At 37.8% G+C, this 461,373-nt stretch carries 392 protein-coding genes, 2 tRNA genes, 3 rRNA genes and 1 other RNA gene (2 of these 398 cut by a window edge); 241 read left to right on the forward strand and 157 right to left on the reverse strand.

The genetic code is table 11. The annotated features are described in order from the left end of the window. Positions 1–534, forward strand: partial view of a formate--tetrahydrofolate ligase gene (locus tag RGQ13_RS03655; RefSeq protein WP_348392204.1) — the 3' portion only. Its footprint begins 1,134 nt before the window's first position; only the last 534 of its 1,668 coding nucleotides appear in the window; its start codon lies beyond the left edge, outside the window; the stop codon is at positions 532–534. 322 nt (positions 535–856) lie between these two features. Here the strand turns inward: RGQ13_RS03655 and RGQ13_RS03660 are convergent, their stop codons facing one another. Then, the gene (locus tag RGQ13_RS03660) at positions 857–1,405 is read right to left on the reverse strand and encodes a YkvA family protein (protein ID WP_348392205.1); all 549 of its coding nucleotides are present in this window, start codon (positions 1,403–1,405) and stop codon (positions 857–859) included. Between the two features lie 250 nt (positions 1,406–1,655). On the opposite strand from RGQ13_RS03660, the gene RGQ13_RS03665 reads away from it, so the two are divergent. The 3 genes from RGQ13_RS03665 (at position 1,656) to RGQ13_RS03675 (ending at position 4,849) form a co-directional block, all read left to right on the forward strand. Continuing rightward, entirely contained in the window at positions 1,656–2,915 is a 1,260-nt protein-coding gene (locus RGQ13_RS03665; protein WP_348392206.1) for a DUF3667 domain-containing protein, read from the forward strand. Between the two features lie 244 nt (positions 2,916–3,159). Next, positions 3,160–3,678, forward strand: a complete 519-nt coding sequence (locus RGQ13_RS03670; RefSeq protein WP_348392207.1) for a DUF3016 domain-containing protein — start codon at positions 3,160–3,162, stop codon at positions 3,676–3,678. A 340-nt stretch (positions 3,679–4,018) separates the two neighbouring features. Further along, a complete protein-coding gene (locus tag RGQ13_RS03675) occupies positions 4,019–4,849 on the forward strand; it encodes a DUF2306 domain-containing protein (RefSeq protein WP_348392208.1) in 831 nt (276 codons plus the stop codon). Positions 4,850–5,059: 210 nt separating this feature from the next. Here the strand turns inward: RGQ13_RS03675 and RGQ13_RS03680 are convergent, their stop codons facing one another. The 10 genes from RGQ13_RS03680 to RGQ13_RS03725 all read right to left on the reverse strand — a co-directional run bounded on the left by RGQ13_RS03680 (position 5,060) and on the right by RGQ13_RS03725 (position 22,167). After that, a complete protein-coding gene (locus RGQ13_RS03680) occupies positions 5,060–6,400 on the reverse strand; it encodes an NTP/NDP exchange transporter (protein ID WP_348392209.1) in 1,341 nt (446 codons plus the stop codon). Positions 6,401–6,428: 28 nt separating this feature from the next. Next, on the reverse strand, positions 6,429–8,309 hold the full coding sequence (locus RGQ13_RS03685) for a metallophosphoesterase (protein ID WP_348392210.1): 1,881 nt from the start codon (positions 8,307–8,309) through the stop codon (positions 6,429–6,431). A 363-nt stretch (positions 8,310–8,672) separates the two neighbouring features. Continuing rightward, positions 8,673–11,750 carry a S8 family peptidase gene (locus RGQ13_RS03690; protein ID WP_348392211.1) on the reverse strand — a complete coding sequence of 1,026 codons (3,078 nt, stop codon included), beginning with the start codon at positions 11,748–11,750 and terminating at the stop codon, positions 8,673–8,675. A gap of 949 nt (positions 11,751–12,699) precedes the next feature. Next, positions 12,700–14,274, reverse strand: a complete 1,575-nt coding sequence (locus RGQ13_RS03695; RefSeq protein WP_348392212.1) for a phytoene desaturase family protein — start codon at positions 14,272–14,274, stop codon at positions 12,700–12,702. Positions 14,275–15,230: 956 nt separating this feature from the next. Further along, entirely contained in the window at positions 15,231–15,971 is a 741-nt protein-coding gene (locus RGQ13_RS03700) for a hypothetical protein (protein WP_348392213.1), read from the reverse strand. Positions 15,972–15,985: 14 nt separating this feature from the next. Continuing rightward, a complete protein-coding gene (locus RGQ13_RS03705; RefSeq protein WP_348392214.1) occupies positions 15,986–16,384 on the reverse strand; it encodes a peptidase associated/transthyretin-like domain-containing protein in 399 nt (132 codons plus the stop codon). A 559-nt stretch (positions 16,385–16,943) separates the two neighbouring features. Then, entirely contained in the window at positions 16,944–18,737 is a 1,794-nt protein-coding gene (locus tag RGQ13_RS03710; protein ID WP_348392215.1) for a PKD domain-containing protein, read from the reverse strand. Between the two features lie 138 nt (positions 18,738–18,875). Then, a tRNA-Ile gene (locus tag RGQ13_RS03715) sits at positions 18,876–18,952 on the reverse strand. Between the two features lie 127 nt (positions 18,953–19,079). Further along, positions 19,080–21,473, reverse strand: coding sequence for a choice-of-anchor B family protein (locus RGQ13_RS03720; RefSeq protein ID WP_348392216.1), 2,394 nt, complete (start codon positions 21,471–21,473; stop codon positions 19,080–19,082). Positions 21,474–21,534: 61 nt separating this feature from the next. Next, a complete protein-coding gene (locus RGQ13_RS03725) occupies positions 21,535–22,167 on the reverse strand; it encodes an outer membrane protein (protein WP_348392217.1) in 633 nt (210 codons plus the stop codon). A 319-nt stretch (positions 22,168–22,486) separates the two neighbouring features. Between RGQ13_RS03725 and RGQ13_RS03730 the strand changes: the two genes are divergently transcribed. Further along, entirely contained in the window at positions 22,487–23,962 is a 1,476-nt protein-coding gene (locus RGQ13_RS03730; RefSeq protein ID WP_348392218.1) for a M28 family peptidase, read from the forward strand. Between the two features lie 241 nt (positions 23,963–24,203). On the opposite strand, the gene rpoD is transcribed toward RGQ13_RS03730, so the two are convergent. From rpoD to rpsU, 4 genes are all read right to left on the reverse strand, one after another. Then, positions 24,204–26,030 (reverse strand): RNA polymerase sigma factor RpoD, encoded by a 1,827-nt coding sequence (rpoD, locus tag RGQ13_RS03735; RefSeq protein ID WP_348392219.1) that lies wholly within the window; start codon positions 26,028–26,030, stop codon positions 24,204–24,206. A gap of 126 nt (positions 26,031–26,156) precedes the next feature. Beyond that, complete coding sequence (gene dnaG / locus RGQ13_RS03740) at positions 26,157–27,917, reverse strand: DNA primase (RefSeq protein ID WP_348392220.1); 1,761 nt, start codon at positions 27,915–27,917, stop codon at positions 26,157–26,159. 132 nt (positions 27,918–28,049) lie between these two features. Further along, complete coding sequence (locus tag RGQ13_RS03745; RefSeq protein ID WP_348392221.1) at positions 28,050–28,496, reverse strand: GatB/YqeY domain-containing protein; 447 nt, start codon at positions 28,494–28,496, stop codon at positions 28,050–28,052. Positions 28,497–28,519: 23 nt separating this feature from the next. Beyond that, complete coding sequence (rpsU, locus tag RGQ13_RS03750; protein ID WP_068544693.1) at positions 28,520–28,735, reverse strand: 30S ribosomal protein S21; 216 nt, start codon at positions 28,733–28,735, stop codon at positions 28,520–28,522. Between the two features lie 203 nt (positions 28,736–28,938). On the opposite strand from rpsU, the gene tsaD reads away from it, so the two are divergent. Continuing rightward, positions 28,939–29,952: a tRNA (adenosine(37)-N6)-threonylcarbamoyltransferase complex transferase subunit TsaD gene (gene tsaD / locus RGQ13_RS03755; RefSeq protein ID WP_348392222.1), complete on the forward strand. Its 1,014-nt coding sequence runs from the start codon at positions 28,939–28,941 to the stop codon at positions 29,950–29,952. Between the two features lie 196 nt (positions 29,953–30,148). Here tsaD and plsY read toward each other — a convergent pair whose 3' ends face one another. Further along, on the reverse strand, positions 30,149–30,733 hold the full coding sequence (gene plsY / locus RGQ13_RS03760; protein WP_348393374.1) for a glycerol-3-phosphate 1-O-acyltransferase PlsY: 585 nt from the start codon (positions 30,731–30,733) through the stop codon (positions 30,149–30,151). Positions 30,734–30,888: 155 nt separating this feature from the next. Between plsY and folB the strand changes: the two genes are divergently transcribed. From folB to RGQ13_RS03775, 3 genes are read left to right on the forward strand one after another with little or no spacing between them, the layout of a single operon-like run. After that, entirely contained in the window at positions 30,889–31,263 is a 375-nt protein-coding gene (gene folB, locus RGQ13_RS03765) for a dihydroneopterin aldolase (protein WP_348392223.1), read from the forward strand. Next, on the forward strand, positions 31,263–31,754 hold the full coding sequence (gene folK / locus RGQ13_RS03770) for a 2-amino-4-hydroxy-6-hydroxymethyldihydropteridine diphosphokinase (protein ID WP_348392224.1): 492 nt from the start codon (positions 31,263–31,265) through the stop codon (positions 31,752–31,754). Before folB ends, folK begins: the two co-directional genes overlap by 1 nt. Before the next feature lie 30 nt (positions 31,755–31,784). Next, the gene (locus tag RGQ13_RS03775; protein ID WP_348392225.1) at positions 31,785–32,582 is read left to right on the forward strand and encodes an undecaprenyl-diphosphate phosphatase; all 798 of its coding nucleotides are present in this window, start codon (positions 31,785–31,787) and stop codon (positions 32,580–32,582) included. A 178-nt stretch (positions 32,583–32,760) separates the two neighbouring features. Here the strand turns inward: RGQ13_RS03775 and RGQ13_RS03780 are convergent, their stop codons facing one another. Continuing rightward, complete coding sequence (locus RGQ13_RS03780) at positions 32,761–33,987, reverse strand: multifunctional CCA addition/repair protein (RefSeq protein ID WP_405054192.1); 1,227 nt, start codon at positions 33,985–33,987, stop codon at positions 32,761–32,763. Between the two features lie 160 nt (positions 33,988–34,147). On the opposite strand from RGQ13_RS03780, the gene RGQ13_RS03785 reads away from it, so the two are divergent. Both RGQ13_RS03785 and RGQ13_RS03790 read left to right on the forward strand, forming a co-directional pair. After that, positions 34,148–35,761, forward strand: a complete 1,614-nt coding sequence (locus RGQ13_RS03785) for an ExeA family protein (RefSeq protein WP_348392227.1) — start codon at positions 34,148–34,150, stop codon at positions 35,759–35,761. After that, positions 35,761–36,747 (forward strand): general secretion pathway protein GspB, encoded by a 987-nt coding sequence (locus tag RGQ13_RS03790; RefSeq protein ID WP_348392228.1) that lies wholly within the window; start codon positions 35,761–35,763, stop codon positions 36,745–36,747. The genes RGQ13_RS03785 and RGQ13_RS03790 overlap by 1 nt, the downstream gene beginning before the upstream one ends. Before the next feature lie 105 nt (positions 36,748–36,852). On the opposite strand, the gene RGQ13_RS03795 is transcribed toward RGQ13_RS03790, so the two are convergent. From RGQ13_RS03795 to RGQ13_RS03825, 7 genes are all read right to left on the reverse strand, one after another. Beyond that, positions 36,853–37,638, reverse strand: a complete 786-nt coding sequence (locus tag RGQ13_RS03795; RefSeq protein WP_348392229.1) for a glycosyltransferase family 2 protein — start codon at positions 37,636–37,638, stop codon at positions 36,853–36,855. An 85-nt stretch (positions 37,639–37,723) separates the two neighbouring features. Continuing rightward, positions 37,724–38,320 (reverse strand): 3-isopropylmalate dehydratase small subunit, encoded by a 597-nt coding sequence (leuD, locus tag RGQ13_RS03800; protein ID WP_348392230.1) that lies wholly within the window; start codon positions 38,318–38,320, stop codon positions 37,724–37,726. A gap of 10 nt (positions 38,321–38,330) precedes the next feature. Beyond that, positions 38,331–39,725, reverse strand: a complete 1,395-nt coding sequence (gene leuC / locus RGQ13_RS03805; RefSeq protein ID WP_348392231.1) for a 3-isopropylmalate dehydratase large subunit — start codon at positions 39,723–39,725, stop codon at positions 38,331–38,333. 1 nt (position 39,726) lies between these two features. Continuing rightward, positions 39,727–40,815, reverse strand: coding sequence for a 3-isopropylmalate dehydrogenase (gene leuB / locus RGQ13_RS03810; protein ID WP_348392232.1), 1,089 nt, complete (start codon positions 40,813–40,815; stop codon positions 39,727–39,729). 4 nt (positions 40,816–40,819) lie between these two features. Further along, a complete protein-coding gene (leuA, locus tag RGQ13_RS03815) occupies positions 40,820–42,394 on the reverse strand; it encodes a 2-isopropylmalate synthase (protein ID WP_348392233.1) in 1,575 nt (524 codons plus the stop codon). A gap of 340 nt (positions 42,395–42,734) precedes the next feature. Then, a complete protein-coding gene (locus RGQ13_RS03820) occupies positions 42,735–43,472 on the reverse strand; it encodes a sulfotransferase family 2 domain-containing protein (protein ID WP_348392234.1) in 738 nt (245 codons plus the stop codon). 159 nt (positions 43,473–43,631) lie between these two features. Continuing rightward, entirely contained in the window at positions 43,632–44,396 is a 765-nt protein-coding gene (locus RGQ13_RS03825; protein ID WP_348392235.1) for a LicD family protein, read from the reverse strand. 131 nt (positions 44,397–44,527) lie between these two features. Here RGQ13_RS03825 and RGQ13_RS03830 point away from each other — a divergent pair, with 131 nt between their 5' ends. From RGQ13_RS03830 to RGQ13_RS03845, 4 genes are read left to right on the forward strand one after another with little or no spacing between them, the layout of a single operon-like run. Next, on the forward strand, positions 44,528–45,124 hold the full coding sequence (locus RGQ13_RS03830; protein ID WP_348392236.1) for a YrbL family protein: 597 nt from the start codon (positions 44,528–44,530) through the stop codon (positions 45,122–45,124). Between the two features lie 15 nt (positions 45,125–45,139). Continuing rightward, positions 45,140–45,538 carry an adenylyltransferase/cytidyltransferase family protein gene (locus tag RGQ13_RS03835; protein WP_348392237.1) on the forward strand — a complete coding sequence of 133 codons (399 nt, stop codon included), beginning with the start codon at positions 45,140–45,142 and terminating at the stop codon, positions 45,536–45,538. Beyond that, positions 45,538–46,569 carry a CDP-glycerol glycerophosphotransferase family protein gene (locus RGQ13_RS03840; protein ID WP_348392238.1) on the forward strand — a complete coding sequence of 344 codons (1,032 nt, stop codon included), beginning with the start codon at positions 45,538–45,540 and terminating at the stop codon, positions 46,567–46,569. The genes RGQ13_RS03835 and RGQ13_RS03840 overlap by 1 nt, the downstream gene beginning before the upstream one ends. Positions 46,570–46,581: 12 nt before the next feature. After that, positions 46,582–47,343, forward strand: a complete 762-nt coding sequence (locus RGQ13_RS03845) for a glycosyltransferase family 2 protein (protein WP_348392239.1) — start codon at positions 46,582–46,584, stop codon at positions 47,341–47,343. Between the two features lie 56 nt (positions 47,344–47,399). On the opposite strand, the gene RGQ13_RS03850 is transcribed toward RGQ13_RS03845, so the two are convergent. Then, positions 47,400–48,854, reverse strand: coding sequence for a capsule assembly Wzi family protein (locus RGQ13_RS03850; RefSeq protein ID WP_348392240.1), 1,455 nt, complete (start codon positions 48,852–48,854; stop codon positions 47,400–47,402). A gap of 185 nt (positions 48,855–49,039) precedes the next feature. Between RGQ13_RS03850 and RGQ13_RS03855 the strand changes: the two genes are divergently transcribed. Beyond that, entirely contained in the window at positions 49,040–49,669 is a 630-nt protein-coding gene (locus RGQ13_RS03855; RefSeq protein WP_348392241.1) for a YrbL family protein, read from the forward strand. On the opposite strand, the gene RGQ13_RS03860 is transcribed toward RGQ13_RS03855, so the two are convergent. Then, entirely contained in the window at positions 49,661–50,740 is a 1,080-nt protein-coding gene (locus RGQ13_RS03860; RefSeq protein ID WP_348392242.1) for a CDP-glycerol glycerophosphotransferase family protein, read from the reverse strand. The genes RGQ13_RS03855 and RGQ13_RS03860 overlap by 9 nt on opposite strands. 14 nt (positions 50,741–50,754) lie before the next feature. Further along, complete coding sequence (locus RGQ13_RS03865; RefSeq protein ID WP_348392243.1) at positions 50,755–51,348, reverse strand: TIGR04211 family SH3 domain-containing protein; 594 nt, start codon at positions 51,346–51,348, stop codon at positions 50,755–50,757. A gap of 231 nt (positions 51,349–51,579) precedes the next feature. Here RGQ13_RS03865 and RGQ13_RS03870 point away from each other — a divergent pair, with 231 nt between their 5' ends. Continuing rightward, positions 51,580–53,082: a CYTH domain-containing protein gene (locus RGQ13_RS03870; RefSeq protein WP_348392244.1), complete on the forward strand. Its 1,503-nt coding sequence runs from the start codon at positions 51,580–51,582 to the stop codon at positions 53,080–53,082. Positions 53,083–53,141: 59 nt separating this feature from the next. Here RGQ13_RS03870 and RGQ13_RS03875 read toward each other — a convergent pair whose 3' ends face one another. From RGQ13_RS03875 to RGQ13_RS03905, 7 genes are all read right to left on the reverse strand, one after another. Beyond that, positions 53,142–53,606 (reverse strand): potassium channel family protein, encoded by a 465-nt coding sequence (locus tag RGQ13_RS03875; RefSeq protein ID WP_348392245.1) that lies wholly within the window; start codon positions 53,604–53,606, stop codon positions 53,142–53,144. 95 nt (positions 53,607–53,701) lie between these two features. Further along, on the reverse strand, positions 53,702–54,025 hold the full coding sequence (locus tag RGQ13_RS03880) for a hypothetical protein (RefSeq protein WP_348392246.1): 324 nt from the start codon (positions 54,023–54,025) through the stop codon (positions 53,702–53,704). Position 54,026: 1 nt separating this feature from the next. Then, positions 54,027–54,668: a hypothetical protein gene (locus tag RGQ13_RS03885; protein WP_348392247.1), complete on the reverse strand. Its 642-nt coding sequence runs from the start codon at positions 54,666–54,668 to the stop codon at positions 54,027–54,029. A gap of 67 nt (positions 54,669–54,735) precedes the next feature. Beyond that, the gene (locus tag RGQ13_RS03890) at positions 54,736–55,425 is read right to left on the reverse strand and encodes a PspA/IM30 family protein (protein WP_348392248.1); all 690 of its coding nucleotides are present in this window, start codon (positions 55,423–55,425) and stop codon (positions 54,736–54,738) included. A 59-nt stretch (positions 55,426–55,484) separates the two neighbouring features. Continuing rightward, positions 55,485–55,898, reverse strand: a complete 414-nt coding sequence (locus RGQ13_RS03895) for a YjfI family protein (protein WP_348392249.1) — start codon at positions 55,896–55,898, stop codon at positions 55,485–55,487. Positions 55,899–56,119: 221 nt separating this feature from the next. Further along, positions 56,120–57,022 (reverse strand): DUF350 domain-containing protein, encoded by a 903-nt coding sequence (locus RGQ13_RS03900; RefSeq protein WP_348392250.1) that lies wholly within the window; start codon positions 57,020–57,022, stop codon positions 56,120–56,122. 11 nt (positions 57,023–57,033) lie between these two features. Beyond that, positions 57,034–58,014 (reverse strand): hypothetical protein, encoded by a 981-nt coding sequence (locus tag RGQ13_RS03905; RefSeq protein WP_348392251.1) that lies wholly within the window; start codon positions 58,012–58,014, stop codon positions 57,034–57,036. 129 nt (positions 58,015–58,143) lie between these two features. Here RGQ13_RS03905 and glnE point away from each other — a divergent pair, with 129 nt between their 5' ends. Beyond that, positions 58,144–61,014 (forward strand): bifunctional [glutamate--ammonia ligase]-adenylyl-L-tyrosine phosphorylase/[glutamate--ammonia-ligase] adenylyltransferase, encoded by a 2,871-nt coding sequence (gene glnE / locus RGQ13_RS03910; RefSeq protein ID WP_348392252.1) that lies wholly within the window; start codon positions 58,144–58,146, stop codon positions 61,012–61,014. Positions 61,015–61,187: 173 nt separating this feature from the next. Here glnE and RGQ13_RS03915 read toward each other — a convergent pair whose 3' ends face one another. Together RGQ13_RS03915 and rapA are read right to left on the reverse strand one after the other, a co-directional pair. After that, the gene (locus tag RGQ13_RS03915) at positions 61,188–61,856 is read right to left on the reverse strand and encodes a pseudouridine synthase (RefSeq protein ID WP_348392253.1); all 669 of its coding nucleotides are present in this window, start codon (positions 61,854–61,856) and stop codon (positions 61,188–61,190) included. 12 nt (positions 61,857–61,868) lie between these two features. Then, the gene (rapA, locus tag RGQ13_RS03920; RefSeq protein WP_348392254.1) at positions 61,869–64,778 is read right to left on the reverse strand and encodes an RNA polymerase-associated protein RapA; all 2,910 of its coding nucleotides are present in this window, start codon (positions 64,776–64,778) and stop codon (positions 61,869–61,871) included. 381 nt (positions 64,779–65,159) lie between these two features. Here rapA and RGQ13_RS03925 point away from each other — a divergent pair, with 381 nt between their 5' ends. The 3 genes from RGQ13_RS03925 (at position 65,160) to RGQ13_RS03935 (ending at position 69,921) form a co-directional block, all read left to right on the forward strand. After that, positions 65,160–66,542: a PhoH family protein gene (locus RGQ13_RS03925; protein WP_348392255.1), complete on the forward strand. Its 1,383-nt coding sequence runs from the start codon at positions 65,160–65,162 to the stop codon at positions 66,540–66,542. 305 nt (positions 66,543–66,847) lie between these two features. Continuing rightward, positions 66,848–68,626, forward strand: coding sequence for an acyl-CoA dehydrogenase C-terminal domain-containing protein (locus RGQ13_RS03930; protein WP_348392256.1), 1,779 nt, complete (start codon positions 66,848–66,850; stop codon positions 68,624–68,626). A 575-nt stretch (positions 68,627–69,201) separates the two neighbouring features. Next, positions 69,202–69,921, forward strand: coding sequence for a response regulator transcription factor (locus tag RGQ13_RS03935; protein ID WP_348392257.1), 720 nt, complete (start codon positions 69,202–69,204; stop codon positions 69,919–69,921). A 332-nt stretch (positions 69,922–70,253) separates the two neighbouring features. Here RGQ13_RS03935 and RGQ13_RS03940 read toward each other — a convergent pair whose 3' ends face one another. From RGQ13_RS03940 to ccmA, 6 genes are all read right to left on the reverse strand, one after another. Then, positions 70,254–72,734, reverse strand: coding sequence for a TonB-dependent receptor plug domain-containing protein (locus RGQ13_RS03940; protein ID WP_348392258.1), 2,481 nt, complete (start codon positions 72,732–72,734; stop codon positions 70,254–70,256). Between the two features lie 490 nt (positions 72,735–73,224). Beyond that, on the reverse strand, positions 73,225–73,692 hold the full coding sequence (ccmE, locus tag RGQ13_RS03945) for a cytochrome c maturation protein CcmE (RefSeq protein ID WP_348392259.1): 468 nt from the start codon (positions 73,690–73,692) through the stop codon (positions 73,225–73,227). A gap of 1 nt (position 73,693) precedes the next feature. Continuing rightward, positions 73,694–73,903 carry a heme exporter protein CcmD gene (gene ccmD / locus RGQ13_RS03950; RefSeq protein ID WP_348392260.1) on the reverse strand — a complete coding sequence of 70 codons (210 nt, stop codon included), beginning with the start codon at positions 73,901–73,903 and terminating at the stop codon, positions 73,694–73,696. Next, complete coding sequence (locus RGQ13_RS03955) at positions 73,903–74,646, reverse strand: heme ABC transporter permease (protein ID WP_348392261.1); 744 nt, start codon at positions 74,644–74,646, stop codon at positions 73,903–73,905. Before RGQ13_RS03955 ends, ccmD begins: the two co-directional genes overlap by 1 nt. Beyond that, entirely contained in the window at positions 74,647–75,327 is a 681-nt protein-coding gene (gene ccmB, locus RGQ13_RS03960) for a heme exporter protein CcmB (protein ID WP_348392262.1), read from the reverse strand. A gap of 15 nt (positions 75,328–75,342) precedes the next feature. Beyond that, entirely contained in the window at positions 75,343–75,984 is a 642-nt protein-coding gene (gene ccmA, locus RGQ13_RS03965; RefSeq protein WP_348392263.1) for a cytochrome c biogenesis heme-transporting ATPase CcmA, read from the reverse strand. A gap of 225 nt (positions 75,985–76,209) precedes the next feature. Here ccmA and RGQ13_RS03970 point away from each other — a divergent pair, with 225 nt between their 5' ends. From RGQ13_RS03970 to RGQ13_RS04015, 10 genes are all read left to right on the forward strand, one after another. After that, the gene (locus RGQ13_RS03970) at positions 76,210–78,210 is read left to right on the forward strand and encodes a heme lyase CcmF/NrfE family subunit (RefSeq protein WP_348392264.1); all 2,001 of its coding nucleotides are present in this window, start codon (positions 76,210–76,212) and stop codon (positions 78,208–78,210) included. Positions 78,211–78,213: 3 nt separating this feature from the next. Next, positions 78,214–78,762, forward strand: a complete 549-nt coding sequence (locus tag RGQ13_RS03975; RefSeq protein WP_348392265.1) for a DsbE family thiol:disulfide interchange protein — start codon at positions 78,214–78,216, stop codon at positions 78,760–78,762. Between the two features lies 1 nt (position 78,763). Beyond that, positions 78,764–79,225: a cytochrome c-type biogenesis protein gene (locus RGQ13_RS03980; RefSeq protein WP_348392266.1), complete on the forward strand. Its 462-nt coding sequence runs from the start codon at positions 78,764–78,766 to the stop codon at positions 79,223–79,225. 24 nt (positions 79,226–79,249) lie between these two features. Further along, a complete protein-coding gene (gene ccmI / locus RGQ13_RS03985) occupies positions 79,250–80,542 on the forward strand; it encodes a c-type cytochrome biogenesis protein CcmI (protein ID WP_348392267.1) in 1,293 nt (430 codons plus the stop codon). Positions 80,543–80,575: 33 nt separating this feature from the next. Next, positions 80,576–81,187, forward strand: a complete 612-nt coding sequence (locus RGQ13_RS03990) for a glutathione peroxidase (RefSeq protein WP_348392268.1) — start codon at positions 80,576–80,578, stop codon at positions 81,185–81,187. An 11-nt stretch (positions 81,188–81,198) separates the two neighbouring features. Continuing rightward, positions 81,199–82,242, forward strand: coding sequence for a ferrochelatase (gene hemH / locus RGQ13_RS03995; RefSeq protein WP_348392269.1), 1,044 nt, complete (start codon positions 81,199–81,201; stop codon positions 82,240–82,242). Positions 82,243–82,492: 250 nt separating this feature from the next. Next, positions 82,493–84,049: a SulP family inorganic anion transporter gene (locus tag RGQ13_RS04000; protein WP_348392270.1), complete on the forward strand. Its 1,557-nt coding sequence runs from the start codon at positions 82,493–82,495 to the stop codon at positions 84,047–84,049. A gap of 70 nt (positions 84,050–84,119) precedes the next feature. Further along, positions 84,120–84,257: a hypothetical protein gene (locus RGQ13_RS04005; protein ID WP_348392271.1), complete on the forward strand. Its 138-nt coding sequence runs from the start codon at positions 84,120–84,122 to the stop codon at positions 84,255–84,257. Between the two features lie 179 nt (positions 84,258–84,436). Continuing rightward, complete coding sequence (locus RGQ13_RS04010) at positions 84,437–84,754, forward strand: DUF1289 domain-containing protein (protein ID WP_348392272.1); 318 nt, start codon at positions 84,437–84,439, stop codon at positions 84,752–84,754. 141 nt (positions 84,755–84,895) lie between these two features. Next, positions 84,896–84,971: transfer RNA gene (locus RGQ13_RS04015), tRNA-Phe, on the forward strand. Positions 84,972–85,471: 500 nt separating this feature from the next. On the opposite strand, the gene RGQ13_RS04020 is transcribed toward RGQ13_RS04015, so the two are convergent. Both RGQ13_RS04020 and RGQ13_RS04025 read right to left on the reverse strand, forming a co-directional pair. Continuing rightward, positions 85,472–85,690 carry an EF-hand domain-containing protein gene (locus RGQ13_RS04020; RefSeq protein WP_348392273.1) on the reverse strand — a complete coding sequence of 73 codons (219 nt, stop codon included), beginning with the start codon at positions 85,688–85,690 and terminating at the stop codon, positions 85,472–85,474. Between the two features lie 99 nt (positions 85,691–85,789). Beyond that, entirely contained in the window at positions 85,790–87,889 is a 2,100-nt protein-coding gene (locus RGQ13_RS04025) for a cation:dicarboxylate symporter family transporter (protein ID WP_348392274.1), read from the reverse strand. A 231-nt stretch (positions 87,890–88,120) separates the two neighbouring features. Here RGQ13_RS04025 and RGQ13_RS04030 point away from each other — a divergent pair, with 231 nt between their 5' ends. Together RGQ13_RS04030 and folD are read left to right on the forward strand one after the other, a co-directional pair. Continuing rightward, positions 88,121–90,307, forward strand: a complete 2,187-nt coding sequence (locus tag RGQ13_RS04030) for a diguanylate cyclase (RefSeq protein WP_348392275.1) — start codon at positions 88,121–88,123, stop codon at positions 90,305–90,307. Positions 90,308–90,502: 195 nt separating this feature from the next. After that, positions 90,503–91,360 (forward strand): bifunctional methylenetetrahydrofolate dehydrogenase/methenyltetrahydrofolate cyclohydrolase FolD, encoded by an 858-nt coding sequence (gene folD / locus RGQ13_RS04035; protein WP_348392276.1) that lies wholly within the window; start codon positions 90,503–90,505, stop codon positions 91,358–91,360. Between the two features lie 274 nt (positions 91,361–91,634). On the opposite strand, the gene RGQ13_RS04040 is transcribed toward folD, so the two are convergent. After that, positions 91,635–93,134 carry a CoA-acylating methylmalonate-semialdehyde dehydrogenase gene (locus tag RGQ13_RS04040; protein WP_348392277.1) on the reverse strand — a complete coding sequence of 500 codons (1,500 nt, stop codon included), beginning with the start codon at positions 93,132–93,134 and terminating at the stop codon, positions 91,635–91,637. Between the two features lie 192 nt (positions 93,135–93,326). Between RGQ13_RS04040 and RGQ13_RS04045 the strand changes: the two genes are divergently transcribed. Further along, complete coding sequence (locus RGQ13_RS04045) at positions 93,327–94,223, forward strand: LysR family transcriptional regulator (protein ID WP_348392278.1); 897 nt, start codon at positions 93,327–93,329, stop codon at positions 94,221–94,223. 137 nt (positions 94,224–94,360) lie between these two features. Here RGQ13_RS04045 and RGQ13_RS04050 read toward each other — a convergent pair whose 3' ends face one another. Beyond that, entirely contained in the window at positions 94,361–95,986 is a 1,626-nt protein-coding gene (locus tag RGQ13_RS04050) for a S8 family serine peptidase (RefSeq protein WP_348392279.1), read from the reverse strand. Positions 95,987–96,718: 732 nt separating this feature from the next. On the opposite strand from RGQ13_RS04050, the gene RGQ13_RS04055 reads away from it, so the two are divergent. Continuing rightward, positions 96,719–99,856 (forward strand): TonB-dependent receptor domain-containing protein, encoded by a 3,138-nt coding sequence (locus RGQ13_RS04055; protein ID WP_348392280.1) that lies wholly within the window; start codon positions 96,719–96,721, stop codon positions 99,854–99,856. Positions 99,857–99,970: 114 nt separating this feature from the next. Here RGQ13_RS04055 and RGQ13_RS04060 read toward each other — a convergent pair whose 3' ends face one another. Then, positions 99,971–100,813, reverse strand: a complete 843-nt coding sequence (locus RGQ13_RS04060; protein WP_348392281.1) for a mechanosensitive ion channel family protein — start codon at positions 100,811–100,813, stop codon at positions 99,971–99,973. A 301-nt stretch (positions 100,814–101,114) separates the two neighbouring features. On the opposite strand from RGQ13_RS04060, the gene RGQ13_RS04065 reads away from it, so the two are divergent. Together RGQ13_RS04065 and RGQ13_RS04070 are read left to right on the forward strand one after the other, a co-directional pair. Further along, entirely contained in the window at positions 101,115–103,712 is a 2,598-nt protein-coding gene (locus RGQ13_RS04065) for a TonB-dependent receptor plug domain-containing protein (RefSeq protein WP_405054155.1), read from the forward strand. A gap of 171 nt (positions 103,713–103,883) precedes the next feature. After that, on the forward strand, positions 103,884–105,344 hold the full coding sequence (locus tag RGQ13_RS04070) for a tetratricopeptide repeat-containing sulfotransferase family protein (RefSeq protein WP_348392282.1): 1,461 nt from the start codon (positions 103,884–103,886) through the stop codon (positions 105,342–105,344). A gap of 41 nt (positions 105,345–105,385) precedes the next feature. Here RGQ13_RS04070 and RGQ13_RS04075 read toward each other — a convergent pair whose 3' ends face one another. Continuing rightward, complete coding sequence (locus RGQ13_RS04075; protein ID WP_348392283.1) at positions 105,386–106,669, reverse strand: amidohydrolase; 1,284 nt, start codon at positions 106,667–106,669, stop codon at positions 105,386–105,388. Between the two features lie 107 nt (positions 106,670–106,776). Beyond that, a complete protein-coding gene (locus tag RGQ13_RS04080) occupies positions 106,777–106,968 on the reverse strand; it encodes a PA3496 family putative envelope integrity protein (protein ID WP_348392284.1) in 192 nt (63 codons plus the stop codon). A gap of 253 nt (positions 106,969–107,221) precedes the next feature. On the opposite strand from RGQ13_RS04080, the gene RGQ13_RS04085 reads away from it, so the two are divergent. After that, positions 107,222–107,971: an SDR family oxidoreductase gene (locus RGQ13_RS04085; RefSeq protein ID WP_348392285.1), complete on the forward strand. Its 750-nt coding sequence runs from the start codon at positions 107,222–107,224 to the stop codon at positions 107,969–107,971. Between the two features lie 99 nt (positions 107,972–108,070). Here RGQ13_RS04085 and RGQ13_RS04090 read toward each other — a convergent pair whose 3' ends face one another. Next, the gene (locus tag RGQ13_RS04090; protein ID WP_348392286.1) at positions 108,071–108,409 is read right to left on the reverse strand and encodes a DUF3718 domain-containing protein; all 339 of its coding nucleotides are present in this window, start codon (positions 108,407–108,409) and stop codon (positions 108,071–108,073) included. Between the two features lie 453 nt (positions 108,410–108,862). On the opposite strand from RGQ13_RS04090, the gene RGQ13_RS04095 reads away from it, so the two are divergent. From RGQ13_RS04095 to RGQ13_RS04125, 7 genes are all read left to right on the forward strand, one after another. Continuing rightward, a complete protein-coding gene (locus tag RGQ13_RS04095; RefSeq protein ID WP_348392287.1) occupies positions 108,863–109,216 on the forward strand; it encodes a YebG family protein in 354 nt (117 codons plus the stop codon). 8 nt (positions 109,217–109,224) lie between these two features. Next, positions 109,225–109,929: a M48 family metallopeptidase gene (locus RGQ13_RS04100; protein WP_348392288.1), complete on the forward strand. Its 705-nt coding sequence runs from the start codon at positions 109,225–109,227 to the stop codon at positions 109,927–109,929. A gap of 312 nt (positions 109,930–110,241) precedes the next feature. Further along, positions 110,242–112,698 carry a bifunctional aspartate kinase/homoserine dehydrogenase I gene (gene thrA, locus RGQ13_RS04105; RefSeq protein ID WP_348392289.1) on the forward strand — a complete coding sequence of 819 codons (2,457 nt, stop codon included), beginning with the start codon at positions 110,242–110,244 and terminating at the stop codon, positions 112,696–112,698. After that, a complete protein-coding gene (thrB, locus tag RGQ13_RS04110) occupies positions 112,698–113,648 on the forward strand; it encodes a homoserine kinase (RefSeq protein WP_348392290.1) in 951 nt (316 codons plus the stop codon). The genes thrA and thrB overlap by 1 nt, the downstream gene beginning before the upstream one ends. Before the next feature lie 20 nt (positions 113,649–113,668). Continuing rightward, positions 113,669–114,964: a threonine synthase gene (gene thrC / locus RGQ13_RS04115; protein ID WP_348392291.1), complete on the forward strand. Its 1,296-nt coding sequence runs from the start codon at positions 113,669–113,671 to the stop codon at positions 114,962–114,964. A 189-nt stretch (positions 114,965–115,153) separates the two neighbouring features. Next, a complete protein-coding gene (ung, locus tag RGQ13_RS04120; protein WP_348392292.1) occupies positions 115,154–115,846 on the forward strand; it encodes a uracil-DNA glycosylase in 693 nt (230 codons plus the stop codon). A gap of 77 nt (positions 115,847–115,923) precedes the next feature. Next, the gene (locus RGQ13_RS04125) at positions 115,924–116,655 is read left to right on the forward strand and encodes a class I SAM-dependent methyltransferase (RefSeq protein WP_348392293.1); all 732 of its coding nucleotides are present in this window, start codon (positions 115,924–115,926) and stop codon (positions 116,653–116,655) included. 61 nt (positions 116,656–116,716) lie between these two features. Here RGQ13_RS04125 and RGQ13_RS04130 read toward each other — a convergent pair whose 3' ends face one another. Next, on the reverse strand, positions 116,717–117,289 hold the full coding sequence (locus RGQ13_RS04130; protein WP_348392294.1) for a GNAT family N-acetyltransferase: 573 nt from the start codon (positions 117,287–117,289) through the stop codon (positions 116,717–116,719). Positions 117,290–117,552: 263 nt separating this feature from the next. Between RGQ13_RS04130 and RGQ13_RS04135 the strand changes: the two genes are divergently transcribed. The 3 genes from RGQ13_RS04135 (at position 117,553) to RGQ13_RS04145 (ending at position 119,522) form a co-directional block, all read left to right on the forward strand. Next, positions 117,553–118,893, forward strand: coding sequence for an NAD(P)/FAD-dependent oxidoreductase (locus RGQ13_RS04135; protein WP_348392295.1), 1,341 nt, complete (start codon positions 117,553–117,555; stop codon positions 118,891–118,893). A 190-nt stretch (positions 118,894–119,083) separates the two neighbouring features. Next, the gene (locus RGQ13_RS04140) at positions 119,084–119,281 is read left to right on the forward strand and encodes a TIGR02922 family protein (protein WP_348392296.1); all 198 of its coding nucleotides are present in this window, start codon (positions 119,084–119,086) and stop codon (positions 119,279–119,281) included. 19 nt (positions 119,282–119,300) lie between these two features. Next, positions 119,301–119,522, forward strand: coding sequence for a TIGR02922 family protein (locus RGQ13_RS04145; RefSeq protein ID WP_348392297.1), 222 nt, complete (start codon positions 119,301–119,303; stop codon positions 119,520–119,522). Positions 119,523–119,542: 20 nt separating this feature from the next. Here RGQ13_RS04145 and RGQ13_RS04150 read toward each other — a convergent pair whose 3' ends face one another. Then, positions 119,543–120,496 carry a D-2-hydroxyacid dehydrogenase gene (locus RGQ13_RS04150; protein ID WP_348392298.1) on the reverse strand — a complete coding sequence of 318 codons (954 nt, stop codon included), beginning with the start codon at positions 120,494–120,496 and terminating at the stop codon, positions 119,543–119,545. 42 nt (positions 120,497–120,538) lie between these two features. Then, a complete protein-coding gene (locus RGQ13_RS04155; protein ID WP_348392299.1) occupies positions 120,539–121,741 on the reverse strand; it encodes an NnrS family protein in 1,203 nt (400 codons plus the stop codon). A gap of 299 nt (positions 121,742–122,040) precedes the next feature. Between RGQ13_RS04155 and RGQ13_RS04160 the strand changes: the two genes are divergently transcribed. Next, positions 122,041–123,165, forward strand: coding sequence for a porin (locus RGQ13_RS04160; RefSeq protein WP_348392300.1), 1,125 nt, complete (start codon positions 122,041–122,043; stop codon positions 123,163–123,165). Between the two features lie 86 nt (positions 123,166–123,251). Here RGQ13_RS04160 and RGQ13_RS04165 read toward each other — a convergent pair whose 3' ends face one another. Beyond that, positions 123,252–124,439, reverse strand: coding sequence for a porin (locus RGQ13_RS04165; protein ID WP_348392301.1), 1,188 nt, complete (start codon positions 124,437–124,439; stop codon positions 123,252–123,254). 265 nt (positions 124,440–124,704) lie between these two features. On the opposite strand from RGQ13_RS04165, the gene RGQ13_RS04170 reads away from it, so the two are divergent. The 3 genes from RGQ13_RS04170 (at position 124,705) to RGQ13_RS04180 (ending at position 129,221) form a co-directional block, all read left to right on the forward strand. Further along, the gene (locus RGQ13_RS04170; protein WP_348392302.1) at positions 124,705–127,017 is read left to right on the forward strand and encodes an aminotransferase class V-fold PLP-dependent enzyme; all 2,313 of its coding nucleotides are present in this window, start codon (positions 124,705–124,707) and stop codon (positions 127,015–127,017) included. A gap of 125 nt (positions 127,018–127,142) precedes the next feature. Continuing rightward, a complete protein-coding gene (gene iscX, locus RGQ13_RS04175) occupies positions 127,143–127,343 on the forward strand; it encodes a Fe-S cluster assembly protein IscX (protein ID WP_348392303.1) in 201 nt (66 codons plus the stop codon). Positions 127,344–127,523: 180 nt separating this feature from the next. After that, a complete protein-coding gene (locus RGQ13_RS04180) occupies positions 127,524–129,221 on the forward strand; it encodes an NAD-dependent malic enzyme (protein WP_348392304.1) in 1,698 nt (565 codons plus the stop codon). A gap of 58 nt (positions 129,222–129,279) precedes the next feature. On the opposite strand, the gene RGQ13_RS04185 is transcribed toward RGQ13_RS04180, so the two are convergent. After that, on the reverse strand, positions 129,280–130,125 hold the full coding sequence (locus tag RGQ13_RS04185) for a DUF2884 family protein (protein ID WP_348392305.1): 846 nt from the start codon (positions 130,123–130,125) through the stop codon (positions 129,280–129,282). 182 nt (positions 130,126–130,307) lie between these two features. Continuing rightward, positions 130,308–131,594, reverse strand: a complete 1,287-nt coding sequence (locus RGQ13_RS04190) for a CinA family nicotinamide mononucleotide deamidase-related protein (RefSeq protein ID WP_348392306.1) — start codon at positions 131,592–131,594, stop codon at positions 130,308–130,310. Positions 131,595–131,750: 156 nt separating this feature from the next. Between RGQ13_RS04190 and RGQ13_RS04195 the strand changes: the two genes are divergently transcribed. From RGQ13_RS04195 to RGQ13_RS04205, 3 genes are all read left to right on the forward strand, one after another. Beyond that, positions 131,751–132,521, forward strand: coding sequence for a DUF4097 family beta strand repeat-containing protein (locus RGQ13_RS04195; protein WP_348392307.1), 771 nt, complete (start codon positions 131,751–131,753; stop codon positions 132,519–132,521). 179 nt (positions 132,522–132,700) lie between these two features. Next, complete coding sequence (locus RGQ13_RS04200) at positions 132,701–133,360, forward strand: alpha/beta hydrolase (RefSeq protein WP_348392308.1); 660 nt, start codon at positions 132,701–132,703, stop codon at positions 133,358–133,360. 16 nt (positions 133,361–133,376) lie between these two features. Continuing rightward, a complete protein-coding gene (locus tag RGQ13_RS04205; RefSeq protein WP_348392309.1) occupies positions 133,377–133,625 on the forward strand; it encodes a DUF2960 domain-containing protein in 249 nt (82 codons plus the stop codon). Positions 133,626–133,703: 78 nt separating this feature from the next. Here the strand turns inward: RGQ13_RS04205 and RGQ13_RS04210 are convergent, their stop codons facing one another. Both RGQ13_RS04210 and RGQ13_RS04215 read right to left on the reverse strand, forming a co-directional pair. Then, complete coding sequence (locus RGQ13_RS04210; RefSeq protein WP_348392310.1) at positions 133,704–134,243, reverse strand: GNAT family N-acetyltransferase; 540 nt, start codon at positions 134,241–134,243, stop codon at positions 133,704–133,706. Beyond that, positions 134,243–137,071: a S9 family peptidase gene (locus RGQ13_RS04215; RefSeq protein WP_348392311.1), complete on the reverse strand. Its 2,829-nt coding sequence runs from the start codon at positions 137,069–137,071 to the stop codon at positions 134,243–134,245. Before RGQ13_RS04215 ends, RGQ13_RS04210 begins: the two co-directional genes overlap by 1 nt. 201 nt (positions 137,072–137,272) lie before the next feature. Here RGQ13_RS04215 and RGQ13_RS04220 point away from each other — a divergent pair, with 201 nt between their 5' ends. The 7 genes from RGQ13_RS04220 (at position 137,273) to RGQ13_RS04250 (ending at position 140,965) form a co-directional block, all read left to right on the forward strand. Further along, entirely contained in the window at positions 137,273–137,641 is a 369-nt protein-coding gene (locus RGQ13_RS04220) for a hypothetical protein (protein ID WP_348392312.1), read from the forward strand. Between the two features lie 78 nt (positions 137,642–137,719). Next, entirely contained in the window at positions 137,720–138,106 is a 387-nt protein-coding gene (locus RGQ13_RS04225; protein ID WP_348392313.1) for a ribonuclease E inhibitor RraB, read from the forward strand. 35 nt (positions 138,107–138,141) lie between these two features. Further along, positions 138,142–138,372, forward strand: coding sequence for a hypothetical protein (locus tag RGQ13_RS04230; protein ID WP_348392314.1), 231 nt, complete (start codon positions 138,142–138,144; stop codon positions 138,370–138,372). Between the two features lie 29 nt (positions 138,373–138,401). Next, positions 138,402–138,995, forward strand: coding sequence for a GNAT family N-acetyltransferase (locus RGQ13_RS04235; RefSeq protein WP_348392315.1), 594 nt, complete (start codon positions 138,402–138,404; stop codon positions 138,993–138,995). 2 nt (positions 138,996–138,997) lie between these two features. Then, positions 138,998–139,579, forward strand: a complete 582-nt coding sequence (locus RGQ13_RS04240) for an acyl carrier protein phosphodiesterase (protein WP_348392316.1) — start codon at positions 138,998–139,000, stop codon at positions 139,577–139,579. A 97-nt stretch (positions 139,580–139,676) separates the two neighbouring features. Next, on the forward strand, positions 139,677–140,207 hold the full coding sequence (locus tag RGQ13_RS04245) for a hypothetical protein (RefSeq protein ID WP_348392317.1): 531 nt from the start codon (positions 139,677–139,679) through the stop codon (positions 140,205–140,207). A gap of 98 nt (positions 140,208–140,305) precedes the next feature. Next, complete coding sequence (locus RGQ13_RS04250; protein ID WP_348392318.1) at positions 140,306–140,965, forward strand: peptidylprolyl isomerase; 660 nt, start codon at positions 140,306–140,308, stop codon at positions 140,963–140,965. A 132-nt stretch (positions 140,966–141,097) separates the two neighbouring features. Here RGQ13_RS04250 and RGQ13_RS04255 read toward each other — a convergent pair whose 3' ends face one another. After that, on the reverse strand, positions 141,098–141,772 hold the full coding sequence (locus tag RGQ13_RS04255; RefSeq protein WP_348392319.1) for a nitroreductase family protein: 675 nt from the start codon (positions 141,770–141,772) through the stop codon (positions 141,098–141,100). Positions 141,773–141,892: 120 nt separating this feature from the next. On the opposite strand from RGQ13_RS04255, the gene RGQ13_RS04260 reads away from it, so the two are divergent. Further along, the gene (locus tag RGQ13_RS04260) at positions 141,893–143,074 is read left to right on the forward strand and encodes an MFS transporter (RefSeq protein ID WP_348392320.1); all 1,182 of its coding nucleotides are present in this window, start codon (positions 141,893–141,895) and stop codon (positions 143,072–143,074) included. A gap of 105 nt (positions 143,075–143,179) precedes the next feature. Continuing rightward, positions 143,180–143,761 carry an acyloxyacyl hydrolase gene (locus RGQ13_RS04265; RefSeq protein WP_348392321.1) on the forward strand — a complete coding sequence of 194 codons (582 nt, stop codon included), beginning with the start codon at positions 143,180–143,182 and terminating at the stop codon, positions 143,759–143,761. A 585-nt stretch (positions 143,762–144,346) separates the two neighbouring features. Here the strand turns inward: RGQ13_RS04265 and purL are convergent. Continuing rightward, positions 144,347–148,252, reverse strand: coding sequence for a phosphoribosylformylglycinamidine synthase (purL, locus tag RGQ13_RS04270; protein ID WP_348392322.1), 3,906 nt, complete (start codon positions 148,250–148,252; stop codon positions 144,347–144,349). A gap of 240 nt (positions 148,253–148,492) precedes the next feature. On the opposite strand from purL, the gene mltF reads away from it, so the two are divergent. Beyond that, positions 148,493–149,923 carry a membrane-bound lytic murein transglycosylase MltF gene (gene mltF / locus RGQ13_RS04275; RefSeq protein WP_348392323.1) on the forward strand — a complete coding sequence of 477 codons (1,431 nt, stop codon included), beginning with the start codon at positions 148,493–148,495 and terminating at the stop codon, positions 149,921–149,923. Between the two features lie 251 nt (positions 149,924–150,174). Here mltF and tadA read toward each other — a convergent pair whose 3' ends face one another. From tadA to RGQ13_RS04310, 7 genes are all read right to left on the reverse strand, one after another. Continuing rightward, positions 150,175–150,711: a tRNA adenosine(34) deaminase TadA gene (gene tadA, locus RGQ13_RS04280; RefSeq protein WP_348392324.1), complete on the reverse strand. Its 537-nt coding sequence runs from the start codon at positions 150,709–150,711 to the stop codon at positions 150,175–150,177. A gap of 8 nt (positions 150,712–150,719) precedes the next feature. Next, positions 150,720–151,877 (reverse strand): radical SAM family heme chaperone HemW, encoded by a 1,158-nt coding sequence (hemW, locus tag RGQ13_RS04285; RefSeq protein WP_405054157.1) that lies wholly within the window; start codon positions 151,875–151,877, stop codon positions 150,720–150,722. Positions 151,878–151,904: 27 nt separating this feature from the next. Then, the gene (locus RGQ13_RS04290) at positions 151,905–152,495 is read right to left on the reverse strand and encodes an XTP/dITP diphosphatase (protein WP_348392325.1); all 591 of its coding nucleotides are present in this window, start codon (positions 152,493–152,495) and stop codon (positions 151,905–151,907) included. Between the two features lie 111 nt (positions 152,496–152,606). After that, positions 152,607–153,050, reverse strand: coding sequence for a DUF4426 domain-containing protein (locus RGQ13_RS04295; RefSeq protein WP_348392326.1), 444 nt, complete (start codon positions 153,048–153,050; stop codon positions 152,607–152,609). 110 nt (positions 153,051–153,160) lie between these two features. Then, on the reverse strand, positions 153,161–153,709 hold the full coding sequence (locus RGQ13_RS04300; RefSeq protein ID WP_348392327.1) for a YggT family protein: 549 nt from the start codon (positions 153,707–153,709) through the stop codon (positions 153,161–153,163). An 84-nt stretch (positions 153,710–153,793) separates the two neighbouring features. Next, positions 153,794–154,609, reverse strand: coding sequence for a pyrroline-5-carboxylate reductase (gene proC, locus RGQ13_RS04305; RefSeq protein WP_348392328.1), 816 nt, complete (start codon positions 154,607–154,609; stop codon positions 153,794–153,796). 67 nt (positions 154,610–154,676) lie between these two features. Then, a complete protein-coding gene (locus RGQ13_RS04310) occupies positions 154,677–155,360 on the reverse strand; it encodes a YggS family pyridoxal phosphate-dependent enzyme (protein ID WP_348392329.1) in 684 nt (227 codons plus the stop codon). 37 nt (positions 155,361–155,397) lie between these two features. Between RGQ13_RS04310 and RGQ13_RS04315 the strand changes: the two genes are divergently transcribed. Continuing rightward, entirely contained in the window at positions 155,398–156,441 is a 1,044-nt protein-coding gene (locus tag RGQ13_RS04315; protein WP_348392330.1) for a type IV pilus twitching motility protein PilT, read from the forward strand. A 10-nt stretch (positions 156,442–156,451) separates the two neighbouring features. Continuing rightward, complete coding sequence (locus RGQ13_RS04320; protein ID WP_348392331.1) at positions 156,452–157,564, forward strand: PilT/PilU family type 4a pilus ATPase; 1,113 nt, start codon at positions 156,452–156,454, stop codon at positions 157,562–157,564. Positions 157,565–157,591: 27 nt separating this feature from the next. Here RGQ13_RS04320 and RGQ13_RS04325 read toward each other — a convergent pair whose 3' ends face one another. From RGQ13_RS04325 to RGQ13_RS04350, 6 genes are all read right to left on the reverse strand, one after another. Continuing rightward, positions 157,592–158,323, reverse strand: a complete 732-nt coding sequence (locus RGQ13_RS04325) for a SapC family protein (protein WP_348392332.1) — start codon at positions 158,321–158,323, stop codon at positions 157,592–157,594. An 18-nt stretch (positions 158,324–158,341) separates the two neighbouring features. Next, positions 158,342–159,898, reverse strand: a complete 1,557-nt coding sequence (locus RGQ13_RS04330) for a tryptophan halogenase family protein (protein WP_348392333.1) — start codon at positions 159,896–159,898, stop codon at positions 158,342–158,344. Then, the gene (gene nhaC / locus RGQ13_RS04335; RefSeq protein WP_348392334.1) at positions 159,895–161,400 is read right to left on the reverse strand and encodes a Na+/H+ antiporter NhaC; all 1,506 of its coding nucleotides are present in this window, start codon (positions 161,398–161,400) and stop codon (positions 159,895–159,897) included. The genes RGQ13_RS04330 and nhaC overlap by 4 nt, the downstream gene beginning before the upstream one ends. A gap of 139 nt (positions 161,401–161,539) precedes the next feature. Further along, the gene (locus tag RGQ13_RS04340) at positions 161,540–162,697 is read right to left on the reverse strand and encodes a saccharopine dehydrogenase family protein (RefSeq protein WP_348392335.1); all 1,158 of its coding nucleotides are present in this window, start codon (positions 162,695–162,697) and stop codon (positions 161,540–161,542) included. 8 nt (positions 162,698–162,705) lie between these two features. After that, a complete protein-coding gene (locus RGQ13_RS04345) occupies positions 162,706–163,776 on the reverse strand; it encodes a saccharopine dehydrogenase (RefSeq protein ID WP_348392336.1) in 1,071 nt (356 codons plus the stop codon). 194 nt (positions 163,777–163,970) lie between these two features. Next, positions 163,971–166,691, reverse strand: a complete 2,721-nt coding sequence (locus RGQ13_RS04350; protein WP_348392337.1) for a TonB-dependent receptor — start codon at positions 166,689–166,691, stop codon at positions 163,971–163,973. A 314-nt stretch (positions 166,692–167,005) separates the two neighbouring features. Between RGQ13_RS04350 and ygjK the strand changes: the two genes are divergently transcribed. Next, a complete protein-coding gene (gene ygjK / locus RGQ13_RS04355) occupies positions 167,006–169,555 on the forward strand; it encodes an alpha-glucosidase (RefSeq protein WP_348392338.1) in 2,550 nt (849 codons plus the stop codon). On the opposite strand, the gene RGQ13_RS04360 is transcribed toward ygjK, so the two are convergent. Next, positions 169,548–170,384 carry a LysR family transcriptional regulator gene (locus tag RGQ13_RS04360; RefSeq protein WP_348392339.1) on the reverse strand — a complete coding sequence of 279 codons (837 nt, stop codon included), beginning with the start codon at positions 170,382–170,384 and terminating at the stop codon, positions 169,548–169,550. The genes ygjK and RGQ13_RS04360 overlap by 8 nt on opposite strands. A 151-nt stretch (positions 170,385–170,535) precedes the next feature. Here RGQ13_RS04360 and RGQ13_RS04365 point away from each other — a divergent pair, with 151 nt between their 5' ends. Genes RGQ13_RS04365 through RGQ13_RS04380 form a run of 4 tightly spaced genes read left to right on the forward strand, consistent with a single transcriptional unit; the run spans position 170,536 to position 175,565 of the window. Then, positions 170,536–171,723: an acyl-CoA dehydrogenase gene (locus RGQ13_RS04365; protein WP_348392340.1), complete on the forward strand. Its 1,188-nt coding sequence runs from the start codon at positions 170,536–170,538 to the stop codon at positions 171,721–171,723. Between the two features lie 45 nt (positions 171,724–171,768). Continuing rightward, positions 171,769–174,006: a dehydrogenase E1 component subunit alpha/beta gene (locus tag RGQ13_RS04370; protein WP_348392341.1), complete on the forward strand. Its 2,238-nt coding sequence runs from the start codon at positions 171,769–171,771 to the stop codon at positions 174,004–174,006. Next, positions 174,003–175,064 (forward strand): ACP S-malonyltransferase, encoded by a 1,062-nt coding sequence (locus tag RGQ13_RS04375; RefSeq protein WP_348392342.1) that lies wholly within the window; start codon positions 174,003–174,005, stop codon positions 175,062–175,064. The genes RGQ13_RS04370 and RGQ13_RS04375 overlap by 4 nt, the downstream gene beginning before the upstream one ends. Positions 175,065–175,088: 24 nt before the next feature. Then, on the forward strand, positions 175,089–175,565 hold the full coding sequence (locus RGQ13_RS04380) for an arginine repressor (protein WP_348392343.1): 477 nt from the start codon (positions 175,089–175,091) through the stop codon (positions 175,563–175,565). A gap of 36 nt (positions 175,566–175,601) precedes the next feature. On the opposite strand, the gene RGQ13_RS04385 is transcribed toward RGQ13_RS04380, so the two are convergent. Continuing rightward, a complete protein-coding gene (locus tag RGQ13_RS04385; RefSeq protein WP_348392344.1) occupies positions 175,602–176,315 on the reverse strand; it encodes a FadR/GntR family transcriptional regulator in 714 nt (237 codons plus the stop codon). A gap of 209 nt (positions 176,316–176,524) precedes the next feature. Here RGQ13_RS04385 and RGQ13_RS04390 point away from each other — a divergent pair, with 209 nt between their 5' ends. From RGQ13_RS04390 to ruvX, 8 genes are all read left to right on the forward strand, one after another. Next, a complete protein-coding gene (locus RGQ13_RS04390) occupies positions 176,525–179,725 on the forward strand; it encodes a glycoside hydrolase family 2 TIM barrel-domain containing protein (RefSeq protein ID WP_348392345.1) in 3,201 nt (1,066 codons plus the stop codon). A 2-nt stretch (positions 179,726–179,727) separates the two neighbouring features. Further along, on the forward strand, positions 179,728–182,058 hold the full coding sequence (locus RGQ13_RS04395) for an aminotransferase class III-fold pyridoxal phosphate-dependent enzyme (RefSeq protein WP_348392346.1): 2,331 nt from the start codon (positions 179,728–179,730) through the stop codon (positions 182,056–182,058). Between the two features lie 21 nt (positions 182,059–182,079). Then, positions 182,080–183,612: an L-piperidine-6-carboxylate dehydrogenase gene (gene amaB / locus RGQ13_RS04400; RefSeq protein ID WP_348392347.1), complete on the forward strand. Its 1,533-nt coding sequence runs from the start codon at positions 182,080–182,082 to the stop codon at positions 183,610–183,612. A 266-nt stretch (positions 183,613–183,878) separates the two neighbouring features. Then, the gene (gene metK / locus RGQ13_RS04405) at positions 183,879–185,066 is read left to right on the forward strand and encodes a methionine adenosyltransferase (RefSeq protein ID WP_348392348.1); all 1,188 of its coding nucleotides are present in this window, start codon (positions 183,879–183,881) and stop codon (positions 185,064–185,066) included. Between the two features lie 281 nt (positions 185,067–185,347). Then, positions 185,348–186,079, forward strand: a complete 732-nt coding sequence (gene rsmE, locus RGQ13_RS04410; protein WP_348392349.1) for a 16S rRNA (uracil(1498)-N(3))-methyltransferase — start codon at positions 185,348–185,350, stop codon at positions 186,077–186,079. A gap of 49 nt (positions 186,080–186,128) precedes the next feature. Then, positions 186,129–187,088: a glutathione synthase gene (gene gshB / locus RGQ13_RS04415; protein ID WP_348392350.1), complete on the forward strand. Its 960-nt coding sequence runs from the start codon at positions 186,129–186,131 to the stop codon at positions 187,086–187,088. A 100-nt stretch (positions 187,089–187,188) separates the two neighbouring features. Next, positions 187,189–187,743 carry a YqgE/AlgH family protein gene (locus RGQ13_RS04420; protein WP_348392351.1) on the forward strand — a complete coding sequence of 185 codons (555 nt, stop codon included), beginning with the start codon at positions 187,189–187,191 and terminating at the stop codon, positions 187,741–187,743. Between the two features lie 231 nt (positions 187,744–187,974). Next, a complete protein-coding gene (gene ruvX / locus RGQ13_RS04425) occupies positions 187,975–188,409 on the forward strand; it encodes a Holliday junction resolvase RuvX (RefSeq protein WP_348392352.1) in 435 nt (144 codons plus the stop codon). Positions 188,410–188,614: 205 nt separating this feature from the next. Here ruvX and RGQ13_RS04430 read toward each other — a convergent pair whose 3' ends face one another. The 10 genes from RGQ13_RS04430 to ssrS all read right to left on the reverse strand — a co-directional run bounded on the left by RGQ13_RS04430 (position 188,615) and on the right by ssrS (position 199,917). Further along, positions 188,615–190,486: a GGDEF domain-containing protein gene (locus RGQ13_RS04430; protein WP_348392353.1), complete on the reverse strand. Its 1,872-nt coding sequence runs from the start codon at positions 190,484–190,486 to the stop codon at positions 188,615–188,617. A 51-nt stretch (positions 190,487–190,537) separates the two neighbouring features. Further along, a complete protein-coding gene (locus RGQ13_RS04435) occupies positions 190,538–192,454 on the reverse strand; it encodes a tetratricopeptide repeat-containing diguanylate cyclase (protein WP_348392354.1) in 1,917 nt (638 codons plus the stop codon). Between the two features lie 32 nt (positions 192,455–192,486). Then, on the reverse strand, positions 192,487–192,750 hold the full coding sequence (locus tag RGQ13_RS04440; RefSeq protein ID WP_348392355.1) for a hypothetical protein: 264 nt from the start codon (positions 192,748–192,750) through the stop codon (positions 192,487–192,489). A 232-nt stretch (positions 192,751–192,982) separates the two neighbouring features. After that, positions 192,983–193,807: an SAM-dependent methyltransferase gene (locus tag RGQ13_RS04445; protein WP_348392356.1), complete on the reverse strand. Its 825-nt coding sequence runs from the start codon at positions 193,805–193,807 to the stop codon at positions 192,983–192,985. Between the two features lie 72 nt (positions 193,808–193,879). Beyond that, a complete protein-coding gene (locus tag RGQ13_RS04450) occupies positions 193,880–194,443 on the reverse strand; it encodes a GNAT family N-acetyltransferase (protein WP_348392357.1) in 564 nt (187 codons plus the stop codon). A gap of 13 nt (positions 194,444–194,456) precedes the next feature. Then, the gene (locus RGQ13_RS04455; protein ID WP_348392358.1) at positions 194,457–196,376 is read right to left on the reverse strand and encodes a GGDEF domain-containing protein; all 1,920 of its coding nucleotides are present in this window, start codon (positions 196,374–196,376) and stop codon (positions 194,457–194,459) included. A gap of 168 nt (positions 196,377–196,544) precedes the next feature. Further along, a complete protein-coding gene (serA, locus tag RGQ13_RS04460; RefSeq protein WP_348392359.1) occupies positions 196,545–197,774 on the reverse strand; it encodes a phosphoglycerate dehydrogenase in 1,230 nt (409 codons plus the stop codon). Positions 197,775–198,174: 400 nt separating this feature from the next. After that, entirely contained in the window at positions 198,175–198,831 is a 657-nt protein-coding gene (gene rpiA, locus RGQ13_RS04465) for a ribose-5-phosphate isomerase RpiA (RefSeq protein ID WP_348392360.1), read from the reverse strand. Positions 198,832–198,952: 121 nt separating this feature from the next. Continuing rightward, positions 198,953–199,603 (reverse strand): 5-formyltetrahydrofolate cyclo-ligase, encoded by a 651-nt coding sequence (locus RGQ13_RS04470; RefSeq protein WP_348392361.1) that lies wholly within the window; start codon positions 199,601–199,603, stop codon positions 198,953–198,955. 131 nt (positions 199,604–199,734) lie between these two features. Further along, positions 199,735–199,917, reverse strand: a non-coding RNA gene (gene ssrS, locus RGQ13_RS04475) — 6S RNA. A gap of 199 nt (positions 199,918–200,116) precedes the next feature. Here ssrS and RGQ13_RS04480 point away from each other — a divergent pair. The 10 genes from RGQ13_RS04480 (at position 200,117) to RGQ13_RS04525 (ending at position 212,473) form a co-directional block, all read left to right on the forward strand. Next, a complete protein-coding gene (locus RGQ13_RS04480; RefSeq protein ID WP_348392362.1) occupies positions 200,117–200,686 on the forward strand; it encodes a UPF0149 family protein in 570 nt (189 codons plus the stop codon). A 15-nt stretch (positions 200,687–200,701) separates the two neighbouring features. Then, positions 200,702–202,027: a Xaa-Pro aminopeptidase gene (gene pepP, locus RGQ13_RS04485; protein ID WP_348392363.1), complete on the forward strand. Its 1,326-nt coding sequence runs from the start codon at positions 200,702–200,704 to the stop codon at positions 202,025–202,027. Positions 202,028–202,036: 9 nt separating this feature from the next. Continuing rightward, entirely contained in the window at positions 202,037–203,239 is a 1,203-nt protein-coding gene (ubiH, locus tag RGQ13_RS04490; protein WP_348392364.1) for a 2-octaprenyl-6-methoxyphenyl hydroxylase, read from the forward strand. A gap of 104 nt (positions 203,240–203,343) precedes the next feature. Continuing rightward, on the forward strand, positions 203,344–204,573 hold the full coding sequence (locus RGQ13_RS04495) for an FAD-dependent monooxygenase (protein WP_348392365.1): 1,230 nt from the start codon (positions 203,344–203,346) through the stop codon (positions 204,571–204,573). 349 nt (positions 204,574–204,922) lie between these two features. Further along, positions 204,923–206,011: a glycine cleavage system aminomethyltransferase GcvT gene (gene gcvT, locus RGQ13_RS04500; protein ID WP_348392366.1), complete on the forward strand. Its 1,089-nt coding sequence runs from the start codon at positions 204,923–204,925 to the stop codon at positions 206,009–206,011. A gap of 166 nt (positions 206,012–206,177) precedes the next feature. Beyond that, positions 206,178–206,567, forward strand: a complete 390-nt coding sequence (gene gcvH / locus RGQ13_RS04505; RefSeq protein ID WP_348392367.1) for a glycine cleavage system protein GcvH — start codon at positions 206,178–206,180, stop codon at positions 206,565–206,567. Positions 206,568–206,667: 100 nt separating this feature from the next. Beyond that, on the forward strand, positions 206,668–209,556 hold the full coding sequence (gene gcvP / locus RGQ13_RS04510; protein WP_348392368.1) for an aminomethyl-transferring glycine dehydrogenase: 2,889 nt from the start codon (positions 206,668–206,670) through the stop codon (positions 209,554–209,556). 225 nt (positions 209,557–209,781) lie between these two features. Next, on the forward strand, positions 209,782–210,195 hold the full coding sequence (locus tag RGQ13_RS04515) for a DUF6326 family protein (RefSeq protein ID WP_348392369.1): 414 nt from the start codon (positions 209,782–209,784) through the stop codon (positions 210,193–210,195). 183 nt (positions 210,196–210,378) lie between these two features. Further along, positions 210,379–211,473, forward strand: coding sequence for a helix-turn-helix domain-containing protein (locus RGQ13_RS04520; RefSeq protein ID WP_348392370.1), 1,095 nt, complete (start codon positions 210,379–210,381; stop codon positions 211,471–211,473). A 277-nt stretch (positions 211,474–211,750) separates the two neighbouring features. After that, complete coding sequence (locus RGQ13_RS04525; RefSeq protein ID WP_348392371.1) at positions 211,751–212,473, forward strand: hypothetical protein; 723 nt, start codon at positions 211,751–211,753, stop codon at positions 212,471–212,473. A gap of 79 nt (positions 212,474–212,552) precedes the next feature. Here RGQ13_RS04525 and RGQ13_RS04530 read toward each other — a convergent pair whose 3' ends face one another. The 5 genes from RGQ13_RS04530 to RGQ13_RS04550 all read right to left on the reverse strand — a co-directional run bounded on the left by RGQ13_RS04530 (position 212,553) and on the right by RGQ13_RS04550 (position 219,079). Further along, complete coding sequence (locus RGQ13_RS04530) at positions 212,553–213,842, reverse strand: sensor histidine kinase (protein ID WP_348392372.1); 1,290 nt, start codon at positions 213,840–213,842, stop codon at positions 212,553–212,555. 14 nt (positions 213,843–213,856) lie between these two features. Continuing rightward, complete coding sequence (locus RGQ13_RS04535; RefSeq protein WP_348392373.1) at positions 213,857–214,579, reverse strand: response regulator transcription factor; 723 nt, start codon at positions 214,577–214,579, stop codon at positions 213,857–213,859. 76 nt (positions 214,580–214,655) lie between these two features. Continuing rightward, positions 214,656–215,762, reverse strand: a complete 1,107-nt coding sequence (locus RGQ13_RS04540) for a type 1 glutamine amidotransferase domain-containing protein (protein ID WP_348392374.1) — start codon at positions 215,760–215,762, stop codon at positions 214,656–214,658. Between the two features lie 87 nt (positions 215,763–215,849). Then, entirely contained in the window at positions 215,850–218,333 is a 2,484-nt protein-coding gene (locus RGQ13_RS04545) for an ABC transporter permease (protein ID WP_348392375.1), read from the reverse strand. Beyond that, positions 218,327–219,079 (reverse strand): ABC transporter ATP-binding protein, encoded by a 753-nt coding sequence (locus tag RGQ13_RS04550; RefSeq protein WP_348392376.1) that lies wholly within the window; start codon positions 219,077–219,079, stop codon positions 218,327–218,329. The genes RGQ13_RS04545 and RGQ13_RS04550 overlap by 7 nt, the downstream gene beginning before the upstream one ends. 215 nt (positions 219,080–219,294) lie before the next feature. Between RGQ13_RS04550 and RGQ13_RS04555 the strand changes: the two genes are divergently transcribed. The 4 genes from RGQ13_RS04555 (at position 219,295) to def (ending at position 221,246) form a co-directional block, all read left to right on the forward strand. Further along, positions 219,295–220,104 (forward strand): phytanoyl-CoA dioxygenase family protein, encoded by an 810-nt coding sequence (locus RGQ13_RS04555; protein ID WP_348392377.1) that lies wholly within the window; start codon positions 219,295–219,297, stop codon positions 220,102–220,104. Between the two features lie 30 nt (positions 220,105–220,134). Next, a complete protein-coding gene (locus tag RGQ13_RS04560) occupies positions 220,135–220,440 on the forward strand; it encodes a hypothetical protein (protein ID WP_348392378.1) in 306 nt (101 codons plus the stop codon). 67 nt (positions 220,441–220,507) lie between these two features. Beyond that, a complete protein-coding gene (locus RGQ13_RS04565; RefSeq protein WP_348392379.1) occupies positions 220,508–220,678 on the forward strand; it encodes a hypothetical protein in 171 nt (56 codons plus the stop codon). A gap of 19 nt (positions 220,679–220,697) precedes the next feature. Beyond that, on the forward strand, positions 220,698–221,246 hold the full coding sequence (gene def / locus RGQ13_RS04570) for a peptide deformylase (protein ID WP_348392380.1): 549 nt from the start codon (positions 220,698–220,700) through the stop codon (positions 221,244–221,246). Positions 221,247–221,277: 31 nt separating this feature from the next. Here the strand turns inward: def and mmuM are convergent, their stop codons facing one another. Further along, the gene (gene mmuM, locus RGQ13_RS04575) at positions 221,278–222,201 is read right to left on the reverse strand and encodes a homocysteine S-methyltransferase (protein ID WP_348392381.1); all 924 of its coding nucleotides are present in this window, start codon (positions 222,199–222,201) and stop codon (positions 221,278–221,280) included. Between the two features lie 317 nt (positions 222,202–222,518). On the opposite strand from mmuM, the gene RGQ13_RS04580 reads away from it, so the two are divergent. The 7 genes from RGQ13_RS04580 (at position 222,519) to RGQ13_RS04610 (ending at position 233,883) form a co-directional block, all read left to right on the forward strand. Continuing rightward, a complete protein-coding gene (locus RGQ13_RS04580; RefSeq protein ID WP_348392382.1) occupies positions 222,519–224,123 on the forward strand; it encodes an ABC-F family ATPase in 1,605 nt (534 codons plus the stop codon). Between the two features lie 150 nt (positions 224,124–224,273). After that, positions 224,274–224,732 carry a YehS family protein gene (locus RGQ13_RS04585; protein WP_348392383.1) on the forward strand — a complete coding sequence of 153 codons (459 nt, stop codon included), beginning with the start codon at positions 224,274–224,276 and terminating at the stop codon, positions 224,730–224,732. 116 nt (positions 224,733–224,848) lie between these two features. Then, positions 224,849–225,310, forward strand: coding sequence for a hypothetical protein (locus RGQ13_RS04590; protein WP_348392384.1), 462 nt, complete (start codon positions 224,849–224,851; stop codon positions 225,308–225,310). Between the two features lie 244 nt (positions 225,311–225,554). Further along, on the forward strand, positions 225,555–226,865 hold the full coding sequence (locus RGQ13_RS04595; protein ID WP_348392385.1) for a TolC family protein: 1,311 nt from the start codon (positions 225,555–225,557) through the stop codon (positions 226,863–226,865). Between the two features lie 22 nt (positions 226,866–226,887). Beyond that, positions 226,888–228,144: an efflux RND transporter periplasmic adaptor subunit gene (locus tag RGQ13_RS04600; RefSeq protein ID WP_348392386.1), complete on the forward strand. Its 1,257-nt coding sequence runs from the start codon at positions 226,888–226,890 to the stop codon at positions 228,142–228,144. A 51-nt stretch (positions 228,145–228,195) separates the two neighbouring features. Next, entirely contained in the window at positions 228,196–231,330 is a 3,135-nt protein-coding gene (locus RGQ13_RS04605; protein WP_348392387.1) for an efflux RND transporter permease subunit, read from the forward strand. Between the two features lie 156 nt (positions 231,331–231,486). Continuing rightward, positions 231,487–233,883 carry an Ig-like domain-containing protein gene (locus tag RGQ13_RS04610; RefSeq protein WP_348392388.1) on the forward strand — a complete coding sequence of 799 codons (2,397 nt, stop codon included), beginning with the start codon at positions 231,487–231,489 and terminating at the stop codon, positions 233,881–233,883. A gap of 228 nt (positions 233,884–234,111) precedes the next feature. Here RGQ13_RS04610 and RGQ13_RS04615 read toward each other — a convergent pair whose 3' ends face one another. Next, positions 234,112–234,615, reverse strand: a complete 504-nt coding sequence (locus RGQ13_RS04615) for a hypothetical protein (RefSeq protein ID WP_348392389.1) — start codon at positions 234,613–234,615, stop codon at positions 234,112–234,114. A gap of 124 nt (positions 234,616–234,739) precedes the next feature. On the opposite strand from RGQ13_RS04615, the gene RGQ13_RS04620 reads away from it, so the two are divergent. The 4 genes from RGQ13_RS04620 to RGQ13_RS04635 all read left to right on the forward strand — a co-directional run bounded on the left by RGQ13_RS04620 (position 234,740) and on the right by RGQ13_RS04635 (position 240,349). Beyond that, the gene (locus RGQ13_RS04620) at positions 234,740–235,924 is read left to right on the forward strand and encodes a DEAD/DEAH box helicase (RefSeq protein WP_348392390.1); all 1,185 of its coding nucleotides are present in this window, start codon (positions 234,740–234,742) and stop codon (positions 235,922–235,924) included. Positions 235,925–236,065: 141 nt separating this feature from the next. Then, positions 236,066–237,457, forward strand: coding sequence for a hypothetical protein (locus RGQ13_RS04625; RefSeq protein WP_348392391.1), 1,392 nt, complete (start codon positions 236,066–236,068; stop codon positions 237,455–237,457). A gap of 69 nt (positions 237,458–237,526) precedes the next feature. Then, positions 237,527–239,356: an ABC transporter ATP-binding protein gene (locus tag RGQ13_RS04630; protein WP_348392392.1), complete on the forward strand. Its 1,830-nt coding sequence runs from the start codon at positions 237,527–237,529 to the stop codon at positions 239,354–239,356. A 66-nt stretch (positions 239,357–239,422) separates the two neighbouring features. Further along, positions 239,423–240,349, forward strand: coding sequence for a M14 family metallopeptidase (locus tag RGQ13_RS04635; protein WP_348392393.1), 927 nt, complete (start codon positions 239,423–239,425; stop codon positions 240,347–240,349). A gap of 41 nt (positions 240,350–240,390) precedes the next feature. Here RGQ13_RS04635 and RGQ13_RS04640 read toward each other — a convergent pair whose 3' ends face one another. From RGQ13_RS04640 to RGQ13_RS04650, 3 genes are read right to left on the reverse strand one after another with little or no spacing between them, the layout of a single operon-like run. Further along, positions 240,391–240,729 carry a hypothetical protein gene (locus RGQ13_RS04640; RefSeq protein ID WP_348392394.1) on the reverse strand — a complete coding sequence of 113 codons (339 nt, stop codon included), beginning with the start codon at positions 240,727–240,729 and terminating at the stop codon, positions 240,391–240,393. After that, entirely contained in the window at positions 240,716–241,432 is a 717-nt protein-coding gene (locus RGQ13_RS04645) for a tRNA (adenine(22)-N(1))-methyltransferase (RefSeq protein ID WP_348392395.1), read from the reverse strand. Before RGQ13_RS04645 ends, RGQ13_RS04640 begins: the two co-directional genes overlap by 14 nt. A gap of 19 nt (positions 241,433–241,451) precedes the next feature. After that, positions 241,452–242,357, reverse strand: coding sequence for a LysR family transcriptional regulator ArgP (locus RGQ13_RS04650; protein WP_348392396.1), 906 nt, complete (start codon positions 242,355–242,357; stop codon positions 241,452–241,454). A gap of 140 nt (positions 242,358–242,497) precedes the next feature. Here RGQ13_RS04650 and RGQ13_RS04655 point away from each other — a divergent pair, with 140 nt between their 5' ends. The 3 genes from RGQ13_RS04655 (at position 242,498) to RGQ13_RS04665 (ending at position 244,565) form a co-directional block, all read left to right on the forward strand. Further along, the gene (locus RGQ13_RS04655; RefSeq protein WP_348392397.1) at positions 242,498–243,118 is read left to right on the forward strand and encodes a LysE/ArgO family amino acid transporter; all 621 of its coding nucleotides are present in this window, start codon (positions 242,498–242,500) and stop codon (positions 243,116–243,118) included. Positions 243,119–243,174: 56 nt separating this feature from the next. Beyond that, entirely contained in the window at positions 243,175–243,609 is a 435-nt protein-coding gene (locus RGQ13_RS04660; protein ID WP_348392398.1) for an acyl-CoA thioesterase, read from the forward strand. Between the two features lie 65 nt (positions 243,610–243,674). Next, positions 243,675–244,565 (forward strand): mechanosensitive ion channel family protein, encoded by an 891-nt coding sequence (locus RGQ13_RS04665; protein WP_348392399.1) that lies wholly within the window; start codon positions 243,675–243,677, stop codon positions 244,563–244,565. A 14-nt stretch (positions 244,566–244,579) separates the two neighbouring features. Here the strand turns inward: RGQ13_RS04665 and RGQ13_RS04670 are convergent, their stop codons facing one another. Next, complete coding sequence (locus RGQ13_RS04670; protein ID WP_348392400.1) at positions 244,580–245,101, reverse strand: NADPH-dependent FMN reductase; 522 nt, start codon at positions 245,099–245,101, stop codon at positions 244,580–244,582. 419 nt (positions 245,102–245,520) lie between these two features. Here RGQ13_RS04670 and RGQ13_RS04675 point away from each other — a divergent pair, with 419 nt between their 5' ends. From RGQ13_RS04675 to RGQ13_RS04685, 3 genes are all read left to right on the forward strand, one after another. Beyond that, positions 245,521–245,883 (forward strand): HopJ type III effector protein, encoded by a 363-nt coding sequence (locus RGQ13_RS04675; protein ID WP_348392401.1) that lies wholly within the window; start codon positions 245,521–245,523, stop codon positions 245,881–245,883. Between the two features lie 70 nt (positions 245,884–245,953). Continuing rightward, positions 245,954–246,814, forward strand: coding sequence for a MipA/OmpV family protein (locus RGQ13_RS04680; RefSeq protein WP_348392402.1), 861 nt, complete (start codon positions 245,954–245,956; stop codon positions 246,812–246,814). 69 nt (positions 246,815–246,883) lie between these two features. After that, positions 246,884–247,768, forward strand: coding sequence for an alpha/beta hydrolase (locus RGQ13_RS04685; protein WP_348392403.1), 885 nt, complete (start codon positions 246,884–246,886; stop codon positions 247,766–247,768). Positions 247,769–247,826: 58 nt separating this feature from the next. Here RGQ13_RS04685 and rlmF read toward each other — a convergent pair whose 3' ends face one another. Both rlmF and RGQ13_RS04695 read right to left on the reverse strand, forming a co-directional pair. After that, the gene (gene rlmF / locus RGQ13_RS04690; protein ID WP_348392404.1) at positions 247,827–248,750 is read right to left on the reverse strand and encodes a 23S rRNA (adenine(1618)-N(6))-methyltransferase RlmF; all 924 of its coding nucleotides are present in this window, start codon (positions 248,748–248,750) and stop codon (positions 247,827–247,829) included. 10 nt (positions 248,751–248,760) lie between these two features. Beyond that, on the reverse strand, positions 248,761–249,231 hold the full coding sequence (locus tag RGQ13_RS04695) for a DUF2947 domain-containing protein (RefSeq protein WP_348392405.1): 471 nt from the start codon (positions 249,229–249,231) through the stop codon (positions 248,761–248,763). Positions 249,232–249,318: 87 nt separating this feature from the next. Between RGQ13_RS04695 and RGQ13_RS04700 the strand changes: the two genes are divergently transcribed. Then, positions 249,319–249,663, forward strand: a complete 345-nt coding sequence (locus RGQ13_RS04700; RefSeq protein ID WP_348392406.1) for a YajD family HNH nuclease — start codon at positions 249,319–249,321, stop codon at positions 249,661–249,663. Here the strand turns inward: RGQ13_RS04700 and RGQ13_RS04705 are convergent. Further along, on the reverse strand, positions 249,652–250,170 hold the full coding sequence (locus tag RGQ13_RS04705) for an NUDIX hydrolase (RefSeq protein ID WP_348392407.1): 519 nt from the start codon (positions 250,168–250,170) through the stop codon (positions 249,652–249,654). The two genes, RGQ13_RS04700 and RGQ13_RS04705, sit on opposite strands and share 12 nt — an antisense overlap. 217 nt (positions 250,171–250,387) lie before the next feature. On the opposite strand from RGQ13_RS04705, the gene RGQ13_RS04710 reads away from it, so the two are divergent. Next, complete coding sequence (locus tag RGQ13_RS04710) at positions 250,388–250,747, forward strand: DUF3622 domain-containing protein (protein ID WP_348392408.1); 360 nt, start codon at positions 250,388–250,390, stop codon at positions 250,745–250,747. A gap of 8 nt (positions 250,748–250,755) precedes the next feature. Then, positions 250,756–251,376, forward strand: a complete 621-nt coding sequence (locus RGQ13_RS04715; RefSeq protein ID WP_348392409.1) for a DUF3622 domain-containing protein — start codon at positions 250,756–250,758, stop codon at positions 251,374–251,376. Positions 251,377–251,447: 71 nt separating this feature from the next. Here RGQ13_RS04715 and RGQ13_RS04720 read toward each other — a convergent pair whose 3' ends face one another. Further along, complete coding sequence (locus tag RGQ13_RS04720) at positions 251,448–253,067, reverse strand: NAD(P)/FAD-dependent oxidoreductase (protein WP_348392410.1); 1,620 nt, start codon at positions 253,065–253,067, stop codon at positions 251,448–251,450. 159 nt (positions 253,068–253,226) lie between these two features. Between RGQ13_RS04720 and fdxA the strand changes: the two genes are divergently transcribed. Next, positions 253,227–253,556, forward strand: coding sequence for a ferredoxin FdxA (gene fdxA / locus RGQ13_RS04725; protein WP_348392411.1), 330 nt, complete (start codon positions 253,227–253,229; stop codon positions 253,554–253,556). 72 nt (positions 253,557–253,628) lie between these two features. Here fdxA and RGQ13_RS04730 read toward each other — a convergent pair whose 3' ends face one another. Continuing rightward, on the reverse strand, positions 253,629–254,138 hold the full coding sequence (locus RGQ13_RS04730) for a YgjP-like metallopeptidase domain-containing protein (RefSeq protein ID WP_348392412.1): 510 nt from the start codon (positions 254,136–254,138) through the stop codon (positions 253,629–253,631). 86 nt (positions 254,139–254,224) lie between these two features. On the opposite strand from RGQ13_RS04730, the gene RGQ13_RS04735 reads away from it, so the two are divergent. Continuing rightward, a complete protein-coding gene (locus RGQ13_RS04735; RefSeq protein WP_348392413.1) occupies positions 254,225–254,932 on the forward strand; it encodes a pseudouridine synthase in 708 nt (235 codons plus the stop codon). Between the two features lie 9 nt (positions 254,933–254,941). On the opposite strand, the gene RGQ13_RS04740 is transcribed toward RGQ13_RS04735, so the two are convergent. The 3 genes from RGQ13_RS04740 to RGQ13_RS04750 form a co-directional block, all read right to left on the reverse strand. Beyond that, positions 254,942–256,111, reverse strand: coding sequence for a hypothetical protein (locus tag RGQ13_RS04740; protein WP_348392414.1), 1,170 nt, complete (start codon positions 256,109–256,111; stop codon positions 254,942–254,944). Positions 256,112–256,337: 226 nt separating this feature from the next. Beyond that, the gene (locus RGQ13_RS04745; RefSeq protein WP_348392415.1) at positions 256,338–256,874 is read right to left on the reverse strand and encodes a DUF6702 family protein; all 537 of its coding nucleotides are present in this window, start codon (positions 256,872–256,874) and stop codon (positions 256,338–256,340) included. Positions 256,875–256,909: 35 nt separating this feature from the next. Next, positions 256,910–259,366, reverse strand: a complete 2,457-nt coding sequence (locus tag RGQ13_RS04750; protein ID WP_348392416.1) for a M1 family metallopeptidase — start codon at positions 259,364–259,366, stop codon at positions 256,910–256,912. A 272-nt stretch (positions 259,367–259,638) separates the two neighbouring features. Between RGQ13_RS04750 and zapE the strand changes: the two genes are divergently transcribed. From zapE to RGQ13_RS04780, 6 genes are all read left to right on the forward strand, one after another. Next, entirely contained in the window at positions 259,639–260,796 is a 1,158-nt protein-coding gene (zapE, locus tag RGQ13_RS04755) for a cell division protein ZapE (RefSeq protein ID WP_348392417.1), read from the forward strand. A gap of 149 nt (positions 260,797–260,945) precedes the next feature. Further along, positions 260,946–261,680, forward strand: coding sequence for an ABC transporter ATP-binding protein (locus tag RGQ13_RS04760; RefSeq protein WP_348392418.1), 735 nt, complete (start codon positions 260,946–260,948; stop codon positions 261,678–261,680). After that, on the forward strand, positions 261,680–263,116 hold the full coding sequence (locus RGQ13_RS04765) for an ABC transporter permease (RefSeq protein ID WP_348392419.1): 1,437 nt from the start codon (positions 261,680–261,682) through the stop codon (positions 263,114–263,116). The genes RGQ13_RS04760 and RGQ13_RS04765 overlap by 1 nt, the downstream gene beginning before the upstream one ends. A gap of 29 nt (positions 263,117–263,145) precedes the next feature. Continuing rightward, complete coding sequence (locus RGQ13_RS04770) at positions 263,146–263,838, forward strand: DUF3299 domain-containing protein (RefSeq protein ID WP_348392420.1); 693 nt, start codon at positions 263,146–263,148, stop codon at positions 263,836–263,838. 230 nt (positions 263,839–264,068) lie between these two features. After that, positions 264,069–264,578, forward strand: a complete 510-nt coding sequence (locus RGQ13_RS04775; protein ID WP_348392421.1) for a GNAT family N-acetyltransferase — start codon at positions 264,069–264,071, stop codon at positions 264,576–264,578. Positions 264,579–264,599: 21 nt separating this feature from the next. Continuing rightward, the gene (locus RGQ13_RS04780) at positions 264,600–264,992 is read left to right on the forward strand and encodes a hypothetical protein (RefSeq protein ID WP_348392422.1); all 393 of its coding nucleotides are present in this window, start codon (positions 264,600–264,602) and stop codon (positions 264,990–264,992) included. Here RGQ13_RS04780 and RGQ13_RS04785 read toward each other — a convergent pair. After that, a complete protein-coding gene (locus RGQ13_RS04785; RefSeq protein ID WP_348392423.1) occupies positions 264,976–265,707 on the reverse strand; it encodes a lipoprotein intramolecular transacylase Lit in 732 nt (243 codons plus the stop codon). The two genes, RGQ13_RS04780 and RGQ13_RS04785, sit on opposite strands and share 17 nt — an antisense overlap. A gap of 219 nt (positions 265,708–265,926) precedes the next feature. Here RGQ13_RS04785 and RGQ13_RS04790 point away from each other — a divergent pair, with 219 nt between their 5' ends. From RGQ13_RS04790 to RGQ13_RS04875, 18 genes are all read left to right on the forward strand, one after another. Beyond that, positions 265,927–266,805 carry a helix-turn-helix domain-containing protein gene (locus tag RGQ13_RS04790; RefSeq protein WP_348392424.1) on the forward strand — a complete coding sequence of 293 codons (879 nt, stop codon included), beginning with the start codon at positions 265,927–265,929 and terminating at the stop codon, positions 266,803–266,805. Then, the gene (locus RGQ13_RS04795) at positions 266,795–268,396 is read left to right on the forward strand and encodes a L,D-transpeptidase family protein (RefSeq protein WP_348392425.1); all 1,602 of its coding nucleotides are present in this window, start codon (positions 266,795–266,797) and stop codon (positions 268,394–268,396) included. Before RGQ13_RS04790 ends, RGQ13_RS04795 begins: the two co-directional genes overlap by 11 nt. Positions 268,397–268,513: 117 nt before the next feature. Then, complete coding sequence (locus RGQ13_RS04800; RefSeq protein WP_348392426.1) at positions 268,514–268,711, forward strand: Flp family type IVb pilin; 198 nt, start codon at positions 268,514–268,516, stop codon at positions 268,709–268,711. A gap of 49 nt (positions 268,712–268,760) precedes the next feature. Next, a complete protein-coding gene (locus tag RGQ13_RS04805; protein WP_348392427.1) occupies positions 268,761–268,940 on the forward strand; it encodes a Flp family type IVb pilin in 180 nt (59 codons plus the stop codon). Positions 268,941–268,956: 16 nt separating this feature from the next. After that, positions 268,957–269,526 carry an A24 family peptidase gene (locus RGQ13_RS04810; protein WP_405054160.1) on the forward strand — a complete coding sequence of 190 codons (570 nt, stop codon included), beginning with the start codon at positions 268,957–268,959 and terminating at the stop codon, positions 269,524–269,526. A 20-nt stretch (positions 269,527–269,546) separates the two neighbouring features. Continuing rightward, positions 269,547–271,034 carry a P-loop NTPase family protein gene (locus tag RGQ13_RS04815; RefSeq protein WP_348392429.1) on the forward strand — a complete coding sequence of 496 codons (1,488 nt, stop codon included), beginning with the start codon at positions 269,547–269,549 and terminating at the stop codon, positions 271,032–271,034. Between the two features lie 40 nt (positions 271,035–271,074). Beyond that, positions 271,075–271,890, forward strand: coding sequence for a Flp pilus assembly protein CpaB (gene cpaB / locus RGQ13_RS04820; RefSeq protein WP_348392430.1), 816 nt, complete (start codon positions 271,075–271,077; stop codon positions 271,888–271,890). 15 nt (positions 271,891–271,905) lie between these two features. Beyond that, positions 271,906–273,384 (forward strand): type II and III secretion system protein family protein, encoded by a 1,479-nt coding sequence (locus RGQ13_RS04825; RefSeq protein WP_348392431.1) that lies wholly within the window; start codon positions 271,906–271,908, stop codon positions 273,382–273,384. A gap of 4 nt (positions 273,385–273,388) precedes the next feature. Then, complete coding sequence (locus RGQ13_RS04830; RefSeq protein ID WP_348392432.1) at positions 273,389–273,673, forward strand: hypothetical protein; 285 nt, start codon at positions 273,389–273,391, stop codon at positions 273,671–273,673. 19 nt (positions 273,674–273,692) lie between these two features. Further along, positions 273,693–275,048, forward strand: coding sequence for a Tad domain-containing protein (locus RGQ13_RS04835; protein WP_348392433.1), 1,356 nt, complete (start codon positions 273,693–273,695; stop codon positions 275,046–275,048). Then, entirely contained in the window at positions 275,048–275,575 is a 528-nt protein-coding gene (locus RGQ13_RS04840) for a TadE/TadG family type IV pilus assembly protein (protein WP_348392434.1), read from the forward strand. The genes RGQ13_RS04835 and RGQ13_RS04840 overlap by 1 nt, the downstream gene beginning before the upstream one ends. Next, a complete protein-coding gene (locus RGQ13_RS04845; protein WP_348392435.1) occupies positions 275,572–276,096 on the forward strand; it encodes a TadE/TadG family type IV pilus assembly protein in 525 nt (174 codons plus the stop codon). Before RGQ13_RS04840 ends, RGQ13_RS04845 begins: the two co-directional genes overlap by 4 nt. 33 nt (positions 276,097–276,129) lie before the next feature. After that, positions 276,130–277,380, forward strand: coding sequence for an AAA family ATPase (locus tag RGQ13_RS04850; protein ID WP_348392436.1), 1,251 nt, complete (start codon positions 276,130–276,132; stop codon positions 277,378–277,380). Further along, entirely contained in the window at positions 277,380–278,705 is a 1,326-nt protein-coding gene (locus RGQ13_RS04855; RefSeq protein ID WP_348392437.1) for a CpaF family protein, read from the forward strand. The genes RGQ13_RS04850 and RGQ13_RS04855 overlap by 1 nt, the downstream gene beginning before the upstream one ends. A gap of 9 nt (positions 278,706–278,714) precedes the next feature. Then, complete coding sequence (locus RGQ13_RS04860; protein ID WP_348392438.1) at positions 278,715–279,680, forward strand: type II secretion system F family protein; 966 nt, start codon at positions 278,715–278,717, stop codon at positions 279,678–279,680. 2 nt (positions 279,681–279,682) lie between these two features. Next, positions 279,683–280,651 (forward strand): type II secretion system F family protein, encoded by a 969-nt coding sequence (locus RGQ13_RS04865; RefSeq protein WP_348392439.1) that lies wholly within the window; start codon positions 279,683–279,685, stop codon positions 280,649–280,651. An 8-nt stretch (positions 280,652–280,659) separates the two neighbouring features. Further along, positions 280,660–283,197, forward strand: a complete 2,538-nt coding sequence (locus RGQ13_RS20185) for a tetratricopeptide repeat protein (RefSeq protein WP_348392440.1) — start codon at positions 280,660–280,662, stop codon at positions 283,195–283,197. 37 nt (positions 283,198–283,234) lie between these two features. Then, positions 283,235–284,131, forward strand: coding sequence for a D-hexose-6-phosphate mutarotase (locus RGQ13_RS04875; RefSeq protein WP_348392441.1), 897 nt, complete (start codon positions 283,235–283,237; stop codon positions 284,129–284,131). 153 nt (positions 284,132–284,284) lie between these two features. Here RGQ13_RS04875 and mutH read toward each other — a convergent pair whose 3' ends face one another. Then, positions 284,285–284,959 carry a DNA mismatch repair endonuclease MutH gene (gene mutH / locus RGQ13_RS04880; RefSeq protein ID WP_348392442.1) on the reverse strand — a complete coding sequence of 225 codons (675 nt, stop codon included), beginning with the start codon at positions 284,957–284,959 and terminating at the stop codon, positions 284,285–284,287. Positions 284,960–285,098: 139 nt separating this feature from the next. Between mutH and rppH the strand changes: the two genes are divergently transcribed. The 5 genes from rppH to RGQ13_RS04905 all read left to right on the forward strand — a co-directional run bounded on the left by rppH (position 285,099) and on the right by RGQ13_RS04905 (position 290,709). Then, on the forward strand, positions 285,099–285,659 hold the full coding sequence (rppH, locus tag RGQ13_RS04885; RefSeq protein WP_348392443.1) for an RNA pyrophosphohydrolase: 561 nt from the start codon (positions 285,099–285,101) through the stop codon (positions 285,657–285,659). Positions 285,660–285,876: 217 nt separating this feature from the next. Next, positions 285,877–288,138: a phosphoenolpyruvate--protein phosphotransferase gene (gene ptsP / locus RGQ13_RS04890; RefSeq protein ID WP_348392444.1), complete on the forward strand. Its 2,262-nt coding sequence runs from the start codon at positions 285,877–285,879 to the stop codon at positions 288,136–288,138. Between the two features lie 81 nt (positions 288,139–288,219). After that, a complete protein-coding gene (locus RGQ13_RS04895) occupies positions 288,220–289,011 on the forward strand; it encodes a sulfite exporter TauE/SafE family protein (RefSeq protein ID WP_348392445.1) in 792 nt (263 codons plus the stop codon). A gap of 13 nt (positions 289,012–289,024) precedes the next feature. Further along, positions 289,025–289,861, forward strand: a complete 837-nt coding sequence (lgt, locus tag RGQ13_RS04900) for a prolipoprotein diacylglyceryl transferase (protein ID WP_348392446.1) — start codon at positions 289,025–289,027, stop codon at positions 289,859–289,861. Then, entirely contained in the window at positions 289,858–290,709 is an 852-nt protein-coding gene (locus RGQ13_RS04905; RefSeq protein WP_348392447.1) for a thymidylate synthase, read from the forward strand. The genes lgt and RGQ13_RS04905 overlap by 4 nt, the downstream gene beginning before the upstream one ends. Before the next feature lie 311 nt (positions 290,710–291,020). On the opposite strand, the gene rpsT is transcribed toward RGQ13_RS04905, so the two are convergent. Next, positions 291,021–291,281, reverse strand: coding sequence for a 30S ribosomal protein S20 (gene rpsT, locus RGQ13_RS04910; RefSeq protein ID WP_348392448.1), 261 nt, complete (start codon positions 291,279–291,281; stop codon positions 291,021–291,023). Positions 291,282–291,520: 239 nt separating this feature from the next. Between rpsT and murJ the strand changes: the two genes are divergently transcribed. The 7 genes from murJ to RGQ13_RS04945 all read left to right on the forward strand — a co-directional run bounded on the left by murJ (position 291,521) and on the right by RGQ13_RS04945 (position 299,897). After that, the gene (murJ, locus tag RGQ13_RS04915) at positions 291,521–293,092 is read left to right on the forward strand and encodes a murein biosynthesis integral membrane protein MurJ (protein WP_348392449.1); all 1,572 of its coding nucleotides are present in this window, start codon (positions 291,521–291,523) and stop codon (positions 293,090–293,092) included. Positions 293,093–293,300: 208 nt separating this feature from the next. Next, positions 293,301–294,233, forward strand: coding sequence for a bifunctional riboflavin kinase/FAD synthetase (ribF, locus tag RGQ13_RS04920; protein WP_348392450.1), 933 nt, complete (start codon positions 293,301–293,303; stop codon positions 294,231–294,233). Between the two features lie 21 nt (positions 294,234–294,254). Next, entirely contained in the window at positions 294,255–297,077 is a 2,823-nt protein-coding gene (gene ileS / locus RGQ13_RS04925; RefSeq protein WP_348392451.1) for an isoleucine--tRNA ligase, read from the forward strand. 83 nt (positions 297,078–297,160) lie between these two features. Then, on the forward strand, positions 297,161–297,709 hold the full coding sequence (gene lspA, locus RGQ13_RS04930) for a signal peptidase II (protein ID WP_348392452.1): 549 nt from the start codon (positions 297,161–297,163) through the stop codon (positions 297,707–297,709). 22 nt (positions 297,710–297,731) lie between these two features. Further along, a complete protein-coding gene (fkpB, locus tag RGQ13_RS04935; RefSeq protein WP_348392453.1) occupies positions 297,732–298,160 on the forward strand; it encodes an FKBP-type peptidyl-prolyl cis-trans isomerase in 429 nt (142 codons plus the stop codon). Positions 298,161–298,178: 18 nt separating this feature from the next. Next, a complete protein-coding gene (ispH, locus tag RGQ13_RS04940) occupies positions 298,179–299,108 on the forward strand; it encodes a 4-hydroxy-3-methylbut-2-enyl diphosphate reductase (RefSeq protein WP_348392454.1) in 930 nt (309 codons plus the stop codon). 198 nt (positions 299,109–299,306) lie between these two features. After that, positions 299,307–299,897: a GspH/FimT family pseudopilin gene (locus tag RGQ13_RS04945; RefSeq protein WP_348392455.1), complete on the forward strand. Its 591-nt coding sequence runs from the start codon at positions 299,307–299,309 to the stop codon at positions 299,895–299,897. A gap of 43 nt (positions 299,898–299,940) precedes the next feature. Here RGQ13_RS04945 and RGQ13_RS04950 read toward each other — a convergent pair whose 3' ends face one another. Genes RGQ13_RS04950 through pilV form a run of 4 tightly spaced genes read right to left on the reverse strand, consistent with a single transcriptional unit; the run spans position 299,941 to position 302,401 of the window. After that, positions 299,941–300,384, reverse strand: a complete 444-nt coding sequence (locus tag RGQ13_RS04950; RefSeq protein WP_348392456.1) for a type IV pilin protein — start codon at positions 300,382–300,384, stop codon at positions 299,941–299,943. A 9-nt stretch (positions 300,385–300,393) separates the two neighbouring features. Next, complete coding sequence (locus tag RGQ13_RS04955) at positions 300,394–300,900, reverse strand: hypothetical protein (RefSeq protein WP_348392457.1); 507 nt, start codon at positions 300,898–300,900, stop codon at positions 300,394–300,396. 31 nt (positions 300,901–300,931) lie between these two features. Beyond that, positions 300,932–301,855, reverse strand: a complete 924-nt coding sequence (locus RGQ13_RS04960) for a PilW family protein (RefSeq protein WP_348392458.1) — start codon at positions 301,853–301,855, stop codon at positions 300,932–300,934. Positions 301,856–301,858: 3 nt separating this feature from the next. Further along, on the reverse strand, positions 301,859–302,401 hold the full coding sequence (pilV, locus tag RGQ13_RS04965; protein WP_348392459.1) for a type IV pilus modification protein PilV: 543 nt from the start codon (positions 302,399–302,401) through the stop codon (positions 301,859–301,861). Between the two features lie 356 nt (positions 302,402–302,757). On the opposite strand from pilV, the gene RGQ13_RS04970 reads away from it, so the two are divergent. The 5 genes from RGQ13_RS04970 to RGQ13_RS04990 are packed head-to-tail and all read left to right on the forward strand — an operon-like array spanning position 302,758 to position 307,818. Beyond that, a complete protein-coding gene (locus RGQ13_RS04970; protein ID WP_348392460.1) occupies positions 302,758–303,342 on the forward strand; it encodes a GspH/FimT family pseudopilin in 585 nt (194 codons plus the stop codon). After that, the gene (locus RGQ13_RS04975) at positions 303,342–304,145 is read left to right on the forward strand and encodes a PilW family protein (RefSeq protein ID WP_348392461.1); all 804 of its coding nucleotides are present in this window, start codon (positions 303,342–303,344) and stop codon (positions 304,143–304,145) included. Before RGQ13_RS04970 ends, RGQ13_RS04975 begins: the two co-directional genes overlap by 1 nt. Continuing rightward, on the forward strand, positions 304,142–305,320 hold the full coding sequence (locus RGQ13_RS04980; protein ID WP_348392462.1) for a PilX N-terminal domain-containing pilus assembly protein: 1,179 nt from the start codon (positions 304,142–304,144) through the stop codon (positions 305,318–305,320). The genes RGQ13_RS04975 and RGQ13_RS04980 overlap by 4 nt, the downstream gene beginning before the upstream one ends. A 1-nt stretch (position 305,321) precedes the next feature. Continuing rightward, a complete protein-coding gene (locus RGQ13_RS04985) occupies positions 305,322–307,403 on the forward strand; it encodes a prepilin-type N-terminal cleavage/methylation domain-containing protein (RefSeq protein ID WP_348392463.1) in 2,082 nt (693 codons plus the stop codon). Further along, the gene (locus RGQ13_RS04990) at positions 307,390–307,818 is read left to right on the forward strand and encodes a type IV pilin protein (RefSeq protein ID WP_348392464.1); all 429 of its coding nucleotides are present in this window, start codon (positions 307,390–307,392) and stop codon (positions 307,816–307,818) included. Before RGQ13_RS04985 ends, RGQ13_RS04990 begins: the two co-directional genes overlap by 14 nt. Before the next feature lie 86 nt (positions 307,819–307,904). On the opposite strand, the gene nadE is transcribed toward RGQ13_RS04990, so the two are convergent. Then, a complete protein-coding gene (nadE, locus tag RGQ13_RS04995; protein WP_348392465.1) occupies positions 307,905–308,735 on the reverse strand; it encodes an ammonia-dependent NAD(+) synthetase in 831 nt (276 codons plus the stop codon). A gap of 406 nt (positions 308,736–309,141) precedes the next feature. Here nadE and glnB point away from each other — a divergent pair, with 406 nt between their 5' ends. Continuing rightward, positions 309,142–309,480 carry a nitrogen regulatory protein P-II gene (glnB, locus tag RGQ13_RS05000; protein ID WP_348392466.1) on the forward strand — a complete coding sequence of 113 codons (339 nt, stop codon included), beginning with the start codon at positions 309,142–309,144 and terminating at the stop codon, positions 309,478–309,480. Between the two features lie 110 nt (positions 309,481–309,590). Here glnB and RGQ13_RS05005 read toward each other — a convergent pair whose 3' ends face one another. Next, complete coding sequence (locus RGQ13_RS05005; RefSeq protein ID WP_348392467.1) at positions 309,591–310,355, reverse strand: outer membrane protein assembly factor BamD; 765 nt, start codon at positions 310,353–310,355, stop codon at positions 309,591–309,593. Between the two features lie 166 nt (positions 310,356–310,521). Here RGQ13_RS05005 and rluD point away from each other — a divergent pair, with 166 nt between their 5' ends. From rluD to clpB, 3 genes are all read left to right on the forward strand, one after another. After that, the gene (gene rluD, locus RGQ13_RS05010; RefSeq protein WP_348392468.1) at positions 310,522–311,496 is read left to right on the forward strand and encodes a 23S rRNA pseudouridine(1911/1915/1917) synthase RluD; all 975 of its coding nucleotides are present in this window, start codon (positions 310,522–310,524) and stop codon (positions 311,494–311,496) included. A gap of 12 nt (positions 311,497–311,508) precedes the next feature. Beyond that, a complete protein-coding gene (gene pgeF, locus RGQ13_RS05015) occupies positions 311,509–312,264 on the forward strand; it encodes a peptidoglycan editing factor PgeF (protein ID WP_348392469.1) in 756 nt (251 codons plus the stop codon). A gap of 127 nt (positions 312,265–312,391) precedes the next feature. After that, positions 312,392–314,965 (forward strand): ATP-dependent chaperone ClpB, encoded by a 2,574-nt coding sequence (clpB, locus tag RGQ13_RS05020; protein ID WP_348392470.1) that lies wholly within the window; start codon positions 312,392–312,394, stop codon positions 314,963–314,965. Positions 314,966–315,006: 41 nt separating this feature from the next. Here clpB and RGQ13_RS05025 read toward each other — a convergent pair whose 3' ends face one another. After that, positions 315,007–315,432, reverse strand: a complete 426-nt coding sequence (locus tag RGQ13_RS05025; protein WP_348392471.1) for a DUF4124 domain-containing protein — start codon at positions 315,430–315,432, stop codon at positions 315,007–315,009. Positions 315,433–316,222: 790 nt separating this feature from the next. Between RGQ13_RS05025 and RGQ13_RS05030 the strand changes: the two genes are divergently transcribed. The 8 genes from RGQ13_RS05030 (at position 316,223) to RGQ13_RS05065 (ending at position 327,026) form a co-directional block, all read left to right on the forward strand. Continuing rightward, positions 316,223–317,767 (forward strand): 16S ribosomal RNA (locus RGQ13_RS05030). 532 nt (positions 317,768–318,299) lie between these two features. Next, a 23S ribosomal RNA gene (locus RGQ13_RS05035) occupies positions 318,300–321,190 on the forward strand. Positions 321,191–321,353: 163 nt separating this feature from the next. Beyond that, positions 321,354–321,468, forward strand: a 5S ribosomal RNA gene (gene rrf / locus RGQ13_RS05040). The 16S, 23S and 5S rRNA genes sit together here, the layout of an rRNA operon. A gap of 933 nt (positions 321,469–322,401) precedes the next feature. Further along, a complete protein-coding gene (locus tag RGQ13_RS05045) occupies positions 322,402–322,659 on the forward strand; it encodes an OadG family protein (protein WP_348392472.1) in 258 nt (85 codons plus the stop codon). A gap of 9 nt (positions 322,660–322,668) precedes the next feature. After that, positions 322,669–324,441, forward strand: a complete 1,773-nt coding sequence (gene oadA, locus RGQ13_RS05050; RefSeq protein WP_348392473.1) for a sodium-extruding oxaloacetate decarboxylase subunit alpha — start codon at positions 322,669–322,671, stop codon at positions 324,439–324,441. Positions 324,442–324,452: 11 nt separating this feature from the next. Continuing rightward, on the forward strand, positions 324,453–325,583 hold the full coding sequence (locus RGQ13_RS05055; RefSeq protein WP_348392474.1) for a sodium ion-translocating decarboxylase subunit beta: 1,131 nt from the start codon (positions 324,453–324,455) through the stop codon (positions 325,581–325,583). A gap of 119 nt (positions 325,584–325,702) precedes the next feature. Continuing rightward, the gene (locus tag RGQ13_RS05060) at positions 325,703–326,620 is read left to right on the forward strand and encodes a peptidylprolyl isomerase (RefSeq protein ID WP_348392475.1); all 918 of its coding nucleotides are present in this window, start codon (positions 325,703–325,705) and stop codon (positions 326,618–326,620) included. 52 nt (positions 326,621–326,672) lie between these two features. Next, complete coding sequence (locus RGQ13_RS05065) at positions 326,673–327,026, forward strand: VOC family protein (RefSeq protein ID WP_348392476.1); 354 nt, start codon at positions 326,673–326,675, stop codon at positions 327,024–327,026. 67 nt (positions 327,027–327,093) lie between these two features. Here RGQ13_RS05065 and RGQ13_RS05070 read toward each other — a convergent pair whose 3' ends face one another. From RGQ13_RS05070 to RGQ13_RS05095, 6 genes are all read right to left on the reverse strand, one after another. Beyond that, entirely contained in the window at positions 327,094–328,494 is a 1,401-nt protein-coding gene (locus RGQ13_RS05070; protein WP_348392477.1) for a DEAD/DEAH box helicase, read from the reverse strand. Between the two features lie 347 nt (positions 328,495–328,841). Beyond that, positions 328,842–330,119, reverse strand: a complete 1,278-nt coding sequence (locus RGQ13_RS05075) for an AmpG family muropeptide MFS transporter (RefSeq protein ID WP_348392478.1) — start codon at positions 330,117–330,119, stop codon at positions 328,842–328,844. Positions 330,120–330,231: 112 nt separating this feature from the next. Continuing rightward, entirely contained in the window at positions 330,232–330,561 is a 330-nt protein-coding gene (locus tag RGQ13_RS05080) for a hypothetical protein (RefSeq protein ID WP_348392479.1), read from the reverse strand. A 179-nt stretch (positions 330,562–330,740) separates the two neighbouring features. Continuing rightward, positions 330,741–331,355 carry a peptidylprolyl isomerase gene (locus tag RGQ13_RS05085; protein WP_348393377.1) on the reverse strand — a complete coding sequence of 205 codons (615 nt, stop codon included), beginning with the start codon at positions 331,353–331,355 and terminating at the stop codon, positions 330,741–330,743. A 2-nt stretch (positions 331,356–331,357) separates the two neighbouring features. Then, on the reverse strand, positions 331,358–331,918 hold the full coding sequence (locus tag RGQ13_RS05090) for a YajG family lipoprotein (RefSeq protein WP_348392480.1): 561 nt from the start codon (positions 331,916–331,918) through the stop codon (positions 331,358–331,360). Positions 331,919–331,923: 5 nt separating this feature from the next. Further along, the gene (locus tag RGQ13_RS05095) at positions 331,924–333,060 is read right to left on the reverse strand and encodes a methyltransferase (protein WP_348392481.1); all 1,137 of its coding nucleotides are present in this window, start codon (positions 333,058–333,060) and stop codon (positions 331,924–331,926) included. A gap of 76 nt (positions 333,061–333,136) precedes the next feature. On the opposite strand from RGQ13_RS05095, the gene RGQ13_RS05100 reads away from it, so the two are divergent. From RGQ13_RS05100 to nqrM, 14 genes are all read left to right on the forward strand, one after another. After that, on the forward strand, positions 333,137–333,751 hold the full coding sequence (locus RGQ13_RS05100; protein ID WP_348392482.1) for an alpha-ketoglutarate-dependent dioxygenase AlkB family protein: 615 nt from the start codon (positions 333,137–333,139) through the stop codon (positions 333,749–333,751). After that, positions 333,748–334,062, forward strand: coding sequence for a BolA/IbaG family iron-sulfur metabolism protein (locus RGQ13_RS05105; RefSeq protein ID WP_348392483.1), 315 nt, complete (start codon positions 333,748–333,750; stop codon positions 334,060–334,062). The genes RGQ13_RS05100 and RGQ13_RS05105 overlap by 4 nt, the downstream gene beginning before the upstream one ends. A 107-nt stretch (positions 334,063–334,169) precedes the next feature. Further along, positions 334,170–334,706 (forward strand): TRAP transporter small permease subunit, encoded by a 537-nt coding sequence (locus RGQ13_RS05110; protein WP_348392484.1) that lies wholly within the window; start codon positions 334,170–334,172, stop codon positions 334,704–334,706. Further along, positions 334,706–336,076, forward strand: a complete 1,371-nt coding sequence (locus tag RGQ13_RS05115; protein WP_348392485.1) for a TRAP transporter large permease — start codon at positions 334,706–334,708, stop codon at positions 336,074–336,076. The genes RGQ13_RS05110 and RGQ13_RS05115 overlap by 1 nt, the downstream gene beginning before the upstream one ends. 62 nt (positions 336,077–336,138) lie before the next feature. Continuing rightward, positions 336,139–337,233, forward strand: a complete 1,095-nt coding sequence (locus RGQ13_RS05120) for a TRAP transporter substrate-binding protein (protein WP_348392486.1) — start codon at positions 336,139–336,141, stop codon at positions 337,231–337,233. A 171-nt stretch (positions 337,234–337,404) separates the two neighbouring features. After that, entirely contained in the window at positions 337,405–338,595 is a 1,191-nt protein-coding gene (gene fabV / locus RGQ13_RS05125) for an enoyl-ACP reductase FabV (protein WP_348392487.1), read from the forward strand. A gap of 372 nt (positions 338,596–338,967) precedes the next feature. Continuing rightward, entirely contained in the window at positions 338,968–340,302 is a 1,335-nt protein-coding gene (locus RGQ13_RS05130; protein WP_348392488.1) for a Na(+)-translocating NADH-quinone reductase subunit A, read from the forward strand. Between the two features lie 2 nt (positions 340,303–340,304). Then, a complete protein-coding gene (locus RGQ13_RS05135; RefSeq protein ID WP_348392489.1) occupies positions 340,305–341,507 on the forward strand; it encodes an NADH:ubiquinone reductase (Na(+)-transporting) subunit B in 1,203 nt (400 codons plus the stop codon). Then, on the forward strand, positions 341,500–342,273 hold the full coding sequence (locus RGQ13_RS05140; protein ID WP_348392490.1) for a Na(+)-translocating NADH-quinone reductase subunit C: 774 nt from the start codon (positions 341,500–341,502) through the stop codon (positions 342,271–342,273). The genes RGQ13_RS05135 and RGQ13_RS05140 overlap by 8 nt, the downstream gene beginning before the upstream one ends. After that, entirely contained in the window at positions 342,273–342,899 is a 627-nt protein-coding gene (locus RGQ13_RS05145; RefSeq protein ID WP_348392491.1) for an NADH:ubiquinone reductase (Na(+)-transporting) subunit D, read from the forward strand. Before RGQ13_RS05140 ends, RGQ13_RS05145 begins: the two co-directional genes overlap by 1 nt. Before the next feature lie 6 nt (positions 342,900–342,905). Then, complete coding sequence (gene nqrE / locus RGQ13_RS05150; RefSeq protein ID WP_348392492.1) at positions 342,906–343,529, forward strand: NADH:ubiquinone reductase (Na(+)-transporting) subunit E; 624 nt, start codon at positions 342,906–342,908, stop codon at positions 343,527–343,529. A 61-nt stretch (positions 343,530–343,590) separates the two neighbouring features. Continuing rightward, complete coding sequence (nqrF, locus tag RGQ13_RS05155; protein WP_348392493.1) at positions 343,591–344,817, forward strand: NADH:ubiquinone reductase (Na(+)-transporting) subunit F; 1,227 nt, start codon at positions 343,591–343,593, stop codon at positions 344,815–344,817. Between the two features lie 375 nt (positions 344,818–345,192). Next, a complete protein-coding gene (locus tag RGQ13_RS05160) occupies positions 345,193–346,233 on the forward strand; it encodes an FAD:protein FMN transferase (RefSeq protein WP_348392494.1) in 1,041 nt (346 codons plus the stop codon). 143 nt (positions 346,234–346,376) lie between these two features. Then, positions 346,377–346,598: a (Na+)-NQR maturation NqrM gene (nqrM, locus tag RGQ13_RS05165; RefSeq protein WP_348392495.1), complete on the forward strand. Its 222-nt coding sequence runs from the start codon at positions 346,377–346,379 to the stop codon at positions 346,596–346,598. Positions 346,599–346,724: 126 nt separating this feature from the next. Here the strand turns inward: nqrM and RGQ13_RS05170 are convergent, their stop codons facing one another. From RGQ13_RS05170 to RGQ13_RS05180, 3 genes are all read right to left on the reverse strand, one after another. Further along, the gene (locus RGQ13_RS05170) at positions 346,725–346,988 is read right to left on the reverse strand and encodes a hypothetical protein (protein ID WP_348392496.1); all 264 of its coding nucleotides are present in this window, start codon (positions 346,986–346,988) and stop codon (positions 346,725–346,727) included. A 132-nt stretch (positions 346,989–347,120) separates the two neighbouring features. Continuing rightward, positions 347,121–347,684 (reverse strand): DUF4136 domain-containing protein, encoded by a 564-nt coding sequence (locus RGQ13_RS05175; RefSeq protein WP_348392497.1) that lies wholly within the window; start codon positions 347,682–347,684, stop codon positions 347,121–347,123. A gap of 133 nt (positions 347,685–347,817) precedes the next feature. Further along, positions 347,818–349,272 (reverse strand): metal-dependent hydrolase family protein, encoded by a 1,455-nt coding sequence (locus RGQ13_RS05180; protein WP_348392498.1) that lies wholly within the window; start codon positions 349,270–349,272, stop codon positions 347,818–347,820. 189 nt (positions 349,273–349,461) lie between these two features. Between RGQ13_RS05180 and RGQ13_RS05185 the strand changes: the two genes are divergently transcribed. Further along, on the forward strand, positions 349,462–350,190 hold the full coding sequence (locus RGQ13_RS05185; protein ID WP_348392499.1) for a Crp/Fnr family transcriptional regulator: 729 nt from the start codon (positions 349,462–349,464) through the stop codon (positions 350,188–350,190). Positions 350,191–350,203: 13 nt separating this feature from the next. Here RGQ13_RS05185 and RGQ13_RS05190 read toward each other — a convergent pair whose 3' ends face one another. After that, positions 350,204–350,980 (reverse strand): MaoC/PaaZ C-terminal domain-containing protein, encoded by a 777-nt coding sequence (locus tag RGQ13_RS05190; protein ID WP_348392500.1) that lies wholly within the window; start codon positions 350,978–350,980, stop codon positions 350,204–350,206. A 107-nt stretch (positions 350,981–351,087) separates the two neighbouring features. Between RGQ13_RS05190 and dinB the strand changes: the two genes are divergently transcribed. Together dinB and RGQ13_RS05200 are read left to right on the forward strand one after the other, a co-directional pair. Next, positions 351,088–352,146: a DNA polymerase IV gene (dinB, locus tag RGQ13_RS05195; protein ID WP_348392501.1), complete on the forward strand. Its 1,059-nt coding sequence runs from the start codon at positions 351,088–351,090 to the stop codon at positions 352,144–352,146. Between the two features lie 92 nt (positions 352,147–352,238). Continuing rightward, on the forward strand, positions 352,239–353,102 hold the full coding sequence (locus tag RGQ13_RS05200; protein WP_348392502.1) for an MBL fold metallo-hydrolase: 864 nt from the start codon (positions 352,239–352,241) through the stop codon (positions 353,100–353,102). A 241-nt stretch (positions 353,103–353,343) separates the two neighbouring features. On the opposite strand, the gene RGQ13_RS05205 is transcribed toward RGQ13_RS05200, so the two are convergent. Together RGQ13_RS05205 and RGQ13_RS05210 are read right to left on the reverse strand one after the other, a co-directional pair. After that, positions 353,344–355,632 (reverse strand): S9 family peptidase, encoded by a 2,289-nt coding sequence (locus tag RGQ13_RS05205; RefSeq protein ID WP_348392503.1) that lies wholly within the window; start codon positions 355,630–355,632, stop codon positions 353,344–353,346. Positions 355,633–355,774: 142 nt separating this feature from the next. Next, a complete protein-coding gene (locus RGQ13_RS05210; RefSeq protein WP_348392504.1) occupies positions 355,775–356,641 on the reverse strand; it encodes a LysR family transcriptional regulator in 867 nt (288 codons plus the stop codon). A 134-nt stretch (positions 356,642–356,775) separates the two neighbouring features. On the opposite strand from RGQ13_RS05210, the gene RGQ13_RS05215 reads away from it, so the two are divergent. The 3 genes from RGQ13_RS05215 (at position 356,776) to fghA (ending at position 359,305) form a co-directional block, all read left to right on the forward strand. Next, positions 356,776–357,102 carry a DMT family transporter gene (locus tag RGQ13_RS05215; RefSeq protein ID WP_348392505.1) on the forward strand — a complete coding sequence of 109 codons (327 nt, stop codon included), beginning with the start codon at positions 356,776–356,778 and terminating at the stop codon, positions 357,100–357,102. A gap of 164 nt (positions 357,103–357,266) precedes the next feature. After that, positions 357,267–358,397 carry an S-(hydroxymethyl)glutathione dehydrogenase/class III alcohol dehydrogenase gene (locus RGQ13_RS05220; protein ID WP_348392506.1) on the forward strand — a complete coding sequence of 377 codons (1,131 nt, stop codon included), beginning with the start codon at positions 357,267–357,269 and terminating at the stop codon, positions 358,395–358,397. A 68-nt stretch (positions 358,398–358,465) separates the two neighbouring features. Beyond that, entirely contained in the window at positions 358,466–359,305 is an 840-nt protein-coding gene (gene fghA, locus RGQ13_RS05225) for an S-formylglutathione hydrolase (protein WP_348392507.1), read from the forward strand. A 50-nt stretch (positions 359,306–359,355) separates the two neighbouring features. Here fghA and radA read toward each other — a convergent pair whose 3' ends face one another. Continuing rightward, the gene (gene radA / locus RGQ13_RS05230; RefSeq protein ID WP_348392508.1) at positions 359,356–360,750 is read right to left on the reverse strand and encodes a DNA repair protein RadA; all 1,395 of its coding nucleotides are present in this window, start codon (positions 360,748–360,750) and stop codon (positions 359,356–359,358) included. A gap of 103 nt (positions 360,751–360,853) precedes the next feature. Next, a complete protein-coding gene (gene serB / locus RGQ13_RS05235; RefSeq protein WP_348392509.1) occupies positions 360,854–361,864 on the reverse strand; it encodes a phosphoserine phosphatase SerB in 1,011 nt (336 codons plus the stop codon). Positions 361,865–361,970: 106 nt separating this feature from the next. Here serB and RGQ13_RS05240 point away from each other — a divergent pair, with 106 nt between their 5' ends. The 4 genes from RGQ13_RS05240 (at position 361,971) to yqfB (ending at position 364,363) form a co-directional block, all read left to right on the forward strand. Further along, a complete protein-coding gene (locus RGQ13_RS05240; protein ID WP_348392510.1) occupies positions 361,971–362,606 on the forward strand; it encodes an AhpA/YtjB family protein in 636 nt (211 codons plus the stop codon). A 129-nt stretch (positions 362,607–362,735) separates the two neighbouring features. Beyond that, positions 362,736–363,116: a nuclear transport factor 2 family protein gene (locus RGQ13_RS05245; protein WP_348392511.1), complete on the forward strand. Its 381-nt coding sequence runs from the start codon at positions 362,736–362,738 to the stop codon at positions 363,114–363,116. 99 nt (positions 363,117–363,215) lie between these two features. Next, on the forward strand, positions 363,216–363,905 hold the full coding sequence (locus RGQ13_RS05250; RefSeq protein ID WP_348392512.1) for an aspartate/glutamate racemase family protein: 690 nt from the start codon (positions 363,216–363,218) through the stop codon (positions 363,903–363,905). A gap of 140 nt (positions 363,906–364,045) precedes the next feature. Then, positions 364,046–364,363: a N(4)-acetylcytidine aminohydrolase gene (gene yqfB, locus RGQ13_RS05255; protein WP_348392513.1), complete on the forward strand. Its 318-nt coding sequence runs from the start codon at positions 364,046–364,048 to the stop codon at positions 364,361–364,363. 88 nt (positions 364,364–364,451) lie between these two features. Here the strand turns inward: yqfB and RGQ13_RS05260 are convergent, their stop codons facing one another. After that, positions 364,452–365,744, reverse strand: coding sequence for a BamA/TamA family outer membrane protein (locus tag RGQ13_RS05260; protein ID WP_348392514.1), 1,293 nt, complete (start codon positions 365,742–365,744; stop codon positions 364,452–364,454). A gap of 234 nt (positions 365,745–365,978) precedes the next feature. Further along, entirely contained in the window at positions 365,979–366,737 is a 759-nt protein-coding gene (locus tag RGQ13_RS05265; RefSeq protein ID WP_348392515.1) for a TatD family hydrolase, read from the reverse strand. A 182-nt stretch (positions 366,738–366,919) separates the two neighbouring features. Here RGQ13_RS05265 and mrcB point away from each other — a divergent pair, with 182 nt between their 5' ends. The 3 genes from mrcB (at position 366,920) to RGQ13_RS05280 (ending at position 370,115) form a co-directional block, all read left to right on the forward strand. Continuing rightward, positions 366,920–369,190, forward strand: a complete 2,271-nt coding sequence (gene mrcB / locus RGQ13_RS05270) for a penicillin-binding protein 1B (RefSeq protein WP_348392516.1) — start codon at positions 366,920–366,922, stop codon at positions 369,188–369,190. Between the two features lie 4 nt (positions 369,191–369,194). After that, positions 369,195–369,605: a tetratricopeptide repeat protein gene (locus RGQ13_RS05275; protein WP_348392517.1), complete on the forward strand. Its 411-nt coding sequence runs from the start codon at positions 369,195–369,197 to the stop codon at positions 369,603–369,605. Positions 369,606–369,752: 147 nt separating this feature from the next. Further along, entirely contained in the window at positions 369,753–370,115 is a 363-nt protein-coding gene (locus tag RGQ13_RS05280; protein WP_348392518.1) for a hypothetical protein, read from the forward strand. 109 nt (positions 370,116–370,224) lie between these two features. Here the strand turns inward: RGQ13_RS05280 and argS are convergent, their stop codons facing one another. The 4 genes from argS to RGQ13_RS05300 form a co-directional block, all read right to left on the reverse strand. Continuing rightward, positions 370,225–371,964, reverse strand: coding sequence for an arginine--tRNA ligase (gene argS, locus RGQ13_RS05285; protein WP_348392519.1), 1,740 nt, complete (start codon positions 371,962–371,964; stop codon positions 370,225–370,227). Between the two features lie 24 nt (positions 371,965–371,988). Further along, entirely contained in the window at positions 371,989–373,569 is a 1,581-nt protein-coding gene (prfC, locus tag RGQ13_RS05290) for a peptide chain release factor 3 (protein WP_348392520.1), read from the reverse strand. A 202-nt stretch (positions 373,570–373,771) separates the two neighbouring features. After that, entirely contained in the window at positions 373,772–374,218 is a 447-nt protein-coding gene (rimI, locus tag RGQ13_RS05295; protein WP_348392521.1) for a ribosomal protein S18-alanine N-acetyltransferase, read from the reverse strand. A 26-nt stretch (positions 374,219–374,244) separates the two neighbouring features. Next, positions 374,245–374,706 (reverse strand): hypothetical protein, encoded by a 462-nt coding sequence (locus RGQ13_RS05300; protein WP_348392522.1) that lies wholly within the window; start codon positions 374,704–374,706, stop codon positions 374,245–374,247. Between the two features lie 214 nt (positions 374,707–374,920). Between RGQ13_RS05300 and RGQ13_RS05305 the strand changes: the two genes are divergently transcribed. Further along, the gene (locus RGQ13_RS05305; RefSeq protein ID WP_348392523.1) at positions 374,921–375,463 is read left to right on the forward strand and encodes an outer membrane beta-barrel protein; all 543 of its coding nucleotides are present in this window, start codon (positions 374,921–374,923) and stop codon (positions 375,461–375,463) included. Positions 375,464–375,482: 19 nt separating this feature from the next. Here RGQ13_RS05305 and RGQ13_RS05310 read toward each other — a convergent pair whose 3' ends face one another. Then, complete coding sequence (locus RGQ13_RS05310) at positions 375,483–376,172, reverse strand: TIGR01621 family pseudouridine synthase (RefSeq protein WP_348392524.1); 690 nt, start codon at positions 376,170–376,172, stop codon at positions 375,483–375,485. A gap of 2 nt (positions 376,173–376,174) precedes the next feature. Further along, the gene (locus RGQ13_RS05315) at positions 376,175–377,533 is read right to left on the reverse strand and encodes a Na+/H+ antiporter NhaC family protein (protein WP_348392525.1); all 1,359 of its coding nucleotides are present in this window, start codon (positions 377,531–377,533) and stop codon (positions 376,175–376,177) included. A gap of 326 nt (positions 377,534–377,859) precedes the next feature. Here RGQ13_RS05315 and gshA point away from each other — a divergent pair, with 326 nt between their 5' ends. Continuing rightward, the gene (gene gshA / locus RGQ13_RS05320) at positions 377,860–379,428 is read left to right on the forward strand and encodes a glutamate--cysteine ligase (protein ID WP_348392526.1); all 1,569 of its coding nucleotides are present in this window, start codon (positions 377,860–377,862) and stop codon (positions 379,426–379,428) included. Between the two features lie 472 nt (positions 379,429–379,900). Here the strand turns inward: gshA and dxs are convergent, their stop codons facing one another. From dxs to RGQ13_RS05335, 3 genes are read right to left on the reverse strand one after another with little or no spacing between them, the layout of a single operon-like run. Beyond that, on the reverse strand, positions 379,901–381,766 hold the full coding sequence (gene dxs / locus RGQ13_RS05325) for a 1-deoxy-D-xylulose-5-phosphate synthase (protein ID WP_348392527.1): 1,866 nt from the start codon (positions 381,764–381,766) through the stop codon (positions 379,901–379,903). Between the two features lie 16 nt (positions 381,767–381,782). Next, positions 381,783–382,673, reverse strand: coding sequence for a (2E,6E)-farnesyl diphosphate synthase (ispA, locus tag RGQ13_RS05330; RefSeq protein WP_348392528.1), 891 nt, complete (start codon positions 382,671–382,673; stop codon positions 381,783–381,785). Then, positions 382,673–382,915, reverse strand: a complete 243-nt coding sequence (locus tag RGQ13_RS05335; RefSeq protein WP_348392529.1) for an exodeoxyribonuclease VII small subunit — start codon at positions 382,913–382,915, stop codon at positions 382,673–382,675. The genes ispA and RGQ13_RS05335 overlap by 1 nt, the downstream gene beginning before the upstream one ends. 187 nt (positions 382,916–383,102) lie before the next feature. Between RGQ13_RS05335 and thiI the strand changes: the two genes are divergently transcribed. Next, positions 383,103–384,566 (forward strand): tRNA uracil 4-sulfurtransferase ThiI, encoded by a 1,464-nt coding sequence (gene thiI, locus RGQ13_RS05340; RefSeq protein ID WP_348392530.1) that lies wholly within the window; start codon positions 383,103–383,105, stop codon positions 384,564–384,566. A 139-nt stretch (positions 384,567–384,705) separates the two neighbouring features. Further along, positions 384,706–385,794 (forward strand): DUF4382 domain-containing protein, encoded by a 1,089-nt coding sequence (locus tag RGQ13_RS05345; protein ID WP_348392531.1) that lies wholly within the window; start codon positions 384,706–384,708, stop codon positions 385,792–385,794. 76 nt (positions 385,795–385,870) lie between these two features. Here the strand turns inward: RGQ13_RS05345 and RGQ13_RS05350 are convergent, their stop codons facing one another. Continuing rightward, the gene (locus RGQ13_RS05350) at positions 385,871–387,535 is read right to left on the reverse strand and encodes a dipeptidyl-peptidase 3 family protein (RefSeq protein ID WP_348392532.1); all 1,665 of its coding nucleotides are present in this window, start codon (positions 387,533–387,535) and stop codon (positions 385,871–385,873) included. Positions 387,536–387,752: 217 nt separating this feature from the next. Here RGQ13_RS05350 and RGQ13_RS05355 point away from each other — a divergent pair, with 217 nt between their 5' ends. After that, a complete protein-coding gene (locus RGQ13_RS05355) occupies positions 387,753–388,250 on the forward strand; it encodes a glycine cleavage system protein R (RefSeq protein ID WP_348392533.1) in 498 nt (165 codons plus the stop codon). A gap of 138 nt (positions 388,251–388,388) precedes the next feature. Here RGQ13_RS05355 and RGQ13_RS05360 read toward each other — a convergent pair whose 3' ends face one another. After that, positions 388,389–389,360 carry a PstS family phosphate ABC transporter substrate-binding protein gene (locus RGQ13_RS05360; protein ID WP_348392534.1) on the reverse strand — a complete coding sequence of 324 codons (972 nt, stop codon included), beginning with the start codon at positions 389,358–389,360 and terminating at the stop codon, positions 388,389–388,391. 202 nt (positions 389,361–389,562) lie between these two features. On the opposite strand from RGQ13_RS05360, the gene RGQ13_RS05365 reads away from it, so the two are divergent. The 3 genes from RGQ13_RS05365 to phoR all read left to right on the forward strand — a co-directional run bounded on the left by RGQ13_RS05365 (position 389,563) and on the right by phoR (position 392,834). Beyond that, a complete protein-coding gene (locus tag RGQ13_RS05365) occupies positions 389,563–390,519 on the forward strand; it encodes a porin (protein WP_348392535.1) in 957 nt (318 codons plus the stop codon). Between the two features lie 300 nt (positions 390,520–390,819). Continuing rightward, entirely contained in the window at positions 390,820–391,512 is a 693-nt protein-coding gene (gene phoB / locus RGQ13_RS05370) for a phosphate regulon transcriptional regulator PhoB (protein ID WP_348392536.1), read from the forward strand. A gap of 17 nt (positions 391,513–391,529) precedes the next feature. After that, on the forward strand, positions 391,530–392,834 hold the full coding sequence (gene phoR, locus RGQ13_RS05375; RefSeq protein ID WP_348392537.1) for a phosphate regulon sensor histidine kinase PhoR: 1,305 nt from the start codon (positions 391,530–391,532) through the stop codon (positions 392,832–392,834). Positions 392,835–392,887: 53 nt separating this feature from the next. On the opposite strand, the gene RGQ13_RS05380 is transcribed toward phoR, so the two are convergent. Then, the gene (locus RGQ13_RS05380) at positions 392,888–393,214 is read right to left on the reverse strand and encodes a phage holin family protein (protein WP_348392538.1); all 327 of its coding nucleotides are present in this window, start codon (positions 393,212–393,214) and stop codon (positions 392,888–392,890) included. Positions 393,215–393,283: 69 nt separating this feature from the next. On the opposite strand from RGQ13_RS05380, the gene rdgC reads away from it, so the two are divergent. The 5 genes from rdgC (at position 393,284) to RGQ13_RS05405 (ending at position 397,461) form a co-directional block, all read left to right on the forward strand. Continuing rightward, complete coding sequence (gene rdgC / locus RGQ13_RS05385; RefSeq protein ID WP_348392539.1) at positions 393,284–394,210, forward strand: recombination-associated protein RdgC; 927 nt, start codon at positions 393,284–393,286, stop codon at positions 394,208–394,210. 161 nt (positions 394,211–394,371) lie between these two features. Then, on the forward strand, positions 394,372–395,796 hold the full coding sequence (gene trhP, locus RGQ13_RS05390; RefSeq protein WP_348392540.1) for a prephenate-dependent tRNA uridine(34) hydroxylase TrhP: 1,425 nt from the start codon (positions 394,372–394,374) through the stop codon (positions 395,794–395,796). A gap of 16 nt (positions 395,797–395,812) precedes the next feature. Beyond that, the gene (locus tag RGQ13_RS05395; protein WP_348392541.1) at positions 395,813–396,067 is read left to right on the forward strand and encodes a YfhL family 4Fe-4S dicluster ferredoxin; all 255 of its coding nucleotides are present in this window, start codon (positions 395,813–395,815) and stop codon (positions 396,065–396,067) included. Positions 396,068–396,207: 140 nt separating this feature from the next. Further along, positions 396,208–396,579, forward strand: coding sequence for a ribosome recycling factor family protein (locus RGQ13_RS05400; RefSeq protein ID WP_348392542.1), 372 nt, complete (start codon positions 396,208–396,210; stop codon positions 396,577–396,579). Positions 396,580–396,663: 84 nt separating this feature from the next. After that, positions 396,664–397,461, forward strand: coding sequence for an enoyl-CoA hydratase-related protein (locus RGQ13_RS05405; protein ID WP_348392543.1), 798 nt, complete (start codon positions 396,664–396,666; stop codon positions 397,459–397,461). A 57-nt stretch (positions 397,462–397,518) separates the two neighbouring features. Here RGQ13_RS05405 and ettA read toward each other — a convergent pair whose 3' ends face one another. Next, positions 397,519–399,201, reverse strand: a complete 1,683-nt coding sequence (gene ettA, locus RGQ13_RS05410; RefSeq protein ID WP_348392544.1) for an energy-dependent translational throttle protein EttA — start codon at positions 399,199–399,201, stop codon at positions 397,519–397,521. A gap of 270 nt (positions 399,202–399,471) precedes the next feature. On the opposite strand from ettA, the gene RGQ13_RS05415 reads away from it, so the two are divergent. Beyond that, the gene (locus tag RGQ13_RS05415; protein WP_348392545.1) at positions 399,472–400,503 is read left to right on the forward strand and encodes a hypothetical protein; all 1,032 of its coding nucleotides are present in this window, start codon (positions 399,472–399,474) and stop codon (positions 400,501–400,503) included. 136 nt (positions 400,504–400,639) lie between these two features. On the opposite strand, the gene RGQ13_RS05420 is transcribed toward RGQ13_RS05415, so the two are convergent. Then, complete coding sequence (locus RGQ13_RS05420; RefSeq protein WP_348392546.1) at positions 400,640–401,506, reverse strand: prohibitin family protein; 867 nt, start codon at positions 401,504–401,506, stop codon at positions 400,640–400,642. A 235-nt stretch (positions 401,507–401,741) separates the two neighbouring features. Here RGQ13_RS05420 and RGQ13_RS05425 point away from each other — a divergent pair, with 235 nt between their 5' ends. The 4 genes from RGQ13_RS05425 to RGQ13_RS05440 all read left to right on the forward strand — a co-directional run bounded on the left by RGQ13_RS05425 (position 401,742) and on the right by RGQ13_RS05440 (position 410,167). After that, on the forward strand, positions 401,742–404,546 hold the full coding sequence (locus RGQ13_RS05425) for an ATP-binding protein (protein ID WP_348392547.1): 2,805 nt from the start codon (positions 401,742–401,744) through the stop codon (positions 404,544–404,546). Between the two features lie 210 nt (positions 404,547–404,756). Then, positions 404,757–407,102, forward strand: a complete 2,346-nt coding sequence (locus RGQ13_RS05430) for a hypothetical protein (protein ID WP_348392548.1) — start codon at positions 404,757–404,759, stop codon at positions 407,100–407,102. A gap of 433 nt (positions 407,103–407,535) precedes the next feature. Next, positions 407,536–408,141 (forward strand): phosphatase PAP2 family protein, encoded by a 606-nt coding sequence (locus RGQ13_RS05435; protein ID WP_348392549.1) that lies wholly within the window; start codon positions 407,536–407,538, stop codon positions 408,139–408,141. A gap of 232 nt (positions 408,142–408,373) precedes the next feature. Beyond that, positions 408,374–410,167 carry a thiamine pyrophosphate-dependent enzyme gene (locus RGQ13_RS05440; RefSeq protein ID WP_348392550.1) on the forward strand — a complete coding sequence of 598 codons (1,794 nt, stop codon included), beginning with the start codon at positions 408,374–408,376 and terminating at the stop codon, positions 410,165–410,167. A 93-nt stretch (positions 410,168–410,260) separates the two neighbouring features. On the opposite strand, the gene RGQ13_RS05445 is transcribed toward RGQ13_RS05440, so the two are convergent. Then, entirely contained in the window at positions 410,261–411,733 is a 1,473-nt protein-coding gene (locus tag RGQ13_RS05445) for a sigma-54-dependent transcriptional regulator (RefSeq protein ID WP_348392551.1), read from the reverse strand. A 200-nt stretch (positions 411,734–411,933) separates the two neighbouring features. Here RGQ13_RS05445 and RGQ13_RS05450 point away from each other — a divergent pair, with 200 nt between their 5' ends. Then, positions 411,934–412,683, forward strand: coding sequence for a hypothetical protein (locus tag RGQ13_RS05450; RefSeq protein ID WP_348392552.1), 750 nt, complete (start codon positions 411,934–411,936; stop codon positions 412,681–412,683). A 58-nt stretch (positions 412,684–412,741) separates the two neighbouring features. Here the strand turns inward: RGQ13_RS05450 and RGQ13_RS05455 are convergent, their stop codons facing one another. The 3 genes from RGQ13_RS05455 to RGQ13_RS05465 all read right to left on the reverse strand — a co-directional run bounded on the left by RGQ13_RS05455 (position 412,742) and on the right by RGQ13_RS05465 (position 417,286). Then, on the reverse strand, positions 412,742–414,904 hold the full coding sequence (locus tag RGQ13_RS05455; protein WP_348392553.1) for a M3 family metallopeptidase: 2,163 nt from the start codon (positions 414,902–414,904) through the stop codon (positions 412,742–412,744). A gap of 215 nt (positions 414,905–415,119) precedes the next feature. Continuing rightward, positions 415,120–415,860, reverse strand: a complete 741-nt coding sequence (locus RGQ13_RS05460) for a DsbA family protein (protein ID WP_348392554.1) — start codon at positions 415,858–415,860, stop codon at positions 415,120–415,122. 73 nt (positions 415,861–415,933) lie between these two features. Then, a complete protein-coding gene (locus RGQ13_RS05465) occupies positions 415,934–417,286 on the reverse strand; it encodes a sigma-54 interaction domain-containing protein (RefSeq protein ID WP_348392555.1) in 1,353 nt (450 codons plus the stop codon). A gap of 473 nt (positions 417,287–417,759) precedes the next feature. On the opposite strand from RGQ13_RS05465, the gene RGQ13_RS05470 reads away from it, so the two are divergent. After that, positions 417,760–420,798, forward strand: a complete 3,039-nt coding sequence (locus RGQ13_RS05470) for an Ig-like domain-containing protein (RefSeq protein ID WP_348392556.1) — start codon at positions 417,760–417,762, stop codon at positions 420,796–420,798. 90 nt (positions 420,799–420,888) lie between these two features. Here the strand turns inward: RGQ13_RS05470 and RGQ13_RS05475 are convergent, their stop codons facing one another. Further along, complete coding sequence (locus RGQ13_RS05475; protein ID WP_348392557.1) at positions 420,889–423,291, reverse strand: DUF7507 domain-containing protein; 2,403 nt, start codon at positions 423,289–423,291, stop codon at positions 420,889–420,891. 433 nt (positions 423,292–423,724) lie between these two features. Between RGQ13_RS05475 and RGQ13_RS05480 the strand changes: the two genes are divergently transcribed. The 5 genes from RGQ13_RS05480 (at position 423,725) to RGQ13_RS05500 (ending at position 429,153) form a co-directional block, all read left to right on the forward strand. Next, complete coding sequence (locus RGQ13_RS05480; protein ID WP_348392558.1) at positions 423,725–424,378, forward strand: cupin domain-containing protein; 654 nt, start codon at positions 423,725–423,727, stop codon at positions 424,376–424,378. Between the two features lie 116 nt (positions 424,379–424,494). Then, on the forward strand, positions 424,495–426,678 hold the full coding sequence (locus RGQ13_RS05485; protein ID WP_348392559.1) for a hypothetical protein: 2,184 nt from the start codon (positions 424,495–424,497) through the stop codon (positions 426,676–426,678). 238 nt (positions 426,679–426,916) lie between these two features. Continuing rightward, a complete protein-coding gene (locus tag RGQ13_RS05490; protein WP_348392560.1) occupies positions 426,917–427,810 on the forward strand; it encodes a response regulator transcription factor in 894 nt (297 codons plus the stop codon). Continuing rightward, complete coding sequence (locus RGQ13_RS05495) at positions 427,797–428,813, forward strand: helix-turn-helix transcriptional regulator (protein WP_348392561.1); 1,017 nt, start codon at positions 427,797–427,799, stop codon at positions 428,811–428,813. Before RGQ13_RS05490 ends, RGQ13_RS05495 begins: the two co-directional genes overlap by 14 nt. Before the next feature lie 175 nt (positions 428,814–428,988). Continuing rightward, on the forward strand, positions 428,989–429,153 hold the full coding sequence (locus RGQ13_RS05500; protein WP_348392562.1) for a hypothetical protein: 165 nt from the start codon (positions 428,989–428,991) through the stop codon (positions 429,151–429,153). Positions 429,154–429,231: 78 nt separating this feature from the next. Here the strand turns inward: RGQ13_RS05500 and RGQ13_RS05505 are convergent, their stop codons facing one another. Then, positions 429,232–430,545, reverse strand: a complete 1,314-nt coding sequence (locus tag RGQ13_RS05505) for a hypothetical protein (protein WP_348392563.1) — start codon at positions 430,543–430,545, stop codon at positions 429,232–429,234. A 531-nt stretch (positions 430,546–431,076) separates the two neighbouring features. Here RGQ13_RS05505 and RGQ13_RS05510 point away from each other — a divergent pair. From RGQ13_RS05510 to RGQ13_RS05560, 11 genes are all read left to right on the forward strand, one after another. Then, positions 431,077–432,894, forward strand: coding sequence for an AMP-dependent synthetase/ligase (locus RGQ13_RS05510; RefSeq protein WP_348392564.1), 1,818 nt, complete (start codon positions 431,077–431,079; stop codon positions 432,892–432,894). A 2-nt stretch (positions 432,895–432,896) separates the two neighbouring features. Continuing rightward, positions 432,897–433,463: a methyltransferase family protein gene (locus RGQ13_RS05515; RefSeq protein WP_348392565.1), complete on the forward strand. Its 567-nt coding sequence runs from the start codon at positions 432,897–432,899 to the stop codon at positions 433,461–433,463. A gap of 9 nt (positions 433,464–433,472) precedes the next feature. Then, complete coding sequence (locus RGQ13_RS05520) at positions 433,473–434,423, forward strand: 3-oxoacyl-[acyl-carrier-protein] synthase III C-terminal domain-containing protein (RefSeq protein ID WP_348392566.1); 951 nt, start codon at positions 433,473–433,475, stop codon at positions 434,421–434,423. After that, on the forward strand, positions 434,420–435,277 hold the full coding sequence (locus tag RGQ13_RS05525; protein ID WP_348392567.1) for a diiron oxygenase: 858 nt from the start codon (positions 434,420–434,422) through the stop codon (positions 435,275–435,277). The genes RGQ13_RS05520 and RGQ13_RS05525 overlap by 4 nt, the downstream gene beginning before the upstream one ends. Continuing rightward, entirely contained in the window at positions 435,274–435,537 is a 264-nt protein-coding gene (locus RGQ13_RS05530) for a hypothetical protein (RefSeq protein ID WP_348392568.1), read from the forward strand. The genes RGQ13_RS05525 and RGQ13_RS05530 overlap by 4 nt, the downstream gene beginning before the upstream one ends. Beyond that, on the forward strand, positions 435,524–436,468 hold the full coding sequence (locus RGQ13_RS05535; RefSeq protein WP_348392569.1) for a class-II aminoacyl-tRNA synthetase family protein: 945 nt from the start codon (positions 435,524–435,526) through the stop codon (positions 436,466–436,468). The genes RGQ13_RS05530 and RGQ13_RS05535 overlap by 14 nt, the downstream gene beginning before the upstream one ends. Further along, the gene (locus RGQ13_RS05540) at positions 436,461–437,606 is read left to right on the forward strand and encodes an SDR family oxidoreductase (protein WP_348392570.1); all 1,146 of its coding nucleotides are present in this window, start codon (positions 436,461–436,463) and stop codon (positions 437,604–437,606) included. Before RGQ13_RS05535 ends, RGQ13_RS05540 begins: the two co-directional genes overlap by 8 nt. Beyond that, positions 437,599–438,216, forward strand: coding sequence for a 4'-phosphopantetheinyl transferase family protein (locus RGQ13_RS05545; RefSeq protein ID WP_348392571.1), 618 nt, complete (start codon positions 437,599–437,601; stop codon positions 438,214–438,216). The genes RGQ13_RS05540 and RGQ13_RS05545 overlap by 8 nt, the downstream gene beginning before the upstream one ends. Further along, on the forward strand, positions 438,213–438,770 hold the full coding sequence (locus RGQ13_RS05550; RefSeq protein ID WP_348392572.1) for a ferritin-like domain-containing protein: 558 nt from the start codon (positions 438,213–438,215) through the stop codon (positions 438,768–438,770). The genes RGQ13_RS05545 and RGQ13_RS05550 overlap by 4 nt, the downstream gene beginning before the upstream one ends. A 199-nt stretch (positions 438,771–438,969) precedes the next feature. Further along, entirely contained in the window at positions 438,970–439,194 is a 225-nt protein-coding gene (locus RGQ13_RS05555; protein ID WP_348392573.1) for a hypothetical protein, read from the forward strand. Between the two features lie 7 nt (positions 439,195–439,201). After that, complete coding sequence (locus RGQ13_RS05560; protein ID WP_348392574.1) at positions 439,202–441,514, forward strand: efflux RND transporter permease subunit; 2,313 nt, start codon at positions 439,202–439,204, stop codon at positions 441,512–441,514. A gap of 36 nt (positions 441,515–441,550) precedes the next feature. Here RGQ13_RS05560 and RGQ13_RS05565 read toward each other — a convergent pair whose 3' ends face one another. The 4 genes from RGQ13_RS05565 to RGQ13_RS05580 form a co-directional block, all read right to left on the reverse strand. Further along, positions 441,551–443,980 carry an ABC transporter permease gene (locus RGQ13_RS05565; protein WP_348392575.1) on the reverse strand — a complete coding sequence of 810 codons (2,430 nt, stop codon included), beginning with the start codon at positions 443,978–443,980 and terminating at the stop codon, positions 441,551–441,553. Between the two features lie 69 nt (positions 443,981–444,049). Continuing rightward, complete coding sequence (locus RGQ13_RS05570; protein WP_348392576.1) at positions 444,050–446,569, reverse strand: ABC transporter permease; 2,520 nt, start codon at positions 446,567–446,569, stop codon at positions 444,050–444,052. Between the two features lie 48 nt (positions 446,570–446,617). Then, positions 446,618–447,298 (reverse strand): ABC transporter ATP-binding protein, encoded by a 681-nt coding sequence (locus RGQ13_RS05575; protein WP_348392577.1) that lies wholly within the window; start codon positions 447,296–447,298, stop codon positions 446,618–446,620. 67 nt (positions 447,299–447,365) lie between these two features. Next, positions 447,366–448,712 (reverse strand): efflux RND transporter periplasmic adaptor subunit, encoded by a 1,347-nt coding sequence (locus RGQ13_RS05580; RefSeq protein WP_348392578.1) that lies wholly within the window; start codon positions 448,710–448,712, stop codon positions 447,366–447,368. 187 nt (positions 448,713–448,899) lie between these two features. Between RGQ13_RS05580 and RGQ13_RS05585 the strand changes: the two genes are divergently transcribed. Genes RGQ13_RS05585 through RGQ13_RS05595 form a run of 3 tightly spaced genes read left to right on the forward strand, consistent with a single transcriptional unit; the run spans position 448,900 to position 452,332 of the window. Further along, a complete protein-coding gene (locus RGQ13_RS05585; RefSeq protein WP_348392579.1) occupies positions 448,900–450,357 on the forward strand; it encodes a sigma-54-dependent transcriptional regulator in 1,458 nt (485 codons plus the stop codon). Beyond that, entirely contained in the window at positions 450,347–451,699 is a 1,353-nt protein-coding gene (locus RGQ13_RS05590) for a sensor histidine kinase (RefSeq protein WP_348392580.1), read from the forward strand. Before RGQ13_RS05585 ends, RGQ13_RS05590 begins: the two co-directional genes overlap by 11 nt. 18 nt (positions 451,700–451,717) lie before the next feature. Then, positions 451,718–452,332: a DsbA family protein gene (locus tag RGQ13_RS05595; protein ID WP_348392581.1), complete on the forward strand. Its 615-nt coding sequence runs from the start codon at positions 451,718–451,720 to the stop codon at positions 452,330–452,332. Between the two features lie 59 nt (positions 452,333–452,391). Here the strand turns inward: RGQ13_RS05595 and RGQ13_RS05600 are convergent, their stop codons facing one another. From RGQ13_RS05600 to RGQ13_RS05610, 3 genes are all read right to left on the reverse strand, one after another. Beyond that, on the reverse strand, positions 452,392–452,841 hold the full coding sequence (locus RGQ13_RS05600; RefSeq protein WP_348392582.1) for a hypothetical protein: 450 nt from the start codon (positions 452,839–452,841) through the stop codon (positions 452,392–452,394). Between the two features lie 80 nt (positions 452,842–452,921). After that, positions 452,922–453,617 carry a DUF6090 family protein gene (locus RGQ13_RS05605; RefSeq protein ID WP_348392583.1) on the reverse strand — a complete coding sequence of 232 codons (696 nt, stop codon included), beginning with the start codon at positions 453,615–453,617 and terminating at the stop codon, positions 452,922–452,924. 514 nt (positions 453,618–454,131) lie between these two features. Further along, positions 454,132–454,551 (reverse strand): VOC family protein, encoded by a 420-nt coding sequence (locus tag RGQ13_RS05610; RefSeq protein WP_348392584.1) that lies wholly within the window; start codon positions 454,549–454,551, stop codon positions 454,132–454,134. Between the two features lie 318 nt (positions 454,552–454,869). On the opposite strand from RGQ13_RS05610, the gene RGQ13_RS05615 reads away from it, so the two are divergent. The 6 genes from RGQ13_RS05615 to RGQ13_RS05640 form a co-directional block, all read left to right on the forward strand. Beyond that, a complete protein-coding gene (locus RGQ13_RS05615; RefSeq protein WP_405054167.1) occupies positions 454,870–457,113 on the forward strand; it encodes an ABC transporter permease subunit in 2,244 nt (747 codons plus the stop codon). A 20-nt stretch (positions 457,114–457,133) separates the two neighbouring features. After that, the gene (pstA, locus tag RGQ13_RS05620) at positions 457,134–458,768 is read left to right on the forward strand and encodes a phosphate ABC transporter permease PstA (protein WP_348392585.1); all 1,635 of its coding nucleotides are present in this window, start codon (positions 457,134–457,136) and stop codon (positions 458,766–458,768) included. 94 nt (positions 458,769–458,862) lie between these two features. Beyond that, complete coding sequence (gene pstB, locus RGQ13_RS05625; protein WP_348392586.1) at positions 458,863–459,687, forward strand: phosphate ABC transporter ATP-binding protein PstB; 825 nt, start codon at positions 458,863–458,865, stop codon at positions 459,685–459,687. A gap of 16 nt (positions 459,688–459,703) precedes the next feature. Next, positions 459,704–460,408, forward strand: a complete 705-nt coding sequence (gene phoU / locus RGQ13_RS05630) for a phosphate signaling complex protein PhoU (protein WP_348392587.1) — start codon at positions 459,704–459,706, stop codon at positions 460,406–460,408. A 243-nt stretch (positions 460,409–460,651) separates the two neighbouring features. Continuing rightward, positions 460,652–461,329 (forward strand): TIGR00153 family protein, encoded by a 678-nt coding sequence (locus RGQ13_RS05635; protein WP_348392588.1) that lies wholly within the window; start codon positions 460,652–460,654, stop codon positions 461,327–461,329. An 11-nt stretch (positions 461,330–461,340) separates the two neighbouring features. Beyond that, on the forward strand, positions 461,341–461,373 hold the 5' portion of the coding sequence (locus RGQ13_RS05640) for an inorganic phosphate transporter (RefSeq protein WP_348392589.1). The gene runs 1,233 nt beyond the window's last position; the window shows 33 of its 1,266 coding nt (coding positions 1–33); the start codon lies at positions 461,341–461,343; its stop codon lies beyond the right edge, outside the window.

Consider the following 461,373-nt stretch of genomic DNA (forward strand, 5'->3'; position numbering starts at 1 on the left):
AATCGATTTGCCGATGACAGCGATGAAGAAATCGCCATTATTAGAAAGCACGTTGAAGCAAAAGGTATTTTGTTTGCTGAAAGCAATCACTTTACCGAAGGGGGTAAAGGCTCTATCGAATTGGCTGAAAAAGTTAAACTTGCCGCGGCTAAGTCGAAACCTTTTACACCTATGTATGAACTGGATGATTCAGTGTTTGATAAAATTAGTAAGGTTTGTAAGGCTATGTATGGAGCGAAAGATATTGCCTTGACTAAAGCAGCTGAAAAAGACTTACATCATGTGCAGCATTTACAACTTGAACATTTACCTATTTGTATTGCCAAAGCGCCAAGCTCACTTTCCGATGATCCGCTTTTACACGGTCGACCCAGAGATTTTCAGGTTACGGTGAGAAATATTCAAGTTAATGCCGGAGCAGGGTTTTTAGTCGTGCTAACGGGTAATATCATGCGCATGCCAGGATTACCAAAAGAGCCCGCGGCTACCAAAGTAAAACTGTTGGAAAATGGTGAAATCATTGGGGTTAGTTAACATGAAACTTAATTCTATGAGTAAAAGGCAGTTCGTCGGACCATTTATCTTAAATTTTTAGAATCTTTATAAGTGTTGTTTAAGGCCTTCCCTGAGCAGGGAAAGGGACCTGCAGTATCATAATCGTGATGGCTGCTAAAACGTTGGGAACTTTTTAGGTATATAAATTTAAGTGCTTAACTTGAGCAAGTGACAGCCAAAATGATGTTTTATAAAAATTATGATTTAATAATGTCTAAGTAAAGCAACAAAATAATGTTATTTGAAGAAAGCCTTTATTAATAAAATAAAGGCTTTTAAATTTTGTGTAGGTTTTATAAGGTTAAAATATAGAACGAAATGATGATCCACCACCACGACGAGAAGAACGACGGTTTCTCATTCGTGAGTGCAATTCACGACGTTTAGCATCTAGCCATTCATCTCTGGTAATCGTTTCATCACCAGATCTGTCTTGTTCACGAATACGGTACGCACAAAATTCATCAAACGCCTCAATATCGTCTTTTAAATCTTCGGCCACCAATTCAATCATAATAGCGTCATCTAAAAAGCCAAGTACAGGAATATGATCAGGTACTAAATCTTCAGGATCACTGAAATAAGCTAGAGCACTTAATACATCGCCGCGTTCTTCTTCTGGAATTTTCCATTCACTGTCTTCGATCATCGCGATAAGGGTTTCTAATTTTTCAATTCGTTCGCTGACAAAAGCTGGAACATTCCCTTCTACATCTTTGATTAGCTTTTTCGCATTGGCTAAAATCACCTGCTCGGTTAATTGTTTTGCGCCTGCTTGGGCTTTGCGCATAACACCGCGAAAATGTTCTAAGTCTGATTCTTTTAACTCGAAAGTCACTTCAAACGCCATTGTATTTCTCCTTATTATGGATGTCGTTTTATAATATTTTGATAAAATGTAACTATTTAAATTTAACAGAGAATTTACAATTAACCAGATAGTGATGCATATATTTCAGTTTAATTGTGTAAAAGTATGAATATAGTCGTTTTTATTCAATAATAAAGTCAATAAAATTAATTAAATTATTGTAATTACTCATTTATGTTCTCAATGTTGTTCGTTTAGAGGACATATCTAAATAGAGCATTTAGTTATTATGACCAACACAGATATTCAACATACGCAGTTAAGTTCAACCGATATAGGGGGTGATAACAAACCTAGTTGTAGTAATTGTCACTCGCCCCTCACCGGCCCTTTTTGTGCTCAATGTGGGCAAGGAACAGATTCGACAATTAAATATTTTTGGTTAGTAATATTACACCTACTCGACGATATATTTAGTTTTGATTCTCGGGCAAGTCGTACAGTGTGGCCATTAATAACCCGTCCAGGTTTTCTTACTAATGAATATATACTTGGCCGAAGAGTCCATTATGTACCACCACTTAGACTGTATCTATTTATCAGTATCGTCTTTTTTATCACCTTGAAGTTTTTTGCCGCCAGCGAAAACAATGGCGTGATTAACATTAAAAGTGATGAAACTGCATTGGTGAAAGTGACGAATCACATCGGTGAATTAGAGCAGCAACGTGCTGTATTGTTAACTTCTCAGCCCGAAGAGTCGCAAGCCCAAATAGAAGAGTTGCAACGACTGAACCTAGCATTGGATAAGTTCAATAACTATCAAACCGATCTGGCTAACCAGGACGATAAAATTCTAAAAGCCATTGCTGGCGAACTGGTTGCTTTGGAATTTCGACAATTAAAGTCAGGTAAACCATTAATACCCAAAGATCAAAAACAATATACTAATTTGATCAAGCAGATTACCAAAGTAAGAAATGGCGAGAAAGTTAATTTGCTGAGTATTGGTAACAGTGGTGATGGCACCATTACATTGCCATTCTTATCCGTTCAAGAGAATGAAAAACTTAACGGTTTTGCCAGCCAGTTAGAAAAGAAAGCTTCAAAGGCATTGCAATCAGATACGGGACCTTTACTGCAGCAAATTATAAGTAAATTACCGCAATTAATGTTTGTGTTATTACCTTTATTTGCTGCGTTACTGAAAATTATGTATTTGTTCTCCAAGCGCTTCTATATGGAACATTTAACGGTAGCCCTACATAGCCACAGCTTTGTGTTTTTCATTATATTTTTGCTTGAAGTTATTGATATGTTGCAAGACCAACTGCCTGCTTCTTTGTTTTGGCTTGATGCAACATTTAATATGTTAGCAACAGGACTATTGATTTGGATACCTATTTACTTATTCATTATGCAAAAACGAGTTTATAAACAAGGCTATATCATCACCACAATTAAGTATTGTATGGTCGGTATGGCTTATACTGGTTTAATTAGTATTACCGGTATGATCGCTTTTATTTGGGGATTAACGAACCTTTGATTAAAGCGTCCTAATAATGGAGTTTATTAGGATTAACTGCCCAATTCATCAGATACTTTAATGGAGAACTTGCCGATTTTGAGGCTTGAATGGGATAGCCTGCTGATAATGAAAACTTGTGATGTTTGGTCTTCGCGGAGGCTTGTACGTGAAGGAAAGCGAGTTAGGTGCAAATCCGCCTAACTATTTACACCTGAAATATTGGGTACTAAAATTATTCCTATATAGGAGTAGGAGAAATACTATGAAAAAACCATTAGCACTAATACTAATTATGCTATTAGCATCGTGCTCAAACACAACTGTAGAACCAAAAACAGTATCAGCAACTGATGGATTAGCTACAGTAAGACTGGTTAATCCTCATGATTTTACTGACATAGAAACCGGTAATTTTGGTATACAGTCTGATTTCGAGCAGAGTGTAGCTAACAAGTTGGCTGAGGCATTAGCAGACCACTTTAAAGAAACTGATGGAACTATTGATATTACATTCACTAATATTGATTTAGCAGGCGAAACTAGGTTCAATACGCAGGAAATACGTGTATTAAAAGATTTATATATCCCACGCATGTCGTTCGAGTATGTATTCAAAGATGTAGCAGGTAACGTTATGCTAGCTGATACCGTTGATATTAAAGATATGGGCTATCTATCCAAAAGACTAACGGGTAGAGAAGCTAATGACTCGATAGGATACGACACGCGTATGCTAATAGAATACTTTGAGGAAGTCTTAAAAAAGGTTAACAAAACATAGGCTATGTATTTAATAGTATTTTAACCCAGAATTACAGCATACTTGTTAGGTCAGGTTATGTGCTTGCTTCGCACGAATAACATGATCATAACCACATCCATGATATCGCATTAGCATTTTGATTTATGATAATGAAACTTACTTATGTAAAATAATTTATTCGTCAAACAAACAATTCATTAGTATAAATGACTAATAATCAATAAATTATGCGCGCTTAACATTGTCTTTGCATTTATCTAATTGTTTTTTAACGTTTTTATTTTTGGCGCGTTACTTGCTATATATCTTTCAATAAATATACGAAATTTAAGTTAGATAATTGTATCAAGGATATAAAATGACCCAAGCAGCAACAACAACCGGTAACGATTTATTTGCCCACTCATCTAGTAATAATTGGTTAAGTCACAGCGCTAAAATGTGGTTTTTAGTGACGGTGCTCGGCCAATGGATGTTTGCATTTTATGTCGCGATGTTTTACGGCGGAGTTTCCTTAGATGGTGACTTTGCCCAATGGAATAAAGTAATGCCTCATGGCTATATAGCTGGCGATACCATCGGTAATATTGCCGTCGGAGTGCATCTGCTTCTTGCCTTAGTCGTTTTAATTGGTGGGCCATTACAGCTTATCCCTCAAATTAGAAAATTAGCGCCAAGGTTTCACCGCGTAAATGGCCGAATTTATATATTAACAGCACTGATTTTAAGTGTTGGCGGGCTATTTATGGTATGGACTCGCGGGGTAGCAGGTGGTGATATTGGCAAATATAGCATTAGCTTAAACGCGATTTTAATCATTGTATTTGCAAGCTTAGCTGTTTATTTCGCAATAAAGCGGGATATAAAAACACACCGCCGTTGGGCAATTAGACTTTTTATTGTTATGGGAGGAGTGTGGTTTTTTCGCATTGGTTTAATGTTGTGGTTAATGATTCATCAAGCACCAGTAGGGTTTGATCCTAAAACATTTGAAGGCCCATTTTTAACATTCTTAGGCTTTGCACAATACCTTATCCCGTTAGCAGTTACGCAGTTATACTTTAAAGCTGCTGAAAGCAATAACAGCCAGAATAAGATAATAATGTCTGTTGCTCTTATCGTATTAACTTTAGCAATGGCTGGTGGTATTTTTTCTGCGACAATGGGAATGTGGTTACCACGAATTTAGTTTATTTATCACTGATATAATTACGTGAATATATTTGTGGCGTTTGTTGGTTTGGACTTAGTCTTAATATTTGGTGAACCTGCTTGAAAGTTAACTTTGAAGAGGCTGGCGGTAAGCTACCGCCCAGTCTATTGATTAGTATGTGCTAATAGATTTTCTCGTATTCTTAGATCTAGATTCTATATTTAACTATTAACTATTAACTATTCACTATTCACTATTGTATTTTCTTTGATAATGTTTACCAATAAAAAATGCCAATATGAGCATAAGTAAAGTCAAGAACAGGTTCAGAAATAGAAATTTTTTCGGCAAAATATTTAACAGATTCAAACCTATAAACACAGTGGCAGCTTGCAATAAATCGCCAATTCGCCAACAGACAGTATCAATAACGGCCCTAGCTTCATACTGTTGCCTACGTGTCGTTGGTAAGAAAAGTATCTGCAAAGTCGTTTTCTGCAATGAATAATTTAGGCCATTTTCGGATATTTTTATGACTTTAAATAGCGTAACTAAAGGAAAGAATGCTAGTAGACCATAGCCCATAAATATCAATAAAGGTGTAACTATAAAAGCGATATTAAACCCTGCCCATTTGATCAACCGTGAAACGATAAAAAACTGTATAAATAAACCAATTAAATTTACCCAAAAATAAAATTCGCTGTAAAACTTACCAATATAACTTTCTTTTGAGTCGACCATGTTACCCATCTCTATCCCTTGCTGATAGAACGTTTCAACCAATACCGCCATTAAGTATTCTCCAATGCTACTGCACCAGTTCATTAAAATTACAAAAATAGCAATCAGCAGTAAGTAGCGGCTTTTGATTACCAGTGAAAAACCGCTTAACAGAGAAGGCTGTTGCCTAGTTGGAGTTGGTGCAACATTAAAACCTGTTGTGTTGTATATCTTTACATTTGCGGCCAAAAATGCAGAAACTAGTAATGGAATAATACTTATCAAAAGCATATGGAAACTGTCAAAGTAATCCATTAACATCCTCGATATTGCTGAGCCTACCCAAGCACCTAAACTGGCACCTACGGCAACAAGAGCAAACAATCTTTCTCCAGACTTTTTGTTATAAACTTGAGAAGTAAAAGCCCAGAATTGTGACACCATGAGCACCCCAAAAGCACCAAGCCAAAGAAAGAAAGGAATCGAAAGTTTGTATCCTGCTTGTCCTAAGATATAAAATAATAAAAGGTTGCATGAAAAGAACACTGCAATGCAAATCATGAAAGTACGACTGCTGAATTGACGTGAAAATACTCCGTAAATGGGAAGTAAAATAACAAGGACTATTACTTGTAGAGCAACAGCATAACTACGCGCTTCTGCGCCGCCTTCCACTAAAATCAGAGTATCCCGTACAGGCTTTAATAGATAAGCTGTGAGTAGTAAAAAAAACAACGACCCCATCAACAATATAATATTCCAACCTTCACCTGGCTTAATATCAGCACCATTTGCTAACAATCGTTCAATCCAAGTTAATGGTTTATAGTTATTATGTGATTGTGAGTTATTGGGTTTATCCATTAACTACATACCCTATAATTATCACCATTTAAGGACTGGTAGCGGTTGATAATATTAAGTCTCTGCGCTTTAAAATCGCTTTGATTTGTGAGCTGCTTAGTAAGTCATCAAGCACTTTGTTTAATTTTTCATAGGTTAGGCTTGTTAATTTTTTTCTAAACAATGACGACAGTTTCAGGGTTGTTTTCTTATACATATCTGGTGGGTGTTGGGATATACCAAAGGCGATAGAATGATCGATAAGGTATAGCATAAAGTCTTTTCTAGAGAAGTTTAAATTAGTTTGATTTCTATCATCGTTATATATCAAAACATCGAAGATATAACGAGTGATATATTGTTCTAGCCGTGGGCAATAACTATCGAAGACAATGCCTTGTTCTTCTCTTTCTTTTTCGCTGATCAAGTCATTAACCCAATATTGCAACAATCCATATTTCCCGTCGATTTTTCTACGCACTGCTACAGGAACCAGATTTAAGTCGAGCATACGGTCAATACGAAATGCGGCTATTTCATAATGGTATCTGTCTGCTACATACCTTTGATTTGGATATCGACCGTTGTCCAATCTAGGGTCTGAGTCGTGGGTTTTAAACAGTGCCCTGATCTGTTTACCATCTTTTGTTAAAGATAATATGTTGGATTTGGTTATGCCCACACCTATTGGCTCTGAATTGATGACTTTAGCGGTTAACAAAAAGTCTTTAATTTGTTCATCTGTCATCGAACTAGAGCCGACGCTGAAGCGATTAGTTTCGCTTATTATTGGCTGTAAGCTATTTGACTCTAACGTTTGAACTTTTATCATATCGCCATCGATAACAACCGCTCTGGCGTTGCCTTTATAAACATTTTTTAACATGCCGGTGTCGGCGAGAATGACTTGTCCAGATAAACGACTATTCACCTCTTTGTATAACGGAGTGTGTCCCACTACTATGCGTTTAGCTCCGAGTTTTTTGAGTATGCGTTCAGTGTTGAAGGATTCACTATAAGGATGGCAATAGGCATTACCTCTATACCACATTGGACTCTTATCGGAAAACGCAAAGCTACTTTGCAATTCGTGTAAACGAATTAAATCCTTGTACCATTTAGGTATTTTATTTCTAGAGTTTTTTTTATTTTTATCAATATAGGGCTGTATTGCTTTGTTAAGGTAATCAATTCGATTCCAAAAATCAGCAGTTTCAGCAAGTATACCTTTTGCTTGTAAAGCGGCGACAATCTCCTGATATTCCCAAACAGGCTCAATTATTTTGTTTATCTCTGTCAAATCCATGTCATGCAGATCTGATGATAAGCCGCCATGAACAAAAACAGAATCATTGATCTTGATAACTGGTCTAGCTGAACGAAGCCAGCGTCCATACTTTCCGTTCGGTAAAAAAGCCGCAACAAAAGCACTGAACCCTGGTGGATGTTGCGAGGTAAAATTTGCTGCCAAAACATCTTCACTTAAGTTAGGATGGTTGGCATTAAACTGAGTCTGTAAATTTACTCTTTGCTGCTTAGTTTCTTCTGGTATAAACGCGGAAAACTCTTCCTTTGATACATATCTAAGATCACCAGTTGTCACCATTAGTTCGTGATTACCTAGCACCTGCAATACCATTCCGCCACTTTTCGGGGCTTGTTGTTGCAGTTTGATCAATAGATCCATAACTTTGCGCGAATCTGCCCCTCGATCAAGCAAATCGCCTAAGCTAATTAAATATGTATTACCGCCAATCCAATCAGCATTATCATTAATCAGTTTAAGTTTTGTTAAAAGAGCATGAAATTCTGGATAAGCACCATGAATATCGCCGATAGCAATAACTTTATTCGCGGTTTTATAAGTAGCTGAAAAATTAGTTTTCGCTGATACGGTGCTTATAAAAAAGCCGAGTATAACCAATTGCACGCATATGACTTTCTTTAGCGGTAATTTATTCAACAAAATATTCAAAGCCCTATACATTATTCTTTACTTCAAAGCTTAGACAAAGATATAAGGCGTTGCAAACAGGTAATGTTTTTTGGGCCGTTTGGGCTTTTGTGGGGCTTATTTAATATTAAATTGGTGATATAAAAATAGACGGTTTAGGGCGTCATTATTGTTTCTAAATGTTGCCCCCTTGACTTGGATAGGGGAGCTGCCGATTATGAGGGATACAGCTAACAAAAAATTGAAATGTATATTGATTTCAGTATGAGAATAAAACCACTTTTCAGGCATAAAAAAGCACCACGCAGTAACTACGTAGTGCTTTGAACTCTTAGTGGGTTAATCGTTTTGTATATTAACTAAGGTACGTTTAAATACACTACCGTCACTATGGGTAATAACCCCTAGATATTTTTTAGCATCTAATCCTTCCCATTCTACTGTTATAGTTTCTGTTGTACCTAACACAGCTGATGTAGGTGCTGTAACAGTCATATTATCCTCATCTGCTGCGGGGGCCCAGCTAAATAAACTGTAGTTAGCCTCAACACCATCGGTTTGCCATCCGTGCACGGCAACCAGATAAAAGGGACTACCAGCTCCTGCAATATCAACTTGTTCGGCACTGGTACCATTACCTGAACTACCAACAAATTTCTCCTCAGCATCCCAAACGTATAAATCAAGATCATCTACGCCATCAGTGTATTCATCAAATAATGAAATACGAACCATATCAGCGTCGACTGAAGCTAATACTACATGCCAAGTAATACCTGTACAGACAAATGGGAAGCCTCCATCAAAATCGCATGTTTGTATTGCTACATTGAAGTCGTTTGAAGGATCATCTTCAACATTGCCATCGATAGTTGCCGCAGGTACTAAGCCAAGGGGCATAGCAGAATAGTTACCACTATAACCAAAAGTAATATCGAAACTTAGAGAACCTTCGGCACCATCGCTAAACACTTCAGCAGGGGCCGCTAATTTTACTGGTTTAATAGCAACCGGACTGCGCACAATTTGTGTACCATCTACCCATGAAATACCACCTGTTGCATAGGTATCAATAGCAGCATCAACATTACTAAAGGTAACTTCATAGGTGACACTTTCTCCAGGAAGAATTTTAATAACTTTAGGATCAAAACTTACCATTATGCCCTCAAGACCATCAACGACAGGAGTGTAAACTGCATAAGCATCAGACACACTTGTAACTGTTCGAGTTACGGTTTGATTACCAGCCAATGAGCCAATCGCTATCGACGGGTAGTTCATGTTACTTGGATCTGGCGAGCCTGGGGGACAAATGGTTGGGATTGCCCCTGTACCACACAAAAACCAGAACCAATCATTCCAACCAGCATCATAAACTAAGCCTGGGTTTACCGCCTTATTAGGTTGTACTGCACCTGCACCATAGGCAAATGGAGTACCTGGAATAAGGTTACCTTCATTAGTCGTTTGGGTTGCAGTCGTCATAAAGGCTGATTTAATCGCCGCAGGTGACCAAGTAGGGTGTGCTTGTTTCATTAAAGCCGCTAAACCGGCCATATGCGGACTAGACATAGAAGTACCACTATAAGCAGAGAAACTTTCACCACCATTTCCTGGTGGAGAAACTGCTGCAATAACATCAACGCCTGGTGCCATAATATCAGGCTTTAATAAATCACCAGAGCCTGCAAGTGCAGGGCCTCTTGATGAAAATTCAGCAACCATTGGTGCTTCATTAGTGACTGCTGAGCCAGCGCTTAAGCTACCACCATCTGTACCATTATTGATGGCATACGCTCTTAGTATATTGCCAGTATCAACATCTACATGAATACTAGGAACTGAATGAAAATCTGCATTAAGTGAACTCGGTGAAACGTTAGCCAATACCATGCCAATACCGCCGGCCATAGCTACCGCCTTACTTTTATCAACTCGAGCAATTGAACCACGATCACAAACAACAATTTTTCCTGCAACAATTTCCGCATCTAATGTACCAGGGAAACATTCTCGCACCTGCTCTAGATCTTTTCCGTCAGCAGCAGCTTTAAGAGAATAAACCATTTCAGCAGGACCTACACCATCGCCTAATGATACACCTTCATGCTCTACGCCATCGCCATTGGTAGTAATAATAGCTCCCCAACCACGGTCGTGTGTACTGGCTGCCACAGTTGTTAACCATGGGCTATTGTGTGCAACGGTACTCGCATCAGGTCCGCTGTTACCTGCTGAAGCGGCAACAAATATACCTGCGTCAGCAGCAAATAAAAATGCAATTTCTACCTGATCCATAAAGCTAGTACTTGAACCACTAATTGAAAAGTTAAGCACATCCACACCATCGGCAACCGCCTGATCTATTGCAGCTACGCTGTCGCTACCAAAACAACCACCTTCGCCTGAGTAGCCCCAGCAGACCTTGTATGCAGCGACTCTTGCGCGAGGTGCCATACCTGTTGCAACACCGATATTAGTGCCATTTATTGATACTTCTACTTCACTATTACCTGCGGCGGTACTCATTGTGTGTGAACCGTGTCCTGCAGCATCGCGCGCTGAAGCATATTCATATGGCAATTGAGATTTTACTAATTTGTCGCCGCCAAAGCCTGAATTAAACCACTGCGCACCAATGAGTTTTTGATTACAACTAGATGCAGGAAATGACTCTCCAGGAGTACATTTTCCGTGCCAACCAGGTATTTGCTGATAACTTAATTTATTTGATTTATTGTTTTTATTAGTTCCTGTGCGGTCTGAAAAACTCTCTGACTCAGGCCATACACCGGAATCAATAATACCGACAATAATATCTTCACCTGCGAAGTCTTTACCTCCGAGGTGCTCCCACAAACCATCACTATTGATACCATCAAGTTGCAAAAATGAGGCTGTAGATACTGTATCTGGTTTAAGTTTCTCATCTGCGACTACGCTTAAAACATCTGAATTAGAGTTCAATTTAGCGACTTGGCTTGAAGTTAACACTGCAGAAAAACCGTTATAAGCATACTTATAACTGTAAATTTTCTTGGGTGAACCAAGTTCTTTTAATAACGTATCATGTTGATTCGTTAGGTAATCACCATAAGCGATAACATGTTTACTGTTTGGATTGAACTTTTTATTTGGTTTAGGTTTTGTCGCTTTTAATCCCTTTATACCGCCGTTATAAGCCGCAATAGGATTACCTTTTAAGCGAATTAGATATACACCATTTTCGGGGCTTTTTTTAACTGATGAGATGCTTTTTATGAGCGAGTCGGCATCAATTGCTGGTATGTTTTCAGCTAATGCTGAACTACTTATTAAGCACGATATGGTGAGTACAAAAGCAAAACTTATTTGATATATTTGAGGTACAAATTTAATACTGGTTTTATTTAAATGCTTGAAGAAAATATTCATATATTTATCCTAAACTTTATAATTTGTATTTTTTACATGCAAAGACATAAAAAACATACACTATAAAACCGTTGATTTTTCAAACCGGATTGCGTGACGTTGCAACTAAAATAGTTTTAAAATCAATACATCAGTGAAATATGTAAAGCACTATTTTGCGGAATTGTTAAATGAGAGTTTATGCTGAAGCCATTTAATCCCTAAATTTGTTAATTAGCTTAGACGGTAATATGACTTTTGCAATAAACATGCAAATAAACATATTCTCTAATGATTAAGTCGATTAGTTTTCAATGGTAAATTAAGTGGGCAACATGAGAAAACTAAATGAATAGCTGAAATTTTCTCGAACAAAATGAATAGAAAAATTTGGTTCTTAGGCTATATATACCTAATTTATATGGAGAGAGATATGGTAATAGATACGAGTCTGACCAAAACCGAATAGCACGGATGGTCTGAGATAAATCGAAGAAATGTAAGATGAAAATGGTGGTCCTCCCTGACTTGAACTGGGGACTTGCCGATTATGAGGCCAACGGAATTGCCTTTTTACGTGTCGTAAGTGTAGGAAAAATAACGTTTTTCACCATCCGGAAATGCAAGGCCAGTCGGCACCGAAACCCTACCGAGCCTCGGTCACTTGGTCCGACGAAAGCGATATGCTAACACGAAGAATTTTATGCGTTTTTATCGACCGAACACCTAACTTTTACCGAACGCTGGAGCTTGTGTGAGGACGAGTGAAGCGTTGAAGAGTGCTCGACACTCAGCCAATTTTAGGCAAACGGTCAGTCGTCGTGGCTGATATTGTAGGTTAGGCTTTGTTTTTTAGGATTAGGTACTTTGCCACATTGGGCTTTCTTGATGATGTTGAAGCTCATAGGTTCCTCTCTGGGTATCTTCATATAAGATACCCAGAGAGGAGTACTTTTTTATCATTGTTTATTCAACCAATATCTCGAATAATTTCTTTCGCCGCATTATGCCCTGGCGCACCAGTAACTCCTCCTCCGGGATGAGTTCCAGCACCACACATATATAATCCTTTAATCGGTGCACGATAATCTCCATGACCTAACATCGGACGAGCACTGAACATTTGATCGAGACTCAAAGCACCGTGCATAATATCGCCTTTGACCAAACCGAATTTTCTTTCTAAATCGAGCGGACTTAAAACCTGCTTGCCAAGCACACTTGATTTAAAGCCCGGCGCATAGACTTCTATCGTGTCGATAATTAGTTCAGCAGCTTCATCTCTGTGTTGATCCCAATCAATATCAGGATCAAACTGTTGACAAAACAAACTGGCTACATGCTGTCCCGGTGGCGCTAAGCTGTCATCCAACGTAGAGGGGATTAACATTTCAATCAATGGTACTTTAGACCAACCGTATTCTCTCGAGTCGCGATAGGACTGGTCTAAAAACTTAACTGTGGGGCCAAGAACAATGCCACCAGTTAGATGATCGTTACTTGCTCTCGGTTGATTTTTAAGACAGGTAAATTGTGGTAATTCTGATAGCGCCACGTTCATTCGAAAAGTGCCGGAACCATTTTTATAATGTTTAATGCGTCGTGCGAAATCTTCTGGTAAATGTTGTTCGTCTACCATCTTATTAAATAACAAACTTGGGTTTACATTGGCTGCTACAACTTTAGCATGAATCGTTTTTCCGTCTGTTAACTCCACCCCAATAGCTTTTCCATTTTCGACAATTACACGTTTTACCGATTGATTCACTTCTATGGTTACGCCTTTTTCTAAAGCAGAAGCAGCCATAGCCTGTGTAATTGCACCCATACCACCTACGGCATGACCCCAAAGACCTTTTTTGCCATTGACCTCACCAAACGCATGGTGCATTAAAACGTAAGCCGAACCTGGTGTATACGGGCTAGCGTAGTTGCCAACTAAGCCATCGAAGGCAAAAGCGCCTTTAACATATTCATTCTCGAAATATAAATTCAGAAAATCATCGACACTCTTGGTGAAAATATCCATGACAACACGATTTTCTTCAACTCTAAGTTTTCTAGCACGATTGCCTAGCGTGAGAGCTTTTAAAAGATCCCGGATCCCACCGCCGACATTCGGAGGCGTTTGCAAAAGGAAATCACGGATTAAATCGGCAACTAATTCTATATCACGCAAATATAAATCGAGTGACTTAGCGTCATTTTCTGAATAACGAGCGATCTCCTTTTTAAGGTTTTCACTTCCTACAGTAAACGCTAAAAAGTCGCCTTCAGGATTCGGCCAGAAATTATTAACTTTTCGTTCTAATATTTTTAAGCCATGACGGTGCAATTCAAGATCATTAATAACTTTGGGATTAAGAAGACTAACCGTATAAGAAGCAACAGAGTTTTTAAAACCAGGATGAAATTCTTCTGTAATCGCAGCGCCACCTACGATTGGATTACGCTCCAAAATAGTAACTTGCAAACCCGACTTGGCCAAATAGTTTGCACAAACCAAACCGTTGTGTCCGCCGCCAATTATTAGTACATCAGTCATATTTTAATTCTCATTGTTGTTGTGCTAAAAACGCAATATTTCATTGCTTTTAATCTTTTATTTAACCAATAGAAGTATTATTTATCCATAACAATACCATTTAAATATCAACACTTTACACTGTAATAATCAATTAAAATTGAAAAGATATCAAGCCACTTTTTTCAGATCATTATATTTCTGGCGTGGTGTACTTGTAGGGTAAAAATGGCTTTTCAGCTTCCTGGGCCGCCGCGAGGAAGCCTGAGTTGTTGGCACTCTTGGACTCAAACAGTTCGGTGAATATATTGGCATTAAACGTACTACGGTTTTTGACTGTCTGGACTATCGACGACAGTGCTATCCATTCATGTGAAAAGAAGCCGCCGTTGTTGTAGGTCAGGGTAGGTTTATCGGGGCTTGATATTTTGCCGCATTGGGATTTATTGAAGATAGCTTAGATGTCTTCACATTTGATGCGCGCGAAAGCGTAGATACCGATGATGACGGTGATGGCTATAAAGATGCCGATGAAAAAAAACAGGTACCGATCCACTCGATAGTACTAGTAATCCAAGTCAAAACACTGATAATGGCGAACTTGATGAGAATAGCATCAATGAAAGGTCAGGTGGTTCGTTTCATTATCTATATCTACTACTTCTGGCTGTTTTATTGGTAAAGAGAAAAGAGTGGATTTGCATACATTCTGCAGACTAAAAATCTATTATTAGCCAACTTAGACTAACATTAGGTGTAAAGCTCAGAACCGAACTGACAGTTACCAACTTTTCATTGGGTAACTGTCAGTTTTAATTCGAGGTAGATCCTTTTCTGCCCACATCGTTTTCCTTCAATGACTGCTTCAAATAGCGTTATGTCAAACCAAATTTCTTCCTTGATGAGTTATAACAACTTTCCTGACTTGAATAAAACCCACGAAGTAGTTAAGTGGGCATTATATTTTTCAAAAGACTTTATTTAATCATGATATTTGTAAATGAGAAGTAACCATTGTCAGCTTGATAGATTAGTCCTTTCTGAGGAACATCATAATCAATTTGAACATAAGTCGCTAGGCCATTAAATTTACCATCGTAACGATTTCCACAAGAGCTTATCGTAAAATTAATTACATACACATTAAGTGTGTTATCAGGGTGTGTTATTTCACCATTATACTGGCAGCCATTTGCATCAGAACCACTGATAAAACCTTCAGAGTCAATTGCTATTGATGAGTTGTAATCTAGTGTAGTGAAATTTCCAGACAAATCGCTTAAGGTTGTCACATCATTGCTTGATTCAGATTTAAAAAATTCGAACGAACTTGTGTTCACATTATCAAAATAAGCTTTACCTTGGATTTCGCTATCAGAATGACCTCCTTGAATATAACCTTCACCATAAAAATTACCAAAAACATCAAACGCAGTTCCATCAGCGGTATAATTCTCGTCATTTAATGATATTTGATATTTATCTTGCTCACCTGTTTCTAAGATAAATCTCGCCTCGCCAGTCGATGAAATTATACCTAAAGCAGCTATTGGTCGTTCACCAGTATATGTAACCTCTCCCTCCCATAACCCTGATGGCATTTTAGCTGCTGGAGGAGTTGGGGTTGGAGTTGGGTTAGATTCTTTATTAGAGCCACCGCCTCCACCGCCACAAGCAACAGTTAATAAACTCAATAATACAATTATGAATTTTTTCATTTAATTTCCTAATCTTACTCAGCGATTTTTACTTGGCTTTCTTCAGCTTCGCAAATTGGTGAAACGGTATATATAGTTGGGTATGCTTTCCATGCTGCTCCACTTATAAGATCTACAGGGATTGATATAACTCCCCAGTCAAGCAAGATCCCTAACAATGATGTAGCATCAAATTTATCGCCAGTTTCAATAATCACTGGTTCACAACCTTTTTTTACAACTTTTATAGTATGAGTTTCCCCTCGATCTATTTGAACTAAAGCATCATCAATGCCGCGCTTAACACCATCGACGTAGATTCTTGTTCCTGGCTCCACTGATGTAATTGTAATATTGTCACTCGTACCATTAATAATTCCCGCACAACCAGACAAGAACAAAGACGCAGTTAATGCGCAAACTAATTTTTTCATTTCAAACTCTCATATACTTAAATGGACAATCCATTACATTCGCTAAACATTTGATTACATATTTACACAATATTACAGTTTGAAATATGAACTGTTACAATTCAAAAAAGGCTGTGAAAAGTAAGTTAACAGGATGAATGTAATGACATTTTTTTATATCTAAATGACTAGTTTATGAAGTGTTTGGTAACAATTATTTAATGTGTGACTTTGTAATAGCTTATTAAAAATAAGCTATTTAAATAATAATTCTTGAAAATAAAAATGATTCGGAATGCTATGAGCTGGCAAATAAAGTTAAATAAATTATAGAGAGAGTCAAACAGCACTACAAACGATACTATAAAGTCTATTTTACATATGATGTTAGTGTGTATTTACTGTGAAGTCTTTTAGAAAGTGATGCCCTCCCTGACTTGAACAGGGGACCTGCCGATTATGAGCGCCTATATTATCCTAGTTAGTGATAAAACGTGAAATAAATAAGGAATTAAGAAGCTATTAAAAGCCGACTAATAGGGTAATACCCAATTAGCCGGGTTTATATTTTTCTGCCATTCTACTCTTGCCAAGTAAAGCTAATAGATGAAGTGTTTTGCCATGTTGAATTAAATAAATTGGCTTTAAATCGGTCGGGCTCAGCTTCAAGGAACTCTTGGTATCCATTTAAGTCATTGAAACTGGTTAAATTTAACTGGTACTGGAAATTATCAAGTAATTCGAATTCTTTTACTGAGATAAAATCGAATACATCAAAATTATCTTGATTTGGTACTTTGCCTGTTACCGGTGCGTAGATGTTCCAATCGATCAATTTATCTTGGACTGTACTCATTTTTATATTGAACCAAAATACATCTATTGAAGCGTATGATCTAAAGTCATAATCTAAATTATCACTCTGCACAAAATCCAACAGGTCTTGCGCTGACTCTAAAGGCAGTTTTATATCAATTGTATTTTGAGGCTGATCAGTAAACTGACGACTGTATCTTTGTATCATCGGGTTAGTCATCCCTATTATCGCTTGATGCTCTATGCTTAGTGTTTCAATTTTATAAAATGATGTAGTTAGATCTGGAAAATAAAAAACATCACTAGTCATATCTATGCTTGGCCATGGAACAATTAGTTGGCGCAGCTGTTGATTACCTTCGATATCACCTGTAGCAACTTTTAATACATTTAAATTTTCATCATTAATTGTTATTGAAAATGCAGTACCGGGCTTATCTAAAATTAAATCCTGATTTGGAACATAGTCTGCGATATAGGTAGCATAGGCTTGATCGTTTACACTAAAACTAGCGGTCGCTGAAACTGCAGGCCAGTTTTCATTTTCATCACGGCAAATTTCATAATCTGTCATTAATGTTTCACCACCAAGTATACCTAGGAATGACGGTCCATCGCCTTGGATGAAACCTGTTAGCATTATAAATCCTGTATTAATCATATCACTGGCCATATCAGGTACTTTTACAGAAAAATTTGTAAGCTCGCATACGCAGCCTTGCGTGGTGTCACTTTGATGATAAAGTATTTTCATATCAGTCATTGGTTGATTCATGAATGTTTTGGCAATAAGCTTGGATGCATTTGGGTCATCCCCCTCGGAGAATAGTATCGAAATGTCGGCGTGCGTTTGAGCCGTATAATATTCGATTAATCCCTGCTCATTAATCTGAACTTTAGTTTTGGTAGAAAAATTGGCATTGTGCACAATAAGTTGGGCATCATCTGCAAATATTTCAGCGCCGCATTTAGTTACAATGATAGGGGTTATAGATAATAGGTAATTAACCATAATATCAAGGCAATGTTTTATAGAGCTTTGTTCGCTATCGGTAACGGTTAAACATACATTATAGCTACCGCCATTGATGTATTGATGCATTGGGTTTTGCTGGTCAGACGTTGTTTCATCGCCGAAGTCCCAAGACCAACTTGCGATACTACCATCATCGGTACTGGTATCGGTAAAGATGACCAGTTGTTTGTTTTGTTCATTTGTAAAATTTGCTACAGGAGGTGTATTTATTGATGAACGGGTATTGTCTAAAGGGAAGTCATCTTCAGTGTCAGGTACACCATCGTTATCATCATCCGTATCAGCATTATTGCCAATACCGTCGTTATCGGTATCTACAGTCTCAGTACTATCAAGCGGAAATGCATCTTCAGCATCCTCTACACCATCATTGTCATCATCAGTGTCAATATTGTCAGGCGTACCGTCAGAGTCGGTATCAATTGTTTGAGTTTGATTTGTAGTTGACGATTTACTTCCGCTACTTCCACCGCATCCAAATAAGAAAAGAACTACTAGAACTAAGATTAGGTTTTTAAACATGCTCTATTCCCACATAAAAGTTGTGGAAATAAGTATAGGTTAATATTTATTATTTGAAAGTTTGTACAATTTACTCTGGAAAAAGCCAGATAAATATTTAGGAAAAATGATTGTTCAGGAGAGTTTTGTAGTAAAAAATGGTGGCCCCTCCCTGACTTGAACAGGGGACCTGCCGATTATGAGTCGGATGCTCTAACCAACTGAGCTAAGGGGCCATCTAGATGTGCTGCTTGATTTGTTATTAGTGATAATAACCAAAAGCGGCGGCAAGTATAAGCATTTTTTATTTTATTGTCACCACTTGTTGTTTAAAAAGTTTTAGTTTTTGTTTGTTTGTTGCTTTTATGAGCAAGTTGTTGCTTTTCTTTTACAAATTGCTGCGGCGATAAGCAATAATCCATAATAGTAACTGCCACCACCGGAGCTTGGTAACTCGGGCGTTATGATAATTGTTTCTATTTCTACAGTTACACTCACAGAATCACTTGCACTTAAACCTGTGGCGTCTGTTGCGGTGAAAGCAAAAGTTAAAATGTCGTTTGTTTGCGGAGCAGTAAAGTTTGCCTGTAATTGATCGCTATTGTTAATACTAACTGATGCACCTGACAATTGTTGCCATTGATAGGTTAATGCATCGTTGTCTAGGTCGCTGGCACTGGCAATTAAGTTTACGTTGTTGCCGGCTTGTGCATTTTTGTTTGTGCCTGCATTAACTTGTGGTGTATTTTCCCCGTCGGTTGCCGATATTGTTATTGCTGCCAAGTTCGGTTGGCTTAGTGTCGCACCATTTTTAGGATCGAAAAGTCGGATGAAAAATATTTCGTTTGGCTCTGCCAGGTTATCGGTGGTAATTTCTATATTAATGCTTTTGTCTGTACTATCTTGATCTTCCCAAGCTAGAGTGCCATTAGCCAAAGTAAAATCATCAATGTTTGCCGAGCCTGTCACTAACTCCCAGTTAACCTCTATATTGTCTTGTGCTTGATCATTTCTGCGAATATTTACTTGTATGGTTTGGCCTTCGCTGGTTGAGTAATTTTGATTGGTAAAACTTAAACTTCCTTGGTCAACATCTAAAGTATTGTCTTTTAAAATGTATAAACCACTGTTGATATCACTGGCTAATATGTTGCCACTAGGCAGAAATGGATACACTCCCCAGGCACCATGAAATGAGGGATTGTTTGAAATAGGGTAGGTATCAAAAAAGCCGGCTTCAACAGGCTGGGTAGGATCGGTTATATCAATGACCGTAATGCCACGCTCATAATTAGACATATAGTATCGATTGCCACGTACATAGCCATTATGGTCAATTGCCTGAGTGTCTCCTGTCCAGGTAGATAATAAACTTGGTGCGGTTAAGTCAGTGATATCAAATAATCTTAACGTGGTATTTAAGTTAAAGTCTTGTTCATCAAGTTCATCATGAACGAGCATTAATAGTTTATCTTCAGTGTACCAGCCGGAGTGTACATATGAGGCATTGCTATAACTGGTGGTGCTTAGTTTTGTAGGGGCACTATTTAGGGTTTTATCCCATAATTGGAAATCGTTCTCATTAAAGTCGAACATTATTTCGCAATGCTCGGTGCCATTAACGCATTGGCTGTCTTTCCGCTCATCATTAATCACCATAGAGGAAGCGTCGTGGCTATATTGACTGCGATTGTTTGCTGGTTTGTAAACGCTGACCAAACTGGTTGGGTCTTCAAGGCTATAGGTATTAAAACCGCCACCATTTTGATTCGAACCTGCTATGTGCAGGTAGGGTTTCATCCCTGTAATTGTAACTCCTGTAGAGTAATCGACATTACTTAAATACACATTATGAGCACTTAAATCTGTTTTATCGCTAGCTTTGATAGTAACGGTATTAGGTAATTGACTTAAATCTAAAATTAACAAACCTACATCAGCATTATCGGCTGTTACATAAGCATAGCTTTGCCATTTATTAATAGTAATATCGAAATATTGATAAACTTTGATATCACGCCAAATTGTTTGTTCGCTTGCTATCGTGGTTATAACAACGGGGGCTGAAGGTGCTGTAACATCAACAATACCAATACCATTACTTAAGCCTATTAACGCGTATTCTTTATTATCATTAAGATCGTAATGGCCCCAAATATCATTGCCTTCAGCGGGGTTTGTTGAAAACTGGTTAAGCGGAATATGAGCTAATAAATCTAATTTATTACAAGCGTGATCTCCAGCATAGCCATTACTACAAATAGTATTAACTTGCTTTTCTTGTAAACGATTAAAAGTCGCAAGTTTGGCTTTGATTATATTTTTTGTTGTGCTGCTCTCTGCTGATTTTTTATCAGCTATTACAGTGAAACCTTTGTCAGTTAGAGTTTGGACATAATCATAAGGTACACCAGTAAGGTAGGTGATATTACTAGTTTGTTTGTGGCTGAAATTGTCTTCGGTTCGATAATTACCGCGAATGGGCACTAAATCGCTTAATAAATAAAACAGCGTATCAACGTTTTCTATATGATAACTGCCTTTGCTTAGTAATATTTGATCGCCTTTGTTGGCGTGTTGGGCAGCATAATTTATTGTTTTGCACGGTGTTGTTACTATGTCACAACGGCCAGAATCAATACCATTAGAGGCTACATACCTCGCTTTATCGTGCTCGGCATGACTTAGGGCCTTATCATTATGAGTTGCTGTGATAAGTACCAATAAAAATACGCTTAGTTTAAATATATTATGCATATTTATAGTTTAGGTTAGTTGCTTCTATACTCCTAGCTTATGGCAAATAAGTACTGTGCAGTTAAAATCGGTAAGTTACCCCTGCTGTAAATTCACCTTGCAACCACATGTTACTGTTGGTTCTCATCACACAGCCTTTATTACCTGAACAGAATAGGTAACCATCACTATCGAAGAATGTGGCATAGCCTCTAGCGTCTACTCTAAGGGAAATACTTTCATTGAAAATAAACTTTGCCCCTATACCAAGGTTTGCTGATGGTCGAGTTTCAGAGTCTAAAGTTTTATCTCCGGGTTCAAGATGGACAGCACCTAGGCCACCACCGATATAAATGGGAACTTTGCCTTCGCCAGTTGTTACAGTTCCACCAATATGTAGGTAAGTAATACTTATTTCCATGTCATCTAGCTGAACATCACCGTCGAACTCAGTGCTTGAATGGCTTAAAAGTAACTCTCCGGTGCGATTATAGTCAAATTCCCATCCAAGGATGATGCCAGCACTAGCATCGTTGAGAAAATCAACTTCGAATGCTTCTTCACCTTCTTCTAAGTCTTCATCATCTTCAAGGTTATCTGAAGTTCTTTGACCAGCAAAAATGGTGATATCCCAATAGTCATCAGAATTGCTTTGTGCAAATGAATATGGAGAAAAAAGCACACAGGTAAGTAAGGCAAGTAAGTATCTTTTCATTAGCTTTATTTTTGTTGTTGAAGTTATTGATATGGTATGACTTTATGATATGCAGGGATTAGCATTGTCGCAAGTATATTGTTGATAAAGTTCCAAGTATCCAGTTAAAGATGCTGCCTCTACCTTTTATTTTAGTGATGTTTTATGCGATTTTTTTGAGGCAATAATTATCAGAGCAATACAAAGCTAAGAGCAATGACAAACTGGTATTTAAGAACTACAAGCGAATGGTTAAGTGTTGTTGCTTAATTTATAATCACCCCTTGACAGTTAAATATTGCTAAGTAAATATAAAATAAAACGAACATATGAGGTTTACATGGATATTTTTCATAGAGTGATCGTAACAATACTGGTCTGTAGCGTATTTCCCGCCTTGGCTGAAAGTAATGATATTGACAAATTGATTCATGCAATGAAAAATCAAACACCTATTATTGAAGACTTACAACAGTTAACTGATGAGATAGGCCCAAGACTTACGGGTACAAAAGCAAATGAACAATCACTCGATTGGGCAATCAAAAAATTTAAACAAGCGGGAATTCAAGCACAAAAAGAGTCTTTTGAAATGCCAAAATCATGGAGTGAGCAGAGCGCTTCAGCAATAATTTCTGGTAAAAACATTCATTTCTCCGCTCGTGTGGCAGCTATGCCTTTTACAAAAGGCACTTCAAGTAGTGGATTAACGGCCGCTATTGTAGATATTGGCAAAGGTGATCTTGCTGCATTTAAACAGTCACACAGCTTAAAAGATAAATGGTTACTTGTTGAAACCGCAATACTTGACGATAAAGCAGGTATCCATGGATTATTTCAAGAGTATGTAGATTCAGTCGGCATTGAGCAGCGCGCTATAGATGCACAAGCCGCAGGGTTAATCTATATGTCGTCTCGCCCGAAAAACCTACTGTACCGACATCTTCCAAGCAAAGGAGCAGATAGCAAACTAACCATAGTGGTTATGGAGCGGGAGCAAGCTTTAAAGGTTAAGCGCTTATTAAGTAAACACCAGCCTTTAGTCTTGAATGCAAAACTTGATATTACCAGTGAAAATACTTATCAAACACATAATGTTATCGCAGAAATAAAAGGCTCCACTCATGCAGATGAAATTGTCTTAATTGGTGCGCATATTGATTCTTTTGATTTGGGCACAGGCGCTCTAGATAATGGTTCAAATGTCGCATTAGTTATTGATATAGCAAGGCAAATTAAAAAATTAAATATTGCTCCAAAGCGTACGATTCGATTCGCCCTTTACAACGGAGAGGAACAAGGAATATACGGTTCATGGGGGTATACTAAAACTCATATTGAAGAATTAAATAAACACGTTATGACCGCAACCATTGATATTGGTACAGGAAAAATCAGCGGCTTCTTCACCAACGGTAGGGCAGATATTATTCCCGCACTGAATAAGGTACTGCAACCTGTTGTAGAGCTTGGCCCGTTTGAGCAAATCAATGTACATGTAGTAGGAACAGATAATTATGACTTTATGATGAATGGTGTAGCAAATATTGTTGCCAACCAACAAGATGCCAATTATGCTTCAAATTATCATGCCCAATCAGATACATTTGATAAAGTTGATCAAAAACAGTTAAAGCTTAATGCGGCTATTATGGCTGCGATGACATTAGGTTTTGCCAACTTAGAAAGTATAACTTGGAAACAACAAACAACTGAACAAGTCGAAGCAATGGTTCAATTGCTTGATATTGAGGCATCGATGAAAACGTTTGGTTTATATAAAAGTTGGAAAAATAAAACTCGCCCGGTTAGATAACCCTAATCATTAAGGCATTTGATTCGTTCCATGAATTACAAATCTAAAGCCATGATTTATACGATGTAATGAATGCCGTGAACACAGGGATGTGAAGGAACGGTCCATGGCGATTTGCATTCCATCATCCCTGAAGCAAACAGAATTTAAACCATCCATGGCAATTCAAAGTTAATTCGTTCCATGAATTAAAAAAGCCTGCAGAAGCAGGCTTTAATTAAATTTTGAATTACTTCTCGACTTACTCGCCGTCTAAGAAACTCTTAAGTTGCTCAGAACGAGAAGGGTGGCGAAGCTTACGTAATGCTTTAGCTTCGATTTGACGAATACGTTCACGTGTAACGTCAAATTGCTTACCAACTTCTTCTAATGTGTGGTCGGTATTCATATCGATACCAAAACGCATTCTAAGAACTTTAGCTTCGCGGGCTGTTAGGCCAGCTAACACTTCGTGAGTAGCATTTTTAAGGTTTTCAGTGGTTGCAGCATCAACTGGCAATTCACCGCTACCATCTTCAATAAAGTCACCTAAGTGCGAATCTTCGTCATCACCAATTGGTGTTTCCATTGAGATTGGCTCTTTAGCAATTTTTAAGACCTTACGAATTTTATCTTCAGGCATAACCATACGTTCTGCTAATTCTTCAGGAGTAGGCTCGCGACCCATTTCTTGAAGCATTTGACGTGAAATACGGTTTAGCTTGTTGATCGTTTCAATCATATGTACCGGGATACGAATAGTACGTGCCTGATCGGCAATTGAACGAGTAATTGCTTGCCTGATCCACCATGTAGCATAAGTTGAGAACTTATAACCACGACGGTATTCAAACTTATCAACGGCTTTCATCAAACCAATGTTACCTTCTTGGATTAAATCTAAGAATTGTAAACCACGGTTGGTGTATTTTTTAGCAATTGAAATAACAAGACGTAAGTTAGCTTCAACCATTTCTTTTTTCGCTCGGCGAGCTTTCGCTTCACCAATTGACATACGACGGTTGATGTCTTTAATGCTTTGTACGCTTAAAAACGTTTCTTCTTCAAGGTGCGTAAGTTTGTAAACACAACGCTCAATGTCGAAAGAAACCATTTTTAATTTTTCTGAATATGAGTGACCGGCTGCTATTTCAGCTTCTAACCATTCGGTTTCGGTTTCATGACCAGGGAATATTTTAATGAAATGAGTTTTTGGCATACCAGCGCCAACAACACAGTGCTTCATTATTAAACGTTCTTGAACACGTACTCGGTCCATTACATCACGCATGCTTTTAACTAAGCGATCAAATAATTTTGGAATTAAACGAAATTCTTTAAAACATTCTGATATTTCATTAATTGCTGCAACCGAATCTTGATGATTGCGACCTTTAGCTTCAATTTCTTTATTGGCAGCTTCGTAGCGTTTACGTAATTCGGTGAAGTGTTCACGAGCTAGTTCAGGATCTGGCCCTGTATCTTCCTCTTCTTCATCTTCATCATCATCTTCATCATTAAGCTCTTCTTTTGAAAGCTCAGAGCCAACGTGAGTTGCTGTTGGTGCAACCTCATCTGGTGCATCTGGGTCTAAGAAACCAATGATGATGTCAGTTAAACGTAACTCTTCAGCTTCAAAATTATCCCATTGCTCTAACAAATAGTTAATTGCAGGTGGATATTCAGAAACACTACGTTGTACTTCTCTGATCCCTTCTTCGATACGTTTGGCGATAACAATTTCGCCCTTACGAGTAAGAAGTTCTACAGTACCCATTTCTCGCATATACATACGGACAGGGTCAGTTGTGCGACCAATTTCACTTTCTACAGTGGCTAATGCTTGTGCTGCAGCTTCGGCTGCATCTTCATCAGTATTGGCTTCGGCCATCATTAATTCATCGGCATCAGGTGCGTTTTCAAACACTTGAATACCCATGTCGTTAATCATGCGAATAATATCTTCAACTTGATCAGAATCTATTATGTCTTGAGGGAGGTGATCATTCACCTCAGCAAAAGTTAAGTACCCTTGCTCCTTACCTTTAGTGATAAGTTCTTTTAGTCTAGATTGTGGGGCTTGAACCATTGACGAAAGTCCACCTATTTGGCTATCAAAATACGAACAGTAAAGGACGAAATTATAGCAAGTCGAATAAAGAAACGCCAGTTTAGATAACTAAAACAATTTATAAAATTGTTTAAAATCGTATATTTAGCTCTGTGCGTTAAGCAAAGACTGAAGTTCTTGTTTTTCCAACGAGTTTAATTGTCCCAAACGGGCTTTTTGTAACAGTAATTCTGTACGATTTTCTACAAATGTGTTAATTATTTTTTCTAAAATATCACTAAACACATCTTCAGCAGCGTTACTATCGATATGATGTTCCCATACGAGTAGCTTCGCTAATATCTTTCCTTGCTCAGTACCGCGCCAACTTTCGATTATTTGGCTGCTAGTGATGCCTTTCCTGGCTTTGCATTGCTGCATAAGCTCTTTAAATAAATTTATACCAGGTAACTCTATCGGCTCTAAAATCGATAAGTCTGGTAGAACTTCTACTAAATGGGGATGCTCAAGCAATAATGCAATAGCTAATCGAATAGGAGTTACTTTTGTTTTTGATTTACTTGCTTGTTTCTGTGCAGGTGATTGATTTTTATTTAGTTTTGCAAGCTGCTGTTCAGAGCCTGTACCGAATTTATTTGCTAATTCATTTAAAATAGAATCTTTTAAGGTACTGTCTGGCAATTTTTGTAAGTATGGTTGAAAAGACTCAAGCAACGCAGCTTTACCTTCGAGTGAACCTACATTAACTTGGCTAAGAAGATGTTCAAATAAAAACTGCGATAGTGGTTTGGCTTCATCTAGAATTTTCTCAAACTCTTGCTGACCTTTTTTGCGCACTAACGTGTCAGGGTCTTCGCCGTCGGGAACAAATACAAATTTTAAAGAAATGCCATCTCGTATTAGTGGCAGGGCATTATCCATAGCGCGCCATGCGGCCTCTCTGCCTGCTCTGTCACCATCGTAGCAACAGATAACTTCTTTTACCGTGCGGAACATGGTTTGAAGCTGTTCTTCAGTTGTTGATGTGCCAAGTGAAGCAACCGCATAATTGATACCATGCTGGGCTAAAGCGACTACATCCATATAACCTTCAACAACTACTAGCCGATTAAGGTTTTTACAATGCTGCCTTGCTTCATAGAGGCCATATAATTCCTGACCTTTATGATATATTCGAGTTTCGGGAGAGTTTAAATATTTTGGCGTACCATCGCTTAATACTCGGCCGCCAAAACCAATAACACGCCCGCGCTTATCTTTAATAGGGAACATAACCCGACCGCGAAAGCGATCGTATGGACGATTTTTATCACCCTGTATTGCCATACCTAAATCGACGAGTTGCTTTGAGTTTTGGCTAGAGTTACCAAACACATTCATCATGTCGTCCCAGCTATCGGCACAGTAACCAATGCCAAATTGTTTTACTATTTCGCCGGTAAGTCCACGGCCTTTTAAGTAATCGATTACCGTTTTAGAATCAGCATGAGTCTTGAGGTTTTTTTGATAAAACTGGCTTATTTTTCCCAGTAATTCATAGTCGTCTTGTTTTTGTTTATGAGCTATTTGCTGGCGTTTTTGTTCTGCCGGTGATTGGGTGTTTTGTTCTCGTTCAACTTCTATACCGTTATGACTGGCAAGCTCTTCAATGGCATCGACAAATTCTAATCGGTCGTATTCCATGATAAAACTAATTGCATTGCCATGAGCACCACAACCAAAGCAATGGTAAAACTGCTTATCTCTGCTTACCGTAAATGATGGGCTTTTTTCACCATGAAAAGGGCAACATGCCTGATAATTTTTACCTGCTTTTTTTAATGGTACTTTGCCATCAACAAGATCAACAATATCAGTACGAGCTAATAAATCGTCGATAAAAGTACGTGGGATCATACCGGCCATATAAAAGGATATTGTCCAAGAAGGTTAATAAAATGAGTTCTGAATTAACTATATCAAATAGCAGTTTAAATGATATAAAAAAACCGCAATAACTAAGTTACTACGGTTTTAAATTTGCTATGTCGAAACTGATTATGCGTTTAAGGTAGCTCTTACTTGACCACTAACTTGGCCTAAGTCTGCTTTTCCTTGCATTTGCGGTTTTAATATTGCCATTACCTTACCCATGTCAGCCATAGAAGCTGCACCGGTTTGAGTAATAGCAGTTGAAATTAGCTGAGCTATTTCATCCGCACTTAGTGCTTGTGGAAGAAATTCTTCCAACACTACAATTTCGGCTTCTTCACTAGCTGCTAATTCGTCACGCCCACCTTGGGTGAACATGGTTACAGATTCTTTGCGTTGCTTGATCATTTTAGTGATTAGCGCAAGGATCTCTGTTTCAGACATATCTTTTTGATTGTCAATTTTAGCGAGCTTAATAGAAGACAATGCCATACGTATAACGCCAAGACGAGGTTTGTCTTTGGCACGCATGGCAGTTTTCATCTCTTCGTTGAGTTGGCTTTGCAAACCCATAACTAAATCTTATTACCTAAGATTTAGTATAAACGAACGCGACGAGCGTTTTCGCGAGAAACTTTTTTAGCGTGACGCTTAACAGCTGCTGCTTTCTTACGCTTACGTTCCCAAGTTGGTTTTTCGAAAGATTCGCGACGACGAACTTCAGAAAGGATACCTGCTTTTTCACATGAACGTTTAAAACGACGTAGTGCTACGTCAAACGGTTCGTTTTCTCTTACTTTAATTACTGGCATTTGTGCCCTCACCTCTAGTGAATACTGCGACGCTTGGAAATATTTAACCAAGCCGATTAAAATTGGTGCAGCATTTTAATCCGAACCTTGAGTAGATGTAAAGTTTTAAATGGCTTTTTTATTTAAAACGGTGGTTAAATTTTGATTTGAACGCTATGATCCGCATAATTTCCTTATTAATGTAATTTTTTGGTTAACACTTTATGCGAATTTTAGGTATAGAAACCTCATGTGATGAAACTGGCATTGCAATTTTTGATGATGAAAAGGGCATTTTAGCACATCGTCTTTATTCTCAAATTGCCGTGCATGCAGATTATGGTGGAGTAGTGCCTGAATTAGCCTCACGCGATCATGTAAGAAAAACTATTCCTTTAATAGAAGAAGCATTAAGTGAAGCCGGTTTAACACCACAAGATCTAGATGGCGTTGCTTATACTGCCGGTCCTGGTTTAGTTGGCGCATTATTAGTTGGCTGCTCTATCGGGCGATCTTTAGCTTATGGCTGGGATTTACCTGCTGTGCCTGTGCATCACATGGAAGGGCACTTGTTAGCACCCATGCTAGAAGATGATGTTCCTGAGTTTCCATTTGTTGCCCTTTTAGTTTCCGGCGGTCATACCATGTTAGTACGTGTTGATGGCATCGGTGAGTATGAGCTACTAGGCGAATCAGTGGATGATGCGGCCGGTGAAGCATTTGATAAAACGGCAAAACTTTTAGGCTTAGATTACCCCGGTGGTCCAGTGTTAGCTAAAATGGCAGAGCAGGGTACACCTGGCCGGTTTAATTTTCCACGACCAATGACTAATAAGCCGGGTTTAAATTTTAGTTTTTCAGGACTTAAAACGGCTGCTAGCCTAACCATTCGTGCAGAGGATGATAGCGATCAAACTAAAGCTGACATAGCTTATGCTTTTCAAGAAGCTGTAATTGATACCTTAGCGATTAAATGTAAACGAGCATTGAAACAATGTGGTTTAAAACGCTTAGTTATTGCAGGTGGTGTAAGTGCTAATACTTCATTGCGTGAGCAGTTAGCTGTATTAACTAATAAGCTTGGTGGCCAAGTTTACTATCCTCGCCCTGAGTATTGTACTGATAACGGAGCAATGATTGCTTATGCGGGAATGCAACGTTTAAAGTCTGGAGTTACTTCTGATTTAACTTTTAAAGCAAATCCGCGCTGGCCGTTAGATACCTTGCCGCCTGTATGAGCATAATACCAAGTTAGTAAAAATACACCGTCATTCCGTGATGTTGTTGCACGGAACCTCCATGCTTGACAGTGAGCAGCCGCAACGGGATGACGTAGTTAATTGTTTCAGATATTGGTTGGTCTGAACTTGGTTGGTCTGAATTTATTCGGACGTTATTCTCGAAGAGCGGACGTAATCCCCGAAGGGGAATCATTCAGCTGGATAGTTTATCTTCGGTGCCTTTTATTAATCGTACTATATTGCTGTGATGTTTAATTAATATTAAAATTGAAAGCATCGTTACTGAGTTGGTATACAAAGGTTTTAATACCCAAGTATAAAGAGGAGCTAATGAAACGGTTACTATTGCTGCTAGTGATGAATACCTAGTGGTTTTAGCGACAAATACCCACGTAACTATTAATGCTAAAGCAAATCCCCAACTTATTGGTGCTAACGCCCCAAAAGCAGTAGCTACTGCTTTACCGCCTTTAAAATTAAAAAATATTGGATGCATATGTCCTAAGCAAGCTGAAATAGCAATAAAACCTAGATATATAGGTTCTACTCCTAGTTTGAATGCACCATAAACAGGAATTGCTCCTTTTAACACATCAAAAATTAATACTGCTAAAGCGGTTGGCTTGTCACTCATTCTTAAAACATTAGTTGCACCAGGGTTTTTAGAGCCTTGAGTTCGAGGGTCGGGTAACCCTCTTAATTTGCAAATTAAAATAGCGCTGGAAATTGAACCGAAAAAATAAGCCGCAATGAATATACAAAGTGCTAAAAATAACATCATAATTGCTCCTTATTTATAAAATTATATGGTTAAAAAATCGTCATCTGCTTTATTCTGCCATTCTAACAATCTATTTAGTAGTTTTTCTACCGTACAATGAGGTAAAATTTAGACTTATTTGTTTTAATATAAAAATTTCGGTGATTTTTAGTATGGATATAGTGTTTATTGAAGGTTTGCAAGTACAAACTACCATTGGTTATTACGAATGGGAAAAGAAGATCAAGCAACTTTTAGTGTTTGATTTGCAAATGGGCACTGATATAAGAAAAGCCGCTGAAGGTGATGAGTTAGCAAAAACCTTAGATTATGCTGAGATCTCGACATTAATTGATAAATTCGCTAATGCCAATGCAGTTGATCTAATTGAAACATTAGCGGAACGTTTAGCTACTCATTTAATGACAGAGTACGGCATTAAGTGGTTAAGGTTAAAGATATCTAAACCAACAGCGGTTAAAGAGGCTAGTGCCGTGGGTGTTATTATTGAGCGTGGCAGTAGATCAAGTAATGGTTGTTGTGCGTAATGGCTGTTGTTTATATTTCAATTGGCAGTAATATTGACCGCGATGCACAAATTGTTATTGCTGTTAATTCCTTGAAAGCTGAATTTGATCAAGTAGAATTATCGTCAGTATATGAATGTGCACCTGTTGGTTTTATCGGCGATAATTTTTACAATTTGGTTGCTAAAGTTGAAACCGATAATTCACCAGCTGATATTGGCGAGTTGTTAAAGCAACTAGAAAAACAACAAGGCAGAGTCGACTTTTCTAAAAAATTTAGTGCGCGAAAAATGGATTTGGATATTTTACTTTATGATGATTTGATCATGGACAGTCCTGTGCAAATCCCGCGAGACGAAATACCTAAAAATGCTTATGTATTAGAGCCTCTTGCTGAATTAGCTCCTAATATAACCCATCCGGTATTAAAAATTACTTATCAAGAAATGTGGAAAAGCTTTAATAAGAGTCTACAGTTTTTAAAAAAAGTACCATTTAAATGGCCGGCTTAAATGAAGGTCATCAAGAAATAGAGCAATAAAATGTCAACGATAGAAATTATTATCTTAGCGTTAATTCAAGGCTTAACTGAATTTTTACCAATCTCGAGCTCGGCTCACTTAATTTTACCTTCACAATTACTGGGTTGGGCTGACCAAGGATTAGCGTTTGATGTTGCTGTACATGTAGGTACATTACTTGCCGTTATTCTTTATTTTCGCAAAGATGTTAGCGCAATGTTTTTTGCTTGGACCAACTCTATCGTTAAAAAAGAACATAATGGTGAAAGTGCATTAGCCTGGTGGATTCTATTTGCGACTATCCCTGCAGGCTTGTTTGGGCTATTTGGTAAAGATTTTATTGAAGATCATTTGCGCTCAGCAGCCGTGATTGCAATTACTACAATAGTTTTTGGTTTATTACTTGGTTATGTAGATATTAAAGGTAAGCAAACCAAAGAAATTAAAAGCTTAGGAATAAAAGGGGCAATGTACATAGGCTTAGCTCAAGCGGTAGCCTTAATTCCAGGAACATCTCGCTCAGGTATCACAATGACTATGGGGTTGATGTTAGGTTTAACTCGAGATGCTGCTGCTCGATTTTCATTTTTATTATCAATTCCAGCTATTGCAATGGCAGGTAGCTATTTAACCTTGAAATTAGTACTAGAAGCTAACGGTGTTGATTGGCAAGCAATTGCTTTTGGATCGGTAGTTGCGTTTTTTAGTGCTTACGCCTGTATTCATTATTTCTTAATTTTATTGGATAAGCTTGGCATGATGCCATTTGTGATTTATCGATTGCTACTAGGTGCGTTTTTGATTTGGTTTGTTATTTAAAAACGAGAAACGAGAAACTAGTCGATAAATAAACACAGTCTAGTCATCCCAGGCTACGTCATGCCCGACTTGTTCGGGTATCCATTATGGATTCCCGTCTCGGCTCTGGCATCCTGCTTCGCACTACCTTCTCCATCCGTGGAGTCGTTCACGGGAATGGCAGCGTCATCGTTTCAGTTTACATCTTCTGCTTCTTCACTAATGTAATTGCCTCTACTTTGGCTTTATCAATGGCATCTTTAATGTCTTTACCCTTTAATCCTTGTTCAACAAACTGTTTAGGGCTTATTTGTTTGCAGGCTTTAAATGTTTCTCGTAAGTAGTTTGCTTGCGGATAATCTGAATTTTCTTGTCCTAACCGGCCAGAGCTGTCTGCTTCACAACTCAATAAAAAGAGTTCAAAATCATCAGGCTTTCGCCAAACATCAAGCTTATTGAACATAGCTAAAATTGTATCTGGTCTAAGCTCAAACGCTCTATGACAATGCAAATGGTATTCACATACTATTAAACTTATTCGTTTAACCTGATTGGGTACTTTTAGTTTTCTACATATATTTTCAACTAAGGGTAAACCAGATTTTTCATGCCCATGATGAGTTGGCCATTTTGATTGTGGCGTCAATCCTTTGCCTAAATCATGAGTAAGCGCCGCAAACCGCACGCCTATATCTTGGCTCAATTTAACGGCTTGTTGTAAAACCATTAACGTATGAATGCCAGTATCTATTTCACCATGATGGGCCTCTGGGTTTGGTATACCCCAAAGTTTATCCAAGTCAGGCCAAAGTGCTTTTAAAGCCCCTGTTTTACGAAGGACTTCAATGAATACTTCTGGATTATCTTCGCCCAAACTGCGAGAAAATTCCTTCCAGACTCTGTCAGCTGTTAAGTTTTCAAGTTCACCTTCAACAACCATTTCTTGCATTAACGTAATGGTTTCGTCGGCAACGGTAAAGCCAAGGTAGTGATACCTTGCGGCGAAACGAGCTACTCGCAAGACTCTAAGTGGATCTTCTGAAAATGCGGTTGAAACATGGCGAAGGAGCTTTGATTTTAGATCTTGTTGGCCATTAAAAGGGTCAATGATTTTGCCGCTATTATCTAGCGCCATTGCGTTTACGGTGAGGTCTCTTCGTCGTAAATCTTCTTCAATGGTAACATCTGGCTGGGCATAACAGACAAAGCCCGTATAGCCTTTTCCTTGTTTGCGTTCAGTACGGGCAAGGGCATATTCTTCTTTCGTTTCAGGGTGTAAAAAAACAGGAAAATCTTTACCAACCTGCATAAATCCAAGGGATAACATTTTGTCTACACTTGCGCCAACGACTAAGTAATCGCGTTCAACAATCTTTCTGCCGAGTAGTTGATCTCGTACCGCACCACCGACTAGGTAGGTATCCAATGTAGATGTGTTTTCTTGATTCATTTTTAAATAAAAACAGCCATTTGTTTATAGTTTGTAAGTTTATCGTATAAACTGGTGTTTAAACAGCGTCTAATTTTGACTTATGCATATACACAAGGTAATTTCTTTAGTGTGTTCATTAAAATAGTTTTTCTTTATGTATAACGGCTACACAGGTTATTTTGGCCTGAACGATATCCCATTCTCAATTGCTCCTAATCCACATTATTTATTTATGAGTGGCCGTCACCAAGAAGCACTTACTCATTTAACCTATGGGTTAGGTGACGCTGGTGGTTTTGTTTTGCTAACTGGCGAAGTAGGTACTGGCAAAACAACCGTATCAAAATGCTTATTAGAACAGCTTCCTGAAAATACCCAAGCAGCATTTATTTTAAACCCTACATTGTCAGCTAAAGAATTATTGGCAACTGTCTGTGATGAGTTATCGATAGACTACGATAGTGGTAATGCTACATTGAAAACATTTACTGATATTATTTTACAGCAGCTACTTAATAATCATCAGCAAGGTAAAAATACGTTATTAATAATCGATGAAGCTCAGCACTTACAACCTGAAGTATTAGAACAATTAAGATTACTAACAAACCTAGAAACTCATACTAAAAAATTATTACAAGTTATTCTAATTGGGCAACCTGAATTACAAGAACTTTTAAAACGTCGAGATTTACGACAACTTGCGCAACGTATTACCGCTAGATATCATTTATTACCGTTGAACCAAAAAGAAGTTTCTCTATATATTAAGCACAGATTAAGTATTGCAGGATGTACTAATCCACTTTTTAAACCGTCAGCCATAGCGCTAATTCATAAAATAACAGGCGGAGTCCCTCGGTTAGTTAACTTGATATGTGATCGGGCATTATTAGGTGCGTATTCACAAGAAAAACAACAAGTTGATAAGTCTATAGTCAAGCAATCGGCAAAAGAAACCTTAGGTTTAGATACAAAAACATTAAGTTTTTGGCATAAACCGATGGTGAAGAATCTATTGGTAACAGCTTCTATGGTGATTTTTGCGTTTACAGGGTTTAGTGTCGCTAAGCAGCAAAGTGATAATATTGCACAAGTGCAATTGGCTCATCAACAAAGTATTGAATTAAATAATCAAAAAACCATAGAAAAACAGTTAAATTCTATTGAGAATACTCTAATTAATACTAGCCGAAACCTTGATGACGCATTTGCGCATTTATTTTATAACTGGCAAATTCAAACGTTTAACCAAGAGAGTAGCTCGGCCCCTAATGGGACTACTGCTTGTGAACGTGCATTAACCTATGAGTTGCAATGTTATTGGTATCAAGGCGAATTAAAGCGTTTATTAACTCTTGGTTATCCGGCAACATTACAGTTGTTTGATGAAAACGGTGATGCTTATTATGCCACTGTCACCCAACAGCAAAATGACAAAGTTTTGCTTAAATTTAATAAAAACTCTAAATGGTTGAGCACAGCTTTTATTGAACGGCATTATCAAGGAAGCGCTGTTCTACTTTGGCGCAGTCCACAAGGTTTTATTGACCGTATAGATGAAAGTAGTGAAATACACTTAGTGCAATGGTTAGAAGGTAAACTGAGTATTCAGCAGCAGCGCCCTACAAGACATATTAAACAGTTTGATGCTTTACTTACTAACCAATTAGGGCAGTTTCAACAAACCCGTGGTTTAGCGGTTAACAACTTAGCTGATACCGAAACGGTTATGGCCTTGCTTACAAATGCAAAGGAGAGTAATTAATGTCTTATTTACTCGATGCACTTAAAAAGGCAACCTCTGTCAATTCAACCGAACCTAAATTGAATAACGATGATTTACATAAACAGCTAACCTCAAGCGATTCAGAACAACCTAGTGGCAAAAATTTACCTAAAGCTTTAGCGAGTTATGCATTACTAGCTTTCGCTTTTGCTATTGGAGGCTTTGTGCTTGGTGATGGGGCAGAAATTATTGTGAATTATCAAAATGACTCAAACGTCAATAAAATTGAAACGGCAAAACCGATACCTGATGAAACTTTGATCCCTTTTTATGGCGCTACACATGATAGTGCAAAATATTTCGCTACGCCTAATGAATATAATCAGCAATTAATATCGTTGAAAACAGCACAAGCAGAGCAGCTAAAAAAAGAAATTCTTGCTCAACAAAAAGCTGATGAAAAAGCCAAGAAGCAATTAATGGAACAACAAATTCAAAGTTTGCTTAGTCAACAAAACATCCAACAAGCAATCGTTGCTAATAAAGCGACTAAAACACCAACTGAAAAAGTGTCATCTACTAATGCAAATGGCCCAGTGAAGCTTAGCCTTAATAGAGATGAACTTGGCGATGTATCTCCTGAGCTGTTAAAAGCATTTGAAAACGCAATAGATGATACTAATAACTCTTCAGTTAATGACGTTGTAGAAGAGCCCGAGATCGATTTAAGCAAGCACTTTGCTGAACCAGAGATTGAAGTTGATTTGCGCAATCGCCAATTGATACCAGCGAAACCATTAGCACAGATGCCACAATGGTTACAAAATGAAGTACCAAGTTTGCACTTCTCATTGCATATGTATACATCAGAAGTTGCGAGTAGCTGGGTAAGGCTAAATGGCCAAGATTATTATACGGGTGGAATGACTAAAGATGGTGTAATCATTGAAGAAATACAGCCGCAAACGGTTATTTTGCAATTCCAAGGGCAGCGTTTTAGTTTAAAAGCTTTGTCGAGTTGGTGATGTTTAAGTCTTTTTTACTCATTATTCCATAACTTTATTAAGGCTCTAGTACTTTTCTAGAACTTAATAAAAAAGGGTGCCTTTTGCACCCTTACTCAGAAAGGCTTACTTATTAACAGTATTCTTGATTTTTTCAGATTGTTCTAAATACCATAAACCGGCATATTTATTAAAAGACGATTGAGAAAACACTATCGCCATCATTAATCCTCTACTTCCATCTAAAAATCCTAATCTGAATATATAAATTAACAAGAATGTATACAGGGCTCTAAACACCGCAAGAGGTATACCATAGCTTGGTTTTTTATTATTAAAGTATTTTACTGACGTTTCCCAAGAGTATAGGCGCATTTTAGTCATTAAATGATCGAAGCCTCTTAATGAGTTATGCATTAAAAAACCTTTTTTTAAAACACCAACCTTCCCTTTAGTAGGGACTGAGCCGTGAACTTTTACTTTTGTATAAGCAGCGCCTTCTCTTAAGAATAAGCGTTTAATCGCACGAGATGAACGTCCATATTTAAGTTGTTTGTTGAGAATTACGTTACCCCACGCTAACTTAAAAGCTTGTTCTTTAATTGTTTCTTGAGATAAAACAGCTCTTATCTCATCTTTCATATTTTCATCAAGCCATTCATCGGCATCGATATTTAATACCCATTCGCATTGTGCTTTCTCAAGAGCTCTTTGCTTTTGAAAACCATCGCCTGGCCAGTCTTCGGTTATCCAAACCTTATCCGTGTATTTCCTTACAATTTCAACTGTTTTATCTGTACTACTCGAATCAAAAACAATAATTTCATCAGCAAAATCTTTAACTGATTCTAAACAGGGGGTGATTCGATCTTCTTCATCTTTTGATATTATAATTACAGATAAAGTTCGCATTATTTTTTACCACAAATAAAATTAAAAACTCATAAATAGTCTAATAGTTTATGAGTCGATAATCAAAGCATAATTAATGCTTAGTCTATTGCCAAGCGGGAAGTTTATCTTCAAAGCTATTAATTTTATCGGCAATTTCTAATGTCCAACCAACAGCATCGACACCATTTTCTAAACAGTATTTTTGAAATTCAGTAAGCGTAAATGGATATTGTTTGTCACCATTAGTTACAACCATTTTTACAATATCTACTGTCAGTTCTAATTGACCTTGAGCTGCTTGATTAAATAAATCATCAATAACTGATTCTTCTAATACAACCGGTAACATGCCTATATTTATGCAATTACCATAAAATATGTCAGCAAAGCTTGATGCCATAACCACTTGAAAACCAAATTCCTGAATAGCCCAAGGTGCATGCTCACGACTTGAGCCACAACCAAAGTTTTCACGCGCGAGTAAAATACTTACGCCTTGATATTCAGGTTTATTTAAAATAAAACTTGGATCAGGCTGTAAACCATCATCATCTAAAAAGCGCCAGTCGTGGAATAAATGCTGGGCAAAACCAGTGCGAGTTGTTTTTTGTAAAAACTGCTTTGGTATTATTTGGTCGGTATCTATGTTGGCGCGATCAAAAGGGACAACAGTACCTGTATGTTGGTTAAATTTTTCCATGAGTTTCTCCTTATGCGTTCACGTCAGTAAAATGACCAGCTATTGCTGCGGCTGCTGCCATTGCTGGGCTTACTAAATGAGTCCTGCTTCCACGGCCTTGTCTACCTTCAAAATTACGATTACTGGTTGAGGCACAGCGATCACCTTCTTTTAATTTGTCATCGTTCATACCTAAACACATTGAACAACCGGGTAAGCGCCATTCAAAACCAGCCTCGGTAAAGATTGCAGCTAAACCTTCAGCTTCAGCTTGCTCTCTTACTCGGTAAGAGCCAGGAACAACAATAGCAGTAACTGAGTTAGAAACTTTTTTACCTTTAACAACTGATGCAGCCACACGTAAGTCTTCAATACGAGAGTTAGTACATGAACCGATAAATACGTTGTTTATTTCAATATCAGAGATTTTAGTGCCAGGGGCTAAATCCATGTATTTAAGGGCGTTGACACAAGATTCACGTTCTACCGGATCGCTGAAATCTTCAGGTGCTGGTACTACTGAATCGATACTTATTACTTGTCCAGGGTTTGTACCCCAAGTAACTTGAGGTTTAATTTCTGTTGCATCAATAACTACGGTTGTATCAAACTGAGCAGTGCTATCTGTTTGCAATGTTTTCCAATCAGCTATGGCTTGCTCAAAAATTTCACCTTGCGGAGCATTTTCTTTATCTTTTAAGTAATCAAATGTTGTTTGATCTGGGGCAATAATGCCTGCCTTAGCACCAAATTCGATACTCATATTACACACAGTCATACGCTCTTCCATGGTTAAATTACGGATAGCTTGACCGGTATATTCAATTACATAGCCAGTAGCACCAGAGTGACCAACTTTGCCAATAATCGCTAAAATAATATCTTTCGCGCTGATGCCAATATTAGCTTTCCCTTCAACTGATATATTCATGGTTTTAGCTTTATTTTGGCGCAATGTTTGTGTTGCTAATACATGTTCAACTTCAGACGTACCAATACCAAATGCTAGTGCGCCAAATGCGCCATGAGTGGCAGTATGAGAATCGCCACATACAATTGTTTGACCCGGCAAGGTAAAACCAAGCTCAGGTCCCATAACATGAACAATACCCTGATTTTTATGGCCCATACCGTATAATTTAACGCCAAAATCGTCACAATTTTGTTCAAGAGTTTTTAATTGATTTGCGCCATTTGCTCCTGCAGCATCGATATCACACTTTTTAGTTGAGATATTATGATCCATCGTCGCGATAGTACGATTAGGGCTATGAACGGGGCGATCATGAAACTTCAAATTCGCAAATGCTTGTGGTGAAGTAACTTCATGCACAAGGTGGCGATCAATAAAAATCAATGGCGTTTCACCTGATTTATCTTCTACTAAGTGTCGTTGCCATAATTTTTCATATAAAGTGGAAGACATGTTACATTTCCTTAATTTTTTGACAAATATAATCACCAACTTCGCTGGTGGTTTTTGCGTTACTTCTTTGCTCTGCGGCCAATAAGTCGCCAGTTAGCATGCCGTCATCTAAAGCACTGGCGACAGCGTCTTCAATTGCTTTTGCTGCATTATCTTTATTCAAGCTATAACGAAGCATTAATGCCGCTGATAAAATTTGAGCTATTGGGTTGGCAATACCAAGGCCTGCGATATCTGGCGCTGAACCACCTGCCGGCTCGTACATACCAAAACCTGATTCATTTAAGCTAGCTGAAGGTAACATGCCCATAGAGCCAGTGATCATTGCACAAATATCAGAAAGGATATCACCGAATAGATTAGGACATAAAAGTACATCAAATTGGTTTGGATCGCGTACCAATTGCATTGCTGCGTTATCAACATACATATGCTCGAAGCTAACGTCAGGATATTCAACGGCAACTTCCTCAACAACTTGGCGCCACAATTGACTGGTTGCAAGAACATTGGCTTTATCTACAGAGGTAACCTTGTTATCACGCTTTTGCGCAGCTTGAAAAGCAAGATGAGCAATACGTTTAATTTCACGGCGGGAATAAAACATTGAGTCAAAACCTGTTTCTTCTTCGCCTTCACCTTTACGGCCTTTTGGCTCGCCAAAGTAAATGTCACCAGTTAGTTCGCGAATCACCAATACGTCAAAGCCTTGCTCAGAAATATCGCTACGTAATGTCGATAGTGAAGACATTGCCGGTTGTAATTGCGCTGGGCGCATATTACAGAACAAACCAAACTTTCCACGTAAGCCTAATAATGCACAACGTTCAGGCTGCTCAGTAGGTGGTAAGTTAGACCATTTAGGGCCGCCAACAGAGCCAAACAATATAGCATCAGCCTGTTCACAACCTTGCATTGTTTCATCAGGTAAAGCGTTACCATGTAGGTCAATGGCAGCGCCACCGACATCATATTCTTTCGTGCTAATTTCAAAATCAAACTTTTCAGCAACAGCGTTTAATACTTTTACTGCTTCAACCATTACTTCTGGGCCAATACCGTCGCCGGCTAATACTGCTATGTTCGCCATTACTTTAAATTCCTTGAATTTTTTTGTCTAAATTTGTGTTCGCTGCTTGTTGCTTTAGTTGAGCAACTTTTTGCGCTCTCTGAATACTGTTTAGCGCATTAATTAATGCTTTACCTGATGCTTCAATTACATCTGTTTCGATGCCATAACCATGAAAGTTTCTGCCCTGCCAACTTACCACTAAATCGGTTTGGCCAAGGCCATCTTCACCTTCACCTTTGTTTGATATCTTGTAATCAGTAACTTCAAAATCTATATCTACTGCTTGTTTAATTGCTCGATAAAGCGCATCAACTGGGCCATTACCTGTAGCAGACTGAATTTGTACATCATCACCACAAGCAAGTTTAATACTCGCAGTAGAAAATTCACCACTACCAGAATGTACACTTAAATACTCAATACGAAAGCTATCGGCATCGGCTTGTTGTTGATTCTTAAATAACAACGCTTCTAAATCGTCATCAAATACTTGGCCTTTCTTATCGGCTAAAGTTAAAAAGTCTTGGTATAACTCTTCTAGATTGAAATCACTTTCTTGGTAACCCAACTCGCCCATACGATGCTTAATTACATGACGACCACTGCGAGAAGTTAGGTTTAATTTTGTTTTACTAATACCGACACTTTCAGGTGTCATAATTTCATAGGTATTTGCGCTTTTTAACATACCATCTTGATGGATTCCGGATGAATGACTAAAGGCATTTGCACCAACAATTGCTTTATTGGCTTGTACTGGCATATTACATATTTGGCTAACCATTTTTGACGTACGGGCAATCTCTTTATGATTAATGTTAGTGGTTAGCCCTAAAATGTCAGCACGGGTTTTCATTATCATTGCCACTTCTTCTAATGAACAGTTACCTGCACGCTCACCAATACCGTTTACGGTACATTCAATTTGACGGGCGCCAGCATTAACCGCCGCAATTGAATTAGCAACACTTAAACCAAGATCGTTATGACAATGCACAGAGATAACCGCTTGGTCGATGTTTGGCACACGATTAAATAAATCGGTAATAATACCGCCAAACTCATGGGGAAGGGTATAGCCTACAGTGTCGGGTATATTGATTGTGGTAGCACCTGCTTTTATTGCAGACTCTACCATGCGACATAAATTATCTTTAGGAGTACGGCCAGCATCTTCACAAGAAAACTCAACATCGTCAGTAAATTTTCGAGCAAATTTAACCGCATCTACCGCCATATTTAATACATCATCAAAGCCACGTTTTAACTTTTGTTCAACGTGTACATCTGAAGTTGAAATAAAGGTGTGGATACGAAATGCTTCGGCAACGTTCATTGCATCGGCACAAGACTGAATATCACCCTTTACCGCTCGAGATAAACCACAAACGCGGCTTGTTTTTAATGTACGAGCAATAGTTTGTACTGACTCAAAGTCGCCTGGTGACGAAACTGGAAAACCAACTTCCATAATATCAACACCGAGGCGTTCAATGGCTAGGGCAATTTGTAATTTTTCATGCACAGATAAACTGGCAATTAATGCCTGTTCACCATCTCGTAATGTGGTATCGAAAATAGTTACATTGTTATTCATCGTTTTGGCCTTTATTTAAGCTAATTCATGCTTTGTGTTGATATTGTTTTTTCTAACTATTGATCACATTCAAGTAACAAATCTATTTCCATCCATGGTGATTTGCATTCCTTCTTCCTTGAAGTAAAAAAAAACCCGCAATGTGATTTGCGGGTTTTTGTTATTCGATTAATTTATTTTAAACAATAGAAAAACGCCCGCTATTTGAATCTAGCAGGAGGTTAAGTAAAATGCGTTGTTTAAAATATTTATTCATTTTATTGAATTTTTATTCGTTAGAGTAATTATCCTAACAATAAGATTTTTGAATTCCACTGTCAATAGCTAGTTTATAAAAAACTTAATAATTAAACTTGTCATAATCTTCTTTATATCTTTTTAATACTTTTTCTTTTAATTTACTGTCTATTTCACGAGTCGGTTTACTTTTGGACTCATTTTCTTGTTTCATTTCAATATTGAACCCTTTGCTATTTAAATCTTCAAACAGTTGATTTATTTTTTCTAGCTTATAAATTTTTGGATTGCAATTATGATGCTTATAAATCCAAAAGTTCTGAGGGACAATATGAACATTTAGCATTCTATTTGGTATGTTTTTGATTGTATCGATCAGCTCTAATGCAGACATATCAAGCTTAAATATCCCGTTTAAATGCTTTTTGAATTCGAAACCTTGTTTAGAGATTTTAGAATGATCTTTAAATTTGTTATAATGTGCAGATATAAATCTGTCGGTTGGCTCTCGAACAACTGAAAATAAGAAGTATTCATTCCATTTATTATCCCATTTTTTACGAGAGTAATGCTTAAGGGATTTCTTTCCATGAACTAAATAAGGATTGCTAGGATCATTGAATTCAGATTCAGGGATACCTTCAGCCCTAAGAATCATTTGTTTTATTGACGTATTTCCTGCTTTAGCTACTGGCACATAAACTAATTTCAATTTGTCAGATACGAAATACTGCTTGCCGTGAATGCTTGAACGAAGATGTAGAAATGTAGCAACTTCTCTGAAACGGTAATTGAATGGAGACCATCGATTGAAAAAGTTTATAGCGTGTCTGATGAACATATACTGACTCTTGTAATAATTAAATATATTTTAGGCTGCATCTTTGTAATAGAGGCGGCGTACAATTATAAAGCCGTTTTAAATTAAGCGTAATATATATTATTTAAAATTTGGTGGCTAATTTTAAGTACTACCAAAATTAAACGTTTTAATTGTCATCTAAGTGGGCTTGTCTACATTAAATTTAAGTTCAATTACATCATGAAGTCTTCTTTCATGTTCTTCGGGTATCCTCATATAGTCACCATATTTATTTTCTAAATAATGTTCAATATTATTGGGGACACATATTTGAATGTCCTCAAAAGGCAATGTTTGAATTGGATAAAGGTTCTCAAAATCAAAACTGTCATTAGCTTGAATTGAAACAAATTTGTTTGTATTAGCGGATGTGTTGCGCTTAATTAATGATTCTAATTGAGCGAATGCTTGGGTCGGATTGATAAATCCATACGCCATCCAATACAACCATTTTTTAGGTGAGTTTTTTACCAGTCTCCTAAATTTGTTTTCTTGTTTGTTGACCTTTTCACTTATTTTATCATTTAAGTTAATTTGATCAAGCGGGAAAATGTCTATAAAAATACCCTGATGCATATCTTGATTTTTAAATCTTCTTTCAACAAACTTAGTGTTATCCAGGCGCACTTTACTGAAATATAACGGATAGTGTTTATCGGTATTATAGTTTTGGATAAACAAATTATCCGGTAATTCATTTTGTAGAGTTAAAAAGGTGTCGTAATCTTTTCGTGGCATGGCAATATCTATATCATCATCCCATGGTATAAACGCATTGTGACGAAAAGCGCCCAGTGCAGTACCTCCTACTGCGATGTAGTTAAGACCATACTTTTCAATAACGCTAATTACTTCTTTTAAAATTGAAAGTTGAAATTGTTGGATTTTTTTTATATCAGACAAAATTTAGGTTCTTCTAAAGTTTATGCATTAGTAGTGAGTTTACCCTTAATTATATTTGTAAAAAAGTTATAATTAAATTTGATAGGATATAATCATATCTTAATACATTAAAACAAGTTAAAGGATGCGTGTTGATTGAACTTGATAATACATTATTGGTTGGGAAGGGCGCTTTTCGAGAATGTTACCGCCACCCAGACAATAACGGCTTGTGTGTAAAAGTATTATTCCGACAGGATATTTACCAAAAAGCAATAAGAAGAGAAATTGAATATTACGAGCGTTTAATAAAACGAAACGTCGATTTTTCTATGCTGTCCCGTTATTACTCGGCAACTGAAACAAATATTGGTCGAGCACATGTATACGAACTCATCTGTGATTCAGATGGACAAGTTTCACAGTCTTTAGAATATTATTTACAGTCTGAAGAGTTATCAAAAAAGTATTTTGAAATAATTTTAATGTGTTTGAAAAACCTAAAAGAATATTTAATCAAACAGAAAATTTTGACTCTAACCTTATACCCAAGAAACTTAGTTTTGCAATTAGTTGATGAACCAAAATTGGTTATAATTGATGATATTGGCAATACTGAATTTATTAGGTTTTCTGAATTTATTTCATACTTAGCTATTAAAAAAGTAAATCGTAAATGGGGACGTTTTGTTGAATTTCTACAAATAAACTATCCTAACAACCCATTAATTGACAAAATTGAAGACTAATTTAAAAGGGCACTTATGCGAATTATAACTTTTGGTACTTTTGATGTGTTTCATGTTGGTCATGTCAATATTCTTGAGCGTGCGAAATTGCATGGAAGCCATCTTATTGTTGGTGTTTCATCTGATGCATTAAACATGTCTAAAAAACAGCGTTACCCTGTTTATACTGAAAACGACAGAACACATATCATCCGCTCTTTACGTTGTGTTGATGAGGTGTTTTTGGAAGAGTCACTTGAATTAAAAGCAGAATATATTAAACATTATAATGCTGACATTTTGATTATGGGCGATGATTGGGAAGGTAAGTTTGATCATCTAAAAGACATATGTGAAGTAGTTTATTTACCAAGAACACCATCAGTGTCGACTACTGAGATCATTGAAATTGTTAAAACTCATAGAGTTAGCTAATGTTGGATTATAAGTTTCTATTTTATATAGAACAGAACTACTCTTTTGAAATATTACGCCCGTTACAAAGTGTTATGAAAGCTCATGGCTATTCTGTTGCATGGTTGGCTATTGGTAATGAAGTAAATATAAACTTATTTCATGCTGACGAAGAGGTGCTTAATGATATTCAATCTGCAATTGAATTTCAGCCCGATGCCTGTTTTGTTCCAGGGAATATAATTCCTAATTTCATCTCGGGTTTAAAGGTGCAAGTTTTTCATGGTCTGGAATGGAAGAAGAAAGGTCACTTTGTGATTCGTGGCTGTTTTGATTTGTATTGTACTCATGGACCTGCGACTACTGAAAGATTTAACCAGTTAGCGAATGAACACGGTTATTTTGATGTGGTTGAAACAGGTTGGCCAAAACTTGATCCTTTATTTACTACTGAGCCGTTTAAGCTTGATGTAAAAAATAAGCCGGTAATTTTATTCGCTCCGACATTTTCACCAAAACTTACTTGTGCTGGTGTTTTATTTGAACAAATAAAAAACTTAGTGAATAAACAAGACTGGCTTTGGCTTGCAAAATTTCATCCTAAAATGAACCCTGAACTAGTGCAATTATATCAAAGCATCGAATCTGATAATTTTAAAGTCATTGATACGTCTGATATAGCCTCTTTATTGCAAGTAGCAGAAGTTATGGTTTCGGATACTTCATCAGTAATTGGTGAATTTGCATTATTGAACAAACCTATTGTTAGCTTTAAAAACTCTGAACCAGGTAACTACCTGATTGATATTGATGATCCTGTGTTATTAGAGGGTTCTATTGTAAATGCATTAACGCCTGCAGACGATCTTAAAGGTTATATTGCTGATTACGCAAGAGAACTTCATCCTTTAATCGATGGGTTAGCATCTGAGCGGATATTAGCTGATGTTGTAGATAAATTGAATCATGGTATTCAAGCCAAACGGGACAAGCCACTGAACTTGTTTAGAAATTTAAAACTTCGAAAGCAATTACATTATTGGAAATGTTAATTAGGAATTATTATGAGTCAAAAATTATCAGTATGTATTATTTGTAAAAATGAAGAAGATAAAATAGAGCGATGTTTATCATCTTTAACATTTGCAGATGAAATTGTACTGCTAGACTCGGGCAGTAGCGATAAAACTTTAACCATAGCAAAAAAGTATACCGATAAAATATATGTTCGTGAAGATTGGTTGGGCTTTGGAGAGCAGCGCAGACGAGCAGAAGAATTGGCGACTAATGATTGGATTTTAGCCATTGATGCTGATGAAGTTGTTCCTGAAGCTTTGCAAATAGAAATTAAAACTTATATGCAATCAATTAATGCTAATGAAGTGTTGGTACTCAATCGATTAACAAGTTTCTGCGGAAAGTTTGTCCATCATAGTGGCTGGTACCCTGATCCTATCGTGCGCATCTATAATCGGACAAAATATCGATATAACGGAAACCTAGTCCATGAATCGGTAAGTTGTAAAGGCTCGAAAAAGATCCAATTAAAAGCAAACCTTATGCACTACACCTTTGATAATTTAAAAGACTATCTGGTCAAACGTTGTGGGTATGCCGAAGCATGGGCTGAAGAAAGATACAATAAGGGAAAAAAATCATCATCGATTAAAGCTGTGGCAGCTGGCCTATTTGCATTCATTCGACATTATGTTTTTTATCGCGGATTTTTAGACGGTAGAACAGGCTTTTTAATTTCAGTAATTCAAATGCAATATACGTTTAATAAATACATGTTACTTGTATTGAAAAATGACCAAAATAGATAACCCATTAATTGAGGTACCTGTACATAGGGTTGCTTAATTAATTGAATGCGGAGATATTAATATCTAAATGCAAGACTTGCTCGCAAGAACTGATCCCCTAAAATATCTTTACCTATATGCAGTTTACTCGTGTAAAAATAGCTTTTATACGCATTATTCAATGTGAATTCTAGCTCATGTGAACGTTTGTAACTATTCTTAGGTGGTAGAAAATTATTCTCAGCTGTTTCTATATCGGCTGTTCGATACATAATTTGTAATTGCGATTTCTGATCAATATTATAATCGATTCGTAAACTCCAAGATGTACCACCGTTTTCTTCATCTGCTGGCTTTATATCACCCCACCAATGGCCCATTCTAGTGCCATCGTTTGTATAGCCATCATTATAAATAAAGTGGGTATACCATTTATGCATAAAGTTTGCGTGTTCAACATTTAAAGATATAGTTTCAGTTAAATAAGGAAAAAATAAACCGTAATTTAAAGCTATGTTGCCTAAGGCTGTATTTTTATGTTGTTTTGTATCTTCCCCTGCATATTCATGATAAAAACTCATTGGCATTTCAAATAACCTAAAATCAAATTTATTGGTAATAGAAGCCATTTGATTGCCAACTTCGGAGTCTCGATCACAATTACTCTGTCCTTCGCCACAGTTATCGCTACTAGCTGGATCTTTGATAGCATTCCATACATCATCAAATGAAATGCTTCTATCACCACCGCCGAACATTAATGTTCGATTAAAGCCAATAGTCCAAAAATCAAGTGGCTGTAAACTACCATGCATGGTAATAAAACCTACCTCGCCACTGGTAAAACCATCGTCAAATAAGATATTTTCTGTATCATCAAGTAAGCCTACTGACATTTCATAGCGAATATTCATCCAATCGAAAGGGGTTGGGTTACTAATGGTAACATTAATAGGTGGCTTAGCTTGAGTAGACAGTAATAACGCACCGTCTTGATGCGGTGACAACCAGTGCTCTTTATAGCCAACATCAACTTGCAACCAATCAAAGCCGAAGCTTAAATAGCTATGGTTTGGAATAAAGTCACCATCTTCATAAAAAGTACCGCCAACGTTAGCAATTATATACTTATTTACTTGCCAAAATGCAGCAGCAGAAACTTGATAATGACTGTCTATTTGCTGTCCACGAGCATTTGCTAATGTCTGATTTTCTTCAAAAGAGTTCGCGCCAGAAAAATTAAAGTGTGTGATTGATGCCTGCTTTTTATATCTTTTTAAATAACTATTGATCCTATAGTGTAAAACTGGATGAGATTCTTCTATCTTAGATAGGTATTCTAATACTGTTGCCGCATGATATGGCTTATTCAATACCGGCATTTTGGCCAAACTTGCCAACCGCTCTATTTCTAGCTCTATTAGGGGATCTGTTTTTAGTGGTAAATAGGGAGAAACGCCGCCTGCAAAAACAGATGCGCTAAAAAACGAGCATGTGAAAATAATTTTTTTTAGTAATTTGAAAAGTATCAAGTACGGAACTCCAGAATCGCTTATATAATTTTTTGCTTGATAAGTTAACAATTATAGTGAGTTATTTTTATAAAGTACTGTTTTTTTGGTTATTTATTCTATTATTTTATGTTCGCATTAGGAGTTTGTTTGCATTTATATTATATTGGGAGACTGTTGCTAGGTATTCAGTAAAAATATTTATTATGTTAATTATCGATAAAGAACTATTTGTTGGGAAAGGGTTTCATCGAGAGTGTTATCAGCACCCACAGGACCATACAAAATGTCTCAAAATAACTTTCAAGCAACCAAAGAAAGGAGGGAAAAAAGGAGTTGCGAAAGCACTAAAGAGAGAAGTGGACCAGTATAAAATTTTAAATAAAAGAATTACTGATTGGAGTATGCTTTCTAATTATTATGGCGAACAAGAAACTAACTTAGGCAAGTGTAGTGTGTTTGAATTAATTAGAGATGATAACGGTCAAGTATCTAGAAGTTTAGAGCAGTATTTACTAGAGCCAAACCTAACTGAAACCGAACTAATTCAAATTAAACAATGTATCCCATTACTTAAAGCTTACCTTATTAAAAATAACATTATTACGCAAAAAATTCTTGCTAGAAATATTGTTTTTCAACGTTCCAATACACCTTTTCTGGTAATAATTGACGATATTGGTAACTCAGATTTTCTTCCTTTAGCTAACTATGTAAAAACCGTTGGGGAGAAAAAAATAAACAGAATATTCTCCCGTTTTATTAAGCATTTAAAAAATACCTATATTACAGAGCGATCTCCCAAGAAAGTTAATGAAATGCTACGCTCATTGTAGTTTTTTTCCATTAAAGTCATTTAGATAATCAACAACTCTTTTGCTTGCTTTACCATCAGTACTGCCAACGAATTTTTCACAAAAATCATTTTTTATATTTATGTCAGAGCCTGCTAGGGATAATTTTTTATCAATGGCAGTTTTTAGGTGTTTAAAATGTAATACTGGCTCTGAAATCTGTTCGTAGAATAAGAAATCATCGCTCATTCTTTTAAAGTATCTGTACTTCAATGGGCCTCTATAATTCCATTTTAGTTTTAAAAATTTACATAAAATTATTGGTTTATTTAGAGATAAAAACTCTAAAATTGTCGAAGAGGTGTCACTTACTAATATATCACTACTCTTCATGAATGGAATAATATTAAACTCTATTTCTTGTGACAGATAAACATTGTCAAATTGAGACCAAGTTAATAATTTATCCTTGTGTTTTTTATATTTTTCTTGGCTTAAAGAAAACTGATGAGGCTTGATTAATATATTATAGTCACTAAATACACTCGGCCAGTTATCAGGAAACTTTTCCAGGCTACTAGGATTAAATGTGGGAGCATAAAGTATTGTTTTTTTATTTGGATCTAAACCTAATTTTATTAAATCTAGTCCTTGCTCGGTATGATTAAAAAGAGGATCTAATTTACTGTAACCCACATCAACAAAATGATCCTTAGGGAACAAGCTTTCTAGTTTTTTTAATCTAAACTGTCCTTCAACAAACCTAACTGTCATTGAAGTGTTTGATATACCGTAATAGGCTCTTTTAGGACCAATACCATGACCAAGTTGCGCTGATTTTGTGAATTTGTGCAATACTTTTAAGAATTTATATCGATTTCCAAAAATAACCCAATCAATAGTCTTATCCTTATAAATATCTAAAGCCTTTTCACTCGACTCAACCCAAGTGGTCGTCAGGTTATATTGATCAATAATCTTATTTTGTAAATCATCATTATTACTAAAATAGAATACAAAAGTCACTTCGTGACCTTTTTGTATCAACTCTTGATAAACAGGTAAATAACCAGGCAGATAATATAAGTGTCTTACATCAAAAATGACTTTCATAATATTTTAAGCACTTATCCCCAAGAAGAGTAGTTGCTCTTCCGGCTAGCAAATCTAGGTAATATTAACCCAAGGATTAACCCCAGAACTAAAACTCCTGCACCATAAGTAAACCAAGTAAGCTTTATATCTAAATCTTTTTCATCTAACTCGCTGCTTACTTGCTCAAACTTTTGGGTGGTTTCTTTATTTTCTTTTGTTATTTGTAAGTTCTGCTGCTTTAAAGTATTGAGTTGTTTGTTGGTTTCACTCATTTTGCTTTGTAGGTTACCAAGTTGTGCTGTTTTGTCGGCTAATTCTTCATTGAGCTCGGCTAATACAACTCGTAATCCTGGTGTGGCAGATATATATTTAGCATCTACCCAGCCTTTGCGATTCTGCACATCTTGTACTTGTTGGTACTCATTTTCGACAGCACCTAACAATTGTACTTCTTCACCAGCGTTAATGCTGCCTAGAATACGGTACTGAGTGCCAGGCCCTGAATGAAAGTAGATAAATAAATCATCACTAATAAATGCTGTTTTATTTTCAAGACTTTCTTGTGCTATTGCTGAGCAAGAAATTGTAAGGATCAATAGGCTAATTATTTTTTGAATAGTGTTCATTACTGACTTCTAAATGATGGTAAAAAATACGGTAATTATTAACTTTAAATATTAGGTGTTTGTGCAAGGGATAGCAAGATTAACTCACTGCATCGGTGCTTATTTTTTGATTTAATTAGTAATTATATTGGTGTAATTGAAAAATTGTTCAATTTTTGATTGAAAGGCTTATCAAGCTTTTGTATGGTTAACAATTGACTAACTATATTATGAGAATGTAAACACACTTTAATGGACACTGAAATAGAACTGAAATATTTAGTTTTAGGTGACAATATACCTGCTGTTATTACTAACCTTTTAACCCAATTAAAACATCCGTTTTCTTGCGAAACTAAAACTCTTGCTAACTGTTATTTTGACACCCCAGACTTAGCGCTCAGAAAGGCTGACATTGGCTTGCGTATTCGCCAAAATAATAAAGGTGAAATTGAGCAAACAATTAAAACTGCAGGAGTTACTGTTGGTGGATTGCATCAGCGACCCGAATATAATATTACTTTAGAGTCTGCCGATGTTAATTTAACTTTATTTAACCAAGAAATATGGCCAACTGGTTTTGATGTTAAATCAGTGCAAGAACAACTCTCGCCATTGTTTGAAACTAACTTTAAGCGTATGACTTGGTTAATCACTATGCCTGATAACAGTCAAATCGAGCTAGCATTTGATCAAGGTGAAGTTCGCTCAAGTCAGAGTAGCGAGGCTATTAATGAAATAGAGTTAGAGTTAGTTAGTGGCAATGAAAATTCAATTTTTACTCTTGCTCATTCGCTAATATCTGTAATTGAAATACGACCTGGTACTTTAAGTAAAGCGGCAAGGGGATACGGTTTAGTGTTTGGCCGAACGGAATCTCATATTAGTAGTGGTAGTACAGTGTTAGTCATTGAAAATGGCATGACTATATCTGAGTCATTTAAAGCCGGATTTAGTGAATGTTTAACACAACTACAGCAGTTGGTGAGTCAATTTGTTACTAAACAAAACTTACAAGTATTGAAAGAAATATCAGATACTTTGGCTCTAGCTAGACATGGACTCTGGTTATATAAAGATTATTTACCAAGCGATAAATCTGATTCGATCCGTAAGCAAATTAAAGCCGTTTTAGCTGAATTAGTTTGGGTTGAACCAGCATTACAAATCCGAGAATTAACCACTAAGAAAGGCAATTACAGGAAAAAAATTGAGTACAGTAAAAGTCTTTTAGCCGAGCTTAAAAATGAAAAGCATCAATTGATAGACTTTCAACAAATGCTTAAATTACTTCATGCCGAAGCGTTCAATAAATTACAATTAAGTATGTTGGAGTTTATTTTGAATGACCTAGACGAAGTGCATTCAACTGAGCTTTTAGATTTAGCGCCCAGTTGGCTTTCGTTAAATTTAGATACATTAGATAAAGCTATTCATCGAGATAAACCATTAACGTCTGCTGAATATATTGAAAATCACCATTTAATTATTAGAAGTTTATTAACCGGTAGTTGGTTTGGTGGTTTATACAGTGTTGATAAACGAATGGACTTTAGAGGGCCTTGGTTAGACATTCATTTAGGTATAGATGAGCTTGAAACATTGACTTTATTAAAGGGGCATCTGCAACAAAGTAGTGAAGATATTCCACAAAAACTTGTATGCTGGTTAGATGATAAAGTTGAAAATTTGCTATGTGCCTTAGAGCACTGTAAGGCGGCAGCGTTAAACTTACAGCCTTACTGGTTAAAATAGTTTAAAGCGTCATTTACATAGAAAATCTGGATCAACCTGCTATTAAATCAGCTAAAAATTTAGCTGATTTTTTCTAAAACTTTTACTAAAGAATCTACTTTTCTTTCAAGCATTTTATTGCGCTCGATTATCTCCGCGTTTTGTTTACGCAGCTCACGATTTCGAACATCTGTATTTGAAAATCCAATGAATGAACCTAGCACTTTAGTAACAATAAAACCCACTAAACCAAAGCCGATATAAAACATTAAAGTAGCAATGATTTTTCCGCCTGTAGATACAGGATGGAAATCACCGTAGCCAATAGTGCTAGCGGTCATTTGTAAGGTCCAAAAAGCTTCATAAAACGTGGTTATGTTGGCATCGACATGAGCACTTTCAAAATGTAACAAGGCGCCAGAGAACAGGAACATTATTACGTATAAAATGGCAAAGGCCATGCCGATAAGGTAACTGTTATGATAATTTTTAACGCCGAATTCATCGACTTTATAAAAACGTGCTTTGCGGATAATAACTAGCATAAAAATTGACACTCTTTAAACTGACTAATACCTGCTTATTCTACCTTTATAAGTTGAAAAATGTAGTAACGAGTTGTAATCAATTAACGATAGGTTTAATTTTCATTAACATATTCGATTAACTCATCCATTAATTTGCGCTTAATCTCTAGCTGCTTTGTAGGTGGTATGCCGTACTTTTCCCCTAGTACTTGATAGTCTTCACTACTCAAGGATACGGTTAAGCGTGGACGCTTTGGTTTTTTATGTACAGCTAAACCTAATATCATTCTGATTTGATCTGAGGGGCTAAGGCTAGCTTCTACCGCTGCTTTTCGAATTTCTTTTTGTACTTTCTCATCCATATCAAAAGCAACTTGTACAGCTTTTACAGCCTTAATATTAGACTGCCACTTTTCAGGTACCTTTCTAATCGTCATCTTAGCTCCCTGGATAATATTCTTTAATATCAGATGTTGGGCGATATAAATTCAAAAATACGTCGGTGTCACCATCTTGCCAAATTTGAATGTCAATTGAATATTGATCATCAACACCACGCAAACTATATAACTCAAATGCTTCGCCAGAATCTTCACCTTCAAACTCCGATGGTTTATTAGAACGATGATCTTGACGATGAAAATAACCCATTTGAGCAAAGGTAGTTTGCTGATATTGCTCACTTGTCCAACCCGCTGTTTGTGAGGAATCAACAAGTTTTGTTAATAATGCATTGCCTGGCTCATCGAATATTTCGGAGAATTCATCAAGATTAAACAGTTCTTCAATACAGCTATCAGCAACTTTTATTGTTAGCTTTAAGTATTGTTGTTGCCCTTGTTCAAGGCTTAAGTAAATTCGTTGATTTGCTGAGCCATCGAGTTGCCATTCGGTAATTTGATTATGTTCAAATTCATGGGTATTTATATTGGCTACTTGGAACTGTGTGTTGCGCAGGTTTTCGGGTAAAGCGAAGCTGTCAGAAAAAATAATGATATCTTTAATCATTAAATCTTTAGGTTGGGTTAATTGACGTTGTTTGTTGCTGTCTTTATTAAACAGCTTTTTGAAAAAGCTCATCTGTTACCATTAAATTCAGAATGATTAATCAGGCATTAGTAAACTAATGCCTTTTCAGTATATTTTATTACTTTTGCTTCGCTTTAATGCGTTCAAGTACTGAGTTTGCGCTATTATCTTGGCTACCGATACCAGCAGCTTTAAGTTGTGCTTCTAAAGAGCTATCAGAGTCTTCTGCATCTAGTACTTCAGCTGCTTTTAATTGATCATCAAATTTTTGCTGTTTAGCTTTAATGCGCTCAAGTGAATCTTTTGCGTTTAGCAATTTAGAGCTACTAGATGAAAAGTTATCGGTAATTGCCGATGTAGCTTTTTGCACGCTATCGGTGGTTTTAACCATAGAAAGCTGGCGTTTATATTCAGCTACTTGGCGTTCACCTTTTTTGACTAGATCTTTCAATCTATCAGCATTGGTACTAAAACTATCTAACGCTTGTTGACCTGTGCTTAACTCATTTTCTAAACTGGCAATTTTTTCTGCAACTTGTAGAGCTAGTGCTTCATTATTTTTTTCTAACGCTTGCGTGACAAAGCCTTCATGCTCGGCAATGTCGCGTTTCACTTTATCAACATCGCGGCTTGATGCCATTTGCTGCGCCATTACTGAAGTTAAATCACGCTTTGCTTTGGTTAGATGATTTTCAGCATCTCGAATTTCTTGTTCAAAAATACGGGTAGCATTAGCGTCTACTATGCCTTCGCCCATTTCAGTTGCGCCACCGCGAATGGCGGTCATAATCTTTTTAAAAATACTCATAAGTACTCCATTAATTCTTTACTAGATAGTGATAGTTTGTTGTTTATCGCATTTTGCTTTTAAACTAAAAACTCATCCATATCGTCTATTACTTCAATAGCATTATTACTAAGCACGGCTAATTCATGTTCAATATCATCAAATGAAGAACCAATTGAAAGTGCACCGAAAATGACATATTTATCGCCTATTTTCGAGAATGATGACAGTGGCATTGGAATATTCATTTCAAGCATTGCTTCTAACATTTCTACACGTTTTTCGCTTTCTACTTCTTCTTCACCCCATAGGTAGGTGATGCAAAGAATTTGATCATCGGTAACCGAGACAAATATTGGTAACTCTTCACGATCGGTGATAGTTATTTGTAAAACATCAACGTCACCTGATATTGGTTGGCAATCAAACGTTAGTCCTGTTGCCGACTGGTCAGCTAATACATTTAGATGATCAGCTATTTTATGAATGTTCATGGTTATCCTTTTCTAAATAAATCTGCTTCGCATTTTTATAAGTACCACGTCGTGGCGTTAAAAGTTAAAAGAGTGAAGCACTGGCATGACATAATATGTCGCGCTAAGTTGAATTTAGCACAATGACATAATATGTCAAACTTTAATTGTTAGGGCTGTAACGCTTTAAGGCCGCAAAGCTGCAGCGCCTTGACTCCTTACTGCCTTATAGCCTTGAAACCTTAAAGCATTAACGCTGTTAAGATTAATGCGATAGAAATGCTTACTGCCATTTCAACACAGGCAACACCAACATTATGTTGTTGGTCTACTTCTTCTGCCATGTTAATCCCCCATAAAACTATGCGCTTAGCAATAGACGTTAACACTGATACAACAACAGTCATTATCAGGCCAAATACTAGCCAGCCCATTAAGTTTTCTACAATAGTTTCTGGAGTATAAATTAGAAAATAACTCGCTGCGGTAACAGCAAGTGATGTTGAAATGATCTGACCACTATAACGAATCGCCAAAGCCACTTGCCCGCGGGTTAACGCTTCTTGCATACAGTCTTTTTGATTGTTTTTAGCGAAATGTACCTCGCGAATACGAGTGACTAGCACCAGTATTATTTGCGAAACCACAAAGCCACTACCTATGGCTACAAAGGTATAAACGTCTAATCCATCAACCCAGATTAAAACCGCACGAATCACTATAGCAGTAGCTATTACGCTCGCAGCATCAACAATGCCTACAGAAATATTTCGCTTTTTAATTTCGGCCATTTTGTCTAGCTGGTGTAGTGCAAATTTATCGTGAATTAAGCGTCCTAGCTTGATCAATATCAAGCCAAATAAGCCATATGAAAACATGCCTATAGCTTCAACTTCATAACTTGCCGAATGTTCACCAGTAATTGCACCAGTCATTACAATACCTAAGGCGGCGACAGAGCCTGCCACACTTACACCAAAGGCAAAATTGTCCTCTTTGGCTAGTTCGTCAGTAGTATTTACTTTAGCTGATAGGCCGGCAATAAAACGCATTGCAGACAATAGCAAAATTGCGATGCCTATATCGATGGCTAGTATGATAAGAATGTGCTGATCAATGGCAGCAAAATTTAATAAGTTATCCATAATTTTTCCTATTATCTTCTGCGTCTAAAGCCGCGAGATATGAATGATTTTCTTTTTTGACGAAAGCGCGGTTTAGTGGCTTGTTTTGAGTATCTTGATTTATTACTAAATTTAGATTTATTTGAGCCATTACTTCGAAATCTACTTGCCGTTTTTTGTGCATTTTGGCTTTGTTTTGATAAGCCAGATGAACCTTTACGGTTTTTGCTGTAAGTGCTAGTAAATTTTTGACCTTTGCTCTCAAATGACTTGCGGGTTCTAGTTTCTACTTGTGATTGCTTGCGCATATCCCTAGGGGAGGTATATCGGCTTCGACCATAATCATTATAATAACTGTAGCCTCTATTTTGTCCCCAGCTACCGTAATGTATGCGGTTGCCCCCAAACATGTTGCCCATCATTGAGTACATGCCATACCAAGCCCAAAAAGATGTACCTGAACTGCCAGTTTGCCAGCTACCATAGGAGGGATTGCCAACTAACTGGGAGCCAACACCAAAATCTTGAGCGTTATTATCAAGTAAACCTTGTTCTTTACTTACAGAGTTTATTCTAGGTAAGGCGCCATCAGACATATCAGCTAATACGTTTAATGGATCGCTTAATGCATCAGAGTATAAAACCGGATCGGCAGCCTGATAAATATTAAGCAATTCTTGATAAATCGCTTTATTACTCTCAAACATTTGCGGTTGATTTTGTACTGTATTAATTCGGTCTAATAATGCCAGGTACATCGGGCCCTTAACTGTTGCATCTTTTTTAAATTCAGCAACAAGGGGCTCCATGTCGGGTTTTATCGATAGAATTTTTTCTGCGTATTGACTAATCAAGTTTGCATTGCGAACTTGACCACTTTCTAAGGCATTACCAAGTTGAGCAATACGTTGCTCGGTAATTGGCGTTTGGCCTTTTATTTGCTGTATATATGGATCGCTACAACCCGTTAAGGTTACGGCTATCATTAGCAATATAATTTTTATTGATTGCATTCCTGCTCTCTTTCCTTCAAAAATGCTAAGGTTATGGTGTAAGCGTATTAATACCACTAACGACATAATATGTCTATTTTCAATTGTTTCAATTTGTTTGCTAAAATTTATCATTAATGGAATTCGACAGTGCAAGATATAAGTTCAACTAGTATGCAAGACATACTGCTGCAGCAACAAAACTCTCACTTTTCACGTTTTGCTGAAAATGCCCCTGAAGTACTACAAACACTTACTGCGAAGCAGATATCATTATTAAAACATGCCTTTGCAATGAGTGATTTTGTCGCCGAAGGGCTAATCAGTAAACCACATTGGGTGGTTGATATTATTGGTCAGAGCTCATTCAATTTTTCTGAAATTATTAATGTTAAAACTTATATTTTTGAACAAATTGATCATTGCAAAAGCGAAGATGAACTACACCAAACCTTAAGGAAAATACGCAATAAGTTTTTAATTGCTATGGCAATAGCCGACCTTTGCCAAAATTGTGCATTGAAAGTGTCATTGGCTAACTTATCTCACCTTGCCGATACCCTTATTGAAGGAGCATTAAGTTGGCTCTCAAAGTATTGCCAATCACTTTGGGGCCAGCCACAAAATGCAGATGGCGTTGAGCAGCCTTTATTAGTTTATGGTATGGGAAAACTTGGTGGTAAAGAATTAAATTTTTCCTCTGACATAGATCTGATTTTTGTATATCCACAAAGCGGTGAAACGAAGGGCGCAAGACGTAGCATCGATAACCAGCAATATTTTACTAGGCTTGGGCAAAAACTTATTGCCGCTCTTGATCAAGTAACCAAAGATGGTTTTGTGTATCGAGTAGATATGCGCTTGAGACCTTTTGGTGACAGTGGTCCTTTAGTATTAAGTTTTGCTGCTATAGAAAATTATTACCAAGATCAAGGCCGAGATTGGGAACGATATGCCATGTTAAAAGCTAGAATAATTGGTGAATCCCCTTATAAACAACAGCTTAGCAATTTACTTAAACCTTTTATATATCGTCGATATATCGATTTTAGTGTGATTGAAAGTTTCCGAAAAATGAAATTTATGATTGCCCAAGAAGCCCGTAGGCGGCAATTACAGCACAACATTAAATTGGGCGAAGGTGGTATTAGAGAAATTGAGTTTATTGCGCAAGTATTTCAGCTTATCCGCGGTGGCAGAGTCCCTGAATTACAACAACGAAGTTTATTAATAGCATTAAATTTATTGGTAGAATATGACTGTATTGAAAAGTCATCTAAGCAAGTATTACTCAAAGCCTATTATTTTTTACGACGCAGTGAAAATGCTATTCAAGCGTTTAATGATCAACAAACTCAGCAATTACCCGAGGATGAAAAAAACCAAGCTCGCCTTTGTCATTTATTAGGGTTTGAGCAATGGGGTGAATACTTAACTCAATGTCAGCAACATATGCAGGCAGTGAATCACGAATTTAGTATGCTGATCGGCGAAGATAATGAAAAAACTAATAGTGTAAATCAACATTGGGTAACTCTGTGGTTAGCAAACTGGGAGGCCGAAGAGTCAATAAGTTGGATTTTAAAATTACAACCTGATTGGCCCGCAGAGCAGATTAATAAACAATTATTTCATTTTAAAGCAGAGGTACAAAAACGCAGTATTGGTAATCGCGGACGATTAGTTATTGATAAATTAATGCCGGTAATTATTGAGCAATTAACCGAAGAGCCAAAGCCGGCAATTACATTAGAGAGAACCTTACAAGTTTTAGCTAAGGTGGTTACAAGAACCGCTTATTTAGAATTACTTTATGAAAATCCACCTGCGTTTAAGCAGCTATTAAAGTTATGTCGTGCCAGTGCATGGATTAGCGAGTATTTATCAAAATTCCCAATTTTGTTAGATGAATTGATTGATCCAAAAATATTATATTCAATACCTTCACTCAGTGATTATAAAATTAAATTAACTGAGCATATGATGCGTATTCCTGAAGATGATCTTGAAGCGCAAATGGAAGGATTAAGACAGTTTAAGCAATCTAAACAATTAAAAATTGCTGCCGCTGACATTACTGGCATTTTACCCGTGATGGAAGTCAGTGATCACTTAACAGCGCTAGCCGAAGCGATCATCAACGAAGTAGTAAATATGGCATGGCAACAAATGGTTCATAGATATGGTCAGCCAAATTCTACATTGGGCACTAATGATAAAGGCTTTGCTGTTATAGGTTACGGCAAGTTAGGCGGTTTTGAATTAGGTTATGGCTCTGATCTTGATTTAGTGTTTGTTCATAACCGAGATAAAAGTGATGAAACCAGTGGGGTGAAATCTATTAGCGCTAGTCATTTTTATTTAAAAATGGCGCAAAGAATTTTGCATTTATTTAATACGCGTACCGCTAACGGAACTCTGTACGAAGCTGATATGCGTTTACGGCCTTCTGGTAATTCTGGGTTGATGGCCGTTCATATTGATACGTTTGAACATTATCAAAAAACAGACGCTTGGACATGGGAACATCAAGCACTAGTGCGAGCAAGAGTTGTTTATGGTGAGGAGAACCTTACCGGTAGTTTTGCTGAAATTAGGCATGCTATATTGACCAATAAACGTAATTCCGACTCACTTCGAGAAGATATAATAAAAATGCGAACACGCATGCGAGATCATTTAGACAGCAGTTCTAGTGACGTTATTGATATCAAGCAAAGTATAGGTGGCTTGGCTGATATTGAGTTTTTAGCGCAGTTTTTTGTATTAAATAACAGTCATAAATATCCACAGTTAACTACTTTTTCAGATAATGTAAGAATATTTGAATTACTGCAACAACATCAATTGCTAAGCGTTGAAGAAGAAACACAGTTAGTGGCCAGTTATTGTGAATTAAGAGATACAGGTCATGCGTTAGTATTGCAAAATTTGCCCACACAAATGGATGATGAACAATTGCTTAAAGAGCGAGAGCAGGTAAGCGAAATTTGGAATAAATACCTTGGGAATAGGGAATAGGGAATAGGGAATAGGGAATAGGGAATAGGGAACAGGTTTAAGGGCTAAGGTATTAGGTTATTTCGTAACTCCGAATACGCTGCGCTTCGGATACGTTGCACTTCGAATACGCTGTGCTTCGATAACTGTTTCGTGATTCGTGACCAAGTAAATCTAGTTAACTAAAAGGGCGCTTATTCAAAAGGGCAGTCTGCATCAAATTCAATTCGTTCACCGGTTCTAGGGTGAAAAATAGCGTAAAACTGCGAGTGTAAACTCATCCGCTTTCTGCCTTTCGTTGCCTCTTTGGGGGCGTATAACCGGTCACCCATTATTGGATGACCAAGTTCACGCATATGTACCCTTAGTTGGTGAGTTCTACCGGTTACTGGCTTTAACTTTACTAAGGTCGTATGTTTATCTTGGCTTAGCACTTGATAATGAGTTTGTGCCTGTTTACCACGTTCATAACACACCATTTGTATTGGTCTATTGGGCCAATCACAAATTAACGGTAGGGTAATTTCACCTATTGGCTCTTTAATATGACCAAGTACTCTGGCGATATAATACTTTTCAGTTTGACGCTGTTCAAACTGTCTACTTATCGAAACATGACTTGGTTTATTAAGTGCCATAATAATAATACCCGAAGTGGCCATATCTAGGCGGTGTACTATGGTTGCTGTTGGAAATACTCGGCAAACTCTGGTTTGTAAGCAATCTTGGTGTTCGGGCAAGCGGCCAGTCACAGACAATAAACCACTTTGTTTATTCAGCACCACAATGTCCTCATCCTGATAAATAATTTCAAGATAAGGATCCATAGGTGGCTCATAAACAAATGCTGGGTTAGCACTCATGTTTTGATACTTCTAATGACTTACTACAATTAAGCGAATCGCTTCAAATTTTAACTGCGCATTACTAATAAAGTGAGTTAACTCTGTTTGCTGATGACGAATAAAATCGAGCTCTGATTGACGAATATTAGGATTTATTTTTGCTAATGCAGTCAGTCTTTGGTGTTCATCATCTAAGGCAACATTCATTGATGCTAATGCTTTTTGCTGAATATCATTAATTTTAAGTTGGCTAAAGCCTTCAGCTTTTTCAACAAGGCTTGGTATTTGCCCTTTGAGAGCTTTGACTAATTGTAAACCAGTTTGCTTTTTCACCGGTGACAATTGATTGTCAAAAACACTTTCACCAACTTTATCAGACAAGTTGTTGCCGTTTTTATCTAATAGAATACGAACCGGCGTTGTTGGTAAATAACGACCCAACTGCAATTGACTTGGTGCCATAGCCTCTAGGGTGAAAATGTTTTCAATGAAGAATGTACCAATCGGAATAGCCGGGTTTTTCAAAATACCAATACTGGCATTACCTATTTCATCACTTAAAATCAAATCCATAGCGCCACGCACCATAGGGTGATCCCAAGTTAGCATTTGATAATCTTCATTGCTAAGTGCAGATTGACGATCAAACGTAATAGTTGCACCATCCTCAGGTAAGCAAGGGAAGTTTGCGCTAAGCATGTGTTCACTTGGTTGTAAGGCTATAGCATTATCGGCCTTATCATCTTGCTCTAAACCAAATACGTCAAACACTGAGAACATGTATTGTGCTAATTCGTGTTGGTTATCTAGAGTGTCTATATCATTAACGAGTTGCTCGGCTTTACCTTGGCCTGAAGAGTTAAGCTCTAACAATTTGTCGCGACCTGATTCTAAATCGGCTTTGATTTTTAAATGCAATTCATGCGAAGCGCTCACGATGTTACTAATGGCATCGTCTTGCCACAAACCTTGCAAAGCTGTTTGCATCATCGCAGTACCAAATTCATCATATACTGCTCTTGCGGTTACACAGGTGTGTTCAAACGCGTTTAGGCCTTTATGATACCAATTAAGTAACAAGGCTTGTGGAGAGTTAGCAAAGTAGGGTACGTGCAAACAAATCGTTTCTGTTTGACCAATTCGGTCTAAGCGACCAATACGTTGTTCTAATAAATCTGGGTTACGCGGTAAATCAAATAACACTAAGTGATGAGCAAATTGGAAGTTTCGTCCTTCCGAGCCAATTTCAGAACATAACAGTACTTGCGCGCTATCTTCTTCTTGGGCGAAGTAAGCGGCAGCTTTATCGCGTTCAAAAATACTCATCCCTTCATGGAATACAGCGGCGCGAATGCCTTCCTTAACACGTAGGGCTTGTTCTAAATCTTTTGCTGTTTGCGCATGGGCACAAATAACTAGTACTTTTTGTTGACGATTTTCATTGAGCAAATTAATTAAAAAATCTACTCTAGGATCAAAATCTACCCACTCTTGCTCTTGGTGATTTAAGTGAAATAAGGCTTCAGGGGTGAAGATATTTTTACTTACCGCACTTTCTACTAAGTTCTCATCATCGTCACTACAAATATATTCTTGTAAACTTTGATGGTACTGCTCTGGCAGAGCTAGCTCTGTGGCAAACAACTTTCTTTCCGGGAAGCCTTTAATGGTGTTACGTGAGTTTCTAAATAAAATACGGCCAGTACCGTGGCGATCAAGTAATTGAGAAAGTAACTGTTTGCGTGCTGGTTTTTTAATCTCATCATCTAAATCATTACTTAGCGTATTAATGGCGCTACTAACATCAGATTCACTTAATAGAGTAGTCAGCGTTTGTTGCTGAGCTTTATTTAAATTCGTACCAGATAAAATAGAGTTGGCTGCATCGGCAACTGCACCATATTGTTCTTCTTCTTTAATAAACTCACTGTAGTTATAAAAGCGATTAGGATCGAGTAAACGCAAGCGAGCAAAGTGACTTTCATGACCAAGTTGATCTGGAGTAGCAGTTAACAATAAAACTCCAGGAATACTCTCAGCTAAAATTTCAATACACTGATATTCAATTGATGGGTTGTCTTGTGACCAAGTTAAATGATGTGCTTCATCAACAATCATTAAATCCCAATCTTCATTGGCGATATTTTCAAATTGATCTGGGTTGTTTGCTAAAAAGTCTAAATTAACTAATACCAGTTGTTCGCTGCTGAAAGGGTTTTCGCCTTCTTCATACTGTTGGCAGCGCTCGGCATCAAAAATACTAAATTTCAAATTAAAGCGGCGTAACATTTCAACCAACCATTGATGCATTAATGATTCGGGCACAACAATTAATGCTCGCTTAGAACGACCTGATACAAGTTGTTGATGCAGTATTAAGCCAGCTTCAATGGTTTTACCTAATCCCACTTCATCAGCAAGCAATACTCTAGGGGCGAAACGTTTGCCGACTTCTTCTGCAATATATAACTGATGTGGGATTAAACTAACACGGCCGCCAACTAAGCCTGTTAATTCAGATTGCTGTTGTTGGTATTGAATATTTAGCGATGTTTTTCTTAGCTGATACCAATCTAAACGATCGAATTGCCCATTCAGTAAACGGTCATGAGGTTTATTAAATTTAATGAAATGATCAAGCATCATTTCTTTTAAATCGATTAATTCATTATTATCAACACGGTGACCAATATAAGTATATAAATTATTATTCTCTACCACTTCGGTAATGGTAATTGAAAACCCTTCATGTGAAGGCACAACATCACCTTCGTTAAATACTACGCGAGTTAATGGTGCATCTTTTATGGCATATTGGCGAGACTCACCGGTAGCGGTGAACAAAATAGTGACAAATCTCCCAGCTAAATCAACAACGGTACCCAATCCTTGATCTGATTCTGTATCGCTGATCCAACGTTGACCTAGAAAAAATGACATAAATATACTCCAAATGAAAATACTAACCCAAAAGTAAAAAGCTGGATTGGAAAAGGGCGCTATGGTAACGATTTCTCATTGCTATTTCATCAATTAATTGTTCCATTTATCTGTATTTATTGAATAAGTTAAACAGAGCTAAGTAGTGTCAAAAAAGAACCCTGCATATAAGGATAGGATAAATGAAAAAAAATTCATAAATCAGTGTTGAAACAATGTAAATAATCTGCGAAAGTGGTTTTAAGGATATGTTGTTAAAGGAGTAAAGTTACAGACGCGCAACAATAAATTTAGCGAACAATGCTATGTGTAAGTTATTGAATAATATCAAACTAACGCAACAATGTTCAGTTGAAACAATAGCCAGCTGTAGGACAAATTATGAATGACGAAAGCACTATCTATGTTTTAGACACCAATATTCTTCTCCACGAACCCTTTGCATTTTTATCGTTCCAAGAACACGAAGTGGTTATCCCAATGACCGTCTTGGAAGAGCTCGATAGCATTAAAGACAGAAATAAAGATGTAAGCCGCGATGCTCGAGTTGCCATTAGGGCACTTGAGGATACTTTAAGGGATGCTAGTCCTGAAGATGTATTAGCCGGTGTTCCACTACCCAATCAAATTGAAACCCAATCCGAACCCGGCACTTTAGCCATTTTTAATGATTTTAATTTAGAACAAAAAGCCGGTTCTTTATCTGATAACGAAAATGATAATCGCATTATTAATACTGCGTTGTATTTACAAGAAAATCGAACAGATATGCGTGTTGTCTTAGTAACTAAAGACATTAATATGCGTTTAAAAGCAAAAGGTGCAGGCCTTGCTTTTGTTGAAGATTACCGCACAGATCAACTCGTTGATGATATTAAATTTTTAACCAAGGGCTACCATAAATTTTCCGGTGACTTTTGGAAGCAAGTGACTAATTGTGATAGTGAAACTGATGGTCGCTATACTCAGCATATGATGGATAAGTCGTTAATTCCTGCCGCCTACATCAATGAATATCTTATTGATGAAGACAAAACTTTCGCCGGTAAAATTATTGGTGTTGAAGAAGACAAAATGGCGGTGATGGACTTAGGCTATGAGCGCTTAATGGGTCGCAATGCCTGGGGGATTCATCCGAAAAACATTTATCAGGGTATGGCGATGGATGCTCTATTAGATCCTGATATAGATTTGGTTATTTTAACCGGTCCAGCAGGTTGTGGTAAAACATTATTGGCTCTTGCTTCAGCTCTTGAGATGGTGGTTGAACGTGGTGTTTATGATAAAATCATTGTGACTCGCTCTACGCCTGAAATTGCTGAGTCAATCGGCTTTTTACCCGGTACCGAAGAAGAAAAAATGGCACCATGGTTAGCGGCTATTACTGATTCACTTGAAGTATTGCATAAGCAAGACGAGAGTATGAGTGGCAGTATGAATTACATCATTGAAAAAGCCAATATTCAGTTTAAATCAGTAAACTTTATGCGCGGTCGTAGTATTCAAAATGCCATTGTTTTACTCGACGAATGTCAAAACTTAACTGCAGCTCAACTTAAAACTATTATTACTCGTTGTGGTGAAGGTACTAAACTAGTGTGCTCGGGTAACTTAGCTCAAATTGATAGCAACTATCTAACCGCACTTACCTCTGGTTTAACCTATATAGTTGAGCGCTTTAAAGATTTTCCTGGCAGTACAACGGTTAATCTAAATGGCGTAGTTCGCAGTAAGTTAGCAAGATTTGCCGAAGAAAATTTGTAATTTTTAACCGTTCTTTCACAATCATTAAGCGAGTCTATCGGCTCGTTTAATGATTGATAATCACCCCTTATTAAGCTTTTCAATTAATTCTGACTTTTCACCTTCGTTTACATACTAAATTCAAGTTAACTGAACGAAAAGATAACTATAATTCTCTTATTGCCTATTTTTAAACTTTACAATTTTGTATTTATATTGCATTATTCAAACAAGTGTTTTAATTGTTAGTTTGAATTGGCTGTATAAAAACCTGATTCTTCCCAATGATGCTAGCAATAACCAACTAAATTATACCGGAGACCAACGTGGCTGAATATAAAGTACCGTTAAGAGATATGAACTTTGTTTTGTTTGATGTGTTCAAAGCCGAACAATTGTGGCAAGACATTCCTGCATTAGCAGAATCTGTAGATAAAGAAACTGCAGATGCAATTTTACAAGAATGTGCAAAAATTGCAGAGCAAGTTATTGCACCTTTATCTCGTGAAGGTGATGAAGTTGGCGTTAGTTTTGACAATGGTGTGGTAACAACTGCCCCTGGTTATAAAGAAGCCTTTAAAACATATGCTGAAGGCGGATGGACTGCGTTGGGTGGTGATCCTGAATATGGCGGAATGGGCATGCCAAAAATGCTGACAGCATTACATGAAGAAATGTTATGTGCTGGAGATATTTCATTTTCGTTATACCCTGGTTTAACTGCCGGTGCTGGTTTGTCGTTAGTTAAACACGGCAGCGAAGAATTAAAGCAGCGTTACCTAACTCGTATGTATTCAGGCGAGTGGGCAGGCTCTATGTGTTTAACAGAAGCACATGCAGGTACAGATCTTGGTATTATTCGCACCAAAGCAATCCCTAATGACAATGGTTCTTATAATATTACTGGTAGTAAAATATTTATTACCGGCGGAGAACATGATCTCACCGAAAATATTGTGCATTTAGTTTTAGCTAAATTACCTGATGCACCTGCTGGTGCGCGTGGTATTTCATTATTCGTAGTGCCTAAAATTAAAGTAAATGATGACGAATCGCTAGGTGAAGCGAATAATGTAACTTGTGGCTCAATCGAACATAAAATGGGCATACATGCTTCATCAACTTGTGTAATCAATTTTGATGGCGCAGAAGGTTACTTAGTTGGTGAAATCAATAAAGGCCTAGCGTGCATGTTCACTATGATGAACTATGAGCGTATTGGTGTAGGCATCCAAGGCTTAGGTGCTGGCGAACGCTCTTATCAAAATGCTCTTGAGTATGCTAAAGATCGTATTCAAGGTCGTGCTGCAACTGGTGTTAAAAATCCAGAAAAAGCCGCCGATTCTATCATGGTACATGCTGATGTTCGTCGTATGTTACTTAACATGAAGGCATTAAATGAAGGCAATAGAGCACTTGCTACTTATATTTCTATGCAGTTAGATTTAAGTAAGTTTGCAACAGGTGAAAGCCAACAAAAAGGTGAAATATTAACAGCATTAATGACGCCGTTAGCTAAGGCTTTCTTTACCGATATAGGTTTAGAAAATACTATTGCTGGTCAGCAAGTGTTTGGTGGGCATGGCTTTATTCGTGAATGGGGACAAGAGCAGTTAGTTCGAGATACTCGTATTGCTCAAATTTATGAAGGGACTAATGGCATCCAAGCGATGGATTTGATAGGTCGCAAAGTTGCGGCTAATAATGGCCAATTCATGAATGTTTTCGTTGAAGAAGTACGTGAGTATATTACTGCCACATCATCAGTATCTATGGCAGAGTTTATTACCCCATTAACGGCTGCAATTGACGATTTAGAAAAATTAACCGCAGGTGTATTAGCGGCAGCGGCTAATGATAAAAATGAATTAGGCTCTGCAGCAACTGACTATTTACATGTATTTGGTTACACGGCTCTTGCATATATGTGGGCCAAAATGGCTGAAGCTTCATTGGAAAAATCTGCTAGTGATGATTTCTATAAGAGTAAAGTATTAACTGCGCGTCATTATTTCGCCCGTTTATTACCTCGTCGCATTTCATTAGCCGCAACGGCCTTAAGTGGTGCAGAGCATCTTTACAATATCGAAGATGATTTATTTTAAATAATAATAGTTTAAAACTTCTTTCAAAAAGCACCTTCGGGTGCTTTTTTTGCTCATGGAAGAGCTATATGCAGAAAAGCCATGGATGGCACATTTTCTGTTTTGCACATGGAAGTGCTTATCCTCCCGGGGCAGGGATGGCGAATAGGGAGGGTTACTTCAGAGCAATATTCAGAAACAATTAGCCACGTCATTCCATCACGAGCACTAGCGAGATGTGGGACCTCCTCAATTCATAACGAGCCTATAACGAAACGATTTATTTACTATATTAAGCCACCGTGCGCTCAATGAGGTTCCTGATGTCGCTAGTGCTCGACAATTGCTCCATGCATTGTTCTAACTACGTGCATCCATGCACTAGTCCTCAGGAATGACGGTATATTTTTAATCGTTAGTTATTGGAGTAATATGAGGTCTATAGTTCGCTCAATATAGTATTATTTCACTATTAACATTCAGGTTACAATTAAGAACAGTATTTTTTAATAAATTCTATTACCATCTGGTCTACCATTGTAATAGGTTAATTATTAACCTGCGCATCTTTTGTTTATCAGGCCGAACATTTATTTATGAATAATGCAGCAAACACCGTTAGTGAATTTTCAACAATTATGATTGTTGAAGATGATAAAGTTTTATCATCTTTACTAAAGTCATACTTAGAAAAATCTGCATATGTTGTTCATCAAGTTTTTAGAGGCGATCATGCTGCTAGAAGCCAAATAAAAATTCAACCAGACTTAATTATTCTTGATGTTGCCTTACCTGGCAAGGATGGCTACAAAGTTTGTCATGAACTGCGTGCCACGTATAGCGGACCAATTCTATTTTTAACCTCTAATAGTAGTGAGGCTGAGCATTTAGCCGCATTTAATGTTGGTGGTGATGCTTTTATTGTAAAACCGGCTAGCCCACAACTTATTTCTGCAAACATTGATGCTCTGCTTAGAAGAACGAAAGATCGTAAGCAAAGTAGCAGTCGTCAAAAACTTACTGTCGGTGAAATTACCGTGACACCAAGCGAGCAAAAGTGTGAAGTAAACGGTGATGAAATTTCATTGAGTGTATTTGAGTTTGAACTATTGTCACTGTTGATGTTTAACGCTGGCAAAGTGTTGACTCGCGATGATATTTATAAATTATTATTGGGTCGTGAATATGATGGCTCAGAGCGTTCGGTCGATGTTAGATTATCACGACTACGGGACAAATTAATTAGTCAGGGTGTAGAACGAACAGAAGTTAAAACTATTTGGGGAAAAGGTTATTTATTGTCATCTAATGACTGATCTAGCCATATATTTAATTAAATATTCTTACTCGCTTCATTATCTAAAGTAATGAGGATCAGCAAACTAATAATCAAAGAAATAATACTTGCCATACTATAGCTTAGTAATGTTTGTGTTATGAATAGCACTTCACAAATAGTCCAAGTACATACGGTTAAACCAAACAGCATCAAAAATAAAGATATAGCATAAGAATAGGGGGAGCTATTAAAGCGCTTACTTTCTTCCTGTTTAATCTTTTTAAAAAATATCATTGTTATAGTCTTGGTTTAAGTGAAAAATAAAGCGATGGCCGAAACCATCGCTTAAGTCTTATTGCTTATTTACAATTAGAACTTGTAAGCAGTACTTACGAAGAACGTACGGCCAACAACATCATATACACTTGGTACTGTGCCCATATCATTACCACCTAGAACCTCTTCTGGTTCAGTATCAAGGATGTTTTTTACGCCACCATTTACTGACCAGCTGTCGTTTAAGTAGTAAGACGCAGAAGCATTATGGTAAATTACGTCGTCAGTAGTAAAGGCTTCACCGTAGTATTCACCTTCCATACCTTGAATAAATTGAGCAGTATATTGCATGCTAAAATCTTCAGTAAAGTCTACGCCAACTGTTAGCGTTGATTTAATTTCAGAGTAGCCACCAATGTTTCCATCAATTTTACCTGTGTAGTCTATATCATCTTGCGTAAAGTCTAGTAAGAAGGTTGTATCTAACATAACTCTGAAGATGTCTTGATTGAAGCTGATGTTCCAATCTATACCAGAGGTTTCCTGGCTACCGATGTTTGTTAGTGGCGAAGACAAGGTATCTAAGTCGTTTAAGCTACCGTCACCAGAGATGTTAATTGCATCACACGCTGCCATATCGCCAGCAGCACATTCATCTAATTTAGCTTGAACATCAACTCGGCTAATCGCATCAGTAATATCAAACTGCCAGTAATCAACTGTTGTTGAAACACCATCTGAAATTTCCCAAACCGCACCAAATGTGAATGATTCGCTTTCTTCAGGAGATAAGTTTTCATCACCTGTGTAGTTAACAAGAATTTGAGAGTCTTGTGCATTTTCCCACGGATCTGCTAAATAATCGAATGAGCCAGAGTTACCTGCATATAATTCACTTACACTTGGAGCACGGAAGCCTGTTGCTGCAACTGAGCGGATCATAAAAGTATCAGTGAAGCTGTATGTAGCACCTAATTTCCAAGTTGTAGCGCCGCCAAAGGTAGAATAACGGTCATAACGAGTGGCAGCTTCTACTGCTAGTTTTTCTGTTACTGGTACAGAAATTTCAGCGTAAACAGAATTTACAGTGTAATCACCTTCAGTTGGATCTTGCTGTGCAGCAGTACTTTCACCTGCTTGAGTTACTTCATCAGGAGTGTAGTAACCACTTTCAAAACGACTTTCAACCCCCATTGCATAACCAATGTCATTTTCAGTCATTCCTGAATAGCCAGCTGCTAAAGTAAATTGCTCGTTACCACCTTCGTTATTTTCAGTGTAAATAACACCTTCATCAACTAAGAAGTCTCTATTCATCTCATCACCGCTGAACCATAAATCTTGGTTAGCGTATATGCTCGTTTCCATATTACCGGCGTGAATTGAGTTATCTACAGAGTCTTTAGACTCATTACGACCAAATGTAGCAGAAACATCCCACATATCGTCATTATCTAAGTAGCCCTTTAAGCCTGCTGATAATCTATATGTGTCAGTTTCTTGATTATAGATACGAGGACCAGCATCAACCATACGACGTCTGTAGTTTAGTGTCTCAATCGGGTTGCCATCTTTATCAATTTTGTCAAATTGATCATTGTATTTATCATCAAGTTGACCTCTATCTAAATCAATGTTGGCAGGCTGTGGAGCCATTTGTTGATGCGATTCACGACGTGTGTACATAGCATCTAGAGAAAGCTCGGTATCTGACGCTATTTCTTTGTTGAAACTAGTGAATAAGCTATATAACTCATTTGGTGTTTGCGCATAGCTTGACGTTGTGTAGTCGTATCCGTGGTCACGAGGCTCGAAACCACCATTGCCATCAGGAGTCTTGCCGCCTAACGAACCTTCAGGAACGAAAGAAGAGTTTCCAGGTTCGACAAAATCACGATCTGATTGAATTACTTCACCACGCTCTGAGTATTGGAAACCAACAACTAAGTTACCACCGGCAATTTCACGACCATGTAAAATGCTAAAGCCACCTGATTCGCCATCACCTTTATCGGTAGAGCTTAAATCCGCGCTTATTTCAGTGCCTTCATAATCTTTTTTAGTAATGATATTCACAACACCAGCAATTGCGTCAGAGCCATAAACTGCTGATGCGCCATCTTTTAAAATTTCAATTGATTTGATCATTGAAACAGGGATTGTGTTTAAATCTACTGACGCATCTGCACCAGTACCTGAAGCAACCATACGACGACCGTTTAGTAAAACAAGTGTTCTTTGAACGCCCATACCACGAAGGTTAACTGTTGCTTTACCACCAGAACCATTGTTTGATGAAGCACCTAGGCTCATGCCTGCTGCAGTTGGTTGTGCATTTAGAACTTCTTGAACTGATGTGTAACCATTTTTTGCGATATTGTCAGCTGAGATAACAGTTACTGGTGATGCTGTTTCCATATCAGTACGGTTAATGCGTGAACCGGTAACTTCAATTCTTTCAACATTATCGTCTGCTACAACTTCTTCTGCAGCATTTGCATTTACTGTTACAAAAGCAGTTGCTGCTGTTGCGCTAAACATGATCGCGGTTGCGATTGAATTCTTCTTAAACATAATAACTCCTGGGAAAGTTTTCTTTAATTTAGTTTTTATCTGTGCTCGTTACGAGTTGGATACATCTTATGGTGAAAGTGTTATCGAAGAGAATGGGGCGTAACAGTTGCGCAAGATCTGTTAACCTTTTGTTAAAGGTGTTTGTTTTTATTTCTAAGTATCTGTTTTAATGTGTTTTTTATTTTTTATAAAAGAGGTTGCCGTTACAGTTTATCTAGATTATTTATTAAGCTTAAACAATCTGTTACAAATCGCCATTTAAGCATACTTCTTAAAAAATCAATAAATACAATAGATTATGTTTGTTTGAGAATGGTGCGGAGGATGTTTCTGTTTGTAATGTAATAGTAGAGCTGTTGCAAACTTGCAACACTTTATCAGGAATGTTTAACACTTATTCTCAGGCCAAACCCTCCCTTTGTACCATCCGTGGCCAAAAAAAAGCCCGTAAACCTAAGTTTTACGGGCTTTTATATGCGAACTCTCAAATTTAGTTTTTATCGTAAGTTGGTTTACTATGGTTTTTACCAACAGCTTCGGCAATTTCTTTTGGCATGTATTCTTCATCATGCTTTGCTAAAACTTCGCTGGCTTCTAATGTAGTAGGTGTGGTTAAAATACCTTGAGCAACTATGCCTTGGCCTTCACGGAATAAGTCTGGCAAGATTCCGTCATAAGTTACAGTGATCATTGGCCCTGTATCAACAAGCTTAAATTCAACGTGTAAACTTTCAGTATCACGTTCTACAGTGCCAGCTACTACCAAGCCGCCAACACGAATGCGTTGGCCAACAACAGGTTTAATACCGCTGTCTTCTTTACCATTTACAATTTCAGATGGTGTGAAAAATAAATCAATATTTTGACTGAGAGCATAAAGTGTAAATCCTGCAACAATTGCTACACCGGCAACTATGCTCGAAACTATGGTGAGTCTTTTCTTACGACGAGGGTTCATACTACATTTCTTCCTTACGGCGTTGGGCTGCTTGCTTTAATTTTGCTTCCCGTTTTATTCGCTGTTTAATTTGTTTAATAATTTGGGTTTCCATTTTCACGCTATTAATAGTTAATATTATCAATAACACTGCGGTAAACCCGTAAGATAGCCATACATAGAATGCATAGCCTCCCATATTTAAGAATTCGGCAAAAGAATTAAAAGCCATTATTTACTGTCTCCATTAACCAAAGCTTTTACCCATGGACGCATAGAATTGCGAGTAATTATTTCGGCTCTAAACCTAATACATACTAATGTTGCCACTAAAAATGCAAATCCAAAGAAGCTGATCGCAAATGGAATTAGCATATCGGTAGACATAGAAGGCTTTTCAAATTTAGATACTGTTGCACCTTGGTGTAACGTATTCCACCATTCTACTGAATAGTGAATAATAGGTAAGTTTATTACACCCACTATCGCTAATACACTGGCCGCTTTGCCAGCTAAAGATTTATCTTCAAAGGCATTTTGTAAAGCAATAACACCAAGATATAAAAATAGTAAAATTAACTCAGATGTTAATCTAGCATCCCAAATCCACCATGTGCCCCACATAGGTTTTCCCCATGCCGCTCCTGTAAATAATGCGATTGCTGTAAACGTAGCGCCAATTGGTGCTAAAGCCGCAATTGAAGTTTCAGCAAGCTTTAACTGCCAAACTAATGCACAAAGAGCAGCTATGGCCATGCCTAAATAAATTCCCATAGATAACATTGCTGCTGGAACATGCAAATAAAAGATACGAACACTTTCACCTTGCTGGTAATCTGCTGGTGAGAATGCCAAGCCTATGGTCATACCGATAACCAGCAGTAAACCACTAATAACCGCAAACCACGGGATTAGTTTACCGCTGAAGTGATAAGATATTTCAGGATTTGCATATGGGTGAAGCCATTTCCACATTTAATTCGTACTCACTTTTAAGGCTGATCCTACAGCGAAAGGGGCCAAGGTTAATGACCCAAAAAACAACGCAGCTATTATAGCAAGTTGTCCGTTATAAGGTAAATTCATACTCGCAGCATCAATTGCGCTGGTCGCAAAAATTAAAACAGGAATATATAAAGGTAGCACTAATAAACTCAGTAAAACGCCACCTTTTTTTAAGCCAACGGTTAAAGCAACACCAATAGCACCTAATAAACTTAACACCGGAGTACCTAGTAACAACGTTAACATCAGCGCTACATAGCTTTCTTGATGTAGGTTAAGTAATACCCCTAAAAATGGCGCGATGATGATCAGTGGCAAACCGGTTATCAACCAATGTGCGGTGATTTTAGCCAACACTAAAATAAATGTTGGGCATGGACTTAATAACATTTGCTCTAAAGAACCATCACTGTGATCATTTTTAAACAGGCGCTCGAGCGATAATAAAGTCGATAATAAGGCAGCGACCCAAATTACACCTGGTGCTATTTTCATTAAAGTGTTGCTTGCTGGTCCAATTCCCAATGGAAAAAGAGAAACAACAATGACAAAAAACAATAATGGGTTAACTATGTCATCGCGGTGGCGAAATGCAATGAGCAAATCACGCTTTAAAATGGTTAAAAATGTTTGTCTGTATGAAATTGGCATTTAAATTTAAGCACTCTAAAAAAACTGATGTTCAAGAATGATTTTTTTATAATCACTGCTGTTGATAGATAAATCTTGGTGGGTTGTTAATATAACCACGCCACCGTTTTGCGCATGCTTTATAAATAGCTGTTCAAGTTTTAGTACTCCGGCTTTATCTATTGCGGTAAATGGTTCATCTAAAATCCATATTTTAGCATTAGTTTGCCACAACCTTGCTAGCGCGATACGACGATGCTGACCTGCACTTAAATGTGAAGCTAGGGCATCTTCAAAACCAAGCAGATTCACTTCATGCAGAGTTTGTTCGGCTAAATCAGGCTCTAAACCGTGCAGCTTAAAGTAAAACTCAAGGTTTTCTTCGCTAGTCATTTCACCCTTTACACCAGGTAGATGACCTAAAAACAATAAATCTCCATTAAAATCTTCTTGGCATTGGCCAATTTTTTGGGATTTATACAGTACATCACCACTATAGGGCTGTGATAAACCGGCGAGTATACGTAACAAGCTTGTTTTACCGGTACCATTAGCACCTTCTACTTGGAGAATATCACCCGGTATAACATCGAATGATAATTCATCAAATAATAAGCGGTCTTCTCTAATACAGGTTAACTGCTGAGCTGTTAAAAGGGGGAGCTGCTCGCTTGTCAAAGTTGCGCCTAACTTAATTTTTATAATAAATTTATTCTACTTGTTTGTTGGTCGAAGTAGAAGATGCTTATAAAAATAAATTACGTTTTGAAATATTAGGTTACAGATTATTAATCTGGGTCAAGTTTTGTCATAAAATGTCGCTTTTTTATTTTGACATTAAAGGTATAATCACTGTGAATTAAATTAAATAGCTTTCCTATTAAAGTAGGAGCGGAGTTTTAAATGATCCCTGAAATTGGACACTTTGCACTAATTGTATCAATGGCTTTTGCCATTTGTCTGTCTATAGTGCCATTAATTGGTGTGTACCAAAAAAACCAACGCTTAATAACTTTTGCTAAACCGCTTACATTTGGCATGTTTGCTTTTACCACCTTAAGTATCGTGCTGTTAGGTTACAGCTTTGTTGTTGATGACTTTTCTGTAGCTTATGTTGCTGGACATTCAAATTCGCACTTACCGTATTACTTTAAAATTAGCGCGGTATGGGGCGGTCATGAAGGCTCTCTTCTGTTGTGGGTATTTTCATTAACAGCTTGGACTATGGCTGTTGCCTCGTTTAGTAAGCATGTAGATCAAGCATTTGTGTCACGTGTTCTTGCAATTATGGGGATGATTGCAGTTGGTTTTATGGCATTTACATTATTAACCTCTAATCCATTTGATCGCTTATTGCCTAATATTCCTATGGAAGGTCGAGATTTAAATCCGTTACTTCAAGACATAGGCTTAATTATTCATCCGCCAATGCTCTATATGGGCTATGTCGGTTTTTCTGTTGCCTTTGCTTTTGCTATTGCTGCATTAATGTGTGGCAAAATGGATGCCGCTTGGGCTCGTTGGTCACGTCCATGGACGATAGGCGCATGGGTGTTTTTAACATTAGGTATTTCACTAGGTAGCTGGTGGGCTTACTATGAACTTGGTTGGGGTGGTTGGTGGTTTTGGGATCCTGTAGAAAACGCATCATTTATGCCTTGGCTAGTTGGTACTGCTTTAATTCATTCTTTAGCGGTCACTGAAAAACGTGGCGCCTTTAGAAACTGGACTGTGCTATTGGCTATTTTCACCTTTAGTTTAAGTCTATTGGGCACATTCTTAGTACGCTCTGGTGTTTTAACATCTGTACATTCATTTGCCGCTGACCCAACTCGTGGTGCATTTATATTAGTACTATTAGCAATTGCTGTAGGTTGTTCATTATTACTTTATGCTATACGGGGTTCTAATGTGGGTAGCTTTTCACGCTTTAATTTGGTGTCGAGAGAAACTGCGATATTAATTTCAAATGTTATTTTAGTTGCCGCTGCCGTTACTGTGTTATTAGGTACCTTGTACCCGCTGTTAGTAGATGCCTTAGGTATGGGTAAAATTTCAGTAGGGCCTCCGTATTTTAATGCGGTCTTTGTTCCTATTATGAGTATTTTGTTTGTATTTATGGGAATAGGGCCACTTATTCGTTGGAAAAAAGCGAAAAAAGGTGAGTTAAGCAAACAGCTTAATATGATCACTGTCTCAGCAATAACCTTTGGTTTAGCATTTCCTTTGCTATACGCTGGAGAGTTTGATGGATTAGTCGCTTTTGGTATGGCTCTCGCAGCCTGGGTTGCATTAGTCGCAGCAAAAGACGTTAAAAATCAAATTCATTTACCCAAAGGCGGCTGGCAGTTGTCGCGCTTAAGTTTAAGTCATTTAGGTATGGCTGTTGCTCATACAGGTATAGCAATTACAATCGTTGGTGTAACGTTAGTTTCGACTTATGAGTCAGAAACTAATGTAAAAATGTCGCCAGGAACCATTGTTGAAATTGCCGGTTATAACATTGAATTTAATGGTGTTAAACATGTAAAAGGGCCTAACTACTCTGCCGAGCAAGGCCAGTTAAATCTATTTAAAAATGACAGCTTAATTGCATTATTACAACCTGAACGTCGTACTTATCGAGTGCAAACTATGGGGATGACCGAAGCTGCTATTGATCCTGGCTTGTTCCGCGATATGTATGTTGCTTTAGGCGATCCATTAGGTAATGGTGCCTGGGCTGTTCGTGTGCATTACAAACCGTTTGTTCGTTGGATTTGGTTAGGTTCTATTTTTATGGGCTTAGGTGGGTTATTTGCCATGTTAGATAAACGCTATCGTCGACGTAAAAAAGCTGTAGAGCCAAATAAAGCAAATGACTTAGCATCAATTCCTGCTGTACCAAATGCTGTTGAGGCATAATTGATGAAAATATTAATTCGCTTAATACCACTTGTGTTGTTTATTTTGTTAGGGATATTGTTATATCGCGGTTTATTTTTAAACCCTCAGGCTATGCCATCGGCGCTCGTTGGTAAACCATTTCCTGAATTTAACCTAACCCGCCTAGGCGGTCAGCAGCAAACATTAACTAAGACTGATTTTAAACCTGGTATAAAGCTTGTAAATGTTTGGGCAACTTGGTGTCCCTCTTGTAAGGTTGAACACCCATTTTTAGTGAAACTAAGCAAAGATAATCGGTTTAGCTTGTATGGCATCAATTACAAAGATAATCGTAAAGATGCTAAAAAATGGCTTAAGTATTATAAAGACCCGTACCAATTTTCAATTTATGATGACATTGGACGGTTAGGGTTAAACCTTGGCGTTTATGGAGCTCCTGAAACATTTGTTGTTGATCATAAAGGCGTAATTCGAAAACGTTTTGCAGGCGTACTTGAACCTAGAGTGTGGCAACGCGAATTTTTACCATTAATTAATACCATTGAAACAGAAATGGCAGAGGGTAAATAGTATGTCAAAATTTATACATTTTTTTGCAACTATAGCGGTATCATTTTCGTTGGCTTTTTCTGTATTAGCTGGTCCGATTGATACCTATACATTTCCAGATGAAGTAACCAAAAAGCGTTTTGCCGAGCTAACTTATGAACTTAGATGTCCAAAGTGTCAAAATCAAAATTTAGCTGATTCAAACTCTCCAATAGCGCAAGACCTTCGTAAAGAAGTCTATGACATGCTAATTGATGGTCGCTCAGATGGTGAAATTATGACGTTTATGGTTGAGCGTTATGGTGAGTTTGTATTGTATCGTCCAAGAGTAAGCTCATTAACTTATGCTTTATGGTTTGGACCAATTGTGTTCATTTTAATCGGTGGTTTTGTAGTATTCATGTTTGTTCGCAGAAAAGACGACAAGCCTGAACATTTATCAGAAGATCAAAAACAACAACTAAAATCAATTTTAAAAGATTAATATCTCAGGAAAGTAAAAGCTATTATGACGACACTCTGGATTATTACAGTATTGATACTTATTGCTGCAGCAGCAATTATTTGGCAGCACTTTTTAAAAAGTTCATTGTATAGTGCTAATCAAAGCAATATGCGCGGTCAAACTAATAAAGACCTTTACCATGAACATTTAGCAGAGCTTGAAAAAGATTTGGCTGAAGGTGGTATAGATCAGGAGAATTTTGATTATTTAAAAGAAGAACTTGATCACAGTTTGTTGTTAGATATGAATGCAACAGCAAAAGAAGAGCAAGCAAAAGATAAAGCAACATCATTCATTTGGCCTGCAGTTATAACTGTATTCATAGTTGCTTTCTCTGCGATATATTATCAACAGCATGGCGCTTATGCTGCTGTTGAAATAGGTGCAAGTCAACCAGCCGCTCACTCTCAAGATGAAGAGTCGCAGGCTGAAGCTGTTATCGCACAACTTAAAAAATTGCATAAAGAAGTACAAGATAACCCTAAAAATTCAGATGCCTGGTTTCAAATGGGGCAAATACTAACTCAAGTGGGCGAGTTTGATAGTGCTTTTGTTGCTTTTGGTAAAGTAAATGAAATTGAAGGTGAGCAGGCAGATGTTTTAGCGTTACAAGCTCAGTCGATGTATTACAAAAACAAACAACAACGTAATGAACAAATAGACGAACTGCTTGAAAGAGCACTAATGATTGACCCTTTTGATGCAACGACATTAATGCTAATTGGTATGGATCACTATTTAAATGAGCGCTTCGAACAAGCAGCAGTTTCATGGCAAAAAATCATTGATAATGGTGGTGCTGGAGCAAATACCCAACCATTGCTCGATGCCATTAATGAAGCAAATAACAAAGCTGGAACAAATTCACATGATGGTCATGATCATCCTGAAATAGTTCAGTCGACAGAAAGTCCTGAGCAACAAACAAGTACATCTGTTGAGGGGCCAAGCTTTAGACTAAATGTAAGTTTTTCTTCAAATATTTTCGATGAAGTAAGCAAAGGTGCCGATAAAACGGTATTCATTTATGCGACAGCAGCAAACGGCTCAAGAATGCCTCTGGCGGCAGTAAAATTAAAAGCTAGTGATTTACCTATATCTGTTACTTTAGACAACAGTAAAGCGATGAGTCCACAAGCGAATTTATCATCAACAGATGTTGTTAATGTTTATGCTGTAGTGTCACATTCAGGTACGCCTGGAATGAAGCCTGGCGACTTTAAAGGTGAAATTAGTAATGTGTTGTTAAAGTCTGCAGTAGAGATGAATATAGTAATCGATACAATAGTACAGTAACGTATCGATTATAATTTTCAACTGAGATGATAAATGAATAAATTTATTACATTAATAATAGTAACTACCTTAAGTTTTAATGTACTTGCGCAGCAAGTTATTGCTAGTTCTGAAAGTACAGAAAACACTGGGAAGCAGCAGTTGATTGCTACTCAGTGTCCTGGTTTTTTAAATCATACAATTCGTAAACTTAATTCAAAGCAAACTATCGATATTTGCCAGAAGTTTCAGGGTAAAACTTTTTTGATTGTTAATACTGCAAGTAATTGTGGTTTTACCCCGCAATTTAAAGCGCTTGAAGCTTTATACCAAGAGTATAAAGACCAAGGTTTAGTTATTTTAGGCTTCCCGTCTGATAATTTTTTTCAAGAAGAAGATCTTGAAAAGGACACCGCTAAAGTTTGCTTTGTTAATTATGGTGTAACTTTCCCTATGTTTAATACCATTGAGGTACGTGGTAGTGATGCCCACCCTATATTTGCCCATTTAGGTGAACAAACGGCTTCACCATATTGGAACTTTTATAAATACTTAGTTAGTGCTGACGGCAAAAATATCCAACGTTTTAACTCTAAGACAGAGCCGAAATCAGAACATTTAATAAAAGCAATTGAAGCTCAATTAGCTGTTAATAGTTCATCATAAAGAGAAATTTAATGTCGCGTTTTTCTGCCAACAATAAAAAAATACATCAGAGCAATATCAAAAAAGGGCCTGCAAATACAGGTTCGGTTAAAACTGGAGTTTTACTCTGTAACCTTGGAACGCCGGATGCGCCAACTGCAAGTGCATTGCGCATTTATTTGCGTGAGTTTTTATCAGATCCACGCGTAGTTGAAATACCAAAATTTATTTGGATGATAATTTTGCACGGAATTATTTTAAGAATTCGCCCGGCAAAATCTGCAAAACTATATGAGAGCATATGGACCGAAGAGGGTTCACCTCTATTAAATATAAGCAAAGCACAACAAGTTAAAGTAGCCGAGAAAATTGCACAACAATACGGTGATGAAGTCGAAGTCGTTATTGCTATGCGTTATGGCAATCCTGGCATTACTCAGGCATTACAGGCGATGCAGGCGAAAGGCATAAGCAAAATTATAGCTTTACCTTTATATCCGCAATATGCTGGACCAACTACAGGCTCTACGTTTGATGCTATTACGAAAGAAATTCAGCACTGGCGCTGGGTACCATCATTACACTTTATTTCTAGTTACCATGATCATCCGGGTTATATTGATGCACTTACCAACAGCATTAGTGAACACATTGAGCAACATGGCAAGCCAGAGAAACTAGTCTTTTCATATCACGGCATGCCAAAATTATTTCATACTAATGGTGATCCTTATTTTTGTTATTGTCATAAAACCACACGTTTAGTTGTTGATAAATTAGGTTTAGCAGAATCAGATTACCTGCTAACGTTTCAGTCTAGGTTTGGTAAGGCAGAATGGTTAAAGCCATATACTGATAATTGTTTGAGTGATTTTGCCACACAAGGAATTAAAAAAGTCGCTGTCATCAGTCCTGCATTTAGCGTTGATTGTTTAGAAACATTAGAAGAGTTAGAAGTAGAAAGCCGAAAAGTATTTATTGATGCTGGCGGAGAACAATTTAACTACATAAATGCTTTAAACGACCGAGATGATCATATTTCAGCGATAGTTGATTTGATCAAGGCTCACCTATAAACACAACCTAGTAAGTTTTCCTCTCAGCGAGAATTGGTATAAATCGATTTTAAAGGATTTATTGCTCATTTCTTGCTGTTTTATTGACAAAATCGTCATTAATCTTTAACATCTCGCCACTATTTTTTGAGTAAAAACTTTAATATTGATATTTTTAACTTTCTTTTAAAGAACAATGTTTTACTCAAGTTTTCTGTTTTAGGGCTATATTTATGGTCTTAATACCTACTTTCACAACCGTGAGTTTATAATGTTTGAATTACATGCAAGTAAAGTAACTAGCCTGAAAAATGATGTTTTGTCAGGTTTAACCGTTGCTTTAGCACTCGTACCAGAAGCCGTGGCATTTGCCTTTGTCGCTGGTGTTGACCCTTTAGTGGGACTATACGCCGCCTTTATGGTTGGTTTAATTACCTCTGCCTTTGGTGGGCGTCCGGGTATGATTTCTGGTGCAACAGGTGCAATGGCCGTAGTAATGGTGTCATTGGTAGCATTGCATGGGGTGCAATATTTATTTGCCGCCGTGGTGCTCACCGGTATTTTCCAAATATTTTTTGGGGTATTTAAACTAGGTAAATTTATTCGCCTTGTGCCACATCCGGTGATGCTTGGTTTTGTAAACGGCTTGGCGATTGTAATTTTTCTTGCCCAACTTGGTCAGTTTAAAGTAACAAATGCCGCAGGTGAGCTAGAGTGGATGACAGGTTCTGCTATGTACACTATGGTGGGTTTAATCGCTTTAACTATGGCAATCATTCATTTTTTACCTAAGATAACTAAAGCGGTTCCATCGTCTTTAGTGGCAATTATCGTTGTTACTGCAATTGTATTATTTACGGATATAGATTCTCGTACGGTTATTGATTATGTACGTGATATGACGGGTGATTCAGCTAGTACCTTAGCAGGCGGTTTACCTAGTTTTGCTATTCCATCAGTACCTTTTAATTTTGAAACGTTAATGATTATTTTACCATTTGCTTTAGTGTTGGCGGCGATTGGCTTAATTGAATCATTATTAACTCTTACTTTAATTGATGAACTTACAGAAACACATGGTCAAGCGAACCGTGAATGTGTTGCACAGGGTGCAGCAAATACGGTTAATGGCTTCTTTGGTGGTATGGGCGGTTGTGCAATGATTGGCCAGTCAATGATCAACGTAAACTCTGGTGGGCGAGGTCGTGCTTCTGGTATTACTGCTGCATTAGCATTATTAGGCTTTATATTATTTGCCTCTGGTCTAATTGAAATAATCCCACTTGCCGCATTGGTAGGAGTTATGTTTATTGTTGTTATTGGTACTTTTGAATGGTCTAGTTTACGTATTATGGGCAAAATCCCAAAAGCTGATGCGTTCGTTATTATTTTAGTATCGGGTGTTACAGTAATATCCGATTTAGCTATAGCGGTTATTGTTGGTGTTATAGTTTCTGCTTTAGTGTTTGCATGGCAACATGCAAAACACGTTATTGTAAATCGCTCTATCGACGAGAATGGCTCAACCATTTATGAAGTTAATGGTCCTATCTTCTTTGGTGCGATAACTAGCTTTTTAGAGCAATTTGAACCTCAAAATGATAGCCAAGATGTCATCGTTGAATTTAAGAATTCTCGTGTTGCTGATCATTCTGCTCTTGAAGCTATAGATACTTTAGCTGAACGTTATAAGAGCCGCGGCAAAACGCTACATCTTCGCCATTTAAGCCCTGAATGTCGCACTTTATTGACTAAAGCAGGTGACTTGGTAGAAGTTAACTATATTGAAGATCCAAGCTACCATGTAGCCTCAGACAAGCTTGATTAAAGCTTGTTGTTGACTGAGTTTGAACAATCTTAAAGGGGCTATTATTGCCCCTTTTTTTACATCAGGGAAGATGGAATGTCGACTTGCCATGGATGGCAATAAAGTCGACTCATATCAGGGAAGATGGAATGTCGACTTGCCATGGATGGCAATAAAGTCGACTCATATCAGGGAAGATGGAATGTCGACTTGCTATGGATGGCAATAAAGTCGACTCATATCAGGGAAGATGGAATGTCGACTTGCCATGGACCCCTCCATCACATCCTTGTGAATTATGGCTTAAAATTGATTCGTTTCGGGGAATGCTATAATATTTAACGTACACTTATTAAGAGTGCTGTAAATAGTAAGCTTGTTTAAATGAATTAGCAGTAAAGGTTATTAATGCAAGATCTGCAACTCGATTTTTTTGACGTACCAAGCCCATGTCGTGGCGTTTGCAAATCTGATGATAAAGGATATTGTCAGGGGTGCTTTCGTTCAAGAGAAGAGCGCTTTGGTTGGAAAGAATTGAATAATTCAGAAAAACAACGAGTGATAAAATTATGCATACAAAGGGAAAAACGTCGCACAGCACCGGCAAAAGTTAAAGTTGAAGAGCCAGTTCCACTTATTGTACAACCCTCCTTATTAGATCCTCAGCCAGATAACAGAATTTGCAGTGCAATTGATGAAGATGATTTTGGCGATTTCGAATTATAGTCTTAAAGTAGATCAATATAACAACGCTTCGTTTGAATAATAAGCAAGCGCAAATTATTATCTAAAAATTAGTTGATAAGCTGCTAAATGCGCTATATCATACGCGCTCTTTCAGGAAAAACATTTAATTTTTCATTGAAAGCCCCGATAGCTCAGTTGGTAGAGCAGCGGATTGAAAATCCGCGTGTCCCTGGTTCAAATCCGGGTCGGGGCACCATATTTCGAAAGCCCAATCTTATGATTGGGCTTTTTTCGTTTAAACAGTTTACAACACAACAAAACTTTCCTAACTTTAAATGTAATTGGTATTATTACTAAAAGGTATTTGTTTGCTGTTTACTAAAATACGCTATGGTTTATTGGTCTTCTTATTATTCATGTTGGGCTTATATTTATCTATATACAATGCCATTTTTGTTCTTTTAAGCATTCCTTTTATTTATCAACTCTACTATGTGCCATTAAATTATCTTCATTATAAGTGCTTCAAACGTGAATTAATTATACCAATACCATCTAGACAGGTTAAATATTATGCTTGGTATCAATATTTTGGTTTTATTGGTTTTGTGGTGTATTGGTTTTATATGTGGCAAGGTTTAGGTGAGGTAGCGAATTGTTTATCGGGATTTCCACATTGGTATAGTCGTTATTCATTCTGTGGTAATGAGTAAAGCCAATAGAGACCTATTGGCTATGTATTTTTCTGATGAGTTCTTATAACGCTAAATCTATGAGCATTTCGATTAATTCATCTTTAGAAATTGAATTATCGTGATTCTTATCAAACTTGTGGAATATAGTTTCGCACATGCGAATACCTTTTTCTTTTAACAGACAGTCAATTAATTCAACAAACTCAGAGCGATTAATTACACCGTCTTTATCTTCATCGAATACTTCAAATAATTCATCTGCCCAGTCTTTAATTTGCATGTTTTATCCTTGCAATGGTGCTTTTTTGTTAATGTATAATGATTCATTATAAATTGAAATAGCCATTATGTAACAAATTTCGTTATTTCGACTAAATCCTCATTTTATATATATACTTGGCTCTTCGTTTTCAATCCAATATTTAAATAATGCATCTATGGTTTTGCTACGTTTTTTCATCGCTATCCAATGACTAATAAATCGTTCAAAAGCCAAATCACCAGTGGCAACAGGAAAAGCGATGTCAATGGCAGGAGCAATAGGCTTAGGCATAACAACAGCATAATCTGGATATAACAAGGTCCAGGCTGAAGCCCCTGCAGCACCATACATCATTGCATCAATGCTTTCTCCTTGTTCTTTGAACATCAGCCTTGGAGTCGACAACTCCCAAACTTTGTTATTAGGCATATTTTTTTGAATTGATTGTTCATAGAAGTAAGCTTCAGGAATACCTATTGTTAACGTCTTATTATCAATAATATCTCGCCAAAAGGTAAATTTTCGTCTATCTGTATCTCTAACTAAGAATGAAAAGGGCTCAGCTGTATACGGAGAGGTTAAGCTATATTCTAATAAACTTTCGGGCGTGACCGGAATTCCAGAGACAATATCTAAATAGCCATTAGATAATAATTGCTTAGTTTGATTACGATAAATAAGAACAAACTCTATGCTAACTCCAAGTTCTTGTGCCAATAAATGGCCTAGCTCTATGTCCAAACCGACTAACTTACCGTCTTTATTTTGAAAAGCGTAAGGGAGTGAATCACGGTAATAGCCCATGCGAATAATGCCAAGTTGCTTAATTTTATCAAGCGTTTGAGAGCGTTTTCCGAAAGGGCCTGAAATAACTGCAGGCTCTTTTAAATATCTAGATTCAGCCGCAGGTAATAAAAGATCTCGATTGATGAATTTTTCGTAGCCTTGATACGGGTGACTAATTGAATTAAAGGTTACGCTTAGTAATAAAAAAATTAACGCTGTAGCAATGGGCGTAGCTGCGGCTAAAATAGCGAATGGTTTAATATAAAATTTGACCTTATTCATCACTAGTAAGGTAACCAATAAACTCATAACAGTAATAAACATCACAGATAACAGCGCCCCTAAACGGGAAATAACTAACTGCTCTGCAACTATAAACAAGTCAAACATACTTGCCGATATATTAACGCTGTCGAGTAGATTAGGCACCGCTATCATACTTGAACCAAATAGTTGCATAACCGCGAAAATCATCAAACCAGGGTAGTCTGTTACATGTACCGACTCGCCAGAAAACCATCCCGCAAATAAGACAAATAAAATAGCCAGTAATTTACCGCCAATGGGTAGACTAAAAGAAATGGGGACGATAACTGAAGGTATACGCTTTGCATCATTATGCATTTTAGCGTAATCAAATAGTTGTCTTTTCACGCTTTGTGCAATTAATGGCAATACGATAAAAATGCTGCCCGTAGCGAAGGCGGTTATAAGAGCATCTTTTGCGGTCAAAACCACTTGTTTGTATGTTAATGGCGTAATGATGGCAACTAATAATGGCAATACGACAAAGCTAAGGAGTAAAACAACACATGCAGAGGTAGCTATATAAATCATCAACCCGTCTAATTCATCGGGTTTTATTGTAGCAGACGCTTGTAGAGCAATAGCAAAAACGCCTATTGGAGCAAACTTCATTACGAAGTTAGTGACCAATGTTAGAGCTTCTCGTAAGTCTTTAAATATATATAATGTACGTCTTTTGTTTTCTAATCCGATAAACCCAAGACCAATGAATATACTAAATATCACTACCGCAGGAATTATTGCTTGCGCATAAGCATTAAAAGGGTTTGCCGGCAGAAATAGTTCTAGGATGTTTTGTTCACTTATTGAAACTTGATTAGAAGCACTATAAAAAGCAGCTGCACTCCAATCTGGAAAAGCTAAGGGTGATAAACCAATAAAGAGCAGCACGATACTTGATAAAATAAGTAATGTTGAACCGCCAAATTTAACTAACTGTTTTCCTTGTTTGCGACTCATACTGCCAATGCCATATATTAAAGATACAGAAATATAGGGTAATGCAGTCATCTGCATTAACATCACAAATCCTTGCCCGGTTAAGTCAACTATGGGTAAAGTGAATTGTGTGGTAAAGCCTATAAGAAGGCCAAGAAACATTGCTATTATTATTTTATTAGCCAATTATTTTCCTTTTATTTTCAGTATAAATGCATATTAACGTGATTCGAACGTAACTTTCTTATTATAAACAATTAATTATAGTTTATGAGTAGTTGAAAAATATAAATTTTAATAACAACTAAAATCCCGCACTTTCAGTGGTTACGGGTGTTTAACAACCATTATTTTTCTGCTATGTTATTAATTAATGTGTAAATCATTGAAAATAAATAGAATAATAAAACAAAAAAAATGCTGAATACCTCATTTAAATACTTTAAAGAGCAATTTAAACCATTACTATGCGTTTTGGTTATTTCTGCTGTTGGTTTTTTGCTAAATTTATATCCCATCCCATTATTCTCAAATATCCATTTAATTTTAGGTAATGTAGCCTTTGTTATCATTGCTATGCGATTTGGGGTTCTATATAGCTTATTGTCGGCAATGATAGTTGCGACCGCATTTGTTATTTCTTTTGCGCATCCGTTTGGTTACATAATTTATGGTTTCGAAGCAGTATTTATAGCTCTATTGAGAAAGCGCGGCTGGTATGTACTTTATGCAGATCTATTATATTGGATAGTAATAGGTATGCCATTAACTGCTTTAGTGTTAAATCAGCTTAGCGACATGCCTGAACAATTATTTTTGTTAACCATCACAAAGCAAGCATTCAACGGCTTGGTTTATACGTGTTTGGCTGGGTTAATTGTATATTTTTTTCCTAAGACGTTTGCTTTTAAATACAGACAACAGCCTAGAGTTTTACGCTCTTTTAAAGCGCAATTAGTATATGCAACAACTCTTATTATTACATTCTCTATTATGGCGACTTCAATTTTTGTTACTCATAGTGTGATCAATAGCCAACACGAGATACTCGAAAAAAGTATTGGAGAACATAAGCAATATTTAAAATTATCTGCTAATAGATTTATTGAAAAATATGAACAAGTGATTGAAAATGCCGCAAACAACTTATCCTTGCAACACAAGGATAATGCTGTGCAACAACACTTTTTATCGGAATATCATGATTTATATCCAGAGTTTCGAACTATGTTTATTAGCAATAACGAAGGTAATGTTACTGCTATGTCACCATTAACTATGCTAGCGCAGTTAAAAGATCAAAATAAAATACCTAACGTGAACTTTCGCAAATATTTTCAAGTAAGTATTGGAACTGATGATGTTTATGTTTCAGAAGCAATAGAAGGAAAGGGGTTTGGCCAAGATACAATTGTTTCTATCAGCAAATCGTTTTACTTTCAAAATGAAGAATCTAAAAGTGGCATTGTTCAAGGATCACTTAACTTAACAAAGTTTGAACGCATCATTCCCGATAATTTAGTTAATGAAATATCTTATGTGATAACCGGGCAAAATAATCATATTATTTATGCATCTTCTAAGCTAAACCTTGATGTTAAAAAGCCATTTAACTATCAAGATAAAAGGGATTTAACCTTTAAAAATACCGGCTTAGTCGAATTGTTCAATCAAAACACAGAAGAACATTTAGATTACTTTTTAACGCAAGATTTGCTTAAAAATGGTTGGAACATTTATGTGTTACTTGATTCAAACAAAGTCATCAATACTGTTGAACGTGAGTATTTATTGATATTTAATTTACTCTTTCTCGCATTTTTAATTTCAATTAGTTTAGCGCAGAGAATAGGTGAGCAAATTACCAAACCATTAAACTTTATTATTAAACAATTGCAGAGTTTTGAAGTAGACAATGGTTTTATATTCCGACCTTTATATTCAAATTCAGCGAAGGAAATTGTCATTCTGTATGATGAACTGCAGCGTAATAAAAATGAAATTAATAACTACCAGAACAAATTGGAAAAAGAAGTCGAACAACGTACTAATGAATTACAAGTTGCTAATGAAAAACTTACTCAACTTGCTCAAAAAGATGGTTTGACGCAGATATATAATCGCCGCTATTTTGATGAACATTTTGGTTTATTTCAAAAAATGGCATTGCGAAGTAATAATAACTTAGCAGTCGTGATACTGGATATAGATAAGTTTAAGAAGGTGAATGATATTCATGGCCATTTAATTGGTGATGAATGTTTGAAAATACTTGCTTCAATTTTAATGAAAGAATTTTCTAGAAGTACTGATCTAATTGCTCGCTATGGCGGCGAAGAATTCATACTTGTAATTAATCAAATTTCTGAGAAAAATCTCGACTATAAACTCGAGAAACTACGAAAAACAATTGCCAGCACCATTATGTATAACCAAAAACATGAAGGTTTTAAATTAACAGCAAGTTTTGGAGCAATTATAGCACCAGCTACTTTTAGCGAAGAGGTCAAAGATTGGATAAAGGTCGCAGACTTATGTCTATATAAAGCGAAAAATTCCGGTCGAAACAACGTCAAAATAGAAAGTTTCTTGGGGTTATTCTAAACATTCGATCATAACTGACTTGGGTTTTGTTGTTTTAGACTTAAGTTTCAACTGGTCTAATGCTGCGCAAATTGTTAATTTATCACTTGCACCAATTCGATTAAATTTATTCCCTCTGAGTAGCAGTTAACTTAATCGATTTGCTATTTAACAATCAAAACGTGTATTAATTACGCAATTATTTAGGAGTTGAAAATGAACATTGATGGTAAACAAGCCGCGGCTGATCTTAGAGTCAAGTTAACAAAAGAAGTCGAAAGTCTTAAAGCTGAAAGAGGCATTACTCCAGGCTTAACGGTTGTTTTAGTTGGTGATGATCCTGCTAGCCAAGTTTATGTTCGTAACAAAGTAAAACAAACCCGTGAAGTAGGCATGATTTCAGATGAGATCCGCCTTGATGAGGACACTACTGAAGAAGCTCTGTTAGCAACTCTTGCCAAGCTTAACAACGATGAGAATGTACATGGCATTTTAGTGCAGTTGCCTCTGCCAAAGCATATTAATGAAGAAAAGATTATTGCAACAATCAAGCCTGAAAAAGATGTTGATGGCTTTCATGCGATGAATTCTGGCCGTTTATTAAATGGTGAAAAAGGTGCGTTAGTACCATGCACTCCTCAGGGGTGTGTTATTTTAGCCAAACGCCATTTAGGTGATGATTTATCAGGTAAGCATGCGGTAATTATTGGCCGTTCAAATATAGTTGGTAAACCGGTAAGTATTTTATTTTTACAAGAAAACTGTACGGTAACTATTGCTCACTCTCGTACGCAAAATCTACCTAGCATGTGCCGTCAGGCAGACATATTAGTTGCTGCTGTTGGTCGCCCTGAAATGGTGAAAGCTGATTGGGTCAAACCTGGTGCCACTGTGATTGATGTGGGCATTAACCGTATTGAACGTGATGGTAAAAATAAATTGGTTGGTGATGTTGATTTTGATGACGTTTCAGCAGTTGCTGGCGGCATCACACCCGTACCTGGTGGAGTAGGCCCAATGACTATTGCTTGTTTATTAAAAAATACAATAGAAGCAGCAAAGATTTACGGATGAAACAATAGCTTCAAGGTTAAAAGAATTCAAGAATTCAAGAATTCAAGGATTCAAGGATTCAAGGATGTAAGGCATAAGGTTTGAATTGTGCAGCTTTACAGCCATACAGCTTTAATGCTTAGATCAAAAACGCCGCAAATAATGCGGCGTTTTTTACTTCAAGGATGAAGGAATGCAAATCGCCATGGACAGTTCTTTCACATCCATGTGAACACTGCATTCATTACATCGTGTAAATCATGGCAGTAGATTTGTAATTCAATCTTTAAAGTTATTAAAGGCTGATAGTTGTATGAACTTTTTCACCTTCAACGTGATCCGGTTCAAACCAGCGAGCAGTTACTGATTTAGTTTGTGTCCAAAATTGAATTACCTGCTTTCCGTTAGGACCTAAATCACCTAACTTTGATGCACGAGAACCAGTGAAAGAGAAAAATGCTACTGGTACAGGAATTGGTACATTGATACCAATTTGGCCAACATCAATATCATTTTCATATTTACGTGCAACATAACCTGAAGACGTAAATATTGAAGTTCCGTTACCATTAGGATTGGCATTAATAATTGCGATAGCTTCGTCTAATGTTTCAACCTCTAAAACACATAAAGCCGGACCAAATATTTCTTGTGTATAAATGTCCATATCAGTAGTTACGCCAGAAAACATAGTTGGACCAACAAAGTTACCATTTTCATAACCCGGTACAACAACATTACGACCATCAACTAATAGATTAGCGCCTTGTTCAACACCAGAATCAAGTAGCTTGATAATGCGTTGTTTTGCTTGTGGTGAAACAACAGGACCTAAATCAGCTTCACGGTTTGTACCCGCATCAATTACCATAGTTTTAGCACGTTCAGCAATTTCAGGTAACCAGTTGCGAGCTTCACCAACTAAAATCGTTACCGGGTTAGCCATACAACGTTGACCGGCTGCACCAAAGGCTGAACCTAGTAAATCGTTAATTGCACGGTCTTTATTTGCATCTGGCATGATAACCATATGGTTTTTAGCGCCCATCATACATTGTGCACGTTTACCATGCTTACTCGCGTGGTTATAAACATGAGTACCAACACCGGTAGAACCAATAAATGAAACCGCTTTAACAGCATCATGTTCGATAATGCGGTTAACAACATCAGGTCCACCGTGAACAACGTTAAGAACGCCCGCTGGGACACCCGCTTCTAGTGCAAGCTCAACCATTAACATAGTTGAAGAAGGATCTTGCTCTGAAGGCTTTAATACAAATGTGTTACCACAAGCAATTGCTGCAGGAAACATAAAGGCAGGTAACATTACCGGGAAATTAAATGCGGTTATGCCAGCACCAACACCCAGCGGTTTGTTTATTGTATAAACATCAACACCAGTTGCAGCATTGTTAGCCATTTCACCAAGTTGCAAACGAGTAATTGAACAGGCATTTTCGACAGCTTCTAAAGCACGACCAACTTCACCTTCGGCATCAGGTAATGTTTTACCATGCTCAAGAGTGATTAATTTTGCAATTTCAACGGTATTAGCTTCAAGCAACTGTTGGTACTTAAGCATAATGCGCATACGTTTTGTTATTGAAACCTTGCTCCAAGTTTTAAATGCTTGTTCAGCACTTTCAATAGCAGCATCCACTTCTTCAAGTGTTGCCATTGGCACTTGTGCTACAACTTCTTGTGTTGCTGGGTTTAATACATCTAGCCACTGTTCAGATTGTGAAGTAACTTTTTCACCACCAATAATTAGTGGAATTTGACGAATTGACATTGCTCGCTTCCTTTTACCGTATGTGTTAACTGCCATTGCTCTTATGCCTTGGCTTTATAATTGTGCTTAGGATAGACGCTTACCTAAACGTTAACAAGGCTATAGATGCAAGGTCTTGTTGCAAATATGCAAGACGATAGGTTTTTGCTTTGTTACACTGTTATAGTAAAAACTTAACCGGATTGATATTTAATGAATTGGGACGATATAAAAGTATTCTTACAAGTTGCCCGAACTGGCAAGCTTGCATTGGCTGCTAGAAACCTAAAAGTAGACTCATCAACAGTCTCCAGACGCTTGCATTATCTAGAAAAATCACTAGAAGTAAGCTTATTTGAGCGAGGGGCAGAAGGCCATTTATTAACTGTTGAAGGTCAACAATTAATGCAAACTGCCAAGCGTATGGAGCAAAACCTGCAATCTTCGGTTGCATCATTGCAAGGTATCAATAAAGGCGATTCGGGTAATGTTCGCCTTGGTACTACGGAAGCTTTTGGGAGTTTTTTTCTGGCGACTAAAATGCGAGAATTTGCCAATTTAGCACCAAAAATCAATGTCGATATTCTTACCTTTTCCAGGCAGGTGAACCTTACTCGTTATGAAGCTGACATTGCAATTAATGTTGGTAAACCAGATAAAACCTCTATGGTAGTAACTAAACTCTGTGATTATCGTTTAAAGCTATATGCCAGCAATATTTATTTAAGAAATAACCCGATCACTAAAAAATCAGATTTGAATCAGCAAAGCTGGATAGCTTACGTTGAGCATCTTGATTTTAGTGATCAAGTATCGCATGTTAAAGATTTAGCCCCTGATGTTGTGCCAATACTAAAAAGCTCTAGTGTTATCAGTCAGTACTTAGCGGTAAAAAGTGGTTTAGGTATTGCGGTATTACCGTGTTTTATGGCGGATTTGGATCCTGAATTAAAACCACTGCTGGACGATGAAATTGATATTGTACGGCAGTTTTATTTGATGGCGCAAGCGGACAGAAAACGGATTGCGCGAGTAGAAATGTTATGGGATTTTATTAAAAAAACAGCAAAGGCTAACCAACTGCTTTTGATGGGAAGTAAGCGGGTATAATTTTAATGCTTCTTCCTAAAATACGTTATAAAAAGCCGGCGATGAGCCGGCTTGTTTACTTCAAGGAAGAAGGAAAGAAAATCGCCACGGACGGCGATAGATTTGTAACTTGTCCCTTTAAACCTTGTTAACCAAGATTAACGACATCTAGGTCCATTACCTTTACACGGCTCTGGTTCTGGCTCTGGCTCTGGATCTGGAGTAGTACCACAACCATTCGTTGTTAAATACGCGTCAGCAGCAGCGGCTTTAACGATACCATGACCAAAGTAAACGTCCTTTCCTGTAGCGCCAGCATCTTCAGCCGTTGCTTTAAGAGCATTACGAATATCAGTACCAGAACACTCGCTATGGTTTGACCAAACTAACGCAGCAAGGCCAGATACTGCAGGAGTGGCCATCGAAGTACCGCTCATATAACCATAATTACTTGTGCCAATAGATATGTCAGCAGAGTTGGCTGCTAATAAAGCTGTTCTGTCTTCATATGCGGCCCCAATTGCTGGAATTGTTGTTGCATTGGTATCACCTAATGTGCCGTATAACATACCAGCTTCATTATTAATGATTATTGCACCAATACCACCAGAGTTTTCGCAGTTTAGCACTTTGTCATGGAATGAAATCGCACCGCGATCAATCATACAAATATTACCGTTAGCGCCACCATCAGTAGCTTCACCAGTTCCCATATAATATGTATTACCAGCGGCTGAACCAGAGTTCTCCATTGCTGAAGATGCAAAAGAAGCGTCATCGGCTGTAAGGTTTGCACTAGTTGCCATGCCAGCAGGGTAAGTAGATAAAGTATCTACACCGCCAGCAGTAACTTCGACACAAATGTTTTCATTGCTTGTCGCTTTTTTACCGCGTCCAGAAGTACAGCTAGGAAATTGTGAGAAATCTGCAATTTGGTTATCGGCATCATTCGCACCAATCATCATTACTGATTCATAGCCAGCAGGATATGAACGCACGTTATTACCATCATTACCTGCTGCGGCAACGACTAAACCACCGTTAGTAACAAAATTGGCAAAAGCGTTTGATTCGGTATTATTTGAACCGCCACCACCTAAACTCATTGAGATGATGTTAGCACCTGCACCTGCACATAAGTTTGCCGCTTGCGCTAAATCTGATGAATAACCCCAACCATCTGCATTAAACACTTTGATGATGTGCAAATCGACACCTGGAGCCATACCAACAACACCCACATTATTATCGGCAGCGGCAACAGTTCCCGCAACATGTGTACCATGTGGACCACCATTTTCATCCCAATTACCTGTACCGCTATCGTTATCACCAGTGATGTTACCCCAAACAAAATCCTGGTTTGAGCGATCCAATCCTGAATCAATAATACAAACTTTCATACCTGCTTGGCTATTAAAGGTCACTTGATTTGCTTGTGATTGGTACACAGCATATGGTGTAAGTTGCTCTGTCATCGCGTTACCACCATCGTCAGCATAAGCTGATAAAGGCATACGACGTTGATCTTCTTCAACCAATTTAACGTGCGGATTATTTAATAATCCCTTTACACTGGCCAAATCTTTACCTTTAAATGATGCGGCAATAAAGCCATTTGCATCTACATGTAATTCACCACCAAGTTTTTTAGCAAGTGCTTTCACCACACCTTTTTTGTTGTTGTCTACTTGAATGATGTATCGGTCGTCAGCTGCATGTGCAGTAAAAGCTGTTGCTACAGAAATAGCGATAGCTGAGGTTAAGAAATTAGATAATTTCAATGTGTTACTCCCAATTAATTATAATTTTTATAAGTGATATATCTGAAAATATATCTATCCCGTTTATTGTTAAAGTTTTGTTAACGGAATTTTTGAACCATTTCAGTGTAGGGCCAAAAAAAATAAATATTAGGGGCTAAGGTAGAACAAAAAGTTTCTGCTTATAACTAATTGTAATATGCTGATTTTACGTAGTTTTATTAGGTATTCATAAGGCGAAAGTTGCACTTTTTAGCAATTAAGTTTGCACTGTTTTGTTTTATATAGATTTTGTTTTTATAGTTGTTTTTTTGTACAAAGACGCGTAGCCATCTATACGGAAATAGTTACGCAAAATAACTAAATTTATATTCAACTAAAAAGTTGGGCGAAAATGATTTTTTAATATAAAAAGTTAAAAATAATTTTAAATTTTTATTTTTGACTAATGATTTTATGTTGAGTTATTTCAAATTTAGCTTCTAAAATTGAAAAAGCTGAGTCAATAATTCGAGAGTTACTGTAAAAACTTGTTTACACGTAAATTAGGCTGAACTCTACAGGTTAGGGAGTTTTTTTCAAGTAAAAGCTGTTTCTATTGATAAACAGAAATGTAACAAGAGATGTTAATAAGTTGTAAATATCAAATTGTAGAGTATACCTATATATGTAGCTTTAATTAATATAATTAAAGCAAGTAGTTACAAAATATAAATAAAATATAAAAATAACTATACAACAGGGAAAAATATTATGTCTTATAAGTTTAATTTAGGAAGCTTAGGGATAGCTGTATCTATCGCACTAAGTAGCCAAGCTGCAATAGCAGCCGAAGAAGTAACCGCAGAAGAAGAAGACGTTGAACGAATTACCGTAACCGGTTCCCGCCTTAAAAAAGCCGAATTTTCAGATGCCGCTCCCATTCATGTTATTAAAGGTGAAGATGCCTTAAAATCTGGCGTGCGTACGGTAGCTGAATTATTGCAAAATACTTCTATGGTGAATGGTAAACAATTCGATAGTTCCTTTAACTCTAACTCAGGTAACTCAAATGCTTCTGAGCCACCGCCAAGTGGTGGTGTCGGTTCTTCGAACATTGGTTTGCGCGGTTTAGGACCAGAGCGAACGTTAATATTAATTAATGGCCGTCGTCTTGGTTCTTCTGGTGTGCGTGGTGCACCTTCGCAACCTGATTTAAGTTTAATCCCTGTTAATATGGTCGACCGGGTAGAGGTCATCACCGAAGGTGCTTCTTCTATTTATGGTGCAGATGCAGTTGCTGGTGTTATTAACGTTATATTAAAAGAAAGCTTTGATGGCTTTGAAGTCTCAGGTAGTGTTTCAGATACCGCTGATGGTGGTGGTGAAGAGAAAGATTTCTCTTTTATCACTGGTTTTGAAGGTAAAAAGGCCAAGTTTGCCTTTTCTGCATCTTATTATGAGCGTGAACGTGTCGCAGTAAAAGATCGGACTAACTGTATTAAAAAAATATTTAGACATGACGATGGTCAAAAAACCTCAGTCTGTTCCAGTCGTTTCTGGGATAATACCATGTTAGATCTTACTGGTAATATTACTGCAGGTTTAACTGATGATATTGCTATTTTCTATACACCAGGAATGACAGATATTGGTGTGCCTGGCTTTAGTTCCGCACTAAACTTACCTATTCCTTCTGATCCAAATGTGGCAATTACCAGTGCCAATCAACGTAACCGCCGCATATTTTCTGATCAACACCATGATGGTGTCGATCGCATGGAAGCCGACTTAATATCACCAATGACCCGATTTTCGGTTGCCGTTAATGGTTCATATTCGCCAGATTTATGGGGCGGAGAAGAAGAAATTTTCTATGAAAGTTATTTTTTCCATCGTCATTTAACCAGTCTCGCTTCAACCGAGCAAATATTTCCGGGCGTCGCTCCAACGATCCCGCAGGAAGACGCCAATGGCAATATCATTGTCGATGGTACTGGTGCGCCGATACTCGTAGATAACCCGTTAAGCCCATTCTCAGAAGAAGTGTCTAACATTTTAACGTTAGAAGATTTGCCTCAAGAGCGTGATGTTGAGTTGAACCATTTCCGTTTTGTTACCGGTTTGCGCGGTGAATTTACCAGTGACTGGCTAGAAAAAAATGGTTGGTCTTATGAAATGTTTGTTTCTTACGACCGTGGTGTTGGTAAACAAGATCAACCAGTCATGAATGAATCTAACTTGGCGTTAACGTTAGGTACTTTGCGTTTAGATGTTGATGGTAACCCAATTTGTGGTGTTAGCGCACCCGCTGGTCTTGGCTTTATTACTGCGAATGAATGTGTGCCGGTTAACTTTTTTGCCGACTCGATTTTTACCGGGGGTGAATATGGTGGTGGTACCTTTGCTACTCAAGCAGAGAAAGATTTCCTTATTGGCACGCGAATGAACTCTACCACAGTTGAACAATCAATGGCTTCGGCATTTGCTACAGGTGAATTGTTTGATTTTGATTCAGGTGGAGCAACAACAATCGCTTTAGGTTTTGAAGTTAGGAAAGATAGAATTCAATCTGAAGGTGATATGCTTGGTTCTACCGGCTTAGTTGCTGCAGAGAACCCGTTAACTGAAGGACCAACAGTAGGTTCTCGTACGGTTACCGATGTATTCGCTGAAGTTTCAATGCCAATTATTACCAATGCAAATTGGGCAGAATTGTTAGAAGTAGAAGCGGCTGTACGATATACCGACGAGTCTAACTTTGGCAATGAAACTACCTATCGTGGTCGTGTTACCTATATGCCAACAGAAGCGTGGTTGGTATCGGGTTCATATGGTACATCATTTAGAGCACCTAATTTACGAGAACAATTTTTAGCGGATCAATTTGGCGGTGTATCCGGTAGTGCCGATCCATGTGCTGTGACTGAAGACATGCAAACCAATAGTGCCTACGATCCAAGCAAAGAAAATCGCTCTGCGACCATCTTAGCCAATTGTGATGCGCAAGGTGCCGACTGGACGCAAATCGGTTTAAGTGGTGTACCAACCATTCCAACCTCAGCCAGTGGTAATGCACAAGATCTAAAACCAGAAACGTCTGAGAATATTACCGCGTCATTAAAATGGACGCCAGATTTTGATGGTTTTGATCTAAACATAGGTGTGACTTACTGGAGTTTAGAAGTTGAAGATACTATTCGTACAATAGATGCTGCAACAATCCTGAAACGTTGTTTTGATGCAGAAAATATGGACAGTCCTTTCTGTCCGCGAATTGAACGTGAGCAAGGCAGCAAACCTGCTGCATTAAATTTCCCAACACTTGTCGATAATTCGTTCTTAAATATTGGTGAAGAAACGTCAAAAGGTGTTGATGTTAATACGCAATTTGGCACGACATTAGGTGATGTATTTGGCTCTGCAGTTGAGTTTTCCTGGAGTAACCAATATACGCTACAAACAGAACGTGAGTTAACCATCTTTAAAGGCGAAGAGGCTATAGATCTACTTGAAACTTTTGGTACCCCTGAACATCGTTTAGTGTCTACCTTTAATTTTACAAGTGGTGCTTGGAACTGGTTGATAATTGCTAACTACATGTCGAGCACAGGAGCTGAAGAATCTGTACGTGAAACAGCCAACTGTGATTTGTTTATAACCAACGAAGAACTCGTAGGCAAACCGCAAACAGTCCCTGTATGTGATGCCGATAGTGCGGTGTATTTTGATACTTCATTAACCTATAGTGGCGAAGATTTTGCCGTTACCTTAGGTATGAATAATGTTATGGATACAGAGCCTGAATTGGTCGATATTTCTGCCGGTTCTAACCGCGGTAACATGGTGACTTCATCAGGATATGACTTACTAGGTCGCTCTTACTTCTTAAATGCAACATACCGCTTTTAAAGGTTAAAAATATAGTCGCTTAAAAAGCAAAGTTGAAAGCCAGTTGTAAATTGCAACTGGCTTTTTTTTTCTAATTCAGGGAATAATTAACTTAGAATTGCCATGGGTAATGGCTTAAGTTTTGTTATTAATTTGTTGAAAACGAAATTCCATATAGTCTTGAGTGATCCTTTGTTCTAATGATACTGCTTGTTCTGTTGGGCAAAATAAAATGATCGTAAAATTAAAGTTGCCCTGTTCTGTAGTGGTAATTCGAATATATGGTTCTTCACCGGGTAAATCTACACCAAGGCGTTTTTCAATTACATTATTGTAACGTCTGCCAATCTCTAAAAAATCTTGGCTATATTCATTCATTTTGGTAAATATATGTTCACGTGCAGCGAATGCATTAATTGTTGGGTCTGTGGTTATAGAAAAGGTGTGATAGACATAGCGTTTCATAAAATTCATGTTTTTAACTGTTTCAGTTAAAAATTGACTGTTAGGTATCGTGACAGTTTTGCCTGTGTAATTATAATTGTTATTGGCAAAGTCTATTTCTTGTATCACGGTAGATAAAATGTTGTGTTCGATTACTTCCCCATAATTATCACCCGCTCTGATCCAATCACCAATAACGAAAGCATTTGATGTAGCTCTTAATATAGAACCACTAAGACACAATATTAATTCTTTTGAGGCAATTACAATTGCTACTGCAACTGCGGCGATAGATAAAGCGAATTTTTCCAATTCTACCCACCATAAACTAAGCAACATCACCGCAATGATCATCACCGTCATATTTTTTGTACGTGAAATCCAAGTTCTATGGCGCTCATTTAAAAAGTCATTACCACGGCGGATAAAGTTCACAATTTGATGGGATACAAATTGCATACCTATAACGACACATACCGATAAGAATATTTTATTGGTTATTAAAACGGAAAATTGCTGCAAAACTTCTGGCATGAGAGTTTCTTTGTTTAGGTAAGATAACTAGATGATAGCTTACAAAATATCTCTAAGTGTAATAAATAGTTACAAAGATAGAGCTAATTTATTGATAAGTGTGAAATGGTTAAATAGATATTAATATGTACTGAATAACTATTATCGACATTGCTAGTTTATTTGTCACAAAAGTCAAAAATATACGTTAATGGCTTGTAAACAGTTGCTAGGTCATATATAAAAGGTCGTCGGTCAAATAAAATAAAATAAAATTGACCAAATAAAAATAATATTAAAAGATCACTTAGGGAGTGAACAAATGTCTAGGAATTTTCCTGTAAAAACCTTAGCTTTAGCTATAGGTATGGCTTTAGTAGGTACGTCTGCATATGCAGCCGAAGAAGGCGAAGCAATAGCCGAAGAAAACATTGAGCAAATCGTTGTAGTAGGTAGCCGTGCGGCACCTCGTTCTGTAGCTGATTCAGCTGTACCAATTGATGTTGTTGGTGGCGATGAATTAGGTAAATCTGGCGCTACTGACATGTTAGATATGTTAGCAAGTGCGGTACCTTCATTTGCTGCACGTGCTCAACCTATCTCTGATGCAGCATCACTTATCCGCCCAGTTAACCTGCGTGGTTTGCCATCAGATTCAACTCTTGTACTTGTTAACGGCAAACGTCGTCACCGTGCATCTGTAATTGCCTTCCAAGGTGGTGGTGTTAACGATGGTGCACAAGGTCCAGATATCTCTGTAATTCCTTCTGTTGCATTGAAGCAAGTAGAAGTACTTCGTGACGGTGCTGCTGCACAATATGGTTCAGATGCTATTGCTGGTGTAATGAACTTTGTTTTAAAAGATGATGCAGACGGTGGTTCTATCTCTGTTAAAACAGGTGAATTTTCTGAAGGCGATGGCGCGGCAACTATTATAGACGGTAACGTTGGTTTACCATTTACCGATGATGGTTTTGTTAACATTAGTTTCCAATTGAAAAATGCTGATGCGACAAGCCGAAGTATACAGCGTCCAGACGCTCAAGGTTTAATTGATGCTGGTAACACAGATGTAATTAGCCCTGCACAAATTTGGGGTAATCCTGAAATTGAAGACGATATTACTATTTTTGCGAATGTTGGCTTAGATTTAGGCGATGACAAAGAATTTTACATGTTTGGTAATTACTCTGAGCGTGATGTAACCGGTGGTTTCTACTATCGTAACCCACACTCTCGCGGTAACGTATACTCAATCGATGAAGGTGAAACGTTATTAGTCGGTGATGTTGGTTTAGCTGAAACAGGTGTTCCAAGTTGTTCATTTTCAAATGCAACAGCCGCTGTACCACTTGCACCTTCGAATGTTCCAGCTAACGTAGGAAATGTACTTAATACGCAGCCATATATGGATATGATTGCCGATCCGAACTGTTTCTCGATGAACCAAGTTAGACCAGGTGGTTACACCCCTGCGTTTGGTGGTAATATTACTGATACCTCATTAACTATCGGTACTAAAGGTGATATTAAATCTGGTTTCCTAACCGATTGGATGTACGATTTAAGCGGCTCGGTTGGTCGTAACGAATCATCATTTAATTTATCAAACACATTAAACCCATCTTTAGGTTTAAGTACTCCAACAACGTTTGAAACAGGTAAGTACATTCAATTAGAAAAAACCTTTAATGCCGATTTAGTTCGTGGTATCGATATTGGTTTATATGAAGATTTAAACTTTGCTGCTGGTATTGAATGGCGTGAAGAATCTTTTGAAATCGTAGCCGGTGAAGAATCATCATGGAAAGCAGGTCCTTATGCTGACCAAGGTTTTAACATTGGTTCACATGGTTTCAAAGGCTTTGGTCCAGAAACTGCAGGCACAAACGTACGACGTAATATTGCAGCTTATGTTGATGTTGAAGCATACATTACTGAAAGCTTAATGTTAGGTGCAGCTGTGCGTCATGAAGATTTCAACACCTTTGGTACGACTACTGATTACAAATTAACTGCACAATTTGCACTAACTGATGATTTATCATTACGTGCTTCACACAGTACTGGTTTCCGTGCTCCTACAGTTGGTCAAGCAAACGTTGTAAATACGCAAACATCAATTGTAGAGGGTAACTTAATTCAAACATTTTTAGCGCCAGCTACTGATCCGCTTGCTGCGTTTTACGGTGCTAGTGAATTAACACCTGAAGAATCGACCAGTTTTGCTGGTGGTATGGTTTATCAAAATGGCGATTTCTTCTTAACGGTTGATGCTTACTCAATTGAAGTAACTGATCGTTTAGCACAATCAAGCCAAGTTGATGTGTTAGCAGAAGATTATGATGACTTAAGATTACTTGGTGTACAAAATCCTGAATTAATTTCTGGTGTTACTTTTTTCACTAATGATTTTGATACAACAACTTCTGGTTTAGATATCGTGTCAAACTATTCAATGTCATTATTTGGCGGCGAAACTGGTTTAGCAATGGCGTACAACTTCAACCAAACTGAAGTTGACTCATTCAATCCTGATACAACGTCTGATGGTAAAGTTCGTCGTTTAGAAGAAGGTATGCCAGAGCACCGTGGTACGTTCACAGTATCTCAATCTTGGGATTCAATGAGCATGTTCTTACGTGCTAACTACTTTGGTGAGTACTGGGCTGTTCATGCTGATGATACATCAGACTGGGGTGCTGAAACTGCAGACTCTGCTGTAACGTTTGATGCAGAAGCAAGTTACTTCCTTAACGACAGCATTACCTTAACTGCTGGTGCTAACAACATTCTTGATCAAGAAGCTCAAGAGCTGAAGCCTGGTACTAAAGGTGCTGTTGGTGGTGTTTATTACGAAAGTGGTCCATTTGATTACAATGGTGCTTACTACTACGTAAAAGCAACATACAGCTTCTAATTACTTAGTTAGAACTTGAAAACTAAAGCCACATCACTTGATGTGGCTTTTTAATTCAGGGATGAATTAACTTAGAATTACTAGGGATGGTTCAAATTCTGTTACTTGCATCAAAATACAAATTCATTCATTATTTATTTCATAATACCTCTAATAAATTTTTTCCCGTTTATGTCATCGATTATTTTAGCCAATCAATATTTTTCGCAAGGTCAGTTTAAAAAAGCAGAGCAGGTGTATAAACAATTACTTGGCGAAAATAAAACCGATATAAATGCATTGTTTGGTCTTGGAAAAGTTGCACTGCAATTAAATAGTTTTCAACAAGCCTATAATTTATTTGTACGTTGTTTATCAGTCAGCACCAATCAGCCGGCTATTTATTTGGCACTAGCAACAGCTTGTAAAAAGTTAATGCAAATTGAAAAAGCAGAACAAGCGCTACTAGCTGCTTATCGATTGAACGAAACTCTAGTGAATACTCTTGCTGAATTAGCTGTACTTTATTGTGAAATCGGAAGTTTTGATAAAAGTGAGAGATACATAACTGAGTTGCAAAAGGTTGAACCTGAAAATATTCAGGCGTTCTCTTTGTTAGTACGAATGCAGAAAATTTCTTTTAACGACAGTTCATATAAACAATTAATAACAAAGATGATAGATATTCTTTCATCAAACTCTCAACAGTTATCAAATAAAGACAAAGCAAATTTAAGTTATAGTTTTGCTGAGCTTTATCATAGAAATAAACAATTTGATCAAGCGTTTAAATATTTTAATAAAGCGAATGAAATCCAACTGGCTGAAATCAATTTTCGAGTTGAAGACATGAAGCCTTTTTTTAATAGTATAGTTAATGTGTTTGATCGTACGCTGTTAAACACTCCATCGACTGATATTAAGATTGAAGAATTTAAAGATAAAGTTACGCCAATATTTATTGTTGGCCAACCGCGGTCAGGCTCAACTTTATTAGAGCAGTTATTAACAAACCATACTGAAATCTGTACCGGCGGTGAATTATCGTTCATGGCTGAAGATATTGCTAATGGTATGTACCAAATAACAGGTAAAGAGTTTCCACACGCCTGCCAACAAATTAATGATAAACACAAATCATTACTTGGCGAACATTATCTCAAACAAATACGGAGTATTGCTCCACAAGCAAAGAATATCATTGATAAAATGCCGAGTAATTATCAATCGATTGGTTTGATCAAACAACTTATGCCACATGCCAAAGTCATCCATATTACTCGTAATAAAACAGATGTCGGTTGGTCAATATTCCGCAACAATTTTGAAGCACTTGAGCCTTACTTTTGTTCACTCAGTGAAATTGCTGAATATCAAAAGCAATACCAAATAATTATGGAACATTGGCAAACAATTATGCCTGAATTTATCCATAATATTGCCTATGAAGATTTAGTAGAAAACCCGGAAACTGCAATAAAGAATATTCTTGAATTTTGTCAGCTTGATTTGCAAAAACAATGCTATGAGTTAAAAAATGAATCTGCTTTTATCTCAACACTAAGTGATGTGCAATTAAGACAGGGCATTAAAAAGAAAGGGAACAGCAGTTGGCAGAGTTATAAGAAGTATTTAAAGCCGATTTTGTCATAAGAACGAAGCCGGCTTTAAATATTAAATAAGCAGCAGAAAATCTAATGCTTAGCCATATAATCCATGGTTAATCCAACCATAGCTTTAATGCCCGTTTGCATTCCACTTTCATCAACAAAAAATTCAGGAGTGTGATGAGCTGGAGCATCACTTTTTTTCACATCTAGTGGTTTACCACCAACGCCTAAAAATAACCCTGGAACTTGTTCTTGGTAAAATGAAAAGTCTTCAGCACCCGTTTGTGCTTTTGCTTGTACAACATTTTCAGACCCTAGTGCTGCTTGTAGACCCGGTAGCATTTCACGCATCAACTCAGGTTTGTTATACGTTACAGGGTAATTAGCGCCAAAAGGCACGGTTACTTCAACTGTTGCGTTCATACTGGCGGCAATTGATGTAGCTTTTCGTGTAACTGCCTCGCGAATTTGATCGCGCATTTGTGGGTTTAAAGAGCGTAATGTACCAATGATCTCGACTTCGTTAGGAATAATATTGCTGCGTACGCCACCATGAATACTACCAACGGTAACAACTCCAGCATCTTCAATAAGTTCGAGTTCGCGCGATACTATGGTTTGTAAACCCATGATAATTTGCGCAGAGGTAACAATAGGGTCGACACTCTTCCAAGGATAGGCGCCGTGAGCTTGTTTACCTTTCACTAATATTTTAAAGGTATCTACCGCGGCTAATGTGCCGCCTTCGCGGTAATCAATTTTTCCAACATCTAAGTCTGACCATATATGCAGACCAAAAATAACATCAACATCTGGTGATTTCATTACCCCTTCTTTAACCATTAACTCTGCTCCGCCTTCCTCTCCAACTGGAGCACCTTCTTCAGCTGGTTGGAAAATGAATTTAACTTTACCGGTTAATTTATCTTTGTTTTCTGCAAGAATTTTAGCTGTACCTAATAGCATAGCAATGTGCGTATCGTGTCCACAGGCGTGCATTACACCTGTTTGAGCACCGTTATAGTCTGTAGTTGCTTTAGAGGCAAAAGGTAGACTTGATGTTTCGGTAACAGGTAAGCCATCAATATCAGCACGCAAGGCAACCACAGGGCCAGGTTTGCCTGAATCTAAGATAGCAACAACGCCAGTATGAGCAATGCCGGTTTGAACATCCAAGCCTAATTTGTTTAGCTCTGTTGCTATAGTTTTAGCTGTTTCAAACTCTCTGTTTGACAGTTCAGGGTGTTGATGAAAGTGCCTACGCCACTTTATTACATCTTGCTCTACATCTTCTACCCAAGAATCTAAAGGAGCAGCATACGTAACGTTTGAAATGACCAATAAAGGTAATAATAGTTTTTTAATCATGATATTCACTTTTATTATTGTTAGTAAATAACAGACTAAGACAAATTGTAAAAATTGGAAAGGTTTTTAGAGGTATTGAAGAGTGTACTTCAGAGTTAGAGGGAGCTTTATAGCTCCCACTCATCTTCATCAAGCAATTCTTTTAATCGTTTTTTCTCAAGTAACTCATCTATACGTTTACGGGTAACGGCGTTATTTGCTTTACCTAAATCTTTATCTGCATTGGCAGAAATATTTTCTTGATAGCCATCATCGCCAATATTAGCTTCGGCATTTTCAATAATTTTACTTCCGGTCATTATTGCTTCCTAATTCGCACTAAACTTTAGTGCTGTAATCTCATCACCTATTTTGAAAAATAGGCAAATTTTTATCATTCGTCAAACAAAAAATTAATAAAAAAGTTCAACTGCTTAGAATTTGTTCGAGCCAGTGTTTATATGTATTTTGTAAGTTATTGTAGTGTTTTACTTTTGTGAACTATTTGACTAAAGACCGATAAAATTCGAATATGATATAAATAATTGTGAATATTTAAAAATAAGAAGAAACATGCAAAGACAAAATATTATTATCACCGGCGCAAGTTCAGGTTTGGGCTATACAATGGCGCAACAATTCGCCAAATTAGGGCGAAACTTAATATTGTGTGCCAGACGAATAGAAAGTCTAAAACAATTAAAAGTTGAGCTAGAAGAAATAAACTCTTCAATTGAAATATTGATTGTTGAACTTGACGTAAATGACCATGAACAAGTCTTTAAGGTTTTCAAAGAAGCTAAAGATAAGTTTGGAAGTATAGATCGAGTGATCGTTAATGCCGGCATTGGCAAAGGAGCGTCACTAGGGACAGGTTATTTTAAAGCGAATAAAGAAACCGCTATGACAAACTTTGTTGCTGCACTAGCTCAATGTGAAGCCGCATTAGAGATATTTAGAGAGCAAAACTTTGGCCACTTGGTAACTATTTCATCGGTGAGCTCACAAAAAGGTTTTAGAGGAGCATTTAACGTTTACGCTGCTACTAAGGCTGCTATTGCTTCTCTTACAGAAGGTATACGCATTGATTTGCTAAATACTCCAATTAAAGTCACAACCATTCATCCTGGTTATATTCGAACTGAAATTTCTCATGCGACAAAGAAACAGCCATTTACAGTTGATGTTGAAACTGGTTGTAAAACAATTGTAAAAGCTATTGAGAAAGAAGTTAATGTAGCATTTGTACCAACTTGGCCTTGGGCAATGATGCGTTATGTTTTACCTATGCTACCACTGTCTGTCATGCGCAAATTTAGCTGATGCTACTATTATAAAGTAAAGCTTAAAAATGAAACAGCCAGCACCTTAAGGGGGAAGGTACTGACTGTTTGAAACGAAGGTAATACTTTAAATGTAGAATTAGAAGTTAACCGCATATACTTGTGCTATATCTACAATTGAGCTATCACCAAGACGTTTCTCTAAATGATTAGCTGTTTTATCTGCACCGCTGTTTTCGGCAAAACTGATAATATCCTCGCCATTACATACAACTTTTAACGCGACTGTTTTTTCTGATAAACGATGGCTTTTAATGGTTTTACGCATATCTAATAAATTATTGCTTTGCGCTGATTTACATACGCTAATTAATGCTGATTCCATATAAGGGCTCATTGGTGCTGCACTGGTAGTGAATGCAGTTAATAAAGTTACTGAAGTTAAACCTGCTAATGCTAATGTAGTTAAAGTTTTCATTATGTTGCTCCGGCTGATGGCTATTATTTATTGGCTAAAATTATTAATGTTGTTAATTGCTGCTGCCCTTTAATAGTTGCCTATTTTTCAGTAAAAGTTGTTAATGAAAAATTGCTAGGTGTAACTGATTTATTCAGAGCTGTTTCTTACAAAAAGCAAAAATTGCTGTTAATTCAGTACCATTAACTAAACTTCTTAGTTTTTAAAATGTGTAGCTTGAAATATTCATTTACATTCATGCATAAATATTCAGTTAAATTAAATTTTGTTGCACGTTAAGTGGTAGGTTTGATGCGACGAAATTTTAACTATTTTTAAGTTTCTCTTGCCAGTAGTTGAATTTAACTGATAAAGTACTGGATAAATATCCATTAGTTGCTATTTTGAAGCTGGGTATACATAAAAAATAAATGCTAATATCACTAACATTAGTCACAAATAAAAGGGATCACAATGGCAGTAGAAAGTCGTTTTGTAGTCATTCGCAACGGGGTGGAGGTAGAAACATTTATGGATAAGAAAGCTGCAGATGAGTATGACAAAATGCTCGATATGGCAGATAGCCTGTCCGATTTGTTTGACCAATCGTCATTACAACTTGCTGAAAAAGAAGTTGAAGAAATTAGCGTGTTTATCGCCAAACATCGCGAAGATGTACTTGTAGCGTTACAAGCTAAAAAGCCAAAACCAAAGCCAATAGTACCTGCAGCAAAGGTTGATGAGGTTATTGAAGAAGCTACTGTTAAACCAGTAAAAGCAAAAGCTAAGGCAAAAAGTGTTAAAACTAAAAGTGCAGAAAAAGAGTAGATTTATTTTTGTCTGTACTTGAATATCAACTCGTTCGTAGTAGTAAGCGTAAAACTGTGAGCTTACAAGTTAAAGCCGGTAAGGTTAGGGTACTTGCACCTATGAAGCTTGCCGAGCAGTACATTAATGATATAGTTCGTGAAAAATCTCCGTGGTTACAGTTAAAAATAACAGAGCAACTTAACCATTTTGAAAATCAGTATGTAAGAGAATACCAGGCTGGTGAGATTTATTATTATCAAGGTAAGCGCTATACATTATTGATTGAACGAGCTGAAACAACCGGTGTTTTAATTGTTGATAACACTATAGTTATCAGTTTGAAAAATTTAGATATTCATAAAGTAGAGCTTGGCCATCAGGTTAAGAAAGTCCTTCACGCTTGGTATGTTAATGAGGCAAAACAATTACTTAGTAACCGGTTTGAGGTTCAATGCAACCATACTAAACTTAATGCTTCATCTTTAAAAATTCGTTATTATAAAAGCCGATGGGGCAGTTGTGATGCAAAACAGCGAATAAATCTTAATTGGCTGTTAGTAATGGCACCCATTGAAGTTATTGATTATGTGATTATTCATGAGCTGTGCCATACCATTCACCTCAATCATTCAAGTAAGTACTGGCAGCTGGTCTCTGAGTTATATCCAAATTTCAAACAAGCAAAAGCCTGGCTTAAGCAACATCAACAGCACCTTTACTGGCAAAATTAGCAAAACAACCACAGTTGAAATTCACCAGTTGCTATATGTTATTCTAAAATATTGTCTATAACGTAATGTTTTATGCACATTTACATCCAATTACCTGTTGACAGTTTTTCTAGCCTAAGGCAGAGTAGGGGCATGAACATAATTATGCACAAAATCATTATTCTAACCACCACCATTCGAATTCGAATTGGGGTCATTGGCTAGCGTGTAAAATAAAATATTTTCGAAGCCCGTGACCTGAAAAGTTCACGGGCTTATTTGTTTTAAGAGTTGCAAAAAAATCAGTTTTAAATTTTCTAAGGAAGTAAGTAAATGAGAGTACTTAAATTTGGTGGTTCATCATTAGCGAATGCCGATCGTTTTATCAAAGTATGTGACATTATCAAAGATAAAAGCCAGCAATCACCAGTATCTGTGGTGGTATCGGCACCAAAAGGGATCACCAACCACTTGGTTGCACTTACCGAAAACCTTAATGAAGGCGAAGAGTTAGAACAAAGTCTTGCGCACTTACATCAAGCAGTAGAAAATATTTTTGATGGCTTAGCTCAGTCAGATGTTAATTTTAATCGCCAACATGCGGAACAAGCCCTACTCAGATGGAGCAATCAATTGAAGCGCTGGTTAGAGGGGGCAGCAATGCTAAGCTTTTGCCCTGATCATATTCGTGCTTGTGTAATAAGCCTTGGTGAAAGACTCAGTGTTGCCATTCTTGAAGCGTTGCTTACCAGTGAAGAACAAGCTCTTACAATATTGGAGCCAGAGCAATTTTTGAAAACCAATGAATCGTCATTAAACGCGGTTGCTGATTTAGTACTAGCCAGACAATTGTTTGTTGAACAGTATCCTAATCAGCAACGTATATCGTTAATGCCAGGCTTTATTGGTGTGGCACCTTCTGGACAAGTAACAACACTTGGGCGCAATGGTTCAGATTATTCTGCTGCAGTACTTTCTGTTTGTGCTAATGCTGAATGCTGTGAAATTTGGACCGATGTTGATGGTGTCTATAATGCCGATCCTCGTTTAATCAAAGATGCTAAATTACTTGATCATCTTTCTTATCAAGAAGCAATGGAGTTGTCATACTTTGGAGCAAAAGTACTGCATCCAAAAACAATCGGTCCTATCGCTCAGTATCACATCCCTTGTTTGATCAAGAACACCACTAACCCGGAAGCTAAGGGCACACTTATTTCTGCTGAAGATAAAGGCGAAAAACAAGTTAAAGCAATCTCAAACCTTGATGAACTCACTATGGTGAATGTTTCTGGTCCAGGAATGAAAGGCATGGTCGGTATGGCAAGTAGAGTGTTCGCTTGTATGAGTCAAGCAAATATTTCTCTGGTAATGATCAGTCAATCATCGTCAGAATACTGCATCAGTTTTTGTATTTATTCACAAGATGCCTATCGTGCACAACAATGCTTACAACAAGAGTTTGAATTAGAGCTATTGAATCAATTATTAGAACCAATAGAGTTACAATCACACTTATCAATTGTTTCTTTGGTTGGTGATGGTATGCATCAACAACGTGGTGTTGCCGGTAAATTATTTAGCTCACTTGCGCAAGCTCGAGTAAATGTAATTGCTATTGCTCAAGATTCTTCAGAACGCAGTATTTCAGTGGTAATTGAACAGCGAAAATGTACTGATGCATTAAAAGTTTGTCATCAAAACTTTTTCTCTCATCGTCAATCTATTGATGCTTTTATCGTTGGTTGTGGTGTTGTAGGCAGTGAATTGTTACAACAAATTGGCAGGCAGCAAGCTCATTTAAAGGCGAATGGCGTAGATTTAAAAGTTTACGGTATCGCAAATAGTAAAGGTATGGGTTTTAAGGTTAATGGTTTAGACATGGCTAACTGGCATGAAGAAATGCAAAGCGATGTTAAGCCTTTATCAGTAGATTCAGTTAAAAACTTTGCTCGTAACAATCACCTTATTAACCCTGTCTTAGTCGATTGTACATCGAATGAAGATTTAGCCCTCACTTATGCTGATTACCTAGCTGAAGGTTTTCATGTTGTTACACCAAACAAAAAAGCTAATACAGATAGTTGGGCATATTATTTAAAACTTAGAGAATGTGCCAAAAAGACTAATCGCTTATTCTTATATGAAACTAATGTAGGCGCTGGCTTGCCGGTAATTGATACACTACAAAACTTGTTTAAAGCCGGTGATGAGTTAGTTCAATTTGAAGGGGTTTTATCAGGTTCATTGTCGTATATCTTTGGTAAGTTGGATGAAGGTATGTCACTTTCAGAAGCTACTGAAATAGCGAAAAGTAACGGCTTTACCGAACCGGACCCTCGTGAAGATTTAAGCGGTATGGATGTTGCGCGCAAGTTACTGATCATGGCACGTGAAGCTGGTATGCCACTGGAATTACACAATATTAAAGTTGAACCTGTACTACCAGAAAGCTTTGATGACTCGGGTAGCATTGATGAATTTATGGCGCGTTTACCTGAACTTAATTCTGAGTTTGCGGATAAAGTTTCACAAGCAGCAAGTGATGGTAAAGTCTTACGTTATGTAGGCTCTATAAATAATGGCGAATGCCAAGTATCAATTGAAGCGGTAGATGCAAGCCATCCAATGTATGCAATTAAAGATGGTGAGAATGCATTATCTATTCTAAGTAAATACTATCAGCCAATTCCTTTAGTACTACGTGGATACGGTGCTGGTGCTGCAGTAACTGCTGCGGGAATATTCTCTGATGTACTTAGAACTCAGGCTTGGAAGCAGGAATTATAATGACTATAAAAGTTTTTGCTCCAGCATCTATCGGTAATGTAAGCGTTGGCTTTGATGTTCTTGGTATGGCGGTAACTCCTGTAGGCGATGAGCTGTTAGGGGACATCGTTGAAATTTCTGCGGCGCTAGCTAATGAAAATACACTAAGTTTATCTGGTGAGTTTGCCAGCAAACTCCCTGGTGACCCTAAAGACAATATTGTTTGGCATTGCTTAGAGTTGTTTAATAAAGAATTAATTAACAGCACTAAACCAGTACAATATGTAGATTTAGTTTTAGAGAAAAAAATGCCGGTTGGTAGTGGTCTAGGCTCTAGTGCTTGCTCAGTAGTTGCCGCATTAGTTGCTTTAAATGAATATTATCAAAAGCCGTTTAATGACTCTGAATTATTATTTATGATGGGTAAAATGGAGGCACAAATAAGTGGTAGCCTTCATTACGATAATGTTGCTCCTTGTTTTCTTGGCGGCTTGCAACTTATGGTAACAGACCCACAAGTTATAACACGATCTTTGCCTACGTTTGATGATTATTATTGGATTATGGCTTATCCAGGTATTGAAATGTCTACTAAAGAAGCTAGAGACGCACTACCAAAGCAATACTCAAGACAGGATGTGATTTCCTATGGACAAACATTAGCAACATTTATTGATGCTTGTCACCGCAATGACGCCAAGCAAGCTTTTGCTAATGTTGTTGATGTTGTGGCTGAACCATACCGTCAATTTTTATTACCTAAATTTATTGAAACAAAGCAGTACTTATTAGCCAATGGTGCGAGTGCTGCTGGAATTTCAGGCTCTGGGCCAACAGTATTCGTTGCCTGTGAAAACCAAGAGATAGCAGAGAAGTTAAGCAATTACTTAACAGAAAATTATTTACAATCACCGACCGGGTTTGTGCATATTTGCAAAGCAGATACGCAAGGCGCTAGGCTAGTAAGCTAAGTTGGTATAGAGGATTATTGATGAAATTTTACAATTTAAAACACCCTGAACAAGAAGTTAGTTTTTCGCAAGCTGTACGTCAAGGGTTGGGGAAAAATCAAGGCTTATTCTTCCCTAAAGAATTGCCCAAATATGATGATATTGAAAGCTTGCTGTCTATGCCATTAGTTGAGCGTAGCGTTAAAATTCTTTACCCGTTTGTTGCTGACGATTTAACCGAAGAGCAGTTCACCGGAATTATCACTCGCGCTTTCAATTTCCCCGCTCAAGTGCAACCAATTGATGAAAACAATTCGGTACTTGAGTTATTTCACGGGCCAACACTTGCGTTTAAAGATTTTGGTGGCCGTTTTATGGCGCAGTGCCTGCAATCATTTACTCAAGGTAATAGTGATAAAATAACTATTTTGACCGCAACATCAGGTGATACTGGCGCGGCTGTTGCCCATGCTTTTTACGGACTTGAAAACATCAAGGTTGTGATCTTATATCCAAAAGGCAAAATTAGTTTATTACAAGAGAAAATGTTTACTACTTTAGGTGGTAACATTTCTACTATCGCGGTTGATGGCAGCTTTGATGATTGTCAGGAATTGGTAAAACGTTCTTTCGATGATTTAGACCTTGCCAAAGCAATCGGTTTAAACTCAGCTAATTCGATTAATATTAGTCGTTTATTGGCGCAAATCAGTTATTACTTTGAAGCTGCGGCGCAACTTTATCGTCAGCGTGGAAAAATTGATGATTTGGTATTTTCTATCCCTAGTGGTAATTTTGGTAATCTTACTGCCGGTATGCTTGCTAAAGCCATGGGGTTACCTATTAAGCGTTTTATCGCGGCAACAAATGCCAACGATACTGTACCAAGGTATTTAAAAACTGGTGAATGGTTACCAAATGAAACCGTTGCCACTATGTCGAACGCTATGGACGTATCTAAGCCGAACAACTGGCCAAGAGTTGAACATATGCTTAAGTCAGGTATATTGCCTGAAAACTGTTTAAGTTCAGTGGCGATTGATGAAGAGCAAACGCAAATTGCCATGCACTTATTAAATGGTTTAGGTTACATTAGTGAGCCTCATGCAAGTGTTGCCTATCAAGCACTTAAATATAATCTCAATGACGATGAATTTGGTGTGTTTTTAGGTACAGCTCATCCAGCTAAATTTAAAGAGACAGTAGAAAGCACGCTAGGCCGACCTTTAGGTTTGCCAAAAGAATTAGCCGATTGCTCTGGTGAAAGTATACTTTCTTCAGAAATGAACGCTGATTTTTCTGATTTGCATTCATACTTAATGGCTCATGCATCTTAATTAAACAGTCAGACTTGTTATAATAAAAACATCCTAGCCTCGCTTGGATGTTTTTTTAATTCAGGGACAAATTAACTTAGGATCACCATGGACAATTTCATTCACATCCATGTGAAAATTTCATATATCATATCGTGTGAACAATGGTTTAAATTCTGTAAATTCAGTGTAGAGAGATAGTGGCAAGATATGAACTGGAATAATCTGTTAAAAGCAGAACAGCAGCAAGATTACTTTCAAACGATGTTAAAAAGCATTGCCGATGAAAGAGCGCAGGGTATAAATATTTTCCCCTGTGATGATGAAATATTTACCGCATTTTCTCTCACCCCTTTTGAGCAAGTTAAAGTAGTCATTTTAGGGCAAGATCCATATCACGGAGATGGCCAAGCACATGGTTTATCATTCTCAGTTAAACCTGGAATTAAAGTTCCTCCATCATTAGCTAATATGTATAAAGAGTTAGCAACAGATATTGATGACTTCAAGCTGCCAAACCATGGTTGTTTAACGCCATGGGCTAAGCAAGGTGTATTGTTATTAAATACAGTACTGACGGTGCGAAAAGCGAATGCTCACTCACATTCTAAGTTAGGGTGGGAACGTTATACAGATAAAGTCATTGAATTACTCAATGAACATTCTAGTGGATTAGTTTTTATGCTTTGGGGCAGTCATGCTCAGAAGAAAGGTAAGTTTATCGATACAGATAAACATTGTGTACTAACTAGTGTGCATCCATCCCCTTTATCAGCCTATCGAGGATTTTTGGGGTGTAAGCACTTTTCTAAAGCTAATGACTATTTAATTAAGCATAAGAAAAATGCAATACATTGGCCATTGGATAATATCGAGAATACTGATCAAATATCACTTCTTTAACCTTTGTTACAAAACACCAAGAGTTATAATCTTTAATTGTGCTAAGTTTATAGAGCCAATTCTTACTAAGAATAATTATGATCAACCAATTTAAATTACTTTTCATTGTACTGTTAAGCTTTAGCGCGTTTAGTTACGCCAATTCCAGCACTTTACTTACTGAACCACATCGTAGTGAACAGGATAAAATTCGTGATAAAACCAGTAAGCCAATAGACATTATTGAATTTTCAGGGATAAAACCTGAAATGCATGTTTTAGATTTATTTGCAGGAGCTGGTTATTACTCAGAAATTCTTTCGCATGCAGTTGGGCCGCAGGGCAAAGTGTTTTTACATAATAATAAAGCGTATTTGTCATATGTAGGTCAAGAATTACAAAAACGTATGAGTGATGGCAATCTCACTAACGTTGTTCAATATGTTCATGAAGCAGACGACTTGCTGTTACAGGATGACGTACTAGACAGTATCTATTTTGTTATGGGCTATCATGATTTACACCATATCACTGAAGGTTGGGATATTGATCAAGACAATCTGTTAAAACAGCTCTATAAAGCATTGAAGCCTGGAGGTACGTTATTGATCATCGATCATAGTGCGCCAATTGGAACAGGAACAGAATACAGCCAAGAGAAGCATCGTATAGCACCAGAGTATGTGGTTAAAGAATTAAAAAATTATGGCTTTCACTTTGTAAAACAAACTGACGTTTTGGCTAATCCTAAAGATAATTATGAATTAAGTCCTTTTGATCCTGAAGTGTATCGTAAAACTGATCGATTCGTTTTATTGTTCAGGAAATAAATACTTAGAGACGAGAAACGAAGAGCGATAAAAGCTCTTCGATATGAGCTGGATAATAAGTTTAATCGAAGTAAATGATCATTTCAGCTGCTACGCAGTGGCAGTCATGTTTACATATGGCACATTTATAGCCTTCAATACTATCTTGATACCATTTGTCGGGATGGTCTTTAACCAATACTCCACCACACTTAGTGAAATATTTCACTGCACTGTTACCTGGGCTCTGGCGCCAAAGGTGACTTACTCCTGCTTTAGCCCCTTGTTGCTTTAGCACCTGTACAGATAGATTCAGTAACTTTGAGCCAATACCAAAACCTCTGTAGTTTTCATCTACGGTGTTACATTTAAAATAAGCGGTGTCGGCTATGTCAGTTTGCCAAAGGTGTGGTGAATACCATTGATCAGTTAAATAATTACCTGGGCTGTAACTAACTCGAAAGCCAACAATCTTGTTACCATCGTAAGCCACAAAATTAGAGTTTAACTGATCTTTTAAGCCCTTCTTGAACCAAGTGATAATATTTTCATCACTCATGTAGCCGTCACCATGAACAAAATTTCCTAATGCAATAACATTGTCAAAATCAATTTCATTCATTGGTCTATAAATAATTTGTTTTTCGTCACTCATAGTTAAATTAAATCTTATTTATCACTTTAAAATATGACATTATATTAACTCAAATTAATGCACCTGACATGATTAAATTGTTATGCCAGTTTCATTAAGTTTGTGATCTTGTTGTGCACAGGAAAAATAAATTATGGCAAGGCGATCGATTGACTAATAGCTGGCTATTAGGAGTGAGAGCAACGCAGTCATGTAGTATTTTAACTAGCACAAGTGAGCAATAATTTAATAAAATTGGTATTAGTACCAAGATGAGAACTAATATGTACGATCCTCTTCATGATTCAACCCCTGGCACCAATCTTGATTACCCTGAAAGCTATTGGGCTAGTGTCAGTGGCGAAGCTCCACCAGATAATGGTCAATTGACTGAAGATATTGACGCAGATGTGGTTATTATTGGTAGTGGTTATACTGGTTTGTCTTGTGCTTTGCATTTAGCTCGTGAGCATAATATTAAAGCCGTGGTATTAGAGGCTAATAAGACAGCTTGGGGTTGTAGTGGTCGTAATGCTGGCTTTATCTTAAAGTCTACGGGTCGTAAACCCTGGACGGCAATGACTAAAAGCTGGGGCGAGGAAGTTATGCGTGGCATATATTCTGAAGTATGCGAAGGCGTTGATACAGTCAATTCGTTAATAAAAGAAGGAATTGATTGTGAACAACAAACTAATGGTTATATAAAAGTTGCTCATAAACCATCAATGTTTTCAGGTTTAGTCAGCCAAGCAAAATTATTGCAAAATATGTTTTCCTATGACGTTGATATTATCAGTCGAGATGAGTTGCATCAAAATTATATGGCTGATCAAAATGCTCATGGTGCAATAAGGTTTAATGATGGTTTCGGTATTAACCCATTAAAATTAGCATGGGGTTATCAAAAATTAGCTCAAGCTGCAGGTGTAAAAATACATACTGGCTCTCCAGTTATAGAATTAACAGAAAAAAATGGTAAACAAGTAATAACAACGCCTAATGCAACAGTAACTGCGCAAAAAGTTGTATTAGCAACTAATGGTTACACCCCGAAAGATTTCCACTTGTCGGTTGCGAATAAAACCTTACCTGTCTTATCACAAATTATTGTTACTGAGCCGTTAACTGAAGAGCAATTACAAGCATGTAATTTTTTAACATCTAACGTGATTATGGACACTAGGGCGTTAAAGTATTATTACCGTAAACTCCCTGATAATCGAATTCTATTTGGCGGCCGTGGTGCTATTACCGGCAAATCTGCCGAGGACCCATATTATGCCAATCGACTATTAGCGGTTCTTAAACAAAGTTTTCCTGCCTTGCAAAGTGTTAACTATCAGCACGCATGGTCGGGGTGGATTTGTATGTCACTAGACGATATCCCGCACATCAACCAAGCAGAAGATAATGAAAATGTATTCTATGCTATGGGGTATTGTGGTAATGGAGTGTCTTTTGCTGTGCAAGCAGGAAAGCGCTTGGCAGACAAAGTTTCGGGCAAAGAATTACCCGATTTGCCTTTATACAACAAACAGTTGCCAAAGTTTCCAATGCCGGCACTGCGGCGAGTAGGGCAGTGGGGCTATTTTCATTATGGCAAAATAAAAGACACATACTTTTAGCCTCATATTGAAGAACGTGAATATCTGCTCCGATCAGTACTTGTGTGCAAAATAAGTACTTGATCTATTTGCTAGGTTTGTTAGTTTAAATACAGCATTTGGAAGGATTCTAATTATCAGTAGAATTTTCTATTGGTTAATAACCGAATGGAACTCATAAAAATAATAAATAAAAAAGAGTTCGAAATTAATGCAAGATCTTATCAGAAAGTGTGTGACAGTGATTTATTATGACGTAAATACACTGGAACTAAATCATTATGTTGGCGATTTCCCTGTGCAGCAAGAAGGCCGGGTAGTTATTCCAAAATCGTTCAAATTAAATAAATCTATTGTTGCAGTTTGCGAAGGGGAACATATTCCTTTAGAACTTGAATATGCGAACTAATTAGGAATAGATGTTTAATATGAATCAGCAAAGTAGTAAAACAGTAACAGTGATTTTTTATGATAATAATTCACTAGAGCTTCAACACCAAGTTGGAAACTTTCCTTATAATCAAAACGGTAGGGTAATTATTCCTACGGAGTTTAAAAAAGCTAAATCAATTATTGCTGTGTGTGAAGGCGTCGTAAATGTCTTAAATAAAATTGGCGAGCGTATATTGCCGTTAGAAAACGTAGCTTAATAATTTCAATCAGCCAAACTCTAAACAATTCTATTTAAGTTAATCCCTTGTTGAAAGCTTTCAATATTTTTAGCAAGGCTATTTACTAACCTTTGCTGTGATTGCAAACTTCCCCAGGCAACATGAGCTGTTATATATAAATTATCTAATTTTGCATTAAGAAGCGGATGATCCTCAGCAGGAGGCTCTGTTTCTAAAACATCTAAAATTGCTGCACCAATCTTCTTTGACTTTAAGCCAGTTAATAAGTCTTCATTATTGATTAACCCACCTCTTGCAGTGTTAACAATAACTACTCCGTTTTGCATTTGAGCAACGCTTTCTTTATTTATTAAATGTTCAGTATCAGTGGTTAGTGGTGCATGCAAGCTAATAATATCTGCTTGTTGTATGGCATGGTCAAAACTTACTCTGCCGGGCCTTATTGTTGTCTGCCCTTGACGCTCTGCAATCATCACATTCATTGAAAAGGCGCTCGCTATGGTTGCAACGGCTTGACCAATAGTCCCGTTACCTATTATGGCAATACTTTTGTTAGCAAGCTCGTTAATGGGTAAACCAAAGTGACAAAAAACTTGGCTTTTCTGCCAGTGTCCTTGCCGAGTATTGCTAATATAATGCGCCGTGTTTTGAAAGTGCTCTAACAACATGGCGAAAACATATTGAGATACTGCAGATGTTGAATAACCACTTACGTTACAAACCGCAATGTTGGCGCGCTTGGCTGCTTCTAAATCAACATTGTTGGTACCTGTAGCACAAATGCAAATGAGTTTTAATTTAGGTAATTGCGCAATCGTTTCTGCATTAATCACAACTTTATTAGTTAAAATTATTTCAGCAAATTTAGCTCTAAAAACGACTTTTTCTGCTTTTGTATGCTCAAAGTAACTAATGTTTGTTACTTGCGATTCAATTGGTGACAAATCTATGTCTTCACTGACGCTGCTTCTATCTAAAAATACTGCGCGCATATTTTATTTTTTCTCGTTGATATTTAATTGAGTTAAACGGGGTTATCCCGGGCGTCCATCTTCGCGTGGTTTTAATAGCATTGGTCCATACTTTATGATGAATATTCCATAAGCAGCAAGCCAACAAATAACACTAATATTAATGAATGTGCTGTAGTTCTCTGGCATAAACCAAGGTCCAAAAACTCTTATAACTGCAGCAAGTAAAATTAATACAAAAGCAAAGCTCATTACTTTCGGTGGCTGTAATGGTCTACCAGTATGACCTAGGGTAACCCGAGAGATCATTGCTAAAATTAATCCTCCCATGCCGCCAATAGTAAGTAAATGCCAAATGTGATTTAACGGCAAATTAGTATTTAAATGGCCTATTCCTAATACTATTAAGCCAAACCAGATAAAAAACAAGGCACTGTGTAATGACCATAATAAAGGAACATTAAGGGTTATCCATGGTTTCCAACGCAACCAACGCCACATTTGTGTGATGCCTGCTATTAAAAACAATACTGCCTTTATAGAATTAGATATTTCAATGATAGGGTGAATAAAATAACTTAATACTAAAGCCAATAAACAGCCAGTAATCGTTTTCTCTAGTAATGGTATTGGAGCAACTTTATCAGTTTGTGTACCGTTGGCGGTAAACATTGGTGTTACTCTGCCAGCCATGATCGACATTAACAAGGTAACCAGCATAACTGAAATGTAAGCTGACGATTGAAGGCTGCTTATGTCACTCTCATTTACAGACAAGTGCATCAATATGTTCGCTAAGGTGAATAACGCTAACAAAGGGACAAAAAATAAATTACGATTTTGCTTAACTTTTAAAATTGGCTTGGCAAGGTAAAACGCAGCCGCTGGTAGAAATGCAATATCAATTAATGCGCTGAGTTGGCTACCAAACAAGCTTGGAAATAGCATTACGACTCGTCCCAGCAGCCATAATGCAATAAGAAAAACGAGAGGGCGACCGTACAAACCTCTTTGACCAGTCCAGTTTTGCACCGCGGTAAGTAAAAAACCAACAACAATAGCGCAAACAAAGCCAAACACCATTTCATGCGTGTGCCAAAAAAGTCCACCACCATATAAATTTACGGATAATTTACCACTTAAAAACAGCGCCCAAATTAGCAAAGACACAACACTGAATGATGCCCCTAAAAGAAAAAATGGGCGAAACCCTAAACGGAAAAAAGGCGTTATTTTTTGTTCTTGCGAAAGATCGGTTATTTGCATCAGATAGCTCTTGGCAGACACTTCAGTGATTATTATTTTAGCTTAAAGACTATCATATGTTTAGTTTTGTTAATCATATATATCTAAAAAAACCTCGTTTTTACAAGTTGTTAGCAATATCTGTAACAACTTTATGGTTAGTTTCAATGATTGTGTTCTTGAGTGTATTAAGTTGTAAAACGCTCTATTTTTACTCAAATTGCCCTGTTATAAATTCAAACATCAATAACACAAATAAATTATTAATTATTGTTCATAAATAAATTTAATGAGTCAGTACATACAACTAAGGGTTAAATATGAAACTTAAACTTATCGCAACTTCAACGGCTATTGCACTAGCTTCACCATCAATATCAGCTATGGAACTATTCAAAGATGATAAAAATAGCCTCGAGTTAGGTGGTTTTTTTGGCGCTAACTATGTAATGGCAGATGGTACAGATGAAATAAGCAATGGCAACTCTCGCATCAACTTTACTTTTACTCATCAGTTAAACAATGGTTGGTCTGCGTTTGCTAAAGCAGAATGGGCTGTAAGTCTTGTAAGTAACAACTCTGACTTAGTGTTAAATGGTGACTCTAACTTAGCCCAAGGTGAAGCGTCAGATACTCTATCAAGTCGTTTAGGTTTTGTTGGTATGGCTCATGACACGTGGGGTTCAATCACCATGGGTAAGCAATGGGGTTCAATTTATAACGTAACAGGTGTAACGGATAACTTTTATGTATTTGGTGGCGATGGCGCTGGTTCATTTGCTTTAGGTGACGGTGGTTACACTGGTGCAGGTCGTGCAGAACAAGCGATCCAATACAACAACAGCTTTGGTAATTTAGCAGTTAGCGTACAAATGCAAGGTACTGAAGAAGTAGTAGCTCTTGATGAGTTATTACCAAGCATTCCAGATAATGATTTAGAGCTTACATATGATAACTCTTACGGTGTTGCTTTAACGTATGCATTACCATTTAACTTAAGTGTTGGTGTAGGTTATAACGAAGCGTCAGTAGAAATGACAGGTTTAAACTCTGCTATTTCAGAAGAGTTGGATGACACATTAACTGCTGTTAACGTTACCTACGGTTCGCTTGGCCAACCTGGCTTATATGCCGCTGTTGTAGCCACTGAAGGTGAAAACCATGAGTTTAACGACGAAGGTAATATGATTGCTGAGACAACGGGTGTTGAAGCTATGGTTACGTATCGTTTTGCAAACAATTTAGAAGTGTTAGGTGGTTATAACTCGGTTAAATCTGATGACGGTGATGACTATGAAAAAGCTTACATGGTTGCTGGTGTTGCATACCACTTCTCAGATCAATTCCGTATCCATTCAGAATATAAGTTAGATGAGTCAACGAACTTCGACGGCTCAGAAAATGATGATGATATATTAGCAGTTGGGGCACGCTTTAGTTTCTAATTAGAAATAACATTAGTAGAAATTTAAAGGCATTGTTGCAAGCAACAATGCCTTTACTGTATGCGATGTCATGACATGGAAAAGTTTTACAAATTAACTCTCACACCTAAAGCTAGGTCGGTATCATCGTTTCCTGAACTACCATTTGCATTGGTATTATCATTTACTTTGGCTTCTAAAAAGATAAACCCTACGCCATTCATAAATTGATAATCTGTACCAACATAAGTGTAAGCCATTTCATAGTCATTGCCAGATTGGTCTGATTCAAGCATATTGAAACCACCATAAAAACTAAAGCCAGAATCTAGAGAATATTTGGCAATAAATTCACTACCATTGGCATCAATATAATTACCCTCGTTATCAAGTTCATGGAATTCCGATGTCGCTACTGCTGCAGCAACGTAAATTCCATCGCCATTTGTACCCCAAGTGGCGGCAAGAGCCGTAATAGTATCGTCGACAGTACCAGAGAAACCGAGTATACCGGCATTATCATTTGCTTCGATTTCTGTTGTGTTATTTGAAACACCGAACCAGAGGTTATCAAATTTATATGAAAGTGCGATACCATATCCGTTTCCTACGGTACCTAAATCAAGACCGTCGATAGCCTTACAAAAGTCATCCTCAGGAGTATCTTCTTCAACGTCATCACATGCTTCAACGTTTAAAATAACGTCTTCATCTTGAGCTTGAAATTGTAAACCTAGATTAAAGTTACCGAAAGATTTACGCCAAGTAAGCGCTTGCTCAGCACGGCCAGTGCCAGACAAGCCGCCATCGCCGCCTAGATTATAAACACCAGTAGCATTACCACCATAATAGGCTAATATATCAGTGACACCAACAATGTCATAATATACGCCCCATTGTTTACCTACACCAAAACTTCCCCATTTGTCATGAGTAAAATGTACGTAACCAAGGCGAGATGATAGTGCATCACCGGCATCTCCCGCAGCCAAACTAGAGTCACCGCCATTGGTATTAAGTGAGAAGTTTTTGTTTTTTTCAAAGCTCATAGCCCATTCGGTAGTGACACCGGCGGTCCAGTCGCCTTGAATTTTACGAGTAAAATCTAAACCCCAGCGAGACCCGCCATCAGTAAATTCGTCGCTATTTTCGGTACTTTCAAATGTTAATCGTAAATACCCACGAGTACCTACTGTTGTCTCATCATCTTTATATAATTCTAGAGCAGTGACACTTTGACTAAGAACTAATCCCAATGTAGCTGCAATGGTTGATATTTTAAGTTTGTGTTGCATACCTGAAATCCTTATGACTCTAATGATTTAGTTTTAATAATCTGTTTAAGTATATGCAAAGATTGAAATTTTTCTTGGAATTTACGAATTGATTTACTGACAAGCAACTATAAATATTAGATGTTGTAATTTTCTTGTGAGGAAATAACGATAAAATAGCTTAAAAATTGACTAAATTAACAATTTTTTACGCTCTTATAACCTAGTGTTATTAGTTATAAGTTAGTAGAATAGTCGCCATTATTAGTAATAGCAGAATATTAAGATGTTAAATTTAACTGATATCCAACCTCAAAAGAATGAAGTGTATTTGGATAACAACGCAACAACGCCAGTGTTACCACAAGCCGCTGAAGCGGCAATTCATACGATGAACTTATGCTACGGTAACCCTAGCTCAAGTCATATGACCGGTATTCGAGCTAAATATATTCTTGATTCAACTCGTACTTTAGCTCGCCATGTAACAGGTGCAACAGACGGTAAAATTATTTTTACCAGTGGCGCAACTGAAGGCATTCAAACCTCTATAATCTCTGCATTAAACGCAGCCCGTGAAACGGGTCACAATATTGCCAAACCAGTATTATTATATGGTGCAACTGAGCATAAAGCGGTTCCTGAAACGCTTAAACACTGGAACCAAATGTTAAACATTGGTGCTGAAGTTGTTGCTATTCCTGTTGATGAAAACGGCATTTTAGATTTTGATTTTATTGCTGCTAATGTTGGCAATGCCTTAATGATCTGTACCATGATCGCCAACAATGAAACTGGTGTTTTCCAAGATTTAGCCGGCTTAGAAACAGTTATTCGTGCAAATAATAGCGATGTATTATGGATGGTTGATTGTGTACAGGGCTTAGGTAAAATTTCATTAGCGTTATCAAGTACGACTATCGATTATGCCCCGTTCAGTGGACATAAGTTATATGGCCCTAAAGGTATTGGTTTTTTATATGTTCGTGAAATAGCGCCTTACACACCAATAATTGCTGGCGGTGGACAAGAGGGCGGTTTACGCTCAGGCACAGAAAACTTGCCCGGTATTGCTTCTTTAAATGCTATTTTCAAATTGTTAGCTGATGATAATGACGATACGTTTAAATCTCATGAGGTATTAGTAGCTTATCGTGCACAATTAGCAAACACATTAGCTGAAGTGTTCCCTACAATCGTTTATAACCATGATTTTAACTATTCATTACCTACAACGTTAAATTTTTCTGTAGAAGGTTTATCAAGTAAAGACATTATGAACTTGTTCGATGCTGCACGTATTCGTGTTAGTGCCGGCTCTGCTTGTAGTTCTAAAGTAACAGGCAGCTTCGTTCTTGATGCTATGGGTAAATCTACTTGGCAAAGCGAAGGTGCTATTCGTATGTCGTTTGGTCCAGCTTCAACTCAAGAAGAAATTGATCAAGCTTGTCTTGCTATTAAAAATGCGGTTGCAGCAATGCGTCACAGTTGTCTGATTTTATCTGATGCTGATGAAACAATTGATTCAAAAGCTAATGGTTTACAGCAGTGGATTTATGATCAGCAATGTACTTGGTGTTACATCGATCAAGCGGCGAAAGAAGTTGTTTTGATTGATCCGGTTCCTGAGTTAGTTGCTAAGTTTGATACCTTAGTTTCTTGTCAAAATTATACAATTAAGGCGATATTAGCTACTCATAAACATGATGAGCAAGCAGATACTCCTGCAATTCTACGTGAATTGTTAGGCGATAAAATTCCTGTTGGTAATTTTGACCAATTGGGCTGGAATGATGCTAGCACGACACAAATTACCCTTGCCAATGGCAACTCTGCACCTGCAATTACGATAGGTGAAAAAGTGCTAGTGAAGGTAGCATTACCTGGTCATACAACAAACAGTGTCGTTTACCTTTTAGGTACTGCAGTCGCTGGTAAGTTAGTAGCTTCTGCTATTGATTATGTTTTCTCTGGTGATACTATTCAAATTGGTGGTATTGGTCGTAGTGATTTTAATGTTAGCGATAGCGCTGCTCTTTATTCATCGATCAAAGATTTATCAACTGTAATTAACGAAGATACCTTAATTTGTCCTGCTCACGATTATAAGCAACTATTCAACACAACCTTAGCGCTCGAATCTGCAAATACTCCATTGTTAGCTAAAGTGATAGCTGGCGATATTGATAGTGCAGGTTTTGTTACTGAAAAAGCGGAGATTGATAAAGAAATAATCGCAAGTGATGAACCAACTTATTGTGGAAGCATTAAAGAATCTATTGACCCTTCAATTGATGTAACACCTGAGCAATTAACGTCTTTCTTAATGGATAATGAAAATGTAATGGTACTTGATGTTCGTGAACCTCATGAATTTGAAGCCTACAGTGAAGCAAACATCGCTGAACAACAATTAGTAAATGTTCCTCTGACGCAACTTACTGACTTTGTTCATACATTCCACGAGCAAAAACAACATTCAGCTTTTGTTTGTATTTGTCGTAGTGGTAGTCGTAGTGATGTTGCTGCTAAAACATTAAAGCGTATGGGCTTTGAAAATGTATACCACGTACCTGGTGGATTCGCTTTGTATAGTTAATTGATAACGAGTTCAATTATCAACAAAAAAGCGTCTTAGGGCGCTTTTTTCGTTCAAGGGAAGGTAAACTGCAAATTTATGGTATAGACTTTTATTCAATTTATTATAAAAAGTTTGGAATTAATATGAGCATAAAATGGATTGATTCACTCGAAATTGCTTTAGATTTAATTGAAGAACACCCTGATGTTGATCCGACTAAACTGCATTTTACAGAACTTCGACAATGGGTGTTAGATCTTGAACGATTTGATGACGATCCTAACCACTGTGGTGAAAGGGTGCTTGAAGCTATTCAATTGGCATGGATAGATGAAGCTGATTGAGCATTAGTAAAATGTTTCACAATGTGAAATGTCAAATTGAATTTCTTTATGATGTTCATACTTACATGAATAGATAAATCCTTAAAAACTCAGTACAATGGCGCGCCTGATGAATTTGCACCATTTTTGTGCGTGTATTTGTCATACTTTTCTTAAGTTAATCAATCAATGTGTGGATCTATGAGTAAAAAACAACAGCCAAAACATCCGTTATATATACCTTATGCGGGCCCAGCATTACTTGAAACTCCTTTATTAAATAAAGGCAGTGCCTTTACTAGTGGTGAGCGAGTAAGCTTCAACTTAACTGGTTTAATACCGCCACGCTTTGAAACGATCGACGAACAAGTTGAACGTGCTTATATGCAATATTCTAGTTTTCACACACCTTTGAACAAGCATATTTACTTAAGAAATATTCAAGATAAAAATGAAACCTTATTCCATGCTTTAGTGCAGTCGCACTTGGATGAAATGCTGCCAATTATTTATACGCCAACGGTTGGTGATGCTTGTGAACGATTCTCCGATATTTATCGTAGTAACCGTGGCTTATTTATTTCTTATGCAGAAAGACATCAAATTGATGACATTCTTCACAATGCAACCAAGCATAAAGTAAAAGTGATTGTTGTTACCGATGGTGAACGTATTCTTGGGCTGGGCGACCAAGGTATTGGCGGCATGGGTATTCCAATTGGGAAGCTTTCTTTATATACCTCATGTGGTGGCATTAGTCCTGCTTATACTATGCCTATTATGCTTGATGTTGGCACAAATAATGAAAAATTGTTAAACGATCCTATGTATATGGGGGCTCGTCACAAACGTATTAGCCAAGAAGAATACAACGATTTTGTCGATTTATTTATCAAAGCGATTGGCCGTAGATGGCCAAATGTTTTATTGCAATTTGAAGACTTTGCCCAACCAAATGCTATGCCGTTGTTAGAGCGTTATCGAAATGAGATCTGCTGTTTTAATGATGACATTCAAGGCACAGCTTCTGTAACAGTGGGCACATTGCTAGCCGCTTGTCGCATTAAAGGAAAACCACTTTCACAGCAAAAAGTAGCTTTTGTTGGTGCTGGTTCAGCAGGTTGTGGTATTGCAGAACAAATAATTGCGCAAATGTGCTCAGAAGGGTTAACTGATGAACAAGCTCGCAAGCAAGTATTCATGGTTGATAGATATGGTTTATTAACTGATGGCATGACTGAATTACGTGACTTCCAACAGAAGCTAGTTCAGCAACCTAGTGCTGTTTCTTCTTGGAAATTTTCTGGAGAATATGCCGCGTTGTTAGATGTTATGCATTGTGCAAAACCTGACATATTAATTGGAGTTTCAGGCCAAGCAGGACTATTTACTGAGCAAGTGGTTAAGGCTATGGCAGCAGGAACCGATAAACCAATTATTTTTCCGTTATCTAACCCTTCAAAGCAAGTGGAAGCAACACCAGAGCAGGTAATTAACTGGACTGATGGTAATGTTGTTATTGCTACCGGTAGCCCATTTGCTCCGGTTGAATATAAGGGAGAAATATTTAATATCGCTCAGTGTAATAATTCTTATATATTCCCAGGTATAGGTTTAGGTGTTTTATCTGCAAATATTAAATTTATTAGTGATGAAATGTTAATGCTTGCTAGTGAAACACTTGCAGATGCATCTCCACTTGCAAATACTGGCAAGGGCGAATTATTACCACCATTAACTGAAATTGCTAGCATAAGTAAAAGCATTGCCTTTGCAATTGGCAAACTTGCTCAGCAGCAAGGTTTAGCATTAGAGATAAGCGATGAGCAATTGTTAGCTAATATTGAAGCTAACTTCTGGAAGCCAGAATATCGAGCGTATAAACGTTCAACAATGTAAATGAAAAGAGGCTGATAACATAAAGTTATCAGCCTCTTTATTATTTACAAAACAAAGCTTAATCACTTACTGTGATTAAATTAAAGCTATTCATCTCATCAATACTATTCGATAATTCGCTTTCAAGTTGATCTAAACTTTTAAGGTTATGACATAACTGCTCTGCTTGTTCACCTAACCCTTCAGCTTTACCTTCAACTGCTGCTTCTATGTCTCTACCCATGTTTTCCATGCGTTCGCCAAAGGCTTCCATTTTCTGTTCAAAGTTTCCTTCTTCACTATTCATTGCTGTGCCAACGGCAATTAATAAGTCACCCACTGAGTCAGCAATAAGCTCTTCAATTTCGTCTTCTAATTCATCTTCCATAAATTGATCGAATTCATCAAAATCTTGTTCGGCAATAAAGTAATTACCATCCTTTTCATTAAAGCGTTTTTCAACTTCGGCGTTAATTTTAGTAAAAATGTTGTCGACACGAGCTTTACTTTCTTCGTTATCGCCACTAATTTCAATCACTACATGGCTTACTGCTTGAAAGGCAATTTCAATAGCGTCTGTTGCAAGGTTTACCACTGCTGGTACTTGTTGGTTTATTTGTTCAGAATACTCAGAGACTAACGCTTGTTGACGGTCAGTTAAGTTTACTAATTTACCTTCAACAAACAACTGTTGATTGTTGTTGATCTGTACATATGTTTCGTCTTTATTGATAAAGCGAATGCTATCTTCTGAAACTGCAACTCCATAGTTAACATCGATTGAACATTCGTCACTATTAAACGAGTAACTGCCATAGTTTGAATCTGAGCCATGGTTATTTTCGTGGGCAATTGTCGCCGTACTTAACAGTGCAGTACTAAGTAATAGGCTTGCGCTTAAATTTGTTATTAGTGATTTTTTCATGAGTCGTTCCGTAATTTTATTGTGCTTAGTTACTATTAAAGCAATAAGCTAGCCAAAATAAATTTACCTATAAAATTCAATTGGTTATGGTTTTTAATAGCCATCTTTTAACCCTGTATGTTAATTTGACTAATGATTGTTAGTCAAATTAACTAAAAGTTAACAATGTAGGGGCTGTGTTACTAAGCATTTGGTTTTAATTGTCGTTCAACAAAATAACGTGGTTGATCAGCATGGCCTAAAATTAATCGACGAATTAAATCCAAGCCAGTATTGGCGATATAGTTTTGAAAATGAATTCGATGTGACGGAAAGTACAATGTTTTAGTGTATACCTGATTTATATCTCCCCAAGCAATACAAACAGTACCTACAGGTTTGTCATCAGTGCCACCATCAGGACCTGCTATGCCAGACACTGATACCACATAATCTGCATCACTCACCGCCAAAGATCCTTCTGCCATTTCTTTAACTACCTGCTCACTTACTGCGCCAAATTGTTCTAAGGTTTGTTGATTAACATTAACTAATTTGGTTTTCATTCTATTAGAGTATGTTACAAAGCCAGCTTCAAAAACATTCGATGAACCGGCTATACCAGTAAGCTGCGCGGCTATCATTCCGCCAGTGCAAGATTCTGCTGTAGTAATAGTTTTCCCTTGCTGATTCAATAGTTCAACAACAGTAGCAGCAATAGAATTGCCATTTTCACTAACAATATGTTGGCCGAGTAGTCCCTTAATGTTGCTATAACATTCATCTCTTAGGATTGAGGAAGTATGGCTCCTGCTGGTCAACTTTACTTCTAAAAGTGGCATGGTCGCACGAAAGCCAAGTTCAATTTCTTCTGGCCAATCAGGGTAGGTTTCATTAACCATTTTTTGCAAACCAGACTCTCCAATACCAAAAACCTTAAGTTTTTGAGTTACGGTTTGCAGTTCTTCGGGTAACTGCTTAGCAATGTTAGGTAAGATTTCATCACGTAGCATTGCTTTTAATTCAACCGGAACACCAGGGGTACAAATTATCTGGCAGTTGTTATGGGTTATAGAAAAGCCAGGCGCACTGCCAATTGGATTATTAACGATCTCACATCCAGAAGGCAATAAAGCTTGTTTCAAATTTGGGCCCGTTAAACGATAACTACGCTTAACGCACCACGCTTTTACTTGTTCTAATGCTGTAGGATGCAAAGTGAGAGCATTTTTTGTCGTTTCCGATAATGCTTGTGCGGTCATATCATCAACGGTTGGACCTAAACCACCATTGATAATCAATATATCGGCGTCAACGCTTAACTGTTCCATTTGTTCAGTAAGCAATTGCATATTATCACCAACAGTAACTTTGCGTGTAAGTTCAATACCAAGGTTTTTAAATTCCCGGGCGATAAATACCGAGTTAGTATCAACGATGTCGCCACTCATTAATTCATTGCCAGTAAGCAATAACTGAACATTTAACATATATATTGTCTTTCATTTTTATTAGGCTAGTTATAAGGTAATGTATCACTTTGACTAAACTAAAAATATTTTTAAATGCGTTTAAACCTTTTTATTAAGCAGTGCATCTTAATTAACAGAGATTGAAAATATTTAAAAATAATTTAAGGATTTAATATGAACACGCTAAATAAATTATCACTAGTTCCTGTAATGGCATTAACCACTATGCTTGCTTTTGGCGCACAAGCCAGCGTTGAAGATACTGTCGAAAAAACATTTGAACTAAGCGGCAAAGGGCAGCTTGTTCTTGATAATGTTAACGGCGATGTAGCAATAGAAGCTTGGCAACAAACATCAGTACAAGTAACCGCTGAAATTACGGCCTCTAATCAAAAAGCTCGCGATCGTATCGATATTATAATGAAACAAAATGGTGATCGAATTACGGTTGAAACAGACTATCTCGAGCAAGATGGTAATTGGGGTAATAATAGTAATGGCGGTAGTGTTAATTATACCGTTATGGTGCCGGTAAATATTGATTTGCGCAATATCGAATTAGTAAATGGCTCTCTAACTATAAGCAATGTTTCTGGTGAGCTTAATGCCGATGTTGTAAATGGCTCTGTAGAAGCTACAGGCGTAGCGTCTAATGTTGAAATCGACTCAGTTAATGGCGGCGTAGAATTAACCTTTGCTGATAATGCGAAAAATATCGAAATTGAAGTTGAAACAGTAAATGGTGGCATTCGCTTATATGTACCTGAAAACTTTGGTGCAAATGTTGAAGCTAGTACTGGTAATGGCGCCATTAAAACCGACTTTGGCTTAGCTGGCATAAAAGGCAAATATTACGGTAACGATCTAGAAGGTAGCTTTGGTGATGCGAGCAGTGATATTGAAGTAGAAAGTGTTAATGGTTCTATTAGAATTCTAAAGAAATAAAATTAAGTTTATTTAAGCACACTATTGCTGGAGGAGGTCCCCGATGTCGCTTGAGCTCCTCGAGGATGACGGTGTCCTTTTTTACTTCTGCGAGTGTTGATAGAGTGTATTAATAGCATAGTGTTGTAGTTGGATTTTGCTGATATAATGCCGCTAACGTTAACTTAGTAGAAAGATAGATGACTTATTTAAATTGTGTTGAAGTTGAACCAAAAACAGCTGCTACTGCAAGTGTTATTTGGTTACATGGTTTAGGTGCAGATGGCCATGATTTTGAGCCGATTGTGCCAGTATTAAATTTACCAGAATCATTACCGATTCGATTCGTATTTCCACATTCACCAAAAATAGCCGTTACTATAAACGGCGGCATGGTAATGCCTGCTTGGTACGATATTTTAGATATGAGTATTGATCGTAAAGTTGATAGTGAGCAATTGAACGCCTCAGCTAAATCTGTACAAAATCTCATTGAACGTGAAATTTCTCGTGGTATTCCGGCTAACCGAATCGTTATCGCTGGTTTCTCACAAGGTGGAGCGGTAGGTTATCAAGCCGCATTAACATTTGATAAGCCTCTTGCTGGTTTAATGGCAATGTCGACTTATTTTGCCACAAAAGATGATATTGAAATATCATCTGCCAACAAAGAAATCGATATTGCAGTAATGCATGGCACACAAGATCCTGTGGTTAGCCCGGTATTAGGCGAACAAGCTGTTAGTGCGCTTAAAGGTAAAGGCTTTAATCCAAGTTATCAAACGTATCCTATGCCTCATGCTGTCTGCCAAGAGCAAATAGCCGATGTGTCTGCTTGGTTACAGCAAAAATTAAACTAAGAAGGTATTAAAATTTATGGCTAGACAAGTTACTTACGTTTTTAAAGGTAAGCGTAAGACTATACCTTTTTCATTCAGTTTGTTTCACGATATGTATGAAGCTGCAGCTGCCGCTGAAAATGTCGATATAAAAAGCTTTCTTGCAATGGAGCAACAACTCGCATTAACGTCGAGAGGGCAAGGGATTTCTAAAAATTTTCGTCAAAAAGAGTTTGTCCGTATGGGGTTTACAGAAATTAAGTTTGTTCGCGACGAAGAAGCTTAGTACTAAAAAACACAGAAATTAAAGGGGCTATTAGCCCCTTTAATTTTACGAAAGAATTTCTTATTTTGTTGATGAAAGCTAATTAGCGTTCACCTGATAATACACTTCATTAATACCACCTAAAGGACCTTTATGTAGTTCGGTTTTCAGATAAACCATGCCAAGCTTTTTCATGATGTTAATAGAGCCAATGTTACCTTCATCAGCACTAGCGGTAAAAAATTCAGCCTTACCTCGTTGTGCTAATGCAATTTTTACCTGCTGTGCAGCTTCAAAACCATAACCTTTGCCCCAAGAAGTTTGCTTAAAGCGCCAGCCCAATTCTAGGTTGTTCCATAATGGTTTTTTATTAAAAAAGTCAACCGGCCTTACTAATACCCAACCAATAAATTCACCGGTTTCAGAAATGTTTACTTGCCATAAACCCCAACCGTCGCTGGGTTTACGATAAGCATTTATACGAGGGATAAACCTGTTGTTAATATCATCCCAAGTAGAAGGCTTACCACCATTTATAAACTGCATTACTTGTGGATCTTGATCCAATTCAAACAGTAATTCACCATCGTTTTCATCCATAAGACGAAAGCTTAAGCGCGCAGAGCTTTCAACATTCATTATTTTCTCTCTCGGTAAGCTTCACCTTCAACCATCCATTTAGCAGCTGGAGCACCTTTTAAGTAGTGGTCAAAATACTGTTTCATTTTAATGGTATAGTCGACTTTATTGGGGTACTTTTTCAGGTGGTGGGGTTCCCCTTCATACTGCAATAAAATTACGTTCTTTTCAAGGCGGCGCATTGCCATATACATTTCCACACCTTGTTGCCATGGAACAGCATCATCAATATCGCCAAACTGCATTAATAATGGTGTTGTAATTCGGTCAGCAAAAAATACTGGTGAGTTTTCAATGTATAAATCTCTACGTTCAAACAAGCTGGCGCCAATTCGACTTTGACCTTGCTCATATTGGAACTGTCTTGCTAAACCTGTACCTAAGCGAATGCCTGAGTACGCACTGGTCATGTTTGATACTGGCGCACCTGATACTGCTGCGGCAAAAATATCGGTTTCAGTGATGGCGTGCAATGTTTGGTAACCACTCCAACTGTGGCCATGTAAGCCAATTGCCTTAGGATCGGCAACACCCATGTCGATGATTTTTTGCAAGCCTGGCAAAATAGATTTGTTGGTAGAATGTCCTGGTGTGCCCACTTCAAAATGTACATCAGGTAAGAACACTGCATAACCATTTGAGGTATAAAATGGGAAATTAGGTCTATGATTAACTTTCATCGCATTAAATTCATACATGCGTTGAGAGAAACGTCGGTAGTAATAAACAACAACAGGGTATTGCATACCTTCAACGTAGTTAGCTGGCTTAATCAATACACCTTGATGCTTCACTCCCATGTTTGAACGCCATTCTACTAATTCAGACTGGCCCCATAAAAACTCATCTTTTTGCGGGTTAACATTAGTAAGCTTTTTAGTGTTAGCTAAATTTAAGTCAGCTACCCAAACGTCAGGGAATTCATTAAAATCTTCTTGTGTATATAATAATTTATCAGCCTTTTTTGCCTTTGCGATAAATTTGAATTTTTTATTCTCTTCTAATAGTTTTGTTAACTTAGAGTTTTCTAAATTAAGCCGATAAAAACCAAAGTTTTTCATTTCATCAGAATAGCTAGTTAACAGTAAACGTTGATCATCCTTAAAGTAGTCTTGTTCATCATCAAGCTTGTTAATTCTAAATTGTAATGAGTTAGGGCGACCCATTTCACAAGTTAAGCATTTAGCATCGTCACCATCAGTTTGTAATAACCAAATATCAAATTTGTCATACACTAAAATACCATCATCATCTTTTAACCAGCCGGCAATGCCGTAACCTGGTACTTTACTTGGGTAGTCATGATCTTCATCAGCAAAACTAACAGGCAAACCTTTAGTGATATTACGCTTTTTGTTTTTACTTCGGTCATAAACCCAAACGTTTTCATTCTCATAAAACGCTGCAAAGCGACCAGACTCACTCAACTTTACATCGGTATAGCTGCTTAGTTTATTAGCAACTAATGATTTTTTACCGTTGTCTAAATCAACAATGTAGATATCGCTAAAAAAGCCTTCCCAGGTTCTTAATTTACGATAATTTAAATCAGTCTTAGCAATTACCGCGTGCTCATTATTGCTAGCCTTTACAGAGATCAGTTTTTGATCAGCCAAGCGCACAAGCTTATTATCATCTACATGGTAAACCGCAGTGAAGAATGATTTTTTATCTTTACCCAATTGATACTTTTCATTGGTTTTGATCAATGGATCTTCACCATGCCAAATTTGTAAGTTACGACCTTCTGTTAGCTTTTCAATATTGTATAAGTCATCAATCGATTCTGGTTTGGTATCAATTTTGGCTAACTTCTCAACCACAGGCTTAAAACCAAAAAATAAACGTTCATCGTCAAGCGACCAAGTTAATTTGTTGGTTTGTGGAACGTACCAACTAGCTGCTTGCTTATCGTTAGTTTTGATAGTTTTTATTTTGTTGTTATTACTTTGCCATATTTTCACCGTATGGGTGCGTTCATCTTTCTCTTGGCTAAAGTCACCTTGTAAAAAAGCAACTTTATTACTTTCTTCATTCCAACTAAAGCCATTAAAGCTTGTGTTAGCTTTGCTTACTAAATTACTTGCTTTGTTGGTTTTTACATTTAACGCTTTTAGTGAGTTTTCAACGCCGTCTTGGGTTGAAATGCTATAAACTAAACTAGGTGTTTTCTTCGAGAAAGAAAAACCATCAACATTTTCGATTACTTGTTGTTCGCCAGTCTCAAGATTTACTAAGGTTAAACTTTTATTGATGCGCTTAGCATTAAATAATTTTGTTTCGTCTTTTTCGTCTATTTCATCACTTTTATCAGTGTCAGTTGTTATTTCAGTTTCGTCTTTATCTTCTGCTTTTGGCATTTCAGATAAAAATGCAACATAACCAAATCTATCACTTAACTGAAATGCTTCAACGTTATTAAACGTAACTCTGGCACCACTGGCTAAGGTGATAATTTCCAGATTATTTTTAAGTTTCTTTTTTGCTTTTTTATCGGCTTGCTCTTTAGCCATCAAAGTTGGGGTGATGGTGATAGCGGCAAATCGACCATCGACTGAAATAACACCTTTTGAGCCATGTTCAATTTGGTACTCTGTGGCACTAGTGGTTGCTTTCAGGTGAAAGCTATTTTCACCTCTATCGGGCTGAGCGCTGTAAGCAAGCCATTTTCCATCGTCACTTAGTTGTGGCTTAACAATCTGCTTAAATTTCATTATGTCCGTAACTTCTAATGGACGTTGTTCAGCATTTAGGTTTGGTATTATTGCAAAGGCAAATGACAGCACAAGTGCTGTTTTGCTCAGTGTTTTAGTAAGCGATAAATTCATAGTATTTTTATATGTATCCAATTTGTAATGATTATCACTGTATTTACTCAACTAAATCAATAGTTAGTTAGTCCGGTAGCCATTTTTAAGCGGTAAAGAGCAGTAATGCAGGATTAATTTAGTTAAACTATACAAAGCGACACCTTCTTCCCGTACTTGTTGCGGGATCTGATGAAAAGTTAAAATAAAAAGGTCAGTGTTATGTTTAATCGCACACAATTAATTGGTAATTGGCACCGTAGTGAAAAGAATGATGAGGAAAGCTTTAGCGAGTTTGCTCAGCTTTTTGCCGATGGAACTTTTGTCTTTACTTTTTATACTTATAACATCGATGGTACGTTACTTGAAGAAGTAAGTGAGCAAGGCGATTGGGGCTTGGTTGGTGATATTCACTTTACCATTACCAAGGCTGAAATCTTAAATAAACAGCAATATCCTGCCAATATGGAAGACGAAGATAATTACCAAGTTTATCAAATCAATCAAATAAATGACGATTCATTTACTTATCAACATATCTTAACTGGTGAAAGCTTTACTCTGTCTAGGGTACAGGAAAGTACTAACTAAATTAAAAAAAGCTGCTAAACTTTTATATAGATACCGGATATATGTGGTTCCAGTTAATGACTATAAAAAGGTAGTTAAATGATGGATAGAACCGATAAAGTTCATAGTGTTGAGCGAGATGTAGCTAAATTTCCAACCGACCCTAATGGCAATATGTTATGGCATATGGCGCAAGAAGGTGATGACTTAAATAGGCCAAGAGAAATTCAATTTTCGGTGATTTTCTTAACGCAAGAATTGGCTTTGAAATTTGGTCGTACACTATTGGCTAACAATCAAAAACTATCATTTTGCCCATATTTAGGAAATCCTGAGTATCCTTGGGAGGTTACCGCTTATCCAGAAATGGAGGCGAGTTATAGTAATATAATCAGTTATCAAATGCTGCTGGAAACTGAAGCTCGAAAATATGATGGTATTTATGACGGTTGGTATTGTTTACCGCAAGCGAATAAATTAAGTTAGGTAATATATACATTTATAATTTCACAGAAGAAATCATGTCAGAAGTAGATTTTTCCAAACTTAATAAAATTACCGCCAAATCATTTAATGATCAAAAAGCCATTATTAAAAAAGTTATGCTAGGCCGAGAGGTTAAATGTAAAGTTTGCCAAAAAGCCCTAATCTTAGTACCTCCTACTAGTAGTAAATCATCTGCAAAAGCAACACCTCAATCTGGTATATATTGTCCAAATGGCTGTACCGACATCGAACTTGATATGATCTAAATTTTTAAATTACAGATAAATATTTCAATATGCTTATTACCATTAGAACTGCACACATTAACGACGCCGATCCTGCAATAAATTATATACTTAGCTCGGGTCCTTTAGCTTTTAATTATGTGTTTAATCAACCGTTGAAATTTTTAAATGAAAGCTTTTTGCGTGGCCGGAGTCAATTCGGCTTTCAAAATCATCATGTTGCCATACTTAATGAACAGGTAGTCGGCAGCATTGCCTGCTTTGATCGTAATGAAGCACAAAGTATGGAAATTGGCTGTATTCTAGATATGCTTAAGTATTATCGCTGGCGATTTCCAGCTGCTGCAATTAGAGGTTTACGCTTCGAACGAATAGTACCTAAACCAGTAAAGCATAGTTTGTACATTGCCCATTTGGGCGTAGATGAGCATTGTCGCGGTCAAGGGGTTGGTAAACAACTAATCTCATGGGCTATAGATAAAGCACGTAAACAGGGTTATCAATCTGTATCACTTGATGTTGCTAAATCTAATCCAAAAGCCGAGAAATTATATTTATCGTTAGGGTTTCAGCAAATTGCTTATCGAAAATCATCAATTACTGGAATTTCTGATCACGCAACCCTCTTGTACAACTTGAGATAACCTTGAATTATTTAGCTCACCTTTACTTTGCCAAACCGAATAAATACTCATTGGCAGGCAATTTAATGGGGGATTTTACCAAAGGTGTAGATTTAAGTTTATTACCTGAGTCTGTTCTAAATGGTATTCATAACCACAGAGTCATTGATAAATATACCGATAATCACCAGAGCGTAAGAGCACTTAAGACCTTGTTAACAGCTGAACGAAAGAGATTTTCTGCAGTGATTTCAGATGTGGTCTTCGATCATTTTCTTGCCCGTCACTGGGATAAATTTAGTCAGCAATCATTTGCTCAATTTAGACAAAGCAGTTATCAACAACTTTCATTAGTTACAAACATAATGCCAGAACGAATGCGCTTTACCGTTGAAAAAATGATAGCTCAGGATTGGCTCCGTTCGTATCAAAATATCAACCATACTGGCAAGGCGATAGATTCAATTTCTCGGCGAATAAGGTTTGAAAATAATTTATCAGGCGCAATTGATGAAGTGAAAATGCATTACGGAGAATATGAATCGGCTTTTTTAGAGTTTTTCCCTCAGCTGCAATCCTATATGTTAAGCAACAGCAAAGAATAAAAAGCATCAAATAGACCGATTAACTAAAACCTAAGCAGAGATTTTAGTTCAACGACTTTGTTAAAGTATCATTTTAATCGCCAGAAAATAGTATTGTATGTGTGCTAAGAACTTCAATTTAGAACAATTTATTGCTGATGCCCGAAAAGCTGCCATTAGCGAAAACCCGATCAATGCAGCAGAGACGTTGATGCAAACTACTGTTGCTGATTGTAAAGGTGTTATTGCTAATATGCCGGCAATTGCAGAATGTGAAAGAATGTTGTTTGAAGATGAAACGGTATCTATATGGTATTGCCGCTTTGAGCCAAATTTGATTGTTCCTGCTCATGATCATCAAATGCATGTTGTTGTCGGCGTGTATCAAGGTATTGAAGAACACAGTTTTTTTGATAACAGTAATGGTGAATATAAAGAAGTTAAGTCGTTGAACATAGGTGCAGCACAGGTAACTAAGCTGAGCCCTAATCAAATACATACTGTTACTGCCACTAAAACTGCAAGTCACGCTTTACACATTTACCTTGGTAAATTATCTACTGTTGAACGCTCTTTATTCGAATTTGAGAGTGGTAATGAAATTCCATTTTCAGTAGAAAATTACGAGAAGCTGGCACAAGTAAACTAGTTAATATTTAATCCAAAAAGCTAATAGTGAATACACATAGTGTATTTTTTGAAATTGTTTTATATACTTGAGCGATTCAAAAAATTAAGAAAAATATTATGAAAGCATTTACTAAGAAAATTGGCTATGTATACGCATTTGCCATTGGCGCTTTAATTATTGGCACTTTAGTTGATAATGATCCTGCGTTGAAATCTATCGACACATTTATTACCGAGCAAAACATCGATAAGTCGGTGCCTAAATGGAAGGAGCAATTACCTAAGCCTCCACAGGTTAACTTCGCAGAAAATAAAACTTATTTTTGGGAACTGGTAACTAATAAAGGGCCGGTGACTATAGAGTTATTTCCACAATATGCACCTATGCATGTTTCAAGTACGATTTACTTAACCCAATTAGGGTTTTACGATGACTTAAAATTTCATCGAGTTATCCCAGGTTTTATGGCGCAAGGTGGCGATCCAAAAGGTACTGGCCGCGGTAACCCTGGTTTTAAGTACCAAGGCGAATTCCATGACGACGCAAGCCACTCTAAACCGGGTATGTTATCAATGGCAAATGCAGGGCCAAATACTGATGGTTCGCAATTTTTTATTACCTTTAAGGAAACTCGTTTCCTAGATGGACGTCATACCGTATTTGGTCAAGTTGTTGATGGTATGGATACGTTACAAGAGTTTGAAAAACTAGGCAGTCAAAGTGGACGTCCAAGTGAAGAATTGTTGATAATGACGGCTGCTATTGCCGTAAAATAAAGTTACTGTAATCACCAAATATACTCGTTGTTTACTTTAATTAGTATTAAGCAACGAGTATTTTTTACTTCAAGGAAGAAGGAATGCAAATAGCCAAGGGGGCAATAGATTTGTAATGTCTTTTAATAGATATTACATAAATGTTGCGATGTCATCAAATGGCTTTTTAACTTGTGCATGTTTAGGCACTGTTGCATCAATATCTGGATAGCCGGCAATTAATAACATATAAGCTCTGTCATTATCGCCACGCTGACAAATTTTATTTAAAAATGACATAGGTTTTGGCGTATGAGTAAGTGTTGCCAAACCAGAGTTATGCAGTGCATTAATTAAAAAGCCCGTAGCAATACCAACTGATTCATGCACATAGTAATTAGTATTTCTATCTTCCGCATCTAAACCACCACGCTTTTGACTAAATATTGCAATTAACCATGGCGCTTTTTCTAGGTATGGTTTGCTAGCATCTGTGCCCAGTGGTTTTAATGCGTCAAGCCATTCTTCGCCGGCTCTACCATCATAAAAACCTTGCTCATGCAGTTCAGCTTGTTCTCTAATTTGCTGTTTAATTTCACTCGAATGTATGGCAACAAAATGCCATGGCTGATGGTTTGCTCCACTTGGAGCTGTTGCTGCAGCTTTGATGCAGTTTTCAATAACAGCTCTATCGACATTGCGTTCACTAAACTTACGAACAGAATGACGACGTTTAATATCGTTATAAAATAGCTCCGAGCGCTTTAGCATTTCATTTTCTGGATATTCTATATAGTCACTTAACGGTGAGCAGTCATGATCTTTCATACACTATTCTCATATTATCTAGTTACATTTAGTCTTAGCATAGCGGTCGGTATCGTTATCAATCAAGTAAAAAATTTGTTAATCTACGCATTAATTACCACTCTGAAGTTATAAGCATTTATGTCAGTGCAATCTCAAATTCATCATCCCTGGAAAACACCGTTTGTGTTTTTAGTTTTATCGTCCGTGGTAATGACCCTGGCGTTTTCTGGTTGGATGGCGATGTTGAATAATTTCACCATTGAAGTGGCCAACTTTAGTGGTGCAGAAATAGGCATGCTGCAGTCCTTTCGTGAAATTCCCGGCTTTCTCGCTTTCACCGCTATTTTTTTATTGTTAATAATGAAAGAGCAAACCTTTGCGCTAGCTTCGCTGTGTTTATTAACTATTGGAGTCTCGGTAACTGGTTATTTCCCGTCGGAATATGGCTTATATGCGACAACGGTGATTATGTCGATAGGGTTTCATTATTACGAAACAGTAAACCAATCATTAAGCTTGCAGTGGTTTTCTAAAGAAGAAGCGCCAGAAAAACTCGGCAAACTTATTTCAATAAAATCTATAGCAGCATTAGTTGTATACGGTTTTATTTGGTTAGCGTTTAGTTACTTCTCCATGGAATTTAAAAATGCTTATGTCATTCTTGGCGGTTTAGGCTTAGGTATAACGTTATGGATGTGGATGTTTATGCCGCATTTTCCTGAAAAAGTAACTCAGCATAAAAAAATAATTCTTCGAAAACGTTATTCATTATATTACTTGCTAACTTTTTTAAGTGGCGCACGCCGACAAATTTTTGTTGTATTTGCTGGTTTTATGATGGTTGAAAAGTTCGGCTATTCAGTGGCCGATATTACTCTTTTGTACATGCTCAATCATTTACTTAATATTTATATCGCGCCAAAAATAGGTGCATGGATCGGCCGTGTTGGTGAACGTAAAGCATTAACATTCGAGTACATTGGTTTAATTCTAGTTTTTAGCGGTTATGCGCTAGTTGAAAATGCCAACATTGCTGCCGGCTTGTATGTGATTGATCATGTATTTTTTGCCATGGCTATTGCCATTAAAACTTATTTTCAAAAGATAGCAGATCCTAAAGATATCGCCTCGAACGCTGGGGTGAGTTTTTCAATAAACCACATTGCTGCAGTAGTGATCCCGGCAAGCTTTGGTTTGTTGTGGTTATATAGTCCGAGCTTAGTGTTTTATGCTGGTGCTGGACTTGCTGCCTGTTCATTAATTGCCAGTCAGTGGGTGAATACTAATGCAGAGAAAAAGCCTCTGGAAGTGGTTTCATAGTTTTTGTCTAGGACGTAAATGCCTGTTGTTACTTGAAATAACGGTTTTTATGTCCATAATCTATAAATTACAATACCTGTCACTGTAATTTCATTAGGTGAAAATATGTTGTCAGCAAGATGTTTATCACACCATTTAATTTCTTTTTCACTGCTGCTGAGTTGCACTGGTTGTCTACTTGCTTCCTGTTTTAGCTATTGTGCAGAAATGGATTTACAGAGCTTCAGTATTCGTGCTCGCGTTTCTGAGGATACAATGCTGGGTAAAGATGCGCCGGAAGATTTTGAAGCGTACGATGTATCTTTGAACTTCGACCTACCTTGGAAAAACTATTCAATGTCGGGCTGGGGTATAGGCACGAATTTGATGGCAAGCAGTGGAATTTTGCGGGGAGCGGGTAAAAATGCTCTCGTTGTTTCTCTCACCCCTGAATTGATCTTGGGGACTGAAGACAGGCGATTTATTGTGGACTTGGGGGCAGGTGGAGCACTGTTCAGCAGACATCGCTTTGGGACGCAGGATTATGGCGGGCCTTTCCAGTTTGTCCTTACGGTGGGCGTCGCTGTTCCGCTCTACAAAAAACTGAGGCTGGGTTATCGATTTTTACACTATTCCGATGCCGGCGTTAATGGTTCAGATACTATAGGGGCAGATTTTCACATGATCATGTTCATTTATAGATTTTGATCATCAACGGCTCTCTCCGTCATGGTTGGGTAAAAGCCAGTACTAAATTCGGCCTGTTATTGAAGAGATTAATTTATTTTTAAGTATCAATATATCTGGAGGGGGTCCCTCATCTCGCTCTGCTCGACAATTGCTCCTGCATTGTTCTAACTACGTGCATCCATGCACTAGTCGTGGGGGATGACGTTGTATTTTTTCTATCAATATATGAGTATCAAAAAAGGCGCCATCAAGGCGCCTTCTGTATTCCGATAAATTCGTTGTTTAACCAACAAACTTACGAGCGTTACGGAACATTCTCACCCATGGAGAATCTTCTAGCCATTCGTCCTAGGTTCAGCGCCAAGAGTTAGCTTTTGTTAATGGCATAAAAAAAGCCAGAGATGTTAATCACTGGCTTTCTAAAATTTTTCTATGTATTACTATTAACCAACAAACTTACGAGCGTTACGGAACATTCTCACCCATGGAGAATCTTCTAGCCATTCGTCCTAGGTTCAGCGCCAAGAGTTAGCTTTTGTTAATGGCATAAAAAAGCCAGAGATGTTAATCACTGGCTTTCTAAAATTTTCCTATGTATTACTATTAACCAACAAACTTACGAGCGTTACGGAACATTCTCACCCATGGAGAATCTTCTAGCCATTCGTCAGGATGCCAAGAGTTAGCAACCGTTCTAAATACACGCTCAGGATGTGGCATCATAATCGTTACTCGACCATCGGTAGTTGTTAGTGAAGTAATACCATCTGGCGAACCGTTAGGGTTTGATGGGTATGTTTCAGTAACTTGACCGTAGTTATCAACATAACGTACAGATACAGTACCAGAATCGTTGGCAGCACCAATTGCTTCTTCAGATTTAAATTCAGCATGACCTTCACCGTGTGACACAGCAATTGGCATACGTGAACCTTCCATACCTTTAAAGAAGATAGATGGAGATTCTTGAATTTCAACTAAAGAGAAACGTGCTTCAAAACGCTCTGATTTGTTTTGTACAAAGTGTGGCCATAAATCTGCACCAGGAATGATTTCTTTTAAGTTAGAAAGCATCTGACAACCATTACACACACCTAATGAGAACGTGTCTTCACGATGGAAGAAGGTACGGAACATTTCGCGAACATCATCATGGAACAATATTGATTTAGCCCAGCCTTCACCAGCGCCTAATACATCACCGTAAGAGAAACCACCACAAGCAACTAGTCCTTTAAAGTCAGCTAAGTCTACACGACCAGCTAAAACGTCAGACATATGAACATCAATAGTTAAGAAGCCAGCACGGTCAAATGACGCTGCCATTTCAACGTGTGAGTTAACACCTTGCTCACGTAAAATTGCAACTTTCGGATTAGATTCATTTATTGCATCTTTTGCTATATGCTCTGCAACAATATCTTCATTTAAATCGAAAGTTAGTTCCGTGTTTAAACCAGGATCTTCTGTATCAAATTTGAGTGCATGTTCTTGTTCTGCACAATCTGGGTTGTCACGTAAAGACTGCATTTTAAATGTTGTTTCTGCCCAAACCGTACGATAGTAAGTACGAGAATTAGCTAATACTTCTGTCCCATCTCGGCTGAAACGAATAAAGTCTTCATTATTGATGCGGCCAATATCAGTGAAACAATCCTGAATACCAAACTCTTCAATAATTGCGTGGATTGCATCAACATCGTCTTCACGAATTTGAATAACCGCACCCAGCTCTTCATTAAACAATACGCTTAAATCATCACCGGCAAGTTTTGAAATATCAATATCAACACCAGTGTGGCCAGCAAATGCCATTTCAACAACGGTAGTAAATAAACCGCCGTCACTGCGGTCATGGTAAGCAAGAAGCTTTTCTTCGCTTACTAAGCGCTGCATTGCGTTAAAGAAATTCTTTAATACTTCAGGGCTATCTACGTCTGGCGTAGTTTGACCTAATTGTTTGTAAACCTGCGCGATACATGAACCACCTAAACGATTCTTACCTTTTGATAAATCAATAGCAACAATGCGACTATCGCCTTTATCTGTACGTAGCTCTGGTGTAACCGTTTTGCGAATATCTTCTACACGACCAAAGGCAGTGATTACCAAAGACATTGGTGAGGTAACTGATTTATCTTCACCGTTTTCATTCCACTTGGTTTTCATACTCATTGAGTCTTTACCAACCGGAATAGTTAAACCTAACGCCGGACAAAGCTCTTCACCAATTGCATGAACCGCTTCATATAAACCAGCATCTTCACCAGGGTGACCTGCGGCCGACATCCAGTTAGCAGATAACTTAATGCGATTTAAATCGCCAATGTCAGTACCGGCAATATTTGTTAACGACTCTGCTACTGCTAAACGAGCAGATGCGCCAAAGTTCAATAATGCCACAGGTGTTCTTTCACCAAGTGCCATTGCTTCACCGTGGTAAGTGTCTAATGCTGCAGCAGTAACACCACAATCGGCAACAGGAACCTGCCAAGGGCCAACCATTTGGTCACGGTTAACCATACCCGTAACAGTACGATCACCAATAGTGATTAAGAATGTTTTCTCTGCAACAGTCGGTAGACGTAAAATACGATCAGCGGCATCTTCTAGCTTAATATCATTTAACTTAAGCTCAGCGCCAGTTTCAGTTAAACGCTCTACATCACGATGAAGCTTCGGTGTTTTACCTAATAAAAGATCAAGCGATAAATCGATAGGGCTGTTATCAAAATGGCTATCAGTAACGGTTAAGTGCTCTTCTTCAGTAGCATAACCCACAACAGCAAATGGCGCTCGTTCACGTTCACAAATTGCTCTGAACTCATCCATGCGTTCTGGTGCTATTGCCATAACATAACGTTCTTGTGACTCGTTACACCAAATTTCAAGTGGCGACATGCTGCGTTCATCGTTTGGTACATTACGAAGTTCAAAGTTACCACCACGGCCACCATCAGAAACTAGTTCTGGGAATGCGTTTGATAAACCACCAGCACCAACATCGTGAATGAATAAAATTGGGTTGTCATCGCCAAGTTGCCAACAACGGTCAATAACTTCCTGACAACGTCGTTCCATTTCAGGGTTTTCACGCTGAACAGAGGCAAAGTCTAAGTTTTCAGCAGACTGACCAGAAGCCATACTTGAGGCTGCTGAACCACCAAGACCAATGTTCATTGCCGGACCACCTAAAGCAACTAAGTTAGCGCCAACAACAATCTCGCCTTTTTGTACGTGTTCGTCACGAATGTTACCTAAACCACCGGCAATCATGATTGGTTTGTGATAACCACGAACTTCCAAACCATTAAATGATTGTACTTGTTCTTCATAAGTACGGAAGTAACCTAAAATTGCCGGACGACCAAATTCATTGTTAAATGCTGCGCCGCCTAATGGGCCTTCCATCATAATGTCAAAAGCAGTAACGATGCGCTCAGGTTTACCAAAGTTTGTTTCCCATGGTTGTTCAAAACCTGGAATACGTAGATTTGAAACACTGAAACCAACTAAGCCAGCTTTTGGTTTAGAACCAATACCAGTAGCACCCTCATCTCGAATTTCACCACCAGAACCTGTAGCGGCGCCAGGGTAAGGAGAAATAGCAGTAGGGTGATTATGCGTTTCAACTTTCATTAATATTTGAATGTCTTCTTGCGTGTACTCATAAGCTTTAGTTTCTGGGTTAGCAAAAAAACGTCCTGCTTCAGAGCCGACCATAACTGCAGCGTTATCAGAATATGCACTTAAAACGTAATCACCATTTAATTCATGAGTGTTACGGATCATTTTAAATAATGATTTTGGCTGTTTTTGGCCATCAATGGTCCAGTCAGCATTAAATATTTTATGACGACAATGCTCAGAGTTCGCTTGTGCGAACATGTATAATTCGATATCGGTCGGGTTACGGCCTAAACTGGTGAAGTTTTCTAATAAGTAATCAATTTCATCGCTAGAAATTGCTAAACCTAACTCTACGTTAGCTGTTTCTAATGCCTCTCGGCCACCAGCGAGTAAATCAACTGTTGTGTATTCAGTCGGTTCAGCAGTTGCAAATAACGTGTTAGCGTCATTAATATCAGTAAAAATCACTTCCATCATGCGGTCATGAATTAAGTTAGCAAGTTGTGCTGTTTGCTCTGCTGTTAACTCACTACTGGTTTGAATGTAGTAAGCCATACCACGCTCTAAACGGATGATGTTTGTTAAACCACAATTGTGAGCAATATCAGTAGACTTTGAAGACCAAGGTGAAATAGTACCTGGGCGTGGTGTTACTAATAGAAACGTACCTGCTGGCTCATGCTCTTCGATACTTGGGCCATAGGTTAATAATTTTTCCAGCTTGTTTAGTTCATCACTGCTTAATGCTTCACTGTTGTGTGAAAAATGCATAAATTCAGCGTAAACGTCTGTTACAGGAAGATTTAATTGCTCACATTGTGAAAGCAATTTACTAATTCTGAAATCGGAAAGCGCAGGTGCGCCGCGTAAGATTTCCATAGAGGTAGTCACCATAGTTATATTAATATCAATTCCATTAAATTTCTGAACTTACAAAGGGTTAAGAAATGCAATGGAATTGTTACTTTAAAACGATTGTTTTTCGTACATATTTTATTGGTTTTTCGCGCGCATTATAAAAGAATTAGCACCATTTAGTAAGTGCAAAACAGATTGTTTATAAACTAAATTAAAAAAAGACTGTAAAAAATGTACAAATGACTTCACAATGAAATTGATATGAAAAAAATACTCTATAAATTTAAAAACATAGCGTCGTCTTTAACAAGTTTATTAGTTGTTACAGTTTTTCTGTTAACTGCTTGTTCAAATGATAATGAGCCAACTGATTTACAGCAAATTGTTAAACGCGGAACGTTAAAAGTAGGGACATTATTTGGTCCTAACAGTTACTACCTAGGTGCTACCGGACCACGTGGGTTTGAATTTGAATTAGCACAAGCTTATGCAGATTATTTGGGAGTAGAGTTAGAAATAGTACCAAGTTATACCTTAAATGAATTATTCCCTAAGATAGACAATGGTGATGTTGATATCCTTGCTGCCGGTTTATCAGTGACTCCAGAGCGTCTTACTAAATATCGATTCACCCCAAGTTACGCTGACGTCAGTCAAAAGTTAGTATTCAAACAGGGGCGCGAATGGCCACGTAAAATAGAAGATTTTTCTGGTAGTTTGAAAGTCGCTGAACATTCTAGTCATGCCGAAAATTTACAAACACTAAAAGTCGAACACCCTAATTTATCCTGGACTGTAACCGACGAATTTGATTCAGATGAGTTGCTGCTAGAAGTGCTGGAAGACCGTTTAGATTTTACCATTGCTGACAGTAATTCCTTGGCCATTAATCGTCGCTATTATCCTGAAATTAGTGTCGCTTTTACCATTCAACAACCAAAACCCATTGCCTGGGTTCTAAGTAAGGAAGGTGACGATGCTTTGCTTGCCTCTCTGGTCGAATTTTTTGGTGAAGCTCACCATGATGGCACTATTTTAACACTTGAAGATAAGTACTATGGTCACATTCAAGAATTTAATTATGTTGATACTCGTACCTTTATTGCAGCAGTAGAAAGTAAACTGCCGAAATATCGTCCTATATTTGAACGTCATGGTGTAGAAATGGACTGGCGATTTTTGGCTGCAATTAGTTATCAAGAATCTCATTGGGACCCCCATGCTCGCTCTTATACGGGGGTTCGAGGTATGATGATGTTAACGTTGCCAACGGCTAAACAAATGGGTGTTAAAAGCAGGCTTGATGCCGAACAAAGCATACAAGGCGGGGCAAAATATTTCTTGCAGTTAATCAACCGCATTCCAGCACGCATTAAAAACCCTGATCGCAAATGGTTTGCTTTAGCTGCATATAATGTTGGTTGGGGGCATATGGAAGATGCAAGAGTGATCACTGAACGCCGCGGCGGCGATCCTGATCGCTGGGTTGACGTTAAAGAATCTTTACCCTTGTTAAAACAACGAAAATATTATAAAAATACTAAGTACGGTTATGCCCGTGGTGATGAACCGGTACGTTACGTAGAAAATATTCGTGCTTACTACGACACGCTTTTATTTTTAGAAAAAGATGAAAGTGCGCCAGATGAGCCCGAACCCGTTGTAGAAGAAAGCAATACTGATGCTAGTTAAAGCCAATTTGATTAATTTGGTATAAGACCGGTGTTTAATAATAATAATAAGTAGATAACCGACATAAAATTTTTATTTATGACCGGTATATTTACAGCAAAATATAGTGAAAGTATAAATTATGCGTCCTAGATCTTGTAAAAACAACCAACGTCGTCGCCAATTAAAAGCCTGTAATCGTAAAGTTAATGCTCGTTATCGAGTATTTTTCAGAGCAGTTCTGTTGAACTCGGAACCAATAAAATAAAGAATTAAAGTAAGCCTAATTTATTAGTCGCTTTAGCTGCTTTTTTCTCTTTACGTCTGCGTTTAAAAAAAGCAGACAGCATAGTGCTGCACTCTTCTTGCAATATCCCTGAAGTTACTGCAACTTGATGGTTTAATTTTTCATTATTAGTTAAGTTGAACACACTACCACAAGAGCCTGTTTTTAAATCGCTGGCTGCAAATACCAAGCGATTTATTCGGCTATGTACCAACAAACCTGCGCACATCGGGCAGGGCTCTAAAGTGACATATAAAGTACAATCCAGCATCCGGTAGTTTTCCATATTTGGACCGGCTGCTCGTATGGCCTGCATCTCGGCGTGAGCTGAAGGATCATGTAACTGTATCGATTGATTCCAACCTTTAGCGATCACTTCACCATTACAGACTAAAACAGCACCGACAGGGATCTCTCCTTCTGACTCAGCTTTTTCAGCAAGCAATATGGCTTGGCGCATATAGGCTTGATCAATTTCTAATTGTGACACTGTGCTTTCTTCTATACTGCTCATATCATTCATGGGTAATGTTAAAGGAAAATACTCAGTAAATCATTTAAGTAACGATGACCTTGGTGGCTTACTTGCCAATAACCATTGCTTTCTTCAACTAATTGTTTATTTTTTGCTGTTTGTAACCCGTCAATTACGGTCTCTCGTGATAACCCCGTAGCCGCTTCATAATCCTCTAAACTAAAAGGCTTAAACAAACGTAATCGGTTCATCAGATATTCAAAAGGACGTTCAGCATCGGGCACAGTATGTATTTGATCAAGGTGCTCTCGTTCATCATCCATATATCCTTTTGGATGTTTTACTTTAACCGTTCGATATATCTCATTCTCTGCTGACATCGAAATTTTGCCATGGGCACCACAACCAATACCTAAGTAATCACCATTTTGCCAGTAGTTAAGATTATGCTGACATTGATATTCATCGCCTTTACTAAATGCCGATATTTCATATTGCTTATAGCCCGCGTTAGCTAAAAGCTCAAAACCTTGCTCTTGAATATCCCATAGTACATCATCATCAGGCAATGTTGGCGGTTTTGAATAGAACGAGGTATTCGGCTCTATGGTTAATTGATACCAAGATAAATGCTTTGGCTCTAACGCAATTGCTTGCCTTAAATCATCTAAAGCACCTTCGATAGATTGCTGCTCAAGGCCGTGCATTAAATCTAAATTAAAGCTGTTAATACCACAACCTTGGGCAATCTGCGCTGCGCGCACGGCTTGTTCACTGTCATGAATACGGCCTAGCTTGATTAACTTATCTGAAGAAAAACTTTGCACGCCAATGGAAATTCTATTCACTCCTGCTTGATAAAAGCCTTCAAACTTTCCTGCTTCAACGGTGCCCGGGTTTGCCTCTAAAGTAACTTCAACTTGAAAACTAGGGTCAGAGTCAGGTTTAAAGCGTTTAAATACTTCTTTGAGTAATTGCTCAATCGCGTCGCTACTAAACAAGCTTGGCGTGCCTCCACCAATAAAAATAGAGTGCAAAGGACGGTCAATATTAAACCGGGAAATATCAGCATCCAAGTCGGCAAGTAAGTGACGAATGTAAGCTTGTTCGTCGATATCTGCCTTAAGTGCATGTGAATTAAAATCACAATAAGGGCATTTTTGCACACACCAAGGGATGTGAATATAGAGTGATAATGGTGGTGATATCAACAAAGCTTTAATCTCAACAATCGAATTTCATTATATATTAAAGCTTTGCAGCAACTTAGCTAACGCTTTACCACGATGGCTTAGTTGGTTTTTAAGCTCTCTTGGTAATTGTGCTGATGTCATGTCATGATCTTTTAGCCAAAATAAAGGATCATAGCCAAAACCATGTTCCCCATGTTTTTCTGTGATTATTTCACCTTCCCAACTGCCTTGGCAAATAATTGGTGTTGGGTCGTCGCTATGACGCATATATACAATTACACACTGGAAGCGCGCGGTACGTAGTGATGTTTCAACACCATCTAAAGCGGCTAATAATTTAGTGTTATTAGCTTTGTCATTACCGTTTTCACCTGCATAGCGAGATGAATAAATACCAGGAGCACCTTTTAAGAAATCAACCTCTAAGCCTGAGTCGTCGGCAATTGCCGGTAAACCGGTGATCTTTGCTGCATGACGAGCTTTGATTATGGCATTTTCAACAAAAGTTGTACCTGTTTCAGCAACTTCAGGTACGTTAAAATCACTTTGTGGCACAATTTCAATTTCATGCTCACTTAGTATTTCAGAGAATTCTTTTACTTTGCCTTTGTTACCTGTGGCTAAAACGATTTTGTTCATTAATGGCTACCGTGAATATTGAAAAACTGTAGAGTTTTAGGTATTAAAAAAGCGGCATTATACCGCTTTTTTGATGATCCTGATAAAAGATTTTAGAATATCAACTTGATATCATTGCTTCACATAAAATTTTTGCTGAAACTGCAAACGATGTTCTTTGCCATTATTGTTAATTAAAATATCAAAACGATAGGTCTCATCATTGGGATATTTAACTGTAGTGATGTAGTAAATGGCACTACCTTCTTTAATTTCATCAAACTCTAATGTCATTGGTTGACCAATTAAGTTTGTTGCTTTGCCTGAAATACCAACCTTAAGGGCAGGGTTACCTTCTTGGCCAGTATCAAGTACTGATATATTGACAAAACCACGATAGCTACTGCGCTCAATACCATAGGTTTTAGCAATGTCAGGTTGTAATATTGTCGTTGGCAGGCCAATGTAATGAACTTCTAAGTCATCAAATTTTTTCATATTTTCAGCAATAGCAAAGCTGCTAAAACCTAGAAGTACAAAAATCAGTAATATATTTTTAGTAATAAATTTAAACATAAGCCCTCTCTTGATAGGGGTGTGTTACAAACAGCAATACTGTTAATTATAGTCGCTCTATAAAAATAGACCGTATATATAAATAAGTGCTTACAGCGGCTTATTTAAATTTACAAGTAATGCCAAATAGGGAGCAGACTGCCGATAAAAATATTAATCACATTTAGTGCTAAAAATGCCACTAAAACAGATAAATCAATACCACCTAAGTCAGGTAAAATTTTACGAATAGGTCGTAAAAATGGCTCGGTAAGTTGATGAAATACCATTTGTGCAGGGCTACGACTTTGTACAACCCAGCTCATTAATGCCATAACCAACATGATCACAAACAATAACGTACCACTTTGCTTAATTAAAAATAGAAAGCTAATAAACAGTAATGACACTATTTCGATAGCTTGACCGCCAATTAAGGCTAAAACAGAATATTTTGTACAGCTAATAATAAAAGCGACCAATAGTGTCGCCATATCTATGCCTGCTAGGCCAGGCACAATCTTTCTAAATGGGATAACAACAGGGTTAGTTGCTTTCACCACAAATTGACTAAATGGGTTATAAAAATCGGCTCGTGCCGCTTGTAGCCAAACTCTTAACACCAAAATCATTAAATAGGCGTCAAAAACAAAATTCAGCAAATATACTAACGCTTCCATGAATACTCCAAATAAAAGCTCAAACTGTGAAAAATAAATTAATCATATACTAAGAATAACTTCTTTGTATTACTATCAACTAAACTAATTGTTACTGGTTGTTATTTCAATGGAACGCTGCTTTGCCGCGTCCATTGCATTATCAACTAAATCATCAAGGTTACCCACTTTAAATACATTCAATGCTGCTTGCGTAGTGCCACCTTTTGATGTTACGTTTTCTCGTAATGTCGCTATTGAATCTGTATTTTGGATAACCATTTGCGCTGCGCCAACTGCTGTTTGTTGTACCAGTTCACGGGCAATTTTTTCACTAAAACCAAATTCCATGGCTTTGTTTTGCATGGCTTCCATAAAGGCGAAGAAATATGCCGGACCTGAGGCAGAAACAGCCAGCAAGTCATCAATTTCTGCTTCGCTTTGTAGCCATAAGACTTTACCAATACCGTTTAGTAATGAATTGGTAAATTCCTCATCATCAGAATTTATCGCGCTATTGGCAAACACTCCAGTCATTCCTATACCAAGCTGAGAAGGGGTATTTGGCATACAGCGGATAATAGCCGTGCTATCACCTAACTCAGATTGCATTTGTTGCAGACTAATGCCTGCGGCCACCGAAATAAAACATTTATTGGATAAATCAACGTGTGCGGCGATCTCACGACAAACCTGTTTAATAAAGTGAGGTTTTACTCCTAACACAATAACATCAGCAAAATTGGCGGCTTTAATATTGTCTTCGCTTTGCTGTATGCCATATTGCTGAGCTAACGCTTCACGTTTTGGCGCACTAGGGTTACTCACCATAATGTCATTAGCAGAGAAACCTTGGTTGACCATGCCAATTAAGATACTGCTGTTCATATTACCAGCGCCAATAAATGCGACTTTTTTCATTATACTTCCTGATCGTTAAACAATTAATCTGTAAAATTTATAGTTCCTAGTTCCTAGTTCCTAGTTCCTAGTTCCTAGCCCCAAATATCGCCGTACCAACGCGTATCATCGTACTACCGCAGTTAATGGCAATATTCATATCATTACTCATCCCCATCGACAGGGTATCTACACTTGGATATTGGTGCTGCAATTCATTAAACAAGGTTTGCATCTTAATAAAGCTTTGCTTGGTTACTTCATCATCGCCTTTAGCTGGTATTGCCATTAAGCCTCGCAGGGTTAAATTAGCACAATTGTTGATAAATTCAGCTAACTCGGCAACGTCATTAATCACGGCCCCTGATTTACTTTCTTCACCGCTAATATTCACTTGTAAACAAACGTTTAACGGGATAATGTTACTATCACGTTGTTCATTAAGGCGTTTTGCTGTTTTCATCCGGTCTATAGAATGGACCCAAGCAACATTTTCAGCAATTTGTCGGGTTTTATTGCTCTGAATAGGGCCAATAAAATGCCAGGTGATATCAGTTAAATGGGCAAGTTGCTGTACTTTTTCAACAGTCTCTTGCACGTAATTCTCACCAAAGTGGCGCTGCCCGGCATCATACGCCTGTTGAATTAAATTTATAGGTTTCGTTTTACTAACAGCCAACAAGCTCACAGCATCAGATGAGCGATTGGCATTTTTGCTGGCGTTAATAATATCTTGGTGTATTGCCTGGAGTTTGTCAGCGATATTGGTCATTTTTTTATTTCTATAACAATTATAAATTAGGGATTTTATGGATATTACCGAACTTTTAGCATTTAGTGTCGAACACAATGCTTCCGATTTACATTTATCTACTGGTATGCCACCTGCCATTCGCGTTGATGGTGACGTACGTAAGGTTAACATCCCACCGCTAGAAGACAAAGACGTTAATGGTTTAGTGTATGACATTATGACCGATCGTCAACGTAAAGAGTACGAAGAAAATCTAGAAGTGGATTTCTCTTTTGAAGTACCTAACTTAGCTCGTTTTCGTGTTAACGCATTTAACCAAAACCGTGGTCCTGCTGCAGTATTTCGTACCATCCCAAGTAAAATTTTGTCTTTAGATGAACTTGGCTGTCCTGATATTTTTAGACAAATCTCAGAAAACCCTCGTGGTTTAGTACTTGTTACCGGCCCAACAGGCTCTGGTAAATCAACAACTCTAGCGGCTATGGTTGATTATATTAATGAAACTAAACGCGATCACATCTTAACTATTGAAGATCCTATCGAATTCGTTCATGACAACAAACAATGTTTAATTAACCAACGTGAAGTACATCGCGATACGTTAAGCTTTAACAATGCTCTGCGCTCAGCTCTGCGTGAAGATCCTGATGTAATACTTGTAGGTGAGATGCGTGATTTAGAAACAATCCGCTTAGCAATGACCGCAGCAGAAACCGGTCATTTAGTATTTGGTACGCTCCATACTACCTCTGCACCAAAAACCATTGACCGTATTGTTGATGTATTTCCAGGTGAAGAAAAAAGTATGGTGCGTTCTATGTTATCTGAATCACTTCGTGCGGTTATCTCGCAAACATTAATCAAAAAAGTTGGTGGTGGTCGTGTTGCTGCCCATGAAATTATGATTGGTGTACCTGCCATTCGTAACTTAATTCGTGAAGATAAAATTGCACAAATGTATTCAGCAATTCAAACCGGTATGTCACATGGCATGCAAACCATGGATCAATGTTTACAAAACTTATTAAGCCGTGGTCTTATTACCCGTGAAGATGCTATGCATAAAGCGGCGGATAAAAACCAGTTTAAGGTTTACTAAGGGAATTTAGATGTATTTACACCAATTACTAAAAGCCATGGTGAAGCAAGATGCTTCTGATCTATTTGTTACAGTTAACCTTTCAGCAAGTGCCAAAATAAATGGCGAATTACAGCCTGTAGATGAAAAGATATTAAACTTTGATGATTGTTTAGAGCTGGTTCATAGCTCAATGACTGAAAAGCAAATTACTGAATTTACCGAAACAAAAGAATGTAACTATGCTATTGCTATTGAAGACATTGGCCGTTTTCGTATTTCTGCATTTTGGCAACGTGAAATGCCAGGTATGGTTGTACGTCGAATTGTTACAGATATCCCCGATACCGAGGCACTTGGTTTACCACCCGTTTTAAAAGAACTGGTGATGTCTAAACGTGGCTTATTGTTGTTCGTTGGTGGTACAGGTACTGGTAAATCAACATCGATGGCATCATTGATCGGTTATCGTAACCGTAATGCTCGTGGTCATATATTGACCATTGAAGATCCGGTAGAGTTTGTCCACGAACACGGTAAATCGATGATCACTCAACGAGAAGTTGGCATGGATACCGAGTCTTTTGATGCGGCACTTAAAAGCTCATTACGCCAAGCTCCAGATGTTATCTTAATTGGTGAAATTCGCTCACAAGATATTATGGAGCACGCATTAAGCTTTGCTGAAACTGGTCACTTATGTATTGCTACCTTACATGCCAATAATGCCAACCAAGCAATTGACCGTATCATGCATTTAGTACCGCCAGAGCAACATGAAAAGCTGCAGTTCGATTTAGCTTTGAATCTACGTGGTATTGTTGCCCAACAGCTAGTACCAACTCGTGATGGTTTAGGCCGAAAAGCAGCTATTGAAATTTTACTGAACTCACCGTACATTTCTGAGCTCATTAAAAAAGGTGCTGTTGGAGACATCAAAGAAGTTATGGCGAAATCGCGCGAACTAGGCATGCAAACCTTCGATCAGGCGTTATTTGATCTATACGAAGCAGGGGAGATAAGTTACACCGATGCCCTGCATAATGCTGATTCACCAAATGATTTGCGCTTAATGATCAAACTTCGTAGTAATGATCAAACTGGAGTTGGTGGCCTCAAAGGTATGACCTTAGATGGTGATTAAATACTAAACAGCTAAAAAGCTGGAAGCTTATAGCTTTCCAGCTTTTAGCTTCTTATTTTTAAGATCAATCAACGCTTCAACATTATTTAATGATGCTAGGATGTCAGTCATTAATTGTACATAACCTAAACGTTCAAATTCTTGTTGCGCAGTAGCTGGGACTCGAACCAATACTTCTTTATTTATGGTATATAACCCCTGCAGGCTAATATCTTCTCCACTTTCTAAGGTAATATCTAAATTAACTGGCTCTAATAAGTTTTGCTCTAACAGTGCCTTTATAAACTCATTATTAAAACGAGTTCCTTCAACAAACTGGGCTAATAAATTAGCTTTATCTTGCAGATATGTTGTGGCCTTTCCTTGCTTAAATACAGCTTCCCCTTGCGTTGTTTGAACACGACTATTGTTAACATCAATTGCAAGTGCGGGTTTAGAAACTAATTTTCCGTCCACTTCTTGCTCGTCTTCAATTAGAAAGAAAGGTTCGGTTTGTAAATTTAATGGTAAATAACCTCCTTGCCACTTACCTTCATTAATGAATAAATTTTCATTAATGCGTAAACCTAACAAAGTGATAATACTAAACTGTCCGGTTTCTTCATTTTTGGCAAAGAAAATAGGGTAATGTTGAGCTATGTTTTTAAACTCTTGTGGCACCGTATGTACCAAGTGCGCATTAAAGCTGTGTGTAACATCAGTAAAAGCTAACACTTTAGTATTTATATGAGTATTGCTATCTAATTTTTCTAATTTCATTATCTTATTTCCAAGCAGCTAAACTTTATTAAAACCAAATTGACGAACTTTGTTAATCAACTCTCGGTTGGTTGGTAGTGCTTCAACATATCTTTTGGTCAGCTTGTCATTTTCGACGAACATTCTTTGTGCTTTTATTTGTACATCATCGCTAATAAAACCCTCTACAGCGGCATTGTTATAATCCATACCATAAAGTACATATTGATAACTGGCAGCCGAGAACATTTCACGTTTACGTTGAAAGTCGTATTCTGATGGTGATCGGTGTTGCCATAGGGCCATTAATTCTTGCAAACTTTCAGGGATAGTTTCTGGGTCACGGTTATCACGCCAAAAAGCAGTATCATCACGTTTACTTGCGGTATAATGCAATTTAAGAAAATCGATAACGCGATCCCAGTTATATTGAAATTTATCATTATATGATTTAGCAACAATATCCATAGTTTCACGATTTGCAGGTAATTGTTCACTAATACTGGCACAAGCAAGTTCGATCATAACTAGGGCAGAGGCTTCAAGTGGCTCTAAAAAACCTGCAGACATACCAACTGCAACACAATTATTAACCCAAAATTTCTCCCTAACGCCAGGGTTAATATCTATTTTCCTAAAGCTTAAGTCTTTAGCTTTATCACCAATAGACTCGGCTAAATAGTCTCTTAACAATTGTTCAGAGCGTTCTCGGCTGGTGTGTTTACTTGAATAAACATGACCAACACCGCGACGTGTCGGTAAACCTATATCCCAAATCCAGCCCGCTTCTTGCGCCGTTGAAATGGTATGAGATGCGATAGGGCTATCTTCACTTTCGTAGGGGATTTGTACTGCTAAAGCGGTATCGATAAACAAAATATCTTTTTTGCAAACTTTTGCTACCTTGTAATGCTTACCAATAAGCAGCGATGAAAAGCCAGTACAGTCAATAAATAAATCACCTTTGATATCACCATTATTAACACTGCTAACTGAAGCGATATCACCATTGTCAGCCGAATTTACTTTACTGACATGATCAAGGATATGAGTAACGCCTAAGTTTTTGGTACAGTGATTTTTTAAAAACTCGGCAAACTTTCCTGCATCTAAATGATAAGAGTAATTGGCTACTGCGGCATATTCTGGCGTAGAAATTAGTTTAGGGGCTAAATTATGTTCACACAATTGTTCTTGATAACATACTGCATTAGAGAATGAGCTATTCGATTTAGACGTTTTCCATGGCTTAAACAAATCTATTTCAAAATAGCCTTGTGGTAATACTAACGGGTGGTAGTAAAAGTCATCATCGGCACCTGTTACCCATTTGGCAAACTTTGCGCCTTGTTTAAAACTGGCGTCACATTCACGCATAAAATCAGTTTCAGATACCCCCATGTTTCTTAGCGTGTTACGCATGGTTGGCCAAGTGCCTTCGCCAACACCAACAGAGTTAACATCAGGTGATTCAATCAAGGTTACTTTTATGCCACCAGGTTTATTTGCATGGTGTGCCGCAGCAAGTGTACCCGCAGCTATCCAACCGGCGCTACCACCACCAACAATTACTATGTGTTTTAGTTCATTGCTCATAACTTTACTCGTCTTAATTTTTTCGGGATCTTCACCGGCCCAACAAAGGGCTCTTTGGTATCGTTAGTGACTAAAGTTTTTACTTTATAACCTAGTACAGCACACGTTATGCCAACAATTGGTGTTAACCAATTGAAAAAACAAAATACAGCGTATTCAAGTGGGTTAACTAACAAAACTGACTGCATATAAGCGCCACAAGTATTCCACGGGACTAAAGGAGAGGTAACAGTACCGCCATCTTCCAGTGCTCGAGATAAATTTTCAGGGGCTAAATTGCGCTTGTTGTATTCTTCTTTAAACATACGTCCAGGCATTACAATTGCGATGTATTGATCTGCAGCGATACAGTTAGTGCCAAAGGCGGTAATGATGGTTGTGGTTATCAAAGAGCTGGCGCGCTGTGAAAAACGGATCAAGGTCTCTACTATTTTTTTCAATAAACCTACACCTTCCATAATCGCACCAAAGGTCATCGCACAAATGATTAACCAAATAGTATTTAGCATCGAACCCATGCCGCCGCCACTTAATAAGTCGTTCATTACCGCGTTGTCAGTATTTAACTTCAAGCCTTCATGCATGACTTGCCAAACGACAGTGATATTTGCGCTGACATTGCCTAGCTCAGTGTTAGCATAAGAGAGGATTAAGTCCTGTTGAAATAACATTGCCCAAATTGCGCCGGTTATTGCTCCTATGCCAATGGCAGGAAACGCCGGAACTTTCTTAACAGCCAAAGTCAAAGTTACCACCAAAGGTAGTAATAAATACCAATCGATGAAATAAACGTCTTGCAAGCTTGTTAACAAACCATCTAACTGACCATCAGCAACTTTTACATCATGATTAAAACCGAGAATAAGAAAAATAAATAACGCAATAACAAAGCTTGGGATTGTGCTCCAAGTCATGTGTTTAATGTGAGTAAATAGTTCAGTACCAGCGATGGCAGGAGCTAGGTTCGTCGTATCAGATAATGGTGATAGTTTATCGCCAAAATATGCGCCGCTGATAATTGCGCCAGCGGTAATTGGTGCTGAAATATTTAAACCGTTAGCGACGCCCATCAAGGCAACACCGATAGTTGCTGCTACGGTCCAACTACTACCAATACTAATTGCCACGATGGCACAGATAATACTGCAGCTAACAAAAAAGTAATCTGGATTTAGAATTTGTAAGCCAAAATAAATCATCGTTGGCACGGTACCCGCTAATAGCCATGTACCTATTAATGTGCCAACAGCGAGCAAAATTAGAATAGCACCAAGAGTGAGGCTAATGCCTTTTACGATGCTTTTTTCAATGTGTTTACGTTGGTGGCCATTTTTTAAGCCAACCAAAGTAGCAATACCCGCACAAATCATTAGGGCTATTTGATTGGGCCCTGAGGATGAATTGTCACCAAAGTAAAAAACCGCCAACGACAATAAGACTAGTAGAAAAAAGATGGGAATTAATGCATCAAATAAACTGGGTTCACGTGTTGTAGATTTCATTTTTATTGGCCTCTTGATTCTCTTGAGATGTTTTTTAGTTATATTTTTAGGTTATCTCTTAACGTTTGATTTTGGGCTTAACCGGTTCTACTCGCAAGTTAATTAGTATTGAAGTACATTAATTAACTTGCTTTTAGAGTTAATTAATATGATTACGACAACTAATATTTTCTCCAAGTTCAACTAACTTGTTTAACCAGTCTTGTACTTGCTCAGCCTGATGAGGAGCCGCGCTTACGCCTGGGTTAATTTCTTTATTAAGTACCGCTAAAATGGCAAATGCAACAGGAATTGATACTAGTCTTGCCATTGCTTGACCAGATTTATTCCCGGAAGAGTCTAGTAAATAGCTTTGATGCCAAACTTTACCTTCAGCATTTTTAGCTTCTAGTTCAACGCATAGCACAACTCGATCAGCTTCATCTTTATCGTATGAATATTTTTGCTCTAACTCTTGGCTTATAGCTGTTAGGCGCTGTTCACTTTCACCCGCTGATAGTTGACCTATTTCATCAAAAAGGTATTGCCAAGCTGTTGACCAGCCACTTAGCCTAAGCGTACCGCGAACAAACTCTTTTACGTTCCAGTCATCAAGAAGTTGGTATTGCTCAATGAATGGTGTCGAATCACGGTTTGGATATGCCTGAAAAGTTTCTTGCGTATTACCAGAATCAATTTGGTAATCTCGCAACGCTTCCCATGGCGCTTTTGATGTAGCAATTTCACCGTTATTAATCCATTTAGCCGGTGATTTAAGCGCTTTTAATACACCTAACGGCGACCAACTAAATTTATATTTAAAGTCGTTGGCAACTTTTGGAAAACCACCACAATAAGAGCGAAAGTAAAGTTCATTATTTTTATCAAATTGTTCGCTGTTGCGATACTTATCAACTAAATCGTGCGCTAATAAATGATCAATGCCAGGGTCTAAACCAACTTCATTGACAAAACACAAGTTTTTGTCTTCTGCCTTGGCATTTAACGCGGCCATCTCTGGTGAGATATAACTACTTGAAACAAAATGGGCTTGTTTTTCAATACAAAGGTTTGCAACTTGCAGATGCTTCGTCGCCGGTAACATTGATACCACAACATCACCTGGGTTGATGTTAGCCGCTAACACTTGCCAGTCGAGTTGTTTTATCGATAGTTTACTACTGATATCTGCGAGTGTTGTTTGCGCTTTCTCAAGGCTACGGTTCCAAACAATAAACGGATTTTCGCTATTTGCCAGTAATTCAATACCAGGTTTAGAAGATAAGCCTGCGCCAAGCCAGTGGATAGTATGTTTCATAGGTGACCTTATATAGAGTCTATCTTTTGCTGATAAAGGTTTAGGGCCTTTGGCCACACACCTTGAGTTTTATCATCAAGAGTTAATAAATGGGTTAATAATTGTTGTCCATAATCTTCACTGCTTTCTTTTGGTAACAGTGATGGTAAATGATCAATCGCGATAAGGCTTAATGGTTTACTGCCAGCTGAAATTTCAATACAAGGTTGTTTAAACGTTGTGCATTGTTGATAAATAGGTAAAGGGTTATAACTGCCATATGGATCACAGCTTACATCGACAATAATCGTTAATTTACGATCGTCGGTGTTTAGCATCTCTTTGGTGATAAAAGGTGGTAAATCTTGATTAACCAGAACGCAGTTAACTAATATATCCATGTCATTAATTTCTGTGAATGGGCCACCTTTTTTCGTTTCAGCCATATCCCATTCAACCACCGTTAAGTTCAATGCTTTAGCTAAATCAACAGCGCCGCTGCCACTGCGACCTTTTGCGCCTATCACTAAAATACGAGGTTTCTCGCTTGATGTTGCTAGACCATTTGCCAAGTCTTTAAGTAAATCTTCTTTATTCGCATATGAGCTTACCTCACTTAATGCTGGTGTTGTGCCTTGATGTTGATTAACCCAAGCTTGCACAGATAAAGCAGCTCCGGCAAAACCGGCCCAGTAACCAAATGCCGCAATGCGTCGATTATTTTCATCTACTAAAAACTCAAGATCATAAAGCTTACCGTTACCAACTTTAAAACGATTTAGTAATGCTTGCCAACCCAGTTGATCTTTATAAGCATGGGCGAAGTAAATGTGCTGATGAATAATTGGGAAACTATCTTCAGGCAGTTCTTTTAAACCTAGAATAATGGCATTTTTTGGCGCATCTACCCAACTACCAGCGGAAACTATATTACAACCAATTTTTTCATATTCATAATTATCAAAAATACTTTGCTGTGATTGTTCAATACTAACTTGAAAACCAGCGCTAATAAGTTGTTGAGCGCCAGCAGGCGGCAAAGCGTTTCTTTGTTCATCCTGTTTGGTTTCGGCACGTAACCAGATATGGGGTTTGTTCATAATAAGTTTCTTATAAATAATAATTTGAGGAATATACCCAAGCCACCTCTGCGCTTAGAAACTACTATTTCAAAGTAGCTTGGGTATATAATACCAATCCGTATAATGAACACATCATTACGCGAACTGGCATAAATAAAGGGCTAATGATAGCCCTTTATTTTATTTAGCTAAACTAATCTATTAATTTTAGACTAGAAGTTAGCTCGAACACCAACAGAATAACGCGCACCTGTTTCAGCAATCGAAATTGTGTGGTTAGGTAATAAACCACGTTTTCTCGTTACTTCGTTAGTCACGTTAATACCTTCAACAAATATAGTGAAGTTATCGTTAATGTCGTAACTACTGCTCACATCAACTTGAGAATAATCATCAACATAGATTGGATCGCCACCAGCCCAGTTAGATGTTGACTGCATAAACTCATCACGGTTGTTATAAGCAACACGGAATTGAAAGCTATCTTGCTCATAGAAAACAACTAAGTTTTGTGAATCGCCTAGACCTGGAAGAGGCAATGGCTTTTCTGCTGTATCAGCATCTGATTCACTATCAACAAACGTCATGTTAGCCATGATACCAAAACCATTAAATGGTGCAGGTAAGTAAGTTAGCGTATGTTGAAATGCAATTTCTAACCCATCAATTTCTGTTGAATTAAGGTTTTCAGGACCACTTACATTGTAAACAAAATCACCACTAGGTACAGAAACTGTTTCATTATAGTTGCCACCATCAATAAAGTTGTCAATATCTTTAGTGTAGTAAGCTGCAGATGCATAGCTTGCATCATCAAAGTACCATTCAAGACTTAAATCAAAGTTAGTTGACTCATATGGTTCTAGGTAAGGGTTACCACCGGAAGCGTTTAAGCTATCAATTTTACCTTCGCCGTAAGAAAGGGCAGGAGACAGTTCTGTTAACGTTGGACGAGTAATACTTTCAGAAAACGCAGTACGGATAAATACGTCTTCAACAACTTCGATATTAGCATTGATGCTTGGTAACACATGATCATATTCACTGGTTACGCTTAGAGCTTCAATATCAGCAGATAATACTGGTACGTATTTACCGGTAGCGTCAGGACCACTCATATCAAGTAATGCTTCACCATAGCCTGATGATTTAGTCGTTGTTTCAACGTAACGAACACCAGCAACTATTTGCCAAGGCATTTCACCAATTTCACCTTGCAAGTAAGCATCAAAATATACTGCCGTGGTTTCTTCGTTTACTTCATATGATTGACCTTTAACATTAAGAGCTGTGTGGCCGTTGTACATGTCTAGGTTATCTTTCATCGCTGCAGCATCTGCAGGATCCAATTGACCGTAACCTGCTTCGCTTTCTAAAAATGCCATGTATTCGTATGAATCAAAAATTAACCAATCATTAGTTGGGCTACCGCTTTCTGCTGATAAGAAACCATCAGCATTAAAATCTGTAAACAAGCTTGCTGGTAATTGCACACCATAGCCACCCCAACCGTTACGAATATCGGTATGTGTGTTGGTTGGCATAGTTGATAAAGTACGATCAGAAAAAGCAGTACCAAAGTTAACTTTACTTAACACACCTTGATCTACTACCCATTCAGCATCAAGACGAATTTCTGAAATTTCATCTTCAATATCATCACCAAAAATACTTGCCCAGTTCGCACCTAAGATATTTTTATCTAAGTTTTCAGCAAAATCTAAGGTTGGTACGCCGCCTTGTGAATTGTCAAAGGTGTAACCATTAAAGAAACCGGCTACGGTATCAGTAGTACCATTGCCACCGTTTGATTCAGCTTTCGAATAAGAAATATCAGCAGCTAAATTAAAGTCGCTGGTAATTTGCCAGTCAGCATTAAAACCAAAAGCAGATGTTTCTGTTGTTGTTACCGATAAACGGTTTAAGTAATCGGTGGCGCTGTTATTACCTGACGTTAAACGTACTACAGTACGGTTTTCGTCAAGTTCTGCGGCAACGGTATTACCAACTTCAAACCAATGAGCAAGAATATCTTCGCGGTAGCTTACGTCATACTCTGAATAAAGAGCATCAGCCGTGATCACTAAATCATCAGAAGGCTGATATTGAAATACTAATGTACCACTGGTACGTTCACGGTTTTCAGTCTTTACGATTTGATCGTAGTTTTGTGGCATGTAAACATTTTCAAGAACTTCACCACTTGCAAGGCTATCTAATGTTGTATCGCCATAATAACCGTAGGTTAAAGAATTATCAGTGCGAGTATCACGATCGCTATAACTGAATGATGCTAAAACACCAAACTTATCATCAGCAAAGGTATTACTAATTAAGCCAGAGAAAGTAGGGTTGCTTTCTTCTGACATTTCGTCATAAGTGCTTTTAACACTAGCAACTGCTTTAAAACCATTAAGATCTAATGGACGATGGGTAGTAATGTTAACTGTTGCACCAATACTACCGTCTTGTAATTTAGCAGTTTGAGTTTTGTTAACTTCAGCGCCATTAATTAATTCTGCTGCTAAAGTATCAAAGCTAAATGCACGACCACCACTTACTGAGGCCATAGTACGGCCATTAACTAGTACCGCATTGAATTCAGGGCCTAAACCACGAACACTTATCTTTTGACCTTCACCGCCATCTCGATCAATTGCTACACCAGAAATACGTTGTAATGACTCGGCAACGTTTTGATCTGGAAATTTACCAATGTCTTCTGCTGATATAGCATCAACAATACCATCAGATGATTTTTTCAAATCCATAGCACGTACTAAAGAGCCACGAATACCGGTAACGGTAATTGTTTCAACATCATCGTTTAAGCCTTCAGCTTGTTCTTCTGCTGCATATGAATTACTGGTGGCACCTAAACTAAGCATAATTGCCATTGATAGATAACTAAGTTTTGGTTTTGCTAGTTGCATTTTTATCCCTCCCCAGGGTGTTTTTTTGCATCAGTAAATTTAAGCTTTCAGATTGTTTTTTTACTTAAACTTACAACTTTTTACAGTTTGTTGTATTTGATACTACAAGTGAAAAACATCTTTTGCAATATTTATCATACAAATAGTATAGTATTAACTATCCTACTAAAGTGTTTAAGTGTGGTTAATTATTTGTTAATCTTATGTTAATCGTTAAGTAATAAGGGCTTAAGTGGAGGTGTAATGAATTTTATTGCATTTAATCGTTATAAATATTTTTATGAAAAATAATCAAATAGAATGGAAATTGAGCAATGAATCTAATTTTTAACTCATTATCAGTAAAAAAAATAGCCTTAATAACGCTTATATTAAGCATAATTTCGTGTTCAGAAAATAATGCTGTGGTTGTAACCTCACAATCCACTGGTGCACAAGCTGAAAACTCCGCAGTATATAAATTTAATGATGTTATCGATAGGGCAGGAACGCCAACTAAGCACAAAGATTATGATAGTTATCAAAATCAAAAATTTAACCCGTTTTTTGATTTAGGCGCCTGGCATGGTTTTTTACTACCAGAAAGTGAGAGTAATTATGGCTCTTTCCCCGGGCCATTAATTATTGCAGAAGAATACAGCTTATATATAGCAGAAAAATTAGAACTGTTAACGATTAAGGATGCCATTTCAAAACAAAGCTATGACTTTAATAAAGCCGAGAAGAGTATTCACTCCAGACCGGGCTCGTTATCTCAAACTTATCAGTTTGATGATTTAAGCGTAGAACTAACATTACAATATGCCAATAATAGAACCGCGTTAGTTAAAACATCCATTAGTAATAAATCAAGCAGTAGTAAAAAACTCAGCTTGCTTTGGCAAGGGCGGTTATTGCAGCAGTGGGATGATAAACACACAGTAGAGCAGGCATTACCAAATTGGCAACGCAATATCAGTGCTGATCAATATAGCGTTGCAATCAGCTTCTCCAAGCAACGAAATATTTGGGATATTCTTACCAGCGGTAGCTCTGAGTATCAAATAAAACGCTCAATTGCTGCAAATACTACCATTGATAGCAAGGCTCACACTTACCAAAGTGAAAGCCAGTTAGAGCTGGCCTCTGCTGAAAAACAGGTGTTATTTACTACTCATAGTTATGTTCATAATCAACAAGAAGCTCTACAGCAGCAAGATCTCAGTAATCAAATATTGGCTGACTCAGAGCGTTATATCCAAGAGGCTGAGCAGCGTTGGCAGTCTTATTTGTCTCTTGGTTTAAAACAAAGTAACGCAGCTATTGAACAACAAAAGATTGCCGTTAAAGCTATAGAAACATTATCAGCCAATTGGCGTAGCTCTGCCGGCGCACTATTGCATGATAGTGTCACACCTTCAGTAACCGCGCGTTGGTTTAACGGCACCTGGGCATGGGATAGCTGGAAGCATGCCTATGCACTGGCGCATTTCAATAATGACCTAGCCAAAGATAATGTGCGGGCAATGTTTGATTATCAGGTGGATAAAACCGACTCTGTTCGCCCGCAAGATGACGGTATGGTGATTGACGCAATATTTTATAATAAGGATACAGCTCGCAATGGTGATGGTGGTAATTGGAATGAACGTAATACCAAACCGCCATTAGCGTCTTGGGCGGTATGGGAAATATATCAAGCCAGTAATGACATTGAGTTCATTAAAGAAATGTTTCCTAAACTGCAACGCTATCACCAATGGTGGTATAAAAACCGTGATCATAATAACAATGGTTTAATTGAATACGGTGGTAACAAACATAGATTCCATAATGATGCTGCCGGCAATATCAGTTTTTCAGTAAAATTTGTTGATAACAAAGTAGCAGACTTTGCTGTTAATCATTGTCAGGCTGAGCAAGAGCAATGGTTTAATTGCAGCGGCATGCAGGTTTATAAGCAATTGCTGGAGAATGGTAATTACACAGAGCTAGATATTGGTGCACAACATGGTGCTGGCTGGGAATCTGGCATGGATAACGCCGCTCGTTTTGGTTTTATCAATGCCGAGCAGTTACAAACATATGCTAACGATAAATACCAAGGCGATGTAGAGCTTGCCCGTAAAGATTGGCAGGTAATGTTTTTTGAGAATAAATCAGCACAAGGGGCGCTATTGGGTTTTTCAATTAACCAAGAATCTGTTGAATTAAATGCCTACTTAGCCAATGAGAAAAGCTTACTTGCTAATATGGCCAAATTACTTGGCTTAACGCGAGTCGCCGAGCAATATCAACAAGAGTCTTTGCGGTTAGCAGCACGAGTAAATCAATGTTTTTTCGATCAACAAAGCGGCTTTTATTACGATCGTAAAATTAGCGATACAGATAAAGCCGATCAACATGGCTGTTTAGGTGAGATACTCGTTTCTCGAGGACGAGGGCCTGAAGGTTGGAGCCCGCTGTGGGCCGGAATTGCCGATAAAGAAAAGGCTGAACAAGTTAAAAATGTCATGTTAAACCCTGATGAATTTAATTCTTTGGTGCCACTTGGTACCGCTTCTCAAAGCAACCCAGCCTTTGATGCCGATATCTATTGGCGCGGACGTGTTTGGTTAGACCAAGTCTATTTTGGTCTTATAGCATTAAATAATTATGGTTATGAGCAAGAGGCTACGATGCTTGCTAATAAGCTTTTTAATAATGCCCAAGGATTATCGGCAAATGGCTCTATTCGAGAAAACTATAATCCGATAACCGGAGCGGTGCAGGGCGCTAGTAACTTTAGTTGGAGTGCAGCTCATTTATTAATGCTATATCGAGAATTTGTAGTACCAAATAGCAAGTCTAATGGTGAAATAGAAATAACCAAACCGGCTAACTAGCACTACTATGTTTTACCACCAGTTGTTTTAGTTTATTAATCACTTTAGTAGGTTGTTGATAAGCTAGAACAATTTCACGTTTAAGCTGTAAGTCCTGTATCGGTCGAAATACGATTTCTGAATTAGTTAATATTTCTGGATGTGCTGGTACTAAAGCACAACCTAGACCTGCGCTAACTAACCCCAGTGCATAATCGATAGTTTTGATTTTAGCGCGAATATCAACGCTGATACCTTCTAGGGTTAATACATCTTGTAATGATTGCCATGCGCTGCAGGGAGATCGTTGAATAAAGGCCAAATTATCAAAATCTGTTAAAGTAATGTGCTCTTGCAGTGATAAAACATGATTATAGGGCAGGGCAAGTAAGTAATTTTCTTGCCAAAAAGACACATATTGCTCATTTTCAGAGAGCTCTTCCTTAATAATTACCCGCGCATCACAAGGTTCATTATGCGCCACTAAGGTAAGCTCCATTGACGCTACTGAAGCGGTAAAGTCTTTTAATAAAGCACTCATTCTTCCTACCCCTAGGCCCTTGGTAACACCTAAAAAGAATGGCACTTTATTGTCTTGTTCATCAAATAATGTTTTTATTGCCTTTGCTTGTCCTAATAACTTTTTAGCTAAAGGGTAGAGTTTGCTTCCTGCATCAGTAGGCGTTACGCCGCGCGCATGTCTGATAAATAATTTACAACTAAGGGTTTGCTCTAATTGAGCAACAGCCGCAGATATAGAAGGTTGCGCAACATAACTGCGTTTAGCTGCAGCACTAAAACTGTCTTCTTCAAACACTGCAACATAGTACTGTAAACTTCTTAGATCCATAGTGGTATCCGATATTGATGATTTTTATAATACATTTTACTTATAGGTTTTGCCTATACCAAGCAAAGGAAATGTATATTTTAACTTTGCCTTAGTTTTGTTTATTATTAAAAAATAAGCAATATTTTATTAACTTTTTTGAGGTTTTATCATGTCTACTTCTACCAATCGTCCAACGTTTAATTGGCAAGATCCATTATTACTTGATTCGTTATTATCTGAGGAAGAGCGCATGATCCGCGATGCCGCTCATCAGTATTGCCAAGACAAGCTAATGCCGAGAATATTAGAAGCTAACAGACATGAAAAGTTTGATGTTGAGATCATGAAAGAACTCGGCGAACTTGGTTTACTTGGCGCCACCATCCCTGAAAAATATGGCTGCGCCGGTGCTAATTATGTAACTTACGGCTTAGTTGCCAGAGAGGTGGAACGTGTAGACAGTGGTTATCGTAGTGCCATGAGTGTGCAATCGTCTTTAGTTATGCACCCAATTTATGCCTATGGTAGTGAAGAGCAAAAAATGAAGTACTTGCCAAAACTGGCAACGGCAGAGTTGATAGGCTGTTTCGGTTTAACCGAGCCAAATTCTGGCTCCGATCCAGCAAGTATGCTCACTCGCGCCGACGCGGTAGATGGCGGTTTTAAATTAACCGGTAATAAGATGTGGATCACTAACTCACCAATTGCCGATATCTTTATTGTTTGGGCGAAACTCGATGGTGTTATTCGCGGCTTCATTCTAGAAAAAGGCATGCCTGGCTTAAGTGCACCTAAAATTGAAGGTAAATTTTCACTTAGAGCATCTATTACCGGCGAAATCGTCATGGATGAAGTGTTTGTACCAAGCGAAAATATGCTACCAAATGCCAAGGGTTTATCAGGCCCATTTGGCTGTTTAAATAAAGCCAGATATGGAATTTCTTGGGGCGCATTAGGTGCCGCAGAGTTTTGTTGGCATGGTGCTCGTCAATATACACTAGACCGTGAGCAATTCGGTAAGCCTTTGGCTGCCACGCAACTCATTCAAAAGAAGCTTGCCGATATGCAAACTGAAATTACCACCGGTTTATTTGCCTGTTTACAAGTAGGCCGTTTGATGGATGCTGGCACATTATCGCCAGAGGCGATATCACTGGTAAAGCGTAATTCATGTGGTAAGGCGTTAGACATAGCGCGTATGGCGCGTGATATGCACGGTGGTAACGGCATCAGCGATGAATTCCATATTATTAGACACGTGATGAATCTTGAAGCGGTAAACACTTACGAAGGTACCCATGATGTACACGCCTTAATTTTAGGTCGAGCACAAACCGGTATTCAAGCGTTTTTCTAAGCTTACCCTTTAATAAAATCAGCTCATTATGAACGTGGAATAAAAATGGTAGATCGCAATAAATTAGTGAATGAAAATTTTGTCAACTTTGTTGAAACTGAAAATTTTCCCAAGACAGATAATAAGCTCACACCTAGTGAAGTAGGCTTAAGTGCTAGTGATGTTATCGATATTTTTGAAAGCCAAGTGCTGAGCCGTCATTTAGACCTGCAATCTCGGGTAATGCAAAAACAAGGACAAAGCTTTTATACTATTGGTAGTGCAGGCCATGAAGGTAATGCTGCTTATGCGAAAGCTTTTCGCCCGAGCGATATGGCATTCTTGCATTATCGCAGTGGTGCGTTTGTCATTCAGCGGGCGAAACAGATACCTGGGCAAACCGCGCTTTACGATATGTTGCTTTCGTTTGCTGCCTCTAAAGATGATCCTATATCAGGTGGACGTCATAAAGTACTAGGCAGTAAAGCATTATCTATTCCTCCACAAACCAGTACTATTGCCTCGCATTTACCCAAAGCCATGGGTACAGCTTTTAGTATCCCTTTGGCTAAGCGTCTAAACTTTGCTGGCGACTTACCTAATGACAGCGTAGTAATTTGTAATTTTGGCGATGCATCAAGTAATCACTCAACGGCACAAGGTGCATTTAATTGTACTGCTTGGGCGGCTTACCAATCTATACCTATGCCAATTGTGTTTGTTTGCGAAGACAATGGTATTGGTATTTCAACCTCCACGCCAGATGGCTGGATCGCGGCGAATTATAAAGATCGAGCAGGATTACATTACATTTACTGCGATGGTTTAGATATTGTTGATACCTACCATAAAGCTAAACAAGCGGAACGAATTGCCAGAGAATTACGCAAACCAGTATTTTTACACGTTAGAACAGTACGTTTACTTGGTCATGCAGGCTCTGATGCTGAATTTGTTTATCGCAGTATTGCGGAGATCGAGGCGAATGAACATCAAGATCCTTTATTACATAGTGCCCGTATTTTAGTTGAGAACAATATATTATCAGCTGAACAAATTGTAAAAATTTATCAAGATAGTGCCAAACGAATCGCCAATATTGCCGAGCATGCAGCCAGTAAATCAAAGCTAGAAAGTGCCGAACAAGTTGAGGCAAGTATTGTTCCGCCTAAACGTGAAAATATTCACCAAAAAGTTGTCAGCGCCGAACAACGCCAGCAACTATTTGCTCATGAAAAGCATAACCTCAATAAAAAGCAGCATTTGGCCAAGTTATTGAACTGGACCTTGATGGACTTAATGGCTGAGCATGAAAACATTGTCATGTGTGGTGAAGACATAGGTAAAAAAGGTGGGGTTTATAACGTTACCAGCAAGTTATTTGACCGCTTTGGTCATAACCGAGTGATTAATACCTTACTCGATGAGCAGTCAATTTTAGGTGGCGCCATAGGCTTTGCTCATAATGGATTATTACCGATAGCTGAAATTCAATTTCTCGCTTATGTGCACAATGCCGAAGATCAAATTCGAGGTGAGGCTGCCACCTTGCCGTTTTTCTCAAATGGCCAATTTACTAACCCAATGGTGATCCGTATTGCCGGGCTTGCCTATCAAAAAGGTTTTGGTGGTCATTTTCATAATGATAACTCCTTCGCTGTATTTCGCGATATTCCCGGATTAATAATTGCTTGTCCATCAAATGGTAATGACGCCATTGAAATGATGCGCAGCTGCGTAAAACTTGCGCAAGAGCAACAACGAATAGTGGTTTTTCTTGAACCGATAGCGTTGTATATGACCAAAGATTTACACGCAGAAGGCGATGGTTTATGGACCTCTAACTATGTACTGCCTGAACGTGCGAGCACTGAAGTTAATCAGCAAATCAGCGTTTATGGTGAAGGCGACGATATCTGTATTTTATCCTACGGTAATGGTTATTTCCTGTCACGCCAAGCTGAACAAATATTAGCTGAACAAGGTATTCGTTGTCGGGTTATCGATTTACGTTGGTTAGCACCACTTGATGAGCAAGGCATTATCGAACAGGTGAAACAATGTAAACATGTACTTATTGTTGATGAGTGCCGCAAAACCGGCTCTATCAGTGAAGCGCTAGTAACCTTAATTCATGAGCAGCAAGCAGTGCCGAAAGCTACCAATGAGTTGCAGCGAATAACTGCCAATGATTGCTTCATTCCATTAGGAACGGCAGCTTATCATGTACTCCCCGCCACTGATGATATTGTTGCTGCGGCAACGTCAATAATGAATAATAACAAGGCGAAAGCGTATCTATGAGCACAATTAACAGTAACAAACAGAAAAAAACTGCCGTAGTAATTTGCCCTGGTCGTGGTACATACAATAAAGAAGAGCTTGGCTATTTAAAGCGTTTACATGCAGATAAACCCGAACTCATTAAAGTGATTGATGACTATCGACAACAACTTGGGCAAGACCGTATTAGCGACCTAGATGCAATGACAAAATACAGTATGCGCAAACATACTGCTGGCGAGAATGCCTCGGCGCTTATCTATGCCTGTGCGATGGCAGATTATCAAAGCATTAATCAAGACGAATACGATATTGTTGCGGTTACCGGAAACTCTATGGGCTGGTATATTGCTTTGGCGGTTGCTGGTGCATTAAAACCTGAGGCCGCGATTGAATTGATTAATACCATGGGCTCAATGATGACCGATGGGGTGATTGGAGGTCAGTTAATTTACCCTATTAGTGATGAAGATTGGCAAGAAGACCGCGCTGTAGTTAAGCAAATTAATCATTGGTTAGAAGAAGTTAATCAAAGTGCTAATAATGAAGTTCATATCTCTATTCACCTTGGTGGTTATCTAGTTTTTGGCGGTAATAAATCAGGCTTAGCGGCTTTAGAAGCCAAATTACCTGTTGTGCAAGAACGATATCCAATGAATCTATTTAACCACGCGGCATTTCATACACCACTGTTAAAAGGTACATCTACCAAAGCAAAATCATTACTTGCGAATAGTTTAATTTCTAAGCCTGACATTGCACTTATCGATGGCTTAGGACAAATTTGGCAGCCTTATAGCACTGATACTGACAAGCTTTATGATTATACGTTAGACACACAAGTCGTTGCGCCTTATAATTTTAGTAAAGCCATTGAAGTTGCCGTTAAAGAATTTGCTCCGGATAAATTAATTATCTTAGGACCTGGTTCAACGTTAGGTGGGGCTGTTGCACAAAGCTTGATTAAGCAGCAATGGCTAGAGTTAACCTGTAAAAGTGATTTTATAAGTCTGCAAAAATCCAATCCTTTTATCTTAGCGATGGGATTAGCAGATCAACGAAAACAGGTTATAAACTAATTAATTTAAAATCGAATTGAGATCATGACCAGCAGCAGAAATAGCAAAGAACAAAGTTTCCTTATCGCATTTAAAAAGTTGCTGAAAGAGCAGTGTTATGGCTCGCAAGGCGAACTAGCAACTGCGCTGGTAAAATACGGTTTTGAAAATATTACTCAGGCGAAAATTTCACGTACCTTGACTAAGCTTGGCGCAGTTAAAAAACGTAATGTCAGAAATGATATAGTTTACTTACTGCAAGATGAATTATCAGCACCGCGAACCAAGCAAGCTATTCATACTGTGGTGTTAAGTATCAAGCATAATAATATGCAAATAATTATAAAAACCGGCATAGGCGGAGCGCCACTTATTGCCAGAATGTTAGATTTGCAAGGGGAGTCTGTTGGGGTGTTAGGCACTTTGGCAGGCGATGATACTATTTTTATCGCCCCGGTAGATGTAGATCAAATTGAAAATATTGCTCAATCAATCAGCATCATGTTAGATTTTAATCAGTAAAAATGAGCAGATAATTAATGGACTTGGTATAACCCGCTATTTTTGTTCCATTTCAGCAATGGCATCATCAACTAAACCTAAGGTGATTTTTTGCGTTTCTAGTGAAGCATCATGTGCGGCTTGCGGGTTTCTTTTAGCAATATTATCAAAAATATCAAAATGCGCTTTATACTCGTCAATGGTTATCGCTTTAAAGCGATTAGTAAAACGTAAGTTAACTTTCAATGCGGTTTCAGTAAACGTTTTTAACTGAATGAAAAATGGATTGTTACTCGCCGATAAAATACTTGCATGAAATTCTATATCAGCCTCAAGAGTGTCATCGTAACCATCTTCGGCATTTTTCATCCGCAATAAAGCATCTTCTATAACTTTAATATCACTCTCTGAAGCGTATTGCGCAGCCAAATAGGCAGCCTCAGGTTCTATAGATAACCTAAGTTGAAGAAAATGACGCAGCATATATAAATCAGGCTTGCCAATCAAAATCCAATTTAGCACTTCAACATCAAACAAATTCCAATGTTTAGAATCTAATACTTTAATGCCTTGTCTTGGGCGTGAACTGATCAATCCTTTCGCGGTAAGCATTTTAACTGCTTCACGGGTTGCAGTGCGACTTATATTGTATTGCAAACATAACTCTGCTTCAGAAGGTAGTTTACTACCAATACTGAACTTTCCTTGCAGTATGTCTTTGCCTAACTCGTGTACTAATTGCTGAGTTAAATTGCGATGCGCTGAAACCATAATAAGTAACTAATCCTTGAAGTGTTATTTGTATGATAAATGAGAAACAGTTAATTAACTAGCTTATTTTAAAAACAATTTACCTGAATGTAACAATTGCTTGTAATCCCCATAATTACTGGCAAAAAATTTATTTGTAATTTACTCTTGATAAAATTATTTTTAATTGTATTATAAATAATATATTTTGAGTTGAGTGTGATTGTAAAATGAAATTACTAACGTCTAAACTTGCTTTGTTAGCAATGTTTTGTTCTTTATCTGCCTGTGCTGAAGAACGTCAACCGTACGAAGACCATACAGTTTTCGCCATTAATAAAATTGATGGCCATGCAACCTTGTTTCCGTTTCAATCAGTCAGTGCAGCATTAAATTCTGACAAAGAGCAAAGCAGTAATTTTATCTTGCTTAATGGCTTGTGGCAGTTCGATTGGCAAAAATCACCTAAAAATAAACCACAGGGTTTTGAGCAATTAAGTTTTGATGATTCGACTTGGGGGCAAATTCCTGTTCCTGGTAACTGGGAAACTGAAGGTTATGGTTACCCTATATATTTAGATGAACGTTTCCCGTTTACCACCACTTGGCCAGATGCGCCAACAGACTACAACCCAATAGGCTCGTATCGTAAACCATTTGAATTGCCAAAAGCTTGGCAAAATAAGCAAGTGTTTCTTCATATTGGTGCAGCAAAATCTTCATTGGATGTGTGGCTAAACGGTGAAAAAGTCGGTTTTAGTCAAGGCTCAAAAACGCCGGCTGAATTTGATTTAACCCCATACTTAACGAATGACAATAATCTATTAGCATTGCAAATTCGTCGTTGGTCTGATGCCAGTTATTTAGAAAGCCAAGATATGTTGCGTATTTCAGGTATTGAACGCGATGTTTATTTATACGCAACCGACAAACAGCAAATCTTTGACTTTCATGCCAAGCCAACATTGAATAAAGACTTTAGCCAAGTTGACTTTGCCCTTGACGTTACCCTAAAGAATCACTTGCAACATGTAGCGGCTGAGCAAACAGTAGAGTATCAACTACTGGACCCTAGTAATGATATGAATATAGTTATGTCAGGTACTAGCAAGCTTGATCAACAAGCAGCTGCTACTGACAAAGTTTCATTGTATGGCAAACTAGCCAATCCTAAATTATGGACAGCAGAAACGCCAAATCTTTATACCTTACTTATTACCCTTAAAGATAAGCAAGGCAAGCACTTAGAAACTATTCGTGATGAAATTGGCTTTCGTCATATTGAAATAGTGAATAGTCAACTTACCGTAAATGGTAAAGTAATCACTATTCGCGGTGTCGATCGTCATGAAACTGACCCGCTACACGGTCATGTGGTGACTAAAGAGTCGATGGAAAAAGACATTAAATTAATGAAGCAATTTAATATTAATGCCGTGCGCTCTAGCCATTATCCAAATAATCCATATTGGTATGACCTAACCGATAAATACGGCATGTACGTAATTGATGAAGCAAATATTGAATCTCATCCGTTAGCCATTGATGAAAAAACTCAACTCGGTAATGAAATGAGTTGGTTACCGGCACATCTTGACCGTACTCAACGAATGTTTGCTCGTGATAAAAACCACCCTTCAATTATTATTTGGTCATTAGGTAACGAAGCAGGCGAAGGTAAAGTATTTGAAGCCACCTATAAATGGTTAAAAGATAACGACGGCACTCGCCCGGTACAATACGAGCCGGCAGGTGAAGAGCATTACACCGATATTTTTGCGCCTATGTATCCATCAATTGAACGCTTGGTTGAATACGCAGAATCAAAGCCTACTCGCCCAGGTATTATGATCGAATATGCCCATGCTATGGGTAATTCAGTAGGTAATTTAAAAGATTACTGGCAAGTAATTGAGAAGTACGATGTATTACAAGGTGGTTTTATTTGGGACTGGGTTGATCAGTCGCTTGAATACACTAATGAAGATGGGGTGAAGTATTGGGCCTATGGTAAAGACTTTCATCCTGATTTACCTAGTGATGGTAACTTCTTAAACAATGGTTTAATGAATGCCAACCGAGAGCCACACCCACACGCATTTGAAGTAAAAAAAGTCTATCAGGCTATCCGTTTTTTTGATAAAGATTTGCTCGCTGGTAAATTCAACGTCGAAAACCGTTTCGATTTTATAAATCTTCAACAATTCGATTTACATTGGATTATTGAAGCCGATGGTAAATCTGTTGCCCAAGGTACTCAATCCTTAGCAAACGTTTTGCCTGGCGAGACGGCCCCCTTTAATGTCAGCTTACCTAAGTTGCCAGAAACCAGCGCAGAGGAGTACTTTATTACCCTAAGCGCAATCATAAGAGAGCCGCAGCCATTACTTGCTGCCGGCCATGAACTTGCTTTTGCACAATTTAAACTGCCAATTGCACAAACTAACGAAACAGTGCAAAGCAGCAATAGTGCCGAATTAGTTAAGCACAGCGATGCTAAGCAACTTAACTTAAGCAACTCAAATGTAAATGTCAGCTTTGATAGTAAAACCGGCTGGTTAAGTCAGTATCAATACCAAGGTCAACAACTGTTAACTGCACCGTTAATGGCTAATTTTTGGCGCGCACCAACAGATAATGACTTAGGCAATGGTATGCAAAACTGGGCGTCAATTTGGCAAACTGCAGCAGCTAATCTAACCTTAACGTCATTACAGTCAACGCCGGCTGAACGCGGCGTAAAAGTAAGCGCCGTATATAGCAGTAATGTATTTAAAGGCGATTATCAAGTGCACTACACAATAGCTAATAATGGCCAAGTGCATGTGCAAAGCCAGCTTAATATCGAATCAGGACAAACATTAGCAAACTTACCTCGTATGGGGATGCAGTTAACTATGCCTGGCGATTATCAACGTATGTCTTGGTTTGGTCGCGGTCCACATGAAAGCTACGCCGATCGTCAAGACTCGGCTAAAATATCAGTATATAAAGCCTTAGTTAAAGAACAAATTCATCACTATGTGCGCCCACAAGAAAATGCTAATAAAACTGACGTACGTTGGTTAGCATTGAAAAATGCACAAGGTAATGGTTTGTTAGCTGTCGCCGACAAATTAATTAGTGCCAGCGCATGGCCATACCGTCAAAGTGATATCGACTTTATTGTTGGTAAAGATGGCGAAGAGTCTGCTTCAGGTTTAGTTCCGGTTACTAGTAAACATGGTGCAGAAATACCTATGGCTGATTTAGTAACTGTAAATATTGACCATAAACAAATGGGCGTTGGCGGCGATACTTCTTGGGGCCGTTTAGTGCACCCACAATACACTATCCCTGCACAAAATTACCAATATGGTTTTACTTTAATTCCACTGCACGAAAAAGCCGCTGACTTAGCTGAGCTGGCTCGTCGTTTTAAAGAGAAATAATTATGACAAATGCCGTTACCACTCAATTTACTGAAAGCGATGTTGCAAAGTTTTTACAACAACATTATCAGTTAACTGGCACGTTGAAATCGTTACCTGGTTACTGTGATCAAAATCTCACCTTAACCACAGATTCTGGCGAGCAATATATAGTTAAAATTGCCAATAGCGGCGAGTCTAAATTAGAGCTCGACATGCAAAATGCAGCAATGGCGCATTTAACCGAGCAAGCAATTGCAGTACCGCATGCTATTGCGAATAATGCTGAGCAGCTGATCACTGAGATTGAAAATGCCAATCAAGACAGGTTCTTTCTGCGCGTATTAACGTATTTACCGGGTGTATTTTATGTAGATGCCAACAGTACTACTCATGGCACCGAATTATGGGCGAGTCTGGGGCAGTTTGTTGGTAAAGTAGATAATGCATTGGCTGATTTTAATCATCAAGGTGCGTATCGCTATCTTGACTGGGATTTAGCCCAAGGCTTAGGCATTTGTCAGACGAAAAAGTATTGCTTAGCAGCAGAACAACGTGAATTGGTTGATTATTTTCTTAATCTGTATCAAACGCAAACCTTGCCGGTGTTATCACAATTGCCACAGGGCGTTATTCATAATGATGCCAACGACTACAACGTGTTAGTTGATGATGTAAACCAGCCAAAAAGTATTGCCGGTTTGATTGATTTTGGTGACTTGGTGCACAGCCATGTGGTTAATGAATTAGCTATTGCCAGTGCCTATGCGTTAATGGGACAACAACAGCCATTAACGGCATTAAAAACCATCGTGGCTGGTTATCACCAGGTTAGAAACCTTAACGATGTAGAACTAGAGGTATTGTTTTCTTTAGTCGCATTAAGACTCTGTACTACTGTGTGTAATTCAACACTTGACTATCAGCAACAGCCAGAAAACGATTATCTTTTGGTCTCGGTAAAACCCGCTTGGGCTTTACTCAAGCAATTACGTAACCTAAACCCATTTTCGGTTTATTGCCAATTAAAACAGGCTTGTGAATTGCCGGTTGATAATGGAAAAAGCAAAGCCGATATCACCAGCTTTAGACAAAAGCATTTAGGTAAAACCCTGAGTTTAAGTTATCAACAACCATTAAAAATTGTTCGCGGCCAAGGCGCTTATTTATATGACGAGCAAGGTACGCCGTATTTAGATATGGTAAACAATGTTTGTCATGTTGGTCATTGTCACCCAAAAGTTGTTGCAGCAGGCCAAGCGCAATTAGCCAAATTAAATACCAACACCCGCTATTTACACGACAACCTGGTGAACTATGCCGATAAATTATTGGCCACCATGCCTGATGAATTATCAGTGTGCATGTTTGTTAACTCTGGCAGCGAGGCTAACGAACTAGCATTTCGCTTGGCACGTTGTTACACAAAATCAAAAGAGTTGTTAGTTGTTGATGGTGCTTATCATGGTAATACCAACGCCTGTATTGAAGCCAGCCCTTATAAATTTGATGGTCCGGGCGGTGAAGGTGCACAACCTTATGTTCATAAAGTAAGTTTGCCAGATCCTTACCGTGGTGCGTACCTTGGCGATACTAGTGAGTCGGCTTTAGCTTATGCCGACAGCGTAAAAACTGAAATTGCTAAATTAGCCGCACAAGGCAAACATCCTAGCGCTTATATTTGCGAATCATTACAAGGTGTGGCCGGGCAAATTATTATGCCACAGGGCTATTTAACTGAGGTTTACGCACAAGTAAGAGCCGCAGGTGGCGTTTGTATAGCTGACGAAGTACAAGTTGGTTTTGGCCGCGTTGGTACTCATATGTGGGCATTTGAAACGCAAAACGTAACACCAGATATTGTCACCTTAGGTAAACCTATTGGTAACGGTCATCCTATGGCTGCAGTGATCACCACCCAAGCTATTGCCGATGCCTTTGTAACTGGTATGGAATATTTCAATACCTTTGGTGGTAACCCAGTTTCTTGCGCTATTGGTATGGCCGTGCTTGATGTAATTAAAGATGAAAAATTACAGCAACATGCATTAGAGACAGGTAATTATTTTCAACAGCAATTAAAGCAATTGCAGCAAGAATTTCAATTAATAGGTGATGTGCGTGGTCTTGGCTTATTTATTGGGGTTGAACTGGTTGAGAACCGAGACAGCAAACAACCAGCCACCGATAAAACCTCATGGTTAGTTGAGTACTTTAAGCAAAACCATATTTTGTTAAGTACTGAAGGCCCATTTTACAACATCTTAAAAATTAAACCGCCATTAGCCTTTAGCTGTGCTGATGCCGATAAGTTTGTTCGCGTTTTAAAAGCCGGTTTAACAGAACTTTTATAAATTTTACCCTTAGGAATTTTCATGGATTTTTTAAATACATTAGGCATTAAAGCAAATAATTTTGGTGCAGCTACAGGCCTACAATGGTTAACGACACAAGACCAAGGTCAATTTGATATTTCATCGCCAGTAGATGGCAAGGCAATTGCCAGTGTTTATCAATGTTCAACACAAGATTATCAACAGGTAGTTGAAACTGCAGAGTCTGCATTTAAAATTTGGCGTAAAGTGCCTGCGCCGTTGCGTGGTGAAGTTGTCCGCCAAATTGGTAATAAATTACGTGATTTCAAACAACCATTGGGTGAGTTAGTCGCTTACGAAATGGGTAAGTCTTTGCAAGAAGGTTTAGGCGAAGTACAGGAAATGATCGATATTTGTGATTTTGCTGTTGGTTTATCTCGCCAACTAAATGGTTCAACTTTACATTCTGAACGGCCGTTGCATCGTATGTACGATCAATATCATCCATTAGGCATTGTTGGCGTTATTTCAGCGTTTAATTTTCCTGTCGCTGTATGGTCATGGAATGCGATGATCGCCGCAATTTGCGGAAACGTGACTATTTGGAAGCCATCTGAAAAAACACCATTAACAGCCATTGCTTGTCAAAATATTATCAAAGACGTATTAGCCGAAAATGACGTACCAGAAGGTGTGTTTTCTCTGGTCATTGGTCAAGGTAACGTGATTGGCGAAGGTATGCTAAATGACAAAAGATTACCGCTATTGTCAGTAACCGGCTCTACTCGTGTAGGTCGTCATGCCGGTACTGTTGTTGCTTCTCGTTTTGGTAAATCAATTTTAGAACTTGGCGGTAATAATGCCATTATTGTTAGCCAAGATGCCGATTTGAATATTGCTATTCCAGGTATTGTATTTGGCGCTGTTGGAACTGCCGGTCAACGTTGTACTACGACTCGCCGGGTGATTATTCATGAATCGTTATACGATCAAGTTAAAGGCATTTTAGTAAACGCCTATAAAGGCTTGCGCATTGGCTCTCCATTGGATGAAAATAATCATGTCGGCCCATTAATTGATACTCAAGCCGTAAACATGTTTAGCCAAGCCATCGAAAAAGTACAAGCCGAAGGTGGTAACTTACTTTGTGGTGGTGAAGTGCTATCAGGCCCTGGTTATGAATCAGGTTGTTATGTTAATCCTGCGATTGTTGAAGCCGATAACAGTTTTCAAATGGTGCAGGAAGAAACATTTGCGCCAATTGTATATTTAATTAAATACTCTGGTGATTTAGATGATGCTCTAGCCATTCAAAATGATGTGGTGCAAGGGTTGTCGTCAGCAATATTTACCAACAATTTACGAGAAGCGGAAAACTTCCTTTCTCATTGGGGCTCAGATTGTGGTATTGCCAATGTAAATATTGGCACCTCTGGCGCTGAAATTGGCGGTGCTTTTGGCGGTGAAAAAGAAACTGGTGGTGGCCGTGAGTCTGGCTCAGATGCATGGAAGGCGTACATGCGCCGCCAAACCAATACCATTAACTATTCTACTGAATTGCCGTTAGCACAAGGGATCAAATTTGATATCTAATTAATCGTTTTTAGTTTTACTTGCGGGCCGCTCATTTGCTAGTGGTTCGCTTTTTTCGCTCTTCGTTTCTAGTCTTTCATCGCTCGATTCTTGTTTTACTTTATCTCGTTTAGCCATCTAGACGTAAAAAGGTAGATTTATTTTTAAAAGCAATGTAGAATTCGCTTCATTGTAAATAAATAGATTTTATTTGATCCATTTCACTTTTCGCTAATTGAATTTTTAGCATAATCTATTTACGTGTTATTTAAAGATTAAGAGACATTATGACTAAACATTACTTCACTTCAGAGTCTGTATCTGAAGGCCATCCAGATAAAATTGCCGATCAAATTTCTGATGCGGTGCTTGATGCCATTATTGCTAAAGACAAGCATGCCCGTGTTGCTTGTGAAACTATGGTTAAAACCGGTGTTGCTATAATATCTGGTGAAGTAACGACCTCAGCTTGGGTTGATCTTGAAACCATTACCCGTAAAGTAATTTCTGATATTGGTTACACTTCTTCTGATGTCGGTTTTGATGGCGCAACATGTGGCATCATGAATTTAATTGGTCAGCAATCGCCAGAAATAGCTCAAGGTGTAGATCGTAGCAAACCTGAAGAACAAGGTGCTGGCGACCAAGGTTTAATGTTTGGTTATGCAACTAATGAAACTCCATCATTAATGCCTGCACCGTTATATTACTCGCACCGCTTAGTTGAACGTCAAGCTGAAATGCGTAAATCTGGGGTACTACCTTGGTTACGTCCTGATGCTAAGTCACAAGTTACTTTTATTTATGAAGATGACAAGCCGGTAGCTATTGATGCCGTGGTACTGTCTACCCAGCATAACCCTGATATTTCACAAGATGATTTACATGCAGCAGTAATGGAAAACATTATCAAGCACACCTTGCCAGAAGAATTACTGACTAAGGACACTAAGTATTTCATTAATCCAACCGGTCGTTTTGTTATTGGTGGTCCGGTAGGTGATTGTGGTTTAACTGGTCGTAAAATTATTGTTGATACCTACGGTGGCATGGCTCGTCACGGTGGTGGTGCTTTTTCTGGTAAAGATCCATCAAAAGTTGACCGCAGTGCAGCATACGCAGCTCGTTATGTAGCTAAAAACATTGTTGCAGCTGGCCTTGCTGATCGCTGTGAACTGCAAGTGTCTTATGCTATTGGAGTTGCCGAGCCAACGTCAATTTCTGTAGAAACATTTGGTACTAGCAAAGTAGACAATGAAACACTGATTAAGTTAATCCGTGAAAACTTCGACTTACGTCCGTACGGCATAAGTAAGATGTTAGACTTATTGCACCCAATGTATCAACAAACTGCTGCTTATGGTCACTTTGGTCGTGACCCGTTTGAAATGACGGTAGGTGACGATACCTTTACCGCATTTAGCTGGGAAAAAACTGACAAAGCCGAAACTCTTAAGGCTGCTGTTGGGTTATAAGTAAACTTAACCAACTGTTTTAATATTTTTGCCAGGCTTGTCCTGGCATAATTGTTTAAAGGACTAAGGACTAAGGACTAAGGACTAAGGACTAAGGAGTCAAGGCTCAAACTTACTATACTTTATTTAATTTTATTGGTTGGCGTGAATTTATTCGCGCGTTATGGCGTAGCCATTTTTAAGTCTTATGCGGCATTATTTAATTTTCCCCTGCTATTGTTTATTCCCATCTTAGCCCTTATCTTTAAAGTAATGATTTATACGAGTAATTTTTCACTTTTATGAGTAACCCTAGAATTTTTCAACCAATAGAATTTACGGTCGGTAGCACCATTGCGTTATCAGATGATGCCTTTGGCCATGTTGTGCGTGTGCTCAGGTTAAAAGCTGGCGATGAAGTGACTTTTTTTAATGGCGATGGCCATGACTATCAAGCTGAGCTTAGTGAAGTAAGTAAAAAACAGGGCAATGCTAATATTATTGGTAAAGTTGCCCGTAAAAATGAATCACCACTGAACATTCATTTAGGGCAAGGCATATCTCGCGGCGATCGAATGGACTTTACCTTACAAAAATCCGTTGAGCTTGGCGTTAATACTATTACGCCTCTATTTACAGAGCGTTGTGGGGTAAAACTAAACGCAGAACGGTTAGAGAAAAAACGTCAACAGTGGCAAAAAATAGTCATTAGCGCCTGTGAGCAAAGTGGTAGGGCAGTAGTGCCACAAGTACTTGCGCCAGTATCACTAAGTGAATGGTTAGGCCAAGCAACGCAAGCGTTAAAAATCAACTTGCACCCAAGAGCAGAGCATTCAATCATGGCTTTGCCAATGAGCGCAAGTCGAGTACGGTTATTAATAGGCCCAGAAGGCGGATTAACCGATGAAGAAATCGAACAAGCCAGTAATGCCAACTATACTGAAGTTCTGTTAGGGCCAAGAGTGCTACGAACTGAAACGGCAGCTCTTACAGCAATTACAGCTTTACAATGTAAATTTGGCGATTTGAGTTAATTCAAATTGCAGTTTACCGAATCAAATAAACAAGGTTAGGAACACAAAAATGACAATTAAACTTGGCATAGTAATGGATCCAATTTCTACCGTTAAGGTAGCAAAAGATTCCAGCATGGCAATGATGCTTGAAGCGCAAAAGCGTGGTTATGAAATTTACTATATGGAAATGCAAGACTTGTATTTAGACCAAGGAGTTTGTCGTGCCAATGCTGCCAAAGTCACTGTATTTGATGATGCAGAAAAATGGTATGAACTAGAACCTGCGCAAGATATTGAGGTTGCTAGTTTAGATGCAGTGTTAATGCGTAAAGATCCACCATTTGATACCGAATACATTTACGCAACTTATATGCTTGAACGTGCAGAAGAGCAAGGCACATTAATGGTTAATAAGCCGCAAAGCTTACGTGATTGTAACGAAAAACTATTTACCGCCTGGTTTGCTGATTTAACGCCAAGAACTCTGGTTACACGATCATCTGCAAAAATTCGTGAATTTCATCAAGAGCACAGTGATGTGATCATCAAACCACTTGATGGCATGGGTGGTTCATCCATATTTAGAATGAGCCCAAATGAAGCCAATGTTGGCGTTATAATTGAAACATTAACCAACCATGGCAGTATGTATGCCATGGTACAAGAATATATGCCAGAAATTTTAGATGGCGATAAGCGTATCTTAATTGTTAATGGTGAGCCAATGCCGTATTGCTTAGCACGTATTCCTGCGCAAGGGGAAACACGTGGTAATTTAGCCGCCGGAGGCCGTGGTGAAGCAAGGCCGTTATCGGCAAGTGATTTACTAATTGCTGAAACCATCGCACCAGAGCTGAAAAAGCGTGGTTTATACTTTGTTGGCCTTGACGTGATTGGTAATAAAGTGACCGAAATTAATGTTACCAGCCCAACCTGTATTCGTGAAATTGAAGCGGCTTATCCAATTAATATTAGTGGTAAATTGATGGATGCCATTGAAGAACAAGTTGAACTGAACAACAAATAGTCGTAATAATATTGAATAAAATAAGATTTAACTGGTCTACATAAAGAATGAATAGTTATAAAGTGATTAACTTTTACAGTGGTAAATAATGGAATACTCTATGGAAAGTCTAGAAAACCAATTGCTTATCGCCATGCCGAGCTTAAAGGATCCGTATTTTCATAAAACGGTAACCTATATTTGTGAGCACAACGAAGATGGCGCTATGGGGTTAGTGATCAATATTCCGGTAAGAATCACCTTAAATGAGTTACTTTCTCAAATTGATGCTGACAACATAGAAGTTGATAAGCTGAACCAGCGCGTACTTGCAGGTGGGCCAGTTTCAACCGATAGAGGATTTGTACTACATAATACTCAACAAGGGTGGAGCAGTTCACTCGAACTTGGCAACGATATTATGATCACTACCAGCAAAGATATTCTAGAAGCGTTAGGCACAGATAAATCACCAGAAAAATTTATCGTAACTTTAGGTTATGCTGGTTGGGGATCTGGTCAGCTAGAAAAAGAATTACAAGAAAATTCATGGCTAACAACCCCTGCCGATAAAGAGATTTTATTCGATACCCCGATTGAGCTCCGTTGGCAAAAAGCGGCGGAAAAGCTTGGTATTGACCTGGGGCATTTATCAAGTGATGTAGGGCATGCTTAGGCAAGAAACTAGGAACTAGGAACTAGGAACGAAGAGCAGATCCTGAAACGAGTTCAGGAAATAGCTGGCACTTCCTGTGACACCGTCATACCCGGCTAAGTCGTGCCCGGCTACGTCATGCCCGGCTTGTTCGGGTATCGGGTATTCATAATGGACTCCCGTCTTCACGGGAGTGACGACTTGACGTTAATAGCGAGCTAGTTAAACCAAAACAATAACAAAGGAACATTCATGGCAAAGTCAGTAAAACCACAGGGGCAGCGCACCTTGTTAGGGTTTGATTTTGGAACTAAATACATTGGCATTGCTGTTGGTCAAGAGATCACTTGCAGTGCATCGCCGGTTAAATCAATTAAAGCTAAAGATGGCATTCCTAATTGGGATGATATGGCTAAAATTGTCAAAGAATGGCAACCAGACTTATTGGTGGTTGGCTTACCTCTGAATATGGACGGCACTGAACAACCGTTAACTCTACGTGCCAAAAAGTTTGCTAAACGTTTATCCGGACGTTTTGGTCTTGAAGTTAACTTGCAAGACGAGCGCTTAACCACAGCCGATGCGAAAGCGCATTTATTTGAGCAAGGCGGCTATCGAAATTTGCAAAAAGATAATGTCGATTGCCAATCAGCGGTGATCATACTAGAAAGCTTTATGGGCTATTAATACCAAGTCCAATAATTACCTGCTCATTTTTATTGGTTAAAATGAATAACTACTGCGTTATAAAACCTTTAAGGAGAATAACTACTTATCAAATTTTATGCCTTGTATTTATCCATTTTTCCTCACTAAAAAGTAGACCATATAATTATCGGAATTGGTATAATCAACCAGATGTACTGACCTCTGCCGCTAAATAGATCCCGTATCAAGTACAAGACGACGCTAGTGCGTCGACTTCTTGCCTAGGCCTGCCTTCAAAACCGCAAGTACAATTTTTACATTCATCTTTTGCTTGTTTTAGTGCTTGCTCAGTGTCACTTAATAAATTCATCATGCTATAGCCACTTATTTCTGTGTCACTTATACCAAAACTTGCGGTTACATCAAATTGATAACAAATTTGTTTAGTATCTAAAAAATTTGTTTCTAAGCGATATTGTTCACATAATTCTATTGCTCGTTTTATTGAACTGTCTTTTAGTAAAAATACAAATTCATCACCACCTAAGCGACCCACTAAGGTGTTTTGATCAAAAATATTCTTGTGTATATTCAGCATTAGGTTGATTAATCGATCAGTTCTATCATTACCTTGTATTTCATTTACTTCTCGTAAGTTATCAATATTCATGATCGCTAAACTATAAGGTTTGCCATTTTTCTTGGCATGCTCTAATAATTGCTCTGCCTGAAGTAAAAATGCATGCCGGTGTAAGCAATCAGTCGCTTTATCAATAACAAGGTTAGAGATTATTTGCTTCTTTAGTTTTAAATTAATAAAAACCGATCGGATCAACCAAATTATAAATCCCGCTAATATCAATTGAATCAGTCGATTACTGATCAAAAAGTTGGCGAAAACACTGTTGTTGGCGATGTTAATTTTTTCTTGTTTTAATTCATTATTTATTCTTGTTTGATAGCCTAAAAGTTCACCTTCTAACTCATCTAAATCATACCTTAAACTATTTAGTGCTAAAGATTTGTCTTTAGTTTCTAGTGCTAGTTCATGCTGTAATTTAATTTTATTCTGCAAGCTGGTAAATTCAGCTTGGTTATCTTTATTAAATTTGGCCACTTCATATTTAACTTTATTGACGATCATTAATGTTGGGTGGTTAGGATACTCATCAGCAAGCGTTAAGGTTTTGTCGGCAAATTCATTGGCTTTACTAACGTTATTTAATTGCAGGTGAGCTTTGGCCAAATAACTGTTAAAGCGCAGGTAATTTTGTGGATAATTTTGGTCGATGACGTTTTGATAATTTTCCTGCAGTAGCTGTATAGCCTGCTCTGGTTTATTAATCTCAAGTAGCGAAAATGCATGAGTAGCAACAATTTCATCAGCAATTAAACGTTCATTTATTTTACTGCAGATATTATAATATTGGTCAATGATGCTTACATTGCTTAGTAATTTATTTAAACCTTGTAAAGCATAGATATGTTGCACACCTAAAAAACATTGTTCTCTGTCGGTTATATGCATATTGTCATTAACTAATATGTGCTCTACGTACTCTAAAGCCTGCTGTGGATCATGTAACTGATTATAGAAATACGCTAACGTGGTGTAGGTTTTAATTAATGTATCGGTATCTATTTGCTTGGCTTTTAACTGGGTTGAAATCGGTTTTATATTATCTGCTGCAGCTGAATATTGGCCAATTAAAACATTTAAAAAAAGAATGTTATTGTAAGCTCTAAGTCTATAATTAATGTTTCTGGAATCTTTATTTGCTCCACTAAGATCAATCGCTTGTTGATAATTACCTAAAATAATTTGTTCATAAGCAACTAAATATTGATATTGATCTTGTTGTTGCCAAGTCATGTTATAACGGCGTGATTTTAACTCTTTTATAATATTTTGACTAAATTCTATATCACTACTTTTTATCTTTATTGCTTGGGCAATTAACTCGTCAGTAGATAAGTTTTGAATGATTAATGAATTTTCTTCGGCTTGCGCCACTGCACTAAATTGCGGGATAAGCAGCAACAAAAATAGCATTGCACGTGTAACTTTGCTAAATGCTTTACCTTGTTTAAGCCAAAAACAGTTAAGTTTGGTCATGTTAGTGTTTATCCATATTAGTGCTTATCTATATTAGAGCCAATTTATTCATTATTCAAAAATGTACTTTAAGCCGTTATCTTCAATTTTATATTTTTCACGATCAGTCATTGTAGCTTCAAAACAGCAAGTTTTATTACCACCAGCAGCTTTAGCTTTGCGCAATGCTTTTGAGCTATCGCACAGTAAATATTTTAATGAGTATTCACTTAACTCACCATCACTAATACCTATACTGGCGCTTATTGTTTCATCTTGACAGTGTAATTCATTGCTAAGTTGGGCTATTTCAAGGTGAATATTTTCTGCAATTTGCACTGCTTGCTTAGCATTTAACTTTGGTAACAATAAACTAAATTCAGCTGCACCGCTGCGAGCAATATGTTCAGGCTGGTGCACGTAATTGTGCAATATTTCTGTAGTAAGCTTTAATAATTTATCACCATTGTCATAGCCATTTTTTTGATTGAAACCTCTAAAACCATCAATGTTAACCACTAATAAACTTAAGGTGACTTGCCATTTTTTATGCTGATAAACAGTAGTTGCGGCTAAGTCAATAAAGCGATTGCGGTTAAATAAATTGGTTAATGGGTCGTGGCGGTTTTTGTCGTTTTCAGTTATTTGTAAATGACGAATACCCAATATAGCGGCGCCGAGCAGTAATATGGTAAATATTTGTACGGCAAATAACACTCGCCCAGCTTCAAACTTGCTTATATACCCTAACATTTCACTAAACGCATCGTTGTGTTTTTGTTCGGCTTGTTGCTTTTCTTCAAATAACTTTTCTTTAAATTGTACTTTATTCAAATAGGCATGATCTATTTGTGCCCGGGCAAAGGCTTTTTGCTGGTCAATAGAGTTAACGCTTACTTGAATTTTTTCATAGCGCTGTAAATACTCTACTCCTTGCGCAAAGTCGCCCTGCTGATTGGCAATTTCGGCGAGTATTTTAAACGTTTGCAGCGCCCACTTTGACTTATCATCCGCGTTTATTTGTGCCAATGCTTTTTCGCCGTATTGGCTGGCAAGGGCAAGCTGGTTAAGGCCAAGATAAGCTCTGGATAATTGGCTAAATAACATTAGGTAGTGAGGAGTATATGTTGTCGCTAATATTTGTGCCTGCTGCGCGGTTAATACCTCAACCGCTTTTGCGTATTTTTGCTCTTGATTTAAATACCTCGCTTGCTCTAACAGCAAACTATTGCCTTGGATAAATTCATTATTGTTATAGCAAAAATTAGCGAGTTTAGAAATGGCTGAGTCATCGGCGGTTATTTTCTTTAATCCTAATAAACTCAATAATTTATTATGTTGCAGGTAACATATACTACGATTCGATAGTGTACTTTCATCAATTAAATGAAAGTAATTTAATGCCAGTTGATATTCTTCTATATGGTTATAATAAAAAGAGATAATTTGTAATGAATCGTTTTTCAATGAGATGTTTGTTATGTTAATTAGTTCAGTTAATAGCGTATCGGTTAAGCGATTGCTTTCATCAAAATTATTTAACATAAATTGCAGGTTTAACTGGGTTTTTAAGCTTCTGACACGTACATTTATATTTTTTGAATTTTCTACTTTCTTATTAATAAGAATAGATTGAGCATAATTTCCTTCAATAGCTAACTTATAGGCCTGTAAATACAGATAATCTTCGTGTTGCGCTGTGCTAAGTCGCGCTTTTTGTTGCGATAGTAGCGCAAGGTTTTGGTTAAATTGTTTGCTATCACTAGAGCGAATAGCGCTAGATTGTGCAATTAATGTATCAATTTCAGCAGTTGTTAAGTTATTTTCTTGTATTGGTAGGTTAGTCGTTTGTGTCGTTGGGCTACTTGCCTGTGCGTTCAGGCTAATAAGGCTTAGGCTGGTAAAAGCAAGACCGAGGAGCATAAAAAAGCAAAAACCAAAACCTTGCGCAATTTTTTTTAAAGCTGCAATGTTTCGGATTTTGCTCATAGTCTGGCTTTATAATGCTTTTTTACTGAACATTAAATTGCTTGTTGTATTTTATCATCTTTTGCTGGAGAGTCTTCTTGATCGGGGACATCTTTTGGATCGTGTACACCTTGGCATACGACTTTAGGGGTATTAAACAATTGTTCAAGTGCATTGGTGTCGCCCGCTAACAGTAAATTAATCTGTGCTGTATTTAGGCCGTGCGCTTTTGCAAGCGCAGTTAATTGCGTCTCGTTTAGGTTGGCTAATTCTGCCTGGCTGCCCAGTTTGTTTAGTAAGCTAATGATTGTTGTCATAATATCCTCTATCTTGTTATTTATTTTTATTTGGTTTTATCCCTGTTTTCAAAAATAAGGATAAAATGTAAGCCTAGTAACATCCTAATACCTAGCTGTAGTTATCATGGTCAGTTTTTATGGTAATTTCAATAAAAACTTGAATCTAAACAATATTTTTATTGATTAGAGCTGTTGATTATATTTATTGAGCTAAATATTAATTCTATTTACCTAAAACTGCTTAGTAAAATCAAACACTACTAAGCGCTGGCGCATTACGCTGTTTTTCCAGCTCGGCCAATTTTGCTTGAATGCGTTTATTCACTTTAAGCTTAGCACTTGGCGGAATGATCATGGTGGTTATTTGTTTCACCTCGGCATCAATAAAATCTTGCAACGGCATTTTATCAATGCGCGGTTGCTCAAGTGCCGTGCTGGCGGCTTCATATAAAATAATTTCATGATCGACAGGGTAGTGTTGGTTGAGTACCTCAACCAATATTGCCCGGTATTGCTCGCCCGTTGAAAACTGGGTAAGGGTAGTATCACCCACAAAACCGACTTGCCAGAGTATTAAATGCGCACTGTTATCGATTTGTCGCTGAAAGTTAATAAACTGACTGGCTTCAAAGTTGGCACAGCCGACTCGGCCAGGGTCTATTCCGCAATCAGAAATTAAACAATCTTCAGCGCTTATGCCCGCTTCCATTTTGGCAAAATATCCTTCAGCTTGCGCCTGTTTAATCGCTTTATGGGTTGGGGTAACAAACATCCCCGGGTGGCCATAAAAGGCGCCAACTACTTTTTTTCCTTGGCGCATCGCGTTGAGCATTTCGTCCATCATTTGCTGATAGGTACGGCTTCGGGGTTTACCTTCTTGGTAATACTGCTGTAAATCGTGCACGTTCGGGTTTAGCTCAGTTAGCCACATTTGCATAAAACCGGTGTTACCGGTAATAAACACAATGTCGGCCTGTTCAATATGGCTTTTGGCGATAGGGGTAATGTGCGCGCCTAGGGTAATGCCGGTGCCTACGCAGACTAAACTGCCTTGTTTTTGTTGTATGTCAGTCATAGTGCTCTTGTTATTGTTGTTCGCTTTCATTTGCAGCTTGAAGCTTGAAGCTTGAAGCCAATAGCTTGCAGCTTAAGCAGGCTTATCAATATACCAATAATAATCATCATCGGTGTACATTATTTTGCTATCAGCGCTTATCCTGTCAGCATTTATTTGCTCAGTGGTTATTTTATCTGTGGGGTAGCGAAAGCGTTCAATGGTTTTTATCATCGCGCTGTTATTAACATTGGTGCGGATCATTAACCGCTCAATGCCTACTTTGCTAAAGGCAACAGTTAATAACTCGGCCAATACTTCTTTTGCGATGCCTTTGCCGATATATTCGCTTTTTAACATGATGCCAACCTCAACCGTAGGCAGCGTTTTACTCCACACCAACATACAAAAACCCTGCGGATGTTTGTCGCATGTATCTTTGCTTTTACCCTTAGCTTTACCTGTAATGGTAAAGGTCAGCAAGGTGTTTTGTGTGTTGCGCTTTAAACAAAACTCAAAGCGCGCAAACGCTTGCTCTTTAGTGAATACCCCACCAGTATATTTGCAGGTGGTTGGGTCTTGATACAGGCCAGTAAAAAACTCTTGATCATCAGCGTGCAGTAATTGCATGGCATAATTGTTTGTTTCAAATTGCATTAAATCGTCTTACTTATTCAAAAATATACTTTAATTCGCTGTCGTCTACTTTATATTTATCACGGTCGGTCATTGTTGTTTCAAAACAGCAGGTTTTATTACCACCATCGGCTTTGGCTTTGCGTAATGCTGTTGAGCTATCAGAAAGTAAATATTTTAACGAATACTCGCTTAACTCAGCGTCAGAAATACCTATGCTAACGTTAATTATTTCGTCTAGATGCATTTTATCGCTAAGTTGCGCTACTTCGAGGTGAATTTTTTCGGCAATATGCAATGCTTGCTTAGCATCGCACTTGGGCAAAAATAAACTAAATTCGTCAGCACCACTGCGCGCTATATGTTCATTTTTGTATACGTAATTATGTAAAAGTTGCGCGATAAGCTTTAACGATTGATCGCCTTTTTCAATGCCATGTTTATGATTAAAACTTCTAAAACCATCAATATTAACCACTAATAAGCTCAAGTTAAGCTGCCACTTTTTATGTTGATAAATAGTGGTTGCGGCTAAGTCGATAAAACGATTGCGGTTAAATAACTGAGTTAAAGGATCGTGGCGGTTTTTATCATTTTCAGTTATTTGTAAATGACGAATGTACAATATAATGGCGCCGAGCAGTAAAATGGTAAATATTTGCAAGGCAAATAACATCCGCCCAGCTCTAAACTTGTCCATATACGTTAACATTTCACTAAACGCATCATTATGCTTCTGTTCGGCTTGCTGTTTTTCTAAGACAAGTTTGTCTCTTATGCGATACTGCCCGTACACCTGATGATCAATTTGTGCACTGGCCAATTGTTTTTGCTGCTCTATATCTAAACTTACTGCCATTTTTTGTTGGTAAATATATAAATATTCCAATGCTTTATCAATATTACCAAGCTTATTATGCAGCTCTGCCAAGGTTGAGTATAAGTCGCTATAGGCTTTGTGGTACTTCAATAACATAGGCACGTTTTCAGCTTTTTGGGCAAACTCTAATGCCTTAGTAAAATCATTTAAATGAAAATACGCTGTTGCTATATAACTATAAAAGTTAAGCGATAAGTTGCTATATTTTATTGTTTCAACTTGGCTCAATTTAGGTAATAACAAATTAAGTGCAAGTTGATATTTCTTTTGGTCAATTAAGTGTTTGGCAATGTCAGTCCGAGTAATGTTTGCTGAGAGATGCTCACCCGCTAGCTCACAGGCCTTTATGGTGCTATCAATATAGCTTTTCTCTGCTAAATAACCGGTAAGTTGTAGTTTTGCATCTGTGTAGTGGTTGTGATGATAACAATGATCTCGAGCAGAATAATTATCGGTATTTATAGCCTTTAAAAATGTAAGCGCCGTTTGTGGTTGATTTAATTCATTATAATAATAAGCAATGACTTCATATACATCGCCTTTTATATTTTTATCGGTTAACGATTCACTATCTTGCAATAGTTGCGGGATTAATTTTGTTCCGGCAATAAAATTTTGCTCAACTAAATACAGGTTTAATAACGTGCTACTCGCGCGCGTTCGATGTTTTATTAATTTTGAATTTTGCATACTTTTATGCAGAGCTACCGACTTATGTCTATTACCCATTAAGTAAGCGTTATAGGCGGTTAAATAGGTTAATTCACCTTGTTGGCGGTAATTTAATTGCGATTGTATGGCGGTTAATTTCTTGATAATGCGCGCCGACTCTTCTTTATTAGAACTTTTAACGTTTAGTGCCTGTGCTAATAAAGCATCAATTTCGCTAAAAGTAAGAGTGTTTGCACTGTGCTTTTCTGTCGTTGCAGTAGGCGGCGTTTGAAATACCGCAAAGCTGTTAGGCGAATATAAAAACGCAAGTAGAGGTAAAAAGAATGGCACTAAAAACCAGGTGTTTGTTGTTAAACAAGCATTAGGCTTTGTTGCTGAATAATGTAAATAACTAATGAACATGATTCATTATTATTTGTTTAAATTGTGATTACAAGCTCCGAATTAATGGAGTTAAACAAAAAACCGACTGTGGCGTTAGCACGACAGTCGGTTTGATATTTACTTGTATGTATAAATTAACTAGCAAACTAGTTAGTGAGCCAATTAATGAGCCAATTAGTGAGCCAATTAGTGAATTAGGCGTGCTCTAATTGTGCCATCAATGGCTTTTAATTCTTTTAATGCGGTTTCAGCGTGATGTGTTTCAACATCGATAACTACATAACCAATTTTATCGTCGGTTTGTAAATACTGAGCTGCAATGTTGATATCACGTTCGGCAAACGCTTTGTTAATTTGCGTTAATACACCTGGTTGGTTGTGATGTATATGAAATAAGCGTGAACGATCGGTATGAGCAGGTAGTGATACCTCAGGGAAGTTAACCGCAGATAGCGTTGAGCCATTGTCTGAGTATTTAACAATTTTACCTGATACTTCACGACCAATGTTTTCTTGCGCTTCTTTAGTGCTACCACCAATATGCGGCGTTAAAATAACATTATCAAAGGCACGTAATGGAGATACAAATTCTTCATCATTTGAACCGGGCTCTACTGGGAATACATCAATGGCTGCGCCGCCAAGCTTTTTAGATTCAATCGCTTCTGCAAGGGCGTCAATATCAACCACAGTACCACGGGCGGCATTAATGAAAATGGCACCTTGTTTCATCGCATCAAATTCTGCAACGCCCATCATATTTTGCGTAGAGGCAGTTTCTGGTACATGTAAGGTAATAACATCGGCAGTATTTAATAGCTCGGTCATGCTGTCTACTTGGCTGGCATTACCTAATGGCAATTTAGTTTCAATGTCGTAAAACTTAACTCGCATGCCAACATGCTCGGCTAAAATGCCTAATTGTGTACCAATATGGCCGTAACCAATAATACCTAATGTTTTACCACGAGCTTCAACTGAGCCAACGGCTGTCTTTTGCCAAACTCCGCGATGGGCTAGAGCGCTCTTTTCAGGAATACCACGAAGTAATAATAAGGTTTCACCAAGTACTAATTCGGCTACCGAACGTGTATTTGAAAACGGCGCGTTAAATACTGGAATACCGCGAATTTGTGCTGCTTCAATATTTACTTGATTAGTACCGATACAAAAACAACCAATAGCCGCTAACTTATTGGCATGCGCTATTACATCGTCAGTTAACTGAGTGCGCGAGCGAATACCTACAAAATGTACATCGCTAATTTTTTGCTTTAGCTCTTCATCATCTAATGCGCTTTTCACGTATTCAATGTTGCTATAACCGTTCGACTTTAATACCTCTAAAGCTGATTGGTGTACGCCTTCAAGAAGAAGAATTTTAATTTTGTCTTTGTGCAAAGATTTTATGGTCATAGCTGATTAACTCTTTATGTACTGCCACTGAATATTATTCAGGATGCGTATTAAATAACAAATTGGGTCGTTTGAATCTAACTGTTTTAGATGGCTAGATATCTGAATGAAGGTATAAACTAACATATAGAGTTAAAACTCGAAAGAACTATTTTAGTGCATTTATATCTATTTTATAACATAGCAAAGTTGCGTATTGACTGGTGTTTATTTAAATCGGAAATTTTACTTACGAGTGATTTTAATACTGTGATACTTGTTTGTGTTGAATATTATTCGGTGTGTGCTTGCTGTCTAAGCTTTTTGTTGTAAAAATTTATAAGTTTTAATTATTGATCATTAATAAAAATGCAGGCAGTAAAGACTGCCTGTTTACGTGGGGTGTTATTTAGTTATCTCTTTAAGAGATAACTTTGCTGCCGTTCGGTGTGCCAAGTACCAACACATCTGCGCCGCGATTTGCAAATAAACCGTTGGTTACTACGCCAACTAAGGCGTTAATGTTAGTTTCCATTTCTATCGGATTTAAAATTTGCATGTTATATACATCTAAAATTACATTGCCGTTGTCGGTAACAACTCCTTCACGGTAAACAGGATCGCCGCCAAGTTTTACTAGTTCACGTGCCACATAGCTGCGCGCCATTGGAATTACTTCAACCGGTAATGGAAAATTACCTAATACCCCAACTTGCTTGCTTTCATCACAGATACAAACGAATTTTTTAGCAACTGCCGCAACAATTTTTTCACGGGTAAGGGCAGCACCACCACCTTTGATCATATGCATGTGTTCGGTGATTTCATCGGCGCCGTCTACATATACCGCTAAATCGTCAACTGAGTTTAAATCGAAAACTTCAATGCCGTAGTCTTTTAAGCGCTCGGTAGAAGCTTCTGAACTAGATACTGCTCCAACAATCGTATGCTTAATTGTTGCTAGAGCGTCGATAAAATGATTTACCGTAGAGCCTGTTCCCACACCAACTATGCTGTCTTGCTCAACAAATTCTAATGCTTTTATTGCTGCGGCTTTTTTCATTTCATCTTGGGTCATATTCGATCCTGTTTTGTATTTAATACTTGGTATTAGTTAATTGCGCAGATTATAACCTCGTAGGCGTTAAGGTTAAATGTTTTATTTATCGATGAGGGATCAATTTATGGCGATTTACTTGTTATTCTGGGCTAAGTATTTCAGCTAACGGAATATCCCAATGCTCAACAGGTACTTCGGCTATTTTTTGGCAAGTATGAGCAACACCAAGTGGGAACGGCTTGATCTGTTTAGAATGTTGTTTATTGCTTTGTTTGGGTTGTTGGATGAATAGCTTATGCCAAGTGGCTAACGTTCTATCGTAAAAACCACCACCCATGCCAATACGGTTACCTGTAGAGTCAAACGCTACTAGAGGGGTAATTAATACGTCTAATTGCGCAACGGGTAATACATTACCTACATTTAATTTTGGTTCGCTAATACCATATTTATTGTTTACCAAAGGTGTGCTTGGCAAATAATGCAAAAATAGTAAATTGCCTTTACAAAACGGGTGTATTACCGGCAGGTATACTTGCTTATTTTGTTGCCAGCACCACTGAATAAAATCAACCAAATCTAACTCACCATCATTGGCAAGGTATACCGCAATACTGTCTGCTGCCACTACTTGTGGATGCAGGCTTAGTTTAGCGCTAATAGCAGCACTTGCTTGTTGTTGTTCAAGTTTAGTGAGTTGTTGGCGTAGACGACGAATATCCGCACGAATTTGTGCTCGTGATTTATTGGGAGTAGAGGATGAGTGCGCTATTGGCTGATTAGAAGTCATACACAGAAGGTAAAAATAACTAGGGTCAGAGTCAAGTTAATTCTAAACACCGAACTCAAAAAATAACTAGGGTCAGAGTAAGTTAAATCAAAATAACGTGACTCTGACCCTAGTTATTTTAAAAAGAAAAGCAGTTCCCCAAAATGCCATTATTAACACCAGTCCTCGAACAACCGTGTGTTCAAGGCGGAGATCGCACAATTACCGTAGGCTTCCCAAACAAGTTGGGCCTGCTCAATAGCAACCGATAGACCCCCTTAGGTAAAACTTATCGGCTCAGGGACATAGTTAATAACCGAACACCCCAGGGAACTTATGTTAATTATAACCCAGAAAGGCAGTATAAATGTATTAAAATGTAGAAAATTTATGAATAACTTATCCCTAATCAAATATATATTAAATAATAACCAGTTAGCGCTATATTAATGAGCACTCTACCTATAAAAACTGGTCGAATTCGCCTTTGAGTGTTAGGATTACAAGATAATTTTATACAAAGAATATAAGCAGATGAGTGAACAAACGTCTTTAAGTTTTGCTAGCGTGCAAGCAGCCCTAGGTGGTGAGAATTTTCAAGGCAGTGCCTCAGAAATTCATGGTTTATTAACCGGTGTTATTAGTTCGGGTTTTGCCTTTGAAGATGACAGCTACTTGTCTCTTATTAGTGACTTTTTCAATAATGGTGAAGGTTTAGGTAAAAACCTAAAAGATTTACTAAAGCAACTATATGGTGATATTTGGCAAGCAGTGCTTGATGACAATTTTAGTTTTCAGTTGTTGTTGCCTGATGATGAAGAAGCTATGGTTGAACGTGGACCTGCGCTGAGCTTATGGGTACAAGGCTTTAACTTGGGTTTTGGCTTACAACAAAAAGACAAAACTAAATTCTCTGAAGACGTTGCTGAAATCATTAAAGACTTTGGCGACATTGCCAACCTTTCTAGTGAATTAGAAGAAGATGAAGAAACCGAAAATGCCTATTATGAAATTTTAGAGTATGTTCGCATTTCCGCACTATTATGTTTTGCTGAATTAGGTGCTAAGCCTGACGCAAATAACGCCGAAAACACATTACATTAATCGAATACAATATTTATGAAACATACCAAAATTGACGTGAGCGAATTTGTTGCTCGCCGTGAAAAACTGCTTGCTGCAATGCCTGAAAATTCAGTGGCATTAATACCTGCCAATAAAGAAGTGACTCGCTCACGTGATACCGAATTTTTATTTTGCCAAGACAAAGACTTTTACTACTTAACTGGGTTTCATGAGCCTGATGCATTATTAGTGTTGGTTAAAGGCGATGAGTTTGAGTCGGTATTATTTTGCCGTGATAAAGATCCTGAGCAAGAAGTATGGCATGGTCGTAGAGTTGGCGCTGAAAAAGCTCAATCTGATTACGCATTTGATTTAACTTATACCTTAGATGAGTTAGAACAAGTACTGCCGATGTACATTAATGCCAAACAAACTTTATTGTTTGCCCAAGGCGCACAAGATGAGTTTGACCGTTTAGTGTTTGCTTGTTTAGATGTATTGCGCGGCGGAGTAAAACAAGGCCTAACTGCGCCAAATACCATTATCGATCTTCGTGAAACTATTCATGAAATGCGCTTAATAAAATCTGACGCTGAAATTCAAGTGATGCGTGAAGCTAATGTAATTTCTGGTAATGCTCACAAGCGCGCGATGGAGTTTACCAAACAAGGCGTATTTGAATATCAAGTTGAAGCAGAAATACTGCATGAATTTGCCTCAAACGGTGCCCGTACTGCAGCTTATGGTTCAATTGTTGGCGGTGGAGAAAACGCCACTATTTTACATTATACCGACAATGACGAAGTGTTAATTGATGATGACTTATTATTAATTGATGCGGGTGCTGAGTTAGCCGGATACGCCGCTGATATCACCCGTACCTTCCCAGTAAATGGTAAATTTAATGAAGAGCAAGCCGCACTTTATAATTTAGTATTAAAATCGCAAATGGCTGCTATTGAGGCAATAAAGCCCGGAGCTAACTTTGCCGAGTTAAATGACATTGTAAATGCTGTATTAGCAGAAGGCTTATTAGAGCTTGGCTTATTAGAAGGTGACTTAGATTCGCTTATTGAAGAAAAAGCCTGTAAAAAATATTTCATTCATGGCTTAGGCCATTGGCTGGGTTTAGATGTGCATGATGTCGGTGATTACCACATGGATGAAAACCGCAAACAATTACGCAGCTTTGAACCAGGTATGGTAATGACCATTGAACCCGGTTTATATATAGATGCCGAAGCCTCTGTTGATGACAAATGGCAAGGTTTAGGTGTGCGAATTGAAGATAATATTTTAGTAACTAAAAATGGCTATGAGAACTTAACCGTTAATGCGCCTAAAACTATCAGCGACATTGAAGCTGTGATGAATAAGTAATAGCGAATAATGACAACACCAATTAACTTTGACGTGATCATATCTGGCGCTGGCTTAGCTGGCGCAAGTATGGCGTTAGCCTTGTCTAAACTTAGTAAAGCCGATGGTACAAAGCTGTCTATTGCGGTTGTTGAAGCGTTTGCAATTAAAGACAATTTACCTAAAAGTTATGATGCGCGGGTGATTGCCTTATCGCATGGTACGGCTACTTACCTGCAAGAACTTGGTGTTTGGCAAGCGTTAAAACCTGATGCCATGGCAATTGCCAATATTCATATTTCTGATCGCGGTTATTACGGCAAAGCACGAATGAATGCCACTGATTATGGTGTATCTGCGTTAGGCTTTGTCAGTGAAATGCAGGCCATTGGTAATTGTTTAATAACCCCGTTAAAGCAATGCGCTAATGTGCACTTTATTGAAGGGCAAAGTATTACCAATATTAAATGGCAAAAAAATGAAGTCACTGTCGTTTTAGCCAATGGTAATTCTCTAAGTGCTAATTTATTGCTCGGCTGCGATGGTGGCCAATCGGTATGTCGACAGCAAGCTAAAATTTCAAGCCAAGAGTCTGATTACCAACAAGTGGCCATCATTGCCAACGTAACTCCAAGTAAAGCACACAAAGGCAGAGCGTTTGAACGCTTTACCGAATATGGGCCATTGGCTATGTTACCTATGACTGATGATAGATGTTCGTTAGTGTGGACGGTAACACCCGAGCAAGTCACACCACTTTTAGCGTTATCAGATGATGAATTTTCCCAACAACTTGAAAACGCTTTTGGTAGTTGGCTTGGCAGTTTTCGCCATGTAGGTAAACGCTTTAGCTACCCGTTAAAATTAATTCAGGCCGATGAGCAAATTCATCACCGTATGGCGCTTGTTGGTAATGCATCGCATACATTGCACCCTATTGCGGGACAAGGATTTAACCTTGGCATGCGCGACGTTAAACAAATGGCGCAAACCATAGCACAAGCACTCGCTGAAAATGCAGACATTGGTAGCCATAAACATTTAAGACATTACGCTGATAATCGTGCAGAAGATCATAATCAAGTTATCGCTTTAACTGACTCGTTAGTGCATTTATTTTCTAATAAGCATTTACCACTAGTAGTTGGCAGGGGCGTTGGTTTGAAAGTATTGAATTATTTAGCGCCATTAAAGAAAGCGTTGGCTGAGAAAACAATGGGGCATACTCGTTGAAGCTTGAAGCTTGAAGCTAGAAGCAGATCCTGAAACGAGTTCAGGAAGTTATAAGTAGTTCCCGGTATACACCAGGATGAATAGCACGTAGGAAAGTAGAATAAATGCAAAGTTACGATATCGTTATTGTTGGTGGTGGCATGGTGGGTTTAACCGCAGCTTTAGCTATTTGTAAACAAACGCCATTAAAAGTAGCCATTATTGATAGCCAGCCGTTAAACCCTATTAGCGATACTCCTCATTTAAGGGTAAGCGCGATTAATGATGCCAGTAAGCAACTATTTACTAACTTAGGTGTGTGGTCAGATATTACCCGAGTTCGCAGCCAAGCGTATACTAATATGCATGTATGGGATAAGGACGGTTTTGGCCATTTAGATTTTGACTTAAATGATTTACCAAACTCCTCCAATAATGATGACTGCTTAGGCACTATTATTGAAAATGACGTTATTCGTAATGCCCTTTACCAAGCCGCAGATCAGCATGACAACATAACCGTGATTCAACAAACGCTCACCAGTATTGGTACTGGCGAAAGTGAAGTGTTTTTAAGCTTTAGCGATCATACGCCGATAATTGCAAAACTAGTGGTTGGCGCTGATGGTGCAAATTCGTGGGTACGTAAACAACTTGATATGCCAATAACTTTTCGTGATTACGATCATCACGCCGTAGTCGCAAGTGTTGCATGTAGCCAAGGCCATCAAAAGACCGCATGGCAAGTATTTTTAAATACCGGTCCATTAGCGTTTTTACCGCTTTACCAACAAAACACTTGTTCAATAGTATGGTCATTACCTCCCGAAGAGGCTGCGCGAGTAAAAGCACTTTCTGCAGAAGAGTTTAACAAAGAAATAACCGCAGCAAGCGATGGCAAACTTGGCCAAGTTAGCGTACAAAGTGAACGGGTAAGTTTTCCATTAACCATGCGTATAGTACGGGAGTTTGTAAAAGACCGAGTCGTACTTATTGGCGATGCCGCGCATACTATTCATCCACTTGCTGGCCAAGGAGTTAACTTAGGTTTAGTTGATGCCGCAGCATTAGCGCAAACTATTGTTAGCGCGTTAAGCGATGATAAAGAGCTGGCTGATGGTAAATTACTGGGGCATTTTAGTCGTTGGCGAAAAAATGATGCTACTGAAATGATTACCGCAATGGAGTCAATTAAACAAGGCTTTAGCCTGCAGCAAGTATTGCCTAAATTTGTTCGTGGCATGGGCATGGCATTATTAAATAATATCTCGCCGTTAAAACAACTATTGATCAAACAAGCCATGGGTCAAACCGCAAATTTACCTGAACTTTCTAAAGTAAAAGATCCGCTCTAATATCCGTTGCCATTCAAAACGCATTTGAAACTTGCATCTTGAATGGTATCGCCTATATAACCTTCTGATATAAAAAATGGAATTGTCTTAATATTATCGTTTTTTAAATTTCATCATGCGAAATTAAATTCGGATAATTTGGTGGTTTTAGAATTATATGCTGAATGAATCAAATTGACGGTTTATTGTTTTAAATATGACTATTTTGAATTGATCGGAGGTAAACTCCGACGTATAATCTTCGGCAAATTTTCGTAACGAATTATTAGCTTTTTCGGTTACTAATTCGACAAAGCGTTAGGTTTCAGCTAAATAGACTGAACTAACCCAAAGTTAAAAGTGAAAACATATGACTAATAAAACGGTATTACACGCTAAGCACTTAGAATGTGGCGCAAAAATGGTTGATTTTTACGGCTGGGAAATGCCAATTAACTATGGCTCACAAATAGAAGAACATCATGCTGTTCGCACCAACGCTGGTATGTTTGATGTATCGCACATGACTATTGTTGATATACAAGGAAGCGATGCAAAAGCTTTCTTACGTCGTTTAGTGATTAACGATGTGGCAAAGTTGGAAGTTGCTGGTAAAGCTCTTTATACCGGTATGTGTAATGAAGAAGGTGGCGTAATTGATGATTTGATCGTTTATTTCTACACTGACACTGAATACCGTTTAGTTGTTAATTCGGCAACTCGCGAAAAAGATTTAGCTTGGATCAACAAACAAGCCGCGGATTACTCCGTAACAATTACTGAACGTCCTGAATTTGCAATGATTGCTATTCAGGGTCCACAAGCAAAAGCAAAAGTTGCTACCTTACTAACTGCAGAACAAACTGCTGCGGTTGATGGTATGAAGCCATTCTTTAGTGTTCAAGCGGGCGATTTATTTATTGCTACTACTGGTTACACTGGTGAAAACGGTTACGAAATTGCATTACCTGCAGATATGGCTGCCGATTTCTGGCAACAACTTGTTGATGCTGGTGTTACGCCATGTGGCTTAGGTGCTCGTGACACCTTACGTTTAGAAGCAGGTATGAACCTTTACGGTTTAGATATGGACGAAACTGTATCGCCACTTGCTGCTAACATGGCATGGACTATTGCTTGGGATGACGCAGATCGCAACTTTATCGGTCGTGACGTATTAACTGCACAACGCGCCGCCGGCGATCAACATAAACTTGTTGGTTTAGTGATGGAAGCGAAAGGTGTTTTACGCACTGGTTTAAAAGTTATTACTGAACATGGCGAAGGCGTTATTACTTCAGGTACCTTTTCACCTACATTAGGTTACTCAATTGCGATGGCAAGAGTACCTCGTGCGGTTAAGTTAGAAGACACAGTACAAGTAGAAATGCGTAAGAAGTCGGTTGATGTAAAAGTTATCAAACCAAGCTTCGTAAGAAACGGTAAAAAAGTATGTTAATTCGCTTTAAATAACATTTTAGCGAAAATAGTATAAAAACTAATTCCAAAATGAAATTGTTTGGCTAGAATATAAGCAACTTAGCTAAATGCTAACAGTTTATTTGAGTAAACAATTTCATAGTTTATTAACAGATTTAAATTTAAAATTATTAGGAAACAAAAAAATGAGCAACATTCCTTCTGAGTTAAAATATGCAACATCTCACGAGTGGGTACGTAACGAAGGCGACGGTACAGTAACAATCGGTATTACTGAGCACGCACAAGGCCTTTTAGGTGACATGGTATTTGTTGAATTACCAGATGTTGGTGATGAAATAAGTACTGGTGACGACGTAGCCGTAGCTGAGTCTGTTAAAGCCGCTTCTGATATTTACGCACCTGTTTCTGGTGAAGTTATCGAAGTAAACGAAGACCTTGAAGATTCACCTGAGTTAGTTAACTCTGACGCATTTGGTGACGGTTGGTTATTCAAAGTTAAATTAGATGACGCCGCTGAACTTGACGCATTATTAGATGCTGAAGGTTACGCAAACTCAATTGATGACGAATAAGTCTAATTAATCAATTAGTTATAAACCCTGAGCAATTGCTTGGGGTTTATTGTTTTACGTAAGTAAATAAATTCAAATTTTTTATTAAGTAAGTGATGTTATGTCTACTCAAACTTTATCTCAGTTAGAACAAACCCAAGATTTCATTCGTCGTCATATAGGCCCGAATAGCGAACAAACTAAAGCCATGTTAAATGACATTGGCGCGGACTCTGTTGATGCCTTAATCGATGAAATTGTACCGGCCAATATTCGTTTAACCGAATTACCAGCCATTGGTGAAAGCAAAACTGAAGTTAAAGCGTTAAGCGACTTAAAAGCGGTTGCTAGCCTTAACGTAGTAAATCAATCAAACATTGGTTTAGGGTATTACCCAACGCATACTCCGGGCGTAATTTTGCGCAACGTGCTTGAAAACCCAGGTTGGTACACGGCTTATACGCCATACCAGCCAGAAATTGCTCAAGGCCGTTTAGAGTCGTTATTAAACTACCAACAAATGTGTTTAGACTTAACCGGTTTAGACTTAGCATCGGCATCACTTCTTGATGAAGGTACCGCAGCAGCTGAAGCTATGGCTTTAGCAAAACGTGTATCTAAAAACAAAAAATCAAACTTGTTCTTTATTGCTGATAGCGTTTTTCCACAAACTATTGACGTTGTTAAGCAACGTGCAGACATGTTTGGTTTTGATCTTGTTTTTGGCCCAGCCGAAGATGTGGTTAACCACAATGTATTTGGTGCGTTATTACAATACCCAACAGCATCGGGTGAAGTGTCTGACATTACCCCGCTTATTGAAGCGGTTCATGCGAACAAAGGTATTGTTGCAGTAGCTGCCGATATTATGAGTTTAGTGTTACTTAAAGCGCCAGGCGAGTTAGGCGCTGACGTAGTAATTGGTTCAAGCCAACGTTTTGGTGTACCAATGGGTTACGGCGGACCACATGCTGCGTTTTTCACTACTTCTGATAAGTACAAACGTTCATTACCGGGTCGTATTATTGGTGTATCTAAAGATACTCGCGGGAAAGATGCGCTGCGTATGGCAATGCAAACTCGTGAGCAACATATTCGCCGCGAAAAAGCCAACTCAAACATTTGTACCGCACAAGTATTATTAGCCAATATGGCAGCGTTTTACGCGGTTTATCATGGGCCTAAAGGTTTAAAAGTAATTGCACAGCGTATGCACCGTTTTGCTGATATTTTATGTTTAGGTACAGCGCAACAAGGCTTAACCGCAATTCATCAAAATTACTTTGATACGTTAACGTTTGCTGTCGACAACAAAGAAGAAATTGTTGCTCGTGCTTTAGCAAACGGCGTTAACTTGCGTGTTGATGTAGACGGTCAAGTTGGTGTTGCTCTAGATGAAACAACAACTCGTGAAAATTTAATCACATTATTTGATGTGTTACTTGGTGAAGGCCATGGTTTAGATGTTGCAGAATTAGATGCCGCTATCGTGTCATGTGGTCATTCTTCAATTCCTGCTGCACTTGTACGTGAGTCTGCTATTTTAACTCATCCAGTATTTAACTCGTACCACTCAGAAACTGAGATGTTACGTTACATCAAAAAACTGGAAAACAAAGATTTAGCGCTTAACCATTCAATGATTTCATTAGGTTCATGTACGATGAAACTTAATGCGACTGCGCAGATGATCCCAGTATCATGGCCTGAATTTGCTAATATGCACCCGTTTGCACCAATCGATCAAGCGCAAGGTTACAAGCATATGATTGATGAGTTAGGTGATTGGTTAGTTGAACTTACCGGTTACGATAACATCTCTATGCAACCAAACTCGGGTGCTCAAGGTGAGTATGCAGGTTTGATCGCTATTCACAAATACCATGAAAGCCGCGGCGACAGCCATCGTAACATTTGTTTAATCCCATCATCTGCGCACGGTACTAACCCTGCCTCTGCACAAATGGTTGGCATGAAAATCGTAGTTACCGCCTGTGATAAAGACGGTAACGTTGATATGGCTGATTTAAAAGCAAAAGCCGAAGAGTATTCTGAAAACCTTGCTTGTATCATGATCACCTATCCATCTACGCACGGTATATACGAAACAACAATCAAAGAGATTTGTGAAATCATTCACGCTAATGGCGGTCAAGTGTACCTTGATGGCGCTAACATGAATGCTCAGGTTGGTATTACTTCTCCTGGTTTTATTGGTGCAGATGTTTCGCACTTAAACTTACACAAAACCTTTGCTATTCCACACGGTGGCGGTGGCCCAGGTATGGGACCAATTGGTGTTAAAGCTCACCTTGCGCCATTCTTACCTGATCACGCAATAGTTACTGTTAATGAATCAAATAAAGGCAACGGCGCGGTATCGGCGGCACCATTTGGCTCTGCAGGTATTTTATGTATTTCTTATATGTACGTTGCCATGCTGGGCAAACAAGGTGTAACCGATTCAACTAAATACGCAATTACCAACGCAAACTACCTCGCGCACAAGTTAAGCGAACATTTCCCTATTTTATATACGGGCAACAACGGCCGCGTAGCACATGAGTGTATTGTTGATTTACGTCCACTTAAAGAAGCTTCAGGCATTACTGAAATGGATGTGGCAAAACGTTTAATGGACTACGGTTTCCATGCGCCAACAATGTCATTCCCAGTAGCGGGTACATTAATGATTGAGCCAACTGAGTCGGAAGCGAAAGTTGAACTTGACCGTTTTGTTGAAGCAATGGCGAGTATTCGCAACGAGATTGCCAAAGTTGAAAATGGTGAATGGACCCTTGAAGATAATCCTCTTCATAATGCTCCACACACATTAGCAGACATTACTGATGCATCTTGGGAACGTGGCTATTCTATCCAAGAAGCAGTATTCCCTGTTGCAGCAGCAGCGGCGAATAAGTTCTGGCCAACGGTTAATCGTATCGATGACGTATTCGGCGACCGTAACTTAATTTGTTCTTGTCCTGCAGTTTCGACTTACGAAGACTAGTATTTAATGATGAGTTGTAATTAAGTTTGTAACTCAGATTTGACTAAAAGGTGAGCTAAATGCTCACCTTTTTTGTATCTCCTAATCTTTAAAAACTAGCAAACAATGCAATTTTTTGAAAATAATTGAAATAATACGTTCGAATAGGCCCATTTAAACGACAACACCACTAAATTTTGGCATTTTTCATATCAAAACCAACTAATTATTTAATTAAGGATTTATATGAAAGTTTTTGAATGGGATGGCAATCGTAGGAACCTATTACCTTTTCTTTGGATTTATCTAACAGCGAATTATATCTATTGCGATGTGTTTACTTTACATCTTGCCAAATATTTAGAGGCATTTTTATCTGGTGATGTAGGTGGCATGAAGATCACAGAAGAATTTTTATTAGTATTTGCCGTAATAATGCAAATTCCTGTGATCATGATTGTTTTGTCTAAGTTCTTAACGTTCAAACTAAACAAATATTTTAATATTGTTGCGGGTATCATTACTACGTCCATACAAGCCTTTACGGTGACAATGGGCGGCACACTTCACTATATGTTCTTTAGTTTTTTTGAGATTTTTACCGGCTTATTCATTATTTATTTAGCAGTCACTTGGAAACAAGAAAAAGTGGAAATTTAACTTTAACATCAACTGTTCAGTAAAAGTGTTTGATCTTTTTGTAGAATATAAATCGACTTTTTGACGATATGTGGATTCAGGTACAGTTTAACTTTATAATTACAGGACGTTATAAAAATTCTTATCTTTGGTAATCAAATGGTCAACCTTTTTCCCACAGTTATATACTCCTGCATGATGGGAATGACAACAATCGCTTTATTAGAGGTTTTTAATAGGCCAAAGGAAAGACAAAATGTTTTCCTTAAAGGTTTGCTTTTGTTATTGCTGATACATTTGGCAGGTGAGCTTTTTATATATTCAGGCGCATATGTTTATGCGCCAGCACTAGCTGGTGCACAATTTCCATTCAGAGTTTTGCTTGGGCCAGCCCTCTACTTTTATGCGCATGCAACTATGTCACCAGACAAAGCAATAGATAAACGGTTGTGGGCATTGGCAATATCTGGACCTATTTTAGTTGTGCTGGTAATGGTTCCTTTTATTTTTATGATTAGCCCAGCAGAGAAACTGGCTTTAGCTAACCCCGTTACAAGAGACCCTGAGCTTTGGAAAATAGCCGTATTTACTTGTTTATCCGCGACCTTTGTATTTATCTTTTTCACTGTTTTATTCTTAGTAATGGCCTTAAAGCTCCACAACTCACACCGTCAACAACTTATGGAACGCTTTTCTGAAATTGAGCAACGTTCATTAGGTTGGTTTAGAACTGTACTGCTAATTTGGGGAGCTGTATGGTTAATGTATGCTATTGAATTTTCTCTAAGTGCGTTGGGCTGGTTTTGGTTTGGCTCAGGCAAATTACTGCCAATTTTAGAGGTTTTTGCGCTGGCTATTTTTATCCAGAAGGCATTAAACCAAAAAATTCTTAATCAATCAGATAAAGGCATACCTCGTGCCAGCCAGACTAGAACCGCTTTACTTAGTTCTGAAAGAATGCAATTGATTGCATCAAAACTGGAACGGACTATGATCGATGACAAGTTGTTTTTGCAAGATAACTTATCGCTAAACAAGCTATCTGAATCTATCTCTGAAACTGAAAACCACATTTCAGAAACGCTCTCTCAATTTTTACAGACCAAATTTTTCCAATTTGTTAATGGCTTTCGAGTTGAAGAAGCGAAAAAAGCTTTACAGGATAGAGACAAATTAATCACTAGTATTGCCTATGACGTTGGTTTTAATTCTAAATCGACATTCAATACCGCGTTTAAAAAAATAGTTGGTTATAGTCCATCAGCATATCGAAATTTACTACTCGAAAATAAGCAGTAAACACTTTGAACTAATACGTTCTTGTGGGGCTATTTACAAGACAAATCCCTAGGTATCTTAACTGGGTAGTTTAAATAACAAACAGTAAAGGCGAGCCATACAGAAATGTGTGTCTCGCCTTTTTTATGGAACGACTTCTATTTCTCTTTGGCCGTATAGAGTAATAGATTTTATCTAATATTTAAGCCTAAATATTTTGTTTAGGCGCTATCAGGTTTCACCTTTATTTCACATCAAGACTAATATCATAAAGTTTTAATATCTCCAGAGGTAAAATATGAAGAAGAGTTGCTTATTACTGTTCTGCTTTGGTGCTGCGTTTTACGTCACCGCAGCAGAAAATACTACCAAGGAATTAATAGTGCTCAAGGATACTGTGAATCGCGCTATTATAAAATTTGAGCATACGGAAAGAGAGCTGTGGTCTTATACAATTTCTCGCTATGAAGACGAAGAGGGTGACATAACAAGCAGTATTGAACAATATTCACCACAAGCAAGTCAACCATGGCTGCTTAAACAAATTAATGGCCAACAACCGACAAAAAAACAAATTGAGAAGTTTGCGATAAATAAAAATAAACAAGAACAAGAGGGCAATATCCAACTCAAATTACGCAAGCTAATTGATCTTGAAAGCCTGTCTTTAGTATCTACCGACGATAAAAATATTGTTGTGGGGTTTAACGTTTACTTAAAGAAACTGGGAGAAGATGCGGCTGGTAAACTTCAGGGAGAGTTAACCTATCAAAAAGAAGCACAATTTATTGAAAAAATATCTATATGGAACAGCGCAGAATTTTCTCCCATGTTTACTGCCAACATTACCGACTTAGCGATAACGTTTACTTTTACCAATATTGATGGAGCAGTACTAACCAAGCAAACTGAAATGAAGATGAAAGGAAGCTTTGCTTACTTCACCGAAATTAACGAAACCTCTCAGGATGTTTTTTCAGAACATCAATATCAAGGTAAGACAGTAAATTCAACACAATAGAAAGATGAATTTGTGTCTAAAAAGGTAAAGCTGAATATACGTTTAAAAGCCAATCAATTGATTGGCTTTTAACGAGTTATTATTTCAACGTGATAGAAATTTTAGTTCCTTGCTCACTTGAAAACGTTAACAACCATCCCTGATGTTCACATAAACGTTTTACAATGGATAAACCGAAACCGTACCCCGTGCTTTGGCTACCTTTAACTGCTGGGTCGGTTACTTTATCTGAAATGCTTGCTTCAATACCAGGACCTGTATCAGTAACAATAAGTGTTTTATTTTGCATCTCAATGGTAACTCGGCCTTGTTGAGTATATTGAAAAGCATTACCAATTAAATTATCTAATAATACCGTTAACATACCTGACTGCGCATAGACCTCTACATCACAATTGTCGTTTACTTCAACTTGGATTGGTTTGTTATTAATGAGGTGATTCTGGTCAATAATAGATTGTTCAATTAATGGCAGCATTTTTATATTGTTTTTGTCTGCCTCAGTATGCTCTCCCCTTGCTAGGGTTAGCAGTGTGGTAACTGTTTGCTCCATTTGTGTACTTGCTTGAGATATGCGATCGATAATGGGCTTATTTTCATCTGCCGTTTGTTGATTACGGTACACTTCTACGGCATTTTTAATAATAGCGACAGGGGTTCTTAGTTCATGACTGACGTCACGAGTAAAGCATTTCTCTCTAAGTAAACTTTGGTTAATTCTCGCCATGGTGCTTTCTAAAGTTTGCGCTAAAATTCCTATTTCATTATTTGGAAATTGTTTAGCAAACTTATCTGGAATATTTTCAGGAGCAACGCCATTAACTAAATCGGCAAGCTGCTTTAATGGTACCGCGGTTTTTCTACCCAGCTGCCACGCGATTATAAAGGCGAGTAACACTAATATTAAGCCTGAAATTATCATTACTTTTAGTATGTTTTCAGTGATAGGGCGAACTAACAACATTTCACTGACTTCTGCGACAAGGTAAATGTTTTCTGATTTTGGTAGAGCTAATAAATGGTAATGACGACCGTTTTTTCCTGAAAATTCTTTTCTGTTTGGTTCGTCAATATATCGCTGCTTGATATCATCAGGTAAGGTGTTTTTTGAGAAGTATAACGCCATATAACTGACGCGAGGAGAAGACCACTGCTGATTTTTTTCATAGTCTTGTTGTAAATACTGAGCTTCTAACCTGATCTCTCGTTCAATAAAATCATCTTCAATAATGTACATTAGGGTGAAACACAGCATGCCCCATACCGTAGATATTAATAGAGTAAATAAGCAGAATTGGCTGACAATTTTTCTGCTTAAACTGTGAAATTTTATTGAAGGCTTTTGTTTTTTTACATCGCTATTTGTCATCGTTTTTTACTTCGCTATTTGTCATCGTTTTTTACTTCGCTTTTTACATTACTTTCAACATTTAAAAGGAAGCCAATACCATGCATGGTTTTTATCATCGGGTAATCAAAAGGCTTATCTAATATATTTCGTAACTGATAGATGTGAGATCTAAGCGCATCTGATTCAGTTGGCTCATCTCCCCATAGTTTTTGGGATAGCTTTGAACGACTAACCACTTGCGGATAGGTTTCTGCTAAAATTGTCAGAATGCGGTAGCCCATACTATGCAATTCAAGGTTTTTACCTGCACGGGTTACTTGCTGTGTTTTTCTATCGATAACCAGCTGATCAAACGTTAAGGTATGATCGGTTTGTAATAAATAACGCCTTGATAAAGCGAGGCAACGCACTTCCAACTCTTCTAAAGAAAACGGTTTGGTTAAATAATCATCTGCACCTAGTGTAAAACCGGAAATTTTATCGTCGATGCTGTCTCTTGCAGTAAGCATGATAACCGGTACGTGATGGCTAGCTTGTTTACGTATTTGTTGGCAAACTTCTAGCCCATCCATTACCGGTAAATTTAAGTCGAGAATGACTAAATCATAATGGTTAGTTAACGCCAGCTCCAAGCCTTGATCACCTTGGGTGGCAAAATCTAATACGTGACCTTTTTCTTCCATGTAGTCAGCAATATTTTGGGCAATACTTTGCTGATCTTCAACGACTAGAATATATAAAGATTGGTTATTCATAGCATTTCCCGAATTTGAACGTCCTTAACGATTTATTTAAAGCTATCGTTAAGGACAGGTTATTTTTGTAATTATCTTATAACGTTTTTAACATGTCTTGTGCTGGTTTGAAATCAGGTTTTGCAGTAATTAACTGATTCAATGTGGCTTTTGCATTTGCGGTTTGCCCTAATTTTGACTGTGTTTTTGCTATTTGCATATCAAGGTTAGGACTATTTATCGCTTTTTGTGCCACTAACATTAAAGCTAATGATTGCTCAAAATCGAGCGTTGTATCCGCTACTTTTAGAAAATAGAAACCGTACATACCAACTAAAGGGATATGGTATTGCTCTTGGCTCTTCGCAAGTGTATCAAGGGCTGATTGGTCACCCGCTATAAATTTAGCGATTACTGCCATGGTTTTATCTTCTAATTCTACTTCAGCTTTAACAGGCGTTAACCCTAAACTTTTAACTAACGCTGTCGCCACGTCTACTGTTGAGGTCGGGTTTTGGCCCGTAATTAAACGTCCGTCAACTGCAACATGGCTTAGCATAATTTCGCTTGATTGAAACTTAGCACCGCGTTCTGTCAATTTATCTTCAAGCATGAAATCAAAATCGTTTATCCACTTTTGACCAAACAGTTTTTCTTCTTGGTTGGTAAAGCTGTTTATCGCTTTATTAGCAACTAAATAACTGCCATCTTTTAGTTTTACATTAACTAATGCCGCTGGGCCATGACAAACTGCAGCGACACTGCCTTGCTGTTGATATATTTGGGCAATAACATTTTGTAATGCCGTATCTTTAGGTAAATCAAACATTGCACCTTTACCACCAACAACAAAAACAGCATCGTAAGCTTTTGCATCTACTGAACCAGTTGCAAGGGTTTTATTCAGTTTTGCCATAATAGTTTGATCATCTAATACTTTCGCATTATAGGATTTACTTGGGTCGTATTTATCCGCTTCTACGTGACCACCTTTTGGGCTGGCGATATCAACAGCAACCCCGTTATCATTGAATACTGTATAGGCTTTTGAAAACTCATCAAATTCATAACCAGGTTGTTTCTCACCTTGGCCATTACCACTGACGATCATTAATACTTTCTTGGTACTTGTTTCGGCCTGCACTTGAAATGTTGCAATTAATAACGTGATTAATACTAATGCCTGTTGTTTTATAATATTCATTTATCTCACTCCTATGTTAAGTATGAAACAAGTGTGTCAAAGCATGCGTGAAACATATGTGAAACTGTTTTGATTAAAAACATAATATTAAACATCGGCCATTAATTGTTTAACTGAACTCTTTAAACTGTGTCGGCTAGCGTATACACCTAGTAACGTTACTGTGCTTAAAATAATGGCTAATGTAATGAATAATATGAATAAATTTGGCTGATAAGTCAGTGAAAATTGCGATTGATAAATTAACATGCCGGTAATGTACGTACCTACTATCGCACCCGTTGCGATGATTAATGCAGTAATTAACCATTCAATAATGTTTAGCTGCAAGCACGTTTTCTTTAAAAAGCCGAAGCTCATAATGACACTGTTTTTTTTCTTTTCTTTACTTGCAAGCGCATTAATTGAGGACAAAATGACAATAATGGCGAGTAAAATAATCATCAAAGCAAAACCACTAATAACTTTGGTGATCATTGCTAAAATATCATCAAATTGTTTTGTCAGCTCCTGTAGAGAGATCATTCTTATGCTTGGATGAGCTTGCCATAATTGGCTAAGTAGTGGCCAGTGATCATCGTTAAGTTCTAAACTTGCCATATTGTATTGAGGCGCGTTGATATGTTGGATGGCTGATGGAGGCATTTGTACCCAGAAGGTAATTGAACCCGCCCCCGGTTTATAAACATGACTTGCAGTTATCGTGAAGGTAAAGCTTTGTTGATGAATAATAAAAGTAAGCTCATCGCCAAGATTCAAACCTAAATCGGTCATGACCTCTTCTTCAATCGATATTTGCTGCCAGTTTTTAGTGTCTTTCTTCCACCATAGCCCTTGAACCAAACGGTTTGTATTTGGAATAGTTTCGCTCCAATGTAACCTAATAGAACGTGATAACGTTGCTAAACTGTCACTGGGATTTTGGGTAAATTTATTGAGTGCCTGGTCATTAATTTTTACTACTTTGGCATACAAATAAGGAGCAGTTTGACGGAGACTAATTCCGTGTTGTTTAGACCATTTATCTATTGCCTGCATTTGTGGTTGACTGGCTTGTGAAACCATAACATTACCATCATGGGTTCTTTGATATGAAGTCATGGTGTCGCCTATGTCTTTTAAAAGCATTAGCGTAAACAATAATAAAAATGTGCTTAATCCAATCCCAAGAATTTGGGTGCTTTTACTTAATAAACGCTGTTTCATCATAAATAGGGTAAAAGGGATCAGCCCTGAAAGTTGTTGACTGGCTTTTTCGCCTAAGGTTAAAACCGTCCAACTAATAGCCGCCATCAATATGATGGTGACGGCTATACTGCCGACTAACATCACGGTTAATAAACCATTATCAGAGTAGTTCACTGCCACCAAAACCAGCACAACTAAGGCACATAGTTTAATTAAGCCTAAAGAAATACTTTTTTGATTTTGATGAAACAATTTAGCAACTGATGTTTGGCACAATGTTAACCAAACGGGAGAATGAAAGACCGCAAAAAGCAATACACAGCTTGCTATCGTTTTAGTCATAAGCCAAACATCTAATTGCCAATGGATTTGTGAAAATGTTTCAGCTAACCAGTCGACAATCAACCAATGAAATACAGCAGATAAAATTGCGACTACAGGTAATAACAGCAATATATTAATTAGCCATTTAAATAGTGATAACTGTAAACCAGTCGCTTTTGAAGCACCTAAGCTCATGCAAATGGCGGAAAAGTACTGTTCCTTTTTTATGTGAACTTGCGCGATTTGTTCAATGGCGATGGCGGCCATAAAAAATAAAACTATGGAGGCTAAACCTAAAAAATTTTCAGTGCGTTGCCAAAATAAAGCGAGCGGATGAGCGCCTTGTTTATGGTGAATTTGTGCTGCTGGAAGTTGCTCTTGTTGCCAATTAATAAGCTGCTGTATTTGTGATTTTGATGCAGAAACAAGGTATCGATGTTGAATAAGAGCTGTTGGAAAAGCTAACTTTTCCATATCAATGATATTCACCATGGCTCTCATAGAAACATTATGTCCTTCCATCAATCTATCTGGCTCGTGAACCAACACTCTGGATACAAAAAATGCTTGCTCACCTATGTTGATAGAGTCACCAATTGATAGCGTTAAACTGGCGAATAGTCGGCTGTCTAACCATATATTGCCAGCTGTAGGACCACCGTTTGTGGCTACTGCAGGGCTTTGCAGTGACGTTGAAGTGAGTAATTGGCCTTGTAAGGGGTAATCACTGCCTACTGCTTTTAGTTTTGAACGCTGCCATTTTCCATCAAATGTTAACGTTGCATTAATTTGTAATGTACTGACCACTTTGTCACTAAAATTGGTTAATGAAGTGAATTGATTAGTGGTTAATTTATCTTTTTGAGTTAATACCGCATCTGCGCCTAGCAGGTTTTGCAAGTTACTCTGCAAGTAATGTTGAATAGTGCTACTTGATAACGTCAAGGTGACAATAAAAACCATTAAAGTGGCTTGCACCCAGCGCAGTAGTTTTTGATGAGGTTGGCGGTATTCTTGCACAGAATAGTGCCAAGCGAGTTGCGTATGATGTTTTAACATGATGGCACCTGTCTTTCGTCGGTAGATAGGTTTTTAGTGATGTGTTGTGCTGTATGTTTTGTACTTTGTTTATCAACGATGCTAATCGATGATGTTTTAGTTAGCTCGCCATTAGCAAGTGAGTAAATGTTTTGCGCCTTACTTGCAAGCACGTTGCTGTGCGTAACAATGACTAAACCAGCGTTATTCTCTTGGCAGCAAGCAAATAAAATATCAGAAATTTCATTGGCATTGTGTTGGTCTAGATTGCCCGTCGGTTCATCGGCAAAAATAAATTTAGGTGAAAATACTAACGCACGAGCGATTGCGACTCGCTGTTGTTCGCCACCACTTAACTGTGATGGTTTATGATGGGCTCTATCTGACAATCCGACCTTTTCTAACCAATGTTCAGCTTTTTTAATCGCTTGTTTATCACCGCGTAATTTCAACGGCAAAGCAATATTGTGTAAAGCGGTTAACTCAGGCAATAAATGAAACTGCTGAAAAATAAAGCCTATTTCTGCGCGTAAGTTATCAAGAGTTGATAGGTGATTATTATTGATGAAATTGCCTTGACCTGAAGTTGGTTTTTCTAATCCAGAAAGCAGCATAAGTAAACTCGACTTACCTGCACCTGAAGGACCTGTTATGGCATAGGATTGCCCTTGGCTTATTGATAAATCAAGGTTTTCGAATAACGTAATAGTCGAACCAATGTTTCCAAAAGATTGAGCAACGTTTTTTAATTCAATTGAACAAGGCATAAATTTGCACCACAGTAATATTTAGTGATGGTATCTTAGGTAACTTGTTGTGAAAGGGATGTGAAATTTAAAAGAAAGAAAAATATAATGATTTAATTTAAGTTAAAGAGTATAAAGCATACCCTTTAATATTTTCATAACGGTTTACCACAGTAGTTACCACTAGATGAACAAAGGATAATGATGAATATAATCAATAGAAGGTATGCTAGTTAATGGTAGATAATCTAAGTCAATTGACCGCTAAAAAATTACATAGTAATTATGATGAACAAGGTTACTTTGTAATTCGAGACTATTTTAGTGCGCCTGAAATATCCTCCCTCAAGAAAGTAATATTAAAATTCCATGAATTATGGAAGCAAGATAATCTTGAATTTTATCAAGAAGAAGCGTTCAACTCTTCGTTAATTACTGGTAGTGAATACTTAGGTTTCGACGATAGAGTAGAGCTATTTAACTTTATTAGTTCAACAAAGATAATGACTGTGGTCGAATCACTAATGCCGAATAATCCAGCGTTTATGAATACGCAATTATTTTTTAACCCGGTTAATCCTCAGCAAAAAGATTTTTGGCATCGAGACTGTCAATATGACTATGACGTAGAAGATCAAAAGCAAGTCATTGATGAAACACAAGTAGTACATCTGCGTGTGCCTTTATTTGACGAACTCGGCATTGAGCTAGTGCCCGGCACGCATAAGCGCTGGGATAATGATGAAGAGTTTGATGTGCGACAAGAAGAAAAGGGCAGAACCAGCTGCGAAAGTCTTTCTGGAGGCAAAAAAATTAAGCTCGCTGCGGGGGATTTATTAGTTTTTTCAGCAGATATGATCCATCGTGGTCTGTACGGATTAGATCGGTTAGCGTTGGATATATTAGTGTTTGATTCTTCAGCCAATTATGTAGACTATGTTGATGACGATTGTTTGCCAGAGAGTTCAATGCTGGATAAAATTGCCGATCCACGGTTATATATGAATACTTTTGAGTTAAAGTCCATCCAATTAAAGTCAAAGTAAGTGCCATTTGAGAGAGTTTAAAACATGAAAATGAGCAAAATCGTCCAGCGATTGAACGTAAAGTTATTAGCCGTATTAGCCTTAGTAAATGAAGAGGCAAAGCAAGTTGATGGCTTTAGTCATTTAAGTCACACGGTTCAGTTCGATCTATTCCCTAGCAGTTTATTAGTGCTCTGCCACTTTAGTGACGAGCAGAAATTTCGTGATGCACAGGGCAGCCATGTTGAAACCAAATTACAAAAGCAATTGCATAAATTACTTTTAAAAAAAGGTATCGTGTTAAAAAATCCTAAGATGAATTTAAAGTTGCAAGGCCCTGCTGAAAAATCATCATAAAGTACAATATTACTATTGAACCATTGCAAGTGATCTAGCTTGCGAATAAATAAAGGTTAAACAAACTGTGTCTGAAAAAGTTATTAAATTTGAAATTGAAAAGCAAAATAAAAACAGTATTCGATATAAAGAAGTACCTGAAGACGGTATGCCACCGGTGTTAGGATCTATCTACGTGCAAAAATGGTTTGCCGGCGATAGCAAAAATATTGAAGTGACTATTAAGACTGAAGACTAAGATAAAAGACTAAAACGAAATGAGCCAAGTGAATCAAGCTAAAAGTAAGCCCTATGCTATTGCTCAATTAGGCCATGCGGTATTAAGAAAACGAGCGGTTGCGGTTAACGATATACTTGGCGATGAATGCCAGAAATTAATTAAGCAAATGATGTTAGCTGTACAAGAAGCTGGTGGAGTAGGAATTGCCGCACCACAAATTCATCATAGTGTACGTATTTTTATCATGTGTTCTAAACCCAATGCTCGATATCCAGACGCACCATTAATGGCGCCGACAGCAATTATTAATCCTGAAATATTGCATTATTCTGCTGAGAAAGTGAAAGATTGGGAAGGATGCTTAAGCGTGCCTAGTATGCGTGGTTTAGTGCCAAGGCATAGTCAGATCACGGTACGTTACTTTGACCAACAAGGTAATGAACAACAAAAAGAGCTATCTGGCTTTATCGCTCGTATTTTCCAGCATGAATTAGACCATTTGAACGGCTTAACGTTTATTGATCAATTAGCGTCGACGCAAGATTTGATCAGTGAAGTCGAATGGTATCAGCAGTTCTCTAAGTGAGCTAATTACAAAAGCAATCTAGGGTAGATTACTAAAGTAAATTGTTAACCATCGCTTTTATATGATCAGGTCCCATCCGACAACACCCGCCGATGATATCGGCACCACTGTTTGACCATGATTTTGCGGCAATGGCGCATTCAATCGGATCTGCAGTCCCATGCCATGTTTTGGTATCGGCATGAAAGCATTCACCTGAATTTGGATAAACAACGATGTGTTTAGTTGTGACACTTTTAAGTTCTAGTATTAACGACTCGACAAATTGTGGAGATGTGCAGTTTATTCCGACGGCGATAATATTTTGATTACTCTGTAATTTACCAGCTACATCTTTGAGTAAACTACCACTGCTAATATTCTTTTCATCACGACACGAAAAAGTCATCCAAGCAGGCTTTCTTTGCGAGGTAATTAAATCGCTTAATATTAGAGCTTCTTGCTCATTAGGTATAGTTTCGCAAGCCAATATGTCGGCGCTTGTTGATGCCAGAAGGTTTAGACGTCGTTGATGAAATTGGAAAAGATCGTTATCTGAAATTTGATAATCACCCGTATACTCCGATCCGTCAGCAAGATATGCCCCATATGGGCCGATACTGGCGGCGACGATAGGTTTAAAGTGAGTTGGATTGAGTTTCATGTATTTATCTACGGCTTGGCGAGCTAATTCAACAGAACTTTTTATAGTATTTTCAGCTTCTGCTAATGTTAATCCAAGATCAATAAATCCTTGTATAGAAGCCTGATAGCTAGCACTGATAATGCATTTTGCACCGGCATTTAAATAAGCTAAATGTGCTTCAACAATTGCTTGTGGATTTTCTAATAGAAGTTTAGCAGACCATAAATGGTTATTTAAATTGAAACCGCTAGATTCGAGCTGGGTGGCTAAACCGCCGTCAATAATAAACGGGAAGCGATCAAAAATAGGATTTTGTTGGCGTTCTTTCATTCGTTATTTCCTACACCCGTTACATAAAAGCCTAGCATTAGCAGTAAACGTTATATTAAAAAAATTCGAAGCACAAGAAATCTACTTATTTCCAATTATTGCTTAAAAGGTTTTGTATTTTATTGCGATTAATACGTAACATTTACGCTGCATTTTGTTTACCTTTAGTGGTTGGTGAAAAAATAACCATAAAAAGTCATTATTAGGTAGGGGAAAAGCCTTTATTCCTGTATACTGCGCGACCTTATGATTTTGACGTTCTAAGTGCTTTCACTATGAATAATCAATAACTGTTAGCACATTTTAGGAATATCCACTTGATCACTACATCGAACATTACAATGCAATTTGGCGCTGAGCCTTTGTTTGAAAACATCTCTGCTAAATTTGGCAATGGTAACCGTTACGGTTTAATTGGCGCAAATGGTTGTGGCAAGTCTACATTCATGAAAATCCTTAGTGGTGATTTAGTGCCGAGCTCAGGCAATGTCTCTGTCAGTACGGGTAACAAAGTAAGTACCTTGGGCCAAGACCAATTCGCATTTGAGCAGTACAGTGTTATTGATACTGTGATCATGGGTGATATGGCGCTATGGAAAGTAAAGCAAGAAAAAGATGCCATTTACGCAAAAGCTGAAATGACTGAAGCCGATGGCATGCGTGCCGGTGACTTAGAAAGCGAATTTGCTGAAATGGACGGTTACACCGCAGAAAGTCGTGCGGGTGAAATTTTATTAGAAGCCGGTATTGAAGAGTCTTTTCACTACGGTTCAATGCAACAAGTTGCACCAGGTTGGAAGCTACGTGTACTACTTGCGCAAGCATTGTTTGCTAACCCTGATATTTTATTACTCGATGAGCCTACCAACAACTTGGATATTCATACTATCAGTTGGTTAGAAGGTGAGTTGAATAAACGTAAATGCACCATGATTATCATCTCCCATGATAGACACTTTCTTAACTCTGTTTGTACTCATATGGCCGACATTGATTACGGTGAATTGCGTATTTACCCAGGTAACTATGAGTTTTTCCTCCAGCAATCTGCTTTATTACGTGAACAGTTATTATCGGGTAATGTTAAAAAGGCTGAAGAAATTGCCGAGTTACAAGACTTTGTAAACCGTTTTGGCGCTAATGCGTCAAAAGCCAAACAAGCCAGCTCTCGTGCTAAAAAGATGGATAAAATTAAACTTGATGATGTTAAATCTTCAAGTCGCATTACACCTAAAATTGCCTTTGCACCAGGTAAGAAAATGCATCGTCAAGCGTTAGAACTTGAACAACTTGGTCATGGATTTGATGGCGAAGTGTTATTTAAAAACGGCGATTTATTGCTAGAAGCTGGTGCTAAGTTAGCGATTATTGGGGAAAACGGCGTGGGTAAAACTACATTACTACGCTGTTTAATGAGTGAGTTAGAGCACGCTGAAGGTGTGGTTAAATGGTCTGAAAATGCTTCTGTAGGTTATTGCCCACAAGATAGCGGTTCATTTTTTGACAATGACTTAACATTGATGGATTGGATGTCGCAATGGCGTAGACCTTGTCATAACGACTTAAGTGTTCGTGGTATGTTAGGACGTTTATTGTTTACTGATGACGATGCAAACAAAAAAGCACGTAACTGTTCAGGTGGTGAGAAAAACCGTTTGTTATTTGGCATGTTAATGATGGGCGATATTAATGTATTGATTATGGACGAACCAACTAACCACATGGATATCGAAGCGATTGATGCATTGAACAATGCCCTTAAAGCTTTTGAAGGCACGTTAATTTTTGTCAGCCATGACCGTGAGTTTGTCTCAAGCTTGGCAACACGCATTATCGATATTAAAGATAAAGCATTGATTAACTTCCAAGGTACTTTAGATGAATACCTTGATAGCCAAAACACTGTAAAAAAAGTGGCGTAAACAACGTCTTACAAGACGGTCTGAAAACGCCGAATTGTATGCTTAAATCCTACGTAAACATTAACAATGGTACAACGCCAATAATGTCTGCGTAGGCTATACTTCTAGCGCATGACGCAAACATATTCACCTAAACCTCTGGGCCTATAAATGATAAATAATGATATTCTTCGTCGCTTAAGCAAAATTTTTGATTTTAATGATGAAAAAATACAAGCTGTTTTTGCGTTAAATCAATGTGACATAACATCTGAGCAATTAACATGTATGTTCAAAGAAAAAGATGACGCTGCTTATCAAGAATTATCTGATGTTGAATTCGCAAGTTTTTTAAATGGTTTGATTGTTGAAAAACGCGGCAAACAAGATGGTCCAGACCGTCAAGCTGAAGTTGAATTATCAAATAACATTATTTTTAATAAAATCAAAATAGCTTTAGCCTTAAAAGCTGATGACGTAATTGCAGTGCTTGAGCTTGCTGGGCTTGTTTTAGGTAAGTATGAATTAAGTGCCTATTTCAGAAATGTTAATAATAAGCATTATAAGCGCTGTACCGACGATGTTTTATCGTCATTTTTAAGTGGTTTAAAAATCAAATTTAGCGATTAACCTTAAACTTTTGTATACAGTAACTTTGTCATGTAATTTATTGTTACAAAGTTGCTTGGTGACTTCTTAGAACACCTGTTGTACATTACCGCCATATATTTTAAAGAGTGTTTACAGTGATAAAACAGCTTGTTGTTTGTATTTGGTTAATGGCGGCGATTGTTGTGCAATCGTTTGTAGCTGTTGCTGACTCATCAAATGACTTAAATATCGCTTTAACTCACCTTAAAATTGAACAACAACAACCGTATCTACAAGTACATGAAGATCATGGGCAACATCGAATACAACATCACAGCGACAAGATGAACAAAAGTTTGTCATTATTTGCAGATACTTATGTAGACCAAGATTTGAATAGTGCACAGGATGCGCTTTTAAGCGATTCTCCGTTATCTGACTCTCAACAAGAGCATAGTGACTGTCATCATTGTGGTCATTGCAGTACACCGCATGTTATTTGGGATTTAAGCGACGACTTACTCGCGCAATTTAATAGCACTGAAAATAATTACTTAACCAAAAGCTTTGCCCCACAAAGCAATATTGATAATACCCATCGCCCTCCAATTGGCTAACTATTACAGCAAACTTCTAGCTAAGTAATAGTATCAAGCTTAACAAATAGTTTAGAATTCGATAATTAATAGAATTGCTATAGCGCCCGTTATTATGGCCGCTTATTATCTAATTTTTAGCTCTTTACCTTACCGTGTTTAAGCTCTCATATTCGTCAAAACTGTACCTAACTTATGAACGATCGATATGTGCTCCTACTTATTACTTAGCGTTATCCTTAATTTAAAATATGGAGGGTATGCAATGCATATTCGACTAAGTAAACTATTTAATATAATTGAAAAACAATGGCGTATATCTGCTTTGTTAAAAGTGGCTTCTAAGCGCTTTTATCTACTGATTACGTTGTTTGTTTCTACGTCAAGTTTGGCGCAGCAACCGCAATTACAACAGTCATTAACACTGCAACAAGCGATTGTAAAATCATTACAGCAACACCCCGACCTTAAGGTCTATTCATATCAATCTGAAGCTGCACAAGGTGCGATAAAACAGGCTGGAGTGGGCTCACCTATGAGCTTAAATGTAAAAGTTGAAGATGTACTTAGCTCTGGTGAGTATTCTGAATTTTCGTCAATGCAAACCAGTATTTCAATTGCTTGGTTACTTGAAGGCGATCGTATAAACGCCAAGGTGAATTACGCCAAACAACAAGCGACAGTTACCGAGCTCAATAAGCAAAGTAAAGCGTTGGATGTGGCCGCAGATACCGCCAAACTCTACATTACCTTATTGGCACAAAATGAGCAGTTGAAGCTTGCTAAGATTGCCCTTAAACAATCGCAAGATGCGTTTAGGCAAGTGGAACAACGTGTAATTGCCGGTAAATCTCTCCTTGTTGATAAGCTACGAGCAAAGGCGAGCGTCGCTAAAAAAGAGTTGGTTGTTGAAGATCTTAACCATGAAATAGAGGCAAGCCGCGCCAGCCTTGCTGCACAATGGCAAGGGGATAGTAACTTTACCGTGACTGGCTCACTAGGTGATATTCCATCTTTAACCACAGTTGATAACGCGTATAACAAACTTAAAAACCATCCTAAATTTAAGCAACTCGCAGCACAAAAGCGTATTAGCGAATCTGCTATTGCGGTTGCCAAAGCGAATGAAAACCCAGCTTGGCAATTTAGTGCAGGTGTTAAACATGATGAGTTAAGTGGCGATGCGTCGCTTACTGCTGGTGTATCAATTCCATTTGGCGGTGAAAACCGTAATCTTGGACAAATTATAGAGTTACAGGCAAAGCAAGGTGGCAAGCAAGCTGAACTAGATGCTTGGTATAAAAACATATCAACAGAGTTGTTGTTGACCACTCATAAGCTGAAACACAATCGTCATGTAATAGAAGGGTTAGGTGAAGAAATTATTCCCGCATTAGAAGGTGCTAACAGCAGCGCTGAAGATGCCTACCGTGTTGGACGTTATAGCTACAGCGAATGGTATAACGTACAACAAGAGCTTATTGACGCGCAATTTGAATTGATTGATGCGTACAGCAATGTTCATTATTTGAATATTGAATTAGAGCGATTAACCGGTACAGCCACAAACCTATAAGCCATTTTATTTGAGAACATTTATGAATATTAAAACAATTTTAATGGCTGTTATGGCCAACATTAGTTTATTAACTAGCACAGTAGTTTTCGCCAGTGGCGATCACAGCGAAAAATCAGAGCAACATCAACAAGGTGAAGAGCAACACCAAGAAGCACAAAAAGGGCCAAACAATGGCCGTTTATTAATTGATGGCGATTTTAGTTTAGAGTTGGTGTTATTTGAAGGCGGCTCTAAACCTGAGTATCGAGTATTCGCTAATAATAACCATCAACAACTGGACCCAAAAACTGTCGCCGTTGATATTACTTTAACGCGACTTGGCGACATCAAAGATACGGTGAACTTTTCACCCAAAAACAATTACTTAAAAGGCGATGTTGTTATTTATGAACCGCATTCTTTTATTGTTAACGTTAATGCAAGTTATACAGGTAAAAACTACAGTTGGCATTTTGAAAGCTTAGAGGGACGTACCCAAATAAGCCATGAGATGGCTGTGGATATGGGCGTGGAAACATCAATCGTTGCTGCAAAAATGTTAACTGCGACTGTACCTGTATTTGGCCAACTCACTTTAACTCCAAATAGTCAGCGCTTTATCAGTGCTCGTTACCCTGGCGAAGTGGTGCAACTCAATGTTGAGCTTGGCCAAGTGGTTAAAAAAGGTCAACATTTGCTGACAATACGAAGTAATGAGAGCTTGCAGTCATATAAAGTTTACGCACCTATTTCAGGTGTGGTTAGCCGCCAAAATACCGGTATTGGCCAACAAACCAATAGTGATGTTTTATTAGCAATTATCAATACTAATGCTCTTATGGCTGAACTTAATGTTTATCCAAGCGAGCAGCCTAAGGTAAAAATTGGAGCTGAAGTTGAGTTATCGATCACTGGTGTTGAGCAAACGATAAGCGGTCAAATTATGGATTCATTGACGATGGTGAATGCACAACAAGCAAAAATATATCGCGTTAAAGTAGACAACAGCCAAGGCCATTTTACCGTTGGGCAATTTGTTGAGGCCGATATTGCTGTGAGTAGTTTTCAAGCTGACATGGCGGTAAATGCAGATGCGTTGCAAAGCTTTAGAGATTTTACTGTTGTTTATGAAAAAGTAGGCGATGAATACGAAGTTCGCATGCTTAAACTTGGCCGAAAAGCCGGAAATTGGGTTGAAGTTATTTCGGGAATTAAAGCCGGTAGTGAATATGTTTCAGGTAACAGTTATTTAATCAAAGCTGATATTGATAAAGCAGGTGCTTCTCATGACCACTAATCCCTATATTTCATTGAAATTAATGTCCGTTTTTGTGGGAGTAAAATAGCTATGTTGGAATCTATTTTAAAATTTGCGATTGAGCGAAGTCGCTTAATATTGGTGATGGTGTTAACCGTTGCCGCATTAGGTGCTTACAACTTTACCAAACTGCCAATTGATGCCGTGCCAGATATCACCAACGTACAAGTTGTTGTCAATACAGAGGTTGCGGGTTATACGCCGTTAGAAGTTGAGCAACGAGTAACGTACCCATTAGAAACCGCACTTGCAGGTGTACCAAATTTGCAGAGTACACGTTCGGTATCTCGTTATGGATTATCGCAAGTCGTGGCAATTTTTAGTGACGATACTGATATTTATTTTGCTCGCCAACTTATAAGTGAGCGTTTAAATAGTGTTAAATCGCAATTACCAAATGGTGCAGTTCCAGAGCTTGGCCCAGTTTCTACCGGGCTTGGTGAAATATTTATGTTCACTGTTGATGCCTTGCCAAATGCAACCAACAAAGACGGTAGTGCAATAACCGCGACTGATCTGCGTACCGTGCATGACTGGACAATAAAGCCGCAATTAATGCAAGTTGATGGCGTTGTTGAAGTAAACCCAAGTGGTGGTTTCAAACGAGAAATTTTAATTGCCTTTGAACCGGCAAAGCTATTGTCATTTGGTTTGAGTCAAAGTGATGTAACCAACGCTATTATGGCGCATAACCAAAACCAAGGGGCAGGCTTTATTGAAAAAAGTGGTGCTCAGTGGTTAGTGCGTATGACTGGTCAGTTAACCGATTTAGAACAGTTGGCCAATATTACAATTCGCACTAATAGCGGACAAATGTTGAAAGTGAGCGATGTTGCCAACGTTACCGAAGGCAAAGAGTTACGCTCTGGCGCGGCCACTCAAAATGGTCACGAAGTTGTATTAAGTACTGTGTTTATGTTGATTGGCGAAAATAGCCAAACGGTTGCCAAAGCAGTGGCAGAAAAGTTAGCTGAAGTTAATAAAAGTTTGCCGCAAGGCATCGTTGCTAATGCTGTTTATGACCGTACAACCTTAGTGAATAAAACCTTAGATACGGTTAAAGCCAACTTAGTTGAAGGTGCTATTTTAGTCATTGTTATTTTATTTTTGCTGCTAGGTAATGTGCGCGCTGCTTTATTAACCGCTGCCGTGATCCCATTTGCGATGTTAATGACAGTAACGGGGATGGTGCAAGCGGGTGTTAGTGCCAATTTAATGAGCCTTGGCGCGCTAGATTTTGGCCTGTTGGTTGATGGCGCTATTATCATTGTTGAAAACTGCTTACGCCGATTAAGCCAAGCAAGTACTTTAGCCAAGGCGCAAGGCAGAGATACAATTTTGCCAGTTAAAGAGCGTTTAGTTTTAGTGTTTGATGCGACGAAAGAAGTGATCCGTCCTGCATTATTTGGGGTGTTTATTATCACCGCGGTATATTTACCAATATTTGCCTTAGAAGGTGTTGAAGGCAAAATGTTCCACCCAATGGCGATAACAGTTGTAATTGCCCTGGTAAGTGCAATGATTTTGTCGATCACGTTTGTGCCTGCAGCAATTGCCATTTTGTTTAAGCGACCTGTAATAGAAAAACCTAATTTGATCATTAATACGTGTGAACGTTTATACAAGCCTATACTTACTTTTGTTATAAAAGGCCGTTGGTTTATTGTCGCTTGTGCGTTTGCATTAGTGGTTAGCGCGGTTTCTATGGGCAGTAAGTTGGGCCAAGAATTTGTACCTAATTTAGATGAAGGTGATATTGCCATGCATGCTATGCGCATACCTGGTACATCACTTTCGCAATCGGTAGAGATGCAAACATTACTTGAAACTTACATCGCTCAAATGCCTGAAGTGGAACGTGTTTATTCAAAAATAGGCACACCAGATGTTGCCACCGATCCTATGCCGCCAAGCGTTGCCGATACGTTTATCATTTTAAAACCTCGCGATCTTTGGGCAGATCCTAACAAAACTAAAAACCAGTTAGTAAGTGAACTCGAAACCATCGTGCGCCAAGTTCCTGGCAATAATTACGAATTTTCGCAGCCAATTCAAATGCGTTTTAATGAGTTAATTGCCGGTGTTCGTGCTGAATTAGCCATTAAAATATTTGGTGATGATTTTGATACCTTAGCAGCAACAGGTCAAAATATTGCTGCTGCTATAGCTAATGTAGAAGGCATTAAAGATGTCGCAGTTGAGCAAACCACAGGCTTACCGGTATTAACGTTAATTCCTAAAACTCAGCAACTTGGTCAATATGCGATTACTTTAGCAGAGCTGCAACAACAAGTTGCAACCGCTATTGGTGGTACGCAAGCGGGCAACTATTATCAAGGTGATAAACGCTTTGATATTGTAGTGCGTCTGCCTGAGCAAAAACGTAACGACCTTGACTACTTAACGCATTTACCTATTACCTTGCCAAGTGGGGGATATGTACCTTTAAAAGAGCTAGCTAGCATAGAGCTTATAAGTGGGGCTAATCAGGTAAATCGTGAAAACGGTAAACGACGAGTAGTGGTAACTGCAAACGTTCGAGAGCGCGACTTAGGAAGTTTTGTTGAAGATGTAAAACAAGCGATTAATGACAATGCCGAAATACCTGCTGGCTATTGGCTTGAGTACGGCGGTACGTATCAAAAACTGCAATCGGCAACTAAACGATTATTGGTGGTTGTGCCGGTAACCTTAGTGTTAATTATTGCCCTGTTAATGTTAGCGCTCGGCTCATTTAAAGATTCGATGATTATTTTTAGTGGTGTACCCTTAGCCCTTACTGGTGGCATATTTGCATTAGTGTTGCGCGATATTCCATTTTCAATATCGGCGGCAGTAGGCTTTATTGCATTGTCTGGTATTGCGATATTGAATGGTTTGGTCATGGTGTCGTTTATTCGCGAATTAAGGCGTAACAATTTGGCCTTAGAGCTTGCGATTATTAAAGGTGCAATTACTCGTTTACGACCGGTAATTACTACCGCACTTGTAGCATCTCTTGGCTTTATACCAATGGCGTTAAATACTGGTATTGGCTCTGAGGTGCAACGACCTTTAGCGACCGTTGTTATTGGCGGGATTATCTCTTCTACGTTATTAACCTTATTTGTATTGCCTGCGCTGTATCGGCTGCTTCATAAGGACAAAAATAAAACAATGGACTAATGACTTAAAAGCAGGTAGCTAAATAGCACCTGCTTTTGTAACTAAATCTACTGATGAAAAATACACTTTTTGACATTTGTTAATATCTTGTTATTCTAATTTTATTGCATAGATGTGCAATATTACTAGGATAATACTAATAAAGTAGAGAATGTTATGGAAAATAAAAAATTAATTTGTTCATTGTTCACAGCTGTTTTATTGACTGGTTGTGGCGGTGGCGGTGGCGGTGGTTCTTCAGATTCAACTAAGGTTGATACAAATACCGCACCTGTTGCTGTAGCTGATACCGGAACTGCGCAAAATAATAATTCAGTGACGGTGAATGTTTTAGAAAATGACACTGATGCGGAACAAAATAGCCTTTCAATTACAAATATTACTACCGCTCCTGGAAATGGTAGCGCCGAAATATCGGGTAGTTCAATTGTTTATACGCCAAATACTGACTTTGCCGGCTCTGATTCATTAACTTATGCAGTTTCTGATGGTGAATTTACAGCAACAGCAGAGTTACAACTTGCAGTTAATCACACCTTAACTATTGCAGGACAAGTAACAGATAGCCCAATAGCTAATGCAGAAGTGACATTTGAAAGTAATGGTCAGGTATATTCAACAACAGCAGATGCAGAAGGTAACTATTCACTAGATATTGTTATTGATGACATGTTTGCCAACCTTATATTGACTGCTACCGGTAGCTCTGAGCTAGGCCAAGAGAATGTGCAGCTAATTTTGTTTGTAGGTGAAGCTAAATCTTTATTACAAAATATAGATGAAAGTCGTGAATTAGTCAGCGATCCAAACGCAACTAACATTACTCATGTTTCAACTGCAATGTATTTGTTAGCCAAAGATTTAAATGACGATAAAGAGTTTACCACGATACAAGAGTACCTTGATGCTGCAAGTCAAATCTCAGTTGAAGAGCTTATCGAAACGGCAACTTTTATTAAATTAATGATCGATAATGAAAATTTCAACTTACCAAGTGGTGAAACAATCATTACCTTCCTCGATAATACTAATGGGGGAACTGCATCAACAGTGGAAGCTATAAATGTATATTTAGAGATAAACGACTTAGTTGATGAAAATGGTTTTGAGACTATTGAATACAGTAATGCATTTGAAGCGGCGAAAACTGAAACGGTTAATGATCCAAATGTTGTGTTGCAGTTTACTGAAGATATGCTAATTGGTGAAAGCTTAGTTGAACTTAACGATACGCAAGAAGGCTGGTTAGATTTTTCAGCAAATGTTACAAAGCTCAATGCTAATGGTTTAGCAACTAATTACGGCTCTACGTATAGATCAACTCCTACAGTAAATGGTATAACTTGGTCTGTCGAGAGCGGCAAGTTAATCTATAGTTATGATCAATTAAATTCTGTAATGATTCGAGAGTTTTCTAACTCTTTTGAAGAGCTTGTTAATGATTTTGGCTTTGATCAAAGTGTTCAAAATGAACTCTTACAAGCTCAAAATCAAGGGATAATTCCGTCTGGGATTCCACTTGAAATTCGCCATGGATTTATTAATAAAACAATTACGTTGTTAGCTAAAAGTGAAGATACTTACAAAGTAGAAGAACAAACAGAGTATGGCTATGAATTAGTGATGCCGAGCGAGATGAACTGGCAAGCTGATAACCCTTTAAGCTTTTGGCACGAACAAAATACTGTTACTTACGTGAAGCCTAATACCAGTGTATTAAAGGATGCAGTGTTAGCTGACTTGATTGGCGATTGGGTTATGTCATTAGATTACACTATTGATAAAGATTATTGGAGCCTTCAACCTGTTGATGTTGCAGGTAGCGATGTTGTAAGTATTAATGAAACAACAGCTAGCTCACGTTTATCAAGTCATCAATTTAGTGTTGCTTTTGAAAATGGCACAATCACGTTAAAAGAGGGAGCTGTCACTTACCGAATTACACCGTTTCAACAAACTGGTAAAAATTATTTAGCTTATACAGAAAAACTAGTAAACAATACATTCGACAAAGCTTACGTTTGGCAAATGAGTAAGTTTGATACTACTTATCCTAAACTTACCAATAATCTTGCTACAGAATTACCAGAGTTCCAACTTGCGAATATTAATGGCTATTTTAAAGAGCACTGGGAAGGTGATAAATTAAAATTAGCAGAAATATGGGGATACCAATTTAAAGCCGATGGAACATTGCGCCGAGGCATTTACGGCGAGCCGGCAAACTCTGGTGCTGAAATTGAAGTTGAACATTTTTATTTAGGTGATGAACGCTGGACATGGGATACCGCTAGCAATGTGGTTAATTTAAGGTTTTCTGATTACTATTCAGACCGTCACCGAACTTGGGAAGTGATAAATGTTGATGACAATGGTCGAGCGCTAGTGTTCGAATATTCGACATGGGGAATGGATAAAAACGAAGACGGTGTAGTTACTGCCGATGAAACTGGGCAATTCATATATCCAAGAATTAATACTGTTTCAAAAGAAGATATGAGTGACTGGGCTGAAGCTTGGAAAAATACGCAAGACTATGGTTTAGTTAACTAGTCATTATATTGACCGCTTAATAAACTGAAGGCGAACCACGAGGTTTGCCTTTTTTACATCAAGGATGATGGAATATTAATTTGGCATGGACTGTTCCTACGCACCCTCGGCAATTGCTCCCTCGATAACTGAACCTGAGTTATTCTCGGCACTTGTTCCCGACAGTGCTCTACCTCCGATATCCATATCGTCGTATTTACATACATGTTGAAAACGGCATGAAATTGATTATATATCAAAGGCTCGAATGATAAAATATTCGGGCCATATCTCTTTAACTTGTGTTTCCCACTCTTTATTTACTTTATCTTCAGCGTCTAGTTTAAACCAGAACTTAGCCCATTTTCGTACGACTTTTCCTGATTTACTTAATTTGAGTGGGGTAAAGCGACGCTCATATTTACACTTCTTATATTCAACTATATCGCGATTCTTTGTTTTTTTATGCAATAGGTCTAATTGCTCAGTAACGGCTTCTGTATTGGAAAAAGGGATAACTTTATTATTTTTTAAATAGCGAAGTATTGCCGCTTTTTTTACGCTGACGACGTTATAGGCATCGATATGTGGTGTGTAAACCATCCCCGATAAACCAAAAATTGACTTTAACTCTCTATCGGCCAATATTTTTAAAGGCTCTATTTCTTCATTGATGTTGTTTAAGTCAGTAAGTTCATACATTGAATTTTTAATTTCTTTAATGGTCGTAATAGTCAATTGATTACCTGACATACTACCATTAGAGTGTTTATTAAGGTGAGTTTTACTTTATCTATTTATTCTACGCTTTGATGTTTGCTGCTATACTTGTGCTCTTTATTATTTCTACCCACGCGCTTTTTGCCTGAGGCACTTAATGTCATTTTCAACTCTTGGTTTATCTGATCCTATCTTAACCGCTGTATCTGATTTAGGTTATAGCACGCCAACAGATATTCAGAAAAAAGCTATACCTGTTATTTTATCTGGTAAAGATTTAGTTGCTGCCGCACAAACGGGCACAGGAAAAACAGCCAGCTTTGTCTTGCCAATATTAGAAATGTTTAACAAAGATAGAAAGCTGCGTGGTAAGCGAATTCGTGCGCTTATTCTTACGCCTACGCGCGAGTTAGCCGTGCAAGTTGAAGCAAGTATTAGCCAGTATGCGAAGAATTTAGAGCTTAGCTCTATGGCAATGTATGGCGGCGTTGATAGTGATGCGCAAAAACAACGTTTAATTTGGGGCGTTGATATTATTGTTGCTACTCCGGGACGATTGTTAGATTTAGCCCACCAACGTGCGCTCCATTTTGATGAGCTTGAAGTGTTGGTATTAGACGAAGCCGATAGAATGCTGGATATGGGCTTTAGTGAAGACATTCATAAAATTGTTGAACGCTTACCAAGCCAGCGTCAAAGTTTATTGTTTTCAGCGACTATTTCAAACGACATTCGCTATTTAGCCAAGCGAGTAATTAACGATGCGGTTGAAATAGCCATATCTCCAAAGAAAGCTACTGTTGATAAAATACAACAGTGGCTAGTCACTGTTGATAAAACTAATAAGTCGGCGTTATTAAGCCACTTAATTAAAGAGCAGCAATGGGACCAGGCATTAATTTTTATTGAAACCCAGCACGGTGCAGCCAAATTAGTTAGTCAGCTAGAAAAACGCGGCATTAAGGCCGAGTCAATTCATGGCGGCAGAGCTCAAGCGGTTCGTGAAAAAATATTAGCTGACTTTAAAACCGGTAATATTCAGTTTTTAATTGCCACAGGCATTGCCGCACGAGGCCTTGATATTGGTGAACTAACTAGGGTTGTAAATTATGATTTACCTGCACAAGTCGATGATTACATTCACCGTATAGGACGAACTGGTAGAGCTGGCGCTAGTGGTGAAGCAATCTCGTTGGTATCTAAAGATAACTTTAGAGAGCTTTGTGCCATAGAAAGTCGTTTAGGGCATACCATTGAACGCAAAGAGTTTGCTGAATTTCCTGTTAAAAAGACAGTGCCTGTATCTATATTGAATTACGTACCTAAAAATAGGCGTAGCTAGAAACATGTACGACTATATAACCCGTTTTTTTGCTAAAGATTAACTTATCGAATAAATGTCTATAGCAAAAAAGCCAAAACAGGCAGATACTTAAGTTACCATTAAAACTATTGTTGATTACCCTAGGAGTAAAGTAAAACATTGAAAAAAATCACCCTTACTCAGGATGAAAACTTATCATTTAGAATAAGCCAACAATTACACCCGCAAGAATTTCAAAGCCTAGATTTGTATTTTTCTATTCCGGATGAAATGGGTATAGGCCCAAGTACCCTCACGGAAGAAAATTACTTTCACAGTAGTATAAAAAGTTACAGTGCCTACTTTTCCGAACAAGTTCATTTGCCACTTGTGCGCAGTCGCTTTATCAGTCAAACCAAAGGCGAACAAACTGATTATCGTAGTAACTTAAATTTATTTTCGTTTCAGTTTAGAATCGCCCTAGAAAGAGATATTAAACAAGCATTAAAAATTGAGGCTACAGATGAGTTTTATCAGCATGTAAGTGAACTTGCTGAACAAACCAAAAATTTATTAAAAAAGCTGCGTCGTTATACTCCCCCTGATCAAAAATTAAGTTCTTACTTTGAAAATGTAGATAATTATTTAAGCTGGAAGACCGAGCAAGCGTTTTTAAATTTACTCGCCAGTGGTCCTAAAAGTAGCGAACAGGCTGAACAACGCGAAGCGTTATTTGCGCTATGTAAAGAAGAAAATCAGTATCGAGAAGACAATCAATATAATTCAAAAATAACCTTGGCAGATCCAAATAGGATCACCAATAAAATGCGCTTATTGCAACGTTTAGGCGAAGTAGGAGTAGTATTTAAACGGCGAACTAATAATTTGAACGCTAATTTAAAGCGTTTAGTACGAGGTACTATTACAGCGGTTATAATGGCATTTGTGATGTCGATTGTATTAAGCGCACGTTCAGCGTTTACTGAAGTGAGCTTAGTTCTAATTGCTTTTTTAGGTTTAATTTACGGTATTCGCGAAACCTTTAAAGAAGATATAACCAGTTATATTTGGCGTAAAATTCAACATGGTCGGCCTAAGTGGCAACATTTGTTTAGCAATAGCCTGACCAAAAATAAACTTTCATCGCAAACCATTTGGCTAGAATACATTGCTAATAAACACTTGCCTGATTATGTTGATAAGCTATTACAAAAACGTCGCCGCCAAAATAAGCAAGATGCACAGCTATTACATTTCAGGTGTGACGCAAAAGTTATTGCTAAAGATTTTATGCCTGGCTTTGAAGAGATTAAAAACCAATACATATTTAACTTAACGCCTTTTACTCGCTATTTGAAAAAAGGGGAAGGACGGTTGTATACGGTCGATGGCAGTAAAATATCGAACCAAGGCGTAGAGCGGCGCTATCAATTAAACTTAGTATTAGTACAGCGCAATAAACTTAATCAGCAGTATATGCAGCGTTTTAAAATAACCATGAATAGGTCAAAAATTATTAATATAGAGCCGATGCGTTCGAAGCAAAATTTTTACGATTCAGAAGAAAAGTAGTGCATATAAATTACTGCTATCATTAACGCTATATTGTTATAGCGATACACACATACTGGTTGAATTTTTATGTTTAAACGTTTTGAATCTTGGGTGAATGCCTTACCTGACAAGCCTGTAGAACGACCTCCAACGAGTCTGTTTGCTTTTTGTCGGCATTACACCAAAGGCTTCGAATTACCGTTAATATTAATGTCTTTGCTTACTGCAACCTTGGCTATTTTAGAAGTTTCGCTCTTTGGTTTTATGGGAGAGTTAGTTGATATTCTTGCCAGCAGTTCGCCACAAACACTTTGGCAAGACCATGGTCAGCAGTTGATTCTTATGTCAGTGCTAATTCTGGTTGTTATTCCATTATTTGTTTTATTGCATGCGCTGGTTATTTATCAAGGTTTATTAGGAAATTACCCTATGTCGATTCGCTGGCTAGCGCATCGATATTTACTCAAACAAAGCGTGTCTTTTTATCAAAATGATTTCGCCGGTAGGGTAGCAACAAAAGTTATGCAGACTTCATTAGCCGTAAGGGAAACAGTTACTAAAACATTGGATGTTTTGGTCTATATCTTTGTGTACTTTTCAACAATGCTAGTCATGATCGCTCAATCTGATATCCGGCTGCTTTGGCCAATGTTAGTGTGGCTTGTGCTTTATATATTAATACAATGGAAGTTTTTGCCAAACCTTAAAAAGGTATCGACAGAGCAAGCTGATGCTCGTTCACTAATGACTGGACGCATCGTTGACAGTTATACCAACATAGCCACGGTAAAATTATTTGCCCACACCGAACAAGAAGCACTATACGCTAAGCAGAGCATGCAAGGATTTTTGCAAACAGTGTATAAACAAATGCGCTTGGTTACCGGTATTAATGTGAGTGTTCAGTTTGTTAATTATTTGCTTATTTTTGCTATCTCCGCCATGGCAATTTGGCTTTGGACTCAAAGTGCAATCACCACAGGAGCAATTGCCGTAGCGATTGCTCTAGTTTTAAGATTAAGTAGTATGTCGCAGTGGATAATGTGGGAAGTTAGCTCTTTATTTGAAAATATAGGTACTGTTGCCGATGGTATGAATACGTTATCTAAGCCAATTGCAATTAAGGATAAAGACAATGCTAGAGTGATCAATGTTGATTATGGTGCAATAGACTTTAACAATGTTAGTTTTCACTACGGTGAAAATATTGGCGTAATCGATCATTTACAATTAAATATCAAAGCCGGTGAAAAGATTGGTTTGGTTGGCCGGTCTGGTGCAGGTAAGTCAACGTTAGTTAATTTACTAATGCGCTTTTATGATGTTGAGCAAGGTCAAATTTTAATAGATAACCAATGCATTAGTGATGTATTACAAGATTCATTACGAGCCCATATAGGCATGGTTACCCAAGATACATCGCTTTTACATCGCTCAATTCGAGAGAATATTTTATATGGTAAACCCGATGCTAACGAAGATGAGTTATTAAAGGCTATAGGAGATGCTCAAGCCACTGAATTTATTGCCACTCTTACCGACCCGTTTGGCAATAAAGGCTTAGATGCTCAAGTGGGTGAGCGTGGTGTTAAACTCTCTGGAGGTCAAAGGCAGCGTATTGCTATTGCCCGTGTATTATTAAAAAATGCCCCTATTTTATTACTTGATGAAGCAACGTCAGCCCTAGATTCTGAAGTTGAGGCTGCCATCCAAGAGAGTTTATACACTTTAATGGAAGGTAAAACTGTAATCGCTATTGCGCATCGATTATCGACTATTGCAGCAATGGACCGTTTAATTGTTTTAGATAAAGGGAAAATTGTCGAGCAGGGTAGTCATCAGCAGTTAATTAATCAAAAAGGCATTTATGCACAGTTATGGTCACATCAAACTGGCGGATTTTTAGGAATAGATTAGTTGCATATTACGCTAAGCGGTGCAAATATAGCGTTTTAATTTTTTGCTATATTTGCAGGTACTTAAATGACAACTCAACTTAATAATGATCAATATCCTATTGGCACTCCTGGACAAAAGTGGGGCGATGCTGAAAAAGCCCAATGGTTAGCTATGCAAACCATTAAGCGCTCATATCAGCAAGAAGTGGTTAGTAAAATTGATGCTTTAAAAGCTAATTTTGATGTTGAGCAATATGGTGAGCTTGATTATGCCGCCAATACCTATCCTTTGTATGTAATAAAAACTCGTAATTTTGATGCAAGTAAAGCAACCATATTAGTTACCGGTGGCGTACATGGTTATGAAACTAGCGGTGTACAAGGTGCTATTCGCTTTATAGAAACTAAAGCACAGCAATACTCTGATAATTTTAATATTGTAGTGGCTCCTTGTGTTAGCCCTTGGGGTTATGAAACCATTAACCGCTGGAATGTTGATGCTATTGATCCTAACCGCTCGTTTTATGCTAATAGTCCTGCGCAAGAGTCAGCATTGTTGATGCAATGTATAAACGGTTTAGGAATTGAAATTTTTGCTCATTTTGACTTGCACGAAACCACCGATACAGACAACAGTGAGTTTAGACCTGCACTTGCTGCTCGTGATGCTAATGTGCAAAAAAATTGGAACATACCTGATGGCTTTTATGGTGTTGGCGATACCCTTAGACCAGAAGCTGATTTTCAATCAGCAATTATTAAATCGGTGCAACAGGTAACACATATCGCGCCTAGCGATGATGACGGAAAATTAATAGGCGTAACTCTAGAGCAGTTTGGTGTTATTAATTACCCTTGCAAAGAGCTTAGTTTATGTGCTGGTTTAAGTAACGCAACGTACTGTACTACAACCGAAGTGTACCCGGATAGCCCGAAAGTGGACGGTGAAAACTGTATTGTTGCACAAGTTGCGGCAATTACCGGTGGCCTTGATTATATTCTTAGCCTTTAAAGCCTTTTAGACTTTGCCAAGTACCTAGTACCAAGGTTACCTTACTGGTAGCCTTGGTAATGCTCTTCAATACCGAATTTTACTAATTTGTCTGCAGCACTGATATTAATATTTAATGTCTGTAGTGCGATTAAAATATCATCTCTTAATTGGTCTGTTTGCTTGGTTAACGTCGCTTGATTTAACGCTTGTTGATCTTCAAAAACACAAATAACCTGCAAGCTGGTCATTCTGCTTTTATTATCCAGCGTATGAGTTAGCCAATTAAAGCCATGGGTTATAAATTTATGTTGTTCACAAATATCGGTTAATAATCTGACTAATTGTTTTTCAGTGTTCTTAGTCAGGCTAGAGCTAGTGTTTTTGTTATTTGGTTTCATATTTTAAACTTTTATAGGCTTGAATAATTTTTTCAGCATCAATGTTTGTATTTTTCTGCATTTTTGAATAATGGTTTACCCTTTGTGCAAAGTATTGTTGGTGCTCATTATTGTCAAAATTCCACATGGTTGAACCGACACTTGAAATTGGCAATGCTGACTCTTGATATTCGCTGGTGGTTACGTGGATAATTTCATAAAAGCGATTGTTTTCTTTTACGATGCATTCATTAACTAAGCTGCAGTTTAAATCAATGAGTGCTGTTCTAACTTTATAGTTGTGATGTACAGGGCATAAAATAAATTCTAATGTGGTGTTTGGGTTTTTATTGCAAATACTTTGCACTAACTCAATTAATAAGTCGCCACCAACCCCGGCAATGATGATCAATTGTTCAGCTTTGCTTTGTTTAGCTTTATTGTGATTACAAGGGGTACCCGCACGCACAGGGATTTTAGCTACATCAATAGTATGAACTTGCCAAAGATTAAGATAATCATCACTACTGAAAAACTGTCGTAATACCAGTTCTAATTTATCGATAAGTGGTGCAGAAATATCAGCAAAGTGAATGGTGCTTGCTGCTTTGCGTTTTAGCAGCTCAATACCTAACAAACCATGATCACAACAACAATCCCAAATATCTTGGTAATTGTCGGTGATCATTGCGTTTATTTGACTTAATCGTTTTCCTGTTCGCATTACTTTACTGCTCAACTCTTTATTGACTGTTGTGATTGAAATGAGTGTGGCCATAGTTGCTGATTGTTTTGGTTATTAACTTTTGTACACCCCGCTCTAAAGCCCAACTATGCCAATAAAGTGGCATTGGTAAGCGCTTATCTGGCGCTAACTCAATTAGTGCGCCACTGGCTAAATGTTCACTCGCTTGTGTAGTGGGGATCAAAGCATAGGCAAGACCTGCAAGTGCCATGGTTACCACTACCTCTGAAGAACGAATACGATGGCATGGATAAATAGCTTGTTCTATGGAGAAATATTTTTTTAAATAATCACTGTGCATTTTATCTCTTTGGTCATAATCAACGCAGGGTGCTTTATTTAAATTTTCAATGCTCAAACCGTCTTTAAAGTACTTATTTATATAGTCACTATTGGCACAAAGTATATAATCTATAGTGCCAATGTACTCAACTTTTACTCCAGCAAAACTGCTTTTTTGTGAACTTATAGCCGCTAATACCTCGCCTTTTTTTAATAATTTTTGCGTATCAGCCTCATTGGTTACTTGAATATTTAACTCTATCGAATGGCTGTTCAATAGTGGTGTTAACGCCGGAATAAACCAGCTGGCTAAGGTATCGGCATTTACTGCAATTGATATTGGAATAGAGTCTGGTGCGTTATCGGGCATGATGTCACCAGCTAGATCATATTCTAATTGGCGAACCTTGCGAAAATGAGCCAACAGCTTTTGCCCCGCAGTAGTTGCTTGTAAAGGCTGGCTGCGAATTAAAACCGGTTTTGCAACTAACTGCTCAAGTTGTTTTATTCGTTGTGAAATAGCAGATTGAGTGATGTTTAACACCAGTGCGGCACTTTCAAAACTTTGCTCGGTAATGACCGTATCAAGGGCATGAATAAGTTTGTAATCAAGTGGGCGCATTAGTTTCTCAGTCTAATATTTATATTTGTATCTATTGTATAAGTAAAACTAATAATAGTTAAGTTTATTTAATTTTACTTAAATGGTTGTTTTACTTAATCTAGCTGCATTAATAATGGCTTTAGTTTTGAGGAACGCCAATGTCTACTATATCTTTACTACCTATGTTGAAAGGCTTCGTTATTGGCGCCGGTTTAATTATCCCAATTGGCGTACAAAACTCATACGTTTTAAGTCAAAGTATTAAGCGCAATCACCATTTAATGGCCGCGACTATTTGTATTGTGTGTGACTTTATTTTGATGTCCCTAGGTGTGTTTGGCGGTGGTGCGTTAATAAATAGTAGCAGCATGTTGGCTGAAATAATCACTTGGGCTGGTATTATCTTTTTAACTGTTTATGGCTTAATTTTCTTTAAGAATTTTTATTTTGCCAGTAAAGATGACATGCTCAAACAAGTAAAACCGAGTACCCGTAAAGCGGTTATTTTTACCACTTTAGCAGTAACCTTATTAAACCCGCATGCTTATTTAGATACGGTAGTGATCATTGGTAGTATCAGTGGTAAATTTGCCGATGCTGATAAAATGGCGTTTCTGATTGGCACTTTGTTGGCTTCGATAACTTGGTTTTACGCATTGTCGTTAGCGGCAGCTAAAATGTCTCCTTGGTTGAGTCAAACAAAGGTACAACGAGGCATTAACTTGTTGGTTGCGTTACTTATGTGGGTTATTGCTTACTCGTTGTTTATTACGCTTTAGTAAAAATACGATAAGTCGTTATAATTAATAGAATATTGAATAGTTTAGGAGTAAATATGCGCTTTTTATCTCGTCGATTGGTGATGCCCAATGACTTAAATTATGCCAATTCGTTATTTGGTGGTCGAGCTCTTGAATGGATTGATGAAGAAGCGGCCATATATGCAATTTGTCAGTTGGAAACTACCTGTTTGGTGACTAAGCATATAAGTGAAATAAGCTTTCAGTCACCAGCTATGCAAGGGGATATTGTTGAATTTGGTTTGAAAACAAAATCAGTTGGTCGCAGCTCTATTACTGTAACCTGCGTAGTGCGTAATAAAGCCACTAAAAAGACAATTTGTTTAGCTGATAGTATTGTTTTTGTTGCACTAGATCCTGTTACAAGGTTACCTATGCCACATGGTAAAAATCTTGAGAGTTTAGAGAAGCAAACTCTTGAAGAGATACGTTCATTAAATATGGAAAAGCCAGATATAAGTAATTTATAGTTATTCGCCAAATCTTTTAATAGTACCTATAATGTATTGAATTATAACAATACATCTTAGGTACTATGGCAGCTGCAACTCCTGATTCGACAAATTCAACATCTAATACTTTTAACCCTACTGATTTAATTAAAGAAGAACTTGATTTAGTTAATCAGTTTTATGAAGTAGCAATTGAATTTTTTGCAAATTACACCTTTCAGTTAATCGGGGCTTTCCTAATTTTCTTAATCGGTTATTTCATTGCCGGTAAAATTTCTAATTGGGTGTTAAAACTATGTGATCGCCATAAACTCGATGTTACCTTAAGTAGTTTCCTTGCAAGCGCGACTAAAATGATCTTGGTATTACTAATTACCATAGTTGCTTTGGGTAAATTAGGTATAAGTATTACGCCATTTATTGCTACGCTTGGTGCTTTATCGTTAGGTGTTGGTTTGGCGCTACAAGGATTGTTAGCAAATTATGCCGCCGGTTTTAATATCATCATCGTTCGGCCTTTTGTTGTTGGTGATACCATTAAAGTGCAAGGTGTTAGTGGAATTGTTAAAGAGGTATTGCTGGCTTATACCATTTTGGAAAATGAGGATGGAGTTGAAATAACTATTCCAAATAAACACATAGTTGGTGAAGTTTTACATAACTCAGCCCATGACTCGTTAATGGAGTTATCTGTTGGTATAGCTTATCAACATAATCCATTAGAAGTCATTAACATGCTAGCGCCTTTAATTGAAAATATAGACGCATGTAGTGAGCATAAAAAACCGCAAGTTGGCATCGATGAATTTGGCGATAACTCGATAGTAATAGGCATACGTTTATGGGTACCAACAAAAAGCTATCACGCCTCAAAATATCAGGCTAATGCTGTTATTTATGAAGCGTTAGATGCCGCTAATATTAAAATACCGTACCCACAACGAGATATTCATATGGTTAGTGCAGCAAGTTAAAATCAATAAAATGATTAAAGTTTTGCTACTACTGAACTTAATTCTTGATGTAATTCTTGGTTAATAAACTGATTATTTTGCAGATCAAAATTGTCATAAAAACTTGGTACTTTAAAACTACCTTTAACATCGCCAGCAAAGAATGGAGCTGAGCCTGTAGCTGCTGCCAATACACTACCAGCACCGCCTGGGCCAGGTGAAGTAGACAATAATATCATTGGTTTATTTTGAAAAACTTTTTGATCTATGCGTGAAGCCCAGTCAAAAATGTTTTTGTAGGCAGCAGTATAACTACCGTTGTGCTCTGCAAAAGAGATCATTATTACATCACCGCTACCTAATTTGTCAAAGAATGCTTTAGCTAATTCAGGTTGGCCTAATTCAGCTTCTTTATCTTCACTAAACAATGGCAGTTCATAATCATTTAAATCCAATACTTCAACTTCGCTGTTTTCAACTAAATTAGCGGCATAAGAAACTAATGTTTTGTTTATCGACTTTGAACTTGATGTGGCGGCTAGGGCAATAATTTTCATTTAATACTCTCTTCATTTATCTATTTAACTGAATACCAAGTCCGATAATTTATTGACCATTTAGCGAGAATTAAAAGGTTTATATACAAGGCATTGATTGCAGAGAATGGTGTTCCCTTGTCAAATTCAATAACGCAGTATATAAATTTTTTAAACTCGCCCTTCGGGAGCTTGAAAGAGGCGAGATAACCACCCCAAATTTATTTTATATAGAATGACTATATCAAAACATATTTCGGTTGTTCTCCCTCCTCTTTCACAGCTCTAAATTGGCCAATAAATTATCGGAGTTGGTATAGGCTTGAATTAATAATGCAGTAAATTATTGTTTAATAAAAGCGGATAAAATAGTTTAAATGATCCTATTTTTTCGTTTGTTCTACGAAAAGCTGTGGTTATACTAGCTCTTTAGTACAAATATGAACAACGAGAACCCAATGCCTTTATCGACTTTTTTACAGCAACTAAAAACCTCACCAAAGACAATTGAATTTAATGATGTGATGAACATTATTAATGAGTGCTACATTTATACACCAGTGACCTTTACTAATGGTGAGTTGATTAATAGTGCAGGAACGAATGAAGGCTCTTGTAAAATTTTTTCCTTTGCTTTACTAAACAATTTAAATGAAAAACAAACCTTAGCTTGCTTTGGTAAATTCTATCGAGAAGATGTATTACTTTATCCAAATGCTGATGATCATGGCAATATTCGAACATTTATAAAGTTAGGGTGGGAAGGCATTTCATTTTCTAGTGCTGCGCTTATTCTGCGTTAATGCAACGCTAATAAAGTAAACCCTTAATTATTGCACCAATAAACTATAACAATCAGAGCTGTAATCATTGATGAAATACTTTCAATTAAAGATCACAACATTTGTATGTGCATTTATTTTGATGATCAATGCCCACGCTAATCAAGGTGGTGCATTAAGTGTCGACACAACTGCCGGCAAACCTGTTTGGGAAGTTGGTGTATTTTCTGCGGCGTTTCGTGGGCCCATTTATCCTGCTGCTACTGATTACCAAAATAAATTTTTACCTTTGCCTTTTGTTATTTATCGTGGCGAAAAAATTCGCATTGGTGATGAGTCATTAATTAAAGCGATAGCTGTAGAAAAAGAGCGTTTTAAACTTGATGTATCATTAGGCGCAGCATTTAATGCCGACTCTGAAGATTCTAAAATAAGAGAGGGTATGCCTGATCTTGATTTTATGTTTGAAATTGGCCCTGAAGCGAGCTTTTTATTACACGATAGCAAGGTAAGCGACACTTGGTTAAATTTACAGTTTCGTTCAGTATTTTCAACTGACTTCAGTGATGTCCATCACCGTGGTTATGTATTTCAACCGGAAGTGTCATACAGGAGTGATAATTTGTTGTTTGACAATTCTCGTTTTTATTTTAGTGTTTCGCCGACTTTTGCCAGTGCTAAAACCCATCAATATTTTTATGATGTTGATGCGAAATACGTAAATAGTGAGCGTGATTACTATCAATCGTTAGGTGGTTACTTAGGTACTAAGATGTCAATTGCTAATCGTTTTCAACTGACTAAAAGTTTAATGGTATTTGTTGGTACTCAGCTAGGTTTTTGGCAAGGTGCTAAAAATGATGACAGCGACCTTTATCAAGAAAAATTCACTTATGCCGTTGCTCTTGGGGTGAAGTGGACTGTTTTTCAAAGTACAGAACATATTAACTAAGCTTGCACTTGTAAAAATAACCTCGTATATTGTCTGGTCATACCAGATTGCGAGTTAATAAATACAGCCATGCAGCAAGAGTCAGTTTTTATTGAAGACCAAGGTCACCAATTACATCTAAGGCATATCTATAAGAACACCGGTGGTGCACCAATATTAATGGTGCATGGTGCGATAGAAAATGGTCGTATATTTTATAACGAACAAGGCAAAGGTTTAGGCTGTTATTTAGCTGAACAAGGATTTGATGTGTATGTCATGGATTTACGTGGCAGAGGATTAAGCACTCCACTAATTAACGCTGAATCCGATTATGGCCAATATGAGGCAATTACTCACGATATTCCGTTACTAATTGATTATGTGTTTAATCAAACCGGCCAAACGATGCATTTGGTTTCGCACTCATGGGGCGGCGTACTAGTGGCCAGTGTGTTAGCTAGGCATAGTGAAAACCTTGCGAAAGTTCGCAGTAATTTGTGTTTTGGAACTAAACGCTCTATCACCATTGGTGGTTTTGAAAAACTGCTTAAAGTTGATTTGTTTTATAATCGCATTGCACCTAAATTAGCCAAACGAAAAGGCTTTTTAGATGCGATAAAGTATAATATTGGTGCCGATAATGAAACCAAGAAATCATTAGCTCACAGCATTCGTTGGGTTAATAAAGGCCCATGGCATGACCCTTTAGATGGTTTTGATTACCAATCTGCAGCTAGTGATATAATTTGGCCGCCAACATGGCACCTTACCGGTATTAACGACTCGATATTAGGCAATCAAATTGATGTTAAATACTTTATTGAAGAGACAAAAAATAGCAATGCCAAGTTTTCATTGTTAGCAAAGCGCAACGGTAATGCTATTGACTATGGACATATCGATATTTTGACTAGCCCAAAAGCGATAAAAGATCACTTTCCGATAATAACCGATTGGTTACAGCAACATTAACCTCAAACTAATACCAGTTCGCGTAATGATCAGATCGTTATACGGATTGGTATATTAGTTAAAAGTGTTCAGCGCACCAATCTTGCTGTTGCAGGGGGGATAAAAAATTCCAGGCAATAAAGCGGCTTATCTTATTGCCTTGTGCCATTTTAATTACCTTTACTTGCTTAGCCTTTGATTTACTTAAGGCTAATTTCAATGGTTTAATATTATCGCTTTTAGATACTAAACAGCTAAACCAAAGTACTTGTTGTTGGTATTGTTTACTCTCGATGATCATTTTGCGAATAAATTTAAGTTCACCGCCATCACACCATAGCTCTGCTTTTTGACCACCAAAGTTTAAGTTAACAGATTTAGTTTCATCGACTTTATTTAGGTTTTGCCATTTCTGCTCACTGCCTTTTGTTGCGTCGCTTAACGATTTATGAAAAGGCGGGTTACACAGTGTTAGGGCAAAGGACTCATTCTCTTGAATGATGTTAGCAAAGATATTATCGCTATTTTCCTGTAGTCGACATTCTATAGAGCCTATTAAACTTTCATTGTTGGCTATATTTTTATTGGCTGTTGCTATAGATGTTGGGTCAATATCACTGCCGACAAATTGCCAGCCATTTTGCCGTTGACCAAGTATTGGGTAAATACAGCTTGCGCCAGTGCCTATGTCTAGTACCTTAACTTTATTGCCATGGGGTATTTTGTTGTTATTGGTAGCTTTGAGTAAATCACCCAGATAATGAATGTAGTCTACTCTGCCTGGAATTGGTGGGCATAAATACCCCGCAGGAATATCCCAGCTTTGGATTTGGTAGTGATGCGCAAGTAATGCGGAATTTAATGCTTTTACCGCATTGCTGTTGGCAAAATCGATAGTTAAATTTTGATATTTATTGGTATGTACAAAGGCTTTAAGTTTAGGGTAAGTTTTAACTAACTCATTAAAGTCGTAACCGTCGTTATGGCGGTTACGCTGATGCATATTGGTTTTCTTACTTGTGGCCAATTTTGAACGTTCCATCAGATAAAAATTGCACAACTTCAGAGCGTTTTTTACCGATAAGTATCGGTCCATCGTCCATCATTAAAAAGTTTTTCCAACAGCGCTTAAATACAACCCAAGTAGTTTCTAATACTTGTTTTTTGCTGTTGCAGTAGTACACGGTGGTATTGTTTTGCCAATCTAAATGGTCGGTAATTAACTCTGGTAGGTTTGGATTTTCACCTTCCCAAGCTTGTTCCCACATGGCCTTATCTGTCCAACTTGCATCATTAAATGGCCAGTCTCCTTCTTTGAAAAAGTCGGGATGATCAACCTGTTTACTGATAAACTGTGCCCATAATGCACTAGAACGAGTCGGTGACATGGCTTTAATGTGTTTTAAATCTTGATCGCTAATAGGCAAGTTTTTAAAGCGAAACACCCAAGCGTGTTTAATATCGTCTAGTGGTATGTAGGTCATGTATTTGTTCAGGTAATTATTACTGTTGGTAAAGTGATTATATCAACGATATTATTCTAAACATACAAAATAAATAAAGAGAGAAGTATGTCTTCAGATAGATTTGGTACCAGTGCTAATTATAAAAGTAAAGAGCAGGGGTATCGTGACCGTGCGTTAAAGCTATTTCCATGGGTGTGTGGGCGTTGTGCGCGTGAGTTTGAATATTCAAACATTCGAGAATTAACCGTACATCATGTAGATCATGATCATACAAATAACCCTAATGATGGTAGTAACTGGGAGCTATTGTGTATTTATTGTCATGATAATGAGCATGCTAAATATACTGACCAAGATCAATACACACGTGAAGTAAAAGCTGGTGACAATAATCAAGATACTGCAACCTACAATCCGTTTGCAGATTTAAAGTCGATGTTAAAGAAGTAGCTCTTTGACAATAAGCTTCAGTAAAAACGTTTCTCGTTCTATCGACATGCCTTTTTTATCACTATTAGCCATTGTATGTTCATTATGTTCGATGGCTTTATGAATATTCATCCACATTGGTTTCATGCCATTTTGAATTTCATGGGCTTCAAATTGAGTTGCACCCAGCACTTCATCAATGTTGCAGATATAACAAAATGATTCCATATGCATTAGATCAAAATTGTCTTTATACCAAGGTCGAAACTCTTCATAGCGGCCAAAAGCCTTAATGTCACGAATGTTCGCCGCGCCAGTTTCTTCCATTAATTCGCGTATTAAGCCTTGTTCAAGATTTTCACCTTCATCAACGCCACCACCAGGTAAGGTATAGTCATGATAACGCTCGGTATAAAGCAATAAAATATTTTCACCGTTTAAGATTATCCCTCGTGCGGCTTGGCGATGAAAACTACGACCACACAAATTATTAATGTCTGGGTGTGTGGTTGTTCTTAATAGACGCATAGTTGTAACACCAAAAATAATGATAAAGATTGAGAAAGGCGCGCAGTATACTGAATTTATATCACTGAGGAAAATGTAAACCTTGAGTAACAGTTGAAATTACATTTTTATAACATTAAATTTGCTGTGAAATGATCAATAAAAGCGTAGAATAGCGGGCATTATGGGATTGATATATTTCCCCAAGCAAATTTAACAGTTTTTTGTAAGGTTGATCATGGCAAAGAGTCAAAAATATAGCGTTAATGTTGTCGAGCAAAGTGATAATACTTGGTGTGCGAAAATAGAACGTCAAATCACGTCAAAGAAAAAAGTGGTTTCTAAGCAACAAGATGGCTTTACTAGCGAATCTGAAGCGACCACTTGGGCAGAGCAAGAGCTTGCATCTTTTATTAGTGCACAGCAAACCAGTAACAAACGCCATGGTGAACAACGTTCTATTCGTGATGAGAAAGCAGACATTCTTGCAGATAAGCAAGAAACTGCTAAATTTGAACGCAAAGAAAAAGCACGAGCTAGAGCTTTAGGCCTAGAGATGCCAATGTTTGATGACAGCGATGAAGCTGAGCAAGAATAGGAATTTTCATGAGTAAAGCGCCAAAATATACATTTAGAGTTGTTGAAAAACGCAATAAGACTTGGACCGCTGAAATTCAGCGTCAAGCTACGTCTAAAAAGAAAGTTGTGTCTAAACGTCAAACTGGTTTTGCCAGCGAAGCTGAAGGTGTTGTTTGGGCTGAAAATGAACTTAAACAAGTGTTAGCAAATCATGTGGCACGTAATAAGCGTCATGATGATGACCGCGCAGAGCAATATAAAGATAAATTGAAAAAAGCCGAGCTGGCCGCCGCTAAAGCTTCTTTAGAAGCAGACGAGCAAGCAGAGGAGACTGTCGAAAGCGAACAGTCGTTTACGTTAAGCGAAGCCGAGCAAGAAAAAGCGATTAGCGATTTACAAGAGCTAGAGCAGTTAGAAACTGATGATGCTGAAGAAGAGTTGGCTAGCAAGTCAGATAAACTAAAATTTGACTTCGAACTTGTTCTTGAAGAAGAAGAGCTGGCTGCCAAAGAAGCTTCAAGCAAAGTAAAGACTAAATCTGAAACTAAGGTTAAAACTAGTATCGAAGATAGCTCTGTTGAAGAAGTTGATGAATCAGAAACTGCTGATGGTGCAGAAGTGAACTCTATTTATTTGCAAAATAAATAAGCTTGGCGAAAAAATACGCGTTATGAACCCAAAAAGCCGAACTTTGCAGTTCGGCTTTTCATTAGAATATTTTAACTGTTACTTTCAAAGTCTTTCATCATAGCAATCGCCATTGCTTCCGCAATTTTAATACCATCAATACCTGCAGATAATATACCACCTGCATAACCTGCACCTTCACCCGCTGGATAAAGGCCTTTAGTATTAAGGCTTGTTAGCAGTTCTTTATCGCGAGTTATTTGCACGGGTGATGATGTACGCGTTTCAACTGCTGTAAGGGTTGCATCGTTCATAGAGAAGCCCTTAATTTTACGCTCAAAGGCTGGAATGGCCTCTCTAATGGCATCAATAGCGTACTGTGGTAAAGTCTCACTTAAATCACAATAAGTAACGCCTGGTTTATAAGACGGTACAACATCGCCATGCTCACCACTTGCGCGGCCCGCTAAAAAGTCACCAACCAATTGCGCTGGCGCATCATAATTTGAGCCACCAAGTTTGAATGATGTTTCTTCTAAACGGCGTTGAAACTCAATACCTGCTAACACATCTCCAGGATAGTCTTCAGGTGAAATACCAACAACAATTGCGCTATTGGCATTTCGTTCATGACGAGAATACTGGCTCATGCCATTGGTGACTAAACGACCTTCTTCAGATGCAGCTGCTACTACCGTACCGCCAGGGCACATACAAAAGCTGTATACCGAGCGGCCATTTTTACAATGATGTACAAGTTTATAATCGGCAGAGCCCAATATAGGGTGACCTGCATTTTTCCCAAAGCGAGCATCGTCGATCACGGTTTGTTCGTGTTCTATTCGAAAGCCAACAGAAAACGGTTTTGCTTTAATGTATACGCCTTTATCAAACAACATTTTAAATGTGTCACGGGCACTATGCCCAATTGCTAAGGCAATATAGTTAGTTTCTATTTTTTCACCGGTAGCAAGGGTTAAGCTTTGAACCTGTTCATTAACGATTTCGATATCGTCAACACGTTGAGAAAAACGCACTTCGCCGCCAAGCTCGAAAATTTTAGCGCGCATTTGCTCAACCATAGTCACCAGCTTAAACGTACCTATATGCGGCTTACTTACGTATAAAATTTCTTCTGGTGCACCGGCATCAACAAACTCGTGTAATACTTTGCGCGAATAGTGCTTAGGATCTTTTACCTGGCTATAAAGTTTACCGTCTGAAAACGTACCTGCACCGCCTTCACCAAACTGTACGTTTGATTCAGTATTAAGTATTTTTTTACGCCAGAAACCAAAGGTGTCTTTAGTACGTTCACGTACTTCTTTACCACGTTCTAAAATAATTGGCTTAAAGCCCATTTGTGCTAATACTAAACCGACAAACAATCCACATGGTCCCATACCAATAACGACAGGGCGTTGTGGCAAGTTTTCGGGTGCTTGCGCGACATATTTATAGCTAGTGTCTGGCGTTTCTTTAACGTTGCTTACGTTAGAGAATTTTGCTAATAATTCAGTGTTTATCTTAGTGTCTACATCTAAGGTATACATTAAGATTATTTTGTTTTTTCTACGGGCGTCATAGCCACGCTTAAACATTGAAAAATTTACAAGTTGATCTTCGCTGATCTGTAAACGCTCAAGAATGGCATCTTGTAGTTCGTGGGCTTGATGATTTAAATCTAATTTTATGTCGGTAAGGCGGATCATTAATGATTATTCCAGATAAAGGCTAAAACTAGTTGAATTTGTATTATAGCTATTATTTTACCTTAAGCTGACCTCCTTACAAACAAGATATTGAAATTGTTGCAAAGCAAGGTATGATCAAGCCAATTAAGCGTTAACCTATTTATTTTAGAGAACTCTATGGCTTTTGTTGTTACCGACAATTGTATTAAATGCAAATACACCGACTGCGTAGCGGTATGTCCAGCGGATGCTTTTTTTGAAGGGCCAAACTTTTTAGTCATAAGCCCTGATGATTGTATTGATTGTGACTTGTGTCCGGTTGAATGTCCTGCAGGCGCAATATTTCAAGAAGATGAAGTACCGGCAGATCAACAAGAGTTTATTAAGCTAAATGCAGAGCTTGCAGAAATTTGGCCAAGGATCACTGAAGTAAAAGCGCCGCCAAGTGACGCAAAAGAATGGGATGGGGTAAAAAATAAAATTAGCCATCTCATTATTGAGGAATAGGGCATCAAGGGATTAAGGCTTTTAGGCGAAAAGGCTATAGGGCTTCAAGGCTACAACTTGCAGCTTAGTTCTCTAATTATAAATAGGACCAATAAACTCTATTTGGGTTAAGTATAAGCGCAGTTCAAATTCTAACTGGTGATAATTCGGGAGCATATGCTGACATAGCTTATAAAATGCCTTGTTGTGCTCTTTTTCTTTTAAATGCGCCAATTCATGCACGACGATCATTGATAAAAACTCTACCGGCGTTTTCTTAAAAAGCGCTGCAATTTTAATTTCGTTCTTCGATTTTAATTTTCCACCTTGTACACGAGTGACATAACTGTGCAAACCTAGGGCGTTATTGATCACATGGATTTTATTATCGAAGGTAATTTTACTTAGCGGTGCTGATTTTTTTAGATATTGATTTTTTAAGTCTTGAACAAATTCTCTAAGCTGATTATCGTTAGCGATACCGTGTGTTTTAGGGTACTTTTTTAACAGGAACTTCTCTAAGCGTTTTTCAGTAAGCAAAGTTTTTACTTGTGCCTGTACATCTGGTGAATAGGCCGAAAGGTATTTTAATTGCTTGCTCATAAGTCATTTCATTTGGGTGAAGGAACTGGGGTATTTTACGTTGTTGAAAGCTTATTACCAAACGAATTAATTATTAAGGAAGTATTGTGGCGATAAGCCGAAGTCGGTTAGACAAATTGTTGAGTGACAAACTTAATATCAAACGTAAAGATGTGCGGCTTTTGTTAGCGCAAAAACGCGTCTTTGTTGATGGTAGTTTAGCCTTAGACATAGACTTAATAGTTGATAGTTTTTCACTGATAACAGTAGATGGTGACATAGTACAAGCGAACCAAGCCAAGTATGTAATGTTACACAAGCCTGTCGGCGTGGTGAGTGCGACTAAAGATGAACTTCATAAAACCGTAATCGATTTACTCGACGTTCCTTATAAAAGCTCATTACACATTGCTGGCCGATTAGATTTGAATTCGTCTGGTTTGTTATTACTGACCAATGACAGTCGCTGGTCAGAGAGGCTTTCAAAGCCGGACAGTAAAGTAGCTAAAAGTTATCAAGTAACACTTGCGAATAAGCTGACCGAGGATATGATCCCGGCGTTTTTAAACGGTATGTATTTTGAGTTTGAAAACATTACTACCAAACCGGCAAAGTTAGAGGTTTTGTCTGACTATGTTGCTAAGGTTGAGTTAGTTGAAGGCAAGTATCATCAGATCAAACGCATGTTTGGCCGCTTTAGAAACCCAGTAGTGAAATTGCATCGGCAATCGATAGGTAATTTACAATTGGATGTAACTCTAAAGCCTGGTGAAAGCAGAGAGTTACATCCTGTTGAAGTGCAAAGTATTTTTTAAGCTCTGTATTTATCCGAAAATAGTGCGCATTAATCCAATTGCTTGCTCAACGCTTTTACCATCTTTTACACTGTTTACAATAGTGCTGCGCATGTCGAGTAAGTACTCAGGAATATCATCACCTTCTAATGCTTTATCTACTAGCATTTCAGCGGACTCTTTACTGCGCTTCATCGCTTTTACCACACCTGATGTAGTTTTTTTAGGCTTGTCACGCAGCTTAATGTAGTTTGAATTTTGTGCTTGTGAGTCGTCAGCAAATAAGAATAAATCAACCAATATCGCTCTGATGTTCCACAATTGTAATTCTTGCTCATCTGTAGGCGCTGCTTGGTTATGCCAATGAAAACAGTGCAGAGACAACACCATATCATTGTAATAGCTGTCAAAGTCTTGGTTGTTAAACTTAGCAATATTTAAGCCTTGGCAAAGCACGCTTAAATTATTATTAGTAATGTTAATGAAAACGTCAGGGCGACGCATAGCTAATAAACGAGTTGCTACGACTAACGGAGCCTTTTCGTTATCGGTACGGCGACTGAAAATAGCTTTATAGTCTTTCACAAACGCTTGATATTGATCTTTGCTTACTGCGCCCTCTAAAGGGATATTAGCTAGAGCTAAATCGAAGTCTTGCGGGTGACTTTGCAATAAGTTATGGAACGTTTTGGCGCCTTTAGTGCTACCAAACCATTCAACGTCAAATTGGAAAATACTTGGGTCATGTTTTACTGTATGTTTGCCAGAAAAAACTAACCTGTCTTCTTCAATCATTTGCTCTAATGATTGGTTGCGTAATTGGGCAACATAATCCATTAACGTAACTCGTTCAGTTAATGATTGTAATTCGGCTTGCTCTTTAACTATGCTATAAAATATTGGCCAAGGCGCAATACGAACCATTTTTAACTGAGTTAATGATATACCTAGTTCAAGAGTGTCTTGCAGTTTTTTAAGTGGTGCCAATTGCTTGTCATCAAGCAAGTCCATGTTTAAATCATGCTTACATATGTGGTGTAATTCTTTACACCAACCGAGGAAATCTTCTGGGTGGTTGGTTACTTTTACAGCCATTAAATTTAGCGATAAATCTGCTATGTATTTTAACGCTGTTTGAAAAATATTGTTCTCGCTATCACTAAGCGATAATTGTGCAGGGGATGTAAGCAATTTTCTCATGAAACTAAGGAGACTCCAGAAATAGGTATTAGGAAACAGATATTACAATTGGAGGGCGATTGTACTTATATTTAGCGGCTTAGCAAGGTAAAAACTGTGGTTTTTTGTTAAGTAAATTGTAAATGGTTGGTTTTCTTAATGTTATAGAAAAGATATAAAAAAGTCAGAGCCGTTTGGCTCTGACTTGATGATTTTTTTTATGAATATGGGGATTAAATAGTAAACGTTAATCTACTGTAATACGTTGCCAATCATCATTTTCACTAATACGAACAGAGCGAGACTTTTTACTCTTCGCTTTAATATCGCTGTGCTCAACATTAATTTGATTAATTTGCCCCGGCCATACATCTTGCAACGCCGCCATTTTTACATACACCGCTGTTAATACTGTCGGTTGCTTTATTTCTTGGTATACCCAAAAAAACTTACCTTCAATTTCAAAACCAACACTGCCTAATGGTAATAATTGCTTGTTGTCATCAAGTAAGCGAAATTTATTTTGAATGTATTCGGCAAATTCTTGCTGAGTGTCATCTGAACCAATTAAATCAGCATGTTTATTAAGTAACTTAACTAACGCATGTTCGGCATCATGAATATAAAAACGATGCGACACTTCAATGTTTTGCGTACGGTCGTTAAATAAAATGGTGCTGTAAGCTTCTTTTTGCTGATGAGCAGCAGCTAAACCGCTCATCAATAACGTTACTACAGTAAGTAAAATAGCAACGAGTTGCTGATTAAATTTGTACAATGTCATTACTATTTACCTTATCTAGTTATAAATCGAGCTATTTACTTTTTGTAAACTTTAGCTTTTGGCTCTTTTAGTTCTATTTTGCTGTCGTGCATAATGTCGCGATATTCCATTTTTTTCGACTTCTCTTTTTTGAATGCTTCAATACGAGACTCGATAATGCGACGTGGGAAATGGTTATTGTCTGGGTTTACATCGGCCGTTTCCCAATGAGGATCAACGGTAACAGACACTAAGTTTTTACCTTTTTCAGTAACAATTAACTTGCTTACATTTTTAGGTGCACGGCGCCAGATCTCAGCAGGAATATGCATAGACTCTGTGCTGCCATCTTCATAAGTTAAGTCTAGTAAAATAGGCATCACTAAACCACCTAAGTTAGAGAAGTTAATCACGTAGTAATTTTTGTCTTCTTTAACCGCGCGTTCAAACGCTTTGCGCTCCCAAGGTTCAAGTTTGTTCAGCGTTTCTTTATATTTGTTACGTTCTTTGTTGGTTACCGTCCAACGGTCATTGTCATCATGAAAATCACTAATATCTTCATTAAGCTCTAACCAAGTTTTTACTTTTGCTGCAGTGTTTCGGTCAACATGCAAAGAAGATGGTTTTTCATTGAATTCTTGGCGGCGACGATCATAATCGATGTCAGGGTTTTTAGTGTCCAAACGAAGCTTATAAACACTGTCTACTGAGATATCAACGTGATCTGTAGTATAGAACCAACCGTACCAGAACCAGTCTAAATCAATACCTGAAGCTTCTTCCATGGTGCGGAAAAAGTCAGACGGCGTAGGACGTTTGTTTTTCCAACGAACGGCGTACTCTTGAAAAGCGAAATCAAATAACTCACGACCCATAATAACTTCGCGTAATATATTTAACGCAGCAGCGGGTTTTGTATAAGCATTTGGACCAAGGTTTAATACGCTGTCTGATTGCGTCATAACAGGTACTTGTACATCAGATTTCATGTAACCAATAATATCGCGAGGTTCAACACCCCATGGAATTGTATGGTCCCATTCACGACCGGCAACACCATCTAAAAAGCTGTTTAGACCTTCATCCATCCAAGTCCATTGACGCTCATCAGAGTTTACGATCATTGGGAAATAGTTGTGACCCACTTCATGGATAACAACACCAATTAAAAAGCGTTTTTCTGCCAATGTATATGTACGAGTGCCATCTTCATGCCATTTAGTACGTGGGCCATTAAAGCTGATCATAGGATATTCCATGCCGCCAACTGGACCATTTACACTGATAGCAACTGGGTATGGGTAATCAAATGTATAACGTGAGTATACATCCATAGTATGAATTACAGATTCAGTAGAGTACTTCTTCCATAAGTCACCACCTTCTTTTGGAAAGTATGACATTGCCATAACGTGCTCTTGCTCATCACCACCTTGGGCGTAGCCTTTGGCATCCCAAATGAATTTACGTGATGAAGACCAAGCAAAGTCACGTACGTTTTCAGCTTTAAAGTGCCATGTTTTAGATTTGTTTGTGCCCGCTTTTTCGTTTTCTAGCGCTTCTTCTTCGCTAACAATAAATACTGGGCGTTTAGCTGTTTTAGCTTGTTCTAAACGTTGACGTTGCTGTTTAGTTAATACTTTACTTTCGTTTTGCAAAACACCAGTAGAGGCAACAATGTGATCAGCAGGTACGGTCATTTCTACATCGTAGTTACCAAACTCTAATGTGAATTCACCACGGCCTAAAAATTCTTTGTTGTGCCATGCTTCATAATCTGAAAATGCCGCCAAACGAGGGAACCATTGGGCTAATAAGAAAATATCATTACCGCCTTCACGAGCATCATCAGGGAAGTGCTCGTACCCAGCTCGCGCTGAAACTGCATTTTCTTCTAAGATATTAAAGGCGAAATCGATATTAAAAGTAATGTCGTCACCAGCATCAAGCGCTTCATTTAAATCGATACGTGCTTGGCTACCCACTAACGTTACTTTTAATGCTTTACCACGCTTATCGGTAACATTAAATACATCGTAACCAAGGGTATTATCGGCATAAAACTGTTGCTTACGCAGCTCGGCAAAACTGATTTTTGCCGGCTTGCTACCGCTAGGTTTGCTAGTTGCAGGGCCGCGACGACCAATACCACCAAAATCACCGGTTAATTCAGACATTGAGTCTGCTTTGAAGCGGTTTTGCTCAAGCTGTAACCATAAATATTTTAAACGGTACGGCGAGTTGTTGTGATAGGTTACTGTTTGCTTGGCAGATAAACGACGGTTTGCTTCATCAAGTTGTACTTTGATTTTATAATCAACTTGCTGTTGCCAGTATTCTTTACCAGGCTCACCTGCGGCGTTACGGTAATCGTTTGGTGTTGGCAGAATTTCTTCTAACTGGCGAAATTTATCTTCAAAATCGCCTTTGCTTTGTTTTACCACGGTTGCTTGCGCAGGTGATACGAACAATGCAGTGAATGACGCTGCAATGAATAGACTTCTTAAGTTCATTGAATATCCCAAAATGTTGTGAATGATATTTACGAAATTATTTTAATTGAATAAATAGGTATTTTATTAAGCGGTACATCATATATAGCGGCATTGAATAGTCAACAACTGATGGGATAAAATGCAATTATTTGCGTTAAGTTGTAATTAAGTGTGTAGGTAGTTGATTCTTGTAGGCAAAACCGTACTATTTTTCTGTCATTTATTGGAATAGGGGAACTATAATAACGAATGCCATTTAACTCTTACCTAGATAAAATAAACCATTTTTTATGTCATTAAGCGAAAAATACCAGCAATTGATTAATGAAGGTCAATTAAATTTTGATGATGCGCAAAGCAATGCCATAAAGGCCTTAGAGTTATTAACTCAGCATTTAAGTGCGCAGCCTAAAACGAAATTAAAGTCACGACTTAGTAAGCGTTCTTGGTTTAAACGGTTTTCTCAACAGCAGCCATTAAAAGGTATTTACCTGTGGGGCAAAGTCGGGCGTGGTAAAACCATGATGATGGATTTATTTTACCAAAACCTTATGACATCAAAAAAACAGCGCATGCACTTTCATCATTTTATGGCGCAAACTCATCAACAATTAGCCGAACTTGTTGGTCAAGTGAATCCGTTATCCGTTATTGCTAAAAACTTAGCGGTTGATATCGATGTACTGTGTTTTGATGAGTTTTTTGTTTCTGATATAGGTGATGCGATGATATTGGCTGGATTATTCGCTGAATTATTTAACCAAGGTGTAGTGTTAGTGACAACTTCTAATTGCCAGCCTGAGCAATTGTATAGAAATGGTTTACAACGACAGCGATTTTTACCAACTATCGATTTACTTAATAAATATTGTCAGGTTGTCAGTGTGAATGGTGAAAAAGATCACCGTTTGCATCAGCAAAAATACGCTCGTTATATCTATCCATTAGAATCCTCGAAGAACTTTTTAGAAGAACAGTTTTATCAGCGAACTAATAAAGGTTTGCAATCTGGCGTTCTTGAAGTGAACTCTAGAGAGTTAACGTACTTGGCTAGGGAAAATAATATCATCTATTTTAATTTCTCAATGTTGTGCAAAGGTGCCCGCAGTCAACTTGATTACATCGCTTTAGCCAAACAGTTTAAGACCGTATTTGTCGCCAATGTTCCACAGTTTTCAGGAAAAGTACTCGACCATGTGGCCTCAGGGACTGAAGAAGGTTATCAACGCAGCGAAAATATATTTACTGGTATGCATTCAAAAGATGACGAAGCAAGGCGGTTTATTGCCTTAGTGGATGAATTTTATGATCAAAATATAGAGCTAATTATTAGCAGTGAAGTTGATATTCTAAATCTTTATTATGGCGAAAAACTGAGTTTTGAATTTGCCCGCTGTGAATCAAGATTAATAGAGATGCAAAGTGATCAATATCCGCAACTTATTTAAAGTTAAAGATAAATGTAAAAATAAAGTAACATTACATAACAAAAGCTTACTTGCTTTAAGAGTAATGACTATGGTTTTATACTGATATGAATAGTTTAACTTGTTAGTTTAATCTATTAACCGATAAATTTATCCAAGGTGGTAAGTACGTGTCTGACATTATCGATATTTGTGATTTAAAATTTGCTTGGCATGAACAGGCCGACTTTGAATTTAACATCGAAAAATTTACCGTACATAAAGGTGAAAAACTGTTTTTACGTGGCCCCAGTGGCAGTGGTAAAACTACTTTATTGAGCCTGTTATGTGGTGTTATTTCAGCTGATTCTGGCGAGTTAACAATGTTGGGTAAAAACCTAACTCAAATGTCGCCAACGAAACGCGACCAATTTAGAGCGGATCACATTGGCGTTATTTTCCAAATGTTTAATTTGATCCCATACCTTACTACCATCGAAAACGTATTGTTATCGTGTAACTTCTCGCCGCTGCGTAAATCTCGCGCCCTAAAAAATTCACAAACCTTAGAAGCTGAAGCATTAAGATTGCTTTCGCATTTAGATATGGGCGATGAAAACTTATTACATAAGCCGGTAAATGAATTGAGTATTGGTCAACAACAGCGTGTTGCAGCTGCTCGTGCATTGATGGGGGCGCCAGAGATTATTATTGCTGATGAGCCAACATCATCTTTAGACGCCGACCGGTGTCATAGTTTTTTAGAGTTATTATTTAAAGAATGTAAAATTGCTGGCTCAACGTTAATTTTTGTTAGTCACGACACGCGCTTAAAGGAAGATTTTGACCGTACGGTGACATTGAACCGTGCAGTATTAAAAAATCAAAAAGATATTGTTACTATTTCAACTGAAGGAGCGATGTAATGGCGATTGCAAATTTAGCTTTGAAAAGTTTTCGAAACCGTAAAGTTACCGTATTTCTCACCATATTTTCCATTGCACTGAGTGTATCGCTATTAATTGCCATTGAAAAAGTGCGCGTCCAAGCAAAAGATAGTTTTACCAATACCATATCAGGGACCGACTTAATTGTTGGCGCTAGAACCAGTTCGGTAAACTTATTGCTGTCGTCTGTGTTTCAAATGGGCACTGCAACCAATGGTATTAAATATGAATCTTATGAAGAAATAGCAAGCAATAATACCGTAAATTGGTCAATTCCATTCTCTTTAGGTGATTCTCATAAAGGCTATAAGGTAATGGGTACGACTAATGATTTTTATAATCATTATAAATACGGCAGCAAGCAATCACTGTCGACGTTACAAGGTGTTTGGTTCAAAGAGATAACCGATGTAGTTATAGGTAATGAAGTTGCTAAGCAGCTGCAATATAAGATTGGTGACGAAATTATAATTGCTCATGGCGGCGCAGATAGTTATATACATCATGACAAACAACCGTTTGTTATATCCGGTATTCTAGCACCTACTGCAACACCTGTAGATAGAACTGTGTTTATCAGCCTTGAAGGTATTGATTCATTACATAGTGATCAAAAAAGCATGGCAGTAGGTCATGATCCTTTTTTAACTTTAGGCTTACCTGATAAAACCAATACTACTAAAAAGCAAGTTACAGATTCCCATCATTCCCATGATGAACATGAACATGAACATGAACATGACACGCAGGGACATGATTCAGAAGGGCATGATTTGCACGAAGATGTTTCGCATGATCATGGCATCGATATTCATAGCGACAGTTTTGTTGCAGATAACCACCACGATCATAACCATAGTGCCGATACTATAACGGGCTTTTACTTAGGGTTAAATGAACGCCCGCAAGCGTTAACCATGATGCAAGTTGTTAATAAGTATAACAGTGAGCCATTAATGGCAATTATGCCCGGTGTTGCTTTATTAGAACTTTGGTCAGTGCTGTCTATCGTTGAGAAAACCTTATTCGCAGTATCACTGATGGTGGTGATCATCAGCTTAGCAACTATGCTTATTATTTTATTAAACAGTTTAAACCAGCGCCGTAGAGAAATGGCTATACTTAGAGCTATAGGTGCTCGTCCAGGTCACATTTTCTCGTTAATGATGGGGGAAGCTTTAGCAATTATATTATCTGGTTTAGCGTTAGGTATTGGCTGCTTATATGCTATTTTATTTTTTATAAAACCTTTTATTCTCAACAGCTTTGGTATTTACTTAGAGTTAGGAATGCCATCAGCCCAAGAATGGGGATTACTTGCGCTTGTTGGAGGTGCAGGTTTAATCATAAGTTTATTCCCAAGTATGCAAATTTATCGATATGCGCTATCTGATGGCATGTCAATTCGAAGTTAATCTCAAAATTTTTTAATAAAGGTTTTAAAATGAAAAATATTCTTTCCCTATTTTCTATTGTAGCCGTACTTTTTAGTACTGTGGCATTCGCTACAGATGTGACTTCAAATGAGAGCAAACAAATAGATTGGTCTACATTGAATGAACATGTTCAAGTCAAAGAAATAGCTAACCCATTCGAAAATTTAGAGATTGAGCAAATCCGTATGTTACAACAAGTTGCGATTGTTGATGACATTACTGCCAGCGGCCAAGAAATTGATGCTGAATCTAAAAAACTCGCTGATACAGCTCGTAAAACCTTGGCCGATCAAGGCATTGATATTAAATCTATGTTTAAAATTAGAGAAGAAATTATTACTCAACGTGAGCAGGAATTTCAATCAACTAACCCTGCTTTAGATAACCAGAATATTGAAATGTCTGGATTCTTATTACCTTTAGAGTTTGAAGGTAAGAAGATCAAAGAATTTTTATTAGTACCATACGTAGGCGCTTGTATTCATGAGCCGCCACCAGCGCCAAATCAAATTGTATATGCAAAATTAAAAACTCCGGTAGAGCCGCCTTCGTTAAGTATGTTCACTGCGATTAAAGTTAATGGTTTGATGAAAAGTGAATTAGTGTCGCCAGAATTAAACTTAGTGGATGGCGCTAAGCAAATTCCAACCAGTTATACGTTAACTGTGGATAGTGTTGAATTTATTGAACCAAATAAATAGTCTCGATAAAATTTCTTATACTTTTATAAATGCCGCTTTAGATTACGTTTAAAGCGGCTTTTACTTCATGGATGATGGAATGCAAACCACCATGGACCGTTCATTCACATCCTGTGAACTCGGCATATACAACTTCCATGTTGAAAACGGTATTAGTTTTGTAGCTATTCATAATCTACATAACAGCAATACACGGATACAGTAATCAACTTGGTATAACTATAAAAAATATGAAGCTTTTAGAAACAACTCACTTACTTATTAGGCGCATTCGTGCAGATGATGCAGCATTTATTTTAGTGTTACTCAATGAAGCCAGTTTCATTGAGAATATAGGCGACAAACAAGTTCGAACATTAGCTGATGCGCTAAACTATATAAAAACCGGCCCGCAACAAATGTATAAAGATTTTGGTTTTGCTCTACACATTGTTTGTTTGAAAAACTCGAATAAACCGATTGGCATGTGTGGCCTATTAAAAAGGGATACATTACCTGAGCCGGATATTGGTTTTGCTTTTCTTGAACAATACAGTGGCAAAGGTTACGGCTATGAATCGGCAAAAGCAGTGTTAGACTATGAAGTACAAGATAAACAGCTTAAAACCGTGCTAGCTATAACTGCTATCAATAATCCAGCATCTAGGGCGTTATTATTCAAGCTGGGCTTTGTCTTTGATAAGCAAGTGCAATTAGCAGGTATGGAAAAGGACAGTAATTTATATCAATATTGTAACTAAATAATTGTAGAGGGTATCAAATTGAAAACGTCTAAATATCTAAATATGTTCTTAGGCAGCATTGTTTCGCTATCTTTTATCTTTGCCTCTGCTGTGCATGCAGATCAAAAAGCGATTGATGAAGCCAACAAAACAGCCACAATAACCTTATCCGAACAAGATGTAGAAGCTTTAAAGCTTGGCAAACAAATCCTGGCCATACAAGAGGCTTTAAATAACCCAACCGATCCAAATTCTATTCATCAAGTTACAGCACTGGGCTGGGATCAAAGATACTATGTAATGGTTAGAGGTTGGTTAGTTCTAAGGCTACAAGCTGATCAAAGCGCTTATACGGGTAGCCAAGCACAAAGCCATTTAGGCGAACGCATTGAGTTTCTAAAACTTGCGATTCGTACTATCGATTTAGAATAGAGCTTTTTATGGATTGTATATTAATGAAGTAATAACAACAGCTGAATATAATTATTCCCACTACCAATAAGTTAACTCCCATTGCCGCAAATAAATCTGGTGCTTTCATAAAAGTACTCATTAACGATTCCTGATAATAAAAGAACCATTGATGATTATCGGGAAATACCGCAGTGTGTAAATAATAGAAGATCTTCTTAAATCCGAATATTGCAAAGCTCGAAATAACCACTACAACACTTACAATTAGTGCTGTAACTTTTAGTTTAGTACTTGGCATATGTAGCTTTTTCTGCATGTACAACAAACTTAGCAATATTAAAGGAAGCAAATTTACTAGCCATACTAGTCTAAGTGTATCTACTAAGTTACTTACATCCTGAAGATGTATTACTTCGCTTTGAGTAAATAATAATTGTTGTTTGTTTTTACTATGATATGCAATTTTATCGAGATTTTTACCATGGTTATTTATTGCTATCACTACCTGCTCAAATAATTTAACGTGTTGATCTTTATCTGTAAAAACAAAATCTTGTTTATTATATTTATTTTGCGGGGCATATTTGCTTATATGAGCATCAATATCTAAAACCTGATACCACACTGGGTAGGTAAAATTTACGCTTTTATTTATTTGCCAGCTTAGCCCAAAAGAGAACAGTAGTATTGAAATACAAAATACCAGCCAGAAAGATGTAACTAAACTTTTCATATAAAAATATTTAAACCACGATGTAAAATATGAATATCTTATTTATTAATATGTTAGCAAAGAATATCAAAAATTAGGCTATTTATCTGTATTTATTAACCGCTTAAAAGATAGGGTTATTTTCTCAACAAATTTGACAGATCCGTTTATCACTCCTAGATTAATTATTAAGCAATAGAGATTTGCTGTAATAGCCTAAGGGATGTAAAGGGATTATTTATGGTGTTTAATAAAAATAAAAAAGCAGCCGTATTGCTTTTAGTTTCATTTGACCAAGTGTTAGGAAAACACTGCAAGGAAGAGTTGAGCCCATTTTGTGAGTTAGATACTGTTAGCTCTATGGATGGGTTAGAGCAATATTCAAGTCTACCTAGCGCGATCATATATTTAATGGATTACACCAGTGCAACTCATTTGCACAACGTAGAATATATAAGAAATCAATACAGCAACAGCTTACTTTTTGTGGTGACAACTGCTGTATCTATTCCTTTATTACATCAATCATTACACCTTGGAGTTGATGATTTATTTCTTTTTCCATTCTCTGAGCAAGATAAGCATAGTTTAGTTTGTACGCTGAAAAATAAAACAGAGATCAACTGTTTTACTGAAAAGCTAGAAAGTCAGCAAAACCTGCCCTGTGCTGAAGTTAGTAGAGAAAATCCAATATCTTCTTTGCTCAATATCATTGAGAGAGACTTTGCCAAAGGACCATCTTTGCAAGATTTGTCTCACGACATTCACTTAAGCCCAAGCCGATTGTGTCATATGTTCAAAGATTTATGCGGCCTAACCTATAGTCATTATCTTTTATGTCGAAAACTTGAAGAAAGTGAACGTTTGCTTACCGATAGTGAAAGCTCTGTTACTACGATTTCTTATCAAATGGGTTTTTCAAACCCTTCGCATTTTTGTAGGAGCTTTAAAGAGCATTTTAATATAACACCAAATTCTTACGCGCAAGGTAACAGAGAGTTAAAACAAAGCCCAACTTATATTAGATACCAACGGTTACGGTCTGAATTAATCCCTAATATGGGATCTGTCATGCAAGGTAATTTTAACACTTTAGAAGGAAGAGAAAGTGTTGGCTAAATTAGACTTTACCCATCCCTACTTCCTAACATTATTAAAGTCAGCCTTGCTGACTCTTTTGCCTTTATCGATAACTGTTTACGCAAATACCCAGGTAGTTGAATCTTTAGATGATAACCATACTGTAGCTATTCAGGCTATAGAGCTATCAAAGGGACAAAGCCCATACCAATATCTAATCAAACAAAGCAACAAGCAGTTGCTATGGTTTGATAAAAAAGGATTAACTCTGTCAGGCCTTTCATTGCATCGGCTATTAGCCGATTTAGGTTGGCATAGCCTTATCAAGATTAACGCCCTTAAAAGTAATCAATTTGAACAACATGATAGGGTGTTAACAAAAGGTTTTTTACAGCTAATTCAAGTTTCGACAAATAATTATAAGCAACAAATTAATGCCAAATATGAATTACTAAATGCTATTAATGAAGATGCTTCTGATGAACTATTACTGTCTTTAATTCCTGCATACGATCAAATATCACATATACGAAAAGCTATTTCAGAATACCGATTTTTAAGTCAACATTCTTGGCCTTCTTTAGACTCTAGCTTTAAACCTAGGCTCGGCCAAAGCCATAAACAAGTTAAAGGCATTAGACAAATCTTGACGTTACTTGGAGATTTACCTAGGAAAGCTCAAACAAAAACTCGTTTAGATGTTTTTGACTCTGTTGTGGTTGCAGCGTTAAAAGAGTTTCAAAGTCGTCATGGCTTAGAGGCTGATGGCAAACTTGGCCCGAATACTTATGCAGCTTTAAAAGTAAAACCTGAAAAAAGAATTAAACAATTACAAGTTAACCTGTGGCGTTGGTTCACCTTGCCTAAAATGCCGCCAGAGAAATATTTATTGGTAAATATACCTGGCTATCAGCTGTCAGTTATTGAAGATGGTGAGCAAACTGTACAAATGAAAGTGATAGTGGGTGATGTAGAAAACCAAACCCCACAAATGGTCACTGAAATTAATCGAGTTACGCTTAACCCTACATGGACACCAACTCGAAATATTATTAACAACGAACTTATTCCTGAATACCAACAGGACTTTCTATCGTTAAAACGGAAAAACTTTCAATTAGTAAAAGGTTATTGGAAAAATATTGTAACCAAAGAGATTGATGACCCAGGCCTAAACCTAAGTAAGTTGTTGCAATCTTACCGGTTAGTGCAAGCTGCTGGTGCAAACAATGCATTGGGTTATTACCGATTTAATATTCCAAATAACTATTCAGTGTACCTTCATGACACGCCTGTAAAGTCGTTATTTAGACAAAGTAACAGGGCTTTAAGCCATGGATGTATAAGGTTGGAAGATGCGAGCTTACTGGCTAAATACCTGCTTAAAGCTGATAAATCATCACACCTTAATAAAATGCATAAGGTTATTGAGTCTGGTAAAACAACAAACCTTCCACTTAAAACCCCACTACCTGTTTACATTACTTATCAAACCGCCTGGATAAATGAGAAAGGAAAATTACGTTTGTCACCAGACATTTACGACCTTGATCATAAAAATTCATATCTAACGCAATTTCATGCAACAGATAGCAATCCTGTGATAACCCTTTCACAAAATAACTTCTAATCTTTTAATTCGTTCCTAAATAAATACATATTTTGTAAGGTTTTAGAAACAAGTCTGGCAAGGAGCAGCAACAATCGGCTCTCCTAGCTGAATTAAATAAAAATGGAGTCATTTCAGATGAGAAATTTAAAAAATTTATTTCAAGAATTTATTGAAGACGAAGAAGGGTTGACTGCGGTTGAGTACGCAATTGCTGGTAGTTTAGTCGTTGGCGGCTTAGTTACAGCCTTTTCGACTTTAGGCCTTTCAGTGGATTCGCAAATAAAGGTGTTATGTGGCCATGCTGGCGTAAGTGGCACCTCTGATTGTGGTTAAAAGTAAGCATTGAAGAATTTTGAATGTAATAGAATAGGAAGACTAAAATATGAATATCTTACAAAGATTTATTGAAGACGAAAGCGGTTTAACCGCTGTTGAGTATGCTGTTGCTGGTAGTTTGGTGGCAGGTGTAGCTGCTGGAGCTTTCACTTTATTAGGGGATGCCGCTGAAGATAGTATCACCTGTCTTAATGGAGCTGTAAACGGGGTAGCAAACCCTTGTTAGTGATTAAGTTGTGATTTTGGATACGCAACATACGCAACTTATATTATTAGGGATTATTGCTTTAGCATTTTTCCTAGCACTGTATTTTGATCTTCGTATTCAAAAAATCCCAAATATACTTTGTTTGTATGTTGTCGCCATCGGTTTTACCGTTCAGTTTATGTTTTTCGGTTGGGCCGGTGGTTTAAATGGATTGTTAGGTTTACTGACAGCATTTATCATTTTGTTTCCTGCCTTTTATTTTAAAGTGTTAGGCGCAGGAGATGTAAAGTTAATGATGGCGGTAGGTGTTATCACCGGCCCTGAGTTAATTGCTTGGTCAGTTGCATACGCGACTATCGCTGGAGGGGTAACTAGTCTAGTTTTAGTTTTATACAAAACCGGTTGGCAGGGCGTTAAGGCTACTTTAGTGCGTTATTACCAGTGTTTTTATGTTAAGAAGTATTTCAAGCCTAGTGCTGGTGAAGCAGCAGCTCTTCGAGTACCTTATGCTCCAGCGTTAGCAATAGGTTGGCTTTGGGCATGTAGCCAAAATGAAGAAATACTATTTGCAATTTCAACGTTTAGATATCAGTTTTTCTCTTAGTGCATATTTAAGGTATCGTCATGAATTTATTTAAATTTAATAAAAAACCGTCAGAGAGTGAAAGTAACGAAGTTACTAAAGTTGATGATTTAACTGAAGGTTCTAATAATAAAATAAACTTCGATGCTGAGGAAGGTAGTAAGGTTGAAGATGGCTCTATTGATTTTCCACTAAAAGATGCAGTCGAAACTAGAAGTGTTGCAGAAAATGTAAGCAGTGAAAAAGTTCATTTCAGTAAAGAACTTGACTTTCTAGATATAGCACCAACTCCTCAAACAGTTTTAGAAACTGGCTTATCAACAACATTAGTAATTGAATTAATGTTAAAGCATCTGCAAAACGCGGGTATTTTAACATTAAAAGAATTATCAACAAAGCTGTGTATTAGTGGTTCAATTATTCAAGAGCTTATTGATATATGTAAGGCTAAGTCTTGGGTTGAAAACGTATCACAAAGTGCAAGTGAACAAATGCGTTTTACTTTAAGTTCAATAGGTGACTTACAAGCAGACAAAGCGCTGTTAAAAAATGGCTACCTTGGTCCTGCTCCTATTCCTTTAGATCAATACACTGAAATTTGCTTAAAACAAACTAGCCGCGATCAGGTGGTCACCAATGATGATATTAATTCTATTTTTGCAGATTTAACCTTTTCAAATGAACTGATTGAAAAAATCGGACCATCATTAAATTCTATTAAACCAATATTAATATATGGTGCTGCAGGTACCGGTAAAAGTTTCTTTTGCCGTCATTTAAATTTAGTGTTTGGTGGTGAAGTTTTGATACCACATGCAATCGAAGTAAATAATGAAATTGTGCAAGTGTTTGACCCAGAAATTCATCAACTATCTGAGCAGCCAATACAAGAAAATGTATTAAAAATAGCTTCTGGTTTTGATCCTCGTTGGTTGTTATGTAAACGCCCTTTAGTGGTTAGCGGCGGTGAACTATCGGCAGATATGCTTGAAGTTCGCTATGATAAAGCCTCAAAAATTTACCGAGCACCTCTACAGCTTAAAGCTAACAACGGCATATTATTGTTGGATGATTTAGGTCGTCAAAAAATCACCCCGAAAGAGCTGTTTAACCGTTGGATTATTCCTTTAGAAGAGCGTAGAGATTTTCTTTCTCTGCAATCAGGCCTTCATTTTGAATTACCGTTTGAGCTACTTTTATTATTTTCAACTAACTTAACACCGACTGATTTAGTTGATGAAGCATTTTTGAGAAGGCTTGGTTATAAAGTTGAGTTTGAACAATTAACTAAAGAGTTATATCAAGAAATTTGGTTTAAAGAATGCATTGAATATAACTTGTTATGCGAGATGGCAGTGTTTGATTATTTAGTAGAGCACATGCATCAAATGCATAACCGTAAATTCCTTCCTTGTTATCCTCGAGATTTGATTTCTATTGTCAGCGATCAAATTAAATTTAAGCAATTAGAGTCGACGATAACTAAAGAATTATTAGACTTTGCCTGGCATAGTTATTTCGTTAAGTAAGCGGTACGGATTAATAATGTTTAGCGAATAAGGAGATTTTGTGAACAAGAATGTAGCTGTATTTATATTACTTTCAATCGTTTTTGGTTTAGGAGCTGTATTCCTTGCTAAGAATTGGCTTGATAAAAATCAATCACAAACCGTTGAAGTCGGTCAGGCACAAGTGATAACGGTCAATGCTGCGTTGCAAACAGGAAGCATTATTGAAGCAAAGCATTTAACCGTTAAAACAATTCCAGAATCAATGGTCCCAGAAGGAGCCGTAACTAGGCTTGAAGATGCAACGGGCATGATTGCTAAAAGCAAATTATATAATGGCGATATACTTCATACCAAACGTATCGCTAAAAAAGGTGAAGGAAGCTCACTAGCAAGTTTGATAAGTCCGCATATGCGTGCTGTTTCGATAAGAGTAAATGATGTTGTTGGAGTGTCAGGGTTTATATTACCTGGCAATACCGTTGACATTTTAATTACTTATCGGGGTAAAAGCGCAGCTAATACAGAAGTTGTATTGTCAAACATAAAAATATTAGCAGTAGATCAAAGAGCTTCAAATGATGAAAACAAACCGCAGATCGTACGGGCTGTAACTCTAGAAGTCACGCTTGAACAGGCAGAAACATTAATGAGTGCGCAAAATAAAGGCAGCTTACAACTCGCTTTAAGAAACCCTAATGATAAAGCAGAAGTAGCACTTTTTGATCCCGAACAAGATGAGAAAGCATTCGAACAAGCAGCAAAAGAGGCGAGTTCAGAAACTCAAACTGTTGCAGTTAATTCATTAACAGGTCGAAACAAAGTTGAAATTATTCGCGGTATTGAAAAAGAATCTGTACAAGTTTCAAATAATTAGACAAGGACTACAACAATGAAAAATTATAATGTAGGACTCTTATTTGTATTAACGTTAACTATTTTTATAAATAGTGCAATAAACAATAATGCAGTTGCTGGTGGTCCAACGGAAAAAGAAGCAAATGCAATAAAGGTTCCTATTTTTAAATCTAGAAATTTAAAAATGAAGCATCCTATTCATCGCATTTCAATTGGTAACCCGGATATAGCCGATATTTTAGTATTACGCCAAGACGAACTTTATGTTGTAGGTAAAACGTTAGGTCATACTAACGTGATCATATGGGATGAAAACGACAAGGTTGTTGATTTATTTAATCTTGAAGTATCCCATGATTTGAACGGCCTAAGAGAGCGTTTTTATCACTACCTACCAAAAGAAAAAATTGGTGTTGAAAGCTCACAGGGTCAACTAGTACTAAGTGGCCAATCTTCATCATTAACTAAAATGAATATGGCCATGGAGCTCGCGAGGGCATATGCAGAAGCAGCGAGCGGCGGTTCAGCAAAGAGTGAAGTGTTAAATATGCTAAGTGTGGGTGGTGGCCAACAAGTAATGTTGGAGGTCACTGTTGCTGAGGTTCAAAGTGAAGTTGCCCGTAGGTTAGATTCAAAAATGTTATTGCGTTTTGATGGAACAGACGGCTCTGGTGGGATTGTTTCTGGTGGAGATTTGTTTGATGCCATTGGCGTTAGCCCGACCATTTCAAGAGGTTTTTTCGGTTCATATTTAGATGGCGATATGTTGTTAAATTTTGCCTTTGATGTAGCAAAACAGCATGGGTTGGCAAAAATATTAGCAGAGCCTAATATTACCGCATTAAGTGGCCAAAAAGCAGATTTCTTATCAGGTGGTGAAGTACCAATCCCTACCGCAGGGGGAAGCAGCTCAGGCACAGGCGTTCAATATAGAGATTTTGGTGTAGGCGTAAGTTTTGTTCCTACAATTCTCGACTCAGGAAAAATAAACTTAAGTTTAAATGTGTTAGTCAGCGAGCTAAGTAATTCAAATTCACTAACTATTAGACCTGACGGCTCAGGTAGTGCTTTTGTTGTCCCTTCAATTATTAAACGAACTACATCAACAACAGTTGAGCTTGGCGATGGGCAAACAATTGCCATCGGCGGTTTAATAAGTGACACACTACGTGAAAGCGTCGATAAAATCCCAGGTCTTGGGGACATTCCAATTTTAGGGCAGTTATTTCGTAGCCAGGAGTTTGTTAAGGGCCAGTCAGAATTAGTCATTATGGTTACACCAAGGTTAGTTCGTCCATTTAATAAAAAAGGGATGGAACTACCAACCGATAATTTTGTACCGGTATCAGATATGGAGTTTTACTTAATGGGTAAAATGACGCCAAGAGAAAGACCTGAGGATGAACCAAACTCACCAAATCAAATTGAGGATAGTAATGAAGAGATGCTACCCGATAATGGCGGTACTCAGCAAAAATACGGTCATGAATTAACTACTGGTGAAGAGGGATAAAACCATGAAAAATCTAATAAAAACATTTTCGCTTCTATTAATCATTTCTGGATGTTCTTCTAACGACCCTTATCCAATTACAGAATCGATTGCTAAAATTAATGAAAAACAAATTTTAGATCCTATGGCTCCAGAAAATAATGAGGGCATAGTTAATGATTTAGATGGTAAATATGGTGAAAAAGTTGTTACTAGCTATCAAGGCTCTAGTGTTGCTCCATCAGAGGGACAAACAAGTACCAATGCTCAACACCTTATAAAATCGGGGTCAGGTGGGTCAGGCAACTAATTGTTAGTTAGAGGTTTTTATGAAAACTCAAAGTATGTTTAATCAACAAGGCAGTATTTTAGTGATGTTTACTATTGGCCTTTTTTCTCTTTTTGCTATGGCTGCATTAGCGTTAGATGGTGGGCATTTACTTTTAAATAAAACCAGATTACAAAATATTGTAGATACAGCAGCATTAAATGCAGCTAAAGATTTAGTTGATGGTGGAACTCATAATTCGGCAATAATTGCAGCGAAAGCAATCACAGCCTTAAATTTAGGGTATGCAGATTATCATGAACTGAACTCATCAATAACTACTATGGATTCAGTAATAGTAGAGTTTTCAGAAAAACCAGAGCCTTTTACCGCTGTTGGTATAGGTGTAAACGAAGATATTAACCGTTATGTAAAAGTAACCATATCTGGTGTTGAACTTAATAATTTTTTGGCGCAAATTTTTAGTTTTAATAAAGAAGTTTCAGCAACCGCGTTAGCTGGACCTAGTACCGCATTAGTTGACTGTTATAGCGACTTAGTACCAATGATGGTTTGTTCAAAACCAATTGATTACTCAGCTACCCCTCTAGAATATCCGACAGATTCTTTTTTTGGCTACAACCTCAATGAATTGACTGTAATGAAAATTGGTTCTGGCGAAGAAAGTGCAGTTGGCTCTGGTAACTTCCAATTATTAAACTTAGCCGATAATCATGGAGGAGCCGATATTCGGACGGCTATGGCTGGAGCTGGTTTGTCAAATGGTGAAGTTTGCTTGAATGTTGATGAGGGACTTACCACGGCTCCTGGTAATAAGGTCGGACCTTCTTTACAAGGACTTAATACACGATTTGGTACTTCAACCGTACCTGGCGACAAAGATGGTATTTATCCTCCAGATATTAATACCTGCCAAGGAGCGAGATTAGATTTAGAAGATGGAAAATTAGTTGATTCAGATAACAATCCTGTTTTTGAATATGATGATAATGGTGTGCCCATCTTTGAATATGATTCTTTTGGAGATCTTATTTTTCCGACAGGAGTTTATAGTTATAACCAATATTTAGATGCAAGTTTGCTAAGTGGAGAACAATGCTCCTCTCCTAATACAGGTTCAACAATTGAACCGGGAGGCGCAGATGAACGAAGAATTTTAAATGTTGTTATCGCAGAGTGCGATGGAACTGCAAATGGTCTCGAAGTTCCTAAATATGTTGGCTCTGGTTGTTTCTTTTTAACCCAAGATCTTGATAATGGAGGGCAGCAAAGTTTTATTATTGGTGAATTTACCAAGGAGTGTACCGCTGTAGGGATTCCTGTAGTTGACTCTATAAATAGCCCAGGTCCTTACACTATTGTTTTATATCATGTTCCTAGTAGTAGTGATTCATAATGATGTCATTTATAAAAACTACACCTAATAGGCAAAAAGGATTAGCAGCTATTGAGCTAACATTAATTTTGCCAATTTTACTATTTTTAGTGTTTGTAATAGTTGAATTTTCTCGCCTTTTATATCAGTACAATACGTTAAATCAGGTTGTAAGGGACACATCAAGGTACCTTATTAACAATGCAAGACCCATAAGCAATAACATTTATATAAATGATGATATAGCCTTAAATGCTAATGCTATTCTAACTGGGGGGGACTTTAATGGTTCGCATAGCATTTTACCTTCATTATCAAATTCAGGTGCGGTGCTAGACACCACAACAGCAGGGAAAAATATAACTTATAGAATTGATGATGTTTATAGTTTTAATATTCTTGTCAATGATACAACTGAATATATTACTGTATCAGTTACTTATTTTTGGGAGCCTATATATTCCGATTTATTACCATCATTTGTAACAAGTAAAAGTTTTAATTTAAATTTTCCGCTTACTGTTCATTATAGTATGAGAGCATTATGAGCAACTTTTTTAGAAATCATAAAAAGCCAAAAAATACTGGTGTATACACTGTAGAGTTTGCAATTGTAGGTAGTTTATTCTTTTTACTTTTTTTTAGTGTGATTGAAGTTGCGAGATTAATGTTAACTTGGAATATTTTAACTGAGGTGTCTCGCCGTGGTGCAAGATTGGCCGTTGTTTGCCCTGTGGTTATGAATAGTGTACTTGATAGCAATGTAGCTAATTCAGCAAGTTTTTCAGAAAAATTTTTACATAATTTAACTATGGATAATGTTGAAATAAAATATATGGACTTTTCTGGTTCTATATTAGATTTGGAGGGAAGCCCTGATGCCAACCCACCAGTTTTTCCACAGAACACCCCAAATCAAATCAGGTTAGTCAAAGTTTCAATTACAGGTTATCAACACCAACTATTGATCCCAGGATTGTTTTTAACTTTAAATTCCCCAAGTTTTACGACTGTATTACCCAGAGAAAGCCTTGGAGCTACAAGGTGGGGAGATTCAGATTGTTCGTAATTAAACATATACTTAGAGTAAGAGGGTTCCATTATGGAAGATAAAATTGAACTTAACTCGATTAAATCGTATTCAAATGTTCATAGTAATAATGAAAACAAAAATGAAAGGCGCTCAATGTCATTACCATTCCTAATTAAGTTATTATTGGTTTGTGACGATCCTCAGGTAGAATCTGCCACTCAAGAACTGTTATTACCTGTAAAAAATCTAGATTTAATTATAGAAAAGAAGGTCACATTTATTACGGAAGATTTTCAGGTAGCTGTAGTTGTTTATACTGGTGATGAGCTACAAACAATTAGCAACCTGGAGAAAATTAGTAATGCAGGAATTAACATTTTAATAGTCGGTGATAACCTACCACAAAAACTGTTAAGAAAATCTATTCAACTATCTATCAAAGATATTGTGCCTTTATCTACTGCGGAAGTTGAGCTTGTCCCTGCTATATCAGAAGTCGCATCACAGTTAAAAACAGAAGTAAATTTAGCCCCCGTAGTTTCTATTATTAATGGCAAAGGTGGCTCTGGTGCAAGCTTTATTGCCAGCTCTGTTGGGCAAATTATTAGTAACCATAGCAAAGATGAGCTGGTGATGATCGATGCAGATTTACAACACGGCACGTTAGCAGATAGTTTAAATTTGCAACCTGATTATTATTTAGATGATGCGTTAGCTGATATTAAAGAATTAGATGCTACCGCTATACAAAGCATGATGAGTAAAAAAGAAAATTTAAGTTTATTGCCAGTAAAAGCTTATTCACAGATAAATCGCTTAGCTCATATCGATCAAAATAAAATAAGCCAACTATTCTCCAAGGTTAGAGCAAACTTCAAGTTACTTATTGCAGATTTATCAAGAGGAATAGACTCACTTTCAATTCCCATTCTTGAATCATCAGAGCATATTATGGTGGTTGTTCAACAAAACATTTCTAGTATTCGAGAAGCGAAAGCACTGGTTGAGCAACTTCATAATATTATGGGAATCGCACCGGAAAAAATTAGCATTATCGTTAATAGGTATTCTACTAAATTTAGCACTATCACCCCCGATGATATTAAAAATACTGTTGGTGTAGAATCGGTCTTTACAATTTCAAACGATTATCAATTAGCTAGTGCCTGTACCGATTTAGGCAAAAGTATTGACGAATTATCAGAATTTAAGCAATTAGAAAAAGAATTTTTAATCATTGCTCAGCAAATAAATGCTAGCAATATTGATATATTGCCTAAAACAAAAAGTTTGTGGTCTAGGTTAACGGGTAAATCATAATGGAATTATTAAAAAAACAAGATGACTCTCAATATGACTTTTTAAATCCACAGGATTTAGAAATAAAGCAGCAAATATTTGGCAAACTGTTAAAAATGCTAGATCTTGCTGTGCTTGAAACTATGGATGACAATCAAGCCAAAGAACAAATCAGTGAAATAACAAATCAGTTATTAAATGAAGTTTCAAAGCCACTAAATTTAGTCGTTAGACAAAAAATAATTAAACTTGTTATTGATGAAATTTTGGGCTTAGGTCCATTAGAAACCCTATTTTGTGATCCGACAATATCCGATATATTGGTGAATAGGTTTGACAGTATTTTTATTGAACGTTTCGGTAAATTAGAAAAAGTGCCGGTACAATTTTATGATAATAGTCACTTACTTAATATTATCGATAGGATCGTATCTGGTGTTGGACGTCGCATTGATGAATCTTCACCTATGGTCGATGCCAGACTAAAAGATGGCTCTCGTGTAAATGCTGTTATCCCTCCTTTAGCGCTAGATGGCCCAACATTATCTATTCGTAGATTTACCGTTGAAAAACTAAAAGCAGAGCAATTAATTGAATTAGGCTCAATGAGTGAAGAAATTGGCCAGCTGATTGAGGCGGTGGTACTTGGCAAGATGAATGTGCTTATTTCAGGTGGTACTGGTAGCGGTAAAACAACGCTACTAAACATACTTTCTGGTTATATTCCTGAGTATGAACGAATTATTACCATTGAAGATTCTGCTGAATTACAACTTCAACAACCTCACACTGTTCGTTTAGAAACTCGCATAGCCAATATTGAGGGCGCAGGGGAGGTTACTCAACGTGATTTAGTTCGAAATACCCTTCGTATGAGGCCTGATAGAATTGTTATCGGTGAGGTTAGGGGCGCTGAAGCGGTTGATATGCTTACCGCAATGAATACCGGTCATGAGGGCTCTCTAACGACACTACATGCCAATAATCCAAGAGATGCACTTGGGCGTTTAGAAAATATGGTATGTATGGCTGGTTTTGATATGCCGGTAAAAAATATTCGCTCTCAAATAGCTTCTGCGATTGATTTAGTGGTGCAATTACAAAGACATGAAGATGGTCACCGTAGGATCACCAGTGTTCAAGAAATTAATGGCATGGAAGGAGACATTATTACCATGTCTGAAATTTTTACCTTTGAAAGACAGGGTAAAGATGAAGATGGCAATATTTTAGGTGAGTTTAAACCTACGGGGGTCGTACCAAACTTTAATACAACTCTCAAAGCTAAAGGGATTGTTCTACCTAATTCTATTTATGGCCTTGATAAAAATATGATGAACTTTTAGGAGAGAAATATGAGTAATGAATTAACCTTTCTTCTTTTAGTTTTCGGAGCTGTTCTGTTTATGTCGCAGACTCTATTTGTATCAGTATATAACCCCCAGCGCTCTAAAACTAAGCAACTTAAAAAACATTTAGAAGAGTTAGCAATTAAAGATCCTCATCAGGTAGATTTAGTCTTAAATCAACGATTGTCTAAATTAAATCCAATATTTATTGAAATAGAAAAAATAGGTTTTGTTGAAGGGTTATCCTATAAACTAGAAATGTCAGGCTCTAAGCTATTTGGTCACCAGTATATTTTATTAATGGTGCTGGTTTCGGTAATTGTTGCACCTTTAGTTTGGAATTTGACTTTAGATCCGTTCTTTATTCTTATTTCAGTGTTTTTAGTTATTGGCGTGTTTCAATTAAAATTAAAAAGAGACATTGCTAATCGACTAGAAAAAATTGAAACACAATTCCCAGAGTCGTTAGATGTTTTAAAAAGAGGCTTACAAGCGGGTTATGCATTTTCAGAAGCATTAAAGCTTGTCTGTGAAGAAACCGAAGGCGAACTTGCCGTCGAATTTGATTTAATGTTTAAACAAATTAATTTTGGTAATGATATTAAAACCGCGTTATTAACTTTCGTGCATAGAGTACCGACGACTTCTGCTATGGCATTTGCCAGTGCAGTAAGTATTCAAAAAGAAACTGGTGGTAACTTAGCTGAAAAAATAGAAACCCTTTCTAGAGTTATACGTCAACGATTTAAATTTCAGCGTCGTGTAAAAACACTTTCTGCGGAAGGTAGGTTATCTGCCTGGGTATTAGTATTAACTCCCTTCGCTTTATTTGCTTTTTTATACATGAGTTCTCCTGATTATGTGAGTGAATTATTTACAAGTCCTGAAGGAATTTCACTATTAAAGTGGGGCGGCCTAGGTATGGTTGTTGGTACAATTTGGATCAGCAAACTCATTAACATAGAGTATTAATTATGGATTATTTATTAGGACTAGTTAATAGCTTCATCGAAGATCCTGTACAGGCTAAATGGGCTATTTACTTAATAGCCGGTATTGCAGGTCTAACTCTTTCTGTAGCTTTAAGTTTAATGTTTTCAGGAGCTTACTCTCCTATACGGCAGCAATTGCAAAAGCTGCAACATGGCAATAAAGGCGGTTCCAGTATTGCTGAGGATTTTTCTCATTCGCTTGAACATTCATTAGAAAAAATGCCCTTTTTACAGCGAACTTTCGCTGGCGATGATAAAACTAAGCGTTTATTAATTCATTCTGGTTTTCACTCCGACCATGCTTTAAAAGTTTATAACGCGTTAAAATTGCTCTTACTTTTATTAGGTGGTGTAATTGCAATTTTTGCGATGCAAGCATTTCCTGATTTGTCGCCATTTATGACTATATATTTAGTGGCAATTATTCTAGGTGGTTTTTATTTACTGCCAGGGTTTATTTTAACCTATTTAGCAAAAAGACGGATGAAGAGTCTTAGAAAATTTTTTCCTGATGCATTAGATTTATTAGTCGTTTGTTCAGAATCTGGCCTAGGCTTATTAGAAGCGATTCAAAGAGTTAGCCGAGAGTTAGAATATGCACATCCAGCATTGGCGCATGAATTGGCTTTAGTTTGTTCGAAAGTTAGAGTCGGATTTTCTATGCAGGAAGCTTTGCATGAATTCTCTGAGCGCACAGGGTTAGAGGATATTCGCGGTTTAAATTCAGTGATTGTACAAAGTCTAAGGCTTGGTACTGGTATCGCTGATACTTTGAGGATTTACTCTGAAGAATATCGCGATAAACGTTTACAAGAAGCCGAAGAAAAAGCAGCTAAGGTTGGGGTGAAAATGGTCTTTCCTATGATGGTTTGTATCTGGCCTTCATTTTTTATAGTCGCAATAGGGCCTGCAGTACTTAAAGTTATGGCGGTATGGGATCAAGCATTTTAGGAAACATTATGAAAATTAATAAAAAAATAACAATAATTTCAACCCTGTTCACTATTCTGTTTTTGTTTGGGTGTGAAACTACACCTGAAACAGATGAGAACTTAGAAAACTATGCTCGTAATGATTTGTTTGGCGAAAAAGGCCAAACCTCAGGAATTACCAATAAAACAATGGAAGAAGCCTTTCAAAAGGCAATGGAGTCTGAGCAGCGTGGTGATAATGACAAGGCGTTGTATTACTACATTCAGTGTTTAGAGTTTGAACCTAATAATGCCAAAGTATTGTATAGAATTGCTAGAATTCATGACAAACAAGGCAATAATACCATTGCTACTCGTGCTTATACCGAAGCGTTACAGAACGATAATTCATTGATCCTTGCTCACCAGGCTCTTGGTGTTATAGAAATGGAAAATCGTCAGTATCAAAAAGCCCAAGGTCATTTGCAAAAAGCAATTTTATTAGACCAAAAACGTTTAACTGAATTGGGTACTGAAAAGTTTAACAATTATCATACGCTTGATAAAGAGTCACCGATTAATTCTTATAACGTATCAGGCATAATTGAAGATATGCACCAAAACTTCGATTTAGCTCGTATTTACTACAAATTAGCTCTTACCTATAACGAAAATTCCGCTAATATTTTATCTAATTTAGGTTATTCATATTATCTGACTGGAGATTTAACTCTAGCCGAAAGAGAGTATCGTCGAGCTATTAATCTTGATTCAACGCTTAAAAGGGCCTGGAGTAATTTAGGCTTAATTTATGCTCGCAAAGGGCAATACAATCGTGCAATAAAAACCTTTAAGCAGGTAATGAGTGAGTATGATGCATATAACGATTTAGGCTATTTTGTTATGCTCGAAGGCCGCTTAGATGAGGCAGAGTACTTTTTCCAAAAAGCGATAGACATGTCTCCTAGCTACTTTAAAAAAGCTTATGCTAATTTAGAACAAGTGGAGATGAAAAAGCGTGAACTTTGGTTGCAAAAACAAGAAGCTCAAGGATTGGAAGATCCTGAAGTGCTTTCTGAAACGAAAGCTGAAAGCGATGAACCTATAAAATCTTCTAAAATTGCACAAGATAAGTTGGCACATGAAAAATCTATTCAAGATGAACTAGCACTAGTAAAAACCGCTCAAGAAAAATTAGCGAAAGATAAGTTGGCTCAAGAAGAATCTGCTCAAGCTGAGTTAGCTCAAGTCAAAGCAGCTCAAGATAAGTTAATGCAAGATAAGCTTGACCAAGAAAAATCTGCTCAAGCTGAGTTAGCTCAAGTCAAAGCAGCTCAAGATAAATTAATGCAAGATAAGCTTGCCCAAGAAAAATCTGTTCAAGCTGAGTTGGCCCAAGTAAAAGCCGCTCAAGATAAGTTGATACAAGATAAGCTTGCCCAAGAAAAATCTGTGCAAGAAGAACTTGCGCAAGTAAAAGCTGCTCAAGACAAATTAGCGCAAGATAAGCTGACACAAGAAAAAATTGTTCAAGACAAATTGACGCAAGATAAGCTGACACAAGAAAAAACTGTCCAAGATCAACTCGCACAAGTAAAAGCTGCTGAAGATAAACTAGCACAAGATAAACTGGCACAAGAAAAGGCAACTCAAGAGAAACTAGCATTAGTAAAAGCTGCACAAGAGAAATTAGCACATGATAAGTTGGCTCTAGAAAAAACAGCTCAAGAGAAACTCGCCCATGAAAAAGCTGCGCAAGAAACACTCGCGCAAATAAAAGCAGCTCAAGAGAAATTTGAGCAAGATAAGTTGGCACAAGAAAAATCAGCTCAAGTTAAGTTAGCATTAGTAAAAGTCGCTCAAGAGAAGTTAGTACAAGATAAGTTGGCACAAGAAAAGGCAACTCAAGAGAAACTAGCTCAAGTTAAAGCTACTCAAGAAAAATTGGCCCAAGATATGTTGGTTCAAGAAAAAGCAGCGCAAGAAAAATTAGATCAAGATAGGTTGGCACAAGAAAAGGCAACTCAAGAGAAACTAGCTCAAGAAAAAGCAGCTCAAGATAAATCGGCACAGGTTAAGCTAGCCTTAGTAAAAGTCGCTCAAGAGAAATTAGCACAAGATAAGCTAGCACAAGAAAAAGCTGTGCAAGAGCAACTTGCGCAAGTAAAAGCAGCACAAGACAAATTGGCGCAAGATAAGTTGCTTCAAGAGCAAGCTGTACAAGATAAACTAGCACAAGTATCAGCCGCACAAGAGAAGTTAGCGCGAGATACACTGACCCAAGAAAAAGCTGTTCAGGAAAAACTAGCACAAGAAAAAGCTGCTCAAGAAAAAACAGCTCATGAGAAACTTGTACAAGTTAAGCTTGAACAAAAAGAATTAGCAGAAGTAAAGGCTGCTCAAGAAAAGTTGGCGCAGGAGAAAGCAAAGCATCAATTTGAATTGTTTAAAGCTGAGCCAACAGTTAAACTTAATGAATTAGAACTCACATCTTCTGAAGATGTACAAATGGTACAACTTCAGGCATCTTCGGCAAAAACAGCAGCCAATGAATCTAATGGTCAATTAGACCCAAATAAAGAATAGATAAATATATCCCTAATGGATTTTCTAGGATAAAAACTTGTTACCAATTGAAGTGAATACAACAGAGTTCAACACCCTTATCAAAAATAAATATGGGGAAGTTGTTGAATCAAAACTAAGCGACAACTTTTCAGAGTTATTACTTACCCACGATCTTTTCTCCGCACGTTTAACTTTACATGGTGGCCATGTATTAAGTTGGCAGCCGAAAGGTCATGATGAAGTGTTTTGGGTAAGTAAAAAGGCTCAATATCAAGATGGTACGGCAATCCGTGGTGGTGTTCCTATTTGTTGGCCTTGGTTTGGGCCATACAAAAATGCAGGCAACCATGGTTTTGCACGAACAAGTGTTTGGCAATTAGGCGATATAGATATTAATTCTGCAGGGATCAAAGTCGAACTGATTCTTGAAGGAGAAAGCAAATCCTCATCATGGCCATATAAATTCACAATGAAGCAAGTTTTAATGTTTTCTACAACATTTAGTCAACAATTAATAATTGAAAACTTGAGTCATAAGGATTTTCAATTTTCTAGCGCTTTACATAGCTATTTCAGTGTAAGCAACCCTGCAAACATTGCAATTCCTGATTTAAATTCAGCTTGCTTTGATGACAAAATAAAGCAAATTCAAGGTTGTGCTCCTGCCGATGTATTTAATTGTACTGGCCCTATTGATAAAATTTACTATCACAATTCAACAATGACCATGTTTGATAAAGGTTGGAAACGTGCCATTGAAATTAAAAAATCAAATTCTGCACAATGGGTATTGTGGAATCCAGGAATAGATATCGCCGCAGGAATGGCTGATATTCATCAGCAGGGTGAAGATGAATTTGTATGCTTAGAAGCAGCAAATACCAATTGGATAACCGTACCTAACCGTGAAAAAGTGGCATTAAGCCAAGAAATTCAAGTGTATAAACTCTAATTAATTACTTAATGAACTGGCTAAATACACTATTTTAAATGGTTCGTGCCCTCTATGCCTTTTCCTAATAATAGTGCCTTCCACGCTTTTCGTTTCTCCAGTGATAAGCTGCGTAGCAGCGAATAAACGTTCTCGTACCTTGTTTCTATATTATCAATTTACTCGTAAATGATTATTCAGCAACATTTGCGTAAATGGAATTTTTAAATAAAACCCTCTTGGTAGAGTTTGAAAAGGCCTTCCTTGCGAATCAAACGCTTGGGTTTTCACGCTAGAGTTTGCCGCTTTGGGTCTTAGTTGCAGAACTTGTCCGTATTTTGCATTAATTTGTTCAACTCGCCCAAGTGCTATCATGTCTGTTAGCTCTTGCCAGTCTTGTGCTAATAATTGTTCTTCTTGTTGATCTGGTTGCCATAAAAATGGCGTGCAAACTACGCGCTCATGAATAGGGATATCACGCTCTGAGATCACCGGTACCCATAAAACTTTTGATAGTTTATTTTTAAGGTGACATTTTTCCCAAGTCATTCCGGTAATGCCTTTTAATGGCGCAACACAAACAAATGTGGTTTCTAACGGTTTACCTGCTCTATTAATTGGCAGCGTTTTAAGTTCAATACCTAAATCTGGAAAATCGGGCATAGGTAGTGAACCAGCACTAGCTCCTAGTATTTTTTCAAGTAATAAACCTATCCAGCCTTTTTCTCTATTCAAATTTTCGGGCACAATAACGCCTGCTTGTGCAGCCAGTTCACCTAAGGTTAAACCAGCAATACTTTGTGCATGCTTTATAAGTTGTAGTTCTGTCTCTGGGCGGTAATTGGTCAATAGCTTGAGCTTGTTATCTTTGTTTATCAATATTATGCGCAAAAACTACTGAGAATAAAATTAATTTCAGTGTTTATTTGCTCGTAGCGCAAGTTTGTGGAACAATCATTTTATAGTAAAAAATTGAACGGGAGTTCATGTGATTGATGCCGAAGGCTATAGAGCCAACGTCGGCATAGTGATTACAAACGGTAAAGGTCAGGTTTTTTGGGCTAGGCGATATGGCCAACATTCTTGGCAGTATCCACAAGGTGGTGTTGACGAAGGTGAAACAACCGAGCAAACCATGTTTCGTGAACTGCATGAAGAAGTTGGTTTAAAACCACATCAAGTGGAAATTATCGCAAGTACAAAGCATTGGCTTAGGTATCGTCTACCTAAACGGTTAATTCGACATGAGAGTAAACCCATGTGTATTGGCCAAAAGCAAAAGTGGTTTTTATTAAAACTCACTTGTGCTGATGATGAAGTAGATCTATTACATTCAGGTCACCCTGAGTTTGATGATTGGCGTTGGGTAAGTTATTGGTACCCTGTGCGTCAGGTGGTTTCATTTAAACGCGATGTATATCGCAGAGTAATGAAAGAGTTTGCTCCTATTGCTTTAGCACCATTTAAAGCAGAAGGTAATGAGCGTAAACCAAATAAACATCGCCGTGGATCTCATCACCGTCGAGATAATAGAAGACGTACTGGGTAGTGATCATTATGTAAATTAAGTTAGTAACATAACTTATTAAATAAAACCGTATGACGTAAGTTATACGGTTTTATTGTTTTTTAGAGCCGTATAATTCTTTTGGCTGCATTTAATTGGCCATTTTAAGATAATCAAAAAGTAGGGTATACTGATTAATCTTTAGAAAAAACTTCAACTAAAATAAACGTTTAATAGTATTCAACGAGCAAAGGAGCTTATGTTAACCACGTTACGTAGAATTGTTTTAGCATTCGGGCAAGAACCCGAACTTGATACCGCCTTGCAGAATATGGTTGGACAAGTAAAAGCTGCAATGGCTGCTGAATGTTGCTCGGTTTATTTAGCAGACTACGAACAAGAACATTTCCTGTTAATGGCTTCTGATGGTTTAGCTAAGGATTCATTAGGCCGAGTTTCAGTCGGTTTTTCTGAAGGTTTAGTTGGTCTAGTTGGTCAACGAGAAGAGCCTATTAACATCGCAAATGCTCAACAACATCCTCGTTTTAAAGAAGCCCCAGAAGTGCAAGAAGAAGACTTTAATGCCTTTTTAGGTACCCCCATTATTCATCAACGACGTGTGTTAGGCATATTATCTGTTCAACAAAAACAAGCACGTGAATTCAATGAAAATGAAGAAGCTTTTCTTGTTACTATTGCCGCCCAATTGGCCATTGCCATCGCCAATGCTGAAACGAAGGGCATTTTAAGTAGGAATACCAAACAACAAAATCGTCAATATGTTCAGGGGATTCCTGGCTCTCCAGGTTTAGCTATTGGTAATTTTTATGTCAGTTATCCTAAAGCACAGTTAAGCAGTGTTAGTTTAACCAAAGTATATCAATCGAGCTCTCAAACAAAATTTTTTCAGCATGCTGTAATTAAAACAAAACGCGACCTCAGACAAATGAGTAGCCGTATGCAAGGTGCCATACCTGAAGATGCCCTTGATATTTTTGAAATGTATGAGCATATGCTAGAAAGCACCAGCCTACGCGATGAAATTCTCGAAAAAATAAATTCAGGTTGGGATGCTCAAAGTGCTTTAAAGTTGGTCATTGATCAATACGTCATGCAATTTGAGTCAGTAGAAGATCTCTATATTCGCGAACGAGCTACTGACATAAAAGATCTTGGTAATCGAGTATTATTTCATTTACAACAGGAAGATAGTAATAAGCCCGACTTCCCCGAAAATATGATTTTAGTGGCTCAAGAGGTCACCGCTTCATTATTGGCTGAGTATCAGCATAAAGGCTTAAAAGCGATTGTTTCATTATCAGGATCTACTAACTCTCATGCTGTGATTTTGGCTAGAGCTCTAGGCATTCCTGCCATTATGGGCGTGGGTAGTATTCCTTTAGCAAGCTTTTGGCATAAACACGCTATTGTTGATGGTTATTCGGGTGAAATTTTCTTATCGCCAGATACTGCTACTTTGACCGAATATCAACACTTAGTGCGCGAAGAAGATGAACTACAAGAAATTGTAAAACAGGTCATTAATCTTCCTGCAATTACCAAAGATGGAAAATCTATCGAGCTGTTATTAAATGCAGGCTTAGGGGCTGAATTTGATAATTCGATGAAAAATGGCGCTATAGGTATTGGTTTATATCGTACAGAAATTCCATTTATGGAGCGTAGTTGTTTTCCATCGGAGTTAGAACAAGTTGTATTGTACAAAAAAGTATTGAACTCATTTCCAAGACAGCCTGTTGTTATGCGTACGTTAGATGTCGGTGGTGATAAAGCTTTACCGTACTTTCCTATAAGTGAAGATAACCCATTTTTAGGTTGGCGTGGCATTCGTATTACTCTCGATCATCCTGAAATTTTTCTGGTGCAAGTGCGTGCAATGCTTAAGGCAAATATTGGTTTAGGCAATTTAGAAATAATGTTGCCTATGGTCTCTGGTACAACAGAAGTCGATGATGCTATCCGGTTGATTAATCAAGCGTACTTTGAAGTAAGCAACGAAAGTGAAGTACCGGTGGCTAAACCTAAGGTTGGAATAATGCTTGAAGTTCCTTCCGTTATTTTTCAGTTGTCAGAGCTTGCTAAAAAAGTAGACTTCTTTTCTGTGGGCAGTAATGACTTAACCCAGTATCTTCTGGCTGTAGATAGAAACAACTCTAGAGTTGCGCCTTTATTCGACTCATATCATCCTGCAGTGCTTAGAGCGTTAAATCAAATTGCCGAACAAGCGCAAATTGAATTAATTGAGTTAAGTTTATGTGGTGAGCTTGCCAGTGAACCTGGCGGTGCGCTGTTATTACTTGCTATGGGGTATGATAAATTAAGTATGAATGCTCATAATATTCCCAGAATTAAATGGGTTTTGCGTCATTTGGATTATAAACAAGCACAATTAATACTATCCCATTGTCTAATGTTAACGACACCCAAACAGGTGCATAATTACCTTAATGAGCAATTAGAATTGCTTGGTTTAGGTGGATTTGTACGAGCAGGTAAGTAATAAATACCAATTCTATTAAATTAATAAGTATTTTCATCTATTTAGGGTTAAAATTAATACTCTAACTAAATAGAGTCTCTAATGTTTTTATCAGTTTTTCTAATATGTATGTTACTAGGTACCTTGGTCGGCTTTTTAGCTGGTTTGTTAGGTATTGGTGGCGGCTTGGTGATTGTTCCTGTTTTGATCATAATTTTGCCTACACTAGGCATACATGCTGATATTGTTATGCCAATTGCGTTGGCATCGTCTCTTGCCTCAATTGTTGTAACTTCCAGCAGTGCCGCATTTAATCATCATAAATCGGGTAATATACCTTGGAAAATGACTAAAAAATTATTGGTGTTTGTCGCAGTAGGCGCTGTTGTTGGTGCTAATCTTGCTGATTTATTACCAACCAGTACACTTACTGCTATCTTTGCCACTTTTGTTATTTCTTTAGCCACATACATGCTGTTTTCTATACGCCAAACCGTGCATAGAGATTTGCCTTCAGATAACGTTTTAAAAGCGGTTGCCAGCGGAACCGGAGTTATTGCTAGTTTGATGGGGATCAGTGGCGGGGCGGTTCTAATACCGTTTTTAACCTACTGTGGAGTAAATTTATTACATGCCATAGGTGTTTCTACAGCATGTGGCATGATTGTCTCGCTTTTTGGCACAATGGCGTTTATGATTGCTGGTCTTGGTAATCCAAATCTTCCCGAGTGGAGTTTAGGTTATATTTACTGGCCGGCAGTGTTAGGTATCGCCTCTACGTCAACAATCTTGGCGCGTTACGGGGTGAAGCTCGCCAACAAACTACCGGTTAAAACAATAAAAAAAGTTTTTGCTGCTTTCTTAATTTTAGTAGCATTAAAAATGATGATTTAACACTGGATCGTTTATGACCCTTGCTGCAATTCAATTTCCGATTATTGACCCTATTATATTTTCAATCGGACCTATCGCCCTTCGATGGTATGGCTTCATGTATTTAATCGGTTTTATTTTAGCAATGGTAATTGCTAATAAAGCTGCCGATAAAAGTAATGGCCTATGGACTCGAGACCAAGTAAGTGACTTACTGTTTTATGGTTTTTTAGGTGTGATATTAGGTGGCCGAATTGGCTATGTATTATTCTATAACTTCGATTATTTCCTCAGCGATCCTCTTTATCTATTTAAAATATGGACCGGCGGAATGTCATTCCATGGTGGTTTGCTTGGGGTTGTTACCGCAATTGCATTTTTTGCTCGCAAAGAAAAGAAAAGCTTTTTACAAGTTGGCGATTTTGTCGCGCCTTTAGTGCCGCTCGGTTTAGGGGCTGGCCGAATAGGCAACTTCATTAACGCTGAATTATGGGGACGTCAAACGGATGTTCCATGGGCAATGGTATTTCCAACTGACAGACTTGGCTTAGCACGTCATCCATCACAGTTATATGAATTCTTTTTAGAAGGTGTAGTGCTGTTTCTTATTATTTACTTTGTTGGTAAAAAGACTAAAGCAGCAGGTGTTGCTAGTGGCTTGTTCTTGGCCGGTTATGGCTTGTTTAGAATGATAATTGAATTTTTCCGTGAGCCAGACGCTCATTTAGGATTTTATTTCAGTTTCATTTCAATGGGGCAGATGCTTTCATTGCCTATGGTGATAATTGGAGTCGGAATGATTGTTTGGGGATTAAACAATAGTCAGCAGATTGTTAATAATACGAAAAAGAATAAGAGCAGTGCAAAATGAAACAATATTTAGATTTATGTCAACGTATTATCGATGACGGTACATGGGTAAGTAATGAGCGCACAGGTAAGCGCTGTCTAACCCTGATCAATGCCGATTTAGAATACCAAGTTGGTAAGAATGAACTTCCTATCATTACAACTCGTAAAAGCTTTTATAAAGCCGCTATTGCAGAGTTGCTTGGTTACATCAAAGGTTATGATAATGCTGCTGATTTTCGTGAATTAGGTACACCTACTTGGAATGCCAATGCCAATGAGAACGAAGCTTGGTTGAATAATCCTCATCGTAAAGGTGAAGATGACATGGGCCGTGTTTATGGAGTACAGGGCAGAGCATGGGCTAAACCAGATGGTGGCCATGTTGATCAAGTTAAAAAGGTTGTTGATAATTTAAGTAAAGGAATTGATGATAGAGGCGAGATCATCAGCTTTTATAATCCAGGTGAGTTTCATATGGGGTGCTTACGTCCATGTATGTTCCAGCATCAATTCTCACTACTTGACGGAACTTTATATTTAAATAGTTACCAACGCAGTTGTGATGTGCCGTTAGGTCTTAATTTTAATCAAATTCAAGTCTTTGCATTCTTAGCGATTATGGCGCAAATCACCGGTAATAAAGCTGGCGTTGCTTATCACAAAATTGTTAATGCCCATATTTACGAAGATCAGTTAGATTTAATGGAAAACGTACAGTTAAAACGCGAACCATTTGCATCACCTCAGCTTCGTATTAATCCAAAGATTAAGTCATTAGAAGATTTAGAAACTTGGGTAACTATGGATGACTTTGAGGTGATAGGGTACGAACACCACGACCCTATCAAATATCCGTTTTCGGTTTAATAATTTATTAAATCTTAAATACAAAAATGGCGCTATTAAGCGCCATTTTTATTGTCTGGTTGGTCTGAATTTATTCGGACGTAACGATGGTCATTAACGCGCGAATACAGAATTTAGACCATCCATGGCAATTCTAAGTTAAATCATCCATGATTTAAAATTCACGCCAACCTAATTTTCTGGTTGGTCCGAATTTATTCGGACGTTAAAAACAAATAGCTCCATGCGTCCTACATCCGCTAAATACTGTACATCCATGTACAAAAAAACCGGCAGAAGCCGGTTTTTAAAATGTAAAATTTAAGTTCTAATTAAAGAGCTTTAATTTTAGCATTTAAGCGGCTCTTAACACGGGCAGCTTTGTTTGCGTGAATTAAACCTTTACTTGCGTAACGGTCTAAAATTGGAGAAGCAATAGAGAACTCTTTAGTTGCTTCTTCTTTGTTACCAGCTTCAATAGCAGCGATAACTTTTTTCAAGTAAGTGCGCATCATTGAGCGACGACTTGCATTGTGTTGGCGACGCTTCTCTGATTGAACAGCGCGCTTCTTAGCAGACTTTGAGTTAGCCAAGGTGGACTCCTAAAAATAAAATAATATAGCCATAATTTAAGGCGACGAAATATGCCTTTTTTTCCGGTTGATGTCAAACTATTTATCGAATTATTACTCAATAATTAAATTTTTAACAAAAAATGCGGTTTTTCGAGGGCATTCAAAGAAGAAGATGATAACATTAATAATGGCTGAGGACTAAGGTTCTCAGTGATTATTTGCTAAAAACTAATAAAAATAACAATGGAGTATCATTTTTGAGTAAGAAATTGCTTAAATCAGGGCTTATCGTCAGCTTTATGACGCTTATCTCTAGAGTTTTAGGTCTTGTTCGTGATGTTGTAATCGCTGACAAAATTGGAACTGGAGTAGGTGCTGATGTTTTCTTCTTTGCCAATAAAATTCCTAATTTTCTCCGTCGTCTTTTTGCTGAAGGGGCATTTGCACAAGCATTTGTACCTGTGCTTAGTGAGTACCAAGAGCTTGATGAAAAAAATGGTACCAATGAAACCCGAGAACTGATCTCTAAAGTAAGTGGAACGTTAGGTGTATTGGTTTCTATTGTCACACTCGTTGGCATGATAGCTACTCCGATGTTTGTTGCACTATTTGGTTTTGGCTGGTTTCTTGACTGGTTATATGATGGTCCTAATGCCGAAAAATTTGATTTAGCATCATCATTACTCACCATTACCTTTCCTTACTTATGGTTTATTAGTTTTACCGCACTTTCTGGCGCAATATTAAATACGTTAGGTAAGTTTGCCGCGGCGGCATTTACGCCTGTATTGCTTAATGTTTGTATTATTGGCGCAGCAATATATTTATCGCCAATGTTTGAACGGCCTGCTTTTGCGCTCGCTTGGGGCGTGTTTTTAGGTGGTTTAACTCAGTTCTTGTTTCAAATACCGTTTTTGATAAAAGCTGGCGTTTTAGTTAAACCAACATGGGGCTGGAATCATGGTGGCGTAAAAAAAATTCGCAAGCTTATTGTACCTGCTCTATTTGGTGTTTCGGTTACGCAAATAAATTTATTACTTGATACCTTAATTGCCAGCTTTTTAATCACTGGCTCTATTAGTTGGCTCTATTACGCCGATAGGTTATTAGAGTTCCCGTTAGGGTTGTTTGGTATAGGCATTGCTACGGTAATTTTGCCTAGTTTGGCAAGGTTGCATGCCAAGCAAAATCCACAAGAATTTTCATCAACAATTGATTGGGCACTAAAAGTTGTAAGCTTATTGGGCTGGCCTGCTATGGCTGGTTTAATGGTGCTGGCGCAACCAATAATTATGGTGCTATTCATGCGCGGAGAATTTTCTGAGCATGATGTTATGCAAGTATCGTTTGCACTTTATGCGTATTTAAGTGGTCTATTAAGCTTTATGTTTATTAAAGTATTAGCGCCGGGTTACTACGCTCGCCAAGATACTAAAACGCCAGTAATTATCGGCATAAAGGCCATGGCTGCAAATATGGTATTTAATTTAATATTAGCGCCATTTTATGGTTATGTCGGTTTAGCAATCGCCACTGCGTTATCTGCTACGTTAAATGGATTTCTACTTTATCGTGGTTTAAGTAACCGCGGCATTTACCACATAGATAAAAGCACGCTATTTGTAATCTTACGTTTAATTTTTTCAGCGTTAGTTATGGCCGGGACTATTTACTTTTTATCGCCTGGTTTTGACGCATGGCTTACTTTATCGTTCAGTGCACAAGTATTTAAATTAGTTTATTTAATTACCGTAGGGGCGATAACTTACTTTTCTTGTGGCGCCATTCTAGGAATAAGGCTAAAGCACTTCGTCAGTAAAACATCTTAAATTTAAGTTTAAATGTTAGCTTTTGGTCAGGGAAACTTACCCAAAAGTTAACAAATTTAACCTTCTCGTAAAAAAGTTTAGAAAAATAACCATTAATTCCTAACTATCTTTACCTTAAGTGCTGATTATTAACTCACACTGAGATATAATTCGTCAGTTTTTCAATAAGCAAATAAACTCTTTTTTGAGTAATGGACTAATACAATAAATGCAACTAGTTAGAGGTATACACAATATTCGCGACGCGCATAATGGTTGTGTATTAACAATTGGTAATTTTGATGGCGTGCATTTAGGGCATCAAAGAGTGGTTAAAGCTCTCGTTGAAAAAGCGCAGCAGCTAAATTTGATCCCTGCGGTATTAGTATTTGAGCCACAACCACAAGAGTTATTTAATCCACAAATGGCGCCTGCCAGGCTTAGCCGTTTACGTGATAAATATACGCTACTGAAAACGTTAGGTGTACAGCGGTTAATTTGTGTCAACTTCAATCATGAATTTGCCAGTCAAAGTGCCGAACAGTTTATTGAAGATTTATTGGTTAATAAACTTGGCGTAAAGCATTTAATTATCGGCGATGATTTTCGGTTTGGTAAAAATCGTTTAGGCGATTTCTCTATGCTTAAAAGCGCTGGTGTAAAGTTTGGCTTTGATGTAACTGACACCAAAAGTTATAAAATGTTGGAGTGTCGAATTTCTAGTACTGAAATTCGCCGAGCACTACAGCAAGATGAATTACATGACGCCGAGCTTATGCTTGGCCGAGAATATAGTATTATTGGCCGTGTAGTACATGGCGATAAACAAGGTAGGAACCTTGGTTTTCCTACCGCAAACGTATTATTAAAACGCTGTGTATCACCAGTTGCTGGTGTATATGTAGTGAAAGCAAAAGCTTTAGGTAAAAGTGTTTATGGCGTTGCCAATATTGGTTCAAGACCAACGGTTAACGGTATAAGACAACAACTTGAAGTTCATATTTTCGATTTTAACAACGACTTGTATGGTCAACAAATTGAAGTGGCATTATTAAAGAAATTACGCGCCGAACAGCGCTTTGCCTCTTTAGATGAGTTAACTGCGCAAATTGCCAAAGATAGTGAACAGGCTCGCAATTATATTGCTAACCTGAATAAGTAATATTAACGGATAAAGATTTTAATGAGTGATTATAAACATACTTTAAATTTACCAGAAACTGCGTTTCCAATGCGTGGTGGTTTACCTCAACGTGAACCAAAAATGCTAAAAGAATGGGCCGATAAAGATTTATACGGTCAAATTCGCGCGGCAAAGAAAGGCAAAAAATCATTTATTTTGCATGATGGCCCTCCGTATGCAAACGGTAATATTCATTTAGGTCACGCAGTAAATAAAATTTTAAAAGACGTTATTGTTAAAGCTAAAACGCTATCTGATTTTAACTCACCTTATATTCCTGGTTGGGATTGTCATGGTTTACCAATTGAATTAGTGGTAGAAAAAAAATGGGGTAAGCCAGGTAAGAAACTTAACTCAGCTGAATTTCGTCAAAAATGTCGTGAATATGCACAAAAGCAAGTTGACGGCCAACGCGAAGATTTTAAACGTTTGGGTGTGTTTGCTGATTGGGATAATCCTTATTTAACCATGGATTTTAAAACTGAAGCTAATATCATTCGCGCTTTAGGTAAGATTACTGAAAACGGTCATTTACATCAGGGCTTTAAACCTGTGCATTGGTGTACAGATTGTGCATCTGCGCTTGCTGAAGCTGAAGTTGAATACCAAGATAAGTTCTCTCCTGCTATTGATGTTAAATTTACTGCACAAGATAGCGTTGCTGATTTATTTTCACACCCTGAAGGGCACAAAGGTGAAGGACAAATTTCAATTGTTATTTGGACTACTACTCCTTGGACATTACCAGCCAACCGTGCGGTATCAGTTCACCCTGAATTACAATACACCCTTGTACAAGTTGAAAGTGAGCATGGTCCACAACGTTTGATCTTAGGAACAGACTTAGTTGCGGATTGTATGGATCGTTTTGGTATTGATAAATACCATGCACTAGGCTTTTGTGATGGTAGTGCATTAGAAAATATTCAAGTAAATCATCCGTTTTATGATTTTACTGTGCCAGTTATTTTAGGCGATCATGTTACTACTGATTCTGGTACTGGTTGTGTACATACTGCACCTGGTCATGGTGTAGACGATTTCAATGTTGGTCGTACTTATAATTTAGAGGTTGCTAACCCTGTTGGTGCAAATGGTGTTTACTTACCTGATACTCCATTACTTGCTGGTCAGCATGTGTTTAAAGCCAACGACAGTGTTGTAGAAATATTAAAAGAGCACGGCTCTTTAATGCATCATCATGCTTACGAGCACTCTTACCCACATTGCTGGAGACACAAAACACCTATTATTTTCCGTGCTACACCGCAGTGGTTTATCAGCATGGATCAAAAAGGTTTACGTGAAGAGTCGTTAAAAGAAATTGAGAAAACTAAATGGATCCCAGATTGGGGCCAAAGCCGTATTCAGAAAATGGTGGAAGGTCGTCCAGACTGGTGTATATCTCGTCAACGTACTTGGGGCGTACCAATTGCTTTATTTGTTCATAAAGACACAGGTGCTTTACATCCAAAAGCTATTGAATTACTTGAGCAAGTTGCCTTAAAAGTTGAACAAGAGGGCATTCAAGCTTGGTTTGATTTAGACGCACACGAATTAATTGGTGATGACGCAGAAGAGTACGTTAAAGTTCCTGATACATTAGATGTATGGTTTGACTCAGGCGTTTCACACTACTCAGTTGTTAATGCCCGTGAAGAATTTGATGCCTCTGCCGACTTATACCTAGAAGGCAGTGATCAACATCGTGGTTGGTTCATGTCATCGATGATATCTTCGGTTGCTATGAATGGTAAAGCGCCATACAACGAGGTATTAACGCACGGTTTTACCGTTGATGTTAAAGGCCATAAAATGTCTAAGTCTTTAGGCAACGTGGTAATGCCAAAAGAGATCACTGGTAAGCTTGGTGCTGACATCTTACGTTTATGGGTTGCTTCAGTTAACTACACTCAAGAAATCACTGTATCTGATGAAATTTTTAAGCGTCAAGCAGATGCTTATCGTCGTATTCGTAATACTTCTCGTTTCTTATTGTCAAATATCAATGGTTTTGAACCAAGTAAGCATTCAGTTGCTCTAGAAGATATGGTGGCATTAGATCGTTGGGTTGTTGGTAAAGCTGCCGACTTACAAGAAGAAATCATCGCTGCTTACGATAACTATGAATTCCACACTGTAGTTCAAAAAATCATGAATTTCTGTATTTCTGAGTTAGGCGGTTTTTACTTAGATATAATTAAAGACAGACAGTACACCGCGAAAAGCGATGGTATTGCTCGTCGCTCATGTCAAACTGCTTTATACCTTATTGCAGAAGCTATGGTTCGCTGGATGGCGCCTATCTTGTCATTTACCGCACAAGAAATTTGGGCAACCCTACCTGGTGAACGTGATGAATTCGTGTTTACCGGTGCTTGGTTTGAAGGGTTAACAAAACTTGCCGAAGATGCACCATTAAACAACGACTACTGGTCTAGTTTATTAGATGTTCGTACTGAAGTTAACAAAGCGTTAGAGCAAGCTCGTCGAGACGAAATTGTTGGTGCAACGTTGCAAGCAAACGTTACTTTATTTGCTACGCAAGAGTTGGCTGATAAGTTATTGACTGTTGGTGATGAATTGCGCTTTGCTTTAATCACATCAGCTGCGAACGTTGTAGTTGCTGCTGAACAACCAGAAGGTAGCGTAGCTACAGAAGTTAATGGTTTATGGGTAGCGATTACCGCGTCGTCAGGCACTAAATGTGAGCGTTGTTGGCATTACACTCTTGATGTTGGGCAAAACGAAACACACAGTGATTTGTGTGGTCGTTGTATTACTAATATTGACGGTGAAGGCGAAACACGCCAGTTTGCTTAATAATTAATTTACTGCGGGCTTTTATAGGCGCCATTAATTTTGGCGTATAAATAGCGCGCAGTTGTTTAAGGTTTTAAAGTTGTATGTCTGCAAAATTATTATTTACTAATACTGGCTTGCGTTGGCTATGGTTAGCTCTGATCATGTTAATTATCGATCAAGTAACCAAACAATCTGTCGTTGCTTTGATGGACTATCGTGAATCGATCAAAGTTATGCCGTTTTTTAACTTAACTTATGTCCATAATCCTGGCGCTGCGTTTAGCTTTTTAGCTGATCAAGGTGGCTGGCAACGATGGTTCTTTACTGCAATTGCTGGCGTGGTAAGTATATTCCTTGTTGTATGGATGGCTAAAACCCCAAAACAAGACAAACTTATCGCGATTTCATTTGCGTTAATTTTAAGTGGCGCAGTGGGTAACTTAATTGACCGAATGATGTTTGGTTATGTTATCGATTTTCTAGATTTTTATGTAGGTAATAAGCACTGGCCTGCTTTTAATGTTGCTGACTCAGCCATATTTGTTGGTGCTGGTCTAATGATATTAGATGCCTTTCGCGATAGCGCAAACAGTGCCAAACAAAGTGACACAAAACAAGAGTCTAAAACTAAAGATTCTGGAGTAAAGTAGTATGTCAGATGAGAAAAAAAGCATGTCAACAATTGTAGCTGATTCAAGCATTTTAATGCATATCACCATGAAACTTTCAGACGGTTCAGCTGCTGATAGCACTAAAGTTAACAATAAACCTGCTAAAGTTAATATGGGGGATCAAAGTTTATCTCCTGCATTTGAACAGCAATTAATTGGCCTGAGCCAAGGTGATTCAAAAGAATTCACCTTAGCAGCAAAAGATGCTTTTGGTGATGTTAACCCTGAAAATATTCATTATTTAGATCGTCAAAAATTTAATAGTGATACACCTGCTGAAGTTGGTAGTATTGTAACTTTTACCCAGCCCGGAGGTGAGATACCTGGCATCATTCGTGAAGTGAATGATTTATCGGTAACGGTAGACTTTAATCATCCATTAGCTGGCCAAGAAATTACCTTTGCTGTTGATGTTGTCGACATTTTATAAACATTTAAGAAATATCTGATGGAAATTATATTAGCAAACCCTCGCGGCTTTTGTGCTGGCGTTGATAGAGCAATTAGTATTGTTGATAGAGCGCTTGATTTATTTGATGCGCCTATTTATGTTCGCCATGAAGTAGTGCATAACAAGTTTGTTGTTGACGGTTTAAAAAATCGTGGTGCTGTATTTGTAGAGTCACTTAACGAAGTGCCAGATGATATGACGGTTATATTTTCTGCCCATGGTGTGTCAAAAGCTGTACGTCAAAATGCTAAAGACCGTGGTTTAAAAGTATTTGATGCCACTTGCCCGTTAGTAACCAAAGTTCATATGGAAGTTACTCGAGCTTCTCGTAAAAACCATGAATGTATTTTAATTGGCCATGCTGGACATCCTGAAGTAGAAGGCACTATGGGCCAATACGAATCTGAGGTTGGCGGTATTTATTTAGTTGAGTCTGTTGAAGACGTAACTAATCTAGAAGTTAAAAATTCTGATGTTTTATTTTATTGCTCGCAAACTACGTTATCTGTAGATGATACATCTGAAGTAGTTGATGCCCTTCGTGCAAAGTTTCCTAATATTGCCGGCCCACGTAAAGACGATATTTGTTATGCAACGCAAAACCGTCAAGACGCAGTGCGTTCTATGGCAAATAAAGCTGAGTTGCTATTAGTGGTTGGTGCGAAGAATAGTTCAAATTCAAATCGTTTACGAGAACTATCAGAAAAATTAGGCACTACCTCATACCTAATAGATGGCGCTGACGATATTGAAGAAAACTGGCTAACAGGCATAGAAAAAATCGGAGTAACTGCTGGAGCATCAGCACCAGAAGTACTTGTTGCTCAGGTTGTTGAAAAGCTGAAAGCTTTCGGTGGTAAAGTGGTTATTGAAAACCCTGGTCGAGAAGAAACAACAGTATTTGCTGTACCTGCCGAACTTAGATGACCGAAGCCAGAGCGTAGTCCCAAACCGAAGCCAGAGCGCAGTCCCAAACCGAAGCCAGAGCGCAGTCCTGAACTCATTTCAGGATCTATCCAGGCTCTATTCAGGATCTCTGTTTCGCATACAATTATATCTATTAAAACATAACAACGTACGGTATCTGCACTATACTTAATTAATCATTAAAGCAAGGAGGCTAATATGATTAATATCTCATCGCACGTTCACTATTTACATCGCAAAAAAAACGGTTTTTCTCTTATCGAACTTATGGTCACTATTGCGATCATGTCATCATTATTTACCATCGGTATGCCCAGCTACAACGACTTAATACAGCGCTACCATATAAAAACAGAGGTAGATAAATGGTTACTTGTATTAAACCATGCTCGGCAAGCAGCAATTACTAGTGGCAATATTATAACGCTTTGTCCAAGTGGTAATGGCTTTAGCTGTGGAAAATATTGGCATGAAGGTGCGATACTCTTTATCGACAATAATAGGGACCATCGCAAAGATAATAATGAAGTGATATTAGAAGTTGTCGAAGCGTCTAACAAACAACAAGTACTTACCTGGCGTGCATTTCAAAATAGAAATTATATCCAATTTCAGCAGAATGGCTTTACCTGGAATCAAAATGGTACGTTAAGAGTTTGCTCTGATGATCCATCGTTAAAATATAATAGGGCACTTATTGTTACTCGCTCAGGTCGTATTCGGCTTTCAACCGACAGCGACGGAAATGGTATTCATGAAGATGCTGCCGGTGATGAGGTAAGTTGCTAGTTAACTCAATTAATTAACAGCCAATTAAAAGCCTCGTAAATATTTACCAACATGCATTATTTTCAACACCTTGGTTATTCATAGCTTTACGCTCTGTTAAGTTGTTTAGTGCAAAGCTCATGCAATCTTCATCTTTGGCTTGGCTGTTTATTGCTTTTGCCGTTAAAACAAAGCTATCTTGGCCATCATCTACATAAGTTTTTATTTCAACGCTCAACTGATAAAAGCCTTCACTGCTTAAAGATGATTGATGATTCAGCCCTGTTGCTGAGCTTATATCTGTAGAGTAATGCATGTGTTGGTTATAAAACTTTTCTTGAGCAATTGCCAACTTCATTAATGTTTCAGTGGCATCAATTCGTCTTGCTTTGAGCACATAACTTTTAAAGCTTGCATGAGCAATGCTAGTTAAAATTCCAATAATAGCTAATGTGATCATTAGTTCCAGTAAAGTGAAACCAAGCCCTTGCTTGCAGTAACTTTTCATTAAATGTCCTTATTCTGAGGTTGAGGCAGAGGCAACTGGAATTGCAATAAATCGGTGTAGCTCATATTCAGAGCCGTAGTTTAACTGGCTATAAATAAGAACTTTAAATAAGTGATGGTCTACCCCCTGGCTTGGTTGGGTTAACTTGGCTTGTATGCCCAAATAAATCACCACAAATTTACTGTTATTTGCACTGGCCAAAACACTGTTGGTATCTTGCCAATTAATGTCACTATTAAATAAGGCAATATCAGTCGCGTAATAGCCTTTACTGTTTAGATTTAATTCAGTATTTGTATCGAGCAAATTTTTAATATGAAGCTTGGCATCAACTACTACTTGTTCAGCGTTATTTTTAATGAGTAATTGGCGCTGATAATGGTTTGCCATTTTGCTTTGATTGAGGGCATTTTTAAATAACGTGGTCGCAATTAAAGTCACTAGCAGCAGCATAAGTAAATTTGTTGCTAGCACTAAACCTTGGCATTTAGGGAGTAAATGAATATGTATGTTCATTAATAATTCCTTTTACTAATGTTGAATTTAATCAGCGATAATTAAACGTATATTGATATTGTTGTCGATAGAAATGATCATTTACTTGATAACTAACATCAGCGAGTTGGTAAGTTTTATTATCTAAATGGCTAGCGTCAGGACAATCACTCCTAACTAATAAATCAACTTTCACACTATGTACCAACTGCCAGTTAGTTATTTGATCAGGGTTTACATACTTGTCCGCTTTGCCATCAATATCTGCATCGATTGTAAATTGAATTTGTAGGTGTTCAACTCCCGCTAATAACTCTTCTTTCTGTGGGCGGCCGTTTACTAGGGTTTGCCAAAACAGTGCCGGGATCAATTTACCTTTGCAGGTGCGAGAGCTATCTGCGATAAAAAAACTATGAGCAATAATTAACTGGCTTATTGGTGAAGGTAAATCGTTGTTCATTGCTAAGCCTCTATCTTTGCCAATAAATAATCTATGCTGGTTGCTTAAGCTTCTTACATAAATTTGTTCATTATCATAGCTGGAAAGTGGCTGAGTATTGGCATATCTAAGGGTTAATATATCTCCTTGCAAGTAGCTATCATTATTGACACATGCATAAGTATTCGCCGAGTTATTTACGGCAAAAATAGTTTGTTTTAATTGTCGTCCCCAAGAAGTACCTCCCTCTAAACAACTCGTGTTGTTGATATCGGTTAATGATGCACTGCCAGTAAAGTTGGAAAACGCTAATGCATTTGCCCAGTAGCGACTTTGCTTAATATCATTTTCAAGTAATGCAAAAGTAAAGCGCGCGGTTTCTTGCATTCGTGAACTGCTTTTAATCAAAGCAAAGCTCTTGTTCATTGCGATTAAACTTTGCATACTCAACGTTAATAAGAACAGCCCTAAGGTTAGAGAAATCATTACTTCGATGAGAGTAAACCCACGATATTTATAAAAGTGATAAATACCCATAGTTCATCTAATAGTGCGGGTTAATGTTGCGCATTCTAAATCGCTACTGCTTTTCTGCGGGCAATTTAAACCTGTAGAGCCATTACGATTTTGATCCCAACGAACAATAACTTTTGCCTGATTTTCACTTATCACAACCTCTGCTTGTCCTGATGGTAATGATTTAGCAATATTAACTTGCCACAAGCTAATATCGTGCTTGGCCAATTGTGAGCTTGTACAGCTATTTGACCGACAATCAGTGAGTACAGTAATTTGTTGATTGGAAGAAAGTTGATAACTATTTAAAGCACTTGGGTTTGCAGCAATCATTTCTGTCATTTGCTGAGCAAAGCTAGCGGCTTTATTTGCATAGCTAGCGCTTTGTACTTCTACCATGGCATTGAGTTGCAATTTTGCTAAACCTAACATCCCAAATGAAATAATAATCATACTGATCAATACTTCCATCAATGAAAAACCATTGTTCTTGGCTATAGGTAAAAAAGGCATAGGGCATTTAAAAAATGAAAGGTTTTTTACGGCTGAGTTTGTAGAGTTCGTCATTTAATCACATCCTTGTTTTTAAATTCACTAATAATTAATAGTAGATAATCTTCATTTTATCTAATTTTTCTTTACGATTGCTTACTTTTAACGCGGCTTTCAGCTATTTAGAAACGCTAAAAAACTAAAAAGGATTAATAATTTATGGCTAAAAAATAGTAGTTTTGCGCATTTAGTGCTAAATTTAGTTATAAGTACAAAAAGGTTATCAAATTTAGATAAACTAAAATGGATGATGATTTTTTAAGATACAAGCAATTACATTAAAAAAATAACAAAGCACATTATAGGATATTACGTTGCGATACAAAGGAAGCGCTACCAAAGCTAAATGCTTTGGCAGGGGTATTGAAACAATGAAAAAAATAAGCGGTTTAACATTAATAGAAATTCTTATCACCATACTCATTTTGAGTATTCTAGCTGGCGTGGCTGGTCCTAGCTTTTTAGACTCTTTTGACAAACGCAAACTGATCAGTGCCACAGAGCAACTTTATTCATCCCTGCAACAAGCTCGTAGTGAATCTTTAAGTCGATCAAAAACAATTTATTGGAAAGCTACCACATTACGTTCAAAAAATTGGGCTTTTGGCATGAGTGAAGATGCTTTTTGCAACCCTTTAATTACAGTAAATACCGATGCTAACGCTTGTGTGTTGACCGTCGATGATGGCGATGGTGATTATAATGCCGAAGATGATGCCGTGATGCATCGAATATCAGGCCTCGACTTTGATGAAATCAGCATTAAGAGATCATATAGCGGTTCTACTACTGACGAAATAAAATTTGACCCTACCAGAGGCACAACAGATGTAGGTGGCTACCGCTATTACACATTAACGTCTGAATTGGGCAAGGATGTACAAATAAGACTTTCTATAATTGGCACGATAAAGATTTGCTCTGACGATATTAGTGATTATGAGGGATGCAGCTAATGTTTAAAAATATTAAACCGTTATCATCTAGCAAAGGTTTTACCTTAATTGAATTATTATTAAGTATGGTCTTTGGCTTAATTGTACTCTCTGGAGTTATTTACGTTTATCTGGCAGTTATTGTCAGCTCATCTGAAACATTAAAATCAACCAAATTAAACACTCAATTAATGACCATGATGTCGATAATGGTAAATGATGTACGCAGAGCTGGTTTTTGGGGTAACCCCGATGCTTTGCCTTCTGCAGATAATCCATTCAATGTTGATAATGATACATTGCTTACTATTTTTTCCAATGCCACTGCTAGTGTTGATGAAAATACTAATACTGATGGCTATTGCCTGTTATTTTCTTATGATAAAAATGGTGATGGTAGTGTCGATGCTGCTGGCGACGTAGAATATTTTGGCTTTCGATTTAGCCGAAGTGACGGTACTGTTGAGATGGCGGTTAATTCGGCGCAAGTTCCAGCGATTACTTGCTCGGGTGGGACTTGGTTTCCATTGAGCGATCCCGATTTAATCGAAATAACCTCCTTAACCTTTAATCCTGCAGAGTCTGCTTGTGTTAATTCATCTGAGCCTGATGGTTTTGACTCAGCTTCTGATGCTGATTCCACTGTTGATGATGTTGGTGAAAAAGATTGTTATACAGTTGCCCCTACTGCCGGTCATATAACGGTTGAAACCCGGGAAATACTGATTACTTTAACGGGGCGATTAAAAAGTGACTCTGAAGTGACGGCAAAAATTAAACAAACTGTACGAGTAAGAAATGACGTAGTGAGGGTGAGAGCATGAGTATCCTTCATAAAAACAGTATAAATCAGAAAAGCTTGAAAAAACAACAAGGCATGGCTGTGCTGATCACTTCGATAATCTTGTTAATTTTAATTACTTTGGTTTCTTTATATCTTGCACGATCAATTTTGTTGGAACAAAAGCTGGTGAATAATGATATTAGAGCAAAATATGCGTTTGAATCAGCAGAGTCGGCATTAAATATTGCTTTTACCGAGCTTGGTAGCGGCGATTACTTTCAAGAAGATGGTACCGTTGGCGGTATTACCGATACCAATAATGATGGTGTTAATGATTCAAATGAAGTTGAATTTACTAATGGTTTTGCCGTGGTGGATGTTGAAATAACTGTAGTGAATGATTTAAATCATTACAAAGTGACATCTATTGGAACTGCTACTGATGGTAGTGCGAGCCGAACGGTTATCTCTGAAATGCAGTTTATCAGCCCTATTGTAAACACCCCTGATAACCCGATAAGTGCAAAAGGTAATGTCTACTTTGACGGCTCTGGAACTGTGCATAATTTAGAGGGGCACAGTACCATTTGGAGTGGCAGTGATGTGCAGCTTAAATCGTCTGGCGCAAAAAAAACCTATATCGCCAACCCTAACGATCCTAATTACCCTGGTTGTATGGATACTCAAGATACTAACCCTTGCAGCCAAGTGTTATCTTCTGATGGTTCAAAAGTTGGCCTTGATGTTATTGAGCATGATACTGATTTAGCCAATTTAACGGCTGATGAAATGTTTATTAACTTTTTTGGCTTAACACCTGAAGCTTATAAAGAAACAATGGTTTCTAAAGAGTGTAATGATGCAAATTGGGGATCATGTGCAGATGGCTCAGAAGGTGAAGTTATTTGGATAGATGGTGATGTCACAGCCAATGGAGGTACGATTGGTTCAGTTGACGATCCTTGTATTCTTATTGTCGATGGCAATGCTACGTTTAAAGGGAACCCTGACTTTTATGGATTAGTGTTTGTAATGGGTAATATGGAGGCGACAGGTAACGCAGCATATTATGGGGCAGTAGTGGTCAACGGTTCTGCATCAGAAACTGGCAGTTTAGATATTTGGTACAATTCTGGTCTTTTACAAGATTTAACTGAACTTGGTCCTGCAGTTGTTACCGCTGGTAGCTGGATTGATTTTGACACGGAGTTATAAAATGAATAATAAAAACATGAAAGGCTTTGGCTTAATTGAGGTGTTAGTTGCTTTAGCAATTATGGCCGTGGGTTTATTAGCGGTTGCTTCTTTACAAAGCAGTTTAGTAAATGATAGCAATGAAAATAAATTAAAAGCAGAGGCTATGGCTTTAGCGCAAGAACGAATTGAGCAATTGCGAAACTATACTGATGATGGTTTAACTGAAAGTGATTTTAATACAATTTTTGCGGTCGGCACAGATAAGAACTCTACTGCTATTGTTGGTAACAATGCCTCATTTACTCGTGCAGAAACCATCGCCGATATTAACGAACGGAAGAGTATAACGGTAAATGTAAGTTGGATCGATGCTCAAGGCGTCGCGCAAATAGTTTCATTGGATACGCAGTTATCTTGGGTTTCACCAAGCCTTTCTGGTGATATAGAGACGATAAAAGAAAGTGAGAGTTATGTTCGTTCAGCAACCGGACGAGCTAAACTAGGTGAAGGGCAAGTAACCGATGATGAATATGATTCAGATACAACTATAAAATATACCAATGGCGATGGTACTGGTTTGCTAGATAGAGGAGACGGAGACTTACGTTTAACTTCGGGTAAAGACGTTGTGCTGACACTTGAGGATGCTTGCGAAATTGTTAATAACGAACGTACCGGTACGGCTTGTACAGGTTTTGCTGAAATCTCTGGACGTATTTATGTTGATCAAAATAATACAAGCTTTGACATTAAAGATATTTTTGTAATCGCCTCCGATGCCGCTTATTGCCAACGTTATTATATCGATTCATCAACTAAAGAAGTTAAAGCTGTTACGAATGATACTACGAAAGCACTATTTACCGAGTCTAATAAAACTTTTGAATATTACGAGTATACCTGTTACTTAGGTGGGGGCTGGCATGGTAATGTTGGTTTGTTGCAAGCTCAAAGTAATGAAAATAAAACCGCAATTCTAGATGGTTGTATGGGTGACCCTTATGAAACTGATCCTAATTTAACACCCAAGGTCGCAGTTAGAAGAGTGTACCGTGGTATGGCTTTTGTTGAGGGGAAAAGTGGTAAGCCAACAGAAGACAGCGATGGTTTTCCTATCTACTATTCAATCGGCATAAACGATGCGTTAATACTTCCTGAAGAGGGTGAACCGGGCCATGATTTTGTCATTACCGCGGTTTCAAACTCTAACGAACAAGATTGTATTACCGCTATGCGAGTATCTGACGCAGATATTGACGGTGTTACTGGCGCTCGTTTTGACGGAATGCCAACCGATTTCTTTTGTTTAAATCAAAACTCAACATATTTGGACCTAACTAAAATAGATTCTTTTGGTTACAAATATGACGATTATTGTCCTTACGATCCTAGTGATCCACCGCTAAAAATATATGAGTTAAGCGGTGATATAACGGTTAAAGGGATAGATTTAATTGAAGAAGACTTGCTTGCAGGAATATTTATAAATACCTCAGACAGTACTGGTAACTGTACTCTTGCTTATGAAAGTGTTGCAGACACAACTCATACCTTAAACTTCAGTTGTAATGTGTTTGACTGGGGCGATGGTTGGGAAGGAGCGATCAACCTTTCTTCAATTATTACTGATTTTGAATGTCTTGATTATCAACAAAACTTCCCTACTGGTAGTGAGGTATTTGCCGACCAAGTGATTAATAACTTCACCTGTCGTATTGGTGCAGAAGTTGATCCGCCTGTTGTTGAACCTGTAGATGTTACTGTAGGTGGTTCGGTATATGGAGAAACCGGCAAGCTTTCTACTGTTACTTTTACTGTCACTAACGGTACCAGTGTCACTTGTGATAAAAATATTTATAGCTGTATCGCAACGGCTAATGGCACTCCATGGTCAGGCGTTTTGTATGTAAATAGTTCGCATAAAAATAATACACCGTGTATTGGTATTCCTGATGGTATTGAGGCTGCTAATTACTCAATAATACGTGCGTCTAGCAAAGGCACGGTCGCTTCAATTTCGTTTACCAATATCACCAATGAATTGATTAGTTTGAATATTGCTATCACAAAGAATAATGAGGCTTGTAGTGTTTATTTATAATAAAAATAACGGTTTTACCTTAATTGAATTAATGATAGTGGTTGCAATTATCGGCATTATCGCCGGTATTGCTTATCCTTCGTTTAGTGACTCTATGATGAAAGCGAGACGGTCTGATGCGAAAAGTGCAATGCTTGGTCTGGTTTTGTCTCAAAGCAAATTAAGGGGCAGTTGTGCAACATTTGGCGGTACAATTGGAGCTGCTAATAACTGCGGATCCAGTACGGTAAAAGGTATTGCTACTAGTGAAAATGGCTATTATACATTGGCTATTAGTGGCGCCGGCGGTAACGCTTATACAATTACAGCGACAGCACAAGGAGTGCAAGCTAAGGATACTGGTTGTACGTCGTTAACACTTGCCGTTAGTGCTTCAAATCCAAAAGGCTTAAAGGGACCTTCGTCTTGTTGGTAATAATTAATTATTATTTTGAAACCGTAACAGACTAAAAACAAAAAACTGCTAATAAGCAGTTTTTTATTTTTCAGAGCATGTAAATATCAATCATAAATAGTTGGAATAGGTTTACGCTTATGCTGAGTATTGTTGAAAATGGTCACTAACTTAATTGCAACTTCTTCTCTAACTTCTCTACCTTCTAAAAAGTTATCAATGTCATCATAACTTACACCAAGTGCTGCTTCGTCTTCTTTACCTGGATCTAGTTCTTCTAAATCTGCAGTAGGGGCTTTTACTATAAGCTTTTCAGGTGCGCCCATCGTTCTAGCAAGTAAACGAACTTGTCGTTTACTTAAACCAAATAATGGTGCCATGTCACAAGCGCCATCGCCCCATTTAGTATAGAAGCCAGTAATGTTCTCTGCGCTGTGGTCTGTACCGATAACTAAACCACCTAATATGCCAGCTAAATGATATTGCATCACCATGCGAGTGCGAGCTTTTACATTGCCTTTAGAAAAATCTAAGCGATGTGCATTCGCAGCTAATAAACCACTATCTTCTAATATCTTTACTGCTTCTTGATGTATGCCATCGACACCTGCCATAACATTGGTGGAGATACATTGGCTTGGCTGAATGAATTTCACCGCTAATTGCGCATCATCTTCGTCTGCCTGAACGTTATATGGTAAACGCACTGCGATAAATTTGAACCCTTCACCATGTTCTTCATTTAGTTCATCAACAGCAAGTTGAGCTAAGCGACCGCATGTTGATGAGTCAACACCACCACTTATGCCTAAAATTAAATGTTTTAAACCAGAATTAACTAACTGCTGCTTAATAAAATTGACTCGACGAGTAATTTCAAATTTAGCATCAATTTCTGCTAATACTTTCATTTCGCTAATGATAGCTTGGCGGTTCATATGGGGCCCTTACAGCACAATTCAAAAAATCATTTTATCAATGATATTCATGGCTTGCTATGTTGTAAATTAAAATATGTAAACTTATCTTATATTTTCTGTCTTTATTTACTTTAAAAACTATTTATATTGTATAAATATTGGTTAGAATGGGGTGTATACCAAGTTCACAAATTAACTGCTCATTTTTAATGGCTAAAATGAATAACTACAGCGTTATAAAATTTATTAGTAAGAATAACTACTAACTAAATTTTTGATTCAAGGATGAATTAACTTAGAATTATCATGGATGATATAAATTCTGCATGCCTTGTATTTATCCATTTTCCCTCATGAAAAAGTAGAACACTTTATTAATGAAATTGGTATTAATAATTTTTGTTTGCATAGGAACAGTAGAATAATGAAAAAAATCGAAGCCATTATTAAGCCATTTAAAATGGATGATGTACGAGAAGCTTTAGCTGAAGAAAATATTACCGGCATGACCGTATCTGAAGTGAAAGGTTTTGGTCGTCAAAAAGGACATACTGAACTTTATCGCGGCGCTGAGTATATGGTAGATTTTTTACCTAAAGTAAAACTTGAGATTGTGGTTAGCGATGAAGATGTTGAACGCTGTGTAAATACAATTATTGAGACTGCACAAACAGGAAAAATTGGTGACGGGAAGATTTTTGTTACTAATGTCGAGCGAGTTGTTCGTATTCGTACAGGTGAAGAAGACCAACAAGCTATTTAAAATAGTCTTCTCAGCATAAAAAAAAACGGCGTTCAATTGAACGCCGTTTTTTTAGAGATAAATAAACTAGAGGATTTTATAGTCAGTCTTTAGTTCTTAGTCCTTTACCCTTACAGTCCATTCACCGCTGGATTATTAGGGTAATTTAAAGCTAACACTTGACGAGCATTACGTTTCAAATCATCCAAGCCTAAGATACCGTAGCACTCAATCATGATCACTAACGCTTCTTCAACCTGCTCACTTGGCCCAAAGAATTCAACTATGTAACGACCGCGATTTGCGGCGGCCGCATAAGCTTTACGCTCTATAAAGAATCGTGCTGCAGCTAATTCATAGTCTGCTAAGCGACTTTTAATAGCAATCATACGTTTGCGCGAATCTGAAGCATATTTACTGTCAGGGTAAACCGTTAATATCGTTCTAAAGTCATCAAAAGCCGAACGAGCATGTTTAGGATCTCGATCACTTCGGTCAATACCAGCCATTTCTTGGAATAAATTCTCTTCTAAAGAAAGATTAATTAAGGCGCGCATGTAATAAACATAATCGACATTTTTATGGCTAGGGTTTAAGCGTAAGAAACGTTCTACTAGCGCCGTACCTTGCGCAGCGTCTCCTGCTTTATAGTAAGCGTAAATTAGATCTAACTGTACTTGATGAGAAATAGCACCAAATGGGTAGCGTGAATCTATTGCTGATAAAATTGGAATTGCTTTTTGGTATAAACCATTATCAAGCGCATTTCTAGCGTCTAGATATAAAGCTTGAGCAGATTTATCTGGTACTTTTTCAATATCTTCAGGTGATGATGAACACCCAGCTAAAGTTAAAAATAAAGATAATGTAACGATTTTTAATGTAAACTTGTTCATATAAATAGGATGTCTGTTGCGACCCTTTAAAAATAATTATGAAAGCCCTGCTTAAAGCAGGTAAAATACTTAAATTAAGTATTAAAAATAATGTGTAAGCATTCTAACCTAGCTTTCGTGCATTGCACAGTGCTAATTAACGCAGTGCTAATTAATAGAGACTTTAATGGCTGAAAAAATTCAACACCAAGACGTAGTACCTGATTCATGTTTAGGTAAACGTCTAGACCAAACAATTGCCCAAATGTTCCCCGATTATTCAAGATCTCGTTTAAAAGACTGGATTTTGGATGGTAGTGTTCAAGTAGATGGCGAAGTTATCAGTAAAGCTCGTATCAAAATGGCGGGTGGTGAAACCATCACTTTAAACGCCGAACTTGAAACTGAAGTGCATCATGAAGCGCAAGCTATTGCTCTAAATATCGTCTACGAAGATGATGATATTCTTGTAATCAACAAACCTGCAGGTTTAGTGGTGCATCCTGGTGCTGGAAACCATGATGGCACCGTATTAAATGCTTTGTTGCATCATTGTCCTGGACAAGAATTGCTACCTCGCGCAGGTATTGTTCATCGTTTAGATAAAGATACAACTGGATTAATGGTTGTTGCTAAAACAATTGCAGCTCAAACAAATTTGGTTGAAGCTTTGCAAGCTCGAGAAATAACTCGTGAATACGAAGCCATCGCCAACGGCATCATGACCGCTGGTGGCATAGTAGATGAGCCAATTGGACGTCACTCTACTAAACGCACTGCTATGGCAGTAACTATTTCAGGTCGTCCGTCGGTAACTCATTATCGAGTGATGGAAAAATATCGACTACATACTCGTTTACGTTTGCGATTAGAAACTGGTCGTACGCATCAAATCCGTGTTCATATGTCATTTATAGGTCACCCACTGGTTGGCGATCCTGTTTATGGCGGCCGCCCTAGACCACCTAAAGCTGCAAGTAGTGAATTCTTAGATGAGCTTCGTGGTTTCAAACGCCAAGCACTTCACGCCACCATGCTGTCTTTATATCATCCTATAAATGGAGAATTAATGACATGGCATGCTGAAATTCCAGAGGATATGGTGAGTATGAATGCGGCGTTAAAAGAAGATCTTCGTTTAAACCCTGTCGAAGAATTTTAGTAATTGCCTACCTTGTCTGATTCGTCAGTAAAAAGTGCAATACTAAATATAGATTTGCCAACACATGAAAATGTGTTGGCAATAACTACAACTCGTAATAATGGTTTCAGCTCAGTTCCTTTTGATAGTTTTAATCTTGGCGATCATGTTAGCGACAATGAACAATGTGTGATATTAAATCGCAAAAAACTATCTCATTCTCTCCCTAAAAACTGCAATATCCAATGGTTAAATCAAGTTCATGGCAGTAATGTTATTGATGTTAAGAGCTATTCATCAACACCTTTAACTGCAGATGCTTCCTATACCGATAAATGCAACCTTGCTTTGGCAATACTCACCGCAGACTGTTTGCCTATTTTATTAGTTAACAATAGCTGCTCTGAAATAGCGGCTATTCACGGTGGTTGGCGACCTGTGGCAGATAATATTATCGCCAATACCGTTAAATTATTTAAAGACTGCCCCGAAAATATTACTGCCTGGTTAGGTCCTTGCATAGGTGAACAAGCTTTTGAAGTTGGCAGTGAGGTAAAGCAAAAATTTGAAAAATTGTCGCCTTTATTTTCTAAAGCTTTTGTTAAGCAAAGTAATGAAAAATTTTTTGCTAAACTGCATTTAATTGCCACGCTACAATTGCAGCAATTAGGTATCAAAAACGTCACTGGTTTAGGGGAATGTACCTATTCAAATCCAGATAAATACTTTTCTTATCGTCGAGATGGGCAGACAGGTCGTATGGCCTCGATTATTTGTATAACACCATAAAATATTAAGTTTAGATTTAACATTAATTTCTTCTCCAGCATTGAAAATCAGCAACTCCGTGCATATTTAAATAATAGAACCAATTAAAAATTTTATTCTATTTATTGCCATAAGTCGGAGTATTTTCATGCGTTTAGATAAACTCACTCAAAAATTTCAACAAGCCTTAGCTGATGCTCAATCATTAGCGTTGGGTAAAGATCATCAATTTATTGAGCCGGCCCACTTAATGTTAGCTTTGCTGAATCAGTCTGATGGCTCAGTATTACCAATTTTAAAAAACTGCGGCGTTGATGTAAGCGGTTTTCGCAATAAACTAACCCAAATTTTAGAGCAGATATCACAAGTAGAAGGTGTTGGCGGAGAAATTCAAGTTTCCAATCAACTCGGCACTTTATTAAATCTGTGTGATAAGTTATCGCAAAAACAAAACGACAAATTTATCTCTTCAGAAATCTTTCTATTAGCAGCCTTGCAGGACAAAGGCCGACTAGGGGAATTGTTAAAGCAACTATCTTTAAAAGATAAACAAATCAAATCTGCTATAGAAAAGGCGCGTGGCGGCCAAACTGTTGACGACCCAAACGCAGAAGATACTCGCCAAGCACTTGATAAGTACACCATTAACTTAACTGACTTAGCTGAGCAAGGTAAATTAGACCCTGTAATTGGCCGTGATGAAGAGATCCGACGTACAGTTCAAGTATTACAGCGTAGAACTAAAAATAATCCGGTATTAATTGGTCAACCAGGTGTTGGTAAAACTGCGATTGTTGAAGGTTTGGCTCAGCGTATTGTTAATGGTGAAGTATCTGAAGGGTTGAAAAACAAACAAGTATTGTCTTTAGATATGGGCGCCCTTATTGCCGGAGCAAAATATAGAGGTGAATTTGAAGAACGTTTAAAAGCAGTGTTAAATGAACTTGCAAAAGAAGAAGGCCAGGTTATTTTATTCATTGATGAGCTTCATACTATGGTCGGCGCGGGTAAAAGTGATGGCGCGATGGATGCTAGTAACATGCTAAAACCCGCCCTTGCTCGTGGTGACCTACATTGTGTTGGCGCGACTACATTAGATGAGTATCGACAATATATTGAAAAAGATGCGGCACTTGAGCGTCGTTTTCAAAAAGTATTAGTTGAAGAGCCTAGTGTTGAAGACACTATTGCTATATTACGGGGATTAAAAGAACGGTACGAATTACATCATAGTGTAGACATAACAGATCCCGCCATTGTTTCTGCAGCCACTTTGTCACATCGCTATATAAGTGATCGTCAATTACCAGATAAAGCGATCGATTTAATCGATGAGGCAGCATCAAGTATAAGAATGCAAATGGATTCTAAGCCAGAAGATTTAGACCGTATTGAACGTCGTCTTATTCAATTAAAACTTGAGCAAAAAGCCATAGAAAAAGAAAGTGATGCGGCATCAATTAAACGCTTACAGTTAATGGAAGAAGAAATAAGCGTTAATCAAAAACGTTTTGATCAACTAGAGCAAGTTTGGAAAAATGAAAAAGCTTCGGTTTATGGTACTCAAACCATTAAAGCTGATCTTGAGCAAGCTAGGTTGGATTTAGAAGTTGCTCAGCGAAGCAGTGACTTAAATCGTATGTCTGAATTACAGTATGGTCGTATCCCTGAGTTAGAAAAACAATTAGAACATTCGGCAGGTGCAGATGAAATTGAACTAACCCTATTAAAAAATAAAGTAACAGATATAGAGATAGCAGAAGTACTCTCAAAAGCTACCGGGATCCCGGTAGCAAAAATGCTCGAAGGTGAGCGTGATAAGCTATTACAAATGGAGCAACAGTTACAGAAAAAAGTGATAGGACAAAGCGAAGCGCTAACAGCAGTTTCTAATGCAATTCGTCGTTCGCGAGCGGGGCTTTCAGATCCAAACCAACCGATTGGCTCATTTATGTTTTTAGGTCCAACAGGCGTAGGCAAAACTGAACTTACCAAAGCATTGGCGAATTTTTTATTTGATAGTGAAGATGCGCTGATCAGAATTGACATGTCTGAGTTTATGGAAAAGCACTCGGTAGCGCGTTTAATCGGTGCTCCCCCTGGCTATGTTGGTTACGAAGAGGGGGGGTATATAACTGAGGCAGTTCGTCGGAAACCTTATTCAGTGATATTGCTTGATGAAATTGAAAAGGCTCACCCAGATGTATTTAATATCTTACTACAGGTATTAGATGATGGTCGTTTAACTGATGGTCAAGGACGTACTGTTGATTTTCGAAATACAGTTATTATCATGACCTCAAATATGGGCTCCGATCTGATCCAAGAATTAGCCACTGAAAGTTCTTATGATGATTTACGCAATACTGTTATGGGTGTTGTTGGCCAACACTTCAAACCAGAATTCATAAACCGTATTGATGAATCAGTTGTATTCCACCCGTTAAATGCTGAGCAAATTAAGCAAATTGCTAACATTCAAATTAAACAATTAGCAGGGCGTTTAGCTGAAAAACAATTGGCTTTAGAAATAAGTGATGATGCATTGGCTAAAGTTGCAGAAGTTGGTTTCGATCCTGTATATGGTGCAAGGCCACTTAAACGAGCTATACAGCAATATATTGAAAACCCACTGGCACAAGAAATATTAGCCGGAAGATATTGCCCGGAAGAAGTAATCGCTATTGATGTGGATACTGAGGGCAAGTTGATAATACATTAACGTCTTTGGAAGGGGGAATTGTATGTGAAGATGAAGCTAACTTATTTACAGTAAGCTTCAACTTCTTTTTCACTTTGACTAATACGTTGGATTCTTTCAACATCTGTAAGTAAACGTGATTTACCATTTTCTTCGGTGACTTCAATTTTTGCAAAGTCATTTAACGTCCTAAGGTTCGCTTCCGCGTTTTTACATTTTATATTTGAGGCCCTGGCAACTTGGCTGTTTAATAGCTTTTGTTTTGCTTCGGCAGAAACATTTTCTTTTAATGGGGCCTGTACAGGAGAATAGGTAGTTTCGACGGTGATCTCAGAAAAATCATCTTCAAGCGGTTCATGTTGACCATAATGTACAACATTGTTTTCGTCTACCCAACGGTACACGGTAACGTTTTTTGCTTGTACTAATGTAGTTAGCAACGTTGCAGTTGCACTTAACAGTAGTATTATTGAGAATTTCCTATTCATACCCTTCCTTTGAGTAAAGCATCTTTAGCATTAACAGTGATGAAATTAATTTATATCAGCTGTTTAATAATTAAACAACTTTTAACTTTCCTTCTATATGTAAAGTATAATGCAAAAATTGCTTTAATAAGTAGCATAGTTTCAAAAAATCATAAGAATTGATAAATAAAGCACATTTTTTATTGCTATAGTTACTAACTAGCTAGTGGTTTGTTTATTAAATATACGAAAAAGCACTTATTTCAATTTATTTGCAAAAAGGTGTTGACGGCAGCTCAAAAATCCCTAAAATGCGCATCCACTTCCACAGGGAATCTCGCAGTACTACTGAGAGAGGAACCAGCGGTAAGTCGTGTAGATAGTTTGTAGTGATTAAGGTAGAAATTACCGAGTTACAAACGACAACAATTAAATTCTAAATTACTGAAATTAACTGTTGACATCAACACTGGATGACGTACAATGCGCATCCACTTCAAGCAAGGCTACTAGCCGGATTGAAGCAAAGAGACTAACGAATGCGATTAGCTCTTCGTTCTAATAAGAACGGTTCTTTAACAATTAGTTATCATGCAATTTGTGTGGGCACTCACATTAAGATTGATTTACAACATAGATACCTCGGTATCGAAATCACTTAATGATGATGAACACACAAACAAATTAATTATCTTTATTTAGCGATGAAGTTAATTAGTACGTTTTAGTTTAACCAGCTTCTGGTTAGACGAAACATTCAGAATTCATTGAGTAGAAACAAGCTTGTCTTGTTTCAAATGTAACAACTTTTTAATTGAAGAGTTTGATCATGGCTCAGATTGAACGCTGGCGGCAGGCTTAACACATGCAAGTCGAGCGGAAACGAGAGGTAGCTTGCTACTTCGGCGTCGAGCGGCGGACGGGTGAGTAATGCTTGGGAATATGCCTTTGAGTGGGGGACAACAGTTGGAAACGACTGCTAATACCGCATAATGTCTACGGACCAAAGGGGGGGACGCTTCGGCACCTCTCGCTCATAGATTAGCCCAAGTGAGATTAGCTAGTTGGTAAGGTAAAGGCTTACCAAGGCGACGATCTCTAGCTGGTTTGAGAGGATGATCAGCCACACTGGGACTGAGACACGGCCCAGACTCCTACGGGAGGCAGCAGTGGGGAATATTGCACAATGGGCGAAAGCCTGATGCAGCCATGCCGCGTGTGTGAAGAAGGCCTTCGGGTTGTAAAGCACTTTCAGTTGTGAGGAAAGGTTAGTAGTTAATAACTGCTAGCTGTGACGTTAGCAACAGAAGAAGCACCGGCTAACTCCGTGCCAGCAGCCGCGGTAATACGGAGGGTGCGAGCGTTAATCGGAATTACTGGGCGTAAAGCGTGCGTAGGCGGTTTGTTAAGCAAGATGTGAAAGCCCAGGGCTCAACCTTGGAACTGCATTTTGAACTGGCAAGCTAGAGTATTGTAGAGGGTGGTGGAATTTCCAGTGTAGCGGTGAAATGCGTAGAGATTGGAAGGAACATCAGTGGCGAAGGCGGCCACCTGGACAAATACTGACGCTGAGGCACGAAAGCGTGGGGAGCAAACAGGATTAGATACCCTGGTAGTCCACGCCGTAAACGATGTCAACTAGCTGTCTGTAGACTTGATCTGTGGGTAGCGCAGCTAACGCGATAAGTTGACCGCCTGGGGAGTACGGCCGCAAGGTTAAAACTCAAATGAATTGACGGGGGCCCGCACAAGCGGTGGAGCATGTGGTTTAATTCGATGCAACGCGAAGAACCTTACCATCCCTTGACATCCAGAGAATTTTCTAGAGATAGATTAGTGCCTTCGGGAACTCTGAGACAGGTGCTGCATGGCTGTCGTCAGCTCGTGTTGTGAAATGTTGGGTTAAGTCCCGCAACGAGCGCAACCCCTATCCTTATTTGCCAGCGAGTAGTGTCGGGAACTTTAAGGAGACTGCCGGTGATAAACCGGAGGAAGGTGGGGACGACGTCAAGTCATCATGGCCCTTACGGGATGGGCTACACACGTGCTACAATGGCAAGTACAGAGGGCAGCAATACCGCGAGGTGGAGCGAATCCCACAAAGCTTGTCGTAGTCCGGATCGGAGTCTGCAACTCGACTCCGTGAAGTCGGAATCGCTAGTAATCGTGGATCAGAATGCCACGGTGAATACGTTCCCGGGCCTTGTACACACCGCCCGTCACACCATGGGAGTGGGTTGCAAAAGAAGTAGCTAGTTTAACCTTCGGGGGGACGGTTACCACTTTGTGATTCATGACTGGGGTGAAGTCGTAACAAGGTAACCCTAGGGGAACCTGGGGTTGGATCACCTCCTTACCTTAAGTAGACAACTTAATGGAAGCTAACTTGTTAGTTTCGCGAGTGTTCACACAAATTACATGATAACTGACTGAGCGGTACGCTCTGTCATCCCGTACTTGTTGCGGGAGCCAGTGTACCGAAATAAGAAATCAAAGATAAGCGCCCTTAGCAATAAGAGCAGTTATCTTTGGTTTTTTAACCAACAATGATGCCGAATGCGCGCATTAATGTACTCTTTAACAATTTGGAAAGCTGATATTAAACCCGATGATTTGTGTTTATGATCTCCAATCATAAACGTCAGCAAATCATCACGATAAACAACTTGTTGTTTATCACTGAGTTGTTTTATACAACAACTCAACATTATAACTAGCAACTCTTATCGTGTTGTTAGTTGTTCTTACTCAAGGCTCACAATTTATTGTGGGTTTGGCAACGTAGGTTGCCAACATTCTTATTGAATGCGTGAAAATGTCAGACCTATAACTTAGTTCGGATTAGTCTCCGAGCATTCTTGAAGTTGCAAGACTTTTTGGGGTTGTATGGTTAAGTGACTAAGCGTATGTGGTGGATGCCTTGGCAGTTAGAGGCGATGAAGGACGTGTTAATCTGCGAAAAGCTGTGTTAAGCCGATAAAAGGCGCTATAGACACAGATGTCCGAATGGGGGAACCCACCTGTCGTAAGGCAGGTATCGTATAGTGAATACATAGCTATGCGAGGCGAACCGGGAGAACTGAAACATCTAAGTACCCCGAGGAAAAGAAATCAACCGAGATTTCGTTAGTAGCGGCGAGCGAACGCGAATCAGCCCTTAAGCTATTTGGGCGTTAGTGGAATGTTCTGGAAAGGACAGCGATACAGGGTGATAGCCCCGTACACAAAAACAACCTAATAGTGAAATCGAGTAGGTCGGGACACGAGAAATCTTGACTGAATATGGGGGGACCATCCTCCAAGGCTAAATACTCCTAACTGACCGATAGTGAACCAGTACCGTGAGGGAAAGGCGAAAAGAACCCCTGTGAGGGGAGTGAAATAGAACCTGAAACCGCATACGTACAAGCAGTGGAAGCCGGATTTAGTCCGGTGCCTGCGTACCTTTTGTATAATGGGTCAGCGACTTATGTTCTGTAGCAAGGTTAACCGAATAGGGGAGCCGTAGCGAAAGCGAGTGTTAACTGCGCGTTTAGTTGCAGGGCATAGACCCGAAACCCGGCGATCTACCCATGGGCAGGTTGAAGGTTGAGTAACATCAACTGGAGGACCGAACACACGTATGTTGAAAAATGCGGTGATGACTTGTGGGTCGGAGTGAAAGGCTAATCAAGCCGGGAGATAGCTGGTTCTCCCCGAAATCTATTTAGGTAGAGCCTCGCACGAACACCATTGGGGGTAGAGCACTGTTAAGGCTAGGGGGTCATCCCGACTTACCAACCCTTTGCAAACTCCGAATACCAATGAGTGATATGCGGGAGACACACTACGGGTGCTAACGTCCGTTGTGGAAAGGGAAACAACCCAGACCGCCAGCTAAGGTCCCAAAGTCATAGTTAAGTGGGAAACGATGTGGAAAGGCATAGACAGCTAGGAGGTTGGCTTAGAAGCAGCCATCCTTTAAAGAAAGCGTAATAGCTCACTAGTCGAGTCGGTCTGCGCGGAAGATGTAACGGGGCTAAACTATGCACCGAAGCTGCGGATTTGAACTTAGGTTCAAGTGGTAGGGGAGCGTTCTGTAAGCCGTTGAAGGTGAATCGTAAGGTTTGCTGGAGGTATCAGAAGTGCGAATGCTGACATGAGTAACGATAAGGGGAGTGAAAAACTCCCCCGCCGAAAGACCAAGGTTTCCTGTCCCATGTTAATCAGGGCAGGGTAAGTCGGCCCCTAAGGCGAGGCGGAAACGCGTAGTCGATGGGAAACAGATTAATATTTCTGTACTTCTATATATTGCGAAGGAGGGACGGAGCAGGCTAAGCAAGCATGGCGATGGTTGTCCATGTGAAAGTATGTAGGCTGAAGAATTAGGTAAATCCGGTTCTTCTTAAGGCTGAGATACGAGACGAGACTCTACGGAGTTGAAGTTGTTGATGCCATACTTCCAGGAAAAGCTTCTAAGCTTCAGATATATAGGAACCGTACCCCAAACCGACACAGGTGGTTAGGTAGAGAATACTAAGGCGCTTGAGAGAACTCGGGTGAAGGAACTAGGCAAAATAGTACCGTAACTTCGGGAGAAGGTACGCTCTCTATTGTGAACTCTTTACGAGGTAAGCAGAGGAGAGTCGAAGTAACCAGGTGGCTGGAACTGTTTATTAAAAACACAGCACTGTGCAAAATCGAAAGATGACGTATACGGTGTGACGCCTGCCCGGTGCCGGAAGGTTAATTGATTCGGTTAGCGTAAGCGAAGCTGATGATCGAAGCCCCGGTAAACGGCGGCCGTAACTATAACGGTCCTAAGGTAGCGAAATTCCTTGTCGGGTAAGTTCCGACCTGCACGAATGGCGTAATCATGGCCACACTGTCTCCACCCGAGACTCAGTGAAATTGAATTTGCGGTTAAGATGCCGTATACCCGCGGCTAGACGGAAAGACCCCGTGAACCTTTACTATAGCTTGACAGTGAACATTGCTCCTACATGTGTAGGATAGGTGGGAGGCATTGAAACCGCGTCGCTAGATGTGGTGGAGCCAATCTTGAAATACCACCCTTGTATGCGTGATGTTCTAACCTAGGGCCCTAATCGGGCTTGGGGACACTGTCTGGTGGGTAGTTTGACTGGGGCGGTCTCCTCCCAAAGAGTAACGGAGGAGCACGAAGGTTGGCTAAGTATGGTCGGACATCATACGGTTAGTGCAATGGCATAAGCCAGCTTAACTGCGAGACAGACACGTCGAGCAGGTACGAAAGTAGGTCATAGTGATCCGGTGGTTCTGTATGGAAGGGCCATCGCTCAACGGATAAAAGGTACTCCGGGGATAACAGGCTGATACCGCCCAAGAGTTCATATCGACGGCGGTGTTTGGCACCTCGATGTCGGCTCATCACATCCTGGGGCTGAAGTCGGTCCCAAGGGTATGGCTGTTCGCCATTTAAAGTGGTACGCGAGCTGGGTTTAGAACGTCGTGAGACAGTTCGGTCCCTATCTGCCGTGGGCGTTTGAGAATTGAAGAGGGCTGCTCCTAGTACGAGAGGACCGGAGTGGACGAACCTCTGGTGTTCGGGTTGTCACGCCAGTGGCATTGCCCGGTAGCTACGTTCGGAACTGATAACCGCTGAAAGCATCTAAGCGGGAAGCAGGCTTTGAGATGAGTTCTCACTGGGACTTTAAGTCCCCTAAAGGGTCGTTGGAGACTACAACGTTGATAGGTCAGGTGTGTAAGTGCTGTGAGGCATTGAGCTAACTGATACTAATTGCCCGTGAGGCTTAACCATACAACACCCAAGCAGTTTTGCTTTGAGTGATTGTATGGTCTGATACTCTTTTAAAGAGATTCACGCATTACAAAGAATACTTGAGACATGGTTTAATATCGATTTTTCCAAATTCGTTATTCGATACGTCGAATAACAGGTTCGAAAGAACCAACAGTTTTTGTCTGGCGACAATAGCACTGTGGCCCCACCTGATCCCATGCCGAACTCAGAAGTGAAACGCAGTTGCGCCGATGGTAGTGTGGGAGTTCCCATGTGAGAGTAGGTCATCGCCAGGCTCCTAATTCCGAAAAGCCCTCTGCTAATGCAGAGGGCTTTTTTCGTTTAGGATCCTGGCGTGACCTACTTCTTTGTAGGCATAGCTTTGCGTATCCAACTCAAGCACACTTCAACCGTATGAGGTCCCGGACATCGCTAAAGCTCTTCCGGGATGACGTGGTTTAAATTAATTAGCATCGCGGTTACGCAACTATAATAAGAAAAAGTACTCCGTCATTCCGCAGTGCTTTTGTGCGGAACCTCCTGCCGCGTATCGTGTTTTGAATATTTATGCTTTATAACCACAGCAAGCTGAAGGAGATCCCGGATGTCGCTGCTCGGCAATTGCTCCTGCATTGCTCTACCTCCTGCATCCATGCAGTCGTCTTCCGGGATGACGTGGTGTAAGTTAATTAGCATCGCGGTTATTCAGCTATAATAAGAAAAAGTACTCCGTCACCGACATAATGCGTTCATCCCTGAACCTGTCGGCATTCGTACTTCCTGTACGTCATTCCGCAGTGTTTTTGTACGGAACCTCCTTCCGCGAATTGTGCGTTGACTATTTCTACTCCAACTTCTTTTATATAACATGCTTTTAAGTTAATTAGATCGCTGACATTCAAATACATTTAAAAAATACGCCGTAATATCAAATATTGGAACGAGGTTTGGGACTTTTTTATCGTGTATATATCTAGAAGTTAATACAGCAATTAGTAAATTTTTTATTAATTCACCTTAAAACTTAAATCCATAATGGTAAGACCAATTGCCCAAAATAATTATTTTTTATAACTGGATTAGAATAATTACTCAAAAAAGTCTAAAATATACCATTTTTTTGCTTTTTTTGACTATTGACAAAATTTATTTACAAGCAATTGACATTTGATCATTGCTAAAAATAATTGGAGTGATTATTCTATTTCTTTTAACTGAAGAGTCAGGTTATGGAAAATTTATCTGAAACATTTATGGAAGCGGCTGTTCTTATGCTCGTCGGCATGGGATTTGTATTCGCTTTTTTAGGTTTATTAATTATTGCTATTGGTTTATTAGCGAAGTTTGCGAGCCAATTTCCTGAAACTGCTCCAGCTACCAATAAGATAAACACTGGTAAGGCTGCAAATAATCAGATCCCAGCCGGTGTTGTTGCTGCTATAACCTCAGCAGTTACTCAATATCGCAAAAATAATGTAAAGAATTAGGAGCAAGGTATGTCAAGTCCATTAGGAATTACTGAAGTTGTACTAAGAGATGGTCATCAATCATTATTGGCCACTCGTTTTCGTTTGGAAGATATGTTGCCAATCGCAAGTAAATTAGATGATATTGGCTATTGGTCAATTGAGTCATGGGGTGGTGCCACCTTCGATTCTTGTATTCGTTATTTAGGTGAAGATCCGTGGGAGCGTATCCGCAAATTAAAAGCGGCAATGCCTAAGACTAAACAACAAATGCTATTTCGTGGGCAAAACATTCTTGGCTACCGTCATTACGCTGACGATGTAGTAGAAAAATTTGTTGAACGTGCTCATGTTAATGGTATTGATGTTTTCCGTATCTTTGATGCGATGAATGATCCTCGCAACCTTGAAACTGCAATAAAAGCGGCCGTTAAGGTTGGTGCTCACGCACAAGGTACTCTTTCTTATACTGAAAGCCCAGTTCATACTTTGCAGGGTTGGTTAGATATGGCCAAGCAGCTTGAAGATATGGGCGCGCACTCTTTATGTATAAAAGATATGTCTGGTTTATTAAACCCATACGATGCAGAAGAATTAATTACTAAATTAAAAGACACGGTAGAATTACCACTTGCACTTCATTGTCATGCAACTACAGGTTTGAGCATGGCTACGCATATGAAATCAATTGATGCTGGTATCGATGTTATCGACACATCTATTTCATCAATGAGCATGACTTACGGTCACTCGCCGACAGAAGCTGTCGTTTCTACCGTACAAGGGCGTGATCGTGATACCGGTTTAGATTTAACTAAGCTTGCCGAAGTTGCTGCGTATTTCCGTGATGTAAGAGAAAAATACGGAAAATTTGAAGGTAGCCTTAAAGGTGTTGACGCTAGAATTCTATTAGCACAAGTTCCTGGTGGCATGTTAACAAACATGGAAGGCCAGTTAAAAGAACAGGGTGCTTCAGATAAATTTGACGAAGTATTACAAGAAATACCTCGTGTTCGTAAAGAGTTAGGTTACATTCCTTTGGTAACACCAACTTCACAAATTGTTGGCACTCAATCAGTGTTAAACGTGTTAACTGGTGAGCGTTATAAATCTATCACTAAAGAAACTGCTGGTGTTTTAAAAGGTGAATACGGTGCAACACCTGCTGAAGTTGACACTGCTTTACAGCAGAAAGTTCTAGATGGTGCTGAGGTTATTACTTGTCGTCCTGCTGATTTGTTAACTCCTGAAATAGATAAGTTAACAGATGAGCTTGCAGAATTAGCAAAAGAGAAGAATATCGAACTTGCTGATGAAGTAATTGATGACGTATTAACTTACGCATTATTCCCACAGATTGGGCTTAAGTTCTTAGAGAACCGAAACAATCCAGATGCATTTGAACCTGTACCAAGTAAAGATGATGTGAAACTTGCTGCAGCTAACGATGGTAAGCCTGAAAGCTATGCCGTACAGGTTGATGGCAAGGTTTATGATGTTATTGTAGCTCCTGGTGGCAGTATTGAAAATATTGCTCCTGCTGGTCAATCGGCTCCTATAACTGCAGCTGCCGCGGCACCTGCTGCCTCTAGTGGTGAAACTTTAAATGCGCCACTTGCAGGTAATATCTTCAAAATTTTGGCTAAAGAAGGTGATTCGGTAAATGAAGGCGATGTTGTTGTCATCATGGAAGCGATGAAAATGGAAACTGAAATTCGCGCTACCGCCTCAGGCACTATCAGCATGGTTAACATTAAAGAAGGTGATGCGGTCGCAGTTGGCGATGCATTACTAACGTTATAAAAGGATAACTCATGGAGTCTCTATACACCCTTTGGTTATCTACCGGCTTAGCTAATTTTGAGTTGGGCCAAGTGATCATGATGTTGGTAGGTTTAGGTTTACTATATTTAGCCATTGCTAAGGGATTTGAACCATTATTGCTTCTACCTATTGGTTTTGGCGCAATTTTAACAAATATTCCTGTTGCCGGTTTCAGTGAAGTTGGCGGCTTGCTGCATTACATCTACTATGCTGGGATTGATACTGGGATATTCCCATTACTGATCTTTATGGGTGTAGGTGCAATGACAGACTTTGGCGCATTAATTGCGAACCCAAGAATGTTGTTTTTAGGTGCAGCCGCTCAGTTTGGTATTTTTGCTACTTTATTTGGTGCCATTGCTTTAAATGCTATCCCTGGCTTTGACTTTAGCCTTAAGGATGCCTCAGCTATCGCCATTATTGGTGGTGCAGATGGTCCTACAGCTATATTCTTAGCATCAAAGCTTGCCCCTGAATTGTTAGGTGCAATTGCGGTTGCAGCTTATTCGTACATGGCGCTGGTACCGATTATCCAGCCGCCAATCATGAAGGCGTTAACCACACCTGAAGAACGTAAAATTGAAATGAAGCAATTACGCCATGTGACTAAGATTGAAAAAATGATCTTTCCACTAGCGGTACTGTTAGCAACCATATTTTTCTTACCCGCAGCAACACCACTTGTAGGTATGTTCTGTTTAGGTAACTTAATGCGTGAATGTGGCGTTGTAGATCGTTTAAGTTCCACAGCACAAAATGAATTAATCAACATTGTGACTATTTTCTTAGGTTTAGGTGTTGGTTCAAAGTTAAGCGCTGAAGCATTCTTAAATGTTGAAACCTTAGGTATCCTAGCGTTAGGTGCTGTTGCATTCTCTATCGGTACAGCAGCAGGTGTTTTAATGGCTAAACTATTAGGTAAGCTATCAAAAGACCCAATTAACCCGTTAGTTGGCGCAGCAGGTGTTTCTGCTGTTCCTATGGCTGCTCGTGTAGTTAACAAGGTTGGACTCGAAGCTAATCCGCATAATTTCTTATTAATGCATGCTATGGGACCAAACGTTGCTGGTGTACTTGGTTCAGCTGTTGCAGCCGGTGTGTTATTGGCATTGGTTGGTTAATCGCTTGAATACAGGCTGGAAGCTGTAAGTTAAAACTAATAGCTGTTGCTATCATAACTAGGCCGGAGTAAATTATTTAGATAATTTACTCCGGCCTTTTTTATGGATAACTTTTAATTATGTACTTAAAAACAATAACTAAGCTTACCGTCATTAGTTGTTTACTATTACATCTATTTGCTTGTAATAATGATGAGCAAGCCAATAGCAGTAATAAAGAAATAGTTACTGAAACCTTCATTGATAAGCAAACCAACAATGAACCTTGGCACAAAATTGAACAACAGAATCTACTTTATCTTCAGCTAGACACCGGTACTGTAACTATTTTACTCGCTGACTTTTTCGCGCCTAAACATGCTAAATACATTCAAGACTTAGTGAACGAAGGCTTTTATGATGGTCTACCGTTATACCGAGTAATTGAAAACTTTGTGGTACAAGGTGGGGATATTAGTGAGCAGAAAGCAAGTAGTGTTAAACGTACTATGAAAGCAGAATTTGAACGCACGATACATGCACAAACGCCATTTAGCCTAGTACAACAAAATGATTTATTGGCAGAGCAAACTGGATTTATTAATGGCTTTGCCGTAGGCCGTTCAGTTAGCGAGGGTAAAGAATGGTTGATTCATTGTCCTGGAGCGATTAACTTAGCCAGAGGTAATCACCCAAATTCAGGCACAACCGATTTTGCTATTATGTTTGGCACAGCGCCAAGGCACCTTGATAGAAACATGAGCATATTTGGCCGTATTATTGCCGGTTGGGATCACTTTTATCAAGTCAAGCGAGGGCCAAAAGAAAAAGGTGGTGTAATTAGTGATACGAGTAAAGCAAGCTTTATAGTAAAAGCCTATCTTGGCTCTAGCCTTGCAGTAGATGAACAACAAACTGTTTATCTTGAAAATACCGCAACGCCTGAGTTTGAACAAAGAATAATAAAACGACGCAAGTTAGATAATGATTTTTATCAATACAAAGGTAATGGCAATATGGACGTGTGTTATTTTCCGATTAAAATCAAGTTTGATTAGTCGCGGGCCAAAGCGAAAATTTAATATTTGTTTATCTAAAGAGGATTAGTGCATGGATAGTCATGAAAAAATTAATTATTTAGAGCTACCAGCAAAAGACCTAATGGCCATTAAACGTTTTTACCAAAACACGTTTGATTGGAAATTTGTTGACTACGGCGATGAATATTGTGCCTTTAATGACGGTGTGATTAATGGCGGTTTTTATCAAGCAGATATTAGAAGTAGCTATGAAAGGGGTGGGGCTTTAATTGTACTATACAGTAAACACCTTGAAGAGACTGCTGCGAAGGTGCTAAATAATAAAGGCATTATTGTGAAGCCCATATTTGCTTTTCCAGGTGGGCGTCGTTTTCACTTTACCGACCCAAATGGAAATGAATTAGCCGTTTGGTCAGATAAATAACTAAAAACCAGGGTCAGAGTCAGGTTATTATTAAATAACCTGACTCTGACCCTAGTTTATTAAATTTTTATCCTTCAGTTCTTCTGCCTCTATTACCACCACTTGGTTTAGAGCCACCTGCTGGTTTAGAACGACGATTTCCCGATGGTTTACCATTACCACCGCTAGTGTTTTTAGCATAAGGGTTATCACGTTGAGTATGTCGTTTATTTTTACCCGCCGGCTTATGCCCTCTAGCATTGTCGCCACTACGCTGACCGTCTTGATGTTCTGCTTTTGGCTTTTTCGGTTGTTTCGCTTTAAAGGGGCGAATATCTTTTGAAACAGGTACAACGTTAGCTGCTTGAAATCCGTCGACTTCGGCACGTTCTATTAATTTTTGAGTTAAGCGCTCAATGTCGACAAGCAATTTAAATTCGTCGGCGCACACTAATGAGATAGCATGACCGGTACTGCCAGCACGTCCTGTACGACCAATACGATGCACATAATCTTCTGAAACATGTGGTAATTCAAAATTTACTACTTGTGGTAATTGGTCGATATCGATGCCACGAGCAGCAATATCGGTTGCCACTAATACTCTAATATTACCCGCTTTAAATTCAGCCAATGCTTTGGTTCTTGCGCCTTGGCTTTTATTACCATGAATGGCCATTGCTTTAATGCCGTCTGCTTCAAGGTGTTTGGTAAGCTTATTCGCACCATGTTTAGTTTTGGTAAACACTAATACTTGTTGCCAATTATTATGGCCAACTAAATAAGACAGTAAACGAGCTTTTTTGTTTTTGTCAGTGGTGTAAACTAATTGTTCAACTGTAGGTGCAGTTGCATTTCGTGGTGTTACTGATATTTCAACTGGGTTATTAACTAAGCCTTTAGCAAGGTCTCTAATTTCGTCAGAGAACGTTGCTGAGAATAATAGGTTTTGACGTTTTTTCGGCAACAGCGCAATAATTTTTTTAATGTCGCGAATAAAGCCCATATCCAGCATTCTGTCGGCTTCATCTAAAACTAAAATTTCTACTTGATTAAACTTAACTGCATTTTGTTGGTACAAATCCATTAAACGCCCTGGGGTGGCGACTAAAATATCAATGCCCCCGCGTAGGCGCATCATTTGTGGATTGGCTTTTACACCACCAAAAATAATATAAGAGCTTAAGCCTAAATTCTTACCATAGGTTGCTACGCTATCACCGACTTGGGCGGCAAGTTCACGTGTTGGTGTTAGTATCAAGGTTCTAATATGATTAGGCTTTACCTTTTCACCTTTTGATAATTTTTCTAAAATAGGCAGGGTGAAACCAGCAGTTTTACCTGTACCTGTTTGCGCTGCAGCCATAACATCTTTACCCGCAAGAACCGCAGGAATTGCTTGTTCTTGGATCGGAGAAGGAGTGTCGTAACCTTGTTCGGCAACTGCAGATAAAATCGGGGCTGATAAGCCCAAAGAGTCAAAGCTCATAGAAAAATCTCTTGGTTAAATAGAAAAAGTGATTACAGACTGTTCAAGCTGCAAGCCGGCGCAGCTTACAGTATAGTCTTTGTTGATGCAAACGAGGGCGTTTTATTATTTTGCTAGGGTTAATAAATCACTGAGTAAGGTGAATCATTAAGGTAAAGAAGCCTACAATAATCAAATTGAAAGCAATTATATAGGCAAAACCTATCAGGCCTTGCTTCAACGTATAGTTGTGCTTTTTTAGGTACCATAACCAAATTAAGCTCATGATTATTGGGATTAAGAAAAACAATCGGATCATATTTTAAAAAGCCTTAACTAGTTGTTATTTATATAATAGCGTAAATATCTTAATGTTGTTTAATTTTGATTTCTTGCTTTGGATTCCATGGTGCTACTTTAAATAACATCAACATTCCAGGGACCGCTAATGCAGTACATAAAAAGAAAAATGATGTCCAGCCAACTTGCTCAACAATAAATCCTGTTGACGCATTGGCGAAGGTTCTTGGCAACGCTGTGAGTGCAGTGAATAACGCAAATTGAGTTGCTGCGAACGTAGGATTGGTCGTTTTAGCGATAAACGCGGTAAATGCAGCTGTGCCTAAACCGACACCTAAATATTCAAATCCCATAGCAAAAGCTAAGGCATATGTGTTGTGACCAATTTCAGCTAATGCTGCAAAACCAAGTATTGAAATAATTTGTACAAAACCAAAAATCCAAAGGGCACGATTAATACTAAGCTTGATCATAATGACGCCGCCAACAGCTAAACCTATGGTCATAGCGATTAGAGAAGCTGTTTTTGCAACCACGCCTATTTCAGTATTAGTAAAACCTAAATCGATAAAGAAAGGCGTTTGCAGCGCCGTAGCCATGTTATCACCAAGCTTATATAAAAATAAGAATGATAAAATCATCAATGCAGATTTAACACCCTCTCTATTGATGAAGTCTTTAAAAGGTAAAACTATTGCTTGTTTCAATGTTTGCGGAGCATTCGCTTCTCTTCTTGCTTCGCTCACGCATAGGGTCATGATAATACCTGCTAGCATAAATGCTGCAACGACAATAAATACGATTTGCCAAGGCATATGATCAGCTAAAATAAAACCTAAAGAACCCGGAACTAGGCCCGACAATCGATATGCTTGAACATGTATAGAATTGCCTATACCTAGTTCATGATCTGGCAATAACTCTCTTCGATAAGCATCAAGCACAATATCTTGACTGGCACTGAAAAATGCAACCGCAGCGGCCAAGTAAGCAACGGTCCAAATAGACATAGTTGGGTTTATATAACCAAAACTCGCAATGGAGAGTAATAAACATACCTGAGTAAATAGCATCCAGCCTCGGCGTCGTCCCAAAAATGGAAATGAATACCTGTCCATTGCTGGTGACCACAAAAACTTCCATACGTAAGGAATGCCAATGAGGGAAAATAAGCCAATTTCTGCAAGACTTACACCTTCGCTACGCAACCATCCTGGTATTAGTTGATAAAGAAAGAAAAGAGGTAAACCTGAACTGAAACCCGTAAATATACAAATAAGCATACGCTTATTTAAAATAGCGTCTTTAATTGTGGGCGTATTAACTGTAGGCGTAGAGAAAGACATTGATGAAAGCCTAAATGATTTTTATTAATAGATTTAGTATTGCTAAGGTAAGGCTAACAAATGCTTGATAAAAAAAGAAGTAAAGAATAGATATACAATTGTAATTAGTTATTTAATCTACAGGTCTCCAGCCTACGCAGTGGATTGGGTAAGCGCCATGACCTTTTAAAAACTCTAGGCAAGTTGTAATCTCTTCAATTAGATCTTTATCGTCATCTAAATTGCTAATAGCACCTAATTTTAATTCATGGATGAGGTGCCAAAAAACTCGTTCTCTTGTACAACCAGGAGTTTCGTCGGTGACATTTAATTGACCCCACTCTTCAAAACAGTCCCAAATAAAGTTTTCAACTTCAGTGTGATGAACCGAATTTTTGAGCAAAGCCTCAAGGAAATACATTAACCTTGATATTTTATCATTTATGAAAATTTCGATATGCAAATTACCCACCTAAATTAAACACCTAAACAACTCAAGTTTGTGAGTTACCATAAAGCCTAGATGAGAAGTTTTTATATTGCGAATATATAAATGTTAAAAGCTGTTAAATAATCTTCAAATAATGTTTGAAATATTATCTTGTTCGGATAAGTGTTTGAATTTGTGCCTGATTATGTGTTTTATGGGGTTTCTTGATGGATATAATCTTCAGGTAGTAAAGTTGCCTTTATTAATACAATTGGCTCTAGTGGTACGTCTGGCCAACCTTGCCCTTCGTGAAAGTCAGTTTCACTTGCAGCCATCTTTTCTAACACTTCTTCACCGAAGGTTACCGAGCCAAAAACCGTATATCCCCATGAACGACCCGGATCTAAGCTAGTATTCTCACCAACGTTAAAATAGAACTGTCTAATCGAACTGTGTGGATCATATTGGCGTGCCATAGCAATAGAGCCAAAGGTATTTTTTAGGCCGTTACCTGACTCATTAAAAATAGTGTCATGTTCTCTTTTTGGAATGAAGTTAGCGTCATAGCCACCGCCTTGCACAACAAAATCACTAATAACTCGGTGGAAAATAGTATTGTTATACTCCCCTGAAATCACATAAAACAGAAAGTTGTTTACTGCGATAGGAGCTTTAACTCTGTCTAGTTCAACAATGATCAACCCATGAGAGGTTTCCATTTTTATTTGCGGATAGAGATTATTAGCATCAATAATTTTTTGTTTACCTGCCGCTTGACTAAATAAAGAAACAAAACAGAAAGACAAGATGGCTAATAAACGCATTATGATTATCCCTTAATAAAGTTTTGTAATTGTTGATCTTCTAATACTTGTAAAATCAGTTTAGCAAGCTGAATATTAAAATCACGTTGTAATTCGTCAATGTCAGCTGTTAAAGCACCGCGTGTAGTTGCTCTCAATGTGAACGTTTTTGATAACGTTTGTGCTGGATTTTCAACTTTAACTTTTAATTTAATGATGGTGTTGGCACGGTAATCTAAAACATCTTGGTTTACATATGTACGGGCTCGTTCAACATTAAACTCAACTTGTAGATCAGAGTTGTCAGCCACATTTAAACCTTGTGAAGTCAATTCACTAGCAAATTTTGCCACCAGCACATCTTTTAAAGAGCTTGTGGTACCAATTAATGTAGAAGGATCTTCAGCACTTAATAGCTCAACGATATGGACGGTTGAACGTAGGTCGTTGACCGAAACTTTAGCACTTAAATTTTTATAAACTTGACCTGTAGCATTGGTCACGGTTGGGTTCAAGGTAATAGCTGTTGGCTCACTAGCACAACCTGCAATCAATAAAATAGATAAAACAACAGGGATAAATTTCAATTTCTTTACTTCTTCGCTGATAAAATGACAAACTTCGAATTACTAGCAATTGTCTCACAATTTCCAAATAAACGTTGTAACTTAATGTGATATGCAAGTTGCCTGTTGCCTATTATCCTTAATTCGCCACCTTTTTTCAAAGCATTATAACTTTGTTTAAACATTTGCCAGGCAATATGGTCGGTTACAGCAGCCTGTTGATGAAAAGGAGGATTACATAAGACTAAATCTAAGCTACTTGATTCAACATCAGTTAAACAATCATTTACGTAAAAATAACATTGCGCTTCTTTGTCGGGTAAGTTGTTGATAATATTGTCTTTGGTAGATTGAATTGCCATGTAAGATTCATCATAAAAATGCATGTTTATATCTGGGTTTTTGGCCAGCATGGCAAGACCAATTACACCGTTTCCACAGCCTAAATCGGCTACGTCAATATTGCCATTAATACTTGGCAAATTTTCAAGTAAATTGCGACCACCAATGTCTAGGTTGTCACGAGAAAAGACATTAGCCAAATTTGAAATTGTAAAATCAGTTTTTTCTAATGGCCAAATCTTTGCCTTTGGTAATTCTGTTTTTTTATTTGTATCAAGTTTTGAAAATATCAATCGAGATTTTTTTACTGCTAAAGATGTCTTTGTTTCACCAATATGTTTTTCAAATAGGTTCAACGTTGATGTATGAATATCTTTAGCGCGGGCAGCAGCAATGATCAAAGTATCTGTATTTGCACATTGTTGTATTTGCTGTAATTGATACTCTAAATAAGCCTTACCTTTAGGAAGTTTTAAAATAACAATATCTACTGGAGTCGTTATTGCCGATAAACTATCTAAAAAGTTAATGTTATCCATATCAATATAATTCGTATCAAGATTGTATTTAACACCTTGTTGTGAAATATAAGAGTCATGAATTAGTTGTAGATTATGGTGATATAAATTAACTGTTAATGCGCCAAAGCTATCATTGAAAATGACAATGTTTGTAGTCTCATTTAAAAAGTTGTTTTCTTCTAGATAATCAATAATATATTCATCAGCAGAATCCCATGCTTGTAAGCTACGATTTACTTGTGCAACAGGGAAACGTTCTAAATGAATAGGTTGGTCGTTTTTAAAGAAAGGGCTTAACATAAATTATTTTCAACAGTTATAAGTGCCGCTATTATACCTATAATTTAGTGGTAATAGATAAGTTTTTAAAAGGTTGATGAAATTGTCAAACATGTTGAATTTTCCGGTAGAAAGTTATTGCCAAGGAGAACTGTTATATTGGCCAAGTTTTTATTCAAACCAACAGGCCAGTGAATTATATGTATCTTGTGTTGAACAATTACAGTGGCGGCAAGAGCAAATTAAAATGTTTGGCAAGCTGGTCACTATTCCAAGATTACAAGCCTGGTATGGGGATAAAGAGGCTGAGTATAAATATTCAGGTTTGCCATTAGTTCCTTTACCATGGCATAAAACACTATTAACTATTAAAGAGCATTGCCAACAGCAATTAAATACTCATTTTAATTCTGTTCTGGCAAACTATTACCGAGACAATAACGACTCTATGGGCTGGCATAGTGATAATGAAAAGCAACTTGGTATTCAACCAACAATTGCCTCGGTATCACTTGGCCAAGAACGAAAGTTTTGTTTAAAACATAAATCCTCTGGAGAAAAGCTTAATTTAACTCTACAATCGGGGAGCTTATTGGTAATGCAGGGCAATCTCCAGCAATACTGGCAACACGCTTTACCAAAATCAGCAAAGCCATTACAAGGGCGAGTGAACCTAACCTTTCGAAATATTCAGAATTTGGAATCATCATGACTATAGCCGCTACCATAGAGCAAAAATTATTAGCCACATTTACCCCTATCTACCTTGAAGTAAATAATGAAAGCTTTATGCATAATGTGCCTGAAGGTAGTGAATCACACTTTAAGGTTGTTATTGTCAGTGAAAAGTTTGATGGACAACGTTTAATTGGCCGACATCGTCAAGTTAACACTGTCTTAGCTGATGAATTAGAAAACCATATCCATGCGCTGGCTATGCACACCTACACCCCAGAACAATGGAAAACCATGAACAATGGTGAAATACCAAAATCGCCAAACTGTATGGGGGGAGGTAAATAACATTAATTAATGAATAAACCTCTTATTTAGCACTATTTGATATTTCCTCAATGTTAATTTTCTGTTATTTATAAACAATAATAAAAAATAATTTCTTTGAGAATAAAATGTACACCTCCTTTTTACGTCGGTTTATCTCAATAGCCGACGGTATTACCGAAGTTTTAGGTAAGGCTATTGCTTGGTTAACTCTATTGGTTGTATTACTTACTTTTGCGGTAGTAATGCTTCGATATGGTTTTAATCTTGGTTGGATAGCCATGCAAGAATCTGTGCTATACGCGCATGGCGCTGTGTTTATGTTAGGCGCATCTTATACCTTAAAGCATGATGGCCATGTTCGTGTTGATATTTTTTACCAAAAATTTACAACTAAGCAAAAAGCTGTGGTTAATTTATTTGGCACACTTTTATTACTTCTACCTGTATGTATCTTCACATTTTATATTAGCTATGACTATGTTGCTTTATCTTGGGATATTCTTGAAAAGTCAAAAGAGCCCGGGGGGCTTCCTGCTGTATATCTTAATAAGTCACTTATTTTATTGTTAGTGGTGACTTTGGTGATACAAGGTCTGGCAGAGATATTTCGTAATGTTCTCATACTAAATGATAATCGCGATATTAATGGGGGCGAAGAGTAATGGAATATCTTGCTCTATTGATGTTTGTTTGTGTTTGTTTGGTATTACTACTTGGTTACCCTGTAGCTTTCTCGCTTGCCGGAACTTCGTTAGCGTTTGCTGGAATTGCAACGGCGATGGGATATTTTGACAGTTCATATCTATCGGCACTACCTTCTCGTTATTATGGAATTTTAAGTAATCAAACACTACTTGCCGTTCCGCTATTTATATTTATGGGCGGGGTTCTCGAACGCGCCAAAATAGCCGAAGATTTATTAACAACCATGGCGCAATTGTTTGGACGAGTACGTGGCGGATTGGCTATTTCTGTAACCATTGTAGGTATGTTATTGGCTGCAAGTACCGGTATTGTTGGCGCTACAGTTGTCACTATGGGCATGCTTTCATTACCTACGATGATCAAGCGAGGCTATGATGCATCGTTTTCAACAGGGATCATATGTGCAACAGGTACGCTTGGACAAATCATTCCGCCATCAATCGCGTTAGTCTTACTCGGTGATGTTTTATCAAATTCTTATCAGCTGGCACAATTGAAAATGGGCAATTTTAGTCCTGACACTATCAGTGTCGGCGATTTGTTTGCTGGTGCTGTAGTTCCTGGTCTTATTCTTGTTATTTTATATATTGCTTATTCAATATTTATGGCGGTATTCCATCCTGATAAGGTTCCTCCTGCAGCAGAAGAAGATCAAGTGCAGATCAGCTGGGCGTTACTGGTAAAGTCTTTATTTCCACCATTATTATTAATGGCGGTTGTTTTAGGCTCTATATTGGGAGGGTTTGCAACACCTACTGAGGCTGCTGGAGTTGGTGCTTTTGGAGCCTTAATTTTAGCACAGTTGAATGGTCAATTAAGCAAAGCCAACTTAACGTCAGTGATGCAAAACACTGTTAAAATAACCTCAATGGTGTTCTTGATTTTACTTGGTGCTAGTTTATTCTCGCTGGTGTTTAGAGGCTTAGGCGGAGAAGAAATTATTTTGAATTTCTTTGAACAATTACCTGGCGGTGCAATTACAGCAACAATTATTGTAATGTTGGTGATCTTTTTACTTGGTTTTATTTTAGATTTTATTGAGATCACATTTGTTGTGGTACCAATTGTTGCACCAATATTACTAATGATGGATATTAATCCAATATGGTTAGGCATAATGATTGCGGTTAACCTACAAACATCATTTTTAACTCCGCCATTTGGTTTTGCCTTGTTTTATTTAAGGGGGGTTGCCGATAAAGCAATTAAAACCTCGCAAATTTACAAAGGCGTTGTACCATTTATAATCATACAATTGTTACTTTTGGTGGCATTATCTATGTGGCCTGAGTTGGTAACTTGGCTGCCGAATAAAGTTTATGGTTAAATACAAAGTTCAAAACACAATAAAAAATAATTTATAACAATAGTTCGGATAAATAAAAAAATATGAATGCACTGAAAAAGTCAGCGGTTATTGCAATAAGCTTAATGAGTTTGTTATCAGCCTGTGGTGAAAAACAGCAACAAGAAAGTGGCGAGGTTGCACAGCAAAAAACTTACAAATGGAAACTTGTTACTACTTGGCCGAAAAACTTTCCAGGCCTAGGTATGGGGCCGGAAAAATTTGCTAAACACGTTAACGAATTAAGTAATGGCAGGTTAACGGTACAAGTATTTGGCTCTGGGCAATTAGTTCCAGGGTTTGAAGTGTTTGATACAGTAAAAAATGGCACTGCACAAATGGGGCATGGCGCAGCATACTATTGGACGGGAAAAATGGAAGCCTCATCATTTTTCACCGCAGTGCCTTTTGGTATGAATGTGACAGAAACTAATGCCTGGCTTTATTATGGTGGCGGTTTAGAACTATGGCAAAAACTTTATAAACCATTTGGCATTCTTCCTTTTCCTGGCGGTAACACTGGTGGCCAGTTTGCAGGTTGGTTTAACAAAGAAATTAATTCAATTGACGATTTAAATGGCTTGAAAATGCGCATCGGTGGTATTGGCGGAAAAGTATTTAAAGAAGCGGGCGGTTTGCCAGTTCAAATTGCTGGAGGGGAAATATTTTCTTCATTACAAAGCGGTGTAATTGATGCGACCGAGTGGGTTGGCCCATATAACGACTTGGCTTTTGGCTTTTATAAAACCAGTAAATATTATTATTCAACTGTTTGGCAAGAGCCAAGTGCTACGCTAGAGTTCATTATAAACGAACAGGCATACAATGAATTGCCTAAAGATTTACAAGCTATGGTTACTGTTGCAATGCGTGCTGTTAATGATGACATGCTAAATGAATATACTGCACGCAGCGCCAACGCCCTTAAAGTTTTACAAGAAAAGCACGGTGTGCAAGTGAAAGTATTCCCGCCTGAGGTCATTAATAAATTACGTGATACAACGGATAAAGTGATTAAGGATATGGCTGCTGAAAATGAAAACGTTGCCGAGATATGGTCATCATACAAAGCTTTTTATGATGATGTGAAAGCCTATCATGGAATAACTGAACAAGCGTACTTTGAAAATAGACAATAGTCGGTTGTAAACACGATAGTTAAAAAAATATTGAAATAACTGGCTGCTCTGACCTCATAGCTGGCAAAAGTTGTTACAATAGCGACAATTAACATTTCAAAACGATCTCTGTAGTCATTAATTTAGCTGTAGAGGGTCGAAAATATAAATTAAAATAATTAAGGTTTTATTATGGTTATCAAGCCAAAAGTACGTGGTTTTATTTGTACAAATGCTCACCCTGTAGGTTGTGCACAACACGTTAATGAACAAATTGCCTACGTGCAGTCGCAACCACAAGCCGATGCTAAACCAAAAAATGTATTAGTAATTGGTGCCTCAACTGGTTACGGCCTAGCGTCTCGAATTACAGCTACTTTCGGTAACGGTGCTAGTACATTAGGTGTGTTTTTTGAAAAAGAACCTTCAGAAAAACGTACGGGCTCTGCCGGTTGGTATAATACTGCGGCATTTCAAAAGGCTGCTGATGACGCTGGTGTATATTCAAAGAATATTAATGGCGATGCTTTTTCAAATGAAATCAAAGCACAAGCCATCGAAACCATTAAAGCTGATTTAGGTCAGATTGACTTAGTTGTTTACTCTCTTGCATCACCGCGTCGTACTGATCCAAATACCGGTGAAGTATACTCTTCAGCACTTAAACCAATTGGTAGTGGTTTTACTACTAAGAGTCTTAACACTTCTAAACGTGTTATTGAAGAAGTAGCGGTAGAGCCTGCTTCTGATGAAGAAATTGCCGGCACAATTAAAGTAATGGGCGGTGAAGATTGGGAGCTTTGGATGAATGCTCTGAATGACGCTGGCGTATTAGCCGATAATGTTAAAACGGTTGCTTACACTTACATTGGTAAGCAATTAACTTGGCCATTATACGGTAAAGCAACTATTGGTCGTGCTAAAGAAGATTTAGACAGAGCGGCTACAGAAATTCGCAGCGTAACTAGCCACCTAAATGGCGAGGCGTTTGTAACATCATTAAATGCAGTTGTTACGCAAGCAAGTTCTGCTATTCCAATTATGCCTCTTTATATTTCTAGCTTATTTAAAGTAATGAAAGCAGATGGCACACAAGAAAACCCGATTCATCAAATTCAAGGTTTGTTCCGCGATAACCTATACAGCACCGAACGTTCAATCGGTGAACACAACCGTTTGATGCAAAACTTGAAAGAATTGGAAGATGACGTGCAAGACAGAGTACAAACTATCTGGGATAGTGTTGATACAGATACTATTGATGAACTTACCGATTACACTGGTTACCATCATGAATTCTTAAAGTTATTTGGTTTTGAAGTTGACGGCGTAGATTACGATGCTGATGTAAGCCCATTAGCCGAAATAAATAATTTAGGTTAATAAGTATTAAACCATATTAAACTTTAGTCTAACCCCTGTAATATCAGGGGTTATTTTTATCAATCATCCCCTAAAAACATATTTTTATGTTGTCATTTAAAAAGATTTAGTCGCTGTTTTTATTCAATATTTTAAACTTACACCTACACTTTTAAGTATTTTTCACTAAATTGTTATTAAATGTGTTCCTGTCCATAGAAATCATAGGGCTATATATGTTAAAATCCGCGCCAGAAAATTTAACTTAGAGCTCTTGTTTGTAAACAGCTGATGTTTTAGTTGCTTACCATTCAAGAAACACTGGATTAGTAACCGCTTATAATTAGGGCTATTAATTTTAAATACTCCCGTCAAAAAGTAGTGCATGTGTTTATGATTACAATCAAAAAAGGTCTGGATATTCCTGTTACAGGTGTTCCCCAGCAAGTAATCCATGATGGTTCGACCATCAATACTGTTGCAACATTAGGTGAAGAGTTTGTGGGAATGCGCCCAACCATGTTTGTAAAAACAGGTGACAGCGTTAAAAAAGGTCAGTTTCTTTTTGAAGATAAAAAGAATCCTGGCGTTAAATTCACAGCCTCTGCAGCCGGTGTTGTAAAAGAAATCAACCGTGGTGAAAAGCGTGTTTTACAGTCTGTTGTTATTGAATTAAATGGCAACGAAGAAGAAACTTTCAACGCTTACTCAGCTGACCAAATCTCATCTTTATCACGTGAAGATGTAGAAACAAACCTAGTTAATTCTGGTTTATGGACAGCGTTACGTACTCGCCCATTCAGCAAAGTTCCTGCATTAGGTAGCGAAGCTAGAGACATTTTTGTTAGTGCTATGGATACTAATCCATTATCTGCTAACCCAGAAGTTATTATTAATGAGCAAACTGAAGCGTTTACTAACGGTTTAGCTGTATTGGCTCAATTAACTTCAGGTAAAGTTTTTGTTTCTAAAGCGCCAGGTGCAAATATTCCAACAGGTAACGCAACAGTAAATGAATTTGCTGGTAAACATCCTGCTGGTTTAGTTGGTACTCACATCCACTTCTTATCTCCAGTTTCTGCAGATAAAGTTGTATGGCATGTTGGTTACCAAGATGTTATTGCTTTTGGTACGTTATTTACTACCGGTAAATTAGACACTAATCGTGTTGTTTCACTAGCTGGTCCTGCTGTTAAGCAACCTCGTTTAGTTCGAACATTACTTGGTGCTAGTACAACTGACTTAACTGCTGGCGAAATCGCAAGTGGTGAAATTCGTGTTATAGCCGGCTCTCCTCTACAAGGTGCTAAAGCACAAGGCGTACATGCTTATCTTGGTCGTTACCAAGTGCAAGTAACTGCTTTGCAAGAAGGCCGAGAGAAAGAGTTTATCGGTTACATGTACCCAGGTCCGAATATGTTTTCTGTTACACGCGCCTATATGTCGCATTTTTTCCGTAACAAATTATTCAACATGACTACAACGACTAATGGTAGTAGCCGCGCTATGGTTCCAATTGGAAACTATGAGCGCATTATGCCGTTAGATATTTTACCTACCTTGTTATTACGTGATTTAGCTTCTGGCGACACCGATGGTGCTCAGCAGTTAGGTGCATTAGAGCTAGACGAAGAAGATTTAGCACTATGTACATTCGTATGTCCTGGTAAAACTGATTATGGCGTTATCCTTCGTGATTGCCTAACCACTATTGAAAAGGAAGGTTAGACATGGGCTTGAAAAAGTTTATTGAAGATATCGAGCCGCATTTTGAAAAAGGCGGCAAGCACGAGAAATGGTTCGCATTATACGAAGCCGTTGCTACGGGCTTATTTACTCCTGGTTATGTAACTAAGGGTAAAACGCATATCCGTGACAGTATTGATCTTAAACGTATTATGATCACTGTTTGGTTAGCCGTATTTCCAGCTATGTTCTGGGGTATGTACAACATTGGTTTTCAAGCAAACGAAGCACTAGCTGCTGGTTTTGCTGTTCCAGATGTTTGGCAGGCTAACTTATTTACCATGCTTGGTGGTAGCTTAGGCGAAGGTGCGAGCATCTTTATGCAGATGTTCTACGGCGCAATGTTCTTCATACCGATTTATGCCGTAACATTTATTGTTGGTGGTTTTTGGGAAGTTTTATTTGCTGCGGTACGTAAACATGAAGTGAACGAAGGCTTCTTCGTTTCATCTGTTTTATTTGCACTTATCCTGCCAGCATCAATTCCTTTATGGCAAGTTGCTATCGGTATTACCTTTGGTATTGTCATTGCAAAAGAAATTTTTGGTGGTACTGGTAAGAACTTCTTAAACCCTGCATTAGCGGGTCGTGCGTTCTTATTCTTTGCTTATCCTGCAGAAATTTCAGGTGACGCAGTTTGGGTTGCTGTTGACGGTTTCTCGGGTGCTACGCCTTTAAGTGCCGCATTAGCTGGTACTGTAGATTACTCAATCAATACTGATTGGTGGAATGCATTCTGGGGCTTTATCCCAGGTTCTGTTGGTGAAGTATCAACATTCGCTATTCTACTTGGTGGTGCATATATCCTTTATAAAGGCATTGCTTCATGGCGCATCGTATTAGGTGTGTTCGGTGGTATGGTTGCAACGGCATTCTTATTTAACGCTATTGGCAGTGACTCAAACGCTATGTTTGCTATGCCTTGGTACTGGCATTTAGTTGTTGGTGGTTTTGCGTTCGGTATGATGTTTATGGCAACTGACCCAGTATCTGCATCATTTACAAACACTGGTAAGTACTTCTTTGGTGCCTTAGTTGGGATTATGGTTGTACTAGTACGAGTTGTGAACCCAGCTTTCCCTGAAGGCATGATGTTAGCTATTTTATTTGCTAACTTGTTTGCACCATTATTTGACCACTTTGTAGTTCAGTCAAACATCAAACGGAGGATTGCTCGTAATGTCTAGTAATAAAGAAACTTTCGGCAAAACTCTTGGCTTCGTAGTTGTAGTTTGTTTAGTATGTGCGGCTCTTGTATCTGTTTCTGCAGTTAAACTTAAGCCTTTACAAACAGCAAACAAATTACTTGACCAACAAACAAAGATCTTAGAAGCAGCTGGCTTATTAGAGCTTGGTACTAAAGACGGCATTGTTGCTACTTACGAAAAATTCGTTGTCGCTAAAATGATCGACTTAGACACAGGTAAGTTCATTGAAGGCGATGCAGCGTCATTTGACGAACGTCGTGATGCTCGTGATGTAACTAAATCAATTAAACCAGCAAATGATATTGCCGGTATTAACCGCCGCGCGAACAGCTCGGTAGTGTACTTAGTACGCAACGGCGCAGGTACCATTGATTCGGTTATTTTACCAATTGTTGGTTCAGGTCTTTGGGATCTTATGTATGGCTTTATTGGTTTAGAAGTTGACTTAAACACAGTTAAATCGGTTGTTTATTCTGACCACAAGGAAACTCCAGGCCTAGGTGCTGAAGTATTGAACCCTAAGTGGAAAGCATTATGGCCAGGCAAAAAAATGTTTGACCAGCAAAATGCAATTGCCATTAAAATTGTTAAAGGCGGCGCTAAAAAAGACGACATCCATGGTGTTGACGCTTTATCTGGTGCAACGTTAACAAGTGTTGGTGTAGAAAAAACATTACATTTTTGGTTAGGTGAAGAAGGCTACGGTCCATTCATCAATAACTTCCGTGACGGAGGCTTAAATTAATGAGCGATTCAGATACTAAAAAGGTGCTTATATCACCTATCGTTGACAACAACCCAATTGCATTACAAGTACTAGGTATTTGTTCTGCGCTTGCGGTAACAAGTTCAATGGCAAACGCGTTAGTGATGACCTTAGCTGTTGTATTAGTTACAGCGTTTTCAAACTTATTTATTTCGATTATTCGTAATCATATACCTTCTAGTGTACGTATTATCGTGCAAATGGCGATTATCGCGTCTTTAGTTATCGTGGTTGACCAAGTGTTAAAAGCTTTTTCATACCAGTTATCTAAAGAGCTTTCGGTATTCGTTGGCTTAATCATTACTAACTGTATTGTAATGGGTCGAGCAGAAGCATTTGCGATGAAAGAAAAGCCAGTAGTAAGCTTTATGGATGGTATTGGTAACGGTTTAGGTTACGGTGCTATCTTAATGGTTGTTGCATTCTTCCGTGAGTTATTTGGTTTTGGTACTTTCTTCGGCATTGAAGTTTTACCATTAGTACAAAACGATGGTTGGTATCAAGCCAACGGTCTACTAGTATTGCCATTTAGTTCATTCTTCATTATCGGTTTAGTTATCTGGGCAATTCGCCAGTGGAAACCAGAACAAGTTGAAAAGGATTAGGAACTCATGGAACATTATTTAAGTTTATTTATTAAAACGATCTTCATTGAGAATATCGCCCTAAGCTTTTTCCTTGGTATGTGTACATTCCTTGCTGTATCTAAAAAAGTTAGTACAGCAATGGGACTTGGTGTAGCGGTAATTGTAGTACTTGGTATTGCCGTACCAGCTAACCAAATCATTTACCAATCAATTTTGGCTCCTGGCGCATTAGATAGCGTCATGGGCATTACAGACCCGAAAGAATCTATCGATCTTAGCTTCCTTTCTTTTATTACCTTTATCGGCGTTATTGCGGCACTGGTACAAATATTAGAAATGGTTCTAGATAAATTCTTCCCTGCCTTATACCAAGCGTTAGGTATCTTCTTACCGCTTATTACTGTTAACTGTGCAATTTTTGGTGCCGTGTCTTTCATGGTAGCTAAAAACCTTACGCTAGGTGAGTCAGTTGTTTACGGTATTGGTTCAGGCGTTGGTTGGGCGTTAGCTATTGTTTTACTTGCGGGTATCCGTGAGAAAATGAAGTATTCAGACGTTCCAGATGGTTTGAAAGGTTTAGGTATTACGTTTATTACCGCAGGTTTGATGGCTTTTGGCTTTCTTTCTTTCGGTGGTATCTCGTTATAAGGTTAATGCAGTTTAAAAGGCTGAATAAGTCTTTTAAACTCGAAGTACAAAGGAAAATACTATGCAAGAAATAATTCTCGGCGTAGGCATGTTTACCGCTATCGTTGTTGCTTTAGTGTTAGTGATTTTATTTGCTAAGTCTAAATTAGTAGCCGAAGGTGATGTAACTATTTCGATTAATGGCGACCCTGAAAAAGCAGTAACAACTGCTGCGGGTGGCAAACTTCTTGGCGCATTAGCTGACCAAGGTATTTTTGTACCGTCTGCCTGTGGTGGCGGTGGTACTTGTGGCCAGTGTCGTGTTGACGTACATTCTGGTGGTGGCGATATTCTTCCTACGGAAGAAGGTCACATTACCAAGCGTGAAGCTAAAGCAGGCTGTCGTTTAGCATGTCAAGTTGCGGTAAAACAAGACATGGAAATTGAACTTGAAGATGAAATCTTCGGCGTTCAACAATGGGAATGTGAAGTTATCTCTAACGATAACAAAGCAACGTTCATTAAAGAACTTAAGCTGCAAATTCCTAATGGCGAGTCTGTACCGTTCCGTGCTGGTGGTTATATTCAAATTGAAGCACCTGCGCATCACGTTAAATACTCAGATTTTGATATTGATGAACAGTACCGTGGCGACTGGAACCATTTTGGTTTCTTCGATGTAGAGTCAAAAGTTGAAGACGACACCTTGCGTGCTTACTCAATGGCGAACTACCCAGAAGAAGAAGGCATTATTATGCTGAACGTGCGTATTGCTACGCCGCCTCCAGGACGTTTACATTTACCTGCAGGTAAAATGTCTTCATTTATCTTTAGCTTAAAAGCTGGCGATAAGGTAACTATTTCGGGGCCATTTGGTGAGTTCTTCGCTAAAGACACTGACAACGAAATGGTATTTATCGGTGGTGGCGCAGGTATGGCGCCAATGCGTTCACACATTTTTGACCAACTTAAGCGTCTTCAATCAAAGCGTAAGATGAGCTTCTGGTATGGTGCACGTTCTAAGCGTGAAATGTTCTATGAAGACGATTACAACGGCTTAGCCGCTGAAAACGATAACTTCGACTGGCATGTGGCGCTTTCAGATCCACAACCAGAAGATAACTGGGATGGTATGACAGGTTTCATTCATAACGTACTTTATGAAAACTACTTGAAAGACCACGAAGCGCCAGAAGATTGTGAGTACTACATGTGTGGTCCTCCAATGATGAACGCGGCAGTTGTCGGTATGCTTAAAGACTTAGGCGTAGAAGATGAGAACATATTACTCGACGACTTCGGTGGTTAATATTGCTTCTTGATAGTTTTTAAGCTGTTGCTCTGCGTTAGAAGTGCTCACCTAGTAAACTAGGCTCCGCGCTTCTGCCTTGATTAACAAACTTAAATCCAAATCAATAAACTAATATTAATGATATGTAGATTTTAAAAGACGACTTAGGTCGTCTTTTTTGATTGCGAGAATAAATTCTCGCCAACCGAAAAACTAGCAGGTGCAGATACGCGGGGTCAGACCAAAACCTATTAATTTTAATAGGGTTTTGCTCTGACCCCACTTCGATGAACCGGAACGAGTTAGAAGTAAGTTGATACAAATATTTTAGAATATATTAATCCAACCCTCATTAGTTTATAATTCACGCAAATTATCTATCTGTTATTACCTATGTTTTTATCAAAAATATCTAATACCGTTGTCGTTTTATTACTGTTGTTAATTACTGCATGTTCTGAGCCTGTTGAAAATGTTGAAACCGATCTACAAGAGCTTCAGTTAACCGGCTATACCATGGGACCTATTGTATATAGCGTTAAGTTAATAGGTAAAAAGCAACATGTTGAAGAAATTCAGTTAGCAGAAAAAGTTGATAACTTATTAAAAAAAATCAACGCGCAAATGTCTACCTATGACAAAAATTCTGAGCTGTCTAAATTCAATCAATATCAAGGTAATGATGCACGCCAAATATCAGTAGAGTTAAACCAAGTACTGAGTGAATCAATACGCTTAGCTCATCTTACTAATGGCACATTAGACGTAACTGTTGGCCCGTTAGTCAACCTTTGGAGTTTTGGCCCTGATAAGCGTGCTGAGAAGGTTCCTTCAACAGAATTAATAGCATCAACAAAACTACATATTGGTATTGATAAATTAAATCTAAAAAACCGACTATTATCAAAAAATGATGCAAACGTTTATGTCGATTTATCTGCTATAGCGAAAGGTTTTGCTGTAGACAAAGTTGCTGAGTTACTCGAGCTGTATGATATTAACGATTATATTGTTGATATTGGCGGTGAAATGCGAGTTAAAGGTGTAAAAGCCAACAAACAAGCTTGGCGTATTGCTGTTGAGAAGCCAATTTCTGGGACAAGAGCAGTACAACAGGTTATAATGCCCGGCGATAATGCAGTGGCCACATCTGGTGATTATCGAAATTATTTTGAAGAAGACGGTATCCGTTATTCTCACACTATAGACCCTGATACAGGTTGGCCTATTAACCATAAGCTTGTTTCAGTTACTGTAGTGCACCCATCATCAATGACAGCCGATGGCTTAGCAACGGCGATTGAAGTAATGGGACCTGAAAAAGGCTTTGAGTTTGCAAAAGCAAATAATCTGGCTGTGTATTTAATTAGTAAAACTGAAGATGGTTTTAGTGAACAAACTACCGAGCAATTTCTACGGTTAGTTGCTAAATAATTAAGCGACTATCGTCCTCTCTGTGAGGTGGGACCACGTAGTAAGCGACTATTTCGTCCCCGCGAGATGGGGGCCATGTAGTAAGCGACTCTTGTCGTCCTTGCTAAGGCGGGGATCCATGTAGTAAAAAGAAAGAGATTTAAATGAATATATTTTTATTAACGTTTGGTTTTTTCATTGTTATGTTTTTAGCAATGGCTATTGGTTATATTATCCAACAAAAAACATTGGCTGGTAGTTGTGGTGGTTTAGGCAGTATTGGTATCGATAAGGCTTGTAACTGCGATAACCCTTGTGAAAAACGCAAAGAGCGTGAACGTAAAGCAGCATTGAATGAACAGTCTATTGATGTGAGAAATATTTAGTTGCTAGCAAATTATCAACCATAGAAAAGGGAGCTTAGTAGCTCCCTTTTTACTTCATGGATGAAGGAATGCAAACTGCCATGGATGGCAATTAGTTTGTACATTCAGCGAATAATTAACTTAAAATTATCTATCTCTATGTAATGTTTCTACCTGTTGGCTGTATCTGCTAAAGCCTATACCTTTGCGAATTTTTTCTGCCGAGTAGATACCATGTGTAGTACCCGCTAATAAGCTGACAGCAATAACAATATTATTTGATTCACCCAAGTAGGCACATATTAAGGCTGCGCATAATGACGCTACAAATAGTGATGAAAATACTATTCTCGCCCATAGAGCTAAGTTTTTTAAGGATGCTAAATTAATCTCAATATTTGCCACAGTCATAAACCACCAGTTCAATAAACAATAATAACGCTATTACTAATGTTTATAATAATAAACCTTATTTGGAGCTAAGGTTATATCAATTGGTTATATGATTTTACTAAATGCATGACAGTGAAATCAGCGCTGAGATTATTTTTTTGGAGGATAATTTGCCAATACTTTAGCGACAACCTCATTAATACCTTTTTGCTTATCCTCAGGACTGATATCTTGCTCTGCTTCAAAGCCATCAAAGCCTCGCCAAACCAGTTTTCCTTGATGATGCATGTCTATGGTGATTTGAATGTAAGTATTAAAATCTGAATCTAAAGGTATTGTTGTACCAAGGCCTACACCGGTAGCCGAATTGCTACTACGGTTTGAACCGCCTATTCCTATACTAAACGACGATTTCTTTTCTCGTTGCTCTAATGTGGTGAAATAATTAACTTGTAGATCGCCATCTTTTTCAACCAAAGATAAAGATTTACCTGATAATTGAGTAATAATTGCTTCTTTAATACGCTCACTGGTTATTTCGTCACTTGGCGCTGAAGTATCTTTCGTTGTGTCGGTCAGCTGATAAAAGCTAAATTGGCCAAAGTTTGTGTCAGTGTCATAATCGACCGTTGATGGGGTGCTTTTACAACCTAACAGCAAAGCTAATGTAAAAGCAGAAACAATGAATATTTTAATAGATGTTAGTTGGCGCATTTTTGATACCACATTTTAATTAGTTACTACTATATATAGACTGATTATAGTCAAACATCCATTTAGAACTAAGTTTTACTCAAAAAAAACAGCGACCTAAGTCGCTGTTTTAATGTTATAAAATAAGTTAAAACTACTTGATTGTGTTCTTGTAAATAACACCGTCTTTCATAATAACGTTCAGAGTGTCAATTTGCTTGTACTCTGGATCAGCGTCAAACCACTTGTCAGTTGCGCCGATAACACTTAAGTCTTTAAGCGGGTTACCATCCACTAATATTAAATCAGCAGCTGCGCCAACTTCAACAACACCTAGTTTACCAGCATCTAAATAAGGGTTACGAGGACCTGACATAGCCATTAACTCACCAGCAGTTGAAGTCATTTGTTTTAACACTTCAAAGTTGTTGCCAAAAGATTGACCACGCCACCAGATTTCATAACGACGAGCACGTTCTGCATCTTCATGAACACCAACGTAGTCTGAGGCGAATACTACTTTTACATCATTTTCGATTAAGCGCTGACCGTAATCACCAAACTTTTCTTGAAGAACTGCAACCATAGGCAGTTTTTCTTTAGGCATTAACGGGTTTTTCGCTAAATCTGGAGATAATCCCCACATTTGTGGAACAACATAAACACCTTCTTTTGAAATACGTTTCATTGTTTCATCATTCATAAAGAAGCCATGTTCAAATGATTTAACGCCACAGTCCATTAAACGATCCATCGCGCGGTCTGTAAATACGTGTGCAGCAACGTAAGTGTTCCAATCTTTCGCCGTTTCAACAATGGCACAGGTTTCTTCTTGAGAAAATTGCGTAGTATCCATCGGATCAAAACGTGATGAACCACCACCACCAGCCATCATTTTAATTTGAGTAGCACCGTTACGTAAATTTGTACGTGTCGCTTTTAATACTTCAGTTTTACCATCTGCTACAGCACCAATGCCCATTCTTTCGAAGTTTGAAAGGTCACCAGTTGTTGATGGTGAAAACCCAGCATCATTACGGTCACGAAAATCACCGTGGCCAGATGTTTGCGAAATGAAAGTACCAGATGGGAAGATACGAGGACCAATAACATGGCCATCATTAATGTTACGCATTAAACCAAACGCTGGACCACCCATATCACGAACCGTAGTGAAACCGTCCATTAAGAAACGCTCAGTAACGATTGTTGCACGGTAAGCCATGTCGGTTAAGTCCATGTTCTTCTCAACGCTGTCAAAATGAGCATTGATCATAATATGGGCGTGACCGTCGATAAGACCAGGCATTAACGTTTTACCTTCACCGTCAATAACTACAGTATTTTTGCCCGCTTTAATGTCTTTTTCAGTTATAGCGACAACTTTGTTACCTTCAACTAAAACATTTAAGTTTTTATATAGCTTGTTGTCAGTACCGTTAAATACATTAACGTTAGTAAATAAGGTGTTGCCGGCTTCAGCTTTCAAGCTAATTGCAGGAGCAGCGCTACCTCCGCCTGCTGCCATAGCTGCAGGGATCATTGCTGTTGTTGATAATAGTGCCGCTGATACTAGAGCCGCTAATTTACTTACATTTCTTACTTTCATCGCTAGTTCCTTTTAAAACTAATTTTCTAAAGTATGCCAATGTTGTACAACGCAGTAGAAAATAGCTGTTGAAAAACATTGAGTTGTGTTTTGATGGAGCTATTATTAAACAAGTTACGATCGAGTTATGTTCCCATGAGGACATTTCTGTTTGTTAAATTAATGTTTATTGTTTGAGAGTGTAATTAATTGTCTATATCTAATGTAAAAGTTGCAGAATTACTAAAAGAAGTGCGTTGGCCATGCGATTTAAGTGAAGAATTTAAACAAACTGTTGTGCAAACAGGGATGATACTTACGCGTCAGCAAGGGTATTATCATTTAACGTCTGATTTGACTAATGATGGACTGTTTTATTTACTAGAAGGCAGTGTGATCATTTCAATTCGCACCTCAGATTTTGATCATTTCACTTATAAATTACTTGGCAAGGGCGATTTTCTTTATTATGGCAAGCTGATGGATTATCGCTTACAAGAATCAATAAATGCAGAATTTTTACAGGACTCTACTTTTTTAAAAGTAACAGATTCAAACTTTGTTGATCTGACAAAGACACAACCAGAGATATATAAATTGATGTTCTCTGTGTTAAAGCAAAATACTTTACCTCTTGTGCAAAAAGGGGTATTGAACCAAAAATTTTCAATTCCAATAAAAGTTGCTTTTGCCTTATTAGATGTTGCTTCAAAACAAGTGGATATTAATGGTGCTATGCCAATGCTTACAATAACCCAGCAGCAACTTGCAAACTTAGCTGATATAACTAGGCCGAGAGTTAATGCAGCATTAAAAGAGTTTGAAAGCCAAGGCTTGGTTGAGATCGTGCGTGGAAAAATTTATTTATTAAATGTACCGGGTATTAACGATATATTAGTTAGTGCTAATTTAACCTTTTACTCACCTTCTATAAGATAATAGCATGTTCATATTAGCCATCTACCTTTACGCTTAAATGTAATTGATCATTACCAGAAAAAACTTGGTGTTCATTACCTTCTGAAAATATACCTACCGCACAAGGTAAAACACATGGCTTTTTAAAATCGAATTTCACTTTATTAGCTGCAATGTTTTTTTCAATAAGTACCAAGTGGCCTAAATAGCCCCCGTGCATAATGGCATTGGGTAAACCAAACAGATTAGCTAGTTTGTTATTCAGATGGATGGGATTAAAATCATTACTTACCTTAGCGTATGCAAGTGCTTTTGCTAGATTTAAGATGAAATTTGTATCGCCAATAAATGCTTGTTGTTTACCTATTCGTTCACGTTTATTTGAATTCAACTTCTTCAAAAAAGTATTCTTGTTTACCAGGCAGCAACGCTCGTTTTGAAAAAACTGTGTTTCTATCACAATTACTTTACCCATAGGGTGGCGGCGATCTTGCCTGACTTTGTTGATAACTTTAAAGTCATGTCGAAAGTCTAGCTCAAATGTTTTTTCAAATTCACTTTTTAAATGTATTAAGCCTAACGGCGAAAAAGCGAAATACTTATGAGAAAAGGTTTTTAACAATGAATTAAAGCCGGCAATAAATGCATAGCTGATCGGTAAATCTTTGCTTTGATCAAGGTTATAAAGCTCTCTGAACTTGGTAATTTTCTTAGCTCGAATAGCCCTTTGGTCAAACTCAACACTGAATTCGTTGAAAAAGGTACGCTGTGGTCGCTTTATTAGTAACTTTATATATTGGTACATCATCATCTAAGGCATTTAATTTAAGGGTTAAAGCTTAACAGAATATTTATTGCATAGGTAAGTAACTTTGAGTAAACTGTATTTATATACAGTGTTTGGTGGGGCGATAACTTATGCGTAAAATTATTCATGTCGACATGGATTGTTTTTTTGCTGCCGTTGAAATGCGAGACAACCCAGCATTGGCTAATATTCCTATCGCAATAGCTGGTAAAGGCCCACGTAGCGTAACTGCGACATGTAACTACCTTGCCCGTGATTATGGTGTTCGCTCAGCTATGCCTGTGGGTAGGGCATTACAATTATGTCCGCATCTTGAACTTGTACCAGGTCGAATGTCAGCTTATAAAGAAGCATCAACTCACATTAGAGAAATCTTCTCTCGTTATACCGATAAAATTGAACCACTGTCATTGGATGAAGCCTACCTTGATGTTACTGATTGCACGGAGTGTAATGGCAGTGCCACTTTAATCGCTGAAAAAATTAGAGCTGAAATTTACCAAGAGCTTAACTTAACCGCGTCGGCTGGGGTGGCACCAAATAAGTTCATTGCCAAAATAGCTTCTGATGAAAACAAACCCAATGGTCAATGTGTAGTTCCTCCGGAAAAAATAATTGAATTTGTTGAAACTTTAGATTTAAAAAAAATACCGGGAGTAGGGCCAAAAACTCTCGAAAAATTAAATGCGTATGGTTTATTTACTTGTGCCGATGTAAGAGCAAGTGATGCAAGTGCTATGGAAAAAATAATGGGAAAATTTGGTCCTGTTATTTTTAAGCGTGCTTTTGGTATTGATAACAGAGATGTTGAAACAAGTAGAATAAGAAAATCATTAGCAATTGAAACGACACTCAATGAAGATATTCAACAAGTACATGGCTGCATGAACGTTGTTGAAGAGTTATTGCCAAAGTTTTTAACAAGGCTAGAAAAAGTTGAAAACCTAGATATTATTAAGCAAGGTATTAAAGTAAAATTTGCTGATTTTACCCAAACAACAGTAGAGCAAAGCCAGAGTAGTTTAGATATCAACCTTTTTAAACCTTTACTTGAAGAAGCAATAGCTAGAGGTAATGGTAAAAAAGTCAGACTAATAGGCTTAACAGTGGGCTTTGCGCCTGAACAGGCCAAAAATATTTATACTCCACAATTAAGCCTTCCATTGTAACGATAATCATTATTAAGTTATTATTTTTCTTTGATTTTTTCTAATAATAAGACCATATTTATAAGGTCATTTAATATTACAAAGATAAAACTATGAAAAAAACATCCTTCTTACTACTCTTTATTTTAAGCATAGCTATACCTTCGCATGCCGCTCAAGACTTTTCAAAAATTGAAATCAAAGCCCAAGTTGTAGCAGAAGGTGTTTATATGCTCGCCGGTTCCGGTGGCAATATTGGTGTGTTAGCAACAGATGAAGGGTTAGTACTTATTGACGATCAATTTGCCCCGTTAGCAGACAAAATTGAAGCAGCTATGAAAAGTATTAAAGCAGTTCCACTAAAGTACATCGTCAACACTCACTATCACGGTGACCACACAGGCTCTAATGGCCACTTTGGTAAACAAGCACCTATCTTTGCTCATAGTAATGTTCGTAAACGAGTGATAGAAGATAACAAAAAATCAGGTGTTGATTTACCTGTAGTGACTTATGAACATGGTGTGACTATATATTTAGACGATGAAGAAATTCAAGTGATGCATTTCCCTAATGGCCATACAGACGGTGATTCTATCGTGTATTTCAAAAAGGCCAATGTTCTGCACATGGGCGACTTATTTTTTCAAGGCCGTTTCCCTTATATAGATTTAAACGCAGGTGGTTCAGTTAAAGGCTATCTAGCGAATATTAAAAAAATAAGTAACCAGTTTCCGCCTGATGTGAAAATAATTCCTGGTCATGGCTCTTTAACTGATATGAAGGGCTTATTAGAGTTCGTCGAAATGGTAGAATATTCAGTTAATAAAGTTGATGCGGCAGTACATGAAGGTGCCGACAGCGGCGAAATAATGGCCAATGGCATTGGTGATAAATACAAAGGCTGGGCTTGGCAGTTTATTACTGAAGAACGTTGGTTGAAAACCTTGATTACTGACTTGAAAAAGAGTGAATAGAAACGAGATTACTAGAAACGAGATTACTAGAAACGGGAGACGAAGAGCAATAAACACTCTCTTTCCCTTTCCTGAACTCGTTTCAGGATCTATTATTTTAACTGTAGACCCTGAAACTAGTTCAGGGAAAGGCTAGGAGAAAATTCAGTAACATTCCCTGCTCTTTGCTTTTCGATTCTATTTTTCTCGTTTCTAGTTTCTAGTTTCTAGTTTCTAGTTTCTCGTTTCTCGCCGTTCGCTTTTACTTCTTCAACTTACGATCAAAGAAGTTCATTATTGAATAATTCAGATGAGTTTTTACTTTCTTACCACGCATGCTATGTTTGCTTCCAGGATAAGTCATTAACTCAAATATTTTGTTCTCGTCTTGCATGGTTTTTATGAGCTTGGTGGTATTGGTGAACAATACGTTATCGTCGGCCATTCCGTGATATAAGAACAATGAATTATTCTTGTCATCGAACTGTTTCACATATGGAAAAACAGAGCTAGCTTCATAACCTTCCTTGTTAGTTTCAGGATGACTCAAATAACGTTCAGTATAGTGAGTATCGTATAGCATCCAGTCAGTAACAGGTGCTCCACTTACCCCGGCAGTAAAGTAATCACCAGCTTTAAACATTGCCATTAGCGCCATATAGCCACCGTAACTATGACCAAAAATGCCTATACGATCTTTATCTACAAATGGTAGTGTGTGTAAGTAGTTAACCCCACTAATTTGGTCGTCTAATTCAACCTTGCCAAGCTCTTTATAAATAGCAAACTCGAAGGCAGTACCACGATAGTTGGAACCACGATTATCCAGCTGAAATACAATGTAGCCATTATCTACCATGTATTGAGTCATGTTGGCGCCGCCCCAGGTATTAGTTACCTTTTGTGCATGAGGGCCACCATAAACATTAACAATAACGGGGTAACGTTTACCAGGTGCTAAATTTTTCGGAGTATATAATTTGTAATATAAGTCAGTTTTGCCGTCATTTGCTTTAATTGAACCAAATTTTGGTTGCGCTAAGTTCTGTTTAAATGGAGCAAACGGATGAGTATCATCGAGTTTGTTTTCCATCAAATACGTTACTCTCTGCCCATTGGCTTTATGTAAACTAAGCTGCGGCGGGGTGGCTATATTTGAAAAATTATCTAGGTAAGTTTGTTTATCATTAGCAAATGCGATTTTATGAAAACCACTACGCTTAGATATACGAGTCACATGCTCTGGTGATTTACCATTTAAAGTAACTTTATATAAATGCTTTTCTATTGGTGTGTCTGCTCTGCCAGTGAAGTACAACCAATTCTGTTTTTCATCAACAGTAATTAATCTATCGACTACCCAATCACCTTTAGTTAATTGGCTAATTAACTCACCTTTATAATTGTACAAATATAAATGTTTAAAACCGTCTCTTTCTGAAGCCCAAATAAATTGCTTAGAGTTTTTCAAAAAACGTAAATCGTTGTTTAAATTGAGCCAATGATTTGATGTTTCTTCAATAACCGTACGAGCTCGACGGGAGTTTAGTCCTTGAAAGTTTAACTTTAGTATTTGCTGAGAGCGATTCTGCCATTGATAACTTATTGTTTTTGAATCTGGCAACCAATCTACTCGAGCAATGTATAGATCTTTATCATCACCTAAATTATAAGTGGTAACTTTTTCTGTATTTAGCTTTATGCTGCGCAGAGATACTTCAACATTACTAGTGCCCGTTGCAGGATATCGTTGTTCAAAGATTTTTACTTCTTCAGCATAAATTTCATTACGAAGAGCTGTTTCTACATTTTTTTCATCAATGCGCAAAAAGGCGATGTGCTTTTCATTAGGTGACCACCAATAGCCAGTCATCCTGTCCATTTCTTCTTGTGCAACAAACTCAGCCATACCATTTTTTACAGTACCACCACCATCTTCAGTTAGCTGAGTTTGGGTGTTATTGTTTAAATCAATAATATGAATATTTTGTTGTTTGATAAATGAAACGTAACGATCTTTAGGAGAGAATTTGATATCAGTTTCATATGCTTGATCTAGTGTTAAGCGTCGAGACTTTTTAGTCTCTAAAGTGAATAAATAAAGATCGCCATTTATTGGAAATAAGATGTTCTTGCCGTCATTAGACAAAACGTACTCAATAATACCGCTGCCATAAACTCGTTGGCGTTCACGGCGAGCTTTTTCTTCGTCACTTAATTCTTCTTTTCCAGAAAATATACTGTCTGAATCGACTAATAATTCATGCTGATTATTAGCGATATTATATTGCCAAAGATCGAAACGATTATTATCTGTTTCTTTCGCTTTTAAATAGGTAACGGTTGTGCCGTCAGGAGAATATTTTAGTTGTTTAGATGTTGGTCCTTTTAATGATGGAGCTGAAAATATTCTTTCTATTGTCAACGGCTCAGCTTGCGTCTCTTTAAAAGGAACTTGTGCTGCTGCGCTAAAACTCGTAATTAGCAACAAGGAAGAAATCAATAAATATATAGATTTCAAAGGATTAGGTTTTATCAGTGATTTTAGCATTGGGGCGTTGTTTTTTTTCTTTAATAAATTGCCAGTATACTACCTGTCACGGTGCTTTCTGTCGAAGGGAACTTGAGGTTTTTAGCCACTTTTTAGCAGTAAATTGTAAGATTTTATTGATAGTAAGTTAATTGTTTAAATACTAATTCAAATGCTTAGCAATATAATCGACTAAAAATCGTATCTTAGGTGATAATTGTCGGTTATGCGGATATACCGCCCAGATGGGTTGCTCTGATTCACGATAGTTATCGAGTAGGGTGATTAATTTGCCTGTTTTCAAATGATGTTGCACATAATAATCAGGTAACTGAACTATTCCTAAGCCCTTTAATGCTGCGTCCATTAAGCTAAATCCAGAATTACAATGTAGTGGTCCACTAACTCGAACATTTTTTTCTTTGCCATTTTCAAGAAAACGCCAATAATCCAATGTACCTACTAAACACCTATGTTGTTCAAGTTCAGACAATGTATGCGGACTACCATACTGTTCTATATATTTTGGCGAAGCGCAAACATAATTGACTCTGCTGGTAAGCTTTTTAGCCATCATAGTTGAGTCGCTTAATTTACCTACTCGAATGGCTAAATCAAAACCTTCATCGATAATGTCTACTTGTTTATTGGTTAAATAAGCGGAAACTTCAACGTCTGCATAACGCTGCACAAAATTATTTACCAAAGGCATAATTTGTTGTTCGCCATAGGTTGTCGGTGCGGTAAGCTTAATTTTTCCTTGTGGTTTACTTTGCAAGTTTGTAACCGCTCGCTCGGCTTCATCTAGGCTATCGAGTACGCCACGACAGTGCTGATAAAATAGCTGTCCTTCTTCAGTGAGAGATACTTTACGAGTAGTTCGATAGAACAATTTTACATTAAGACGTTGCTCTAAGGCACTTACTTGTCGACTTACCTGTGCTGTTGATATCGACAATCTTTTTGCCGCCTGAGTAAAGCTTTCTGTTTCTGCAACTTGCACAAACTCGCTGATCCCTTCCCAATTCATCTTTATTGTCCAACTAGTGATTGTTACGAGTGTGTAAAAGTCATTTGTAATATTGCTATATTATCATTTTATCAGAAACAAATATAATAGCAGCCATAAACAAACAAAACCGCAGTAATTTAAAAGGGGTAGATATGAGTTGGTTATTTTTGCTGTTTGGTGTCGTTGCAGAAGCTCTTTCGCATGTTGCGTTAAAAGAAACCGATGGCTTTAGCAAGCCAATACCTAGCTTATTAGTGATATTGGGCCACCTTGCTGCCTTTATGTTTTTAGGGCAAGCAATGAAAGATATGCCTGTTGGTATAGTGCATGCGTTATGGGCCGGACTTGCAGTGATGACAGTAACCATATTATCAACGTTAATTTATCGCCAACACATAGAGCCTACGACTTGGTTTGGTATGGCCTTTGTTGCCATTGGTGTTGCTTTAATCAATTTGTCTCAAGGACACAGCCATTAATTAATAAATAACCTAAAGTTATAACAATTACCCGCTATAATTTTTAAACAAAATGAATTTGCAAAATGAAAACTATTATGAATGAATACATATACCTATGCACAGAATTTAATAGATAACTAAATTTAACAATTTTCACATTTAACAGCCAAGAGAGAATCAATATGTCAGATCAATTTATTAAGTCAAAAGCCGCCATCGCTTGGGGCCCAAAACAGCCATTATCTATCGAGGAAGTCGATGTAATGCTACCTCGAAAAGGTGAAGTGTTAGTTAAGGTTATTGCATCAGGCGTATGTCATACCGATGCTTTTACCTTATCAGGGGATGATCCTGAAGGCATTTTTCCGGTTATTTTAGGCCATGAAGGTGGTGGTATTGTCGAGCAAGTAGGTGAAGGTGTAACAAGTGTTAGCGTTGGTGACCATGTTATCCCACTATACACCCCGGAATGTGGAGAATGTAAATTCTGTCTATCGGGTAAAACTAATTTGTGTCAGAAGATTCGTGAAACTCAAGGTAAAGGCTTAATGCCAGACGGTACCACGCGTTTTTATAAAGACGGTAAGCCAATTTTCCATTACATGGGTTGCTCAACGTTTTCTGAATACACCGTATTACCAGAAATTTCTTTAGCGAAAGTAAATAAAGAAGCGCCATTAGAAGAAGTTTGTCTACTTGGTTGTGGTGTTACAACTGGTATGGGCGCAGTAATGAACACTGCAAAAGTTGAAGAAGGCGCTACCGTTGCTATCTTCGGTCTTGGTGGCATTGGTTTATCAGCCGTTATTGGTGCAACTATGGCAAAAGCAGGCCGTATTATTGCTATAGATATTAACGAAAGCAAGTTTGAATTAGCGAGAAAATTAGGTGCTACTGATTGCATTAATCCAAAAGATTACGACAAACCAATTCAAGATGTCATCGTAGAGTTAACAGACGGCGGTGTTGATTATTCGTTTGAATGTGTGGGTAACGTGAACTTAATGCGTTCAGCATTAGAGTGTTGTCACAAAGGTTGGGGCGAATCAGTGGTTATTGGTGTCGCAGGTGCTGGACAAGAGATTTCAACTCGTCCATTCCAATTAGTAACTGGGCGTGTATGGCGTGGTTCAGCTTTTGGAGGTGTTAAAGGCCGCACCGAATTACCAGATTATGTAGAACGTTACTTACAAGGTGAATTCAAATTAAGTGACTTTATTACTCACACTATGGGACTGGAAGACATTAATGAATCGTTTGAATTGATGCATAAAGGCGAAAGTATCCGCACAGTGATTCACTTCGATAAATAATATCTATTGTAATGCTATGGCTAGCTTCTTTGAACTAGCCATAAATATTTAGATCCCAAGGATTAAAGATGAGTTTAGAAAATATATCTGCCAACAAAAGCTTTGGTGGTTGGCATAAGCAATATAGCCATGATTCAAAAGCATTAAATTGCAGTATGCGTTTTGCTATTTACCTGCCACCACAAGCCAGTGAAAGCAATAAAGTTCCGGTGTTGTACTGGCTTTCAGGATTAACCTGCACTGATGAAAACTTTATGCAAAAAGCTGGCGCACAACGCATTGCAAATGAATTAGGAATTGCTATAGTCGCGCCAGATACCAGCCCAAGAGGTGAAGACGTTGCAGATGATGAAGGTTATGATTTGGGCAAGGGCGCTGGTTTTTATGTGAATGCCACGCAAGCACCCTGGAATCGTCATTATCGGATGTATGATTATGTGGTAAACGAATTACCGGAATTAATTGAACTAACATTTCCGGTAACTACTAAACGATCAATTTCTGGTCACTCTATGGGCGGTCATGGCGCATTAACTATTGCTATGCTAAATCCTGATCGTTATCAGTCGATGTCGGCATTCAGCCCCATCGCGAACCCGATAAATTGTCCATGGGGTGTAAAAGCTTTTAGTGCGTATTTAGGCGAAGATAAAAGTACTTGGCTAAAACATGATGCCAGTGTGTTAATGAGTAAGGCTACACAATTTGTTCCTGCATTAATTGACCAAGGACAGGGTGATGATTTTCTGGTTGAGCAATTAAAGCCCGAAGCATTATCAAACGCTGCAGAGCAAAGTGGCTATCCACTTACGTTGAATATGCAACAGGGATATGATCACAGTTATTATTTTATCTCTAGCTTTATTGAGTCGCATTTGCATTTTCATGCTAAACATTTGAATATGTAAAAGTAGGGTCAGAGTCAGGTTATTTAACCAGACTCTGACCTTTTAATTTATTACTTTATTAACTCAATTAACTCGTGGATTGTTTTCAATGGAAAGATTTTTGCTCCTAAACCTTCCATTGATTTATGATAATTGCGATAAGGGATGAAAATCTCACTAAAGCCGTGCTGCGCTGCTTCCTTAACTCTAGGGACACCACTATCGATAGGGCGAACATCGCCATTTAAGCTTAATTCACCCATAATACATGTTGTACGTGGTACAACAAAATCGTTTAGACTGCTTAATAAAGCGGTCACTAAAGCCAAGTCTATACAGGTTTCAGATTCATCAATTTTTAAACCGCCAACAATATTAAAAAATGTATCATGATAGATTTTTGTTTTGGTATGTTTTCGTAAGATCCCCGTTAGCATCTTAATTCGATTCATGTTTAAACCAACACATACCCTTTGCGGAAACTCGGCTTCAGTCTCAGTAGTAAGGCATTGTATCTCTAGCAGTAAGTTGCGGTTACCTTTACGAATACAGGTTATTGATGATCCCGGTGATTCAGTCGAGGATCCCGATAAAAATATTTCGCTAGGATTATCAACACTAAGCATACCGCGTTCACACATTTTAAAAATACCAACGGTATCAATATCACCAAAGCGATTTTTATTGGCTCTTAAGGTGCGTATTTGCCCATCGTTGGTGTCAATGTGTAATAGCGCATCAACGATGTGTACTAGAGTTTGTGGACCTGCTATTTCATTATTCTTGTTCACATGGGCGATAATGAACATGGTCACGTTATTTTGTTTACAGTATTGTGTTAACGATTGCGCCGCCGTTTTAACTTGCGAAGGAGAGCCTGGACTGCCATTGGCGTTATCAGTAACAACAGCTTGAATAGAGTCGATAACGGCAAACTTTATTTGCTTTACTTCCAACTCTTCAATAATTGCTTCAACACTGGTTTCAGACAGTAAGTAAAGATTATCTTCGTTATAATCTAGCTTTAAGCGATGTACTCTATTTTTGAACTGTGACAGTGATTCTTCTGCCGTACAGTAAAGAGACGCGGTAGTTTGTGACATTCGAGCAACTAAATCTGATAGCAGCGTGGTTTTACCTGCCCCTGGATCTCCCGATATTATATTAACTGATCCGTTTGTTACACCGCCGCATAATACTCTGTCTAGCTCACCAATTCCGGTGAGTTGTTTTTCAGCTTCAGTGGCTTGTACTTCATTGATCTTTTTTGAACCACCACCACTAACCCCAGCGTAACCAGAGGTAGAAGAGCGTTTGCTACTGGCACTTTTGGTTTTACTGGTAGATATTTTGATTTCGGCGAGAGTGTTCCAGGCTTTACATTCTGAGCATTGCCCCATCCACCGATGAAAATCGGCACCACAGTCGTTACAAACAAATGCTGTTTTGGTTTTAGCTACTGCCATCTTTTAAGTTAATTGTAATGTATGTATGGATATACAGTATATTGGTAAGTTCAAATTCTGGCAAGGGATTCTTAGCCAGAATTTTAATTTTGCGGGAGATTGGTTATTTTAACCAATGTAATAAGCAGTCTAATCCAGAAAAATTGATACTAGTTTTCGCTTGTTGTAAAACTACCGGTTTTGCTTCAAATGCGACACCTAAATTGGCTGCACTCATCATCACCAAATCATTGGCACCATCACCCATGGCTACGGTTTGCTTGTCATCAATACCATACTCTTTTGCTAAACGAGTAAGGGTGTCAGCTTTGACTTGTGCGTCAGTAATGTCACCTAATACCTTGCCTGTTAGCTTTCCGTCTACAATTTCTAAAACGTTTGCTTGGGTGGCATCAAGGTTCAGTTGAACTTTTAATATTTCGGTGAAATAAGTAAAGCCACCGGAAGCTACTGCAATTTTCCAATTATGTTGATGTAGCGTTTTTATTAATACCTCTAAACCATGCATTAAAGGTAAGTTTTTACCAACCTCAGCCAATATGCTTTCAGAAGATCCGGCTAACGTACCAACACGTTCGCGTAAACTTTCAGCAAAGTCTAATTCACCCAACATGGCACGTTCAGTTACCGCACTCACATGCTCGCCAACACCAGCAAGTTTGGCTATTTCATCAATACACTCAATTTTAATGGTGGTTGAATCCATATCCATAACCAGTAAACCTGGAGCAGCCAAACTCGGAGCATTGCTAAATAAGGCCACTTCAAAGTTATTTGCTAGCGCGTATTCATTAACTGCTGCTTTAGAAAATAAACAGTCACTGTGTATGTTAAAGCGATAACTGATTTTACCGGCACGTTCATTAATTGCAGTTAGCGTGCAACTTGATTGCATGGTTAACGCGAGTACCTTAATGAAATGTTCCATACAAAGATCATTAAACACCACTAATTCAATTGTATTATCACCTAGTTCATCACTGTTACTGGCTAATAATTTAGAGCTTTGCAGGTCAAGTTTGAGCGGAAGCTGACTCGTTAAACCAGAGATTACTTCTGATAATTGTTGAGAAAGTGTGCAAGTTGTTAATTCGATTGAGGTTGGCAAAGTCATGATCTACTACTTGAGTGCTTTTAAGGTGAAGAAATTGATTCTATAATCGCAAATAACCCACTATAGTGTATATAGATTTCTACTATTTCTTAGACCTTTTTTAAAGATGACAGACCTAAACGAAATAATATATCCGAAAGTAACATCTATTTATAATAAGCTACTGCAAATTGGCGTAGCAATCATACTGTTATTGATGATTTTAAATTTGTCGATAATGGGCATGGATGATTCAGAAAAAATACTTGAAAACCATTTCAATACAGTTGCAAAGCAATACCTTGATCAGTCTGTAAGTACAAGTAAAGTACTGCTTGTTAATAAAAACAAAAAACAATTACAAGCATTTGTACAATCACTTAGTGACTCTGATTTAGTTACCGAGGCAAGGCTATATGATGCGCAAGGACAAACTATTGCAGAGTCTGAACTTAGCTCGTCTATTAATACCTTAGTTGGTATTGAGCAGGGTACTATTGATAATAGCGAATTATATGTCCCTTTCATCAAAGAGATCCGCACCGATAAGCTTATTGGTTATATTCGTTTAAATTTAGTGAAAGACCAGGTGATTGATACTATGCAGGAGCAAATATACTCTCAATTTGAACTGTTTAGAATTATGCTAATTATTGCCGTGTTTGCCGGTTTCTTGTTAACACGAGGATTCAATCGATTTTCACGACAAGGCCTGCGAATAAGTAAACACAGAACTCCGACAACAATTTCACCACATAAATAATTTTTTATACTATCGATGATAAAACTAAAGAAATCCTTTTATAAATATTTTTTACTCTTAGTGTGCTTAACAACATCGGCTTTTGCTAATGAACAGACCCTAGCAGAGCTAGATACTGCATGGATTAAAATGGAAAATGCCGTAATGGCAGGAGATTTTAATGCTTATCAAGCGGCGTATCATGATGATGCGATACTAGTCAGTGGTTTTTCAAATACTAGTTACCCAATTGCTACCGCGATGAAACGTTGGAAACAAGGCTTTGATGATACCAAAGCTGGAAAAGTAAAAGTATCACTGCAATTCAAATTATCAAAAAGATTCCATGATGAAACAACTGCCCACGAAACAGGAATGTTCCGTTATGCAACAATAGATGCTGATGGCAAAGAAGATGTTTTTATAGCTCACATGAATGCATTGTTAGTAAAGAAGTCGGGCAAGTGGCTAATGATGATGGAATTTCAAAAGTCTAAGGCAACCCAAGCAGAGTGGGACGCAGTAAAGTAACTCTGGGGGATTTAACGATTTTCCATGATCAAATTTTTATCAAAATAATCTTCAACCTTACTTAACCGTATTGAATTGCATAACACTTATCGAGGTAATATGAAAACAATTGGCTTGTTGGGCGGCATGAGTTGGGAAAGCTCTGCTGGTTATTATCGAATGATTAATGAAGGTGTTAAAGAAGCGCTTGGAGGTCTACACTCAGCCAAAATAGCAATGTACAGTGTTGACTTTAGTCCCATTGAAAAGTTGCAGCATAGCGGTGATTGGCAAGGCACAGCAGAAATACTTATCAAAGCTGCGGTAAATGTTGAATCTGCTGGGGCTGATGTTTTACTTATTTGTACAAACACCATGCACAAAGTCGCGGCGCAAGTCGAAGCTGCCATAAACATACCTCTTTTACATATAGCCGATGCCACCGCAGAGTTGCTTGTTCAACAAAATATTAAAACGGTAGGGCTAATTGGAACTGCTTTTACAATGGAACAGGATTTTTATAAAGGCAGATTGAGTGAGCGTTATGGATTAACTGTTCTTACCCCTAACTCAGACGATCGAGCAATCATTCACAATGTTATTTATAAAGAGCTTGTATTAGGTAAAACACTTCCTGCTTCTAAAGAGCATTATTTGCGGGTTATCGAGTCATTAGCACAGCAGGGTGCTGAAGCGGTAATTCTTGGTTGTACAGAAGTTGGAATGTTAATAACACAAAAAGATACCGAAGTAACACTACTTGATACGACGCACATTCATGCACAAAAAGCTGTTGAGTTTGCAATATAAACAGCACGTCATTAAATCGGAAAATTTGGCTGTTCGTTAACATGATAATATCAAAACATCGAAATACAGTGAAAATAACAAGCTATAATTAAAGCTTTAAATATGCTGTTTGCTAGCCAAAAAACGTGTATGAAATAATAATGTTCTTAACAGGTATATTGTTCTTCGAGCGCTTTGAAATTGATATTTTATCAGGTAAAAAAACGATTACAATCCGCGATGAAACAGAAAAGAACTTTATACCAAATACAATTGTTCAAGTTTCAACTTATGAAACAGGGCGTTGGTTCTGCGAAATACTTATCAAAGATGTACAGCCTATTACTTATGATGAGCTATCTGAATTTCACGCGAAGCAAGAAAATATGACTCTCGAAGAGTTAAAAGCAGTGATAGAAGAAATTTATCCAGGTGTGCGAGATTTATATGTAATTACCTATGAGTTGCTAGTTGGTTGAGTAAAAATACGAATAGTATCTAATTAGCAGAGAGTCTCACCAATGTTGATTTTAATCATTAACACTAAATATTAATCCTGTGTTGTCTTTAAAATGTATGACCAAAGAACATTTGCAGTTCACCTCCTTCGTCTGAGCCTGCGGCATCAACTCTTATTATTAGCCCTGAAACAGACACTCTGATCCCAGCACCCAAAGACACCTTCATTTTATGATGCAAGTCTGATATTGACCAATTATCAGCAACGGAGCCAACTTCCGTAAAAGCGACTATTTGCCAAAAAGGAATATGGAGTTTTTTAATTAAAGGCATATCAACAAAAGGGTTGCTAACTGGAGTGTAGCGATATTCTACGCTGTAATTAATCGCTGAGCGATCATGAAATCGATTGGAGGGAAATCCGCGTTGACGGTCAATTCCACCCAAAGTAGAGCCTTCAAATAACGGCGCTGTATGGAAAATTTTATTATTACCTTTTAGGTGATAAGAATCTGATGTAGGCACATCACTGGTCCAAACATTAAACCCTAGCGTTCTTTGTCTAGCATCATCATTTTCACCAAAAGATATGAACTTGCTGTATTCAAATTGAATAGACGTCCAAGTAGAAGACTCTTCCTCTGCGCCCCAGTCGCGTGCCACTGATAGTGACATAATACTGCCTTTCGTCGGGTTGACATACCAATCAGAGTTGTCATATTCAAGCTCAAATTTTATGCCTGAAGTAATGTTATAAAATTCATTATTGTTATCATCTTCAAAATCTTGTTCACGATAAAACGGTTGAACAATAAATGTAGTCCTGCCTGAAGTCAAAGGATTCCAGTGATCTCCACCTGCTTCATAGCCTGGAACCAACAAACCTCTGTCGGTTCTAAACTGATGAATTGCGGTGTTTTTACCATGACCAATAGGTAATAAATATTTAAAGGTTAAGCGCAGAAAATTATCATCACCATTGGCGACAATAAAGTTATCTTTATCTGAGCCAATAGAACCCGCTATTTCATCTGGAAATGCAGGGTTACCCGCTTGGTAGCTATCTAACTCTCCCCAGCTTGAAACTAACAAGGTTGTATCAACAAACAAGCGGTCAAAGGAGGTTACTTGAAAGTCTTTGAGAGCACCAAACACCGAATAGGTAGAGTTAGTCCCGGCAAAGACATTAAATAAGGTCACAGCTTGCGGTTGAAAATAGCCACTATTAATGAACACCATCGCTGCTGCAACTTCTGTACTGTCATTATAAAAACCATAAGGGATGATTAATGATTGGCTCTCAATATCGCCTTTCGCAGAAATATCTCTAGCTAAATTATTACCGTAAGCCAGCGTTGATATTAATGTAAACACAAGCAAGAGCAGCTTGAAGTTAATCATGTAAAGTCTCATTAAAAGTGAACATAGTTTGCCATAGAGATAATGAAAATTAATAAACTAGGGATCCCTATATGATCATAGATCAAAAATCACCAATAAGGTTTAGTTGATTAAAAACCATTCAAAAAAAGTGGGAGAGCATCAATCAATTAGACAAATACAAAGGATCGTACAGGTTAGCTATAAGAAATTAAAATTAACTGTGAGTTTAATTACCGCTAATTAGCTGTAAGCTTATTCGAGATTAAATACCTGTAATAGGTTTTGTTCGATAGCTTGCTGCACTTTTTCTGGGCTCTCGGTTCTTATACTACAGAGCTGCTGAAACACATCTGTGATTTTTTCAGGAGAGTTTATTTCTCCTTGAAAGCCATTAAGGGGCATAGCTGGCGCATCGGTTTCTAATAAAATGCTATCCAAGGGTAATTTTTTCACGGTTTTAATAGTTTTAATTGCTCTAGGGTAGGTGATAGTGCCGCCAATACCTAATTTAAAACCTAAGTCAATATAGGCTTTAGCTTGTTGATAACTGCCTGAAAATGCGTGAATGATACCGCTCTTTGGTAAGCTTATTTTTTTAAGTTCAGATACTATTAATTGGTGGCTTTTTCGGTGGTGAACAACAATGGGTAAGTCATATTTTTTAGCGATATGTAGTTGTTTAACAAAGTACTCAGTTTGTTTATCAATATCTTCAATTACACCATCTATACCAATTTCGCCAACAGCAACGATGTCATTTTTCCTGATCATTTGGTCAAGCACAATCAAATCGTTATCAGTGGCTTTTGCAATCCACCAAGGGTGTAATCCTAAACATGGCCAAGCGTTTTGGTATTTTTGACAAAGCTCTAGTACTCGCGGCCACCGTTTAGCGGTAATACCAGGTACGATAAAGCGATTAATATTTAACTGTGCGCAACGTTTAATAAGCTCATCGCGGTCGGCGTCAAACTCGGTAAAATCTAAATGGCAGTGGCTGTCAGTAAACATGGTATTACTTTACCTTTATGGCAATAAGCGAGTAAACCTTAAGTTTAAACTTTAGCAAAATAATTAATTTCATGTAATCTGTATGCCCCTCTATTACCTGATTATGAAGAGGCATATAATAGCAATGGCTATAATGATTTACTCATATAGAATTGTTATAAAGTACAGCAATAGAGGTTAATTTGGCGCGACCTAAGAAAAAAATTGTTCAAAGACTGTGGTGGAAATTACTGCTGGTTGCGGCCGTTAGCTTTTCGGTAATATTGGTTTATCTCGATTTTGCTATTCGTTCAACATTTTCTGATAAAAAGTGGTCCGTGCCTTCTACTGTTTATGCACGTCCATTAGAGCTATATACAGGTGCTATGTTAGGTGTTGATGATTTAACTATTGAACTAAAGCAATTAGGCTATCAATTTGTAAACAGCATTAGCCAGCCTGGGCAAGCAATGATCAACGGGAGTCGAGTTCATCTATACACTCCCGGATTTCAGTTTAGTGATTATCTTGAGCCTGAGCGTCAAATTGAAATGACTTTGAAAAACGGCTATGTTTCGCATTTAATAAGTAGTGATGGCGCTGATTTAGTGCGTTTAGAGCCAGTGGTCATTGGTGGAATTTATCCCGCTCATAATGAAGACAGGTTATTAGTAAAACTTTCTGAAGTGCCAATGTCATTGCAAAACATGCTAGTGGCCGTTGAAGATGATAATTTTTATCAACATTTTGGTATATCTCCTCGCGGTATTGCTCGTGCTGCGCTTGCAAACATTAAAGGTGGTGGTATTTCTCAAGGGGCATCCACGCTAACCCAGCAATTAATTAAAAACTTCTATTTAAGTTCAGAGCGTACTTTTTCACGTAAAGCGCAAGAAGCGTTAATGGCATTGTTGCTTGAACTGCACTTTAGTAAAAGCGAGATTTTAGAAGGCTATATTAATGAAATTTACCTAGGACAGGATGGTCCTCGAGCGATACATGGATTTGGTTTAGCAAGTCAGTATTATTTCAGGCGGCCCTTGGTAGAGTTGTCTCTTGAGCAACAAGCAATGCTAGTCGCTTTGGTGCGCGGTGCTAATTATTATAATCCATGGCGCAATCCTAAGCGTGCCTTAAATCGTAGAAATTTAGTGCTGGATATTGCCGTTCGTGAACAATATCTGGATGTTAAACTTGCTGAGCGTGCGAAAAAGCAACCGTTAACCATGGGCGAAAGAGGTGACTCAAACATAAAGCGCTATCCTGCCTATCTTGATTTAGTAAGAAGACAACTGCAACGAGATTATAAAACTGAAGATCTAAGCTCCAATGGTTTATCAATATTTACCCACTTTGATCCGTTAATTCAATCCAGTGCTGAACAGAGTTTAAATACAGCCATCGCCAAACATGAATCTAGTGGTCAAAGTAAAAATCTTGAAGGCGCAGTTGTTATCACTAGACCAAATACCGGAGCGGTGATAGCAATTGTTGGTGGTAGAGATGCACGCTATGCGGGGTTTAATCGCGCAATAGATGCTCGCCGGCAAGTAGGCTCGCTGCTTAAACCAGCGCTGTATTTAACCGCTATCGAACAACCCGATAAATATAACCTTGCTTCTCTCATTAATGATGAAGAATATTCGCTGCAGTTACCAAATCGAACTCAATGGACTCCTAAGAATTACGATCAAACAAGCCATGGCGAAGTGCTGTTATATCGGGCATTAGCTAACTCATACAATCAAGCAACGGCGCGTCTAGGTAATCAAATTGGCTTAGAACCCATACTCAAGACTATTAATCGTTTAGGGATTGAGCAACAATTACCTGCATTACCCTCAATTACATTAGGCGCTGTGGGAATGGCGCCAATTGAAGTAGGGCAAATGTTTCAAACCTTGTCGGCTGACGGATTTTATACGCCGCTGCTGGCGATAAATGCGGTTATAGAGCCGGGTGGGAAGATATTAAATAGTTACCCTCTGGCAGTTGAACAACGATTTGACTCCGCTTCAATTTATATACTGCGCCATGCCTTGCAAGCAGCAACGCATGAAGGCACCGGAAAAGCACTTGATTGGTTATTACCCAAGTTTTCAGTAGCAGGTAAAACTGGCACAACTAATGACTTACGCGACAGCTGGTTTGCCGGATTTTCAGGTGATATGATGGCTGTTGTTTGGCTTGGCCGAGATGATAATGCCAGTACCGGCTTAACCGGTGCAAGTGGTGCACTGAGAGTGTGGGCCGATATCTTCAGTCAACGGTCGGTAGTTCCAATTCAGAACTTACCTCCAGAAAATGTAGAAATAGTATGGGTTGATAATGATACCGGGCAAGGTAGCCAAGAGTCTTGTTCTAACGCTATTGCGTTGCCTTTTGTGGCTGGTTATGAACCAGATGAAGAAATACGTTGCCGTAAGGGACTGGAAAGAGTTATCGATTGGTTTCGTGACTTAATAGATAATTGAGAGAATGTTGAAATTGTATAGAAAAATAGCTTTATTGTGTTTAACTTTGGCTTTAGCTGCATGTTCAACTACGCCTGTAACTGAAGAGAAAACTCAGCCAATACCAACAGTAAAGGCCAAACCCGCGCCAGTAGATGATGCCGCACAAGCTCCTGCAGCTGTTATTACTTTACTTGATAAGGCCGAACAACAACAGAATAATGGTGATGATTTAGCCGCGATAGTATCTTTAGAACGCGCGATTCGAATCGCTCCTCGTTATCCTGAAAGCTATTACCGATTGGGTAAACTTCGTTTTTCCCAATCTCGTTATGAACAGGCACGTGCTTTGGCACAAAAAGCAATCAGTCTTGGTGCTAGCGGTTGGTTACGTTGGCAGGCAGAAAAGTTAGTAGAATCATCTAGCAACCAATAGATTGCTATTAGTACGTCGAGTTCCTTGCCCTGAGTTACTTTTCCAGCGAATAACAAGATCACAAACTTAATAAAATTGGTATGAGATCAAAGAATAAACAATTTTATCCATTATTATAACGGTATATTAATATTGGAATTTGTTTATATGCTTCATTTATATCTTGGCTATTTTGTTGTTCAATTTATTCCTCTGATCGAACGGCTGTTTTTTTCAAACATTTCAATTTTAGCGATGATTTTTTCCATTGTGGTATTTTTTCTTTGGTCATTTATTCCGATGTTGGGATATCTTTTGGCTAAATTACTCAAAGCAAAAGGTAACTTGAATAGATACTTTTTACTAATCTTTGGTGCAGGCGCTGGCTTGATTGAAAATGGATTATATTACTTCGATATTTTAACGTACGATGAAAACGTAATCGTGACATTATTAGTGTGTTTGCTCTTTTTTATCTGTGCTTTTATTACTTTAGATAAAAGAAAATTCCGATTAGTAAAAGCAAGCTGAAGTGAGCCGACTCCATTGCCATCCATGGCAAGTCGGCATTCCATCGTCCCTGATGTAAAAAAAGGTCTGCAATAGCAGACCTTTATTGTTTAAGCTGAAAGCGTTAAAGTTACATTCTTTCCATTACTTCAATACCGAGAAGATCCAAACCTTGTTCTAAGGTTCGGGCAATAACATTACATAAACGTAAACGTGAAAGTTTAATGTCTTCAGTAATATCATCTTTAAGGATTGGACAAGCTTCGTAAAAGCTCATGTACAAGCTTGCTAACTCGTATAAGTAGTTACATAACAAGTTAGGTGTACATTCACTAATTACCGCATCTAATACTTCTTCAAATTGCAATAATTTAACCGCTAATGCTTTTTCTTGTGGCTCGGCAATAATCATATCAGCTGTGATAGAGTTTGCTTCAACACCGGCTTTTCTGAAAATACTTTGCACACGCGTAAATGCGTATTGTAAGTATGGTGCTGTTGCACCTTCAAAGCTGAGCATGGTTTTCCAATTGAAGATGTAATCTGAGGTACGATTTTTCGATAAATCTGCATATTTAACTGCACCAATACCTACTTTACGAGCTATCTCACTACGTTCCTCTACTGAGAAGTCAGCAATTTTTTCAGCCATTAAATCTGTAGCTCGAGCAACGGCTTCTTCAAGCAATTCGGCAAGTTTTATGGTTCCGCCAGTACGAGTTTTAAATGGCTTGCCATCATCACCCATCATCATGCCAAACGGACAATGATCGTATCCAGTAGTTTCTGGTAGGAATCCTGCATTTCGCGCGGTAACTTCTACTTGCTTAAAGTGATGAGCTTGACGTGCATCGGTAAAAATAATAATTCTGTCTGCACCCAAGTCGCCACTACGGTATCTACATGCAGATAAATCAGTAGTTGCGTATAAGTAACCACCACCCGATTTTTGCACGATAAATACTGAAGGCTCGCCGTCTTTGTTAGCCATTTCTTTGATGAAAACAACTTTTGCACCTTGATCTTCAACAGCTATACCGCTTTCCATCAGCTCGTTAATCACGTTTGGTAAGTCTGGATTATAGGCACTTTCGCCCATAATGTCGTCACGGGTTAAGGTAACGTTCAATGTGTTATAAATTTCTTCAGAGTGGTGGATAGAAATATCAATGAACTGCTTCCATAACACTAAACAGTCGCTATCACCGCTTTGCAATTTCACTACAAAATCGCGAGCACGGTCTGCAAAACCTTCTTCTTCGTCAAAGCGAATTTTTGCTTCACGATAAAAGTTTTCTAAATCAGCAAGAGCAGTTTCAGCCACTTCGTTACTACTAAGCTTGTCGCTTAAATGCGCAAGTAGCATACCAAATTGTGTGCCCCAATCACCCATGTGATTTTGACGGATAACTTTTTCGCCGCGAAACTCTAATGCACGAACAACAGCATCACCAATAATGGTTGAGCGTAAATGACCAACGTGCATTTCTTTGGCAAGATTAGGTGCAGAGTAATCTACTACAACGGTTTTTGGAGTAGCATTCTGGCTAACGTTTAAGTGTTCGTCACTTGCCGCAATAGCTAATTGCTTGGCTAACCAAGCTTTGTTTAAATGAATGTTGATAAAACCCGGACCGGCAAGTTCTAGTTTTTCAGCAATATCGCTGATATCTAAATTGTCTAATACTTTTTGCGCTAACTCTCTAGGGTTAGTTTTTAACTTTTTCGCTGCGCCCATGACACCATTAGCTTGATAATCACCAAATTGTGGTCGAGATGAAGCACTTACCGCTGGGTTAGTATCTTCTGGTAGGCCAGCTGCAACCATTGCAGCTCTTACTTTATCATTTAAAAGTTGACGAATATTCATATTATCTTCTGTCTAAATCTTTAATTAATGTTCACGGGTTTTATGGAAACTTACTTCAGGGTAACGTTCCTGATTTAAGTTTAAATTAACCATAGTTGGGGCTATATAAGTTAAATTGTCGCCACCATCTAAGGCTAAATAATCGTATGCTTTTTTCTCAAATGTTGCCATTACTTTAACATCGTCACAACTTACCCAACGGGCAGTTGCTACTGCTATTGGCTCGTATAATGCGTCTACGTTGTATTCATTTTTAAGGCGATGAACAACAACTTCAAACTGCAATACACCTACGGCGCCAACAATCATATCGTTGTTACTCATAGGTCTGAATACTTGCACTGCACCTTCTTCTGAAAGCTGGATTAAGCCTTTTTGTAATTGTTTCGCTTTCAACGGATCGCGCAAACGAATACGACGGAACATTTCAGGGGCGAAGTTTGGAATACCGCTAAACTTCATTTCTTCACCAGCGGTAAAGGTATCACCAATTTGAATTGAACCATGGTTATGCAAACCAATAATGTCACCGGCAAACGCTTCATCAACGTTAGTACGATCGCCTGCCATGAACGTTACCGCATCAGCAATTTTAACGTCTTTACCAATACGCACCTGGCGCATTTTCATACCTTTGGTATAGCTACCTGAACAAATACGCATAAATGCAATGCGATCTCGATGCTTTGGATCCATGTTGGCTTGAATTTTAAATACAAAGCCTGAGAATTTTTCTTCTTCAGCATTAACTTCACGCTTATCTGTTACACGAGGTTGTGGCGTAGGAGCCCACTCTGTTAAGCCATCTAACATGTGGTCTACACCAAAGTTACCTAATGCAGTACCAAAGTATACTGGCGTTAACTCACCGGCTAAGAACTCTTCAAGGTTAAACTCATGACAAGCGCCTAATACTAATTCTAATTCTTCACGTAAATCATCAGCAAACGCACCAACGGCAACGTCAAGTTCAGGGTTATCTAAGCCCTTAATAACTACCTTGTCTTGAATTGTATGACCTTGGCCAGTTTTGTATAAGATGGCTTCATTGGTTAAAAGGTTATATACACCTTTAAACTCTTTACCCATGCCAATTGGCCAAGTAATAGGAGCACATTTAATCTTTAGAACTTCTTCAACTTCATCCATTACTTCAACTGGATCACGTACATCTCGATCCATTTTATTCATAAAAGTAATGATTGGGGTATCACGCAATCGGGTTACTTCCATTAATTTAACGGTACGATCCTCTACACCTTTGGCGGTGTCGATTACCATCAAACAAGAATCAACTGCGGTAAGTGTACGATATGTATCTTCTGAGAAATCTTCATGACCAGGAGTATCTAATAAGTTTACTAAGCAATCTTGATAAGGAAACTGCATCACCGAGGTAGTAATTGAGATACCACGGTCTTTTTCCATTTCCATCCAGTCTGACTTGGCATGTTGGCCAGACTTTTTACCTTTAACGGTGCCTGCTTTTTGTAAAGCTTGACCAAAAAGTAATACTTTTTCAGTAATGGTTGTCTTACCCGCATCGGGGTGACTGATGATGGCGAAAGTTCTACGTTTGCTAACTTCCTGCTGTTGAATTGTCATGTTTTACAATTACTCGCTACTTAATAAATATCTATTGTACCTGTGCTTGAAAAGTATACAGGCATAAAAGCGCGTTATTATACAGAAATAGAAGCGCTTAAGCAGTAATTATGAATGATTTAATAGGAAAAATTGTAATTAAGGCAGAAAATAAAAAATGAACATTGCTATTTGCAGTTATTCTTTGAACAAGGCAGGAAATTTAAAGTGATAAACTCATTACCAACGCATCTTCATAACCAATTGCGGCAGGGTAGTATCCTGTACGTCGATGCACTTGGATAAAGCCATTTTTCATATAAAGCATTTGCGCGGCAATATTTTTTGAACGCACTTCTAAATGACACTTAACGACTTGATTTTCTTTTGCCTTACCTAGAAAGTCAGTCAGCAGAAGTTGGCCGTAGCCTTTACCTTGAAAGTCGGGGTGTACGCAAATTTCCATTAGCGTAAATTCATCGATAACTAAGTCACCGACGTAAAAGCCGACCACAATATTATCAACAGTTAATTGTCTGGTTTTGTATCTACCGCCAATACAACTAAGCAGCGTTTTTTTAGTCCATGGAAATGGGTTACTTGCAGTTTCAATGGCATAAATAATTTCAACATCACTGTTATTGAAGTTGTTAATTGTTGGCTTGGTCATACTGGATTGGTTGCTCTGTTATGAATTTAATTATTACAGTTATTGATATGACTGCAAAGACAAGCCCAAAGTGCTGATTTAAGCTGATTGCTTTTCGATAAGTTAATTAGGTTTGGAGTCGTTAATGTTTGTTCTTTGTAACTGCATTTGTCATCACTGCTAAATTGCCATAACAAGGTATCAAGTTGTACACCTGCTGTAGTCAATAAAACGTTAGATTTATCACAGTTTAAAGCGATTAATATATCGATGCTCAAAGGCTGAGAAAAAAATTGTTCAATGTTGTCGAAGCTATGCATTATTGCACTTTCTTGTTGAACATCTTCTTCAATTGTTTTCACAGTCTTGGTAGTGACAACTTCAGGTTCAGTCGCACTTTGTTCTACATCTGATGATGGCAAGTTATTTTGAAAGAATTGAGGACGACTTTGCCATAGGCTTACGCCCATAGTCTGCAAATATTGAAATTGTCGCTCATTTATATTCATAACTTTACTTTAAAAACTAAAACGTTATCTCACTGTAATGATGACAGAATCGATAATTTCACACAATAAAATATTGTTGGATGAATAAAATAAAAAAAGAGGTTAACTAATAACCAATAGTTACAAACGGTTGCGATTCATTACGTTATTGGTCTTATTTATTGTAATGCTAAAACTCATACTGAAAGGGAAATAAAAATCTTACGGACCATAAATGTTGAAAAATCTAATTAAAAAAAATCTCATTGCACCAATAACAGCACTTTCACTCTTAACGTTATCAGCACCATCTTTAGCGAATATTTATATTGGCGCCGGCGCTTATAAATCTGAAACGGAAGGGGTACCAGCAAACGATGACGAAGAAGTATCAGCTTTCTTTTTAGGATATAACATAGTTGATAGCAATATTTTCATGTTTTCTGTTGAAGGAGGTTATTATGATTTAGGCAGCTTTAAAGGAACTGCCAACGGTGATGATTATAAGTCTGAAGCAGAAGCATACACAATTGCTGGTGTTGCTTACCTCCCTGTAGGCCCTTTTATTGAACTCTATGGAAAAGTTGGTATTGCTATGGTTGAAGGTGAAACCGTGATTAATGGAGATAAATATAGCGATGACGGCGAAGAAGCTTTTGGTGGTTTAGGAATGTCGATTGATATTCTTGATACCGTAGACATTTATGCAGAATATTTAGTCTTTGATAATGAAATAGAGTCAGAAATGGCTGGCGTAGGTGTACGCTTAGCTTTCTAAGCAAAGTATTATGCTACATCTATTTAGGCCAGCTTAATAACCAAGGTTGGCCTATCTCTTCTAGCTTATTTTTAAATTCTTCAGTTTGAAATAAAACACCTGTAGTAGGCAACTGCGTAAATTCAAACTGTTCAGCATACAATTCAAACTTTAACGCATAAGCATGTAAGTAACCCCGATCAGAACGGTCACTGGGATTATAAATGGGATCGCCGGCTATGCTGCTGCCAATACTATTTAACGCCACTCTTATTTGATGAGTTTTGCCGCTTAATGGCCGCACGATATACAATCTAACTTTTGGTAATAACGCATAAGAAAAAAATTGAGTTAACGCTGGATTGATCATGGTTCTTGCTAAACGCCAACTGCTACGCCTGCTTTTTTCCATATCACCTTTTATCCAACCTTGTTTCTTCTTAGGCTTGTCTTTACTGATTGCTAGATAAAATTTTTGAATTTTATGTTGTTCAAATAACTTACCTAGTTCTGTCGCGGTTAATTTGTTTTTTGCAAATAACACTATGCCAGAAGTCATTTTATCAAGACGATGAACTGGATATAGCTCTTTATAGTTTTGTGCCTGTTTAACAACATTAAACAGGCCGCTTCCTAGGTCGTCTTCATCATGAAAATTGAAGTTTTGTGCTTTGTTGACGACAACAAAGTCGTCATTTTCAAAAACAATTGCATAAGGTCGGGTGCTCATAGCTAAACAGAAGCACCAACTATCAAGAAACCGATAATAGTTAATGTTGCAGCAAACAATGAATATGGTAGTTGAGTTTTTACATGCTCAAAATGATCACAGCCACTAGCAATTGACGCGACAACGGTAGAATCTGAAATTGGTGATGCATGGTCGCCAAATACGCCGCCACTTAATACCGCAGCGACTAAAAATGGCACTGGTAAACCTGTATCTAAAGCGATAGGAACAGCAATTGGTATTAACAAGGCAAATGTTCCCCAAGAGGTTCCTGTTGAAAATGCCATAATACCAGCAGCTAAGAATATGAGTGGTGCAATCAAAATGAGAGGAAAGTCAGCAGTTATTAAACTACTCACATAAGTACCCGTTCCAAGTGCTTTAATCGCATCGCCAAAGGCAAAAGACAAGACTAAAATGATAACGGCGGGTAGCATATTTTTTATGCCTGTAGTAAAACCGTTAGCAAGCTCTTTTACGGTTAACAATTTATAAGCAAAGATCATTACTATTAATAATGCCAATGCTGAAACTATGGCGACAAATACTGAAAATGAACCTGAGCCACGACGAATATCGCCATCTCCAGTTATCCATAATAACACTAATGTTAATACCAATAGACTGATCATTGGTATCCACATTACTCGAGCTTTTGCCGGTTTAATGTATTGAGTATCAGTTGGTGCTTCAGCTAGGCTTTCACATTTTGCCATTGGTCCATAAACTTTGCCGCTGTACGCTGTATAATAAGCAAGAAGCACGGCAATAATCGCATAGAAGTTATAGGTTAACGTACCAAGTAATACGCTTATTGGATCTTCCAAGTTATAGCCATCTAACAAACCCAATAAGTATGCACCCCAGCCATTAATTAGAAATAACACACTAATTGGCGAACAAGTTGAATCAAGAAGGTAGGCTAATTTGGCTCGGCTAATACCATGTTGGTCAAAAAGTTTTTGCGACGCCATACCACCAGAAAACATACTTAAATTTGTATCGGTGAATATCGTAGTACCTACTATGGTTGGTAATAAGGTTGCTTGTCGTTTAGTTTTTACCAAGCTTAGGTTCGCCAAATTATCAATAAAACCCTGCACTGCACCTGAGCGGTTCATTAATTCAACTAAGGCGCCAATTAATAAACTAAAAGCAATAATTTGAGCGTTGCCGGTAGAACTAAATACATTGCCAATTTCAGCGAGCGTATCAATACCTGCAGTTAACGGGTTCCAGCTGTCTAATAAGAGAAAACATAAAAACAGGCCACTAATTAACGCTAAAATGGCATTTTTTCGCCAAATAGCAATAACAATAGCTAAAGCGGGGGGGAGTAAAGTAAAAGCTGAATCTTGCATAAACCTAGGTACTTAAAAAATTAAACAGTACTCACTGTACATGGCAAACTTAACTTGTTCAAAGAAATGTTTAAGATTACATGCCGTTAGTTACATTTAAAAACTCTTGTTTAAATATTGTGCTATAGACGTTAGCCTTATGTAAACCGGTAATAAATAATGGTTATTTGTTATAAGCTATTTGTCTGATTAAGCAGAAAAAAGGCTTGGAAGGTATTGAAAAATAATATACTTACCCCACATTTATTACTTAATGACTATAATAAGCAAATTGATGCATTTACTATGCAATTCATAATAAAATCAATTTGTTTTCAGGGGTGACTTTGACTTTCTCTATTTTAGATTTAACTAAAGCTTTTTCAGAAAAGCATTTATCTGCAATCGCCGGCGCACAGCGTGGTATCGAACGTGAAACGCTAAGAATAAGGCCTAATGGTAAATTATCAAGCCAAGGACATAATAAGGCATTAGGCTCGGCGCTAACTCATGAATACATCACAACTGATTATTCTGAAAGCTTATTAGAGTTTATTACCCCAGTATCACCTTCAATTGATGAAACGTTGAATCAATTAAAAGATATTCAAAAATTTACTTTAGACAACATAGAAGGCGATAATTTTTGGCCTATGAGTATGCCATGTGCAGTCGTTGAACAAGACGAAGTAATGCTTGCACAATACGGCTCGTCAAATATTGGAAAAATGAAAACAATTTATCGACAGGGTCTAAAGAATCGTTACGGCAGTATGATGCAGGTTATAGCCGGCATACATTTTAATTTTTCATTTTCATCTGAATTTTTTGAAAGCCTGCAAACAATAACCGGTGATACTCAACAAAAACAGGACTTCATTTCAGATCGTTATTTTTCATTAATCAGAAACTATAAACGCTATGGATGGTTAATTCCTTATTTATTCGGTAGTTCACCGGCGTTATGCCCGTCATTTTTACAAGGCAAACCGCAAAGTTTACCGTTTAAAAAAGCACCCGCAGGCTGTTTGTATCTAGAACACGCTACGTCACTTAGAATGAGCGACTTAGGCTATACAAATTCATCTCAGTCAGAGCTTCATATTTGTAATAACCATATCGACGACTATGTTGAAGGTGTTCAAAAAGCGATTAATTTACCTTCTGCAGAGTTTGCTAAAATTGGCGTGAAAGTTGATGGTGAATATCAACAATTAAATAGCAATATTTTACAAATTGAAAATGAACTTTACGCGCCTATTAGACCTAAACGAGTTGCTAAATCGGGACAAAAACCTTCAGATGCACTAAAAGAAGGTGGAGTTGAATACATAGAAGTTCGTGCAATGGATATTAATCCGTTTGTAAGCACCGGTATTAGTAAAGAGCAAATGTATTTCTTAGATGTATTTATTACCCTTTGTATGCTCAAAGATAGTCCAACAGTTTCGCCTGAGCAAAAGCAGGTATTCACTGATAATACAAACCTCGTTATTTTAGAGGGCCGTAAGCCGCAGCTAACGTTAATTGATGCTGGACAAGAAAAAACGATACCGCAGTGGGGTAATGAAATTTTTGCTGAGATGAAATTAATTGCAGATTTATATGATAAAGCCTACGAGACTACTCAATATAGTACGGTTGTTGAAGCCGAACTAAATAAAATTAATGATCCAACTTTAACTCCATCGGCTCGAATCATTGATGAGTTATTAACTACCGGTAAGGGTATTGTTACTTGGTCAATGGATTATGTGAAACAATATAATAAAGAAGCAAAAGAATATGATTACCAAGTGTTCAATGAAGATTTGTTTATTGAGTTAGCAAAAAAATCATTAGTAAAACAGCAAAATATTGAGACTGCAGACACCAAAAGTTTTGATGAGTTTTTAGCGGAATACTTTGAAAAATAAATTATTTTCAAAAATATATAAATATTTTTGAACTAAATAGCAAAGTACTACTCATACAAAAGGTAAGACATTTTATTTCCTTATGAATGACATTTTAAACGCATATTTTTATGCGTTTTTTTTTGTTTTTTTATCTATAACGCGCGAATACAGAATTTATACCATCCATGGTAATTCTAAGTTAAATCATCCATGATTTAAATTTTACGCCAACCATTGTTTGATTTTTGAACGATGTTAACTGCGGTTGGTCCGAATTTATTCGGACGTTAAAGAGTATTGATAGTGGGGCTAAAAAGTGTAGTTCAAGACAATTAAAATAAAACAAATTTATTTTGAACTTAATCAAATAAACATCGTCTTACCTATTGAAAGCAATTTTTCCCTGGACTGCTTTTGACTCTATAAGCGCGTAATTTGATGTAACGCGCTTTTTTTTATGTGAAATTCCTTGGTTTAACTCGCCCTTTTTCTATGACGCGATAAAACCTTTAGCTTTAGCTAATATGCCTTGTGCGTCTAATTCAAGCTCACTATGTATCTCATCTTGTGTACCATGTTTAATAAACTCATCAGGTATACCAATATTTAGCAATTTAGTGCCTAATTGATTAGCTAGAACATATTCATTCACTGCAGAGCCAGCGCCACCTGCAATAGCGTTATCTTCGACAGTAATAAAATGACTGTGAGTACTTGCCAATTTTGATATTAATGCTTGATCTAGTGGCTTAACGAAACGCATATCAACTAAAGTAGCATCAAGTTCATCTGCTGTTTTTTGTGCCGCAGCTAACATGGTACCAAATGATAAAATAGCTAGATTTTTACCTTCTCGTAATACTAAACCTTTACCAATTTCGATTGTTTCATTTATATCGGGTAATTCAACACCAATGGCAGTGCCACGAGGATATCTAACCGCAGCTGGGCCGTTATACCTATGGCCGGTACTAAGCATTAATCGACACTCAGCTTCGTTAGCTGGACACATAATTACAAGGTTTGGTATACAGCGCATAAACGATAAATCGAACGCTCCTTGATGAGTTGCTCCATCTGCGCCAACAATACCTGCACGGTCAATTGCAAATAAAACCGGTAAGTTTTGAATTGCCACATCGTGGATCAGTTGATCATAAGCGCGTTGTAAAAAGCTTGAATATATGGCAACAACAGGATTGTTTCCGCCAATTGCTAAACCTGCAGCAAAGGTGACCGCATGCTGTTCGGCAATGGCAACATCAAAATACTTATCAGGAAAGCGTTGGCTGAATTCAACCATACCAGAGCCTTCGCGCATGGCAGGAGTAACAGCAACAAGCTTGTTATCAACTTCTGCAGTTTCACATAACCAATCACCGAATATTTTTGAATAACTAGGTAGACTTGGAGCGCTTTTAGGCAAACTTTCACTCTCAGGATCAAATTTAGGTACCGCGTGATACTTGATCGGGTCTTGTTCTGCTTGCTCGTAACCTTTCCCTTTGGTGGTGATTACATGCAATATTTGTGGGCCTTTCAAGCCTTTCATATTACGAATGGTATCAACCATGCCATTTACATCGTGACCATCGATTGGTCCAATGTAATTAAAACCAAGCTCTTCAAAAAATGTTGAAGGTACAACCATACCTTTTAAATGCTCTTCAGCTTTTGAGGCTAATTCTTTAATTGGTGGAATCGAACCTAAGATACGCTTTGAGCTTTCTCTAAGGCCAGTATAAAGGCTACCTGATAATAACTTAGCTAAATGGTTATTCAATGCGCCAACGTTTTCTGAAATACTCATTTCATTATCGTTCAACACAATAAGCATGTCTTTGTGTATATCACCGCCATGATTTAATGCTTCAAATGCCATGCCAGCAGTCATCGCACCATCGCCAATTACGGCAACCGTTTTACGATTTTTGTTTTCTTTCTCAGCTGCAACAGCCATGCCTAACGCTGCAGAAATAGAGGTACTAGAATGACCGACACTTAATACATCATATTCACTTTCTTCGCGCCAAGGGAATGGGTGTAACCCATCTTTTTGGCGAATAGAATGCAGTTGATCACGACGACCGGTCAAAATTTTGTGTGGATAGGCCTGATGGCCAACATCCCAAATTAAATTATCAAACGGCGTGTTATATACATAATGTAGGGCAACGGTTAATTCTATTGCGCCTAGGCCTGAGGCAAAATGACCACTACTTTTACTTACTGAATTTAGCAAGTAGCTACGTAATTCATCACTAATTTGTTGAAGCTTTTCCTGAGAAAAGTCACGCAACTGCTCTGGCTTATCAATTTGCGCTAGTAATGGGTAATGAGACAAGTCTGTAGTCATATAAAATTAGTATTTCTTAATGTGCACGTTTAATAATAAACGTAGAAAAATTAGATAAGTTGCGTGTATTGTAGGGCAAAGCTTCTAAAGCTGAAAGTGCTTGTTGAAATAACTGTTGTTCTTTTTCTATTGCACCTTCTAAGCCTAACAACGCAGGATAAGTCGATTTATTGGCATCTAAGTCAGAGCCTGCCGGTTTACCAAGAGTTTCTTCATTACTGGTAATATCAATAATATCGTCATGTACTTGATATGCCAAACCAATTTGCTGTGCAAATTGTTGTAAGCCTATAAAGGTTTGTTCAGGTAAGTCTTCACGACAACGCGCAGGCATTAAAATGGCAGCTTGTAATAAAGCCCCTGTTTTTAAACGATGAATGGTTTGTAAATGTTCAAGAGCTACTTTTTTATCTGTAGCAGCTAAATCCATTGCTTGGCCGCCACACATGCCTTGATACCCTGCAGCTGAACTTAACATTTGAATCAGTTTAATATGAGTGGCAGCACTAATATTTTTAAATTGATGATTTGAAATAATTTCAAACGCTAAAGTTTGCAAACTATCACCAGCAAGTATCGCGGTAGCCTCGTCAAATTTAACATGACACGTTGGTTGACCACGGCGTAAATCATCATCATCCATTGCGGGTAAATCATCATGCAATAATGAATAAGCATGGATACACTCTAAGGCGGCAGCAATAGGATCAATGTCTTCTAAATCTAAATCTAACATTTCTGCTGTAACATAGGCTAAGTATGGACGCATGCGTTTACCACCTATGAGTAAACCATAATTCATGGCATCAAACAGGCGTTGATCATTAATACTGATCTCAGCAAGTTTTTGCTTCAAAAAGTTATCTATACGATTTTGGAATAATGATAAATTATCTAACTGGGACACTAATCTTGACTCTCGTTATCCGTAAATGGTTGCAATTGCTCTTCACCATTATTGTTTAACAAAATTTGAATTTTTTGTTCTGCTTTACTTAATTTGCTTTGGCTAGCTTGGCTTAAAGATAAGCCTCGTTCAAATAACTTCATCGAATCTTCTAAAGATAAATCACCTTGCTCAAGATCATCGACAATAGTTTCAAGCTCATTCATAGACTCTTCAAAGCTTTGATTTTCAGGTTTTTTCACGCTCGACTACCTTCAGTAACGTTGACATCTTTGATTGTTTAACAGCAAAGATAAAGCAAATTTAATTATTACAGTTATTTTACCTTGTATTTTACTTAATTGGTATAAACTTAAACCCCGCAAATTGCATTACTTCATACATTTGTTGGTGTATAATGCGCCCGTTTTTAATTAATTGGTTTTTATAATGAAATTTATCATTAAATTGCAGGCAGAAATTGCCATGAAGTCGCGCCCTGTACGTAAGCGTTTTACTAAACTGTTAAATGGCAGCATTAAAAATGTATTGCGCCGTTTAGATGAAGACGTACGTACTCAATTGAACTGGGACAATATCGAAGTTACCAGTAAAAATATTTCGCCTGAAAACCGTTTGCAGTTAATTGAAGCATTACAATGTATCCCTGGAATTGCTCACTTTTTAGAAGTTCAGCAATTTGAATTTACCGACAAGCACGATATTTTTGAAAAAACTCTAGCCGTTCATGGCAAAAATATTGAAAACAAAAGTTTTTGTGTACGGGCTAAACGTTTAGGTGAACATGATTTCTCATCATTAGAATTAGAACAATATGTTGGTGGTGGCTTAAATCAAAATGTTGAGTCAGCTCGTGTGCAACTTAAAAAACCAGACGTAACTGTTCGCATTGAAGTTAAAAACGATAAATTATTAATAGTAACCAATCGTCATGACGGCCTTGGCGGTTTTCCAATTGCTACTCAAGAAGACGTATTATCTTTAATGTCAGGTGGTTTTGACTCGGGTGTTGCCAGTTATCAAATGATTAAAAAAGGCACTAGAACGCATTATTGTTTCTTTAATTTAGGCGGCTCTGCGCACGAAGTTGGCGTTAAACAAGTTAGCTATTACTTATGGAATAAATTTGGCTCTTCACATAAAGTTAAATTTTTTGCCGTAGATTTTGAACCTGTCGTTGCTGAGATCCTTGAAAAAGTTGAAAACGGTCAAATGGGCGTTATCTTAAAACGTATGATGATGCGAGCAGCAGCACAAATTGCTGAAAAAACTGGTATTCAAGCGTTAATTACTGGTGAAGCATTAGGTCAGGTTTCTAGTCAAACATTAACCAACTTAAATGTTATCGACAGAGTTACCGAAACTTTGATCCTTCGTCCATTAGCAGCCTATGATAAGCAAGATATTATCGATATAGCGCGCAAAATTGGCACTGAAGATTTTGCTAAAACTATACCTGAATATTGTGGCGTGATTTCACAAAAGCCAACAGTTAAAGCTATTCTGTCAAAAATTGAAGCTGAAGAAGCTAACTTTGATATGAGCATACTTGATCAAGTTGTTGCTGATACTCGTATGCAGGATATTCGTGATATCGCTACCGAGACAGAAGCAGAAGTGAATACTGTTTCACAAATTGAAACCGTTGATAGTGCTGGTCATGACAATGTGATTGTTGATATTCGTAGCCCTGAAGAAGAAGACGCTAACCCACTAGATTTTGATGGAATTGATGTTAAACACATTCCATTTTACAAATTAGCTACTCAATTTGGTGACTTGCCAAAAGATAAAACCTATCTGTTATATTGTGACCGAGGCGTAATGAGTAAGCTGCAAGCTTTATACCTACACGATAATGGCTTTAATAACGTAAAAGTTTATCGTCCTTAAATAAACAAAATTTTAATATAATAAAGCCCTAAGTAAACAATTGCTTAGGGCTTTTTTGTTGCTTTTATTAGGTTCTGCTGAAGAAAGTTTTTAATTATCAACTAAAATATATGTACTTTCTTAATTAAGTAGGTGACTTATGTTTAATAACAAAATTAGTTACGCTGCTCTCATGTTGTCTGTAGGTGTAGGCCTCTACAGTTGTGGTGGTGATTCTAGCAATGAACCAACTGTATCAGTTCCATTTTCGCTTGGGGTATCCGATGCTTTTGTTGATGATGCTGAAGAAGTTAATATTGAAATTGATAAAATTACCATAACTTCAAGTGATGGTGATGTAGATGAAATTGATATGTTTTATGATGCAGAGTCAGACTCCCAAGTTGATACCATTAAAATTAACTTGTTAGATTACCAAGGTGATGATCAGGTAACTATTGTTAATGAATCAGCGGGTATAGAGTTAGCAGTTGGAACTAGCACTATGGAACTAACTGTTATTGATTCTGGCTCTTATGTTGTACTAGACGAATATGCTGATGATTTTCCTGATGAGGATAAAGTTAAGTACGATATAAAGGTACCTAGCTCTAGGCTAAGATTAGGGGGATTTGACGTTGTCTTAGGAGCAACTCAAACTGAGGATACACCAGGGTTTACTATTGAATTTGATCTAACTAAATCTTTAGTTTTAAGAGGTAATGATCCTGCTAAAAATGGTTTTATTATCAAACCTCATGGAGTAAGAATTATCAATAGTGCAAGTAATGGTACTATCTCAGGTGTCGTAAACCTTTTAGATGAAGCGATGTTAGGTTGCGAAGGTGATATTCATACTGTCTATTTATATAAAGGTGAAAAATCTGCGATTGAAAATTCATTTTTAGCTGATAATTTTGATCCTGACTTTGTTGATAATGCTGCACCTCCTGAAGCTGAAGAGCCATTTACAAGTACAATGGTTATGAAAGATGAAGAGGGTGAGCTGAGTTATGAAATTGGCTTTATTCCGAACGGAGATACTTTTGGCGGCGGCGTTCCTGAAGATTCTTTTTATCGAATTGCCTTTGCATGTAATGTTGGGGATGTAAATTTAGATCCTGCTTGGGAAGATGAATCAGAAATATTTAATGATTTGATGATCCCTAATCCAGATACACAATTAACAGTAGTGGAAGTACTAACTGGACAAACTGTTACTGTGGATTTTCCTGTTCCAAAACCTTAATTATTAATTAAGGTTTAAAAAAATAAAAACAGCGCTCCATTAGCGCTGTTTTTTTTGTTGAAAATTTTCAACTAATTTAAAGATCTAAAACCATCTTGCCTTGCTTAAAGACAATATCTACAGGAATACTCGCCGCTTCAAGTTTGGCTAGATCGGCAGCTAAATCTTCTCTAATAATTCCCATGTCAGCAACTAATTTACCAACACCATCATAATCGCCATTGCCTTGTAGGTTTAAAATTAATTCAGACAATGAATCTATGGCTTGTGTCATTTTATCCATATCAACTTTGTAGAAACCCATGTCATCTTTGGCAAATGCACCGTTATCACTAAAGTAATTAAAGCGCACCATATTGGCTTTACCATGAGCACTTGATGCGCCAAAGCGAACTGAACGGAAAATGCCGGCCATAAATGTGGTGTAGTAATCTTTTAATTCACCTTCACTTATTGCGCCTTTCGCTAACAATTGGCGAATCATGTACAAGCCAAGAATATCGGCTTTACCTTCTTCTAATGCCGAAGAATGTTCTTTCAGAGCCTGGCGTACAGTACCTTTATTGTTAATGGTGTTTTTAATGCCTAAGCCATGCGCGACTTCATGAAACATAGTGTTGGCAAAAAAAGCAGTAAAGGTTACATGTTTTCTGTCTTCCTCACTCACTAACTGATCTGCAATCGGTAGCATAATAGCGTCGAACTTAGCACGCATGGCATTTTTAAGTTGTAAGCGACGAGTACCTTTTTCAAGTTGTACTTGTTCATCATTTGGCAAGTTAATGGCAATAGTTTTAGAACCAGCATTTGAATGTCCTGCATAATAAACTACGTCATAAGCATTTAAATCTGCATCTGAACCAGGAACTTCCGCTTTATATTTTTTGCTTACTGGTAGGCCTTTTTGTAATTCAGGTAAAAAGGCTGCATATTTCGCTAAGCGTTCACTCCAGCTTAAATCTTTAATCAATACATATGATTCGAAACCTGCTCGATAACCATAAAGTAAATCTTCATATGTTTCGATAGGCCCAATTACTACATCAATAGGATTATTCTTCATATCCATCCAAGCAAAATCTGACGCTTGATATTCATCTGTTCTAAATGCTTCAGCTCGCATGGTTAAGTAATTAGCAAATTCTTTATCATCGGCAAAACTTGCTGCTTTTTCTAAGATTGCTGCCGCACGCTCTAGTTGTTTACTAAAGGCTTCAGAGTACGGAATAGAAAACAATTGACCTTTCTCGTTTCGTTTTACCACTGAATATAAAGATTTATTGCCTTTAAAGTCTGATTGTTCAAACTCTTCTTTAGTCATATCATCAGGGTAAAACTGGGCGCCTAAAGACTTTTTATTAATGTTAGTTAACAGTGGTTTATCACCATTTAATCTATCCCATGGGCCATAGTTAATTTCTATAAAACGACGGGTGGCAGGATCTTTAATACCAGCTAGAAATTCTTTTTTATTATCGCCAAATGCTTGTTGCCAAAATAGATTGTCGATAATTTTTGAAGCATCAATTAATAACGAAATAACCTGTTTTTGGTTACTGCTTAAGTGACTTAAATCGGCATCTAAGGTAACTTCTTTATAAATATTTAGTCTAGATTGAGCATCAGCTAACAATACATGTTCTGTTGAATTGTTATTGTTGTTATCTGAGCAGCCTGACAATAAACCTGCAGTTAAACCGCAACCTAATAATAATGTTGCCGCTATTTTGTTAAGTTTCATCTTATTCTCTTTGTTATCTTTGTTTTTAACTTGCTTAATTAACTTTATTAAGCTGTATTTATAAACTAAGACTAAAAAATAACAGTGCTTATAGCAACCTTATATAAAAAATATATAAAATTCTTTGCGTAAATAAATAGGCTCTGTTATTAATTAATTGAATTCATTAAAAAGTATTAGTTTTTTCACAATTTATTTGTTCTTAAGGGGATGATTTATGAGACATGTTGTAATTTCTTTTTTAGGTAAAGATCGCCCTGGCATCGTAGATAACATAGCTTCTATTGTTAAACAGTATAATGGAAACTGGCAAACCAGTAGTTTACGTCATTTATCAGGTTTCTTTTGCGGCATTATTGAAGTACTCGTAAGTGAAGAAAATGCTGAAAATTTGGCGTGTGATGTTCAAAAGGTTGAAGGTTTAAAGGTGAATGTAGAGGTAACTCAACCGTCTCAATATAACGAAAATACAATTTCACTCGAGCTTACTGCAAATGATAGGCAAGGTATTGTTGGTGAAATCTCTGCAGTAATTCATAAACAGCATGGCAACCTAGTCAAGTTGGTAAGTAGCCAAGGAAGTGCACCAGATTTTGGCCACCCGATCTTTAAAGCATCAGCAATTATTGCCATTAACGGAGAAGATAAAGTAGATAATTTAGTGGATGCTTTAGAAAGTATTTCCGACGATTTAATGGTAGATATTAACGTCTAAATAAATCTGCTGCGTATTTTTATACTTGCCACTGCGTGGGGCAAAAAATTAAGGTAGATATTTGATAAAAAACGCCCCTACATGAAATATGTAGAGGCGTTTTTATTTGATAAATTAATTACTGATTAAAAATTGAATCTACAAACTAAGACCTAATTTCTTAAGTTCTTTATTAACTACTGATGAAGGAAGTGGAATATAACCATCTTTTTCAACAATTTTTTGACCAGACTTCGATAACACCATTTTTAAGAATTCAGCCTCTTTAGGAGCTAATGGCTTGTTTGGGTGTTTATTTACATATACGTATAAGTAACGAGAAAGAGGGTAATCGCCAGAAATCGCATTAGCCATGTTAGCTTCAACGAAATTGTTACCTTTTTTACTTAATGGTAAAGCACGTACGCCAGATGTTTTGTAGCCAATTCCCGAGTAACCAATACCATTTAATGATGCAGAAACTGATTGCACAACCGACGCTGATCCAGGTTGCTCATTTACAGTGTTTTTAAAGTCACCTTTACAAAGAGCTTTCTCTTTAAAGTAACCGTAAGTACCTGATACAGAGTTGCGACCATATAATTGTATATCTTTACCTGTCCAGTCACCTTCTAAATCTAAAGCACCCCAACGGTCAACATCAATTTCGCCTCGACATTTACGATTGCTAGAAAATATCGCATCTACTTGCTGAATGCTTAACCCCTGTATTGGGTTATCTTTGTGAACAAACACTGCTAGAGCATCAATGGCAACACGAACCGGTGTAGGTTTATAGCCGAATTTTTTTTCAAAAGACTGAATTTCTTTCGATTTCATTTTACGGCTCATTGGCCCTAAACCTGATGTAGATTCAGTTAATGCTGGCGGAGCCGTTGAAGACCCTGCTGCTTGAATTTGAATGTTTACACTTGGATAAGTACGTTTAAATTCTTCTGCCCAAAACGTCATCATGTTTGCTAATGTGTCAGAACCTACAGAAGACAAGTTACCTGATATACCACTCGTCTTTTTATATACTGGTAAGTCACTGTCTATTGCTAAAGCGTTTTGGCTTGTTAGCGTTGCGACTGCAATACTTACACCAGTTAATATGCTTTTAAGTTTCATCTATCTCTCCAAAGAGTTTTAGTTATTAAAGTTAAGGTTTAAATTTGATGAAGCCATCTTAAAAGAGCTATGTGACGTTTTTATGACATTGCTGGAATTAATTAAATTTAAAGATTATTACAATGTGTAATAAAAGTGTAATATTCAACTGCCATTATAGCCACAATTACAAAACTTAATGATATTTAAACAGGGTAAACCTATGAACTTAGTTAAAACTACAATGGCTTTAACAATAGCCGCTACATTTACTGCACCAGTAATGGCTTCTGACGAAATTAACTTTTATGGTAAAGCGAACGTTGGTTTGCAGTATTCAGACGAAGGTGGTGAATCTCAAACAGAAGTTAAATCAAATGCTTCTCGTTTAGGTGTAACTGGTGATCTTAAAGTCAACGACTCGTTATCGGTTGTTTATAAAGCCGAAGTTCAAATTGAAATGGCAGACGACTCTGATGATACAGATAACATCAAAGGCCGTAACCAGTACATTGGTTTAAAAGGCAACTTTGGTACTGTTTTACTCGGTCGTAACGACACTATGTTGAAGCAATCACAGGGTAAAATTGATTTGTTCAGTGACTACGAAGGCGATATTAAAAACCTTTGGAAAGGTGAAAACCGTATGGGTGAGTCAGTAAGTTATGTTTCTCCAAAATTTGGTGATTTCTCTGCCGGTGTTACTTATGTCGCTGAAGGTGACGATGACCAGGGTGGTGAAGCCGGTATATCAACTGCAGTATTTTACGGTGACTCAGGACTGAAAAAATCAAATTGGTTTGCTTCTGTTGCACTCGACAGTGAAGTAGATGGTGAAGATGCAATGCGCTTTAATGTTGCAACCAAATTGGGGGCATTCAAGCTTGGTTTTATTGCTCACTCTCAAGAAGTTGTTGCAACAGGTGAAGAAACTACTGGTTTCATGTTTTCTGCAGCGTACAAACTAAACAAAGACTTCACTTTAAAAGGTCAGGTACAGACAGCAGAAGAAGATTTTGGTGATAAAGCAGAAAAAACAGCATTTACTGCTGGTGTTGATTATGCGCTGGCTAAAAACGCTAAGCTTTATGCATTTTACACTGCATTTGATTTAGATGAAGATGTAACTGGTGATGAAGATCAAAGTTATTTATCAACAGGTATTGAATATAAATTTTAATATCAAAACCTCATACTAATAAAGCCACTTAATTGTGGCTTTTTACTTCATAGATGATGGAATGCCAACTTGCCAATGACCGCTGCTACGCATCCCCGCGTCCTCGGCATTCATAACATCCTGTAAATCATGGAAATAAAGTTACTTTAGCTAAGATTTTTTATTTGCTTACAAACCTTTACTAAACTTCTATAATTGAAATCGTATCAACAGTTATATAAATATTAACACTGTCATAAAACTGTCATCTAAGTAGGGCATGATAGTTTACAAGTTATTTAACATTTGTCAGGAAACGCTATGAGCCGACAAATTTTGGTAGTAGAAGACGAAACCGCAATTAGAGAAATGATCACATTTGTGCTTGATCAAAATGGTTTTAATGCCATTGAAGCTGCAGATTACGAGCAAGCAAAAGCGCTGTTGGTTGACCCGTTGCCGGATTTAGTTTTATTAGATTGGATGCTGCCGGGTGGCAGTGGTCTTAAAATTGCGCGCGAAATAAAGCTGCAAGAATATACAAAAAAAATACCTATCATAATGCTCACCGCACGCTCTGATGAAGACGATAAGGTAAGAGGATTTGAAGTAGGTGTAGATGATTATGTTACTAAACCTTTCTCACCTAAAGAGTTAATTGCTCGCATTAAAGCGGTTATTCGCCGTGTTGCACCAACTTCATTAGAAGAAGTTATAGAGTTTAAAGGTTTAACTTTAGATCCTGTTTCTCATCGAGTAAAAATTAATGGAAATCCGATAGATTTAGGCCCAACTGAATTTAAAATGTTACATTTTTTTATGGCCCACCCCGAAAGAGTCTATTCTAGAGAACAATTACTTGATAATGTATGGGGCACAAATGTTTATGTTGAAGATAGAACCGTAGATGTTCATATTAGACGCCTTAGAAAATCCATTACAGGGCAAGGTCATGAAGAGTTTGTACAAACGGTTCGTGGTGCTGGTTATCGATTTTCAAGTAAAGTAAGTTAATTAGGTAAAGCACCTTTATGATCTATCGCTTTTCTACAAAGCAATTTATTTTTAAGCAGGTTTTATATATTTTAGCCAGTATCTTCGTCGGTTACTGGCTTAATAGTATTTGGCTGTGCTTATGGATTTATATCGCAGGTTCTCTACTATGGAATTACCAGCATTTAATTAATCTTATCGATTGGTTATGGCAAAAAAACTTACTCCATCCTCCTGAGTCAAAAGGGATTTGGGGCCATGTTTATGACGGTATTTATCGGCGTATCAAAACATACCGACAAAAACAAAAGCAATTAAATGCGCGGATACGCCAATTTCTTGATGGTGCTGAAGCTCTGCCAGATGCCGCAATTGTTTTAGGCTTAGATTATTCTATTCGCTGGGCAAATAAAAAGGCTACTCGACTACTCGGCATTAAATGGCCTGCGGATTCTGGTCAACGAATAAATAACCTTGTGCGTTCTCCAATACTTACCAAATATTTGAAAAAGTCAGATTTTTCAGAGCCCTGTAGCATATTATCACCTGACGATGATAATCAACAACTTGAGTTAAGATTTATGACCTACGGTGACGACCAGTACTTATTACTGGCTCGTGATGTTAGTCAATTAAAACGCTTAGAAATGATGCGACGTGATTTTGTCGCCAATGTTTCACATGAGCTCAAAACACCGTTAACGGTTATGCGCGGCTATGTAGAAATGGTACAAGAAGATGATGATATTCCGGCCCATTGGGGTAAATCATTCGCCACTATTGAACAGCAAGTCACTCGTATGGATAGGTTGGTGCAGCAATTATTATTACTGTCGCGTGTTGAAGTACATACCGACGAAGATATCCGCGGGCAAGTGAATATGCCAAAGATCATAGAACAGTTAGTGGAAGATATAAACTGGTTAAATAAGAAAAAACAGCACACTATAAATATTGAAATAGATCCTAAACTTGGTATTTTAGGCATAGAATCTGAGCTAAAAAGTGCTTGTTCTAACCTTATGGTTAATGCGATGAATTACACTCCTGAAGGCGGTAACATTAATGTGAGTTGGACTCTCGTAGATGACTCTTGTTTATTTAGTGTTACAGATAATGGTTGTGGAATTGAAAGCAAAGATATTGGCCGATTGAGTGAACGCTTTTATCGAGTTGATAAGTCACGTTCACGTGATACCGGCGGTACTGGGCTAGGTTTAGCTATCGTGAAGCATGTTGCTAATCATCATAATGCTCGACTCTCTATTGAAAGTGAAATAAACAAAGGCAGTACATTCACTCTTAAATTTAAAGTCGAAGACAGCTTTACTATACGTTGCTGAAAATATAAACCATTCCTTCCTGAACTCGTTTCAGGATCTCCTCGAAACAATAATTAAATCAGCCAATTCAACAATAAATTAATTGCAGAAATAATTAGTGAGGCAATAAAGGTTGTTTTGAGATCTTTGATCTCAAAATCGTCAACAATCTGGTCGGTTAACCACAATAAAATAGCGTTAAGTACAAACACAAATAAGCCAAAAGTTAATATGATCAATGGCATAGAAAAGAACACCATCAACCACCACAATAATAGGTCAGCTACACTATAAACCACAGCAACGATAATCGCAGTTACAAAGCTTTTTAAACGTATTCCCTCCATCATTCTAGAAACTAAAAAAATAGATATACTTAGTAGTAATAGTTTGGTTATCATGCCTGTCCAATAATTAAAATTCTCAATATCAATCTCCCATTTTAAACTTTTGGGAAAGGAAATACATCCATGTGGTTTAAAAATTTATACATTTTCGCTTTTACCAAACCGTTTACACATAGTGAAGAAGACTTAGAAAAAGCATTGCATGAGCATGTGTTTGCTCGTTGTGGTTCAACCGAGTTATCTCGTTTTGGTTGGTCCAATGCCTTAGGTAAACATGGTGAGAGCTTATTACATTACACCAATGGCTGTTTCTTTTTAAATGCTCGTAAAGAAGAAAAAATGCTTCCAGCATCTGTTATTAAAGAAAAGCTAGAAGAAAAAGTTGAAGCACTGCAACACGAGCACAGTCGTAAAGCGACTAAAAAAGAAAAAGAACAATTTAAAGAAGATATCACCTTTGAATTACTGCCTCGTGCTTTTTCTCGTATCAGCGATACTCAAGGTTACGTTTGCCCTGAAAAAAATATTATAGTGATAAATAGTAGCTCTCGCGGTAAAGCCGAAGACTTTTTAGCTTTACTACGTAAATGCTTAGGCTCATTACCAGTAACCAGTTTTGTACCGGAAGCTGGCGCAGAAACTACGATGACGAGTTGGTTATTAGAACAAACTTTACCAGAGCGTTTCACTATTGGCTTTGAAGGTGAATTAAAAGCAATGGGCGATGACGGCGCAGTACTTCGTTGTAAAAACCAAGACTTATTATCAGATGAAATTTTAGCCCACTTAGGTGAAAACGGTGAAAAGCAAGTTGTTAAAATCGCTTTCGATTGGGATCAAACTTTGTCATGTGTATTAGCGGATGATTTAAGTGTTAAACGTGTTAAGTTCCACGACAGTGTTTACGAGCAAAATGAAGACATTCCAACCGACGACATGATAGTAAAAATTGATGCCGACCTTACTTTGATGACTGGCGAAGTAAATCGCTTTATTGAAGATATGTTAGCGCAGTTTGAATTAGCGACTAACTCTTACCTAGAAGATTAGCCGCAAACCCATTACTTTGATTGATCTAAATTAAGGTTCGTACATTTAATAACAGTTGTTAACTGAATGTGTATTGAACCTTTTGCCCTCTGCGATTAAAATACCGACCTTTTTAATGTCCTTATCTACATAGGACAGAACCAAATAGGGTTGGTACTTACATGTTTACACCAGAATTATTATCTCCTGCTGGCAGTCTTAAAAACATGCGTTATGCATTCGCCTATGGCGCTGATGCGGTTTATGCTGGCCAACCTCGTTATAGTTTACGTGTTCGTAATAATGAATTTAATTTAGCTAATCTTGAAATTGGTATAAACGAAGCTCATGCACTTGGTAAAAAGTTGTATGTGGTAAGTAATATATCTCCGCATAATTCAAAGCTAAAAACCTATTTAAAAGATATTGAGCCAGTAATTGCAATGAAACCTGATGCACTTATTATGAGTGATCCTGGCTTAATTATGATGATCCGTGAAGCTTATCCTGATATGTCTATTCATTTATCAGTGCAAGCTAATGCAGTTAACTGGGCAACTGTTAAGTTTTGGCACCAACAAGGTGTGGAGCGAGTGATATTATCTCGTGAATTATCGCTTGATGAAATTGAAGAAATTCGCATGCGCGTACCTGAAATGGAAATTGAAGTTTTTGTTCACGGTGCATTATGTATGGCTTACTCTGGTCGCTGTTTATTATCAGGTTATATTAATAAACGAGATCCTAATCAAGGTGCTTGTACTAATTCTTGCCGATGGTCTTACAATGCCCATGAAGCGAAAGAAGATGAACATGGCGAAATTATTGCCGTAGCGCCGCAAGCTGAAATAATAGCACCACAGCAATCTATTGTTGGTAGTGAAGAGCCTGAACTTTGGATACCAGAACAAGCTAAAGTTGACCAACCACCAACGGATGAAGTGTTCTTATTACAAGAGCAAGGTCGTCCTGGCGAATATATGCCAGCGTTTGAAGATGAACACGGCACTTATATCATGAACTCTAAAGATCTACGTGCTATTGAGCATGTAGAGCGTTTAGTGAAAATGGGCGTGCATTCATTAAAAATTGAAGGCAGAACTAAATCTTTCTATTATTGTGCTCGTACAGCGCAAATATACAAGCAAGCAATGAACGATGCTGTTGCTGGCAAGAGTTTCAATGAAGACTTAAAAGGCAACCTAGAACATTTGGCTAGTCGCGGCTATACCGAAGGTTTCTTGGCTCGTCATCGCCATGATCATTTGCAAAATTATGAATACGGTTACTCAAAATCTGATAGCCAACAATTTGTTGGTGAAGTGTTAGGCCGAACCGAAGACGGTTTAATTGAAATTGATGTTAAGAATAAGTTTTTAACTGGCGACTCAATTGAGTTAATGACACCACAAGGTAACATTAGCTTTGTTTTAGAGTATATGCAAAACCGTAAAGGTGAAGAAGTAACCGATGCTAAAGGCTCTGGTCACTTCGTGCAAATTAAACTCGAAACTGAGTTTGATTTAGAATACGGCATAATTATGCGTTATTTAAATGAAGGCGAAAATACTCGCCATCCTTTTGCACAAAATCAAGCAAAGGCTTAAAGGTAATTTAATAACAATGGCGTTACTCATATTAGATACTTGCATAAACTGTGACATGTGCGATCCCGAATGTCCGAACGAAGCTATTACGCTTGGAGAGGAAATTTATGAAATTGATCCAGATAAGTGCACCGAATGTGTGGGACACTATGAAAAAGCGCAATGTGTTATTGCCTGTCCAATAGACTGTATTAAGCCTGATCCTAACCATGTTGAATCAGAAGAAGATTTATTGGTTAAATGCTATGAAATGCATGGGATACCAGAATAATCCAATGTGAATTACCAATTCAAACCCACTGAATATCTGTTCTTTAATAGCAATGGGTATAGGTGGGTTTGTTGTTTATTCATAGCTTGGTATACTCAACGTTAAATTTACTAATAACCTTTAATTAAGAGACTGAATCTTTGCCTGCAGTACACCATATCTTATTGCCATCTTTTCTACGTCGTGCCATGCGAGCGTTTGAATTAAAGGCACTAGTAAGACAATCTGGTTGTGAATTAAATCGTATTGGACGCTCTCGTAATTGGCGACTCACCGCTGATCGTGAGCAAATGACGACAATAATTAAACTTGTTCGTGAATCAGAAGAAGAGACGTGGCAATGGTTAGTAAAGTTAATTGAAAAAGAGCGGGGTAGTTTTACTCATGCTGAAATATTAAATTTAGTTAAGCGCAATCCTGGCATAAGTGTTACCGAATTAGTTATTCTAGCTAATTGCACTATTGCCGAAGCACGTACAGCTATTGATGAATTTGAATGGTCTGAAGAATAGCCAATGCAATAATCGAATAAAAATTGTAAATTGAATTTTACAAAAGGTAATATGTAGTAATTACCAATAGCAAAAGAATGTAAAATGTCATTACCTCAATTAACTGATTGCACCTTATCATCCAATAACAACATAGTTACTCTCACCTTTAATCGTCACGATGTTCGAAATGCGTTAACCAGTACTCATATTGCTGACGATATCGTAGATACCATTACTTGGATCAATAAAACCGCTGATATTGCTGTACTTATCATCACCGGTGACGGCTCTGCATTTTCATCTGGCGGTAATATTAAAGATATGGCTAATCGTAGCGGTGACTTTGCTGGCGATGTAAGTGAACTTGAAAATAGATATCGTCAAGGCATACAGCGAATTCCTTTGGCTATTCAAAAGTGTGAAGTACCAGTTATTGCCGCTATTAATGGCCCTGCTATTGGTGCAGGTTTTGATATTTGTAATATGTGCGATTTACGTATTGCTTCAACTAAAGCTAAATTTGGTGAAACCTTTGTAAATTTAGGAATTATTCCAGGAGATGGTGGTGCATGGTTTATGCAGCGAGTTATAGGCTATCAAAAAGCTGCTGAGCTTACTTTTACCGGCAAAGTAATTGATGCAGTTGAAGCGAAAGAAATTGGTTTATTATTAGATGTTGTCGAACCAGAGCAATTATTAATTAAAGCAAACGAATTAGCCGCTGAAATTGCCAGCAAACCAACTGCGTCGTTGCGTTTAACCAAACGGTTGATGAAAATGGCACAACGTACGGAATTACCCGACTTTTTAGATATTTGTGCGGTAATGCAGGGCATGTGTCACAACAACCCTGAACATTTAGATGCAGTAAATGAATTAATGGCAAAGTTGGCGAAATAAAAAAATACCGTTGTCATCAATGGCAACGGTACTTATGATTTTCCTAGTTCCTATTTTTTACGCTGTAATACGCTTGTACTTAATACGGTGTGGCTCAGTGGCTTGTGGACCAAGAGTTTTCTTCAACCACTCTTCGTAATCAGTAAAGTTACCTTCGTAGAAATTCACTTGCCCTTCATCACGATAATCGATGATGTGAGTAGCAATTCTGTCTAAGAACCAACGATCATGAGAAATAACCAGCGCACAACCAGGGAATTCTAAAATTGCTTCTTCAAGTGCACGTAAAGTTTCAATATCTAAGTCATTGGTTGGCTCATCGAGAAGTAGTACATTGCCACCAGTTTTAACTAGTTTTGCTAAATGTACACGGTTACGTTCACCACCAGATAATTGACCAATAATTTTTTGTTGATCTGTGCCTTTAAAATTAAAGCGGCTTACATAAGCTCTAGCTGGAATTTCATAAGTGCCAATTTGAATGATTTCATTGCCTTCAGATATTTCTTGATAGACTGTTTTAGAGTCATCCATATCATCACGGAATTGATCAACGCTGGCAAGTTGCACTGAATCACCAACAGTAACAGCACCTGAGTCAGGTGTTTCTGCACCCGAAAGCAATTTAAATAACGTAGATTTACCAGCACCGTTTGGTCCAATAATACCAACGATTGCACCTTTAGGAATTGAGAAGCTTAAACCGTCAATTAATACACGCTCACCGTATGACTTAGTAATGTTCTCAACATCGATAACTTTGTCACCTAAACGTGGTCCTGGTGGAATATATAGCTCGTTAGTTTCGTTACGTTTTTGGTTTTCATTACTTGATAACTCTTCAAATCTAGCCATACGTGCTTTTGATTTAGCTTGGCGACCTTTCGGATTTGAACGAACCCAATCAAGCTCATGCTTAATGGTTTTTGCTAGTGCATTTTCGGTACGTTTTTCTTGTTCAAGTCGAGCATCTTTTTGCTCAAGCCAATTGGTATAGTTACCTTCATATGGAATACCATGGCCACGGTCTAACTCTAAGATCCAACCGGCAACATTATCTAAGAAATATCTATCATGAGTAATGGCTACAACGGTACCAGGGTAGTCATGTAAGAAACGTTCTAACCAAGCAACAGATTCTGCATCCAAATGGTTAGTTGGTTCATCAAGCAATAACATGTCAGGTTTTTCAAGTAATAAACGACATAAAGCAACACGGCGACGTTCACCACCTGACAATACTTTAACTTTTTGATCCCATTCAGGTAAACGAAGGGCATCAGCAGCGCGTTCAAGTACATTATCAATATTATGACCGTCTTGTGTTTCGATGATTGCTTCTAGCTCACCTTGTTCTTTTGCAAGGGCGTCAAAATCTGCGCCTTCTTCAGCGTATTCCATGTACACAGCATCTAAACGTGCTAAGGCATTTTTAACCTCAGAAACTGCTTGTTCAACAATTTCGCGTACTGTTGCTTCTTCATCGAGTTGTGGCTCTTGTTCTAAGTAACCAACTTTAGTACCAGAAAGTAACTTAGCTTCACCTTCAAATTCAGTATCAACACCAGCCATTATACGAAGTAGGGTAGATTTACCTGAACCATTTAAACCCAAAACACCAATTTTAGCGCCAGGGAAAAATGAAATAGAAATGTCTTTTAATATTGTACGTTTTGGTGCAACTATTTTGGAAACACGGTTCATCGACATGATGAATTTGTCTGGTAGCGGCTGAGCCATGAAGAGACCTTTTCAGTTATGGAAAATTATATAAGCAGTATTTTAGTTTAAGAACGAGTCTATTATCAACCGGTATAGTAAATTGGATCGTGAAAAGGTTAATTTAAAAGTTAACCACAGGCATTACTTTGAGAAAATAACCAAGGTTGAATTGTTTTCATATTAAGCTATAACTTACATATATATTAATAAGAAATTAGTATTATCTTAAAGCAGAACAGTTCTAGCTAATATGATAAAACTAGCAGTGTTTATTTGGATGGATTCAAAATGTCAAAATTATCACACCATAACCATAACCATAACCAATTCCAATTTATCAACTTCTTCAGTATTTTATTTTTGTGCTCTCTGTTATCTGCATGTGGCGGCGGCGGGGGAGGTTCAAAAGATGATACGCCTTTGCCATCAGCTAACATTGATAGTAGCAATGCACTGCAAGTACTTGCAGAAGTTAGCGAAGTTGTATTAGGAACAAATGAATTAGGCAGTGCTGTCGATTTTTCAAATCAAAATGTTGAAGTACCAAGGAACATGAGTACACCTACTGCAATGTCTGGTGCTACATTAGTAAGTCAAAATACGTTAACTGGGGTTCTTATAAATAACACGCCAATTGGACCTGAAACTATAGATTGTTCCGTTAGTGGTACGCAAAAGTTATGGGGAGACCTTGCCGATTTAAATACTCTAAGCGTTGGTGATACTATAAACATTGAGTCTAATATGTGCGATGACGGTTACGGTGAGGTTGTTGATGGTTTATTAGAAATGACCATCACCAGTATTGAAGGAGATTTAGATTATTTAGAGTCTCTGTTAGAAGTCGACGTAAAATTTACTGACTTTATGACAACCGCAGAAGGTGAGAGCATAACCTTTGATGGTGATATAAGTATGCTGATGGATACACTCTCACCACCACTTGAGGTTCTTGGAGTTTCAGGTAAAAGTTTTTCAATTGATTCTCAAGGTAAGACTGTAACTATGAGAAATTTTTCAGATACTTTTAGCGTTGACACGAGTACCTTTCCTATTGAGTGGCAACAGAGTGCAAATGGGAGCCTCACCAGTAGTGAGTTTGTCGGCTCTGTTAATTATGAAACATCTGTAACCTTGATGGGGTCAGGTGAAGGCTACCCAAATACCGGTGAACTATTTGTTAGTGATACAAGCGGTGCCAGTTTAAGGCTTATAGTTATTGATGCCGAAAATGTTCAGATTGATGCCGATTACGATGGTGATAAAGTGGTTGATGAAACTTTTTATTTAACCTGGATTGAGTTTGAAGAATATAGCTAATCTGAATCAATAAACTAGGTTATATATAGAAGTATAAATACCTATGTTTCGCTGAGTGTATCACTCAGCGATAGATAAAAATCAAACAAAATACACGCTAATATCCTACTAAGGTATAGCATATTAGCGCTTAAACTTATTTGGTTCGCATATCTAGAATGGGCATGTTTTGCCCACCAAGCATTGTTGCTGGTAGTTTGCCATCCCAATTTTGTGCTTCAGTTAATTTTACAATTAAAGGGTTATCGCCAAGGGCTTTAGCTTTTGCCGTTATGGCTTCAGCTTCAGCTAGACCTTTAAGTTTTATTGCTTTGGCCTCTGCTATTGCAACAAGCTCTATACCATCAGCTTGTGCTTTAGATGTATTAACAGCGCGTTGAGCTTCAAGGTTTTGTCGAGCTAATTTATGTTCTTCAGCTGCGGCTAAGTTTTTCTCGGTTTGTTTTGTTTCAATCGAAGTTAGGTACTTAGCAGGAAGTTGGATATTTTCAATTTGAATATTATCAACACTAACTGGAAAATCTTTCATTTCTTCAATAAAGTTCGCTTCTATACCTTGTATTGCACTGGCTCTATCTTGTATGAGTTGTTCAGCGTTATATTTTGGAATAACATCTTTTGTTGCTGATCTAAATCTAGGATCTAGAATTCTTGATTCAAATTGCGATAAACCACCATATTGACGAAATAAATCTAACGCAGCAGATTTATCCACAGTCCAGTTTACTGATACTATAATTGTTACCGGCATTTGCTCTTTAGTACTCGATAACATTTTTTCTTCATTTTTACGCGTTCTAACTTCGATTTCTTCAACACTGTCAATAAGAGGCACTTTAAAGTGCAATCCTGGGTTTACTTGCTCTTTCGCTTCACTGAAACGTTTCACTATGCCTATGTGTCCTTCATTTACTGTATATACTGAGCCGAATAAAGCAATGGCCGCAACTACAGCGCCTGCAACACTTTTTAATGGGATATTGAATTTTTTTACTTCTTTCATGGTTTAACCTTATTGTAGTTAACCTCAGCTCGGGAATGAGTGCTTGAGGTTATTTGTAACTTTCCAATGTTATTTTTCCGCATTAGCTTAACATGCTGAATAAAGTAATTTACATCCCGGCAACCATTTATTTTCATCTGTAGTTTTTTTAAACGCCATTAAATGTTATAACAGTCCTCTACCGCATTATTATGCTGAAAATAATAACAAATAAGCTCATAATTTTAGGTTACTCATGAACAGTAAGTCGCTTTTATCCTCATTGCTTTTTTTATTTATTGTAATGGTTATCAAACCAGCACAAGCAGATATTGCCGATTTCAATATATTTATTGAAAACGTAAAAAAAATTGAAGATAAAAAACAAGCAAATCTAAAGTTACAAAACGCTCTTTCAACATTAACCGCATCTTCTAAGCAATCCATAAGCCTATATACAGAAATCGCTTTTAATCATTTCTCATTAGGTGATTTAAATAGTTCGATTAGCACTATCAATATTGCAAAAGTCGTTGCCGTAGAAAATAACTTGCCGCAAGCAATTGCTGATGCAGATAAACTTGTTGGCGTATTCAATTATTACAAAGGAGACTTTCCCAAAGCACTTTCGGCTTATCAACAGTCCTTAGAGTTTTATTTAGGCACTGATGAGTTAATTAAGCAGGCACATTTATACAACAATATTGGCTTAGTGCAAAATAGCACTGGGGATACCCGCGGTGCATTAAAGTCATATCGATTAGCCGAAGCAATTTATCAAGAACATGGCAGTAGGGTAGATAAGATTGACATTCGCTTTAATATTTCAGGCTTATTTATAGCATTAAGGCGCTTTGATAAAGCGATTGAAATTCTGCCTCAAATTATAAAAGAACGTAGCGAATTAGATGATCAAGCAGGGTTAGCACTTGCTTATAGTGACTTAGGGGTAGTTTATAAAGGAGCAGGAAAGTTTGAATTGGCTGAGCAAAATACATTAAAAGCTTTAGCATATTACGAGCGCCAAAATGAAGGCTATCATATTGCCACACAGCACAATAACCTCGCAGATTTATACAATCGAACGGGTAGGATAGATAAGGCTATTAAGTTTGGTAAATCATGTGTGCAATTAAGTGAAAAATTTGGACACCAAAAATCCCTTGGCAATTGCTACTATGAATTATCAAGGGGATATTTTTATAAAGGTGATTATCAACAATCCTTAGCCTTTAATGATTTATCAAACTATATCGCAGTATCTGTCCAACAAAAGGTATTAATGAATGATAATTTGGCCATGTATGCATTAATTCATGCCGCAAAAAATAAACCTAGAGAAGCAATTAATACGTACCAACAATTTCAAAATGAAAAAGATAAGGATGCTAATCAAGCGCTCAACGAAGAGCTCGCTATATTTGAGTCTAAACAATTAGCTCAACAAGTTAAGCAACTACAGCAAGCAAAAGAGCTACACCTTTTACAAAGCTCACAAAACGAGTTGACCCGAAACTTTATCATTGTTGCTTTTTTGCTCATGCTAGGTATTGTGTTTTTCTTCTATCGTCGTAAAAAAGAGTTAAGCACCAAAAAGCTATTAGCTACACAAGTTAAAGAACGCACCTTTGAACTTGAGCAGACTACAAAGCAACTCAAGCTAGCAAATAAAATTAAAAGCCAGTTTTTGGCTAATATGAGCCATGAAATTCGCACACCTTTAACCGCTGTACTAGGACAATCGGATGCCATTATCAATGGGGAGGTCGAACCGGTTGATTTAAGCCAAGAAATAAAGATCATCCAGTCTAACAGCCTGCACCTTTTACAAATCGTTAATGACATTCTCGATATTAGTAAAATTGAAGCTGAGAAGTTGGAACTAGATATAAATGCGCATGATATTAGTGAGCTTTGTAATGGTTTAACGAACATGTTTACTGAACAAGCTAAAAAGAAACAATTAAAGTTTAAAGTTACCAATAACTTACCTATGCCATGCGCGGTTAATGTAGATTATTTACGCTTGAATCAAATTTTAATAAACCTTTGTTCTAATGCCATTAAATTTACTCAGCAAGGTGACATTCTTGTCGATATTAGCTTGGCAAATAATAGCCTAATATTTACCGTTTCAGACACTGGTATTGGCATGAATAAACAACAGTTAACCAAAGTGTTTGATAGTTTTGTTCAAGGTGATAACAGCATTAATAGACGTTTTGGCGGTACAGGGCTCGGGTTATTTTTATCTGGTCAATTAGCGTCTATGATGAAAGGTGAAATTAGCGTACAAAGTGCATATAAAAAAGGTAGTACTTTCACTTTTACTCTGCCATATTCGCCTGCGGATATAGCTTTTGTAAAACAAAAACAACAACCAATAGAAACAAATACAAAGCTTAAAGGTAAAATTTTATTAGCGGAAGATCATGCTGATAACCTAAAGTTAATTACTCGTTTGCTATCTCATCTTGGATTAGATGTTATTACCGCAGAAAATGGGCTTCAAGCTATAGAACAATACTTTATTCATCAGCCAGAGCTTATATTGTTAGATATTCAAATGCCTGAAATGGATGGGATCGAAGCGTTAAATAAGTTGCGACAGCAGGGGTGTGAAGTACCTATTCTTGCTTTAACCGCTAATGCTATGGCCCATGAAATAAGAGAATATTTACAACAAGGTTTTGATGGCCACCTTAAAAAACCGATAGAGCGTGATGTGTTCATAAGTACTGTTAGTCATTACTTTAACAGTGATATAAATGCTCAGGAATTTGAAAACACCTTTAATGACGTTGATATTTCTGACCTTGTTACAGCGTTTAAAGCCGATTTAAGTAAAGATAAAACATCACTCATTAAATATCATCAAGAACATGACTTTAAACAATTTTTGCATCTGGTACATAGACTTGCAGGCGCCGCTGCTATGTTTGGTTTTCAAAAAGTATCTGACATTGCGGTTGAATTAGAAACTCAGTTAATCGCAGAAGATAGTGAAAAAATAGATTCATTATTAAAACGAATTATTTTTGAAATTGAGCAAGTTGACTAACTAAAAACCTTCTTGTTTATAAATATTAAACAAGAATATTTTATCCTCCATGCAATTAATTACTTCATAAAATTGCATAATATATCATCAGATTGCGTTTTTAACTGATTTGTAAAAGTTAATCTTTAATTCAACTAAGCTAAAGGACTACAAAAAAAATATCTGTAGCAAAGGGCTGTAGCTTACAGAATGATATTAAGGAATAATTTAATGAACTACACCATCAAAGTGTTAACTTCTTTATTTGTGATCTTGTTTCTGTTGGCTGGTTGTGAAGGTGATGAACCTACACCTGAAAACATAGCCGCCCATCTTAACGGTACAGAAGCCCCCTCTGCTAACGAAACCTCTACTACAGAAGACCCCGTTATAACGACGGTAGAAGAAGTCATTAGTTTCGACGTTGCTATAGCTGATAGTGAGGGTGTTGAAACTTTAAATGTAGTAACTGGTAGTCCTGTTGTTGTAAGTGCAACCTTACTTATTGATGAACAGCCGCAAGCTGGGGTATTAGTTGCTTTTTCCATGCAATATAATCTCGGTGTATTAGACCCTGTTATAGGTACAGTGTTAACCAACGAAAATGGTGTAGCAGCTATTATACTCAGTGCGGGTGACCAAGCCGGTGCAGATACAATAACAGCCACAGGTGGTGGCTTATCGGCGAATATGAATTTTTCAGTTAGCGCTGAAACAACTAACGTATCAATGTCTGCAGCCACTGCTTCACCTGTATCTATTAGCGCCACAGGTACCTCAACGGTTAATGTAACGATCAATGATGTTGATAATGCAACATCATATAACGAACCAGTCGCTGTCAATTTTACTTCTGTTTGTGTGCAAGCTGGACTCGCGACAATTGAATCACCAGTTGTTAGTGTTAATGGCACGGTAACTTCAACGTATAAAGATATTGCTTGTGGACAAGCAGATACTGTAGAAGTAAATACCAAAGTTGGTAGTCAACTGCTTAGTTCTAGCGTGGTTATTGATGTTCAAGATGCCACTGCTGGCAGCATCAACTTTATTGGTGCATCTAACGAATTTATTGCCTTACAAGGTACCGGTGGTAGTGGTGGTGGAGTCACTCGCAGCGAAACTTCAGTACTAACTTTTCAAGTACTCGATGTAACGGGTAATCCTGCAGCTTACGAAGAGGTGATGTTCGAATTATCATCGCAAGTAGGTAATATTTCTTTAAATTATGAAAGCGCACAAACCAATGGTGATGGGTTTGTCGATATTATTGTGCAATCTGGACATGTGGCTTCAACCATAAGAGTTATTGCCACATTAGCGTCTAATACTGATTTATCGACAGTTTCAGATTTACTGGTTATTTCATCTGGTGTTGCAGATCAAAATAGTTTTAGTTTATCTGTTTCTAACTTTAACCCAGAAGGCTGGACCATTGATGGTTTAAAAGTAGCTGTTAATGCCTATGCTGCGGATCATTTTAATAATCCCGTTCCTGATGGCACTGCAATTGCGTTTACTACCGAGTTTGGTCAAATAGAACCTGCTTGTACAACCGTAAATGGTAGCTGTTCGGTTAATTGGACAAGCTCTAATCCAAGAACGCCAATACCTGAATTTAGAGACGATACTACTGTAACTCGCTGGCTAGGTGATGGTACTGCATGTTTGTCAGGTTTAGGTGTAGATACAGGATTTAATAGCCCGTTATTTGCGTTCCCATGTTTTTATAGTAATGCCACTGCCGCAACTGTTAATACCGCCACGAATCCTGGCGGACTTGGACAAGTTTATGGAAATAGAATATCTATACTTGCTCACTTAATGGGGGAAGAAAGTTTTGCTGATAGTAATGGTAATGGAGTATTTGATGCTGGCGAGGCATATAATGATATTGCCGCGGAAGCATTTAGAGACGATAACGAAGATGGCGTATTTGCTGGTCGCAGTGCTGATGGCGAGTTAGCCGCTGGTGCGCAAACAGCTATTGATGCTTGCGAATCGGCCTCTGGAGTTACATGTTTACAAGCTGGTGGTGATAACGAAGAATACGTTGACTTTAATAATGACGGCGTTTATCAAAGTTCAGGTAACCAATTATTAAATAGTGTACTTTGTCAGGATGAGGGCAATGGTTGTACTAAACAATTACTGCCTATATGGCAAAACATTACCATTTTACAAGCAGGATCGTTTGCCCATATCAGTGTTATCGAGTCAACTTTAGATCACAATGATAGAGCGGATTATTTTAATACCGTAAGTTTAACTTCAGGTACAAAATCGGTAACGGCCTATGTTGCAGATTTACATAACGGCCGCATGCCTTCGGGTACTCAAATAAGCTTTACCACTTCAGGTGCAGGCACCATTGTTGGCCCAAGCTCTTGTACAGTTTTAAACACAAGCGCTTACGGCTTTGAAGGGTGTTCAGTCGCTATCAAAGAAGATCCTGAAAATGAAGATGCTGTAAATGGTCCTTTGATTATTAAAGTTGTCACCCCTGGAGGCTTTATTACTGAGACTTCAATAATGATCACTGATGACGCAGATCCTGATGCTCCACCAGCACCATAATTGCAGAATATCGTTACTATAAAAATGCCCGCTAATTGCGGGCATTATTACTTCAGGGAAGAAGGAAAGCCAATCTAACGTGAAGTAATAAGGTTGCGTCTTCTTCGAGGATGGCGTCCGAATGAATTCGGACCAACCAGGTAGCTTTCATGGTTGGCGTGAATTTATTCGCGCGTTATGGCGTAGCCACTTCTTTCGAAAGTGCGTCATTTTCACCGGTGAATGAAAGCAAATAGCAACAATACATTTATGTATGTTGCTAGATCTTATTTGTATGGTTCATTAACATAAATAATTCATACATCAATAAAAGTACTGATAAATCAGTGCGTTAGGTTTTGTGCATGTTTGGAATAGATTTTGCTTTTATACAAAGACCACTGTGGTGAATTGAACATACCACTGTAATCTTTGAATGAAGGAGGCTGTACTCATGAGCATCATAAATGTCTTAATGCTACTAACTTTAGCGGTAATTATTATTCTAGGTGGTTATCAAGTGTATTTTTTTCCACAAAATCATCCTATTAGAAAAGCACTTGTTTATCCAAATAGGTTTGATGATTTAATTCCATTTAAACCGCACTTTATTTGGATTTATTCTTTTATTTATTATCCATTTATTGTTTCAATTGTATTGGCCGTAAACACTGTAAGTGAGTTTGTTTATGTCAGTATCAGTTTTCTAATTCTAATTTTTGTTCATGTGATCTTTTTCTTTTTATTTCCGGTAAGTACGCCAATAAACTGGCGGAACTACGACAAAGATAAAAATTTGAGTACTAAGTTTTTAAATTTTGTTCAAGGCTATGACAAAGCATCGAATTGTTTTCCAAGTATGCATGTAGCAATAGCAACATTATCGGCGGCGCATTTAACTTATCTATTGCCCCTGTACGGAATATACTTTTATTCAATTCCGCTGTTAATTACATTGAGTTGTTTATTCACCAAGCAGCATTACATATTGGATACTCTAGGAGGAGCAGTAACAGGCAAAGTGGCTTTCTCTTTATATCTGTTAGTGCAAGCAAGTTAAGATCGGCCGTTACGCTCTATTGTTTTCGATGTAGGTTGTGGGTGCTGTAAAGTAACAATGTAAAATATTCTTTCCAAATCGTTGAATGAATTGAAAAGTGTCTAAACGCTATTGTTTAACTTATTGATGCAGCGCAATCTTACAAATTTATTATCAACGAAACTACCCCCTGACGTTTAACATTTTGTGATCAAAATAATAACAATAAACGTTCACTAACTTAGGGGGAAACATGACTGATTTAAATAGACATTACCAAAATAATTTTGGCGAGCAGTACGCCAAATCTTTACCACAATTAGGAGATGCACTTGTTGAAGTGTTGCAGTTTTTTGGTTGCGATCAATTGTATGGAGTTGGTGGTGATTTTGCCGCAAATCTAATTGGCGCTCTAACTCCTGGCATTACTCTTTCGCCATCAAGTAACGAGATGCATGCTGGCTTCAATGCCTGTGGACATGCTGAAATTAATGGCATTGGCGCTGCACTCACCACCTATACGGTAGGAAGCTTGCCATGTACTAGTGCTGCGGCTTTAGCGATAACTGAAAAGTTACCAGTAATATTTATTTCAGGGGCGCCGGGCGAAAGTGAGATCTCAAACCATACAATACATCATACCGTAGCTTCTTCTTCAACTTGGCGGGCAAATTACGATTGTGCATTAGAGTCATTTCGAGCGCTAGGAATGAAAGCTGAACGTTTGCAAGGCTCTCGCTCAGCGGGGCAACCCAATATGGCCGCAGAACGTTTTTTTCAGCTAGTGACGCATGCCTATTTAAATAAAGAGCCTGTGTTTATTGAAATTCCAAGAGATTTGGTTGCTCAAAAAACGCAAGCCATTACCCTACCTGAAAACTTAACGCAGCTAAATTGTAATAATTTCGTTTTACAAGGTGAAGCTCTTATTGCCAACCATATACTGGAAAAGTTAAATGCAGCTAAAAATCCATTAGTGTTTATTGGCGAAAATGTAAAACTTAATAAACAACTGCGTTCACAATTAATGGAATTTTGTCATAAATATAATATTCCTTATGCGACTACCTGGTTAGCAAAAGGTTTATTTGATGAATTCGACCCTTTATCGCTTGGCACATACAACGGCGTATTCAGTTTGCCTGAAAACCGACATTATATCGAACATCAGGCTGATTATATTATTGAAGTAGATACCAGTATTCATGCTCAAGATACTAACTCAGCGTTTAATACCGGAACCCATCAAATAGACTCATTTGAAAACAAAACCACTATCAAAGGCACAGTACAAAACCAGCAAGAAATAATTAATATTTTTACTAATTTATTAACGGCAAATATTAAAAAGTTCGATATAAAACTGCCAGCAAAAGCAATAAAAGAATTTGATGAATCAGCAAAGTTTGATTTTCATAATCTTTCAGCAGTACTAAATAACATTCAAAGCAAAACTGATGAATCATTCGTTTACATTCCTGAAATTGGCAACTCATACTTTGCTTCTTATGGGCTAATTACTAAGCAAGCAGATATTGGTAGGAGTTGGGTTACTAATCCTTGGTATGCGGCCATGGGCACCAGCTTGCCTTATGCTAGATCGATTTGTAAGGAAATAAAGAAACAAGGTTCAGATGATGTTGCGGTGCTAATCACCGGTGATGGTGGCTTTCATTTTCAACTGAATGAGCTAATTCACTTGCAAAAAGACCAATCAAACTTAATTATAATTTACATGAGAAATGATATTTATCATCTTGGCAAAAGTGGTGAAGGAGAAATTTATCACTGTTCAACGCCTGACTTTGATGTGATCAAACTTGTTAGTGCCTATGGCGGCAGAGGCTATCATTGTGAAACTGTAGGTGAATTTACCCAAACATTTGAACAGGCAGTAAATGGAAATAAAGGTATAACTTTAATTGAAGTGCCTGCAGATACAGATCCTAAATATCAATGCCATGAAATCAAAATGTTAAATTTATATATTCAGGCAAAAAATGGTGTTCCTGCGGCAATGGAGCAATGGCAACAAATAAAACGTTAAGTAAGGCGTATCGTTACTACATTAAAATTTAACCAGTAAAACCAAATAAACACAGAGCTCAACTATTGGACTCTGTGTTTATTTGGTTTTTCATTATTCGCCAGTCACATGTTTTTTTACCGTTCGTCTGTCTAAGTTGGTCTTTAAAGCGACGGCTTCGTATGTATGAAGTTGTTCATATAAAATCTGACAATAGCGCTTGGTTAACTCTTTTAAGTCGGTATTAGAATCCGCCATAAGTTGCATAATATTGTCAACTTGGTTGTTCGATTGAACTCGAAGCGTATCGCCATGATAACTGCCTCTGAGGATAATTCTGCGAATGGCTTGTTCAAGCTCACGTACGTTACCTGGCCAATGATAATCTTTGCTTACGTGTTTGTTTAATGACTCTATAACTAATGAAACAATGTTTTCATCATCTTGATGACAAATACGTTTTACTAATTCTCTGGTTAATATAACCAACTCATTTGGAGACTCAGCCAAACGCTGTCTCAAGGTGGGGATTTCAATGATGTCTGAGCACAGGCGGTAATAAAAATCGTCTCTTAATTTATTATTTTGGCGAAGCTCTTGTAGAGGCTGGTTTGCCGCCGCAATTATTCTGCCATGAAACACTTCTGTTTTATGACTCCCCACAGGGGTAAACACACGCTCCTGCAGTACCTTTAATAGCTTTATTTGAATGTTCTCGCTAATGTCGCCAATTTCATCTAAAAACAACGAACCGTTAAGCTTACATTGGCTAAATAGCCCTTGGTATTGTTCAAATGCCCCAGTAAACGCACCTTTTTTATGACCGAATAACTCTGATTCAATTAAATTTTCTGAATATTGCGACAGGTTTGCTTCAACATAAATATCTTGAAAGTTATCTCGAAAACAACCCGTGCTTTTATCATATAAAATATGCCCAGATAACCCTATAGCTCTGGCAGCGGCACCTTTACCTGTACCGGTTTCACCTAATAAAAATAGTGAAAAGTCTTCCATTTGATTCCACAAACTTTGATGATAATTAGGTACATCAAAGGTGAATAGGTTATTCCATAACTCTACTCTTAGCTTGGCCATACTTGGGCTTTGTCCAACAAGGCCGTCGTTTATAAACAAATAGGCTCGCCTGAACTGGTAATAAAGCTCAAGCAAGCGCAATGATTCTTTTGCTGAAAAGCCACGTCGCTCCAATTGCACCAATATCTCTTGGCCTTTGGGGAAAGCTAGGCTGGCGTTTTCATTATCTGATTGATGATTTATAAATTCATCAAAGTCATCTACAAAGTTTAAATAGATGGCAACGATGTATGAAAAATAAATAAGCCTATTTTCCATCCCTTTAAAATCACTTAATTGTTTAAAGCCGCGCTTGTCGAGCTTATCAATGTTTTCATTAAGCAAAGGTTGCAGTTTTTTAAAAAAGTGAACCTTAGAGTCTTTTTCGGGAAAGTAATTTTTAGAAATAAGATCGCTTAAAATTTTCCGTTCATCAGTAAACGGGTTTGATAACACCGCACGGATGAATTTTGAAAAAAACGTATACTCTTCAGAAGTTAAATTTTGCATAGTTTCAACCAGACACTAAAATTAGACTAACAGGTAAAAGTGTAGTTTATATGTACAATTTTGTATGTTCGTATAATTTCATATATGCAATTAATATTTTAGGCGAATAAATTCAATGGGTTACATTAATGCATTTAATGGCATAAATACTGCTGTTTATATAGATATAGTTATTAACAGTCATTATTTTAAGGTTGGTTATGAATAAAAAGTATCTAATATTATCTATTTTCGCACTGGCAATATATTTATTAGTTGTGCCGCCTTTAGCACAAGATCTTCAGTATCATCAATTTGCTGATCAGCAAACACTATTGTTTATTCCAAATGCGCTTAATGTACTTTCAAATGCAGCATTTTTTATTGTCGGCTTAATTGGTATCACAGCACTATTAAATCAACCTGATAAATACTGCGACAAGAAAGTGTTGCCAAGTTATCAATTATTCTTCGTTGGCCTTATGCTGACATCACTGGGTTCAGGTTATTATCATTTAGAGCCAAACAACTTTACCTTGGTATTTGACCGATTAGCCATTGCCATAAGTTTTATGGCATTATTTACGGCGTTATTTGGTGAGCTAATATCTTTAAAACTAGCCAACAAAATGCTGATGCCATTAGTCGCTTTGGGAACTTTAGGCGTAGTTTATTGGGCTGTTTCTGAACAATATATGTATGGCGATATGCGTTTGTATCTATTAACTCAGTACCTGCCATTAGCGCTATTACCCTTCATGCTTATCAAATACAAATGGAGATATAGTCATCAATATTCATGTATATTTATTTTGTTGTTTTACGTACTTGCCAAGTTTACTGAGGTTTATGATCAACCTATTATGGAATTAACCGGTGGAATTAGTGGCCATACAATTAAGCATTTATTGGCAGCATTGTCAGGTTATTGGGTGTATTGGTTGTTGAAAAATAGGAAGGTAAAAAATTAATACAACAAAAAAGCCCGCTAACGATGTTAGCGGGCCCGTTTTATTTCAAAAGTAAATCTTATTTACTTTCTGGTACTAAACCACGACGTTCAAGTAAATATTGAGGATTTGGCTCTTTACCTCTAAAGCGTTTGTACATAGTCATTGGATCTTCAGTACCACCACTTTGTAGTACGTTTACACGGTAACCAGTAGCCGCGTCTTGATTGAAAATACCTTTGTCTTTAAATACTTCCCAAGTATCGGCGTCAAAAATGTTCGACCATATGTAGCCGTAGTAACCTGAAGAGTAACCACCAGCGAAGATGTGTGAAAAGTAAGTTGAACGATAACGCGGCGCGATTTCGTTAATTAAACCTAACTCTTCTAACGTATCAGCTTCAAACTTATCAGCATCTTGTAGTTCGGCAGTTTCAAGAGTGTGCCATTTTAAATCAAGTAGTGCCGCTGCCATGTACTCTGTAGTGGCAAAACCTTGGTTGAACTTACCTGACGCTTGAATTTTCTCCACAAGTTCAGCTGGAATAACTTCACCTGTTTTGTAATGTTTCGCAAAGTTGTTTAACACTTGTGGCTCGGTCATCCAGTTTTCCATCACTTGTGATGGGTATTCAACGTAATCACGTGGTAAAGATGTACCAGTTAATGAACGGTAGTAACCGTCAGATAATAAACCTTGAATCGCATGACCAAATTCGTGGAATAACGTAGATGCTTGATCAAACGTTAATAGTACTGGCTCACCATTTACTGGAGCAGGGTAGTTTAATACGTTGTAAATAATAGGCTTAACGTCTTCACCGTACATTTTGAATTGTTTACGGAATGAGCTCATCCAAGCACCACCACGTTTAGATTCACGTACGTAGAAATCTGTCATGTAAATACCAATTGAAGAACCGTCTTTATCAAACACTTCATAAGTAGTTACGTCAGGGTGATACTTTGGTAAGTCATCACGCTTTTTAAACTCTACGCCCCATAATTGGTTAGCCGTGTAGAACACGCCTTGCATAGTGTTATTAAGCTCAAAATAAGGCTTAGTTATTGACTCGTCTAAAGCATATTTCATCTTTTTAACTTTTTCTGAGTAGTACCACCAATCCCATGCTTCTAATTTAAAGTCTGCACCTTGCGACTCAGCAAACTCTTGCATATCTACAACTTCTTGCTTAGCGCGTTTAAGTGATGCTGGCCATACTTTATCTAATAAGCCATAAGCGTTTTCAGGTGTTTTAGCCATGTTGTTTTCAAGCACATAATGAGCATGAGTTTTATAACCTAGAACTTGTGCACGTTGATAACGAAGTGATGCCATTTCTGAAGCAATTGCTTTGTTATCGTTGGCGTTGTCATTATCGCCACGGTGCGTATATGCATAAAATAATTGTTCACGTAACTTACGGTTAGTTGAGTAAGTTAAGAAAGGGTAAAAGCTTGGACGATGAGTAGTAAATACCCACTTACCTTCATGGCCACGAGCTGTTGCAGTAGCAGCGGCTGCAGCTACAATGCTTTCAGGTAAGCCATCTAGTTCTTTTTCATTTTCAATAACTAATTCAAAGCCATTAGTTTCATTTAATAGGTTTTCACCAAACTGAATGCTTAATGATGAAATTTGTTGGTTTAAACCACGTAACGTTTCTTTGTCTGCTTCGTTTAAGTTTGCACCGGCGCGAACAAAACCTTTATAAGACTTTTCTAATAATGTTTTTTGTTCAGTATTAAGTGTTAACGAATCTTTTTGATCAAATACGGCTTTAACTCGTTGGAATAACTTATCGTTTAAGTTTATGTCGTCACTCATTGCTGAAAATTTTGGTGACATTTCTTTTGAAATTGCCTGCATTTCAGGAGTAGACATAGATCCGACTAAACCGTAAAAAGTATTGGTTACTTTATCAAGTAAGTCGCCACCTTTTTCCATTGCTTCAATGGTGTTTTCAAATGTTGGTGCGTCAGGGTTATTAGTAATTGCTGCAATCTCAGCTTCTACTTCTGCGATACCTTTTTCCATTGCTGGTTTGTAATGCGCCATTTTGATTTTTTCAAATGGAGGAATACCAAACGGTGTATCGTATTCTTGATAAAAAGGATTAGATGCTTCAACGTTTACAGTTTGTTGAGCTACTTCGGTGTTAGCTGCCGTTTCAGTAGTTGCTGAATTACAACCAGCAAGAGCAATGGCTAACGCAATTGGCGTTAAAATACGTGCTTTCATTTAAGGTATTCCCCAGTAATGCTTACAATTACCTAAGTTAAATTTTATTACTTAGGCTAAAAATTATTATTCGACATTGTTTTTATAACAAAGTCGTTGTGTTGTAAAACTTTTAGATATAAGAATGATACTAAAATTGTAACGAAATAATACGCATCTGTTACGAAATGATTACATAGCAATATTTAGCTATATGAAATATGTTGAAGATGAGGCTATTGCGGGGCTGCTAACTCATTCAAAATAATAGAAAACGAACGATAGCTTTGTGCGCCAATTATCAGCTGTGGCTCAACTAAAACGTTATTTTCCACTTTGCCAACGATGAAAGCCGGTGTACCTGTAACTCCTAATGATTTTCCTAGTGCCACATCCGTTTGTATTTTGGCTAAATGAGTAGTTTCACTTAGACATTGTTCAAATAATGGTTTATCTAATTGTAATTCTTGAGAAAGTTGCAAGTAATAGCTATCTTCTAGCTTGTTCATATTGTTAAATAAGTTATCTCTAAAGGGCCAGTAACTGCCTTGTTGTTGAGCACAAATACCTGCAATAGCTGCACCTTGAGCTTTAGGGTGAAAACTTAAAGGAAAGTCACGGATTAAATATTTAACTTTTCCTTGTTCAATATAGTTTTTACTAAGTAATGGAAATGTTTGATCTAAATATCTTTTACAATATGGGCATTGGAAGTCTGAAAATTCAATGATTGCAATATCGGCTGTATCATCACCTAAACTTGGCAGAGTACCATCTGCATCGAAATTAACTTGATTAGGAAGTTTTCTCGATTTTGGTTTTTGTGAAGCAACAGCTATTTCATGAATGTCATTCACTTGCTTTTGAATTAACTCAACTTGGCTATTTAATTTTGCTATTTCAGCTTTTAATTCATCTATGTTCTTTTCTTTTTCTTGCGATGAACCTTGTGGCCCACACGCAACACTAGTAAACATTAGTATGCCGATTAAAAGTGCTCTTATATGAAAATTTAGCCTCACTTTTGTATCCTAAATGTTGTCGTTAATATTAAAGTTTAATGTTGCACTTTTTTACTAGCCGATAGAATGTCGTTCGAGAAATATTTAGCTCTCTAGCTGCGGCTGTAATATTGTGGTTGTTGTGCTCAATAGCGGCCAGTAGGGTTTCGGTGTCTATATGTTTTGTTTGGTTACTTACATATAAAGCATTGGCTTTAATTTTTTGAGAATTTAAGCCCAAATCTGATATATTTAACTCAGAGTCATCCGCCATTACCGCAGCTCTTTGTAATCTATTTTTAAGCTCTCTTACATTGCCAGGCCACTCATAAATAAGCATTGCTTCTAATGTTTCATCGGTAAGTATTAATTTACGAGCTCTTTCTTCACTAAGGAAGGTTTTAGCAAGTAATTCAATATCTTCTTTATGGCTTCTTAATTCCGGTAATTTTATGTTAATTATATTTAATCGGTGAAATAAATCTTCTCTAAATTTACCTTCTTCAATTGCATGTTCTAGATCAATATGGGTTGCGGCAATTATCCGGCAATTAACTTTTATCTTATTGCAACTGCCAAGTCTTTCTATGGTGTGATCTTCAAGAAAATGCAACAAATTCACTTGTAAATTTAACGGTAAATCGCCAATCTCATCTAATAATAAAGTGCCATTATTTGCTTGTTCTATATGGCCGATGTATTTATTGATTGCCCCGGTAAAAGCGCCTTTTTCATGACCGAAAAGTTCAGAATGAATCAGGTGCTCGGGCAGAGCTCCACAATTAATACTGATAAAAGGCCCATCTGCGCGGTTTGATTTTTGATGTATTATTGCCGCACATAAATCTTTACCAACACCTGTTTCTCCGGTCAATAATACTGAATTATCCACTTGCGAAACTTTTTCGATTTTCTCCTTTAAACCTTGTATAAGCTTCGATTTACCTATTAATGTTTCTTTGTCTGACTGCTTTGAATTACCAACCTTATTCGTGTTTATTCCTGCCATACCATGAGCGTGACCAAGACAATTTGAGAGTTGCGTGTAGTTAATAGGAAAGTGAAAAAAATCGACAAAGTAGGAAGTGAATAGCGGATCTAATTGAGTTTTTTTAGCATCATAATCAGTTAAAACTGCTATCCAGTTCAAACGTTTAAAATACGATTTTAGTTTATCAATTAATTTGTAGGTTTTACTTTGTTCAGTTATTGAAAAAATGACGATTGCGATTTTTATTTCAAGTTTATTAATAAGCTCTTTGCTATTACAGTTTTTACTCACAGACAAGCCGTGCCAGTTATACCGTTTTAATTCGGTATTAACGTAATCGGCTTGCTCATTATCACCGACCACTAAAACGTTGCGGTTTAGCACCTGCTTTGTCTGTTCATATTTATCCATAATAGTCCTTGAACATAAAAGCTTTAACTACAAAATAAAGCTGCAATCTAGACTGAAAGTGTAGGTAGTGAAAGGCCTTTAGGCAAGGTAGGTACTTATAAAAATAAGATTGAAAAATGCACAGAACATATGAAAATGGAAATTCAATTTAACTAAAGAATTTTTATTCTTTCTTTCTATTTGATATTTAACGTAATTTTTACAATTGTATAAAAAATGATCAAATAGTGTTTGAGTTTGTATTGATGATTTTGCTAGAATGCTTTTCGTACATTGTTATTTTGTAGCGCCTTCAAGGTTTGTGTTTACTAACTTGTGGTGTTTTTGATAACGTTTAGTTTTAACAAAATCAACGATATAAGTTGAATTAACAATATTCGAATACTCATCAAGGCATTTTGCTGAAAAGAGGTTTTAGCGATTTGTCGTCATTAGAATAAATTCGAAATTGTGTTTTATTCGGGGAATAAGTTTTGAACATTTTTAATGTCTTTTCGGCAAGGTTTTTTGCCGCAGCCAAGCTATGTGTTTTTTCTTTTGTCTTGGTTAATTTACCATTTTCGGTAAATGCTCAATCTGCAGATTTACATAACCATTCTAGCAATTATTCAAGTGATATTTTAGAAGCTAAAAAAGAAGAAGCACATAAAAAGCGACGACGACTTGAGCAACTAACATTAACGTTAGCCAAACAAATTAAACAACATAAAAATAATAACAACTCAATTAATTCCAACCAATTAAATGACCTTATTGAAACTGCCCAATCCCGCCAAACCCTAATATCAGAATTACTCGAGCTTTCTCCAAATGCAGTAAAACGATCTAAGCTGCCAAACAAAATTTCAAAACATGCTCCTGATGAAATCAAACAATACCTTTTACAAAGCCAAGAGCTAGAAGGTGAGTTAGAAATATTCTACGAAGATTACGAACAAGTAGAACTTAGCCGTTTACGCCATGTGTTAAACACTAAAGCTGGCCGAGTTGAATTGCATTTTGTAAATACTAAAGCATTATCAAAGTTAAAACATGGTGCAACAGTAAAAGCCAAAGGTTTATTTACCAAAAGCACTGATTCTGAAAACTCTGCTGCAGCTCTTATTGAAAGTCAAACTGAAGTTGCACTATTAGCAGATGATGGCAGTACAGTGACAACTGCCAGCGTTTCACCTGCACAATTAGAAAATACTCTAGGTGAGCAAAAAACTTTAGTACTATTAGTAAACTTTCAAGATAATCCAAGTGAACAGCCTTGGACAATCGAGCAAGTGCAAGCAATGGTGTTTGGTACAGTGAATGACTACTACCAAGAAGCTTCTTATGGGCAGACATGGTTAGCTGGTGATGTGATGGGGTATTATACATTGCCGGTTAATGCTGTGTGTGACACAAGTGTTATATACCCTGCAGTAATTCAAGCTGCCGCGGATAATGGTATTGAAATTAATAATTATGACCGTGTGCTTTATGCATTCCCCAAGATTGCTAATTGTGGTTGGACAGGAAAAGGAAGCGTGGGGGGGAACCCTTCACGGGCATTTATTAACGGTGATCTTACATTGAGAACAATTGGTCATGAACTTGGTCATAATCTAGGCCTTCATCATGCAAAAAAATTAGAGTGTGGCACTGATATACTTAGTGGCGATTGCTACACCATTGAATATGGAGATAGCTTAGATATTATGGGGGCACCGGGTTTTACCGGACATTTCAATGCATTTAATAAAGATCAATTGGGGTGGTTAGATTCGAGCATAGTAACAATAGAAAGTGCCGATTCGAATGGGAATTACACATTGGCTCCATTTGAATCAGATGTGATTGATACGATCAAGGGGATTAAAGTTCTACGAGGGTTTGATACATCAACGGGCTTCAAACAATGGTACTACCTAGAATATCGTCAAGCACAAGGTTTCGATAGTTATTTACATAATTATCCGGCGTTAACGGACAGTGTTACTTTTCATTTAGGTACTGAATCGGATATGCGAAGCGGGCAACTCATCGACATGACTCCCGCTAGTTCTAGTGCAGATTGGATTGATTCTGTATTACCAGTTGGTAGTAGTTACACTGATGCGGATGCCAGAATGACCATTACTGCAGACTGGAGTAATGAATCAGGCGCCAATATCAATATTAGTTACTTTGGTCAAAACTGTATAAAAGCCAGCCCTGGTTTATCTTTATCGCCAAATGAAAGTCAATGGGTTGTTGCTGGTACATTGTTAACTTATCAAGCTACAGTAACTAATAATGATTCTGATGAATGTTCGGCTAATATTTATGATGTATCCGCATCAGCTCCAAATGGTTGGATTACTACTAGTGATCATTTAAGTTTAAGTCCAGGGGAAAGTGGTACTGTATATCTGCAAGTTAAATCAGTGGATATAGCTATAGATGGTTTTTATGATATTTCAATAACCGCAGCTAATAGTAATGAAAATATCTATTTTAGAAGCGGTATCGTTAGCTATGTTATAGATACACCTATTGAAGAATGTATTCTAGCCAACCCTAAATTGATTTTAGCTGTTGATGACAGCGGTCAAGTTGAGCCTGGAACTATAATAACTTACCAAGGTACTGTGACAAACCAAGATAGCGGTAGCTGTTCAAATGCCAATTTTGATGTGATTGCTAATGTACCGGAGGGGTGGATTACTGAGCAGGTTACAGCCAATTTAGCTCCTGGGGAAAGTACTAATGTTAGTCTAAATGTCGCTTCAACGATGACTGCGAATTACGGTGTTTATGATTTCGACATAAGTGCTGCAAATGTTAGTGATAATTTACATTCAGCAAATGATTCTGCACGATATATTGTGTCAGCGCCTACTTGTGTTTTAGCTGATCCCACAATAGAGGTCTTAAGTTCAGTTAATGAAGAAGTTTCTGCAGGTACATTGGTTAATTATAGTTTAACCATTACAAATCAAGATAGCGATGCTTGCTCTGAATCTAGCTTTAATGTAATTGCTAATGTTTCAACTGGCTGGAACTCAAACAATAGTACGGTTAATTTATTGCCTGGGGCTAGCGCCGTAGTGAGTATTGGGTTAATTTCAGATTCGGTTACCCCACATGGTGTGTATAGCATTACTTTAAGTGTACAAAATGCAAGTGATACTAATTATCAATCGAATACCAATGTGAGTTACTCTGTTTTAGCTACAGATAACATGCCTCCTGTAGCTGTTAATGACAGTGTTACTTTATCGGAAAAGATAGCAATTACTATCGATGTATTAGCTAATGACTGGGATCCTGAAAACAATGAACTTGTTATTACATCAGTGAATCAAGGTGCTAAAGGTAGAGTAGAAATCACTTCTAATGGCAAAGTTTTATATACTCCTGCTAAAAGCTTTAAAAGTAGCGATAGTTTTAGTTATACAATTAGTGATGGCGATAAAACGACGACCGCGACAGTTAGTCTCACCCTAAATAGTTCAGAAGGAAGTAATGGTAATAACAAAAAAGGCAAGGGTAAGAACTAAATAGTTCTTTAAACAGAAACAGCATCTTAGGAAGATGCTGTTTCAATCGTTGAAACTAATTTCAACGATTTTGATTGTACTCCTCTTTTATTAAGGATTTGGAATCAATTGCGCCTTAACATTAACGGAGTGTTCAATGCCAGTAGTACCATCATCGTCACTAACACTAATTAGCATATTAGCACCAGCAGATGTAACACTAAATTGATTTGCAGAACCAAGATCTAATAGTTCAACAGTAAAAGTACAATTCAAAGTAGCACTTGGACCTGATGAACCTGAAGGGCCTAACTCATACGGTGAAGTGCCAAGATCTTCTGGACAATCATTATTTGAAATAATGAATTTGTTAGTTATACCTTCACCATTCTCCACGTTAACACTTGCTACCTTTAATACGTCTACAAATGCAGACTCATAAGTTGAACCGTTGCTAATAGTTAAGAAGAATTTTAAATCCATATCTACAGATAAAGATACATTAGGAACTTCATTCTCAAATTCAACAGTCGCTGTATCACTTGCCATCACTTCTTCATCACAACTTAATAATGGACTAGTACATGGGCAAATAAGTGGCGCTGGGAAATCTTCACAGTAAAGGGTATCTTCAGTGATCCCTTTTACGGTCGCAGTATTGTAGTGTTGATTATCGACAAATGGATCGATTCCATTTGGCTCACCAGATAAAAATTCAGTTATTTGACATGAAGTTGAAGCACCTTTTGCTAGATCAACATTGTAAAGGTCACAAGTTCCTTGATAACCATTTACATCAAATAAGGTACCAAAATCAGTATCAGTCATCTCTTTTAAAGTTATTGTATCAACAGGTGAAGTGTTAGTTATTAACAGAGTAAAAGTAACATTTTCACCAGATTCAGCGACTAATGTAAGGTTAGGTGTTTTAGTTAATGCGATCATACCTGGGCTATTGGTAACTACAACATCTTCTGAACTTGTATTAGAACCAGTGTCATTTTCATTATCCTTAACGGTAACAGATGCGGTATTTGAAATTGTATCGCCAGGCTGTCCATTTAACGTTCGGGTATAAGTAAATGTACATGATGCTGTACCTGTTTTGGTAAGCATTGTGTTTATGTCACAATCTGCATCGCCAGATATATCGGCAGCAGGCGCTCCGTCAAATGCATCCTGTATAGCGGAGATCCATACATCATTATCAACAGGAGATGTGTTAGTAACCGTTACATTGTAGGTTACTGTTGTTCCAGATATGGTTTCTTGGATCTCGTCTGGCGTTGCTGTTTTTAAAACTGTAATTGTTGGTGAAACATTGGTTAGAGTTACCATTATTTCATTACTACAATTTGGATTAGGAAGCGTTGTTGTACTTGGAACTGTACAAGTGTTATCGCCAACTGGATCACCATTTTCATCTACAATAGTTGCACGAATATAATTTTCAAATTTTTCAGGTGCAGGAATATCCGGAAGATCACTATCATTAATCTGAATTTGGTAAGTACAGGTTATGCCCAGAGATATAGGTGTGATCTCATATGGTAAAGGAACTAAATCACAGCCATCTGGTGCACCTGTGCTTAATAACGTGTATTTGGAAATCGTACTACCGATATCATTGGGACCATCTTTATCATTTAGTACAAAGGTTGCAGATGCTCCATCGGTGCTAGATGAAAGTACATCCACGATTTTGTTAACAAACACAGAGTTTCCCGTACTTGGGTCGGGTTCTATAACCACGGTATAAGTAAAAGTCTGTCCAGGTTCTGTGCCCGTAAGTGGAGTTACAGATTTTGTAATTGATGGCGGATCAGGTTGGATAAAAATTGGAATATTAAAATCATCGTCACAATTACATTTTGATGGTGCACCAGGAAAGGCATCTGTTGCGTCATCACATTGCTCGTTTGCTCCCGGTTGACGCCAACTAACGCAGTTGGGTAGGTTAAGTTGTCCGTCGTCGTCTGTATCAATACATTGGGTGGTGAGAACTACAGCTTTGACAATTTCTGCATCTTGTTCAGCATCCCAACAAGTATCTGCATCTAAATCATTGGCAAACATAGTGTCGCCGGCCGAAGTTAATATATAACTAGTACAGGCGTCACTATCACCTTGTCGCGCGTCAGCTCCGCCTTCGTTGTTAAAATACAAGCCGATATCATAACGTTCACTTGCTGTTGACACTACGTTGAAATGGGCGCTGAAAGTAACATCTCTTCCTGAAACACAGGTGTCCGTAGATCCTGGTCCACCTGGTAAAGGAACACCATCAATGTGGGTAATTTCTATGTTTGAGGCACTAGCAATGTTAATGTCGTTTGCGGTACAGTTTAGGTGTTTTACTTTACTCCCAGGCGTAGTTGTGGCTCTATCTTCCATACAAAGACTTTCCAAGCCTGAATCAGCAAAAGCTGATTGCCCGTACAGGGCTGCGAAGCTTATAAGAACAATACAGGTTGTTCTGACAAGCCGTTTTAGTTTAAATAGTAATATTTTCATAGTATTTACCATCCTATTACATCGTTAATTAAAAATTATTTACGTAATTGTTGGCGGTAATATTTAACCGTCGATTTCGGCATCTGCCGAATTAACTTTCGCTTCCTTGGAAAATATGGCCGAAACCGAACACCAGAAAGCACTCTATTGAGTGGTGTACATAAAGCAATGTTTAAGCCAGTTCTGTAAGTTATTGTTATTGATGGTTAAAGTTGTTTTGTGAGAGGGTGGTTTTGCTGATTTAAACACAAAGTAGGAACACTTTCGTAGATGACTGAAATTAACCTTATGAATATTAAGGTTATTTAATAAGTAGGTGAAGTGTTACAGGTGTTACACTCTAAACACTAAGAGTTTATTTCTGCATTATTAGTTTAAACTTACTGTTGTATTAAGCTAAATTTACTCTGTAATCATTGATGTTGAGAATAAAATGAATTTAAATTTAGACCGTAGCCTTGCTTTGGCAATAAACACCACAGATATGGCTTGGGAAGAATCCCCTAGTAAAGGTGTGTTTCGTAAAAAATTAGAACGTGAAGGTGCTGAATCTGGCTTAACGACTAGTGTGGTTAAATATAGGCAGGGCACCAGTTTTTCAGCACATCAACATCCTAGTGGTGAAGAAATTTTTGTACTCGAAGGTGTTTTTGAAGATGAACATGGCAAATTTCCAAAAGGCACTTATTTTAGAAACCCTCCTGGCAGCTCTCATTCGCCGAAAAGCCCTGAAGGTTGTGAGCTATTTGTAAAATTGAATCAGTTTCAGGCTGGCGATAGTGAGTTTGTAAAAATTGAAACCGCAGAACAAGAATGGTTGCCAGGTTTAGTGGATGGTTTGTCGGTAATGCCATTACATTCTTTTGGCACCGAACATACGGCACTGGTGCGTTGGCAACCGGGTACTCATTTTCAACCACATGTGCATGCTGGCGGTGAAGAAATATTTGTTCTTGATGGGGTGTTTGAAGATGAACATGGCACTTATCCAAAAGGTACTTGGTTGCGCTCTCCTAATTATTCCAAACATAATCCATTTAGTGAGCAGGGATGCATTATTTTAGTTAAAACGGGGTATATGCTGTAGAAAGCTGTTTCTCACTTTAAGCTAAAGCGCAAAGTTAATATTTACACCTATACTTTATTTTTAACTGTTTATCTTAAAATTAATAATTATTAATACCGGTAAAGGATTAAGTATTAATGGCTGTGCCTGAAGATACTAAACAATCACAACAAAAAAATTTTGGCTTTGCTAACTTTTGGCATGAGCTTAGGCGTCGGCATGTTGTTAGAATAGCAACAGTTTATTTAATTGTTGCTTGGCTTGTTATTCAAGTTGCGAGCACTACATTTTCAAGTTTTGGTATTCCTACCTGGGCTTTTAGAATGGTGGTGCTAATGGTTGCTTTAGGATTTCCTATTTCTTTGATTGTCGCTTGGGCATTTGAACTAACCCCTGAGGGATTAAAAACCACTAAATCTGCGCAAGCTAATATAGAACAATATCAAGTTGCCAAAAATACAGCCTTTCATAAAAAACGTAGTAAATTATCCATTATTTTTGCAGCCGTTATACCTTCTACCATTTTCGGATCATTGGCTATATATTTCTATTTATCAGGAAATACGTCGCAACAAGCCTCTAAAGTTGACAATGTTGTGATGCAATCTATCGCTGTTTTACCTTTTATCAATATGAGTGCGATAAGTGAGAATGCATTTTTTGCCAGTGGTGTACATGAAGATGTATTAACAAACTTATCGCATATAGAAAATTTGCATGTTACCTCCAGAACTTCTGCTACGCGCTATATAGATACCAAATTAACCATGCCTGAAATTGGCAAGGAATTAAGGGTTAGGTATATTTTAGAGGGTTCAGTACGTCGTATTGATAATTATGTTCGAGTAACTGTACAACTTATTGATACGTTAACCGATACTCATTTATGGGCCAATAACTATGACAGAGAGCTTGTTGATGTGTTCGCAGTACAAAGTGCTATAGCTAAAGACATTAGTAATGCTCTGCATCTTGAGTTACAGCCTGATACCGTTAAAGTGCAGCAAGGCTTACCAACTCGTAGCATTAAAGCATACGACTATTTCATCAAAGCACAAAGCATTGAACGTAGCATCCCTGAAACAGAAGATACCTTATTACAACAGTATGAATTATTAGTGAAAGCTACAGAGGAAGATCCAAGTTATGTACAAGCCTGGGGCTTTTTAAATGAAGTATGCGATCATTTAATTCGTAACATCAATCAGTTGGCATGGTTTGCAAACGATAATCAACAACTACGTCATAAAACATTCACCCGACAAGCAAAAGTAGCATTGGATAAAGCGATTAGTTTAGAGCCTAATAATGTTGAAACCTTATTAGCCATGGCCAGTGATTCGGTTGCAGAATTAAAACCCGAGTTTAGGTTAGAACGTAAAAAGACTATAGACAAAGCCTTGGCTCTATATCCTGAAAACGCCATGGTTTGGTATGTATTGGGGTGGTGGCATAATTTAGGAGGTAATATTGCTGAAGCTGATGCCGCGTTTATAAAGGCACTAGAGTTTGATCCTATACATGCAAGAATTTTAAATGGTGCCTTGATCCATTTTCAAGGCAATAGTGATGCAAAAATTGCTAGCATGTTATTTGAACGTCTCGATAAAACCTTAAATAAAGCCGATGATTTTGCCAAACTGGCTAACATTTATCTGCAATTATTAGGCACTGCCGATGAAAGTTTGATCGCACAAATTTATCAACCTTCAGTTGAAATTAATGCTTATGATTCGCTGATGAGTTTTTGGTTATTTAACAATAACTATGAACAAGCTTTGCAGGTTGGCAATAATGCAACTATTGCTGAAGGTGTTTCATTAATGCCAAGCTTTGAGTATTTTCAGGTAAAAGCAAGAACACTTAATTTATACCAATTTTTAGGAGATGAAACTCAAGCAAACCGCATCGCAACAGAAATTTTGGATGCTCAGCAATACTTACCAGAAATTATTGTCATTTCTAAAAGTGGATTTGATGCTATTTTAGCCCAAGCGTATTATCAATTAGGAAACACAGAAAAATATCAGCAATTAGCGACTAAAATTTTAAATAATAACAACACCAATTATGATACCTACCATTACAATAAATTTTTATTACTAAACGCTACAGATACTAATGCTGCAGCCAAATTAATTATTAGTCACAAAGATAGTAAGCTGTTCTATTCTAGTATTAATAATGTAGCTTTAAACCATATTTATTTTAGAAAACTGTTATTGCACCCCGATATTGAAAAGTATTTAGTAGAACAAAATAAATGGCTAAAATATTTATCCACACGTGTACCAGAGTATGAAAAGTATAAAAACAATTAGGTTTAAAAATTTAAGAGTGTTTTACAAGGTATGCTTTCCACTGATTTGTGTAATGGATAAATGACAGTGATAGTTGTAAGTCGGTATAAAAATTAGTGTTGTAGTTTAATTTTTTAAATTTATTGTACTAATGTTTAGTTTTGCTATTCCATAGTGACTTCATTCAATGCTAACTTAGCAATAGTTATAAGTACAAACGAGCTAATTTGGCTCACCAAATGTAATGAGTAAATAAGCATTGCTGCAACACCTTAATAAATTAATATTAGATATCTATCAAAAATCATTTTATCACGACTTAATTTCTTTTCGTGATGAAGTGTGTGCGTTACTTTGTGAAAAACTGTCCTTTGATACCATAAGCTGGAATTACATAGATAATGAAGGCAATAAACTTGGCGCTATCTGTGTGCCAAATTTAATTGGCGACGATAAAAAAATAGTATCAATAGAATCTTCAAAAGGTTTTTCCGAACAACTGCTATTAGATAAGAAACAAAAAGTGGTACATACAAGCTTGGTGAGCATTGAGCAAAATGGTCATTATTTAATTGCTACTGTAAAGGCTAATCAATATAAACGAGGTCATCAAATAGCGCTAATTCGTAATTCTTCAATGCCAACTTTTAATGAAGAAGACAAAAAATTATTTGAATTAATGTTTCCCCATTTAGTTGAAGGGTTATCAATTTCATTATTGAACAGCGTGCAGCACCAACATAGTCGGCGCAGCATCGCTTTGTTAGATAAAAATAATAACATTATTGAAGCGTCTGCAGCCTTTATCGACATTTTTTCATCGAAAATAAAAAATAACCAAGTATTGTCAAACCTTAATATAGCTAAACAAGAAAAACTGACTATTGATGGCAAGCACTTAACCGTAGAAGTTAAGCCATTATCTGAATTTTACTTAGTGGAAATCAGTTTTGATAAAACATTGAGTTTAACGGCGCAAGAGGGAAAAATTATGCAGCTTTTAATTACCGGGGCCAGCAATAAGACGATGGCTGATGCGCTACAAATTTCCCCATCTACCATTAATAACCATATTACCAATATATTTAATAAATTAGACGTAAATAGTCGCATTGAAGCCGTAAAAGAATGGAACAAGTATGCAAAATCATGAACTAAGCGATCAACTTAACCATCAAGAGCAATTAGAGCTTTCTCGTTATGTTGCCACCATTTATAGACAGGCTCAGCAATTAGAAATAAACGAATTTCGCAATTACTGCCTTGATAGTTTGCAAGAATTCATCAACTTTCAAGGTGCTATTTGGTTTAACCGCAGAGAGCAAGAATTAAAGTTTACCGACTTAGAAACCTTTCTTTATCAATTGCCGGAAAACTTTATGGAAAACTATAATGAGTATATTTCTAAAGCTTATTTAAATGAAGATCCTCTTGGTAAGTACGGCCTTGAACGTCCTAATGTAGTATTTACTTTGGAAGATGTATATCCAGATCGTGAAGAATTCATTAAATCGGATCTAAATAAAAACCATTGTCAAAAATTTGAACAGTCGGATACTTTAACTGGCTTATATACAACAGGGTTAGACGACAAAATACAGGTTGTTGCTTTATATAAATTTAGGAATCAGCAAACATTTAATAGTAAAGACAAAGCGATTAAAAAAATTATAGATCCTCATTTTGCTGAAGCTATGTCGATGAATATACTTGCTAACTTCAACCGTCAATGCCATTCCAGTGATATGTGTAGAGCAATTGCAGATATCCATGGCAATATTTTGGAAGCGGAGGATGCATTTACACAAAGCTTAATTGAACATAATAATGCGACTACTACAAAAGTAGATTTGCCGGACCTTAAAGCGAATCTAGCAATAGAGGGCTTTTTAGCTGATGGCACTCCGGTTAAATGTTTACTCAAAGATACCTTAGTGCTTATTGAAATTAAAAAAGAGGTTAAAGCTTTAATTAATCTTACTAATAAGCAACTAGAAGTGTGTGATTTACTCAAAGATGGACTAAGCGATAAAGCCATAGCTGCTAAATTGAATATTAGCGCAAATACCGTAAGTAACCATTTGAAGGCAATTTACAAACGTTTAGATACTAAAAACCGTGTTGGTACGTTAGCTTATATTTCACAGCACAGTTAATGTTATAACGTACAGAGCATTTCTGGTGAATATACACTTTAATACGTACACATAGCTAAAATAACCCATAGTCAGATTATTCTTTATCGTTGATCATAAGAGCAAATAAGAAGTAACGCTTATACCAAGTTCATTACTCATTTGCTTTATTGATCATAAAATTTAAGGTTTAATCATGCTTAAAATCAACTTTCCTATGTCATTGCTCGAAACATGGATGGAGCTCGTTAATAATACAAACTTTCCGGATGTACAAAAAACAGTGTTGCACAATATCACTTCTGTTTTCGGCAGCGTAAATGCCGCTGAACTCTTTCTTGAACAACAAAAACTGAAATAGAATAACTCAACCTATAATAAAGTAATAAACCTAACTAAGTTAGGTTTATTACTAGTTTGGTTAACGTTTAAGCCACCTCTATGGGCATGGTGCAGCTAAGAAATGATCACCGTTGGTAAACTGACAACCAAAGTCATCAGCAGCTACATTGTTAGCATCTAAGTAGTCATCACCTGCAGGCTTATTGCCGTTTTCAACCCAGTCAACTAAGTCTAAAAATGAAGATACCATTTCTTCTGCAGTGAAATCACAGTGCATCACACCTTTATAAGCGCGACTTACTAGTAAGTCATCTTTACCTTGTTGTTTTACTTTTGTTGCATAGGCAATTTCATTATTAATAGCTGCGTATAAATCGCCGATGTTGTGCATAGTTAAAACTGGAATAGACAGGTTGCCGTTGATCACAGGCACTTGTGATAAGCCATTTGGGTTTTTGCTTTGTGGTGCTAAAGCAACTCTAAATACAGAATCATTAAATGCTTGTTCTTCAGGGCTAAGCTCCGGATTGGTATCAAACTGATACACAACATCGATATTTTCAACGGTGCTGCCAGGGTTTCTTGGCATTACCCCATCACTTAAACCCAGATCAAATAGGAAGTTGCCAGGTCCAGTGACAATATTTCGATACGTATTCCAGTAATACCAAGAACTGTCAAAGTTTGGACGATCACCACCAGAACGCATCATGACTAAATTTTTTAAGTTTTCACCGTCTTGATTCAATTCATCAGGCCATGAGCCTGGAGATGATTCTAAGTTGGCTTTAATACTTGGTACTGTTAATCCTGCATAAATCATCGGCTCAACTGGGAATATTGAAGTGCCAGTACCTAATTGCTGCGCGGCTAAATTGAAATCTAAAATAAAATCAAATGACTCATAATCACCTACAGCGCCACAAATAGGCATAGCACCTGCAAATAATGTTGGGAACTGCTCAATAATAACTGCAGTAATATGACCACCCATTGATAATCCGGTCATATAAATTTTATCTGGCTTTGCTACAAGTCCATTGAATCTTTTGATCAAGGCGTGGGTATCTTGCACTGCGGTGGTTACATCGTAATTATTTCTACTGTACGACGATGCTGCCCAGGCATATCCCTTTGAAATTAAAAAGTATCGTAATGGGTGATCATCAACAGTAAGCTCGTTTTCACTAAAGCCTCTGAACCCATGTGCCCAAACTACCAGCTCTCCATTCCAGTCATCAGGTACTTCAATGTGATAACCGGCATTGGTGTGTACGCCCCAATAAGCTGTTGCCCCCGGAGCTGCGGTGAATGGCAATTTAGCTTGATCAATAAAGTAGCTAGTAGCCGCTTTTGTTGTAGCAGTAAAACTGATAAAAGCTACTGCAATTAATAACATTAAAGTTTTCATTAGTGTTGTCTCCAGTTAGTTATCCGAGGTTTACACGTCGGAATTGTTAGAAAGCAAAACATCAAATTTTCAACTACTATTTATTGATCAAATCACCTTCTTAGCTACTTAGTTTTTGTAAGGCTTACAAAATACATTTTCACTAGTAATACCTAGGAGCAAGAACTGAACCGATTTTACAAAGCCGTTTAACTGTTTGTTTTATAGATATATTAAATATTTAATAAGCATTACGTGAAGAATTAAGGTTGTACATAATTGCTATGTTGTTATGCAAATTTGTATGCTTAAAGGTGCTTGGATTAATTTGTACTGGCGAGTGTACTGATAGTCTTTAGCCGCGGTAATAACGACTATTTGCGATTAAAAGTACATTTATGTGCTAAAAAGTACACAAATGTACGTGATGTTCACATTGCTTGCTAATGTAAATCTAGAACATTACTTTAAAAACAATAACTTACTGAACTATGTTTATGTGGCACAAAATCTGCAGTCTAATACTGAATATTGATTAAAGGAGATTAAATTTTGACTAAGAAATTTGATCTCTATCGAACTTTCAAAATGGGCATGGGCTTATTAGGAGAAGGTGAAATCATGAAAACAGCATTATTGGTAGATAAACTAGAGCAGTACTCGCAATCAGAATTTAAAGTTGATGTTGCTGCTACTTTGCAAGCAAAGGCAAATGAATTTTCCACACAAATGGCTTTATCAGGTCATTTGCTAGGTGGAGAGCTGAACGTTGATGATCAATTCACCTATGCCGAACTGGCTGATGAGGTGAAGCAGTTTTCTAAGTTATTGCTTGCTAAAGGCATACGCAGAGGCAGTCGAGTAGCACTATTAAGTGAAGCACGTCCACATTGGGCAATCGCATTTTTAGCCATCCTTTCTTGTGGCGCAATTGTGGTACCAATCGATCCGCAGTTAACCGAAGTCGAGCTGCTGCTAATTTTAACTGATGCCAAACCGAAAGCGCTTATAGCCTCTAGCAAAATGCTAAGCACAGGTTTAACACTGCAAAAGCAAATGAGCGCAATTAATTTCGTAATTGAACTTGAATGTTATAAAAGCCAGTTAACATCACTCGAACCTTCTATTACTTCGTTAAGCAAATATCAACAACGAGTTAAATTAAACAGTAAAGCCGTGATCTGTTACACATCAGGCACTACTGGTAAGTTTAAAGGCGTAGAGATCACTTATAGAAACATTGTTGGTCAGGTTGAAAATTTAAATCGACTGATGAAAACCGACGGTGCCGAAGTGTGTGTGTCTATATTACCATTGCATCATTTATTAGAACTGTCTGCCGGGCTGTTAGGCGTTTTGTGGGGGGGAGGGCAAATTTGCTATTTAAATAGCTTAATTCCTGACGATCTTTTGAAAACAATGCGCACTCAAAACGCCACGTTTTTAATTGCGGTACCGCTGTTTTTATCGTTGATGAAAAAGTCGATTTTGCAACAAGTTGCTAAACAATCGCAAGCAAAACAACTGCTGTTCAAGTCGTTGTTAAAGATCAGTAAATACCTTCCCTTAGTACTAAGAAAAAAACTGTTTCACCAGGTGCATAAAAAGTTTGGCGACAAGTTTAAACATTTTGTCTGTGGCGGCGCGCCATTAGATAAAGCCACGTTAAGGTTTTTTACTGATCTTGGTTTTACCGTATATCAAGGCTATGGCATGACCGAAACCAGCCCTGTTATTAGCGCCAACACGCCTTATAAAAACCGTTATGGCTCGGTTGGTAAACCTATCCCAGGTTGCCAAGTTAAAATAGACAAAAAAAACCAATTAGATACTTATGCTATTGGTGAAATTCTTACTCGTGGTCATCATGTAATGGCAGGGTATTTTGGCGATCAAGCATTAACGGCCAAAACGATTGATCAACAAGGCTGGTTGCACACCGGCGATCTTGGTTATATCGACAAAAAAGGTTTTCTTTATGTTACCGGTAGAAAGAAGAACACCATTGTTTTAGCCGATGGTCAAAATTTACAACCAGAGCAAATTGAGCCTCAGCTGTTTTCTCATCCTGATATTAAAGAGGGTTGCGTTGTAGCGCTAAAAGCAAATGAAGGGATAAACAAAGGTAGGTTACAAGTATGTGCCGTGCTGGTTGCCAGCGAACAACTAAGCGAACAGTTCAAACAAGACCAACATGCTTTGCAGCAAAAACTGCAGCAGGTTATCAAGCAGCGCAGTGAAGACTTGGTGAGTTGGAAGCGGCCAACTAAAGTCATTGTGCTTGCTCAAAATTTACCACGTTCAACTACTCGAAAAATTAAGCGCTTGCAGGTTGAGCAAATTATTCAACAACAACAACAAGGGAGCTAATTATGAGTAACGTATCTTTTGTTATGGTAATGATCAATTTCATTTTAATTGCCAGCTTGCCGTTTATCATATTTCGCCGTGATGGTTCATTTAACCTTAGATGGTGTATTACAGCACTACCATTTTTGGTTGCGGTATTGGTGTTAATCTTTGGTTTTGTTGAGGTATTAACAAGCTTAAGTGTAAGTTCATTAAAGTTGTTTGAATTAACTCAAATAAGCGCGGCAATATTGAGTATTGCATCAATAGGTCTTATCGCCAGCACTATACACGTCCATAAGTTTAAGCCAGCGTTATGGCATCAAGTAAATGACCAACCACAAGAATTGGTTACTTGGGGACCATATAAAAACATACGGCATCCGTTTTACTCTGCGTTTATCTTAGCTTTTTGCGCAAGTTTATGCTTATTTCCGCATTATTTGCTATTAGGATGCTTTGTATACAGCAGTCTTGTTTTAACGTTTACGGCTAAACGTGAAGAAACACGGTTAACACAAGTGTTTGGTCGCCAATATCAGTGCTATATGAGTACAACTGGCCGCTTTATTCCTAAAAGATTGTTATAGGAGATAACTATGTCTGATAGCTATTTACAACAATTGGGTTACTCATTAGGCAGTGAACGTCGTTCAATAGAACAAGCTGAACAAGCAGGTGTTTTACTTTCAACTATTCAAGCGCTTAAAGAATCAGGTTTTGAGCAACATTTTATTTGTGCTGAGAGTGAAACTGCTTATCAATTAGCATGTAATGCACTTGTTGATAGTCAAATAGATACGGCTGAGATTGATTGTATTATTTACGCAAATTGCTTACCGCTAAATGCTAATCATCATCAAAATGATGCGTTTGAAAGCAGCCGAGATGTGAAAGATTTGATGGTGTTTCCTGCCAGTAAATTGCAAGTTGAGTTTGGTATGGAAAACGCATTTGTTATTGGCCTTACCCAGCAAGCGTGCACTTGTATGCTCGGTAGTATTCGTATTGCCAACAACTTTATAACTGCAGAGGAAAATATCAATAATATTTTATGTATTAGTGCCGATAACTTCCCTGAAAATGCTTATTACGAGCAAGCGTATAATTTAATTTCAGACGGCGGTGCGGCTTGTTTAGTTTCAAGAAAACCACAGGGTTTTCTAATTTTAACGGTTAAGCATATTACTAATGGTGCACAGGTACTTGCCAGTGATGATGAAACCGTGGGTAGTTACTTCTCTTATTTACACCAGTTAATTAGCGAAACCCTACTACAAATAAATAAAACAGTTGCCGACATTGACTGGGTGGTACCACAAAATACCAATGCTAAAGCTTGGTCTATTCTTGCCAGCCTTTTAGGTATTGATGAGCAAAAAGCTTGGTTTGAATCATTAGCTGAAGTGGGCCATGTGATCAGTAGCGATAATATTATTAACTTAGCGCGTCTTGATCACAGCGGGAAAATAAATAAAGGTGATCTGGTACTAGTTTTTATGGCAGGTTTTGGCAGTAATTGGCAATGTATGGTGGTAGAAAAAGTATGAATTGCGCAAAGTTTACTACCCAACTTAAAAAGTTAACGCAAATGTCTGAGCAGCAATTTCTAACGCCTGATGCGCTTAATTGGCCTGAGGTGCTACCTAAGAATCAATGGTGTTTTTCACCTGAGTTAATCTCAATATTTGGCTCTGAGCAATGGCATGAATTAACTGAACAACAGCAAATGAGTTTAAGCTTTTATGAAGCGATAAATTTTTTCAGTTTAAATGTGCACGGTGAAAAATATTTGATTAACGCGGTGAGCAGTCATTTATTTAATTATCCATCATTAGAAATGTCAGAGTATTTATTGCATTTTATTGAAGAAGAAGCGAAACACATGATGTACTTCTCTCGTTTTTGTTCTCAGTATGCCAATAAAATTTATCCGTTGCGTGCTCTAGAAGTAGGGACTCCAGGTGAGGGGGAAATAGAACTGTTATTACTGTTTGCCAGAATTTATATTTTTGAAAGCATTGTTGATGAGTATAACCGCCAAATTGCTAGCGATAGTAGTGTTATTGGTATTGTTAGCGATATTAACCGATTACATCATTTAGAAGAATCTCGCCATTTAGCCTTCGGCTTAGGCTTTTTAAAATATTGGCTGCAGGAGCTACAAGATAGTATTGATGAGCAACAGTTACTGAAAATAAGCCAACACTTGAATGGCTTTTTACATAATACCTGGAAGCAATTTTATTGCCCTGATGCGTATTTTGACGCCGGCTTAAGCGATTGTGCTGGTTTAAGCATGGCCGTGTTTAATAGCGAACCTGCTCAACAGCACAGAGATAAAATCCAACATAAAAGACTGGCATGGCTTTATCAACAACAATTACTTGGAGATGTGGCATGAATAAAACAGCAGCAGAAAAATTAGTACGTGAATGTTTGCAGCGTGTTAATCCAAGTCAAGATTTTACTAGCATTAGTAATGCCACGCCTTTACTTGAAAATCGATTGATAACATCTTTTCAAGTGCTTGACCTATTACTATTACTTGAACAAAGCAGTGGTAACAGAATTACTATTGAGCAGCTAATGCCAGGTTGTTTTAAAACTATTGCGATAATAGCCAATACATTTTATACCTTGGAGGCCTGTGATGTGTGCTGAAATGGGGATGGGTATTAATAGTGCTGAACAATTAGATGAGCAGCACAGGCATGATCTGCAACAGCGTGATCTGCAATGCCATGATCTGCAATGGAACAGGGATGGCTATGCGGCACTGTCTGGTAATTTATTGAAATGCTTGAACCTATTAGATGAGCGTATTTTACAATGGGCAGAGGATCTTAATGCCACGCAATTTTTATTTCCAAATTTCATTTCAGTGCAAGATCTTGCACCAACAGGTTACTGTGAGTCATTCCCTCATCTTGCAACATTTGCGCACACACCTGAACTACAAAGCAATAATCTACATAAGTTTAAGCTGTCTTCAACAAGTGCAAGCCAAAAAGAAAGTACAGTAAATGAGAGTGTTGATTGGCAAGCAACTAAGCAGGTATTAACGCCGGCTGCGTGTTATCACTTTTATCCTCGTTTTAAAGATCAAAATCTTGATAAAACCACATACTTAACTACCAAATGTATGTGTCACCGCCGTGAAGAATACTATGCGCCATTACAGCGTCAATGGAACTTTAATATGCGAGAAATTGTTTGCTTTTCAGACTCTGCAGGTATTGAAAATTTTCTCGCAAGTGCAAAAGCGTTTATTCACTCTTTCGTTAACGAGCTAGAACTTAAAGTAACTTGGCAACAGGCTACCGACCCATTTTTTGACCCTTGTCATGATACTAAAGCGATAAGCCAACTTGTTGAACCTGTAAAGCAAGAGTTGTGTTTAGACAACGGGCTGGCAATTGCATCTACAAATAATCATCGCAGTTTTTTTGCGGACTGTTACAACATTACTTTAGCTGATAAACCGGCTAAATCTGCCTGCGTTGCGTTTGGATTAGAGCGGTGGTTATTTGCATTGCTTCAACAGCATGGAAAGGATGTATCAGTTTGGCCTTTGGGAGCAAGTCATGAGTAAGAAGGTGAGTAAAGGTATGATTTTAATTACTGGCGCTGATGGCTATCTTGGTCATGCAATTGCCACCTACCTGCTGGCTAATAGTAATATGCAATTGTGTTTGTGGGTTAAAGCATCATCTGTACAGTCTATAGCTGTTAAAAAACAGCGATTAGCATCTCTATTAGAGGATTCACGCTGTAAATTTGTTTATGGCGACCTTACTGATGAGAAAGTATTTTCTGATATTAATCCAACAGTTATTACTCATATTATCCATAGTGCAGCAGTGACTAATTTTGCCGTAGAAAAGAATGATGCTTATCAAGTAAATGTTTTAGGAACACGTAAACTTTTAAAGTTTGCACAACGATGTAATAGCTTGAAATGTATTTCATTAATTAGCACTTTATATGCTGCCGGATTAGATACTCAAGTTATTGATGAGTTGCCTATTCAGCCAACGCCACAATTTGCCAATCATTATGAATGGTCAAAATATAACGCTGAAGTATTACTCATTGAAGAGTTCACTTCTTTGCCTTGGCAAATTGTGCGTGTGGCCACCATAGTTGCCGATAATGAGTTAGGCGAAGTGAATCAATATAACGTATTTCATCAAACTTTACGGCTGTTGTTTTATGGTTTATTAGCAGTGATGCCTGGAGAAGAGTCGACAAAAGTTTATTTAACAACAAGAGATCAATCAGCTCAATTGTGTGGCCAATTATTACTGAATGAAAGCCGAGGATTTTTTCATTCGTCAATAGATGATGATCACGCCTTGGCATTAGGCACCTTGATTGATGAGGTGTATTCACAGTTCAATTTATATGATGAATTTGTGAAAAAACGAATTTTAAAGCCTCGTTTTGCCAGTTGGTTTGCATTTAAAAAGCTAATTGACGGTACGCAATCATTAGGTAGTATTTTAGGCCAAGCGCTTACCGTTATGGCTCCTTTTAGCCAACAATTATACGCAAACAAAGTGGTTAAAAATGAAAGAACTCGCGCGTCATCTAATGTGAGTGTTAATTTTAGCGTAAAAAAAATTCTCCCTAAAGTTTGCTCTTATTTAATCGAGAATAAATGGGGCAGAACAACGACTAACAAACACTCATCTAAAGTTACCAAGCAAGGAATGAAAACGCATGGATAAAATGTTGAGTCAATGGTCAGGCAAAAAGGTGTTAGTTGAAATGTGCAAGCAGCAATTGCCTTTAGCACAATTAAGCATTAATGAGCGCAAACACTATGATTCTTTCACCACGCAGTCGCGTAAAGCCGAGTGGTTAAAGGGCCGTAACGCGTTAAAAGTATTGCTACATAAAAACAACGAAAGCTTGGATACAGAGCAAATAAGCTTTCCTAATAAATCATATTCACTTACTCATAACGACGGTTTAGCAATAGCAATTGCCATGGATGATGTTACTGGCGTGGGAGTAGATTTTGAAGTCTGGCATGACGTTAAGCCTACAATGGTTGAATGGTTTTTAAATAATGCTGAAAAGTTATGGTTATCTACGTTAAGCGGTCAAAAATTTGAACAAGAGTTCGTTCGCCTCTGGACGGTTAAAGAAGCGTTATTTAAAGCCACAATGAACAATGAAGAGTTAGGTTTAATTGATTTTAAAATAGACGAGCCAAGTGCAATTTCTGGTCTGGCTACCGTTGTCAATCATCCTTATTGGCAATTGCGCTATAAGTGTATTGTTAATAATGCAGGCGCATTATGTGTGGCCTTTTGTCAAAGGAGTTCAATATGAATATAAATGAAAATATTCGTTGGTTATTGAGTTTTTATCGAACATCTGAAATATCAGGTGCGTTATTTTTTGGTCAACTAGCGCGTAGTATGAAACCAGGTATTATCCAACATAACATGACCCAACAATTTGCCGATGAAGCACAGCATTCAAGATATTGGGCCGATTGTTTACAACAGCTGGATATGAAGCCAATCAAACTTGAACGCAGTTACCAAGATTATTATTTAAAAGCTGCAGGCTTACCATCTAATTTAATGGAAGTACTAGCCATTACCCACGTATTTGAACTAAGGGTGTTTGAACAGTATTCACATCATAAAAAAATAATTACCCAACCCAAAATTGTACTTCAAACATTAGATACTATTATTGGTGAAGAAGTATGGCACTTAAAATGGGTACGAAAAGCACTTAAAGACATGGAAGCTGAATATGGCGTTAATGAAGTACAATCAACAATTAAGCGCTTTATGCAGGCTGACAGAGATGCATACCTTAAAGTAACAGATGAATATCAAGATAGAATTGATTCAATGATGCTTACAGCTTAGGATATTATACCAACTCCATTAATTATGTGATCTACTTTTAAGTGAGGAAAAAGGGATAAATACAAGGCATAAAATTTTATAAGTAGTTACTCTACTTAAAGATTTTATAACGCAGTAGTTATTCATTTTAACCAGTAAAAATGAGCAGACAATTAATGGACTTGGTATTGAACTGAGTATTAGTGAAAGGAGACGAAAAATGGTAGATGAAAAACAGTTTTTTTCAGACATGGCTAATATTTTAGCTTGCCCTGCAGAACAAATTAATGCAAAAACTAAGATGCTTGATCTAGTCGATAATTCCTTCACCTTAGTTGAATTAATTATTGAGATGCAAGAATTGTACGGGATCAGTTTTGGCCAAATAGAATTGAAAACTGTTGAAAATGTTGGTCAATTGCAGGAACTTTTTAACATAGATTAATTTGAGTATGGATTTCTCTACAAAGGTTCATAAAAATTATCTAAATCTTCAAAAATTGGTTGGTAAAAATCAGTCTTTAATCATGCTGTCTTTTTTTATTCTTTGGTTAGCAATAAGCCTGGGGATTTTTCAACTTCGTTACGACTTTTCATTTAAACCATTTTTCCTTACGCAAAGTTCGCAGTATCAAATAACCCAGAAATTTGAACAAACCTTTGGTCAGAATTCTGGTAGTTATGTCATTTTCATTTTGCATGAACAAAATATTCTACAGCCTCCTTTTGTATCAACATTAAACAAATTATCACTACAAATTAAAGGCGTTAACGGTGTTTCACAAGTACTTAGTTTAACTACTTTAGAGAGCTTAGTTAACGTTCCATCGCAAAATAATTCGTCAGCGTTAAAAATAATTCCTCTGTTCTCCCCTGAAATTTTTAATAATGAGGTTGAATTGCAAAAACGTTTGCAGCAAATCTCTAATAATGCTGATGAATATCGTTTGCTGTTATCAAAAGACCAAAAACATACCTTATTAGCGGTTAAGCTTATTCCGCCGTTAAGTGACTTGCAGCAACGGCAATTAATTATTGAAAACATAGAAAGTCAAATTAATAGCCACTTATCTGAAAACACTCAAGTATATAAATCAGGTGTTTCTGTTGTTGAAGCAACTTATGCCGAGCAGATATTAATTGATCAATTAATTGCAACAACATTAACTACATTATTTGTCGCGTTGCTAATTTATATAGTGCTAAAACAATGGCGGGTATTATTGATTGTACTTACGCCAGTGTTTCTGGTGATTGTTTCCTGTATTGGTGTTATGGGCTGGTTAAATATTCCGATAACCATAATCAATAGTGTGGTTCCGGCCATAATTCTGGTTATAGGTGTTGCCGATGCTATTCATATGATTCTGGCTTTTCTACGCAACTACTCACAAGACAATGGTACCGAAGTGGCCATTGAAAAAATGTTATTTAGTACATCACCAGCTTGTTTTTACACTTCAATTTCTACTGCTGCCGGTTTCTTCTCTTTGCTTATGGCAAAGCTAGTTATTATTCAAAATTTTGGTCTAATAGTTGCTATTGCTGTTATTCAGCTTTGGCTTGCTAACCAAATATTAATTCCATTTTTACTGCGACACATTGCTTTAAAACCTAAGGTTATAGACAATTATTTTAGCAATAAGGTGGTTACCTTAATGTATACATTAGCTAATTTTGCGTTGATGAAACCGTATAGGATCTTATGCTGTACAGGCGGCGCTGTGGTTATTTGTTTGCTTAGTTTTAACTATATAAACATAGAACAAAAATTTAACGAAGAGCTAGCAAAACAGCACTCTGTACGCGTTGCACAAACATTATTAGAGCAAAAGTTCAGCGGTTTTTTAGGGCCAGATATTAGCATCACAAGAGTTGATGGTGAGGACGTATTTACTAATAATTCAGTTAAAAAAATCCGCACATTTATAACTGCAATTAAAGCGTTAGAGCATACCGATTCAATCCGTTCTATTTTTAATTTTTTACCGCATAAAAATGATGAACTTCAATATCAACATTTTATCAAGCAACTGAGAAGCTTGCCCGCAGAGCAGATAAACCTTACTGAATTGATTAATGCAGATAATACCGTTGCGGCCTTGCAGGTTCGCATTTCTGATATTGGTTCTAAACAAGCAATGTTGTACACAAAACAAATACAAGACCTGGCTGAACAGCATTTAGGCAGCGAGTTTAAGGTCAATATAGTAGGGCAGTGGTGGCTTGCCCAGCAAGGAATGAATCAAATATTGATAGATATGATCATAACTTTATGTACGGCATTTGTGATCATAATCCCTATTATTATTGTCGCTTTGAAAGAAAAACGTTTAATAATAATTGCCGTGCTTATAAATTTTTTGCCCATTTTGATCCCACTAGCTTATATGGCATTTACGGGCATAAAAGTAAGAATTGGCACCGCAGTTGTATTAGCTATTGCTATTGGTATTGTGGTTGATAATAGCTTTCATTTACTGACAAAATTGAGGCTTTTAGCCAAACAAGGGTTGTCTGTGCAAGCTCAAATCCAAACTATGTTAGATCATGCCGGTAAAGGTGTTATGTATACTACATTGGCATTAGTCGCTGGATTTTTATCTATGCTAAGTAATCAACTTATTGCAATTAATGATATGGGAGTTATTGCTAGTGTTACATTTGTCGCAGCGTTACTAGCCGATATTTTACTGCTACCTGCGTTGTATTCTTTATCTTTAAAGAACCTAAATAAAAAAGGGGCGACGCTTAACATTGCGTGACGCCCCCTTACTACGCTTTTCTCATAGAGCTGCTACTTATTCGTAACGTAGTGCCGTTATTGGGTTTTGCCTTGCCACTTTAAATGCGTGTAACGCAATGACAACCCAAGCTAAGCCTACAGCAACAATTCCAGACATTATAATGATAGGGATTTGCATATCGATGCGCTCTGCAAAAAATTGTAAATACATGTTTGAGGCAAAGTACGCTAACGGCAGGGCAAAAATAATGGCCCACATTACCGGCTTAGAAAATTGCCATAATAACAATTTAACTATTTGAGGTAGTGAAGCACCCATAACTTTGCGAATGCCTATCTCTTTGGTACGAGAGCGTGCCATAAATGCAGCCAAGCCAAATAATCCTATTAATGCTAGCAGTAACGCTAGACCAGCAAAGCCAGCTAACACGCCATTCATAGTTTTATAAATTTGATAAATTTGATTAAATAAACCATCTAAAAATTTATGTTGAATAGGGTAGTCAGGTAATACTCTTTTCCATGCTTCTTCAATCTCTGAAATAATGTTTGCTGATGCACCTTTACGAATACGAATTGCGCCATAGCGATGTGGATATGGGTTGTTAATAAAAATCCACGCTTTCATTTTATTATGCAGACCTAACAAGTTTTGATCTTCCATTACGCCGACAATGTCGTATTGAAATGCTTCTTTTTCGCCTGGCTCACCCCAAAATGTTTGTCCAACAGCATCTTCGGGACTAGTAAAACCGAGTTTCTTAGTTAATAACACGTTGACGATGACATTGGCTCTACGGTTTTCAACATCGCGTCGTTCATCGCCAAGAACATCTCTTGAAAAATCTCTACCCGCAACTAAAGGTACGTCAAAGGTTTTCAAAAAATCATGATCTACTTCATTTATATTTGCTTGTACATCACTGTTCTCATCGCCTTTAACTCTACTCACTTCACGTTGACTGTTGCTTTGTTCAAATGGCACTTGTGCCGCAAACGTTACACTGCTTACATCATCTAATTGCAGTAATTCATTGCGTAGTGTATTTTCTCTTTTACGAATCGACTCTACCGATGTTTTTTCAAGCACTAACACTTCATCTTTGGGGTAAATATCACTGCTTTGTTGAACCTTTTCATTTTGAAAAAATACTATCATTACCAGAGCAAGCATAAAAATAGACAACATAAATTGCGTGCCGATCATTATTGAACGGAAAAGGTTACCTTTTGCGCCCTTTCCATTTACATCCCGTAATGCATCAATAGGCGTGGTTTTGGTTATTAAGTAACTTGGATAAGCACCTGCGATAAGGCCAACAATAACAGTTGTGGCTAATAACCAAGGCAGTAAAGCAACATATTCTATGACTACAACTTTATCGGTTGCATTATTAAACAGTGGCACTAGTAGCTCTAAAAACACAATCGCTAAAATCATAGATATAAAGGCTATGGTCATGCTTTCTGTTAAAAATTGCGTCATTAACTGGCCTCGACCAGCCCCTAATGTTTTGCGTAAACCGACTTCTTTGGCACGGCCTATGCTTTGCGCTGTGGCAAGATTAGTGTAATTAACAATGGCGATTATGAGTACTAACACACCCAATATTTGAATGCTCTCAATTACCGGCATGCCAACCATGTCCCAAAATGCAGCATTGGTATCTTTAAGTTGGCGGGCATTTAATGACGTCATAAACTTTTCTTTCATCTCTGGTTCAACGTGACGGTCAAATATTGCATTTAATTTACGGTTTAAATCTGTAAGTGGCATAACTTCTTTAGTCATTACATAAACTTGATTACCGCCGCTAATGTTGTTCCAATTGCCAGCCAAATCCCAATCATCTATTCGGTTCAGTGCTTCTAATGGAGCAAACATTGTTACTGAACCACTGATAAGAGATGAATTAAAGTGACTATTTTGTGGTACTTCTTCAATAACCGCCGTTACGTGTAAGTCGAACTCGTGATTAAGCATAACTGTTTCACCAACAACATCCGTTCGACCAAAAAATTTCATTGCTGTATCACGAGTTAATACTAAGCCTTTAGGATCAGCCAATGCACTGGAATCACCTGAAAGATAATTAAAATCAAAAATGGTTAATAGCTCTTTGTCAGCAAACTTTACCGTTTCATGAAAATGATCATCGCCAATTGTTAATAAATAACCACGTCTTATAGTGCGGGCAAACGCTTCAAGTTCTTCAAGTTCAGCGCCAATTAGAGGCCCCATTGCCGAGTAAGTGTTGTCGAGTTGGCTAACACCAATATTTGCCGTAGGAGACATAATAGAGCCGACGGTATAAATGCGCTCATGGTTTTTATACATAGTGTCATGATTACGTTCATATTCGGCAATAATGCCACCGAATAAATATACGGTTATGCCAATGGCTAAGCCGATTATATTTATCGCCGCATAAAGTTTATTTTTAGCTAATGCGCGAAGTGCTATTTTTATATAATTTTGAAACATAGGTGTTCCTTTAATGTATCTGTAACTATTTAATTTTTATTCAATTTGTTATTTAAGTGCTAAGCGTTTTTATTCGTAATGTAACGCTTTAATCGGATTTGAACGGGCTACCTTTGCCGCATTTCCGCCGACAGTTAACCAAGCAATTAATAACGCACCACCGCCTGCGGCTAAGCAAATAGGCAATAGCCAAAATGTATTTATTCGATAAGGGAAAGCTTCCAACCATTGCAGCATTAAATAAGCTGATATTGGCCAGGCTACCAGCATTGCGATGATAACTGGTTTAGAGAACTGCCAAATAAGCAGTGAAACTATGTCTCTTACCCTTGCGCCCATTACTTTTCGTATGCCAATTTCTTTTGTTCTACGCTCTGCAGTAAAAGCGGCTAGACCATATAGCCCTAAACAGGCTACCAAAATTGCCAATATTGAGAAGGCTGAAAATAACTTTGCTTGTGCCATTTCTTGGGCATATTGCGCGTTCATCATTTCACTTAAAAATTGCATATCAACTGGCTGCATAGGCACGTTAGCTTTCCATATTGTTTCTATTTTTGGTAGCAGACTCGATACATCTCTAGTATTAAACGATAAGCTTGCCATACGAAAACGTTCTGGGTTGAGCATATAGGCACTAGCTCTTACACCAAACTTTATGGAACGAAAATAAATATCAGGGATAACGCCAATAATCGTTAGGTGGTATTTACCCGCTCTAAACACGTCAGATTCAAGAGTTTTGCCAATGGCTTGCTGTGGGCTTGTAAAACCAAACTTTTTAACTGCTGTTTCATTTAGTATCACATTGGCATTGCCAATACGGTCATCACCATTTGCTATAGGTTTTATTTCATCAGTCGTATGTGCCTGATCAAATAACCGACCAGCAATAGGTTTAATATCATAAGCCTCAAAAAATCCGTAGCCCATGTTATGATAATTTAGTAACTCGCCTTGGCTATTCGATCCATCTTGATCTTGTTCTAATAACTTGAATCCATTGTTATTTTCATTATCCTGAGTTGGTGATTCAGATGAAAACACCACTGAGCTTAGCTCGGGTAAATTTAACAGTTCTTGTTTCAAACTTTCTAAATTCTCAGCGCTTCTAATATTTAATATCAGTTTGTTTTCAGTTTCATAGCCAACATCCATTGAGTTGGCATACACTGTTTGTCCGTAAACTACTGCCGTGCTTATGATGAGTGATATTGATGTGACGAATTGAAATACAACTAAAGCAGTACGAAGGGTTGATGAGCTGCTTGATTCTGCACCTTTGCTTGATTTTAATATGTGAACTGGTAAATAGCGTGACAAATAAAGTGCAGGGTAAATTCCTGCGCCCAAGCCAACTAAAAGAGAAGTGCCAAGTAATGATAAAATTAAGTCCGCATCTTCAAATAAACGTAATTCAAGCTCACGACTTAAAGCCGAATTATATAAAGGTAATACAGCCTCAACTGCAACCAAAGCAAATAACAGGGAAATGAACACCAGGGCAATTGCTTCGCCTAAAAATTGCGTTGCCACTTGTCTACGGCTTGCGCCCATCACCTTGCGCATGGCTACTTCTTTCGCACGTTGACTTGCTCTTGCGGTAGCTAAGTTCATAAAGTTTATACAAGCAATTAGCAGTATTAAAGCCGCAACGATGATAAAAGTGTATATCATTTTTAAATCGCCCATAGGAGTGACATCTCCCATGCTTCCGGCATGCTCTTTTGCTTGTAAATGCAAATCTGGAACGGCCATTACGCGATGTTTTACCATATCAGTGAGTTTAGAGTCGCTAGGTAGCTCACCCATGTTTTCTTTAAACATTTGCACAAAAGGGCTTTCATTATTAATCCAATACTCAATACGCTCTTGCAATTGAGCAACGCTCACTCCTTGGTGCATTTTAAAATAGGTCATGACATTGACACTATTCCAGGTATCCAAAATATTAGGTTGGTCGGCAAAAAGCGATGGCTGTAGGTAAACCATCATGTTCAAATCTAAGTGGGTGGCACCGGGTAAATCTTTTAACACCCCGGTAATTGATAATGTAGTCGGATCGTCAGCGAAACAACATAGCGTGATCGTTTCACCAACAACGTCTGTTTTACCAAAATACTTTAACGCCACTTCTTCAGTAATGACCAAATCATAAGGTTTTTTAAATGAGCTTTCTTTAGAACCATGCTTAAATGGCAAATCAAAAATATCAAAAAAACTACCGTCTACTAGGTTTATCCTTTCTGAGTATGCATCATTGTTCTGTCTAACCGTTGTACCAAAATTAAGTACTCTTACACCGTTTTCAATCTCACCTTTAGCATAATCTCGTAGCGCCTCCATCATTTTACCAGCTGAGTTAACTGTTAAAAATGGTGGCCTGTCAGGCATAACATATGCAGTATGTAATCTAACTAAACGATCGCTGTCTTTAATCCATTGATCATAGCCCGTTTCTTCACGTACAAATAACATGATCAAAATACAACTCATTAAACCAATGGCTAAGCCAAAGATGTTAATGAATGAAAACATGCCATTTTTGACTATGTTGCGCCATGCTGTAATTAGGTAATTACGAAACATTAGAGTGTCCTTGTTGATACATTTATTAGTTCTGCTTTTATTTACTGACTAAGCTGCACGCACGTTTTCAGTCACCACATGACCATCAAATAAATTGATAGTACGACGCGCGTAATCTGCATGTGCTGGGCTATGCGTTACCATAACTATTGTGGTGCCTTCTTGGTTCAGCTGTTGCAGCATTTCCATTACTTCTTGGCCATGGGCACTGTCTAAATTACCTGTTGGCTCATCGGCAAGGATCATTGCTTGATCGCCAACTACAGCACGGGCAACTGCAACACGTTGTTGTTGACCTCCAGATAATTGACTTGGCATATGCTTAGCTCGATGAGCAATGCCTACTTTATCCATCACTTTAGCCACACGTTCTTTACGTTCAGCAGCAGGAATGTTGTGATAAAGCAACGCCAGTTCAATGTTTTCTTGTACTGATAATTCTTCAATTAAATTGAAGTTTTGAAAAATAAAGCCGATATTTTGTTTACGGATGTTAGCTAATTGAGCTTCGCTATAACCTGAAATGTCTTCGTCCATAAACATATACTGACCATCGGATGGATTATCTAACATGCCAACAATGTTTAATAAGGTTGATTTTCCACAACCCGAAGGCCCCATAATGGCAACAAATTCACCTTGTTCTATTTCAATGTTGACGCTGTTTAATGCGGCAGTTTCAACTTCGTCTGTTTGGTATACTCGTGAAAGATTGTGTAGCTTTAACATAATTAATATTCCTATTTAGTTCGTTGTTATTCGTTTAAAATTTAGCTTGTATCCATTGTTATCTGTTTTAATTGCTAAGGTTCAGTCGGTCCATGTCTTGATAACTGCTATATGGGCTAGTCACCACTTGCTCGCCTTCTTCTAGCCCATCCAGTACTTCAATAAAGCGACTGTTCCTGCGACCTAATCGCACGGTGCGTTTAACTGCTTGGCTTTGATCCGCGGTGACAACGAAAATCCAGTTGCCGCCAGTGTCTTGAAAAAATGCACCGTTAGGAATTAGCAGGGCTTTAGTTTCATCTCCTAAGGTTAATTTGGTTTGAATAGTTTGACCGCGACGAATGCCGCTAGGTTGCTCTCCGATAAATTTGAAATCGACTTCAAACTGACCATTTTGTACTTGTGGATATATCTTTGAGATCACTAATTGGTAGTTATCAAATTGAGCCTTTTGGCCCAAGTCGACTCGACCCAAATAAAATTCATCAATATTTGCAGTAAGTTTATAATCGTTTGGAGTGTCTATTTGACCAAGGCGTTCGCCACGACCAATACTTTGACCTACTTCAACATTGAAACCTGATAATTTGCCATTTACTGGTGCGCGCACATTCATATTTTCTAGGTTTTTACGAGAGATCTCTAAGTTACCCTCTAAGCGTTTGCTTGTTTCTTTTAAAAACACCAACTGCTCACTTTGCATACGGGTATCTGAAGCTTGGCTCTCCAAAGTTATGGTTAAGCGATTCTTGTACCATTGCAGAGTGTCGCTGGTATCATCAAACTTGGTTTGCGCAACTGAGCCGGTAGTTACCAATTGTTGTTCACGTTGCAATTGACGGGTAAGCATTTTTATTTGGTAGTTAATGTCTACTAAGTTGCTTTTATGTTGTAAACGATTTTGTTCAAGTGATAGCTCAATAGAACGCATGTTGTTTAACTGCTCTGCAACTCTGGCCTCGTTACCCAAAACGTTAAGTTGTAATGAGGCATTCGATAACTCAACTATCAAATCACCACTGCTTAAATCCGCACCATCTTCAACTAAAATGCGTTCAACCCGGCCACCTTCAATGGCATCTAAATATACGGTTTTTGCAGGCGTTACTCGACCTCTAACTGGAATGAAGTCTTCAAAAGTACCACTGGTTACTTTTGAAACCACAATTCGATTTTGATCAACACTTAATGATCTACCACTAGGTGATGTAATGAATTGGTAGCCCAAATAAACAATAGCTAATGCGATGATCACAACCCCTGACCATTTTTTTAACGGGTTTTGTTTACGTGTAACCTTGCGGTCCATGCCAGCACCAGACACTGCTTTAGAAGTGCTGTTTGCTTTCTTAGTTGGCATTTTGATTTCTTTCTTGCCTTTAGATGTTTGTTCCATTGGTGTAATTGTGCCCATAACTTAACTGTCCTCATTAAGCTAAATTGTCCGGCTTTTAATTGGCCATGATAATTTGCTTTGCTCTACCCTTGATTTTGCAAGTACTGTGCCATTGTTTAAGTTGTTGTAATTACTAGTGTTATTTGTAAGATGTTCGATATTGAACATTCCCTACTGTACGAATACGAACAGTTGGTGTACGATAATGAACAGTTATAAAGTTGTTAATGGTTTGTGTGGGGGTAATGTGAAACAAGATGGTGTAATACTTATCGTTGATGATGACGAAGATATATTGGTTGCAGGTAAGTTGTTGCTTAAAAGACATTTTTCTAGTGTGCAAATATGCAACCAACCTGAGAACATTCCCCGTTTATTGAGTGAACAAAAATTTGATGCCATTTTATTGGATATGAACTTTGGACCTGGTGAAAGCAGTGGTGCACAAGGATATTTGTGGCTTGAAAAAATTCTAGAAATTGATCCACAAGCAGTAGTGATCATGATCACTGCCCATGGTGGGGTTGATGTTGCCGTTGACGCAATGAAGCTTGGTGCTACCGATTTTATTGCAAAGCCTTGGCAAAATGAAAAGGTTGTCGCAACGCTTTCGTCGGCAGTACAGTTAGGACGAACAAGAACAGAGGCGAAAGTTCTTAGAAATACTAATAAAATGTTGGCAGAAGTCAGTGGAGCAAACTCAGGGCAAACATTGTTAGGTAATTCAACGGCAATGAAAACTGTATTTTCATTGATTGAACGCACTGCACCAACCGATGCTAATGTTTTGATATTAGGCGAAAATGGTACTGGTAAGGAACTTATTGCTCGTGAAATCCATGCTCAAAGTTTACGTTCGAATAAAGTATTTATGTCTGTCGACTTAGGATCCCTATCTGAATCGTTATTTGAAAGTGAATTATTTGGTCATAAAAAAGGTGCCTTTACCGGAGCCAAAGAGGACCGAGTAGGGCGGTTACAAGCAGCTAATGGTGGCAGCTTATTTTTAGACGAAATTGGTAACTTGCCATTGCATTTACAAGCTAAATTATTAACCGTGCTCGAGCAACGCATGGTTACGCCTATAGGGGCTAATTTAGCTGTGCCAATTGATGTAAGAGTAATAACCGCAACGAATGTAAGTAAACAAGACTTAAGTTTAGAGTCTAAATTTAGGCAAGATTTGCTGTTTCGCTTAAATACCGTAGAAATAGATCTACCGCCGCTGAGAAAGCGCTGTAATGATATTGAAGTTATCGCTAATCACTATATTAAATTGTATGCTAAAAAATACCAAAAGTCCGATAAATCACTCTCTGCAAGTGCGTTAGCTGCCATAGAAAGTTATCCTTGGCCGGGCAATGTCAGGGCATTAAGGCATGCTATTGAAAGAGCAATTATCCTGTCGCAAGGTCACGAGTTAGAGCCCATAGATTTTCAATTAGATCCCACTCCCAATCAAGCCGGTGATGTAGTTGCCCCAGCACCAATTAGTTTGTCGAATAACGCTGTAGATAACGATGATTTAAATCTTGATAGGTTAGAAAAAAGTGCTATTAAACAGGCACTGCAAAAGCATCATTACAACATTAGTCATGCAGCCAAAGATTTAGGTTTAACCCGTGCGGCACTTTATAGAAGGATGGAGAAACATGGGTTTTAAAAAATTCTCTTTAATGGTCGCTTTACGCACCGTTATGATAATGCTGACACTGATATTGCTGACATTTTTAATAACTACTCCGGGTTATCATGCGGCAACATTATTAACGTCGCTGTTTTTAATTGTACAATGCATTATGGTGTTTCGTTTTATTACCAAAACCAATGCTGAATTGGCTCGATTTCTAGACGCTGCCCGCTATGCTGATTTCTCGCAACGGTTTGAGCTGAAAAGTTTAGGGGCCGGTTTTGGTGAATTAGGCAATGCCTTTACCGATATTCTCAAACGTTTTCAAGCGGTACGTACCAGCCAAGAAGAAGAACTTAGGCATTTAAAAGCTATGGTTGAACATGTGCCTGTGCCTTTGATGAGTGTGCACTCTGATGGTGTTTTAACATTATGGAATAATAGCGCTCGCCGTTTATTTGGCTCAAATCATGTTACTAAGGTTGACGATTTACGTCAGTTTGGCGAAGACTTTGCAAGCCATATACAATCAGTTCAACCCGGAGAGCGCCGCTTAGTCACCTTTGAAGTTGATGGCATGGAGCAACAACTCACTATTTTATCTACTCAAATAATTACTGCTGGTAAACAAGAAAAGTTACTGAGTATGCAAGACATTCAAAGCGAACTAGATGTGGTGCAATTGCAAGCTTGGCAAGATTTAGTGCGAGTATTAACGCATGAAATTATGAATAGTATAACGCCAGTAGCATCATTATCGAAAACCGCAGTCGACTTATTAGACGATGCAAAAGCTAAAATAATTGATCGCCCAGATCTGGTTGAGTCATTGGCTGATGTGTCTGATGCCATACAAACTGTTGCCCGTAGAAGCGATGGCTTAACTAAGTTTGTTGGCAGTTATCGTCGCCTAACTCGTTTACCGCCGCCAAACAAAAAAATGGTTAAACTCAGTGATATATTCAGCCAGGTTACTTTGCTGGGCACCCAACAATGGTTAGAGAAAGACATAAGTTTTAGCTCAAATATAGAACCCGCTGAATTAGATATTAATGTAGATAAAGATATGATTGAACAGCTGCTGATAAACCTATTACAAAATGCAGAACAAGCACTAACAAAAGTATCAAACCCAGTGGTAACAATGAATGCATACTTAAATAAACGTGGTCATGCCGTTATAGATTTATCCGACAATGGCGCAGGCGTGGCAGATGAAATAGCTAAAAAGGTATTTGTGCCATTTTTTACTACTAAAAAAGAAGGCTCTGGTGTTGGTTTAGCATTAACTCGCCAAGTTATGGTAGCTCATGGTGGTAATGTAAAACTGGAACAAAGCGCATTGGGCGGCGCTCTGTTCAGGTTAACCTTTTAGCCAGAACTTGGATTAGAAATGAACAAACCTACTTTATATTATGTATATGATCCGATGTGCAGTTGGTGTTGGGGATATAGGCCTGCTTGGCAGACGTTACAAGAACAGCTGCAACCACTGGTAAACATACAATACAAGGTTGGTGGTTTGGCGCCAGACAGTAATGTTCCAATGCCGACTGATATGCAGAGTTTTTTGCAACAAACCTGGCATAAAATAGCGACGCATTTAGGCACCGAATTCAATCATGATTTTTGGACGTCTTGTCAGCCAAGACGCTCAACTTATCCCGCGTGTCGTGCGATGTTAATTGCTCGACAGCATAACCTTGAACAAGAAATGTATTTAGCGGTTCAGCAAGCGTATTACTTAAACGCAAAGAACCCATCTAATATTGATACACTCGTTAGCATTGCGGCTGAGTTAGGCCTTGATGAGGTGATGTTTGAACAGAAAATGCTAAGTGCCGAGGTACAGCAGCAATTAATTGATGAAATAGATTTTGTGAGTAATATGCCGATACGAGGGTTTCCCTCTTTAGTATTATCAATTAATGGTGAGTTAAAGGCGATACCAATTGATTATCAACATTGGCTGGCTAGCTACGAAGCGGTAACTGCTCACAATTTGTAGATGTCATTCTCGCGAAGGCGAGAATCCAAGAATCGTTTGCTTTTTGCCAGAAGCATTTCCTATTTGATTGTCTTGTTATGTTCACTTTGCGACTTGCCAATACCCCAAATAGCTAAACCGAATAAAAAGTAAAATAACTTTTGACTTGATAATTCAATAGAAACAGATGCATCTTGTACGTGTTGAGATAACACTGAAGCTATAAATATATCAGCTAAACTTTGCAATATTGGAAAAGATATTAAAGAAATTGCAGCGACTTTAGCAAAACCATAAGAACCAGGCTTTGATATGAACTTAGTTAAAAAAATAAGAGCGATTGCTATAGCAGAATTAGGTATTAAAAGAATTAGTGATGATTTCAACACTTGTTCATCATTTGCACCTTTAGCAAATGGAAACGTTTCAATTAGCTCATTTAAATATGAGGCAGGTTCAACAATTCCCCAAAAAGGATACAGCATAATTAAAATTGCTGTGAAAAATAAAATACCTTTAACTATTATCACCCAACACCTCCTATAAATATAACGACCTGTTAAATGGCTTTATAATAGGTTGCCAAAGCTTGTGATGTGATATGGTCATTCTAAGGAGTCATTTCAAAGTTGTTTTTCTTGAGGTATGACTCTATTTCGAGTATTAGAGAATCTAGGGTTTTCCCATAGTTGCCCAGAGCATCGAGATACCACAAGTTCCAACCGATATGAATGTAGCGAAATTGATTTCGAACAGTAGCAAGCTCGCGAACATCAGTCGTCAGCAGTCGAGCATTACCCGAATCCCAAACTTTGGGGACTGAATTGCGTCCCAAATCATTTAGCCCTTCGTCGAAATCATTGCCGTTATCGATAATCCGTGCTGTTCTGCTCTCGTAAAAATTACCAAGACGTGCCACCAAGTCAGGCGCATCTAGCTTGCTCAATTGCCCCGCGGCAACCATTGTGGCCCACGCAGAACGTCGTGGATATAATGTTCGATTTTCAAGAAATATTGCGTCAATTGCTTCTTTCATTGAGTCCAAAGGTATAGAGTCGGGGCTCGAAAACCACTTTTCCAAAGCTTGATATTGTTTATCTCTCACGAATTGCTCTGCACGGATTTCGTTAACGTCGGCTCGATCTTCTCGCATTTCCTCTAGCATCTGAGCCAGTGCTGTATGAGCTGACTGCCTCGCTACACGGTCTTGTGAAATACCTTCTAAGAATATCGCTAAGTACACGGCTACGATAATCAGGGCGCCTTCGCCGATTATCTTGTTCCAAGGGAGTATCGGTAGATTCATTGCTTGGCCTTTGATTAATTCATATTGTTTTAATCTTAGTCTACATAAGATTGTGCGATTTTGACACATCCATAAACTGTTTTTTGTCCTTGTTAAACAGCTTGTTATGTTTAGTTATGACGTTTTTTTTGGCTAACGCGTAACAACCAACGCAATAACGAATCCAATCCAGTAAACATCATTATTTTAAGACTAAGACTACACTCTATACACCAACTACAGTCCCTATTCCGTAAAGTGTAAAAGCATAAAATACCCCTTTTCCCTTTCCAAAAAGCATTGATAAGGAAATCAAAAATAAAGGAATGCCCGCAACCAAGCTCATATAAACTAAAATTTCATCATGTGATAGCATTGACAAAATGAATGCGCCAACTTACATTAATATCTATAAAAATCATGCGATTAAAATGAAAAATGTTTATTGTGAAAATAAACAATGAAATAAAAGTGTGGTTTAGAAACGTGAATTAAAGGGCAATATTACTTATTGCCCCTTGTATAAGTGTATTGCTCAATTTACTTTGAACATTACCTCTGGGCTTACCATAGTTTTCATTTCAAGAACATTGCCGTTAGGATCTTCAATAAAAAAGGTTTCTTGTTCATATTCAGTACCGACAAAACGACGATAAGGCTCGTCTAAATAAGGAACACCAGCCTTTTTAATGCGTTCTTTTAGCGCTTGAAACTCGCTTTCTGGTAAATGTATACCAAAATGGGGGACTGCTACAGCCCCCATGTCAACGTTATGTCGTACGGTTGGCAACTGTTCTTCACTCTGGTGAATGGTTAATTCATTGCCCCAAAAATCAATATCTATCCAGCGACCTTCTTCTCGGTTACCCGTTTTACAACCTAGTACGTCGCAATAAAATGTTATCGCTGTATTTAGATCGCCCGCAGGAATGGCAAGGTGTAAGCAGTTGGACATAAATCCTCCTTGAGATTTAACGTGATGAGATACAGTTATTGTTTTTTATATAATAAAACTGAAATTAATACGATAGTAATGGCTTTGGTCAGCAAGTGCTATTTACGAGCTGAATTATGCTTTTAGTATATGAACGTTAAGGAAAATAATGTTTACACTAAGGTTGCTACCAATGACCGCGATTTGTTATATGTCTTGCTTGGTGGGGGAAGATTGAACGACTAAATATCGACTATTCCTTTGTTGTAATAAAACTGTCACATAACTGTCTTATAATCTCTAGTGTCGAATAAAGAACACTTATTTTAAGGTTGTATAGTGACAATTTCTGCAAAATCTTTTGAGCCAAGGCAAGTTAAAAATACACTGGCTAAGTGGCTTATTTCTGTTGGCGGTGTAAGTGTATTATTTACACTGGTACTGATATTTGCTTACCTTGTTTGGGTAGTAAAACCGGTGTTTGAGTCTGCCAGTATTGAACCATTAACAAATATTGAAACTCAAACCGCAACTAATTTGGCTGTCGGTGTTGATGAGTTAAAAGAAATAACATTCAATATTAATACCAATGGTGAGATTAATTTCTACCAATTAAAAGCCAATGATACTCACCAAACCGGTGATTTATTGCTTTCTGAAAAACTCATCCCTGAACAAGTTACATTACTTGATGTATTTACAACAAATACCAATCAATATGTATTGTTAACTTCAGATGGCTTAATTAGAGTTATCCAGCCTAAATTCAAAGCTAACTTTGTTGCTGATATACGAACAATTAGCCCAAGCGTTGGTTATCCATTGGGTGAAGAGCCTATTGTGATTGATGAAGATGCCACATCAGGTTCTTCCTTGGCTTCATCAATTTTCGCCTTTGCAATGACCGAAGAACGCGCGGTTGTTGTTGCCTTAACCAATGATAATCGGCTGCTCAAAACATCTCTCATCGCAGAAGATGATTTTAATTATGACCCTGAGTATTCAACTGAATTTCAGCTAATTAAAGATGATGTAGAAAGCCTAGATTTTGTAGAGATAACCCCTGATTTATCAATGGCAATTGCCGTTGAAAATAACGCTGTTACTATTTTTGATTTAAGCGATGAATACGATGTCCCTGTTAAAACCGTATTTAATCCTGTTTATGAATCTGCTGCAGACATTACTTCTTTGGCATTACTTTCTGGGAGCAGTTCTGTGCTGTTTGGTACGAGTGATGGCAAAGTACACCAGTACTTTGAAGTTGCGGGCGAGAACGGTCGAAGCTTTCAATTAATTCGCTCGTTTGATGTTAGCGCTAATGAAACTGTTGCTGCTATATATCCAGAAACCTATCGTAAAAGTTTTTATACTGTAACACCTACAGGTAATGTAGGTGTTTACTATACAACGTCCGAAGCTAAACTCTGGCAAGGTAAGTTACTAGATAATGCCGAGCAACCTTTTGCTATCGCTCCACGTGCAAACGGAATAGTTATTGGTAGTGGTCAATCAGTAGAGCTTTTTAGCGTTCATAATGAGCACCCTGAAGTTACTTGGTCAGCTTTGTGGCAAGAAGTTTGGTATGAAGGATATCCAGAGCCTGACTACATTTGGCAATCAACATCTGGCTCAGATGATTTTGAGGCAAAGTTTTCATTAGTGCCAATCTCTTTTGGTACAATGAAGGCAGCTCTATATGCGATGTTATTTGCTGTGCCAATAGCAATTTCTGCAGCTATATATACCGCTTATTTCATGCCTCCTGTTATGCGTAAAACTGTTAAGCCTACCATCGAATTAATGGAAGCATTGCCTACTGTGATATTAGGTTTCTTAGCCGGGTTGTGGTTAGCACCACTTATTGAAGAGTTCCTACCTGCAGTATTTTTACTCTCTATACTGTTACCGTTTGCCACATTTGTAACGGCATTCGCATGGTACAAAGTGCCTAAAAAAATTAAACTTATTTTACCTGAAGCATTTGCTCCAATTATTTTATTACCGGTGTTAATCCTAGCTGGTTTGTTAGCATTTGAAGCATCGCCATTTATTGAAGATGCAATGTTTGGCGGTGATATGCGCCAATACATTACGAACGATTTAGGTATCAATTTTGACCAACGTAATGCACTTGTCGTTGGTATTGCTATGGGCTTTGCAGTTATTCCTACTATCTTTTCGATGGCAGAAGATGCAATTTTCTCAGTACCAAAACATTTAACCTCAGGCTCACTAGCTTTAGGCGCAACACAATGGCAAACCTTAGCTAAAGTGGTATTACTCACTGCAAGTCCTGGGATTTTCTCCGCCGTTATGATGGGCTTGGGGCGCGCAGTTGGTGAAACTATGATTGTGTTAATGGCTACCGGTAATACTCCTGTAATTGACTGGAGTGTATTCCAGGGGATGCGAACCTTATCAGCAAATATAGCGGTAGAAATGCCTGAATCTGAAGTGGGCAGCTCACACTATCGAATTTTATTCTTAGCAGCCTTTGTGTTGTTTGTATTCACCTTTATTTTTAACACGCTCGCTGAATTTGTCCGTCAGCGTTTGCGTGAAAAATATAGCTCGCTGTAAGAATTTTAGGAATTATAGACATGAATAAATGGTTTAAATCAGGCTCTCCTTGGGTTTGGCTAAGTGCAGCAGGTGTATCAATTAGTTTGATTTCAGTTGTTGGTTTATTGTGGTTAATTGCATCGCGTGGTCTAACGTACTTTTGGCCTGCACAAATTCATCAATTTGAAATGGTCGATCCAAGCGGCATTACCTCCACTGTAATTGGAGAGGTATATGATGTTGAGCGTATTCCTGTAGAACAATTAGCGCATACAAATATTGATACCAAAGATGCAGTTACTATTGAACGCTTTTTAATTAAAACCGGTAACCGTGAATTAGTTAGCTTAGATTTTCGTTGGATTGTTGAACCATTAATAACTAAGCAAAGCCAACCTAAAAATGTGGCCGTTATTGAACGTCGTACTAATGGTAACTTTTATGGCTTTATCGAACAGGTCTTCATGGATGGCAAACAAGTTTCTATTACAGAACTTGATAGATTTTTAGATCGAGTAAACAATTTACAAGATGAAATAGCCGAACTGCAAAAAACAGATATAGGTGCAATTAATTATAGTCTTGAGAGTATTCGGTTAAAAGAGCGCAAAGCTGAAATTGATGGCAAGTTAACGAGTAAGTTAAAAGCTGAACTTGCAGAGAATAGAAAATCACTTAATGATGAGTACCTTGCTTTAGAAGAAAAATTGAATGAATTGCGCAGCGCTGTACAACGCGACAAAATTGTTGTGCGAGCAATGGGCGGTGAATTTGTAGATATTAATCTTGAACAGGTTATGCAAGTTAGCTTTAACAACCAGCTAGGTGTATTAGAAAAAGTTGGAAAATTCTTCAGTCATATAAGCAGCTTTCTAGTTGACGACCCAAGAGAAGCAAATACTGAAGGTGGAGTATTTCCAGCCATATTCGGTACAGTTTTAATGGTTTTGCTAATGACCGTTATTGTCGCGCCTTTAGGTGTTGTTGCTGCTATTTATTTACATGAATATGCAGGCAATAATGGTTTTACTAAACTACTACGTATTGCAGTAATTAATTTAGCTGGTGTTCCATCAATTGTTTACGGCGTATTTGGTTTAGGTTTTTTTGTGTATATGGTGGGCGGATCGCTTGACCAAATATTTTATCCGGAATCGTTACCAAATCCAACGTTTGGCTCGCCAGGAGTACTTTGGTCAGCTCTTACTTTGGCTATATTAACTTTACCCGTAGTAATTGTTTCTACTGAAGAAGGATTAGCGCGCATTCCATCAAGTATGCGTCATGGTTCACTAGCCTTAGGCGCTACTAAAGCTGAAACGTTATGGCGAATTATTTTGCCAATCGCAAGTCCTGCAATTATGACCGGAATTATATTAGCAATTGCTCGTGCAGCCGGTGAGGTGGCACCGTTAATGTTAGTTGGTGTGGTGAAAATGGCTCCGACATTACCCGTTGATGGTAATTTCCCATTCTTGCATTTAGAGCGCAAGTTCATGCATTTGGGTTTTCATATATATGATGTAGGTTTTCAAAGTCCTAATGTTGAAGCTGCGAGGCCGTTAGTGTATGCCACAGCATTTTTATTGGTCTCCATTATTGTTGGCCTGAATATGACTGCAGTGTCTATTCGAAACAAATTACGTGAAAAATATCGTTCATTAGAACATTAGCGCTGCAAGGCTGTAAGGCCTTACAGCATTTTAGCCGAATGATATTTAGCAAAACAAATTCAGAAATTTAAAGTTTGAACAGAGTAAAATTACGATGATTAATGTAACTCCAGAAGTATTAATGCAAAACCAGCAAACGGTGGATGTCAATAATTTACCTGCTGAGCAAGTTGCACTAGAAATTAAAGGCTTAAATCTTCACTATGGTGATAAGCAAGCGTTAAATAATATTTCGATGAAGATCCCAAAAGGTAAAGTAACTGCTTTTATCGGCCCAAGTGGTTGTGGTAAGTCGACGTTATTACGTTGTATTAACCGCATGAATGACTTGGTTGATATCTGTAAGATTGAAGGTGAAATTGATCTACACGGTGAAAATATTTACGGCAAACATGTCGATGTTGCACAGCTTCGTCGTAAAGTCGGTATGGTGTTTCAACGACCGAACCCATTTCCTAAATCAATTTACGAAAATGTAGTTTATGGCTTGCGCTTAATTGGTCAAAAGAATCGTCGGGTTTTAGATGAAGCGTGTGAAAAATCACTTCGAGCTGCCGCATTATGGGATGAAGTAAAAGATAGAATTCATGATAGTGCATTAGGTTTATCTGGTGGTCAGCAACAACGCTTAGTAATTGCAAGAGCTATAGCAATTGAACCTGAAGTACTATTATTAGATGAGCCAACATCGGCACTTGATCCAATTTCTACTTTAGTGATTGAAGAGTTAATCACTGAGCTTAAAGAAAAATACACGGTAGTTATTGTAACCCACAACATGCAACAAGCTGCACGAGTATCAGATCACACTGCATTTATGTATATGGGGGATTTAATAGAGTACAGCGATACTAATACTTTATTTACGACACCTGCAAAGAAAAAAACTGAAGATTATATTACAGGCCGTTACGGTTAATTAAGGAGAAATAAAAATGGAAACTTTTGATACAGGTCGTCATATTTCTGGCCAGTTTAACCAAGAGCTTGATGCCGTACGTAATAATGTAATGAATATGGGCGGCATGGTAGAGCAGCAACTTAAAAATGCATTAACAGCGGTCAGTGAAAACAACGAAGAGCTCGCTCGAAAAGTATTATCTAGTGATTACAAAATAAATTTAATGGAAGTGACCATTGATGAAGAATGTACTCGTATTATTGCCAAACGCCAACCTGCGGCCAGTGATTTACGTCTAGTGATGGCAATAATAAAAACGATTGCTGATTTAGAGCGTATTGCTGATGAAGCTGAAAAAATAGCTAGAGTTGCCTTAGAACAGTTTAGCGCTAAACAACAAGATTTATTATTAAACTTAGACAACCTAGGTCGTTTAGTATTAACCACATTACATGATACTTTGGATGCTTTTACACGCATGGATTTTGATGCAGCATTAAAAGTACACCAAAGTGACAGTCGTATTGACCGTGAATACGAAGCATTAATGCGCCAGCTAATGACGTACATGATGGAAGACCCTCGTTCGATACCATCAATTATGTCGGTAATTTGGTCTGCCCGAGCGTTAGAGCGTATCGGTGATAGGTGCCAAAATGTTTGTGAATACATTATTTATTTTGTTAAAGGCAAGGTTATACGCCATATATCTGAAGAGGATGTACCTGGAATTTTTTAATTATTTAAGTAAATTTGAATAGTTTAAAACAACTTTTAAATTATTCGTTTTGTAATAAGTGAGCTAAACTTGTTGCAAAGTTAAGCCGTTTTAAAACAAGTTGTGTTTTTTTTATACATATTGGGTTATGTTAGAAAAAATAGCATGTTTTTCATAAGTTAAACTTTTAAATTATCTGGCAAATAGGGTATATTTGCCAAGATTTTAACAAGCAACACTATATATAGTTGCAGGATAAAAAATATGAGTGGAAATACAATCCTTGGCGTTTTTGCAAAATCGCCGTTAAAGCCGTTAGAACAACATATTCGTAAAGTAAATGAATGTGCTGATCTACTTCCTTCTTTCTTTGTTGCTTGTACCGCCGGTGACTGGGATAAAGCTGAAAAAATTCGTAAAGACATTTCTTCGCTTGAAAAAGCTGCCGATACAATGAAGCGCGACATTCGAAATGAATTGCCGGGTGGGATTTTTATGCCTGTGCAGCGTACCGACGTTCTAGAACTGGTAAGTCAACAAGATAAAATTGCTAATAAAGCAAAAGACATCTCAGGACGAATTTTAGGTCGTCAATTAGTTATTCCAGCAGCATTATCAGATGACTTTAATAGTTATTTAACTCGTTGTATAGATGCGATAAAACAAGCCGCAGATGCAATTAATGAATTAGATGATTTACTAGAAACTGGTTTTCGTGGCCGTGAAGTGAAACTAGTAGAAAAAATGATAATTGAATTAGCTTCTATCGAAGACGATACAGACTTTATGCAAATTAAGCTTCGTAGAGCTTTAATGGCTATTGAAGAAGGTATGAACCCTGTTGATGTAATGTTTTTATATCAAATTATTGAATGGGTTGGTGATTTAGCAGATCTAGCTGAGCGTGTAGGTGCTCGACTAGAAATTATGTTAGCAAGATAAGGTAGATTCTAATGGATATTATAGCTAATTACGGTTCTACCCTA

This window comes from Thalassotalea psychrophila, assembly GCF_031583595.1.
GTDB classification, from domain to species: Bacteria; Pseudomonadota; Gammaproteobacteria; order Enterobacterales; family Alteromonadaceae; genus Thalassotalea_A; species Thalassotalea_A psychrophila.

Bases quoted from the DNA above. Each gene is read 5' to 3' on its own strand.
- RGQ13_RS03900 (WP_348392250.1), bottom strand. From the start codon at position 57,022: ATGGATAACTTATTAAATTTTGCTGCCATTGATCAGCACATTCTTATC.
- RGQ13_RS04155 (WP_348392299.1), bottom strand. From the start codon at position 121,741: ATGCAAATAACCGATCTTTCGCAAGAACAAAAAATAACGCCTTTTTTC.
- RGQ13_RS04815 (WP_348392429.1), top strand. From the start codon at position 269,547: ATGAATTTATTTAAATTTAATAAAAAACCGTCAGAGAGTGAAAGTAAC.
- nadE (WP_348392465.1), bottom strand. From the start codon at position 308,735: ATGAACCGCCAAGCTATCATTAGCGAAATGAAAGTATTAGCAGAAATT.
- RGQ13_RS04020 (WP_348392273.1), bottom strand. From the start codon at position 85,690: ATGCAAATTAAAGACTGGGCAGATGAATTATTTGAAGTATTCGATGAA.
- RGQ13_RS04245 (WP_348392317.1), top strand. From the start codon at position 139,677: ATGTGTGCTAAGAACTTCAATTTAGAACAATTTATTGCTGATGCCCGA.
- RGQ13_RS04525 (WP_348392371.1), top strand. From the start codon at position 211,751: ATGAAGAAGAGTTGCTTATTACTGTTCTGCTTTGGTGCTGCGTTTTAC.
- ispH (WP_348392454.1), top strand. From the start codon at position 298,179: ATGGAAATTATATTAGCAAACCCTCGCGGCTTTTGTGCTGGCGTTGAT.
- serA (WP_348392359.1), bottom strand. From the start codon at position 197,774: ATGACCATAAAATCTTTGCACAAAGACAAAATTAAAATTCTTCTTCTT.
- fabV (WP_348392487.1), top strand. From the start codon at position 337,405: ATGGTTATCAAGCCAAAAGTACGTGGTTTTATTTGTACAAATGCTCAC.
- nhaC (WP_348392334.1), bottom strand. From the start codon at position 161,400: ATGAAATCTACAACACGTGAACCCAGTTTATTTGATGCATTAATTCCC.
- clpB (WP_348392470.1), top strand. From the start codon at position 312,392: ATGCGTTTAGATAAACTCACTCAAAAATTTCAACAAGCCTTAGCTGAT.
- RGQ13_RS04265 (WP_348392321.1), top strand. From the start codon at position 143,180: ATGTTGTCAGCAAGATGTTTATCACACCATTTAATTTCTTTTTCACTG.
- glnB (WP_348392466.1), top strand. From the start codon at position 309,142: ATGAAAAAAATCGAAGCCATTATTAAGCCATTTAAAATGGATGATGTA.
- RGQ13_RS03795 (WP_348392229.1), bottom strand. From the start codon at position 37,638: ATGCGAACTTTATCTGTAATTATAATATCAAAAGATGAAGAAGATCGA.
- RGQ13_RS05115 (WP_348392485.1), top strand. From the start codon at position 334,706: ATGGAATATCTTGCTCTATTGATGTTTGTTTGTGTTTGTTTGGTATTA.
- RGQ13_RS04385 (WP_348392344.1), bottom strand. From the start codon at position 176,315: ATGGTTTCAGCGCATCGCAATTTAACTCAGCAATTAGTACACGAGTTA.
- RGQ13_RS05175 (WP_348392497.1), bottom strand. From the start codon at position 347,684: ATGCGCCAACTAACATCTATTAAAATATTCATTGTTTCTGCTTTTACA.
- RGQ13_RS03855 (WP_348392241.1), top strand. From the start codon at position 49,040: ATGTTAATTATCGATAAAGAACTATTTGTTGGGAAAGGGTTTCATCGA.
- RGQ13_RS03870 (WP_348392244.1), top strand. From the start codon at position 51,580: ATGGACACTGAAATAGAACTGAAATATTTAGTTTTAGGTGACAATATA.
- folK (WP_348392224.1), top strand. From the start codon at position 31,263: ATGGCTGTTGTTTATATTTCAATTGGCAGTAATATTGACCGCGATGCA.
- nqrE (WP_348392492.1), top strand. From the start codon at position 342,906: ATGGAACATTATTTAAGTTTATTTATTAAAACGATCTTCATTGAGAAT.
- RGQ13_RS05500 (WP_348392562.1), top strand. From the start codon at position 428,989: ATGCTTAAAATCAACTTTCCTATGTCATTGCTCGAAACATGGATGGAG.
- RGQ13_RS04665 (WP_348392399.1), top strand. From the start codon at position 243,675: ATGGCAGCTGCAACTCCTGATTCGACAAATTCAACATCTAATACTTTT.
- iscX (WP_348392303.1), top strand. From the start codon at position 127,143: ATGAGCATAAAATGGATTGATTCACTCGAAATTGCTTTAGATTTAATT.
- RGQ13_RS05380 (WP_348392538.1), bottom strand. From the start codon at position 393,214: ATGATAACCAAACTATTACTACTAAGTATATCTATTTTTTTAGTTTCT.
- RGQ13_RS03880 (WP_348392246.1), bottom strand. From the start codon at position 54,025: ATGACGATTAGAAAGGTACCTGAAAAGTGGCAGTCTAATATTAAGGCT.
- RGQ13_RS05315 (WP_348392525.1), bottom strand. From the start codon at position 377,533: ATGCAAGATTCAGCTTTTACTTTACTCCCCCCCGCTTTAGCTATTGTT.
- RGQ13_RS04125 (WP_348392293.1), top strand. From the start codon at position 115,924: ATGATCAACCAATTTAAATTACTTTTCATTGTACTGTTAAGCTTTAGC.
- RGQ13_RS04205 (WP_348392309.1), top strand. From the start codon at position 133,377: ATGGCTAGACAAGTTACTTACGTTTTTAAAGGTAAGCGTAAGACTATA.
- RGQ13_RS05465 (WP_348392555.1), bottom strand. From the start codon at position 417,286: ATGGATAAATATGAACAGACAAAGCAGGTGCTAAACCGCAACGTTTTA.
- RGQ13_RS04730 (WP_348392412.1), bottom strand. From the start codon at position 254,138: ATGAGCAAGCAATTAAAATACCTTTCGGCCTATTCACCAGATGTACAG.
- RGQ13_RS03665 (WP_348392206.1), top strand. From the start codon at position 1,656: ATGACCAACACAGATATTCAACATACGCAGTTAAGTTCAACCGATATA.
- RGQ13_RS05440 (WP_348392550.1), top strand. From the start codon at position 408,374: ATGACTGATTTAAATAGACATTACCAAAATAATTTTGGCGAGCAGTAC.
- RGQ13_RS04975 (WP_348392461.1), top strand. From the start codon at position 303,342: ATGTTTAAAAATATTAAACCGTTATCATCTAGCAAAGGTTTTACCTTA.
- RGQ13_RS05395 (WP_348392541.1), top strand. From the start codon at position 395,813: ATGGCGTTACTCATATTAGATACTTGCATAAACTGTGACATGTGCGAT.
- RGQ13_RS05200 (WP_348392502.1), top strand. From the start codon at position 352,239: ATGAAAAAAACATCCTTCTTACTACTCTTTATTTTAAGCATAGCTATA.
- RGQ13_RS04045 (WP_348392278.1), top strand. From the start codon at position 93,327: ATGAATTGGGACGATATAAAAGTATTCTTACAAGTTGCCCGAACTGGC.
- ccmI (WP_348392267.1), top strand. From the start codon at position 79,250: ATGACGACACTCTGGATTATTACAGTATTGATACTTATTGCTGCAGCA.
- RGQ13_RS04785 (WP_348392423.1), bottom strand. From the start codon at position 265,707: ATGAAAAGTTTAGTTACATCTTTCTGGCTGGTATTTTGTATTTCAATA.
- rsmE (WP_348392349.1), top strand. From the start codon at position 185,348: ATGAGTAACCCTAGAATTTTTCAACCAATAGAATTTACGGTCGGTAGC.
- RGQ13_RS04605 (WP_348392387.1), top strand. From the start codon at position 228,196: ATGTTGGAATCTATTTTAAAATTTGCGATTGAGCGAAGTCGCTTAATA.
- folB (WP_348392223.1), top strand. From the start codon at position 30,889: ATGGATATAGTGTTTATTGAAGGTTTGCAAGTACAAACTACCATTGGT.
- RGQ13_RS04455 (WP_348392358.1), bottom strand. From the start codon at position 196,376: ATGTTCATTAGTTATTTACATTATTCAGCAACAAAGCCTAATGCTTGT.
- RGQ13_RS04650 (WP_348392396.1), bottom strand. From the start codon at position 242,357: ATGCGCCCACTTGATTACAAACTTATTCATGCCCTTGATACGGTCATT.
- nqrM (WP_348392495.1), top strand. From the start codon at position 346,377: ATGAATATATTTTTATTAACGTTTGGTTTTTTCATTGTTATGTTTTTA.
- RGQ13_RS04520 (WP_348392370.1), top strand. From the start codon at position 210,379: ATGACAACAATCGCTTTATTAGAGGTTTTTAATAGGCCAAAGGAAAGA.
- RGQ13_RS04980 (WP_348392462.1), top strand. From the start codon at position 304,142: ATGAGTATCCTTCATAAAAACAGTATAAATCAGAAAAGCTTGAAAAAA.
- RGQ13_RS04720 (WP_348392410.1), bottom strand. From the start codon at position 253,067: ATGATCCGCCTTACCGACATAAAATTAGATTTAAATCATCAAGCCCAC.
- RGQ13_RS05110 (WP_348392484.1), top strand. From the start codon at position 334,170: ATGTACACCTCCTTTTTACGTCGGTTTATCTCAATAGCCGACGGTATT.
- lgt (WP_348392446.1), top strand. From the start codon at position 289,025: ATGACCCTTGCTGCAATTCAATTTCCGATTATTGACCCTATTATATTT.
- leuD (WP_348392230.1), bottom strand. From the start codon at position 38,320: ATGGAAAAATTTAACCAACATACAGGTACTGTTGTCCCTTTTGATCGC.
- RGQ13_RS05025 (WP_348392471.1), bottom strand. From the start codon at position 315,432: ATGAATAGGAAATTCTCAATAATACTACTGTTAAGTGCAACTGCAACG.
- ccmD (WP_348392260.1), bottom strand. From the start codon at position 73,903: ATGGCTTTTAATTCTTTTGCCGAATTCTTAAATATGGGAGGCTATGCA.
- RGQ13_RS05445 (WP_348392551.1), bottom strand. From the start codon at position 411,733: ATGCAAAATTTAACTTCTGAAGAGTATACGTTTTTTTCAAAATTCATC.
- mltF (WP_348392323.1), top strand. From the start codon at position 148,493: ATGAAAAAAATACTCTATAAATTTAAAAACATAGCGTCGTCTTTAACA.
- RGQ13_RS04515 (WP_348392369.1), top strand. From the start codon at position 209,782: ATGAAAGTTTTTGAATGGGATGGCAATCGTAGGAACCTATTACCTTTT.
- RGQ13_RS05595 (WP_348392581.1), top strand. From the start codon at position 451,718: ATGAACAAACCTACTTTATATTATGTATATGATCCGATGTGCAGTTGG.
- RGQ13_RS04180 (WP_348392304.1), top strand. From the start codon at position 127,524: ATGAGTAAAAAACAACAGCCAAAACATCCGTTATATATACCTTATGCG.
- serB (WP_348392509.1), bottom strand. From the start codon at position 361,864: ATGACTTTGCCAACCTCAATCGAATTAACAACTTGCACACTTTCTCAA.
- RGQ13_RS04790 (WP_348392424.1), top strand. From the start codon at position 265,927: ATGGTGTTTAATAAAAATAAAAAAGCAGCCGTATTGCTTTTAGTTTCA.
- RGQ13_RS04195 (WP_348392307.1), top strand. From the start codon at position 131,751: ATGAACACGCTAAATAAATTATCACTAGTTCCTGTAATGGCATTAACC.
- RGQ13_RS03705 (WP_348392214.1), bottom strand. From the start codon at position 16,384: ATGAAAAAATTAGTTTGCGCATTAACTGCGTCTTTGTTCTTGTCTGGT.
- RGQ13_RS05240 (WP_348392510.1), top strand. From the start codon at position 361,971: ATGACAGACCTAAACGAAATAATATATCCGAAAGTAACATCTATTTAT.
- RGQ13_RS04230 (WP_348392314.1), top strand. From the start codon at position 138,142: ATGTCAGAAGTAGATTTTTCCAAACTTAATAAAATTACCGCCAAATCA.
- RGQ13_RS05350 (WP_348392532.1), bottom strand. From the start codon at position 387,535: ATGAAACTTAACAAAATAGCGGCAACATTATTATTAGGTTGCGGTTTA.
- rpoD (WP_348392219.1), bottom strand. From the start codon at position 26,030: ATGGTTCAAGCCCCACAATCTAGACTAAAAGAACTTATCACTAAAGGT.
- rluD (WP_348392468.1), top strand. From the start codon at position 310,522: ATGGCTGAAAAAATTCAACACCAAGACGTAGTACCTGATTCATGTTTA.
- RGQ13_RS03660 (WP_348392205.1), bottom strand. From the start codon at position 1,405: ATGGCGTTTGAAGTGACTTTCGAGTTAAAAGAATCAGACTTAGAACAT.
- dinB (WP_348392501.1), top strand. From the start codon at position 351,088: ATGCGTAAAATTATTCATGTCGACATGGATTGTTTTTTTGCTGCCGTT.
- RGQ13_RS03955 (WP_348392261.1), bottom strand. From the start codon at position 74,646: ATGTGGAAATGGCTTCACCCATATGCAAATCCTGAAATATCTTATCAC.
- RGQ13_RS04955 (WP_348392457.1), bottom strand. From the start codon at position 300,900: ATGAACATACATATTCATTTACTCCCTAAATGCCAAGGTTTAGTGCTA.
- RGQ13_RS04640 (WP_348392394.1), bottom strand. From the start codon at position 240,729: ATGAAACCAAATAACAAAAACACTAGCTCTAGCCTGACTAAGAACACT.
- RGQ13_RS04130 (WP_348392294.1), bottom strand. From the start codon at position 117,289: ATGAGTGACGAAAAACAAATTATTTATAGACCAATGAATGAAATTGAT.
- RGQ13_RS04065 (WP_405054155.1), top strand. From the start codon at position 101,115: ATGTCTAGGAATTTTCCTGTAAAAACCTTAGCTTTAGCTATAGGTATG.
- RGQ13_RS05495 (WP_348392561.1), top strand. From the start codon at position 427,797: ATGCAAAATCATGAACTAAGCGATCAACTTAACCATCAAGAGCAATTA.
- def (WP_348392380.1), top strand. From the start codon at position 220,698: ATGAGCCAAGTGAATCAAGCTAAAAGTAAGCCCTATGCTATTGCTCAA.
- RGQ13_RS05610 (WP_348392584.1), bottom strand. From the start codon at position 454,551: ATGTCCAACTGCTTACACCTTGCCATTCCTGCGGGCGATCTAAATACA.
- RGQ13_RS04165 (WP_348392301.1), bottom strand. From the start codon at position 124,439: ATGCAACACAAACTTAAAATATCAACCATTGCAGCTACATTGGGATTA.
- pepP (WP_348392363.1), top strand. From the start codon at position 200,702: ATGAAACATACCAAAATTGACGTGAGCGAATTTGTTGCTCGCCGTGAA.
- pstA (WP_348392585.1), top strand. From the start codon at position 457,134: ATGAATAAATGGTTTAAATCAGGCTCTCCTTGGGTTTGGCTAAGTGCA.
- RGQ13_RS04375 (WP_348392342.1), top strand. From the start codon at position 174,003: ATGAGCACAATTAACAGTAACAAACAGAAAAAAACTGCCGTAGTAATT.
- RGQ13_RS04660 (WP_348392398.1), top strand. From the start codon at position 243,175: ATGCGCTTTTTATCTCGTCGATTGGTGATGCCCAATGACTTAAATTAT.
- fdxA (WP_348392411.1), top strand. From the start codon at position 253,227: ATGGCTTTTGTTGTTACCGACAATTGTATTAAATGCAAATACACCGAC.
- gcvP (WP_348392368.1), top strand. From the start codon at position 206,668: ATGTCTACTCAAACTTTATCTCAGTTAGAACAAACCCAAGATTTCATT.
- fghA (WP_348392507.1), top strand. From the start codon at position 358,466: ATGAGTTTAGAAAATATATCTGCCAACAAAAGCTTTGGTGGTTGGCAT.
- RGQ13_RS04850 (WP_348392436.1), top strand. From the start codon at position 276,130: ATGGAAGATAAAATTGAACTTAACTCGATTAAATCGTATTCAAATGTT.
- rlmF (WP_348392404.1), bottom strand. From the start codon at position 248,750: ATGCATCAGCGTAACCGCCATAACGACGGTTACGACTTTAATGAGTTA.
- RGQ13_RS04030 (WP_348392275.1), top strand. From the start codon at position 88,121: ATGCTGAATACCTCATTTAAATACTTTAAAGAGCAATTTAAACCATTA.
- RGQ13_RS04685 (WP_348392403.1), top strand. From the start codon at position 246,884: ATGCAGCAAGAGTCAGTTTTTATTGAAGACCAAGGTCACCAATTACAT.
- RGQ13_RS04745 (WP_348392415.1), bottom strand. From the start codon at position 256,874: ATGACATTGTACAAATTTAATCAGCAACTCGTTGCTATTTTACTTACT.
- ruvX (WP_348392352.1), top strand. From the start codon at position 187,975: ATGGCAAAGTCAGTAAAACCACAGGGGCAGCGCACCTTGTTAGGGTTT.
- leuA (WP_348392233.1), bottom strand. From the start codon at position 42,394: ATGAATAACAATGTAACTATTTTCGATACCACATTACGAGATGGTGAA.
- radA (WP_348392508.1), bottom strand. From the start codon at position 360,750: ATGGCAGTAGCTAAAACCAAAACAGCATTTGTTTGTAACGACTGTGGT.
- RGQ13_RS03860 (WP_348392242.1), bottom strand. From the start codon at position 50,740: ATGAAAGTCATTTTTGATGTAAGACACTTATATTATCTGCCTGGTTAT.
- RGQ13_RS03905 (WP_348392251.1), bottom strand. From the start codon at position 58,014: ATGCAATCAATAAAAATTATATTGCTAATGATAGCCGTAACCTTAACG.
- RGQ13_RS05345 (WP_348392531.1), top strand. From the start codon at position 384,706: ATGTTTAATAACAAAATTAGTTACGCTGCTCTCATGTTGTCTGTAGGT.
- RGQ13_RS03925 (WP_348392255.1), top strand. From the start codon at position 65,160: ATGAATGACGAAAGCACTATCTATGTTTTAGACACCAATATTCTTCTC.
- RGQ13_RS04005 (WP_348392271.1), top strand. From the start codon at position 84,120: ATGGAATGTCGACTTGCCATGGATGGCAATAAAGTCGACTCATATCAG.
- RGQ13_RS03670 (WP_348392207.1), top strand. From the start codon at position 3,160: ATGAAAAAACCATTAGCACTAATACTAATTATGCTATTAGCATCGTGC.
- RGQ13_RS04950 (WP_348392456.1), bottom strand. From the start codon at position 300,384: ATGAAAAGTTACTGCAAGCAAGGGCTTGGTTTCACTTTACTGGAACTA.
- RGQ13_RS05355 (WP_348392533.1), top strand. From the start codon at position 387,753: ATGAGACATGTTGTAATTTCTTTTTTAGGTAAAGATCGCCCTGGCATC.
- RGQ13_RS05245 (WP_348392511.1), top strand. From the start codon at position 362,736: ATGGAAAATGCCGTAATGGCAGGAGATTTTAATGCTTATCAAGCGGCG.
- RGQ13_RS04290 (WP_348392325.1), bottom strand. From the start codon at position 152,495: ATGAACAAAATCGTTTTAGCCACAGGTAACAAAGGCAAAGTAAAAGAA.
- ptsP (WP_348392444.1), top strand. From the start codon at position 285,877: ATGTTAACCACGTTACGTAGAATTGTTTTAGCATTCGGGCAAGAACCC.
- phoR (WP_348392537.1), top strand. From the start codon at position 391,530: ATGATCTATCGCTTTTCTACAAAGCAATTTATTTTTAAGCAGGTTTTA.
- RGQ13_RS05130 (WP_348392488.1), top strand. From the start codon at position 338,968: ATGATTACAATCAAAAAAGGTCTGGATATTCCTGTTACAGGTGTTCCC.
- RGQ13_RS03885 (WP_348392247.1), bottom strand. From the start codon at position 54,668: ATGAGCTTTTTCAAAAAGCTGTTTAATAAAGACAGCAACAAACAACGT.
- RGQ13_RS03675 (WP_348392208.1), top strand. From the start codon at position 4,019: ATGACCCAAGCAGCAACAACAACCGGTAACGATTTATTTGCCCACTCA.
- RGQ13_RS04655 (WP_348392397.1), top strand. From the start codon at position 242,498: ATGTCTACTATATCTTTACTACCTATGTTGAAAGGCTTCGTTATTGGC.
- RGQ13_RS04380 (WP_348392343.1), top strand. From the start codon at position 175,089: ATGACCAGCAGCAGAAATAGCAAAGAACAAAGTTTCCTTATCGCATTT.
- RGQ13_RS03840 (WP_348392238.1), top strand. From the start codon at position 45,538: ATGTTGGATTATAAGTTTCTATTTTATATAGAACAGAACTACTCTTTT.
- RGQ13_RS05075 (WP_348392478.1), bottom strand. From the start codon at position 330,119: ATGTCTTTCTCTACGCCTACAGTTAATACGCCCACAATTAAAGACGCT.
- RGQ13_RS04680 (WP_348392402.1), top strand. From the start codon at position 245,954: ATGAAATACTTTCAATTAAAGATCACAACATTTGTATGTGCATTTATT.
- RGQ13_RS04210 (WP_348392310.1), bottom strand. From the start codon at position 134,243: ATGAATGTTGAAAGCTCTGCGCGCTTAAGCTTTCGTCTTATGGATGAA.
- RGQ13_RS05455 (WP_348392553.1), bottom strand. From the start codon at position 414,904: ATGAAAGCACGTATTTTAACGCCAATTGCGTTAGCCATTGCTCTTGCT.
- RGQ13_RS04330 (WP_348392333.1), bottom strand. From the start codon at position 159,898: ATGAGCAATGAACTAAAACACATAGTAATTGTTGGTGGTGGTAGCGCC.
- RGQ13_RS05250 (WP_348392512.1), top strand. From the start codon at position 363,216: ATGAAAACAATTGGCTTGTTGGGCGGCATGAGTTGGGAAAGCTCTGCT.
- RGQ13_RS04145 (WP_348392297.1), top strand. From the start codon at position 119,301: ATGAATCAGCAAAGTAGTAAAACAGTAACAGTGATTTTTTATGATAAT.
- RGQ13_RS05585 (WP_348392579.1), top strand. From the start codon at position 448,900: ATGAACAGTTATAAAGTTGTTAATGGTTTGTGTGGGGGTAATGTGAAA.
- ribF (WP_348392450.1), top strand. From the start codon at position 293,301: ATGCAACTAGTTAGAGGTATACACAATATTCGCGACGCGCATAATGGT.
- RGQ13_RS04495 (WP_348392365.1), top strand. From the start codon at position 203,344: ATGCAAAGTTACGATATCGTTATTGTTGGTGGTGGCATGGTGGGTTTA.
- RGQ13_RS03725 (WP_348392217.1), bottom strand. From the start codon at position 22,167: ATGAAAAGATACTTACTTGCCTTACTTACCTGTGTGCTTTTTTCTCCA.
- RGQ13_RS05365 (WP_348392535.1), top strand. From the start codon at position 389,563: ATGAACTTAGTTAAAACTACAATGGCTTTAACAATAGCCGCTACATTT.
- RGQ13_RS05100 (WP_348392482.1), top strand. From the start codon at position 333,137: ATGAAATTGTCAAACATGTTGAATTTTCCGGTAGAAAGTTATTGCCAA.
- ccmE (WP_348392259.1), bottom strand. From the start codon at position 73,692: ATGAACCCTCGTCGTAAGAAAAGACTCACCATAGTTTCGAGCATAGTT.
- RGQ13_RS03775 (WP_348392225.1), top strand. From the start codon at position 31,785: ATGTCAACGATAGAAATTATTATCTTAGCGTTAATTCAAGGCTTAACT.
- oadA (WP_348392473.1), top strand. From the start codon at position 322,669: ATGTCAAGTCCATTAGGAATTACTGAAGTTGTACTAAGAGATGGTCAT.
- RGQ13_RS03865 (WP_348392243.1), bottom strand. From the start codon at position 51,348: ATGAACACTATTCAAAAAATAATTAGCCTATTGATCCTTACAATTTCT.
- RGQ13_RS03835 (WP_348392237.1), top strand. From the start codon at position 45,140: ATGCGAATTATAACTTTTGGTACTTTTGATGTGTTTCATGTTGGTCAT.
- RGQ13_RS05280 (WP_348392518.1), top strand. From the start codon at position 369,753: ATGCTTCATTTATATCTTGGCTATTTTGTTGTTCAATTTATTCCTCTG.
- RGQ13_RS05540 (WP_348392570.1), top strand. From the start codon at position 436,461: ATGAGTAAGAAGGTGAGTAAAGGTATGATTTTAATTACTGGCGCTGAT.
- RGQ13_RS04055 (WP_348392280.1), top strand. From the start codon at position 96,719: ATGTCTTATAAGTTTAATTTAGGAAGCTTAGGGATAGCTGTATCTATC.
- prfC (WP_348392520.1), bottom strand. From the start codon at position 373,569: ATGACAATTCAACAGCAGGAAGTTAGCAAACGTAGAACTTTCGCCATC.
- RGQ13_RS05575 (WP_348392577.1), bottom strand. From the start codon at position 447,298: ATGTTAAAGCTACACAATCTTTCACGAGTATACCAAACAGACGAAGTT.
- rpiA (WP_348392360.1), bottom strand. From the start codon at position 198,831: ATGACCCAAGATGAAATGAAAAAAGCCGCAGCAATAAAAGCATTAGAA.
- ygjK (WP_348392338.1), top strand. From the start codon at position 167,006: ATGAATCTAATTTTTAACTCATTATCAGTAAAAAAAATAGCCTTAATA.
- RGQ13_RS04595 (WP_348392385.1), top strand. From the start codon at position 225,555: ATGCATATTCGACTAAGTAAACTATTTAATATAATTGAAAAACAATGG.
- RGQ13_RS03680 (WP_348392209.1), bottom strand. From the start codon at position 6,400: ATGGATAAACCCAATAACTCACAATCACATAATAACTATAAACCATTA.
- RGQ13_RS05475 (WP_348392557.1), bottom strand. From the start codon at position 423,291: ATGAAAATATTACTATTTAAACTAAAACGGCTTGTCAGAACAACCTGT.
- RGQ13_RS04710 (WP_348392408.1), top strand. From the start codon at position 250,388: ATGGCAAAGAGTCAAAAATATAGCGTTAATGTTGTCGAGCAAAGTGAT.
- RGQ13_RS04220 (WP_348392312.1), top strand. From the start codon at position 137,273: ATGTTTAATCGCACACAATTAATTGGTAATTGGCACCGTAGTGAAAAG.
- RGQ13_RS04295 (WP_348392326.1), bottom strand. From the start codon at position 153,050: ATGTTTAAATTTATTACTAAAAATATATTACTGATTTTTGTACTTCTA.
- RGQ13_RS05145 (WP_348392491.1), top strand. From the start codon at position 342,273: ATGAGCGATTCAGATACTAAAAAGGTGCTTATATCACCTATCGTTGAC.
- RGQ13_RS04750 (WP_348392416.1), bottom strand. From the start codon at position 259,366: ATGAACTTAAGAAGTCTATTCATTGCAGCGTCATTCACTGCATTGTTC.
- RGQ13_RS03730 (WP_348392218.1), top strand. From the start codon at position 22,487: ATGGATATTTTTCATAGAGTGATCGTAACAATACTGGTCTGTAGCGTA.
- RGQ13_RS04480 (WP_348392362.1), top strand. From the start codon at position 200,117: ATGAGTGAACAAACGTCTTTAAGTTTTGCTAGCGTGCAAGCAGCCCTA.
- RGQ13_RS04600 (WP_348392386.1), top strand. From the start codon at position 226,888: ATGAATATTAAAACAATTTTAATGGCTGTTATGGCCAACATTAGTTTA.
- RGQ13_RS05105 (WP_348392483.1), top strand. From the start codon at position 333,748: ATGACTATAGCCGCTACCATAGAGCAAAAATTATTAGCCACATTTACC.
- RGQ13_RS05205 (WP_348392503.1), bottom strand. From the start codon at position 355,632: ATGCTAAAATCACTGATAAAACCTAATCCTTTGAAATCTATATATTTA.
- RGQ13_RS04825 (WP_348392431.1), top strand. From the start codon at position 271,906: ATGAAAAATTATAATGTAGGACTCTTATTTGTATTAACGTTAACTATT.
- RGQ13_RS05190 (WP_348392500.1), bottom strand. From the start codon at position 350,980: ATGATGATGTACCAATATATAAAGTTACTAATAAAGCGACCACAGCGT.
- RGQ13_RS05420 (WP_348392546.1), bottom strand. From the start codon at position 401,506: ATGAAAGAAGTAAAAAAATTCAATATCCCATTAAAAAGTGTTGCAGGC.
- RGQ13_RS04450 (WP_348392357.1), bottom strand. From the start codon at position 194,443: ATGCAATTTGAAACAAACAATTATGCCATGCAATTACTGCACGCTGAT.
- RGQ13_RS04770 (WP_348392420.1), top strand. From the start codon at position 263,146: ATGAAAAATATTCTTTCCCTATTTTCTATTGTAGCCGTACTTTTTAGT.
- gcvH (WP_348392367.1), top strand. From the start codon at position 206,178: ATGAGCAACATTCCTTCTGAGTTAAAATATGCAACATCTCACGAGTGG.
- RGQ13_RS03845 (WP_348392239.1), top strand. From the start codon at position 46,582: ATGAGTCAAAAATTATCAGTATGTATTATTTGTAAAAATGAAGAAGAT.
- rimI (WP_348392521.1), bottom strand. From the start codon at position 374,218: ATGACCAAGCCAACAATTAACAACTTCAATAACAGTGATGTTGAAATT.
- RGQ13_RS05170 (WP_348392496.1), bottom strand. From the start codon at position 346,988: ATGACTGTGGCAAATATTGAGATTAATTTAGCATCCTTAAAAAACTTA.
- zapE (WP_348392417.1), top strand. From the start codon at position 259,639: ATGTCATTAAGCGAAAAATACCAGCAATTGATTAATGAAGGTCAATTA.
- RGQ13_RS04010 (WP_348392272.1), top strand. From the start codon at position 84,437: ATGCAAGATCTGCAACTCGATTTTTTTGACGTACCAAGCCCATGTCGT.
- RGQ13_RS05055 (WP_348392474.1), top strand. From the start codon at position 324,453: ATGGAGTCTCTATACACCCTTTGGTTATCTACCGGCTTAGCTAATTTT.
- RGQ13_RS04390 (WP_348392345.1), top strand. From the start codon at position 176,525: ATGAAATTACTAACGTCTAAACTTGCTTTGTTAGCAATGTTTTGTTCT.
- thiI (WP_348392530.1), top strand. From the start codon at position 383,103: ATGAAATTTATCATTAAATTGCAGGCAGAAATTGCCATGAAGTCGCGC.
- RGQ13_RS04420 (WP_348392351.1), top strand. From the start codon at position 187,189: ATGGAAAGTCTAGAAAACCAATTGCTTATCGCCATGCCGAGCTTAAAG.
- RGQ13_RS04200 (WP_348392308.1), top strand. From the start codon at position 132,701: ATGACTTATTTAAATTGTGTTGAAGTTGAACCAAAAACAGCTGCTACT.
- RGQ13_RS04085 (WP_348392285.1), top strand. From the start codon at position 107,222: ATGCAAAGACAAAATATTATTATCACCGGCGCAAGTTCAGGTTTGGGC.
- RGQ13_RS05565 (WP_348392575.1), bottom strand. From the start codon at position 443,980: ATGTTTCAAAATTATATAAAAATAGCACTTCGCGCATTAGCTAAAAAT.
- fkpB (WP_348392453.1), top strand. From the start codon at position 297,732: ATGTCAACAATTGTAGCTGATTCAAGCATTTTAATGCATATCACCATG.
- RGQ13_RS04345 (WP_348392336.1), bottom strand. From the start codon at position 163,776: ATGAACAAACCCCATATCTGGTTACGTGCCGAAACCAAACAGGATGAA.
- RGQ13_RS03790 (WP_348392228.1), top strand. From the start codon at position 35,761: ATGTCTTATTTACTCGATGCACTTAAAAAGGCAACCTCTGTCAATTCA.
- RGQ13_RS04250 (WP_348392318.1), top strand. From the start codon at position 140,306: ATGAAAGCATTTACTAAGAAAATTGGCTATGTATACGCATTTGCCATT.
- RGQ13_RS04430 (WP_348392353.1), bottom strand. From the start codon at position 190,486: ATGACCAAACTTAACTGTTTTTGGCTTAAACAAGGTAAAGCATTTAGC.
- RGQ13_RS04190 (WP_348392306.1), bottom strand. From the start codon at position 131,594: ATGTTAAATGTTCAGTTATTGCTTACTGGCAATGAATTAATGAGTGGC.
- RGQ13_RS04070 (WP_348392282.1), top strand. From the start codon at position 103,884: ATGTCATCGATTATTTTAGCCAATCAATATTTTTCGCAAGGTCAGTTT.
- RGQ13_RS04705 (WP_348392407.1), bottom strand. From the start codon at position 250,170: ATGCGTCTATTAAGAACAACCACACACCCAGACATTAATAATTTGTGT.
- RGQ13_RS03935 (WP_348392257.1), top strand. From the start codon at position 69,202: ATGAATAATGCAGCAAACACCGTTAGTGAATTTTCAACAATTATGATT.
- RGQ13_RS04300 (WP_348392327.1), bottom strand. From the start codon at position 153,709: ATGGAAGCGTTAGTATATTTGCTGAATTTTGTTTTTGACGCCTATTTA.
- RGQ13_RS05135 (WP_348392489.1), top strand. From the start codon at position 340,305: ATGGGCTTGAAAAAGTTTATTGAAGATATCGAGCCGCATTTTGAAAAA.
- RGQ13_RS04000 (WP_348392270.1), top strand. From the start codon at position 82,493: ATGTTTGAATTACATGCAAGTAAAGTAACTAGCCTGAAAAATGATGTT.
- RGQ13_RS04635 (WP_348392393.1), top strand. From the start codon at position 239,423: ATGACAACTCAACTTAATAATGATCAATATCCTATTGGCACTCCTGGA.
- RGQ13_RS04585 (WP_348392383.1), top strand. From the start codon at position 224,274: ATGATAAATAATGATATTCTTCGTCGCTTAAGCAAAATTTTTGATTTT.
- RGQ13_RS04695 (WP_348392405.1), bottom strand. From the start codon at position 249,231: ATGACCTACATACCACTAGACGATATTAAACACGCTTGGGTGTTTCGC.
- RGQ13_RS05310 (WP_348392524.1), bottom strand. From the start codon at position 376,172: ATGAGCACCCGACCTTATGCAATTGTTTTTGAAAATGACGACTTTGTT.
- RGQ13_RS05435 (WP_348392549.1), top strand. From the start codon at position 407,536: ATGAGCATCATAAATGTCTTAATGCTACTAACTTTAGCGGTAATTATT.
- RGQ13_RS05545 (WP_348392571.1), top strand. From the start codon at position 437,599: ATGGATAAAATGTTGAGTCAATGGTCAGGCAAAAAGGTGTTAGTTGAA.
- RGQ13_RS03820 (WP_348392234.1), bottom strand. From the start codon at position 43,472: ATGTTCATCAGACACGCTATAAACTTTTTCAATCGATGGTCTCCATTC.
- RGQ13_RS03890 (WP_348392248.1), bottom strand. From the start codon at position 55,425: ATGAGTATTTTTAAAAAGATTATGACCGCCATTCGCGGTGGCGCAACT.
- RGQ13_RS04435 (WP_348392354.1), bottom strand. From the start codon at position 192,454: ATGAGCAAAATCCGAAACATTGCAGCTTTAAAAAAAATTGCGCAAGGT.
- RGQ13_RS04395 (WP_348392346.1), top strand. From the start codon at position 179,728: ATGACAAATGCCGTTACCACTCAATTTACTGAAAGCGATGTTGCAAAG.
- RGQ13_RS04185 (WP_348392305.1), bottom strand. From the start codon at position 130,125: ATGAAAAAATCACTAATAACAAATTTAAGCGCAAGCCTATTACTTAGT.
- tsaD (WP_348392222.1), top strand. From the start codon at position 28,939: ATGCGAATTTTAGGTATAGAAACCTCATGTGATGAAACTGGCATTGCA.
- RGQ13_RS04445 (WP_348392356.1), bottom strand. From the start codon at position 193,807: ATGACTGACATACAACAAAAACAAGGCAGTTTAGTCTGCGTAGGCACC.
- RGQ13_RS20185 (WP_348392440.1), top strand. From the start codon at position 280,660: ATGAAAATTAATAAAAAAATAACAATAATTTCAACCCTGTTCACTATT.
- thrC (WP_348392291.1), top strand. From the start codon at position 113,669: ATGAAATTTTACAATTTAAAACACCCTGAACAAGAAGTTAGTTTTTCG.
- RGQ13_RS04895 (WP_348392445.1), top strand. From the start codon at position 288,220: ATGTTTTTATCAGTTTTTCTAATATGTATGTTACTAGGTACCTTGGTC.
- RGQ13_RS03695 (WP_348392212.1), bottom strand. From the start codon at position 14,274: ATGACTGATGTACTAATAATTGGCGGCGGACACAACGGTTTGGTTTGT.
- RGQ13_RS04225 (WP_348392313.1), top strand. From the start codon at position 137,720: ATGATGGATAGAACCGATAAAGTTCATAGTGTTGAGCGAGATGTAGCT.
- RGQ13_RS03975 (WP_348392265.1), top strand. From the start codon at position 78,214: ATGAAAATATTAATTCGCTTAATACCACTTGTGTTGTTTATTTTGTTA.
- RGQ13_RS04530 (WP_348392372.1), bottom strand. From the start codon at position 213,842: ATGACAAATAGCGATGTAAAAAAACAAAAGCCTTCAATAAAATTTCAC.
- leuB (WP_348392232.1), bottom strand. From the start codon at position 40,815: ATGGCGAACATAGCAGTATTAGCCGGCGACGGTATTGGCCCAGAAGTA.
- RGQ13_RS04310 (WP_348392329.1), bottom strand. From the start codon at position 155,360: ATGACCAATATCGCTGACAAACTCCAGGCAATACACCAAGATATTATT.
- RGQ13_RS03990 (WP_348392268.1), top strand. From the start codon at position 80,576: ATGAATAAATTTATTACATTAATAATAGTAACTACCTTAAGTTTTAAT.
- RGQ13_RS04805 (WP_348392427.1), top strand. From the start codon at position 268,761: ATGAATATCTTACAAAGATTTATTGAAGACGAAAGCGGTTTAACCGCT.
- RGQ13_RS04340 (WP_348392335.1), bottom strand. From the start codon at position 162,697: ATGAAACATACTATCCACTGGCTTGGCGCAGGCTTATCTTCTAAACCT.
- RGQ13_RS04615 (WP_348392389.1), bottom strand. From the start codon at position 234,615: ATGTCAGGTAATCAATTGACTATTACGACCATTAAAGAAATTAAAAAT.
- RGQ13_RS04545 (WP_348392375.1), bottom strand. From the start codon at position 218,333: ATGTTAAAACATCATACGCAACTCGCTTGGCACTATTCTGTGCAAGAA.
- RGQ13_RS04095 (WP_348392287.1), top strand. From the start codon at position 108,863: ATGGCAGTAGAAAGTCGTTTTGTAGTCATTCGCAACGGGGTGGAGGTA.
- RGQ13_RS04090 (WP_348392286.1), bottom strand. From the start codon at position 108,409: ATGAAAACTTTAACTACATTAGCATTAGCAGGTTTAACTTCAGTAACT.
- gcvT (WP_348392366.1), top strand. From the start codon at position 204,923: ATGACTAATAAAACGGTATTACACGCTAAGCACTTAGAATGTGGCGCA.
- ung (WP_348392292.1), top strand. From the start codon at position 115,154: ATGAACTGGAATAATCTGTTAAAAGCAGAACAGCAGCAAGATTACTTT.
- RGQ13_RS04360 (WP_348392339.1), bottom strand. From the start codon at position 170,384: ATGGATCTAAGAAGTTTACAGTACTATGTTGCAGTGTTTGAAGAAGAC.
- RGQ13_RS04255 (WP_348392319.1), bottom strand. From the start codon at position 141,772: ATGAAAGATCATGACTGCTCACCGTTAAGTGACTATATAGAATATCCA.
- RGQ13_RS05590 (WP_348392580.1), top strand. From the start codon at position 450,347: ATGGGTTTTAAAAAATTCTCTTTAATGGTCGCTTTACGCACCGTTATG.
- RGQ13_RS04715 (WP_348392409.1), top strand. From the start codon at position 250,756: ATGAGTAAAGCGCCAAAATATACATTTAGAGTTGTTGAAAAACGCAAT.
- RGQ13_RS04550 (WP_348392376.1), bottom strand. From the start codon at position 219,079: ATGCCTTGTTCAATTGAATTAAAAAACGTTGCTCAATCTTTTGGAAAC.
- RGQ13_RS04350 (WP_348392337.1), bottom strand. From the start codon at position 166,691: ATGCAACTAGCAAAACCAAAACTTAGTTATCTATCAATGGCAATTATG.
- RGQ13_RS04135 (WP_348392295.1), top strand. From the start codon at position 117,553: ATGTACGATCCTCTTCATGATTCAACCCCTGGCACCAATCTTGATTAC.
- RGQ13_RS03940 (WP_348392258.1), bottom strand. From the start codon at position 72,734: ATGTTTAAGAAGAATTCAATCGCAACCGCGATCATGTTTAGCGCAACA.
- RGQ13_RS05480 (WP_348392558.1), top strand. From the start codon at position 423,725: ATGAATTTAAATTTAGACCGTAGCCTTGCTTTGGCAATAAACACCACA.
- RGQ13_RS05570 (WP_348392576.1), bottom strand. From the start codon at position 446,569: ATGTTTCGTAATTACCTAATTACAGCATGGCGCAACATAGTCAAAAAT.
- RGQ13_RS05160 (WP_348392494.1), top strand. From the start codon at position 345,193: ATGTTTTTATCAAAAATATCTAATACCGTTGTCGTTTTATTACTGTTG.
- RGQ13_RS04040 (WP_348392277.1), bottom strand. From the start codon at position 93,134: ATGTCAATTCGTCAAATTCCACTAATTATTGGTGGTGAAAAAGTTACT.
- RGQ13_RS05530 (WP_348392568.1), top strand. From the start codon at position 435,274: ATGAATAAAACAGCAGCAGAAAAATTAGTACGTGAATGTTTGCAGCGT.
- RGQ13_RS04060 (WP_348392281.1), bottom strand. From the start codon at position 100,813: ATGCCAGAAGTTTTGCAGCAATTTTCCGTTTTAATAACCAATAAAATA.
- RGQ13_RS04675 (WP_348392401.1), top strand. From the start codon at position 245,521: ATGAACAACGAGAACCCAATGCCTTTATCGACTTTTTTACAGCAACTA.
- RGQ13_RS04860 (WP_348392438.1), top strand. From the start codon at position 278,715: ATGAGTAATGAATTAACCTTTCTTCTTTTAGTTTTCGGAGCTGTTCTG.
- RGQ13_RS05525 (WP_348392567.1), top strand. From the start codon at position 434,420: ATGAATTGCGCAAAGTTTACTACCCAACTTAAAAAGTTAACGCAAATG.
- RGQ13_RS04865 (WP_348392439.1), top strand. From the start codon at position 279,683: ATGGATTATTTATTAGGACTAGTTAATAGCTTCATCGAAGATCCTGTA.
- purL (WP_348392322.1), bottom strand. From the start codon at position 148,252: ATGGAAATCTTACGCGGCGCACCTGCGCTTTCCGATTTCAGAATTAGT.
- RGQ13_RS04700 (WP_348392406.1), top strand. From the start codon at position 249,319: ATGTCTTCAGATAGATTTGGTACCAGTGCTAATTATAAAAGTAAAGAG.
- thrA (WP_348392289.1), top strand. From the start codon at position 110,242: ATGAGAGTACTTAAATTTGGTGGTTCATCATTAGCGAATGCCGATCGT.
- RGQ13_RS03720 (WP_348392216.1), bottom strand. From the start codon at position 21,473: ATGCATAATATATTTAAACTAAGCGTATTTTTATTGGTACTTATCACA.
- lspA (WP_348392452.1), top strand. From the start codon at position 297,161: ATGTCTGCAAAATTATTATTTACTAATACTGGCTTGCGTTGGCTATGG.
- RGQ13_RS04970 (WP_348392460.1), top strand. From the start codon at position 302,758: ATGAAAAAAATAAGCGGTTTAACATTAATAGAAATTCTTATCACCATA.
- RGQ13_RS03895 (WP_348392249.1), bottom strand. From the start codon at position 55,898: ATGAACATTCATAAAATAGCTGATCATCTAAATGTATTAGCTGACCAG.
- phoU (WP_348392587.1), top strand. From the start codon at position 459,704: ATGGAAACTTTTGATACAGGTCGTCATATTTCTGGCCAGTTTAACCAA.
- RGQ13_RS04370 (WP_348392341.1), top strand. From the start codon at position 171,769: ATGGTAGATCGCAATAAATTAGTGAATGAAAATTTTGTCAACTTTGTT.
- RGQ13_RS04440 (WP_348392355.1), bottom strand. From the start codon at position 192,750: ATGACAACAATCATTAGCTTACTAAACAAACTGGGCAGCCAGGCAGAA.
- RGQ13_RS04140 (WP_348392296.1), top strand. From the start codon at position 119,084: ATGCAAGATCTTATCAGAAAGTGTGTGACAGTGATTTATTATGACGTA.
- RGQ13_RS03970 (WP_348392264.1), top strand. From the start codon at position 76,210: ATGATCCCTGAAATTGGACACTTTGCACTAATTGTATCAATGGCTTTT.
- RGQ13_RS04765 (WP_348392419.1), top strand. From the start codon at position 261,680: ATGGCGATTGCAAATTTAGCTTTGAAAAGTTTTCGAAACCGTAAAGTT.
- RGQ13_RS05180 (WP_348392498.1), bottom strand. From the start codon at position 349,272: ATGAAAGTAAGAAATGTAAGTAAATTAGCGGCTCTAGTATCAGCGGCA.
- RGQ13_RS04960 (WP_348392458.1), bottom strand. From the start codon at position 301,855: ATGGGTATTTATCACTTTTATAAATATCGTGGGTTTACTCTCATCGAA.
- dxs (WP_348392527.1), bottom strand. From the start codon at position 381,766: ATGACTACAGACTTGTCTCATTACCCATTACTAGCGCAAATTGATAAG.
- RGQ13_RS03915 (WP_348392253.1), bottom strand. From the start codon at position 61,856: ATGAGTGCTAACCCAGCATTTGTTTATGAGCCACCTATGGATCCTTAT.
- RGQ13_RS04560 (WP_348392378.1), top strand. From the start codon at position 220,135: ATGAGCAAAATCGTCCAGCGATTGAACGTAAAGTTATTAGCCGTATTA.
- RGQ13_RS05140 (WP_348392490.1), top strand. From the start codon at position 341,500: ATGTCTAGTAATAAAGAAACTTTCGGCAAAACTCTTGGCTTCGTAGTT.
- RGQ13_RS05555 (WP_348392573.1), top strand. From the start codon at position 438,970: ATGGTAGATGAAAAACAGTTTTTTTCAGACATGGCTAATATTTTAGCT.
- leuC (WP_348392231.1), bottom strand. From the start codon at position 39,725: ATGTCTTCCACTTTATATGAAAAATTATGGCAACGACACTTAGTAGAA.
- gshB (WP_348392350.1), top strand. From the start codon at position 186,129: ATGACAATTAAACTTGGCATAGTAATGGATCCAATTTCTACCGTTAAG.
- RGQ13_RS05060 (WP_348392475.1), top strand. From the start codon at position 325,703: ATGTACTTAAAAACAATAACTAAGCTTACCGTCATTAGTTGTTTACTA.
- RGQ13_RS05515 (WP_348392565.1), top strand. From the start codon at position 432,897: ATGAGTAACGTATCTTTTGTTATGGTAATGATCAATTTCATTTTAATT.
- RGQ13_RS04610 (WP_348392388.1), top strand. From the start codon at position 231,487: ATGGAAAATAAAAAATTAATTTGTTCATTGTTCACAGCTGTTTTATTG.
- RGQ13_RS04775 (WP_348392421.1), top strand. From the start codon at position 264,069: ATGAAGCTTTTAGAAACAACTCACTTACTTATTAGGCGCATTCGTGCA.
- RGQ13_RS04535 (WP_348392373.1), bottom strand. From the start codon at position 214,579: ATGAATAACCAATCTTTATATATTCTAGTCGTTGAAGATCAGCAAAGT.
- RGQ13_RS04470 (WP_348392361.1), bottom strand. From the start codon at position 199,603: ATGACTTCTAATCAGCCAATAGCGCACTCATCCTCTACTCCCAATAAA.
- RGQ13_RS04235 (WP_348392315.1), top strand. From the start codon at position 138,402: ATGCTTATTACCATTAGAACTGCACACATTAACGACGCCGATCCTGCA.
- RGQ13_RS04670 (WP_348392400.1), bottom strand. From the start codon at position 245,101: ATGAAAATTATTGCCCTAGCCGCCACATCAAGTTCAAAGTCGATAAAC.
- RGQ13_RS04260 (WP_348392320.1), top strand. From the start codon at position 141,893: ATGTCAGTGCAATCTCAAATTCATCATCCCTGGAAAACACCGTTTGTG.
- ubiH (WP_348392364.1), top strand. From the start codon at position 202,037: ATGACAACACCAATTAACTTTGACGTGATCATATCTGGCGCTGGCTTA.
- RGQ13_RS05095 (WP_348392481.1), bottom strand. From the start codon at position 333,060: ATGTTAAGCCCTTTCTTTAAAAACGACCAACCTATTCATTTAGAACGT.
- hemH (WP_348392269.1), top strand. From the start codon at position 81,199: ATGTCGCGTTTTTCTGCCAACAATAAAAAAATACATCAGAGCAATATC.
- RGQ13_RS03875 (WP_348392245.1), bottom strand. From the start codon at position 53,606: ATGCTAGTTATTATCCGCAAAGCACGTTTTTATAAAGTCGATGAATTC.
- RGQ13_RS05635 (WP_348392588.1), top strand. From the start codon at position 460,652: ATGAGTGGAAATACAATCCTTGGCGTTTTTGCAAAATCGCCGTTAAAG.
- RGQ13_RS04315 (WP_348392330.1), top strand. From the start codon at position 155,398: ATGGATATTACCGAACTTTTAGCATTTAGTGTCGAACACAATGCTTCC.
- RGQ13_RS04835 (WP_348392433.1), top strand. From the start codon at position 273,693: ATGAAAACTCAAAGTATGTTTAATCAACAAGGCAGTATTTTAGTGATG.
- rpsU (WP_068544693.1), bottom strand. From the start codon at position 28,735: ATGCCAGTAATTAAAGTAAGAGAAAACGAACCGTTTGACGTAGCACTA.
- argS (WP_348392519.1), bottom strand. From the start codon at position 371,964: ATGAATATTCGTCAACTTTTAAATGATAAAGTAAGAGCTGCAATGGTT.
- RGQ13_RS04365 (WP_348392340.1), top strand. From the start codon at position 170,536: ATGTCTACTTCTACCAATCGTCCAACGTTTAATTGGCAAGATCCATTA.
- RGQ13_RS04830 (WP_348392432.1), top strand. From the start codon at position 273,389: ATGAAAAATCTAATAAAAACATTTTCGCTTCTATTAATCATTTCTGGA.
- RGQ13_RS04945 (WP_348392455.1), top strand. From the start codon at position 299,307: ATGATTAATATCTCATCGCACGTTCACTATTTACATCGCAAAAAAAAC.
- RGQ13_RS05305 (WP_348392523.1), top strand. From the start codon at position 374,921: ATGTTGAAAAATCTAATTAAAAAAAATCTCATTGCACCAATAACAGCA.
- RGQ13_RS04150 (WP_348392298.1), bottom strand. From the start codon at position 120,496: ATGCGCGCAGTATTTTTAGATAGAAGCAGCGTCAGTGAAGACATAGAT.
- RGQ13_RS05360 (WP_348392534.1), bottom strand. From the start codon at position 389,360: ATGAAACTTAAAAGCATATTAACTGGTGTAAGTATTGCAGTCGCAACG.
- RGQ13_RS03710 (WP_348392215.1), bottom strand. From the start codon at position 18,737: ATGTTTAAAAACCTAATCTTAGTTCTAGTAGTTCTTTTCTTATTTGGA.
- RGQ13_RS04855 (WP_348392437.1), top strand. From the start codon at position 277,380: ATGGAATTATTAAAAAAACAAGATGACTCTCAATATGACTTTTTAAAT.
- proC (WP_348392328.1), bottom strand. From the start codon at position 154,609: ATGAAAAAAGTCGCATTTATTGGCGCTGGTAATATGAACAGCAGTATC.
- RGQ13_RS05405 (WP_348392543.1), top strand. From the start codon at position 396,664: ATGTCATTACCTCAATTAACTGATTGCACCTTATCATCCAATAACAAC.
- RGQ13_RS03980 (WP_348392266.1), top strand. From the start codon at position 78,764: ATGTCAAAATTTATACATTTTTTTGCAACTATAGCGGTATCATTTTCG.
- trhP (WP_348392540.1), top strand. From the start codon at position 394,372: ATGTTTACACCAGAATTATTATCTCCTGCTGGCAGTCTTAAAAACATG.
- amaB (WP_348392347.1), top strand. From the start codon at position 182,080: ATGGATTTTTTAAATACATTAGGCATTAAAGCAAATAATTTTGGTGCA.
- RGQ13_RS04075 (WP_348392283.1), bottom strand. From the start codon at position 106,669: ATGATTAAAAAACTATTATTACCTTTATTGGTCATTTCAAACGTTACG.
- RGQ13_RS05260 (WP_348392514.1), bottom strand. From the start codon at position 365,744: ATGATTAACTTCAAGCTGCTCTTGCTTGTGTTTACATTAATATCAACG.
- metK (WP_348392348.1), top strand. From the start codon at position 183,879: ATGACTAAACATTACTTCACTTCAGAGTCTGTATCTGAAGGCCATCCA.
- RGQ13_RS03745 (WP_348392221.1), bottom strand. From the start codon at position 28,496: ATGGGTTTGCAAAGCCAACTCAACGAAGAGATGAAAACTGCCATGCGT.
- pstB (WP_348392586.1), top strand. From the start codon at position 458,863: ATGATTAATGTAACTCCAGAAGTATTAATGCAAAACCAGCAAACGGTG.
- RGQ13_RS04555 (WP_348392377.1), top strand. From the start codon at position 219,295: ATGGTAGATAATCTAAGTCAATTGACCGCTAAAAAATTACATAGTAAT.
- folD (WP_348392276.1), top strand. From the start codon at position 90,503: ATGAACATTGATGGTAAACAAGCCGCGGCTGATCTTAGAGTCAAGTTA.
- RGQ13_RS05605 (WP_348392583.1), bottom strand. From the start codon at position 453,617: ATGAATCTACCGATACTCCCTTGGAACAAGATAATCGGCGAAGGCGCC.
- thrB (WP_348392290.1), top strand. From the start codon at position 112,698: ATGACTATAAAAGTTTTTGCTCCAGCATCTATCGGTAATGTAAGCGTT.
- RGQ13_RS05215 (WP_348392505.1), top strand. From the start codon at position 356,776: ATGAGTTGGTTATTTTTGCTGTTTGGTGTCGTTGCAGAAGCTCTTTCG.
- ccmB (WP_348392262.1), bottom strand. From the start codon at position 75,327: ATGCCAATTTCATACAGACAAACATTTTTAACCATTTTAAAGCGTGAT.
- RGQ13_RS05460 (WP_348392554.1), bottom strand. From the start codon at position 415,860: ATGTTTACTAGTGTTGCGTGTGGGCCACAAGGTTCATCGCAAGAAAAA.
- RGQ13_RS05485 (WP_348392559.1), top strand. From the start codon at position 424,495: ATGGCTGTGCCTGAAGATACTAAACAATCACAACAAAAAAATTTTGGC.
- RGQ13_RS05120 (WP_348392486.1), top strand. From the start codon at position 336,139: ATGAATGCACTGAAAAAGTCAGCGGTTATTGCAATAAGCTTAATGAGT.
- RGQ13_RS03785 (WP_348392227.1), top strand. From the start codon at position 34,148: ATGTATAACGGCTACACAGGTTATTTTGGCCTGAACGATATCCCATTC.
- tadA (WP_348392324.1), bottom strand. From the start codon at position 150,711: ATGAATGATATGAGCAGTATAGAAGAAAGCACAGTGTCACAATTAGAA.
- RGQ13_RS05070 (WP_348392477.1), bottom strand. From the start codon at position 328,494: ATGAGCTTTGACTCTTTGGGCTTATCAGCCCCGATTTTATCTGCAGTT.
- mmuM (WP_348392381.1), bottom strand. From the start codon at position 222,201: ATGAAAGAACGCCAACAAAATCCTATTTTTGATCGCTTCCCGTTTATT.
- RGQ13_RS04630 (WP_348392392.1), top strand. From the start codon at position 237,527: ATGTTTAAACGTTTTGAATCTTGGGTGAATGCCTTACCTGACAAGCCT.
- RGQ13_RS04620 (WP_348392390.1), top strand. From the start codon at position 234,740: ATGTCATTTTCAACTCTTGGTTTATCTGATCCTATCTTAACCGCTGTA.
- phoB (WP_348392536.1), top strand. From the start codon at position 390,820: ATGAGCCGACAAATTTTGGTAGTAGAAGACGAAACCGCAATTAGAGAA.
- plsY (WP_348393374.1), bottom strand. From the start codon at position 30,733: ATGTTATTTTTAGCACTTTGTATATTCATTGCGGCTTATTTTTTCGGT.
- RGQ13_RS04170 (WP_348392302.1), top strand. From the start codon at position 124,705: ATGTTAAATTTAACTGATATCCAACCTCAAAAGAATGAAGTGTATTTG.
- RGQ13_RS05300 (WP_348392522.1), bottom strand. From the start codon at position 374,706: ATGAATATAAATGAGCGACAATTTCAATATTTGCAGACTATGGGCGTA.
- ileS (WP_348392451.1), top strand. From the start codon at position 294,255: ATGAGTGATTATAAACATACTTTAAATTTACCAGAAACTGCGTTTCCA.
- RGQ13_RS04325 (WP_348392332.1), bottom strand. From the start codon at position 158,323: ATGAAATTAGAAAAATTAGATAGCAATACTCATATAAATACTAAAGTG.
- RGQ13_RS04840 (WP_348392434.1), top strand. From the start codon at position 275,048: ATGATGTCATTTATAAAAACTACACCTAATAGGCAAAAAGGATTAGCA.
- RGQ13_RS05265 (WP_348392515.1), bottom strand. From the start codon at position 366,737: ATGTTTACTGACAGCCACTGCCATTTAGATTTTACCGAGTTTGACGCC.
- RGQ13_RS05065 (WP_348392476.1), top strand. From the start codon at position 326,673: ATGGATAGTCATGAAAAAATTAATTATTTAGAGCTACCAGCAAAAGAC.
- RGQ13_RS05430 (WP_348392548.1), top strand. From the start codon at position 404,757: ATGAACTACACCATCAAAGTGTTAACTTCTTTATTTGTGATCTTGTTT.
- dnaG (WP_348392220.1), bottom strand. From the start codon at position 27,917: ATGGCCGGTATGATCCCACGTACTTTTATCGACGATTTATTAGCTCGT.
- RGQ13_RS04540 (WP_348392374.1), bottom strand. From the start codon at position 215,762: ATGAATATTATAAAACAACAGGCATTAGTATTAATCACGTTATTAATT.
- RGQ13_RS04080 (WP_348392284.1), bottom strand. From the start codon at position 106,968: ATGACCGGAAGTAAAATTATTGAAAATGCCGAAGCTAATATTGGCGAT.
- ettA (WP_348392544.1), bottom strand. From the start codon at position 399,201: ATGGCTCAGCCGCTACCAGACAAATTCATCATGTCGATGAACCGTGTT.
- RGQ13_RS04645 (WP_348392395.1), bottom strand. From the start codon at position 241,432: ATGCGAACAGGAAAACGATTAAGTCAAATAAACGCAATGATCACCGAC.
- nqrF (WP_348392493.1), top strand. From the start codon at position 343,591: ATGCAAGAAATAATTCTCGGCGTAGGCATGTTTACCGCTATCGTTGTT.
- yqfB (WP_348392513.1), top strand. From the start codon at position 364,046: ATGTTCTTAACAGGTATATTGTTCTTCGAGCGCTTTGAAATTGATATT.
- RGQ13_RS05005 (WP_348392467.1), bottom strand. From the start codon at position 310,355: ATGAACAAGTTTACATTAAAAATCGTTACATTATCTTTATTTTTAACT.
- RGQ13_RS05220 (WP_348392506.1), top strand. From the start codon at position 357,267: ATGTCAGATCAATTTATTAAGTCAAAAGCCGCCATCGCTTGGGGCCCA.
- RGQ13_RS05580 (WP_348392578.1), bottom strand. From the start codon at position 448,712: ATGGGCACAATTACACCAATGGAACAAACATCTAAAGGCAAGAAAGAA.
- RGQ13_RS04740 (WP_348392414.1), bottom strand. From the start codon at position 256,111: ATGAGAAAATTGCTTACATCCCCTGCACAATTATCGCTTAGTGATAGC.
- RGQ13_RS04160 (WP_348392300.1), top strand. From the start codon at position 122,041: ATGAAACTTAAACTTATCGCAACTTCAACGGCTATTGCACTAGCTTCA.
- RGQ13_RS05550 (WP_348392572.1), top strand. From the start codon at position 438,213: ATGAATATAAATGAAAATATTCGTTGGTTATTGAGTTTTTATCGAACA.
- RGQ13_RS04985 (WP_348392463.1), top strand. From the start codon at position 305,322: ATGAATAATAAAAACATGAAAGGCTTTGGCTTAATTGAGGTGTTAGTT.
- RGQ13_RS04215 (WP_348392311.1), bottom strand. From the start codon at position 137,071: ATGAATTTATCGCTTACTAAAACACTGAGCAAAACAGCACTTGTGCTG.
- RGQ13_RS05560 (WP_348392574.1), top strand. From the start codon at position 439,202: ATGGATTTCTCTACAAAGGTTCATAAAAATTATCTAAATCTTCAAAAA.
- rapA (WP_348392254.1), bottom strand. From the start codon at position 64,778: ATGTCATTTTTTCTAGGTCAACGTTGGATCAGCGATACAGAATCAGAT.
- RGQ13_RS05275 (WP_348392517.1), top strand. From the start codon at position 369,195: ATGTTGAAATTGTATAGAAAAATAGCTTTATTGTGTTTAACTTTGGCT.
- RGQ13_RS03690 (WP_348392211.1), bottom strand. From the start codon at position 11,750: ATGAATATTTTCTTCAAGCATTTAAATAAAACCAGTATTAAATTTGTA.
- RGQ13_RS03700 (WP_348392213.1), bottom strand. From the start codon at position 15,971: ATGAAAAAATTCATAATTGTATTATTGAGTTTATTAACTGTTGCTTGT.
- RGQ13_RS05505 (WP_348392563.1), bottom strand. From the start codon at position 430,545: ATGAAAACTTTAATGTTATTAATTGCAGTAGCTTTTATCAGTTTTACT.
- RGQ13_RS04320 (WP_348392331.1), top strand. From the start codon at position 156,452: ATGTATTTACACCAATTACTAAAAGCCATGGTGAAGCAAGATGCTTCT.
- RGQ13_RS04905 (WP_348392447.1), top strand. From the start codon at position 289,858: ATGAAACAATATTTAGATTTATGTCAACGTATTATCGATGACGGTACA.
- RGQ13_RS05520 (WP_348392566.1), top strand. From the start codon at position 433,473: ATGTCTGATAGCTATTTACAACAATTGGGTTACTCATTAGGCAGTGAA.
- RGQ13_RS05045 (WP_348392472.1), top strand. From the start codon at position 322,402: ATGGAAAATTTATCTGAAACATTTATGGAAGCGGCTGTTCTTATGCTC.
- pilV (WP_348392459.1), bottom strand. From the start codon at position 302,401: ATGACGAACTCTACAAACTCAGCCGTAAAAAACCTTTCATTTTTTAAA.
- RGQ13_RS05210 (WP_348392504.1), bottom strand. From the start codon at position 356,641: ATGAATTGGGAAGGGATCAGCGAGTTTGTGCAAGTTGCAGAAACAGAA.
- RGQ13_RS05450 (WP_348392552.1), top strand. From the start codon at position 411,934: ATGAATAAAAAGTATCTAATATTATCTATTTTCGCACTGGCAATATAT.
- RGQ13_RS04845 (WP_348392435.1), top strand. From the start codon at position 275,572: ATGAGCAACTTTTTTAGAAATCATAAAAAGCCAAAAAATACTGGTGTA.
- rdgC (WP_348392539.1), top strand. From the start codon at position 393,284: ATGTGGTTTAAAAATTTATACATTTTCGCTTTTACCAAACCGTTTACA.
- RGQ13_RS05415 (WP_348392545.1), top strand. From the start codon at position 399,472: ATGTCAAAATTATCACACCATAACCATAACCATAACCAATTCCAATTT.
- RGQ13_RS04800 (WP_348392426.1), top strand. From the start codon at position 268,514: ATGAGAAATTTAAAAAATTTATTTCAAGAATTTATTGAAGACGAAGAA.
- RGQ13_RS05425 (WP_348392547.1), top strand. From the start codon at position 401,742: ATGAACAGTAAGTCGCTTTTATCCTCATTGCTTTTTTTATTTATTGTA.